Origin of the sequence: Dyadobacter sp. NIV53, from assembly GCF_019711195.1 — a bacterium.
Lineage (GTDB): Bacteria > Bacteroidota > Bacteroidia > Cytophagales > Spirosomataceae > Dyadobacter.
Window position 1 is genome coordinate 2,076,174 of record NZ_CP081299.1, and the last position, 461,373, is coordinate 2,537,546.

The window sequence follows — 461,373 nt, forward strand, 5'->3', positions numbered from 1 at the left end:
GGTAGCCGTACAGATGAAGATTACTGGCAGACCGAAGCGGATATGCGTGATGCGATTGCAGGCGTATATGGGCCATGGGCCACGCGGGCATTAGGAATGGACGACCTGTTTTTCGATAACCAGAGTGATGACCACTGGAGAGCCGGCGATCATGCGGAGGATGAAGAAATCGAAACCTATAATACAGTTCCGTCCAACACTAAAATAAAAGATACCTACCAGTATAAATATGAGGTGATCAGCAGGGCCAACGGGGTTATTATCAACGGGCCAAAAGTAAAGGCAGCAGGAGCAATAAGCGACGAATCGTATAATTCCATCATGGGACAGGCCTACTTCCTGCGGGCTTATGCGTATTACAGGTTGTTTCTTATTCACGGCCAGGTTCCTATCATCAAGGAAGAAAATGTTTTGAATAACGAATACAATCAGCCTAAGTGCGAGTCGCCGGAAATTTTGGCTCAATTTATATTGGAAGACCTCAACACAGCCGTAGGACTCCTTCCGTTACACAACGTTTCGGGCAGCGTAGGAAAAGGTGCGGCATGGGCAGTCATGACCTCAGTTTATATGCATTTGGCGAAGGAGTACGCAGATAGCGATAATTTGAACAAAGCTATACTTTCCGGGAAAAACGTGATTGACAACTACCCGCTTGCCGCTGATTACCTGACACTTTTCAGGACCGGAAACCAGGACCTCCCGGAAAATCTCTTTCTGATGATGAATGACATGTCGTGGATCAACCAGGAACTGCTTTCAAAACACCGCGGCCCGCGTCCCTGGGGTATGTATGGCTTTAATGAGCCACATACTGATCTGGTAAATGAGTTTGAAACCGGTGATAAACGCAAGAAAACGACCATCGTTTCAGACGGAGAATCTGTTAGTCAGGCAGGTGCTATCGTTGTGCACATACCAGGTCTTTCCAACACCGGCCATAGTTATTTCAAATATATGGATTGGGTTACGCCGGAAACATTTAACCATGGGCTTAATATTCCTTTCCTAAGGGCTGCGGAAACCTATCTTTTGGTGGCAGAGGCTAAAATTCGCCTGAATGGTGCAGGAGCCGGAGATGCCGAGATCAATGCTGTACGTAAAAGAGCAGGTCTTACTGCGGTAACCAAGGCCGATATCAAAGCGCTGATCCACGAAACCAGGGTAGAACTGGCTGGCGAAAATTTCAGGTACCAGAACCTTTTGCGTTGGGATAAAGCGGGTATTTATGATCTTCAGACTTTTCTGGTGCAGCCTGCAAAAATGATCCCTGCCGATTTGGGAAGGATGAAATGGGTAAGGCCAAAAAACTATTACCAGCCTTTACCGCAAATAGAAATAGATAATTCGGACGGTATACTTAAGCAAAACCCGGATTGGGTAAATTAACGAAGTGAAACTGATGCAGTTACAGAATGCATAGGTGCAGACCTGAGAAAAGCTGAGCAATACCAGAAATAGCCGGAAGAAAAATCTTCCGGCTATTTTTTTTAGCTGCAATTCCAGTACTGATAATCAATGAGATATAGCAATATTCAATAACGGACCAGGGCAATAAACAGATAATTCTGCCACATTGCTAATTGCACATTAACGAGGATATTATTTATCTTGGCTTCATGGAATCTATTATTCTTAGCAAATCACAGGCACGTAAAATTATTCTTCACGCGGCCGGACTAGCCTGCAGAGCACAGTTCGGGACCGGAATTGAGGCTGTATATAGGGTGATCGACCATTTGGGTTTTGTACAGCTGGATACCAATTACGTTGTGGAGCGTGCCCATCACCACGTTTTCGCCGCGCGCGTTCCGGACTATGAAACACAATGGCTGTCGGAACTTTGTGAAGACGGCCACATTTTTGAATACTTTACTTCGGATGCAGGCTATATTCCCATGCACGACTTCCGCTTTACACTGCCGGTAAAAAAGGCTTTCAAAACGCAGCGCCAACCGCTCACAAAACCGGAAATCAATTTAATGGAACAGATCCTGGACCGGGTAGAACGGGAGGAGGCGCTTATGATCGGGGATTTTGAGAATGACCGTGTGGAAGCCAGTTCCGGCTGGTGGGATTGGCGGCCTGCCAAAGTTGCGCTCGAAAGACTTTACCTTAACGGTGAGCTGATGATCCGCCGCACCAAAGGCTTCCAGAAAGTCTATCACCTGCCGCTGGACCTGGTTCCACAGGAAACTGACATGACCACGCCAACAGATGAAGAATACGCCCGTTTTGTCGTTCGCCGCACTTTAGGTGCGCTTGGTTTGGCCTCCGTAAAAGAAATTGCCTGGCGCGCCCGGTATGTAAAAGGTAACCTGGTAAAAAAAGAACTTGAAAAAATGGCGCAAAACGGCGAAGTAAAAACGGTAATCGTCGAAGGCCTGAAAGGTCCGCTGTATCTACTCCCTGATCAGGAATTGAACCTGGAAATATCCAGTGAAGTCTTCATCCTCTCTCCCTTTGACATACTGAATGTCTTTCGTCACCGGTTGAAGGATTTCTTCAATTTTGATTACCAGATAGAATGCTTCGTGCCCGCACCGAAACGCCAGTACGGTTACTTTTCGCTGCCCATACTCGCAGGAGAACTCTTTATCGCAAGAATGGATGCCAAAGCCGACCGCAAACTAAAAATGCTGATCGTCCATAACATCCATTTTGAACAGGTTGATATTGAGCCAATAATTATTGAAAAGTTCGTCCAGGCTTTAAAAGCCTTCATTCACTTTAACCAATGCAGGGAAGTTGTTTTTAAGAAATCCAATAACGAAGTTTATTTGGAAATGATCAGTGATAGTTTTTCATGAATTGGCCTGGCTTATCCAAGTACCATTTCTTACACGAAACCCTTGTACAATACCTGATTTAAATTTTAACCTGGATCCCTGCATTAAATCCAACAAATATTCCCTGGAAATTACGCGATCCATTTTTTGACCAGATGTAATCGTCGATAAAATCGAATCCTTTATCCTGCGAATAACGCACATAATTGACGGTAGGCCCTGCAAAAATTTCCAGCCGGTTTCCAAGCCGGCAAGCAGGTAAAATCCTGATCGTATTTTTGAGATAATCTCCCTTTTTAAAATCTGAAAGTGTCTGGTTTACTATTTCTGCATTGACACGGAAATTGCGGACAACGGGAATATGTGCACCAAGTCCCGCTTCCAGTGCATAAAATGATTTATCACCATCATTAAAATTGTAACCAACGCCTACAATTCCGTACAAAACCCTGCCTCCCGAACGAAAAGTTGTAATACTTGTAAGGGATTCGTCAACAGATATCCCAACCGATTTTTCGCCGTTTTTAATGAAATTGATCAGGGCAACAGGATAATCGCTGCTGTCAGCAATATTCATAAAACCGGCGACCTGAACACCTTTGACATTTTTAGCAATATTCATAAAACCGGCAACCTGCGCATTTGCATTTTTGCTTTTGTTAAGAAAACCCGCTACCTGCAATCCTTTCGAATTTCCGGTAATATTACTGAATCCGGCAACCTGCACTGCTTCTGAACTGCCCGACAGATTTAAGAAACCCGCTATCTGCGCTCCGGAAGCATCTTTTCTGATAATATTGGCAAATCCCGCTATTTGTGTCCCGCTTGCAGAATTTCCGATCGCATTCAGTAAACCTGCAATCTGTACTCCGCGGGCATCCTGTTTAATAATATTGGCAGCACCTGCTATGGTTAACGCAGTTTCATTTTTTGACAAACCAGCAATGGCATGTAAGGAAAACCGGTTGGTATACTGAGCTGCTTTTAAACCGTTTGAGCTTACCGGATAGGTTAACCCAATATGAACGGGACGGATGGTATCGGTTTGTGCAAAAGAATTAAAAGAAGTAATCAGCAAAAAAATGGCGCAGGTAAATTTCCTTGTAATTGATAGATTTTTCATTTCTGTTTGTGTTTAAAATAACTATGATTCAAACACATACGGCAAAAACAAAAAAATTGCAGGCCTACAACTCAGCTGTTTGCTGTATGTGCAGTACCGACAATCTCCTGCGGGGTTACCCTTTTTTTTTCAGGATTTTTTTATAAAAAAACAAAATTGGCTGCTAAAGAAAATGGCCATATTGCCAGCTCAGACCTGCTTGCCAGCCAAGCCAGGAACTCGCTTTTTCACCGATTGCAAAGCCTCCATAACTTTTGGGAGGAAATGTCTGATAATCTTTTTGTACTTCGGATTTCCTGGGGGTCATTATTGTAAAAGAAGGCCCCGCGGACAGTAACAGCCGTTTACTCAATTTTAAACCCAGTGCAGTCTGCAGGCGGTATAAAACGGGAGCGTTTTCCCAATTTCCGGCGTAAACATTTTGATTGGTTATTTCTGTAATGAATTTCAATCTGTTGTTAAGCCGAAATTCTTTACCCACACCAATTCCAAATACGTAAGCTTTTTTGTTTGGGTTAACAGAAGATCCGGCAAGAAGAATTGTATAAATTCTTTGATTACCCGTTTTCCAGACTACGTTGAACGGTACAATTTCATTGGAGTAAACCGAAATTTCAGATTTACCGTGCTTAATAATATTAATGATGCCAATGCTGTATCCGGAAGTGCTGTCTGCAATGTTTACAATTCCGATCTGTGTACCTTTCAGATTTCCTGCATAATTAAATGGTGCCAGCTGAAGGCCTTTTACCTCTTTTTTACCAATGTTTCCAAGACCTGAAACCTGTAAGCCGGAAAGGCCATTTCGTACTACATTAAATGCACCTGCAACCTGGACTCCCTTAACTGAAAGTGCTTTATTAAAAAACCCGGCTGCCTGTACCCCACTTACGTATTTGCCGGCAACATTCCCAAAACCCGCCACCTGAACACCGGTTAAAGAGTCCAGCACATGATTATATAAGCCGGCAGTCTGTACACCCGCGGCACTCTTGGAAACAATATTAAAAACGCCGGCTATCTGTAAAAAACTGACCTCATTTTTGGAAATATTAAACCCTCCGGCAATTTCGACACCCTGAACCCCGCCGGTATAACCACCTAACAGGTTCAGGGAAAACTTATTAATTACCTGGGAGCTCATTTTTCCATGCGTACCCAGGCCGGGCGTTAGTGAGGCCTGATAAGGTAACGACACAAAGAACCTGCCAATATTCCTGCTTTGCCGCCGCAGCCGTGACGATACAAACAGCCTGGCCAGCCAGGTCCTGTCACCTCCGTAATCAACGACCAGAACTTCGTCCAGATCTATGGCACGGGGTGTTATAACAATATTTAAATCCTTTTGAAGTTCGGATTGGATTACCATGGAAGTATCTGCATAACCAACTTTGCTAACCGATAAAGTAACCGGAAATGGCCTTTCTTTTAGTTTTACCCTGAAACTGCCATGATCATCAGAAAGCGCTGATACAAGAAAAGTTCTGGAATATATACTGGCATAGTCCACTTCCTTTCCGGTTTCAGCATCCAGGATTTTTCCGCTGATGTAAACGGATTTTTCCTGCCGGGCTCTTTGAATAATAATATAATTCCCAGTTTCCTTGTACTGGAATTGTCCGGTTAATAAAACATCCAGTATTTCCCTCACCGGTTTATTGTCAATGGTAATGGTTACCAGGCTGTCGGCGGGAACAACATCGCCTCCGTAGGAGAAGTAAAAACCTCCCTGGCTGCTGATAGTTTTCAGGACTTCGGAAACGGGCTGGCGGTTTGCAGCAATTGAAATCTGTTTGTTCAGTAATTTCTGGGCATGACAATTGACAGTACAACCCGTAGAGATTATAACTGTTAATATGCTTACTTTCAGTAAAGTAAAAATGTCATTCATTCCGAAAGATAAGCGCTATTTCAATATGATTTTATCTTCCTTCTGTTCTACTTTAATATCAAATGTTACACCAATAATCCTTAGTATTTCCGGCAGCGACTGTTCATCGAAAGTAGTATTGAGCAGCTTGTTACGCAGATTTTCATCTTCTATTACAATATTCGCCTGATAAGCCTCATTCAGCGTTTCCACCAATTTCCATAGCGGCGTATTATTGCATACAAATTTCTTTGTTCTGTAATAATCATAAAATTCTTCTTTGTTTTTTTGCTTGATCAGTTCAGGTTTTCCTTTTAACACTGTCAGGCTTTCACTGGGACTAACCTTTACTTTCTGATCCGCCTTTTCTACTTCTACCAAACCCGTTTCAACGATTACTTCCGTTTTTTTAACATTGCTTTTTATGTTGAAGGAAGTTCCTACGACTGTTACCGTTACATCGCTGACACTTATTACAAACGGTTTGCTTTTATCCGGTTCCACCTGAAAAAAAGCCTCGCCATTGAGTGTGATTTGCCTTGTACCGGCTGCTGTAAATTTTTCAGGATAAGTAATGGACGACCTTTTGTTCAGGATAACAATGGATCCGTCTGGCAGAGTATCCGTTAAGGTATGCGAACCTGTCTTAACCGTAACAAGCTGTGAGCCATTATTTTGGAATGACAGAAATAAGAGCCAGCCAGCCCCGGCGACAAAAAACAATATTGCCGCTATCCTTAAAAATCCCGAATACCATGGCCGTGAATTTAAAGAAACCACAGGTACGTCATTTTCCACCTTTGCCTTAAACCGCTTCCACGCCTCATGTTCATTAACTGTGCTGTGCGGGGCAAGTTCCATACTCTGTGCCCAGATCAATTTAAAATGCGAAAAATAATGCTGGTTTTCTTTTCCTTCCTGCAACCATTCATTTACCCGGCCTGCCTCTGTTTCAGATGCTTCTCCCAGCATATATTTCACCAGCAGATCATCCCCCATATCGTTTGAATCCATTTCCATGATCATTACTTAAATTAGCTGAGAAAAAATAATTATTAACGAAGCAGGCAAAAAATCCGCCAGTTTTACGCGCAGCAACCGCAAAGCTTTTCCCATTTGGTTTTCAATCGTTTTCACAGACAGTTGCAGTTCATCCGCTATTTCCTGGTATTTCATTTCCTCAAACCGGCTCAGCTGAAATATAGTACGGCATTTTTCAGGAAGTTCTTTCAGAGCAATTTGCAATCGTTCTTCCAGTTCCCGCAATTCAAGGTTATGCGTTGTGTTATTTGTATTTTCCACCTGATGTATTGCGTATGTCTGATACGCATCCCTTACTTTTAAATGCTTAAGATAGTTCAGGCTTTCGTGATAAACCGAACGGTACAGATAACCGCTTACCGACTCCCGGATCTGGATCTGGTCTGATTTTTCCCATAACCTGCAAAACACATTTTGTACCATTTCCTCCGCCATCACTTCATCATGTACTATTGTGCAGGCGTATGCATGCAGGCTTTTGAAATGTTTTTTGAAAACCTTTTCAAATTCCTCCTCCCAATCCTTATTTAGAAATTGCCCTTCCGTATAACCTGCGTTCATTACAAAATTTGTTTCTATTACCACAAAAATAAGTGCCTGGCTTTGTTGTTCAAAATCAAGACAACATGCCGGGCACTTACCCTAAATTATAATAGAAAAATATTTTTACCTGCCAGAAGATATTCCGGCCTTTTCAAATACAGTAAGTGACTAAATGATCCGCGTACCAGTGAAACCGCAATACAGATTCCCGGACTTATCTGGATTCCTTTTCAGTTTGATTGTGTAGTATCTGCGTGCCCACCACAGATTTTACAGGTTCTGCCACGGGATGATTGGCCGTAAACTGAAACCCAAGAAGATTGGCAGTTGTTTGGGCAAACTGATCCTGATACAACTGCATTTTACTTTTCACCTCGCCATCAGCCGGCGTATCCGGGCCCATTACTGCAAGCCAGGTCTGGCTGGAAGCAGGCGCAAAAAAACCATGGTCTGTCCAGTTTTTATTAGTTCCGCGCCCATGGTCCGGAAAAATCAGAAATGTAGTGTTATCCTTATAAAATTCGTCCTGCTGCATGCCATTCCACAAATTACCGATCATGGCGTCCAGATAGTGAGCCGCATCGAGAAAAGAATCATACTGGCCTGCGTGCCCAAAATTATCCGGATCGGCAAAATCAATGTGAATTACCCTCGGATGATTGACTTGCAGATAAGACTTGGCCTGGGCGTAAGTGTGCAGGTCAAACCGGATTCCCGAACCAAAATGCTCGGGCAGATATTGCTGCAGCTCATTGGACAATATCTGTGTTTCCGATAATCCCTGCCCTTCTATTTCTTCACCGGGAATGTTTACGAGCATTTTGTTTCGGTCCCGGTTTATGATCCTTGCTACCGCATCCCAGGAAGCAAATGTAACGACCTTGCCCTCAAACCCGGGTTGTTGGTTTAAAAATTCCAGGACGTTTTCGTTAGGGTTGACGGGATATTGGTTGCTGTTAATGTCAGGATCGTAATATCCGCAAAGTGTTTCACTCCGGCCGGGATAAGAAAACCGGTACCTGTTCTTTACATTCACAAGGTTATCATAATTCCTGTTACCATAAAGCTGCCCTTCCCCGGCAATGGTATTCCAGAAAAAGGGCATGAGTTTCTGCCTTCTCTCCTGCCGGGACGATGCCCAGTATTTACGCGTTAAAGAAGTAGTATTCTGGCTGCAAAATTTTTTGTTAAATAACAAAGCAGAATCCGCCCCCTGAAAAATTTCCTGCCAGCGATACCCGTCAATAGAGATCAGGACAACATTTTTTGTTTTATTTTCCTGTGCATAACCCGATAAATATGCAGTTAATATTGTCAAAAAAAGCAGTTTTATTTTCATGATTTTTTTGTTAAAACCGACTTTAAAAAACTTTAAACCGCTATCCCGGATTTACGCCGGTATCCGATCCTTATGATATTAATTGTTCTATACCTGCAGTAGCAGGAAATAGAAATTATGGGTAAAAAAATTTCAGAAAAGCTCTGGCTCCTGATATTTTGGATTAAGCGGATTTTAACACAATTTCAGGACCAGTCGGTAAACAAAGGTAACTTTGGACGGTTACGGAAGAATGAAGAAATTATTAACATAACGTTATTTAAGATCAGTATTTGCGGATAGATTATATAATTGTTAAGGTTTATTTTGTGCTGTTAACAAAAAATTTTAGATGAGTACTTTTAACGTTTTAAAACTACTCATCACTTTATGATTAAGAAAAAATCTTTACTTGCATTTGCATTTACAGCAGCATTATTAAACGGATGTATCAAGGATCATGAACCTCAGCTTCCTGACAATGAAGATCCTGCTTCATTTAAAGAAATTGCATCAACAGATTTGGGCGGTACGGCTGCTTCGGAGATTTCTGCTTACGACCCGATTTCCCGCCGGCTTTTTACGGTGAACAACGAACTGGATGCAAAAGTGGAAGTGCTGGATCTTTCTATGCTGCCGGCAATCACCAGATTGCAGCCAATTAACGTATCACAATTGGGTGGTGTTGCCAACAGCGTGGCAGTATCAGACGGCAAACTGGCCATTGCGCTGGAGGCAGCCAACAAACAGGCCAACGGAAGTATCGTAGTGCTCAACACTACCACACTTGCAACGATTAAGCAGGTTACTGTTGGCGCCTTGCCGGATATGGTCACTTTTAGTCCGGATGGCAAATATATTGTATCTGCCAATGAAGGTGAGCCGAATGCGGATTATTCCATCGATCCCGAAGGATCCGTTTCCATTATTGATATTGCTGATAATTACAGTGTTAAAACACTCACATTCGGATCTTTTGCTGCTTCATACAGTCAGTTGGCACTGGGTGGTTTCAGGATATTCGGCCCGGGAGCCAGTTTTGCACAGGATATTGAACCTGAATATGTTGCTATTTCAAGCGATTCAAAAAAAGCTTTTGTAACACTTCAGGAAAATAACGGTATTGCCGAAATTGACCTGGTCAGTGGCACCATATTAAAGCTATATCCGCTGGGCACAAAAGATATCAGCAAGCTGGTTAACGCTATTGACCCAAGTGATAAAGACAGTAAAACAGTTTTGGGCACATGGCCGGTAAAGTCTTTTTACCTGCCTGATGCTATTTCATACTTTACGGCCAATGGCACATCCTATTACATTACAGCCAATGAAGGCGATGCAAGGGAATATACAGCATTTGACGAGCAGAAAAGAGTGAGCGCACTTACTCTTGATCCTGTTATTTTCCCTGATGCCGTTAATTTACAAAAACCTGAAAATCTGGGCCGTCTTCGTGTGACAAGTACGCGTGGAGATATTGACAATGATGGGGATTATGATGTATTATATGGTTTTGGCGGACGCGGTTTCAGTATTTTTAATGCTGCAAGCGGCCAGCTGGTCCACGAATCAGGAAGTGATTTTGAGCAGCAGGTAATCAATGCAGGCCTGTATGACGATGACCGTTCTGATGACAAAGGTGTAGAAGCTGAGGGTGTAACAGTAGGCATGATGAATAATAAACCGGTTGCCTTTATTGCTCTGGAACGGGCAGACGCTATCGCCGTTTATGATGTAAGCGATGCAGCTGCGCCCAAGTTCTTACAGGTCATTAAAACCGGAGACGCACCGGAAGGCGTATTATTTGTGGCTGCTGATAAAAGCCCGAATGGAAAGAGCCTGCTGATCACCAGTAATGAAGGTGACGGGACTGTTAAATTTTATCAGAGCAATTGATATAAAAAACCTTAAAACATTTTCAAGGGCTGTTTCACATCTGTGGGCAGCCCTTTTTTATTAATGATCTGTTTGCGCATTGTAACTGTATTTAACGCCTCCGTCATTTCCCCGAATCATGATTTTATTAACCTGTTAATCATAACATTATGATAATATTCGCTTAACAGATAAGCCTCAATCATATCCTATTTTTATAGAATGTCTGACCTGTTTTTATTAAGAATAAAATCATGAGTCATGACGATCCTGAACCCATTAAACAATATGCGAATCGCACAATTAGGTAACCTGTATCAGCCTGTACCAGCCGTTGAATACGGCGGAACCCAACGTGTAATTGCTCAGATAACCGCTTTTCAGGCAGCCATGTTCGGTCATGATATCACACTTTATGCACCATCCGATTCAGGCATTATCACATTCACAAAAAAAATTGCCGAAGAAACTGGCCTGCCTTTCAGGATTGGCAGGTGCGGAAATAAAATAGCGGTTATCAATAAGGATGGACGCATAGGAAATGTCCGTCTTGAACACGCCGGGTTCAGTTCGATTGGTTATAATGACCCGGAAGAAACGCAGAAGCATCAAAGTTTATTTTCTAAACTTTTGCAGGATGATCAGGACAACCCGTATGATGTGATTCACAACCATCATCGCTGGTTTATGGCGAATGCGGTCATACCGTCCGGTTTGGACTTTAAAACAATTACCCATCAGCATAATACCACGCTTGAAGATACTTATCCGGCTCGCAGATATCCATTGATTTGTGTTTCAAAGAGCCAGGCAAACCTGATGAAAGAAAAATATCAGACCAATGTATTTGGCATTATTCACCACGGAATGGATAAAGGCATGTATTTCCCGACCGTACAGCACAGTGGTTATCTGGTTTGGATTGGCAGGTTTTTAAATGAAAAAGGCGCACACCGGACCATTCAGATTGCGAAAAAAGCAAAATTGCCTTTGTTGATTGCCGGAACCGTTTATGATAAAAAGCCGGAAAGCATCCAATACTTTGAAAATGACGTTCTCCCTCATCTGACAATACATGATACAGGTATCCTGGACAGTTTCCGATCACTTTCTCCCGTAGAAACAGCACAAAAAATCAGGAAACTGGGGCTTGAAAACGGAACGGAAAATCCAGTCATTTTCTGCGGCGCTGCTAACGAGCAGCAAAAACAAACACTTTTTGGTGGCGCCATAGCCACTATTTTCCCAATCAGCTGGCCGGAGCCATTTGGCTTGGTCATGATCGAGTCCATGGCATGCGGCACGCCCGTAATAGCCTATGAATCACTGGCAGGAGAATATTGCGGGGCGGTCGGTGAAGTGATCCACAACGGTGTTACCGGTTTTTTAATAAATGGTATCAACGAAGACGATGCCATAGAAAAGACAGCAGAAGCCGTAAAAAAAGCTTCTGAACTTGACCGTGCTGGTGTTAGAAATGCATTTACAACAGACTGGACATCGGAAAGAACAGCCTTACAAATCAACAAGGCTTATCAGGAAATCGTGGCCACCAGCAGTGACGTTTCAGCCTTACATTGAAAACCAGTTATACATCATGTCCGGTAAAAATATTCTTTATCTTTTTGAATCAGCAGTAGGCATTGGACATCAGAGACGCGCAAGTGGTATTATCAACGGCCTTGCTCTGGCCGGCTTCAACGTCTTTGCAGCATCAGGTACCTTTATTGAGCCTGAAAAATACTTTGATCCGCGTGTATCATTAATAATCCTGCCCGAACCAAGGCGAAACAAGGACGGGATCATGTCCTATTACAACAGAGAGAATATTTGTGTTGCTGATCCTGATTATGACTATGAAAAATGGAAAGAAACCCGTATCCATGCACTTAGGGATTTTCTTGAAAACAATTCGGTTGAGGCCGTGTTTGCCGAATGGTGGCCATTCCAAAGAAGAAGTGATTTTGACCCTCTTGTCAGTTTTATCATAAAAACCCAGCAATATATTTTTGGCAGGAAACCTATGATCATTTCTTCGTTAAGGGATGTGATTCAAACGGATAACAAAGAGATATTACAATCAAATGGCAGGAAGGATAAATCAGCCATTGAAATAATTAACTGCAGTGTTGATCTTGTACTGGTTCACAGCGACCAGCATTTTGTAAAGCTTGAACATGGCGTCGAAAAACATAACCTGATCAAAAAGCCAGTGATCTATACAGGATATGTTGTTCATGAAGAAGCTAAAACCGACTTGTATCAAAGGCGGGAGAAAACGGTATTGGTTTCCTGTGGGTCCGGACATGATGGCTATTACCTGATTAAGGCAGCTTTACTGGCGATGCCATTTTCGAATATGAAAGATCATCAATGGCATTTTGTACTTGGCCCGCGCATGCAGCCTGTTGAAAGGCACAAAATTCATACTGTTGTGGAAAATATGCTGCATGAAAAACCGGAATTGAAAATCCTGGTCCATGACCAGCTGGCGGAATTACCCAAATCATTAGCCGGCGCCGGGATCTCCGTTTCCCTGGCTGGTTATAATACAACAATGGAAGTACTCGCTTCCCGTGTCCCTTCTGTCCTCATTCCGAAGTTTGTCGAACATGCAGGAAAAATCACCAAAATCGAAGGTGAGCAATGGGACAGATTACAACTTTTGCGGGATAAAAAAATGGCAAATATTGCTCATCCGGCCGATGTGCTTATTCCTGAAAAATTTGCAGCTATTATTGACCACGCATTCATCACAGGCTTAGCTGAAAATACGCTTAATATGAATGGGATCAGTTACACCGCAGAACTGATGGTAAAATTATTTCCATTTGACAAACCATTGGGAAATAAATACAGGCCGGTTAATTATCGTATCAGCCTCCGGGACAGAATCTCATTTTCAATTTAACTTCACCTCTCACACTTTCCACCATTAAAAGTTCTGATTTCGGGCTACATGTCTCTTCATGCTGATGATCAGTTCATTAATTAAAAACTGTTTCAATGGCGTTAAGCCGGGTTTGCAGAAGGTTAATTAATGGTTAATCCAGCGTTAACACAGCCTTAACATTGGCTGTCTACTTTTGCAGGCGTTTAACTCTCCTGTCTTTTAAACCGAGGTAGCACGGCAACTACCGGCGTTTGAATACAACTCATAATCAAATTTTCCAATTACAATTATTACTCATCTAACTCATCCAAAAATGAATCGATTAATTACAGGACTTATTGTTACCATCGCTATGTTGTTTTGCTCGCCGGACATTAATGCCCAGGGCAATGAAGCAACAATCATTGGTAAAGTATCAGAAGTAAAAGCAGGCCCAATTCCGGGCGCAACCGTCCTGATCAGAAACGAATCAACTGGTTTTCAAGCCGGTACAGTTACCGACATCAATGGTGACTACATTATCAAACAGCTGCCCCTGGGCTCGCCTTACTCTGTTACGGTTTCTTTTATTGGATTTGGTGAACAAAAGAAAACGGGTTATTCATTGAACCAGGGCGATCAGCTAAGGCTGAATTTTGCGATGGAAAGCAGTGCAACAGAACTGCAGGCAGTGGACATTAAAGCCAACTCACTGAAAAATACAGTAGTAACATTAGGTTCTTCCACGCAGATCACGGCGAAAGACATTACCAAACTACCTGTTAACGGCCGGAATTTCACTTCGCTAATTGAGCTTTCCCCATTGAGCAATGGTAACAGCCTTGGCGGGCAGCTGGGATCTTCTACCAACTACACAATTGATGGTATGAGCTCAAGAAGCACAATTGCCGGTGGTGAAACAGGAGGTGCTTATGCAATTTCAATGGAAGCAATCCGCGAGTTCAAGGTTGTAACCAACGAATATGACGTTACACTAGGACGTGCAGGTGGTGGTACTATCAGCACAGTGACCAAATCAGGTACAAACAAACTGACGGGTAGCTTGTTCAACTTTATGCGTGCAGACTGGCTTTCAAGTCCATATGATTTGAGAGGAAACAAAAGGACACAGGATTTCTCTACAAACCAGTTCGGTATGTCGCTGGGTGGTGCATTGAAAAAAGACAAAGCACACTTCTTTGTAGCATGGGATCACCAGGCTGATAAGCGTCCTCTTTTTATCGCAAACCTGCAATCAGACGCGGATGTTGCTGCCAACCGTGTTACACAACAGACGCTGGATAACTTCCTGGATATTGCAAGAACAAAATACGGTGTGTCTAACAACCCGCAATTCGGTGCGTTTCCAAAGAAAAAGGGAACTGATGCTATTTTCGCAAGAATTGACTGGCAGCTGAATGCTAAAAACCTTTTAACGGTCCGCAATAACTTTATTAAAGAAATGGATAGACTGTCAGAAGGGGACAATACGTCTATTAACGCCTACGAATCTTACATCGACCGTAAGCGTTTCAATAACAGCATCATGGCTTCACTTCGTACGATTGTGAGTCCCAAAATCACGAACGAGTTAAAATTGCAGCATTTCTATCAGGATGAAGCGGTTATCCCAAGCTCGGAGTTGCCTTCTGCCAGCATTCCTCGTGCAATTATTGAAAACGTAGCATCGACATCGGGAACAAGTAACTACAACACTTCCATTCAGATCGGTGGTCAGCGTTTCTCGCCTGAATGGTTCAAGGGGCAAACTTATCAGGCTGTAAACAACCTGTACTACAACACCGGAAAAATCAACTTCACTTTCGGTATTGACTTAATGTTTAACCGCATGAAGTCGGTTTATGGTAGTGAAATGAACGGACGTTTCTACTTCACAGGTTTGGATAACTTCAATAACCAAACTCCTTACCGTTACGCAAGAGAGATCAATCTTCGTGCTGATCCAAGCTCGATCGTGAACTCTCTGGCAACTGGTCTTTACGCCCAAATGGATACCAAACTGGCACGCGGTCTTGAAATGATGGCAGGATTACGTCTGGACAACACGCAGTATCTGAATAAAGCGAATTTCAGCCAGGTGGTATTTGACGAACTAAAACTTCGTACAGATAACAAGATTAACACGACGCAATTGCAGCCTCGCGTACAGTTTACCTGGGACGTAAACGAACAAAGCAAAGATATCGTCCGTTTTGGTGCAGGTGTTTTTGGCTCACAGCTAAACCCGTACTCGATGATCAACAACATGTTGTTTGACGGAACGAAAGTTGCCTCTGTCGAATTACAGGGCAGTCTGGTGCCAAAACCAAATTTCCCAGGCTACCGTGCAGATCCTTCGACGGCACCCGGCGCTGATTTGTTCAACATTCCTGGTGTAGAGCGTTTGCTGACAATCAACATGAACAATGTGGATGCCAAGATTCCTGTTCTTTACAAAACAAACGTCTCATATAACCACTTCTTTAGCGACCGTCTTCGTGTAGGTGTGAACGGTTATGCTTCATGGGCACGTAACAACTACATGTATGTAGACCGCAACATGGTTGAAGATCCGTATTTCCGCATCGCAGCCGAAGCTAATCGTGGCGTTTTTGTACCCGCTTCAACAATTAACGCTACCAATGGCGCTACAAACTGGCTGAACGGCCGTAAAACGAAAAATGTGGGCCGCGTTCTGGAACTAACAAGTCAGGGAAGGAAAAATCAGTATGCAGTAGTAGTAGATGGAACATTCCGTTACTTCAAAGACGGACAAATCACTGCGTCTTACACATGGAACGACTCGAAAGACAATACTTCTTACAACGGAAACGTAGCCAATACTGCAACACTTGATTTGATGGTTGCTGACGATCCGCGTAATTTGAGCCAGATGGCTTATGCCAACAACCATTTCAAAAACAAGGTAGTTTTCTATGGTACTGCACCAAGTATTTACGGTGTGACAATAGGTCTGCGCTACTCAGGAATTGGTGGAACACGCTATTCTATGGCAGTTAATGGCAACATGAACGGTGACTTTGTATCCTCAAATGACCTGGCTTACATTTACGATCCGAACAGCGCTTCTACACCTGATTATATCAAAAAAGGACTTCAGGCTATTTTGGACAATCCGGATGCAGAGCAAAGTATTAAGGATTATATCAACCGCGATAAAGGCAAAATGGCAGAGCGTAATGGTGGTATCAATGGATTCTACGGCGTATTTGACCTTCGTCTTGCGAAACGTTTTAAACTATTCGATGGTCACGGTCTGGAAGCTTCGGTTGATATTTTCAACGTTGCCAACCTTTTGAACAAAGAATGGGGCGTTGGTAACAACCTGGGTAAACAAAATCTTTACTCGATCAAAAGCTTCGATAAGGCTACAAATCAATTTGTATACAACCTGAGCGCCGGAACTGGTGTATCCACTTTAAATGGTAATCCTTACCAGGTTCAGCTTGGTTTGAGATACGGGTTTTAATATGAAGGAAGGAGAAGGTAGGAAGGAGGAAAGGGAATAAAGGGAGGATGGAGGAAGGGAAAACTGCTTCCTCCTTCCTTCCCTTCCCCCTTCCCCTTTTCCCTTCCCCCTTCCCCCTTTTCCCTTTCCCCTTCCCCATTCCCACCCCAATTTAACAATGAAGAAATTACTCATTTTTTTAGGCGTTGCACTTTCACTGAATGCCTTCGCACAAGATTCCCACGTGATCCTGATCAGTATTGACGGTTTGAGGCCTGAATTTTATAAGGACGCGAACTGGTCCATGGTAAACCTGCGCCAGGGCATGCAAACCGGTGCTTATTCCGACGGCGTTACAGGCGTTTTCCCCACCGTCACCTACCCTTCCCATACTACTATAATCACCGGTGTAAAACCTATCAAACATGGTGTATATTACAACACACCATCTGAACCGCTTGAAGTAACGGGGAAATGGATCTGGGATTACAGCACGATCAAAGTACCAACGATTTTCAGTGTGGCAAAAGAAAAAGGGCTGAAAACGGCCTCGGTATACTGGCCGGTTTCAGTAGGCAGTCCTGCCACTTACAACATTCCGGAGTTTTGGTATTTGCCTGAAACAAAAGGCGGAAAACGTGGTATGGTCAAAGCCCTTTCAGAAAATTCTGTTCCGAAAGGTTTGTATGAGGAAGTTGAACAGAATGCGACCGGCAAGCTTGAAGAAATTGATTTCGATGCTGATTACCTGAGCGTTGATGAGAATATGTCACGCATCAGCAGCTATCTGATCCGCAAATACAAGCCTTCCTTCCTGGCTGTTCACCTGGTGGCAGTCGATCACTTTGAGCATGAGCAGGGCCGCGATGGCGACCAGGTAAGAGCCGCTCTTTCCAGCGTGGACAGAGGTATTAAGTCGATCATCGAGGCCACTGAAAAAGCGGGTATCAGAGAAAAAACAACATTCATAATCACGGGTGATCACGGGTTTGTAGATATTCATACTGCAATTGCTCCGAACATTCTGCTGGCTAAGGCCGGACTTTACGATCCGAATAACAAAGCAGCCTGGAAAGCCTATTTTCACAGCTCTGGCGGATCAGCATTTTTACATTTAAAAGATAAAAATGATACAAAAACCCTGGAAAAAGTAAAGCAGGTTTTGGATCAGCTGCCCGCAAACCAAAAAAGTCTTTTTGCCGTAAAAGACCGCGCTGCGCTGGACATTGTTGGCTCCGATCCCAACGCATCACTGGCCATTGCACCGGTTCAGGGAATCACGATCAGCGGCGCTTCCACCGGCGATTTCATGCGCGCGGCAACCGGCGGTACACATGGATTTTTCCCTGATTTCAAAGAAATCCAAACAGGCTTTGTAGCATTTGGCAAAGGAATTAAACAAGGAGCGGTAATTCCTGAAATGGGTTTGCAGGATATTGCACCATTAATTGCAAAACTTTTAAAACTGGATTTCCCAACAGCTGATGGTACACTTTATCCAGGATTGCTGGAAAAGGAATAAATCAGGCTGTATATCTTTTCGCCACGCACATGTCAGCAACTGACTTGTCGCGTGGTGAATCCAAACTGTTAAGCTTCTTGTATGGTAATCTCATTGTAACGGGTATTTCTCCACTCTGCCGGTAGTAATGTCATCAATATCGAGGTTCATCAGTATCTTCAAAGAGCAGAAATTGAAATTTTACAGAACTTATTTTTATGGTAAAAACAGAGTTGCAAGATGATGAAAATCAATAAATACTAAAATGTCCTGCACCATAACAGGCACAGGACATAAGTTATAATCAGGAAATAAATCCAAAATTTTACTTTACCATTTATTGCAGATATCTGTCTTTAAGCACTTTTCTTTTAGCCGGAGTCAGATCCATTTCCTTTTCCAGAAACTGATCCATTGAACCGTATTTTTGGTCGATTGCAGCAAAAGCTTTTTTCAGGTATTCAGGATTAGCCGTTAACATCGCCTGCATTACTTCTTCGTTCATCCCACTGGATTTCAGCATTTTTCTGACAGTTTCATTACCGCCTTTCCAATAGTAATTGGTCGCTTCATAATCGGCCAGAATGGTAGGTTTTTTTACCCCCAAAGCTGACAGTATCAAAGCAGCACCTACTCCGGTTCTGTCCTTACCCGCTGTACAGTGAAACAAAAGTGCACCTTCGTCATCAAGCGAAAGCAACTCGTCAAACATAGGTTTGTATTTGTTTTTCAAATGATCAGTACGGATATACATAGATACAATCATTGAATCCGGCTGGGCCGACGGCCTGGTCATAGCCATGGTCGACTGCACCGACTCGCTGCCGGCAGGAAGATTTACCCACCTGGCCTCAGTAGGCATCCGGTCCTGCGATTTTTTGATTTCATCCGGCCCACGGAAGTCGCAAACGGTGGTAATATGAAGACTGTCCAGTACATCAACATCCTTATCCGTTAATTTCCCAATATCAGCAGAACGGTATATCCGGCCCCATTTTACATGCCTGCCGTCCTGCGCCGGATATCCTCCCAGGTCGCGGAAGTTGGAAGTTCCTTCGAGTGTAATTTCCCTTCTGGAATTGTAAACCAGTGTGTCTTTCTGCTGACCAAATGCCAAAGCAGAATTGAAAAGAAATAGTAATATGATATTGTTTTTCATAAAAAATTGGTTTTAAGTAAATATTAAAAAAGGCTGTTTTCCAAAACGCTAAAATCTTGTCAGGCTGAGCGGAGTCAAAGCCCGAGCCACATAGCTAAAACCACTTCGACTCCGCTCAGTGTGACAAGATTTTAACATGTTAAGACAACCTAGAAGTAATAAAGGGCAGTTATTTCAAAAGCCACATTTCTGCGGTAATTTCATCTTTACCACCATATTGAGAGCTGATGGCAGCATTATACTTAGCAGTATTTTCGTTTTTTTCATCCACAGGATATAACCAGCGGCGGGGAATTTTGCTTGTAGGTGTTCCGATTCCTGAACCACCTTCTTTAAATGCCGGGATCCCGGTTCTGCGCCAGTTGTAAAAAGCCTCCCATTGTGAATTTTGGAAAAAGGCTACATATTTTTGTTCCAATATCTGTTTTAAACCGTCAGCATTGTTTCCCTTATAAGTTGCTTTGGCTTTAAAAGCAGCAATATTTATGACAACTGAACCAATCGTAACGCCACCTTTATCACCAACTGTATAAGTTTGTCCGTCGGTAAGTCCGTAAAAACCCAGTGATGCGTCTATTCCTTTATTATACCAGCTTGCTGCATCACCTGTGAGCCATCCGCGGTTAATTGCTTCGGCTACGTTGAAACACAATTCTGGATATCCCGCAATAATGTAATTTTCGGAGCCAGCCAGGGAAGCAAAATAACGCTTGAAATTCACAAATGAGTACTTGCCCGCATTCATGTCGTTGGTGAGCTGTGCCTGTGAGTATGCCGAAATATCAGCACCTGTGTAAGCTGCAAAATCACTCACCGTTTTTCCAGCCGTAATCTGTGCGGGAGCTGGTGTGGATGTTATAAATGTACGCGGATCCAGGTTGGCCGTTGTAATATCCAGATATGTATTGCCAATGTTTTCAAAAGTGTTGTAAGCATCATTAGGCCCGTGCGGGTACGGATTGTATGAAGCATTGTATTTAAATTCCAGATTATCCGCATTACTTTCAAAAACAGGATAAGAAACGGGATCATTGATTATAGCAGCAAACTGCTGCTGAATGTTCAGATCTGTGTTATCTGCCGCACGTTTGCTCAGGCTGATCAATACCCTTAACTTATAACTATTGATTACTTTCTGCCATTTTTTGTAGGTTAAACCGTAAATATCACCTTCTACAACGGTGTTGGCATTGGCAGTAGTGATCACTGATTTTAAAACCGTATTGGCATCGTCCAGCAATTGAAGGCTGTTTTTATAAACGTCTTTTTGGGTATCATAAACCGGTTCCAGGATTTCGGTATTTCCTGCTTCCGACATGGGGATATCACCCACACGCTGCGTAAGCCAGATAAAACTATATGCCCTGAAAAATTTCCCCAATGCAGCATAAATGTTCTGGTCGGTGCCAAACTGTGTTGCTGACTGCATTTCCATTTTTTCTACATATTTCAGTACATCGTAAGCCGTAGCTGTATTACTGAAACTGTAAATATTCTGTCCGCGGTAATAAGAGTTGTTTGAAACAGTAAACTGGTTCCAGCGCATCACCTGGTCCCAAGGGCCTTCGAAAACTGCATTGGCGGCCAGATCTACTACACCCCCACCCTGGTATAATCCCCATGTAAGACGGTTGAGTATCAAGCTGGATGGCACTGTCGAACTTTCACCTGCAATGTTCGGATTGACATTCAGGTCGGACTGCTTGCAACTGTCGGCTCCGGCAATAAGCAGGGCAACGGCTGTTAATTTTATGATATATTTTTTCATTGGTCGGTTACTTAAAGTTGGAAGTGTTTTTTAAAAAGAAAGATTAATATTAACACCATAACGGCGGGCCGTTGAAGACTGCAAATCATTCTGTCTTCCACCAAGACTGGTATTGGAAAGGTTGAAACCGGATGCATACTGATCCAGATCAAGGTCTTTACGTTCAGCAAAATACAACAGGTTACGACCTACCAGGGAAATGTTGGCGGTTCTGATAAATTTGGATCTTGCCAGTATTTTTTCAGGAAGGTTATAGGTAAAAACAACTTCGCGTAATTTCAAATAGGAACGGCTGATCACAAACGGCTCATCGAACAAATTGTAATAACCATTCTGGATGTAGGTACGTACTGTGGTTGCCTGCGTATTCGGCGCAAATTCCAGGTCGGCATAGTTGTCAATTTTTCCATTCGTGTAATGTGGTGTACCACCAGTGATCACTACACCCTTACCTACATAAGAAGGCGTTACCGTTTTGGTGCTTAATTCTGTACTGTTCCATTCTGCCAGACGCGCAGCCCCGAATTCACCTGTTGCAGTTTCAATAGCCGAACCCGCATTCATAGCCTGTGAATACACATAATCATAGATTTTACCACCCAAACGGCCGTCAAACTGGAAGCTCATTTGTACATTTTTGTAAGTGAACTTATTGTTAAATCCAAAAACATAATTCGGGTTGACATGGCCCAATAGCTGCATATTGTCCGTCCCGGATTGCTGGGCAATCGGAATACCACCGGCGTGGATGATTTCGCCTGCGTCTGAACGCACAAACTTACGTCCGTAGTAAGCGTCCATTCTTTCCCCGATTTTGTAATTATGGTTGTTAAGCAATACCTGCGTCAGCTCACCATAAATCTCTTTCAACGTTTCTTTATAAGTAGAAACATTCAACATAACATCCCAGGTAAAACCATTTGATTTAACCGGCGTGCCGTTAACCGAAAGCTCCCATCCTTTTTTCAATGTGGTGATCGCGTTTACACTTTGCGTGGCATAACTTGTTGAAGGTGCAACCGGAAGCTGATAGATCAACGGCCCGTTTACCGAACGGAAGAAAGTAAATTCTGCTCCCAAACGGTTTCTGAGAACCTTGATATCCGCACCGATCTCAGCAGAACTATTGCTTTGCGGTTTAATGTTCGGATTAGCAAGATTTTTAGAATACGTGACCGATCCTGTATTGTTGTAATATGTATTGCTGCTGTATGCATTCTGGTTGGTATAACTTGGACCGTCATAAGAAGAATACAGCTCAGACCCATAACCCAGCAAACCACTATTGACTGTCGTTCCGTACAAAGCCTGATAGGCTGATCCGATGGTCGGGGAAGTAAGGCCGCCTTTTACATTGGCGTACGAGCCGCGTACTTTCAGGAATGAAATTACATCAGGTAATTTGGTGTAATCTGATACAACCGTACTTAGCGATACCGACGGATAGAAGAAAGTTTGTTTTCCGGAAGGCAACGTAGACAGATTATCCACACGACCGGTGGTGTTAATATTGAAATAACCCTTATAACCCAGATCCACAGAGTAATAGCCGCTGTAAACCTGCATATCAGAACCGAAGGTGTAGGCCTTAACCGGATTCTTTGAAGCGGCCAGGTTATAAACCTGCGGCATCGCAAGCTGGTAAGTAGAAGCCCAGGTAGAGTTATATTTAAAAGTACGCAGGTTGCCACCGACAGTTACGCCAATATTAAAATCACCTGCCAGTTTTTTATTGTAGTTTAATAATACATCTGTATTGTTTTCGATCAGACTCCTGCGGTCTTCGCGGTAATCACCATACCATCCAAAATAATACCCACTGTAATAGCTGTTCAGGTTGGTGGATGGCGGTACTTTTTCAGTGCGAAGCTGATTCCACGTCGTAACCTGCGAACGGGCAGAAATATTCAGATCATCCGTTATTTTGTACGTCAGTTTAATATTTCCGAAAACATCCGTTTTATTATGTCCGTGCAGCCATTCGTATGAAGTAAAATAAGGATTGTTGATACGCCCGTATTCTACAAATTTTTGCTGCAAACCATCCTGTTTCCAGTAATTGCGCATATCTGCAATGTCATAACTGGCTGATCCGTAAACCTTAAAAAGGTACTGAAAACTGTTTGGCCCATAAGATACATCCGGAATATTAGGCGTATACTGCGCATTAAAATTCAGGCCTGCTTCCATACGAAGGCGCGATGTAATGTTGTACCCCCCATTGATATTCATATTATCAATGTTCAGTTTTGTATTTGGCGACATCCCTTTCTGATAGGTATGGGTAGCCGAGATACGCAGGTCGTATTTTTCACCGGATGCAGACAAAGAAATGTTATTATTGGAAAGCACACCTGCTTCCATGAAATTCTTAAAATTGTCTTTACCTTTTGCAAGCCAAGGCGTTCCCTGCCTTACGCCGCCCACTACCGGGCTGTCATACTGCGGTACGTTTTGTCCTTCAAAACGAGGGCCCCAGATATTTGCACGCCTGTATGCACCATCCAGATCAAACTCGTTATTACCATATGCGTATTTAAAGTCAGTTCCATATCCGTATTCGGTCTGATCTTTTGGCAACGCGATAAAACCTTTTTCGATCATGGTGCTGCTGTTGAAATCCACACTGAATCCACGCTTGTCCTTACTCCCTTTTTTAGTAGTGACCAATATGGCACCGTTCAGTCCGCGTGAACCATATAATGCAGCGGCATTTGGCCCTTTCAATACGGTGTAGGTTTCTATATCATCGCCATTCATATTCCACGTATCGGAATTGACCGGTACACCATCGACCACAAAAAGCAGGTCTGTACTGCCGCGTAAAACGATTTGCGGACGGCCAAGCATTTCTGCCGACGCGCCGATTGTTAAACCGGCAATTTTTCCGGCTAACGAGTTAATAGCATTCGGCTCACGTGCTTTGGTCATTTCTGCACCCTTTATTTCCTGTGTAGAGTAACCGATGGTGCGGGTTTCTTTTTTGATACCCAGTGCAGTAACAACCACTTCATTGAGTGCCCTCACATCATCTGTCATTTTCACATCGATCATTGTACGGTTGCCTACTGTAATTTCCTGAATGGCAAAACCAACAGAAGAAAATACCAGAACTGCCCCCGTTGGCGCAGCGATTTCATAGTTTCCGTCTACATTAGACGATGTTCCCGTATTTGTTCCTTTAACCAAAACGCTTACTCCCGGAACTCCCTACGGGTCCGAGGCCTGTGTGATTTTTCCTTTTACCGTTATGACCTGGGCCATTACAGTATTCATTGAAACCATCCATACAATCATTAAAGCGCATGCAGCCTTTAACAACAGATCAGATAAACGATCATTCGCCGTAGATTTTGTTTTCATAAAAAAAATGAATCTGTAAAATTGTTGATACCTATCTCATGGATATTTTCAGCATTTGGGTTAAAATAGCAGAGGATTTCCAATCGATGCACAAAATTAAACGGATCAAATTCCGCGAAAATTAAGCAGCTATTACTAAAATATTATTTTTAAAAAGTACAGGGAATATTGGGATAACAGAGTGCCGGGAGCAGCTATCGGTTGTAAGCTGCCGGCTTTCGGCAATTGACAATTCCATGAATTACAGTAATTCTTTGAATACAATTTAAAATTGAAAAAGTCTAACCCTTTAAGTTATACGTTACCAATTAACATTGGCTTAGATACAAAAAACCAGCCTGGGATCCAGGCTGGTTTTTTTATAAAGTGAAGAAAATTACATCCTTTATTTAAACAACACTTCGATTTTTTAGTGGCTCCCGAACTTTAATTGTCGCGCTTATTGTCCTTCGTTCCAATTCCTGAATAAATCCGATTATCAAAAGCAGATTAAGAATCTTCAAAAGCCGATAGCCAATCATCAATATCCCTCGTTCTGATACATTTTTTCCGGGTTCAGTTTGAATTCATCAAACGGAATTGGGTAATAACGATCCTTTACCGTGAAATTGACCAATTTGGCATTACCAAAATCTGCCTGTTTTTTGGCTTGCATGTAAGTCATCAGTTCTGTCGTGGTGAATGATCTCAGCAAGTCAAACCAGCGATGATGTTCAAAAGCAAGCTCCACACGTCTTTCATGCAGAATGGCCAGTTTCAAGGTTGGATATTTGGCACTGTAAGCTGCATCTGCCTTACTTACAGCGTATAATGGCATTTTAGCGCGTTCCCTTACCATGTCCAGATATGTTATCGCAGCTGCATCATTTCCCAGATACATGTTAACTTCTGCCAGCATTAGAATGACATCTGCATAACGCATCAGGATCCAGTTATTTCCACCGTAACCATTTACACCAGCCGTTGTACTGGCATCCCGGAACTTGGTGATAAACCAATCCTGAACAGTTGCATCGGCTGCATATTTGATCGAGAAATCTTTACGCAGATCTCCTGTTTCATAATCAAATACAAGATCGTGGGTTACATTTGTACCAGAACCCGTTGATGGTTTCAATGAATTAATTGTCTCTCCTTTTGCCTGGCTATTGGCAGCAATAGAAGAAGAATAGTTTAAATCACCCTGTTTGTTAACGATCTGAAGAATCAATTCCGGACAGGTTGATTTCTTGGCCACATCAAATACATCAGTATAAGGTATGTCTTTCAGCGCAGCAAAAGTTTTCATTCCATAAGCCGCTTCCAGATAGGTTTTGGCATTGGTAAGGTTAGCCGTTTTATTGGCAGCGTCCAGCGTTGTCGCCATCGTCAGGTAAACCTGTCCCAGCAATGCGTTACCCGCAGCCTTGGAGACTTTTCCAACATTGGCATCTGTCTGTAGGTTCGCCAACGGAGAACCTACGACATCTTTCAAATCGGCTACAATTTGGTCGTAAACCAATTCTTTTTTCACTCGGGCCGTATATTCGGTTATTTCGTCCGTGGTTACCAATTGTTTGGTTACCAAAGGCACATCACCCCATTTGCGTACCAGCTGGAAATAAATATAGGCACGTACAAACTTCGCTTCTGCTGTAAACCTTGCTTTATTATCCGCATCTGCGAATGTTATTTTATCAATATTGGACAACACAATGTTACAGCGGGTAATGCTTTGGTATAATGCGACCCAATGGTTTTTCAGCCAGGTATTACTTGGCAGCAGTGCGAAATTATTAAACTGAAAAGGCTCGCCGGAATTGGATTGATTATCGTTCGTACCGGTATCGTCTGAACGCTCATCCGAATACAATCCACTGTTTTCACCCACCACATCAGAGCTTCTCAACGATTGGTAAATTCCGTTTACGGCCAGCTGAATATCATTTTCATTCTGGAAGTAATTGTCTACAGTTACGGCATTCGGATCAGTCTGTTCTAAAAGATCGGAGCAGGAACTTACCGTAATCAACAGGATCAGGGCAAGTGATGTTATATATTTCTTATTCATATTATTATCGTTTATGTTTTATTAAAATGTAAGTTTTACACCCAGATTATAACCTCTTGCCAATGGATAAACCCCATAATCCACGCCAGGGGTCAGGTTCGATCCATTGTTATAATCTACTTCGGGATTGTAGCCCTTATATTTTGAAAAAGTAAATGCATTGTTTACACTCGCATAAATCCTGGCACTGCTGATACCAAGCTTACCCTTAAATAATTCGGGAATGGTATAGCCAAGGGTAATGTCAGTACATCTGAAATAAGTACCGTCCTGAATATAAAATGTAGAAAGGCGGGTACTGTTGCTTTGCGAAGCGCCACGGGTAGCACGAAAAACCGAACCATTGCCGGGAGAAGATTCTGACTTATATCTTTGGTCTACAACTGAATACTGATTACCCGAGCCTTCCAGATTGAAGAGGTAATAATCCTGCCCGTCCAGTACTTCATTTTTATACGAACCATTGAAAGAAGCACTGAAATCGAAGCTTCTGTAACTGCCGTTCAGCCCAAGCCCGTATGTGAATTTTGCATAAGGATTTCCGATCACCCTTTTGTCATCGTCGTTCACCACACCATCTTTATTGACATCTTCAAAATACAGGTCCCCTAACCTTAATGCCTGGCTGGTAGCCGTTGATTTTGCCACTTCACCAATGTTTTCAGGTGTAACTATACCTAAAACCTTGAAACCATAAAACATTCCTACCGAGGAGCCTTCCTGTGTAATATGCGTTTTGTATGATCTTTCAGCACCGTTTGTGATGATCGTCCCCGCACCTCCCATATCCAGCACTTTATTACGGTTCAGGGAAATATTACCGGTTAAGTTCAGTTTAAAATCCTGGGTTGAAATCACTCTTGCATCAGCCTGAAAATCGAATCCTTTATTCTGTATTTTGGAATCTTTCAAATTCGTCAGGATGGACGATGTACCGGATACCGCTGAAATAGACTGATTAAACAATAAATTATACGAGTTACTAATGTAGTAATTGGCCATTAACGACAACCGGCCTTTCAGGATACTGATGTCGGTTCCGAAGTTATACTGTGAAGTAGATTCCCAGCCCAGGTTCGGATCTTTAACGCCGCCTGCCCACATAGCCGAAGCAATGGTATTACTGCCATAAACTACCCCGCCCGGCGAAGCCATAACCTGCTGTGAATTGTAGTTACCAATGTTATTGTTACCACTCAGCCCCCAGCTTGCACGAAGCTTGACAGTGGATTCCTGTCCAAGGAAATTGTTGTAAAAAGATTCATCCGACAGATTCCACCCTGCCGACACAGAAGGGAAATAACCATAACGGTTAAGCGCACCAAAACGGGAAGATCCGTCTGTACGGAAAGATCCGGTCAGGAAATACCTGTTGTCATAATTGTAGGTAGCACGCGCCAGATAGGAAAGTAAAGTATAGGCACTTTTCTCAGCTTTATCCAGTTTGAAAAAAGTAGCATCAGCTCCCTTGGCAGATATTTCCTGGATACGGTCATTGGTAAACCCCTGAGCCGAAACACCGATATAATCACTGCTTGTTTTTTGAGCCGTATATCCTGCCAGTACATCTGCGTGATGTTTGCCCCACTGCTTGTTATAATTAAAAGTAAACTCAGCCAGCTGGTCAATCTGGGTAAGATTTTGTGCAGTTGCTTTTGCAGCCGTTTGAGACTGAACAGAATACGGCTCGAAATTACCAGTGCTCAAACTCGTAGGCAGATAATAATTATACTTTTCATTGTAAGTCAGCATACCCAGATTTACCTTGAAAGACAAATCCTTAATGATCTGGTAAGTGGCATTCACATTGTAACTGCTTCTTAAACCCTTACGTTTGATGTTGGTCTCTTCTGCCATCGCCACCGGATTTTCAGGATTCTGGATCCCGTAATTACCGGCAGACAAAGCACCCATTCCAAACTTGGCAATGCTGCCATCCGCATTATGAGAAGGCAAAAATGGTGCGTAGATCAACGCCGCCATAACCGGGCTGTGATCGAACCTTCCTTCCTGCAATTCCTCATTTTCATTTTGAGTAAAAGAGAAATTACCGCCAACTTTCAATTTTTCACTTACTTTTCCATCAAGGTTGGCACGCAGGTTTATCCTTTTCTGCCCTGTTCCTACTACGATCCCGTCCTGGTTCTGGTAACCTCCGCTCATGAAATAACGCAGGTTATCTTTACCTCCTGAAAAGGAAACATTGTGTCTCTGGAAAACGCCGTTGCGGTAAAGTTCATCCTGCCAGTCCGTATCAACCGTAGGCGTAATCAGTTTCTGGGACGCGAAATCATAGATTGATGAAGGGATACTGATACTTCCCGAATTTCCTACTCTGGCTGTACGGGTTGCGTTATCATCCGATTTCATTGCATCGTTCCAAACCGCACCCGAATTTTCTACAAAATCACGGTAAGAATTATTCCGTCCGTCGATCACCAACTGTGCGAACTGGGTTGCATTTAAAAGTTTTACTTTTTTGCAGACCTGGTTAAACCCCGTTTGGAAATCGTATTCCAATTTCCCTTTACCATCTTTTCCGCGTTTGGTTGTAATCAACACAACACCGCCCGATGCCCTCGATCCATAAATTGCCGCCGAAGCCGCATCCTTTAAAATATCAATAGATTCAATATCATTCGGATTAATAAATACATCACTTCCCGCCGGATAACCGTCAATAACGTACAACGGATCAGAACTGGCATTCACAGAACCAACACCCCTCACCCGGATCTTCGTGCTCGCATACGGTGCCCCGCTTACCTGTGAAATTTGTACACCAGCTACTTTCCCTACCAATGCCTGTCCGATCGTAGGCGTTGAAAGGTTCAGTTCTTTTGCTTTAACACTTGAAATTGCACCCGTCAGATCAGCTTTACGCATGGTCTGGTAACCAACGGCCACAAATTCGTTCAGCATTAAGGCATCTTCTTTTAGCTGAACGTTAATAGAAGCAGCACCGGATACAACAATTTCCTGTGCAACAAATCCCACAAAGGAGAATACCAGTGTATTTCCGGTCTCAGTTTCAAGTGAAAAATTTCCATCAATATCCGTTACTGCCCCTTTGTTATTCCCTTTTTCAAGAATAGTAACACCCATCAATGGCACACCGCTCTCATCTTTTACCGTACCTTTCACTGTGATTAAACTTGCAGTGATGTTTTGTACTTTTCCGGCATGATCCTGTTTTTTTACAGTCGCAGCCAACAGCGGGCCAGCAACATTAAAAACCAGCATACCAGCCATTGTCATAGGAGCAATTGATAATAATAGTCTTTTCATAATAACAATTAAAAAATAAACGAACCAGAAAGACCTCTTCCTGTATAGCCAAATACCAGTTTTTATCAGGGTTTGAATATTTCGCAAAGGTATTTTTATGCTGTTACGATATTGTAACTGTACGGTTATTAAAATGTTAATCTTTTGAAAAGCCAATTATGAAACATCTTCATTTTATTGATATAAAATAAACGCTGCTATTAAAAAATGGTACAAATCAAAGAAAGCTATGTTTGTATACTTTTAATATTAACTATCACAAACCATCTTTCCTTAGCCTTAATGTATCCGAAGTAATACAACCTTTTAAAGCTAACAATATGTTAACATGCCGGAATCATTGAGATCATATCGGGCGTGTACTTTTGAGAGATGAAGTCAACGTAATGCCGGGCAGTCCATATCTGTGCATCTTTTCACATGCAGGAGTAATCTGTTTATAAACGAAACCGGCATTTTACTTACAGATCAACACCTTACAGAGCATAGTTATTTATATGAAAAGAAGAGATTTTTTTACCAACAGTTCCCTTACGCTACTCGGCGCTTCCTTATTATCTCCAAAAAATTTACTGGCTGCCAATCCGTTATCATCCCGAAAAGAGAAGACGGCCAAAAATATTATTTTCTTAGTCAGTGACGGTATGAGCACCGGTACGCTGAATATGGCCAGCCTTTTGCTACAACGTAAAGTAGGCCGCCAAAGCAACTGGATCAAACTTTATCAGGAAAACAAAGGAAGAAGGGCATTGATGGACACCTCTTCGTCCAATGCGCTGGTAACTGATTCTGCCGCTGGAAGCTCGGCCTGGGGTGGTGGTATAAAAGTACCTAACGGATCACTGAACGTAAATGCAGACGGCAGTTTTAATAAACCTATTCTTCAGAAGTTCAAAGAAGCTGGTAAGACGGTTGGCTGTGTGACAACTGTATCCATTACACACGCCACACCAGCTGGTTTTTGTGTAAATAACAAATCACGCGGTGATGAATATGAAATTGCGGGGCAATATCTGGACCTGAAATTTGATGTCATGATGGGTGGCGGCAGGCAATTTTTTAGTAAGGAAAACCGAAAAGACAAAGTCGATCTTTTACAAAAATTCGGTCAGGCCGGATACCAGCTACCTCAGAATCGGGATCAAATGCTCGCACTGGATGTAAATTCCCGCAAACCTGTATTGGGCCTTTTTTCTGAAAACGGGCTGCCGTATTCACTCGACGCCGCACAGGATACTACGCTACAAAAGAATGTACCTACCCTGGCCGAAATGACGAAGAAAACCATAAGCATTTTATCTCAGAACAATAAAGGATTTGTGATGCAGGTAGAAGGCGGCAAGGTCGATTGGGCTGCTCATGCAAATGATGCTGCGGGACTTTTATATGACCAGATCGCATTTGACGATGCGGTAAAAGTGGCACTGGATTTTGCAGAAAACGATAAAGAAACACTGGTGATCATGACCACCGATCATGGCAATGGCAATCCGGGATTATTTGGCAATGATCTGCATTTTGACCGTATACAGCATTTTAAGCAAACCAATGACTGGATTCTAAATGGCATCAACAGCAAATTTACAAGCAGTCAGGTTGTTGAACGGATTGAAGCGGCACAGGGATATGCAATCAAAAAAGCAGAAGCTGAATTACTGCTGAATTCCTACGTAAAACACGACGGGGATGGCCTTTATAATCCCCTAAAATTACCGTTTAAGCAGTTAGGACTTATTCAATCCGACTATATTTCTGTAAACTTTGCCAGTATGGACCACTCTGGCGACTATGTGGAACTGGCCATGTTCGGGCCTGGAAGTGAACTGCTCAAACCATTTGTGAAAAATACAGACCTTCATCTTCTTATGCTGAATGCTGCCGGAATTGGCAATATATAAACGCTTGTTTGCAATCTACCAAAACAACTATATTGATGTAACAGACATTATCACGAATTATATTGTACGCTGTCGGCATTCGTCTAAAACCTGGTTCCGTGCATTAATTTGATAGTCGAATGCCGACCGCCGACAGCAGTATAGTTCATGATAATGTCTGTTAAATATTTTAAATAACACCGGCTTCACTGGCCTGATTCAGACACCGCAATTAATACCGCTCCGGTTATTCTCAGTATCGTACCTGTAACGATTTGCAAAGTCACAAAACAGCCGAAAATGTTGATAAAATAGCCCTGTGTAAAAGCAAAAAAATGTATGCTTACAATGGCTGTTTCCACCCTCTCAAAATAAAATAAGTATATTCATTACCGTTAACTCAATATATTGGCGGAATCTTTGAAACCCGATTTATACTTATTACTTTTCTTAAAAGTTTTAGACCACTGAATTACAAGCCAGGCTTATTTATGCAATTTCTTTAGGGGACGTATTTAAAGCATAGCCGATCAATTTTAAAGCTTTCACATTCAGGATTATTACAGACGAATAGAGGAAAAGTAGGATTCATTAGAATAATTTCACACACGATGTTCTAATATTATGGAGAAAGCTTTTAAATCATGGAATGCATCTTATATAGATCATCATATTGTGGCCATGCCGCCTGGCTGGAAAAATCTTCCTGTTGAGCCCTACACATTCGTTTTTGTCAGCAATGAACTGAGCATGCAGCAGTATGCAGGCTTTTTTAAATGCTGTATCGAAAATAACATTGCCAATCCACGTTTGTTCACGCCACGATCCCTGGCCTTAGCTTCGATATTCCATCCATCGTTTTATCACGCGGTGACTAATATCCATTCTAAAATTTCCAGCGATTTTAGAAAGTTCAGCGATGCATTAATACCGTTAGAGATGAATATCCCTGTTTCAGCCGAACTGGAGGCGGGTTCCGTGAGACACTGGCTGCAATCCCTCGTGTTTTTGGCAGGAATCACACTAAGTGCTGCAATCATCCAGAACCGATGGTCGGCGGGAACAATTGAAAGTAAGCTGAACCGGCTTTGGCAGGTTAGTGCATACAGCGAAATGCCTGGTTTCGAGCAGTTAAAAGAATTGAAAATTCAGGATTTTGTGCTCCGTTGTGCTGCTAAGCTGGATTCCAACCCATACCTTGTTATCAGAGAACTGAAAACGTTTTATTCGCTTGTCCTGCAAAAACTGATACTTAACATTCCATTTGTTGAAAGGGAAATGACGGCTATAAAACTTACTGCTGAACAGGAAAACCGGTATGGATTTATTCCAGCTCTGAAGAATTTACTCGGCAATAATCTGAAAGCAGTAATCCTTTATGGTTCAGCTGTGAACAGCGTCCAGTTTGCGGACTACGATTTGGTTGTGGTTGTAAAAGATCTTGACAGTGCTTTACATACACTTGCCGGAAAGTCGCCGGTCTACAATGGACTTGAATTAAATATCAGTTTATTCGGTGAAACGGATTTCCAGACTTATCAGCTTGTATCTGGTGACAATCTGGCCGATCATGGCCTTTGCCTGTACGGCTCGGTTAAAGTCCCTCAAAAACCAGCCGCTGATCTTATACTGCGAAATTTCAGTTTTGGATTTATACGGTTTCGTCAGTTAATGGGTATGGCGGCAACACTCAGCAATTATTCATCCGCTGCCGACGACAAACGTAATCTGCTTGATTATTTTATTAAAATACCTCTCAACGTTTACAAGGGAATTCAGGGATGTTATGGCAAACCGGGAACGAATGAAGAACTCAGGGCCTGGTCGGTAAATTCTTTAAATTTTGATGTAAAAATGCAACAGCTTCGTGCCGCAAACGGAGGTGCAATGGAGTCCGCAGCGAGTGCCGCCTGGGCAACGCTGGAAGTAATGCACTGGTTTGATAAGAAGATGGATATCCTTAAAATAAAAAGTCCTGTTGAACAAATGGTTTAATCCATAACTAAGTACACTAATTATGAATAAAGTATCTGATATCCAAGTGTTTATTGAACCAGCAGATGAAATATTTCATTTGATGCCGGCTCTTAGTAAAAGGTTACTCGAACTTGATATAGAAGTGGTGGTTGCCTCCAATGATGTCCCTGGTAAAAAGGCTTTTAAAGTGGGCTTCAATCCCGATCCGACATCCTCACCTCCCCTTTTATCAGAACTGGTCGAAGAAGTAATACAGCAGATCCCGTTTGATTTTGAGTCACTGCCTATACTTGTTGAAGGTGAAAGTAAAATTATCAGGCTTCTCAATTCAAAAATTGTTATTGAAAAATTCAAGCCGACGGTCTACTCTTTTACGCATAACCGGTATGGTGAGGTGAAAGGGACGGAAGAATTAAGGGTTTTGTTTTCGGGTGAAGTTTTCCGCCGGATGAACCGGTTTACCAGCCAGGAAGGTGGCCATCTTAAAAATGCGTTTCTGGCTGTCGTGGAATCCGTGGATGGCCCGTTTCTGGTTCAGGAAAGGGTTGAAGCAAGTAATCTTGAAGTACGGGTAAAACGTTATCACATTGGATCGCCTGTACATCGCTATAAATATACAGAGCGTTACGGCACCGTACAGCAGGATCCGGCACCATTGGTTAAATGGTCCAGATTTGACAAACCAATAGTATGTTTTGACTGGCGGCTTCCGCTTACGGACGAAGCGGGAAACAGGCTTGCGGACGAACCTATATCGGACGATTATGCATCAGTCTGGATGCATGATATTCCCACAGCAAAGAAACTGGCAGGTGATACCTTTAAATGGCTTGAAGAATTATTTGCCGGAGCCGGATTACTGCTGGTTGATATCTGTTTTTTTATAGACATGTCCGGCAACAAAATTTTTGGGGAGGTAAGCCCGGATTGTATGCGGGTAAAAAAAGGCCTGGGAGATCCCAGTCAAAGCGAAAGCCTGGACAAGGACCTTTGGCGTGACGGTGAAAAAGAGCAGTTATTGGCAGAGCGTTACACAAATTTTTATAACCTTATATTTAACAAAACAGTAAACGAATACGATTATGGCAACTATGACAATTAAAAACAACCGGCTGAAGATGTCACCCGGAGGGATTGTGACACTTACTGTTGCAGCCAGAAAAGCACTTGGAATGAAGGTGAATGAATCGGAAAAAGTATCCGTGTCCACAGACAGGGAAAGCGTAATTATTACGAAGGGTGAGGGATTAAAAACCACCAGAATTTCTAAATCGGGCCAGCTGGAACTTAGTACCGAAGCAAAGGAACTGTTGCTGAAGAGTGAAAAAAGGCATTATTGGCTTGAATTGGATGATGACAAAAATCAGGTGAGACTAATGGTCTATTAATGCAGGAAAAAACTTTGGTAATTGGCAAAACCCTGGCATGTGGAGTAACAACAATTTTATTATTACCCTTGACGGTCATGATGGCAGCGGAAAAACCACGCTTGCAAACTTACTTGCAAAAGAACTCGGCGGGATTTATGTTCGCCCTTTTGCAGGTTTGGCAGGTAAAAAACTTATCGGACTTGCGGATCAGAAAGATTACGAAAATGTTGTATCGTTCGGTTACGAAACTGTGCTGGGTTTTGTAAATTCCTATTCAAACGAAATTTTGGTATTTGACCGGTGCTGGATGACTGTTTTCTCGTTGGTGCCGGAAAATTTCAGGCACGATCCGAGGTGGTTTCCGTTGCCATTAACTGTTTTGTGTTATTCTGACCTTGATCACACGCTGCTCAGGCTTGCACAAAGAACAGAGGAGAAATTTGATGTTAATTACCATCAATACTATCTCGATTTATATTTGGAACTAAGCAGGGAATTTCATTCTAATCTTTTATTGACAGATAAAAATGAAATCCCTGACTGTTTGAACCAGTTAAAAAAATGGTGTAAACCCTCTTAACTTATGAATATTGATTTATTTTCAGCTCGGTCAGCGGCTTCCCGGCCCCTGGTTATAGGCTTCAGCAAAGGTCGTGGGTTTGATGAGGCTTTGGAATACATCCAAATCGACAGAACCAACGAATACGATCACTTCGCAAATGGCGGAATACCGGTTTTCTGTGACCCGGTTAATAATTTAAAACTGGTGAAGGTCAGGTCCAAGGATTTGCCGCTGCTGCTACTGCATAATCACATTGATATTGCGTTTGGCAGTTCAGTCTGGTTCGATGAATCAGATAGTTGCGAATTGAAATTGTTTACCACACTTGCGCTTCAGAAATGCCGTCTGTCAGTAATTGGCAAGAATTTAATGCCCATTCAGGAGATAACCAGCATTTGTTCAAAATTCCCGAATTTAACTGCCGGATACATTAGTAAAAACGGGCTCAACGCAAAAGTGGTTATTATGGAAGGCTGCCATGAAGTGGCTCTGTCACTCGATATGACCGATGTAATTATTGATATCATTGAAACCGGCCAGACCATTGAACGTATGAATTTTTTGGAATTGGAATGTATCACCACCGTTTCGCATGGTATCTGGACCCGTGAAAATGATTATGCATCTATCAGGCATTTGAAAAAGTTGTGGGAACTGGTATAAGTCTTGTTTCAAATTTGTGTTAAATTCCTGAAGATTTGTAGAAGACTTGGACCTTTTATTTCATAATCCTGCTTAATCCATTATTATCACTCATTTCCTGAAACCAGTCTTTTATTCCCAGTTCCAGCATTAATTGCCGCTCGTAGGAATCATCCAGCAATTGGAGCGATTGGGCCGCAACAGACTTTAATGGTTTATATTTCAGCCATTTTTTGAGCAAAGTCAGGAATAACTGTTCCACCCGGTACCATGCTTTTCCGCCTTTAAGTTTACGCTCAATGGATCTGATTTCATAAAACAGGTAATCCCGGTCATCCAGTGCCACATGAATCATCAGCTTCATAAGCCGGCAGCTTATATAAAGCAGGCTGCTTAGCGAACTCGTCGGCTGGTTCAGTATATGGTTGATACATAAAAGTGCCTGTGAATAATCGCACAGATAATAATGAATTCTTGCAATGGTCAACCGTAACTGTACTTCAATCTGAAGAGGCAGATTTGGAAGGTCGCGTTCTAATCCCTGATTTTCCTGGTTGAAAATAATAAGCGCCTGGTGATGAAATCCCTGGTTGACCGCACTGTGGAGCCGGTGCTCCAGTACCTGATATTTGATAGATAACCGGTGGCCTTCGGAAGGTGTCGATAAAGATTCCAGCCGTCCTAAAAAATATTCCATTTTATCATATTGTTCCGTTCTGCGCAGGGTTTCCAGAATATTATTTAATACATGGTTATAATAAACCGGTTTATCCAGCCACAGCTCTGTATTGTTCTGAAACAAATTATCGAGTTCGTACAATACACTCAAACTCCCCTGTGCATCTCCGGTCATCAGGAAATAGGCAGACTGAAAATGCAGGTGAAGCTGCTGCGACTCAAAAGAATTTAAGCGCTGTGTATTGAGTACCTGGTGCTCTTCCAGTAAAAGATCATTCAAACGGACCGTTTCCCGAAGGCTTCTGACCACACCCATTTTCCAATACCTCAGTAATAATACTTCATACAGCGAAGCATGCTGCTGAACGGTACATTCATGTTCAAGGAGTTCGCGTATTTTTTCCTGCTTTTCAATCAGTTTGGATTCATCCCATTTAATAAAATGCTGCCGTAATATAAATTGCAGTTCCTGCCTTGCAGCCAGAATGTAAAAAATAAACTTTTCGTGTTTCATTGCCAGCCTTTTTGCTTTTTCAAGTTCCTCAAAGCTTGCGCAGATAAGTCCACGGTTGTACAAAATCTGGCTGTCCTGGATCAGGTTCATCAATCTTACCTCAATAGATTTATCGGCTTCGTACTGGCGGAGGCTTTTCATCAGTACATGGTACAAATGTTTACGGGCCGGCTCCAGGGTAGCCCCCGGGAAAAGATCCGCCACTTCAGTTTTTATTTTTTCGTTGAACTGCACGTATTGTTCCAGACAATCAAACAAGCGTAAATAAGCTTTATCGCCTTGCTGCAAACTTATACTCAACCGGAAATAACGCTTTTCAGATTTAGTCAGAGATTGAACAAGCAAATGCAGTTGATTAAAATCCATAGGATTAGCTAAATATGTTACATTTTAACATGTATAAATTCTATAAGAGTTTTAAAACCTCACTTTACTTCTATTTATTTAAATAAAAATAATTCGATAGGATTAGCCAGCAGCAGAAAATAATGGAAACAAAACATGATTTATTTAATATATTTTTGACTTATCATAATAAGATAAATCATTGCTATGTCCCTACCCAATGTAATTTGCGTCGTCGGCAGTTCAAATACTGACATGGTTGTCAAGGCCGAAAAACTTCCTTCTCCGGGTGAAACAGTAATCGGGGAAGTATTTTTAATGAATCCTGGTGGCAAAGGTGCAAACCAGGCTGTTGCTGCTGCCAGGCTGGATGGAAATGTCGTCCTCGCTGCGAAAGTGGGCAACGATGTGTTTGGCAAACAGGCCATCCAGCAATTCAAAAGAGAAAAAATAAATCCGATGTACATCACCATTGATAGTGAACATCCATCAGGAGTTGCGCTGATCAATGTGGATGCAAAAGGAGAAAACTGTATTTCAGTTGCACCGGGCTCAAATAGCCGCTTAATGCCTCACGATGTTGAATTGATTTTAGATGGACTGAACCTTTCAGACATCGTTTTACTGCAGTTGGAAATTCCGCTGAAAACTGTTGACTTTGTTATCAGGAGCAGTTTTGAAAAAGGATTGCGCGTCATTCTTAACCCCGCCCCTGCGCAGGAGCTTCCTGTCGACTTGTTCAGGTGTTTGTACCTGATCACACCCAATGAAACCGAAGCCGAGATCCTGACCGGAATCCGTGTGACGGATATGCAGACAGTCAGACAGGCAGCGGAAGCTATTCGTGCCAAAGGCGTCCCGAATGTGATTATCACACTCGGCTCAAAAGGCGCTTTTCTGCACACCGATACGATTTCAACACTGATTCCTGCACCACCTGTTACTGCTGTCGACACCACTGCTGCGGGCGATTGCTTCAACGGAGCCCTTGCTGTAGCGCTTGCAGAAAACAGTACATTAGAGCAGGCTATTGCTTTTGCGTGTAAAGCTGCAGCCATCTGTGTAACGCGGATGGGCGCCCAGACTTCCTTACCACACCGCCGGGAAGTCAACAGCCTGCCGCTTATCAACCCTGTTATTTCCTAAACCTGTAAACTCAATTCCTGAATCTTATGTTTATCGTTCCAACTTACACCTTAGCCGTTTTGTTCTGCGTCATCACCATGTTATGCTGGGGATCGTGGGCAAATATGCAGAAATTATCCGCCGGACACTGGCGTTTTGAACTGTTCTACTGGGATTATGCCATCGGCATATTTGTATTGGCTTTGCTTTCAGCATTTACTTTGGGAAGCAACGGAGAAGGTGGAAGGTCGTTCGCGGACGATTTTGCTCAGGCGGGATTGGATAACCTGCTTTTGGCTATTCTGGGTGGTATTGTGTTCAATGCATCTAATATCCTGCTTGGGGCAGCTATTTCCATTGCCGGTATGGCCGTTGCGTTTCCGGTAGGTGTCGGGCTTGCGCTGGTTATTGGTGTGGTGGTGAATTACCTGGATGCCCCGGTAGGAAATCCTGTTACTTTATTCGGGGGCGTTGCTCTCATTGTCCTTGCAATCCTCTTAAATGCAAATGCTTATCGTAAAAACGCCGACAAAAGTACCAGTGTACCTACAAAAGGATTATTACTGGCTATTATCAGCGGATGTATGATGGGCCTGTTTTATAAATATGTTGCCCAATCCATGTTCCCCGATTTTCATGTTCCTGAGCCTGGTAAACTAAGCCCTTATACTGCCGTTGTCTTTTTTGCTGTTGGTGTTTTGGGAAGTAACCTCATCTTTAACAGCCTCTTAATGTGGAAACCTTTTGTTGGCACACCGGTGAGTTACAGTGATTATTTCCGCGGAAGCTTCCGTAACCACCTAATGGGAGTTATCGGAGGAATTATCTGGTGCCTGGGTTTGTCATTCAGTATCATTGCTTCGGATGAGGCTGGCCCGGCTATTTCCTATGGACTTGGACAGGGTGCGACCGTCGTTGCGGCTGTCTGGGGAATTTACGTATGGAGGGAATTCCGGAATGCATCCCAGGGCACATACCGCTTACTCAATGCTATGCTTTTATGTTATGTAATAGGCCTCGGCCTGCTTATTGTCGCCCGTTAAAATTAAGAGCCGGCCCCGGATACTTGTTCCGGGCCATTAAACAGATTATATTCCTTAACTAAATCTTAAACCTTATTATGAAAAAATTACTTTGTTATACTGTCCTTGCCTTTCTTACAATAAGCAGCACGGCTTTCTGCCAGAAAAAGAACGGTCCTTCGCAGTCTCAGACCCTTACTCTCTCCGCAGATGAGTTAAAAGATAAAATCAAAGGTGGCTGGGCAGCCCAGACGATCGGTGTTACATTTGGAGGGCCAACTGAATTTAAATATAACGGCACATTTATTCAGGATTATCAGCCAATTGTATGGTATGACGGATATTTAAAAAAGACGATGGAAGAAATTCCGGGCCTTTACGACGATATCTATATGGATCTGACATTTGTAGATATCCTTGAAAGGGTCGGCCTGGATGCACCGGTAGATTCGTTTTCACAGGCATTTGCGTATGCCAAATATGATTTGTGGCATGCCAACCAGTCGGCGCGTTATAATATCATGAACGGCATCAAAGCACCGGAAACCGGCCACTGGAAATATAACCCGCACGCCGATGATATTGATTTTCAGATAGAAGCAGATTTTTCCGGCCTGATGAGCCCCGGAATGCCCAATACCGCGATTCAAATTGGTGATAAAATCGGCCATATTATGAATTATGGCGATGGCTGGTATGGAGGTGCTTATGTGGGAGCTATGTATAGCCTGGCTTTCACGTCCAGGGATGTAAACTATGTGGTGACAGAAGCGTTAAAAACAATTCCGCCGCAGAGCCAGTTTTACCAGTGTATCGCTGATGTGATCAAATGGCACAAACAATATCCGAACGACTGGAAACAGAACTGGATGGAAATTCAGAAAAAGTGGTCAGAAGATATTGGCTGCCCGGATGGTGTCTTTTCCGCTTTCAACATTGATGCCCGCACAAACGCTGCGTATATAGTATTAGGTCTGTTATATGGCAAAGGCGATTTTGATAAAACCTTACAGATCTCTACACGTGCCGGCCAGGATTCTGACTGCAACCCATCCTCGGCAGGCGGAATTTTGGGAACCATGCTTGGCTATAACCAAATACCGGCTTACTGGAAAATGGGATTGAAAGAAATCGAAGATATGCCGTTTAAATATACAACCATGTCACTGAACAATGTGTATGCGATCAGCTACAAACATGCACTGGAAATGGTGAAGAGAAACGGTGGAAGTGTAACAGATAATTCGATTAAAATCGCATTGCAAAGCCCTAAAACTGTACGGTTCGAAAAAAGTTTTGAAGGATTATTCCCGATTGCCAAAGTTCCGTTTAACAAGGGAACCGGAAAAAATGAGTTCACTTTTGACTTTACCGGAACCGGCTTTGTGCTGCGGGGTATGGCTGCCAAACTGAAAAAGGAATCATCGGATTATATTCTGGAAGCGGATTTATTTATCGATGACCAAAAGGTGGAAACTGCCAAATTACCTACCAGCTCTTTATCACGCAGGAATGATATATTCTGGAAGTATGAATTGCCTAATAAAAAACACACGGTTAAAGTTGTTGTTAAAAATCCGGATCCGGAACATGAATTACGAACCTGGGATTATTTGATTTATTCTGACAAGCCATTCGATGGATCGATAGCGAGAACTGAGTAAAGGCCGAACCGATTATCTGTATTCAGGAAAAATTTGAACTGCTGATTTGGCAGAGTGTCCCCTTACGCCTAAAAAATTCCTAAAACTGCAATAAACCATCTAAACTTAACTCAAATGAGCACTTTTATTCGATTAATAAAGGCCATATATTCTCTTCCGGGAATAGTGCTTTTAAGCCAATTGATATGTCTGGCACCAGGCCGGGCATCGGAACTGCCACTTTCTGCGCTATTGATTAAAACGGCTTCTGCTGATTTAGAAAAAATACCTGTTGTCATTCCTGTAACCGGACGTGTTACAGGCGAGCAGGGTGAATCCATTCCGGGTGTAAGTGTCGTTCTGAAAGGCACTACACGCGGCACAACTACCGATGTGGACGGAAAATTCCAGATTGAAGTGCCCGATGGCAATGCCACGCTGGTGTTTTCCTTTGTGGGTTATGCTACCCAAGAAGCAGTTATTGGCAACCGCAGCACGATTGATATCAAACTGCTTGCCGACGAAAATCCGCTGAGTGAAATCGTTGTGGTAGGATATTCAACCATAAAAAAAGAATCGCTGACCGGGTCGGTAGCTGCCATTAAGGGCAGGGATCTTATCAAACGTACAACCTCCAACGTTCAGCAGGCTTTACAGGGTCAGATCCCGGGATTGACAGTACTGGATCAGGGTGCGGGACCGGGAAAATCCAATATGGTTCTCCGTATCAGGGGCATCACTACGTTGGGAGCCAACGAACCGCTGGTCATTGTTGATGGTATCGAGCAAAGACTGAGTGATATCAATCCACTGGATATTGAATCTGTTTCTGTATTAAAAGACGCTTCTTCTACGGCTATTTACGGTTCGCGGGCTGCAAACGGTGTAATTTTGCTGACTACCAAACGGGCTGCCACAGGAAAAATAGCTATTACTTATAACGGTTATTATGCGTTGCAGAAAACGAATAACAATCCGGTTCATATGGGCCTTGAAGATTATCTTCAGTTACAGAAAACCGCCTGGACCAACTCCACGGGCGGACCTGGAATATTTACCGACGATTATATCAAAGAATATGTCAACGCAACTGACCGGCTCAAATACCCGCTGCCGAACGTATGGTATGATGAAGTATTACATACAGCCCCGCAAATGAACCATTCCCTGTCAGTAAGTGGTGGCAGTGAAACGATTAAGGCATTGCTGAGTGTGCGTTATCAAAGCCAGAAAGGGATTATCGCCAATTCGGATTCCAAACTAAGTGAAGTAAGGCTGAATACGGATTATAAACTGTCTAACCGGTTGAAATTCAGTACGGATGTCAATTACAGAGCCAATAACATCCTTTCACCTATCAACGAAAATGATGTTTTCAACAAAATGCTCCAGACATCCCAATGGACTGTGCCGCGTTATCCTGACGGCACATATGGTATCAGTTCAGATGGCTACAATCCATTGGTATCCGCTGAACTGGCAGGTACAGCCAAAACCCTGGACGAATATCTTTTTGGTAATTTTAAAGGCGAACTGCAAATCGCAAAAGGCCTTATTTTTACTACCCAGATAGGTGCCAGGATCAACCTTACCACCGGGAAAAATTATACCAACAGATACCAGATCAAGGACTATTACAATCCGTCGATCATCCGTAAAAATGTACCGCTGAACAGCCTGACCGAATCCAGAAATGATATCAGGGAATATACCATCAATAACCTGCTGAATTACTCTACCAGCATTGGCAGCCATGCGATCAGCGCTTTGGCAGGTTATTCGCAGATTGAAAACAAAGGACGTTCATTAAGTGCATTCCGTCAGGGATTTTACAGTAACGATGTTCAATCCATTGGTTCGGGAACCAACGATGCTACTAAAAATAACGGAGGAGCTGAATACACCTGGGGATTGAGATCTTACTTCGGGCGTGTCAATTATACTTATAAGGATAAATATCTTTTCGAAGCAAACGGGCGGTACGACGGATCATCCAGATTTCTGGCTGATAACCGTTACAGCTTTTTCCCATCCGTGTCAGCCGGATGGCGGCTTTCAGAAGAAAAATTCTGGCGCGGGCTTACCAATTATGTAGGAGAGCTAAAACTAAGAGGTTCGTGGGGAAAAACGGGTAATCAGGCTGTGGATCTTTATAGTGGGCTGGCTACGTTAAGTTCGGGCGTTTATTCATTCAACGGATTGCCTGCCCAGACATTTCAGCAAACACGTATTGCCAATCAGAACCTGACCTGGGAAACAACAACACAATCCAATGTAGGCCTTGACGCCGGTTTTCTTAACAACCGGTTTACATTAAGTGTTGATTATTATAAAAAGACAACGGATGGTATCCTGCTTACTTTGCCGGTTCCGGGAACATTGGGCCTGCTGCCCGCTCCTCAGAATGCCGGACAGGTCAATAATAAGGGTTGGGAAGTTGCAGTCGGGGCTCGCCACAAAATCGGCAATTTCGGTATTGATGCCAACTTTAATTTTAACATCAATAAAAACAGTGTGGGCAACCTTGCCGGTACCGGCCCATATATTACCGGCGGCAATGAGACACGCTATATCACAGCCGAAGGTTATGCAATTAATTCTTTCTGGGGTTACAAAACGGATGGATTATTCCAAACTCCGGAAGAAATCCTGAACTACCCGACGATGAGAACCGGTATCATGCCCGGCGACGTCAAATTTGTCGATCTGAATAATGATGGCAAAATAACACCGACTGATATGACCTATCTGGGTCAAAGTTTTCCAAAATACACCTTCGGATCCAGCCTGAATTTCTCGTATAAAGCATTTTCACTGAATATGCTTTTCCAGGGAACGGCAGGTTCCAAATCAAGGGTTGGCGGTGCTATTATTGAAATGGGTATCTGGGGCGGATTCACACACGAACTGATCGCAGGAAACTACTGGACACCGGAAAATCCGGATGCACGCTTTTCCAGGCCTTTAAAATACGACCTCCGGAATTTTGTCATGTCTGACCGGGATTTGATGAATGGATCCTATTTACGCCTTAAAAACATACAGCTGATGTACCAGCTTCCAACTCAGCTTACCGGCAAAATTGGTATAAAAAGGGCCAGTATTTACATCGCGACGACCAATCTGCTTACTTTCTCAGCACTTAACGAATGGAACGTAGATCCTGAAACAGTGCCCGGTGGCCGTACCGAACAGTACCCTCAGACTGCGGTTTCTACCATTGGCTTAAATATTCAGCTTTAATTCCCCTACAATTTTTAAAAGCAGAATCAGATGAAAAATCTAAAACTAATATTATCCTTTTTTGCAGCGCTGACAATTTTTTCCGGCTGCAATAACGACCTGCTCGAAACAATTCCTAATGACAGGGTTTCTTCCGAAATTTTCTGGAAAACAGAAAATGATGCCATACTGGCCGCGAATGCCGTTTATACCTATCTGGAAACCGCTGCCAATTTTACCAACTGGGATGCGATGTCGGATATCGGCCATGTTACGTTGGGCTGGCGGGAAGAGTCTCTGATCGAGAAAGGAAGTTACGATGCAACTTATGCCAAAATCCTGAATGAATGGAATGATGCTTATAAAGGCATACAGGCCGCCAATGCTTTTCTGACGAATGTGGATCAGATTGAAGTTGCAGATAAAGCCGTGATCAATCGCTTACAGGGTGAGGTAAGAACTTTGCGTGCCTATTATTATGCCAAACTTGCTATGTTATACGGAGATGTGCCGCTGGTGATTACGAATATTACCATAGAAGAAAGCCGGAACCTGACACGCACACCGGTAGCTCAGGTCTGGGATTTTATTTCCAAAGAATATACAGAATCGGCCGCTCTCCTTCCTTTGACCCAGACTGAAAAAGGAAGGGTAACCAAAGGAACCGCTTTGGCGCTGAACGCAAGGGCATTGCTGAATGCCGGACGATATAAAGAGGCAGCAGCGGCCGCAAAACAGGTAACGGACCTGAATGTTTACAGCCTTTACAATTCCTATGAAAACCTGTTTACCTATGCTGCCGAAAACAATGCCGAGATCATTTTTGATAAACAGTTCATTAAGGATATACAATCCAATAATATTTTCAGTTTAACGACGCCAAACAGCGTATTTCCGCAGGTCAATAGTTTCGTGCCGACAAAGCTGGCAGTGGACGCTTACAAAATGACAAACGGGAAAAATATTACGGATCCGGCAAGCGGATTTGATCCAAAAAACCCTTACACAAACCGTGATCCGCGTCTCCGGTATTCCATATATGTATTGGGATCAGAATTACCGAATGGAAAAATCTATGATTCCAAACCCGGAAGTGGTACCGGTGACGCCATCGGTAATTCTGAAAACTCGACCAGTACAGGTTATAATATCCGGAAATATCTCAATAAGGAAGATATGACCCAACCGAATAATAGCGGCATCAATCTCATCCTGATGCGTTACGCCGAAATATTGCTGATTTATGCAGAGGCGAAAATTGAAGCCAATGAAATCGACCAGAGCGTACTGGACGCTATCAATAAAGTAAGAAACCGGGCAGACGTAAAAATGCCTTCACTTGTCACCATTGGTTCGCAGGCGGAACTTCGGAAACTGGTAAGGGAAGAACGCGAGGTTGAGCTCGCATTTGAAGGCCTCCGCTATTTTGATATCCGCCGCTGGCGGATTGCCGAAACAGTAGTTCCCGGAATATTATATGGCATGACTTACACCAACGCAAATGGTGCGCTGGTGACAATTTCTCTGCCGGCTTTTGTAAAAGTTTTCAATAAAGAACGGGATTACCTGTGGCCTATCCCGCAACGGGAACGCGAACTCAATCCAAATCTGGCACAAAATCCCAATTGGTAAGTGTATTAAAAGTTTGGAAATATAACTCACCAAGTCAAAATACAGGAATATGAAAAAAATCATTTCAGCAATTTTATATGTAACGCTACTTTGTTCGGGATCGGTGAATGCCCAGCAGATCAGGCCGCAGGGAAGTATGAAGGAGTTATTTTCCGGCCCGATTGATCAAAACTCCCGCGATAAGTGGCTGGATTCTGTGAAAATCTGGCGGAGTAACGAAAAGGCCAGGCTGAAGTATAACAACTCGGAATACAAACATCCTGGATTAAGCTGGATCAAGAAGACATTCATTTATGCTCAAATGATGGCTCATGACCGTTATTTCTTCGATGAAGTAAAAAAGGTTTATACCGTTGACCGTTATCTGGATGATCTGAAAAAAAGATTTGGCGGGCTGGATGCCGTCCTGATCTGGCCGACCTATCCGAATATCGGAGTCGACAACCGTAATCAGTACGATCTGGTAGCAGATATGCCTGGTGGCAAGGAAGCTGTCAGGCAGATGATCAGGGATTTCAAAAAACGGGGTGTACGTGTCTTCTTCCCGATCATGGTCTGGGATCATGGAACAAAAAAATTGAACTGCCTATGGCGGAAGCGCTGAGCAGGGAAATGAAAGATCTTGGTGCTGATGGCCTGAACGGAGATACCATGTTTGGTGTAACAGAAGCTTATAAAAATGCATATACTGAGCTAAAATATCCGCTGGCGTTACAGCCCGAGCTTAATATCAAAGATTTAAAAGCGCTCGAATGGAACCAGATGAGCTGGGGATATTACTGGCAGCGTTCCATGAATGCGCCGGGCTACAATTATTCACCTGGTGCCAGTACCTACAAATGGCTCGAACCACAGCACCAGGTGCATGTTACCGACCGCTGGGCTATTGATAAAACGGACAATCTGCAATATGCTTTTTTCAATGGAATAGGATATAACTCATGGGAAAATATCTGGGGTGTATGGAACAAGGTTCCCGATCGTTATGCCGAAGCAATACAACGCATCGCACTGATTTACCGGCAATTCCCCGATGTTTGGAGCAGTCCTGACTGGGAACCTCATGTGCCTGTCGTTCAGAAAGGTGTGTATGCTTCCATGTTTCCGGCTGGTGGTAAAACAGTATATACATTCGTGAACCGTGATAGTACGGATAAATCAGGAAACCAGATAAAACTTACTTTTAAAGCGGGTGCGGCTTATTATGATCTGTGGAACGGGAACGAATTAAAAGCTGTGAAAGAGGGCAATCAGGTATTGATATCGTTTCCCATGGAAAGCCGTGGTTTTGGAGCCATACTGATCAGTACATCTGATGACGATAAAAAAAGTTTAAAGCCCTTTTTAAGCCAGATGAATATGCGATCCAAAAAATTGTTGTCGGGTTTTTCGGCGGACTGGAAACCTTTGCCGCAGCAAATAACCAAAATCGAAAAAACAAAACCAATGGCAAAACCCAACAATGACATGGTTTTAATTCCGGCTGCAAAGGAATACATTTTCGAATCGAATGGTGTCATGATTGAAGGCAATGAACTGCCAACCGCTATTGGTGTACAATATCCGTGGGAAGAACATGCAGGACGTTCGCATAAGAAAACAATGGACATTGCTTCATTTTATATGGACAAATATCCGGTTACAAATCAGCAGTTCAAAAAATTTATGGACGACACAAAATACAAACCTGCTGATGATCATAACTTTCTGAAAGACTGGAAAAACGGAACCTTTCAACAAGGCTGGGAAGACAAGCCGGTAACCTGGATATCCATAGAAGATGCCAGAATGTACGCTACCTGGGCTGGAAAACGATTACCACATGAATGGGAATGGCAATACGCGGGACAGGGAAGTGACAATCGCATATATCCGTGGGGAAATACAAAAGACAGTACCCTGATTCCGGCCGTTGATACCAGTCGTACCATGAGAGAGCCGTATGATGTAAAAATTCATACAAAAGCAGGCAGTCAGTTTGGAATTATGGACCTGGTTGGGAATGTCTGGCAATGGACCGACGAATATACGGATGACCACACCCGTTCGGCAATTTTGAAAGGCGGAAGTTATTACCACGCACAAACTTCGAAATGGTATTTTCCGCAAGCGAAGGAACTGAACAAACATGCAAAGTATCTGCTCATGTCCCCTAGTCTGGACCGTGCCGGAACAATAGGTTTCCGGTGTGTTTCTGATCTGTAATTTCCTGATATTGGTATTCGGTTCTGCGTGATATCTGATTTGCCACGAATTTACAAAGACACTAAGGCTCATATTCTTAAACGAATAACTCCTGTGTTTCTGTAACTTCGTGGCAATCTTATGCTTAACTTAACAATTGTAAAAAACCGGAATATTTTATAATGGTTTCAATTGTAAATTCTCCTGATACCAATACAATTACTACTTTAATGCTCTTCCAGTAACCGGTAAAATCAATCATCTCCCCAGCCTACCCATTGTTTGCAGCGCCATCTGATTTTACCCTGTTTTAGTTCCATATTATTATTTAGATAAATAAAATTCTAGGTAATTTAAAACTTATAAAGTTACTTTGTCTATCAAATAAGTAGATTATTCAGTTTCGTATTACAATACCTGGAAGATTATAATTAAACGGCCATTGTTACTCTCAGGCTTCATTCCAATTTTAATCTTCATTGTATGTCACTTCGTTAAAGTTTTACCAACACGCAATACGTTACGATCAAATTGTCTATTTAATCCATTCATTATATAGTTTATCTTTTATCCAATCAAGCAATTAATTAAAATGAGGTATGTTTAAATCTTTCCAAACCCAACACTTAAAAATCTTTATCGCCGGGTTGCTTCTTATAAGCTACGCCGGATTTGGGCAGTCGCAGAACATTTCGGGCAAGGTAACATCACCGAACGACCAGTCTCCTTTGCCTGGAATCAATGTTTTGGTTAAAAATGGTACGGCCGGGACGTCTACAAATGCAGAAGGTGTTTATGAAATTCAGGCTGGTGAGGACGCAATTCTTGTTTTTTCAGCAATCGGGTATCTTTCACAGGAAATTCCTGTAAAACGCAGAACGCAGATCAATGTCCAGATCAGTGATGACACCCGCCAATTGAATGAACTGGTCGTGGTGGGTTACGGAACGCAAAAGAAAAGGGACATTACCGGTTCCGTCAGTTCGCTGGACAGCCGGGATTTCAACAAAGGTGTCCAGACTTCCGTTGACCAGCTTATTTCCGGCCGTTCTGCGGGTGTGCAGGTTACGCAGGCCAGTTCCGAACCGGGCGGAGGTGTGTCGATCCGGATCCGTGGTGCGAATTCGATCAACGCTAACAATGAGCCGCTTTATGTGATTGACGGTCTGCCGATCAACAATTCTGCTGTGGTACCAAGCTCTACGGTAGTAACGGAATCTGCCCCTAGAAATCCTTTGAACGCATTGAACCCCAATGATATAGAGTCCGTAGAAATACTGAAAGACGCTTCGGCAACGGCAATTTACGGCTCGCGCGGCGCGAATGGCGTAATCCTGATCACAACAAAAAAAGGAACGAAGGGAAAACTGAACGTTAATTATTCAGTATCAGGCGGTGTTTCCAAAGTGGCGAAAACAGTACCGATGCTGGATGCAAAACAATACATCAGTCTGCTCAATGACCTACGTGCTGATCAGAAACAACAGCCCGAATTCACAAGCGAACAAATAGCGCAGATCGGCAACGGAACCGACTGGCAAAAGGAGATTTTCAGAACTGGCTCTGTTCAGAATCATCAGCTGAGTTTTTCAGGAGGCCAGGATAAATTCAGCTATTACGCTTCCCTTAATTATCTGGACCAGAAGGGTGTGGTGATTAGTTCGGGGATCAAAAAATACGTGGGCCGTGTCAACCTGAATTACACCGATGATAAATTCAAATTCGGTTTGAGCCTGAATTCCAGTAATGTAAAAGATGATTTTGTGCCAAACGGCGTAAGTGTGAATGAGGGTGCAGGTATTATTAATACGGCCATTTTCCAGGATCCGACATTGGCTATCAAAAATGCGAACGGAACCTGGGCACAAACGCAAATTGTAAACCTGGAAAACCCGCTCGGACTTGCTAATGAAGTGAAGGATTTCGCATCGTCCAACCGGACTTTCGGCTGTGTGTTCGCCGAATATTTCTTTTTGCCGGAATTATCAGCCAAGATCAATGTTGGTACTGACAGCCAGGATTCGCGCCGGGATATTTTTACGTCACGTCTGACAAAAAGAGCGGAGGGAACGAAAGGTGTTGCGAGTGTACTGACCAGCAATTCGAGCAACAGCCTTATCGAATTTACGGCCCGCTATAACAAAGCACTGAATAAAAACAACCAGATTGAAGTACTTGGCGGCTACACCTACCAGGAATTTGAGGTTCGCTCACTTTCTGCCGGTGCACAAAATTTTCCGCTGGATGCACTTCTGACCGACAACCTTGGCGCTGGCTCGCAAAGCACTTTTTCTCTGGGTTCGGGCCGCACAAAAAATCAGCTCCTCTCCTACCTCGGACGCGTTAATTACAATCTGTATGACAAATATCTGTTAACTGCATCGATCAGAGCCGATGGTTCTTCCCGGTTTGGTGACAACAAAAAGTATGGTATTTTCCCTTCCGTGGCTTTGGGATGGAGATTAAAAGACGAAATTTTCCTGAAAAACATTAATACGATTACTGACCTGAAATTCCGTGCCAGTTACGGATTGACCGGTAACCAGGACATTGGAAGTTATAATTCATTGGTGCTGCTTGGGCCACAGGGACAGGCCATTTTTGACGGAACGCCTTATGTAGGGATTTCGACAACGCAGCTCCCGAATCCGGATCTGAAATGGGAAACCACGACCCAGCTCGATCTGGGTGTGGACTTTGGTTTGTTTGAAAACCGACTGACGGGTAGCGTCGATTATTTTGACAAACAAACAAAAGACCTGCTCCTGCAACTTCCGATTCCGCGCACGACCGGTTTCACTTCTACTTTTAAAAATGTGGGTGGTTTAAAAAATTCCGGTTTTGAATTCAGTCTGACTTCGATCAATATTACAGCGCCTTTCACATGGCGGTCGTCGGCAAATTTCTCAGTTGTCAAAAACAAAGTGACCGATCTTGGAACATTGCCCCTCATTCTGGGTGGTTCGGCCGGCTTCACCAATGATTTTACCATCATTCGCAAAGGTGATCCTTTGAATGCCTACTACGGGTATATCGTCGATGGGGTTTTTCAGCAGGGAGACGATATTGCCAAATCGGCGCAACCATTATCGCGCCCGGGTGAATACAAATACCGGGATGTTAACAAGGATGGTACCATCAATTCGGCCGACCGGACCATTCTTGGCTCTCCATTCCCGAAATTCACTTACGGGCTCAACAACGATATTACTTACAAATCCTTCAACTTTTCGTTTTTCTTCCAGGGCGTACAAGGCAACAAAATGTTCAACCTGAACCGTACAGAATCCGAAAACCCGATTTCATTCCGCAGAAACCGTCTGGAAGAAACTTATACGGATCGCTGGACACCGACCAATCCGACCAATAAAAATTCCTCTGCCATCCCCGTTGCAGTTTCTTATACGAGTAACGTGAACAGCCGCGCCGTGGAAAACGCGTCCTATTTGAGGTTGAAAACGGTTCAGCTGACTTACAATTTTCCTACCGGAAAGTGGAAAAGTGTTCGTGGGGTACAGGTATATGTAACAGCGCAAAACTTGTTTACGATTACCAAATACACTGGGTTTGATCCCGAAGTAAGTGCTTTTGGAACTTCGAACGTCCGGGCGGATTATAACGCATTTCCGTTATCGCGCACCTTCACAGCCGGCCTGAGTATCAATCTTTAACCTGATCAAAACAATGAAAAAATTAATATATATATTTTTACTGCTGAACGTACTATCGTGCAGCAAGCCGCTGGAAGAACAGGTTTTTTCCTCCTTTGGCCCCAATAATTTCTTCAAAACGGCCGACGACGCCGAAGCACTTCTGAACGCAGCCTATTCGCTTGAACAGAAACAGGGAACCGATGGATTCAGGAATATTTTCGTGATGGCCGAAGTAACTACCGACATGATCATTATCCGTGAAGGCGGGCTTCGGGGACTGGCACAACCTTTGGAAGATTTTACCTGGAATGCGTCACACGAGTTTTTCGATGTTGGCTGGACGCGTTATTACAGCGGGATTTACCGGGCAAATGTCGCAATCGACAATGTTCCGACAATTGATTTCGATGAAGAAAGAAAAAACAGATCGTGGCCGAAGCAAGGTTTCTGCGTGCAAGCGGATACATTTATTTATACGACCTTTTCGGGCCTACCCCAATCATTACCAGCAGTATAAGCAACAGCGCAGACCGTCCGTCACGCGCTACGAAAGAGGAATTTATCAAATTTGTAACGGACGAACTGACTGCGGTGAGTGAAATTTTACCAGTTACGCCTAAGCAGTACGGACGTGCAACCAAAGGTGCGGCACTTGCATTTTTGACCAAGTTTTACTTGAATAACAAGGATTGGGCAAAAGCAAATGAAACTGCACAAAAGGTGATCGACCTGAATACATACAGCCTTTTTAATGCCACCAACAGAGCTGATCTATTCAAGATCGCGAACGAAAAAAACAGTGAGTTTATTTATGTGAGGCCTCATATTGCACAGCCCGGACTTGGTACCAATTACCTTCCGCATGCAGCGCCACCAAACTATAAATTCAAGGGTGCAGCGAAGGCAAATTACGCCACGCAGTTCAAAACGCTCTCCGCATTTTACGATTCATTTGATCCAAAGGACCAGCGTCGTGGGGTATTTTTGACTGAATATGATGACCTGAGCGGTAAACATATTGTACTCGGACAGGATGATAAGCGCAGTTTCAAGTTCGAAGAAGACCTTCCGGCAACGGCGGCTGATATGGGAAATGACTTCCCGGTAGTTCGTTATGCCGATATTCTTTTAAGTAAAGCTGAGGCATTAAATGAATTGAACGGCCCGACACAGGAATCGATTGAGCTGATCAATCAGGTTCGGTTAAAAGCGGGAGTTGATGCGATAAAGCTGGCAGAATTTGCTTCAAAAGATCTTTTGCGGGCGCATATTCTGAAAGAAAGAGGCTGGGAATTTTTCACCGAAGAATTACGCCGCCAGGACCTGATCCGTCACGGAAAATTCATAGAACTGGCAAAAGGCAGAGGCAAAGTAGCCTTTGATTATCAGATTCTGTTCCCGCTGCCCCAAAGCGAAATCGACCGCAATCCAAATTTGAAGCAGAATGACGGGTATAAGTAAGGAGAGTGTCAGGATATTGCACAGTAATACAATTTAAACTTAAACACTTGCGATTGTAAAAATGAATCAGTTCGTACCTCCGTTTAGAGGTTTAATGATGTTGGCGATTTTGCTGATATCCGTCCACTTTCTATCCGCCCAAAGCCAAAAACCTCAAAAACCAAACATCATCGTTTTTCTGGTTGATGATATGGGTTGGCAGGATACTTCTGTTCCGTTTTGGACCAGGGTTACGGATTTGAACAAGAAATATCATACACCCAACATGGAACGGCTGGCCCGGGAAGGGATGAAATTTACCAACGCTTACGCCATGCCGGTCTGCACTCCTACCCGTGTGAGTTTGATGACCGGCGTGAATGCGGCCCACCACCGTGTAACGCATTGGACGTCACCCAACCAGAACACCAATACGGATTATGCCGATACGACACTCAACTTTGTGGACTGGAACATCAATGGTTTTAGTCCGGTTGCAAATGTTCCTCATACGTTTTATGGAACAGCGTTGCCTGCAATACTCAGCGGGAACGGATATTACACCGTGCACAGCGGAAAGGCACATTTTGGTTCGGCAGGAACGCCCGGTTCCAATCCGGTCAATGTTGGTTTTCAGGTCAATATTGCTGGAAATGAGATTGGACATCCAGCGAGTTATCTGGGTAAAAACAATTATGATAAAGTAGTAAACGGAAAGTCAAACCGCAATGCAGTTCCGGGACTTGAAAAGTATCATGGAACCGATGTTTTCCTGAGTGATGCCATTACAACAGAGGCATTAAAGGCACTTGAAAAACCAGTTTCAGAGAAAAATCCCTTCTTTTTATATCTCGCACATTACGCCGTACACGTTCCGCTGGATGCTGATAAACGTTTTACAGACAAATACTTAAAAGCAGGATTAGACAGCACGGAAGCAAAATACGCTGCGCTGATCGAAGGAATGGATAAAAGTCTTGGTGATGTTTTGAAATTTCTGGATGATAAAAAACTGGCAGACAATACGGTCATTATTTTCATGTCCGACAATGGCGGTTTGAGTACAACACCTGCACGCGGCGGAAAAGCGTGGACGCACAATTTACCTTTAAAAGCAGGTAAAGGTTCGGTTTATGAAGGTGGCATACGTGAGCCAATGCTGGTGCGCTGGCCGGGTGTAGTGAAGCCGCAAACTGTTGCTGAGCAATACGTGATCGTTGAGGATTTCTTTCCGACCATCCTGGATATTGCCGGAATAAAAAACCCCGGACTTGTTCAGCAGATTGACGGCAAAAGTTTTTTGCCTGTACTGAAAAATCCTGCTCTTATCGACAATGAACGCGAACTGGTGTGGCATCACCCGAACCGCTGGATTCCTTCCGAAGGGCCAAATATCCATTTTTCAAGTGCTTTCAGAAAAGGAGACTGGAAACTGATCTACGATTACCGGAAAAGCAAACTGGAACTATACAACCTGAAAAACGACATTGGCGAACTGAACGACGTGGCTGCTGCAAACCCGGAAAGGGTGAAACAACTGGCGGGATTATTCACGGCCCAATTAAAAAAATGGGACGCCCAGCTTCCGGTTTTCAAGAAAACGGGTAAACAGGTGGCATGGCCGGATGAGATTGCATCCAAATAAAAAATTGTCTTTTATAAACGATTGAAATGAAAAAATATACTTTTTTAGTCCTCCTGATTGCGCAAGTGCTAAATGCGAAAACGGGCTTTTCCCAAGCCGGCAAACAACCCAATTTCATTATTATTCTGGCCGACGACCTGGGTTATGGTGATCTGAGTTCCTACGGGCATCCAACGATCCGAACTCCGAATCTGGATAAAATGGCTTTGGAAGGCACACGTTTTACACAGTTTTATGTGGCTGCCAATGTTTGTTCACCCAGCCGTGCGGCGCTGCTGACAGGACGATTACCAATCCGAAACGGTGTTTTTGGAACAAACAGTGCAAACAAAGTTTTCTTTACCAATTCAACAAGCGGACTGCCACACCGGGAAACTACACTGGCCAAAGCGCTAAAAGGAAAAGGTTACCAAACCGCTATTGTCGGCAAATGGCACCTTGGCTCGTTGCCTCAATTCCTGCCGCTGAACTACGGTTTCGACTCCTATTTTGGTATTCCCTACTCCAATGACATGGGTAAAGAAGGGTTTATGGCTCCCAGACCAGGCAGCCCGGTAACATCAAACAATCCCGTTTTGCCACTTTACCGTAATGAAAAAGTGCTCGAGACGGAACCCGACCAGAATCTTTTGACCAAACGTTTCACTGCCGAGGTTACTGACCTGATCACAAAAAATAAAAACAAACCATTTTTTATCTACTATGCAAGCCCATTTCCACATGTTCCGTTACACGCTTCGCCTGATTTTGCGGGCAAAAGCAAACGTGGGCCATATGGCGATGTGGTTGAAGAACTGGACTGGAGTGTTGGACAAGTGCTCAATAAACTGAAAGAACTGAAACTGGACAAAAACACGTTTGTCGTCTTTTTAAGCGATAACGGCCCATGGCTGATGAAATCCCTTATTGATGAAAACGGTGGTTCTTCGGGCCTGTTGTATGAAGCAAAAGCCTCCACGTATGAAGGTGGAATGCGCGTTCCGGCAATTGCCTGGATGCCGGGAACGGTTAAAAACCAAATTTCCTCAGCTGTCGCGACTTCCATGGATCTTTATCCGACAATCCTTGGGCTGGCCGGTGTAGAAATTCCGAAAGACAAGCCTTTGGACGGTAATAACATCAAAGATCTGCTGACAGGTAAGACCGATAAAGTGACTGATATTGTTTATTTCTACGATGCCAATCAACTTTATGCCATTCGGAAAGGAGCATATAAAGCTCATTTTCAAACGAATGCTTCTTATTCACAAAAACCCGCTGAGACTCATAATCCGCCATTATTATACAACTTAGAACACGATCCGTCAGAGAAATTTGAAATAGGAAAAAAGCATCCCGAGATCATTGCGGAACTAACCGCTGCATTTAAAAAGCATGTAGAAAGTGTGGTACCGGTTGAAGCGGAACTTGATAAGAGGGAGGCTAAAAAGTGACATTCAAAACAGATAACTGCTATTTTTACTCAACTAAATTTGACATACAACAAACCATAAATTTTATTCCTACTTGAATGAATTTTGAAAAGATCATTACGGATGTGAAGATGGTCCCAATTACTTCGTTGGCAAAACTCAGGGAAATTACCACAGAGAAAGAATATCGTAAAGGTGATTTCCTTTTCAGGGAAGGTAAGACCAACAATAACATTTACTTTATTGGCCAGGGAATAGCAAGGGCTTTTGTTTATCATGAGCATCGCGAAGTAACTTTTTGGTTTGCACAGGAAGGCGACCCGCTGCTCTCGATCCAAAGTTATGTAGACAATCTCCCGGGCTACGAAAACATTGAACTTCTGGAAGACTGCGTTTTATTTCAGCTAAAAAAAATGATCTGGAAAAACTATACAATGAAGATATACACTTGGCGAACTGGGGCCGCAGGTTAGCGGACAAATCTTTTGTGGATACTGAAAAAAGGCTGATTTCACGCCAGTTCAAAAGTTCTGTCGAACGCTATCACGAACTGTTAAAAAACCAGCCTGTTTTGTTTAAACGGGTTCAATTAAAACTGATTGCTTCGTATTTAGGAATGACACAGGTTACCCTGAGCAGAATCCGCTCAAAACGTTGATTGGGTCATCCTGACGCGGTCTGCGTGACCCGGTCTGCGCGACCCGGTACCCTTACTTCATTATTTAACATTGGTAAAGTGTATTGACAATTCGCAGCTCTAATTTTGCTCCCTAATCAAAATGAATTATGAGCTGGATATTTGTGTTGATCGCGGGAGCATTTGAAATAGGTTGTACTTTTTGCATGGCAAAGGCCAGGCAGAGCTCGGGTACTGAAATGAATTATTGGTACGTACTTTTTGCCGTTTGTCTGATGACCAGTATGTTTATGCTCGACAGAGCACTTAAAACAATCCCAATTGGCACAGCTTATGCCGTTTGGACTGGAATCGGCGCGGTTGGTACTGTAATAGTTGGTATTCTCTTCTTCAAAGAACCTTCAAGCTTCCTGAGAATTCTTTTTATTGTGACGCTGATCAGTTCAGTCATAGGGCTAAAATTTGTGTCTCATTAAGTTTCTATTCCAGTTAAGGAAAAAATTGGCCGTTTAAACAAAGTAAATTCAGCCGTTTAAACAAAGTCGTCCGCCGAAAGACCAGCTACTTTTGTCCTAACGAAATAATAAAACAATGGGACAAAACAATTATCAAGGTGCGTTACAAAAGCCAATAGGTTCGGGCTTCGGAGCATCCTCTACTTCAAAAGAAGTCATCAACGGGATAAATCTGACAGGAAAAGTTGCCATCGTAACGGGTGGTTATGCCGGGATCGGCCTGGAAACTGTAAAAGTATTTGTGGCTGCCGGTGCAACAATTATTGTACCTGCCAGGGATTTGGAAAAAGCTAAAAAGAATCTGGAAGGAATTGCGAATGTAGAAATTGAATCGATGGATTTGATGGATCCGGCTTCCATTGATGCATTTGCAGAAAAATTCCTGTCTTCCGGCCGGCCGCTGCATTTACTGATCAACAATGCGGGCATTATGTGGGTGCCATTAAACAGGGACGCGAGAGGTTATGAATCACATTTTTCCACCAACCATCTTGGGCATTTTCAGCTTACAGCCAGACTTTGGGAAGCTCTGAAAAAAGCCAACGGTGCAAGGGTCGTGAATGTTTCGTCATGGGGGCACCATTTCTCGCAGGTTCATTTTGACGACCCGAATTTTGAAAACCGTGAATACGAGACAAGGATGGGTTACGGACAATCCAAAACGGCCAATATACTTTTCACTTTGGAACTGGACAAAAGAGGACAGGAATTCAGCATACGCTCCTATTCGCTTCATCCGGGAGCCATAGTTGAAACGGACTTAGGCAGATTACTTTCGACCGAAGATTTACAAAAACTGGGCGTTTATGACGAAAATGGGAAGGTAATTTACGACCCGTCAACCGGCAGAAAATCCATCCCGCAAGGAGCTTCAACCACAGTCTGGTGCGCAACAAGCCCGCAACTGAATGAAATTGGTGGTGTTTACTGTGAAAATACAGAAGTAGCAGACCTAGACCTCACCAACACCGACCCACGCAAACGAGTACACGGAGTAACGAAAATCTTCGGCGTTATGCCTTATTCCCTGGAAGCAGAAAGCGCAGGAAAACTGTGGGCTTTGAGTGAAAAGCTGACGGGAATCGAGTTTTTGGGTTAAGGAATAATGGGTTAAGGGTTAAAAGGTTAAAGGTTAACGGACTGCTGACAGAACCAATAACCTTATCCGATTACTCGTTTCACCGCCCAACTGCCTGACAGTGCCCACGCATTTCAATCTTTAACGGTACCGGCCGCCTGGCCTTAACCTTTTAACCTTTTAACCATTTTCACATTCCACAAAAACAATGTCTTTAACATCATATAAAACACTGGGAAAATCAGGCTTGCGTGTTAGTCCGCTTTGCCTTGGCACAATGACTTTCGGCGAAGACTGGGGCTGGGGCGCCAGTGCCCAAGAATCAGAAAAAATGATTCATGCATATACTGAAAGAGGCGGAAATTTTATTGACACCGCCAACATCTATACCAACAATCATTCGGAGAAAATTATCGGTGATGTATTGGGCAAAAGCTCGTCGCTGAGAACCCGGATGGTTGTCGCTACCAAATTTGCCAACAACGTTTTTCCAGGCAACCCAAATACGGGCGGAACAGGAAATAAATCGCTGATAACCAATCTGGAACATTCGTTAAGACGGTTGCAGACGGACTATATTGATGTATACTGGATACATTCATGGGATTTTCTGACACCTATGGAAGAGACTATGCGTTCGCTGGACAACGCCGTAAAAAGCGGTAAGATCCTATACATTGGAATAAGCGACGCACCGGCCTGGAAAATAGCACAGGCCAATACCGCTGCCATGCTGAATGACTGGACACCCTTCATTGGTTTGCAAATTGAATACTCCCTGCTGCAAAGAACTGTGGAAGATGAACTGGTACCTATGGCGCTTGAACTGGGCCTGGGAATTACACCTTGGTCTCCACTAAAAGGCGGCCTGCTATCGGGCAAGTACAACCGGGCAAATAACGGGAAAGTGGGTGGTGGTTTGCAAGCAAGAAACGGCGATATGATTCTGACGGAAAAACAACTCGCCATCATTGATGAACTGGAACGTGTAGTTGAAGTACACGAAACCACACCGGCCGCAATTGCGTTATCATGGGTAAACAACAAATCCGGTGTGACTTCCACTATTATTGGCGTGAGAACCTTGAAACAATTGGAAGATAATATTGCTGCCACAGATATACATTTATCTGCTGATGAAATTGCATCTTTGGATAAATTGTCATCACCACCACTGACATTTCTTTCAGAATACAAAGACCTGATCCCGGTGATGCAGCACGGTGGTATAGAGATCAATGGATTCAAACCCGCGGCGGCACCGATAATGGCTGATATTCAGCCGGGTAAGTATTGAAATACACCGCTTTGGTCGTTAAAAATATAGATTTGGAGCCACGAATAACTCAAATTTTCACGAATGCATAAATGTCGCTGCCATCGCAATTTTTCCCCGTAACGGCCGACAGCTAAACATTCGTGTTAATTCGTGCATTCATGGCAAAAATATTTTAAGGCTATCACCTTGTTTGAATACATACTTTGGCAACATCTGAGGCCAATAACTTTAAATTTGCAGCATGATAACGCATACGACACAATCGGTTTCAAAGGCAAATATTTTCCTTACCTGTACCGAAGAAAAATATTACAGCAACGACCTGATTGTGCAAAGCAACACATTGATCAGAATGGTATCCGGCGAGATGAAAATCATCCTGCCGGATATTACGTATGTGATGGGAGCCGGTGACACCATTTTTTTCCCACGGCTTGAACTCGCCAGAGTTATAAAAGCACCAAAGGATGGACGTCCTTACAAATCGGTGGCAGTTTATTTTACGCCGGAAGCCATGCAGCAGTATTTTTTAAAGCATCATCTTAAGCACGTTTTTGCCGGCATAAAGATGGAAATAAAACCAGTAGAGACGCATCCGTTACTAGAAAGCCTGTTCAGTTCTTTGCTCCCCTATTTCGATCTAACAATTGAAGTGCCGGAACATATTGCAGACGGCAAAGTAGATGAAGCCATTTCAATTCTCCAGGTCATTGATCAGGATTTATTCAACGCTATCAGCAACTTTGAAGAGCCCGGAAAAATCAATCTGGTGGAGTTTATGGAAAAGAACTTCATGTTCAATATGCCGCTTGACAAATTTGGCTATCTCACCGGACGAAGCCTCACTACCTTCAAAAGGGATTTCAGAAAAGCCTTTTACACCACACCACAAAAATGGCTAACCCAAAAACGCCTTGAACTGGCTCATTATCAGTTAACCGAAAAGAAGCGTAAACCGGTTGATGTGTATCTGGAAGCCGGGTTTGAGAATTTGTCCCATTTTTCATTTGCGTTTAAAAAACATTACGGGTACACGCCGAGCGGGGTAAGGAATGGTTAGATTAACCGTCTCCATTTTATCACATGACATTTTTGAGTAAGAGTGGATATATTCGTTTTTGCAAAGCATTAAATTCTCAAATCAGGTTATAACCTGATTTGAGAATTTATTATTAGCTTTGGTTGATAATATCAGTTGACCAGATACACACATTATTCATGCCGTAGAAAATACGGTTATAAATTTTAATGAGAATAATCGAACTCGTAAGAATCATTCCGGAAACTCTTTGGGCGGCTAGATTTGAGGACCATGAAGAAAATGAATATGACCGTACTTTTAATTATTGGAACGATCCGGAGTATTTGGAGGCATTTTTTACCGAAAATGCACTGGATTTGGTAAAAGAGTTTTATGGATACTGCACAGTAAGCCAAGCCGTTTCTATTACAATGTCCGAGGCCGACGCCTTTGAAAAGAAGTTGATTAGTATAGCGCAAAAGCAAAATTTAAATAAAAAACTTGGAGACATTTTTAAACCCCTTGATAAAACCGCTACAATCAAAATTGAAAAAGAAAAAAGCAAGGCTTATGGAACTGGCGCAAAATCCTGGCTTAGAATTTATGCCGTCAGATTAAATTACGACTTTTTTATAATTTCAGGTGGCGCCATAAAGCTGACAAAGAGCATGAACGAACGTAACCATTTGAAAAAGGAGCTCAAAAAGCTGGATACGCTCGTCAGATTTTTAAAAGAATTGAATATTGAAACCGTAGAAGATTGGGGCTATATAGACTTTGAATGATCATGCAAACAAGAGAAGATATACTACAAAAATTAGAAGCAGTGACTGCCTCAGAATCAAGTAAATGGAGAGATCGGGCGGCACGTAAAGCTGAAAATCCCAGAGCTCTCGAAAAATCCCGGATCATTGCAATTCATATATTGGGACAACTTCGTACGCTTGGCATGAGCCAAAAAGATTTGGCTGAGAAATTACATGTAACACCACAAACCGTAAATTCCTGGGTGAAAGGTAACAGCAATTTTACTATTGAGACAATCGTAAGGATTGAAGAAGTCCTTGGAATTGATTTGATTGAGGTAAATGTTGGATAACACAAGTTGCAAGCAAGTAATAAAATTACATTGATGGACTTGATGTCTTAGGTACGGCTTCAAAGTCTTTAGTCTTGTACGGCATGATCTTCAAACACCTGCTGATCCGATATGTCGGCATGAATACCGATCTCAGGATAGGAATCTTACCCTCAACATTTTAAAATCACTACTTCTGCAGATACCCGCCGAAATTTCACTTCTATGAATTGATACACCAACTTCATTATACAGTGTTTTTTATAAAACAGCGTTTCAATAAATTCTCCAAAAATTATTTGGACAGATCACAAATTCAATTTTATCTTTGCAACTAAGATACTTATTAATCAAGATATAATATGAATGATGACCGGATCAGGAAAGTTAGAAAACTAAGCCAGCTCTACGCGTTCTCATCTATTCAAATGCACGAAGCCGTAGCGAGAAAGGTAGGACTTTCGGGCACTGATCATAAATACCTGGGATTTCTCATCGAAAAAGGGCAGATGACTGCCGGTGAGCTTTCAGTTTTGACTGGTTTGACTACTGGTGCTGTGACTGGTTTGATAGACAGATTTGAAAAGAAAAGCTTGGTAAAAAGACAATTTGCCGCGGATGACAGACGGAAGGTATTCATTATACCAAACACAGAAAATATCATGGCGCTTTTGGCTCCGCTTTACAAAGAATTCCGAAGCAAATCAGAAGAATTGATCGCTTCGTTTTCGGACGAGGAGAGTATGGTTATTGAAATTTATTTTGCGAAAGCGATTCAAATAATGAATGAGGAGACGGATAAACTCAACACTAAATAATTATATCGTGACCAATCAAGGTTTTGTTGGTTGATAATTCGTGGCAAGGCTGATCCATAAAGTTCGTAAAAGACTGGTGAATCAGCCGTGCCACGGATACACTCACATTAGCAAGAGAATGGAGGATTAAAATGAAATAATCATGAGCATCTATACACTCAGTTTCCAGCAAATCGACAAAACAAAGCTTGCAATGGTCGGAGGCAAAGGTGCCAATTTAGGCGAATTGTCCCGAATTGAAGGTTTGCAAGTACCGAACGGCTTTTGCATTACTACCGAAGCATTTAAAAAAATGATCGGGAACAGCGAAACAATTAATCTCCTGCTCGATCAATTAGCCACTCTAAAAGCCGATGACAGAAAAGCGATCAGCGAAATCAGTGCAAAAATTCGCAAGTCGGTCGAAGAAACCGCCATTCCAAAGGATATTGAAAATGAAATTATCCTACATCTTCAACAATTTGGAGAAACACATGCATATGCCATACGTTCCAGTGCAACGGCGGAAGATCTTCCAATTGCTTCATTTGCGGGACAGCAGGACACTTTTCTGAATATTATTGGTCGGGAAGCAATTCTGAAACACATCAGCAAATGCTGGGCGTCGCTATATACCGATAGAGCGGTAATATATCGTCTGCAAAATGGATTTGACCATTATGAGGTTTCCATATCCGTTGTCATTCAAAAAATGATTTTTCCCGAAGTAGCAGGAATTATGTTCACAGCCGACCCTGTCAATGGCAATAGAAAAGTCGTGTCCATTGATGCCAGTTTTGGATTAGGCGAGGCATTGGTTTCGGGATTGGTGAATGCTGACAATTACAAAGTGCGCGAAGGAAACATTATTGGCAAGAAAATTTCGACAAAAAAACTGTCGGTTTCTGCTTTGATAGAAGGCGGTACAAAGGAGGAAGAGATCGTGCAGGATCAGCAAAATATCCAATCGCTTATGGATGAAGAAATTCTGGAACTAGAACGCATTGGAAGAAAAATTGAGGCCCATTTCTGTCAGCCTCAGGATATCGAATGGTGTTTCGCCGACGATACTTTTTACATTGTGCAGAGCAGGCCAATCACCACATTATTTCCGGTTCCGGAACCAGATGATGAACAACCGCATGTATATGTTTCGGTTGGTCATCAACAAATGATGACTGATGCTTTCAATCCGTTGGGATTGTCTATTTGGATGTTAACGACTCGTGCGCATATGCGTACTGCCGGCGGAAGATTATTTGTTGATATTACACCCATGCTGGCTTCACCCGTTGGTAGAGAAACGCTTGTAAATGTAACCCTCGGAAAGTCAGATCCGCTAATCAAAGACGCGCTGACAACTATTATAGCGCGGGAAGATTTTATGAAATCGTTGCCGGGTTATGAAAAAGAAACGGCTCCTGATAAAAGCAATAATGATGTCTTGTCAAGAAATTATCAAACACTCAACGAATATTCATCCGGTGTCGCCGACCAAATTGTTTCCGGTTTGATCAGAAGTAATCAAATTTCGTTAGCAGCCTTAAAGGAAAATATCCAGACTAAATCAGGATCAGATCTGTTTGATTTTATTCTGCACGATATCGAAGAATTGAAAAAGATCATGGCTGAACCACAGAGTTTTGGCGTGATTATGACCGGCATGAATGCTTCTTCGTGGATCAATGAGAAAATGAGCGAATGGCTAGGCGAGAAAAATGCGGCAGATACACTTGCCCAATCTGCACCAAATAATATTACTTCGGAAATGGGACTGGCCTTATTGGATGTAGCTGATATTATCAGGGGCTTTCCGGAAGTAGTGGAATTTTTAGAGCGGTTAAAAGTCCGGGACCGGGCCGAATGGTTAAAGGTTAACGGAAATTGTACTGAAAACACGTCATCGTCCAGTCGCTCGGAACACACTTTTTTACATGAATTGCCCGGGTTTCGCGGCGGAAAAGAAAGTCAGGCGGCCATTGTCGCTTTTCTTGATAAATATGGAATGCGGTGTGCCGGGGAAATTGATATTACAAAAACGCGTTGGAGTGAAAATCCGCTAACACTCGTGCCTATAATTCTTGGCAACATTAAAAATTTTGAACCGGGTGAAAGCAAACGGAAATTTGAAAAGGGCAAACAGGAAGCTTTGAAAATGGAACAGGATTTACTTCACCGATTGAGACAATTACCTGATGGTGAGGAAAAAGCAATAGAAACAAAACAAAAAATCGACTTAATCCGGAGTTGTGCGGGGTATCGTGAATATCCAAAATACGGCATGATCAGTCGATATTTTTTATATAAGCAAGCATTACTGATAGAAGCCAAACGGCTCGTAGAAAAAGGCGTTATTTATGAAGAAGAAGATATTTACTATCTGAACTTTGAAGAACTTCGTGAAGCCGTACGCACCAACAACATTGACAATGAACTTATCGGCAACCGAAAAGAAGAGTTCAAAACTTTTGAAAAATTGACACCGCCACGAGTGATCACGTCTGAGGGTGAAATCATTACCGGAGCTTACAAACGCGAAAATCTACCTGCCAATGCAATTGTTGGTCTGGCTGTTTCTTCTGGTGTAATAGAGGGACGGGCACGGGTGATACTGAATATGGAAAATGCTAAATTGGAAGATGGAGATATACTAATCACCAAATTTACCGATCCAAGCTGGACACCCTTATTTGTATCCATCAAAGGCCTCGTCACCGAAGTAGGCGGACTCATGACCCACGGCGCAGTCATCGCCCGTGAATATGGCTTGCCTGCGGTTTTTGGCGTGGAAAATGCTACAACGTTGATTAAGGATGGACAGATAATTCGGGTAAATGGGACGGATGGGTTTGTGGAAATCCTTTAAGATGCGGTTACTCATCTGTTGTGCTTAGTATTTACCTGCAAATATTGGACGCAAAGTCTTATTACAAACCTTATACTATCCATTAAACGGTAAATTATCCGGCCCGCCCAGGCTAATGTGCAGTTTCAAATTACGTAGAATAAGAACCTGCTAAATTTAATACGCGGGCTCGCCTTTGAAGTTGCCTGCCGGATTATAATTACACACCAGAATGTATTTGCCGTTAGTATTTGTTGTTACCGCGCATCCTACCTCGGTGGTAGTTCTCCATACTATCTGTGTGTAATGACTACAAACCTTCCCTGGAATACATTTTCTGGTGTTGCGGTCAAAATTTACTTTTTCTCCCTCTCCCCAGCCGAGTCGCACCCTTTCTGCCGGCGAATCCCCATTAACAATACCTCCTGCAATATTCTCTGCTGGCCCGGAATGCTCCAGCACCCAGCTATTTCCCATATTCTTTTTGGCAACTACATTTGCCCATCCCTGGGCTTTTCCAGCCAGTTCGGACGACCAAACCAGCGGAGGAACTCCCACCTCTATACGCAGCGCATTATGTGCTGCAAGTACTTCCTGAATATTAAGTGAATTATTATTTCCCGTATCGGATACCGGCCGATCATTACCGACAGGCTTAGCACCCACATCTTCCCGGTTCCACCTTGCACTCAGCCTATCCTCTCCTATTTCAGAACAGGCCAGGCTTCCGGTTTCAATGTTTATTAGAAGTGTTGGTTTCCAGATATTATAAATAATGAAAGAATTGGTGCCATCAATATTACGGATTCCCCATCTTGCACTAAGCCAGCCATCCCTGATTTCAGAACACTGAAGAGTGCCCTCTTCTATATTTAAAAATGTCTTCTTCCACGAATTCCTGATTTTGAACTGTCCTTCCTGAACCTTGATCAATTCCCACCTTGCACTAAGCCAGCCAGGTTTTATTTCCGTTGATTGCACCGTCCCCGATTCGATATTCAGATAACTCCCTTTCTCTACATTCCGGATACGGACGATATCTTGTGCGATTGAAATGGAAGCTAAAAAACAAAAAACGACTAAACTCAAAATTGCTCTTTTCATTTTGGGGGTAATTAAATTATTTAGCGTTTTTGTAAGATAGAACCGGTGAACATACAAAGTTCAAAAAATAAATACAAACCTAACTTATTATCCGGTTTCAATAACTTTGCCTGTTTTCAGCGTTAACAAGATCGTCTAAATGCGACCGTATTAAAAACTCTAGACATAAATAATCATTGCATTGAAAATTCAATTGTACAAAATTTTTCCCTTCCTGTCCGGATATTCCTTACTTCTTTGTCTTTGTAATATAAATCAAAAACATGAAATAATATGAACTGGAAACTAATAGAAAAATCCATCACGATTGATGCACCCGCAGAGAAAGTTTGGGAGGTACTTTTTACCCAGGAATTAAATAAGATCTGGTTTGCTGAATTCAGCGAAGGCACGCAGGCATATACCGATTGGCAAGTGGGAAGCAAGGCTATTTTCAAGGACGATTCGGAAAGCGGGATTATTGGTAAAATTATCGTTAATAAACTGCATGAGGAGCTCGTAATCGAATATGATGGCATGCTCATGAACGGCAAGGAAGACTTTGAGAGTAAGGATGCAAAAAATATGAAAGGCGTAAAGGAGACATACAAATTAGTAAAGGATGGGCCACAAACGCGACTGGACGTTACGGTCGATATGGATCCCGAATATTTTGAAATGATGTCAGAATCCTGGGACAGGGCCATGGACGTTATCAAGCAACTGGCTGAAAAAAGTAGGATTTGGCCACCATTAAAAGAAATAATAGCCACGCCTCAAAAGCGTGGTTTTTTCATTCTGAGTGGAAAAACTGTTAAATTCGCTTAGCATTAATCGAGGAATAAGTCAGTTTTTAAACCAATTGTAAAAGCAATGAATACTACCGCCGCTCACGATGAACGTATCGCAAAAATGACCTTCGCTACTGTATATCCGCACTATGTTACAAAAGTAGAGAGGAAAGGCCGGACAATAGAAGAATTGCACCAGGTAATAACATGGCTTACAGGCTTCAACGAAAAGGAACTACAAGACCAGATCGACCAGAAAGTAACCTTTGAAACGTTCTTTCAAAATGCAAATTTAAACCCGAATGCACACCTCATTACCGGTTTGATTTGTGGCTACCGTATAGAGGAAATCGAAAATCCTTTGACGCAAAAAGCTAGATATCTGGATAAGATCATTGATGAGTTGGCGAACGGTAGGAAGATGGAGAAGATTTTGAGACGGGGGGTGTAGGGAGTGGCTTTGGTTAGTATTGAGGGCTAAAAATGGCCTTTATTTCTATTTCAGATTTTCTAAGATGTATGTCAGCCCGAGCCTGTCGATGGCCGGGAAATAAAATTCATATTACTGATAATTAACACTTTAATAAATGACAACTTGTCAAACTATGTACAAATAAATATTTTCGATCTTTTAATTAAGTGAGCCAAAAAGCAAATCTTTAACCTTGATACGGGCATTCAATTGTTCTACATTTTTTCTTGACCGCGGCGGATCGCAAAAAAATCACAGCGAAAAAAAGCTTCCACTGCCTTGCCTCACGCCCCCCCGCCCCGCACCAGGCATGCCCCATTTTCGCCGGGCCTGCGCAATCAGTAAAAGATACTGCTTTTAAAGACAGCCATATTTCATCAGAAATCCGCTGTGATTAATGAACAATATACACATCCTGGCTAAAGCTGCAACAATAGGAAAGATGCAGGCGTAAACATACGCAATTGAGCATCTTAACTAAAAAGATAAATCCTTGTCATGAAACATCCTCTATTTCTTCTTCTATTCAATTTAATAGCTTTCACAACACACGCACAATGGCTGACAACGGGATTTGTGACAGATAAAAACACAGGCGAGGCCATTGCATCCGCAGCAGTCAGGAATACTTCCAGGCAAATGATTACCACTACTACACGTCTGGGCGCATTTCAAATTTTTGCGTATAGTGGCGATAGCCTGATTGTATCGTGCGTAGGTTATGTTTCACAGAAGTTCGTTATTTCCAAAACGGATAACAAGCTTATCGTGGAGTTGTTGCCTGATGTAAAAATACTCAATGAAGTGGTCGTCAAAGCCTGGACAGAGAGTCGTTTCAAGCAGGAATTCCTCAAAGCGGAGGTTCCGGAAAAAGTTAAAATATCTATTGAAGCCCCACCCGGGATATGGGGAATTCCAATGGGTGATTTTGGAAGAATGGGACATGATTACGCCACACTGACTCCAAAAATGACAGTAAAAGGCCCGATCTCGATTGTATATGACAAATTCAGCAAAGAAGCCAAAAACAAAAAAAGACTTGCAAAAGCCCAGCAGGCCGAAATCAGACGAAAGCAATATCAGCAAAAAATGGACACCCTCTGGCTCTCCCGCGTAACCGACCTGAAAGGCGAAAGGCTGGGAAGTTTCCTGAAATTCTGCAACCTGTCGGAGACATTTGTTTTGTCGGTGGATGAGTATGAGCTGACGGTTGCGGTGAGGGGTTGTTTGAGAGAGTTTTTGGCGGTTAGGGAGTAGGGTTGGGAAGGCTCTTAATTCTCACTTTTTCACAAAATTGAATTCGAAATTTGTTTAGTTATTAAACAAATTGTACGTTTACTTGTTGGCAAACCGAAAACTAAATGAGCAAAACCAGGAAGGAAAAAGTAATTGAAGAGATCGAAAAAGCGATCGATGAACACGAAAGGGACCTGATTGATACACCTGACGATATGAGTCAAGAAACATACCAAAAACTAATTGAGCTTGTAAAACAACTAAGGGAAACTCTTGAAATTGTAAAAAAACAATAACACGGCGGGTAATCCTGCTATAATCTCAATAACTTATGGAAGTACTAGTTAAAAGAAAGACGGCTGCTGAAATTGAAGCAAGTATACTGGCTACTGAACAAAAACTGATGGCTCTTACCCGCAGCAAGCTGACGATCATGGAAAAAGAGTATGATCTGTCGGAGTGGATAACCATTTCGGATTACTCGAAAAAATATAATGTGACTGTGGCACGGGTTCAAAATTGGATAGCCCGCGGTATCATTCCAGACGGTTCAGTGATTGTCGTTCCTGAACTTAATCATTTAAAATTGATTAAAAATCAAGCCTACGAAGCCCGGCCATATGATGCCAGGTCTACAAAATAGTCTGGTACCTATGTTCTATTTGTTGAAAAAAATATCAACACCCTGTCAGCACCGCCGGCAGGGTGTTTTTATTCTATTAATAGGAATTCGTTCGTTCTGATACGGGAATTCCAATGGGTGATTTTGGAAGAATGGGACACGATTATGCCACACTAACTCCAAAAATGACAGTATAAGCCCCGATCTCCATAATATATGACAAATTCAGTAAAGAAGCCAAAAACAAAAAAAGACTTGCAAAAGCCCAGCAGGCCGAAATCAGACGAAAGCAATATCACAAAAAAATGGACACCCTTTGGCTCTCCCGCGTAACCGACCTGAAAGGCGAAAGGCTGGGAAGTTTCCTGAAATTCTGCAACCTGTCGGAAACGTTTGTTTTGTCGGTGGATGAGTATGAGCTGACGGTTGCGGTGAGGGGTTGTTTGAGAGAGTTTTTGGCGGTTAGGGAGTAGGTTTTGGGAGCCTGGCTGAGTAACTATTTTGTGTTCAATAAGCACTTTGAAAATAACACTAGGCCATTTTGAATTATGTATGTCAGCCAGAGGGGTAATTTACTTCGTAAAAAACAATAGGAGCGGTCCGCCGCCGCAGTGACGCTTAAAGTGTTTGTCAGATTAAGCGGATCGGACTGCCGACGCAGTCGAAATTCGATTTATGATGTAAGTTTCTATTAATCAACCATTTATAACAAGCTTCAATGACAGCTTGTCGAAGTCCGAGCGGAGGATTCAATTTAATAAATCCATCTTATAAATTCTAACCCATTAGATTAGATTGAATAAATTCAAACAGGTTTTCTAAATTATTTATATAAACGAAAGAGGATGTCTCATTTTGTTTGAGACATCCTCGTTTTTTGAAAGTAATTACCTACAATTATTTTATAGTCTTTTCAGTTGCTTCTATCTCTGAAAGTAATTCCTTAATTTTTGGAAGACCTTTTTCACCAGCCATTTTCAGGTCAGCATCTTCTGGTTTAGCTTTTTCCAATTTACCGATGTTAGTCTCATGACGATCTTCCAATGCATCCAGCCACGCTTTATCATAATCTGAACCCGTTTTCTTCGCAAGATCATCGCGTTTTTCCTTATCGTCAACAGATTCGCCAGTTGGAAGCGTCCAGTTTTTCTTCATGGCCAGCGCCTTCATTTCCTCTGTCAATTTTGTATGCGCCATGTCAAGTTTCTTCGCTAGTGCTTTTATGGCAGGAGAGGACGCCATTTCTTCCCCCTGTTTCATTACTGCGATACCACCATACATGCTTTCTACAAGGTCGTATACTAATTTAGGATCATCACCCTCAGCCTTGGCACTATCCTCAGCCATCTCCTGGGTATCCTCAGTTGCCTCAACAGCACTGGTACTGTCCTGTTCCCCGGCGGTATCCTTCTTGCTGGTACAATACGTAAGGCTGCAAATTACAAACAAAGCCAGTCCCAAATTTTTCACATTTTTCATTTTTTGGTTTTTCGTTGGTGGATATTAATTGCTAGCGGTGTACAATAACTATACCAATTGAATGGGTCTTACCAAAATCCACACATCCTACTCCTTGACGTTGTGGAGGGGTGGAAACGTCTTATTACCACGAAAAAGCTGAAATCCGGAAAGGCTGATTGAATTGGCATTGAGCAACGACTTTGTGGCACTGGACGAGATACGAGCGCAAACATGAGCCTTACCGAACATGGGGAATTCCAATGGGTGATTTTGAAAGAATGGACACGATTATGCCACACTGACCCCCAAAATGACAGTATAAGCCCCGATCTCCATAATATATGACAAATTCAGCAAAGAAGCCAAAAACAAAAAAAGACTTGCAAAAGCCCAACAGGCCGAAAGCAGACGAAAGCAATATCAGCAAAAAATGGACACCCTCTGGCTCTCCCGCGTAACCGACCTGAAAGGCGAAAGGCTGGGAAGTTTCCTGAAATTCTGCAACCTGTCTGAGACGTTCGTTTTGTCGGTGGATGAGTATGAGTTGACGGTTGCGGTCAGGGGGTGTTTGAGGGAGTTTTTGGCTTTGGGGGATTAGGTATGGGGTGGATTTGAAGGGTCTTTTCAAAGTCTAACTCTGATTCTGTCTAATTTTCTTGTTTAGATAATAAATTGCAACCATGCAAAAAGGTCTATGTTTGTTGTCGGTTCTCACTGACCAATTAATTTTCTCCTGTTCCAGGAAATGGGAAAAACTTGCTTTGTCATTTCTGAATTTCTTGCTTTCATTTCTAACTTTTTCCTGTACCAATGTATAGACCTCCTGACGATTATCTTTCAAAGATTGCATATTCAGGTTTAAAACTTCATTTAATTGCCTATTGATTTCAACATCGTCAATAGCAGATCTAATCTCACCATCGGAATTATATTTTAAAAGTGTTTCGCAATTTGGCTGGTTGGACAGTAGTTTAATCGTTATTTCCAAGCTACCTTTCTTTGTATCACAGGTTTGAAGTTTCTTTGGTTTGCCTTCATTTCCCGTACACGCACCATGTAAGTTGGTATAAGAAAGTTGTAAGGCGGTAAAATGTTCCTGACTTTTATAATGTTCAACCTTCATGTCATAGCTGACCCTTCCATCTTTTTCAATTTTTTCGGGAATTCTCTTCGTGCAATAACAACAAATGCATCCCTGCTCGCTTAACAGACTTTGTCTTAACTCTTCTTTATCGTCAAGAGAAATATTATCAAAACTGGAATATGGTTTAGCTCTGTGACGAAGCAAAGAATTTGGTTCTGAGGTTTTAGAAATGTACTTCATCTAATCTTCTTGTAAATAATCCAATTGAATTTTAGCTCTGACTATTGCGGGATCATCCTCTCCTAACAATTCAGAAAGTTTGTAGAACACTGTTTTAGCGTTTTCTACATCTTCATCTTCAATCAAATTAAACAGGTTGCTTAATGCCTTCGCTACTTTTTTATTTCTACGTTCAACACCCATCATCTCGTAAAGAATGGTACTTATGTCCCTACCATAATACTTCGGCGTTACTTCCACAATTTCACCATCCTCCATGATCTTCACATCACAAATCGAAGGATCTGCGTTACTCAGCAACTGAGGCGAATGGGTAGTGATCAGGAACTGACTTTTATCTTGTTCATTTACTAGCGCTAACTTACTGATGCTGTCGATAAAATTTCGTTGCCAGGAAGGGTGCAGGTAGGTATCTGGCTCATCAAATAGAAAAAGCGTATTCTCATTATTCACAAGTTCTATTAGCCCTCTAATAATAATTGCTTGCTGCTCTCCTTCACTCAATTGTTTAAAAATCTTTGACTCTCCTTCATCTTGCTGAATAAAAGAAAATGAAATTTCAGGCGTAAAACCGTCAATAATCAAAGTGTTAAGGATTTTGAAAAGCGTCTTTTCCTCAACGAAATATTCTCTGATCTCAAACAGTTTTTTCTGGCCCAGGATGGTAATATTCAAAACTTCATTTTGCCAGGCCTCAATGATAATGTTTCCATTTGATTCTGTATTTCTAGTAATTTCGTCTAATAATAGAGGAGATCCGATCTCGTTCAGATAGTCCAGAAATACTTTTACTTCTCCTTCAGCGCCCCACCAGTTTTCGATTTTCCCTTTCCGCCATGTAGGTTTTTTTAAGGAAATGCGAATACTCTGTACTCCTTTTATCTTAGCTCGTTGCAGCAGAAAATCTGGAATATCTCCGAATTCATAGGATAGGAGGGTCAGTAATATGATTTGGAATAAGTCGGGTTCAAAATAGAAAAATGGTCGTTGAATGTTTGTATTTCCCTTTCTGAATCCGAGTGACAGTCTTTTGTCATGAGGAATGCAAATGTTTTTCATTACTTCCGAAATTCCGGAGTAATAGATCACGATATTGCTTGGCAATATTTTCTCAATAGAGCCAAAGTGTCTTTCAATATCAATTTCTTTTTCGAAAACATTTTCCCCGGATAATACTTTGAACGAGAGCTCCTCATCCTTCCCATTGGCGGAAATTTCCACTTGTATGAATTCAGTTTTGAATTCACTGATTTTAGCTGTGTGCGCCAGAATTTCTTCCAACTTAATTTTATAAACCAGCTTAAATCCAAATTTAGATTTCTCCTTTAAAAACGCATCACTAAATATTTGCGCTATGCACTCCAGTATGGTTGATTTGCCCGAACCATTGATCCCGATCAGTATTGAGACATCTTTACTGAAATTGACTGTAAATTTTTTTAGCAGTTTGTAATTGTCTATGTATAAAGATGTAACCCTCATTGTCTATTTATTTAAATATTGTGTCTGCAAATTCGCGAATTGCGCTGGTTTTGTACACTAGCATAGAAGATCTTAGTTTGTTAATTTCATTTTTAATTTCTCCAATTTTATTTGAAATTTCTAGTTGCTTTTCCATTGGTGGTAATGGTATCCGAATTTCAAAAAAATCTTCGGTGTTAACACTTTCCACCGTTACACTTTTCTTAGATGCCTGCGAAAGTATATACTTCTTAAACGTGTTAACAAAGTATAGGTAGTAATACTTTTCTATTAGATCGCCCCTTAAAGCGTATGCCTTAACATCTTGGTTTATTGCAGTCTCAATATTAGTTATGGCTGTGGGGAATGAATGTCGAAGAATGCCACTTCGGAAGACTGATAAAAATATTCCCCTAGGAAATACTTTTATTCCTGTTTCATTAATTGCCGTTTGAGTTATTGTATCTTCTGCCTCCTCAATTATCGTTGATCCATTAAAGTCCTTTGGTGAGGTCCAGAATATCTCTCCATTCCAAAAATCACCACGCGATTTCGAAGGTGTTTTACCTCCTTCAAAAAAGAGGAGCATGTTTTTTATCTTCTCAGTCTTATAAGTATATTTATCAAAATCGTAAACATCTTTATTTAAATGACTAAGTGACCATTTTGATAAATCTTCATAATTTATAAAGCTTATTCCCTTTTTTAATTTAATTTGATCTGTTTCTTTAATACCTAATTCTTTAAAAAATAATTTTTTTATTTCTTTGTCTAAGTCAACACACTCTCGTTCAGTAATTTTAATAATGGCAGATTTTTTATTGTAATTTTCAACAATTTCATGTTGCATAAATATTGAAGGCAGCGGCACTTTTTGATTCAAAAACATATCAATATCCATTCGTTGCCGATTGGTAGTACCGCTGCTACAACTTTGCGCAAATTTTACAAACTCTTTGGTGGAGGTGATCAGCAGTAGAAATTGAGGATTGATTGTATCTTGATTGACATCGAATAATGGGAAGTCGTTTGTGACAATAGCCCCATCGAGTTCTTCCGGTATGATTCCAAATGCGCCATTCCTAGCATCAATTCTCGAGACAATAAATTGTCCAGCTTTTGCCAGATACTGCTTTTTTGTGCCAATGTTGATACCCTTTTCAATGTCTCTCAACAATACACCGTTGTTATTGATTTTTACGGTTACCCTTCTGTATTCTTTGTCATCTTCAATGTCAATGGTTGTTCTATTTTTAATGAGAAATTCACCAATTCTGGCGAGCTCAAAGTTATTGGAGTAATTTACGGTGGAGTCAAGCAAAGTTTGCACGCTCCAGTTATCCAGTTGAGATAGTTCTATCAGATTTAGGTATTTGTTTACTGTTGCCGGCATTATTTATACGTTTTATTATAAAATGCCTCTGGTTCTGAAGCAAAACCGTTAACTACTCTTACTCTGCCAATTTCCACCTCGGAAATTTGATAGTTAATTTCTTTGGTCATTGTCGTCCACAACCTATTTTTTTCTCGGTACACTTTAAATTCTTTCGCCAATGGTTCCAGCTCATTTTCTATTTGTGAGCCAGTGCTGCTTATACCGGCCTTCTTTACTTCCGCTATGGTGATTTCGTAGTTGAATTCTTTCTTAACCTGGGCCTTTATTTCAGAGGAAGCGATATCTCTGATTTGTTTCAGTTCAATTTTTAGTTTCTTTTTTCTTCGATGCTTGGTGCCGATTTGCCCTTCAATCCTAATTGATCAAGAATTTGGTTTATTTCCGGTTCATACTTTTGGGATGCCTCCAACTCCGCTTTAGTATTTATATCCTTCCACTGCTCAGCTTCCTGCTCAGTGAATTTTTTAAAAAATAATAAACTAGGCTTAACAGTTGCACCGCTCGCAATAAAGACGTCCTGTGGTATAGAAGTGATTAACAGTATTTTAGCCCTGCTTTCGACAAAGTCTCTAATCTTTTGCAGGTTGGTGTTGTTCAGCACCCCCTCCGGTAACACAATACCCATTCTACCTCCTGGCTTCAACAGGTTAAGGCATCTTTCAATAAATAATACTTCCGTAAGCGAACTCAAACTGCCTGTCTCAAACAGATCCAGCAATGACGTTCCAATGTTGTCATTAACTTGTTTCAAAGCATTGTCATACTCCTGACCGTACCTCAGCCGATACTTTTCTATTCTTTCTACATCTGTATATTTGTCAGCCTCGGTAATCTTTAAGGATTTTTCTACCCTGCTTCCAAAAGGAGGATTGGTTAAAATGATATCAAAACGATTTTCAAAGATTCCATTTACATTTAACAGTCCATCGTTGTGATGCACACCGCCGTGGCCGTCGCCATGCATAATCATGTTCATTTTGGCCGTACGACTCATGCGTGGATTGGCGTCGGTTCCAAAAATACAGTCATAACTTAATTCCCGGATTCTACTTTTAAGATTATTAATGTCCAGTTCTGTATTTAACTTCGCAAAAAGATCCGTGACGGCTTCGTCAACAGCTTCTTTCCGTTTATTGCTTAATTTCTCATAAGCTTCGTCATAGTAATCCGCTTTAATTTTTTCCTTTGCGTGATGAATCTCGTTTTCAATTTTTGACCTGACGTATTCGAAGGCCTTGATTAGAAACCCTCCACTTCCGCAACAGGGGTCGCAAATAATTTCACTTTCTTGTGGATCTAAAACTTCAACAATAAAATCAACGATAGTACGTGGGGTGAAAAATTGACCAAGTTCTCCTCTAAATGTTTTTCCGAGAAATTGTTCGAAGGCAATTCCTTTCACGTCATCGGAAGTTGTTGAGAGGTTATAAATTTGTAATTCCTCAACAATGGCTTCAAAACTGTTTTCTCTTATCCTAATAATTTCGCTCTGTTCAAAAAGATCGTCGTCTTTAAAATCTCTTTTAGTCTGCTCAAACAATTTTTGATAAAACGGCATATCTGATGCCGCTCTAAATCGGTCGTCGTAATCTTTAGCCTTCTTGAATTCTTCTTTTGAAAAAATCTGACCATCGGTATTTGTACGTTCATACCGGATTTTAATAAATAGAATTTTGCTTATTTCATCAAAAGCGGCTTCTGGCGACAGTTTGTCGTTGTTTCTAATGATATTGTGGCATTTGAAGAGAAGTTTAGAGAACTCATCCCTTGTGAATGCTTTGGTAAGTTTCAGTAATTCATTTATTTTCTTTTCATCATTGGCAATTTTTGCTTCCGGAATATTTACCACCTCCTCCAGTTTTTTCGGAATTTTTCCTTTTACAACTTTGAAAATCCTGGTCTCTTTGAGATTAGTTGTAACAAAAAAGTCTGCACCAGCCCAGGATGCATAGTTGTACCCCTGAAAGTAATCCTCTTCTCTTACTGTGATGTGTTCAGCTTTACATTCTACAACGATTATTGGACTGCTATTTTCTCTCTTATCTTCTACGTTTTTCCAAACGACAATATCAGCCATAGCTCTTCCCTGGCCTCTTTGAGAATTACTTACTTGAATTTCCTGAGCCATTTGCGCCAGATCATAACCGTAATTATTTACCAAACGGCATATGTACTCCTGGCGGACCTGCTCTTCAGGTTTCAATACTAACCAGGCATCTTTACCTTTTAGGGGTGCTTTTATTTTGTTTGCCTTTATTTCTAATTCGATCATTATTTTGTTGTTTTGGTTGAGTTGATTAACTCTCTCACATCAACTTCTAGAAGGGAGGCGATTGTTATAAGATTTTCCATAGAAGGTTGTATTTCATTGGTACACCAACGGGAGATTGTTGTTTCATTTTTGCACAACTTCTCGGCTAGCCATTTATTGGTCTTCCCTTGTTCGGCCAGGACCGCTTTTAACCTGTTAATTGCGTTTCTTTTCACATTAATAGGCGTTTGGTGTAAATATATCATCTTTTGGACGCTTATTGCTTAAAGTCTGTTGCAAAGATATTCTTTTCATTCTACCTTTTTTCTCGACATACCGAAAGTGATACGTTTATATTAAAAGATTTTCCCTAACCCGATTTTTCGAATTCTCCGAAGCCCCCCAACATCTTCACAATTCCATAACACCCCCTTCTCATTCCCACAACGCACAAAAAATACCTTTGCGGCTTCATTCTAATACCACAACTGCTGTCGTCACCAACAACCTTCTTTTCTCTCACCGGGTTCTGATCACAACACCGGCAACGGCAAACAAAAACAGGCTTCAAATCAGTTCGCTACCGTGACCCGGTAATTTTGCGGGCTTTGTCCTGTTATTTCCCTGAACCTCCGGTGAAAGCAGCTGAAATTCAGGAACCCGCTTTCATAACATACTTCCTTGAGATTGATGTTATCGTCCATGAGTAGTTTGCAGGCATGTCCGACCCGGATTTCTGTTAGGAATTGCAAATAAGTTTTGCCCGTCCTGGATTTGAAATAACGGCAAAAGGAATTAGGAACCAGTCCGGAAATACCCGCTACCTGATCCAGATATATCTTTTTATTGAAATTGTTGAATGTAAATTCATAAATATCGTTGATCCGGTCATTCTCGGAATCCAGGAGAATATTCTGATAACCAACAGAAGACAGCATGGTAAATTCCTCTGAACGGGAGATTGCGTTCAAAATCCTCATGAGTGCCATGATCCGTTCCGGCCCTTCCGCATGATTAAGCTTTTCAATTTCCCCGGCGATCTCATCTTTTAAATTACCCATCAGAAGAAGTCCTCTCCCAGCCTTTTCCAATACAGCTTTAATCGGTTTGTTTTCATTCAGATCCAAAAATTTCTGCCCCCAAAAATCCGGTGTGAAGTGCACTACTGTTGATACCAGTCCGGTTAGTATTTCATAACAATCAGAAGGAGTATCAAACCTCCAGTAATGGGGCAGATTGCTTCCAACTAAAACAATATCATCTGTAAAAAACCTTTTGATGTGATCTCCGACAAACTGCGTCCCCGTTCCCTGGTGAAAATGAACAAGCTCGATCTCCGGATGATAATGCCAGCGATTATTGATGTTGGTCATTTTATCCTGCCGTATACTAAACGAATACGCCTGTACATTCGGCACTTTAAGCAACTGTGGTTTCATGTCTGAAATATATACAACAAAATTAGAACGATTGAGAATAAATATGTTAATATCTCTTATATATCGGTTAATTTTTGAAACAGTCTTTAATTAAAAATATAATTCCTTTGTATTATTAAATTTTATTGAAGTTAAGGTTCGTCTGGTTCTAAGTTGATCATTACGTTAAAAACGGTTAATTATTTAACCATATTAGCCAGATTGCGGGATTTTTAAAATTGAACAATAACACTATTTAATATTATTTTTCACTTAAACTCAATTGACAGCAAATTCACCATTATGATTTACTTCCAGTCCCATTTAATTTTTAAAATGTAAAACCAATTTTACTATGACAAGAATAAAGTTTACTCTCAAATCACTTGTGAGATGTTCATTCATGCAGTTGTTTTTTGCATGTTTATGGATCAGCCAATCTCTGGCAAGTGTAGCCGGTACTGCCGTAGACCGCCCGGTTACCGGCCGGATCACTGATGAAAAAGGTGAAGCATTGCCAAGTGTAAGTATCGTACTTAAAGGTACCCAGCGTGGTACAACTTCGGATATTGAAGGAAAATACAGCATTACAGTTCCGGACGGGCCGGCTACGCTAACCTTTTCATTCGTTGGATTTGCTTCACAGGAAGTTGCGGTGGGCAATCAGACCGCGATTAACATCATCATGAAGACAGACCAGAAGGCACTGGACGAGGTCATTGTGGTTGGTTACAATTCCCAAAGCAAGCGTAATATTATCAGCGCGGTGACGACCATTTCCGGTGAAACCATCAATAAAAGGATTGCTACGGATCCCGTTACGCTTTTGCAGGGCCAGCTTCCCGGTTTGCAGGTAATCCAGAATTCGGGCGAACCAGGCAACGAAGGTACACAGCTGCGTATAAGAGGTACGGGTACTTTCAGTGGGGCGGGAAATGACCCTCTGGTTATCGTGGACGGGCTTCCCGGAAATCTGAGCATTATCAACCCGAATAACATTGAATCTGTTACGGTTTTGAAAGATGCAGCGTCGGCGGCGATTTATGGTGCGAGAGGTGCCAATGGAGTAATTCTGGTTAAAACAAAAAAGGGAAGCGGTGGCGGATTTGGGTTCAGTTATAACTTCAATCTGGGTATCTCGAACCCGACTGCAGTACCTAAAACCATCACGAATTCAGCAGAGTATATGGAGCTTTCCAACGAAGCAAGGACCAATTCGAACCTGGCGCCATTGTATACGCAGGACCAGATCGATTTGTATAAAAATGCTACGGACCGCGTGAAATATCCAAATCACAACTGGCTGGATGACCTTTTTCAGCCTGCTTACGTAAAAAACCATTATCTGAGCATGTCAGGTGGAAGTAAAGAAGGAACCACGTTTAATGTAGGCCTCGGTATTACCGACCAGCCTGGGGTCATGATCGGGTTTGAGTACAAAAAATACACGATGAACCTTGGCCTTTCGGCCAAAGTGCATAAGAGGGTTACGATTGGAACCGACCTGCAATTCCGTGTCGGTGATCAGAAAGGGCCAAGTAATGGAAGTACGGATATGTTCCTTTCAACAATGGCACAATCCCCTCTTTATCCACCACGGACGGCAGATGGAAAATGGATAAAAAGAGCTTATCCTAACGAACTGGGAAATAAAAATACCATTGCCACCGTCTACGAAAATTCCACGATCACAAATAAGGACTATTACGGCCAGGGAAACATGTCGCTTGATATTGACATCATCGACGGACTTAAACTGGAAAACAGGGCAGGATTTAATTTCCAGAACATGAAATTGAGCACGTTCCGGCCTATAGTGCCTTTGTATTACTACAACGATCTGAGCAGTGCAGGCTCTCTGGATGTAGGAACACCAGGTTTAGCGGTTCAGCGATACGACAAAGTTTACACGGTTTTTTACAGCCAGCTGAATTATACCAAAACATTTGGCGACCATACGATCTCCGCAGTAGCAGGTTATCAGCAGGAACAAAGTCTGATGGATACGCTTACCGCATCCAGAAGGCAGTTTCCAACCAATAGTTTAACCGAACTGAATGCTGGTCCGGTAGATGGCCAGACCAACAGTGGTACATCCGGAAAATGGGCGATCCAGTCGTTTTACGGAACAGCCAATTACAGTCTGAAAGATAAATACCTGCTTGGGGGAAGCCTCCGGTACGACGGAACTTCACGTCTTCCGAATGACACGCGCTGGGGTTTATTCTATTCGTTTTCAGGGGGATGGCGTATTTCAAAAGAAGCTTTCCTGTCGGACGTCAAATGGATCAACGACTTGAAACTAAGGGCTTCATGGGGACAGCTGGGTAACCAGAATATCGGAAATTATCCGTACCAGTCTACACTTACCAACAGGAATTATGCTTTCGGGTCTATTGCAACGGGTTTTGCTGCATCGGCACTGGTCGATCCTAACCTCACCTGGGAAACCACAAGGTCTGTCAATGCCGGTCTTGACCTGACGGCGTTCAGTAACAAGATCACATTTTCAGCGGATGTATTCAACAAATATACATTTGACATCCTGAGAAAATCACAGGTTCCGCTCTGGCTTGGATTGGATGCGCCGGTTATCAACAACGGAGCCGTGCGTAACAAGGGAATTGAACTTGCCTTGCAATACAACGGACGTGCAGGAAATGATTTTACGTATACAATCGGAGGAAACGTACAGGCTTACAAGAACATTCTGGAAAAATTCGGAAAAACGGAGATCAGCAGTAATACCATTCGCCAGGAAGGCCATCCGCTGGATGAATTCTATGTATACATCTGGGACGGGATTTTCCAGAGCCAGTCAGAAATTGATGCTTCACCAAAACAGCCCGTTACACCTACTCCGGGCGATCTGAAAATTAAGGACGTGAACGGTGACGGCATTATCAATGACCAGGACAGGACCTTTCAAAAAGGTAAATATCCTGCCATGCAGATGGGCTTCAACGTGTCGGCCAACTGGAAAGGATTTGACTTTTCGGCTCAGGCTTTCGGATCAGTCGGACAGAAAATATACGTAAACGGATGGGGAATTGAACCTTTCAGACAAGGTTCTGTACCAACTACCGACTGGAGAAACCGCTGGACGCCTTCGAACCCAACCAACACCATGCCTAAAATTTATGTAGCAGACGGATATGCGCCGGTTCAGAATTACAACTCAACGTACTTCCTGAAAAGCGCTTCTTTCGTGCGTCTGAAAAATATCCAGATCGGTTACAGTATTCCGAGAAGTGTTATTGACAAAGTGAAGATCAAATCTGTTCGTGTGTATGCATCGGCAGATAATGTACTGACTGCAAGCAAGTTCCCAGGCCTTGATCCGGAGCGTGTAAATAGCGGCACATACCTGGCTTATCCTCAGAACAGGACTTTCACATTTGGTATCAACGCTCAATTTTAATCCCTGTCTAAAAATTTAAGAGATGAAAAATCATATAAAATTTCTGGTTTTAACTTTTCTGGTGACGACACTTTCGCTTACATCCTGTACAGACGTGCTTGATGTAACCCCACCGGATAAATTATCAACGTCCATATTCTGGAAGACCGAGGCAGACGCTGACCTTGCCCTGACCGGTTTGTACAACTTTTTATACGCTTCCGGCGGTGGATACGCTACTTCCCAATACCAGGTTTTTGCGTGGGACAATTTCAGTGACGATTCTTACGGGCAATACAATTATGGTGGTGGAACCACTGCGCTTTCTTCGGGAATTACCCCGCAGTCCGGCGATTTCGTTCTGAATTATTATGCAAATAATTACAAAGCTATTGCAGCGATCAACTCATTTCTTGCCAATGTGGATAAGGTGCTTACAGGTGAAAAACTTGCGAGATATCAAAGTGAAGCCTACTTTTTAAGAGCATTTAATTACTTCTGGCTGGCGCAGCTTTACGGTAATGTGGTGATCGTGACGGAAGATCCGTTCAGCGTTGACTTCAAGTCGACAAGAGCAAAATCTGAGAAAGCTGATGTGCTCAAACTGATCGAGGAAGATCTTGCCAAAGCCATTGCAGGCCTGCCCGATAACGCTTACAAGGATGGACATGCTATGAAAACAACTGCGCAAGGGATATCTTGTACAGGTGTTGCTGCATGAAAAGAAATATGCCGAGGCAGCTGCTCTGGCCAAAACAATTATTGCCGGAAACAAGTACTCCCTGTGGGCAAATTATGGGGGCAACTTCTACAAGCCTGACCAGAACAGCAGTACGGAAATTATGTTCTCGGTTAAATACCTGCAGCCTAATTTACTTCACCAGGACGTAGCTATTGCTGTTTCGTTACAGCGCTGGAAAGGTGAACAGGGAACACAGGACCTGATCAATGAATATGAGGCAATTGACGGTAAACCGATTGCTACATCAACAGTTTATGATCCGGCCAAACCGTTTGAGAAAAGGGATCCGAGAATGCGCCAGACCTTCTTTTTTGCGGGAGATACGAAAGCGCAGGGCTGGCCTTTTACGGGAGACCTGGCTGTGGGAACCCCGGGGAAAGACAGCTGGACAGTTGGATTTTATCCTGTAAAAAAATGGCTTGATCCTGCTCAGGTAAACCCTGATTACGGCGCGATTGATGACAACGATTTCGTATTACTTCGATATGCAGACATTCTGTTGATGCATGCAGAAGCAGAAAACGAGGCGAACGGACCTGCTGCTGCCTTGGCTTCAATCAATCTGGTAAGACAAAGAGCGGGTATGCCAGCTTTGGCGTCAGGTGCTTCACAAAGCCAGTTAAGAGATTTGATCCGTCACGAAAGACGTGTGGAATTCGCCATGGAAGGACAGCGCTATTTTGATTTGAGAAGATGGGGAATTGCTGAGCAAAAACTAAATGGCTTTGTTCAGAATCCGTTAGCTCCTACGATCAAGGCTAAATATGAAGCGAAATATGACCTGTGGCCCATTCCGCAAACCGAGATTGACCGTAACGCTCCGGTGTTGACTCAAAATCCGGGTTACTAAATCATTTGTACAAAAAGAGACTTGCCAGTTCTTAAAGACCTGGCAAGTCTCTTTAATAATTAAATTATTGATTCAGAAGAAGTTATTATGAATTTAAATTTCGACAATAAAGTCATCATCGTTACTGGCGGAGCCAAAGGGATCGGTGAAGGGATAACAAGGGTTTTGGCAAAAGAAGGCGCTATTCCGGTAATTGTCGGACGGAATGCGGATGACAATCAAAAATTGGCCGACGAACTGATCAGCCAGGGATTAAAGGCATTTCAGGTTGTAGCGGAACTTACAAAACCGGAAGAATGCGAAAAAACGATAAACGTCGTTCTGGCAGAATACGGACGTATTGATGGGTTGGTAAATAATGCCGGCGTGAATGATGGTGTCGGGCTTGCATCCGGGAATTATGAAGGCTTTATGGCCTCACTGCATAAAAATCTGGTGCATTATTATTTAATGGCGCATCATACACTTCCCGCTTTGAAAGTATCAAAAGGATCCATTGTAAATATTACGTCTAAAACAGCTGACACCGGTCAGGGCGGCACATCGGCTTATGCGGCATCAAACGGAGGCAGAAATGCGCTGACACGTGAATGGGCCGTTGAATTATTACCGTATGGCATCCGTGTTAACGCAGTTGTGGTAGCAGAATGCTGGACGCCATTGTATGAACGCTGGATTGAAACGCTTCCGAACCCAAAAGAAAAACTGGCTTCCATCACTGCGAATATTCCACTTGAAAACCGTATGACAACAGCCGAAGAAATAGCCAATATGACGGTTTTCCTTTTGTCAGAAAGATCCAGCCACACCACCGGCCAGCTTATATATGTGGATGGAGGTTATGTACACCTGGACCGTGCTTTGGAGAATTAATCAAAATCAATGTAAAAATTGATTTTCATCCCTCAATTTACTTTTCGACGTTACTCTGGAACAATGAAAACATTAGTTTGTGAAGCACCCGGAAATTTCAACTATCAGGATTCTGAAATTCCTGCCCTGACAAAAAACCACTCGATTTTAAAAATCAAAAACATTGGCATTTGCGGAACGGATCTGCATGCATTTGAAGGAAAACAGCCTTTTTTTAATTATCCAAGAATCCTTGGTCATGAACTGGCTGGTGAAATTGTAGCGGCGGATGGTGCACCGGATTTTTTTGTTGGGGAAGCCGTTACCTTTCTCCCATACTTTAACTGCGGGATTTGTATTGCATGCCGCAACGGAAAAACCAATTGCTGTACCAAAATTCAGGTTTTTGGCGTCCATATAGATGGTGGCATGTCTGAATATATCTCAATCCCATCTGACAAGCTTGTTCATGCAGAAGGCCTTTCTTTTGAAGAACTGGCTTTGGTTGAACCACTTGCGATTGGCGCACATGCAATCCGGCGTGCAGAAGTTTCAGCAAAGGACACTGTTCTCGTAATTGGAGCCGGGCCAATCGGATTAGGAACCATGGAATTTGCGCGGATTGCAGGAGCAAAAGTGATCGCACTGGATATCAACGAAAGCCGGCTGAAATTCTGCGAAAATAAAATCCAGGTGATGCATTGTATCAATGGTTCAACGCAGAATGTCAAAGAGGAACTTGCACGAATAACAGATGGAGATATGCCAACCATTGTGTTGGATGCTACCGGAAATCTGAATGCTATTAATATAGGATTTGAATACCTTTCCCATGGAGGGAAATATGTATTGGTCGGCCTGCAGGGAGGCGCAATTAGTTTCAGTCACCCTGAATTTCATAAGCGGGAAGCGACACTAATGAGTAGCCGCAATGCAACAAGATCCGATTTTGAATATGTTATAAGCTGCATTAAAAAGGGACTTATAACTCCCAATAATTACATTACACACCGTGTTGATTTCGGGCAGGTCAAAACTGATTTTGAAAGCTGGCTCAATCCGGTTACCGGTGTCATCAAAGCAATGGTATCAGTGAACTGACCATCTGTTTCTACTTAGGAAAATTTTAACCATCATCATTGAGCCATTTGTATGGATATATCTAAAAGGTTAATTGCCTTATCACTATTTACTTTCCTGTATTTCAGCTCGTTCGCACAAAAACCGGCCGAATTGAAGCTCTGGTACAAACAACCCGCTACACAATGGGTGGAAGCCCTGCCGGTTGGTAACGGGCATATCGGCGCCATGGTTTTCGGAGGAGTTGAACGGGAGCTGTTGCAGCTCAATGAAAGTTCGCTCTGGTCGGGCGGCCCGGTAAAGACCAATGTCAATCCTGCATCAGCGTCGTATCTTCCGCAGGTCAGAGAGGCACTTTTGAAAGAAGGCGATTATCAGAAAGCGAATGAATTGCTAAAAAAAATGCAGGGGCTTTATACGGAATCCTACATGCCTATGGGTGATTTGAAAATCGTCCAGGATTTAAAAGGCGAAAAACCTACCAGTTATTACCGCGATCTGGATATAGCAAACGCAACTGCAACAACAAGTTTCACAGTTGGCGGCGTCGTTTATAAAAGAGAAATTTTCACCTCCGCACCTGATAATATTCTGGTGATCAGGATTTCAGCTTCAAAGCCTAAACAACTCAACTTTACCGTTTCGGCAAACAGCCAGCTGCAATATAATCTGGAAGTTACGGCATCAAAAGAACTCCTGGTTAATGGAAAAGCTCCTGCACATGTAAATCCGAATTATTACAATCCGCCAGGAAAAGAGCCTATCGTTTATGAAGATGCGACTGGCTGTAACGGCACACGCTTCCAGTTCAGAATGAAAGCTGTAAGCAAGGACGGAATTATTTCGACTGATACATCCGGCATTCACGTAAAAGATGCGAGTGAAGTGTTCGTTTATTTATCGGCAGCCTCGAGTTTTAATGGTTTTGATAAATGCCCGGACAAAGACGGGAAGGATGAAAAATTATTAGCCAGGGGTTATCTGGACAAAGCATTGGCAAAAGGTTATCCTGTTTTAATGAAACGCCATCAGGATGATTTTCATACCTATTTCAACCGCGTAACTTTCGACGTAACAGACAGCACAAAAAATAATCCGAATACAAAATTACCTGCTGATGAGCGTTTGATGGCTTATTCAAAAGGAGATTACGACCCCAAATTGGAAACGCTTTATTACCAATATGGCCGGTATTTACTGATTTCATCTTCCCGTGCTGCTTTGCCTGGTGTTCCTGCCGGTCCGCCTGCCAACCTGCAGGGAATCTGGAATAAAGAAATGAGGCCGCCTTGGAGCTCGAATTATACGATCAACATCAATACGCAGATGAATTACTGGCCGGTGGAAGTGGCCAACCTGTCGGAAATGCACACGCCATTGCTTTCCTGGATCAAAGATCTTTCGCAAACCGGAAAAGTGACGGCCAAAGAGTTTTATGGAGCAAAAGGCTGGGTGGCTCATCACAATGCAGATATCTGGGGAATGTCAAATCCAGTAGGAAATGTGGGAGATGGTGATCCGGTTTGGGCGAACTGGTATATGGGTGCAAACTGGCTGAGTCAGCATTTGTGGGAACATTACCGTTTTTCGGGCGATAAAACATTCCTGAAAGAAAAGGGATATCCGGTAATGAAAGAGGCTGCAATATTCACAATCGACTGGCTGGTTGAGGATAAAGACGGCTATCTGGTAACGGCACCGTCCACATCGCCGGAAAACAAATTTAAGGATCCGAAAGGTGGTGAAGCTGCTGTTTCTATTGCCACCACGATGGACATTTCGATTGTTTATGACCTGTTTTCAAACCTGATCGAAGCTGCGGATGTACTTGGCAATGACCCGGAATTCAAAAAACTGCTAATCGAAAAACGGGCTAAACTTTACCCTTTGAAAATTGACAGCCGCGGGCGGATTCAGGAATGGTACAAGGATTTTGAGGAAACGGATACACTTCACCGCCACGTTTCGCATTTATTCGGATTGCATCCCGGTCACCGGATTTCGGAAGATACGCCCGAATTTTTTCAGGCTGCAAAAAGGACACTGGAAGTGCGCGGTGACGCCGGAACAGGCTGGAGCAAAGGCTGGAAAATTAATTTCTGGGCCAGATTACTCGATGGCGACCATGCATACATGCTCATTCGCCAACTCATGAAATACACCAATGAAGGCAATGAAGAGTTTAAGGGCGGTGGCACCTATCCTAACTTTTTCGATGCACACCCGCCATTCCAGATCGACGGCAATTTTGCGGGAACGGCAGGCATGTCGGAAATGCTGATTCAGAGCCATTTGAAAGAAATCTATCTTTTACCGGCATTACCTTCAGCCTGGAAAGATGGCCGCATAAAAGGACTCCGTGCCCGTTCCGGATTTGAGGTAGATATAGACTGGAAAGATGGAAAACTATCGAATTCTGTGATCAGATCATTGAATGGCGAGGAGTGTATCATCAAAACAAAAACTCCGGTAAAAGTGACAGGTGCTGTTTCGGCAACCCAAAAAACTGGGTCTGATTATGTCAATAAGTTTAAAACGGAAAAAGGTAAAACGTATAAAATAACAGCGTCTATTTAAATATCATTTTTAAAGTGCTCATGGTTTGCAATAGGGAATCCCAATAGGATCTACCCTATTGCAAATTTATTGAAGTTCAAGTCGTTCAGAATACCGATTTTTGTAAGTATCAAAACGATTTTTTTGGAACAGGAAAATTTTGGATACAATGAAAATCCCTATTCCCGCTTCGGCAACCGGTACAAATACGGAGCCTTATTCGCAGCACCTGTAAATTTCTTCTCCATGCGTTCCAATGCGTTCATTTCGAGTATCTTTTTTTGAAAATTGTTGCGTGCGTATTGCTTTTCAAAAATTGTTTCATACAGTTCCTGAACGTCTTTCATGGTAAAAGTTTCTTCCAGAAGGTGAAACGCGTTTGCTTTTTGATCGAGAGTTAATTTGAATGTTTCGAGCGCGTCACCGATGATCTGGTTATGGTCCATGATCATGGATGGCAAATTGTCCAAGTCATACCACTGGATAGACTCATCCAGATCTGTTTTTTGCGCGGTGACCTGGTTTATGTCCACGAGCGCATAATATCCGATGGAAATAAACCGGCGGGTAAACCAGTCATAATCTCCTATTCCTGAAACTGTTTCATTTAATTTCTGAACATTTGCAGCGATCAATTCCGGGTTTTGCTCAATAAGCCTGTCCAGAAAAACTTTGCTGCTCCGGTTGGCTTTGCCCGTTACATTAAACTGTTCCAGATATACATCCTGAATTCCGGTACGGTCGCGAAGTATTCTTCGGGCTGCATCATCAATATCTTCGTCCTGGTAAACAAATCCACTGGGTAAGGCAAAAAATTCTCCTTTGAAATTCAGCTTGGGCACCAGCACTTTGAGCTTTTTATCCTGATAGCCAAAAATGACGCAATCAATAGAAAGTTGCTGGATATAACCTTGTTCACTTAACGGGTACTGGGATTTCATTGGATATTGTTAGCGAATACTGAGAATGTAACCGGATGCAAATTAAATGCAAAACGATCTATGTTTGTAATCAGGCTGGCTTGGCGGGAACGTTTCTGACATTTATGGTTCAACTTTGAGTATTATGAAAATGCCTGAACAACCAGTCCAATCAGAAAACCTGCGGCGGTGTTAATGGTTCCCATCACGAAAAATGTAAGAATGGTGAGCCCGAAGGATACAGCCAGTGACAGGTTACGGAAAAATTTGGCATAACACCAATACATCAAAAGGATATCCATGGCCTGGATCGTGAGTGCAAAAAACATGGGATTTACATTTTCTCTGTTATAAAAATAGAGAATCGGTAGCATGAAAAGGTTAACAATGAGGCTCAGCGACCTGTAAAAGGTATTTAAAACCAAATGTTCCGCGAAATTGAATCCCTGTTTTTTGAAGACTAACCAGGATGCGATTGTGTTGGTCAGGATTAAAAGCAGGCTCGAATAGGCGGCATGATCCGTAGTCCACCGGATTACGGTCTGATATGCATCGGGAATACTTTTGCTGGAATGGATAGGTTCTATATCGTACAGCGCGGTTATAAAATAATGATAAAGCAACCCGTAAACCGTCGCCAGAACCACGACTAGCGTCACAGGTTTAAAATGCCTGACCCGTTTGCCGTCAATAAATTCCCTCACGGTCTGTCCGGGAACAGTCAGCAATTGCCTGATTGTATAAAAAATCCCATGATCCACATGAATCAATCCATGCTGAATTTCATGCCATATGTAGTGCATATTCAGCTTATGGGTTTTGGCAGTTTGCCCGCAATGGCTGCAAAAGTTACCAGCAAGCGGAGTATCACAGTTTTTGCAATTGTTCGTCATAATTTACCGGATGAAATGTGATCTGCCGTTCATGTGAATGATCATAGAGAAGAGAAAAACCTGCCTATTCTGTTTCAGATAATGAGGTTAAAGCTATCAAATCTATTGCACTGCAAAGATATATAATTGTAAAAAATTTATTGTCTATTTTATTAGACAATAAGAAAAATTCTTTTTTACTTTGCTTATCAGAAGTCAATATCCTTGTCTCATGTCAGCAAAACAACTCATATTCAGCTTTCTAATTTTTAGTTCAGGACTTTTTACACAAATTACCTTTGCCCAGTCAACTAAAATTAAGGTTCTTGTTTTTAGCAAGACCGTCGAATTCAGGCACGAGTCTATTTCTGCTGGTAAAGCAGCTCTGACTAAACTGGCAGCCGATAAGGGTTTTGAGGTAAGTTTTACGGAGGATGCTACGCAGTTTAAGGATGCGAATCTTAGAAAATACAATGCAGTTGTATTTTTGAACACGACAGGTGACCTGTTAAATCCGGAACAGCAGACTGCATTTGAACGCTACATCCAGGCGGGTGGCGGTTATGTGGGAACCCATGGAGCTGCCGATGCGGAATACGGATGGCCGTGGTACGGAAAACTGGTTGGTGCCTATTTTCTGGATCATCCGTCGCCTGATAATATTCAGAAAGGTAAATTTATTGTCACCATGAAAGATCATTGGGCAACGCAGGGAATGCCTGATGAATTCGAGCGAACCGATGAGTTTTACAGTTTCAAACAGATTTCCCCAAGGATCAATGTTGTTTTAAAAATTGACGAAAAGAGTTACAAAGGCGGTAAAAATCCCGATTTTCACCCAATGAGCTGGTACCAGGAATTTGATGGCGGACGTTCATTTTATACAGCATTAGGACATACGGATGAAGCTTTTGCAGATCCATTACTGCTCAATCACTTATGGGCTGGAATAAAATATGCTGCGGGGCTGTCATCAGCTGGCGGAGATGCACCAAAACCATTGGATTATACCAAATCACGGCCAGAGGAAAACCGATTTACCAAGGTGGTTCTGGCCGACAAACTGGATGAACCCATGGAGTTGACTGTATTGGGCGACGGGCGGATATTATTCATCCAACGGAAGGGGGATGTACGGCTTTACAATACGAAGACGAAAGAGCTTAAAACGATTGCAAAACTACCGGTCAGTACAAAATATATTTCCAAAGATGGGAAGGAATCTCAGGGAGAAGACGGTTTATTGGGATTGAGCAAAGATCCAAATTTCGCTCAGAATCATTGGATATATATGTATTATTCTGATCCAAACAAGTCGCAAAATGTATTGGCGCGATTTGAATTAAAAGGCGACGAACTGCTGATCGCTTCCCAAAAAGTGTTGCTTGAAATATCAACTACCAGAGAGGAAAATTCGCATACAGCCGGCTCCATAGCCTGGGATCGTCAGGGGAATTTATATCTCTCCACCGGCGACAATACTAATCCGCATGCTTCCGGTGGATACAGCCCGTCCGATGAACGTGAGGGCCGCAACGCGTGGGATGCGCAAAAGTCGGCATCCAATACCAATGATCTTCGTGGAAAAATTATCAGGATCAAACCGCAGCCAGATGGCACGTACACAATTCCCGAAGGAAATCTTTTTCTAAAAAGTACAGCTGCCGGTGACAGCAGCCGTACCCGGCCGGAAATTTACTCCATGGGCCACCGGAATCCTTTTCGTATTTCCGTTGATCAAAAAACGGGTTTCGTATATTGGGGTGAGGTAGGCCCGGATGCTGCCAAGCCCGATTCGAGCCGCGGGCCTGCCGGGCAGGATGAAATCGGGCAAGCCCGTAAGCCCGGAAACTTTGGCTGGCCTTATTTTGTGGGCGATAACAAACCTTATTTTAAGTACGATTTTGTGTCCGGTAAATCCGGGATTCTGGCAGATTCGAATGCGCCTGTAAATACATCGGTAAATAATACTGGTTTACAAAACCTTCCGCCAGCCGAAAAGGCGTTCATCTGGTATCCTTATGATGAATCGAAGGAATTTCCGTTACTGGGCAGCGGTGGCAGGAATGCAATGGCGGGACCGGTTTATTATACCGACGAATTTAAAAATTCCCCACGCGCTTTTCCCACCTATTACGAAGGCAAACTCTTCATTTACGACTGGATGCGAGGCTGGATCATGAACGTGAGTATGGATAAAAACGGTAATTACCAGTCGATGGAGCGCTTTATGCCTGCTTACAAATTTTCTAATCCGATGGACATGGAATTTAGCTCCGACGGCGATTTATACATGCTCGAATACGGGTCCGGCTGGTTTTCTCAAAACGAAGACGCCCGACTGATCCGGATTGAATACAATGGCGGAAACCGAAAGCCGCAGATTGAAATAACTGCCAATAAAATGGGTGGCTCCGCTCCTCTTGCTCTCAAATTGTCAGCAAAAGGAACGGTTGATTCTGATGGTGACGCGCTGAGTTATTCATGGAAAATAATTTCAAAAAATGGTTTTAACAAAATTGTAAACACAGCAGAAACAGCACTGACATTGGTTAAGCCGGGTATTTACAAAACTGTGCTGACTGTCAGTGATGGAAAAGGCGGAAATTCTGTGGAGTCAATGGACATCACCGTTGGCAATGAAGCACCCGCTGTAAGTCTGGAAATGCCGCAAAGCAACAAGTCGTTTTATGCAGCCAATAAACCGTTTTATTATGATGTAAAGGTGACAGACAAGGAAGACGGCTCACTGGGAAAAGGTATTGATCCTGCCCGAATTGCGGTAAGTATTGATTATTTGGCAGAAGGTTATGACAAAGTCGCCATTTCGCAAGGCCACCGTTCCGTTGATCAGGATGCAGTATTAACAATCGGTAAAAAACTGATAGAAGCAAGTGATTGTAAAGGTTGCCACAGTACGGATAAAAAGTCAATTGGCCCGGCTTACCGGGAAGTGGCTGCGAAATACAAAGGCGATGGGACTGCGGTTGAACGGCTGACTAAAAAAATTATTTCCGGCGGAGCGGGCGTATGGGGCGAAACGCCTATGGCTGCGCATCCGCAACTTTCAGCCAGCGACGCCGCGGAAATGGTAAAATACATTTTGAATATAAATGAAAGTGCTACTGCCAATTCCTCACTTCCGGCAAAAGGGAGCTATACGGCCAGCGTTCCAAAGGGTGATAAAGGAACAGGCGTTTACATGTTAAGGGCTTCGTTTTCAGACAAGGGTGCGCCGGGATTGCCGCCGTTAAAAGCAGAAGAAACGCTCGTGCTGCGAAATGCAAAAATTGATGTCCACGGTTTTGATGTATATGATGGTGTGAGAAAAGTGGGCTCAAATGGTGCCAATATGATCCTTCCGGACAAATCAGGCTCGTTTATGGTTCTCAAACAGTTAGACCTCAACGCAATCAGGGAATTTAGGTTAAAAGCAGTTGCACCGAAAATGCCAATTAAAACGATTGGAGGCAGAGTACAGCTCCGGCTTGACAGTCCGGCCGGAACAATTATAGGCGAATCCATCCTATTGGAACCTGCTGAAAAAGGTTTTGCCCCAACAGATCTTATTGTCCCGGTTAAACTTCCGGCAGGATTGGCAGATAAACGTCATGATGTATACGTCGTATTTGTAAATGAAAAACCTGAACAGGGTTCACTGATGATCGTGCTGGGTACTGAATTTATTTTGAATACGATCGAACAATAATTAGTTCACAGTTTTTAGTTGAGAGTTTACAGGACTTTATAACTGATTTTCAATTGTTTATTTAAGGTTAAAAACAGTCAATTATAGTTAATCAAACACTGGTTTTATAATAATCGTCACAGATAATTTTTTCTTTATAAACAACTGACAACCAATTAGTAAGCCCTATTTACTTTAAACTCTAAACTTTTTACTCCAAACTCAATTCAATTAACATCCATTTTTATCAATTTCAATTATGAAAAAAGTACATTTTATTTTTGTTGCCATCTTCATGCTTGGTGTTTCATTTTACAGCAATGCACAAACGTCTGCTCCTGCCGATTACTTTGTAGGAAAATGGGAAATAGCGGTTATCGGAACACCTAACGGCGACTCCAAAATGCTTGCCAGTTTAACGCGTGACGGAGGTGGTAATCTAACCGGCCAGTTGGTTAATTCAGCCGACTCGACAGCTGAAAAAATCCCGATTGCTATTACTGAGGAAGGCAGCAGAATTTTGATGGGTTTCAATGCACAAGGCTACGACGTAACTATTGATCTTACCAAAGTTGATGACGATAATCTGAAAGGTAACCTGATGAATATGTTTGATGCAACGGCTAAAAGGCAGAAGTAGCGTTTCATCTGTCCTCAATTAAACAATCATCCGGTAATATGAAAGTAGCCGCAAAAACCATTGTCGTAACGGGTGCCGGCAACGGTATTGGCCGTGAATTATGCATACAGCTTCTTGGAAAAGGGGCAAACGTGGCGGGCGTTGATTTGAATTTAAATGCCCTTTCGGAAACCCAAAAGATAGCGGGTGTCAGGGATGATCGTTTCAAAGGATTTGTTTTTGATATAACAAACAGGGAGAAAGCCGAAAGTTTGCCGGGGGAAGTAATCGCGCATTTTGGATCGGTTGACGGTATTATCAACAATGCAGGAATTATACAAAAATTTATTCCGGTGAATGACCTCACCATTGAAGAGATCAACCGGATCATGAATGTGAATTTTTATGGAACGGTATATCTCACAAAAGCATTCTTACCTGTTTTTCTGACGAGGCCGGAAGCGCATATCGTCAATATTTCGAGTATGGGCGGATTTATTCCTTTTCCCAAACAGACGATATATGGGGCCGCAAAAGCGGCAGTTAAAATTTTTACCGAAGGACTTTATGCCGAATTGAAAGATACATCCGTGAAAGTGACGGTTGTTCATCCGGGTGCTGTCGCTACCAACATTACCGAAAACTCGGGTTTGGGAAAATCCAAAATAGACATGAGCGACCCTAAAAATGTGAACGCAGCAAGTAAAATGTCACTTTCTCCATCCAAGGCAGCCGGATTAATTATAAGCGCTATGGAGCGAAACAAGTTTCGGGTAACTGTCGGAAAGGATGCAACTATGCTGGACCTGCTGTACCGTTTCAATCCGAAATTCGCTACCAATATGATTGGCAAAATGATGAAGAAAGTGGTGATGTAAACGATCACAATCCTTGAAAAATATCACTTCAAATTTCTATGAAAATAACACATTTCCACGTGCTTCTGGCTTTTGCTATTGACATTACAAATCTTTCATTCGGTCAGAATATCCCGGCAGGCAAATCCCTTCAAAACAAAATCGACTTTAAGAAAATGCCTTTGATTGGTAAGGTAGATGAACGGTTTCAGTCGTTTAATGTGGAGATGTGCGAGGTGATCGGCGGCGATTTCTGGATACTATATAATTTGATCGATTCGGTAAAAAAACATTCGGATAAAAAAGGGTTTGCCGCTTTGAAATGGAAGATTGAACCCATCAATTTATACGAACAAAAGCTAAGGAATCTGGCATCTGCACTGGGACCAACGTACGTTCGGGTAAGCGGTACATGGGCGAATGCTGTTTATTTCCAAAATAATGACGAAGCCAGTTTAGCAAGCGCTCCGGAAGGGTTCAAAAATATTCTTACGCGCCAGCAATGGAAAGGTGTGATCGATTTTTGCAAAACTGTAAACGGCAAATTGGTAACTTCTTTTCCGATCAGTGACGGAATGAAGGACAAAAACGGCAACTGGAAACCAGATCAGGTACAATCCATTTTGGACTATACCAAATCCATCGGTGGAGAGATTGCTGCAGCCGAACTTTTCAATGAGCCGTCACATGCCAGTCACGGAGATGCTCCGAAAGGATACAACGGTGCAAATTTTGCGCAGGACTTCGCGGCATTCAAAACCTTCGCGACAACCGCTGCACCTGAAATGAAGATCATCGGGCCTGGCTCAACCGGAGAAGGCGGAATTCTGCCGTCAGGACTGGATATTTCGATCGATCAGCTTTTATTGGGTTCTCCTAATCCTAAGTTTGAGGTTTTCACCTACCATTATTACGGTAATGTCTCGCAACGCTGTATGGGTGGCCAGAAACCCGCAGATGCCTTGTCGGCTGCGTGGCTGAGCAGGACCGAAAAAGGACTTGAATTTTACCAGAATGCCCGTGATAAATATGTGCCTGGTGCGCCGATCTGGCTTACAGAAACTGCCGAAAGTGCTTGCGGTGGTAATCCGTGGGCAGCCACTTATATTGACAGTTTCCGGTATCTGGAACAACTTGGGCGGCTGGCTAAAAAAGGGGTTCAGGTGGTGATGCATAATACACTCGCGAGAAGCGAATATGGATTATTAGACCACGACACACATAATCCACGACCGAATTACTGGTCGGCGTTATTGTGGAACAAATTCATGGGAACGCAGGTTTTTGATGGCGGCAGCCTGACGCCCGGGGTAGATATTTTTGCACATAATTTAAAAAACAGCACGGATGGCAAAGCGATTTTGATATTAAACACCAACGATTCCGCCACACAAATAACAATACCTACTGGTGCAGAACAATATTTGCTTACTGCTGATGAATTACTGACCAAAAAAGTAAAGCTAAACGGCACTGAACTTGCACTCACGCCCAAAGATGAAATCCCTGTAATTAAAGGCAAAAAAGTAAAACCGGGAAAACTGGAAATGCCAGCGCACAGCATTATGTTTCTGACTTTTAGAAAGATGTAATTATTTTACCGGATCCGTTTAACCCTGATTAATATCCTGGTTTCTTCCAGTTCCAGATCCCTTTCCGCCAAAACATCCGCTATGGAATAATTAGCTGGATGCGTTGGCAAAACCCCGCGGCCAATGGGATGTTTCTCATATTTATAACCAATATGAATATTTGGAGAGATGCGTACCATAATTTTGCTATTGGGAAGCTGAACAACTATGTTGTCCCCGCCAGTTGGCCCTTCATAAGTACCACCGCTTTCTTCACCAATAAAAATGGCATTTGTTGTTTTCTTTATATCAGCGATCAGATCGCCAGCACTTGAAAAACTTACTCCATTCATCAGTACATATAACTGCCCATCGAATACATTTTTTTTGGGCGGCTGCAACTGAAGGTTTTTGTCATACTCATAATTGTTGATCCAAAGTGTTTCAGTGAGCTTACGCATGTACTCGTCGCTATTGTCAAATACTAGTTTTGAGGTGTCCCTTTCGATGATGATCTGCCGGAGTGGCCTGAAATCCAGATGGCTAATGTAGATGTTCTGATAAAGCCGGAAGGGTTCTTTTAGATAAATAAGACATCAGCCCGATCTGCTGCTGCTCGCTGCCTCCTTCATTGTTTCTAAGATCCAATATTAGGTCCCTGATCTGCAAATCCCTGATTTTTGCGAACGCCGCATTTAACAATGAATCAAAATCCGGATCGGTTTTCGAATAGAAAGAGCGCGGGATTGCCAGTCTTGCGTACTTTTCTTTTTCATTGATCTCAAAATTTGGCGATGGCGTCGTGAACCAAGCCTGTTCATCTTTTTTATACCGGTCCTGCAATATTCTTTGACGGTCAACAAAGGTTACTCCACTGACAGTAATCGTCTTACTTTTATTACTGTTATACTCAATATATTCTATTTTGAATGTGTCACTTCGATCTATATGCAGATGATAATACAGGTCGAAGCCGTGGAACAGGCGAAAATGATACCGTTCCAGTAATCTGATCTTTCTGGTTCTGATATTTCCGTCAGAGGCAATGCGTGGCAATAAATATTTCAAAATTTCATCGGCGCTCCTGCCATTGACAGATAAGATCCTTGATCCGTTTGGAATAAGTTTGTCACTGCAATTGAAGCGTATATAAATTTTTTCATCAATGATTCTGATGTAAAATGGCAGTACTTTTTTGTTAAGAATTTCATCTGCCAGTCCATATTGCGGAATTGTATACAGATGCCCGCAACGAACGGATGCGTTTATGGTACTAACAAGCGAAAGCAAATCTATTGCTTTCATATTGCCATTAATTGTACTGCCCAGACTGTCAAACCTTGCATCAACAACCTGCTTGCTTTCATACTTATACAGGCGTGGATGTACATATTCGAGAGCGCGCCTAAGCCACTGAAAATCTTCAGCCGCCTGTTCCTTTGTCAGGACAAGTGATTTTTCCTGACTAAAAGCTTTGTGCCATATCATTGACAAAAAAAACAGGAAAACAAGTTTGCTCAGTGCAAGTTTGCCATCATGTCTCATGATTTGACCTTAATAGGTTGGTTTTTAAGTACAATGCACACACAAACTATATAGAGTTGGCAAAGTCTGATCCTGATTGCCTGTGTCAATAAATGTCATCTACCTGGTTATTCCGGGAAAAATCTGACTTATCCTATTTTCATAATTGCACGTTTAAGCTTCCCTTAGTCATGTATTAATTATCACCATTTAATAAGTTCGTTTTAGGGTTTGTTTACTTAGGTGAAATATAAACGATCACACGCCGATACCGTGTAAGTGCCGGGTTGCCTTTATCCGTAACTCTTAGTATGAAATGTGCTGTTTCGGTCGTGGAAACTTCTGGTGCCTTAGCAGACAGCCTATACAAATTTTCAGCCTGAGCAAAAGTTATCCGGTCTTTATAAGAACCCGCCTCCTGGTATTGAAACCATAAAAAACTTAAATGGTCACCATCCGGATCACTGGTTCCTGTTGCATCCAGTACGAAATACGAACCTGATTTTATTCTTATCGTATCCGCATGTGCCAAAGCGGGTAATGGTGGGTGATTTGCATTTTTATAGTCTTTGACGGTCCAATCCATTCTTCCCGCAAAATCATTCTGAAAATCATCCCGCCACCTCCATAAGGTTACTTTATTGTCTTTAAAAGTAGTTGTATCAAAGGTTACGGCCCGGCCATAATCCCTGGAAACGATCGGAGAATAGGAATCACTGGCATTTGTCCATATCGGGCCCGTTTCAGCGACAACCGGTACGCCGCCGGTAAAGCCCTTTTCGTCCAGATCCGATAACCGCGGCTTGTAAAATTCGTAACGTCCTCCCCAGCCGCCCCAGTCAGGATGCTCAGGATTATTCAAGCCATTTGGGATCAAGGATAGCCACGATGGAGTGTCTCCCTCCATTCCATAAGCAACATCCGGATATAGTAATCCGAGTGGGCCATGATCACGTTGAATATTTTCCGCCAGCCATTTATTGCTGATTGTTTGATTGTCGATCCCTTTTATGTAGCTGTTGATACCTGTCCATGTAGCCTTGCCGTAACCGCCTGGCGTCACTATGAAAAAAAGTGATGGAAAGTTGCTCCTGATCCAGTTGCCGCTGTTGTCCTGATCAGAAATGGCGTAAACCCTCAGTTTTTTGATCAGCTCATTCAGTTGAGAGTCAGTTTTGGAGTTTTTAAGTTTCCACAGCGCCTGTGCCAATGTATTTGCGCCTCCCCACACCGACACCCAAAGCGGCCGGTTGTCTTGTTTTTCCAGTGCCTGAATCACCCAGTTCGACCCCTCCGTGTCTTTTCCTTCTCCTACACTGGCCATTCCATAACTCCCTTGCCCGGATTTGATGAGTTTCAATAAATTGCCCGACGTTGGATATCCGGGCGCGTGCTTTAACAAATTAGGCTGAACCTGTCCATAAGCTTGCACAGCACTGCTGATCGATTTTGGATAAACACCGGATTGCTGATGGATTGACGTTGTTGCGATCAAACCCTCAATATCGATTTCATTGGAATACAGAAGCAGCCTGATCAATGACTGCGTATCATCGGGATCAGCCTCAATATCGGAAAGTACAACCAATCTTTGTTTGTTGATACGTTGACCAAATGCAGGTGCAATCACAAATCCTAAAATCCAGGCGGCCAAAACGATTGCAGAAAAAAGACTTCGGGTTTTCATATTCGGGCGATTAATTACTAATAAAACTGATTTTGACAGGTATTTACTATTTAGCCGGTCACATACCATAGTTTTTTGCCAAATTCAACTTAACAGCTGTACCAAAATTTCTGATTGTTAGCTCAAAAACAAGGCGAAAAGCATTTGGGGCAGATTTTGGTTTTGCCACGGATGCAATTATCCCGGCCATTTCAGAAAACACCCGCCAATCTGGAAACAACTTAACGCGGTTTGGCAACACAGAGCTTAGCTAATTGACGGATTTTTGCATTACAATAAATCAGAAGAAAAAATGCAAAAAACAATTTTTATAACAGGAGCATCAACAGGTTTGGGAAAAGCTGCCGCCAAATTATTTCAAAGTAAAGGATGGAATGTGATTGCTACCATGCGAAATCCCGAAAAGGAAACAGAACTTACCGAACTTGATAATGTTACACTTTTACCGCTAGACGTTACCAATCCGGAACAGATTAACGCCGCGGTTGCAAAAGCCATTTCCTTATATGCGATCGATGTAGTGTTTAACAACGCTGGATACGGATTGATGGGCGCCATGGAAGCATTAAGTGACGAACAGATTTTAAGACAGATCAATACCAATCTTTTGGGCGTAATAAGGGTTACACATGCTTTTATCCCACATTTCAGAGAAAAGAAAAGCGGTTTGTTTATCAGTACCACATCCATGGGCGGGCTTTTAGGGTTTCCGTTACATTCCATATACCACGCTACGAAATTTGGCATAGAGGGCTGGTCGGAAAGTATGTCATTTGAGCTGGGTGTGCACAATATTGGCATAAAAACGATCGCTCCCGGCGGTATCGCCACGGATTTTCTATACCGGTCTCTGGATCGGAGCCTGCACCCTGAATATCAGGAATTGGAAGAAAAATTATTTAGCCTTACCGATGGCATGATGCAGGCAGCTGCAACTGCTGAGCAGATAGCCGAAATTGTTTATGAAGCCGCAACAGATGGCAAAGACCAGATTCGTTATATTGCAGGTAATGATGCAAAAGCCATGTATGCAAGGCGTCTGGAGGTTGGAAGTGAGGAATCAAGAAAAGAGATCAGAGAGCAGATTCTTGGATAATTAAAAAAAACAGGCAGCTGCTCAAAGAACAGTTGCCTGTACTGAATTAAAAAATAAAGTCTAAATGAATACCATTAATTCCATATCCGAGTTTCATCGACTGGTATCTTTACCCGAACCGCTACACCCGCTTATAAGTATAGTGAGGGTTGCGGATATGCGATTTACTTATAACAGGATATGGGAACATTTCTCTTTGAACTTCTATTGTGTATCCCTGAAAAGGGATATTACCGGAAAAGTGAAATACGGCCAGCAGTACTATGATTTCGACAAGGGTTTAATGACTTTTATTGCACCCAGGCAGATTCAGGCACTTGATGTTCCGCATGCAGAAATATTGGGCCCGGACTCAGGAACGGGGAGCGCAATGTTGTTCCATCCCGATTTTCTGTACAAACATCCGCTTGCGACAACCATAAAAAATTATGGGTTCTTTTCTTATGCCGTGAATGAAGCACTGCATCTTTCGGAAAAGGAAGAAAAAAACATTGTTGAAATATTTGAAAAAATAGTTGCAGAATATCAGCATATCGACCGGCATACACAGGATATTATCCTTTCACAAATTGACCTGTTGCTGAACTACAGTAACCGGTTTTACGAAAGGCAATTCATCACCCGCAAAGCTGTGAACCATGACGTGCTGACCAGAATGGAAATGCTTTTAAATCAATATTTTGACCAGGAAAAAAGCCTCGAAAACGGATTGCCCACTGTTGAATTCCTGGCGGGCCAACTCCATTTGTCACCCCATTATCTGAGTGATCTTTTACGATCGCTTACAGGACAAAGTGCACAGCAGCACATTCAGGAAAAACTGATCGAAAGGGCAAAAGAATACCTTACTCTGACAAATCTATCGGTTGCAGAAATCGCATATCAATTAGGCTTCGAATATCCGCAATCCTTTAACAAGCTATTCAAAAAGAAAACGAACATTTCCCCGCTGGAATTTCGGCAAACATTCAATTGAGATATAGTCTGCAATAATATGCGGCCAGCTTCAAAAGGCCAGTTGTGAAGATAAAATCGTATTTTTACAAAATCAAAATGACCGAAATTCTCTGTATCTGCAAAGATCGCGGTTGCGAAGAATTTTGACTGTTCAACATTACAACACGATTTATGTCCATAACAAAAGAGTCTGACTTAACAGGGATGCAGAATGCGAGCGAGGCGGTAGCATATACTTTAAAGAAAATGACGCAATATGCCCAGCCTGGAATGACCACAAAAGAGCTTGATGAGTTTGGTGCAAAAATACTGACTGAGTTTGGTGCGAAATCAGCACCTCACTCAACTTACGGATTTCCTGGCTGGACCTGCATCAGTGTCAATAATGAATTTTGCCATGGAGTTCCATCAAAAAGGAAATTGAAAGAGGGAGATCTTGTCAATATAGACGTTTCCGCAGAACTGAATGGTTTTTGGGCTGATAACGGAGGTTCGTTTGTCCTTGGGCAGGATATTAATCAGCATCAAAAGCTTGTAAACGCATCGAAGGAAATTTTGGTCAGGGCGATCAGCAATATCAGAGGTGGTGTTAAAATAGCTGATATTGGCCATATAATGGAATCGGAGGCTAAAAAGCGCGGTTTCAAAGTGATCAGAAACCTTGCAGGGCATGGCATTGGCAGAGGACTTCACGAACAGCCGGATGAATTGATGAACTTTAAAAATAAATCTGACCACAGGCGGTTCAAAAAGAATTCAGTCGTTGCCATTGAAACCTTTATTTCGACAACGTCATCTTACGCAAGCCAGCTCAGTGATGGCTGGACTATGGTTGGAAACAAAGGCGGGTTTATGGCCCAGCACGAACATACCATCGTAGTTACCGATAAAGCCCCGATTATTTTGACGGCCATGAATGGAATAATGTAATTTCTATTTTAATGTATAGGAGACCTTATCACGAATTCTTTTGTATTGCTATCGGCCGTCGGCATTCGGCTGTCAAATTGATGCTTGGAAGGAGATTTTGGATGATTTCCTACTGCCGATACTAATACTGTCTTACAATATAATTCGTGATAAGGTCTATTACTTATGCCTAAAGTTGTGAGACCGGCAGGTAAATACTGAACACAGCCCCTTCTCCTGGATGGCTTACGACACCAATGCCACCGTTATGGTTAGCAGCTACACGTTCACAAATGGCCAGGCCTATTCCGGTTCCCGAATATTGGCTGCGACCGTGCAAACGCTGGAACAGCTGGAAAATACGGTCCGCATATTGCTGGTCAAAACCAATTCCATTGTCTGCAACATCTATTTTGTAATATGCACCGGGAGTCCGGGTAACAATCAGGGAAGCCGGAAGATCGGAGCTTAAAATGGTTTCGCACTTAATTTCAATTACCGGGTTTACATCTGGTTTTTTAAATTTAAGCGCATTGCTGATCAGGTTAAGAAACAACTGGTTCAATTGCATACGGTCGCCCTGGATTTCCGGCAGCTGGCGGACTGTAATACTTGCTGATGATTCAGTGATGACCAGTTCAAGGTCATTTAAAACTTCGTAAACGATTTTGGTCAGGGAAACAGTATCGGTTATTTCATTATTGCTCGTGAGGCGCGAAAATGCCAGCAGGTCTTCGATCATTGCAGACATACGTTGTGCAGCAGCCTGCATACGCTGAAGGTAATTTGCGCCGTCACCGAGCTTGTCACCATAACGTACAGATAGCAAATTTGAAAACGATTGTATCTTGCGCAACGGCTCCTGAAGATCGTGGGAAGCGACATAGGCAAATTGCTGAAGGTTGACATTGGACTGGTTCAGCCTGTTGTTTGAGTCCGAAAGCTCTTCATTTGTAGCAATGTATTCCTCATTGATAGCAGCCAGTTCTTCGTTCGATGCTTCGAGCTCTTCAGTGCGCTCCTGTACCTGTAATTCGAGTGTAAGATTGATTTTTCTTTGTACAGTCACGTCCTGGACGGTGCCGGTCATTATCACTGGTTTGCCGTTTTCATCATAACGTACTTTACCCTGGGCATGCAGGATCCTGGAAGATCCTGTCTTTTCTGCATCCATCATATACTCCATATCAAATAGGCCGTTTGATCCGGGAGCAATGGCCTGGTTTACAGCAGCGATAACCGCAGGGCGATCTTTTTCGGAGATTGCTGCATACGTTTTTTCAGAGGTGAGCTGGTCATTTTTTTGTAGGCCAAACCAGTATTTCAACCGATCTGAGTAGTCCAGGGTTCCGGTATTCAAATCAATTGAGAAAGTACCCAGTTCGGCAAGTTCAATGGCGCCGCGCAGAAAAGCCTGTGTTTCTTCAATTTTTTTTCTGGCCAGTACATGCTCGGTCAGATCTGTTGCCACAACCAGCACCCCAGTGATGGTTCCTTCCAGATCACGCTGCGGCTGGTAGGCCAGATTTACATAAATCGTTTGCAGCACATCGTCATATATGATATCTACCGGCTGTTCTTTGGAAATAAACGGAATTCCTGTAGTTATAACCTGCTGTAAAAGTTTGTCAAAACCCTGTCCCTGCATTTCAGGAAGTGCCTGTATAAGTGGCTTGCCAATAATTTCCTGCGGCGGCCTGCCAACAAGTTTGCCGTAAAACGGATTGGCCATAGTGAAGGTCAGATCGTCTTTGCTGATCATGGCAATTCCAACAGGCGACTGCTCAAAGAGCGATAAGAGCTGCAGCTCACTCTGCCGTATTTGTTTTTCCACATGTACCCGCTCTGTTACCTCAATAGCAATATCGAGTATAGCATATACTTTTTCTTCACTGTCAAAAACCGGTGAATAAGTAATATCGTAATAGTTCCGGCTCATTACACCATGCTGGACGATATTGACCTGTGTGCCAAAGCTGTTATATGTGATGCCGGTTGTGTATACATCATCAAGAATCTGTAAAAAAGGCTGGCTTTCCAGTTCCGGCATTACTTCACGCAACGGTTTTCCAGTAATATCCGGACCCTTACCCACTATATCAATGAAGCTCTGGTTAGGTAGTTCCACCACCAGGTCACGACCTACAAAAAGGCCGATCGCCGCCGGAGCAGATGCTATCACAGTCCTTAATTTGGATTCACTTTCCTGTAATGCCTTTTTCGCCAGCACCTGTGGAGTTACATCAATGGACATATCTATGATCCCATAAACCTTCCCCAACTCATCAAACAGCGGTTTGTAGGTATAAGTAAAATAGTAGGTACTGAGTTTTCCATCTACCTCCAGATCAACCGGTGCGTCTACTGAGGTAAAAGTTGTTCCGTTATTATAAATATCTGCAAGAATATCATGAAAGGGCTGTCCTTCCAGTTCGGGAAGAGCTTCCCTGAGAGGTTTGCCAATTACCGACATATCTTTTCCCCAGTATTGGGTCATAGGCTGGTTGATCAGCTCCACGATCATGTCCTTTCCTGTAAAAAGACTGATACCTACGGGGATTTCTTCGATCAGTGTCCGAAATTTGTTTTCACTTGCCTCAAGTTCTTTGACTGCGTTATACTGTGCGGTCACTTCATTTGCCATGACCATGATCCCGGATATTTCTCCATTTTCTTCCAGCATGGGAGTATATACAAAATCAAAGTAAACCTGCTCGGGCTGGTCATTTCTGAATAATGTGGCAGGATAGCCGCTGCCTGCATAAGGCAACCCGGTTTTGTAAACATTTTGAAGCAATTCCACAAAACCCTGTCCCTCTATTTCCGGCAATGCATCTACCAGTCTCATTCCGGTGATGGAAGGACTTTTACCCCAGACCTCAAAGAGCTTATCATTGCCGAGTTCAACAATCAGTTCCGGCCCGCTTAAAAGCCCGATGGCCATAGGTGCCTGCTGTGCAACGGTCTGAAAACTTCTTGAATGCTTTTGCTGCTCTTTAAGACGTCCCCTGTTTTCAACCTCATTTGTAATATCACTGAAGGTACCTAAAACTCGTGAAGTACTTGTTGCAGGATCTGAATGGGATTGTCCTTTGCAATGCAGCCAGCGGTATGTACCTGTGTGATCCACAATCGTACGTAACTCTGTTGAAAAAGTTACTCCGTTTTTTAAAGAAGCATCAATTTCACTCGTGAAGTCATTCCTGTCGTTTTCATGAATACGATCAAGGAGAAACTCCAGATCAACGATATCATTGCCTGCTAAATTAAAAAGGGCTTTTGCCCGACGGCATAAACGGACGTGGTTTGTTTGTAGATCATATTCCCAGGTACCGATACCTGCTGATTCAAGGGCGAGCTCAAGTCGCTGTATTTCCAGGGCATTATCGGTATTAAAGGGCTTAGACGTGCCTTCCATGAATTGGTATTTTTTTAGGAAAGATAAAGAAATCGGTAAATAAACAGAACTCCGGCTTTCAAGCCAGCATTGCCGAATATTAATAAATTAATAAACAGGCCAGTAAAAAATAAAGTAATTGGTTTACAATCTAAAGCGCTCAGTCAGTTCCCTGGCCAGGTTTATATAACCCTCAAAACTGACTGGTTTAGTCCTGAAAAGATCTATGCCAGACTCGGCAGCATTTAGGGCCAGATGTTTGTCATTAGAAGTAGTGATCATCACCAGCGGGACGTTTTCATATACCTTGTTGGTCCTGATCGCCTGGGCGGCTTCCAGTCCGTTCATTCTTGGCATATTCATATCCAGAAGAATTAAGTCTGCTTTCGGAGCGTGGTCATGTCCGATTTTACCGAGCAGGTCACATCCATTGACTGCTTCAATGATATGTACCGATATGCCAATGGCTTTGATTGCTTCACATATCAAAAACCTGTCATCATCGTCGTCATCGGTCAAATATATGTTTGAAAGACTTCCAGCCATCCTGCAATTTGTGTTTGCCATAAATGTAGCAGGTTTTATCCGATTTTGTTTCCAGCTGTTGAATTAGCATATAACAGCACCAAAATTACAAGTACCGTCGTATACTGTATTATTTCATTTTTTATTGAACAAATATGGTTTTTTCTAAAAAAGCATAATTTATAATTCCCTGATCCCGGAAGCATTGTTAATGGTAATTATATCAGGTTTTATGTAATTTCAGGCAGGCAGATCATAACAGCACTTTTTAAGCTAACCAGAAGTTAAGTAACTAACAGACAGTTTTATTACAAGTTGGCTATGAAAGTCTTTTTATGTAATTTTCCAGTATTGGGTGTATTTCTTACCACATACTTAACTTACCACTCATGATAAAGCTATGTGAAAATATTCTGGGGCTTATTCTAAAAAAATGGCCCAAAGCAAAGTTGTATGTTTATGATGATGTAACACTGCATGACGGTGAGTTAACCATCACTCACCAAAACGATTGGTTTATTACTATTACTACCTCGTCAGTTAAGGTTTCTGCCATTTTTTACCGCATTACCGGAGCTGTTAAAAACCACAATCAAGGTTACAGGTATATAAGGGAGTATCTGATCAGCAGGCCGGAAAAGGATGGCAGGCACCTGGTTAGCTATCTTGACCAGTCAGATACGCCGCGATTGGTTAAAATACACTGGACGCTGGCTGACCTGATTGAAAATCTTGAATTGGAAGTTCGTAAATCCAATGAAGGCAACAGAAAAAAATCTTCCGGCCAGAATAACGGGACTAACGCCGGCAGGTCGTTTTAAAAAGTAACCTGTACACTTAAATTGTTCAGAATTTAGATTGTTTAACAACCGGAAAGTTTTTTCGGAGTAGGATTGTATGTCCTTAAAATTGCGATCATCCATTCCGTTTCATTTCCTAATCTGCCTTGTTTTTTATCTGACCCGCTTTTAGTTTTTCAATCCTCTTTTCAATTTCAGGTTATTCACGAGCAATAAAATTTCCAGTATATCGAAATAAATAGTTGGATATATTCCAATTATTAGGAAATAATCCATTAAATTTGTGATATCCTGAATTTTTATCAATTATGCATTACCTAAAAGTTATTACCCACGACACCACATTTCATGCAGATGAAATATTCGCCGTGGCCCTCCTGAAATATATTGGTTATCAGGTCGAACTTTCGCGCACCCGAAATCCGCAGATCCTTGCCCCGGCAATTGCTGATCCGTCGGTGGCGGTACTGGATGTTGGTGGTGAATATAACCCGCTGATGTTCAATTTTGATCATCATCAGGATATGGCCCTTCAATCGGCTGCCGGATTGATCTATGAGAATTTCAAAAACAGGATTTGCCCTCCCGATGCGCAGCCGTTTTTTGGCCAGTTCATCAGTTCGATCGATGCGATGGACACCAATCGTGACAATATTTTTGAGCTGATGCGTGCATTACCATCCGGATTCAGGAATACTTCCAGTATCATCGGCCGTTTCAACAGAGATGTAACCAACGCCGCCGAACAACTTGCACAGTTCGAAAAGGCGCTTGACTTTGCAGCGATCATGATCGAAAATGAATTATATGAAGCCATCAGAAAAGCCAAATCAGAAGCTGACTATGCCAACAGGACCATTTTACCAAATAACGTAGCCGTTTTTGATGAATATTCCGCAGTATGGAAAAATAAGAACGAACACGTTTTTGTAGTACTTCCACACGCCAACGGATGGCAGATACAGACCATAGATACAACAATCGCAACAGTTCCCGAATCCATCACTGAAAGCGAAGGGTTCATTTTCCGGCATGGCTCCGGATTTATGGCCGTGGTAAAAGACAAAGAAGTTGCGGTTTCTTTCGCGGAGACATTATAGATTTTTAAATTGGGATAATAGTTAGGTTCAAACACCCCGCTGGCAATGCTGGCGGGGTGTTTTTATTGAAATTATCTTTTCAATTCAGCTTAATTCTATTTTTCAGCAGAATCATTATAACATATTAAAAACAGCTCAAATCCATAATTCTTCTGCAAGAGCAAATTGATACTTCATTGATCAAATATAAAAACACCATTCCCTAATTTTATTGATATAAGCACCTGATATAATGAAAAATAGGCTAGCTTAGTACAGAATCTTATTGAAGGTCACCATGATCCAATATGCTTTTCGCCTCGCACTTTCACTGACGCTCTTTTTCATCAGCGGTACGCTCCTATTGGCACAGCAGCCTCTTATTGAAACAATCAGCACGCCGCCGGGTTTTGATGCGCATGAGATAGCAGATATACGCCAGGATGGGCAGGGTTATCTATGGCTTGCTTCGGGTTCCGGTTTGATGCGCTTTGACGGATATACCTGGAAAATATATCAGCACGACCCCAAAAACCCTAATTCTCTGGCTGGGGACAATGTCAGGACGGTTTGCCCTACCCGCGATGGATTGATCTGGATTGGAGGATGGAGTTCGGGACTGGATTGCCTGAATCCGAAAACCGGAAAATTTACCCATCATCAGGTAATCAAACGAAAGGAATACAAATATGAAGACAACGCGATCAGTGCGCTTCTTGAAGACCATTTGGGTAATCTCTGGATTGGTACAATTGGTGGCCTATATCGTTTGGAGAAGCCGACAGGGCGCTTCATTCCGTATCAATCCATAGCAAAAAATCCCCGGACGCTCAGCCACAGGCATATCAGCAGTATTTATGAGGACAAACAAGGTACTCTCTGGATCGGAACGGGAGATCAGGGCAGTTCCAAACTTTTTGAGGGAGGTTTGAATAAGCTGGACCGCCGGACGAACACATTTACCCGTTACCTTCACAATCCCTCCGATCCGAACTCGCTGATAGAAAATCGGGTTCTGGCTATTTTTGAAGACAGTCGGGGAACTTTCTGGATTGGGACTGGCGGAGATGGCTTGCATACTATGAATCGCAAATCCGGAAAATTTACCCGATATCCCTTTCAGGAAACAGATCCGGGAAGGCTTAGCCGCCCTTTTACCAAAGAAAAAAATCTTCGGGCATTCCCTACAAGCGGAATCCGGTTTATCAGGGAGGATCCCGCAGGTGCCATCTGGATCGGTACGCTTGACGCTGGTGCAAACCGGTACGATCCGGCATCGGGCCGAGTGAAACATTATCTGACACCTGCGGACGGGCTTCCCGATTTCAACCTTTTTTCTGCCTGCCGAACCCGTGACGGCACACTTTGGATAGGAACCATTCCCGGCCATCTTGTCAAGGTGATCGTAACGGATAGCCCTGTTAAGAAAGAAAAAACGCTAACCGGTGTTCATTATTTTGAAGAAGACTCCACCGGCACTCTTTGGATTGGGACGATTAGTGGATTGATTACAGGGGATTCTGTTTCAAAACCAGCTGCTAATTGGCTCAAAGAGGCAAGAAAACAGACTAAACTTTCAACCGATCATGTGACAAGGTTAAACACTGACAGGCAGGGGAATCGTTGGATTTCTACCTGGAATAATGGGTTGTACCTTTATGAAACTGCCAAAGGAAAGTTTACCCATTACGTGCACGATTCTTCTGATGTATTCAGCATGAGTCCGGGAGAGGCAGCTGGTTTTTATCAGGACCGCAGTGGGACAAACTGGATACTGACAGCAGGTGGCCTGGACAGAATGGAGAACAATTCCGGAAAATTCAGGCATTACCGGCATCAGGATCGGGACAGCACTTCCATCAGTAATGATTATATACTTGCCGTACAGGAAGATCATACTGGTGCATTCTGGGTTGGAACTAATGGAGGCGGGCTTAATCTGATGGACCGGGCAACGGGAAAGTTTAAACATTTTCTGCCCTGGAGTATTGTTACGCAAATAGTGGAGGATCGCCATGGCACTATATGGGTGGCATCTTCGCTGGGACTGCACCGTTATGAACGAAAAAGTGGCGTTTTTTTGCCTTTTACAGATCGTGGTTCGGGCAAAACGCTTTCGTTTGTAAAGTCCCTGATCGCGGATAATGAGGACAATCTTTGGGCAACCACGTCCAACGGTATCGGAGCTGTAAGTGCAAACCGGAAGTCTATTCGCTGGTTTAGCACCAATTATGGTGTGCCGCTGGGTGAAGATTTCTTTTTTGGGGGAAGTTACAAAAGGCGTGATGGAAGCATTTATTTCGGAAGTATGGAGAGATATTTTCATTTTCAACCTGAAGAATTATTAATAAACCGCCCTATTCCACCGTTACTCAATTTCTCTGCTTTTCGGGTTCATAATCAGTTGATCACGCCACAAGAAAAATCGGTAGAGCTGGACCATACCCAAAATGTTTTCTCTATAGACTTTGCAGCCATTGACTTCCGGCATCCTGAACTTCATTTGTACACGTATAAACTCGAAAATTACGATGCGGAATGGCATCCGGTTAGCGCGGAACGTACCGCGAACTACTCCAATGTTCCGCCAGGAGAATTTAATTTTCGGGTCAGGGCTTCCAACAGTGACGGGATTTGGGTTGAAAAATCCATGACGATTCTCATTTCACCACCCTGGTGGCGTACAGGCTGGGCTTATACTTTATATGTTTTTATCCTTGCTGCACTTTTCTTTGGCGGCTGGCAAGCTTTACTGAGGCGCGAACGTGTTAAAAATGCATTGAAGATAAAAGAGATAAAAGCGCAGCAGTTATTGGAAATGGATCGCCTTAAATCCGATTTTTTCACTAATGTATCACACGAATTCCGTACACCTTTGACACTTATTCTCAGTCCGCTGGAGAACTGGCTTACCGATATATCCGACGACAATCCGTATTCCGGCCAGTTCAGGAGCATGCACAGGAACGCAAAACGGCTCTTGCTTTTGGTCAACCAATTGCTCGATCTTTCCAGACTGGAAGCCGGAAAAATGCAGATTGATGCACAACCCGGCGACCTGATTTATTTTGTAAAACGGATAGCGAATGCCTTTATTTCTTTGGCAGAAAGCCGGGGAATTGCATTTCAGGTTATTGTGCCGGAAGGAAATCTCTGGCTCAGTTTCGACATGGATAAACTGGAAAAAATCCTGAACAATCTGCTTTCCAATGCATTTAAGTTTACACCGGAAAATGGCAGGGTTTCTCTGTCTATGGAAATTTTGCGCGGTCAGGAAATCTCAAAAAAAGCGCTTGACAAACCGTATATAGCTGTTGAATTTACGGTTACCGACAGCGGTACAGGAATCCCTGCTGACCAGCTCGAACGCATTTTTGACCGCTTTCACCAGGTTGATAATTCACTTGCCCACGAGCAGGAAGGGTCTGGGATCGGACTTGCTCTTACCCGTGAACTGGTGGAACTACACGAGGGTACAATTAAGGTTTCCAGTTCTATCGGACTGGGTAGCAAATTCGTGGTTTCCCTGCCCCTGGAATTGCTTCATTCTGCTCAACTGAACGAGCCAGCAACTGTTTTGCAGTCCATATCCAACGAAGTATCACCTGGTTTTAAAAAGGATAAAAATGAAGTATCCGGATTCGGTGAGAAACAAAAGATAAACCGGGAGACGAACCCGGAAGCTCCACTGGTTTTGGTCGTAGAAGACAATACTGACCTTCGCGATTTCATTATCCAGTCACTTGCCCAACATGCTATTTATCAGGTAATGGAGGCGATTGATGGTGTGGAAGGTTATCGACTTGCCCAGGAACATATTCCGGATTTGGTAATTTCTGACATTATGATGCCAAAAATGGATGGAATTGAACTTTGTAAACGCCTGAAAACAGATGAAAAAACAAGCCATATTCCGGTTATTCTGTTAACTGCAAAAGCATCGGCAGAAAGTAAATTACATGGCCTCGAAACCGGAGCAGACGATTATCTTACCAAACCGTTTGAAGTCAGAGAGCTGCTTACCCGTATTGATAACCTCATCGAAATACGCCGACAGCTCAAAGAACGATACAGCCGTGAAGTAACCTTACAACCCGGAAACATTGCTATTTCTTCCTACGACGAGCAATTTTTAAATCGTGCAATGGCAATTATAGAACGATTCATGGCTGATGAGAATTTCAGTGTAGAAACCTTCGGCCGCGAAATTGGCATGAGCCGGATGCAATTGTACCGCAAGCTGCATGCACTGACCGGGCAGTCACCCAGCGATTTCCTGCGCACCATCCGGCTCCGGCGCGCAGCACAATTGTTAGCCGCCAATAGCGGTACCGTATCGCAGATTGCTGATCAGGTCGGTTTCGCCTCGCATTCTTATTTTTCCAAATGCTTCCAGGAACAGTTCGGCAAAACTCCGTCGGCCTTCGTTGCAGAGCTGGACCGTACACTTTAATCAATATCCGCTTTCACCGTTAGCATCGCTTTGTTACCGTTGTTACAGCTTTTGTTACAGGATTAGCAGGCTTCAATTCCCGAATAACTTCTTGTAATCCACCCGTTACGAGGTTAATATATTGAGGGCTGATTGTACTAACCTGTGCCTGGCTGAACACCTTACTTTTGGTTGAAAGATTTCCATCCGCTCAATCAAAAGAAAATTCATGAAAACTCATCTGCCCGACCTGGAAAAGACATTGCTGCTCGTCATGATCCTGGCATACGGAATCGTTATCCTGATAATCTGCTGGTTTTCATTCGATTTTGTGCTGCAGCTTTACAATCACATTCTTTCTCAAACAGATACTTCACTCAACCGGCCATGATCATTCCGTCTCGGGAAAACGACTTTTTACAAGAGAAAAAGCTTTCAAATCATGAAAGATCGGGAAGGTATTTCTTCGCGGCAATGGCTTGCGTGTTTTGTATTATGGCCGTTGCAGGATTTGTGCCTAGCTATCAGGCCGCATATGCCGGCACATTCAAATTTCACTGGTTTGTCCATGTTCACGGTGCGATCATGGCTGCGTGGTTCGTCGTATTTTTAATACAGACCATCCTGGTCAAAAATGGTAATCTGAAACTGCATCGGAAACTGGGTTTTTATTCCATTGGCCTGGGAGTAATGGTTTGGCTTTCTATGGGTATCGTGAGTTACCGCGTCCTGATCGGTTTTCCTCCTCACGTACATAGTCTGAAGGAAGTGATTTGGCCAGCACTTTGGGTACAAGTCTCGGCCATGAATTTGTTTGGTTTCTTCTTCGTCCGGGCCGTGCTCGCCCGGAGAAAAGCAGCAGAACACAAACGCCTGCTTTACCTGGCTATGCTGGTTTTATTACAGGCAGCTGTCGGCAGGATGAGCTGGCTTCCGTGGTATGGAATGGAAAATCCGAATGTTTTCTTTTTTTACCTGGACCTGCTGCTGATTCCATTAATCGCTTATGACCTTACAACCACAAGCCGCATACACAGAATCACCATTATTGGCGGCATGAGCATTATTGCTGCACAACTTGTCACGGTTATCCTGTTCTGACCTGCACGATAACACATTAAACCTGATTCAAGAACTTACAATTCCCGCGAAATGATCAGCATATTAGAAGGTACAGAATCCAAAAAAATACCGGCTCGCCGCGGTAGATACTTTTTCGTTTTCATGGCGGTTCTCTTTCCCATTTTAGTTATATTAGGTTTTGTACCAGACTATCAAATGATCGCAAGCGGACAAATCAAAGTTCATTGGTTTTTGCATGTTCACGGGTTCATCATGACAGTCTGGCTCGGAATTTTTCTGGCGCAGAGCCTGCTTGTGGCCAATGCAAACATAAAACGCCATCGCCAATTGGGGCAAACTGGTTTTGTATTTGGCATACTCGTCTGGCTTTCTCTTGTAATTGTTACTGTTCGCGCTCTTATTGCCAATAATCCACCGGAAGCAGACGGGCAATTTGATATTTTATTTATCCAGCTAGACGGGCTTATATTTTTTGGAATTTTCTTTACGTGGGGAATGCTGGTGCGTAAAAAGAATATCAGTGCACACAAAAGGCTGCTTTTCCTTGCAACGGTTGTAGTCCTGCAGGCAGCAGTTGACCGGATACGTTTCCTGCCCGGAATACAGACAGCACTTTTTATCCGGTTTATTTATCTCGATCTGCTTTTAATTCCCTTGTTCGTTTACGATTGGCTCACATTAAAACGTGTACATTTCATCACATGGTTTGGCTCTTTACTAATTTTCCTTTTACAAACAGGTATTGTCTTAGGCTGGGGTTCGCCAGTCTGGCACCGGTTCTGGTATAATGCCATTACGCCATTTGTAGAAAGGGTGGTAGAAATAAAGCTAAGTGATGCACAAAGTGAGCCGCTTCTGGGTAATTATGGAGACAAAAAATGGCATTTGACCGTCAGTCGGGAAGTCGGCAAACTCTATATGCAGCTTCCGGGGCAACCCAAATGGGAACTCGGAGCTACATCTGAAACCAGCCTGTTTGTTAAGGTAGTGAACTGGAAACTTAATTTTGTAAAAGACAAAAATGGACAGGTGTCAAAATTAATTAACGATGAGGTTGTTAAAGTGTGGGAAGTACCGAAAATGAGGTGAAAATACTAAACATATTTTTTAACCTGTCCGCGTTACAACTTTGTAAAATCCTTGTCTGCAAATATCGCAATAGCGTCGATTTCTATTAACATACCATCAAGAGCCAGGGATTGGACGCCAAACCAGGTACTCGCAGGAAGATTTTCATGCGGGAAAGCCTTTTGCAACGCATTACTAATGGTATTCGCATCTGCAAATTTGTAATCCTTTACAAAAATATTGAGTTTGACAACATCCTTTGTCGTCGCCCCGGCTGACTCCAGCGCCAGTTGAAGATTATGAAAAGCCCGATCGGCCTGTTTCCCCAGGTCATCCCCACCAACCAGATTATTATCCTGATCAACCGAAACCTGCCCGGAAAGATAGATCGTGAGCAGGCCACCGTTACTGACAGTCACCACCTGTGAAAAAGCCTGCGTCCATTTCGGTAAATCCGGTGGGTTGATAAAGTTTTTTTTCATTGAGATAAGGACAATTGATTTATTGGGAATCTGATCCTGCGCTATTTATTCACTCATACTATCACAAGTATATTCTATCCCTGAAATACTAGCGGGTCAGCGACTATTTTCATAAACTTTATAAATATAAAATCTGGATATATTCAGTATTTCAATAATCCTGGCAGGAACTAATAGTAAGGTCGCATAATAGTAATTTGAGAGAAATATCAGAACCAAATCGACACTTTAACCTATTATAAATGAAATCATTATACTAACCTTTTAAAAACTTCACAAAACTTATTTCAAACCAAATAACAATTTAAAAAACATCTATATTTATAGGATTAATTAAAGTTTAAAATAAACTTAAACTATTCCTGTATGATTAAATTATTACTTGTTTTCACGTTCTGCACGCTGATGAATACGGCTATGATGGCGCAGCAGATCCAGCTTGTTAAAGATATCAATACAAAACCAAGTTCTAACAGTGTTTCCCTTAACGATCACGTAGTTGTCAATGGAAAAATCTTTTACCTGACCTATTCACCATTTGGCCGCCAGCTTTTTGTGACTGACGGAACGGAATCAGGAACACTACGCCTGACAGATAATGATGAAGGTGAGGACGAACCTTACAACCTGACTACGGGTAACGGGTATGTTTTTTACAAGTCGTGGCAATACGACAACTACTATCTTTTCCGCAGTGACGGCACAAAGGAAGGGACTTTTCCCTTGCGAAAACTATCAACATCCTTTTATGACAGGTCTGCTATGCTGGAAATTGATGGAACGATATACTTTTCTGGCCACGATGGCAGAGACAGGATCCAGCTCTGGAAAACGGATGGAACCACCGCCGGCACTATGCTTGTCAAAGACCTTGGTGTAAGAGGATCTAACAGGATACAGGATTTTTACAATTTTAATGGTAAGCTCTATTTCATCATTCGGTCGAACAATAATCCCGGGTCAGTTAGCACGATATGGAGCAGTGATGGTACGGAGGCAGGCACCAAAGCAGGTGCAAATTACGTAGCCAGTGCAAATTCCTATGGCTTTTTCAATCCGGCTACTGCGGGGAATTATATGTATTTCTCCGACTCAGATGTACTTTATAAAACTGACGGGGCCAGTATCACCCCGGTCACAAGCGGCCTGACTGACATAAATAATCCCATCACGATAGGTACAAAGGTCTATTTTACAACTGGCGAAGAAGAGGAGGAGCATGACCTCTATAGTATGAACCCGGATGGGACAGGCATCACGGCGCTTATTAGCGGCATGGCAAGGATTAGTCGTCCCATTGCTATCGGCAAGAAGATCTTTTTTACAGCAAATGACAGAATACATGGACGGGAGCTTTGGAAAACAGACGGGACCGTTGCGGGGACTGTGCTGATAAAGGATATTTATCCGGGTAATAATAGTTCTGATCCGGAACAGTTCACTAACCTGAACGGTACACTATATTTCTCAGCCCGATCTACTGTCCGTACTGAGATCTGGAAAAGTGACGGAACGGCGGCGGGAACTGTGCAGGTCACTAACCTGAACGCAGATAACTTTGTTTTTTTTATCAGTAATCTGGAAGCTGCGGGCAATAACCTGGTTTTTACAGATGAATACCAGGGTGGAAGGTTATGGAAGACTGATGGTACGGCAGCAGGTACCGTGTTACTGACCAATTTTACTGCTTTTACCCCGGTTCTGTTAGGAAACAACGTGGTCTTCTATGCAAATCCATCTTCAGGGGGCGGACTTTTCCGGACGAATCTGACCACTGGAAGCACCGGGCGAATCACCAGGATAGTCAATGAAAACTCATATCCCGAAAATCTGATAAACGCGGATGGAACCTTGTATTTTTCAACGGACTTCTCAAGCGACAGCTTAGATGGTTTGTGGAAATCTGACGGTACGACGGCAGGAACTATGCTGGTGGAGCACACAAGTTACCGTCCATTCCAGCTCGCTGCTGCCAATGGCAAGGTTTATTATACAATTGGAACTTCATTATTCAGATTGGACGAAACAATGGAGGATGCTGTTCCTGTCCCGATAAAAACTGGTGTCAAATCGTTTACCATTATAGGCAACACCGTATATTTCATGATTCAAACCTCTGGCAGGCAGGAATTATGGAAAAGCGAAGGAACGTCTGCGACGACCAGTTTTATCAGGGCTTTTGCCACTTCTGATGACCTGCCCTTTGTACCAATCGCATTTAAAGGGCAGCTATATTTTGCTATTTATCAAAACGGCTATAAAATCTGGAAAAGCAATGGCACAGGGTCAGGAACACAATTAGCGCCGGAATTTGCTTCCAGCGGTTCATTGATCACCAGTAGCGAAGGCACGACCTTCAGTGTGATAGGCGACAATCTGTATGGATTTTTCGACAGCGGTACCGGTACTAAACTCATTAAATCAAATGGAACACTGGCAGGAACGACGACCGCAGCCAGTCTGCCTTTTTCTCCGGCCAGCCTTTTTGGGGCAGGCGGATTGGTTTACATGACATCAGCAACCTTGGCGGATGAAAAAAAGTTACTATGGAGAACGGACGGGACTGTCAACGGAACCTTTCAGCTGACTTCTCTGGACGTTAAACTCAATTACAACACTGAACTGGGCAGGCCGGCAGATCCTTTCCGCCTGCAGACTGATGTAAACGGCAAGCTGTTTTTTATGAATACCAACACAGCCCTCGGCGACCAGTTGTGGGTAAGTGATGGCACTGTGGCCGGAACACGCAGGATCACACAGGCAAAACAAAGCAGGATCCCATTTTTTACGAGGCATACAGAGAGCCTGGGCGGACTCCTGTATTTTGATTATTATGAACCTGCCACAGGAGGTGAAATCTGGCAAAGCGATGGCACACCTGAGGGTACTCACGTGCTGGAAGACTTTACCCCGAATGGCAATACAGGTATCAGAGACATGAAAAGGCTTAACAATATACTGATGATGAGTGCTTTTACCGAATCAACCGGCTATGAACTTTATAAGTTTGAACCCGCCATCGCTGCACCTTCCCTGCGCATCAATTCCGGCGGTGCGGCTTTCACAGCTTCGGGCAGCCGGGCTTTCAGTGCCGATCAGTATTTTACCGGTACCACCCAGGTTTCCAATGCGATTGCGGGTGATATAACGGCTACGGCCGACGACCAGCTTTACAAAGAACAGCGCTTCGGTTCCTCGTTCAGCTACAATGTGCCCGTTACTAATGGCACGTACAATGTGGTGCTGCATTTTGCGGAAATATATTGGGGTATCCCTTCCAGGAGCGGTACAACGGGTACGGCAAGAAGGCAGTTCCATGTCAATATGGAAGGTGCCAGAAAGCTGACCAACTATGATATTTTTGTCAAAGCAGGTGGTGCCATGCGTGCCGGAACAGAAACTTTTCCCGTAACGGTAACAGACGGAATCCTGAATATTGACTTTCTGAAAGGTGCAGCCGACAACCCCATTATCGCTGCTATTGAAGTGGTGCCAACGCAGGTAACTCTGGGACCGCTGGCTGATGCTTATATCCGCAATACGCCCCATGAGGCCACCAACTACGGGACAGCCGGCATACTGGAAGTCAAGACCGGCAGCCTGCCCAGCTACCAGCGCGGTACATACCTGAAATTCCCTTTGGCCGGTGTCAGCCAGGTAAATTCAGCCAAACTGCGGCTGTATGGTTACAATGCACAGAGCAACGCAACTATTGGTATTTCTGCTTTCGGTGTCAGCAATGATGACTGGACGGAAACCGGCATCAACTGGTCGAATGCCCCGCTGAGCTCGGCTCCGGCATTGGGAAGTGTGAATGTGAACGGCACTGCCAGATATTATGAGATCGATGTAACGGCCTTTGTAAAATCCCAGCTGGCAACGGATAAAATAGTGAGTTTGTATATTACAAACCCAGCTAACCAGAATGTACAACTGAGCTTTTACAGCAGGGAGAATGAAGCTTACCCGCCGCAGCTGGTCATTGAATCATTGGCACCTCCTGCCGCCAGAAGCGGATCGGATGAGGATGCTGTAGTAGCAGATTATAAGCAGGAAGTCTCAGGTATTTATCCCAATCCGGCCGGTAAACGTTTTACGGTACATATTTCCAAAGCACATCAGGGAAAAGTAGATTTTCAGCTGATCAGTTTGTCAGGAAATACTTATCAGATTAGTCCTGTACAACCGGCCACTCCGGCTTCCAAAGTAGACATGGATATTTCTTCCATGCAATTACCAAAGGGAATATATATTTTGAAAATCCAGTCGAACGCTTTTAAGGAGAGGGTTAAGCTGCTGTTAACGGAGTAGTATGGATTGAAGTTTTTAAACGCAGAGTTGAAGGGAGTTTTCCGCAGAGTTTTAGTTTAAAATCCCGGCGAAACTCCGCGCCAAACTCTCCTTCACTCCACGTTTAAATAATTGATAAAAATATGGACACTGGAAACAATTCTACACTGGATACCGATCTGGACAATAAAAGCCCGGAGTGGTTAATTCATGAGATTAAGAAACTTAGGGCAGGCATCCGTGAGCACCGGGATAATTCCGGCCATGAATTGTGCTGGCACCATCCCAAACTTTGGGGGCTAATGCCTGAACAGACACTTCCTGATGTAGCAGTGCCTCCCTGGCCACAATTCATGCGCGGCTGTATCAAATACCGGGAGTCGCTTGAAAAAGAACTTCCCAATGCTATAGTGGACAGTCGGGAAGCACCATAGAGTTATAACATGAATCTGGTACAGACAAATGAACCAGGTGTATTTTAACTTAACTTATACTACTTCTTTATGATCAAAAAATTACTTCTTTTTTCATTCTGCGTGCTGATAAATGTAGCTGCGAAAGCACAGGAGATCCAACTTGTCAAAGATATTAATACAACACCGGGTTCTATCGGCTTTAATATTGAAAATCGCGTTGTAGCCAATGGAAAACTCTTTTTCCTGTCTTATCAGCAAGGATATGATAACCAGCTCTTTGTAACTGATGGTACAAAAGCCGGGACAGTACGCCTGACAGATATCAGTAATGGTGAAGACGAACCCAGAGGACTGGTTAGTGCCAATGGTTACGCTTTTTACAAGACCTGGTACAACAACAGCTGGTGGTTGTTCCGCAGTGACGGAACAAAAGAAGGAACGATCCCCTTCCACCGGCTCTCGCTTTCGTTTTATGACGAGTCTGCCATACTGGAAATCAACGGCACGATTTATTTTTCGGGTTCACAGGATTATCAGCGGAACCAGCTTTGGAAAACAGATGGCACCATTGCGGGAACTGCACTTCTCAAAGACCTTGGAGCGAGAGAGAACGGTTCGAGGATACAGGATTTTTATAACTTCAAAGGCAAACTCTATTTTCTTTACCGATCAGGTATAAATGAAGGAGACGTTGCAAATATCTGGAGCAGCGACGGTACGGCGGCAGGCACCAAAGCAGGCGCGAGCTTTATTGGTGATTCTTTCCAGCCAACTGCTGCAGGGAAAGACATGTATTTCGCCAGCTTTGATGTGCTTTACAAAACAAACGGGACCAGCATCACAACGCTCACAAGCGGCCTTACAAATATGGGAAATCCATTTGCCATTGGAACAAATGTTTACTTTGCTGCTAATGATGGATTTTATGGTCTGGAGCTTTGGAAAACGGACGGGTCAGTCGACGGAACTGTTCTGGTAAAGGATATTAATCCGGGTGATACCAGATCAGGTTCCCGTCCTGATCATCTCACCAATCTGAATGGAACCCTCTTTTTTTCTGCCAGTACAGGCATTTATAATGAAATCTGGAAGAGTGACGGAACGGCGGCAGGAACGGTGCAGGTGACTAACCTGAACGCAACCAGTTATGTTTATGAAATCGAAAGTATTATCGTTGCCGGCGATAATCTGGTATTTGAGGGCGGCTACTCGGATGGGAAACTCTGGAAAACAAATGGCACTGCCACGGGGACAGTAGTACTGGCCGATTTTCCGGGCGGCAATCCCGTTCTGTTGGGGAGTCATGTACTTTTTACCGGAAGCCCTGCAACGGGTGGCGGACTTTTCCGTACTGATCTGACCACGGCAGCCCCACAGCGAATCACCGATATTACAACCAGTGAATCACTTCCTTACAATTTTACAGATGCAAACGGAACATTGTACTTTACTGCAAACCCCTCATATGGCTCCTACGGTTTATGGAAATCTGATGGATCACGGGAAGGAACCGTAGAAGTACAGAAAATGAGTGATATATCAATCCAAATCGCCGCTACTGATGGATTCGTCTATTATACGGAAAGTAATGATCGGAACGTAGACAGGATATGGAGAACCAGCGGAACAACAGGTGACGCTGTTCTGGTGGCGGACTTATCAGATCCGAAGTTTGGTGTCAAGCAGATCTATTCACTGACCGCCGTAGGCAACACCTTATATTTCATACTTTTTTATTATAGTGGCCGTATGGAATTATGGAAAAGCGAAGGAACACCCGTCGTAACCAGTTTTATCAGGGCATTTAACAGTGTTAGCGGCCAAAGCTTTAAACCAATCGCATTCAAAGGGCAGTTGTATTTTGGTATGAACGATCAATCCAATGGTAATAAGATCTGGAAAAGCAATGGAACCGGGACAGGTACACAAATAGCACCGGAATTTGTTTCGGCGGGCGCACCACTTGGCAGTTTGCTTAAAGTGTCTGATGACAATCTGTATGGACTTTTTAGCAGTAGTACGGGCACTAAACTTATCAAAACAGATGGAACAACGGCAGGAACAGGAACTGTGGCCAGTCTTCCATTTTCCCCGGCAAGCCTTTTCGAAGCAGGCGGATTATTTTATATAACATCAATAACCACCGAGGATGGTAAAAAGTCCCTCTGGAGAACGGACGGGACGGTCAATGGAACCTTTCAGCTGGCCGTCCTGGATATTGATCTGAATCCTGACCCGGATCTGGGCAGCTCATTAGCTCCTTTTCGCTTACAAACCAACGTAAATGGTAAGCTTTTCTTCATTCATACCGATCCTGCTCTCGGCGATCAGGTTTGGGTAAGTGACGGAACCGTTGCCGGGACGCACAGGCTTACACAGGCGCCGCAAAAAGATGTCCGTTATTTCACGCAGCATACTGAGAGCCTGGATGGCGTGTTTTACTTTGATTATTATGAACCTGCCACAGGACGCGAAATCTGGCGGAGCGACGGCACATCCGAAGGTACCCGCATACTGGAAGACCTCACTCCGGACGGCAATACAGGCGTAATAGCCATGAAAACGATAAACAAAACTTTACTGATAAGCGCCAATACGGGGCAGTATGGCTACGAACTTTATAAGATCTCACCGGTTCCTGCCGGGCCTGTTTCCCTGCGCATCAATTCAGGTGGTGCGGCTTTCACAGCTTCGGGCAGCCGGGCTTTCAGTGCCGATCAGTATTTTACGGGTACCACCCAGGTTTCCAATGCGATTGCAGGGGATATAACGGCTACGGCCGACGATCAGCTTTACAAAGAACAGCGCTTCGGTTCCTCGTTCAGCTACAATGTGCCCGTTACTAATGGCACGTACAATGTGGTGCTGCATTTTGCAGAAATATATTGGGGCATCCCTTCAAGGAGTGGTACAACCGGCACGGCAAGAAGGCAGTTCCATGTCAATATCGAAGGTGCCAGAAAGCTGACCAACTATGATATTTTTGTCAATGCAGGTGGTGCCATGCGTGCCGGAACAGAAACTTTTCCCGTGACGGTTACAGATGGAATCCTGAATATTGACTTTCTGAAAGGTGCAGCCGACAACCCCATTATCGCTGCTATTGAAGTGGTGCCAACCCAGGTAACTCTGGGACCGCTCGCTGATGCCTACATCCGTAACACACCCCATGAGGCCACCAACTACGGGACAGCCGGCACACTGGAAGTAAAAACAGGCAGCCTGCCCAGCTACCAGCGCGGTACATACCTGAAATTCCCTTTGGCCGGTGTCAGCCAGGTAAATTCAGCCAAACTGCGGCTGTATGGTTACAATGCACAGAGTAACGCAACTATTGGTATTTCTGCTTTCGGTGTCAGCAATGATGACTGGACGGAAACCGGCATCAACTGGTCGAATGCACCGGTGAGCTCGGCTCCGGCGTTGGGAAGTGTGAATGTAAACGGCACTGCCAGATATTATGAGATCGATGTAACGGCCTTTGTAAAATCCCAGCTGGCAGGAGATAAAACAGTGAGTCTTTTTGTAACAAATCCGGCTAATCAGAATGTGCAACTCAACTTTAACAGCCGCGAAAATGCAACCAATAAACCTCAGCTGGTTATTACATCCCTGGCACCACCGGCTGCCAGAAGTGGTGTAGAAGAGGAAATTGTCTCGTCAGAAACTGAACCGGAAGTCTCGGGTATTTATCCCAATCCGGCAGGAAGACGTTTTACCATACAAATTTCCAAAGCACATCAGGGAAAAGTAGATTTTCAGCTGATCGGTTTGTCAGGAAATACTTACCAGATTAGTCCTGTACAACCGGCCGCTCCGGCTTCCAAAGTGGACATGGATATTTCTTCTATACCGCTACCAAAAGGAATATATATTTTGAAAATCCAGTCGAACGCTTTTAAGGAGAGGGTTAAGCTGCTGTTAACGGAGTAGTATGGATTGAAGTTTTTAAACGCAGAGTAAAGAGAGTTTGGCGCGGTGGACGCAGAGTTGCTTTGCGATAATAGCATAGCAGTAAATTCCTAATAATAAAAGTGTTTAAATGTGTATCCGTGGCACGACTGCCCGATCAGGGTTTTACGAAGCTTCATGAATCAGCTGTGCCACGGATAGTTTTGTTCAATTATTGAGAGGTGATAAAGAAGAAAATACCACAAAGAATCAAAGACACAAAGTTTACGTTACCAGACCTTATCACGAATTCTTTTGTATTGCTAAAGGCCGTCGGCATTCCGCTATCAAATTGATGCAAGGAAGGAGATTTTTTAAGATTGCCGATTGCCGACTGCTATACTGGCTTACAATATAATTCGTGATAAGGTCTCCTATATTAAACTTTGTGTCTTTGATTCTTCGTCGCAATAAGCCTCTCCTTAATTAGTAGCAAACGAATAGTATGTTGTAAAGTAGTCTAATTCCCAGCACAACTCTGCGGCATACCTCCCCTTAACCCTGCGTTTAAACAGAAGCAACCTCCAACTCTACACTTAGAATTTATAAGCAAAACTTGCCGCTACGTTTCTTGGTTTTTGAGGGTTCACGGACCAGTAGCCAATGTAGTATCTTTCATTACCTAGGTTATTTACATTCAATGCAAATCTGTAATGTTCTGCATTATAGAAGATACTTGCATTCAGCAAGGTGTACGCCGGCAGGTCAAATTCACCTGTTTTACTGTTATCAATTACCTTATATTCGCTTGCATAATTTCCACCGAATCCTAATCCGAAATTTTTCAGATTTCCTTTTATAAACTTATAAGTTGCCCAAAAGTTGGCAAGATTCTGCGGTCCCTGTCCGCCTGGTGCCCTGCCCGGCTCCGAATAAAAATCTTCCTTATCACCAGCCAGTATCTGTGTTTTGTTGTGGCTGTAACCCGCTATCAGGTCCAATCCGCGAACGGGACTTGAACTTAATTCAAGCTCGAACCCTTTGCTTCCTACTTTTCCGCCCTGTATAACATTTCTCGGATTATTCGGATCAGGCATTACCCTGTTGCTCACTTTGATATCATACACAGACACGGTTGCATGCAGCTGGTTTGAGAACAAATTTGTTTTTACACCATACTCTACCTGATCGGCATGTTCGGGTTTAAATGATTTTACGCGTATATTACTCCCGTCAGCATCCGCCACTTGCTCCGGGGCAACATTGATAAAGGCATTCATATAATTGGCAAAAAGTGAAACTTTATCAGGAATTGGCTGATATACCAGTCCTAATTTGGGAGACAATGCAAACTGGCCAAAATCATCTTCCGGATCACTTTTTTCTCCTTTAGAATCAAAATAATCTGCCCTTAAACTGACCATGGCCATAATATTTGGCGTAATATTCAATACGTTGGAAGCGTAAGCACTGTATGAACTGTTGGAAATATTACTGCCGCCAGAACCAGATCCGGCAAGCAACTGATCGATGGATTGCTTTGTCATATAAACCGGTGCCAGCGTATCACCTGAATATGGATCGACAAAATTCTCGTCTCCCTGCGGTGTTACATTCCTGGCCCAGGCCCAGCCCGATCCGCCCGCGATTACATTACGGTTGAAATAATCCAGGCCAATCAAAAGCCGGTTTCTCATGCCGCCGATCTGGAAATCACCATTGAAATTCTGCTGAATATCCGTCGTATTGGTCGTTTGCTGCTCATTATGAAAGTACTGGCTAAAATAATTGTCTCCCGCAACATCATCCCATATGTAAGAATAAATACCATCCGACTTTACCGATCCCCGCGAAATAACCGTTTGTGAAGTCCATTGCCCCGACAATTTGTACAACATTTGTCCCTGCAGATTAAACCGGGGATTCCTGATCGTCAGGTCGTTGCTGGTAAATGAAAGATTATTATTGAGGTTCAGTTCTTTAATATTTCTGAAATCCAGCGGGCTGAATCTATCGGAATGAAAGAAGATAGGCGCAACGGCTCTTTCTTCCTGCAGAATCTCAGTCATAAAATGAAATGTAAGCTTGTCATTTACTTCATAAACCAATGATGGCGCAATGAAAAAAGACTTTTTAAAACCTGCATCCTGAAAGCTATTTTCTGTATGGTACGCTGTATTGATACGCAATGCAATTTTATCTTTTTTACTGATCGGGGCGTTGATATCCGCAGTGATCCTGTTAAGCCCGAAACTCCCGACATTGTAGGTTACCTCACCATCAAAAGTAAAATGCGGTTTTTTAGTAATTGTATTGATAAAACCTCCATACCCGTAAAAACTCCCGCCAAATAATGTTCCGGAAGGGCCTTTGATCACCTGTATTTCTTCAATATTGGCAGGATCCAGATTTCCGCTTGTTAGTCCCGGTAAGCCGTTAACCAGCGTGGCCTGTGCTTCAAAACCTCTCAGCGCAAAGTATGCAGCACCATCCCCACCCCTTCCTGTAGACTCCCAGGTCCTGGAAATCCCCGGGACATTTCTCATAGCATCGTCATAATTGGTAATGATCTGCTGCTTCATAATTTCAGATGAAATTGTGCTGTAAACCTGCGGGTTTTCCAGGTCCTTCAATGGCATTTTTGCTACACTCACTTTTTCCCTGTTTGTAGAGATCGTAACTTCCTGTAACTGGGCAGAATTTTCTTTAAGCGTAAATTCAACATTTGCTGATTCTCCCGCTTGTACCTCAACGCTTTGTTCCTGCTTTACAAGCCCAAGAAAATAGGCTGTTATGGTATGGGTTCCCGGTTTAATTCCTTTGATCTGGTAGTTACCGGTTTTGTCTGTGAGTGATCCTCTGCTGGTGCCTTTGACAGATACACTCACAAATTCAGCGGGTTGCCCGTCTGATGTCCTGACAATACCATGGATGTTGCCAGTCTGTGCAAAAAGCGAAAAGGGGATAAAAATGAAACAGGCTATGAGATACAGTAATTTTCTTGTCATTATAGATTGAGTTTAATTTCTCCGCAAAACTATTATTATTTATACCAATTATAAACAATAAAGTTAATTTTTATTGGGAAAATGATTATAAATCAACTCTTTCTATTCTTCACAGGAATGTTACAGATCCGTTTGAATTAAAACTGGCAAACGTTATATTTCAATCAAAAGCCGGGATGGAAAAATAATTCCCATCCCGGCTTTTAACTTTCGCGTTTACTTCTAGATATGTTTTACATGTCCGTAAAATGTTGATTTTCCAGTTTAAACTTCGAAGTAGTCGCCCTCATTGAGATCTTCAGTTAAAGTTGGCTGCACCGGATGCCAGTCCAGCAATTTCTTCGTTTGCTCACTGGAAGCAGCACAATCCATACTTGCAAAGTGGGCGAACCAGGTAAAATGCAAGGCAGCTTCTTCCGGAGATTTGCTGACAGCCGCGACATTCAGGCCTTTGCCAATGGCTTCCAGCTATTTCGCGGAATTCCAGGCCTTCTTCTGCAACTGCATGATAACGCACCGTTCCGACAGGAGCCTTTTCCAACGCCAGCCTGAAAAGCTTTGCAGCGTCCAAACGGTGCACAGCCGGCCAGCGATTCAGCCCTGCCTCTTTATATACTGAAATCCCCTTTTCACGTGCTATACCAATCAGTATGGGAACGAAGCCGTGATCGCCTTTGTCGTGAACGGTTGGCGGCAGGCGAACTATCGCCACGCGTACACCATTGGTTCCGACAGCCTCCGCTTCATATTCCGAAGCGATGCGCGGATTTGGATTGGATCTGAGCGGAATGTCCTGTTCTGTTCCCAAACGGCCCGGTGTGTTTAGCATTCCGATTCCGGAAGTGATGATCAGAGGACGGCCAGAACCTGCCAGCTCCGCGCCAAGTGCCTCGATAGCCCGCCTGTCGATCTCGCAAACTTCCTCATATCTGGTAAAATCATGGACGAAGCCGGTATGGATCACTCCGTCGGAAACGGCGGCACCACTTCGCAAGCTATCAAGGTCTTCCAGATCTCCCCGGTGAACCTCAGCACCAGCGGCTATAAGCGATTGGGCACCTTCATCCGAACGGGCAAGACCCAATACCTGATGGCCAGCACTAATTAATTCCTGAACGACAGCGGAGCCGACAAAACCTGTGGCCCCTGTTACAAAAACACGCATTTGATTTCTGTTTTGGTTTCTATTCTATTGTTAATACAAAGTTGCGCAACAATAAATAAACAGTTGTAGTCAAATCCATCATTGCTGTAGTCAAAATTAAATTGATTTACCCGAAACCATTTTGAAATCTGTTTCTCAACAAGCGGTTTATCAAAAATACTTGCTTTGGGCAAAAACGCCATGTCTTCGGGCAGTTTATCCATTTCTTGCCCTGCCTCGTTCCTGCACCTTTGTATTGTCAATTAAGACATCATAAAAAATCAAAACAATACAATGAAAACGCAAAAATCAGGTAGTAAAGCCATCGCCATTGTTGCCGGTATACTTTTAGCAACTGCTGTTGTATCCGAAGTAAATGCCCAGGTAAAAGATTATGCAACCGATACACATTTAAGTCCGGATGTGCGTGGCTTTCTTAAAGCGATCCATGATGGTCCGGGCATCGAAACGTTATCAAAAGAAAATGCACGGAAAGTTTTGGAAGGTGCCCAGGCAAACGTAACCTACGACTATTCACAAATAACGGAATCAGAAAAAACGATCACTGCCGAAGGCGAAACTGTTAAACTGAACATTATGCGCCCAAAAAATGTTAAGGGCGTGCTTCCGGTATTTATTTTCGTACATGGCGGCGGCTGGATTCTGGGAGACTACCCTACGCATAAGCGAATGGTCAGGGATCTGGTATTGGGATCGGGAGCTGTCGGTGTTTTTGTAGAATATACCCGCACACCGGAAGCCCAATATCCAAAGGCGATCAATGAAGTATATGCCGCAACAAAATGGGTAGCTGAACATGGTGCAGAAATAAATGTTGACGGGAAAAGATTAGCCGTGATTGGCAACAGTGCAGGAGGAAACATGGCTGCGGTTGTATCATTATTGGCCAAAGAACGTAAAGGCCCTGAAATTAAAACAACCATTCTGATGTGGCCGACTCTTGATACAGACTTCACTAACGAATCCTTCAAATCCTTTGGAGCCGACCGTTTTTTAACGATTCCATTTATGGAATACCTGTATGACCTGTATGTTCCTGATCATTCAAAACGTACTGATATCCACGTTTCTCCATTGCTTGCGTCTCTTGAACAATTGAAAGGCTTACCTCCGACTTTGATCCAGGTTGCTGAAAATGATGTGCTTCGTGATGAGGGCGAAGCGTACGGACGTAAACTTTTAGAGGCAGGTGTAAAGGCTACAACGGTAAGATACAACGGAGTTATTCATGATTTCGGTTTATTGAACCCTCTGTCTGAAATTCCACAAACCAAAGACCTGTTTGTTCAGGCATCCGCCCAGCTGAGACAATATCTTAAGTAATCGGAGTATTAATAATGAAAGCACCTGCCATTGAGGACAGGTGCTTTCCTATTGGAAATGATCAAACCATTCCTGCCATTTTGCCCAAAAACAAGTGTTTGTCCACTTGTAAATATCTATCAGATAAAATCTTAAGTAAAAATTCACTTTGATTCATGCAAAAAAATCTACTTTTCAAATATTTATAAAGAGACCGGAATAAAGAGTTTCAATGTTAGCCAGAACAGAATTCTAAGCAATATCAGTGAAACTGCGGAAGAGAAATATGATAATTTTACAAATCATATCCAGCATTCAATAGTCGCGTACCGCTGCACATGATCGCCTCTTATCTTAGCGTATCGCTTGAAAGGCTAAGCCGTTTGAGTCAGAATCATATCAAAAGAAACGTTTGAAGTTGACTCAATATCTCTGATGATTTTAAGAATAGCCGTTTAATTTATGAATGTTACAAGTGTAGTGTGAGTTAATAAGTTCAATCGTATAAAGATTTAAACATTTGAGTATGCGCAAATGGATGGTCAGGATGATTTTTGACTACAATAAAGTGCCCTTTACCGTGTGATTTAGAGATAAGTCCCAGCTTACCCAATTCCAGATATCCTGCTTCAACCGTAGCCCTGGATATCTGGTGATGGCTGCTGAATTTATTAATCGATGGAAGTCTGTCTCCATTCTTAAAATCTTTTCGCTCAATACCATTTGTTACAGACCAGATAAGTTGCTTATACATGGGAATAAGGCTATTTTTATTTAAGGAAAATAATTCGCAATCAATAATCCTGTTCAAGATTGTAAGTAATATGAGTTATGAATAGACAGCTTAAATAATCAATTTTTAGAAACCGGACCGCTACTTACTTGTTTACCCGATTTATAAACTGCATTTATTTTCCTGGTGTTTTTGATATCATCCAAAGGGTTTGCATCCAGAACGATCAGGTCTGCTTTTTTGCCTTTGGCCAGGGTGCCATATTGCTTATCTATTCTTAACACCTTTGCCGAATTTATTGTCGCGATTTGAATAACCTGGGAAGGAGTCAGGCCAGCCTTAACCATCAATTCAAGCTCCAGATGCTCTGCAAAACCTTGTGCTCTGATTGGCGTTGCGCCTGAGTCTGTACCTAAACTTACCAGGATTCCGGCATTGTAAATTTTTTTCAGGTTTTTCAATGCATTTTCAAATCCTTCCAAATTTCCTTTGTAAGCTGCCGCATTTTTTACATCACTCCTATACTTTTCCGATGTTACCATTTCATATACACCTGGTTCACAAGCAGTTTTAAAAAATTCATCAGTAATAAAATCCGGATTACCGGCAAAGATCACATTAAATGCGTACAAGGAAAGTGTTGGAATATAAACTACATTTTTCTGTTTCATGAGGCTAACCAATTCATCATTAATGACCGTTTCCCGGAGACTGTGTCCAAAAATATCAATTCCATTGTCAAGAAGCTGTTTGGCATCTTTCATATAAAAAGCATGTGCGATGGCGCGTAATTTATGCTTGTGAGCTTCCGAAATAACTGTCTTGTATATTGTCGAATCCATCTTTTCGAACCTGCCACCAAAATCGTCTACCCACATTTTTACCATTTCAGGATTTAATGCGGCCAGACTATCCATTTCAACGGCTACCTGAGCGGCGCTTGACGGCCTGTAAACCTGATCCATGGCGAGTTCAATCGGCGGAGCACCTTTGGGAACTCCAAAACCGTAACCGGCAGAAAACATCCGTGCACCGGGTAACCGGCCATTTTTAGCAGAATCCAACAAACCTGTTTCAAATATAAACGGACGGTCGCTTCCCATGGACAAAACGGCTCCCAAACCATAATCCTGATATTTTTTTAATTGCCTCAATACATTGTTCCGGGTGTAGTTGGCCGGTACAGTTGATGTTCCTTTTAGTGCACCAATATGCGCATGGGTATTTATCAGGGCAGGCATCACCGTCTTACCAGCCAGGTTCAGTATGGTTACATTTTTAGCATTCAGCCTTTTCCCGATAGCCGCAATGCTGTCTCCCTGAATAAGAATGTCCATGTGCAGCTGAGCCGGACCACCATTGCCATCAATTAAAGTAACGTCTTTTAATAAAATACCATTTCGTGTTTTCTGATCTTCACCACTATTCGAAAATAATTTTACCAATAAAAGCAGGGCAAGTAATGAAGAAGGAAAAGAAACCATATTTTATGATCAGATTAGTGAAAATTAACAGACAAAATTAAATTTAACAATAATAAACGGTATCAATGTAATATCGACTATCAGATAAATTTAAAAATCCATGGCTTTTTTCTTTCATGTTTAGCTAAAATCCAATAACTGGAATGGTTTTTTCAAAATCAGGAAGAACGCTTGATGATCAAGATCATAATAGGCATGATTTGGTGGACAGACGGTATTTTTTATTTAAAATATCAGCTGAAAAACAATAAGTTAAAATAATATTAACTAAAATAATGAGGAAAATCCTGATTTCAGGCGGAAGTATTGCAGGCCCAACGCTGGCATATTGGTTACATCGTTACGGTCTTCATGTAACATTGGTTGAAAGTGCACCAGAACTGCGGCTGGGTGGACAAAATATTGATGTTAAAGGCCCGGCACTGGAAATAATCAGGAAGATGGGCCTTGAAGATGAGATTCGCGCTGCAAATACCACTGAAATCGGGCTTCGTTTTGTAAATATAAAAAATGAAACTATTGCTGAATTTCCAATTGGTAGTTCGCTGAGTATGACACAGGAACTGGAAATACTGCGTGGAGATTTAGTACAGATTTTGTATAAAAAAATAAAGGACAATGTGCAGTACATTTTCGGGGATTACATCACTGCCCTGGATCAACATCCGGATAATGTAACTGTGACTTATTCTAGCGGAAAAACAGAGGTATTTGACCTGGTCATATCCGCCGAAGGTATTGGATCCCAAACAAGGAAACTTGTCTTTGGAGATGAAATTAAATTCAAATATCTGGGTGTGTATACCGCCTATTTAACTATTAAAAAGGCAGAAAGTGATAGCCGCTGGGCACGCTGGTGTAATGCAGCCGGCGGTATCGTATTCGTTTTAAGACCAGATAATAATGGACAGACGCGAGCTTCTGTTACCTTTCTTTCACCTGAAATGGGATACGAGAAACTTTCCAATAATGAAAAGAAAAATATCCTGATTGAAAAAATAAAAGACGTCGGATGGGAAGCTGCAAGACTTGTTAAAGAAATTCAGGATTCGGAAGATCTTTATTTTGAAAGGGTTAGCCAGGTAAAAGCTCCGAAATGGAGTAATGGCAGAGTTTGTCTAACCGGAGATGCCGCCTGGTGCGTCACACCGATTGCCGGAAAAGGCGTGGATCTATCTGTATCCGGGGCATACATTCTGGCTGGTGAACTCTCCAAAACAAACGACCATGAGAAGGCATTTTTGAACTACGAAAACCGGATGCGTCCTTATGCGGAATCGGCTCAGAAATTACCACCTGGTGTACCCGGAATTGTGTATCCAACCTCGAAAATCGGCGTAGCTATCTTGAACGGGCTTTTTTCCTTTGTTGGCAGTAAACCCGTTAAAAATATCATGAATCTTTTCAGCAGCAAAAATAAAGAACCCGAAAAGGAAATTGAATTGCCGGATTATGAAATGGCAACCAATTAATAAAAGTCTATGTAAAAATTTTCCGGATGAATTAAAAATCAAAGGACAGTTGCAGGACACGGCTATTCAGTTTCCTCTAATATTAGTATCCTAAAATTGCAAGTTCTTTCCGAAAAAAATCGGAGGATTAAACATAACTATCTCTGATCTCTATTCAGAAATGCTATCAACCAGCTTTTTAAGTAACGGAACTACAATAAAACCTGTTGGAATGGACAGCCATAATTCAACGAGAAAATAATCCCAGAACCAAATTTTCAAAAAATTGGGCTGCCACCCTAGCCTGGTTAAGAGCAAGCCAAAACTCATGATCCCTGACATGGCAATAGAAACCAGTAAAGTAAAAACGATTATTGATTGTATTTTTGAAAGCTTCATATTTTTGTTTTTTAGAATATGTCTGTTTTGATAAAAACTCCGAAGTTGTTCACATTGTCGGCATTCGGACCGTAAAAATCGTGATTCGAACCGACTCCAAATTGAACACTTTTAAAGGATACACCTAGTCGTAGATAAATACTGCTTACCTCATGAAAATCCAGCTTCGTGTTATAATTGTAAAGTCCCTGAAGCCGGGTATAGATCCCCCAATTTTTTGATAACCTTGGCTTAAACTCCAAAACTGTAAAAGTCTCAAAATTATATGTTTGGGTCAAATCAAGCCGGGGCAGGACGACTATGACGAAATCCGGGCCCGCAAACAAGTATTGTAGTCCTGCTGTGGGCCGTACAGTGATCAAATTTGAGTTTGAAGAGCCAATCGCTGATAAACCTCCCGTCACTGAAATACCTTTCCATACCTGGGCAGTAAGTATGGATTGTGAAAAGAATTCTGCCGTTTGTCCGATCTTCTTATAATCACCCATAAAATTGGTGACGTTAAAGAAACCAAATCTGGATTTTGGCGAAAATTGTTCGCTTACAATCAATTGGAAAGTAAATGCTTTATTTCCTGCAAATATTTCAATTGGAATAGGTGCCCCGCCTATGGGAACATCTCCGGTTTGTAAACTGTCCGTTGTCTGGGCGACAGAAGGCTCTGATCCCAGGATCAAGGCAATGAATACTAGTTGTTTAAGCTTCAATCTTTCTGATTTTATGTGTCAGTAAAGATACCTGATCAGGCTTTTGGCTAAAAGGACAGACAAAGCAACTATTCGGACAATTCAATCATCTTTCGGTATTCGGTTGGTGTAAACCCGGTATGCTTTTTAAAAAAACGGCCGAAATAGGAAACATCATCAAATCCTATTTCAAAAGCGATCTCACTGACTGCAAGGTTGCTTTGCTGCATTAAAACTCTGGCTTCCAGAACCAGCGTTTCATCAATTAAAGCGGATGCAGAACAACCTAATGTTGCTCTCACCGATTTGTTTAAATGATTGGGTGTGACATTTAGTTCGGAGGCATAAAAGATGACCGACTTCTGCGAAGTGATATGCTGATTGAGAAGCCTTTTAAATTCTATTGTAATACGCTCATGAGCAGGGAAATTGATTCTCGTTTGAAAGTCAGTTAACTGTTTCATTTCGGCAAGAACAGTAGCCAAATACAGTTTTAAGATATTGGCATTGGCTTCACTTTCATTAAGTTTCTTCATACGATTGAGAAGCATCAAAAAGTGCTCCGCTTCCAAATTATCGAATTTAATGACAGGCCGGATCAACCAATCGGAAAGATCAATTTTAGTATGAGATAAATAATCACCGGCAAAATGAAAATAAAACCCCTCGATATCGTCTGACATAAACGAAAGGCTTGTAATCTGGCCAGCAGGAACAGCAATTATCGAATTTTGCTCAACGGTGTAATTGTCTATCCCAGAGCTTGCAATAAGTGAACCTTTCGCTATCAGGATAATTGAGTGGTTTTTCTGCCTGTGTGGCGGCAGCGGCATCTTTAATTCATAGGTATCATCTGAAAGTCCATGAATATAAAAATCGTTAAAATTTTTCTTAGCGTATTCCCCTGGGTCATAGTAAGACATGATGACTTTGAATCCATCGTCTGCTAAGGTCGGTATGCCTTTTATTTTTTTCAATCTCGTCTGTTATTGGCTAATCAGGTATGGCCCTGTAAATAGCTAATTTATTAAAGTAAACATACGATATAACCAACAGCAATAAGTTAATTAACGGACCGATCGCTGCTGACATGCCATCCACAACAATATGTGCTGTACCTGCAGAAATAAATACGATCGTAAATCCTGCATATGCCCATTCTTTAAACCTGTTGGCTTGTATGGGCAAAATAAGGGCGAATGCACCTATTAATTTGGCTGTTCCTAATTCAACCCTGAAATAGTCAGGAAATCCCAAACGTTTAAATTCTTCTGCAATCATTGGATTAGTAAAATACATGATGCCGGCAATTAATCCCGATAATGCAACCAAACTCGTTGCGGTCCAGTAAACTATTTTATCTCTTTTCATGTCACAAAAGTATCCGTTATCAATCTTAACGGAACGGACCAATGAAGCAAATATCCAGACAATTCAATCAACTTTTGATTTACTTACAAACTGAACTGGTGTTTTAAATTCCGTCTCATATAGATAGCCTGGTGTTAAACACGCCCGTATAGGCTCTCAGGATAATGGCAGGTCGAAATGATAATTTATTTAAATGCAAAAAACATCCGGCTGCTATTTCGAGCAAACCGGATGTTTTTGTTTTAAACAATATATCTACCCCTCATAAACCACAAGCGCCTCGGTAGTCTGTGGTTTTTCCTTTTTCCCAAACCGGACAACTAGTCTCTCAATGATCAGGTACATAGATGGTACAACAAACAAGGTCAGTATCATTGAACTTGTCAGGCCGCCGATGATTACCCAGGCCATTCCGTTTTTGATTTCTGAACCTGCTCCGCTTGCCAGTGCGATTGGAAGCATACCCAGGATCATCGCCAGTGTGGTCATCAGGATTGGACGGAGCCTTTCTTTGCCCGCTTCGATCAGCGCGTCATGCGCCGAATGTCCTTTTGCTTTCAGTTCATTGGTAAAATCCACGATCAGAATGGCGTTTTTAGAAACCAGGCCGAGCAGCATAATTACCCCGATGATCGAGAAGACGTTGAGCGTTTCCATGGACAAGGCAAGTGCCAGAAATGCGCCGATTAAAGCAACAGGAATAGAGAACAGAACGACAAACGGATAGATCAGACTTTCGTAAAGCGCTACCATAATCAGGTACACAAGCAATACGGCCGTAATTAATGCCAGCGCCAGGCTGCCAAATGCATCGCCCTGATTCTTGGTATCTCCCAGATATTCAATGGTTACACCTTCCGGTAATTCGATTTTGGCCGCTTTCGCCGCTATTTCATCGGATACTGAACCAACCGGCCTTCCTACTACATATGCATTTACAGTAATGGCACTCAGACGGTTGTTACGCTGCAAAACACTTTCTCCCAATCCATCACCGACCTCTGCAAACTGGCTCAACACAAAACTTTGACCGTCTGTATTGGTAAAAGACAGATTTTTCACATTGCTGATATTCGAGCGGTTGTATTGATCCAAACCGATTTTAATATCATATTCATTGCCCGACTGCTTGAATTTGCTCTGGTCATTTCCGCTGAAAGCGTTTTGAAGCGCTGCACCAACCTGGCTTGCATCAAGTCCCAGAAGTGTCATCTTTTCGCGGTTCAGTTTTACTTCTACTTCCTGTTTCTGGTTCTTGACTGATAATTCAACGAACTGTGTCCCGGCAATGCTGGCGATCGTTTCTTTATACTGATTTGCCACTTTACGTACATTTTCAAGGTTAACACCTTTTACAGCTACCTGGATCGGAGCGGCACTCTGGCCCGTTATGCTCGTTGCAGCCGTAGTCACTTTCACGCCCGGAATGACTGCACTGATTTCTTTCTGCATCCTGAGCCCAAATTCCGCCGGGGTAAAATTCCTTTCCTTTTTATCTACTAAACTAACTGTAATGTCGGCCAGATTTCCGTTATTAGACGCACCTGAAACACTGCCGGATACAAATCCGACACTTGAAAATACGTTGACCACCTCCGGTTTTTTCATGATCAATTCTTCAACCTGCTGCGTGGCCATATTGGTTTGGTAAATACTGGCCGACGGATCCAGTTCCAGCTTGATAACCAGCTCACCCTGATCACCCGACGGCATGAATGTGGCGCCGATAAAACCTTTTCCCACAAGCATTAAAGATCCGACAATGAGGACAATCACGCCTGATAGCAGATAGCGTTTTTTATGTAATACAATTTCTAGCAGATAAGCATAACCGGCAATTAACTGGTTGATTAAACTTTCAAAACCCAGGTTAATTTTGCCCCACAAAGTCTTGGGATCCATCACTTCCACTTTTCCAAAACGGCTTGCCAAAAGCGGTGTTACGGTAAAGGAAACGAACAAACTCATCAGCGTAGATATCACCACAACCAGTGCAAACTCGCGCAGGATCATACCGATAATCCCTCCTGAAAGTGATAACGGAAGAAATACAACCACGTCCACCAATGTAATGGCAAGAGCTGTAAACCCGATTTCACTACGACCTTCCAGCGCAGCAGTCATCCTGTCTTTTCCCATTTCCAAATGCCGGTAAATATTCTCCAAAACCACAATCGAGTCATCGACCAGAATCCCGACCACCAGCGAAAGCGCCATCAAAGTCATCAGATTCAACGAAAAACCAAGAAAATACATGGCAATGAAAGTCGGGATGATCGAGCATGGAAGCGCGATCAATACAAACATCGAACTTCTCACACTGTGCAAAAATGCGAGCATGACAAGCCCGACAATAATAATGGCCAATACCAGATCTTCCATCACCGCATGGGCAGATGCAAGCGTATATGTACTCTGGTCGTTGGTAACCTGAAACTTCACATTCTCGGATTTATACTGACTTTCCAGTTTAAGGAATTCTTCTTTTACCAGCCGGCTTACGTCCACCGCATTGGCATCCGTTTGTTTGATCAGCTGCACTCCTATCGAAGGAATACCGTTTACATGACTGATGGCTGTTGTTTTGGCAGTAGCGTCTACTACTTCTGCCACGTTTTCAAGATAAATGGTTCCGCCCCGCATGTCTTTGGCAACGATCAGTTTTCTGATCTGGTTTAAGGAAGTCACGTTAGCATCATAGCGGATCGAGAACTGTTGGTTTTTGGTTTCAATCTGTCCGGCCGGGAATGACTGGTTGCCTTTTGCAACTGCCTGGGTAATCTGGTCTATACTTAAATTATAGCCTTTTAATCTGGCCTGATCTATATTAACCTGAATTTGCCTTTCGTCACCGCCAATGATATTGACCTGGCCTACTCCCTGAAGATTTTGCAAAAGCGGCCGCACCTGCAAATCCATCAGATCATACAATTCCCTGGGTGAAAGTTTTGAGGTGACACCCGCCTGGATCACCGGCGTTTCTTCCAGACTGATCTTGTTTACGAGTGGCTTATCGATACCATCCGGTAATTCATTTTGCGCCTGGTCGGCTTTACGCTGAATATCGCGTTCTGCTTTGTCCACATCCGCACTGGCTTTCAGTGTTACGGTAATTTGTGATACGCCTTCCTGGGAAGTTGAAGTGATCTGGTCAAGCCCCTCAATAGAAGCAAATGCATCTTCGAGTTTTTTGGTAACCGTGCTTTCAACTTCTGCCGCGCCTGCACCCGGATAAATAGTGCTTACACTCACCACATTGACAGCAATATTGGGAAGCAGTTTGTAATTCAAAAGGAAGTAACTCTGTACACCAAAAAGAATGAGCACAGTAAATATTACGACGATTAATAGTGGCCGTTTGACGGCTATTTCTGATACTGACATGTGTTTCTTGTTATTTGGCTAAACTAACTTCCGTTCCGTTTTTCAGGTTGATCTGTCCGGAGGTAACTACGCGGTCGCCCGATTTCAAACCACCGATGATCTCAATCAGACTGCCCATTTCCCTGCCCGGCTGAACCGGCGTTAACACCACCTTATTATCTTGTCCGACTAAATATACAGATGCATTTTTCACACTTTCTGTTAGCGCCTCACGCGGAATAACCAGCACATTCTGTTTTGATTTTTGTGAAAAATCCGCATACACAAATGTCCCGGAACGAAGCGTTGTTTTTTGTGTATTTTCAATCATGATCTCAGCCATATAATTGTGTGTAACGTCGGCCTGCGGACTGATAAAACTTACTTTACCAGGAAAAACCACATCAGGATAAACGTCGGTTGTAATTTTAACAGATTGTCCCTGTTTGATCTGATACACCTCCGCTTCCGTCAGATTCACTTGTACTTTGGTACGCGAAAGATTGATGATCGTCGCAATTTCTGAACCTACGTTCGCGAATACACCCTGTTCCATATTTTTGGCTGAAATGATACCGCTTGTGGGTGCTTTTACAGAAGCGTCTCCCATTTGTTTTTTGATCTGGTCTGCCTGAACCTGCGCATCGTTGACATTCTGACGGATGTCATTCACCTTTTCACGTGTAGTCGCTTTTCCTTCCAGAAGCTCCGTATAAGTTTGCAGGTCCGCTTTTAATTTGGAAAGATTGCTTTCCGCTTTCTGAAGGTCGAGCTGTTGTGTTCTGTTATCCATAATGGCCAGAACCTGTCCCTGATGTACCTGATCGCCCAATTCAAAACGTACAGTTTGCAGGATTCCGCTGCTCGTCGTGATCACTTTCGATTCCTTAAACGGTGCCAGGTTTCCGGTTTTTACAATGCTCAGTTCCAAAAGCTGCTCTTTGGCGGTTGCATATTTAACCGGAATAATTACAGCCACCTTTTTCTCTGGTGTATTGGCTGCATCGAGTTGCTTTTTGTTGGCAGTAAGCTTAAAAGCGATCAGTGCAATCACGACAACAAGCGCTATGGAAATGATGTATTTACGTTTCATGATGGTGTTATAATGAGGTATGGAAAGTTTTCAAAGTGCCGTTCGCCTTTTCCAGGTCGATTTTGGCTATGAGAAAATTATAGAGAGAATTAAGGTAATTGCTTTGCGCTTCTTTGAGCGAATACTGCGAATTCAGCCAGTCCGTCAGGTCGGTCACACCTTTCTGGTATTGCAGGTCCGTACTTTTGAAAACCGATTCCGCCAGGCCGATATTTCTTTTGTCAATTTCCAGGCTGCTCTGCGCTTTGATGAGTTTGGTTCGTGCATTGTCATATTCAAGATGGAAGTTTTCCTGATCAATTTTCAGGTTTTCACGCGCATTCACCTGTTTGATCCTGGCCTGGTTATACTGCGAATTGCGTTTGAAACCATCAAAAACCGGAATGGCAAGTTTTATTCCAACGGCTGAATAATCACTGAAACCCGAAATCGACTGGCCCAGTTTATCACCAAATCCAATGTAGCCGTATCTTGCATAAGCCGTCAGTTTAGGCATCGCAGTAGCACGTATTCTTGCCTGATCAATGTCAAGCAACGCAATATTGACCTCGGCTAATTTATAATCCAGGCGGTTGGAAGCGTTGAAAGCGGCAAAATCGAGGAAGGTTATTTGTGTCTGATCAGCCGCAGGTTCATCCAGCACAAAATCCTGGATTTGCAGGCTATCGCTCAACGCATAACCCATTGCGTTTTTCAGCTGGTTTTGCGAGAGTTCCAGATCGCTTTCGGCTGCCAGTATCTGGGAGCTTGTATTGTTGTAATTCACCTGGATTTTGTTCACATCCGATTCCATCGCAACACCTTTTTCAAGTTGCAGTTTGGAAATAGTAAGCTGCTGCTGATAGGTTTCGCGGTTGGATTGAAGCAAAGCAAGTTGCTGGCGATAGACAAATATCTGGTAATAAGCATTGCTGATATTATAGATAATCGTCTCATCATTTTGCTCGCCGCTCAACTTGGCCTGCTGCTGTGCGATCTTGTTGGCTTTCAGGCCGGTGATCAGCGACTGATCAAAAATGGTCTGATCCACCTGTGCAACTACATTGCTGTTGAATTTTTTGGTAAATGCCACCTTAAGATCTGTGGGGCCAAAAACCCCGGCAGGGATAACCGACTGCTGTACGATAAGGTTATCATCAATAGTTCCGTTGACGTTAACTACCGGCAGATAAGCTGATAACGCTTCCTTAGATTTAAACCGGGCAGCATCCTGATCATTGCGATAAACAACCGTGCTGCGGTGGTGTTTCAGACCGTAATCTATGCATTCCCTTAAACTCAGATGCTCCTGTGCCCGTGCTGAAACGGAAAGAGCAGTAAATAATATGATGACGAGATACTTTTTCATTTGGCTTAAATTGGCACAAGCTGTGCATGTTCGATAGGCCAAAATTGGGTATCTGAGGCAGGTAATCTGAGCAGTTTGAGACTGAAACGGACAAAATCAGATGTGAGCAGACGGCGGTATTGTTATTATCATATTTTTTTCAAATATATTTTAATACGATAATTCTTAAAAGCTTGCCAGGAAGCTAGTTAGAGAAATGATAGAGGGAGAAAAGCGGCCATTTCCGACATATTTTAACATCCTTTTCAAGCCGTGATTTGTCCGCTTCAGATAGAAAGTATTAAGACCAGCCATTTATGTGACCGACATTTGACTTACGGAACCAACAACTGCATATTATGAAAATCCTTAATAGAGACACTAGTTGGGTTCTTGTGATTGTTCAATTAAAATTAAAAACTTATGAAAAAGTTAACCATTCTTTCCCTGATGCTGCTTGCCAGCACAATTTCATTTTCCCAGTCTTTCAGCTTCGGCCCGAAAGCAGGTATTAACATCAGCAACTATACAGGTGGAAATATTGATTCCAAAGCCCTTGTAGGTTACCATATTGGTGGTATGCTGAACTACGGTTTTGGCAATGTTTTTTCTATTCAGCCTGAAGTTTTATTCTCGACACAAGGAGCAAAAGTGAATAATGGTGGTGAAAAGAATGATTTCAAGATCAGCTATGTGACTGTACCTGTTATGTTAAAATTGAAAGCAAGCGGCGGATTTTATTTTGAAGCCGGTCCTCAGATAGGTTTCAGGACATCATCGGATATCCCGGACCAAACGATCAATAATTTTGCCAAAGGACTTGACCTTTCACTTGGAGCCGGAATAGGATTTCAGTCGAAAATGGGGCTTGGTATTGGTGCACGTTATATTGCCGGACTGTCAAAAGTGGGTAATTTTTCAGGAAGCAATATTGATCCCGACTTTAAGAACAGTGTAATACAGGCAAGTGTTTTCTGGGCTATCCCGATCATTAAATAGTAACAACCAGCTTTACAATGGCCTTATTACCGGTTTTGGTTAATAAGGCCATTGCTGTTATAAATTCATCAAAAATCTGGTAGCACACTGTGCTTTTCAAATATATTTTCCGATCTGTTCAGGGCGTGTTTAGATGACGAAAGCTGTTAATTCAACCAGTTCCTCTCCGCGGAAGCGCCAGATGTCGCAGTACGCGTTACGGGTCTCCTTCCCTTCCTTATCCGTTACGGTTACATCACCCGTTGCGGTCAGAAAGTCCCCCTCCGAAATCAGGATAGTAACGGTAACTTTTGGCGGTTTAATATATGTTTTTGCCATCCACTGACGAACTGCTTCTTTTCCTTTTAGTACCGTATCTCCCACAAATGTCCACTCCGTATCCTCCGAGCAGAGTGATAAAAACCCCTCATAGTTTCCCTCGGAGATTTCAGCGTTGCCTTTTTGTAAGATTATTTTATTTCTGTCTGACATAAATTTTTATGCTGTTAGTTGTCAATTATTGAATTAAAATCTGAACATGAAATTCAACGATCAGTTTACCTGAATTCAATTCGGAAACGTTTAAAATGCAGTAACATCCCTGCTTCCAGCAATTCACCCAAGACAGCAGGTCAACTTCTTCCTCTTTCATTTTTTATCGAGTAACCGGTTATTAACAACACATTCCAGGACCTGGTCGCGGTAACTCCGGCTTAACGGTATCCGCAGTGACTGGATAAAAATCTCGTTCCCTTCTATCTTGTCTATTTTTCGGATGGAGACCATGTAAGACTTGTGTACACGCATAAAGGAATCGCTGTTGAAATTCTTTTCCAGGCTTTTAAGGTTGATCAAGGTAGTGTACTTTCCCCTGACAGTGAAAATATTGACATAGTTCTGCATGCTTTCCAAATAGAGCACATCCTCAAAAAAATCCTTTCATATTTACTGCCACAGCGTATAAAGAAATACCCCTGGCTAACATCCTGCTTATCATTCACGGCAGGCTGGCCAGATGTGAGAAAGCGGTGATAGTCTTTTGCTTTATTGACAGCCAGAAAAAAACGCTCAAAGGTGATGGGTTTTAGCAAATAATCCAGCACGTTCAGCTGGAAGCCCTCCACCGCATAGTTAGGAAAAGCAGTGGTCAAAATGACCATTGGGGGATTTTTAATAATTTTCAAATAATCAAGGCCACTCATCTTGGGCATCTGAATATCCAGAAAGATCAGATCCACCGGGCTTGTTTCCAGGAACCGGGCCAGCTGGACCGGATTTTCACAAGTTCCTGAAAGGCATAAAAAGTCCACTTCCTGAACAAATTCAGTCAGACCTTCTCTGGCCAGCGGTTCATCATCCACAATCACGCAGTTCATCATCGTTATGCCTGTTAATAAGTTATTTCTGATACCGGTGTAAGAGCCATTTGCTTCAGGGCTATCTGCAGACGGACTGTGTAAAGTAAATCTGTCTGATTGATCAATAGCAGATGTTCGCCAGGGTAAATCAGGTCAAGTCTTCTTTTTACATTTTTTAAGCCAATCCCGCCAACGGCCCTGTCTGCTGGTTCCGCTATCGTATTTGTCACGGTCATATCCAGTAAATCCCCATCCATTGAAAGCTGGATCCGGATACTGACACCTTCCTGCTGATCCCTGGATACATACTTGAATGCATTTTCTACAAAAGTCATCAGGATAAAGGGCGCGATAGCCATGTGGTCTGCATAAAATTGTTCGGCTGTGAACTCCACTTTTAATGCTGCACTCTGCCGAAGCTTTTCGAGTTCGATAAAGTTTTCCAGGTAATTGATCTCTTTGCTCAAAGGGATCTGCTGGTCATTGCATTCATATAACTGGTGGCGCAGCAGGTCTGAAAATTTGACCAGTGCAGAAGAAGCCATTTGCGGGTTCTTACGGATCAGGATAAATATAGAATTGATACTATTGAACAAGAAATGGGGATTGAACTGGTGTTTAAGGAATTTAAGCTCCGTTTCCAGCTTCACTTTTTCAAGTTCCTGCTCCCTCCGTTCCTGCTGCATCTGATTTTTTAGTAGTTTGATCGTCATGGCCAGGGTCATACTGGCGAACGCAGATGGCAGGGCATAGCCAAGAAAATAGTAAAAGCAATTGGACCCGTTCCCATAAAGTTGCTGTAGCGTTTTACCAGTCAGGCCAGAGCTGGCATAATAACCACAGACAATGAGCAAAGCTGTTGTGATCACTGTGAAGGCCAGGGAAATAAAGTAAACACTGTACCGCTTTGTATGCAGAAACCTCGGGATCAGAAAGTAAAGGTTAAGATAAACAGCGAGCGCTTCCAGCACCACGTAAAACCCGTATTTGAGACTGTACGGCAGGAATACAATATTGGCAGCCGCCTTAAACGGGTTGCCAAAAGCAACACTCAGCCACAGGTAGTGGTACAGACACCAAAAAGGAATGTGATAAAGTTTGTATTTGAAAAACCAATGCTGGTCAGGCCCTTCATACCATAAATTTTTCATTCTGTTCAATTTTTCATCTCCGCTAAGTTCCGCTTTTTTTCCAATGATTCCGGCTTCTTATTGATGAAAGCTCATGAACTATTGATGACCGACATTACAGGCCAGGTCATTGGTAAACTGGCACTTCGTAAATAAAACCCTGCACTTCATCATACAGATTTTAAAACACTTCCCGCTTCATGTTGCTTTGTCCGGTTAACTCAATGAAACGAAGATTATGACAAAGAAAAATGAGCCCGGAGTAAAGCAAACCAGAACAGAGCTGAGAGAATTTTCTGACAATTTAAAGGCCGGACAAAAATGAAGGCACTCTTATTGACCATTTTTCTTTTGGTGACATGGCAAGTTACATATGGTCAGATTACCGGCAGACTTACGGATCCATCCGGACAAGCAATACCATATGCTACGATAACACTATTGCAGGCCGCCGACAGTACAATCATTTATGCAACGCTAACCACAGAGAAAGGTGAATACATTCTGGAAGATTTAACCGAAGGCCGGTACTTAGTGCGAATGAGCACTCTGGGCTACCAGACAATTTTTACACCGGTATTTGAACTCGCAAACAACAGGCTAAATAAGGATCTTGGCATACATGTACTCAGGGAAAGCACTCAGCAGCTTGCTGAAATGGTGGTTCGCTCCGAAAAACCTTTGCTCGAACAACGGGCGGATGGTACGGTCGTCAACGTGGAAAAAAGCATTATGTCCAAAGGCAGCTCGGTTCTTGAAGTACTGGAAAGGTCCCCCGGCGTTGTGATCGACCATCAGAATAATGGTATTTCGTTAAATGGAAAAACCGGTGTAATGGTCATGCTGAATGGCAAATCAGTTCGTATGGCATTAGAACAGGTAGTGACCATGCTGGGAGCGATGAGTGCGAATGATATATCTAAAATCGAACTGCTTACCAATCCCTCATCGGCTTATGATGCCGAAGGAAGCGCAGGAATAATTAATATCGTAACGAAGAAAAACAGCCAGCGGGGCACCAATGGGTCCATTTCTTTAACTGGCGGCTATGGTTACGGTGAAAAGGCGACCGGCGGATTAAGCCTGAACCGGCATACCGGCGAAACAAATATTTATGGCGCTTACACCTACTCGCGAGACAAAGCCTATAGTGATTTCCATGCCATCGGCAGCGAGCAGGAACCATTATTAGGTGGCCACGCTTCATCCGATTTCTTAAGTATTTCCAGATCGGTATTAAATAACCACCAGGCAAACTTTGGCATCGACACCCAATTAAAAAAAGGCTTTTTAATTGGTACAAATGCCAACTTCAATAGCAGCAATACCTCCATTCAAACCATGAACCGTGGAAAATACAAAATTCAGCCCGATGACTTTTACCAGCTTAATGCGGCAGTGAACGGAGTTAACAGCTGGCGCAGTTTTGCACCAAACTTTTACGCAGAAAAAGAGCCTAGGAAAGGTGAAAAGATCTTACTGAACCTGGATTACATCAGTTACCGGAATGCCTATCCAATGGATGCGAAAAGCTCTTTCCTGGATCAAAATGGCAATCAGGCCGGCAGCAATGATACCCTTTTTTCTCCCGTATCAAAAGGCTTATCCAATACACAGATCGGAATTTGGGCCACGAAACTTGACTACCGTAAACAGGTTGGCGCTATTACCGTTGAGACCGGGCTGAAAGGGGTACAAACACGGACTGATAGCAAATCGGCGATTCAGAGTTTTGTTAATAATGAGTATGTAAGCCGGCCTTCTGCGGTCAGCCGCATTGTGATGAAAGAAAGGATCGGCGCTGCTTATTTTTCTGCAGCAATAAAAGTGGATAGCAGCACTAGCATAGTGGCCGGCCTGCGTTATGAATATTCTTCCACCAGGATGGATAATCCACTGGACGGAAAGAATATAGCCAACCGCCAGCTTGGTATATGGTTCCCCAGCTTTCTTATGTCCAAAAAGCTGGGCAGCAATGCGGAATTTCTTGTATCCTATTCCAAAAGGATAAGCAGGCCTTCCTATTCAGATTTGGCATCTTATGTCACCTACAACGGGCCAGGTTCGGTCAATACAGGAAATCCGTTATTGAAGCCGACCATTACCAACAATGTTAAACTGTCCTATAATTATCTCAGGTATTCCTTTTCGGCCTTATTGAGCAGGGACGACAGGCCCATAGCCCGAAACCAAATGGTTTACACCACTGACAAATTGCAAATGGCCGTTTCTCCGCAAAACATGATTTTTCAGAATAACTTTACTTTTCAGCTCAGCCTTCCCTTTACCATATCGAGCTGGTGGGAAATGAATTATGATGTGAATTCAGGATGGCGAAGCTTTAAACTGGATTATACCCCACAACCTGTAAGTAAAACCTATTTCGCATATAACCTGGTTACCAGCCAGATCTTTAAACTTCCTGCCCGATTCTCCATTGAAATTTCCGGTTATTACAATTCTGCATTTTATAACGGGTCAAGGAAAGTAGATGGATATGGCACAGTGAATGCCGGTATCAAAAAGGAACTAAAAAACAACCACGGTAGCTTCCAGCTCGCAGTTTCGGATCCATTCAGGACAAACGTGATCAGCAGTTATTTCGGATCATTGACGCAGGAAGTTTTTGATCTGAGGTCTCATGTTAATTTCCATCCGGAATCAAGCAAATATTTTCTTTTCAAACTTTCCTATTCCAGGCCCATTGGTAAAACGGCCCCAGAAAAAGCAGGACGAAGTGACAATGCTTCACAGCTGGAAAAGGATCGGTTGAAATAGACTTGTATAACTGTCATCAATTACTGTTTTTAAGCAAGTGGACACATTTAATTCAGGATATTTTTTGATGTTTATAAATGATTATAAAAATAGACCTGATTGCTTCATTGGCTTAAAAAAAGCAGTGAATCTTGCCCGCTTAGCGGCTACATGTTTACATAGCCAATAATTGGTTTAAACAGCACGAAAAAAACCTATTTCAATCATTTAAACGAAAATAGCAGCGGAAATATAAATGTTACGATAATAGTCCATACGACGTAAACGGGCAGGTAAAAGGCAATGGATTTCCCAACTGAGGTTATATCCGTTTTTTTGGAAAGCACCTTGTAAAGCTGCAAAGTTACCAAAAGCAGGTTGATCAGAATTAAAATATTGCTCCCCAGTACTGCGGCCCGGTTGGGTGTAATTCCCCATTCTGAAATCCTGAACAAAATGGCCGACAGCGCAATGCCATTAATTATTGCTGTGATAAATGATAATAGAAAAAGAACCCAGATTTCGGCCTGACTTTTAGTTGACTTAGCTGTTTCAGCCACAGAAAAGAAAATGATGGCCATAACGCCGATCAGCAATGCATTAAAAATCAACAGGAACTCACGGTCGTTATATGGATCCTTTCCTGAATAAACCATTGCCGTGAGATAAATGACCAGCATCACCAGAACTAGCGGGCTGAATATTCTCGCAATCACCGGTGAAACTCTCCCAACTAATTGCGGATTGGTCTGAGTAAGATAAGTACCAATAATGGGTGCGGCTGCAAGTCCGAAAATCCCGAAATAATCAAAATAAATTTTTTCTATTTCGAAGCCGATCAGTTTGAAAAGGTCAATGGTAACGCCCGTCATAATCGCACCTGCTATCAGGATAAGCGTAGTCATAACGATCAGATCACCGTTGTATCTTAAATAGCCAAGCCTTTTCTCCGCGTCATTTCTCTTCCCGCCAGCAAAAGCAAATCCTAATATTGCCCATAGAAATAAGAGCAAATGAATACATGACAAAACCAGAGTGTCACTTTTCTTAACATCGGGAAGGAAATTGATGTAAATTAAACCGAGAAGAGTTGTACCAGCGATACAGGCAATGTTACCCGTTGATAATTTATTCTTCCACGCAAAGTAGGTCGACAATACCGGGAAAACGATAAAACCGATATTCCTGGGATAAAAAAACTCTTCGTCAATAGAGAAAAGTAACGGCAGCTTAGCGACCAGTCCAGCCAGAAGGGAAGTTATGATTACAAAAGCCAGGTCTTTTCCAGTGCCCCAGATGATTTCTTCACTTACAAAATTTAACCTTTCATTCCAAAAGCCAACAAGCGTGTTGTCTTCCAGTTTGGGATACAGGCTTTTAAATGCGCGTTTAAAAGTTGGTTTGTCAGCCCGGTATAACCTTTCCAGCTGTCCGGGATTGTCGAGATTTGATAGGATTTGATCTTCCATACAACAGTGAATTGAATTCAGTCGATTAATAAAAAGTACTTTGCAATGCAAAGTAAATAAATAATAAAGACATTCTCCCAAGCGGTAGAGGTTTTTTTATTGGAAATTTTTTAAACCAGTCAAAGCCGCAATAGCTAAACTTTTTTAACCAGAAAATTCTGTATTAAAGTTAAATAGGAAAGACCAGGTGCCAGCGATGGAATAACAGTCAGAACAGGTAGAATAGGATCCGTTTCTTCGGGACAAAAAATATAGTACTATAACATTACTTCTGTTCAAATTCTGATTTTACTTTCTGATGCAATGTAATAATGCGCTCTGCAATACTTACACATTGCTGCTCTGGCATCTGGTCAAGTGTATTATGGACTGCATTACATAGGATTTTGCCTTCAAAGTCATAACCAGGCCCTTTTTGTTTTACGTACAACACTATTTCTTCCCATTCCGGAATCAGGGCTTCCGAAAAATATTTAGAGGTAATAATATTAAAATACCCTGCAAGTGATTTTAAACGCTGCTTTGCCATCGCTGCATCCGTGCTAAGGCCATTAGCCAGCTTCGAAAGTTCAGTATAGACGAAAATGTTGGATTTTTTCATGGTAGAGGATATAAAATATAAGCTATACGTAAACATACATTATTTCTACAAAATATGTAACCATATACGTATTAAATTTAGGCTTAGTTATGTGGATTTTCTTAATCATTCCATCTTCTAATTCGATACATACAATATACTGACTACATATTTTTTTTCTAGTAGGACGATCAGATAGAATCCATTCCAATCTACACTTAACCGTCATACAGGCCATTTAATGGACATTAAGCCCTATCCTTCTTTAAATCAGCACGTTCATAAAACAAATGCAAAAAAATAATTTGAATAAAGGTTCAATAATAATTTTTATTGTAAAATTAGTTTATATATATTACGTATAAATTCTATAATTAATAAAAATTATTTTACATTATTAAGCAATTGGCCTATCCTTCCCAATATCATTTCATGCATGATTGACTATTGATTTTCTATGTTAACGATCCTTTGGATATGAAAAAACTGTTGCCTTATTGCCTGTTGCGTGCCGCGTGCCGCAGCTTTTTGCTTTTAATAATGCTGCTCTCAGGTAATTTACCACAGCTTTTTGCCCAGTCAGGCTTACTACCTTTTAGAGATGATTTTAACAGGAGTACGCTTGGGGCAAACTGGAAAACAGATTTTGGCTGGTCCATTCAAAGCGGATCAGCTTACAGCCCGTATGATGCCGGGAACTTAATCACTGACTTAAACTATGCTGCTGATTCTTACATTATAGAAACATCCGCCATGGGCTTCACTGGGAGTTACTGGCGCGAATTCAGGATTACTTTCGGCCAGGATGATGTTGACGATCAAAAAACCTATGTCCTGAATTACGGGCCCGGTACAGACGGGTTACTATCGCTGGGGCGGGCAACGGATAATATTTTTTACCCGGATCCGCTTGACCAAACAAGCATTTATCCTGCATTAGCTCAGGCACAGTGGTATAAATTTAAAATAGCACGTTACAAAAGTGGCCTGATCCAAGTGTATCTTGATCAGGGGTCAGGATATGGCACCCTCCCTGTTTTGGAGGCAATCGACTCTGCTTACCAGCAACTTGGACATTTTGGCTGGACCATATCCACGCAGACCGCCGGCGAAGATTTTTATGTAGACTGGATTGAAGCCAGAAAACCCGAAATCGAAAAACCGGCTGTTCTGGAGAAACCCGTAGAAGACGATCTGATTACTCAGGTTTCCGCAGCTAGTGGTAAAGTTTATAAGGTTGCCAAACTTGTAAATGGTACTAAAATGTATACAGATCGCAATTATAAGATCACCTCAATACCAGCTTATCTGCAAGGCGCATCATTTATTCAAACAGCAAATGATGACAAGGGTGAAACGAACTCTTTGTGGCTCACCACATTCATGAAAAAACCTGTAGTAGTGTATATTGCCTATGACGTGCGGGCTAAAATCCTACCGGACTGGCTCAACGAATGGCATAAAACGGGTGACATTATTCGCACTACCGATCCGGGACCTGGCAATATGGAAGTATATAGTAAAACGTTAGAATACTGGCAGCAATATCCAAGACCGTTTATACTGGGGGCAAACCTGGCGAGTCCGGCAAAGGGATCCAATATGAATTATCTGGTAATTGCAGTACCAGTGCCTGCAAGCAAGAATTTAGAAGCAGAAGATGCAAAGGTTTTCGGCGCAAAAGTAGCCAATGACCATGTTGGATACAGCGGAAGGGGTTTTGTAGATTTTGTGAATCAAAAGCAGGATTATATTGAATGGACTACACAGACTGAGGTTCCGGGTACTTATAACTTCGGGTTTCAGTTTGCAAACGGGGACAAAATCAGCCGGTCATTACGGCTGACCATTGATGATATACTGATAGGAACATCTAATTTTATACCATTATCTGCAAATTGGAACAACTGGGCGTTTTATTCAGGTGAAAAAGCATATTTAAAACCCGGAACACATAAAATCCGGATAACCGCTAACGGAAGCAGCGGCCCAAACATTGATTATCTGATCGTTAATTTCAACTCTGATTATCCGGAGCAAACGCTTCCCGGTAGCTATGCACGCACGACGGCACCTGATTTTGAAATTGTAAACCCGCTTATTGAATCACGACCTATGGCATATCCAAATCCATTTGTAAGCAGCACAACTATAACCTATGTCCTGCCTGAAACAGCAGCGGTGAATTTAACCGTTTATACGATTCAGGGCCAGAAGCAAGCCGTATTAGTTGATCAGGTGCAGGCCGCGGGGAAATACGAGGTGAAGTTTAATGCTGGCGACCAGATAACCGGATCAGGATCATACCTTTATCATTTAAAACAAGGAAATACGGTTAGCGTTGGAAAACTTATTAAACAATAGTTTTGAGATAAAATATTTAACAGCTTTGAAACATAGAGAGCTACTTCGTTTGTTCATGATTTGTGAACAGATGAAGCAGCTCTTTTGATCAAAAATTCAATACGTTTTTATTACTTCGTTACTAAAAGCTTCACCACTTCTATGAAAACGTCTGACTGGATTTTTAGTACATAAATCCCTTCGGCCAAACGCAGGGAAGAAATATCTATCTCCGCTTTTACGCCTGATTTTTGTGCTTCTGGCTGTTGGATGGGATACGTCGTGCCTGACAGAGCTGTTAGCTGTAAACTGACTTTTCCCGAATGGCGGTCCGATACTTCAACCGTAAATAGTTTGCTGGCTGGGTTAGGATAGATTTTGGAGGTGACGATCTCTTCTGTTTCTTTTCCAAAAACCTCCTGGCTGATCCTGGCAACAGGCTTTATTACCGGTGAATATTCGACAATCAGCTGCGGTTGACTGGCCGTATTTTCCCGGCTGTTAAGGGTCACCTGACTGTTCTGGTTTGTTGGGTTTGTCAGGAAAATACTGGCTGTTTTGTCACCTGATGCTTGTGCTTTGATAAAAGTGGTGACATTGATCTCATAATATTTTGCATTATTGTCAACCAAAACAGAACCCAGAATGGCACCCGAGCTGGCCGGGGCAGTATCCCAGTTGATTCCGGTTTCACTCCACACGTCATTATTAACTCCATAAGCAGCTACATTGACACTGCTGTTATTCTGTGAATTAAGCCCATAAAATCTCAGTTTGGCCGTACTTACCTGGCCTATGTCAGTCAATGGAAATTTGAAGTAAACATTACGCTGATAGCTTGGAAGGCCTCCTGATTTAATTTCAAGATTGGCAGCGGAACCAAAATTGGTGGACGAGTAAGGCGTATTGCGGACAGTTGCATCGGCTATCGGACTAAGTATTGACTGCTGGACAGACACAACCTCAATGGCAGATATGAGAGGGCTGCCAGAAGCACCTGCCGAAAAATCAATGTTAAGCACTCCGTCCGTTACAGTTACGGTAAACGCTTCCTGTCTGGCACGCATGGCACCGCCCGCTGCTGCAAAAATATCATAATTGTTTAGCTTTCTGCTGCCTTCAATATTCACGTTAAAACGGCGTTTATTGGTTCCCGGTGAGCCGCCCTTGCCTGGTACGCCCCAGAAAAGCTCAGCAAAATGCAGTACAACGCTCACGGTTCCACTAGTTACAGGAATGCTGTAACTGAAAGAAGCACCGACACGCGCGTTGCGATAGAGTTCATCATCTGTGGTATTCAGGATGTCACCAGAGGTAATTGAAGAAATCTTTGAAGTGCCGCTGAAATACTGGTCAGCTGTAAATTGCCGGTTCGAAGAAGCCATAAATGAACTTCCACCGGAATTAATGCGGAAACTGGTTTCTGGCTCAGGATCTACTCCGATATTCTGAAAGAAATAAACGGAACCTGCATCAACCAGCTTATTTTGTTCCTGTGCATCATCATCATCATAAGGTGCCCCTACCAGGATATTTCTTCCGCTGACAGATACTGAAAAGCCAAAGCGGTCATCGGAACCCGGAACCGCAGCAGTCAGTTTTTGCTGCTGTCCCCAATTATCCGCACCACCCTGGTTTTTCCCAAAAACATAAGCTGAACCCTGAGCTGTATTAGCTCCTACAACAGCATTGTCCCCGTTAAGAGAAGCTGAATAACCAAAAGAATCCGGTGAACTTCCTGCCGGGGCAGACAGCTTTTTGACCATACCCCAATTAGCTATCCCACCCACGTCTTTTTTATAAATGGTGGCAAAGCCGTTTCCTCCAACCGATGTGATCAGTGCATAATCGCCGCTCATTGATACCGACAATCCAAAACGTCCATTCTTTACCCGTACATCACTGGTTATTTTTTTGATCTGCCCCCAGTTGTTTTCTCCCCCGGTATTTCTTCCATAAAGATAAGCACTTCCGGAATTGATCAGGTAATTTTTCTCCGAAGCATCCTCGTCCTCATCCGGAGACCCAACCAGCAGATAATCACCGCTGATAGCAACACTGGCACCAAAATGATCCGCTCCGGTAAGTATTGATGCAGTAACATTTTTTACCAAATTCCAGGTGCCCGGACTACTGAAATCCCTCTGATAGATGTAAACGGATTGCATACCTAATGCACCAACCGCGATAAATTCGTTGTTAACAAAAACAGAATAGCCTACCTGTAAACCCCAATACTGATTTTCAGGTGTAATCGGAATTGGAAGTTTAGAAACCAGACCCCAGTTGTTGGGTCCACCCTGGTTCTTTGAATAAACATAAACAGCGCCTCTACTTACTGACAGACCTTCATAAGGAGTACCTACCACAACGAGCGTATCATGAATGGCTACCGAATACCCATATTTATTATCTTTTCTGCGGTAATCGGATATCAGCTTTTTAACCTGCTGCCAGTCGCCATTGTCATTGTAAAGAACATAAGCTGCCCCAGCAGACCGTACGTAACTTTTTCCGGTTTCATCCACATCATCATTAAATGCACCGACCACGGCATAGTTACCGCTCACCGCAACTGCCGAACCAAACCGGTCATCTGGCATCGGTCTCATGATGCGCAAACGCTGATCTGTTTCTCCCAGATTTTCAGAGAAAACGTAAACAGCACCCGTCGATTCTATTTCGTCATACACAAAAAAATCATATGGAGCTCCGCCGACAGAACGTCCGCCGTGCAACGCAACGTTAGACCCAAAACCATCACCATAACCATATGGTTCAGTATTTATAGCTGTATTATTCCATTTTTCAGATCCATTCGGTTCTTGTTTAAAGACAAAATTTGCACCTGTGGTTGGATCCTCACTGCGATTCGGAGCACTTACTCCAATTTCATTGCCATCAATGGCTACTGAGACACCAAATTGCTCACCGCTTATAAGATAAGGATCATAAATCTTCTGTACACGGGACCAATTCCCTAAGCCAATGTGGTCATTTTTGTAAATGAGTACTGAGCCGGCATAAGTCAGGTCATTTCTTATTTCACTTAGATTATCGCTTGAGAATCCAATCACAGCGTAGTCGTCTGTTATGGCAACCGGGAACTGGTAATAATGAAATGTCTCAGAATCCTCAGGTATCGTGATTTGCTGTAAATTCCCCCATTGATCCGTTCCATTTTTGTCACGTTGAAACAAAGTTGCAGGAACTGCTTCAGAAGAAATCATTAAATAAGAGCTACTGATGGAGACATAGGTACCAAAACGGTCGTTTTCAATTCTGGAAGCAGCAACAACCTTCCGAATCTGTCCCCAGCTATCACTGCCTCCCAGATTCTTTTTAAAGATAAATGCTGATCCGGAATTACTAAGAGCATTTTGTCCGGCAGCATCGGTATTATTCTGTGGTGCTCCTATTACTGCATACTCACCTTTGATAGAAACTGAACTGCCGGAAGCTAAGGGAACAGAAAGCATTTTCACAAGCCCCCAATTATCGGTACCGCCTACGTCTTTTTTGTAGATGGATGCACCTGCCGCAGTACCGATCATTAGGTAGTCTGCATCCATTGCCAGATCCAATCCAAAACTACCAGGATTAGCAGCTGTAATTTCTTTGATCTGTACCCATTTCCCAGCAACATTTTTAGAAACATACACTATTCCGTTACGCCCTCTGGCTGCAATATAATCACCGTATATAGCAACTGCGGTACCATAACCGGTATTTTTTACCTGTGTTTCATCAGTAAGCAGGTTTCGGTCACTCGCAACAGTTTTTGCGGTTTGCTGCCAGTCCTGGGCAAAAGAAGCATGCAAATAAAAGAGAAAAACAACAGCCAGAATAGCTGTTCTGAGGGCAAATAAATTTGTCTTCATACGTTGGGTTGAGTAGTTAATCCATCAAAGTGAATAAATCAGTATTATACCCTGATTTATTACATTATGTATCCAAATATTACTAACGTAAGCCCCAACCATTCGATTTTTTATTTTAGAACCTTACGATTTGCTAGGATTTTGGGCTATAGCCCGGTCTTTTTCCTGATTCCGGTCTCTTGCAGCTTCGTTTTTGGCTTCGTCGATTTCCTCACAATAGGTTACTACGTACATCAGTGGAACGGTTGTTCTGTCCGCCGCATTGGAAAGTTGTAATATCGCTCTGTCGGCTGAAGATTTATCGAAACCTATAAAATTACCGCGGATCTTTTCTCCAGGTATTTTCTGGAATTCGATAACCCTGTTGAGATATTTTTCTGCCCTTTTTTGCAGACCGGTAAGTTGTAGTTCAGCCATAGTTTCGTGTATTTAACTTAGAGATAATTGTCAATTTACTGAATAAATTCATTTTTATTCGATTCGCACAAGCGCACAAACTACCATTATAGAAGTTTCTTGTATTAATTATAAAATTTATTCTAAATTGCTTCTTCGAAAAAATTGTTTTTTTAATTCAATAATAACAAGTACTTCTATTGAAGCCTGATTCTTTATCAAATATTCAAAACCAATTTTGTACTGTATTATGCGGATCAAAAGAACTTGCTCATCCGGTAAAAGCAGGGTTTGGCAGCCAGGTTACTGACTTCTTTGGTCATATACTCAATACAAACGACTGGCCTCCGCGCTGGTATTGTGGCAATTGGACCGATTTCCATGGCTGGCTGTATATCCTGTCCGACATTGGGATCTGGGCGGCTTACTTTGCAATTCCATTTTTACTCCTGAAATTGATCAGGAAGAGAAAAGATATTCCCTTTCACAGGGTTTTCCTGTTGTTTATTGCCTTTATCCTGCTTTGCGGCCTGACCCATTTGATGGACGCCATTATTTTCTGGTGGCCTGCGTACCGGCTAAGTGCCCTTATCCGGCTTGCAACCGCGATCGTATCGGTTTTTACGGTCTATGCGCTTTATAAAATCCTCCCTTTGGTTTTCACACTAAGGTCAGTCGGGGAACTGGAAGCTGAAATACAAAAAAGACGTATTCTTGAAGATAAACTGGCTGCAAGCGAATTTTTATTATCCGAAGCCGGGCGGATCAGCAGGGTTGGCGGCTGGGAAACTGATCTGGTTACGGGCAAAAGAACCTGGTCCAATACTGTATTTGATATCCTGGGCCTGCCGTATGATTTTCCAATAAACGGATACAATGTAACTGAGCAGTTTCAGCAGCCTTATCGTGATCTGATCAACGAAGTGATGCAGGATGCCGTAACAAACGGCACCGACTGGGACAAGGAACTTATACTGGTTACGGCACAAAGCGATATTATCTGGGTCCGATCGACAGGCAGGCCGGTGTATGATGCGGATGGCAGGATCATCAAACTCAGAGGTACGTTTATGGATATCGACCGCTATAAAATTACCGAAATTGCATTGAATAAATCCCTCGAGCTGACATCACAAAACAACAGGCAACTCAAAAGTTTTACGCATATTTTGTCCCATAACATCCGTAACCATGCCAGCAATCTGGCCCTGATCTCTTCACTGATCGATAAGGACAGGCTTGAGCCGGACAATGCTGAACTATTTGAGAAGATCGAAAATATTTCTATCGGATTAAATGAAACCCTGGAAGATCTTTCAGAAGCGATTAAGATCAAGGAAAGTATAGTCAATTCTGAGATCAACGATTTTACTGCAATTGCCGAAAAGGTGCTGGATATATTTGCTTCGGACCTGGAAGTAAATAAGGTCCGAACAGAAATAGCATTTGAAACATTACACGTCCGTTTTCCGCGGATCTACCTGGAAAGTATTCTTACCAATCTGGTTTCCAATGCGATTAAATACCGTGATCCTGAGAAAGATGCTTTTGTTATCTTAAAAACATATAAGGACAATAATCAAAAAACGGTTCTGGAATGCTGCGATAACGGGTTGGGCCTCGATCTGGTTTTGCATGGCAAAAAGCTGTTTGGTTTATACAAAACCTTCCATGACCGAAGTGACGCACACGGAGTAGGTTTGTTTTTGGTCAAAACCCAGATAGAGTCCCAGGGAGGGCAAATAGAGGTAGAAAGTACACCCGGTACAGGTTCGGTCTTTAAAATCATTTTCAATGAATAAAATAAACACGACGTGGATCATAGATGATGATACTACGTACAGATTTGCTATCCAGCTTGTGCTCAAACGCGCAGAAATTACGGACAACATGGCGTTTTTTCATCACGGAAAAGCTGCCCTGGACGTTCTGAACGAGCTAATCCGGGAAAATGGTGTGTTGCCAGACCTGATCCTTCTGGACATTAATATGCCGGTTCTGGATGGCTGGCAATTTCTGGATGCATTTAAAAAGATAAGCCCCGGGTTGGATCATGAGATCAGGATTTATATGGTGAGTTCTTCCATTGACGAGGAGGATTACAAAAGGGTAAAAGAGATCGATGCCGTTACAGACCTGATTATCAAACCGATTTCGGTAAAGGATATACAAAAAATCTTAGCTGCTTTTCAATAGTATCAAGCTTTGAATATTCAAACCCGAATAACTTTAACTTAAAAGATCAATCGTTAATCGGAACAGGATATGGTTTTAGACTTGCATTATTTCTATTTCGAGCAGGATTAAATCGTCTATATTGTACCTTATCACAAATTCTTTTGTATTACTATCGGCCGTCGGCATTCGGCTTCCAAATTGATGCATGAAAGGAGATTTTGGATGACTGCCGATTGCTGATAGCAATACTGTCTAATAATACAATTATTGATTAGCTATGTTCATCAAAAAAATTAATATCAGCTCTAAATTCCTGTGCCTGAAAAGCATACCCATTGCAATTTAGTATAATCATAAACAGTTAGATTTGTCAAATAAATTTTACAATAATTAGTTTAATTATAGTTGCATCGCTAATCTTGTATCAAGATTATTAAATATGCTAACCTTATCAGATTTAATGTAAATTCATAAAATTTGATTTATTCTTTCATCACATACTGAAACTCGTTATAATTAAAAATGAAATTTATTCTTTCAACTGCAAAGCTTTGATATGGAATAAATTCTATTTGAATATATCATGAAAATAAAAATATTGTATCTGGAAGATTCGCCTGAAGAAGTATTATCCGTCAGCGACATTCTCACCAAAAGAAAATTCTTTCATGAAGTACTGGCAGTAAAAACCAGAGATGAGTTTGTAAAAGCCTTATATGATTTTTTGCCCGATATCATTGTTTCCGAATATAGCCTCCCGGATTTTAGTTCAGCAGAAGCGCTTGCCATACTAAGAGAAAGCAGAATAAAAATACCTTTCATTCTCTTTTCCGATGGATTGTCCGATGAAAAGGCAGATGAACTATTAACAACAGGTGCAGACGATTATATTGCAAAAGACCAGCCTGGCCGGCTTTCAGGAGCAATCCACCGAAACCTGGAAAAATATCGCCTGGGGAAAGAGAACCAGAACCTGCAGGAGGCATTAACAAAAAGTGAAAGGCGTTTTCGTACTTTGGTCGAGAATAGTGCCGACGCCGTTGTGATACTTAACAGGGAAAACCGGCCGACGTACATATCGCCTTCAGTTTATAACATACTGGGTTACACACAGCAGCAGATTATGGAAATGGATCTGTTTGCTCTGGCTCATCCGGACGATCTTCCGGCATTGGCGAAAGTCATGGAAGAAATAATTGCAAATCCCGGAATGGCTATAAAAGGGCATACCGGCCGGATGCTGCATCATGACGGAAGCTGGCGATGGATAGAAGCAACTGTGACCAATCTGCTGGATGATCCGGCTATTAACGGGATTGTTGATCATTTCAGGGACGTTACCGAAAGAAAGCTGGCTGAGGATGCAATTATTACCAATGAACACAAATTCAGGCATCTTGTTGAAAATAATTCCGATGGCATGGCAATTATGTCTGCTGATGGCAAACCGATATATGTTTCCCCATCCGGCAAAAACGTATTAGGCTATAGCATCCAGGAAAGATTGCAGCTAAACATGTCGATTCTGGTTCATCCTGATGATACTATTCCTTTGTTAAATGTGCTTAAAGATGTAATAGCGAACCCCGGCATTGCTATTGACAGTCCGGCTACACGCATGAAGCACAAAGATGGAAGCTGGAGGTGGATAGAGGGTGTACTGACCAATTTGATAAACGAACCTGCCGTTAATGGCATTGTAAACAATTACCGTGATATCACACACAGAAAGCTTAGTGAAGAAAAAATTCTCCATCTAAACCGCCTTTACGCGTTTCTAAGCCAGATCAACCAGGCACTGGTACATGCAACTGATGCACAGACTGTGTATAAAAAAGCCTGCCATATTGCGTGTGAAACGGGGAATTTCAAAGCTGCGTGGATAGGCATGCTGGATATAAGGAACCAAAAGATTGATCTGGTGGAAAGCTCGGGTATATCTGACGAGGACCTGTTTAAATTTAAAAATGTCACCTATATAAATAATGGCCCGCTGCAACAGGTTGTACAAACCGGCACTTATTATGTAAGCAATAATATCCAGGAAGATCCTTCATTAGCACCCTTGCGGCATGTAGCCGCTCATGCAGGTTATAAATCAGGTATGATACTGCCCATAAGGCAATCGGGCAATATCATAGGCAGCTTTAATTTATACGCATCTGAAACCGATTTTTTTACTGAAGACGAAGTTGTTTTACTGGAAGAAGCAGCAGGTGATATTTCATTCGCACTCGATGTGTATGAAAAAGAGAGACAAAGGCTGCTTGCCAATGATCTCCTTAAACACAAAGAATTACGCCTGAACCAGGCGCAGGCTATTGCACATCTTGGCAGCTGGGAACTTGATTTGTCTACCGGAATTGGTATATGGTCAGCCGAAGCATGCAGGATTTACGGCCTGCCTGAAAATGACCAAATCCAAAGTGCTGAATCTTGGATGTCCTTTGTGCATCCTGATGATCTGAAATATGTAATGAGGATGAATGAAGATGCACTGAATTCATTGCAGAACACTGCATATTATCTTCGTATAATCCGGAAAGACGGGCAAATCAGACATTTGCATATACAAACACAGTTTGAAGTTAACCATTATGGAAAACCGGTAAGCCTGTACGGGGTTATGCATGATGTAACGGAAATAGAACAATCCCAGCAGGCACTTCGAAATTCGGAATCCAACCTGCAGGCCATTTTTCAGAATACCTCCGAAGGCTTTATACTTACGGATTCCAATGCAAGGATCAGGTACTTCAATAATAAAGCCCAGGATTTTAAATATGCCAATACCGGAAAAGAAATCAGGGTTGGTGATAACCTGCTGGATATAGTTGGTGCATCCAGAAAAGAAAATTATAAGGAAGCAATTACAAACGTATTATTGGGAGAAACCTGGCAGTACGAACAGGCATACAACAAAAAAAATGAAAAAAAGGAATGGTTTCATGTAACCGTTAACCCGGTGTATACCGGCCAGCAAATAACAGGGCTGAGCCTGACCATTACAGAAATAACAGAGCAAAAAATTGCACAGGAAAAGCTTCAGAAGTCAGAATCCAACCTGAATGCAATTATGAATAATACGGATGCATTTATTTATTCGCTTGACACGGATTTTAATTACATCACCTATAATCATGCGCTCGAAAGTATGATGAAAGAAGTGTATGGAATAGATATTGCTCCCGGATATAATATTTTTGATTTTATCAGACAGTTTGATCCGGAATCGGTACGGGAATGGGAACAAATTAACTACAAGGCACTTAGTGGGGAAATAGTGAAATTTGAAAAAGAAATTTCCACAAACGGATCATACTACTATTTCCACTTTTCTATTCACCCGATATGGGAAAACAATACGGTTACCGGCCTTTCGTGTTTTGTAAATAATATTACAAGGGAAAAACAGGCTGACGAAACGATCAGATTTAAAGCCGATTTATTAAACACCATCGGGCAGTCGGTCATAGCAACAGATCCGGATGGCGTTATTAATTACTGGAATAAGGCGGCTTATCAGATTTATGGCTGGACAGAACAGGAAGCAAGTGGCAAAAATGTGATGGACCTGGTCTCGTCGCAATCAAGCAGGGAACAGGCAGAGGAAATTATGGAAGCATTGAACCTGGGCCATAGCTGGTCCGGGGAATTCAGGGTGCAACGGAAAGATGAAACCCAATTCATTGCCCATGTTACAAATACACCGATTTTCGATCAGCGCCAGAAATTGGTTGGCATCGTTGGTATCTCATCGGATATTACAGAAAGCAAGGCACTTGAAGGTCTTTTGGATGAAGTCACCAGCATGGCCCGTATTGGTGGTTATGAATCCGATATTGTAAACAATGAGGTGTTCTGGTCACAGATGACCAGACAGATACATGAGGTAAGTTATAATTTTGTACCGGATATTGAGAATGCGTTTTCATTTTTCAAGGAAGGTTCAAACCGGGAAAGCATGATCGCGGCTTATCATGAAGCCATCGAAAAAGGTACGTCTTTCGATCTTGAATTGCAGATGATTACGGCAAAAGGAAATGAACGATGGGTGCGCGTAATTGGCGAGGCCGAGTTTGCAGACGGAAAATGCACCAGGATTTACGGCAGTATACAGGATATTGACATCACGAAAAAGGCAGAACTGGAAGTGTTGAAATCCTCCGAAGAAAAGAATGTAATCCTGGAAAGTATCGGAGATGCTTTTTTTGCCCTGGACCGAAACTGGATTGTTACCTACTGGAACAAAGAAGCTGAGCTCCTGCTAAGTTGCCCTAAAAATGAAATACTGGGTAAAAATATCTGGGATGTTTTCTCGGATGCGATCGATACTCCTTTTTATACGCATTATCAGAAAGCTATTGCTCAGAATACCATACAACATTTTGAGTCCTATTACCTAAGATATAACAAATGGTTTGATGTTTCGGCTTACCCGTCAGCAAGTGGATTGTCAGTTTATTTCAGCGATATTACCGAACGGAAACTATCGGAGTCCAGATTGAATGAACTAAATAAAAACCTTCAGGATTATACCAATGAGCTTATCGCCTCCAACAAAGGCCTGGAACAATTTTCATATATAGTATCGCACAACTTACGGGCACCGGTGGCCAATATCATCGGCCTGGCCGGGCTTGTAAGCCAGGACAATTATCCTGCGGAGGTAAAGGCTGAATTTCTGAGTGGAATTTTACTCAATGTAAAACGGCTGGATGACATTATTGTTGACTTAAATACGATTTTACAGGTTAAAAGAGAAGTTAGCGAAAAGAGAGAACCGGTGAATCTTGAGGAACTGGTGGATAGTATCCAATGGAGCATACATGGCATAATTGTTAAAGAACAGGTACAAATTGATACTGATTTCCAGGCAATAAATGAACTGACTACGCTGAAAAGTTATCTGCACAGTATTTTCTATAATCTGATACTGAACAGCATCAAATACCGTCAGCCGGAAATACCTCCTGTGATCAGATTAAAGAGCAGCCTGAATCGCGGAATAGTTACAATTTCGGTTAGTGATAACGGAATGGGAATTGACCTGAATAAGAAAGCCGGACAGGTATTTGGCCTGTACAAACGTTTCCATCAGCATGTGGAAGGCAAGGGTATGGGATTATTTATGGTCAAAACCCAGGTAGAAATGCTGAATGGAAAAATATCTGTCCATAGTGAAGTCAACAAAGGCACTGAGTTTATTATTGAGTTCAATTCTGACGATTACCAAAATCCGGAAACATGAAAATATCCCATCGCTTTATTGTTGTTGATGATGACTCCTTCAATAACCTTGTTTGCAAATACACTATTTTGAAATATGACGCCAGTGCTGATATTCAGCTCTTTACAGACCCTGAAAAAGCACTGGCAGTGATCAGAGAAGAATTCGGCAATATAACAGAAGGCCTGGACACAGTACTTTTTCTTGACATAAATATGCCCATCATGAGTGGGTGGGAATTCCTAAATGAGTTTGAGACTTACAGCCAAAATATACACCGGCAGATTACTATTTATATACTTTCCTCCTCCATTGATCCCGGCGATAAAATAAAAGCAGATGGTAACACATTCGTGAAAGGTTACTATCCAAAGCCACTTGGCATTGAAACAATGAATCAAATATTTGGCTAAATGGAAATTTTGCAACTATCCAAACCCCAAATAATCAGAACTTTACCCATATAATTTTAAAGGTATATCCCATAAATAGGTTCAGTCTAGAAGATTATATAGTAATTCGTCTACTCAACTTTATTTGTATACCCTTAAAAAATTATCATCTTGAAAACGAAAAACATCTACGTTAATGAAATCAACCGGCTTCTTACTGATTATTTGAAAGAGATTGATCAGTCCAACCTTACGCCACTCTCCGCAAAAATTTATCAGACGCAATCCACAAACTTCGTAAGATGGATTATGGGAGAATACAAACCCGGATCATCAAAAAAATAATTTGCATTCCTATTAAATTATTACAATAACCGGCCGTTATAAGGCCGGTTACATTTAAGCCTGGTAAAACCCATAAAACTAAAATATGAAAATTCCGAATCGTTTTATTGTCGTGGACGATGACACAACAAATAACCTTGTTTGTAAATATGTAATTCACAGATTCAATAACAATGCTGACGTTCAACTATTTACTGACCCTGAAAAAGCATTGGAAATTATTAAAGACAGCTCAGCCAGTGCGGAAGTGGAGACCGTATTATTTCTTGATCTTAACATGCCTACTATGAGCGGGCCGGAGTTTCTGGAAGAATTTGAAAATTTTAATCAGGATGTTCAAAAACAGATCAGCATTTATATACTTACTGCTTCACTTGATCTGGGTGACAGAGACAGGGCAGAAAGAAATGTATTTGTAAAAGGATATCTGCCAAAGCCGTTAAGCATGGAAACAATGAATCAGATATTTGGTTAAAATACCTGATTCATTTTTATAATCGTTCGTGCAGAATATCCATTAAATATTTATTCTTTTTTCAGATAGGAATCAATAAAACCTTCCAGTTCCTTGCCGTGCAGGTTCAGTGCTATAATGAATCCCTTTTCATCTACAAGCACATTATATGGAAGTGCTTCAATATGATAGGTTTGTGCCACGGGTGAAGTCCAATATTTTAAATCGCTGACCTGAACCCAGGCCATATTAAACTTCCGGATCGACTTTTCCCAGGCCTCTTTTTTATTGTCGAGCGATACACCAAAAATTTCCAGGCCTATCCCGCCACTTTTTAAATGATTGTATTTGGTATATAATTTTTTAAGCTCAGGCTGCTCCTCAACGCAGGGAGCACACCAGGTAGCCCAAAAATCGATCAATACCAGGTTTCCACGCAATGACGAAAGTGCTGTTTTTTCTCCTTTGATATTAGGCAACTCTATTTCCGGCGCCATTTCTCCAGTTCTGATCCTGGTTTCCTGTGCTTGTATTTTACTTCCAAAAATCAGAATAGTTAAAAGAAGAAAAACGGTTTTAATTTTTTTCATTCAAACACATTTTAGTCATTCACCGGATAACCTTTATCAATCCAGTCTGTTTTAATATTTTTGGGAATATTCAAGAGCCTGGCATTGGTAAAACCCATGTCTTTTAACTGGTTAAATGCCGGTCTGATATTCGGGCATTTGTCAAAAGGGCAACATCCGCAGTAAATCACGACTTCTTTGTTTTTATCTGATTTTGCAAGCGTTTTTTCCAGTGCCTTGATATTTGTCTTTTCCTTTCCCGGCCCCACATCTACTGAGCCTTTAATAACTGCCTGCGGGCCAATGTTAATAATCAGCGGCTTCGGCTTACCCGGAGCATTGATCTGGTCGGCCAGCTCCTGCGTTGCTATCAGCTGGGATTCGGTCCAGGGCTCTTTTGCCGTCTGGGCCTGAACAGCAGCTGAAAATACCAGCATGAAAATGAAGCTGAAATACGGTGTCAATTTTTTCATATTCTTTTGAACCTGTTTGAAGATTTTTTTAATTTGTTTATGCCATTTACCGGCAACTGTCCCGCGGCTGAAAATGGGATGCCGGATAAATTTTCCATGGTAAAATTAGCCTTGTTTTGATCAAAATGAGCAATAAACCAATTTTAATATAAAAACAGGCGCTTAAAAATCTGTACTTTTTGCTAATTCCTTGATATCACTTATTTCCAGTATTTGCTTGGGATAACCCATTATTACCGCATTGACCATCGAACCGGCCAGTTCATGCATGGTAACTGCTAGTTTGGGAAACAAAAAGGCAATCGTTTTGACAATTAGTTTATAAGCAGTTTTTGCATTTTGCTGCTCCCTGGCCGGAATCATAGCGCCAGGACGAAAGTTAAATTGTTTTTTGAAAGGTAATTTCATCAGCGCATTTTCAGTTTTGCCCTTTACCCGTGCCCACATCGCCCTTCCCTTTTCAGAACTATCGGTATGGCTTCCGGAAATAAAATTGAAAACTATTGCAGGATTCACCGCAATCAGTGCTTCCGCAAAATGAATGGTCGTATCATAAGTAATGCGCGTATATTTCTCTTCATTCATTCCCGCTGAACTGATGCCGGAACAGAAAAAACATGCGTCGTAGCCTGTAAGCCGTTCTTTTACCGAATCGAGATGCATAAAATCAGGAACAATCAACTCCTTTAATTTGGAATGCTGAAGGTCAGAATGTTTACGGTTGACCATCAAAACTTCTTCAATATGTATGTTGTTCAAAGATTCCAGCAGTATTCCTTCTCCAACAAATCCGGTAGCGCCGGTAAGGATTATTTTTAAATTTTTGTGCTTCACTATATTTCGCTTTTTTCACAAAAGTCGCTATAAAAATCCTGATCTGTTTTGTTGTAAGGCTCTAATTACTTTGCTGAAGGGATCATTTTCTTTAAACTCATAAAAGTCGAAACTATTTTACAACAAATTTATAGGTAGTGACAATACTGTTTTTGTTTTCGGTTTTAAGAAAATATATTCCTGCTGACAAGTGGTTTAAAATTAACTGATTGTCCATTTTGTTTCCGGTTTTGTGAAATACAAGTTTGCCGGCAACATCAGAAATTTCAATACCGACAACTGAATCCCAGTCTGGCGAATTAACAGTAAGTTTTTCAGAAGCAGGATTTGGATAAAGTATTCCATTGTACGTTTTTTAAATTCAATACTTCGTATCTGGCTGTAGGTAAATGTTGCATCCCGATTGTTCACTACGCGGTCGACCATCTTCAGACGGTAATAATTATTGGAATTTACAGGATTAGCGTGCATAAAAGAATAATCCTGCCTGACATTTGTATTGCCAAAAGATTTGACGCTGCCAATGATTGCCCATGATTTAGCATTGATACTATGCTGAATATCAAAACGTTCGCTATTTATTTCTTCAACCGTAGACCAATTCAGAGAAACACCCATACCTTCTTTATTGGCCCTGAAAGAAATGAGGGTTACCGGAAGGGCACCCGATAAATTTAACAGGGCATGTCCAGTATTTGAACTTACAGCACCGGAATTATCCACTACAACAAAAGGGATATCAATAAGGACCTGGCTGTCGGAAGCCGGGTCAATTGCAATGGAAACAGTAGGATTTCCGTTTCCGTCAGTCGGTACTGTCAGGTCCAGTAAGGCATTGACCTCTTCGGAGATCGTTTTGTTAAATGAGGTTTCGGCAACTGTAATACTCATGGCTTCGTCAGGAAAATTGGTTATTCTCAATCCTGCTATGCTGCCGTCCATATCCAGGCTGGGTAACATACTGGTAAATGAATTGGGCGGTACAATAACATTGGCTTCGCCCGATTCATTTGGGAAAGCAGTACTTCCTGCGCCAGCATCCGGCAATTGCTGCAGGCCAAAATCCATTCCGGTGCTAATGCCGGTACTGCTCAGCGATATCTGTAAAAGTCCGTCAGGTGTTCCGTCACCAGTCTCGCTCCCTTCGGCGGTACTCGCCCAGCCCACCGGCAAGGTTGAAACCGCACCTGTTATAGTGCCGGCTATACCCTGTACAGTGCTGATCAGCAGGTCAAAATCTGTGTTGAACTGCAAACCATTAGCCGTTCCAAATATATAACTGCCGTTAATTACAGCAGAGCTTCCGGAAACAAAACCGGTAGCATGTTCAATCAGATTGACATACAACTGTCTGCTTTCAATCTCACTTACAGGCGTTCCGTCCAGGAGTCCGTTGGTAATTCCGTTAGGATCATGGATTACATTTCCGGTAATGGTGATATCGGTAAAAAACATGGTCAAAGTGGCTTCATTGGTGCTCAATGATCCGGCAGCATCAATTTGTTTGTAATTAAATGAAAATGTCAATGCCCCGTCATCTACATCCACACTCAGCAATGCAGGGTTGTAAATAGCAATGACCGGATTTTCAGGATTTACGGCAACATTGTTATAATACAAAACACCGTTTACAGGAAGGCTTGTTAACCTGATCCCATTTCCCTGTCCGCCTTGTAATACTGCCTGTTCAGGATCGGTACCGCTTAAAGTTGGCACAATTACTTTTTGTAAACCACCCGGATTAGCCTGTGGAGCGGCCGTTACCGGTATAGCAACCGGAGGTATATTGAGGCCGAAATTTGCATTGGTTATCGGAGCCGAACCCACGGTAAGACTTAGCTTTCCGTCATTTAACAAATCACTTCCCGGGTTAGCGTCCAGATTTTCCCCGACACTGGTATAGCCTCCAGACGGAAAAGTAGCAGCTGTAAAAACGGTCCCGGGTATCTGTTGTTCATTGGCAATGTAAAGAATGTAATTTCCCGGTATTGCCGTTCCAAAGGTATATGCACCTCCCGCTGCAATTCCCTGACTGGCAATAACCTGGTCATTTGCAGGATTTACCAAAACGGCGTAAACAGAATTAGCCGGAAACTGCCCGACCGCTGAATTTGCACTGATGGTATTAAAATCTGTCGTGCCTGCCAAACCGTTCTGATCCCGGTAAATATGGCCGCCGATGGTCACACAGTTAATAGTAGCAGTAAAAACAGCATTTGGACTTTTGAAAGTAGAATTGATCACATTGACCGTAAACCGTCGGTCCCCCGCTGTTGGCACATCTGAAAAGTCATTGTAGCGGAGGGCATCGAGCAATGTTTCAGCCTGCACATTTGTGAAAGTAATTCCGCCGCTGGTTTTTGTAAAAGCAATTTTGTTGGTAACAATGCCGGAAATGGCGGTAAAGCTTTTGGTGTACCGGAAGGTAACTCCACCGATTTCCAGAGAATCTACGGAGCCTGATGTGAAATTAAGTGCATGCGCCGCTATGCCGGATGTCGTTCCGTTTATCAGTAATTGCTCATTTGCACCGTCTTTTATATCAGTACGTAAGTAACTTATATCCAGCTCGGTCAGGTTGTTGGAAGCCGAAATATTTGTTTGTGAAGGTTTGGTAAATGATAATGTGGTACTGCACGCTGCTCCCTCATTTGCAACACCTACAACGCCTGTGTTAAGATCCACAGAAGGACTTGTAGTGGTAACCGACGTAAAAACAGAACCTGCGGAAAAGTCAAGGAAAAAAATGCATTACCAAGCCCTTCGGATCCTACCACAATAGAAAATCCGCTCAAATTGAGATAAGTAACCCTTACACGGGTAGCAGCGGCAGTTACATTTGCCGTATTGTTAATACTCGTCGAACGGAATTTGGTCAGATTGGAAGTTGCGTTATAAGTTGCGGCAACTGTTGGAAATGTACCTAATTCACTCGTATTAAAGCCGTTAAACTCGTTGTACTGCAATGCGCCCGGGTTACCGTTCCCATCCAGGTCATAGGTGTTCAGTATTACGTTCTGAAGAACAACGTTTACCCCGCTTTTGGTAATGCTGTTGTAAGTTCCTGAAAATATGTATTGCAGTTCATAATTGATGTAGCCGCCTCCATTTCCAAAAACGACCTGCGGCGAGAAGTAATCAGGCTTATTAGAATTGTACGCCTCCCCGGAAACTTCATTCTGGTCATAAGCGAGCCATTGCTGAACATTTACAACGGTTTTAGTCGTAACATAACAGTCAATCACATAACCGCTGATCGTTGCTACATTCTGATATAAGGTAACGTCCCCGGCAACCTGGCCTGTTGCACTGCCGTTGGGATGTGTAATAACCACGTCGGTGCCACCCAGATGGATCTGCTTGTTGGCATTGTCTAAATAATTATTGGTGACTGTCATTGTAAAGTTTGTTGCTACCGAGCCAAATGAATTAGTAGCGGTGACTGTATAAACTGTGGTTGCCAACGCCTGTGTTGCAATCCCGGAAATGATCCCGGTGCTGCCGTTAAAAGTAAGGCCGGCAGGCAGAGCAGCAAAAACAGACAGGGCATAGTTGGTTACAACACCGGAAACGGTCGGTGACACATATACGTTACTGACATTGGCGAAATAGGACAAAGGTGTCGGATAAGAAAAACCGGACGGAGCCTGCGACCAGGCCATATAATTGACAGACAGCAATAAACTGGATAGTAACAGAAAAATTGATCTTTTACCTGTCACCATCTGTAAAATGAGATAGTGCATGTGGATGTAGATGTTTATTACAAAAAATAAAAACTCAATTTTTGGTTTAGTTTATTTAAAACTACCATACTTAAACTCAAGAGAGTTTAAAGTTACCGGATGTCTTCGGCGTGGCCGAAGCACTTAATTTGTTAAAAACCATTGCAGCAGGACAAATACCTGATCCGTTGAGTGATTGTCCGGATATTGATTTTTGGAGGGATCTAATTTATTCTATAAATATATATTTTTTATAGATTTAATTGGCAATTATAGTTAACAAAAATTCTATTTTTATTAACTATAACTGTATCGCAGACAACGGCTCTCACCAATTTCCAATCAAAAAATATAGCCTGGCATTTAAATTCACTTTCTTAACACTAGCCATAAAACTCCAGGGCTTCCCGCAACTGCCCAACAATCCGTTTCCTTAAATTTCTCGGGCCGAAAATCCTCATCCTTGCACCAAAGCCCAAAATCTCCCTTTCCAATTCAAAGTTCAGGATTACTTTCATGCTGAAAACAATTCCTGCGTCGTCGCTGCTTAGTATTTTTTGTGTTGGGTGCAGGGGTTTGGTAATTACATAAGGTGCATCGGCATGATTCATCCAAAAAATCACTTCAACATCGCGCTGCCCCGGCGATTTCGTTACACCAATTACATCTGAATAATAAGTAGATAGATTTATCATTTCATTTTCACGGTAAACCTCTGTATTGTCATTCGTTAAGGACTGAAACCTGTCAAGAGCCAAAGTCAGAAGCGGTGCATTTTTCTGGTGTGATTGCCCAAGCACAAACCACCGGTTTCTGTACTCTTTTAAAAGATAAGGACTGAAACAGAAAGTATTGGGTTGCCTGGCTTTAAATGATTGATAGGTTATACAGAGCACAGTTTTAGAAACAATCGTTTTGCGGATACCTTCAATAAATTCAAGGCCTTTCAGGTTATCATTTTTCTCAAAATCGACAACCGGTAAACTTTGTGTTTTTTGTGCGTAAATCTTGTCTTCCAGTTTGCTGACCATTTCTGTAAGATCAGTAAAATGACTGAAACCTTTAAATTGTTTCAAAAGACCGGAAACTTCGCCAAGGACTTTTAAATCCTGGTGACTTAGCGGAATGTTGGTAATACTGTAATTTTTATCGGCATAAGTGTAAAACTTTTTGTCAACAACTATGATGGGCGCCTCATAACCCAGTTTATCGCTACGCATCATTTCAATATCCGCCTGTACCGAGCGGCGGCTTACACCTTTGTCAATTCCTTCAAATTCATAAAGAGCATCCGAACAGGCTTCGATAAGATCGTCCAGGGTCCATTTGCGAAACCTGTTTTGAAGACAGTTATCAATAGTCCGGTAACGGATCAGCGCATTGCGGTTTACAGGCATAGGAATTATTTTTTTGAAAAATATCAAAATAAATTGAACTACGCAAAAAGACTGCGCAGTTGGCATATTGCTTTGTTATGTCAAACGAAATAAATGTCATGGAAAAAGAAAAAATCAGTAATGGGGAATTAGGAACGCTCGGCATCAATGATCTTGATCTACTCATCGCTTTTAGCCGGGTTGCCAACGGACTTTTGCAACACGAAGTAATGGACAAGGCAACGATTATGTCAAATCTTGAAGCAGTAATTCAAAATCCAACACCATATGCTTTAAATAAGAATGGCAAATTCAAAAATATAGCGGACAAAATTATCGAACTCCGCAAAGAAGGGAAGTTTATTAAGCAGGCAAGAAGTGTTCAGCAACTGAAAGAAGAAATCATGAATTTTCCCGTTTTCGGATCTGAACTTATAGAAGTTGGCGCGCTGGCGCAAATGAAAACGGCAATTCAGTTACCTATTTCTGTTGCAGGCGCTTTAATGCCGGATGCACATCAGGGCTATGGTTTGCCTATTGGCGGAGTTCTGGCAACCAATGCTGATACGATTATTCCCTATGCCGTCGGTGTGGATATTGCCTGCCGGATGTGTCTGAGCATTTTTGATTTACCCGCTGCAATGGTGGATACAGAAAATAATAAACTGAAAACATTGCTTTTGGCTCATACGCACTTCGGAATGGGCAGCAAAACCAAGACCCATTTTGATACAACATTATTCGATCGTCCTGAATGGGATGCATTTAAAACAATTAAAGTGCTGAAGGATAAAGCTTACGCCCAGCTTGGTACATCGGGAACCGGAAATCATTTTGTAGAATGGGGTGAGCTTACAATCTCTGAAAATGCACTGGAAGGTATACCGGCAGGAAATTATCTTGCTCTACTATCCCACTCAGGTTCAAGGGGTTTTGGTGGTACGATTGCCAATACTTATTCGGGTATTGCGATGCAAAAAACGCAATTACCAAAAGAAGCAAAACAACTGGCCTGGCTGGATATGAATACCGAAGAAGGCCAGGAATACTGGCTGGCCATGAACCTGGCAGGTGATTATGCCTCGGCAAATCATCATGAAATACATAACAAAATTGCCCGTGCTTTAAATATCAATCCGGTAATGCGTATCGAAAATCACCACAATTTTGCCTGGAAGGAAAAGCTGGCTGACGGAACAGATGTAATGGTGCACAGGAAAGGTGCAACGCCTGCTGGTAAGGGAGTTCTGGGCATTATTCCGGGATCAATGAGCACGCCTGGTTTTGTAGTGCGGGGAAAAGGTGAAAAGACTTCCATCAATTCTGCTTCACATGGTGCGGGAAGATTAATGAGCCGGAGCGCAGCTTTAAAGGTCATCAATAAAGCAGAAGCAGCACAAAATCTTCTGGATAAAAATATTACACTCATCGGCTCGGGACTGGACGAAGCACCTATGGTTTATAAGGATATTCACACTGTGATAGCAGCTCAGACTGATCTGGTTGAAGTGCTTGCAAGCTTTCAGCCCAGGATTGTAAGAATGGCTGATCCAAAAGAAAAAGCTGAGGATTAAGGAGTTGTAAGTTTTGAGTTTAAAGTTCAGAGTTTAGAGTTTAGAGTTTAGAGTTTGGAGTTTGGAGTTTAGAATTCTGTTTCCTTGTTCCGGGTTTCTGAATTGACTGAGTATTTAAATAAAGATAAAATTTTTCTTACTACGCAGAAAGACTGCGCAGTGATAGTAGAAATTTGAACAACAAATAAAGAAAAGGAGGTTATTATGAAATTTAATACACCAAAAAGCAATATTACGCAGGTTGTAAATTATGAAGCAGCAAAAGCTTTCGTATTAAATCCTGCCATGCAGTTATATACTGCCGTAGTAACCTGGTCGCTGAACGATTCATTTTACGAAAAAAATGATGACCGTCTGGTAAGAATCAGAACTTTGATTGCTCAGAATGATCCTTTATTTGTTGCAAGATTAGCAGTTTATGCCCGGCACAAAATGTATATGCGGTCGGCACCACTGGTTCTGGTAACCGAACTGGCAAAGATCCATTCAGGTGATAATCTGATAGCAAAACTGACAGAAAAGGTAGTTTCCCGCGCTGATGAAATTACTGAACTTCTGGCTTGCTACCAGTTATTGAATGGGCGTACAGGTTTGAAAAAGCTGAACCGGTTATCAAAACAATTGCAGCGAGGATTATCGGCTTCGTTTAACAATTTTGATGAATACCAGTTTGCTAAATACAACCGCGATTCCGAAATCAAACTACGTGATGCCTTGTTTATAGTTCACCCAGAAGGCAAAAAATGAAGCGCAACAGCTACTGTTTAACAAAATCGCAAACAAGAAACTGGAAACGCCATATACCTGGGAAACGGAATTGTCAGCATTGGGCCAAGATAAGTTTGAAAATGATCTGGAAAAATCAGTAGCTTTTAAAAATAAGTGGGAGGAACTCATTGACAGTAATAAGTTGGGATACATGGCTTTGCTGCGCAATCTTAGAAATATTCTTGAAGCCGGGATATCGTTTGGCCATTTGCAAAAGGTATGTACTGTAATATCCTCTGCCGAAAAAGTAGCCAAGGCAAAACAGTTTCCTTTCCGTTATTTGGCTGCTTACCGGGAATTAATTAATGTAAGTTTTCCGGTGGAATCACAGGGTATTTCCGGTAAGTTGAAAAGATTATTTTCAGGAAATCTGGGTTATGCCGGCGAATTACTTGAAGCTCTCGAAAAAGCCGTGACACAAAGTGCTGCAGCGATTCAGGGTTTTGACCAAAGCACCAGCGTATTAATAGCCTGCGATGTATCCGGTTCTATGCAAACGCCGGTCTCTCCAAAATCAAAAATTCAGCTTTTTGACATTGGGTTGATGTTAGCAATGTTACTGCAATCCCGTTGTAAAAATGTTCGTGTTGGGATGTTTGGAGATAGCTGGAAAACGATTACAGTTCCTAAAAATAATATACTTGCCAACGTACAGGAATTTTACAGACGGGAAGGAGAAGTCGGATATGCTACAAACGGTTTTCTGGTGATCAGGGATTTACTGGACAGGAAAGTGGTTATGGATAAGGTGATGATATTTACCGACTGCCAGTTATGGAAAAGTATTTACGAGACAGAACATATCCATTCTTTGTGGATCCGTTACAAATGTGAAATTGCACCAAAGGCACGTTTATATCTGTTTGACCTGAGAGGATACGGACAATCGCCGTTACGGTTGATTCAGGACGATGTATATCTGCTGGCCGGATGGAGTGACAAAATTTTTTCTGTACTGAATGCGCTTGAAAATGGCAAACAGTCACTGGATGAAATAAATACCATTACAATTTAAAATGCTGGTGGTCAATTGATCACCAGCAACAATAAAAATAAGGATGCCGTAGAAACGGGTTACTTCGCTACCATTGAGGGGGTGGGCATTATGGTAAAAACCAGGATGGAGGTTCGAGTCCTCAAAGCGGTCCCTCCGTCCCGTTTCGCTTTTTGTTCTTTATAAAAAAGAAGAAGGTGTCGTAAATGTGTGTTACTTCGATCTGTCACATCCCTGGCCGCCGGTTCGATTCCGGCTCGCTGCAAAAGCAGCGGTAGCTCAGTTGGTAGAGCAGGACACCGCAAGGTGTATGTCATGCATTGCTTTTAACCCTTCTTTAAAATAGCTGAAAGATGCCGTACTCATGTGTTACTTCTCTGGTAAAACCGTGTAAACGGTACAGGTTCGAATCCTGAAACACACATCTGGCCTTTTGCTCTTTCAGATATTTTGTTTAAGAATGAATCATCAGCTTCAGACTTACAGACCTGCCTCCAGTATTACTTTACTGCCATCTTCACTCACAAAATCCAGGTGTATGTTTTTGTCTTTGATATAACCTATCTGTTTGAAACCCTTGATCATAGTAATCCTCTCTCCGGATTGGGACAATAAAACCTGACTGCCTTCCTGCTGTATATTGCCGGAAACGCTTGCGATTAAGAGGAATTTAGCCCTGTTATTGTTTATGCGCGTCAGCTTTACTCCCATGCTGATATCGTTTTGAGGAAGTTTGACCAGTTTGCCACTTATGTCCGCCTGTGTTGCTTTGTAAGTTCCCGCAATTTGCGCTCCGTAGTCGGTAGCTGTATTCTCAGGCTCATTACAGGAAATTATACCAAACAGTATTAAAGAAAGGATATATTTTTTCATAAAACTGATTTTTTTGACTTACAAGTATAGCTATTTTTAATTTATTCTACAAATTATTGTAGAATAAATTTACTTATTAAATTTATAAAATTTAAATTTTCATAATGAGCCGAATAATAGATCTATTCGGCTCAAAAATTAAATATATTTGAGCCGAATAAATAACTCATTCGGCTCATGACATATAATTGGCAGCAATATGATTGGCCAGATTTTGAATATATTCTTTCAGATGTAGAAGATTTACTGTTAAGCTTTGCAGAAGAAACCGGTCATATCAGCGGTATATTAAAAGCCGCACCGGAAAATGTAAAAGTTGAAACACTGATTGATATTATGGTTTCAGAAGCTATCAAGACCTCTGAAATTGAAGGAGAATTTGTAAGCAGGCAGGATGTAATTTCTTCTATCCATAATAATCTGGGCCTTCACCAGAAAGCTGTCAAAGACAAGCGAGCGCCCGGACTGGCGGAGCTGATGATCGATGTACGTAATTCTTATGCTGATGTTCTTACCGAGCAGAAATTGTTTGAGTGGCACAAAATGATACTGGGGCAAAGTAAGCTGATAAATTCTGGTGTATGGCGAAAAGGGAAGGAACCCATGCAGATAATTTCCGGAGCAATAGGAAAGGAAAAAATTCACTTTGAAGCACCACCATCCGATCAGGTAGAAAAAGAAATGCGCCAATTTATTATCTGGTTTAATGAAACTGCTCCAAACGGTAAAAAAGAGATTAAAAAAGCTCCCGTAAGATCAGCTATCGCACATTTATACTTTGAATCTATTCATCCTTTTGAGGATGGGAACGGCCGCATAGGAAGGGTAATAGCCGAAAAAGCATTATCTCAAACGTTAGGCAGACCTGTTATGCTTAGTTTATCGAGAAAAATTGAAGCAAACAGAAAAGACTATTATCAGACATTAGAAACAGCACAACGCAGTAATAAGATTACCGGCTGGATTAACTACTTTGTTGGAACGATCGTGGATGCCCAGATTGAAACCCAACTGTTTTTAGACTTTATACTTAAAAAATCCTTGTTTTTTGACAGAATAAAAGATAAAATCAATGACCGGCAGTTAAAGGTTATTAATAAAATACTGGAAGCCGGACCAACGGGATTTGAAGGTGGCATGACTGCAAAAAAATACATGAGTATTACTAAAACTTCCAAAGCAACTGCCACAAGGGATTTGCAAAACCTTGTTGAAATTGGCGTATTGATAGCAAAAGGAGGTGGACGAAGTACAACTTATAGTCTTAAAATGAATGAATAGGGAAATGGTGAAAAGGTGAAAGGGGAAAAGGTAAAAAGGTAAAAAGGTAAAAAGGTGAAAGGTGAAAGGGGAAAAGGTGAAAAGGTAAAAAGGTGAAAGGGAGCGATTATCCTCCTTCCTTTACCCTTGTCCCCTTCCCCCTTCCCCCTTCCTCCCTTTCCCCTTCCCCCTTCCCCCTTCTTCCCTTCCCCCTTTTAACAATTTCATAATATTAAGGTAACGCAAGCTTAACCCGCCCGCGAGACCTTTGCGGCTGAATAAAATCAGCATTATGAAAAGAGCAATATTTACAAAAACACTATCCCTGATTCTTACTATTCTTAGCATTGGGACTATTTCCTTTGCACAAAAAGGGTTGATTTCAGGGAACATTATGGATGCACAGAAACTATCCCTTCCTGGTGCTACATTGAAAATTACACCGGGTAATCAATATACAATTTCTGATACGCACGGAAAATTTGAATTCCTAAATGTGCCATCAGGAACTTACAAGCTTGAAGCAACCTATATTGGTTATCAGCCTTTTGCACAGGAAATCGTTGTGCAGGCCGGACAAGTTTTTTCAGTGGAGCTGATTATGCAGGAAGGTGGCCTGAATATAAATGAAGTAGTCATTCTGGGTGATCGCCTGAAAGGACAGGCAAAAGCACTTAGCCAGCAACGCAGCAACGAAAACATCAGTAATATTATTTCCTCTGACCAGGTTGGGCGTTTTCCTGATTCCAATATCGGTGATGCTTTAAAGCGTGTGCCGGGTATTACCATGCAGAATGACCAGGGTGAAGCACGTAACATTATTATTCGCGGCCTGGCCCCTGAACTGAATTCCGTAACCATGAACGGTGATCGTATCCCGTCTGCTGAGGGCGATAACCGCCGTGTACAAATGGACCTGATCCCGTCCGATATGATTGCAACCATTGAAGTCAACAAAACGCTGACACCCGATATGGATGCCGATGCGATTGGCGGTTCGGTCAACCTCGTAACACGCTCTGCTCCTAACGGACAGCGCTTTTCGGGTACACTTTCAGGCGGATTAAATCCAATTCGTGGAAAAGCACTTTATACAGGCGGATTTGTGTATGCCAATCGTTTTGCCAAAAATGTGGTTGGAATGGTACTGAGCGGCTCATATAATAACAATACTTACGGATCGGATGATGTGGAAGCTGCGTGGGCAAAAGATGATTTCGGCAATGTATACGCCACGGAAAACGGTATCCGAAAATATGATGTGCAACGGATAAGAAGAAGCCTGTCAGCTGCTTTTGATTTTAAATTAGGCAAAAACAGCACAATTACTGCCAATGCCATGTATAACTGGCGCGATGACCGTGAAAACCGTTACCGCTTGCAGACAGATAATATTGAACCGATATATGATGATGCCAACAATATCACCGGTTATGAAGGAAGGGTTGGACGCCAGACCAAAGGCGGAATTGACAACGGCCGGAATAATGGTGCACGCCTGGAAGATCAGCGTGTGCAGAATTACTCCATAAAAGGTGACCATTTGCTGAGCCCAAAAGTGGATATGGACTGGAGTATGAGTTATTCCACAGCCAGCGAAGACAGGCCGAATGAACGTTATATTAATTTCCGGGAAAGTGGTAATGCCTTGACCTACAATGATAACAGCCGTTCACCTCTTTTTACACCTGTTGACCTTGATCCGACTTCTTTGGGACTGAACGTGATCAGCGAGAACCACAATTTTACAAAAGAAACCGAATTCGGTGCAAAATTAAATGTAAGATTTCCTTTTTCTGTGGTCTCTGGCCAGAAAGGGCGTTTACGATTGGGAGGACGCCTTCGTTTAAAAACCAAAGACCGCGATAATATTTTCTACGAATATGTGCCTGTTAACGAAGACGATATCAGTAATCTGGGAAGTGCCGTAACGGTAAACTGGAATAGCAATAATTTTCAGGCAGGCTCCCATATTGTTCCGGGATTGTTTGCAAGCAAAAAGTATCTGGGAAACCTGAACCTGACCAATACTTCATTGTTTGAGTCAGAGGCAGTTCCAAGCGAATATCTGGGTGTTAATTATAATGCTAAGGAAAATATTGTTGCCGGTTATGTTCGCTGGGACCAGGATTTTACGGATCAGCTGACCATGATTGTGGGTGCCAGATTGGAAAATACGGCAATCGATTATACAGGAAACGTAATTGAAGATGAAGAAGAACTGACAGGCCAGCGGACTGTAAAAAACAGTTACCTGAATGTGCTTCCAAGTTTATCTTTCAAATATGATGTTACTGAAAATTTCATATTACGTGCTGCGGCTACTTCTGCACTGGCGCGTCCGAATTATTACGCGTTGGCTCCGACTATCAGTATCATTCCTGGTGATAAGGAAATCAGAGCCGGTAATCCTGATTTGAAAGCGACTTATTCCTGGAATTTTGATGTGATGGCTGAAAATTATTTTGAATCTGTAGGTATTATTTCGGGTGGTGTGTTTTACAAAAAACTGAAAAACTTTATTTACACCTATCGCAACCAGCAGTATACCTCGGCAGATTTTGCAGTGGATTTTCCAGGTGCAGATAACGCCGTTCCAACAGGTGAGCAATGGAATTTCTTCCAATCGAGAAATGGTGAAAATGTAAATGTATTCGGGTTCGAGGTTGCTTTTCAACGCCAGCTGGATTTCCTGCCGGGTTTTATGAAAAACTTCGGGATCTATACGAACTATACTTTTACAAAATCTTATGCAAACGGTATTTACAATGAAGATGGCGATGCACGTACCAACGTAACTTTACCCGGAACCGCACCGCATATGTTCAATGCTTCGCTTTCATGGGAAGACAAACGTTTCTCTGCCCGTGTTTCTGCTAATTATACCGCGGCCTACCTGGATGCATTGGGTGGCAGTGATTTTGATGATATTTATTACGATAAACAGTTTTTTCTGGATGCCAACGCAGCTTATAAGATCACTAAAAACTTCCGCATATTTGCAGAAGCTAATAATCTTACCAATCAGCCACTACGCTACTACCAGAGTGTTTCGTCCCGTACCGTGCAGGCAGAATATTACCGTCCGCGCTACAACCTGGGTATCAAGTTTGATTTGACCAAATAATACGTTTGAACAAATAAAGCATTGATTAGCCTGGTTTTCTGTCAGGCTAATCTCTTTTATAAATTACATCAATCGAAAATGAAATTATACGCATTCAGCACCCTTGTCCTTATTTCCACACTGACAATTTTATCCTGTAATAACCAGAATTCCGATAAATCTTCTGAAAATCAAAATATTAAAAGTGATACCGCCACAATCCAGCCGTTAGTAATAACGGATTCCGTAAAACACGATACGGATGATCCTGCAATCTGGCTCAACCATTCTGATCTGTCGAAAAGCCTTATCATCGGAACAGATAAAAATGAGGATGGTGCATTGTATGTATTCGATCTCAAAGGAAAAATACAGCAGGACAAAGTGGTCAGAAATTTAAAACGGCCAAACAATGTCGATATAGCCTATGGATTGAGCTTAAATGGAAAACCGGTTGATATTGCAGTAGTGACAGAACGTGAAAATAACAGAATACGCATTTTCAGTCTGCCGGATATGAAGGCGATTGATAATGGCGGAATAGAAGTTTTCAAGGGAGAAACGGAACAGGATCCTATGGGAATTTCTCTTTATACACGTCCGTCCGACAAAGCCATTTTTGCCATAGTCGGCCGTAAAACCGGGCCGGTTGATGGCTATTTGTGGCAATATCGTTTGCAGGATGATGGAAAAGGAAATGTAAAAGCTGAAGTTGTCCGAAAATTCGGGAAATACAGCGCAAAAAAGGAAATAGAATCCATCGCCGTAGACAATGAACTCGGTTACATTTATTATTCAGATGAACAGGTCGGCGTGCGTAAATATTATGCAGACCCGGACAGCAGCAACACGGAACTGGCGTTAATTGCCAATACCAATTTTACTGAAGACAACGAAGGAATTTCAATTTATAAAACCGGAGACAAAACCGGATACATTCTGGTGTCGGACCAGGGTGCTCACAAATTCCACATTTTTACCCGCGAAGGAGAAACGGGTAATCCGCATCAGCACAGGCTCATAAAAACAGTAAAAGTAGCCGCTCAGAAAAGTGACGGATCAGATGTAACCAACGTCGCCATCAGCCCGGAATTCCCAAATGGACTGTTTGTTGTTATGTCCGAAGGAAAAGTTTTTCATTACTACCGCTGGGAAGATATAATAGGAAAATCCAGGTGATTTTTTCCTGCCATTGCAATTTGCAAGTCAACATTTTTTACCGTTTTTCGGCCTGATTTAACCGCCTTTTAGTTCTACACTGAAAGGCGTATTAATTATTTGTAGAGCACTTATCATAATATGTTTATAAGTGCTCTACAAGTATAATGTAGTCAGTTATCCTAAGATAATTTGGTCAAAAATAAAAAAAATTCTAACATAATTACCTGTTAATCAATATTTTAAGAATTATTATATAAAATTCAATTTTTTAAATATATTGCCTCGCATTACAGAAGTAATTAGCGTTTTGAAACAATTTCCTAACAAAAATCCGATCAGAAATATGAAAAACGATCTATCTTAATCCTACAATAAGCTGACCCGACGATAGTCAGCCTATCCGATCTTCAGGATAAAGGAACCATTCAGGTTTCTGCACAAAAAGAAGAATAACGTGACGATAAACAATGCTAATCAGGCGCAGTTTCCGGCCATCTGGTGACAGTATAACATCATGCGTAAACGTTAAACTTCATGGCCGTTATTAAGCTGTAACCCCACCTCGCTCTATATATCCTGTAAGGCTTTTACGTGGGTATCCTGACAGTTTGGCTACTGGTTCTTCCAGTGTAGTTTTAATGGGAATCTCATCTATACTCAATCACTAAAAAAATCCTGTCGGTTTATCACGAGTGCAATTAATTCAATTATCTGTTTTTCAAAAAAAAATTATAGAAACACAGTTTACGATTTGGTTCATTTCTTCACATTTAATTTTATTAACATGTCTAGACTTACGTGCTTCCGAATAAACTTTTTAATTATTTTATTATTCAGTTTTTGTGCCGGCTTATCAGAAATTACGGCTGGCACACCTGTTTCTCCGTCCTCAAATGATGGTAAAATTATTCCGTTTGTTAAGAAACCGGTATCTCCGCTAGTTTCTGCACAACCTGGCAATTCTGCTCAGGTGCTTAACAGTGTGGCAATCACAGAAGCCGGCGGCTGTCCAGATGTGACTTTTACGCCAAATCCGCAATATGCCTTGCCTGAAGCTTACGTAGGACAACCTTATGAGGTAACGATCAGTGTTGGGGATGGATACCAATACTTTGCGGATAATCTGCCAAACGGTCTTACATTAAATCAAAGTACAGGCCAGATAAGCGGCAGTCCTAATTGGGCCGATGATTATTGGATAACAATTAAAGCCACTAAGGAATGGTGTGATTATAAAGCTAATTATAAGCTTCCTGTTAAAAAGTACTGCCCGAAACTGACGTTCACGCCAGGTAATTACGACGGTTTGCCTGTTGGCTACGCAGGACAACCCTATTCGGCACAGGTCAAGGTAGACCAGGAAGGTTATGAATTTTATGCCTATGGCCTGCCAAAAGACCTGGCGATCAGCCCTGATGGCTACATCACCGGTATCCCCAAATATCCGGGCGAATACAAGTTTAAGGTCTTTGCCACTACCAAAGAAAAGGACCATGACAAAAAAGGGTATTGCGAGGGATGGATCGAGTATAAAATCTGGATCAAAAAGTACTGTCCGCCGCTGACCTTCACGCCTGGTAATTATGACGGCCTGCCTGTTGGCTACGCAGGACAACCCTATTCGGCACAGGTCAAGGTGGACCAGGATGGTTATGAATTTTATGCCTATGGCCTGCCAAAAGACCTGGCGATCAGCCCTGATGGTTACATCACCGGTATCCCCAAATATCCGGGCGAATACAAGTTTAAGGTCTTTGCCACTACCAAAGAAAAGGACCATGACAAAAAAGGGTATTGCGAGGGATGGATCGAGTACAAAATCTGGATCAAAAAGTACTGTCCGCCGCTGACCTTCACGCCTGGTAATTATGACGGCCTGCCTTACGGCTACGCAGGACAACCTTATTCGGCACAGGTCAAGGTGGATCAGGAAGGTTATGAATTCTATTCCTACGACCTGCCAAAAGACCTGGTGATCAGCCCTGATGGTTACATCACCGGTATCCCCAAATATCCGGGCGAATACGAGTTTAAGGTCTATGCCACTACCAAAGAAAAGGACCATGACAAAAAAGGGTATTGCGAGGGATGGATCAAGTACAAGATCTGGATTAAAAAGTACTGTCCGCCGCTGACCTTCACGCCTGGTAATTATGACGGTCTGCCTTACGGCTACGCAGGACAACCTTATTCGGCACAGGTCGAGGTGGATCAGGAAGGTTATGAATTCTATTCCTACGACCTGCCAAAAGACCTGGTGATCAGCCCTGATGGTTACATCACCGGTATCCCCAAATATCCGGGCGAATACGAGTTTAAGGTCTATGCCACTACCAAAGAAAAGGACCATGACAAAAAAGGGTATTGCGAGGGATGGATCAAGTACAAGATCTGGATTAAAAAGTACTGTCCGCCACTTACCTTTACGCCTGGCAAGTACGACGGTCTGCCTTACGGCTACGCAGGACAACCTTATTCAGCACAGGTCAAGGTGGATCAGGAAGGTTATGAATTCTATTCCTACGACCTGCCAAAAGACCTGGTGATCAGCCCTGATGGTTACATCACCGGTATCCCCAAATATCCGGGCGAATACGAGTTTAAGGTCTATGCCACTACCAAAGAAAAGGACCATGACAAAAAAGGGTATTGCGAGGGATGGATCAAGTACAAGATCTGGATTAAAAAGTACTGTCCGCCACTTACCTTTACGCCTGGCAAGTACGACGGTCTGCCTTACGGCTACGCAGGACAACCTTATTCGGCACAGGTCAAGGTGGATCAGGAAGGTTATGAATTCTATTCCTACGACCTGCCAAAAGACCTGGTGATCAGCCCTGATGGTTACATCACCGGTATCCCCAAATATCCGGGCGAATACGAGTTTAAGGTCTATGCCACTACCAAAGAAAAGGACCATGACAAAAAAGGGTATTGCGAGGGATGGATCAAGTACAAGATCTGGATTAAAAAGTACTGTCCGCCGCTGACCTTCACGCCTGGCAAGTACGACGGCCTGCCTTACGGCTACGCAGGACAACCTTATTCGGCACAGGTCAAGGTGGATCAGGAAGGTTATGAATTCTATTCCTACGACCTGCCAAAAGACCTGGTGATCAGCCCTGATGGCTACATTACCGGTATCCCCAAATATCCGGGCGAATACGAGTTTAAGGTCTATGCCACTACCAAAGAAAAAGACCATGACAAAAAAGGGTATTGCGAGGGATGGATCAAGTACAAGATCTGGATCAAAAAGTACTGTCCGCCGCTGACCTTCACGCCTGGCAAGTATGACGGTCTGCCTTACGGCTACGCAGGACAACCTTATTCGGCACAGGTCAAGGTGGATCAGGCTGGTTATGAATTCTATTCCTACGACCTGCCAAAAGACCTGGTGATCAGCCCTGATGGCTACATTACCGGTATCCCCAAATATCCGGGCGAATACGAGTTTAAGGTCTATGCCACTACCAAAGAAAAGGACCATGACAAAAAAGGGTATTGCGAGGGATGGATCAAGTACAAAATCTGGATCAAAAATTACTGTCCAAAACTTACTTTCTGGCCTGCTTCCGGCTATTTACCAGAAGCCACAGCCGGGGAATACTATGAAAAACAGATCACTGTTGACAAACCAGGCTATGAATTCTACGCAGAAGGTCTGCCAGATGGCCTTAAAATCAGCAGTTCAGGTCTCATCAGTGGTTATCCTACTAAGCCTGGCCATTATGAGAAGATAATTATCATAGCCAAAAAAGGATACTGTAAGGAATCAGCTTACTACAAAATCAAGGTCAAAGATTACTATTGTCCAAAGCTGACTTTCTGGCCTAATCCTTACAATGGATTGCCTGATGCAACCGTTTGGGAATACTATGAAAAGAAAATCTCTGTTGATAAACCTGGTTATGAATTCTACGCAGAAGGCCTGCCGGATTATCTTAAAATTGACAAAAAATCAGGTAAGATCTACGGTATCCCTACAAATGATGGTACTTTTTACATAACCATCACAGCCAAAAAAGGATACTGCAAGCAAAGTGCTATCTACAAGCTTAAGGTTAAATCGGTCATCAAGTCTTACCGCTTAGCCGCAGCTGCCGATGCTTACGTACGTGATGGCAACTATTCCCACTGGAATTTTGGCAAGGAGAAATCACTGGAAGTGAAAGGATCTAAGTCTAAGGGCAAAACCCGTAATACTTACATCAAGTTCTCTCTGAATGGTTTCAGTAACATAAGTTCGGCCAAGCTAAGGATTTATGGCAGAAACGAGGATAGCAAATCTGGTGTTTATGTGGTGGCTTACGCTGTCAGCTATGACGGTTGGAAAGAAACCGAAATTACCTGGAAAAATGCTCCATCGGGCTCATATTCTATTGGCGGGGTTGTGGTAAATGATAAGAAGAAGTATTATGAGATCAATATCACCGACTATGTGAAGTCTCAGCTTGGCGACAAAGTTGTAAGCATTTTGCTTAAAGATCCTGCCAGAGAGAACAAAACTGTTAAATTTAACAGCAGGGAAAACGGTTCTAACAAGCCGCAGCTGATCATCGAAACAAATAAAGCTGCAGCTGCAACTGTGGATCTTGTAGCCGATACTGATGAGACCGACGAAACTGATGAAACAGATGAAATTAAACCTGTGGCTCGTATGGGCAGTCCTGAAATTATTGAAACAGAAATAGGCGTGGATAAATCTATGATCTATCCTAACCCTGTTCAAAAACGTTTCACATTACAGTACGCTAAACAACACGATAAAAAGGTTGCTCTTCAAATGATCAGTCAGGGAGGTAAAATCTATCCTTTGCGCACACCTGAGCGAATAGAAGCAGGATCAAAATCAGAGATTGACATTTCCAACCTGTCTCTGAGAAGTGGAATTTATCTACTTCGAATACAATCCGCTTCCAAGTCAGAAGTGATCAAAGTACTGGTTACTGAATAACAGGAAGTATCAGAGTTAAAAGTCCTCCGAAAAACTTTCGGAGGACTTTTTTATTTTTCAAATAGAAAATCTTAAAAGGATCAGGTTTAAAATCCTGATCTTTTTGGTTAATTTAGTAGCGTTTTTTATTGCTTAACAAAGGTGAATGCTTCATGTTTAAAAAAAATACTAAATTCAGTCAATTTGAATTTTCAAAAATTAAGATTCGGCACTTATTGGAAAGGAAAATTCACATTACCAATAAGTTAAAAGCCAGGGCCATATTAATTTCAGAGCAGAAAAAAGAAATGGATGTTCTGCTTGATCATTACACTGATTTCATTGAAATAAATTTATTAATCAAAAGGCATACCTGCGAGCTAATGGAACTGAGGGTAACGGATCAGGACGAGTGGATGCAATTGTTACACAAACAAAGGGAAGAGCTGGGTTCATTTGTAAACTACAAACCGGAAAGCTCTTTAACCTTTGTTCAGTGACTCATTAACACTTATTTTACAACCATAATCCTGTTTGTAGTAATCCGGTTATTGATCATTTTAATTTTTACCAGGTACAATCCAGCAGGAAAGTTAGTTACAGTGATTCCGCCGGATAATGCTTTAACATTTTCTGAATCAAAATAGACCTGTCCGGCTATATTCATAACCGTAACCGACTTTACCTGTTTCCAGTCAGGAACTTTGATCTCAAAATGCCCTGAAACCGGATTAGGGTATATTTCTGTTTGAAAATCCACCCCTGGCTGGCCGGTTCCGGTGATTGGGTCGACTATAATAGTAATTTCGTCGGCTGCACTGGTGGCTCCTGCATCATCCCGGACAACCAGGCTGAAAACATAAGTACCCGCTGAAAATCCGCTTATAGTAGGTTTGGCAACAATTTTACTGCTGAACACCACATTAGAAGGCCCGCTGACCTGTTTCCATATGTACGCTTCCACAGTTCCGTCTTCATCTGTTCCTGAACCATTCAATACAAAACTATCATTCAATAATGTGATCGTCGTATCTGACCCGGCATTAGCTACCGGATCCTGATTTGGATTATTTGTCCCCTCCCCTGTCAGCCTGATTATGACCGGCGTCGAACTGCCGCTGTAAGATATATTAAGCTGAGCTACTTTTGTACCCAACCCAGCTGGTTTAAAAGTTACAGCAACATCTTTCGAAGCGCCAGCATTTAGTGTTACTGCACTTGTAAGATTGTGCGCAAATTCAGTTTTATTGGTTCCTGTAACTGTAACTGAACTTATCTGGCGGGAAGTAGTGCCGGTATTAGTCAGCGTAATGGTTTGTGCTTTGGAGGTAGTACCCGCCTGCTGACTAAAAAAATGCAGGGAAACAGGATCTGATACAATTTCTGCAACCTGGCCACTCAGTGCAATAGTAGCCGTTTCACCTGTTCCGGAGTGTTTAACAACCAGGCTTGCGTTTGCAATATCTGAAGTAGTGGGTTTAAATATAATTTTAAAATCTGCACTTCCACCCACAGGAATTACAAAAGGAAGTGCAAATGGAGCTTCGTATGTAAAAGAATTATCACCACTTTTTGTAACGGAAGAAATGATAATGGCCTGATTACCTGCCGTATTGTTTAACGTAATAGTTTTTGTATTCGTAGAAGCTGTCTTAACCTGGCCAAAATCAACACTTGCCGGAGCATCCAGCTGGCTTTGTATTAAAGCTGTACCGATTGGTGTGGTGGCATTATCAAGATAAAAAACTTCCTGGGTAGTCAGCAAAGGACTTCCTCCCTGATTTCCTGCCCCGGTTACAACATAGATCCCGTTATTATTTTCAATGGCCTGCGATCCGTGCCTACCCTGTTTCAGATCAGCCATGCTACGCCAAGTATTGGTATTTATGTTTAACGCTTCCGTCTCATTATGTGCCGCTGGCTGAGGGCTTTCTCCTCCGATAACCAGTAATTCGTTACCGAGCATAACCGAAGCAGCGCCGGCTCTTGGTGTTGGAATATTACTGGCTGTTGCCAAAGATGACCATTTTCCACTTGCAAAATCATATACATCTACCTCAGGAACAGTCAGCTTGAATACTTCATTGGTAATGCCGGATGAACGCCTTCCGCCTGCTACGTAAATTTTATCATTTGCTATGGCAGCCTGGAAATGGTCCCTTGTTCTTGGTGCATTCGCCAATGTCTTCCACGTATTTGCAGCCGGATCATACACATCGAACCAATTGACCTGTCCGGTCCAGTGGCCATCCTGGATACCACCTACTATATAAATTTTACTTTTATAAACCACTGCACCTGCCGATCCTCTGCGCCGGTCTTCAGGAATATCAGCACCTTTAGTCCATTTATCAGTGGCAGGATTATAAATGTAAATGGAAGTAACCGGCTTTTCACGCGGATATGAGCCCGTAAAAGCACCAATCACATAAACCAAACCATCCAATACAACAGCCTGAAAATGATGCAATTCTATTGGAACGTTACTTTTGTTAGTCCACGTTTTTTTGATCGGATCGTACATCTGTACGGCTTTTATCGTACGCCCGCCCATCAGATAAAATTTATCTCCTACCTGTACATACGCATTTTCCTCGCGCCCGATCGGAATTCCCGAAGCAGCCGTCAGCGTTTGCCAGTTACCCTTGGACGTTACCTGATCGTTGGTCACGTTAATAAAATCCCAGGTTGCGTTAAAAGGCGTTGCGTTGTTCGACGTGGCGATAATACCTACTGCCAAAGCAGGTTCTCCCTGTAACGCAATTAATAATGTACCGCTTAATTTGATCGAACTGCCCGCATTCGTCGGCGAAGCTCCGTCCACGGCATATTTTGGCTGAACAGTGCCGGTAGCAGGATCAACAGCCAGATATAAATCAATGGTTGACGCTGATAAACCTTCCGGTAAGTCAGATACTGATGTAACAGCAACGCCCGCATTTTCAGAAACTACCTGGATTCCTCCTTTGCCCCCATTTGCGCTCAGTACAATTTTTATATAATTATCCTGATCACCCGTTCCTATATAAATTCCCTGAGACTGATTGTCTTTGGGCGTTTTATCATTAAAAAAAGCACCTAAAATACGGCCCTGTACGGTAAAGGGACTAGTTTTTGATGACACATTGATACCAAACTGAAAAGCATTTTCCTGATTGTTCAAATTCCCCAGTGCGTCTCCTGCCGAAACCTCAACTATAGACAGAGCGCCTACTGCACCGCCGGCAATTAAATTGTCTTCATCAAAAAGATTAAGATAATCGTTGGTTTCTTTCCTGTTACTCATCAATCCTGTAAAACCCAGGCCAAAAAAGCCAGTACCAGGATTGTTATTAAACAGATCATACTTTACTGGCAAAGTAGTAGAAAGACCGTTTGTAGCATCCCATGCAAAGTAATCGATATTGTCAGCTATGCCATCATTGTCATCATCCGGATCGTTCAGGTCGGAAATTTTATCTCCGTCAAAATCAGCAGGTTTGCTGGATGCTGAGCAAGGGTTTGTTTTGTTATCAATTTCGTCTGCATTGGAATAACCATCGTTATCGTCATCCACCGTCGTACTGTTTTGGCCACTGCAGGAAACAAAATCAGTTGGTTCGAATATTGTGATTGCATTTCCGCCATAAGTGGCAGCCCAGACCGAGCCCGGAAAAATATCATTATCGCCCTGAGCGGTAACGTCAAGCGGCTGCGATCCGAAGCTGGAGGCAAACGGGGAATCTTTGATCAGCTTTTTGGAGCCTTTTTCATTTAAAACATCGTCTCCGGAATCATTAAAACTGATATTATAAATATTCCCGTTAAAGCAGGCAGCAAGAATATTACCTTTTAATCCATTGTTGAAATTAGAAGCTGTATACTCAACAATTCCATTGGTAGAAATCGGGAATGTGAGTAAAGAATTATCCTTTTCGCCCGGACTCTGGTAATCACCTTCTATGGGATTTGCCATAGTAACAGGCACCGGCGGCCAGTCTGCCGGTAATGGATTATCTCCGGTTTTGCTGGTACGAAAAGCAATAGAAGTCCCCGACCTGGTGTACAAGCCAGCACCTGCCGGATTCGCCCTGATCGGATTGGGATGGCCGGCGTAATAACTTCCTGCTTTATAACTATCCAGGTTGCCAATATAATGTAGGCCATCCAGATTGTTGACTTGCGGATCATTGATACCCGGACCACTCGATCCAGGTTCGCCCGTTACATAATTATTGGTCACTTTTCCGGTAATACCTTCATTATCAGGACCTCCACCCCATCCCTGGTTCGGGCCGTTATCAACGGTATACATACGCCTGGCTTTGCCGGGGGTTTTTGTAATAACAAGGTCATAGGCATTGCGATAACCCGTTGAGTGGATCTGTACCGGGCCATCAATGGTAATTTTGGCCTGGTTTAGCCCGTCGTTTCCTCCAAATGGGTCATTTTTATCCGAACCGTCCACATTGTTGGCGCGGGTGGGATCGTCAACTGTGGGTAGGTCATATTTGTATTTGGTATTGCCACTGCCTTTCGTTGCCATGGCTTCTATTTTTGTCAGATCAATAGATACAATCGCAGCTCCAAAGGCATACTCACAGATATAAGCAAAGTCTTTGGAAGGCGCGCCGGCATTGGTAAACCCACCAATTGTGAGATACATGATATTGGTTTGCTCATCCAGCTGCATCCCGTTCGTGGAGTGGTTTTCTTCGGAGCGCGGGAAGCCACGTACCAGGTCCGTTTTATCCCATCCGCCTGATGTTTTGGTTAGTTTCGAAAGAATCCCTGAATTCGTATCAAGATTTTTATCTCCGGAAGGGCCACCAATACGGCTGTCGCTGGAAGTAACGTACAGAATCGGGCTTGCCGCTGTACCTGTTATCAGTAAAGACGTAACCTGACGCGTTGTTACAGTGCTATTTACATCCCCGTCGTCGTCATCGTGATTAGGAATTTCATTAATTAAATTAACAATTTCGGTAGCTGTTACAGTATAGCTGCTGGCACTATCTCTTCTAATTGTATAAATGTTGATGACACCATCCTGCTGGGATACATACAAGCGTCCATCCGGTCCAAATTGCAAGGAAGTAGGATTTGTAATTTTAATACCTTTCAAACTGCTGGGGGCAAAACTGAAATTCTGGCTTTGACAAACGATCGCGTTAAGAAAGAAGAAGAACGAAAATAAACTTAAAAATAAATTTCTGTTGATGACAGAAGGAGGAGTAGAGAAAGACCTCATAACGAATTTTAAATTAATGTGTATAACTGTTGAGTAAATAAAATGCACGAAAAAAATGCAATAAGTTTTACACATAATAAAATTCCTGTAAAACTAATTGCAAATAGTCCCCATTTACCTCTAAATATACTATATTATTTCTTATAGTATCAAAACAGACAGGTTGACACCGGCTTACATTGACATATTTATGATCTGGCATTTCTATAAAATGCAGGCCTGTCCGCAGATGGTAATGATTAGCTGTTTTCTAGATTAAAGGACAATCAGAAACATGTATAATTTGCACCTGATGGTTGATTGACCTGGGTTTTTAATGTGTAAGACTTAATAAGGGAAGATGGAAACGTAATATCAGGGGAATGTAAAAACACGGCTTCCATTTTGCAGGTGACAACACGCTAATGGCGCAAATATTGTAAAGTCCTTTTTTGATTCAAAATCCATTGCTTAATCCATCTTTCCGCTTAAAATATCATCCTGATTGTGCAGTAGATTTTCAGCAGATTCTGCCACTTCGGCTTTACCAGCTTCTTTCTGTGGGAAATTGAAAAAATAGGACGTGGCTACCGGAATAACGAAAATGGCTACGGTGAAAATGGATACAAACAGATCCGTTTTTTCACTTTCAATTAATTCGGTGATTGGTGTGCCGGGATTAAAATGGGTGTAAAGTGAAGCAAAGAGCTTCGTTCCCAAAACACCTATAACGATAAAAGCGATGGCCTCAAGAAATGGAAATTTTTCCATAAGGTCGACAAAACCCTGGGCTACAAAACGCATTGCCAGAATACCGATAAAAACTCCCGTGTAGATCAGAAACATATGGTCGGTAAAGGCAACGGCAGCAAATACGTTATCTATGGAAAATGCCAGATCCATTACTTCAACCAACGCGACAGTTGACCAGAATGTACCCATCAGCCCAACCGTTGACCTGTAAATCCAGCTTTTATTTTTATCAACAGCTTCTTCTTCACCACCTGATTTACCCAGAAAATAATTAAAAGCAAGGTATAAAAGATAAAGCCCGCCAATTGGTTTGAGCCACCAGATTTTTACAAGCCAGCCTGCTAATAACAAACAAATCCCACGAAAAACATATGCACCGATAATGCCATATTTTAAAGCTTTACTACGCTCTTTTTTGGGAAGGTCCAAAACCATTGTAGCCAGTACTGCTGCATTATCAACAGAAAGTAAACTTTCTATCACAATCAGATTTAAAATAATAAGCAGTCCTGCCTGAATGTCATCGCCCAAAAGCATATGTAAAAAATCCATCTATAAATTATTGGTTTTGTGCCCTTATTGAGGTTAAAAGAACTAAAAATTAGCAAATCCTTTTCCCTTGTTACACAACGAAGTTAAGGCATGATTTCCCAAAACCCATTTAATATTACAAAATGCTGAAAAGAAGGCACGAAACGCACCATGAGGCAAGTCTGAAAAAATGAACATAATGTTCTTTATTTGACAGGTTTTAAGATTGAAAAATTGATATCAACATTAAAATAAGATAAAATTTTGAATCCGTTTTTAAACTAATACAACTAAACTAGGGGTGGGGTTTTCCTCTTTTACATTGTCAGTATATTGAAGTTGTAGTTTTTTTCCGGTTTCCTCAGCTTCTTCCAGCATTTCAAAAACCTTTCTCTCCCCTACCATCAAAAGCGCCTGGAAAAGCACACAGCTGTATTCATACTCCTCACTATCCGGCCCTTTTTCTTTACCCAGATCATTGTATTTCCCAAACAGGTCTTTGCCTTTTCCCATAATTAAAACTGAAATAATTGGTATAATAATCTTTTAATATAGAAATGAACTAATACTTATTCAAGCCAATTTGAAAAATTACAAGAATATTTACAACAAAAACTAAAAACAAATTAACTGTAAATTATACCGGCGTCATTATAAATACATTTATCATTCATTGACTATGCGTCCTTCTGCAATCACGGAATTGCCATCAAAACCAGGCCATTTGAAATAATCCTGCTTATTAGATTAACCGGTTAGTATACAATTCCAGTTCTTTTCTAATGCTGTAAATCGGTTATAAGGATCCTGAATTTAACCTTAGGCACTATTTTTTCCGCCTTTTTGATTTTCGCATTCAAATGATCTTATGAGTAAATCAAAATTCCTGAGTGAAGCACCGTTCATCCGCCTGTTATATATTGTCCTGACGCTGTCTGCTATTTTACTGATACATCCAGTAGCATTTGCGCAGATTGATACCAGTGGCATTTCGATCGATAAGGCAATACCTGATACACTGTTGTTCCGTATTGAGAAAGTACAGGCAGCCATTGCGCAGATCAATGCGGCCAATAAAAAAGGATACAACATCAGCAGGATCAAAAGTGGCCTGAAAAGCACCAAAATCAATGTTGAACAAATTAAGGCTGCTTTGCGGATCAATAATCCATTGCCGCCGACCAAGGATCTGGACAACTACCGGATCATGCTGGCCGACATTCAGAAAAATGCAGGGCAATGGCGTAAATCACTCTCGAAATCTAATTCTGACCTGCAACGGATGTCAGGCGACATTATTCAGTTTTCACGTGATTCACTGCTGAATACGGATGAAAAGGATACGACGCAAAAGACACTTTATCTTACTCAGATTTCGGATTTAAAACAAAGACTTCAGCAAAGCGGGCAGGCGACAGTAGCACATCTGGATTCTGTAAGCCGCTTGCTGGCAGATGTATCATCGTTATATTTCACTGCAACCGACCTCTACACTTCTGTTAATGATTACGTAAAAGATGCGGATCAGAATGTGCTGGGCCAGGAAGCCGGCTATCTCTGGGAAGCACCTGTTATTGACCGGTTGCAGACAATCGGAAAAATGCTACAGGTTTCTTATGTAGGGCAGGACAAAATTCTGAGATACTTTTTCAGTTCAACATGGGACAACCGGATTTTACTTTTTCTTTTAGTCGCCGGGTTTTTCACATGGATATATGTCAATTTTAAACTGATTTCCAGGAGACATCTGGCTAACAAAATGGGGCCTCTGGATTTCAAACTGATAACACCAATGCCCATTTTGTCTTGCCTGGTTGTACTATTTAACCTCACTCCTCTTTTCGAACCGCATTCACCTTCTATTTATATCGAGGTCAATCAGTTTTTACTCCTGATTACGCTCACTGTTCTTTTCAGAAAAACCCTGGACCGGGCCAAGCTCAGATTATGGGTTATGTTGCTGATTTTATATTTCGTTGTGATGTTTTTCAACATTATCGTCAACGAAAGCCTGGTTTTACGTCTTTGCCTGATACTGGTAAGTACAGCTTCAATATACTTTGGAATAAGATATCATAAAAATATTGGCGATACCGGACTTGAAGAAAAATTCACAAAACCGGTACTTTTCATACATATCGGATTGACGGTCCTTTCAATTCTCTTTAATGTTTTTGGCAGAATTAGCCTTGCCAAATCATTCAATATCACTGGGATCAGTGGCGTCGTCCAGATCATCAGCCTGGCTGCCTTTATCCAGATCATCAGCGAAGCCATGGAACTGCATATTAAAGTAAGTTCCTGCTCAGGTGGTTTGTTTTCAAAAATAAATATAAACCGGAGCCGCAATTCTTTAAAAAACGCATTGTCTCTTTTGTCTGTCTGGCTATGGCTGCTGGTATTTTTAATTAACCTAAATATTCTTGATCCGGTTTTCAATGCTGCAAATCATATTCTTGATAAAGAACGCACATTTGGAAGCCTGGCTTTTACATTAAGTAATGTATTGTTTTTCTCAGTCATTATTTATTTGGCCAATATGCTGCAAAAAAATATTGGCGTGTTTTTTGGCGAAACCGAGATTGATTTTGAAAGTAATAAAATTCAGAAAGGCTCCAAACTTGCCTTACTCAGACTGGTTATTATTGTACTGGGCTTTTTGTTTGCCATCACAGTTTCCGGTGTCCCGCTTACCAAAATAACCGTTTTACTTGGTGCGTTAGGTGTAGGGATCGGGCTTGGACTGCAAAATATCATCAACAATTTTGTTTCCGGTATTATCCTCATTTTTGAAAAGCCATTCAGTATCGGGGATTATATTGAACTCGCTGATAAAAAGGGAAAAGTGCTGGAAATTGGCATCCGTTCGAGCCAGATGTTAACATCGCAGGGTTCCAGGGTGATTATTCCGAACGGCGATCTGCTATCAGGAAGATTAGTTAATTACACACTTCATAATTCACACCTCAAAGTTGAACTCACGTTTAAGATAAGCACGGAAACTGATCTGGAAATGGTCAAAAAGTTAATTGCAGAAATTGCTGGCAAGGGTGAAAATATTGTAAAAAATGCACCGGTTCAGGTACTATTTAATGCAGTTACTACTGATAGTATTGAATTTAAAGTGCTCGTATGGCTTAACGATGTATATGCCGAAGCCACTTTCAGAAGTTATTTCCTTGAACAGATTTTACAAAAATGTAAGGAAAACGGGATTAAATTAATGTAGCTCTTCAATTTTCAATCGATCCATTTTACATATAAAACGCCGGCAACTATACAGTTCCGGCGTTTTTTCTTTTTAATAATTTCTAAAAAACAGAGATTACAAGTCTCGTGTAATTTAGTTATTTCCAGCCATCGAGGATAATTTTGTTTCGTCATCAGCTATTTTGCTTTTCAACGATTCAATATCTTTTTTCAGGTCTTCCAGGTTTTCGGCTGCTTTTCTTGCTTTTTTCGCATCGCGTTGTGCATCGCGTGCAGCTTTGCTGGCTTTACTTGCCAGTTTTTTATCCTGAGCATCATCCGTTAACTTATCTGCCACACGTCCATTATCGTTTGCCGATTTCTGAGCCTGTTCTGCCGTTTTGTCTACTTCCTGTGTTTTTTTCTCCAGCTCATTTTCCAGCTTAGCCAGTTCCAGTTTACGCTCGTTCATTTTCTTGCCAACTTCAAGATATTCTTTCTGCTGTTTAAGGCTGTTGATAGAGTCTTTGGTCACAACCTGAGCAGTTAATGACAAGGATATCAGCATGATACCTAATGTATTTAATATCCAATTCGCTTTCATATTCTTAATTATTGTTTCTAAATAAAATTTAATTTCATCTATACAGCTCAAAAAGTATACCAAGTAAAAATCCATTACAAATTTTATTGACTTTATACGAAATATTACTTTTCGGCAAACATTTCCACATAATGAAAGGTCAAAAATCAGCACGGGACAGCATAAAGCGCTGAAACGCGCAAATCAATGATACATTAAGAATAAAACTTACCCGGTTTTGTCACACAAAATTCTTTTCCGGCAATTTCCCTGACAAACTTTTGCGGTGTAGTTCCCAGATATTGATGAAAATCTTTAATTAAATGACTTTGGTCATGATAGCCAAATTCTTCAACAAGTGTATACCAGTCAATTTCTTTGATTTCCAGCTGCATAATCGTACTGATTACCTGTTTAAAACGAATAAAACGCATGAGCTCCTTTGGTGAATAACCCAGTTCCTTCTTAAATCTCAGCTGAATTGTTCTCTCCGACACCTCCTCATTCATAGCTATCGCTCTAACCGGCTGAATTGCAGTATTATCAAAATACGAAACTTTTGTAATCAGGGAATTTAAATCATCATTTTCAGGATTGGTTAATGACAATGCGAAATCCTGCAATAAACGGATCCTTTCGTGCAGTAACGGCAAGTTTTTGAGTGTTTTCCATAAAGTATTAAAAATATTCGTTTGAAAAAACACATCCGGATCAATGATATTTCCGCCGTTCAAATGGTTCATGGGCAACTGGAAAAGCCGGTAAAATCCATCTGCCTGAAAGACAACGGCGATGATATCTGTTTTGGCCGAAACTTCATAATTTAACATTTTCCGTAATGGCCCGACTAATGAAACATGATTGATTTTTAATTCATTAAACGAATCATCAGCAAATGAAGCTCTGGCCGGATCACCAAAATTGAAAACCAGCATCATTTCCAGATTTGGAGATAAATGTTGTGTTATGGTTTTAAAATCAGGTGAAGTCTTAATACAATAGAAATGACGAATGACCCCGATAAGCTCGCCTGTTGCATCAATATGTTCCCCAATTGCTTCCATTTCAAATGTTTTTTTCAAATCAGAATATTAAAATTCCGGTCTTGCTTTCGTTTTCTTACAATTCCGGCAGCATACCATACGCTAAGTTTGCCCTAGAAATCAAATGATTAACATAAAAATCTAAAAAATGTCACCATCACCTAAAATTCTCATAACCGGTGCAACCGGAAATATTGGCACCGAACTGACCAAATACTTGTCGGAAAAAGGAATTGCTTTTCGCGCCATGGTTAGATCCGTAGAGAAGGCAAAGGACTTGGCCACAGTTCCGGGAGCAGAGCTTTTTGAAGGAGATTTCAATAATCCTGAAACAATAGAACGCGCATTGAACGGGATAGAAAGAGCTTTTTTGCTAACCAATTCTTCGGAGGAAGCAGAACAACAGCAAGCCAGATTTGTAGAATCGGCAAATCGTGCCGGAGTTAAACATATTGTAAAACTTTCACAATGGGCTGCGGATGCCAACTCTCCTGTTCGTTTTCTGCGTTATCATGCAGTTGTAGAAAACCTGATCAAAAATTCGGGAATGGCTTACACTTTCCTTCGCCCCAATTTATTTATGCAGGGGTTGCAGGGATTCAGGGATACGATTATCAAACAGAATCAATTTTTTGGTGCAATCGGAGATGCTAGAATCAGTATGATAGATATCCGCGATATTGCTGCCGTTGCCGGAGAAGTATTAACCGGTTCAGGCCATGAACAAAAAATCTATAACCTGACCGGCCCTGAATCACTCACACATACAGAGATCGCCGAAAAGTTATCAAACGCTGTCGGACGTAAAATTCAGTTTGTAGACATTTCACCTGACACATTGAAAAATGTCCTTTTAAGTGTAGGCTTTCCGGAATGGCAGGCAGAGGGTTTGGTCGAAGATTACGCACATTATAAACTTGGTGAGGCTTCCGAGGTACAATCGGGTGTGAAGGATGCTACCAGTTTTGAACCGCGAAGTTTTGATTGGTTTGCTATGGACTACGCAGGATTTTTTAGTTAAGTATACATAACTCCGCCTGGCAAGTATATATTCAAAATGTTCCTAACCGTTTGAATCATTGGACCAGTTTGTAGCCTCAAACGAGAAACAGAAATGGTATCAGAGATGATTAAGAATGCACGCCTAAGTTCATCAGGAAGAAAATTGCTTACCTCGCAACAAAAGGCTTACTTAGTGGAAGAATGGGATTTATCTGGCTTGTCTTGTCCCGAGTTTTGTCGTCGACACGGTCTAATATCAAGCCAGCTATATAAATGGCGTAAGGATGCAAAATCAGGAGCAGTTATGAGTATAAAAAATGATGGCCAGCTACACTCTAAAACGGAGTTAGAGGTCTTGCGAAGAGAAAATGATGAACTTAAGAGGGCTCTGGGAGAGGCCACACTTGATATTAAGGTTCTAAAAAAAAGCTGGAGATGGATCAACTACGAAACCGGCAGTTGAATCGCTATCCAGGGAATTCGGATTAAGTATCAACCGAATCATCAAAATATTGGGAGTTGCCAAATCTAGCATCTATTACCAAGCCAGGCCTTATCCCAAGAGAAAGAAAATTGTAAAAAAATACCTGTCAGATGCGGCTAAGGCTAATATTCGATCAATATCAAGCATGAAGTCAACCTATGGAACACCTCGTGTGCGAGCTATTTTACAAAGGGATTATGGTGTTACATTATCCAAATATATGGTTCACCGCTTTATGAAAGAGGAAGGTTTACTATTAAAACGATTTCGAACCAGAGGAAATAGTAGGATTCATACTGGAAAAATAGCCGTTGTTAAATCCAATACAAGATGGGCTAGCGACATAACGTCTATTAAGTGTTGGAATGGTCAAAAACTTCGACTGGCCTTTGTGATCGACTGTTGTGACAGATCAATTATTAGCTGGAAAGCAGGCACGCATATTCAAGGATGTGATATCGAATTATTAGTACAGAATGCCCTATTTGAAAGATTCGGTGAAAGTTTACCGCCAAAAGGGCAGCTTCAACTACTACATGATAACGGACCTGAATACATAGAGAAAAATCTAAGAAAAAGTCTTAAACAATGGAATATTGAAGATTGTAATACACCGACATATTCACCACAATCAAATGGCATGTGTGAGGCACTGAATGGCACTTTTAAAAGAGATTACGTCTTTGAAAATTGTCTCGATAATCCAACAGTTGTGATGTCACAAATACAAAAATGGGTAGATGAATATAATAATTTTGCTCCTCATTCAGCTTTAAAAATGAAAACACCAAAAGAATATTTTAACTTTCAAATCGCTGCGTAACTAGTCCAGTTTTTAAGCGGAAAGAGCAAAAAGATCATCCATGCAAAACTGTAATTGGATATGGTCAACATTGTCCGGTATTGTCCTTTTCTTTAATCAAAAAAATCCTGTGACTAATAAACTCTATTGAAAATGAAAGCTTTTCAGGTTGTGGTTGAGGACATACATTGCGCCTTTTGAAATTTCAGAAAACCCATAGATAATATAAAAAAATCAGAAAAAAGAAAATTAAAATTAAATTATACCATTTCATAAATCGAAATTATATTTTCATTATTGAAATAATATTTCATTATTTTTGTTTTTCATTAACAAATTAAATTGTGGTAATTATCTCTAAGAGAACCATCAATCAGTACATCGAGTTAGAGCCCAGAGTATCTGATGCCTTGTTAAATTGGTACAGACAAGCTAAAGCAGCTAACTGGAATAAATTTCAGGAGGTCAAGAAAACATTTAATTCTGCTGATGCCGTTGGCAACAACAGGTATGTTTTTAACATAAAGGGTAATGATTACAGATTGATAACAATAATTCATTTTGACATTCGGACAATTTATATTGTATTTGTCGGAACACACGCAGAATATGATAAAGTTGATGCATCATTAGTTAAATACAAGAACTAAATATGAAAAATGAAAAAATATTGATTCAAAAGGAAGGAGATTATAATGATGCAATGAATGAAATTCTTTCTCTGATGAACAAAGGGGAAGGAAATCTTTCGCAGGAAGAGGTACGAAAACTTGGTCAGATGGCTTTGGCAGCCGAAGAATATGAAGATAGACATTACCCGCTCCCTATGCCCAAAACCATATCCGAAATGGTTGAGCTGAAACGTTTTCAAATGAAGCTTACCCAGGCTGCCCTGGCGGAAATGCTTGGATTAGGCAAGCCTAAACTTTCGCAGATTCTGAATGGAAAACGTGAGCCGGACGTGCCATTTTTGAAAGCCGTGTACAAAAAACTGGGCATTGATCCTGGTTTTTTACTTGATAATGCCTGATTACTTGTGTGTAAAAAAATGCCTGTCAAAATTAAATTCTGACAGGCATTTCTGTATTTCTTTTGAGATAACCAATTGGTTTTACCACTGATTTAATGGTTTTAATCCTCAGCTGGAATAATCCGTTAAATGGTGGTCGTTAGAAGAATGTAGCTGATATGAGCGCCATACATCGGTAATTTTTCCAGCAATAATGAATGGAAGCGACACCACAGTCGAAACAAGAATGGCTATAAACAAGACGATTGCAAGCCAGAATTTTCCGAAAATATATATGATATTTGGTAAGTACTTCATGATATATGATTTAAATTCAAAATATTATTGATACAATTCTAAACCTAAGTACAACAATTATACCAGGCAAGAATTTCCTATTATTTATATGTAATGTTTTAGAAGAAAAATAAATAACGAACAAAAAAATATTTTATTTTTAGCCTTTATCTAAAAGTGTTACAGCACATTATAACCACCTATCATTTTTAATGAGTAAATTTTTTAGCGTTTTACTGAGATCTCTCATGGGAGTTGTTCTCGCTGTTGCAGCCGTTATTAGCGGCATCATAGTATTTCCCTTTCTCCTGATCATATGGATATTCAAACTTGTAAAATATATTATAAATAAATTGAGCTGATTTCATCTGAAAGCTGATAAAGTATATCCAATATTTAATTCCCTGACTCCATATATGAAACGAAGAAAATTTATCCAAACTACCTCTGTGGCAAGTTTATCAGCTATGGTACTGCCGTTTTTACAATGTAAAAATGATGTTAAAAAAGGGGAATCAAAGGATTTTCAGCTTTCAGAAATAACAATTGAAGAATTACAAAATAAGATGAAAAGCGGTGAATACAGCGCGCGTTCAATTACTCAGGCTTACCTCGACCGCATTAGTGAAATTGATAAAGCCGGACCAAAACTGAATGCTGTAATTGAGCTGAATCCCGACGCACTTACAATAGCCGATACATTGGATGAAGAAAGAAAAAATGGGAAAGTAAGAGGAAAAATGCACGGAATTCCGGTTTTGATCAAGGATAATATTGATACCGCCGATAAAATGCAAACTACGGCCGGATCCATTGCGTTAGAAGGAAATATTGCCAAATCAGATGCTTTTATTGTAGAACAATTACGCAAAGCGGGAGCTATTATACTGGGAAAGACCAATTTAAGTGAGTGGGCTAATTTCAGGTCCGACCGCTCGTCGAGTGGATGGAGCAGTCGTGGCGGGCAAACCAAAAATCCATATATTCTTGATCGTTCGCCATGTGGTTCCAGTTCAGGATCAGGCGTGGCTGTTGCGGCGAATTTATGTGCTGTCTCTATTGGTACGGAAACGAATGGCTCTATTGCATGCCCGGCTTCCATGAATGGGATCGTAGGAATAAAACCAACTGTTGGTTTGTTAAGCCGTTCGGGAATTATACCGATTTCGAAAACACAGGATACGGCAGGGCCGCTTACACGTTCCGTTTCAGATGCTGCTATATTATTAGGAATATTGGCAGCTGTTGATCCAAAAGACGAGGTTACGGAAGATAGCAAGGGCAAAGCGCAAACAGATTACACAAAATATCTTGATAAAAACGGATTGAAAGGCAAAAGGATCGGTGTAGAAAAATCTTTCCTGAAAAAGCATGAAGGAATTGACAATCTGCTACATACCGCATTGGAACAGATGAAAAGCCTGGGCGCGGAAATTATAGAAGTGGAATACATGCAGGTTAATGATACCGACGGTGCTGAAACGACTGTTCTTGAATTTGAATTTAAAGATGGGATTAATAAGTATTTATCCGCTTCCAATGTCAAATCAAAATCACTAAAAGACCTCATAACTTTCAATAAAACCCACGAAGCCAAAGCCATGCCCGATTTCAAACAGGAAACCTTTGAAAGTTCCGAAGCAAGAGGTGATTTGTCGGACAAGGATTATCTGGCCGCCCTGAGTAAAATAGTAAATACCAGAAAGGTGATTGATACTGAATTGCAAGTAAATAAGCTGGATGCCTTATGCGGGCCTGCGACCGGGCCATCTTGGTGTATTGATCCGGTAAATGGTGATTTCTGGACTGGTTACGGCGCTTATGGCCCTGCTGCACTTGCCGGATACCCTTCGGTTACGGTGCCCATGGGAAATGTAAAAGAATTGCCCATCGGGATTTCTTTTTTAGGAAAAGCCTATGATGAACCAGGGCTGATTAGTATTGCATATGCTTATGAGCAAGTTTCCAAAAACAGAGTAGTTCCAAAATTCATTGAAACTGCTATGAAATCTTAGCTATTCTTTTGATTGTTTACCCGAAAACATCCTAAACAATGATATTCAAAATCATCAATTCGGTTCTGATACTTATAGAGGTATATATGGGCATAAAACAAGGGTGGGCGATGTTCAATGGAAAACCTGCCCTGCTTGAAATGTTCGGAAAATGGGGATTCGGCAGATCAGGTGTCATGATCAACGGAGCCGTAACAATTATCAGCGCTTTGCTGATCTTATATCCCAAAACTTTTCTTTGGGGTAACTTTCTGATGGCCTCTCTAATTCTGCTTATCATTTGCTTTCAACTTTTAATTAAAGACCTGAAAGGTGCAGCAATTGAAATCCCTTTTTTAATCCTGAATCTTGTTATTATTTATTTGCAGCATCCACTGGCAAAACCAAACTGATAGGAAGGCGCTTGCAATTTTCATGTAATCAGAACTCATTTAGCTTAAACATAGTAATGTTTTAAGTAAAACTTCTTTTCCAGTTTTAAGTAACCATCAGCTTCTATGGAAAGAAGAGCATTCATTGAATTGAGCAGTAAATCGATATGTGCTATTACAGTTTTGCCATTTACAGGTTTTTCCTTAGTAAAGAACCGTGATGAAAAAATGCCACTGTGGTTATTGGATCTGGTGATCAATAATGACAAGGGTGTTGAATCTTTGCTTACTTATCAGGTTAAGGATCAAAAAAGTGCTGATTTTGGTGGCCTCAAAGACGAATTTGACATTTTAAATCCGCACAGTACAGCGGCATTAATACAATGGGGAGCCTGCGCTGTATTTTCTTCAAATTCAAAGTATTATCAATCCGATTTCCTTTTAAACCAGATCTTTTTTGCAATTCAATATCTTCTGAAAATTCAGCATAAAGATGGGACGATTGACTTATTATCGACCAATTTCCACTCTACACCAGACACGGGATTTATTGTAAAACGGCTTGCCATCTCCTATTCATTGTTTGAACGGTCAAATGCAGCTGGTGCTGAAAAAGTATTAGTTCCATTAAAAAAGTTTCTGGTCAACGGTGGTGAAGCTTTGATTGTTGGTGGAATTCATACGCCAAATCATCGCTGGGTTGTATGTGCTGCATTGACAAAACTCAATGAACTCTGGCCGGACACGCGTTATATCGACAGAATTAACGAGTGGCTTGGTGAGCATATTGACATAGATGCTGACGGACAGTATAATGAAAAAAGCACTTACACTTATTCATCTCTTACTGACCGGCTTCTGATCACAATTGCAGCCGGACTGAACAAACCGGAATTGCTGGAAAATGTACGAAAGAACCTGAATATGACACTTTACTATGTTCATCCTAACGGAGAAATAGTTACCGATGCGTCGGGCAGACAGGATAGGGCAACAGTTGGAACTTTGGAAAACTATTATTATCCATATCGATACCTGGCCTTGATGGATAAAAATACAACTTATTCAGCCATGTGTAAGATGATCGAAGAAACTGCGGGGCCGAAAATTGGCGGGTTTCTGGATTATCTTCTGGCTGATTCCACACTTTGGAATACACTGCCACCGGTTACAGCATTACCGCTCAATTATGTCAAAGCTTTCCCAAATTCTGGTCTGGTCAGGATCAGGAGAAACCGTTGGGATTGTACACTTATTGCAAAAAATGCGGTCTGGTTTACTTTTATGAAAGGAAATGCGGTATTACAGGGAATACGTTTTGCATCTTCATTTTTTGGAAAAGGCCAGTTCCAGTCTGAAAATATTGTACAAAATGGAAACACATGGGAACTGATACAAACTTTGGAAGGCCCATATTATCAGCCCTACCCGAAAGATTCTATTGCCGAAGACGGCGACTGGGAGAAAATGCCAAGAATAAACCGGCTGCAAAGTGAAGTACAAAAGCTTGAAACCAAAGTACAAATTTGGGAAACAAAGCAGGGATTAGAATTGGAAATCAGTACGTCTGGAACCGAACATGTGCCGGTTGCCCTGGAACTGATTTTTCGTTCGGGTGGTGAGGTGAAAGGTGTTAATAAAATTGCAGGCAGTAAAGATTCCTGGTTACTGAAAGAGGCAATGGGAAGTTATAGTTTTAAAGAAGATACTATTACCTTCGGGCCAGGTTTGGCATTACATAAAAATGTTACGCTGCGTGGCGCATTGCCTTCAATGGATGCCCCCTCAGTTTTCCTGACCGGGTTTACCCCATTCCGCCATGTGCTGCGAATTGGTTGATTGGTGGGTTACATAAAAGTTACACAGAGAACCAAGGAGAAAAGAGAGCGGAAGCCGCGTGGAGCCACAGAGAAAATAATAACTCTGTGGCTCTCTTTTCTTTTCTCTGTGGTTCCCTGTGTAACCTATACTTATGCCAACAGCGATTCCAGTGCCTTTACTACTTTATCCATATCAGCCAAAGTATTATAAATGTGAGGCGACATACGAATTCCACCTGTTGGAGCTGCGGCAATTCCATGCACTTCATATAATTTTTGAGCAACTTCTGCTGGTTTTTTGCCAGGTAAACTGATAATTGTTACACCTCCGCTCAATTCCGGAGAAAGCGGTGTGATAAATGTGATCTGAGGAAGTTTGGTTTTGATCTGTTCTTTTAAATACGTGTTCAGCTGTACCACGCGGTTTTCAATATTCTTTTTACCAATAGTCTGATGGAATTTCACCGTTTCGGCAAGTCCGGAAACCGTTGCTTCGTTACGCTGGCCAAGCATACAATATTTTTCATCCACAGTCTGGCCGCCTTCCTTCCATCCGGCACTGATAATATTAGGCCATAATTGATCTGAACTCTGTTTTTTTACATACAAAATTCCATTTTCAAGTGGCCCCATCAACCATTTATGTGTGCTTCCTGTATAAAAATCACAACCCATATCTTTCAGATCCAATGCAACCATTCCAAGCGACTGGGCACCGTCAACCAATGTCAGTATATTTTTCTGTCCTGCGAGTTCGCAAATTAATCTGGCTGGTAATGCTATTCCGCTGGTATTGGAAATATGAGAGAAACCGATCAGTTTCGTCTGCGGAGTAATCGCATCCCTGAATGGTTTGAGCAGGTCTTCAACCGATTTTGGAGCAACCGGTACACTCACTTTTTTAACCGTAAATCCATATCTTTTCGCACGGTTCTCCCAGGCAGTACTATTGGAAGGATGGTTTTGATCCCACAATATAATTTCATCACCCGCTTTCAGATCTAGGCCATTTACAATGATATTATTGCTTTCTGACGTGTTCCGGGTAATCCCAATCTCATCGTTTGCCACACCCGTAAATTGAGCCAAAGCTTCTACTGCCTTCTTCCGTTTGTCCGTAAACTGGCTTCTGTACTGAAACGATACGTCTTTTTCCAAACCATTAATAAAACCCTGTACTTCACCGCTCACCGAAACGGGAGGCGGACAAAGATTCGCGGCATTAAGCATGATCAGGTTGGATGGTACAGAAAATTGTTTTTTGATCTGCTCCCAGTATTTTTCATCCGGTAAAATATTTGCTGCCGGTACCGGCATTGGATCCGGCGTTTTTGAATTTGCAAGAACCGGAACTGACAGAGCAGCCAATGATCCGGCACCAAGTTTTTTCAGGAAATCTCTTCTTTCTTTTTGAACTGTAATTTTGTGATTCATAGAATAAGTTATAGGAGTCTGTAAGAATAAGCTTCATAATATACTAAAAATATCTAAGATCTGATCACTTCATTACCAGCATCAGTGACTCTCATTCATGTATCAGGAAGAGGTCCGTATGATCACAGCAATTCTTGAATGTATGATTTGGCAATAAAATATTTATACTGACCCGCCTCATTATCAATATAATAATGACAACATTTTGTTAAATTCGGGAATACTTTCCCTCCCTGAATAATATTCCCGAATTTTAACCTGCTTGACGTACTATGATCAAGGTTATATTTTCAGCATTGTTGTTCTTTTCGCAGGCTTGTTTTGCGAATTTCCTGTTGATCCCGATGGACAACACACAAACCAATCACCTCAAAGCTTACGGTTTATCATATATTTTGTTAAAGGGAGATATTGAAGTAGACTGGCTGTTAAATTACCGTGGCGGCAGTTTCATGGTTCAGTACAGCAAATCAATCGAAAAAGAATGTAAGCTGAGGGCCATCTCCTATGAAGTGTTATCCGATGCGACAAGCCAGCAGATTGTAAAGCAGATCAGTGACCCGAATGTAAACATGGACGTTGTCAAATTATTCAAAGCCGCAAAAATCGCCGTTTACTCCCCGGTTAAGATCAGCCCCTCAGAATTTGAAAATACGGATGCAGTTTTGCTGGTATTAAAATATGCAGAAATACCTTTTGAAGTCATTTATGATGAAGAAATCCTGAAAGGTGAATTACCGAAATACGACTGGATCCATTTACATCATGAAGATTTCACCGGGCAATTCGGACGAAATATGCGCCGCAGCAGTGTTGCCGATATTAAAGCACAGGAAGCCATTGCTAGTCGTTATGGCTATGCGAAAGTCTCTCAAATGAAACTGGCGGTAGCAAAAATGATCAAGGAATTTTGTGCTGGCGGAGGATTTTTGTTTGCTATGTGCTCCGGTGCTGAAACTTTTGACATTGCCCTTGCCGCAGATGGTGTTGATATTGTTGATAATTTTGATGGAGATGGTGTCGATCCGAATGCGCAGTCGAAATTGGATTTTGACAAAACTTTTGCCTTTCAGAATTTCAAATTGCAACTCGACGAATACAGAAGGAATGAATTTTTCGGATATCAATTCCGCCGGCGGAGGTTTCAGGGGCTGGGGAGAAAACAACAACGCGTATTTTTCTTTATTCGATTTCTCCGCCAAATGGGATGTAATTCCTGCCATGCTCGTACAAAACCACGAAAACCTGATTCGCGAATTTTTCGGACAGACTACCGCTTTTTCCAAAAATACAGTCAAGCCGGATGTATTGGTGATGGGAACAAGTTCATCATCAGACAGGTACATTTATGGTGAAATGGGACGCGGACAATGGACTTTTTATGGAGGCCACGATCCGGAAGGCCGTGGTGGCGGAAGAAGAATGCCAACCGACCTGAACCTTTACCCCAATTCACCGGGTTACAGGCTGATTTTGAATAACGTACTCTTTCCTTCTGCGAGAAAGAAAAAGAGGAAGACGTGAACAGCATTTTTAAAAATCCCGCAGTTCAGATATCTTTTCATTCCTACGGGATCAATACATACACTTTTACATAAATGGCTGTCACTCAACGAACGGTTTACATTTTACTGTAATGCGACTTGTTACAAGTCCAATTCCATTTTAATATCTGCTCTTTTGTAATCCGCCCCAATCAGCGGAACTTCTATAAAACCCAGTTTCCGGTATAAGTTAATCCCGGCGGCAGAACCTTTTTTATTTGAATACAAAATAACTTTGTTTGCACCCAGCTCAGCCGCTTTTTTTATAATAGCATTTCCAAGCAACTCTCCGATTTTTTTACCGCGCATCTTTTTGGAAACAGTCATTTTACTCATTTCAAAAATTCCTTCACCGGTTAATTTCAGTGCACAGGTACCCACAGGTTCGCCGTCATACAAGACCATCAATATTGCTCCGCCATCTTTTAAATAGTATTTTTCCGGATCTGACAATACTTTCTCATCCTCCGGTTCCACCTCATAAGTTTCAGAAATCCAGGCATAGTTCATGTCATAAAATGCCTGTGCATATGCCGGTTCATAGTCCACCACCATAATTGCTGAATCCGTTTCTTCTTTATTCAAACGCTGGTAGCGGTCAAGAAAACCCTCTTTTTTGAGTTGATATTCTGTTTCATCCATAGCTAGTAAAAGGTTGTTTGCAGTGTTGGTAATCTCTTCGGCAGCCATTCGCATTTTATCCCAAACCGGCTGCATTTTTATAACAAGTTCCCGGGCTTTGGCTGTGAGCCTTACCATACGTTTTCTTTCATCTTTTTCATCTTTGAATGACTCGACCAACCCTTCTTTTTCCAGTTCTTTAAGCAAACCAATTGTGGAAGGATGTGCATATCCGATTTCCTCAGACAGTTCCAGGATACTCAATGAAGATTGGATGTGTAATGCGTAAATAACAGGAAACCATTTTGGCTCGAAGTCAATTTGATTAGTCTGATAGACCAGCATCCCGTCTCTTCGGAACTGATCGCTAAGTCGCTGTAAACGAGTGGAAATTGCCAAAGCTCCGATTTCATTAAAAATATTCATAATGCCAGGTTTAAATAACAGTTCAAATTTACGTAGTTGACTACATATAATCAACATATTTATTAATTTTTATATTACTTCTTTTAAAATCAGGTTTGACATATCAGCAATGGTTTTAATTTACCTGCCTTTTCAGTGCAGATATCTATTTATGGCGTAAATTCGTCACCAATATATCAACGACACATTATAAATGGAATTAGATAAAAAGGATGCAGTCATTGTTGACAACGCAATTAAATTCTGGGAAAGCAGCAGCAAAATATCCACAGAACTGGCGAATGATCTGCGCAATAGCTATCAGGTAAGAAACTCCAACGTTGACGCAGTTGCCATATATTCCCTTATTTCTGCCATATCATGTGGATTACTGGCCTTCGGCGCATTGGTAATTGACGAAAAATGGATTGAATTGCTACGTAAAAAATGGGGCTTTTCTGAAACGATTGTTGGTATTGGATTTACACTGCTCGTTGTTCTATTCGTTGTATTAGCACGCAGAAGAAAAATAAAATACCCGGATGCACAAGCGAGCAACGAAACTTACAATATCACAATCATACTGACCGTCGGAATTGCTATTACCTACTGGACACGCAGTTTCAGCAATTTTGAAGGCAATTATGCACTGCCCCTGCTTATCGCTGCAATCACTTACGGAGCCATCGCCATTTTCCTTCATTCCAAGCTTTTATGGGTTGTCATGCTGATTTCACTTGCAGGCTGGTGGGGAGCACAAACACACTTCTGGTCTGGGGGGAATTTCCGCTTTGCGGGTATGAATTATCCATTGCGTATGACCGCATTTGGTCTTATAATCTGGGGTTCTTCGTGGATTGTAGAAAAAGTAAAAGCATTGGATTACTTTACCAGCCCGACCTATAATATCGGGTTATTTTTCTTTCTGCTGGCCGCCTGGACACTTTCTATTTTTGGGAATTATGATGATTTAAATGCGTGGACAACTATTAAACAGGGGCATTTCTGGTATTGGGCCGTTGGCTTTACCATTGTACTCGGAGGATTAATTGCCTATGCATTTCAAACCAAAAACGATGCATTACGGGACATGGGCCTGATATTTTTTCTATTGAATATATATACGCGCTATTTCGAATATTTCTGGGACAGAACGAACAAAGGCATTTTCTTTGCCATTTTAGCATTTTCATTCTGGTTTGTGGGGAGAAAAGCAGAGCAATGGCGCAGTAAAGAAAAACAAAGAGCCTGAATTATAATTTTGAACTATGAGAGAAAAAAGGCCCATAAGGCAGAATGAACGCGATCTGATTGAATTTTTATTAAAACAAATAAATCTTGACCCAAAGAATTATCCGGTTGATGAGCTCGTGGATGAATACGAGGATGGGAAAATGGGAAGTATCAGTCTGGGTGGCGATGTGGATGCTTATTTAGAAGATCTGATTCAGGTGGAATACGTTGATTCAGACGAAACTCCCGTAGTAATTACGCTAACAAAAGATGACAGGCATCACTTACTGGATCTGGATTTCTGGAAAATAGACTTTTCAAAACTGATAGAATACCCAACTCCTGATAAAATAATCTTGAAAAGTTAGCCTTAGCTTTTAGGCCAAAGTTCAGGCATGAATGGTTGATTCATTATATTAAAACAGTGTGTTGAATTTTGATATGATATGGATTTTGGCTTCGTTTTGAAACTGTTCAGGCGTTTGTCCTGTATGCTGTTTGAAAAAACGGCTGAAATACGGCCGGTCTTTAAATCCTAAATCGTAAGCAATTTCCTTGATCGTGTTTTCACTGTGAATTATCTGCCTTTTTGCTTCCATAATAATTCTGTCATGAATAAGCTGCATACCCGTTTTATCCAGTTTTTCCTTCAAAATCTGGTTAAGGCGTTTTGAACTAATGCCTAGTTTACCCGCGTAAAAATCAGTATTTCGTACATTCTGATAATTCATTTCAAGCAACACCATAAATTCATAAACGCGTTTCTGGTTAATATCCTGAACCGTAAATTCCTTTTCTTTAATACGCACCAGCTGCAAAAGGAAAACTTTCAATAAAGCTTTAAGAATGATCAGACTGTTATTTTCTCTTTCATATTCTTCCTCCATCAGCTGATATACTTTACCGAGTTGTGAGGCAGTTTCTTTATCAATCTGCAGACATGAAAATTCTCCCTGAATATTAAAAATCTTGAATACATCCAGCAAAAATTCCTTTACGTCATCATCAAGGATATCTCTTTTGAAGGATAGCAAAATCCCCTTTTTTCCGGCCTTATTGAGCTGATGAACCCTGTATGGAGGAATCAGATAAATCCAGTCGCCCTTCATCGGGTGCTCGTCTCCTTTAATGGTATGTAATGCGTTCTCATTTTTCAGCCATACAATTTCAAAAAACTCTTTTCTGCTTGGATCATTCAGATAACTTGGAGGACAATTATCCAGGTTTCTGATGTAAATCAGTGTTTTATTTAATTCAGCGCTTAATTTACTTTCTTCCATATCAGCATATTACAAAATTCTGGCTAAACTCCTCTGGTAATTGACATATTCCGAATTAGATACCAAAATTAGCAAATTATCCCATCTGTTACTTAAATGTTAGCAAATAGTACCATATATGGCGCTGATTGTATAACCCCATTCCCCCATGCTGCACTTACCTTTGTAACCGGATTTACACCTGAAAATCTATGACTCATATTTCGCACTTTTCAGGTTTGCAAACCAGTAAAGAATTAAAATAAAATAATGAATACAAACATTGAAACCGATCTGGCTACAGATATACAGTCTAATCTGGAAATGATACTGGCTGAAAACCAGTTGTTAGCATCCAAACTGAATTTTGAACAGATAGCTGAATTAATTCCCTTTTTACAAAACGCAGAACGCATTTTTTTAATCGGTGCAGGCAGAACTGGATTAACTTTAAAAGCATTCGCCATGCGGTTGATGCACTTAGGATTTACCGTATTTGTGGCAGGAGAAACAACTACGCCGGCTATAAAAAAAGGAGACTTACTTTTGGCAGGATCGGGGTCCGGAACAACCGGCAGTATTGTAAATGCCGCACAAAAAGCTGTTTCGTCAGGCGCACAGGTGGTAGCTATTTCTACCACTTTGGAATCGGTTTTGGCAGAATTGTCTGCTCATGTTACTGTTCTTCCGGCAGCACAAAAACAAGATCACGGCGCTACAATATCCAAACAATATGCAGGCAGCTTGTTCGAACAATCTATACTGCTTTTAACCGATGCCATTATTCAGACACTATGGCGGCTGGATGGCACTCCGGCAGAAGAACTATGGAAAAGCCACGCTAATCTAGAGTGAAGGGAGTTTGGAGCGGCGGCCACGCGGTTTAGTGTTCAGAGTAGTGCCGCAAGGTTTAAGGAAGCACCATGAATTTTAATAATTTGAATACCAATAATTTATAATTAAATAACAAAAACGAGTATGGTTAAATTACAAGTCGCAATTGACTTATTGACAACAGAAGACGCATTGGCACTGGCAGCAAAAGTTGCTCCATATATTGATATTATTGAATTGGGTACTCCGCTTATTAAAAGTGAGGGCCTGGCTGTAATTACAGCAATGAAAAAAGCATTTCCTGACAAACTGGTTTTCGCTGATTTCAAAACAGCTGATGCGGGCGAACTGGAAGCAGATATGGCATTCGGTGCAGGTGCGGATTTGATTACGATTTTGGGAGCAACAGGCAATGCAACGATTATTGGAGCTGTGAAATCGGCAAAAGCACACGGAAAAGGTGTAGTTGTAGACACGATCGGAGTTTTAGACCGTGTAAAACGTGCTCAGGAAGTAATTGCTTTAGGTGTTGAATTCGTAGAATTACACGCCGGACTTGACGAACAGGCACAGCCTGGTTATTCAATTCAGGTATTAATTGACGAAGCTACACGTGCCGGCGTTCCTGTTTCTATTGCTGGTGGTGTTAAATTAAGTAACATTGCTGCCGTAAAAGCATCGGGTGTTAAAGTAGCAGTTGCAGGAGCAGCTATCTACGGTGCGGCTGATCCGGCTGCGGCTGCGAAAGAGTTGCGTGAAGCATTGGATGCTGCTTAATTATTTTAGACTTTCCAAGACCAGGCGTCCCCGTCTAAAAATCTTGGAAAGTCTATATGCCAAACCTAAATATTCGCTATAAAAGGCGCTTTTTTATTGTAAGTTTCATCATTCAATTGCTCAATAAGAAAACTTGCAATATCAGCAGCACTTATTTTTTTACCGGGTGAATCTTCCAGACTAACTCCAGTTTGGCTTCTTTCCTCTGTAAATTCAATATAGGGAACTCTCACCAATGTCCAGTCTGCATTGCTTTCGGATAAGATTTTATATGAATGTTGCCTGTCTGTTTGAATGTCCGGAAAATTGGTTTTCATCCACTCCGTTGCCATCATTGTTTCAGGGCCTTTCTTATCAAAAGGCGTTTCAACATTCAAACCTGCGACCAGAATATACCGTTTTAAACTGTATCCATTTGCTTCATTTTCAGCCATTACTTTAAGGATATTCATAGTTGCCAGACTGGCTACAAGTGGTTCGTCTTTTCGCTGGCCAACTGTACTGATTACTGACTGGCAATTTGCAAGTAATAATCTTACAGCATTAATATTCAATACATCTCCCTGAATAATTTCAATCCCCGGATTTTCAAAAAGAATATTCTGGCAGGTATTTTCCGGATTTCGAAGAAGAAGTTTAACATGAAATCCCTGATTTAATAATTGACTGACCAGATATTTGCCAGTTCTGCCGCCTCCGCCAATAACGGCTATTTTTGTTCTCTTTACCATTTTTTCTGCTTTATAAAATATAAAATACAAGGTTAAACCCTGTGTGTATCTGATTGAAAACACAAGGAATTACAGGAGCTTTACACTGTCTGCAACGATGATTGTAATATTTTATAAAGAGATTTTAATGATATAAAGATATGGTTTTGTAAGCCAATTTCAACATCCGCCCATTTAACTATCTTTGCAGCTTAATGAGAATTTTACAAATAAATAAAAGTAAATAATGGAAGTAAAAGATAGTAATGGTACGGTGCTGGCAGAAGGAGATTCAGTAAAAATCATTAAAGATTTAAAAGTAAAAGGCAGTTCGGCTACACTAAAAAGGGGAACATTAGTAAAAAATATCAGGCTTACAGGTGACGCAGAAGAAATTGAAGGAAAAGTAGAAAGGACTGTAATGGTACTAAAAACGATGTATTTACAGAAGGTTTAATTCGGGTGTATATTAATAAAACATCAAAAGAAAATAGAAAACTGTACTTTTTGGGAATGGAATCCCAAAAAGTTGTATTTAAATCTTAATTCTACATTCCTAATTCCTAACTCCCTAATTCTTTCCCAACGGAAAATTCATCGTAGTACCAATCCGGAAAACGGTGTGTTTGTATTTGAAACCTTCAAAACTGTTGGCAACTTCCAAACGAAATGGAAAGCGGATTCCGACGTCGAGGGCATAACCCAGTTCACCGTAATTATTTGAATCGGGCGTGGCCAGATAGTGCGCAAAAAAGTTCTCTTTGATTCCCATAATCCTGAACCAGGTAATTTGCGTTAAAAGAAATTTTCTAAGTTCAGTCAACACATGTGCTTCTACAAAACGTTTTGAAGTACTATACCGGTAATAATCCAGCATGCGGAAAGTACCAACAGGATCACCATACTGGAAGAAAAACTGGTTTCCTGCAAAATGCTGAAAATCGGGGAACTGTACCGATTTATCATTCAGAAATGCGCCTGCGGCCAATTTATAGCTTAGTTTGCTTCTGATACCGGTATCAAATCCGTGTGATATTCCAACTTGCAGGAAATCATAATTCACGTCGCTTCCGAACGCACTGTTGATACCCTTTCTATAACTGGCCGACAGTTTCGGAGAATCATCGTCATAATATGACGTTTTTCCTTTTCTGATTTTATATTTCTGCCAGGGTTTATAATACGCGGATATGCCGACAGTAAGCGCCTGATGTGGCTGCATTTCAAAAGAAGCCGTTCCCGATTCGTCAGTAAGTTCTTCGTTAAAAGGAATATTTGATGTAAACTCACGTTTTTTCCAGTCTATCCAGCGATAGGTGTTGGTTTTTCTGACATTTTGTAATGCACTACGGTCTGCATATTCAATATTCGCTTTTATTTCAAAATGTTCATTCTGACGATTGGTTTTAAAATCAAGACGAACATAGTTTTTTTCATATATCTTGATAAAATTTCTTTCCAAAAGCAAGGTGGTCAAACTATTCAGAATGGAACTCATCGGATTTTCAGGATTGAACTGGGATACAGTTTGTCCGCCCGAAAAATTAATTACACTTCGTTTCCAGGTATAATCCACACCGCCAGTTGCCATGAGTTTTTGCCGTGCGAAGGAATAACGCGTAAGTCCGTTAAACGACCATTCGCTTTGTTGCCGAACCGAGGTCCTTTTAATTCCGTTTGTGGAAATATCAATTTCTTCCACATTCTTTTTTGGGCCTGCACCCTGTTTATATTTTAGTTTAAATCCGCCTCCATTCAATACAATACCCTCTACCGTGTTTAATTGCAGGCCCCAGACAGGACTGACGTATTCCAGTCGCCAGGGACTTTTTTTGCCAAACCGAAAGGTATGGCCAGTGAGCAAGCCGTCCATAAAACCGGAACCACCACCACCGCCTTTTCTCTTCGATGGATCCGGCTTTGATACTTTCAAACTATCCTTTTGTTCCTGGGTTCCTTCATTTACCACCACAATACTATCCAGCCTTGTGTAACTTTTGACTTCTGCAATCGTAAGCGGTACAGTACGAATAGAATCCCAGAAAGCAGTACTGCGCATGCTCGCCATAGAGTCTATCTGCGTTGAGTCATTTCTTGAAAAATTCAGATCAATATCCTCACCCTTTTCTTCCTTTGCCTTTAAATCCTGTTTCTCATATTCTTTCATCAGCTTTTTCAAATTTTTAGCTGAGAATTCTTTTTGCTTGCTTACAACTTCTTCCAGTTTCCGGCTTTTTATTTCACGATTAGAAAGCTCAACTTTTTTGCTTCTTTCTTTTCTCTTTTCCCATCGACTACAACAATATCAGGTTGAAACGCAGGATTTACCTGAAGCTTTGAAAACGTTTGGGAAATGACCAGATCCCCTTTTCCTTTCAAACCATAAATTCCGCCCTGTACATGAAATTGCTGATTTATCGGCATCCAAACATCCTGAACCGGGCTATAAACTTGTTTAATATCAATGTTAAAACCTGTATTGACCGTTTGCAGATCTAAACTGTAAATACTCCATTCCCCTTCAATAATATGAATAATGCCTTTGTAAACACCTTCTCCATAAGAGCGCGGAACGACCTTAATTTTATTAACCTCAATCCCGTTTTCACGGAAAGCACCCATATATTCAAATTTGTAGTAAGTAAATGCACGCGGCGAAAGAGGCGATACTGCTTTTACAACTTCGGGCTGATAAAAACTGGTCAGGAAATATGCGTTGGCATTTGCAAAATTCTTGTCCTGGCTGTTCCGGGCGGCAATTACCCGTTGTTTGTAGGAATTTGGTTGCCGGAATGTTACTTCTGACACACTTTCATTCAGGATCGGAACACCTTTTTTAAAATTCGATTCTTTTTCAATTTCTTTTAATTCCTTTTTATACAAAAATTCCATCGGCAAATCTGTGATCACAAAGGAAGATTTGCTGTAAGCCTTGGCCGTATAACTTTCCACCTGAAGAAAATGGTAACGGCTTTTGGCAATAGCACGACGCATAATCGTGTATGCAGGATCTTCGTCTTTACTACCAATACGTACTTCACCCAAGGTGAGCGCCTGTTCTTCCATGGAAAGGTCGAAGGTTTCCATTTTGTTTTCAATGGTAAAAGCTTTCATACCGGTTTTGAAACCCAGATACTGAAAAACAACTTCATAATATCCCGGTTTCAGATCGAGCTGATACTTGCCTTCTTCATTGGAAATCGTACCAATTTCAGTGCCTTTTACTGCAATGGCGGCAAACGGAAGTGGTTGTCCATTTTTGGTTTTGATAATACCTTTTACGCCGGAAACAGGCTTTCCTGGCTGGGCAATAGCATAAAGGGATGTGAAGAACAGAAAGATTAAAATAATATAACGTTTGAGCATATAGGCGTTTCCAATGATATTAATGAAACTGTAATTTATAAAAAACCTGTATGGTTTTAAACGAAGATGCTCAAAATGATAAATTGGTTGCGCAACAGAAATTAAATCCTATCTGACTTTAACCAACAAATCGTATTTATAGAGTTGCTCAATAGATTCCGATTATGCTTTAAATAAAAAACCCAAAGCCTCGGCCTTGGGTTAGCAAGCTTTTAATCAAAAGCTTAACAGTATAAATGACCAATTACAATGTTTTACATTTTATCAGGATATACTCTATTTTGTCAATTTTGGAAAAAGCTGCTATTTGGGAATACTTTTCGTAATTATCCCAACGCTTTACTTCATCAGTATCCAGAACAGGTTTTATATTATTTTTCAAATCCAGCAAACCCAGTATTACGCGATCCTCAAAATCAAAGTCAGATAGATTGTTGATCATGATCCTGTCAGCTATTTCATTGATAAAAATGATCTCGATCTTTCCTTCTTTATAAACCATTTTGGGGCATTTTTCACAACCGGCCTTATCATCTTTATAGTAACTGTCCAGCTTACCTTTACCCAAAACTGCTTCAACTTCCTGCTCATTTCTCATGGCAACTTTTCCCAGATCCATTTCTACGGTTACCGGCGCATTTTCATCGCCGTCACCCATTAAAAAGAATTTTATAAAAACGGCAACCAGAATAATTACCAGTGCAATAAGTTTCCAGTTAGCCCATTTGCTTTTAAAAGTCGGTTTCTCCATGAAGATGGTTTGGTTTTTTTAATGTTGGTCTGTACAATATAACCTCCTAAGAATATCATGCCAATATCTGAAAGTATGCAAAAACAGAATTTGGAAAAGTGAATAGAAAAGACACTGACATAAGCCACGAAATATGGAACAACCGGTATCAAACTATAATAAATTGACCCTGCAGGAAGCCACTGTCCTGCAGAATAATTTAAAACAAAAGCTGAATTTAGGCCAGTTGCAAGAACCTATCCGTACAATTGCCGGAGCAGATATTTCGCTGGAACTTTATAGCGAAGTGGTATATGCAGGAATAGTGATCCTGAATTATGCAGACTTACAACCCATTGCCTATTCACTTGTAAAAGGGATATCCACATTTCCATACGTTCCTGGTTATCTGGCCTTTCGGGAAATCCCAACGATACTGGAAGCTTTTAACCAAATCCCGTTCGGTGCCGGATATCATCGGCCAGACATTATCATGTTCGATGGAAATGGCATTTTACATGCACGGCGAATGGGCATTGCATCACATTTCGGGGCCCTCACTGAAACAGTTACGATGGGTTGCGCCAAGAAAAAACTGGCAGGAAGATTTGAAGAACCGGGTATTCTTAAAGGTGATTATTCCCTTGTAACGGATAAGAATGAAACGATCGGATTTGCGTTAAGAAGCAAAAATAATGTCAAACCAATCTTCATTTCACCCGGCAACGGCATGAACCTAAAAGATAGTCTGACAATTACTTTGCACTGTTTGGGCAAATACCGCCTTCCCGAACCAACCCGATATGCACATGAGTTTGTAAATCAGTTTCGCACCGGTATTTTAAAGGAAGGCTATCACGAAATAGCCCAAATGCGGTTATTTTAGAGTTTTGTCAATTTCATTCAAGAGGTAATTTTTAGGGTCAGAACCGTATTCCCAGAACATAACACCTCCCATTTTCTGGTCCAGTACATACCTGCATTTTTCTTTCACCGATTCTTCATCTTCGTAACTTAATACCTGTTTTGTGGTTTCATTGATCAGATACGGCACTTTGGCCACTTCATCCCTGTAAGCTTTAAATCCTCTTTTGTTTACAAGACTGTCCTTAATGTAAGTGTAACCATCTAAATATTCCTGTGCCGATTGTTTTTGCCCGAGGCCTTTTTCCAGCTTTCCTCCTACCGTGAACATACGGCCATAAAACGGTAATCCCATTACGAGTTTGCTCATCGGAACTCCGGCTTTGGCAAATGCTTTCACCGCAGCATCAGCTGACTTTTCAGTTTTATATTTATCCGTAGCATAAAGGCTTGCATGGTGTACAACAGTATCACCCTGAAAAAGATCATAGGTCATCAGGTTCACATAATCCAGATATTGTTGCGCTTTACCCATCTCAGTAACATCCAGAAAGGATTTAAAACCAGCAACTGCCGTTGTTAATAATTTCTTCTTGCCGGTTTCCTTGTGCAATACATCCAGTTCTTTACGGATCGCTTCAAACATCAGCGTGAAATTTTGTTTGTCTTCCGGACGAAAAACATTGCCTTCTTCACCCGCCATTCCCGGGTATTCCCAGTCGATATCAACACCATCCAGTTCATATTTCCGGATAATATCCACCGAACTAACAGCAAATATTTTTCTGGAAGATTCTGTCAAAACAGCATCAGAAAAATTCTCACTCCATGCCCAGCCGCCAATTGAAATCAGTAATTTAAGATCAGGATTTTTCTCTTTCAATAGTTTCAGATTACGAAAATTAGTCGAATCTGTTTTTTCATTGGTCAGGAATGCTTTACCATTTTTCACATCAACAAAGGCATAATTGATGTGGGTAAGTTTTTTTGCTTCAATTTTATCCGTTTCCAATAATCCGTGAAAGCCGCCGACATAGCCAATTACAACGGGTTTGATTTTTGAATCATTTTCGTCCGATTTTTCTTTTGCTTCTGTACAGCTATTCAAAAGCAACAGTGATGATGCAGCAAGAAACAATGAAAATGAAAAGCTCTTAATTTTTTGTTTAACTGTCATGGGTTAAGGAATTGAGAATGCGTTAGAAATGAGTATTCCTGCAAAAATAACAGCATCCAGATCTTTACCGTCATTTTTGCAGGAATAAGTCTAATGCAGCCGGTTTTAATCAATCAACTGGCATGCAAGGCCTCCAATTTTATCAAAACCTTTTCCATATTGATACCTTTGTCCAAAACTCCTTTAAAAAGATCGCCCCTCTCTTCTACTCTTTTAATCATATTTTTGATTGTAAAATCCTTCGGGCTTAATCCGTGCTTTACCTCACTCCAATCCAATGGAGCGGATACCGTTGCCCCGGGTTTTGGACGTACGCTATATGCCGAAGCCAGTGTTTGGCCTTCCGCATTCTGCATAAAATCTACATAAATCTGATCCTTTTTCCGCTTCGAAAGTGATCTTTCCAAAGTCGTTATTTCCGGTAATTTATCATTCACCATACTTGCCAGGATATTTGCAAAATCCCGGCTTTCCTGATAAGAATGTTTTTTATTAAAAGGAATATAAACATGTAATCCACTGGATCCTGAGGTCTTGCAATAACCAGTCATACCTGTTTCGTCCATTATTTCCTTAATGACCAATGCTACATCAACCACCTGGTCAAAGGTATTTTTGTCAGACGGATCAATATCCATAACAATATAATCAGGCCGGTCAAGTTTATTTACCGTCGAATTCCATGGATTCATTTCAATACAACCCAGATTGGCAATAAACAGCAAACTTTCTACATCATTGCAAACCAGATAATGCACCATTTTATCCGTTGACTCTGAATGGATAGCTACTTTTTTGACCCATTTCGGCGCAATATCTCCGGCATCTTTATGAAAAAAACCGTTATCCCTGATACCATTCGGATTACGTTTCAGAGATAATGGCCTGTTTTTTAAATAAGGCAAGATATATGGAGCGATCTGGCGGTAGTAATCCAGCAATTCACCTTTCGTGATTTCATCGTCGGGCCAGTAAATCTTGTCGAGATTTGTCAGTTCGGCTTCCTTTTTCATTCAATCAGGATTTTCTGTGTTTTTCTATATCGTATTTCTTATTGAATGCGTATTCATCTTTGTGTTTGATCAATAGCCAGTTATCTCCTTCTTTTTTAAATTTCACAAGCACAAACCCACCCTCAAGCTTTTCCCCTTTCAGGAATATTTTCAACTCGCCTTTTTTCAATGCATCCAGTGCCTGTTTTTCAGTAATTTTTTCAAGTTCTTCATTCACCGGAAAAAACCGGCCATGATCCCACACTTCTACTTCACCGGCTCCATAATTTCCCTTGGGAATGGTACCCGAAAAATCAATATAATCAACCGGATGGTCTTCTACTGCAACAGCCAGCCGCTTGTCTTCCGGATTCATCGACGGGCCTTTTGGCACAGCCCAGCTTTTAAGGACACCGTCCAGTTCAAGCCGGAAATCGTAATGTAAGTGTGATGCGTCGTGCCGCTGGACTACAAAGCGGAACTGGTTTTTGCTCCCGCTTTTTCCTTTTGGTTCGGGTGTATCATCAAAATGCCTCTTATCGTTGTATTTCCCAAGATTGGTCATGATGCTTTTCTTTTAGAAGAGTCAAGGCTTTCTTTTAGTTGTTCCATCAGATCACGGCTGCGGGAATGAACAACTTCCATTTTGGGGGCTGTTGGTTTTTTACCTTTTGCCTTCGCCATAATGAGCTTCAATAATTTATCATTGTAGGTATCCTTATATCTGCCAATGTCAAAGTTTGTCGTTAACTGCTCAATCAGCTGTACCGCCATATTCATTTCACCCGGCTTGATTTTAACGCTCGGAATTTCAATTTCATCTGCTTCGCGAATTTCTTCCTGGAACCGGATCTTATTTAAAATCAACAGATCATCCACGGCTTTTATAAGCACCAGACTTTCCCTGTTGCGCAACACATAAGTTCCAAGTCCGGCTTTGCCCGTTTTTTTCAATGCATCCCTCAGCAGGGCATAAGGTTTATTACCTGATTTTTCCGGTTGTAAATAATAGGGTGTTTCGTAATAAATACTGTCGATTTCCTTTTCATCTATAAATTCTGAAATTTCGATGAGCCTGGTTTTTTCAGGACTCGCTTTTTCAAAATCTTCGTCGTCAAGAACCACATAACGATCCTCAATTTTATACCCTTTCACGATATTTTCCCAGGCTACTTCCTTACCCGTATTGGCGTTTACACGCTGAAATTTAATGTTTGCATGATCATCCTTATCCAGCATATCGAGGTCCAGTTCACTAGCCTGAACTGCGCTGTAAAGTTTTACCGGAATGTTTACAAGGCCAAATCCAATAGCCCCTGTCCATATTGCTCTCATATATTTCTTAGATAGATTATCAATAAATCCTAGTGAGAAAATCCATTAAAAATCTGTGCCTTGAGTTCGTGTTTTTCCAAAAATAATACCGGGAAGTATCTGTGAATTTCATTTCCAATTACTGATCAAAGTCATTCTTTCAGCTTACACCTATCATCTTGCTGCTCAAATGGTTTTAGCAATTTTGGATCACGATTTATGCGAAGTCAAACTTCATTTTATTGACCAACAGGACGGCCGCTAATTTTTCAACGTATTAATTTATGGACACAAACGATCTCATTGTCGAAAAAGTAATTCAGGCGAAACATACCTGTTACCATTGCGGAGAAGAATGCACCGATGATGTGATCCGTTTTGATGAACGCGACTTTTGCTGCGACGGCTGTTCAACGGTTTATGACCTTTTGAAAGAAAATGACTTATGCGGTTACTACAATATTGACGGAGCTCAGGGGATTTCTCTGGATAAATCGTATTTCCAGGGTAAATACGATTACCTGGATCTGCCGGAAATAGCTGAAAAAATCCTGGAATTTACGGATGGCCGGTTGTCACGTGTCAACTGGCTGGTTCCCAAAATGCATTGCAGTTCGTGTATCTGGTTACTGGAACAACTTCACAGGTTGAATCCTGCAATCCGTAGTTCGGTCGTAAACTTTCCGGAGAAAAGAGTACGCATCACATACGATTCCCAACTCATCCGCCTCAGTGAAATTGCTGCGCTGATCACGAAGGCCGGTTACGAACCATATATTAGCCTGAATGATGTGGAAGGCAAACATATTAAAAAATGGAACCGTACGCGTTTGTACAAAATCGGGATAGCCGGTTTTGCTTTTGGGAATATTATGATGTTGAGCTTTCCGGAATATTTTAATCTCGGACGAGCATCTTCTGACCAGAACCTGAGGCAGATGTTCGGATTTCTGAATTTTGGATTAAGCCTTCCTGTTTTCTTTTACTGCGCTGCTGATTTCTTTAAATCTGCATTTTCTGCATTGAAAGGCAAATTCATCAATATTGACGCTCCCATTGCATTGGCACTTACCTGCATATTTGCAATCAGTTTGTATCAGATCATATCACAAACCGGCCCCGGTTATTTCGATTCACTCTCAGGAGCTGTTTTCTTTATGCTGATAGGAAGGTTTTTTCAGGACAAAACCTATGCAGGAATTTCGTTTGAAAGAGATTATAAATCCTATTTTCCGGTAGCAGTTTCGGTTTTAAATAACGGGATTGAGATACGCAAACCAATTACAGAACTGAATCCGGAAGATCATATTATAGTCAGAAATGAAGAGCTGATTCCTGCTGATTCCGTTTTATTAAGTCCGCGTGCTATGATCGATTACAGTTTTGTTTCCGGTGAAGCAGAACCATTAGAGCGAAAAAAAGGAGATACGATCTATGCAGGCGGCAAGCAAACCGGACCAGCCATAGAATTGAACATTTTACGCAAAGTCTCCCAGAGTCATTTGACACAACTTTGGAATAATGACGCATTTACCAAAGAAAAAGAGGATCAGAATCAAACGCTGGCGATCCGGATCAATAAGTATTTTTCAATGATCGTACTGATGATTGCGTCCGTTACATTTCTGATCTGGTTATTTATTTTAAAGAATCCTGAAACCGCTTTCCGCGCATTTACCACTTCCCTGCTTGTTGCCTGCCCGTGTGCACTTTTGCTTTCCTCCACTTTTACCAATGGAAACCTGTTAGCACTTTTCGGCAAGCATCGTTTTTATCCAAAAAATGCATACGCTATCGAACGGCTTTCACATATAGATACCGTAGTTTTCGATAAAACAGGGACAATCACCCAATCCAATGATGCAGACGTCGAGTTTGTCGGGAAAGAATTAAGCGATGGAGAATTGGTAATTATCAAAACTATTGCGATGCAATCTTCTCATCCTTTAAGCCGGATGATCGTGAAAAAGCTCACAGGAACAACTGCAAGCCGGCGAATTCTGGCCGATTATGCAGAAACAGGCGGAGCAGGAATAAGGGCAAATTGGGGCAAACGCGTTATAAAACTTGGATCAGCAGGATGGGTTGGTTTATCAGTCCAAAATGAAGGTATACATAATGCCTCACGTGTCTATATTTCTTTTGATAGTGAAATCCGTGGATATTTTATCATCAAAAGTAAATACCGTGCTGATCTTGCTGAAACGATAACTGCATTACAAAACACTGGTTTTCAAACCTATTTATTATCCGGAGACAAACCAACTGACAAAGCAATTCTGGAACCGATTTTTGGAAATGAATCCCATTTACTATTTGAACAAAAACCCGAAGAAAAGCTGCTTTTTATCAAAAATCTTCAGGTTGAACAAAACCGGAATGTGCTGATGGTCGGTGATGGGCTGAACGATGCAGGAGCGTTGCGCCAAAGTAATGTGGGGTTAGCCATTTCAGATGATATCAACAATTTTTCTCCATCCTGCGATGCTATTGTAGAAGGAAAGCAACTGGGAAAATTACCGGCTTATATTAACCTTGCCAAATCCGGGCAGCAGATTATCAAGTTCAGTTTTGCGATCTCTTTGCTATACAATCTGTTCGGATTGTCCTTTGCAGTGGCCGGTAAGCTCTCCCCTGTTTTTGCAGCCATACTGATGCCTGTAAGTTCCATCACAATTGTTGCGTTTACCTCACTTGCCAGTAATATGGCGGCCAGAAAATTGATTAAAAACTGATCAACGTCATGTTAAAACACTGCTTTTTGTCATCGTTATGCAATAGGGTAACAGGTAGTTTTGAAACGTAAATATTACACAATCTCTCTTCGTTATGAGCGCCATATATATCATGATCATCGCCAGTTTATTTATTGCATTTTCCTTTTTGGGTGCATTCGTCTGGTCAGTAAAAAGAGGACATTATGATGACGACTACACGCCTTCGGTGCGTATCCTGCTGGACAGTGAGGTAGAGAAGGTTACGCAGAGAGCCACAGAGTAAAATAAAGAGAGCCACAGAGAGAATTTTAAAGAGAAAATAAATCTCTATGGCTCTCGTCCTTACTCTGTGGCTCCCTGTGTAACCTACCTACCCTACCACTATAACTTATTCACCAAAAACTCTACTCACAAATTATGTCAAACGTTCCCCATCCAGATATCGCTTCGGTTGAACTGGACGAGTTTCAATATGATAACCGCATCGTAAGAAATTTTGCCATTGCAACCATCCTCTTCGGTCTTATTGGAATGCTGGTTGGCTTGCTGGCTGCCTTTCAGCTGGTTTTCCCAAACCTGAATATGGATATTCCTTATCTTACTTTTAGCCGGATCAGGCCATTGCATACCAATGCCGTCATTTTTGCTTTCGTTGGAAATGGTTTTTTTACAGGTTTATATTATTCTGCACCAAGGGTTTTGAGAACGCCTATGTGGAGCCCGGTTCTCAGCCGTTTCCATTTCTGGGCGTGGCAGTTTATTATTCTGGGAGCTGCTATAACCTTGCCAATGGGCTTGACCACTTCCAAAGAATATGCAGAACTTGAATGGCCTCTGGATGTTGCTATTGCCGTAGTTTGGGTTTCCGCTTTGGTCAATCTGATCATGACAACCATTCACCGCCGGACAGAACATATCTACGCAGCGGTATGGTTTTACATTGCTTCTTTTGTAACGGTTGCCATGTTACATGTAGTGAACAGCGTTGCCTTGCCTATTTCATTATTCAAGAGTTATTCTGTTTATGCCGGTGTGCAGGATGCGCTCGTACAATGGTGGTACGGACACAATGCAGTAGCATTTTTCCTGACCACACCTTACCTGGGTCTGATGTATTATTTCCTGCCAAAAGCAGCGAACAGGCCCATTTATTCTTACCGGCTTTCAATCGTTCATTTCTGGGCGCTGATCTTTCTTTATATCTGGGCCGGGCCACACCATTTGCTTTACACGGCACTACCAGAATGGGCGCAAACACTGGGAACAGTATTCTCGATTATGCTGATTGCGCCATCCTGGGGTGGTATGATCAATGGATTAATGACTTTGCGTGGTGCCTGGGATAAAGTCCGGGAAGATGTGGTGCTCAAATTCTTCGTAGTCGCAATTACCGCATACGGTATGGCGACTTTTGAAGGACCGATGCTGTCTTTTAAAAATGTAAATGCCATTGCACATTACACTGACTGGATCGTTGCACACGTACACGTCGGGGCTTTGGGATGGAACGGATTCCTGACATTCGGTTTATTATACTGGCTTTTCCCACGTCTTTATAACCGTCCTTTGTATTCTCAGAGAGCAGCTAATTTTCACTTCTGGATTGGTACATTAGGTATTTTATTTTACACGATCCCTATGTATTGGGCTGGCTGGGTACAAAGCTCCATGTGGAAGGAATTTACAGCCGAAGGTTTATTAAAATATCCCAATTTCCTTGAAACTGTAACACAACTGGCTCCGCTGTATTTCCTGCGCAGTGTTGGCGGGACACTTTATATCGTTGGCTTTATCGTCATGATATACAACTTGTGGATGACTGCTTTAACCGGAAAACTGGTTGCAACTGAAACAGCCAAAGCAATGCCATTGCATGCGATCTGGCATGCACCTAAAAACGAATACTGGCACCGCAGATTATTTGAACGTAAGCCGCTGGCATTAACCATATTCGCACTGATAGCAGTAGCCATCGGCGGGATGATCGAAATGATCCCAACCTTTATGATCAAGTCTAATGTGCCAACCATTGCCGCTGTGAAACCCTATACACCACTGGAATTACAAGGCCGGGATATTTACATCCGTGAAGGCTGTTATGTATGTCACACACAAATGATCCGCCCATTCCGTTCCGAAATTGAGCGTTATGGGGAGTATTCCAAAGCAGGTGAATTTGTGTATGACCATCCTCATCAGTGGGGCTCCAAGCGTACCGGGCCGGACCTGCATCGCGTAGGAGGAAAATATCCGGATTCATGGCATTACAACCACATGGAAGATCCGACCAGTATGTCGCCCGGTTCTATTATGCCGCGTTATGGCTGGTTGCTGGAAGATAACCTGGATACAAGCACAACCGGCGCCAAAATACGCGCCATGCAAACTTTGGGAGTTCCTTATGAAAAAGGTTATGATAAAATAGCCAATGCAGAGCTATATAAACAGTCCGGAGAAATACAGGCCAGGCTGAAACAAAGTGGTATCAAAGCCAGTGAAAATAAAGAGATCATTGCGCTGATTGCATACTTACAAAGACTGGGTACAGATATAAAAACGGACAAAAAATAACAATACACATGAAATTCCGAACTTACCTTGAAAGCATTCCCGGAATAGAGATTTTCCCTCTTATTTCCCTGCTTATATTTTTTATCTTCTTTGTCTCGCTGATCATTTTCGTTTTTAGTCTGGATAAAAAAGCGATAAGACAAATGAGTAATATTCCGTTGAATGACGGAGTAATTAAAAAGGCTTTGCCATCCGTTGCACTGTTTTTTATTGTTTCTTCCTCAGCATTTGCCCAGGAAAAAACGGAACATATCTGGTCTGTTTCCGGTACCGAAATTTTACTATGTGTTTTGCTTGCCATTCTGTTCTTTATGGCTGTGATGATTGTCATCGTATTATTCAAAGCCTTGAGTGTTCTGAAACAATTCTCAAAAACGTCGGAACAACAGGATTCCAAAGCTGTTTTCAGCGATCAATGGTGGAAAAAATTCAGGGGAATTGGTGTATCGTTGACTGACGAAAAAGAAATCCTGATTGACGGCCATGATTATGATGGTATCCAGGAACTGGATAACCGCATGCCGCCCTGGCTTCAATCGCTTTTTATCGCTTCTATCGGTATTGCCCTGTTTTATGCAGTTTATTATTTCAGTGGGATTGGCGATTTACAAATAGCGGAACTGGACAAAGAAATCGCTATCGCAGAAATGGAGAAAAAAGCTTACATCGAAAAAGCAGGTGCAAGTATGGATGAAAACACAGTAACGCAATTAACCGAAGAGACAGTCCTAAGCCAGGGCAAAGCAATATTTACAGAAAAATGTACTGCCTGCCATGGCGCAGACGGCGGCGGAGCAGTTGGCCCAAACCTTACGGATGATTACTGGTTACACGGTGGGGGCATCAAAAATCTCTTTAAAGTCGTAAAATACGGCGTTCCTGAAAAAGGAATGATTTCGTGGGAAAAGCAGCTTTCACCCACTGATATTCAAAAAGTAGCAAGTTATGTTCTGTCGCTGAAGGGAACGAAGCCAGCAAACCCTAAAGAACCGCAGGGAGAACTGTTAGCAGACGGAAGTGTAGCAATAAAATAGCAATCAGCTTTCGGCAGACGGCTTTCAGTTGGTAACTTCTTGAAGTATCAGAACAAAGTCGACGCTTATGCCAGTTATGTTTAATTTAATTATTCCTACGCAATCGATTGCCGAAAGCCGAAAGCATATTTATGATGATTAATCCCCATATTTCCCCGCCAGATAAATCCTTCCGCGACCATTTCAATGGTGTGACCGAAGATGGAAAACGAAATTGGTTTTATCCGCAAAAACCAAAAGGTAACTGGCACAACCGGCGTGTCTGGTTTTCGGTACTTATACTGACGCTTCTGTTTTTAACACCTTTCCTGAAATACAACGGACAACCTCTCTTACTATTTAATGTACTGGAACGCAAATTCATTATTTTCGGAATTTTTATAGGTCCGCAGGATTACTGGCTTTTCGGATTAACGATGCTTTCCTTTATGGTTTTTATCGTACTCTTTACTACCATATTCGGAAGGTTATGGTGTGGCTGGGCCTGCCCGCAAACCGTATTTATGGAAATGGTTTTTCGTAAAATTGAATATGCTATTGAAGGAGATGCAGGAAAACAAAAACTATTGAACAAAGCCTCATGGACAACTGACAAAATCCTGAAAAAAGGAATAAAATATACAGTATTTCTTTTTGTATCATTCCTGATTGCCAATTTGTTATTGACTTATGTATTGGGCATAGATGAATTAGCTAAAATTATCCGTGAACCAATTGAAAACCATATTCCGCTTTTTTCAGGAATTCTGAGTTTTACAGCTGTTTTCTATTTCAATTTCGCGTGGCTTCGTGATCAGGCTTGTACAGTTGTATGCCCTTATGGACGTCTGCAAGGTGTTTTAATGGATCGTAATTCCATAGTAGTTGCCTATGATTATGAAAGAGGCGAGCCACGCGGAAAAATACATAAAGGACAGGATCGGCCGGAAGGAGATTGTGTCAGTTGCCACCAGTGTGTAGCAGTGTGCCCAACCGGAATTGATATAAGGAACGGGATGCAAATGGAATGTGTGAATTGTACAGCATGCATTGACGCTTGTGATTCTATCATGGATAAAGTGGGTTTTGCTCCCGGCTTAATCCGTTACACGTCCGAAAACGCAATTGTTAACAAAACCAATAAACTGATCACGAACCGCGTAATTGGATATATAGCCGTGTTGATATTGTTATGGTCGGGATTGGGGTTTATGCTTATTTCAAGGACGGATACACAAACTACATTATTCCGTGCCCCGGGCACTCAATACATTGAAAATAAAGATGGTACGATCAGCAACTTGTATACTTTCAAAATTTTCAATAAAACTAACCAGATCGTAAAACCAACGATTCATCTGAATTCTCCGCAGGGAAAACTGATTTTTGCCGGAACTCCGGATCTGACACTTGATGGAGCAGGAATGTCTCAGGGAACTGTGTTTATTATTATTCCGAAATCCGCATTGACAAGTAGAAAAACAAAACTGAAATTATCGGTCTATCAGGGAAAAGAAAAGCTTGAAAGTTTCGAAACGACTTTTATGGCACCTGAGGATTAAAAAGCTTATTAGTTTCCTCCATCTGTTTGAATAGTAACGCTGTACAACAGGCACTACCAGTATGTAGCAGCAAGCAAAAACCAATTATACATTGCCCCGTCAGGGCTACATATTAAACACCACATTTCTATTTTAAAATTCCATTATTACATATTCAAATACACCATGAAATTCAACTGGGGAACAGGAATCGCAACTTTGTATCTGGGATTTGTAGCCATGATACTTGTTTTGGTTGGCATGAGCATTAACCAAAAAATTGATCTGGTAACGGATCATTACTACGAAGAAGAACTTCAATTTCAGGATAAGATAAATAAAATCAGCCGGGCAGCGTCATTGGCAGAACCGCTTGCCTGGGAGGTAAATGCCTCCGGTGTGATAATCCATTTCCCAAAAGTATTGCCAGGAAATGCTATTACCGGAAAAGTAAGACTTTACTGCCCTTCCAATGAAAAAAATGACCGGACTTTTCATCTTGACTCAAAAAACAATGTGCAGCTTATTGCAACTTCCAAAATTCCCGGGAGCCGTTATCATTTACAGATCGACTGGAAAAGCGGTGAACAAACTTACTGGAATGAAGATGTAATTCGGATCAGTCATTTAACAGAAAAAGGGAGTAAAAAGTAAAAAGTTTTTAGTTCAAAGTGACATGATCAGGATTTCAAACCATACCTGAATTCCGGCTTTTTTATTTTAAATGCAAGACTTTAAATTATGACAAATGCACTTCCACTTCTGGCTGTAACGATGGGACTGATGAGCAGTTTCCATTGCATTAGCATGTGCGGGCCAATCGCATTGACTTTGCCTGTCCGGAAAGGGAATTTTTGGCAAAAATTTGCAGGATTATCTGTTTACAATGGCGGTCGCGCAATCAGTTACGCGATGCTTGGTGCAGTAATTGGCTGTGTCAGTTCGTCGTTGGTATGGATCGGTTACCTGCGATATCTTTCTGTTTTTGCCGGAATGTTAATGCTGGTTTATGTATTCTGGCCATCCAAACTAGATTTATATTTTCACCCACCGAAATTCTGGCAAGAGGTTATTAATCATGTAAAAAAAGGAATGTCCGAAATGTTGAAAAGCCGAAAGATACATGGCTGGTTTATGCTGGGAATGCTGAATGGCCTTCTTCCGTGTGGTATGGTTTATCTGGCATTAATGAGCTCTGTTGCTACGGGCAGCATTTCCGGCGCAGGCACTTTTATGTTATTATTTGGAATCGGCACATTACCAATGATGATGGCAGTCGGTTTTTTCAAAAATTGGTTTACACCCGTTCTTCGTACACAAATTCGAAAATTAACGCCGGTTATCCTTGCAGTGGCAGGAATCTGGTTGGTAGGCAGAGGAATTTTTATTCAGTATCCGTCAGTTAATTCCGGTTCTTCAGCACAGATTACGATTTGTCATGGGAAGTGAATTTGTAGGAATTGGCAAAGTAACTATTCCTAATATTTTTTCTCCCACGTAACACCTCATACTTTTTCTTCTGAACATTCAAACAAAACCCCGCTTCCCAAACCAGCAAAAGTAAGTTTTTTTCCTGACCAAAGTCATGTTTTCCGAGTGGACACCTGGCTAGTTTTGGTCTATCAATATTACATCAAAAACTACTTTTTCATGGATAAGGATTTGCTGTTCAAATACAATACACCGGGGCCGCGCTATACCAGTTATCCGACTGTTCCATATTGGCAAAAAACGCCGCCAAACGAAGAAAAATGGAAAGAACTCGTTCAGGATGCTTTTGTGGTTTCTAATCATAAAGAAGGAATCAGCTTGTATGTACACCTTCCGTTCTGCGAAAGTCTGTGTACATATTGCGGTTGTAACACCAGGATAACCGTCAACCATGCCGTTGAAACAAAATATATAAATGCCGTTTTGAAAGAATGGGAAATGTATTTCTCCATTTTTGGGGAAACAATACCTGTCATTAGAGAAATTCATCTTGGTGGCGGTACTCCAACATTTTTCAGTCCTGAAAATTTAAAAAAACTGATTAATGGCTTGACACAAAATACGACAGTTCATCCCAGTGCTCAGTTTGGTTTTGAGGCGCATCCCGGCAATACCACTGACGAACATTTAAAGGTTTTATACGAAGTTGGTTTCCGGCGTATCAGTATTGGGGTGCAGGATTTTAATCCGCTGGTATTGGCCATGATCAATCGTCAGCAAACTTATGAACAGGTAAACCATCTGACCCGAAAAGCCCGTGAGATTGGCTACACTTCTGTTAACTATGATATTGTATATGGCCTTCCGCAGCAAAAAACATGCTACATGATGGAGACAATGATGAAAGTAATCCGCCTGAAACCAGATCGGATTGCATTTTACAGCTATGCCCATGTTCCATGGATTAAATCCGGACAAAGGAATTTCACCGAATTGGACCTGCCGGATGCCGATAAAAAAATGGCCATCTACGAAACCGGAAGAAATGCGTTGGAACTGGCCGGATATCATGACATTGGTATGGATCATTTTGCTCTGGAAACGGATGAATTGTATAAAGCACAAACTGAACAGCGTTTGCACCGGAACTTTATGGGATATACCGATACACGGACACAACTTCTGATCGGCCTGGGTGCTTCTTCAATTAGTGACACCTGGTGGGGATATGTTCAGAATGAGAAGAAGGTTGAAGATTATTATAAAAGGATAGATGCAGGCCAGATTCCTGTTTTTCGCGGGCATGTACTTACAAGGGAAGATCTTATTCTCAGGAAACACATTTTGCGGCTGATGACACAATTTGAAACATCCTGGTCAGCTGAAAATGAAGTATGTGATGAGGTTTACCATGCCATAGAACGCTTGTCTGAAATGGAGTTTGACGAACTGATTGAACTTAAACTTTATCGTTTGCTCATTACTGAAAAGGGAAAAGCGTTTGTCAGGAATGTTTGTATGGCTTTTGATGCAAGAATGTGGGAAAATTTACCGCAGACCATGTTATTTAGCCAGACAGTTTGAGATTATTAAATTAATAATATTCAGTAATCAATAAACAATTGTCAAGGTTGAAGATTGTTCATTGAAAATTGAATATTGTTTTTAAATAAAACCAGGGTTCCGTTTTTCATAATTTAAAATCCTTGCTCCCTTCACCTTTGTCCTGTACTTTGGTATGTTTGATAATGATATTTTAATACATACCAAGGTGATGACACGGCATATTGAAATGCTTGATGCCCTCTTTAAACATGCAACGGAAGGTATTGTTGTAGTGAATAAAGGAGGTACAATTGTGATGCTGAATCCAAAAGCAAAGGAGCTTTTTGGTTATGCAGATTTAGAACTTATTGGCAAGAAAATTGAAATACTGATCCCAAAACGGCTCACCAGAAATCATGTTGAATATCGTGATGAGTATATGGAAGCACCTCGCGCCAGAGGAATGGGACATTTGATGGACGACCTTTTTGCTTGTCGCCAGGATGGTACCGAATTTCCTGTGGAAGTAAGTCTAAGCCCTTTCAAAACCAGCGACGGAGAGTTTGTTGTTAGTTTTGTCATTGATATTACGGAAAGAAAAAAACAGGAAAACAGGATTATTGAGGCTAATCTTGAAATAAAAAAACTGAATGCCGAACTGGAAGAACGTGTAGAACAGCGCACCAAAGAACTTGCCACAGCAATTAAAAAAGTGGAAGAATCGCAAGGAGGAGGTAATTCGTGCCTTGAAAAAAGAACGCGAACTGAACAATATGAAAAGCCAGTTTGTGACCATCGCTTCCCACGAATTCCGGACTCCGCTGGGTACCATTTTATCATCTGCTTCGCTGATTGGAAGATATTCTAAAACAGAAGAGGAAGACAAACGGCAAAAGCATGTTCAGCGGATTAAATCGGCGGTAACTAACCTGACGGAGATCTTAAATGACTTTCTGTCCATTGGTAAACTCGAAGAAGGACGTGTACAAAGTATTCCTGTTGAGGTGAACCTGCCGGAATTCTGTAAAGGTTTAATTGAAGAGATCAAAGGACTGTGTAAAGACGATCAGCAAATTCATTTTCAATATAATGGAAAATCTGATGTCTGGCTGGATAAACAGTTGCTTCGTAATGTCCTATTTAACCTTTTATCTAATGCCATTAAATATTCCGAAGCCGGGAAATCTATATTTCTCAGGATTGCTGCCGGAGATAAATTGGTCAGTATAGAAATTGAAGATCAGGGAATTGGGATTCCTGAGACTGATCAGGCGCATATTTTTGACCGGTTTTTCCGAGCACATAATGCAGGGAATGTACAGGGAACAGGCCTTGGACTGAATATTGTCCAAAATTATATTGATCTCATGAAAGGTGAAGTTTCATTTTCAAGCAAAGTTGGACAAGGCACTACTTTTCATATAAACCTGCCGAATTATCTGCCGATACAAACCAAAGATTAACTTCATTATAAGTAGCCGCATTTCAGTTTAATTTACTCACGAATAAAAACCAGTTCCTTGGAAACCAAGAAAATTTTATTGATCGAAGACAACACCGAGATGCGGGAAAATACCGCAGAAATACTGGAACTAGCCAATTATGAAGTTTTAACTGCAAAAAATGGAAAGGAAGGAGTTCAACTGGCTAATCAGCACAACCCGGATCTGATCATTTGTGATATTATGATGCCCGAACTGGATGGTTATGGCGTACTGCACATGTTAGGAAAAGACGATGATACAGCTAACATTCCATTCGTTTTTCTGACAGCAAAAGCTGAAAAGGACGATTACCGTAAGGGCATGACCATGGGCGCAGACGATTATCTGACCAAACCTTATGATGATGTGGAACTGCTGAACATCGTGGAGATCCGCCTTAAAAAGAGCGAGCGGATAAAACGTCAGTTTGACCGTTCGGCAGAAGGGCTGGATCAGTTTATCCAGGAAGCCAAATCTTTTGACCTGATTGCGAAACTTGCAGAAGATAAAAAAGTGAAGGTTTTGAAAAAGAAAGAAACTATTTATACAGAAGGCAGTTTTCCTTCAAATGTCTTTTTTTGCAAAAAGGGAAGGTAAAAGCCTACAAATCAAATGATAACGGCAAGGAGTATATTACAGATCTATACAAGGAAGGTGACTTTTTCGGATATCTGGATTTATTGCAGGGCGAATCTTATCAGGAAACAACGATTTGCCTCGAAAAAGCAGAGGTAGCCATGATCCCGAAAGATGATTTTTTCAATCTGTTGCAGGGAAACAGGGAAGTCTCTTCCAAATTTATCAAGATGCTTTCAAATGAAATTAAAGACCGGGAAGAACGCCTGCTTCAGCTTGCTTATAATTCTGTACGCAAAAGAGTGGCACAAGCATTGGTGATGCTGGTTCAGCGTTATCAGGACGATCGTACCAAACCATTTTCTATGTCCATAACACGGGAAGATATTGCTTCTATGGTTGGCACTGCTACTGAAACTGTAATCCGTACTTTATCCGATTTTAAAGACGAACGTTTGGTAGATATGAAAGGCAGCCTGATTACAGTTTTAGAGTACGACAAACTGTTAAGAATGCGTAATTAAACTTCCTGCATATATTTTACCATTAAACCTCCTGCTCTTTCCGAAGCACCGGCACCGCCTACCAATGCTTGCAGCCTGGCATAATTGTCTAATAGGACATTACGGTTTGCTCCGCCTGGCAGAATTAAAGCAACCTCTTTAACCAGCTGATTTTCATTCAGTTCATCCTGAATCAATTCCCGTACAACTTCCTTATTCATGATCAGGTTAACCAGGGAAATAAAAGGAACGCGGATTAACCGTTTGGCAATTGCGTAGGAAAATCCGCTGGTTTTATAACAAACTACCTCCGGAATATTCAGTAAGGCAGTTTCCAATGTCGCGGTTCCGGATGTGACCAACGCTGCCTCAGACACGGACAGGAGATCATAAGTTGCTTCGTACACAATCGTTGCCCTGCCATTGGAAAGATACTTTTCGTACAAAGAAGAAGGTAAATTTTTAACACCTGCAATTGCAAACTGGTAGTCCGGAAAATGCGGCTGGACCGTCAGCATCAGATCAAGCATACCAATAATTTCCTGTTTCCGGCTACCGGGAAGTAAGGCTATAACTGGTTTGTCCTGGTCTAGATTATTTTTTATTTTAAAATAAGGATCAGGTTCAAAAGCTTTGATCGCATCCATTAGCGGATTGCCCACATAATCAACCGGATAATCGTATTTTTTATAAAAATCAATTTCAAACGGAAAGATCACAAACATCCGGTCTACGTTCTGTTTGATTTTCCAGGCACGTTTCTGGTTCCATGCCCATACTTTTGGCGAAATGTAATAGAATGTTTTCAGCCCATGTTTCTTGGCAAAAGCTGCAATCCGAAGATTAAAACCCGGATAATCGATCAGTATAATCACGTCCGGCTGAGATTCCAGAATATCTTTTTTACATTTTTTAAGGAAACCGGAAATCTTGTGCAGGTTCAGTGCCACTTCCAGAAAACCCATGAAAGCCGTATCCTTATAATGCGTCACCAGTTCCATTCCTTCTGCCTGCATCATATCACCACCCCAGCCGCGAAACTCAGCGTCCGGATCATTTTCCTTAATTCCTTTGAGCAGATTAGCTCCGTGAAGATCTCCGGAACGCTCGCCGGCAATGAGGTAATATTTCATGGGTTTTTAGCTGTTGGCGATTGGCATTAAGCTGGCTAGTTTCTGGAGGCGTTTGTAGGAAAATAATCAATTCTCAATGTTCAATCGCAGTAACGGGCCGTTCCCAATTACGTCAATCTGAAAATTGATCATTAACAATTGATAATTATTTTTTTTCTATTCCCCGTAGTATTCAACGAAATTCTTGGGCGTTTCTACCAGTTTAATATAATGAAGCTTTGCGTTGGAAGCTGTTTCAGCAATAGCCGGGGCAAGAATATTCCAGATTTCCAATACAAATATTTCACAGGATGCCATTTTACCAGCCATGAAATCCACATCCAGGTTCAGGTTCTTGTGATCTACTTTATCTATCACCCTGTTTTTAATAATATCTCCCAGCACTTTCAAATCTATTACAAATCCTGTGTCAGGATTAGGCGAACCTTTTACCGTAACAATTAATTCAAAATTATGTCCATGCCAGTTGTTATTGGCACAAGGGCCAAAAACTTCCTGATTTTTTTCATCTGACCAGGCCGGGTTAAATAGCCTGTGTGCAGCGTTGAAATGCTCTTTTCTTGTTACGTAAATCATAAAACTTCCTCTCACAAAATAAATAGGCTACAAAATTACACCATGTATCCGTAGTTTTGCAGATAAACAAGCGGATAACTAAAAAAAATCCTATTTGTATTGAAAACATAGAGTAGATCCGATTTTATGGCCACTCTTATTCTTCATTCTTTTTATAGATTTAATATTAATAAAAGGTAATCTCTCATGATTATAGTAACAGGTGCAGCCGGATTCATTGGCAGCGGGCTTATCAGCCGTCTCAATCAGGATGGTTTCAGAAACATTGTCGCAGTCGATGATTTTTCCAAAACAGAAAAAGCGGAAAATCTTGAAGGAAAAACAATTGTACAGAAAATTGAGCGTAAAGAGCTGTTTGACTGGCTTGACCAGAATTACCGCGATGTTGAATTTATATTTCATATTGGCGCAAGAACAGACACGACGGAATTTGATAAAGAAATTTTTGATGAACTGAATGTCAATTATTCCAAGCAGATCTGGGAGAAATGCGTGGCTTATCAGATCCCGCTCGTTTATGCCTCATCAGCGGCAACGTACGGACTGGGTGAACATGGTTATGATGACAATGAAGCCACGCTTTCTGAATTAAAACCATTAAACCCTTATGGGGATTCTAAAAACGAATTTGACATTTGGGCACTACAGCAGGAAAAGAAACCGCTTTTCTGGGCTGGTTTGAAATTTTTCAATGTGTATGGGCCGAATGAATATCATAAAGGCCGCATGGCATCCGTAATTTTACATGCGTACAATCAGATAAAAGCTACTGACAAAATGAAGCTTTTTCGTTCGCATAATCCTGATTTTAAAGATGGAGAACAAATGCGGGACTTTATTTACGTAAAAGATCTTATCGACGTTTGTATATTCCTGATGCATCACCGCAAAAATTCCGGCATTTACAATCTGGGAAGCGGACAAGCGCGTACTTTCAAGGATCTGGTAATCAATACATTCCTGGCCATGGACAAAACACCGGATATCTCATACATTGATACGCCGATTGATATCCGTGATAAATACCAGTATTTTACGGAAGCAAATATGAATAAATTAAAAGCCATAGGATATACCAAACCATTTTCTACACTGGAAGAAGGAGTGGCAGATTATGTTAAACATTATTTGGCTACGGGAGCGTATTTATAGGCCTGTTCAGCTATCTAACATTTGATAAAATAGTCGGATTTCAATGCCCAATGATCTATTGAGGCGGCAGTTCGCTTTCTATTATATCATTGTTTAGCTGTAATAATTAATAACGATTTCATTTAAATATGAAAATTGAACATTGATTATTGAATATTATTTTTGATCAGAGAAGTGCATTTTCACAAAGAAGAATCATCTGCAAAGCCCGCAAACTTATGATCTTCGTCATAAATTTGTGGGCTTTTTTATGTATTTTTGACCTTCTCAATAAACTCAATCTTGTTTCTTTGTGTTGTAAGAGACGTAGATACAGCCTGATAAAAATTACACCATGAGCAAAGAAGAAGAATTGTTGGAGGAAATCACCAGTTCGGAATACAAATACGGCTTTGTAACTGATATTGAAGCGGACGAAGCTCCTATGGGCTTGGACGAAAGCACGATTCGGTTTATTTCTGCCAAAAAAAATGAACCTGAGTGGATGCTAGAGTGGCGTTTGAAGGCTTTTCGTTTGTGGCTTACAATGGCTGAGCCGAAATGGCCAAACGTACATTACCCAAAAATTGACTTTCAGGGAATAAAATATTATTCAGCTCCGAAAAAGAAAAAAGTTGTTGAAAGTCTGGACGATATAGATCCTGAATTACGCGATACTTTCCAACGTTTAGGGATTTCGCTGAACGAACAAAAAAGGCTTTCCGGAGTTTCTATTGCGGTTGATGCTGTAATGGATTCGGAATCTGTCTTTACTACATTCAAAGAATCACTGAGAGAAAAAGGAATTATATTCTGCGCTATCAGTGAAGCAATTCGTGAGCATCCGGACCTGATCAAGAAATATTTAGGATCTGTTGTTCCGCCAAAGGATAACTTTTATGCCGCATTAAATGCAGCTGTATTCTCAGACGGGTCATTTGTATATATTCCAAAAGGCGTTCGTTGTCCTATGGAATTGTCTACGTATTTCCGTATCAATGCAGCCGGAACCGGTCAGTTTGAGCGTACTTTAATTGTAGGTGATGCTGACAGTCACGTAAGTTACCTGGAGGGGTGTACTGCTCCAATGCGCGATGAAAATCAGTTGCACGCTGCGGTAGTAGAAATTTTCGCACACGAAAATGCAAATATTAAATACTCGACCGTACAAAACTGGTATCCTGGCGATAAAGAAGGAAAAGGTGGTATTTATAATTTCGTAACCAAACGTGGATTGTGTGACGGAGCTGGCTCAAAAATATCCTGGACTCAGGTTGAGACTGGTTCGGCTATTACGTGGAAATATCCATCTGTGATCCTGAAAGGTGATAATTCAATCGGAGAATTTTATTCTGTGGCTGTTACAAACAATATGCAGCAAGCCGATACTGGAACTAAAATGATCCATATTGGAAAAAATACAAAAAGCCGTATAGTATCCAAAGGTATTTCAGCTGGAAAAAGCCAGAATTCATACCGAGGATTAGTTCAGGTATTTAAAAAAGCAGAAAAAGCACGTAACTTCTCACAATGCGATTCTTTGTTGCTGGGTGACAAATGCGGTGCTCACACTTTTCCGTATATCGAAGTAAGCAATCCTTCCGCAACTGTGGAGCATGAAGCGACTACTTCAAAAATCGGAGAAGATATCCTGTTTTACTGTAATCAGCGTGGCATTCCTACTGAGCAGGCCGTTGCTTTAATTGTAAATGGTTATGCCAAAGAAGTTTTAAACCAGCTCCCTATGGAATTTGCTGTTGAAGCACAGAAACTACTGGAAATCAGCTTAGAGGGAAGTGTAGGATAACAGATCCGGTTTTCTTTTTTTAAGATTATAATATAAAAGCCTTTGATTCGTCAAGGGCTTTTTGTATTTTATTGGATTACACAGTAAGATCAAACGACAAACTTCATGACACACGTTCCGCAACTTATCGTTGACCTTTCGCTGATACTTACCATGGCCGGTATTATCACACTCATATTCAAAAAATTAAAGCAGCCCATTGTTCTGGGTTATATATTGGCAGGACTTTTAGTCGGGCCTAATTTCAACTTATTTCCAACCATTACGGATATCAAAACCATTGAGATCTGGGCAGAAATCGGTGTGATATTTTTACTTTTCAATTTGGGTCTTGAATTCAGTTTTAAGAAACTGATGAAGGTTGGGAATACGGCGGCAATTACTGGTCTTTTTGAAGTTGGGTTAATGCTCGTAACTGGTTTTGCAACCGGGCAGCTTTTAGGATGGAGTAAAATTGACAGCCTTTTTCTGGGCGGTATTATCGCTATATCTTCCACAACGATCATTTTTCGTGCATTTGACGAATTAGGAATTAAAACCCAGCAATTTACCAGAGTAGTATTAGGTATATTGGTTATTGAGGATTTAACGGCCGTGTTATTAATGGTCTTGTTATCAACACTTTCTATCAGCCAGCAATTTGCTGGAGCAGAATTATTGGAGTCTATCCTGAAATTATTCTTTTTTCTGATCCTTTGGTTTTTAGGTGGCATTTTTGTTTTCCCAACCTTGCTCAGAAGATACCGCGGACTGATGAACGATGAAAGTGTTCTGATCACTTCGGTAGCGCTTTGCTTCGGAATGGTTTTTCTGGTGACACAAGCAGGTTTTTCTGCTGCGCTAGGTGCTTTTATTATGGGTTCTATTCTGGCTGAAACCACTCATGCTGAAAAAATTGAACATTTATTAAAACCTGTAAAAGACCTTTTTGGCGCCGTTTTCTTTATTTCCGTTGGTATGCTGATCAACCCCGGACTGCTCATCGAATATGCTTTGCCAACTGCTATTCTTGTGTTGGTTGTCATCATTGGAAAAACTACGTTTGTTACTGTGGGTGCGGTCATTTCCGGTCAGCCTCTCAAAAATTCGATACAGTCGGGAATGAGTATGTCTCAGATCGGTGAGTTTTCATTCATTATTGCCAATCTGGGATTAGCGTTAAAAGTAACCAGTGATTTTCTGTATCCCATTGCAGTCGGTGTTTCGGTAATTACCACTTTTACCACACCATACATGATGAAATTGTCCGAGCCATTTTATGAGTGGCTGAACAAAAATTTGCCTGATAAATGGAAAACTTCCCTGAACCGGTATAGTTCAAGCACCGGCACCATTACCAAAACAACACAATGGCATCAGATCCTGCAATCCTATGCACAGACTGTCGTTCTCAATTCAGTTGTGGTAATTGGCATTATCCTTATCTCGTCCAGGCAGCTTGCAGATCTTTTGCATACCCGGATTCCTGAAACTTACCTGACCAATTCAGTTATGTTTGGGATTACATTTTTGATGATTGCCCCCTTTTTATGGGCCTTGATCTTCAAACGTTCTAACCGGAAAGCTTACTCAGCAATCTGGCTCAGCAGAAAATATAGCCGCGGGCCTTTATTGGTTCTTGAACTTTCACGGGTATTGATTGCGATACTTCTGATGGTCTTTTTACTGGGCCAGTTTTTCGCAACACCGGCTGCGTTAAGTATAGCGGGAGGGATAATGGTACTTGCTTTCGCCATATTTTACCAGCGGCTGCAACACTTTTATCATAAAATTGAAGAACGGTTTTTACAAAATCTGAATGCACGCCAGCTGGAAGGCAGTGGAAAATCTAAAAAACTTCTTTTACCCTGGGATGCGCATTTTGCTTTTCTGGAAGTAAGTGCTGATTCTAATCTGATAGGAAAAACTTTGCAGGAACTGGCTATAAGAGAGAATTTCGGAATCAATGTGGTTTTGATCGAACGTGGGAGCAAAACAATACATCTGCCCCGCCCTACCGAAGTATTATATCCATGCGACCGTATTGAAGTTATAGGCACAGATGCACAGCTAGATGCATTCCGCGGGCATGTTGAAGTAAGTACCAGCGGGGATATTTACATTGCTCCTCCGGATACAATTGTGCTGGAACGGATCACTGTTAAAAATGAATATAACATCAGAGGAAAATCCATCCGTAATAGTCAGATAAGAGAAAAAACGCACGGAATGATTGTCGGACTGGAACGTAACGGAGAACGCATTCTTAACCCGGATTCTTCCGTGATTATAGAAATAGAAGACGTATTATGGATAGCTGGTGAAAGAGACCTGATCAAAGAGTTTCTAAACAGAAAAGCAGGAAGTAAAGAAGAAAGCGAACTGGTTTAGAGTTCAGGAGTTTAGAGTTATGAGTGTAAAGCTGTTTTGAACTATGAACTTTCAACTCCTGAACTCTTGCAACAGTCCCTGCAAACCACCGGTGTGAACGGCGACAATGACAGTTCCGGGTTCGAAAAAATCCTGTTTCATAAGGTTGTATAATCCATAAAACATTTTTGCCGTATACACCTGCTCTAACTGAATGCTATGCGTTAATTTAAAGTCTAAAATAAAATCCAGTAATTCCTGCGTCCATTTACCATAACCGCCAAAATGATAATTGCTGAACAATGTCATACGGCCGGCTGTGTTGTTCTTTGGTAGCAGATTTTTTATTTCCTGTTCTAAAAATCCACCGCCTTTCAACGCTGAAAATACCAATACATCGTTACCAGCGGATAATATCCCTGCCGCCGTCCCTCCCGTTCCCGCAGCAACAGCATAATAATCCGGTTTTCGTCCGAGGGTTTCATTAACTTCCCGGGTCATTTCCTGTACACCTTTTAAAGCCATATTTGTTGTTCCTCCTTCGGGAATCAAATACGGATTATTGAATTTTATGCTTAATTCCTGCAAATACTCCGGATCATTTCGCTGCCTGTATTCCTGTCGTGATACAAAATGGAGCATCATATTCTGTTCCTGGCAAAATTGAAGCGTTGGTGTTATTTTTCCAGCGTAATCTTCGCCTCTTACAATGCCTATTGTATTTAATCTGAGAGCGTTTCCGGCTGCAGCCATGGCATACAAATGATTGGAATATGCACCTCCAAAAGTGAGCAAAGCAGCAGCATTTTCAGAAATCGCATGCTGCAGATTATATTTCAGTTTACGCCATTTATTACCCGAAACAGTCGGATGAATAAGATCGTCTCTTTTAATAAAAAGCCTTACACCCGCGCTTTTAATAGCTTCATCAGTAAGTTCCTGCAATGGTGTTGGTAGTGACGGAATGAGTAAATCCACTATATTTTGGTAATTTTGTCGCTTTGGTAATGACGCACGAGATAAAAGAAATATAAATGTTGTTGAACGACTTAGAGATTACCTCCGAAGAAGACGATTTGTTTGAACATTACCGCATTGTAGCCGATAAAGGCCAAAGTCTGATGCGGCTGGATAAATACCTAAGCCTGCATGTTGCGAATGCTTCCCGTACAAAAATACAAAATGGAATTGATGCCGAAGCAGTAAAAGTAAATGACCAGATAACAAAGGCAAGTTATAAGATCAAACCATTTGATGTTGTCACACTTTCCCTTCCGCATCCGCCACGTGATACGGAGATCATTCCTGAAAATATCCCGCTTGATATTATTTATGAGGACGATGTATTGCTCATTGTAAATAAGCCTACCGGGATGGTGGTTCATCCTGCCTATGGCAACTGGACAGGAACGTTAATTAATGCCCTTGTTTACCACTTCCAGAACCTGCCTACCGGAAGAAACGGAGAAGGAAGGCCAGGACTTGTACACCGGATTGATAAAGATACTTCTGGCTTGCTGGTAATTGCCAAAACCGAGTTCGCTATGACTTTTCTGGCCAGGCAATTTTCAGACCATACTATTGAACGAACTTACAATGCTCTGGTATGGGGTGAGCTAAAAGAAGAAAAAGGAACCATAAGAGGTAATATCGGCAGAAATGCAAAAGACCGCCGTGTGATGGACATTTTTGATGATGAAACCCAGGGAAAACATGCTGTTACACATTATGAAGTCGTGAAGCCATTGCGTTATGTTTCTCTCATCAAATGTAACCTGGAAACAGGCCGCACACACCAGATACGCGCTCATATGAAACATATTGGCCATCCTATTTTTAATGATACGGTTTATGGCGGAGACAAAATTTTGAGGGGTATTTCAAACGGTAATTATAAAACAATGGTTGAAAACTGTTTCAGCCTTTTACCGGGACAGGCGCTTCATGCAAAATCATTAGGTTTTGTGCATCCGACCACAAAACAATGGCTGCAATTTGATACCGAACTCCCCGAGAATTTCCAGGCAATCGTTAACAAATGGGAAAATTATGTACAATATCAATAGTGAAATTGTAGTATATTGTAACCGGTAAATCATTTTAAGTATAAATTCTGATCATGAACGTTTCCACCCGCCCAGGTACGATAGAAGACATACCAGCCATTTTTGATCTGGTAAAAGAATTAGCCATTTTCGAAAGAGCATTGGATCAGGTTAGCAATAATGTTGATAAAATGACACGTGATTACAAGGAAAAACTATTTGATTTCTTTGTTGCAGAATCTGACTCAAAAATTATAGGATTATCCCTCTTTTATTTCCGCTATTCTACCTGGAAAGGCAAGAGACTTTATATGGAAGATATTATTGTAACCGAAGATATGCGTGGAAACGGAATCGGTAAAATCTTATTTGATGCAACAGTAACCGCCGCTAAAAAAACAGGCTGTACAGGCATGATGTGGCAGGTTCTGGACTGGAATACTTCTGCTGTAGGCTTTTACAGAAAGTACGGTACCAACTTTGATAATGAGTGGATTAACTGTAATATGGATTTCTAGAAGTTAACTATAATTACTACCTGAGATATATCTAAAATACATTAATATATCTCAGGTATCAAAGTATTCACAGTGCACTTTTTATACTTTTAATTTCAAACTGCGAAGGTCTTGCCGTCAAAGTCATCAAATCTGTAAAACACTCTTTCTTTATATTACCGCTAATAATGTAATTCGGTTTTTTGATGTCCGTGGTTATTTTCAGCGTATCAGAGATATTACACGCACTGACATAAGTCTCGTAAAATATATTATTGTCATAAGAAATGCGAATTACAAAGCTATTACTTCCCAAATAACTACCCTTCACATTTTCAACCACTTTCGTAGTCGAACCGTCACAACCGCAATCTGCATTTGGATCCTTATCTTTGCAGGATAGAGCAGTTATCAATAATAGGCAAATGAAGTAAAACCGGTTTTTTGAGGAAGGTATCATTTTGTCAAATCAGAGTTGCAAAGCTATATTAATATAACGACTTCTTTTATGACAAAAAGGTTGGAATGATAAATTTTAAATACTAGATAAAAATCACCTCAGCAGATCCGGCCTTCTCTCCCGCGTCCTTTTTACAGACTGTTCATAACGCCATTCCTCCACCTTTGCTTCGTGTCCTGACATGAGGATCTCAGGAACCACATTTCCTTCAAAATCCGCTGGTCGTGAATAAACAGGCGGGGCTAATAAATTATCCTGAAAAGAATCCGTTAAAGCTGAGGTTTCATCATTTAATACGCCTGGTAACAAACGGATAATGGCATCAGAAAGTACCGCCGCAGCCAGTTCCCCACCAGAAAGCACATAATCTCCAATGCTGATTTCTTTGGTAATAAACAGATCACGAACGCGCTGATCGACGCCTTTGTAATGTCCGCATAACATGATCAGATTTCCTTTTAAGGATAACTGGTTCACCATTTTCTGCTGCATCAGCTCGCCATCGGGAGTCAGGTAAATAATCTCGTCATAGCTCCGTTCTGCCTGTAACGCCCGGATGCATCTGGCAATGGGTTCTACCTGAAGTACCATACCGGCTCCTCCTCCAAAAGCATAATCATCAATCGTCCTGTGCTTGTTAACAGAGTAATCTCTGATGTCATGAGTTACCACTTCAACGAAACCTCCCTGCTGCGCCCGTTTTAGTATAGAATGTGCGAAGAAGCTATCCAATAAATTTGGAACACATGTAATAATATCAATCCGCATCATCAGGAATGTTTTTCGATGAATCGTCCAGATATACTTCCAGTAATCCTTCAGGTAAATTCACAATTAACTTTTTATTTTCCTTATCTGCCCGTAATACAATTTCTTCCGAAGTAGGAATCAAAATTTCATTACCCAGATAATCCATAGCAATCAGATCCTGGCCGTTCAAGGAATATACTTCTCTTACAATTCCAAGTTCGCCTTTGGTTTCATCCACAACGGTGTAACCTTTTATCTCATGATAATAGAACTCCTCTTCACCCAGTTCATCTAATTCATCCAAAGAAAGAAACAGCGAGCTGCCAACTAATGCCTGCCCTTTTTCAATCGTATTTACATCTTCAAAAGATACAATGGCATTGGCTTGTTTCTGCAAATTGAAATTACTGATAAAATAAGGCACTAACTCTCCGCGTATCTCTACATAAACTGCATCCAGATCTTCGTAATCTTCGGGATAGTCTACATCCAAAAATATAACAACATTGCCGTTCGTACCGTGTGTACGTACAATGTAACCTAGCAAGTAACAATTATCCTGTGTCACTGGTCTTGTATTTAAATGACTTTAAATAAATATGAGTCTGTACGGAAAACCGACAGACTCATAAATCTTAACTTGAATTCTATTTAATTATGAAGCAGACTCATCTTTCTTCAAATCTTCTTCCGCTTCCGGAGCTGGTGTTACAGCAACAGGTTCCTCAGTTACAGTTTCAGCAACAGGAGCTACTTCTTCAGCAACAGGTGCTGCTTCTTCCACTACCGGAGCTGCCTCAGCAACTGGTGCTGCTTCTTCTACTGCCGGAGCTTCTTCAGCTACTGGTGCTGCTTCCGCTACTGCTGGTGCTTCTTCAGCTACTGGTGCTTCTTCTTCCACTGCCGCAGTTTCCTCAGCAACTGATGCTGCTTCTTCTAACGGAGCTTCTTCAACAACTTCCTCTTCTACTACTAACGGAGCAGGAGGCGTGTTTTTCTTAATGATAGCATCTGCACGAGTCTGATTAACCTTACGTTCTGCATCTAACTTAGCATTACGTTCAGTTTCTTTTTTCTGTGATAGAGAATCAGCAGCCGTTGTTTTACGGTCAGTTTTTGATTCTTTCCATTCTGCAAAACGTGAATCAGCAACTTCCTGCGTAATTGCACCTTTATTCACACCAATCTGCAAATGCTTCATAAGCATTACGCCTTCTGTGCTGCAATATAGAACGTGCTGTATCCGTTGGCTGTGCACCTTTCAGTAACCAGTCAACAGCTTTTGCAGCTTCTAGTACGATAAAAGCCGGGTTTGTACCTGGGTTGTAAATTCCCAGTTTTTCGATGAAGCGACCATCACGTGGTGCTCTGGCATCTGCAACAACGATATCATATATCGCCATCTTTTTGCGTCCACGACGCGCTAATCTAATTTTTACTGCCATTTTGTTGTTATTTGCGGGAACTCGTCCCTTTTATTAATCAGGGTGCAAATGTACACAAAAAACAATTTAAATGATCAACAATCAATTAACAATTCTCAATGTTCAGTTGGCATTAATGAATATTAGGAATTGTTAATTGAATATTGATCATTATTGTTTAAACAAAAACGGGAACCGATTTCTCGATTCCCGTTCATTAATCATATTTATTAAATCACTTAGCTTATTTCCTGAAACCTGCAGGATAATTTGAACGCAATGTGTTTTGTGGTAAGATCTTGATCTCAACACGACGGTTAGACTGTAAGCCTTCAACCGTAGTATTTTCTGCCACCGGGCGATACTCACCATAATATTCGATAAGGATACGACTTGGTTCAGCAAGACCAGCACGGATCAGGAATCTTTTAGCTGCATCAACACGACGACGTGAAAGTGATTCATTGTAACTGTCAGAAGCACGGGCATCTGTATGACCAACTAGTACGATACGGCAATTTGTACGCAGGTTCAGAAGCTCAACTACTTTGCTCAATGTTTCTTTTGATGTATTACGGATAATTGATTTGTCAGTATCAAATTCAATGTTACTGAACAACGCTTCGCATTCGTCTTTTGGAAGGTTGTTTTTAATAGCATCTCTGATAATTTTATCAAGATCCATTGCAACTCCACCTCCTGATACAACACTACCTGCCGGAGTGTTTGGTTCTTTATCGAAAAGATCCGCTACTCCATCACCATCTGTATCTGTATATAAACGGGGATCAACTGGTTTCGGCATGTTTACTTTTGCAATAGAATCAGCATCATTCATTGTAGGATTGTAAGGCACAGGAATTAATGACTGTGGATTTGCCCAACGTAAATGGTAGCGTCCGCTTGTAGCATCATACTTACCGTTTTTCGCTCTTACTGCATTTTTTCCTAATTTATATGTCAGTGCCAAAGTAGCCATTCCCCAGCCATCTTTTTTGGAATCACTCGCAGCAAACGTCCATATTCCTTGCTGAGACTGGTAATCACTGATACTTCCAACTGTTGCGTCCATCTTTTCAGTATTCACATAGCTGTAAGTAAAGTCAAGACCAAGATCAAAACGTGGAGTTAGTTCGTAATGTACAGCCATACCAACTGGTACTACCCATTCACGGGTATAAGTGGTTCCGTTACGTTCCCAGGTTCCGGCAGTTTTAGAACTTCCGTCAGTATTGGTTTTTACAGGCCAGTCAACACCAGTTGCCGTATTGATTGCGTGCAAATCAGTATGGTAGTAAATGATACCACCACCTAAGTGAGCATCAACTTTCCATCTGCGTAATTTATTGTATCCGAATAATAAACGGTTAACATTCATTGTTCCATCCACAGTAACCTGAATAAATGAAGGGCTGTTGAATGTTACGTCATAAGTTTTGTTGGTCAATGAGCTTACGTAACCCATTTTGGATCCCCGAAGCTGCCCGTTAAAGCCTGTCAACTGAACCCCAAAAATCGGAGACAATTGTTTGTTGACCGAAAGTCCCCAGCCGCCTGTTAGTTTTTCATCAGGACCAAGCTTGAAATCATATGTTTTGATGTCACCGAAGAATTTGGTGATACCGCCGTAGCCGGTAATAGACCATGTATTCATTTTGTTAGGTCCATCATAAGTACGGTTTTGAGCAAAAGTGTCAAGACTCGAAAGCAACAAACAAACTAAAGCAATGTAAAGGTTCTTTTTCTTCATGGGAAACACCAGTTATGTGATTCAATTATTCACTAATTTTTACTATTAAAACGGAAAGAATAAGCCTGTAAGCCGGATTCTGTTTCCTGAACCGATTTGCACCGGAGCAGGCTTCTACCATTTATCCAGGATTGCGGTCACCCGAAATCTCTAACGATCTACCCGTGTCAATGCTCCGGTTAAGGAACGGGGACGAGTAGCCCCACTAATTAACACCTATTTGATCTTTCAGCCCGTAAGGTTTACCGTGCCTTGCTGGTCACCCAGTAAGCGGTGGTCTCTTACTCCACCTTTTTCACCCTTACCTGCCATATAAAAAACATGCCAGGCGGTCTAATTTTCTGTGGCACTTGCTGTCAGCAAACTGTTCCCAATCGGCTGCCTTCCCGTTAGGAAGTACGGCACTCTGCGCTGTCCGGACTTTCCTCCCCGACCATATGCCGCGGCGGTAGAACAGCTTATTCCTTTCGCTCAACCACAAAGCTAAGAAATACTTTCCTTTGATTAGCAGTCAATACACCATAAAAAGTAAAAAAATGTAACAAAAGACTGATAACTAATTTAAAATGTAACCTAAAAACTCTTTAATCCGTCTACGCGCAAATTTACATTCCCTTCTGCAAAAACTACTGAGTAAATATGTTTGGGTGTTAAATATACTTTGTCCGGCATGATATCTGTAAGTGTTCCCTTAACAAGTACACCATCTATGATTTTAAAATTAGAAAGTGCAGCCTGGATTGTCTTCTTCGCATCTGTGATCTGGTCACCTACGGGAACCACCATTTTGTTTTCCATCATCCTGCTAAACTGACCTTGTAATAGCCAGCCAGCGGTTTTGACAATAGTATTTTTCGTATCCAGGTCATAATCAACTCCTTTCAAAGACAGCTTCTGTGTTGCAGGATCGTAATGGGGGACGCCTTTCAAAAAAATATGCCCTTTGATACTTCCGGTGAGGCCTGCCTTTATTACAAGTTTGTCGTTCTGTCCATACATTTCGATAGAAGTGACTTCAACATTGTACTTTCCGCCTAAAAATGAAAATTTTTCTCCCGCAAACCGGGCTGTTGCCAACCGTGCCGCTTCCTCATATGATACGAGGCTGATCAACCCTACCCTGAAATTTTCTGGCACCTTGTCAACAATAGCAAGATTGGGCAGTTTTGGTACAGGAGGAATAACGGGTTTGCTGGCGGAGGTAATGGTTTGGGTGAATCCCTTTATCCCGATAACAGACCGTAATATATTATTTTTTGACAGCAAAGGTGTCATGACTATTGCCGTCGGGGAAATGACCAGCCAGGTATCAAATTCTTTGGAAAGCAATACAGGCTGATGCGCAAGCTGCCACGCAACCGCTACACTTTTCTTGAGCTCAATGTTTGCAGCAACCTGATCATCAATAGCTTTTGTGATCTTATCAAAATTCTTATTAAGCAAACGGCTGGCCATACTCTTAATCGGAATCCGGATACCTGCTACTTTTACATTCGGGTCAGTAATCCAGTCATAGCTGTCAACATAGGTATCCGAATGGATCTGCCAGTCGGGAGAAATTCCGATTTTGGATATAAGCCTGATGCGTATAGAAAATTCAGTGTCTTTATAACCGGACATTGTAATTCCGAGCGGGCTAACTTTATAACCGGCACTCACCCAAATCTTTAAAGGTATTTCAAATAAGAATGAGGAATCAATGGCAACGACTTTTATAGGGCTTATTTTCCAGACTTTTGCCTTAAGATTATCATTATCCTCATCCTCATAGCTGTTGTCTTCATAAATCAGCCCTTTGATTTTTGCATTGATCTGAGCTTCCAGTTCAGAAATCGGAATCTCTACCGGAACATTTAGTACTGATAAATGCTTTTCGCTCTGAATTTCTTTATCCGAATATTTATATTCTTCCATAGGTGCCTTAGGCGTAGTACTCGTTGAACGGCATTGCCATTGACTCAAAACAATGAATATCAACAATAAAACCAATCCAGGTTTTTTGATGATGTTACTTAATTTTAACAAGTGTTGCACCGTATCCGAATTTTTCCTTTTGAGCGTCTTTGTAATACTGGACATGCTGGTTTTTGCTCAGCCTGCGATGTAATTCTGTACGAAGCACCCCACTACCCGATCCATGGATAAATGTGATTTCCTCCATTCCATTCGCAACTGCCCTTTCCAGGCTGTTTTCAAATGTCGTCAGCTGAATTTTCAGCATTTCATCATTTGAGAGCCCTGAAAAGTCTTTTTTTATTTTTTCTATATGCAGATCAATAACATTTTCCGGTTTTTCCAACGCAGGTTTTTCAGGTATATTTTTCTCAATTTCCGCCCCGCCCATCAAACTTGTCCGCAGGTTCTGAGAAAAATCAGGATTGGAAGCCGGCTCTTCTTTTTTCAGGTTTTCTTCATCCAGCTGATAAACAAATGCTTCTCTCCCTAAAACCGGAGCCTGTCCTTTACTTTTGTAAAAGGATTGCGCCCTGCACTTCATTTTCTTAAAAAGCGGTTGTGGCAATATATGTTTTCCTTCTCTATAATACAGGATTTTAAATTCAAAAACCGGCCAGCTTTCAAAATCCTTCATCAGAAGTTCAGACAATTTATGCGAACTACGCGGTTGCAATACACCTCCTGCCAAGCCGTTCGGAACAGATTCATCCAATGCTGTTGCACTGAAAGGAAGAGTCCAGTCCGTATTATTGATCAGATAAGCCGTCAACGCACGATCATTAATGGATGCAAAAGCCAGATAAATTCCTTTTTCAGCAAAAACGGGCGAGCGGGAAACGATTTTATCACTTTGGCTGGCAATCTTCTGTAAATCACCGGCTTTCACCATTCTCTGGGATTCCATTGGTGATATGGTTACGATTTCGTTCCTTAAAACAGGAATCCTGAAACCGTCTTCAATTTCAATTTCAACAACATTTCCCGGTAAAAAAGCATATATAACACCTTCCTCGCGTCCATGGACCAGTCTTACTTTATCTCCTATATTCATATCTGTTTGGCTTTTAGCGGTTGGCAAATAGCCATGCGGCGGACCGCCTTTAACTTACGCTGTGATTCTCAAAATTACATTAATTCTTTACCTTACTGACTGCTAAAAATATAAAGGTTTCAAATCAATACCATTTTTACTTATTTGAAACGCCGGTGCCGGAATTTTAATTGAATTAGCCATAAAACAGATTGCCCGAATGGTTTTATTTCGTGTTTTGATCTTAGTCAGGTCAATATCAAGTGATAAATAATACTGCCGGTATGGACGGTATCCTAAGGTTATACTTTTATCTTTTTCAGAACTCACCATATTATTGATTCCATAACCAACTGAAAAGCATAACCAGGCAGGCCATTGACTATTTTTAAAAAATGATTTTGGGCTTGCAGAATACCAGTAGGTTTGCCCGTTATAATCCTTCAGCCACCTTTCCGAATAGTTAGAACCTAATAATTCTGGCCTTACGGCAGCGAGTGAGGTATAATGGAAAGAAAATTTGGGATGGATGCGTATTTCATCCCAAAGCGCAATTTGCCCCAGAAAAATTACCGAACCAGTAATATTGGCAATCATGTCGCCTGGTGAAAAACCATAATCAGGCGAAAAACCATCCAGGATTTCTATCGGCGTCTGGAAAATGATACCGGAAACTGCTCCGTAAATGAGCATTTGTTTTTTAGAAATTCCGGTTTTCTTATAAATCTCCGCAGTGTGGCGCGCAATCTGGTAAGATGTGTAAACGTGCCCCATTTTGTCCATTTGCAGCCATTCGTATGTATCGTCTTTTACGCGGAACTTCGTAAGCGGGTTTTTATACCATGATTTACTCAGGCCATATATACTACCCAAATATAAAACAGACTGTCCTGCAAATATGGTTCGGAGCAGTTTATAATCAGGGGTTTTGTTAAGGGTAGTATCAACCCGTATGCTATCAGCCTGGGCTGAAACAAATTCACAATTAACAAGTAAAATGAGGGCCAGCAGAATCGATTGAAAACTTAAGCAAGTGAGCTTGTAACTCTTATTTTTTTGTTGATGACAAATATTATTCACTAAAAAACAGCCTTTAATATCCACCATGGTACTTTCTTAATCCCCATTCAATTCCCATCAAAATGACTAACAGGAAAAATAACCATTTCAGGTGTATCAGTTCTACCATTTCTTCGGAGCTGTCCAGGCGATCGGAAGGGCGATTTTGCTTTAATTTCTGTACAAATTGAGCCAATGATGTTGATGGAACAAATTCTCCTCCTGTATTCTTGGCAAGTTCACGCAGCATACCAAAATCAGCCGTGGTATTGTTCATTTCCAGATCCGCATTTCTAATTACAAACTGGCCGTTCACTTTTTCCAGCCCCGCTCGTAATGAAGCAGAAGCCTGAAATCGGTAAACACCTTCACTCAAACCACTGATATTAAACCTTGGATTTTCGGCACTATGTGTATAAGTAAACTGACGGCTTTTTCCTTTTTCATCAGTAATCATAAGCTTTACTTCCTGACCGTAAATCTGTTCGTAAATATCATTGTACACTTCCGTCTGGAAAACAACCTGTTCACCTGCCTCAAATTCCGCACGAACGGGATATACCCGGAATTTCCGTTTGTCTTCCCTTACCGATAATATCTGGATCAGTTTCTGGAAAAGATTGTCGACCACATCCTGTTTGTTTGTAAGGGCATATTCTTCCTGGCGCCATTGCCACAATCCTTCTCCAGCCAAAACTGCAATTTTTTGTTCAGCGGTAGTATTTAAAATTAAAAGTGGTTTGCTGGTATTCAGTGTTCCAACCTTTTGGTATAATATGGTCTCAGTTCCTGATGACAGATTATACTCACCAAATGGAACTGAAAGAGGTGGCAACCGTTCCATTAGTTTCAGACTTTCAGCATCCAGATTCAGCATGTGAAAGGAAGGGTTATATCTGGCCGTCACTTTATCAGTCTGCCCGTTCATAGCACTGATCGTCAACGACCTGTTCAATGTATTTACTAATGGTACTGCCGACTGGTTCCCCAATATGTACAAAATAGGGGTTTTTGCATCAATAAACTTACGAACCATCGCATTTCCCTGACCTAATACATTAGGAACCTGATGCAGGATAACCAGGTCGTATGGCTTACTGGTAACGGGCAAATTGCCCGAAATAGTCAGGATCTGTACATCCAGGTCATAATTATCATTGCTTTCAATCAGGCTTCGCAGTGCTTTTATATCCGGATGCGGCGTTAGCGCGAGTAACAGGATCTTTTGTCGGCCATCAATAATATCAATGTAAATTTCCCTTTTATTATTCCGGGTTGAAGATTCACCCGCAACTGAACCCAGTTCAACTGTATAATGCTGAACTCCTTTTTGGGATGACGTTGTTTTGAAATCATAGCTTTTAAAGAAAGAAGCCTTATCAATCAGCACTTTCTGGGTTTCTATGATCCTGCCATTCTGTTTCAGGGAAACCGTCGTTGTTTTCCCGGCAAGGCCATTCGCAACAATTTCAGCTTTTACAGGAAAATCATTACCTAAATAAGCAACACGGTTACTGATCACATCTTTAATACTAATGTCCAGGTCCGGTATGGTATCCCCGACTGCCAGTGTATTGACTTTAAATGGATAACGGCCAAAAGCAGGTGAAATTCCCTGATTTACAATACCATCAGAAAGAAGCACAACATCTGTGAGATTTCTTCCTTCAAAATTACTTTTAACAGTCTGCAATAAGCCTGACAAATCTGTTTTATTCTTATCAAATCTGATCGAATCCGCTTCGTTATTCTTAACCGGCCTATCCAGAGTTTGTATACTTACTTCAAATCCTGCGGTAGTCAGTTCCTGCGCAGCGGCGGATACATTCTTCAATTGCGCTGCCGCATAACTTTTAACCGATTCTGAATTATCAATCGCAAACACTACTTTGGCTTTATCGATAGTAGTTTCTGTTTTCCGGATCAAGGGACTTAGCAGTAAAAAGCAAATAGCCGTTACAGTAAGCCCACGCAGAAAAGCAAGTCCATAATTCAACTTCTTACCCCATGAAGGAACAGGCTGATACAACAGCCATGCATAAGCCGCTCCCGCAAGCAAACAAAAAATGATAAACCAGTAAGGAGTTTGAAAAAGAAGTTCAGAACGCATATTGAAAAAAAGCAGTTTTCAGTAAGGCAGTAGTCAATATAGCAAGATACAGCAAAACCGGTTACTTTTTACTGCAAACTATGCATTAGCCGTTGTTAAACTTTCATAAAAAATTTTAGGTCAGCATACCGCCATCTACCTGAATAACTTGTCCGGTAATGTATTTGGAAAGATCCGACGCTAAAAAAATACATGCATCAGCCACTTCTTCAGGTTGTCCGCCACGTTTCATTGGTATGGACTGTTTCCAGTCTTCCACTGCTTTTGATTCGATTGCACCGGTCATTTCTGTTTCGATAAAACCAGGTGCAACCGCATTAGAACGGATGTTACGTGATCCTAATTCAAGTGCAACGGATTTGGTAAAACCAATAATTCCGGCTTTTGAGGCTGCATAATTGGCCTGTCCGGCATTTCCGCGTATCCCAACTACCGATGTAATATTAATGATAGAACCACTTTTGGCACGCATCATCGTCTTGGTTGCAGCCTTGGTCAGGTTAAAAACAGATTTAAGGTTGATGTTGATAACTGTATCCCAGTTTTCTTCACTCATACGCATTAGCAAACCATCACGCGTAACGCCTGCATTATTAATCAGAATATCGAGCTTACCAAAATCAGCAACTACATCAGTAACCAGTTGGTCAGCAGCCTGAAAATCAGATGCATCGGAGCGATATCCTTTTGCTTTAATTCCAAATTGTTCCAGCTCCTGAGCCAGAGCCTCCCCTTTTTCCACACTGGACAGATAAGTAAAAGCAACATTAGCGCCTTCCTGTGCCAAACGCAAAGCAATAGCGCGTCCTATACCACGTGAGGCCCCGGTAACCAAAGCCACTTTATTTTCTACTAATTTCATTTGTTAAGATTTGAAACATTTAAGCTTAAGAATACCGCTATAATTTAGTCGTGTATCCGAAACGGTGAATTAACGATTGGCAAAAATAGAGTATTGTAAAGAGATGGGCAAAAAAGACGGTTTTTATTGATTTCTTTTAGGTTTAAATATGAATAAATATTCTATTATACTTTCAGAATGGATTTTAACCCACTATGCATAACCATTAATCCTCTTTCTCTGCCAGAATTCCTCCATTCCCAAAACCTTCCTGGCATTGTCTTTGTTCGATAATTATTAGTTTAACTTACGAAATGGCTGAAACAGGTCAGAAAAAAATTTATACAAAATGGCAGAATTAATTAAAACGGCACTTATTACCGGAGGTTCAAAAGGAATTGGATACGGTGTAGCAGAAGTGCTGATTAAAGAAGGTATACGGGTTGCAGTTACAAGCCGGACTAAAAAAAGTGCTGACGAGGCCGCCGCTTCTCTTAATAAAATCAAGGAAGGATATGCATTAGGTATTGAATCCGATGTGAGAAACCTGGAATCACAGGAAAAAGCTGTGGCTGCGGTACTTGCTAAATGGGGACAACTTGATTACGTAATCGCCAATGCTGGAGTTGGCCACATGGCTCCAATTCAGGAATTAACTGCTGAGCAATGGCACGAAACTATTGACATTAACCTGACCGGGGTGTTTTTCAGTGCCAAAGCATCTCTTAAAGCACTAACAGAAACGAAAGGATATTTTATCACTATTTCGAGTCTGGCGGGAACAAACTTCTTTCCAAATGGAACAGCATACAATGCGAGTAAGTTCGGTGTGGTAGGCTTTTCACAAGCTATGATGATGGACGTGCGAAGCGCTGGTATTAAAGTAACAACCATTATGCCCGGATCCGTTGCAACTGAGTTTGCGGGACATGAGCCTTCTGAAAAAGACGCATGGAAAATCCAGCCCGAAGATATTGGCCAGATCGTTTCCGACCTGATTAAAATGCCTGCCCGTACGTTGCCTAGTAAGGTTGAAGTACGGCCATCAATTCCTGGAAAATAATTGTTTTAGAGTTAAAAAAGAGGGGAGTAAGCTGTATTACTTCAAACAATAACATCAAAAACCTTCACGATTAACATAAAAAAGTGTGTCTTCAAACGAGGACACACTTTTTCAATTACCAGAATATAATTATCATATTTAAGAAGCTTAGCTGAACACTTCTCTGAATAGTTTCAGGCTTTTAGGAACTGCTGTGCTTGCATCTTCTTTCCCTTCCATCTCCAGGGATACGTATCCTTTGAAATTTGCTTTCCTGAGGATCGCAGCAATTTTCTTATAATCGAGGTTCAGGTCATAATAATGCCCTCCTCCATAATATGTTTTGGCTTGTACAATAGTTGCGTAAGGTGCCAGTCGTTCAAATTGCGGATAAGGATCTCCCACAAAATTACCTGTATCCACATTCATACCCATAGCAGGCGAAGAAGACAATGGTTTATAAATTTCCAGCAGGTAATCAATATTGGATGATAATCCCCAGTGATTTTCTATAGCCAGGATTACCCCCGCTTTTTCGGCTGCAACCAGGCATTCACCGTATGAATCTATACACCATTTAATAGCGTCTTTGTCTGTATAACCTTCGATTGGTGGTTCCTGGCCATCTTTGTAATAAGCAGCATCGCGCGGTTTAGTCCGCCAGCTGCCTGTGTTCATACGAACACAAGGAATGCCCATCTGCGTAGCCAGATTAATGCAGCGAATCGTGTGCTCCACATCTTTCTTGCGGTCTTCTGCTTTGGGTTGTACAAAACTCTGATGAATTGAAAGCATCGGAAGTGACAAACCATTGTCAAAAGCCAGGCGTTTCAGTTTATTCATGTAAGGAATAGTCTCATTATCCATTTGGCGGTGTAATATTTCAACACCATCAAAACCCATACGCGCGGCATCTTCAATCACTTTTTCAACAGGGTATTTTTCTTTCTGAAAATGCCAGTAAGAGTAGGTGGAAACAGCCAGAGGAATTCTTCTTGCAACAGGAGCCGGCATAGGTTCAGCTGATGCTGCCTGTAATGAATTCCCTGCCAAAAGTGCAGCCCCGGCCAATGCGCTGGTTTTTAACCAGTCTCTTCTTGAAGAATTATCCTCTTTGACAGATTGTTTTAAGTTGAGCATAAAAGATGATTTAGGAATAGAAATAACGGTCAAAGTAAAAAAAATCCCCGAAGTTCTTTGCGAGCATCGGGGAGATTTTTTTAAGGATTTTGTTTCAAAACGGCTGAGCCCATAATATCTATCTGCGCTTGTGGAATCGGGAAGTATTCACTTTTCCCTTTTACAAATGTTGCTCCGGTCAGATAAGTTCTTTTCTTACTTTCCTTCGCAATGTAAGCGTTCAATACTACGTCTGCATTTCCCCAGCGAACCAGGTCGAAGTGACGGTGGCCTTCCATAGCCAGTTCAACACGACGTTCAAAACGCACTGCTTTTCTTGCATAATCCTGACTTGCAAAAACAGGATATGGTTTTACCAGATAATTGGCTGCATTTGTTCCGTCCGCTTTTTTTACGACCTCGGTAGCAGCACGTGTCCTGATCTGATTGACAATTGACAAAGCAGTTGCCAGATCATTTTCTTCTACCGCGATTTCAGCACGCATCAGAAGAATATCAGCAAAACGCAAAGCACGGTAGTTATTAGAATTGGCACGTGGAGACTCTGCACCAGCGTTTTCACCGCTCGCAGCAAAAAACTTTTTGAAAGTATAGGGTCCTGCAAAGCTCTGGTCACGGATCCAGTTTTTTCCCGGATGTACACCCCAGTTAAGAAAAGGCAAGCCTCTGCGTCCTACCGTCCAGTCTAATCTTGGATCCAATGTTCCGTCATATGGAGTGAAAGGATCGCTTGAAGCAAGGCCTTCGTCATTTTTTACATCAACATCATTGAAAGTATCCAAAAGAGGCAAACCACCTGCATCCGTTTTAAATGCATTAACCAGATTTTGTGAAGGCTGGTAAAATCCGCAGCAACCGCCCGGGCCAGATCCATATGGAAAGTTCAGGTTATCGCCCCAGCTTCCGTTTTCTCCACTCCCACCATCAGCAACGGACATCTGTACTTCAAATACCGATTCACTGTTATTTTCAGTTGCGATTCTGAAATTGTCGTGATAGTTTGCTACCAATGCAAAAGGGCCGTTTGTAACGACATCAACAAGCAAAGGTTTTGCTGCTGTATAGTCGCTTTGATACATATGCACTTTCGCCAGATAGGCCTTTGCGCTCCATTTGCTTGCTCTTCCAACCTGTGCTTTTGTAGCAGAAAGGTTATCAACCGCAAACTGGAAATCAGCTTCAATCATCGGCCAGATGTCTTTATCGTTCGGCAGGTTGATATAATCTGTCACCGTCTCATCCACATAAGGAACCATGTTCCACATCTTTTTTGCTTCGAAATGATACCAGCCGCGTAGAAATCTTGCTTCAGCAGTAGCTTGTGTTTTTTCAGCTTCGTTCATATCCGCTGCTTTGCCCACCAGGCGCAACACATCATTGGAACGCGAAACACCATCATACAAGGCAACCCATTTTTCATTAAAACCACCAATATCCGCCTGCTGAATGTATTTTTCAATAGTAGTGATCTGGGCAAGGTCACCCACGTCACTTCCTTTGTAGCCATCATCCGATGCAACGGTTCCATAGATCCAGTTACTCACTGCCGAGAAGTAAGTTCCGCCAGAACCTACACCGTCCAATAAGCTATATGCACCGATCAATACTGCATTAACACCCGTTTTGGTTGAAAGTAAGGTTTCGTTTCCTACACCAAGCGGAGTAGTTTCCAGAAATTTATCTTTACAGGAAGTAACTATTCCCATGCAGACTAATGCTGTAAATACTAAAATTTTCTTTTTCATATTTTTTCGATTCTAAAAATCTATAATATTTTTTATTAAAACCCGAAGTTGATGCCAACCTGATACATTTTAGATCTTGGATAGTTACCCTGATCCACACCCAATACAGTAGTTCCCGGCGTTGAACCAACAGATGTAACCTCAGGATCAATACCGCTGTATTTAGTGATAGTAAACAGATTTTGTCCCTGCACATAAATACGCGCGCTGGTCAGACCCATTTTCGATAAAGCTTTCGTTGGTAATGTATAACCGATGGTCAGGTTTTTCATTCTGAAGTAAGAACCATCTTCAACAAAATAGCTTGATGGCTGCTGGCTTCTGCTGTCATTGGCATCCAGTATCGGCAATACTGCATCCGGATTTTCAGGAGTCCATGAATCATTCAACATACGAAGACTTCTGTTACCGGCCTGATTGTTAAAGTCAGTCCAGCGTTTTACCATATTGATAATGCTGTTGCCTTTTACTCCCTGGAAGAAAGCAGAAAGGTCGAATCCTTTATAACCCAGGTTCAGGTTAATTCCGTAAGTAAAGTCAGGATGTGGATTTCCAAGGAATTTTCTGTCTGCATCAGTAATCGTACCATCACCATTGGTATCGTGGTATTTATATTTACCCACTGCTGCATAGCCCGGATATTTCACTCCACCGTCCACTTCTCCCTGATTCTGATAGATTCCATCGATTTGCAAACCGTAGAAAGAATACAATGGCATTCCTGCAACTGAACGCGTCCAGGTGTAACTACGGATTGTTGGCCCTAAAAGAACTGCGGAAGCACTGTTATTCAACTTTACAACATTGTTTTTGTAAGCTGAAATATTGGCACCAATTCCGTAAGTAAGATCACCATTCAGAGCTTTGTTATTAAAATCAATGGCTAAGTCAATTCCCTTGTTGTTCATTTCACCAACGTTTACGAAAGGAATTACTGCAACTCCCTGTGTAGCCGGTAAACTTACCTGATACAACATATCAGATGTAGTACGGTTATACAAATCAAGATTAAGACCAAACATTCCTTTCAGGAAAGTCGCATCAATCCCAACGTTAGTCTGCGTTGTAGTTTCCCATTTTGCATCCTGGTTTCCAAATGCCTGCGTATCAAATCCGGCCTGAACAGAACTGTTTGAACCGTCGATTGCGTAAGAAGACTGGTTTAGCGTGGAACGGTAAGTACTGAAACCATTATAGTTCCCGATTTCCTGATTACCTGTTTGTCCCCATCCTCCCCTTATTTTCAGATCATCAATCCAGGTCAGCGGTTTCATGAATTCTTCTTCTGAAAGCCTCCATCCTGCACTGAATGCAGGGAATGTACCATAACGGTTATTTGCTCCAAAACGTGAAGAACCATCACGTCTTACAGTTGCTTCCAATAAATAACGGTCTTTCAATGCGTAGTTTACTTTTCCGAATATGGAGAAAAGCGACCACTGATAACCTGCACCCGTATTGTTAATACCAGCCGATCCTGCACTCAGATACATATACTGTGGATCTTCTGAATAAAACGTAGTACGGGTTGCAGAGAAATCTTTTCCTGAACCTTTAATAGCTTCCGTTCCTGCTAATACATTCAGTTTATGGATTGTTCCAAAAGTTTTGCTGTAATTCAGTGTGTTAGACCAGGTCCAGTTCACATCATAGGCATAAGCATTTGTCAACGCGTTATTTGATTCAATTTCTGCTTCTTCCAAGTCCAATAAGGTGTAAGCAGTTCTGTTGGCATTGGTAAAGTCAATACCAATACTTGTTTTAGCTACCAGGTCTTTAAAAACATCAACTTCTGCGTACGCATTTCCAAAAGCCCGGAAAGTGTTAACTGAGTTGTTTCTGGTACGGTACAATTGCGCAACAGGGTTTGTAGCCGGTCCGAGACCTGATGCACGTGTAGCAGCAAAATTACCCATGATGTCATACACCGGAATGATAGAAGGAATACGGAATCCATTTCCGATCGGGTTTCCATCCTGGTTGTTGGTTGTACTTCCGGTACCGTTATTACTGTAATAACCTTTGTTTTCAGTATAACTTACTTCCAGATTTTCTCCGAAACGGATTTTCTTTTTGAATAGAAATTCCGTGTTTGAACGCAAAGAATATCTGTCAAAAGACGTATTTTTTAGTATACCATCCTGTTTGAAGTAATTCAGGGAAAGCGCATATCTTCCGGTTTCGGTTCCACCCGTTGCTCCTACGTTATACTCCTGAATAGCAGCGTTACGAAGTATTTCTTTTTCCCAGTCTGTTCCCTGCTTATTTGCTTTAACAATCTGGTAAAATCCTGTACGATTGTAATTATAAAGAGATGGATCAGTTGCAGGATTTCCCTCAGATAAACCATATTGTGCCCCGGCAAGGATATAGTCAGGAACCACTGCACTAGCACCATTACCATACTGTGGATGCGAAGGATTTCCGTTTGTAAGTACACCTGCATTTTTACGCTGTGTCCAGAGAAGATCACCAAATTGCTGCGGATCAATAATAAGGTCCAGGTTCACTTTCCCGGTTTGAACACCAAAACGGCTGTTAAAAGTAAACTGAGGCGCGCCTGCTTTTCCTTTTTTAGTTGTAATGATAATTACCCCATTAGCTGCACGCGATCCGTAAATAGAAGCCGAAGAAGCATCTTTCAATACCTGCATCGATTCAATGTTGTTTGGGTTGATGCTGTTCAGTCCGCCTTTTGTTGGCACACCGTCAATCACATACAAAGGATCATTGTTGTTAACAGTACCAAATCCACGGATACGGACAGTAGCTTCACCACCCGGCGTGTTGTTGGATGTAACAGTTACACCGGCTACTCTTCCCTGTAATTGCTGCGCAACGTTTGGTGCCGAAACTTTTGTCAGTTCCTTGGCATCTACGGTTGATACCGCTCCGGTAATGTCTCTTTTGGATTGAGACGAATAGCCGGTTACAACCACCTCACTTAAAGATTTCACGTCGGACTGAAGCGTAATATCTACCTGAGATCTGTTGGCAATATTGATTTCCTGGGTTAAAAAACCAATTGAAGATACAACCAATGTGGTACTTCCGTCTGGCAGGTTAAGAGAAAACAAACCATCTGCATCAGTTGTAGTTCCTACGGCACTACTGCCTTTCAAAACAATAGTAGCACCTGGTATAGTAGCTCCTGTTGCATCAATTACCTTTCCTTTAACCGAAAAATCGGCGGAAAGCATCGTATTGGCTGTTGCTTCGGAATGAGTAGGTAACGTACCCGTCGGCTTAGCAGATAAAGCCGAAAATTGGATATTGGTTACAACTACCATTATGAGACTGGTTCTCACAATTTTAAGCAGGTAACTTCCCCGGTAAAAGGTTTTTTTCATACTTTTGTTTGTTTTGTAAATGGTAAAAAATTGGCAAAATAATTCCCTTGTCCTTTTCAGGATATTCTGAGCTTAGCGGCATAGAGTGGGGATTTTAAATTGGGGTGGATGATGCTGGAACATCATTCACCTTTTTTGTTTATTCAAATGTTATGGGATTTAGGTTTATACTAGCTGACGGATTTATAATCGAATTTATTTTCTCAGTGAGAAGCGCATGGTATCATAAGTTACAATCGCTTTTAATAAATAGGGAAATAGTGTGTAGAACTACACCTTCATAACCAAAAGTAGGCAATACATGTTTTATATAAAATAGTGTATTGCATTTTATTAGAATAACAAAATTTTATTGTTTTATTCTACAAATTCTCATTTGAAATTCAATACAAAATTTTCTTAAACAGAACTGTGCTAAGAATGGAGCACAACAAGCCGAATTATTTTGAGCCTCGTAAATAAGTATATTTTAGTAACAACGATTTTTATAATCGGTAACCAAAAATATCATGAGAACAAATTTCAGTCTGCTGTTTTTATCGGCACTTCTTTTTTCATCTGCCATTTACGGACAATCTGCAAAACCAGATTACAAAAGCCGGATAGTAGCAATAAGGCAAAACATAAATAAGGTACTTTACGAACCTGAAACCGGTCTTTACCTGGAAACCAACGGTAAAAACGAAAAGCCGCATTCTTATTTGTGGCCATTGTGCGCATTGTTACAAGCGGCTAATGAAGCAGAAGAATTGGAGCCGGGAAAAGAATATATGAAACCTGTCCTTGCTGCAATTCAGCAATATTACAACACAGCACCTCCTGCGCCGGGTTACCAGGCATATGTGAGTAAGGAAGGCAAAGATTCCAGGTTTTATGATGATAATCAATGGATTGCCATTGCTTGTATTGATGCTTACAACCGAACCAACAACAGAGCCTATCTTAAAATTGCAGAAGAGATTTACACATTTATGATGACAGGCTATGACTTGAAATCAGGAGGCGGATTGTATTGGAAAGAAGATGAAAAGAATACTAAAAATACTTGTTCGAACGGGCCGGGAATATTAGTAGCACTGCAACTGTATAAAATCACAAAAAATAAAAAATATCTTACAACAGCTACCGAATTATATGAGTGGACAAACAGGCATTTGCGCTCACCAGAAGGGATTTACTAGGATGCGATCAAAATCCCGGGTTTAAAAATAGACTCAGCAACTTACACTTATAATACCGGCACTATGCTGCAATCCAATGTACTTTTGTTTGAGATCACCCATGACAAAAAGTACCTGGAAGAAGCACAACTTATTGCCAAAGCCGCTAAAAATTATTTCTATAAAGCTGGAAAATTACCGGATAACTATTGGTTTAACGTCGTGTTGCTGAGAGGCTATGTAGAACTTTACGAAGTAGATAAGAATAAAGAACAGCTGGGATTTTTTATTGAGGAAGCCGAAAGGATATGGAGAGAAGAACGGGATGAAAACAGTTTATTAGGAAGAAAAAAGGACAAAACTTTAATAGATCAGTCTGCCATGATGGAAATGTATGCGAGGCTAAATAAGTTAAAGCTATAAAACTTAATTTTTCTCAACTTCTTAATGGTTCGATTTGAAAGTTTAACGGCACCGGCCGTCCGACATTAAGAAGTTGAGAAGGATTAAGATAAATTTACTCTGAATCCTTATAAAGCCCGAATTCACTGATTGCTATACTGACAGGCGACTTGGTAATACGCAAACGGAATTTCTGACCGGTAACAGGAACGGCTAGTTTTACCAGTCTTTTGGCTCCGACACTTGTTCCTTTGTGAACTTCCTTCCAGTCGCTTCCTTCCCAAACATCTACGGCAAACTCTTCGATACGTTGCCCGAGTTTGATATATTCCTGTAAACTGATAATATCAAAAGTTACAGGCTGACTTAGCTCAACAATAACTTCCGGAGTTTTAAAATCATCGTCTGTTGCCCAATAAGTGTCTGGCTTACTGTCCAGTATGTTTTTAGCACTGTAAATACTGTTGTACCCTTTCACGTTAACCGCTTTCGAACTTGCACGCGCAATCAGATTGGTTGCAAAAGTTTTACTGACATGATCCCCAAAAGATTTCAGAGCAGCTACATCATCCGCATGTAATTGTCCACGGGTGTCAGGTGCCAGTCCAAGGTCGAGCCCAGCTCCACGTCCAACACTTTTAAAATAAAGATCAAATAATTTCTCAGGTGTTTTAGGTTTCTGATCCGGGTGATAGAACCAGCCTTTGCGAAGTGGCACATCACATTCAGCCGGAATCCAGAATTTACCATTGCGAGTTCCTCCCGGATTTTCATCTGCATTTGCCTGTCCCGGAACTGCGACATTCTGTCCTTTCAGAAGGAACCGGAGTCAAAGTTGCCCATGAAGTTTCCGCAGCTTCTCCGTCTTCATTTCCTACCCAGCGCACATCCCATCCAATATCACTGAAAATATTAGCCGTTGGCTGTAATTTACGTGTCAGGTTTGTCCAGGTCGAATCCCACTGGTAATAAGTTGTATTGTCGATCGACCGTTTTTCTTTCGCACCACCATAATATCCGTCACCGCCATTCGCACCATCATGCCAGGACATAAACAGCGGGCCGTAGTTGGTATACAATTCTTTAAGCTGTTCACGATAAATAGCCAGGTATTCCGGCGTTCCATATTTGGCATTATTCCGGTCCCAGGGAGAACAGTAAACGCCAAATTTAAGTCCATGTTTCCGCGCCGCATCAGCTACTTCTTTCACCATATCTCCTTTACCGTCGCGGAAAGGGCTTTTTGAAATATTGTATTCCGTAGTTTTTGTGGGCCACAACGCAAATCCATCATGGTGTTTAGCGACAAAAACGATACCTTTTAAACCGCCCGCTTTTGCAGCCAGGATTATTTGTTCCGCATTAAAATCTGAGGGATTGAATGATTTTGGATCAGCGTCACCGTATCCCCATTCTTTATTTTCAAATGTTGTAGGCGTAAAATGCATAATGCCGTAAACTTCTGTTTCGTGCCATGCAATCTGCCTGGGAGCTGGAAGTGCACCATAAGGTTTGGGGGAGTTTGAGCAAACGAAGTAAATGCTGTTAGCAGAAATAATCCGGCTATTTGTTTTATCATTTTGGAGTAGTATTAAGTCAGGTAAATTAGATTCAGGAATTCAGTTGGGCAGCCAGAAAAAGTGCCCGTTACAATGGATAGATAAATATCTGACAATTTTTTGATTCTCTTGACATATCTGTTCACACAAATGGCAAGGCTGTGAAATGCGTTTTAAATTTTGTCATCATCTTCTTTTTTATAGCCTTCATAATAGTAGGATTGTTCTATTCCCTTAAAGATGATTTCCTGATTGTCTATCTCATTGGTTAAATTCACGGACAGCAGTGTTCTCAATTCCAGATCGTTGACGGGGCTTCTTTCCATCGCCTCTAAATAGAGCAATTTGTCTGCGAATTGCCAGTTTACGAGTTTTTTCAGTTTCGCTTTCAACAACATATCCAGCCATATCTGCATAGTTCTTCCGTTACCTTCCATAAACGGATGAGCAATATTCATTTCAACATATTTGGCAATGATCTCGTCAAAAGTTTGCTCAGGCATTTGTTCGATCTTTGCCAGTATCTCATTTAAATACAATGCATTGCCAAATCTAAAACCCCCTTTTGATATGTTTTTACTGCGTATTTTGCCAGCAAAATCATACAAACCGTCAAAGAAGTATTTGTGTATTTGTTGCAGACCTTTCGTTTTACCAACTTTAATTTTGTCAATATCTCCTGTTTCAAATAGGCGGTAAGCTTTTTTGAGGCTGTTTTTATCTATGTCCTTCATGTAGGTTTTGGAACTGGGTGCAGGCTTCGTTTGTATAGAATCGTACATTATCAAGTGACTGCAACTTGTTAATTATCAATAAATTATGTCTCCAAGGTAAAACTGCGACAGATTGTCGCAGTTTTAAATCTGTACCCGTGTCTTCACGGGACTTTCATTGATGATAAGTTGGAGTATTGACAGTTCTATGAAGACACAGACCATGGTTAAGGTGCTGTATTTATTCGTCCCACTTGTCTATTAATTCAAATTCGTTCTCTTGTAACATTTTGATAAACTCTTTTCTTGTCAAACTGTCTGAAAGCCTATAATGCCAATGAAGAAAACCAAATTCTAAATTATAAAATTCACGAGTTTGTTCATATCCTAATTCAACTATTTGTCCAATGAATTGTTTGAAAACGTCTTCATCTTTGGTATGAAGTTGTATTTTTTTGTGATCGTCAAGTGTCAGGTTTGTTTCTCCTTGTGAACAATGAACAACTACTTTGATATAGCCATTTTTTAGAGTATTGATTTCGTGTTTAGTAAGGAAGTCAATGATTTGTCCTTTCTCTACAAAATGTTTAGCAACCCAAAGCTCTGTTTTGTCATTATCCCAATGATTTTGAATATAAATCCAAAATCCGTCAACCAATGGTAAGAACTCAATCGTCTTTAAAAATACTTCTACAAATTTTGCTTTGCCTACAACTAACTCAAATTCAAAAAATCCATTCTCGTCTTGTCCGAAAGCAACGAAATTTTCTGAAATTAAATCGTAATCATATTCTTCATCTCCTGTTGCTTTTGAAATTCCTATTGGTGGTTGAAATTCTTTATCAGGGTCGTCAAATGCAAATGAGTGTGTCTTCTGTCTCATGTGTACTTTGCTTGATAATTTCTTCAACTCCTCTCTATTCTCAATGACTTCAAAATTGTCTAACTTAGAGGCTTCAATTAAGTTTGGATTGTTGAAACCTTCCTTTGAAATGACTTTAAAAGTATTGTCCAATGCATTGCCTAAATGTTGTCCGTAAGCATAGAAATTACCATACAGTCCTGTTATATTGTCTGTTTGTCCATTTATCAAGAAATACCAAAGTTCTTTACGCATGATGTTATTTTAATATAGCACCTAACTAATGTATTGACGCACTTTTTAATTTATACAACGCCTTAAATTGCTAATTTTCAGGATATGATAATGTTTCATTACAAGTGTGCATCTTCTATAACAATCCAAAACACACTCCATAAACCCCAAAAAAATCCGGAAACGCTACCGCATAAAGATAACATTCCCGGACTATACTCATTTAAGGAAACTAAGAAATTTATAACGCAGACTGCATTGCCTATTCAATCACAAACAAATAAGCTGGCTGCTGCCCGATTTCAGCAATTGTTTTAGCAGGGATCTGAACCGAGCCATCTTTTAGTTTTAATACTTTTTTACTACCGGCCAAAGTGATTTTAGCCGTTGCAGGAATAGAAAGTCCTTCCGGTTTCAGGCTTGCAGGAATTGTTTCGCCAGCTTCCGCCAGATAGAAAGCATAAGTTGTATTTCCCTTTTTGGTATACGCCCATTTTCCTTGTCTGTATGGCGCTAGTGGTTTTGTTTCGTAAATTCCGATGCTGTTTATATTCATCCATTTACCCATTTCTTCAAGACGCTGATAGGCTTCTTCATGCCATTCTCCATCTGGTCCGGGTGCAACGTTCAATAACAAATTGCCTCCTTTTGCGACAATATCAATCAGGGTATGAACCAGCTTGGTTGTGGATTTAAAGTTTTCTTTTGGAATATACGACCATGAATCTCCCATAGTCATGCAGGACTCCCAGGGAATCGACATGTAATGATCCGGAATCTGCTGTTCGGGCGTTACATAGTTCTCAAATTCACCGGTAACAGTACGGTCAACAACCAGCAAACCGGGCTGATGTGATCTTGCCATTTTTGCAATGCGGGCCATATCAATATCCTGATCGTACGGGATACTTTTTTGCCAGCTGATATTCGGGTCAATGGTGCTTTTTGGACGAATCCATCCGCCATCCAGCCAAAGAATATCAACAGAGCCATAATCTGACATTAATTCTTCGATCTGATTGTAAGTAAAATCCTTGAACTTGTTCCATTGGTCCGGATATTTCTTTGGATCATAAGAAACGTTTCTATCCTTCGGCGGGAAATATTTCCACCAGTAAGATGCCGTATTCCAGTCAGGTTTGGAGAAATAAGTGCCCGTCATAAAACCCTGGTTGCGAAATGCAGACAAAACTTCCTTCGTCACATTGCTTTTAGGATTCGTTTTAAACGGCGTGTTTGTGATCTTGTAATCCGTATATTTTGAGTCAAACATGGCAAAACCGTCATGATGTTTGGTCGTAAAAACCACATATTTCATACCCGCGTTTTTAGCAGCCTGAGCCCATCTGTCCGGATTAAATTTGACAGGGTTAAAGGTTTTAGAAATATCTTCATACGCTTTTTTGTATTCATACCAATCATGTGAATGAGGCCCTTTTCGTTCACACCAGCCTTCATCTTCCGGGCAAAGTGACCAGGATTCCACCACTCCCCACTGGCTGTAAGTTCCCCAATGCATTAATAATCCAAACTTGACATCCTGCCATTTGCTTAGTTTTTGCTGAACAAGCGGATCGGTTGGTGCAATGTATTTGGAGTGATCCTGCTCAGAATGCTGCTGAGCAGATAATGTATGAACCAGGAAAATACTGGCAACAGAAAGAATGATTGTATAAAATTTCATTGGTTAATTATATTGTAAAAGGCCTTCATTATAATATTTACAAAAAGAGATTTGATTATTGCACATTTAGAATTGAACATTTCTCCAATTAAGAAAAATAGCTTTGCGCATTAATCACCTTCCCCTTTCCTCCTTTTTCAGTAACAGTATAATTAAATCCTTTTTGAACTGAGTATGCTCCTACTTCGCCTTGTTTATTAATAGCAATAAATCCTACCTGGAATGTTTTGGCACGTTCAGGATTGGGTTTGACAATACGTTCAACTGCTTTTTTACAAGCAGCTTCCGGTGAAAGGCCTGTACGCATGAGTTCCACGACTAAATGTGTCCCACAAACGCGGATCACTTCTTCGCCCTGTCCGGACGATGTGGCGGCTCCAACTTCATTATCTACAAATAATCCGGCACCTATAATTGGAGAATCTCCTACACGTCCACGCATTTTGAAGCCCATTCCACTTGTAGTACACATGCCCGACAAATCGCCGTTAGCATCCAGGGCAATCGTCCCCATGGTATCATGATTGAAAGTCCCGTCGTCAAAACGGTTGGGAGCAAACGGGCCGTGGCCTTTTTCTTTTGGGTGTGATTGCTGATGCTCAATGTTGATAACCGGCTTATATTCCCTTTTTTCAACCATTCTTTGTACGCTTTTTCTGCATCCGGTGAAAGTTTGTCCGGTTCCAGTTTAAATCCGTTTTCCAACGCAAACTGCTGTGCGCCTTCGCCTGCCAGAAATACATGTGGCGTAGTTTCCATGAGTTTCCGTGCCACTGAGATCGGATGTTTTATCCTCTCCATAAATGCAACAGAACCACAATTTGCTTTTTCATCCATAATACAGGCATCAAGCGTTACATGCCCGTCACGATCCGGATTTCCCCCCAGCCCCACACAGCAATTGATATCATTTTCGATCGCAATTGCTGCCTGTTCCACTGCATCCAAAGCTTTTCCGCCTTTTTCAAGAACAGGCCACGCACTTGCATTGGCGATTTGTCCACTGTCCCAGGTAGAAACAACAATTGGTTTGTTAATAACTGTACCGGCAAATAGTTTATTGATCTGTGTAAACGGAATTGCCAAAGCTGATAAGCGCAAAAAGGAACGGCGGCTGGGAGTCATGAATATAGAGCAGTTAGATATTTTTTAACGTATTGTACGCTACACTTCATATCGGCATCGATACTGGCTTTCGGAAGTTAACAAACCATACAGGGGCACAATTTATTAAAAATATTTAAGAAGTAGGCAATGAGCAATATTTACCTTTAAAATATTCTATTCTGACTACAAACATGTAGCCGCTATGCAGGCAATGATTTACCAAAATAAAAATCAGTCAATCATTTTTTTTAACGTCAACAGCAGAACGGTATTTTTGAAACGGTATTTTAAGCAGGTTACCAATCTGGCTGTGTTCATGCGGTTCAGGATGTGTGTCAATTCCATAGACAATTTCCTTTTGTTCAATCCACATGAAAGTGCCAAAAATCCTGTCCCAGATAGAAAATATATTCCCGTAATTTGAGTCCGTGTAGGGTTGTACATAATGATGATGAATATGGTGCATGTTGGGCGTAACCATAACCAGACTCAGCACATTATCCAGCCATTTTGGAAGGATGATATTAGCATGATTGAATTGGGACAAAATAACCGATAACGATTGGTATAAAAATACCAGCCACATGGGCGCGCCAGCAATCAGAATAGCAGCGGTTGTAAACATAAACCTGATCAGGCTTTCGCCGGGATGATGCCGGTTGGCAGTTGTAGTATCTACGTGCTGGTCGGCATGATGGATAATGTGAAAACGCCACATCCACTTTGTTTTATGCTGGGTCCAGTGTGCCAGCCACGCCCCTATCAGATCCAGTAATAATAATCCCGCAATTGCCCGTGCCCACAAAGGCATTGGTGATAACCATTGTACGATCCCAAAACCAGATTGCACAGCCCAGTCGCTGGATTTTACGAGTATAAAAGCAAGAGGAAAGTTTACCAGAATGGTTGTTAATGTAAAAAAGATATTGGTTCCGGCGTGCCTCCATTTATTGTATGGAAAGCGGAATAATGGCCATGCGCCTTCAATGAGCCAGAAAAACAGAATGCCCCCTATTAGTATCGCACTACGGTGAGCGGAAGGTATGTGTTCGAAATAGTTGATAATGGTCTGCATTCGTCAATTATTTACAACATTATATATTGTACAAATTTAGCTTTTTTTAGAATAAATAATTGAATTGAAAAAGGCCGATTTATTTTTATCGTAATTACAGAAAGATTAAAAAAATTGTCTCATCAAACTAACTGATATGACACAATTACATATTTTACAAGATATAAACACCGAAAATAATATATAATGGTACTGGAAGTCCGTAATGTGCAGCAGCGATATGGCTCGCTGGAAATTCTGAATATAAGTTCATGGCAAATAGATTACGGGATATTCTGGATTCAAGGAGAAAACGGAGCGGGCAAATCAACGCTGTTCCGGACATTATCGGGCATGCTGCCTTACAATGGCGAAATAATTCTGGATGGGAAGTTCGACCTTAAAAAGAACCCGGTTGATTACCGGTTATGTTTAAATCTGGGAGAAGCGGAACCATTATATCCTTCCTTTCTTACTCCGGCAGATTTGATTGCATTTGTTGCAGAAGCAAAAAATAGCCCGGCCGGACAGGCAGAAATGTTAATTGATGCGTTGGGAATCAATTATTTAAAAAATCCTTTTGGAAGCTGTTCCAGTGGAATGGTAAAAAAGGTATCATTGGCAATCGCTTTTCTTGGAACTCCTTCGGTTATTATTCTCGACGAACCACTGATAACCATTGACCATGAAGCGAGAACATCACTTTTTGCATTGATAAAAACGTATTATGTCAATGGGGTAACGTTCCTGCTTTCCTCTCATCAGGCATTCCGGCAGGAAGGACTTGAAATAACCGGCAGTTATGCGTTGAAAGAAAAATCACTTCACCGCATAACTTCCGTATGAAAACAATTCTGATATCAACCGTTTCGGAGTTTTTTAAACAACGTGCAGGAATGTTTTTCGTTTTAATCGGAATCTTGTTTGGCTTTTTAAGTGGCAACGAACATCACGCATTTGCAGCGTTTTTCCTGACAGACCGGTTTGGAATGGTCTATTTACTGATTGCCTGGCTCCTTTACACATTACTTTGCATACATTTTTTATTAAATCTCTGGAAACAGCAAACCTATGGATTCGTTTATTTTACTCGGCTCTGGAGTAACCGCAAACGTTTTTATCGTTTTATAATACTTGCTTTTGGGTTTATCCAGCCGTTGCTTTATTATGGAATTTATCTGATTTCAATTGCTGTTCAGGACAAACTTTTGAGCAGGGTTTGGCCTATTTTTGTCTTTTATGCATTTTTAAGCCTGGCGATTGTTGCTTCTGCCGAATGGAGAATCAGAAATCCGCGCCTGTTTGTTAACAAAAAAGAAGGAATAAGTAAATTCCCACGTCCTGTATCATGGATCTATTGGTCGTTGGAATGGCTCATCAGGGAAAAGGGAATCACTTTATTAGTGTGCAAAACAGGTTCAGCAATTGTATTTGTTGGAACGCTACTTTATTATGGAACCGATCCATCTTATGATTTGCGGCTTCCGGCAATCGGCTTATCACTGGGATATCTGCTTAATATTGGCCTGTCTTACGAGTTGTTTCAGTGGGAAAATTCAATTTGGCTTTGGAACCGGTCTTTACCGACTTCTATGAACCGGCGGTTTGTCAGGGCACTCGTCTTACATATGATCATTATATTACCTGAAACATTAATTGTACTTCGTTATAATGTCCTGAATTTTTCAGAAACCGCACAATTGTATGGTTTAGGATTAGCCATAATTATGCTTTTTCATACTTATCTATATAAAAAAACCGGATTACTGGAAGATACCATGCAGGCAGTACTGATTGGTTTTGTATTACTGACGCTATTGGTTTTATACAAAATACCAATTCCGGGAATTACTTTGGCTTTATTAGTATTTACGTATTTTGTATATCCCAAGTGGCAGGCAAAAACCAAAAATATTGCCTGATCAGCAATTGAGGATCGGGTACTTTTTATGATCAAAATGAAAAATTTAAATTGGCTCTAAATAAAAGCTGGGACGTACCCGGCTATTTTTTATTCTTTGAAAATTAACAATTTGATTCTACTTTTGTAGCCTGAATAGCAAACACTTGTTTGCTATTTTATTGAAAATATACTCTACAATAATAGTATACCAAATAGACTTTGAAGGAAGCAGACGATTTTAAACCCTCATCGGACAGCAGCGAATCAACGGACTGGGAATCTATCCATATAGCATATATTGCAAGTGGTGACCCTGAAGAAGACCGGCGTTTAGCGACCCTTGCAAGAGAAAGAGGGCAAATCGTTTATTTAAGAGATTTACCAGAAGAATCTGACAGTCTGTTTAATAAGGTTCCTGTAAAATCCGGTTTAAAAACCAGTCAACCGCAGAAAGAGCATAAAACACCGCTCACCTGGGAAACGGTTCAGCAGAAAATATGGGCTGCAACCTTACGCAAACGAACCCGTACCGAAATATTTGTAAATATTTTCTCGGCAATCGCCTTAATGATTGTTGGTCATTTGCTATTTAAATTCATTACATACGACCGGCTTTCCATCCTTTGGAATGAACTGGAATTAAATGAAAGCTTCTTTTATTATGTGTTGGGCGGCTTTATAGCACAAATGATTGATGGTGCACTTGGAATGGCTTATGGCGTTACATCTGCAACTTTTCTGCTTACACTCGGCGTTCCCCCTTCTGCTGTAAGTGCGAGTGTGCATACTTCCGAAATTTTTACCAGTGGTGTTTCAGGTTACATGCACCTCAAATTTGGCAATGTTAATAGTAAATTATTCAAGAAAATACTTTTTCCCGGTGTAGCAGGTGCCATTCTGGGTGCTTATCTCTTGTCTTCGCTGGAAAAATACATCTATATCATCAAGCCTCTTGTTGCAGTTTATACTTTAATACTGGGAATTCTTATTATTCAAAAAGCGTTGAAGAAACGTATTGAAAAACGGCCAATTAAAAAAATAGGATGGCTTGCATTGGCTGGCGGAACGCTTGATTCTATTGGAGGAGGTGGTTGGGGTCCAATCGTAACATCAACATTAATTGCCAGAGGACGTCACCCTAAATACACCATTGGTTCTGTCAATCTGGCTGAGTTTTTTGTTTCATTGGCAAGTTCGGTTACGTTTATCAGTATAATTGGATTCTCTCACTGGCAGGTAGTATTAGGATTGATTTTGGGCGGAATGGTTGCTGCTCCTATTGCAGCGAATTTGTCAAGAAGATTACCGATAAAAACAATGATGATTATGGTTGGAACGATTGTGATCATCGTAAGTATGAGGATCATATATATGGTGCTTTTTTAGCTGATAGCTATTAGCAACACCAGAACAAAATCCAGAGTATTAATATAGATTTATTACCAGAAACGAATATTTAATCCAGTAAAAGGCTAAATGCTTATGGCGGTTCGCCGTGCAGCAATCGGCCAACAGCTTAATTCATGAAAAAGCAAACAAAAGCAATACGTACCCAGTCTAAAAAGACACATTATCGTGAGCATTCCACTCCTTTGTTCCTGACAAGCAGTTTTACTTTCGAGAGTGCGGAACAAGGTAAAGCACTTTTTGAAGAAACAGAAGACGGCAATATTTACAGCCGTTTTTCAAATCCGAGTGTACAGGAATTTGTGGACAAAGTTTGTCTGCTGGAAGATTGTGAAGATGGTGTAGCAACTGCTACGGGTATGGCAGCGGTGTTTGCAAGTATGGCTGCTTTGTTAAAAAGCGGTGATCATATTCTCGCCTGTCGTGCATTGTTTGGTTCAGCGCATCAGATCATTACACAGATTATCAGTAAGTGGGGAATTACATATACTTACCTTGATGCGGACGCAAGTGAAGCAGAATGGGAAGCAGCTGTAATGCCAAACACCAGAATGATCTATCTGGAAACACCCTCAAATCCAGGTTTGGATCTGGTTGACCTGGAAATGATTGGCAGGATTTGCAAAAAGCATAAACTGATATTTAACGTAGACAATTGCTTTGCTTCGCCAGCTTTACAAAATCCGGTAGATTTCGGTGCCGATCTGGTTGTTCATTCTGCTACCAAATTTATGGATGGACAGGGTCGTGTATTGGGCGGTATTGTAGTTGGGAAAAAAGAATATATTAAAGAATTACGCTTTTTCTGTCGCCAGACCGGACCATCTATGTCTCCGTTTAATGCGTGGGTATTAAGTAAAAGCCTGGAAACATTGAATCTGAGAATGGAAAAACATTCTTCCAACGCACTGGCTCTGGCAACTGCTTTGGAAAGTCATCCGGAAGTTAAAATGGTAAAATATCCGTTTCTTCCATCCCATCCTCAGCATGAATTAGCTAAAAGGCAAATGAGTGCTGGTGGTGCTATTGTAACAATTGATCTTGAAGGAGGTTTTGAACGTGTTGCGGCATTTATGGATGCTTTGGAGATTGCATCGCTCTCTTCAAATTTAGGAGATACCAGAACAATCGTTACAAATCCTTATACGACCACGCATGCCAAATTGAAAGCTGATGAAAAACTAGCTTTGGGAATTACCGAAGGATTGATCCGTATTTCAGTTGGGCTGGAAGACATTGAAGACCTGATCGAAGATTTCAACAATGCAGTAGAGGTGTCGGTAAAAAGTGATATATTGGAGTAAAATCGTTTGTTACTATGAAAACGCTAACAATTAATTTGCCAGAATCTGTCGAATCGGAAGAATTCGAGTTAAAAATGATTTTTGCAGGGCAACTTTACGAACGTGGCAAAGTCACTCTTGGGCAAGCTGCTGATATAGTGGGAATTAATAAGCGCACTTTTATAGAAATTATGGGTCGGTTTGGATTTTCAATATTTGGAGATTCAGTTGAAGACTTAAAAAGTGACATAGCCAATGCCTGAAAGTTTGGTTATTGCTGATACCAGTTGCCTGATTCTTTTGAGCAAAATAGATGAGTTAAAAATTCTCAAAGCCAATTATGAAAGAATAATAATCACCCCGGAAATTGCAAAAGAATTTGATCAGGAAATACCGGGTTGGATTGAAGTTTTAGAAGTTAAAAACAAGGGTTTACAATTGATATTAGAAGATTCATTGGATTTAGGCGAGTCGACAGCAATTGCTTTATCTTTTGAAATTGAAAATTCTACCGTAATTCTAGATGATCTTAAAGCAAGGAAAATAGCTACCAAGCTAGGAATAAAGATTACAGGCACAATCGGTGTTATTGTAAATGCAAAACTAAAAGGTACAACACCATCTGCCAAGGCAATATTAAATAAGATTTTAAATACTGATTTCCGAATCAATTTGAACACAATCGATGAAGCAATCAGACAAGCAGGCGAATCACCATGAATACAAACACATCCTCTCTGCACGCAGCCATTGAAGGCAAAAGTGAAACCGAATCACTGGCTATTCTGGCTGATCTTTTTCCAGGTGAAGTCGTATTTTCGACAAGCTTGGGTTATGAAGATCAGGTTATTACGGACTTCATTTTAAAGAATAATCTGAATATTACCATCTTTACCCTTGATACTGGCAGGATGTTCAATGAAACGTACATGACGCTGCAAAAAACGAACAACCGTTACGATTCAAAAATAAAGGTCTATTATCCTCAAACGGATTCAGTAGAAACATTAATGAGCTCAAAAGGGCCATTGAGTTTTTATGATTCAGTAGAAAACAGAAAAGAGTGCTGCTTTATCCGTAAAGTGGAACCTTTAAACCGTGCTTTGAAAGGAGCAAAAATATGGGTGACGGGTATCCGGGCAGAACAGTCGGGAAACCGTCAGTCAATGAGTAAGCTGGAAGTTGACGAAGCGCACGACCTGATTAAATTCCACCCAATTCTTGACTGGTCATTTGAAGAAGTAAAAAATTATGTGAAGTCTAACGGAATACCTTACAACCCACTTCATGACAAAGGTTTTGTGAGCATCGGCTGTGCGCCATGTACACGTGCAATTCAGGAAGGCGAGGATTTCCGTGCCGGACGCTGGTGGTGGGAAGATGAATCAAAAAAGGAATGCGGATTACATGCGAAATAACGGCTATCGGCTATCGGCTATCGGCTATCGGCTATCGGCTATCGGCTATCGGCAAAGCTGTCCCCAATATTGAATAGTTCAAATTTAAGTAAAGAATTTTATAAGGCTAAGAGCCAACAGCGGTCCCTCGCGGCTTGTAGCTAAAAGCTAAAAAAAATAAGTATGTCAATTTCAGTTAAAGAAATGTCCGATATCAGCGATCAGGAAGCAGATGAAAGACGTAAAACGCCCGATTATCTGGATCAGTTAGAAGCAGAGGCAATTTACATTATGCGTGAAGTGGCTGGTCAGTTTGAGCGTCCGGCATTGTTATTTTCCGGTGGAAAAGATTCTATAACATTGGTTCGCCTTGCTCAGAAAGCATTTGCGCCAGGAAAAATACCATTCCCGCTTGTTCATGTAGATACAGGACATAATTTTATTGAAGCTATTAATTATCGTGACGAACTGGCTGAAAAAATTGGTGCAAAACTCGTTGTCAGATATGTGGAAGATACGATTAAAGCAAAAGGCCTGAAAGAACAAACAGGTAAAAATGCAAGTCGTAACTGGCTGCAGACTTTTACTTTGCTTGATACGATTGAGGAGTTTGAATTTGATGCATGTATTGGAGGTGCACGTCGTGACGAAGAGAAAGCACGTGCAAAAGAAAGAATTTTCTCATTTCGCGATGAGTTTGGGCAATGGGATCCAAAACGTCAGCGCCCTGAGCTTTGGAATCTTTTTAACGGCCGTATCCATAAAGGTGAAAATGTACGTGTTTTTCCTATTTCAAACTGGACTGAACTGGATGTCTGGGCTTATTTGAAAAGAGAAAAAATTACGCTTCCCTCTATTTATTTCGCCCATGAACGTGAGTTGATCCTGAGAGACGGAAAGCTGTTAAATAACACTCCTGTTATTGAAAAAGACGAAAACGATCAGATTGTAACCCGTCAGGTACGTTTCCGTACAGTAGGTGACATGACTTGTACTGCTGCTGTTGAATCAAGTGCTGCTACTTTGGATGAAGTAATTGCTGAAATTTCTATTTCAAGGATCAGCGAACGTGGAGAAACCCGTATCGACGACCAGCAAACCGAAGCAGCTATGGAAGACCGAAAAAAGGGCGGATATTTTTAAAATGAGTTTAAAGCAGTCGATGAGTTTAAAGACTCTGAAGCGAACGACTCATAAACTTTGTACCGAGCGGCGGCCGCTCATAAACTCATATACTAAAAAAGTGGATTTACTAAGATTTATAACAGCCGGTTCAGTAGACGATGGAAAAAGCACACTGATCGGACGTTTGCTTTACGATACAAAAAATATATTGGCTGATCAGATGGATGCCATTGAACGCGCGAGCAAAAGCCGTAACGATGGTGAAATTGATTTGGCATTGCTTACTGATGGCCTTCGTTCTGAACGTGAGCAGGGAATTACGATTGATGTCGCCTACAAATATTTCCAGACACCAAGCCGTAAATTTATCAGTATTGATGCACCCGGGCATATCCAGTATACCAGAAATATGGTTACAGGAGCTTCCAATGCAGATTTAGCTGTTATCCTTGTTGACGCACGTCATGGTGTAGTAGAGCAAACACGCCGCCATTCTCTGATCGCTTCCATGTTGGGAATTCCTCATGTGGTCGTGGCGATTAATAAAATGGATTTGATCGGCAATTCAGAAGAAGGATTTCTGGCAATTGAAAAATCCTACAAAGAACTGGCTGAGAAACTGAATATTAAGGATCTGACTATTATACCGGTAAGCGCATTAAACGGGGATAATATCGTTGATAGATCACAAAATATGACCTGGTATAAAGGCGAAACCTTACTTTCTGTATTAGAAACTGTTAATGTACTGAAAGACCAGAATCAGGACGACGGCCGTTTTGCAGTTCAATATGTAATTCGCCCACAAACTGAGGAACTACATGATTACAGAGGATATGCAGGGCGAATTCAGAGTGGAACATTCAAAAAAGGTGATGCTGTTAAGGTTTTGCCTTCTGAAACAGAATCCAGGATCGCTAAAATTGAATTTGGCGGAAACGAAATTGAGGAAGCTTCTGTTTTAGAGTCTGTGACGATATTACTTGAAGATGATATTGACATCAGCCGTGGAGATATGATCGTTTCTTTGAACAATTCTCCGGTTGTAAGCCAGGATCTGGAAGTGATTATTTGCTGGATGGATGATAAAAAAACACTCAAGGCAGGAAATAAATATATTCTTCAGCATGGCACTTCGAGATCAAGATGTTCGGTAAGAGATATTGAATATCAGATAGATATCAATTCCTACGAAAAATTGGATGACGTTGATAACCTGAAACTAAATGATGTAGCGCGAATCGTATTGCGTACGGCCCAGCCAGTCGCTTATGATCATTATCAGACAAACAGGGCAAACGGTGCTGCTATCCTGATAGATGAAACATCCAATGTTACCGTTGGAGCCTGCATGATAGAATAAAATGACATTAATATACTAATCCATAAGGATTAAGAATTGTATCACCATGAGTAATTTAATAATTTCAGAAAAAGTAGCAGCTGTTGCGAAACGCGATATTGTTGATTTGCAAAACAAAATCGATGCTTTTAACACTGGCGAAACCCCGGAAGAAGCTTTTCGTAAGTTTCGTCTGACGCGTGGTGTTTACGGTCAGCGCCAGCCGGGTGTGCAAATGATCCGTATCAAGCTTCCTTTTGGGCGAATTACGGCTGACCAGCTTGTTCGTATTGCAGATACTTCCGATAAATTCGCAACTGGCAATCTTCACGCGACTACACGTCAGGATATTCAGCTTCACTTTGTTAAGCTTTCTGATTCTCCACAGCTTTGGGCTGATCTGGAAGACGCCGGAATTACTTTGAAAGAAGCTTGTGGAAATACAATTCGCAATGTTACAGCCTCCTCAGTAGCAGGTATTGATCCTGAAGAACCGTTTGATGTAACACCTATCGCTCACTCAATATTTACTTATTTTCTTCGTAATCCTATTAATCAGGATATGGGAAGGAAATTTAAAATTGCCGTGTCTTCCTCAGAAAAAGATTCGGCGCTGGCATTTATACACGATGTTGGTTTAATTGCTAAAATGGGTGTAAATGCAGCTGGTGAAACTGTAAAAGGTTTTAAGGTTTTACTTGGTGGCGGACTTGGAGCACAGCCATTTTCAGCACAAACTGCCTACGAATTTTTGGAAGAAGAAAATGTAATTCCATTTATTGAAGGCGTTTTACGTGTTTTTGACCGTTATGGAGAAAGGGTAAGACGACATAAAGCACGGATGAAATTCCTGCTTAATGATCTTGGGCTGGACGAAATGATGGCCAGGGTAAAAGAGGAACGTGCAGCACTTAAAAATAAAGTATTTGCAATCCCTCATGATCTGTTTGAATCTCAGGTTGCTTCCCTGGATTATGCACCGCGTGCTTCCGTAAGTGAAGATGTAATTTTCAACAATGCTGCTGAAAGTATTGAACAGTCCGGTATAGACACATTTAAAAACTGGTACAAAACCAACGTTTTTGAACAAAAACAAAAAGGCTGGTATGCCGTTCAACTAAGGGTTTTGCTTGGGGACATAAGCTCTGACACAGCACGCAGCCTTGCCGATATAGTTAGAAAATATGCAGCTGATGATATTCGTGTTACAGTAAATCAGGGATATATTCTTCGTTTTGTAAAAGGGGAAGACCTTGTAGCAATTTATAATGAGCTGAATAAACTTGGGCTTGCTGCTCCTGGTTTTGACAGTACGATGGATATTACAACATGCCCCGGAACGGATACCTGTAACCTGGCTATTTCAAGCAGTTACGGGATCACTCGTGTTCTGGAAGATGTTATGAAGGAAGAATTCCCTGAAATGATGTACAACCAGGATATTAAAATAAAAATCAGTGGCTGTATGAATGGCTGCGGACAGCACAATGCTTCTAACATTGGATTCCATGGCAGTTCGATAAAAAATGGCAAACTGGTTTTGCCGGCTTTGCAGGTTTTATTGGGAGGTGGTTTCTCAGGCGATGGTATCGGTTTGATAGGTGATAAAGTGATCAAAGTCCCGACTAAACGTGGCCCGGAAGCACTGCGTACACTTTTCAACGATTTTGAAGCCAATGCTTTTGACGGTGAGTATTACAATCAGTATTATGCACGTCAGACTAAAAATTACTTCTTCCAGCTTTTAAAACCAATTGCTGATCTTTCCACGGTTCAGGATGATGAATACCGTGACTGGGATCATGACGAAATGTTTAAAACTGAAATTGGTGTTGGTGAATGTGCGAGTGTTTTGGTTGACCTTGTTGCGACCACTATAACAGAAGGACAGGAAAAACTAAATCTTGCGAAAGAAAATTTCGAATCGGATATTTGGGCTGATGCAATTTATCATGCTTATAATGTATTGATTACCGGTGCAAAAGGCTTATTAATGACCAAGGACGTGAATACCAATACGCAGTATGGTATCATTAACGATTTCCAGGCCAACTTTGGACAGGAATTTAAATATGAGATTCCGGCTGAATATATACTTCCTGATTCCGAAGAAACTCCTTTCCGTTCTTTGGCTTTCAGTATTAATAAATTTGAACCTACCGAAGCTTTTGCTGCTTACTTTATAGGTACTGCTGAGAAATTCCTGAATTTTGTACGCAACACGCGCGAAGCACAATTAATGGAAACCGGAGAACCTGTATTGCAGGAGCTTTCATTTGGAAAAGATAGTTAAGGAAAAAAGAAGTCAACTTTTAAAAAGTTGACTTCTTTAACCTGGCCATTAACAAATCAGTTATTGTGATCCGAATCGGTTCAAATTAAATATATCCATCAGCAGCTATCAAACTTTGAATTAGCAACGATCTGACAGCCGAACGCTGATGGCCGACAGCTCCTTCCCTATGATACTTACACTTATCGGTGCTGGTCCCGGCGATCCTGACCTGATCACCTTAAAAGGGATTAAAGCTTTACAAAAAGCCAAAGTCGTATTATACGATTCCCTTGCCCATCCTACTCTTCTTGATTATTGCCCATCCGATTGTGTCAAAATTTTAGTTGGCAAACGATATGGGAAAACAAGTTGTGGACAGGATGAAATTAATTCAATGATTGTAGAATATGCAACGCAATATGGAGAAGTGGTAAGACTCAAAGGAGGTGACTCATTTGTGTTTGGACGAGGATATGAAGAAATCATTTTTGCCGAACAGCACGGAATCAAATCAGAAGTCATTCCTGGCATTTCCAGCAGTTACGCCGTTCCGGCACTGGCAGGAATACCGTTGACATCCAGAGGTGTAAGTGAAAGTTTCTGGGTAATTACCGGAACAACCAAAAATCATTCTTTATCCAAAGATCTTCATTTTGCCGCTCAGTCAACTGCAACAGTCGTAATACTGATGGGACTGCACAAACTGGACGAAATTGTAGGTATTTATGCAAAATTGAACAAACTGGATGAACCTGTTTCAATTATTCAGAATGGCTCATTGCCTGACCAAAAAGTAGTGACAGGGAAAATAAGTAATATCCAGCCTCTGGCGAAGATCAGTGAGATAGCTTCCCCTGCAATCATTGTGATTGGCAAAGTAGCTGCACTGCCTGATCTTTCATATGAGGCAATTCAAAAAATGATAAAAAGAGAGGATCTTTTACCAGAATAGCATTAGCGAAGATGGAAAAGCCATTTAAAATCCAGAAAATGTTCTTTGCCCTGAAATTCTAAAAAATAAATAATTCCTGCTAATATCAGATAGCTGACAAACAGCCATTTCTTTTTTTGTTCAGAAGGCATCACGATTATGAAAATAGTCATAAACCATAGATGCGGAAAAGCCAACGATCATTAAAATAAAGCAAAAACTCCGCAATCTGTGCGGTAATGCGCATAGGTACGCATCGCAGGAGCCCCCAAAACCAGATACATGAGCCACATACTGAATCCCATCCGGTACAAATACATGCTCAGACGTTTGTCGTTCTTTATATCAAATAATCCTTCTAACACAGTGTATTACCTAATTGTTTGAATAAGTGAAACTAACAATATTTGAAAACAAAAGCTAACATTTTATAAACATACGTTATATATGTAATATTGTAAAAATGTTTGCATGAATCGGTTTTTTTCAAAAATTTTTCTTTTTCTACTAAATTCATTATCCCGGCTTTCCTGGAAAAATGCATTCAGGCTTTCCAGTGCTTTAAAATGGCTGCTGTTTGATTTAATCGGATACAGGAAAGAAGTTATCCGGATGAATCTCAAAAACAGTTTTCCTGAAAAATCAGATGCTGAGCTAAAAGTCATAGCTGAAAATTTTTATCTTCATTTCACTGATATCATCGTAGAAACCATCAAATTCCGTACAGCAAGCCCTGAGGTGGTGAGGGACAGGCTACAAGGGGATATCAGTATGATGGATGATTTTTATGCTAAGAAAACCAACATCATATATCTGATGGGGCACCGTGGAAACTGGGAGCTTGCTAATTTATTCTCGTCGCTTTCGTTTACACATGAATGTATAGTGGTTTACCGTCCGTTACAAAATAAAGAATCTGATGAATGGTTTATAAATCTTCGCACACGTTTTGGAGCAACACTGGTTCCAATGAATCAGATTTTCAAAGAATTGCAAAAGCCAAGAGATAAGCCGTATGCCGTAGTACTGGCCAACGATCAGTCCGCAAATCCAGGTACAGCTTTCTGGACAACTTTTTTGAATCAGGATACAGGCATTTTTCGCGGTGTAGAAACGATAGCCCGGCGTTATAACCTTACCGTACTTTATGCTGATTTCAGCAAAGTAGCTAATAAACGGGGTTATTACCATGTTGACATTACTACAATTACCGACGAACCCAAAACGGTACCCAATAACTTCATACTAAAAAAACAAGCAGGGATATTAGAAGAAAACATCAATACCCAGCCACATAACTGGTTGTGGAGCCATAGAAGATGGAAGCACAAGAAGCCAGCGTTGTTGAAGCCAGAACAATTAGCAATATAATTATACATTATCATCGCTAACTAATTTTACAACTTGGCGAATCACCAAAAAGTCCTATATACGCGGAACTTATTTTATAGCCGGATTGCTTTTATTTTGCAAAATGGATTATAAAAATGAAGAAATTATCCACCAGATTGTTATTGTTTATACTCACAGCAATATCAAAGCTATCATGGAAAAGCCTTTACAGGCTATCGGACTTCTTTCGTTTCCTTATATTTGATATAGCACACTACCGCCGAAATGTGATATTGGATAATTTGCATAATAGTTTTCCGGATCAGGACGAAGAAACGATCAAAAGTATAGCAAAAAAATATTATCGTAACTTTACAGATATCATTTTCGAAACCATTAAGTTACGTTCAATATCTAAAACTGATTTATTAAGGCGTATTGAATTTGACACCTCTTTTCTGGATCATTATTACGAGCAGAAAAAGAATATTGTCGTAGTTGCCGGTCATCTTGGAAATTGGGAAATGCTTAATTTATTTGCTTCTGCCAAATTATCCTACCAAATTGTGGTCGTATATCATGAGCTGGCCAATAATACCTTTGAAGACTGGTTTAAAAAAGTGAGGACTCAGTTTGGCACAGAAATGGTTCCGATGAAAGATGCGTTTGTAAAAGCTTTGACCCCACGCGACAAGCCGTTTATTTATATATTGATCAACGACCAGTCACCGGTTCCCGAAAAAGCATACTGGACCAGGTTCTTAAATCAGGAAACTGGTGTGTTCAGAGGTGTCGAACTGATAGCAAGAAGACTGAACGCGCCGGTTCTTTACATGGGGACTTTGCGTGATGAATGGAAAAGAGGGTTTTATAAGTTTTATTTTGAGCTCATAACTGAGTCTCCTAAGGACGAGCCTAACAACCGTATACTTGAAAGTCAAATTAACTTTTTAGAAAAAGATATCTTAAAACAACCTGATAACTGGCTTTGGAGTCATAGGCGATGGAAACATAACCGGCCTGAAAACCTGCAACCGTCACAGTTACTGGAAGAAAACAAAAAGTGATCAAACCAGTCAAATTTCTTATTCTTCGTTTTTCATCCATTGGTGATATCGTTTTGACCACACCCGTAATCAGGTGCCTGAAACAGCAATATCCGAATGCGGAAGTTCACTACTTCACAAAAAGAAATTTGGCTTCCTTCTGGAAGACAATCCTTATGTAGACAAATTGTGGTTGCTCGACAACAGTTTCAATAAAATGCTGCCAGAACTTCGTAATGAAAATTTTGACTACATCATTGACCTGCACACCAATTTAAGAACGCTAAAAATTAAACTCCTGCTTGGCAAAACTTCATTTAGTTTTGAAAAACTGAATGTTCAGAAATTTTTACTTACAAAATTCAAGATCAATTATCTGCCTGATGAACATATTGTCGACAGATATATGGCCACTCTAAAGACTTTGCACATTGAAAATGACAATGCCGGCCTCGACTACTTTATGCCGTTCAAAGATAATGTAGAGGCAGAATGGCTGCCTGAAACACATCGTAACGATTTCGTAGCATATGCCATTGGTGGCCAGCATTTTACTAAGAAGCTTCCAACACATCGTATGACTGAACTATGCAGGAAAATAAATCATCCTGTTGTTCTTCTTGGTGGGAAAGAAGATTTCGAGGAAGGAGAACTAGTAAGAACTGCTCTGGGAGATCATCTTATATTTAATGCATGTGGAAAATACAATTTTAATCAGTCTGCTTCTATTATTCGGCAGGCACGTATTGTCTTTTCACATGATACGGGACTGATGCACGTAGCAGCTGCATTTAAAAAGCGAGTTTTCTCAATCTGGGGAAATACCGTTCCGGCTTTTGGTATGTATCCTTATAAAACTTCTTTTGAGGTTGTTGAAAACAATAATCTTAATTGCCGTCCATGTTCAAAAATAGGACACAAAAAATGCCCTAAAAAGCATTTTAAATGTATGAACGAGTCGTCATTTGATTTTGAAATTAAAGAATTACCATCCCGGATATAAACATAAAATTGTTTTTAAGAATCAGGGTTTCACCTACCAATAAATATGAACAAAAAAGTAAATATCGGAATAGTTCAAATGAGCTGTACTGACAATATAGAAGCTAATTTTCAAAAAGCAACAGTTAAAATCCGGGAAGCAGCCGCCAGCGGAGCACAGATTATATGTTTGCAGGAACTCTTTAAATCACTGTATTTCTGTGATGTTGAAGACCATAAAAATTTTGAACTTGCTGAATCCATTCCGGGGCCTTCCACTGACACGTTGGGAACACTGGCAAGAGAACTTGGTGTGGTCATCATTGCGTCACTTTTTGAGAAACGTGCGCATGGTTTGTACCATAATACAACAGCAGTTTTGGATGCGGATGGTTCTTATCTTGGTAAATACCGGAAAATGCATATTCCTGATGATCCCGGTTATTACGAGAAGTTTTATTTTACCCCTGGCGATGCCCCTAATGGAGAACCGGAATCGTCGGATTCAACAGGTTACAGGATTTTTAAAACAAAATTTGCTAAAATCGGTGTTTTAATTTGCTGGGATCAATGGTATCCCGAAGCAGCACGGATTACATGTCTGATGGGAGCTGAAATTTTGTTTTATCCAACTGCAATTGGCTGGGATACCAATGAAACCGACCCCATAATCAATGAAGAGCAATATGGTGCCTGGCAGACTATTCAACGCGGGCATGCGGTGGCAAACGGTGTGTATGTTGTGTCGGTAAACCGGGTTGGTAGAGAGGCTGACCAACAGTTTTGGGGAGGATCTTTTATCGCAAATCCACAGGGACGCCTGCTTTATCTGGCACCTCATGATGAAGAAATAACACACGTGCAGGAGCTGGACATGCTCAAACTTGATCATTACCGTACGACCTGGCCTTTCTTCAGGGATCGGCGTGTAGATTCTTATCAACCGATTTTAAAAAGGTATATTGACGAGAAGTAAAAAGAACAAAATATAATTATTTTCATTTCAAGATAAAGAGAGCCTCCAAACCGGGGCTCTTTTTTTCATTTGCAGCAAATAGAATTTTTTTTACAGTTTATTACAACAATCTATTGAAACAGATACTTAGGAAATATTCTGTTAAACACAAATTCATATCAATAAGCTACTTAGCCATTAAAATGATACAAACTTAGTCTACAACCATTATAGATTTTATTCAAAACAAATAAGTTAAATTAAATAATGGATTATTACTATAATGTTTTAAAATAGTTTTGAACAACCAATTATTATTTTAATTAATCTCAATTAATAAATCTTTTCTCTTGCATTTTTCTTGTTTGTCAGTATATTTGAGAAGTCATTATACGAATGACACGACTTCTTAGCTAACAGACATTTTCCAGCCGCACTCGAAACTGTCTTAGTGTATAAAGAGGAACATCAATTGTCAGATCGCCTGAAATACGATGGTTTTCTGAAAGGTTTTCATTTATACAATATAATTATTTCAATAGAGTATCATTTCTCTTAAGCTGGATCAGCAATCTGATAAATGACTTTAACATATTCAAAAAAAGTCCTTATCACCTGGCTTGTCCTTCATTGAAGATAACATTGCTTTCCGGAAAAGCAGTTTTACAGGTTTATGGCTGTGTTTGTATGTCCACGCGAAAGTGTGTGCGGCGCACAGCAACGTGGACACCACACAGCCATAACTTTTCACTTCGATTCACCCATTAATCTAACTCAATCTAACTGGATTACCCATGCGTAAAGTACTACTCCTATTTATTTTAGCAAATCTTTTCTTACCTGCAGCGTACGCCCAAGTACGCGAGATAAGTGGAAAGATCACTGCTGCCGATGACGATCTGGGCTTAGCCGGGGCGTCGATTATTTACAAAGGCACCAATGTCGGCACCAATGCAGATGCAGATGGAAGTTTCAAATTTTCAGTTCCTGGCGACGGTATTTTAGTTATCTCTTATGTAGGTTTTCTTATTAAGGAAGTTCCAATTGGGAATCAAACTGCTTTTATTATTAAACTGGATGCCGACACACGTCAGCTTTCCGAAGTTGTAGTTACAGCTTTTGGTATCGAACGTGAAAAGAAAGCGCTCGGTTACACAGTACAGGAAGTAAAAGGAAGTGCTTTAACTGAATCCCGGTCAAGTAATGTCGCCAATGCCTTGTCAGGAAAAATCGCAGGTGTACGCGTTCAGTCCAACGGCGGCCCTGGCAGCGGATCTACTATACAAATAAGAGGCTCATCTTCCGTTTCAGGAAATAATCAGCCACTTATTGTAATTGACGGTGTACCCATGGAACAAACTGCCAACAAAACATACGGCGGTGGTATTTCAGAAGTGAATCCGGATAACATTAAAGAAATGTCAGTTCTTAAAGGGCCTAATGCTGCTGCATTATATGGTTCCCGCGCGGCAAACGGTGTAATTCTCATCACTACGAAAAACGGCCAGGGCACAAAAGGATTAGGTGTCGAAGTGAACTCTAATATGACTTTTGAGCGTCCATGGATCAAGCCTGATTTCCAAAATACTTACGGCGGTGGTAATGGTTACCGTACATGGTATAACAATGGGTGGAGCGGATCCATTACTGATCCTACCGAAATCGCCCAGTACCGTTCTGTATACGATTCAAGATATCCTCTGGCAGGTTCTGAAGGAACTGACGAAAGCTGGGGCGCTCCTATGGACGGTCGTCTTGTGAGACAATGGTGGACAGGTGACGAAGTTGCGCCACTGACACCTCAACCTAACAACTGGGACGAATACTGGGAGACGGGCCGTACTTTCACAAACAGTGTTGCTCTTTCAGGTGGCAATGATAAAGGTTTTTTCCGCCTTGGATTAAGCCGGCTTGATCAAAAAGGTATTATGTATAACAACGACTTTCATCGTAATAACTTTCGTATTAATTCCGGATATAACCTGACAAAAAACCTGAGTGTTACACTTTCAGGAGAATACATCAAATCCGGGTCTGATAACAGAAGCTATTCAGGAGGACAGGAATTCATTTGGGCTCATCGTCATGTTTCATGGGATCAATTGCGCGATTATGAAAGCTATAACGCTGTACATAACCAGCCTGCAACAGATGCAGAACCAGCTAACTGGCAACATACCTTTTTTACCAACCCATTCTTCTCACAAAAATATCTGCCTACAAGTAACGAAAAGGACAGGTTGCTGGGTAACATCGCTCTTAACTACAAAATCCTTCCTTCGCTTAGCCTGATGATCAGATCGGGAACGGATTTCTGGAGTGAAACGCGTGTGGCAGTTTCTAACTTCAACCGAATCCGTAATGGTGCCCGTACTCCCGGACGTTTCTCGGAAGAGGTTTTACGTAATCAGGAAACTAACTCTGACTTTATCTTTACCTACAACAAAGAACTTAACAAAGAGTTTGGTCTTAATCTGCAATTTGGAGGTATTAAGCGGACTAACTTTTCCAAAAGAAATTATTTCTATGTTGGAGAAATGGTTGTTGATCGTTTGTATACGGCAGAAAACTCTATCCCGAGTACCAACGTAATTGAAAGTAATATTACCAAGTCAGAAACTCAAAGTTTGTTTGGAACTGCCAACTTCTCATGGAGAAATGCATTGTTTCTTGATCTGACAGCTCGTAACGACTGGTCGAGTACCTTGCCAAGTAACGCAAGATCTTACTTCTATCCATCCGCATCTGTTAGTGGAGTAATCACCGAACTTTTCGATATCAAAAGCGACATTATTACTTTTGGTAAGCTTCGTGCAAGCTATGCACAGGTTGGTAATGATGCAACTCCTTATCAGTTAGCACAGACCTTTCCAAAAAAAGGCTCCTGGAATGGTTCAACCCCACAATTTGGTGAAAACATCCAGATTGCAAATGCTAATCTTAAACCGGAAATTACAACAGGTTTAGAATTTGGAGCCGACCTTCGCTTTTTACGCGGAAAACTTGGCCTGGACGTTACCTACTACGATCAGACTACACGTGACCAGATTCTGGGTGTAGAAATTTCCAAGGCGAGCGGTTATAATACACGTATTCTGAATGCAGGTAAAATTACGAACAAAGGTATCGAGGTATCTATTTCCGGCACACCCGTTAAACTTTCAAATGGTTTTAGCTGGGACGTATCATTAAATTACTCTCGTAACCGCAATAAGGTAATTGAACTTGCAGAAGGCTTAACAACTTACACACTGGCTACACAAAGGGGTATGTCCTCAGAAGCACGTGTTGGCCAGGCTTACGGTACATTCTATGGTGTTGGATTCAAAAAATCTCCTGATGGCCAGGTAATTTATGATGCAAACGGCTTACCTGTTACAATCGCTAATCAAAGACTGGGCAATATTCAGCCTGACTGGATTGGTGGTATCAATAATACATTAAATTTCAAGGGAATTTCTTTAAGCTTTTTGATTGACGCCCGTATTGGTGGTGACATTTATGACGAAGGTACCGGAACCGCCCGCTGGACCGGACAATATGCAGAAACTGCTCTGGGACGTGAAGAAGGTGTGATTGGTCAGGGTGTTCGTGAGGTAGTTGGTACTGATCAAAGCATTACTTATGTACCGAACGACATCATTGTAACTGCCAACCAACTGTACGGATATAATAACCCTCGTAACTATCACGAGTCGGCTATATTTGATGCGAGCTATGTGAAACTTCGTGAAGTATCATTAGGCTACTCCTTCAATCCGTCATTCCTGAAAAGAATTAAAATCCAGTCTGCCAAGATTTCACTTGTGGGACGTAACGTGTGGATGATCTTCAAAAATACACCGCATATCGATCCTGAAATTGATGCAAAAGGAGGAAACGCACAAGGGTTCGGTTATGGAGAACTTCCAAGTTCACGCAGTGTTGGAGCGAACTTATCATTCTCTTTCTAAAAGCAGCTATCTAAATCATTGACTCAAAAGAATTTCCTGATGAAAAATATACTAAATCACAAAACCATTTGGATGACTGCGTTGGCTGGGATATTGACCGCCACAAGTTGTACAAAAGATTTTGATGCAATGAATACAAGCCCTAATGCTCCAACTGCAATTGGGCCGCAGTACCTGCTCCCTACCGGGATTGAAACTGCAATTGACCGTTACTGGGGACACAGAGAACGTTTCGAACGTATCAATATTGATGCTGCCGAATTATACGTTCAGCACCTTACCAGAAATATCTATAGCAACGAAGGTGACGACTATACAGTTGGCCCGGCATTGCTGGCAAATAACTGGAAGGGTTTCTACAATGATTCCCAGCTAAATTTTCAGCGCATTATTCTTCAGACTGGAGAAGGTTCTGCAAACCCAAACCCAAATTATGAAGGTGTTGCACTGGTAATGCGCTCATGGGTATTCTCCTTGCTTACTGATATGTACGGAGCAATTCCTTATTCAGATGCAATTAAAGGTACAGCCGAAGAACCTGTTTATACTCCAAAGTATGATAACATGGAGGCAGTATATGCAGGAATTTTGAGTGACCTTAAAATGGCTAATGAGAAACTTACTGTGGGCGGTCCGGCCGTTGCGGGTGATATTCTTTATTCAGGGGATATCCTGAAATGGAAAAAATTCGCAAACTCCCTGCGTTTAAGATTGGCGAATCGCCAGGCTGCAAAGAAATCGGCTGAATCCCGTGCTATTATGGCAGAAATACTTGGAGACGCTGCCAAGTATCCGATTTTCACAAGTAATGCTGATAATGCTTCATTAAAATGTACCACTGTATTGCCGAGCAATAATGAGTGGAACCAAATTTTAATCCAGGGTGGCCGTACAGACTGGAACATCAGTAAAACGCTTGCCGATAAAATGAATTCTCTTGGAGATACGCGTATTACAGTTTATGCCAATCCAAATAAAGATGGTTTATACCAGGGCCATCCAAATGGATTACCGGATGCAATTGCAACATCTTACCTGGCTACCAGCTCAACTATCGGAAGTGCTTTTACAAAAGCGGATGCGCCTGAAGTTATCATGACATTTTCTGAACTGAATTTCATACTTGCTGAAGCTGCTTTGGACGGTGACATTACCGGTGATGCCAAAACTTATTTTGAAGCAGGAATGACGGCATCTTTTAGTCAGTATGGCTTAACAATTCCAGCGGCATTTCTTACTGCTGTCGGTGCTGTATCCAAAGAAAAAATAATTGAACAAAAATGGGTTTCTCTTTTTGCACAAGGTGTTGAAGCTTGGACAGAATACCGCCGTACCGGTTTCCCGGTTTTCCCTTCACCTGATCCAAGAGCAGTTCTGAAAAATGACGGTGTTTTACCAACACGTTTCAATTATCCAAGTTCGGAATATTCATTAAATGCGGACGCCGTAAAAATTGGGGAAACACTTAATGGCGGGCCAAACGACATGAAAACTAAACTATGGTGGGCAGAGTAAGGTCGGCCTTTAAACTACATTCACAGATAATTCAGTATTTATGAAAAATATAAAAACGTTTGCCGGCTCACTTTGCCTCATTGCAACAATCACTTTCGCAACGCTATCATGTAAAGTGGAAGATCCAATGCTGAACAGCGTGGTTTCACCCGTATTGGTTGATGTCGTTGGTGCAACTTTCGGAGCGCCTATTTCGGCCACTGCCTCTGTACCGACTGACAGCTCAAGCCAGGAAATTACTGTCGCATCAAGATTATTTGAACTTGATAAAACCAATATCCTGAATAATGAAATAGGAATAGATTCCATACCAGTTTCAGCAATAGCACTTTCTATAAAATATGAACTGACAAAATCAGTAAAAGCAGAAAAATTTACGATCAAAGGGCAGACTTACACATTTACCCCCGAAACATACAAATCAAGCGGAAACTGGGGAGAGATAACCAGCGATGGAAACGGATTGGTTTCGTTAAAAACGAGTTTCAAAAAGCTTGGATTTGAAGGCAACAGGATACAAAGAAAAGGTGACATAATTAAGGTAACCTGGTCCGGAACGCATAAAGGAATTGCATTTACCCGCTTTTCACAAATTGCAGTGACCGAAAAATAATCAAAAGAAAGTTAGCTGGTTATTAACAATTTAGCTGACTTTCTTTTAATTTCAAATATTGTTTATAAAATTTTGAGTTATATAATTTTTGCAAAATTTATTATAACAAAAACCACCTATTACTAACTATTAATATAATGAATCAAAAAATTGACCGTCGCAACTTACTAAAATCCGGTTTAATGGCAATCGGAGGAATGACGTTGGCACCTCACCTTAGCATGGGTGCATTTTCTAACTCACCTTTTTTCCTGGATCCTGAAAATCGTATTTACAGAAGCCCGATGGTGAGGGAACATTTTTTACCGGCAGATTTCAAAGCACCTAAGATTATTGCAAGATTAAATGCTAACGAAAATCCTTACGGGCCACCAATGTCTGCCCAAAAAGCAGTTGCAGATTCCGTAAAGTTCGGGAACCGTTATGCATGGAAAGAAATGTTCGACCTTATTGATAAAATTGCTAAAAAAGAAGGCGTTCCTGCCGATCATATCATGATGGGACCAGGATCTTCTGATCTTTTGGAAAAAGTAGCTATCGTTACATTTATGAAAGGCGGTAACATTGTATCTGCTGATCCTTGTTATATGTCATTGGTTAATGTTGCCGAATCGGTAGGTGCAAAATGGAAAGCAGTTCCATGTACAGCTGACTGGTCACATGATCTGAAAGCTATGGAAGCTGCGATAGATAAAGATACAAAACTGGTTTACGTTTGTAATCCTAATAACCCGACCGGTGCTATTACATCAGGAAAAGACTTATTGGATTTCTGCTCACGCGTTTCCGAAAAAGTGCCTGTTTTTGTTGATGAAGCATACATTGAACTTGCAGTAGGTGCCGACACGCAAAGCATGGTTTCTCTTTTGACTCAAAAGAAAAATGTAATCGTTGCACGTACGTTCTCAAAAATTATGGGAATGGCCGGTATCCGTGTTGGATATATGGTCGCACTTCCTTCATATATTAAAGAGATTGAAAAAATCACCCGTGGCGGAATGGGCATTTCCTACACCTCCATCTTTGCAGCATCTGCAAGTATGGACGATAAAGAATTCCAGGGAAATACCCGTAAACTAAACCACGAAGCAAAAGCATATTTGTACTCAAATCTTGACAAACTGGGATACAAGTACATCCCGTCATTCACCAATTTTGTAATCTTTCCGATCGCCATACCTGGCAAGGAAATGATGATGAAATTGATGGAAAAGGGCGTAGCGATACGCACTTTTGACATTCAGGACAAACCTTGGTGCAGGGTAAGTATAGGTACCATGGACGAAATGAAAATATTCGTAAGCGCTCTTGGTCAGTTAAGTTAAAACAAAGGCCGGGGCTCAAACCCGGCTTTTTCCTTTTGACACCAACTATATAATAGATTTTAGATAGTATCTTATATAGTTGGTTTTCAACATTTTAATAAATCCTCCCTAAACCCTGATGAAGTACAAAAATTTGATAATCCAAAAGTATTATAATCATGAGTGATGCATTGCAAAAGACTCTAACACTCCTATTGCTGATTGCCCTGGGCCTTGTGCTTAAAGGAAAATTCAAAAACAAAGAGCAGACAAATGGCATAAAAGAAATCATTTTGTCCGTCGCACTTCCTTCTACAATCTTTATCTCCCTGATGAAGATTGAAATGGATTCTTCCATGATCATTATTCCCTTAGTGACCCTGGTTTTTAATTTCCTGATGTTCTTTTCCGCACCGCTTGCCTTTGCATTATTTGGTATTGAGAAAAACAGTCCAACAGGAAGAACATTAATGATGCTCATTCCGTCACTTGCACCGGGTTTGTCCTGCTTCCCGTTCATTGCAGAATTTTTAGGAGAAAAAAGCCTTGCAATTGCTGCCCTGGCCGATGTTGGAAATAAGTTCTTTGTACTTATTTCACTGTATATCATGGCCATGAATATGTTTCTGAAAAACAGTGAAGAAAAAAATGAAGCTAAAATGGGAAGCAAAATCAAAAGTTTGTTTCTAAGTATGTTTCAGGAACCAATCAACGCACTTATTTTTCTGGCCATTATTCTTTTGAGCTTAGGTGTAACGTTCAAAACATTACCTCCTGTTATAGCTGATCTGTTCGATAAAACCAGTGCCATGATGACTCCGCTGGTATTGTTATTTATTGGACTTGCCGTGCAACTAAAAGAAGGCAAAAAGCGTATAGTTGCAAGTATACTGCTCTTCAGAGCTGGCAGTACAATGCTTATCAGTGCAGGAATGATCTACGTACTTAACATTAGTGATATATCAATGATATTGCTTGCAATTGTGATTCCTTTGAGTGCAGCAAGTTTCTGGCCCCTGGCGCATATTTCCGCTTTCAATTTACGTGAAGATGCGAAAGATGTACCAAGAGAAAAAAGAACTTTTGATCTTGAACTGGCAGTGCTCCTCATTGCTTTTTCTTTGCCGTTCTCAACTATTCTTATTCTTGCTATATTATCTTCGGGTCAGTTTTTTGCACATACCTCAACGCTTATAACAGCCGGCTTAATATTAATTGCCTTAGGTGCGTTGCCAAACCTTTTGAGTAAAGTGTTCGTAAAAATGTCCAAGGCTTAAAACAATTATTAAAAAAATATGCGCATTCGCAAAAGTATTGTTATTGTCATTTTCGCATTATTGTCACAAAATGTACCTGCACAATCCGCAAATACCGTTTCAGACAACAACAGGTCTGAAAAGAGGTTCAGGATTTTCAAGAAAAAAGATAAGCATAAGTATTTTTCAGACACCGCACCAGTCATCATGGCTGATGGAAGTACCAAAGCAATTGCAGATGTGAAGGTGGGTGAAAAAGTAAAAACGTGCCGGAATGGAAAGAGCGTAATTACGCAGGTAAAGCAGGTCGATGTTTACAATACTCCGAATTCATCGCTTACAGCCGTTTATCTTCGTCCGGCAAATGACGTTACGATTAAAACCAAACTGGTGCCTGCACTCTTACTGGAAGCAGCTCCGCACCATCTTGTGCAAACCAACAAAGGCAAAAAAAGTATGAAAAGTTTGTCTAAAAACGATGTTTTGTATCATTATGAGCCTGCAACCGGAGTGGTATCAACCTGGAAAGTGGGCGTTGTTCAAACAAATGCCCGTAAGGTAACGAAAGCATATAATCTGACAACGGTAGAAGGTACTTATATCGTTGATAATATGGTGATGGCACAGTAAGCATTTGATCCGCCGAAACTGAATTTAAAATATCCAAAGCCCGGATTAAACCGGTGCTCTGGATATTTTTTTGATAAAACTTAATCCGTAAAATGCATATATTCCATTGAAAACAGAGTAAGACCGGATAAATTTTTACGACCTTTGCTGCTCAATCAATATCATTATTTTCATTATATATTATTATTGTGCCCACAAAAAGCCTTTTAACCACTCCTAAGGAATCCGGATTTACGTTCCCCGCCGAATGGCATCCACACCGAGCTACCTGGCTTACTTTCCCACACAACGAAGCTTCATGGCAGGGCGACCGGCTGGCAAAAATGCGTCCGCAATATCTTGAGTTCATCAAGGCGATCAGTCAGGGTGAAAATGTGGGAATCATTGCCAATGATGAAAATTTGAAAAATTTTATCATTTCTGAACTCGATAATATTCATGTAGATCTGTCCAAAATAGAGTTCATCATTAAACCAACGAATGACGCCTGGTGCCGCGATCATGGTCCGGCATTTGTGATTAATCCGGAAACAAAGCAAAAGCTGATCGTGGATTGGGGACATAATGCATGGGGAGGAAAATATCCGCCGTACGACGACGATAACCGTACACCTCAGGTCGTAGCAGAATATTTAAATTTACCAGTTGTACATCCGGGTATCATCATGGAAGGCGGAGCTGTGGAATTTAACGGAGCAGGTAGTTTACTGACCAGTAAATCGTGTCTTCTGAATATTAACCGTAATCCGCATTTAAACCAAGGTCAGATTGAACAACATCTTTATGATTATTATGGGGTTGAACAGATTCTATGGGTAGAAGAAGGTATTGCGGGTGACGACACAGATGGGCATATTGACGATACAACCAGATTTGTAAATGAAGATACCATTGTAGCATGTGTTGAAGAGGATTCGAGTGACGAAAATTACGCTATCCTGCAAACCAATCTGAAAATGCTTAAAGCCATGCGCTTGTTAAATGGAAAGCAGTTAAATATCATCGAATTACCAATGCCGAAAGCTGTAATTATTGATGGTTTCCGTGCACCGGGCTCCTATGCCAATTTCCTGATTTCCAACGCCGGGGTGATTGTTCCGGTTTTCAACAATCCGAACGATACCATTGCGATTGACATTTTAGAACAAGCATTTCCGGACAGAAAAATAATCCCATTAGAAGCGACAGAAATTATCTGGGGACAGGGAAGTTTCCATTGTCTGAGCCAGCAGGAGCCGTTGGTTTAATTTAACTTTCAAGGCGTTGCAAACGCTAAACCACAAGCACCGCGATTGCAAATCGGAGTGAGCAACTTATTACATAAATTTTCAGCTTAAAAGTGTGCAGGGATTTCTAACCTCTCATGAAATAGTTTTGCCAGTTTTAATGTCAACGGTTTTTTTCGGTTTAGTAATGCAGAAACCTAACTTTTGCTTCCGACCCATTCAACCAGATCTTTACTTTTCAATCCTTTTTCATCCATTTTCAATTTGATTGCTTCAATAGGATCAGGAGAAGGTATTTTATAATAAATATCTTCATATGCTTTAATAATCAATAAAGCAATTTGTAAAATATTTCCCTCCCTGCTATCAGGAGCTGGCACATTGTCAAACTGATTATCAACCCAGTCGAGCATCATTTCATATTCCTCGTCATTTTTTATTGGTTTTAATTCCATAACGTTTTCAGTTATTTAAATTTTATATTTTTCACATCAACCTTATCATATTCAGCGTGAGTTCCAAACCATTTTATCTGAATTGTTTTATATTCAAACACCATTCGAACTATCAGCCTTTAATGATTACCCATAACATTAAATACTACACGGTCGTCTCCCACCAGACTTGCATTGCCATAAACAGACTTTAACTCCTGAAAACTTGTAAACTGAGAATTTGCCATCTCATTATACCATTCCTTCAAAGCATCGGCAGCACGTAGATATAAATTACAATAAGCTAGCAATGTTTTTCGGGCAATAATATTAATCCGCTAACACCGCTTTGCAATCGGTGCGGCCCGCGCAGGGTTCCCATGGCTTCGCGTTTGCAACGCGTTACTCCCCCAACCCTTCCCAATCCCCGGCCTCTTGCAAAAAAACATTATAATCTACAAAGCCTTTAATACCATCGGCCCAGCCTCTTTCACTGTGCTGCCAGAATAAAACCTTTGAATCCAATGTCAGATCGTTGAGATCGGTTCTTGAATAACCGGCCAGCCAAAGCGGATAATCATCAAAATTTCCGGCTATGTATTTCTTGTAAAAATGAGCATTGACGTAAATAATGGGTTTTACACCGTAATGTTTTTCAATCAGAACCAGCCAGTTACGTACGCCTTTTACAATAATTTCATTGGGTCTTCTGGCGTCGGTTTCCAGATCGAGCACGGGTGGCAAATCACCCGCTTCCAGCCGAACCTGGCCAATGAAATTTTCCACCTGTCTGTCGGACATGACTCTTGGATTATAGAAATGATAGGCACCTCGTTTCATTCCAACCCGTTTGGCCTCACTCCAGTTACGCTGAAATTGTCTGTCCAGATGTGTGGCTCCTTCTGTTGCTTTGATATAAACGAAATCAACTCCGGCTTGTTCAGTCCTTGAATTTTTCAGTTTGTCCCAGTTGATTTTAGCATTATGGTGCGAAACATCAATGCCGTGTATGGCGTATTTAAGCGGGAGTTTTATGCCAAATTTGCTTATGAATTCCCATTGGTTTTCGTCCGTACTGTCTTTCCACCATACAATTGTACCGATAAGAATAGCGATTCCGATAACAATTGCCCAGCCTTTTGCCGGTAACGGCTTTAAATAGTTCGGATTTGTTACCTTAGGAGTGTTAAGTATTCTTTTTGCCATAGGATGTAAAAGTACAAAAAGATGATAATTGGCGTTGCTATTAGTTGCATGAACAACGGATTGTTTTATACTTTGCAAAAAAATCAACTATGGAACCAGCATTATTGAACGAAGTCCCTTCACTGGATCTGGCGGACTTTACATCGGGAGATCCGGAGCAAAAGAAAAAATTTGTCGCAGATCTTGGCTCGGCATTTACCAATATAGGTTTTGTTGCTGTTAAAAATCATGGATTAAGTGATGAACTACGTATACGGCTATACGAATCCGTACAGCGCTTTTTTAAACTTCCCGACGAACAAAAGAAAAAATACGAACATCCCGAACTCTTCGGACAAAGAGGATATATTGGAAAGGGGAAGGAAACTGCAAAAGGTTTCAAAGTGGCGGATTTAAAAGAATTTTACCATGTGGGGCAACCCGAACCAGTTGGCACAATGCCGGCTAACGTGTTTCCCGGCGAATTTCCTGAATTCAAAGAATATACACTGGAGGTTTATAAAACATTTGAAAACGCAGGAAAAACATTACTTCGTGCGATCGCCATTTATCTGGAACTACCTGAAGACTATTTTGAAGATAAGGTAAAAAACGGTGATAGTTTGCTTCGTGCTTTACATTATTTCCCAATTCCCAATCCTGAACTTGTGCCTGAGGGAGCTGTAAGGGCGGCTCCTCACGGAGATATCAACCTGATCACGTTGCTAATGGGTGCCAGTGCGGAAGGGTTGGAAGTCTTACGCAGAGATGGAAAATGGATTGCAATTACGGCATTGCCTGATCAGATCGTTGTAAATGTGGGAGATATGCTGGACCGCCTCACCAACCATAAATTGAAATCCACGATTCACCAGGTTGTGAATCCTTCCCGTGAAAAAATGGGTACTTCCCGCTATTCTATTCCATTTTTTATGCATCCGAGGGCGGATATGGATTTGAAATGCCTTGAAAGCTGTATATCTGCTGAATATCCAAAAATGTATGTAGACATGACTGCAGGAGAATTTCTTGATGAACGTCTAAGGGAATTAGGACTGAAAAAATAACCCGACACATTGGCCCATCCTATCCGGCACTTTCGTTATCTTATTTACCTGTTGGACATTCTTTTGCTGTCGTGTACGGCATTTGGAGGTCCACAGGTGCATTTGATGATGATGATAGAACGGCTCGTCAGGAAACGAAAATACATTACTGAAGAAGAATTACTTGAATTACAGGCACTTTGCCAGGTTTTGCCGGGTCCAAGCTCTACACAAACTGTCACTGCCATTGGTTTGAAAATAGGCGGGCAGCCTCTTGCTTACCTGACTCTGCTCGTCTGGTCGATTCCGGCGATGGTGCTCATGACAATGGCGGCGATTGGCATTCATTACCTTAATCAGAATCAAATATCCTTATCCTTTACAAGATTCGTAGGGCCAATGGCTGTGGCATTTTTAATGTACGGAGCTTACGCAATCGCTAGAAAAGTAATTCACGATGCACAATCCTGGTCTTTTTTAATTATTTCAATTATTCTTGCCTACTTATATCCATCGCCTTATATGACGCCAGTACTGATCATTTCAGGTGGAATTGCAGCCTCTCTGAATTTCAGAAAACACGAAAAAATGGAGCGGGGACCTATCAGAATTGCCTGGCGACCCATAATCTTCTGGATTTCTGTACTCATTGCAGCTGCGATTGTCGGTAAAATAACTAATTCATTGCCAGTACGTTTGTTCGAAAACTTTTATCGTAACGGTAGTCTGGTATTTGGCGGAGGGCAAGTACTTATTCCGATTTTATATAACGAATTTGTAGAATTTAAGCATTACCTGACCGAACAGGAATTCCTTTCCGGAATGGCACTCACACAGGTTGTACCCGGACCGGTATTTTCCATTGCCACATTTGTAGGTAGTTTGTCCATGCAGCCTCATGGCATTACCGGACAGATTATCGGCGGTTTCGTATCCACTGCGGGCATATTTCTGCCGGGCACATTCTTCATATTTTTCGCCTATCCGTTTTGGGACCAGTTGAAAAGATATCGTGGAATCCGCGCTTCATTACAGGGAATTCATGCAGCCAGCTGTGGACTGACTATCGCCGCAGCCATATCCATGTTTGAACCCATGGCCAATAACTGGCAGTCTGTTGCAACTGTAATTGGAACCTTACTGATTTTGTCATTCACCAAAGTACCTTCTTATCTGATCATTATTGCAGGTTTGCTTTTAGGCTTGATTATCAGATAAACAATTATTATTTGCCAAAAACTGATTCCTGAATAACTTCACCAATTACATTGTTTTAGTCCTTAGGTTTTCCAAACTTTGGATACTGGTTCTGCATATATCCTTTTTCATGAAAAAATCTATTATAGTCTTCTTATTATTATTTTTCCTGTGTTTTCAATACAGTAAAGCCCAAATAAGTTCATCCCCTGCATTTCTAAACAAAAACCGTCAATGGGTTGATTCTGTTTTTGCTTCGTTGTCTCCCGATGAACGTATTGCACAACTTATTATGGTAGCTGCCGTATCAGATGTAAAGCGCGCAGTGATTGACCCAAAAATCAGCAATCCGGCATTTGTTGAAAAACTCATTCGCGAAAATAAAATAGGCGGTATTGTTTTTTTTCAGGGTGGTCCGGTTCCACAGGCACGTTTGACAAATTATTACCAGTCGATTTCGAAAGTTCCGCTTTTGGTTGCGATGGATGCTGAGTTCGGGCTGGCAATGCGTATCGACAGCACAGTTCGCTATCCTTATCAGATGACATTAGGCGCCATTCAGGGAAACAATGATTTAATTTATGAAATGGGTGCACAACTGGCGAAGCAGGTGCGTCGCCTTGGAATGCATATCAATTTCGCACCGGTCGCAGATGTGAATAACAATCCAAACAATCCTGTGATCAGTTTCCGGTCATTTGGTGAAAATAAATATAAAGTAGCTGACAAAGCGGTTGCTTACATGAAAGGAATGCAGGAAAACGGCTTGCTGACCAGCGCTAAACATTTTCCCGGACACGGTGATACCGGAACAGATTCTCACTTTGATCTCCCACTGATAGCACATGATATGAATAGGATTGATTCTCTGGAATTGTATCCTTTCAAAGCTTTGATAAGCAATGGTATAAGCGGCATGATGATTGCCCACTTGAGTATCCCTGCACTCGATAACACACCAAACCTTCCTTCTACGTTGTCAAAACCGATCGTAACCGGCCTGCTTCGTGACAAGCTTGGTTTTGAAGGCCTTATTTATTCTGATGCCATGAATATGAAAGGTGTTACCAAATATTTCCCTAATGGAAAAGCGGATGCAATGGGCCTGGAAGCAGGAATGGATGTACTGGAATTTACCGAGGATGTTTCCAAAACAATTACTGAGATCAAAAAAAGCATTGCAGAAGGACGTATTTCCCAGGCCGAAATTGATTCCCGCTGTCGCAAAGTACTGGAAGCAAAAGCATGGGCAGGGTTGAATCACTATCAGCCTGTTGATATGAAAAATCTTTATGAAGATTTAAATCCAAAATCAGCGGAACTGATCAACCGGTTGTTGACTGAAAAAGCATTAACTGTTCTCAAAAATGAGAATGATATATTACCGTTAAGAGAACTTGATACACTAAAAATTGCTTCTGTTTCTCTGGGAGCCGACAGCATTACAGTATTCCAAAAAACACTTGGATTATACACAACTGTTGACCATTTCTCAATTCCTGCCAAAGCTACCGAAGCACAAATGGCAGATCTGCGCTCGAAATTGGGGGCTTATAATTTATTATTAGTCGGTGTTCACCTGAGCAGTATTTCTCCGCGTACAAATTATGGTTTGACGGATCCGATGAATGCCCTGTTGCAGGAACTTATTGCAACGAACAAAGCCATAGTTTCCGTGTTTGGAAATCCGTATGCATTAAACAAAATGCAAAAACCGGAAGGAGCCAAAGCATTAATTATGGCTTATCAGCTCACGCCATATACACAGGACCTGTCGGCACAACTGATATTCGGTGCTATTCCAGCACAAGGAAAGCTGCCTGTCACAGTGAACACCTTATTTCCGTATAACGCAGGAATAGAAACACCCGCAATCGGACGGATGAAATACACCATACCTGAGGAAGTAGGCCTGGATTCGAAAGTAATCACATTTAAAATTGATTCTATAGCGAACGTAGCAATTACCCAAAAAGCAACGCCGGGATGTGTTGTACAACTGGCGAAAGACGGGAAAGTATTTTTCAGGAAATCCTATGGAAAACATACTTATGAAAGCAATGAAGTTGTAAAGCTGACTGACCTGTACGACCTGGCTTCTGTTACTAAACTTACAGCTTCCACATTGGCCATATTAAGCTTGTACGATCAGAAGAAATTTGATCTGGATGCAACCATGAAGGATTATTTGCCCGATTTTAAAAATTCAAATAAGGCTGACCTGGAATGGCGTCGCGTGCTTACTCACAGTGCACGATTAAAAGCTTTCATTGTATTGTGGAAAGAAGCACAAAATCCGGATGGTACATGGAAGAAAAAAACTTTCAGTACAAAAAAATCAAAACGTTATCCGACCTCAGTTGTGGGCGATAGTTTGTTCATTTTTAAAAATTACAGCAAGACGATTTTTAAATCAATCAGGGATTCTCCTTTGAATGAGAAGGAAGGTTATGTATACAGCGATTTGTCATTTATTCTATATCCCCAGATTGTACAAAGACTTGCAGGTGAAGATTTTGAAAGTTACCTCAAAAATCATTATTACCACAAACTGGGCGCCAACACATTGACTTTCAATCCGAAAAGATTTTATAAACCGGAAGATATTGTTCCTACCGAACGGGACACATTTTTCCGTATGACACAACTTCACGGTCAGGTTCACGACGAAGCGGCTGCAATGCTGGGCGGATTGAGTGGCCATGCCGGTTTGTTTGGTGATGCGAATGACGTGATGAAAGTATGGCAGATGTATTTACAGCAAGGTTATTATGGCGGCCAGCAATTGATCAGTAAAGACGCGATTTTCGAATTTACACGTTACCAGTATCCTGAAATGGGAAGCCGGCGTGGAATTGGTTTTGACAAACCATCATTCAAATACACAGGCAATGCGCCAAAATATGCGAGTCCGTCCAGTTTCGGACATACCGGATACACGGGAATTATGACCTGGGCTGATCCTGCATGGGGATTAAATTATGTCTTTTTATCAAACAGGGTCTACCCTACCAGGGCCAACAATAAAATTTCTGAACTGAGTATCCGCACTGCAATAATGGACGTGGTATATGAGGCGTTGATGAAATAACTTCCGCAGTTGGCTTTTGGCTGTCAATCCTGATTTATTAGTCTTTAAATTATTCTTTGAAGACCTATTATTTTGCTCAAATTTTACTCTGAAAATGAAAATACTTCTTATAATTTCAATTCTTTTTTTAACAAAAAATACATTCGCTCAATTTATTACTCCTTCTCCTGAAAGAATCACTAAACACATTAATTACCTTGGTTCTGACAAAATGAAGGGCCGTGGAACCGGAAGTAAGGAAAATGCGAAAGCTGCCGGATATGTTGCCAGGCAATTTAAAAAGATGAAACTTAAGCCGCTCGGAACTGACGGTTATTACCAGCCTTTTACAGCAAAAATAAGGCGCGTAATAGTAGAGGACAGTCTACCGGAAACAAAAAATGTGATTGGCTTTCTCGACAATGGTGCCGTTAATACAATTATAATCGGAGCACATTTTGACCATTTGGGAATGGGATTGCAGGGAAGCTCGAAAGCAGAAAAACCCGAAGGGCAAATTCATAACGGAGCCGACGACAATGCATCTGGTGTAGCCGGACTGCTTGAAATGGCTAAATATTTCTCAGAAAATAATATAAAGGAGACTAATAATTTTCTGTTTATAGCCTTTGGCGCCGAGGAATTAGGGTTACAGGGATCACGTTATTTTGTCGATAATCCGACAGTACCGCTCGAAAAAATAAATTTTATGGCTAATATGGATATGATTGGCCGATATGACCCAAAACGTGGTGTGGGAATTGGCGGATATGGTACGAGTGAACAATGGCCTGGAATTTTTAAAAATATAACAACTGACACCAAGTTTTTTACAGATAATGCTGGAAGTGGCGGATCAGATCATGGTTCTTTTTATGCTAAAAAAATCCCTGTCCTGTTTTTTCATACCGGCGGCCATGATGATTATCACAAGCCAACTGATGATCCTGACAAAGTAAATACAATTGCTGAATCCGGGATTCTCCTGATTGAAATACAATTAATTGAAAATGCATTAAAACTTCCTAAATTGAAGTTCCAGGAAGTGAAAAATTAAATCTATCAGTGGTTAACAAATAAGAACCGGATAATTACTTTCCATTTTATTCGGTACAAGATTTTAGGGAAGTTACTTCCCATATATATTATCGTCCAGAGATTATAATTTTCGCATTTCAAACGCCGGTCTAATCCACATTCCGGAACTGAATTGCATATTCCAAATTTGTAAAAAACGCCTAAAATTTAAATAGTTTGTACGGATTCATTGCTCCCGCATTCGCTTATAGTCAGCCTTACGTATCACCCGAGGATCTTTATGGAACCTTGTTTCATGATGTTCAGCAGGCGCACATTTTTAAAGACTCAAAAACTTTTGCGGATTGCATTCCGTTGGAGGACCCAATCCTGATCATTGAAAAATACCACCATGAAAAGGATGGTACGGATTTTAGTTTAATAGATTTCATTAACCTCCATTTCAGACAGGCAGGTGAAATAAAATCAGAATTTAAAACAGATATTACGGGTACTACCGAAGAACATATACGCAGTTTATGGACGGTACTGACACGCCAGCCCGAAAACCAGGAACGCGGCGGGTCACTTATACCATTGCCGTTTCCATATGTAGTTCCGGGAGGGCGTTTCAGGGAAATTTATTACTGGGACAGTTATTTTACTATGCTCGGGCTTAAAGAATCTGGAAGAACGGACCTGATCGAAAGTATGATCAATAATTTTGCATATCTGATTGACACACTTGGCTATATTCCCACCGCAAACCGTACATATTATTTAACCCGTTCCCAGCCGCCTTTCTTTTCGCTGATGGTTGGGTTATTCAGCGAGATGGAAGGAAAAAAGGTTTTCAAAAAATATCTTCCACAATTACAGCAGGAATATAATTATTGGATGGACGCAGGAAATGCTCCGCATGAACCATTTACAGCGCACCGCAGGGTTGTTTTTATGCCATCGGGTGCTGTACTTAACCGTTATTGGGACGACAAAGCAACTCCGCGTCCTGAATCTTATGGCGAGGATCTTGAAATTGCCGGCGAAGCAGAAGAAAAGTACCGTTCAGTAAAAGAGGAAACTTACCGTCATTTGAGGGCAGCAGCAGAATCCGGCTGGGATTTTAGCAGCAGATGGTTTAAAGATGAAGATGATTTTTCATCCATACATACAACGGATATTCTGCCGGTTGATCTGAACTGCCTGATGTATAATCTGGAAAAGACGCTGGCCGAAGCTTATTTTCTGAACGAACAGCATGATATGCATCAGGAATATCAGGAAAAGGCAAGGTTACGGTTTGAAGCGATTCAAACTTATTTCTGGGATGATCTGCGTAATTTTTACATGGATTATGATTTTACCAAAAAGAAATGCACCAATTCCATTACACTTGCCGGAACATTTCCTTTATTCTTTAAAATCGCTACAAAACAACAATCTCATTATATCCGGGGATACATACGTCTGAACTTTTTAAGATCCGGAGGACTCCTCACAACACTCGTAAGGTCAGGCCAGCAATGGGATGCACCCAACGGATGGGCACCGCTGCAATGGATAACTTATAAAGGTTTAAGAAATTATAACTTTCACAGAACGGCTAATGAGTTAAGTGCTGAATGGCTGACATTGATTGAAAAAGAATTCAAACATTCTGGAAGAATGCTCGAAAAATACAATGTATCGGACACAAACCTGATTGCCGGCGGAGGCGAATATGAAATCCAGGAAGGTTTTGGATGGACAAATGGTGTATATCTGCGTATGAAAAATAAAAAAAGATAATAGCTAACATCTCAACAAGTGCGGTTTTACTTCATCCATATAATTATCTTGAAAATTTCCAGACTGATCTTCATTTAATAGAAATTTTTTTTAATACCTTGGGGTAAATTAACACCCATTGACCATCTTCATGAAATTACCTATATACCAAATTGACGCGTTTACCGATCGCCTTTTTTGTGGGAATCCAGCTGCTGTAGTTCCTCTAAACGAATGGCTATCGGATGAGGTAATGCTGAATATTGCAGCCGAAAATAATTTAGCTGAAACTGCTTTTTTTGTTCCAACCGAAGCTGGATTTCATATCCGGTGGTTTACTCCTACAATTGAAGTAGATCTTTGCGGACACGCCACATTGGCTTCGGCTTATGTTATTTTCAAAATACACGATTATAAAGAAGACATTATTCGTTTTGATTCTCGTAGCGGTGAACTTACCGTAACACTTAACGAAGACTGGCTGACACTTAACTTCCCGGTAGATCATTATCATATTGCAGTTCCGCCACCTGCACTGGCAGAAAGTTTTAATGCGATGACAATGGAGGAAGTATATAAAGGAAAATCTGATTACCTGGTTGTTCTGGGTTCGGAAGAGGAAGTAAAAAACATGGATTTTGATATCATTGTTCTTTCTACCATTCCTGCTCGCGGCATTATTGTTACAGCTCAGGGAGATGATGTGGATTTTGTATCACGCTTTTTTGCTCCACAATCCGGGGTAGACGAAGATCCTGTAACAGGTTCTGCCCACACGACACTCATTCCATATTGGGCTGATAGATTAGCAAAAACAACCATGACTGCTAAACAAATTTCCAAACGCGGCGGTTACCTCAAATGCGAGCTGGATGGTGACCGTGTTAAAATCGGGGGACAAGCCAGATTATATCTGCGGGGAGAAATCGAGGTGGAAACTTATTAATTAAAATTTCCTTAAGCTTCCTGAATAAAAAAGAAATGATCCCGCTATCTTCTGGCGAGATCATTTTTTTATGGTTTTTCTTGAATTTTTACTTTCCTACGTATTTCTTTCTTTGCCCTGCATATAACCCTGCAATTACCAAAACAGTACCGATGACTGTATAAACCGTAACGGGTTCATCCAATAACCACCAGGCAAAGAAAAAACCAAAAAGCGGACAAAGAAAGAGCCATAGTGATGCTTTTACAGTATCAATCCGTAAAAGATAAAACCAGCATATCAATCCGACAATTGATACGGCAAGGCTCAGCCACAAGACTGATCCCCAAAACTGGGTATCCCAGTGTGTATTAGAAAAATTTCCAAAAAACAGTGTTACAGGTAATAAAAAGATTCCCCCCAAAAATACCTGCCAGCCATTGATCAGCAGATTTGGTAATTTCCATTGAACAGTAGCATAATAAACACTGGCAGCGGATACTGCCAGCATACTTACCAACAATAATATTACACCAGTAAGTGTTGTAAAACTGTTTTGCAGGAGCGGATATGTCGCTATGGCAATTCCGGTCATTCCCAAAATAATACCAAACCATTCTTCCTTTTTTGGACTGCGTTTTAGCCACCATGAGGAAAGTAAAACGATCATAAGCGGATTGATAGAAACAGCCAGACTGCCGATTCCCGCCGCAGTAAATTTCATCGCATACACGTATAGCCCTAAATAAAGCGTTGTATTGAGAAATCCGAACAAAGCAAGCTGAAAAAATTCCTTTTTGTCAGGCAAACGATAGGATGGATCTCTTGTAAAAACATAAGAAAAACCTAACAACAACCCTCCGGCAATAAAAAAGCGGACATTTGCCAATATTAAAGGAGGAGCAGATTGAACACCGAATTTGGTTGCGACCGAAGCAGAAGCCCACAAAATGGAGAAGAGAAGACCAATACCAATGTTTTTCACACTAAAATTAAATTTTATTTCAAAAATACAGGAAGCATACCGGCTTCAGCCTTCACTTTTCATATTTTTGAAAATGATTTGTAAAAAAAGTACAAAATGGATCTGTTTATTTCTAATCCTGGGAATATATTATCCTTCTTTTAGCCAAAGCCAATGGACCTACGATTTCAATAATGGCCTGAATCCTCTTGAAAGTGCAGGTCCGGCTTTAAAGAAACTGGGTAAACCGGGGCAATTTGTAAAAGAAAAAATCCTGAATACCGAAGATCTTTTCAGAACGGTTTACCAATTTGAAAATAATAGCGGATTACAGTTTGATAATGTTGTGGCTAAGGGATTCCTGAATAAATCATTTAGCATTGAAATTTATTTTAAAATGGATTCGCTCAATAGCTGGAAGCGTATCCTTGATTTCAAAAATCGCAAAAGCGATTATGGAAGTTATATTTATGATGGTAAACTCAATTTCTACGATTTTGCTATCAGTGAAAAAGCACCTGTAAAAGCCAATCAATATGTTCATTATGTGTATTCACGGGACTTTCAGACAAAAACCATAAAAATGTATATCAATGGCTTGTCCAAGGTCGAATTTACCGATCCGGGAACGGAAGGCGTGTTGGATACAGACCAGGTTCTTAATTTTTTCCAGGACGATCTGGTTGCAAATCATGAAGCAAGCGCAGGATCTGTTGCATTAATTCGTGTGTATGACCGTGTAATGACACCGGTTTTTATTCGGAGGAGTTATCAGACACTTAGCAAATCGGTCAGGATTCCGGAAGTGGAAGAAAAAATAGTTAAAGAGGAAATAAAACCGGAGCCCGTAAATATCCCAAAAAGGGATCCTAATCTGGTAAGTGTAACCGGGAAGGTTTTTGATGGAAGAAATCTTGGCATGATAGAAGATGTGAATGTATCAGTGAGAAAAGCAAAAGACGATTCGCTGGTAGCACGTGTTAAAACGATCAACGGTGCGTACCAGGTGCAGCTTCCACCCTTTCAGTCCTATAAAATATCGGTGGATGCACCCGGATTTCAAACGAAAACTTTGGCCGTTAATATTTCTAATAAAAAAGAAGAAATCAAATCCCTTTTCAGTCTTTCACCCGAAAGATATGACAGGCCAATTGCTACACTTTTATTTACCCAGAGCCTCGAAGTATTAGAAAATGAAGCAAAGACCAGACTGGATTCCATTGCAGCCTATTTTCAAACTCGAAAAGACCTCAAAATTATGTTGAAAGGGCATACGGATAATATCGGGGATTTTGATAAAAATATCATTTTGTCAGGCCAGCGTGTGCAGACGGTAAAAGATTACCTGAATTCAAAAGGGATAACCAATGATCGTATTGAAGGTGTTGGTTACGGATCAACCAGGCCGAATTACAAAAACCAATCGGAAGAACAAAAAAAACTAAACCGAAGAGTAGAAGTTTGGGCTGAGCCTATAAAAAGATAAAGCCATCCCATTGAGACGGCTTTATACTGACTATTCCTAAACCCTTAACCTTTTCTTATTTTTAATGCTTTGTATTAAAGGACAATAAACGAATTCAATATTTTAACAACCAAAACTCCGGTCTATTTCCTGAAATTATATCTAAATCAAAATCTACAATACTCTTTAATTTCATTTGCCATTCTGGTCACATTAAATGTAGGTGAGAAATTAATCTGTTCTAATAATTTAATTAAACCTTAGACGGCGTTTAATTCTATAAAGTCACAACCTCTTCAATAATACTGCATTTTTTTAATGAACATATTCAGGATAATTTTTACCTATATACGAAGTAAGTTTTACTTCAGTTCAATTAAAAAATTCTTTTTTTCTATCTGAATTAGAATATTATTGTTTCCGTTGTAACTATACTGTAACACAGACAGTAATAATAATATCTATTGTTTTACAAAGATATAATATTTCCGAATGTTTTCATGGTTTTATTCAATTTTTATTTCAAACTACCAATGCGTAAATATCTTAAAAAATTTTAATATCTCAATCAATACTAAATATCACTAACAGAATATTATATCGTATAAAGTGCTAAATATTGGGAATAATTAGACCTTTAAACATGCAAACTCAAAATAAATCCAATTATAATTTTGCAAAACCGATTTTACACCATACAAACCATGTCTTGAAATATTTATATTATATTAAAAAAGTACAATCATTGATTATAATTATTCATTGTCGCTTGTATTCCCAAAGTACAAAAAGACACAACCATATCGTCCGCCCTGTCTAAAAAGATTGGCAATTCAATCATTTCATCTTTTGAAAATGGTTTCAAAACGTAATCTATTTGCCTGCCTCGTGGAAAATCATTACCAATTCCAAAGCGTAAGCGAGCATATTCGGATGTTCCCAAAATTTCTTCGATATTTTTCAGGCCATTATGCCCGCCATGACTTCCTTTTGGTTTTATCCTTAATGTTCCAAACGGAAGCTGAAGCTCATCAACAACTACAAGCAGATTTTCAGTTGATACTTTAAATTGATCCATATAATAGCGGATTGCTTTTCCGCTCAAATTCATAAAGGTTGTCGGTTTAATAAAATAAAACTGTCGCCCCTTGTATTTCCACTCTGCAACAAATGCCAGTTTTTCAAACGAAAATGTAAAATCATGTTGTGCTGCCAACCTGTCTAAAACCATAAATCCGGCATTGTGCCTGGTGAATGCATACTCAGGGCCAATATTTCCTAATCCGGCAATCAAATATTTCATGTAATAATTAAATCTTGTTGATAATGTTATGATAAAGGGAGTCATTCAAATTTGTTACAAAAACTCAGCCAGCACCAATTTAATAAATGTATTGCGTATAAAAATTTTTGATTTCATAATTGTCAGGTTAATTTAGGCTAAAATTCAGGCAAATTTCATGATACCCCAAAAACGATTAATATTAAGCAGTCCCTTTTAGAAATCATGACCAGCCGGTTATGTCAGCAACTTATTGAGAATCATCAGGATTTTTCTAATTCGGTGGTAATGGGTTTGCAACCAAGAGGAATATATTTTGCCGAACGAATTATTTCAGAACTTCGCAGGATAACCGAAAAAGATATTCCCTTCGGTTATCTGGATGCTACTTTTTACCGTGATGATTTCCGGCGCCGCGACTCTCCTTTGATGCCTAACAAAACGAATATCCCCTTTTTAATTGAAGGTAAGCGGGTAATTCTGATAGATGATGTCCTGGCAAGCGGACGTATGGTCCGTGCAGCACTGGACGCCATGACCGCTTTCGGACGCCCAAAAATGGTAGAATTACTGGTATTAATTGATCGTCGTTACAATCGTGAATTACCTATTGAGCCTGATTATGTAGGTATGAAAGTCAGCACCCTGGAAAGCCAGCGTGTGCAGGTTGAATGGAAAGAACAAGGCTTTGATGCCGATCATATCTGGATGGTAGACTGAAAATGAGTTTAGAGTTTGGGAGTTCAAAGTTTAGAGTTGAAAACTATTTTTACTTTAAACTTTGAACTCAACATCTATCGGGGCCTGGCTGCCTCTTCGGGATTTGCAGTTTTGCCAATACTTTCGGTTTTGTATGTAAGCTTGTCTATATAGAAAACTTCCCTGCCCTGACCAACGGATGAAACACCAAGGCGCTGCATTCCATAGGCCAGAAAATACTGGCCATACCAGGGAGATAGATAATTGTCCTCATTATTCAGGACCTTCTCCCGTTCTGATTTTGGCGTTATTTTAAACTTCTCAGTTTCTACAACAACCTTGTTCCGGCTAATTACTTCTGTATGAATTTCGCCTTCCTGAGGATAGGCCAAAACGAAATAATCATCAACACGGGTTACCTGCACCATTTCCTGTAGATCAAAACTGGTCAGATCTTTAATCGTGATACAATTGTCCCAGATAAATTTCCCGTTTCTGTCAAAGCTGCATACAATAGCATGCGTATAGCGGTATCCCTCCATGGATCGTGACATATATGGCCGCGTCAGACCTCCGGAAATAATCGGGCTGGAAGCTTTCTGATTTGGATAATATACTTCTGCTACGAGTACAATTTCATCCTCCGTCTGTATCAGTTCGTGAACTAAAAGCCGGTAACGAAACCTGTTTTCCTTACCCATACTTTTACGCTTGCCAATACGTTCCAGCATTCGCTCGCGGCGTTTGGGCTTCATGTAGTTGAAAAAATTCTGCAATTCGGAAAATTCTATAAATTCTGGCTTATCAGGTTCATTATCGGTAATATGTGTTACATATAAGCCTTGGGAATATTGGGTACAACCCACGGAATAATTACCAATCAGATAAGAATCGTCAGGATTTAACGGCACTATCTGTCCTGAGATAAAACTATTACGCGGATCGCTCAGCGTTGTTCTTTTAAGTAATTTTCCGTCGTAGTTATATGTTTTTATCTCAAAGACGCAATTTTTCTTTCTGTAAGCATAAGTGATCACATTAATATATCCGTCCCGTTCATTAATATCAACATTGTTAAGTTCTGTATTTTTTTCGTAAAGCCCGGGAAGTACGCGGGTCGTATGGTCAAAAAACGAATGTACGAGCACAACCGGACGTGACCGGTAATAGCCTGAAATCAATGCCTTGCTGCCCAGAACTTTAAATTGCTGCACATCTACCCCTGAAAGAAGATTAGCCTTGTGAACATCAATAGAACCATCGTTAAGGTTAAGCTGTAAAAACAGGAAACGGTCTGTATCCGGCTCGGCGAACAGCCAGTATCCGGTATGCTCACCTTTGTGGGCCATTACAGGAATATATCTGTTGTCCAGTTTGTAAGATATTTTCCAAACAACTTTCATGGTGGTATCGTACTTTACAAACTGCCATTCCTCATTTCGGTTAAAAACTTCATCTCCCCTGATCACTGACAAAAGCCCTTGTTCGCCAAGACTAAACACCTCAAACTGCTCCGTAGAGGATGAACTGGTTGGGATTTCAAGCCTGTCCGACTGCTCTAATTGTGCGTACACCCGGCCGGAACAAACGATGCCAAAAATTGGTATCAGACAGATGTGAATATGAAATAGAAATCGCTTATTCATAACTTCTTTATTCGGGGTGTAAGTCGGTTCAATATTTACCCTAATTTTGCATCAAAAAGGATAACAATATCATTAATATTAAAAATATTTTTATTCAAATAAAAAATTAGAGGAATCTATTTGAATTTCAGAAAGTACTTCAGGTTTATTTTAAAATAATTTTCATGACGATTGAAGCGATACTAAAAGAAGACATACAAAAAGCTATCCTGCAAAATTTCGATATAGCTACTGACGAGGTCATACTTCAGCCCACAAAAAAGGAATTTGAAGGATTTTATACCTTCGTTACTTTTTCTCTTACAAAAACAACCAGGCGTTCCCCAGCCGAAATCGGACAGCTTGTCGGTGCCTATCTTGAAGAAAATTCTTCCATTGTATCCAAATGCAACGTGGTTCAGGGATTCCTCAATATCAGTTTAAAGGATAGCACCTGGATGCATTTATTTGAAGGTATTTTCTCAGATCCTGATTTCGGCATTTCACCTGCAAACGGTCAGTCGGTCATGGTTGAATTTTCATCACCAAATACCAATAAACCGCTTCATCTAGGCCATTTAAGAAACAATTTTCTAGGCGATTCTTTAGCAAAAATTCTTAAAGCAAGTGGTTACGATGTTGTAAAAGCTTGCCTGGTAAATGACCGTGGAATCCACATTTGCAAGTCTATGCTGGCTTACAGGGAATTGGGAGATGGCGAAACGCCTGAGTCGTCCGGATTAAAAGGAGATCATTTGGCTGGAAAATATTATGTTTTATTCGACAAAGAATATAAAAACCAGATCCGCACACTCGTTGAAGAAGGAATGACTGAGGAATTAGCTGCAAAAAAGCACCCTGGATTTTGGAAGCGCAGCAACTCCTATTGCTCTGGGAAAATGGAGATCCTGAAACAGTAGCCCTTTGGCAAAAAATGAATGGCTGGGTTTATGCAGGTTTCAACCAGACCTATAATAAGATTGGTGTTTCTTTTGATAAAACGTATTACGAATCTCAGACTTATTTGCTGGGAAAAGACATTATTGAAGAAGGATTACAAAAAAACGTTTTCTTTAAAAAAGAAGATAATTCTGTTTGGATTGATCTTACCGAAGAAGGACTTGATGAAAAACTGGTATTGCGTGGTGACGGGACTTCGGTTTATATCACCCAGGACATAGGCACTACTGAACTTAAATATGGCGATTTTCACAGCAATCGTTATTTATGGGTAGTAGGAAACGAACAGGATTATCATTTCAAGGTTTTATTCGCTATTCTGAAAAAGACTGGGACGTCCATATGCATCTGAATGTCATCATATCAGCTACGGAATGGTTGATCTGCCTTCGGGAAAAATGAAGTCCCGTGAGGGAACAGTTGTAGATGCCGACGAGCTGGTTCAGCAAATGATACAGACAGCGGCTGACAGAACACAGGAACTGGGAAAAATAGATGATTTTGAAAGCGATGAAGCTATAAAACTTTATGATCAGCTGGCTTTAGGTGCACTAAAATACTTTTTACTAAAAGTAGACCCAAAAAAACGAATGCTTTTTAATCCGGAAGAATCTATTGATTTCCAAGGACATACAGGGCCATTTATCCAATATACCTACGCACGTATCCGTTCGATTATTCGTAAAGCTGAACAGGCAGGTATTGTGACAGAGCTACCAAATGAAAGTTATCAGCTGCATCAGGTGGAACGCGAACTGATATATTCTTTATCACTTTATCCTTCCCGGATTGCAACAGCTGCAAATGATTTTACACCCTATATTATTTCACTTTATGCATATGAGCTGGCGAAGGTTTATAACCAGTTTTATTCAGAAGTTTCCATTTTTGCCGACCCTGATCCGGAAGCCGTGAAATTCAGGGTTGCATTATCCAAAATTGTATCTGAAACGATTCATAAAGCTTTGTCGTTATTGGGAATAGAAGTGCCCGAGAGGATGTAATCGAGGATTAAACAAAATTTCAAAACCTATTTAAACATAACCTTTTAACCAAAAATCAATTACTCTTATGGATCTTTTAAAGACGGTATTTATTATGATTACTTCTCTGATAACGGGAATTTTTGCTGATAAGAGTGATATGGCAAAAAAACCTGTTGATGCCATTGTTGCAAAACAAACGTTGTATGATTTTAAAGTAAAATCCTTGGTTGGTGATAAAACTGTGGATTTAAGCAAATACAAAGGAAAAAAGTTGTTATCCTGAATGTTGCTTCTAAATGCGGATACACCAAACAATACGCTGACTGGGAAAAATTCAACAAAGAACATGGGGACAAAGTAGTAGTATTAGGATTCCCTGCTAACAATTTTGGAGGACAGGAACCAGGTACAAGTGAAGAAATTGCAACATTCTGCTCAAAAACTTACGGTGTTTCATTTCCTATGTTTGAAAAAGTTTCCGTATTGGGTGATGACCAGGCTCCTATTTACAAATGGCTTACAACCAAAGAATTAAACGGGTGGAACGATAAAGTGCCAACCTGGAATTTCTGTAAGTATGTTGTAAATGAAAAAGGCGAACTGACTAATTTTTTCGCTTCTAAAATATTGCCAACCGACCCTGAATTTTTGAAAGCTGTTGGAATATAATTTCTGGAAATATTATCAATACTAAATCTTAACACAGCATTACAGCATTTGATCAATGCGGATATGCTGTGTTTTGCATTTTATACATCATTTGAATTCTAACAAGCATTTATATTAACGATGAAATCCTGGATTGAAGCAGCACGGCCACGAACTCTGCCACTGGCATTATCCTGTATCTTAATGGGCAGTTTTCTGGCAGCCTCAACCGGCACATTTAGCTGGACAGTTGCTGCATTAAGTGTAATTACAACAATACTTTTACAGGTATTGTCCAACTTTGCCAACGATTATGGTGACGCTGTCAACGGCAAAGATACAGAGCTTCGGGAAGGGCCGATCAGAGCAGTACATTCCGGCGCTATTCCGGCTTCTGCTATGCTGAAAGCGATCATTGCATTTTCAATATTGGCCTTAATTTCAGGAATATCACTGTTAACAATAGCTTTGCAGGATGCTCCGGCAAATACTTTCTGGGTCTTTCTGGGAATTGGAATTTCGTGCATTATTGCGGCTATTACATATACAGCTGGTAAAAGGCCATACGGCTATGTAGGCCTCGGCGACCTGTCAGTACTAATTTTCTTTGGTTGGGTTGGTGTTATTGGGAGCAGCTACCTGCATACATTAGTATGGAACTGGGATTTAATACTCCCTGCCACCAGCTGTGGACTTTTTGCTGTGGGTGTATTAAATATCAATAATATCCGTGACATAGAATCGGATAAAGCAACCGGTAAAAATTCAATCCCGGTCAGACTTGGCCGTGAGAAAGCAATTTTATATCACTGGACTATTTTGATTGTTGGAATGCTTTGCGTTCTCGTTTACACGTTACAGCATTTTTCAGGATATACCAGTCTGCTTTTTCTGCTGAGTTTCCCTTTATTTATTAGAAATGGCCTTGCAATTTCCAGACTAAAAAAAGCAAGCGAACTGGATCCGTATCTGAAACAAATGGCCTTGTCTACCTTGCTGTTTGTGATCTTGTTCGGATTAGGGATTGTTTTGTAGGAACTGTAATTAAACTACGGCATTAGAGCTACCAGGCGGTTATCTAAGTCGTTGTTTTATCCGTGGCACGGCCGATCTATCAGGCTCATGCCGGCTTCGCAAATCAGCCGTGCTATGCATAAGCAACCATCTTCTTTATTATTTATTTATAAATAATTTGTCTATTTCAAAAATGGCTTAATTGCTGCTCCCAAAATCGAATAACCTTTCGCATTCGGATGCAGGCCGTCTGAAAAAAGCGCTTCATCAATTTCCCCATCTTTTTGTAAAAATACACTTCCCGGATTTATAAAGCGCACATCGCTTGCTCCGGTTAATTGTGCCAGTTTGGTATTCAGCCCGGCAACTCTTACTTCCTGATTTTTTCTAGGATAAATTCCCATCATCAGGATTTCTGCCTGCGGCTGGCGAAATTTCATGGAACTGATCAACAGCTGCCATCCTTCAACAATCTCATCATCCGTGTTATGTTCAAGGTTGTTTGTACCAATGTTAACAAAAATTTGTCTGGCATTAAATCCATCCAGTTCTCCATGGTAGATTCTCCATAATACATTTTCAATCCTGTCCCAGCCGTAGCCCATATTTGTTACACCCGTTTTACCAAAGGTTTCATTCCAGGAATTTTCTCCGGTTGCGCGTGGCCCTTTTGGCAAACCACCCCAAAAATGAGTGATTGAATTTCCTATCAAAATAGTTTTTGGAGGAGTCTGTTTATTTAACTCTAAAATCTCTTTGTGCCTCGCTTCCCAATCGTAATTAGCCAGTTCCCGCATTTGTGTACGGGGAATTGTAGTCACGATTTCACCGGCAGGTTCATGTAAAATTTTGCGGATATGCTTTTCATATCCATCAGCATAACGCATCATTCCCAGATCTGTCGGATGCGTCCCGTCTACCATCGTCTCAATATCCTGCCCAAAGTCTTCTTTTGGAATGATGTAAATTTCCTGTATCCCCTCCGATTTTAGCTGCGCAAACGCTTCACGCAAAATCTGATTTACTTCCTGATAATATTGACGGTTTACCTTATTGATATCTTCGTCGGTATAACCGGCATGCTCAGCCATTGCAATAGGAACTCCTGGCCGTTTTTTTCTTATTGTTCTGACTCCGTCCAAAATTCGCTTTCTCACTTCTTCTGCGGGAACACTCGTTTTAGAATCCGGCCTGATCGTCAAATTTGGCAGACAATCCAGGATATACATTTTTGCGTCAATTTCGGCTACCAGATCAATCATTTCCTTCTCCATCTTTCCATTTCCTGAGAAGCCAAGATTAATAAAAGGACGATCTAACTTTCGTCCCAGTATTGCTGTCCAGGCCATACCCGGCCGCGAGGCACAGGCACCCTGCATGATAGACGTCCCATAAGCAACAATTGGTTTGTCCGGACGAACTGCCAGAGGAGTGAATGTAGCACCTTCCTGAACCCCTATTTCCAGCCATTTTACATTGTTGTACAATGGCAGGAATAAGCGGTATTCACGGCCTAATTTATGATAATTGTCATTAGGTTCAATATTTTTAAAATCGTAAGCAATAGTATCTGCGAAAGCATATTTGCCTGCACACCAACGCCAGTCGCCATCACTTGAAACTGCATACAAATCCACACCACTTACACCAGTGGCAGGCATATGAGGCAAAGCTTGTTTTCCTCCTACTGTATAACGAATTTTGAATTCAGCTGCGTTGGATCGGAACCGTATCATCAATCCGGCCGATTGCCTGGATAATCCCCAAACTTGTTCCGTGGCTACTTTTTCCGCACGTGCAGGTAAGCGATCATATGGGTTGTTGAGTTCTTTTGGCCACGCCTGCCCTTCTAAAACCGGAAATACTGCTGTTGCTGGGTTCCACCACGTGAAGTTAGAAGATTGGGAAAAGGATAAATGGCAGAAAAAAAATAATAGAAATAATAATGCAGAAATTTTAATTTTCATAAAGCAAAAAGGACACAGATGTATAGCTACAAAAGTGTCCTTTTAAATCGTTTTTACTATGGAAAGTGCAATTATTTTATAATCACTCCGTCGGCTATAAAAGTTAATTCCTGCTTTGGCTCGGTGATTTTAGCAATTTCCTCTTTACTTTTTCCCGCATCCTGCGCATAATGCTGCAAGTGTTCTACCGGCACTGTTTTCTTTTGTGCTTCCCCTTCAAATACAACTGTTTTGCCGGCAATGTCTTTTGGCACAAAAAATGCATAATCTTTAAACATCACACGCATTGTTTCACCATCAGCCATTTTCACCTTCATCCAGCAACCTTTTACCTGGCACACAGATTCCACAGTGCCTGTTACTTTTGCCTGCATGGCTTCTTCATTTCCCATTTTTTCGGGAAGAGCACTTGCCTCAATGGCTTTTTTATCATCTATTTTTTTACCAAAACTATCTGCATTTTGTGCCTGTGCAGTATATACAGATAAAAATACGAATAGAAATATAATGAGCTTTTTCATGTTTTTGATTGATTAAGTCCCTTACGTAAAATTAATATAAATAAGCAGATATTCTGGCTTTGTCTTTATAACCTGCCAGAAGCAGAAGTCATTCCAATACCTCCAGCCAGCCTTTGCAATGATTACCATTCGGGGTATCCACCACATAATAGTAAGTACCATTTGCAATTCCTTTTCCCCAATCATTCTTATAATCCACAGACTTATAAACCATTTTTCCCCAGCGATTATAAACTTCCAGTGAAGATTGCGAAACCGGGACAATGAAAAAGTCATTTTTCCCGTCTCCATTTGGCGTAATAACGTTGGATAAAATAAAGGCCGGATCTGCGGTCACTTCCTTGGTAACGGTTAAAGCACAGCCGGCTGCATTATAGGCAGTCAGTGTCACCGAATATTTCCCCGGTTCTGCGTAAATATAATTTTCAACATTGGGATCTTTCACAATATTGCCGGCTCCAAGATTCCACTGAACCTTTGTTGCATTGGAAGTGCGGTTCATCATTGAGTATTTGAAGGGCTCATTGCAGGCTTCACCGGACTTTATAATCTCAAAATCAGGCTCATATGTACGGTCAACTTTAACAGTAATTTGCCTTAATGGCTTACATCCGTCTGCATAAATCCCCTGTACAGTATAAGTAGTCGTTACTGAAGGAGTCACTGTTACTGAATTGCCGCTCGTTTGTGGCAAACCTACATTCGCCAGCCACACAAATTGCTGCGCATCACCTGTAACAGAAAGAATTGCAGATGCTCCTGCACAGATTTCCGTATCAGGCATATCTACAAAATCAATTTTCTTTTCTACTTCAATATGTACTTGTCTTTTTACTTTACAGCCGCTGGCATTACTTATTTCCACAGTAAAATCCGTACTCTGATTAATGGTAACTGTTGGTGTAGCACTTTGAGCATTATCCATCCCGGTAGCCGGTGTCCAGCTATATGCAGTACCGCCATTCGCCCAAAGCTTTACGGCAGTATTTTCACAAACCGCTGAATCACTTTTTACCGTCGCATTGATTGTTTCTACTGTAATGGTTTTTTGGGCGATATCAACCCTTTTGCAGGTCAGCCGGTTATATGCCTTTAAAGTGACTGTATATTCGCCCGGAGTTTTAAAAATATATTCTGCCTGTTCTCCTTCGCGCGAAATTGTGTTTCCCTGCACTTCCCAAATGTAATCCACACCGCCTTCGCTGGTATTTACAAAAGACAAAGACAATGGAGCACAGCCGCGTAAAACATTTTTTGTTGTTCCTTCGTAAACATCAAAATCAGCTTTGAGGCGATCAATGTCTATTTTGAAAGCTGCATTGTTACAATTTGGACTATTATTGGTTTTCGACCAGGCCTGTGGTGTCACAGGGAAATTACTTCCTCCGCATGCACAGGTTGCATGATATATCACACCGTTTTTATCAAACCGGCTTGTACCTCCATCCACATGATCGCCCGAAATATTTGTATTATGGCTTGTATTTCCAAAATAAGTAGCGTAAAGTAGCGTTTTTGCACCCGTTTCAAGAATTGCGATATAAAAATTATTTCCATTGGTAACTGTCTGAATTGCATCCTGGGTTACTTTAAGCCCGACTGTACTGCTGGCTAGATTGTGTCCTGTTCCGTAATTAACATTTCCACCCCATCCGGCTATATAAATATTCCCGCATTCATTTACTAAAAACGCCGTCGGTGAGATATCGGGTGTTCCTCTACCTGAACCTATAACAGTAGAAAAAACAGATTTTGATAAATTGCCGTCAAGCTCATGAATAAACTGACCACTTTCTGCATTGCTGTACACACCGGAACTTACAGGATAATTTCCCTGAGACAATCCGTAAACATATACATTGCCGCTTTGATCCAGATCCAGAAGGTAAGCACCGTCTGCTTTATCCGTTCCCAGGTAAGTCATTCCTGTTAATTTATCTGCGCTGAATCTCGCAATGAAAGCATCTTCTGTTCCGTTTAACTTGGATTGAAAGGCTGTTGCATGAACGGCAAGATTGGTACTTTGGGTGATGCCTGTCACATAAATATCCTCATTGAGCGCAAGTTTTACAGAAAAAGTAGCATCATATTCGTTTCCCCCTACATATGTACTTACAATCAGGCTGTTCAGATCAGAAGAAAATTTGGAAAGAATACCGTCCTGGCGCCCGCCGAGTTTATTTTGCAATGAATTTACAATCGGGAAATTGGGGGAATTTGTCGTTGAAACTACGATCACATTATCATTTTTATCAACTATTATTTCCCCCCGAAAACTATCTCCGTAATTAATAATACTTACATTATCCTCCGTACTGATACCGTCGTTTCCACTTCCTCCCAAAAAAGTTGATCCCGTCAGTTGTTTTCCATTCGCTGATAGTTTCGAGATGAAAATATCACTTCCGTTTGACATATCCAGTCCTGAAATTGGTGTTGCGCTAGTACCGCCGCCAAATGCTTTTTGGAAAGCACTGGTATGTACAGGAAAATCTTTTGACGAAGTAGTGCCCAGTATGAGAAGCTCTTTTTTACTGTTTACAATCAGACTGGTAGGCAGGTCAGTATTGTTGCCACCGAGATAGGTAGCATATATCAGGTCACTTCCATCCGGATTGAATTTCATAATAGCCACGTCGACCAATCCCTGAAAACGAACCTGGTAAGCACCCGTAGTAACCGGGAAATTTGCCCCGAATACCGTTCCTCCTGAATAAAGATTTCCTTCATCATCGTAAGTTGCGGTATGCCCCCAGTTATCAGGCACCGAACCTGAATAAGTTGAAAAAATAAGCTCCGGGTCAATGGTTAACGCCTGCAATTTATCGTATCCTTTTGGCAGAGAAAAATGAAAAACGTTTCCTTCACTCAATTCAAATCTGGAAGCAATCTCAATATTACCCTTATTTACTTTTTGAAATGAATATGGTTCTGCTTCTTTAAATTGCCCCAGCGAAGTTTTAATAACTGCTTGTCCGGTTTCATTCAGGGAAATCCCGGAAGCACCTTCATACTTCAATTTTATTTGTGACGGATCAGCCTGAGGACGGACAATGAATTCGTATTTTAAAGTAAACTGATGCATGTAAATCCGCATATCTATTCCCGGATATACATTCTCATAAACCACTTCTCCATATCCTTTCACATCACTTGTCCACGATTTTGCATCATTTCCAATAAAATAACTGAACTGAACAGCAACGGGATTTTTAGGAATATGCTTTATTACTGTTGCTGCATTTTGAAACCGCACTTCCACGCCGTGAGCAGAAATGGAATTAATATCAGAAGTTTTTGCGGTTGGAAAAGGGGTTTGTTTAGCAGGAGCTTTACCATGTTGGGAGGCAACCTTGGATGCGTCATAAAACACATATACCAGGGAATTGTTTTTCAAAAAAAGGAAACCTCCGGGAATTTCAGTACGAAACAAAATATCAGATTCCCATTGTCCGCGGTTTTCTATAAAATACATTCCTCCTGCCCGCGCGGAAAAAGATAAGGCCAGAAAAATTAAAACAGGAAACAGAAATCGATGTACAGTTTTGATCATACCCTTTTCTTCCTACATTTTTTATTTGAACGCTGAAACTGAAATGATATTTTTACAAAATTCATATTCCTGACTAACATTCGAACCGAGTAAAAGAAGCTGGTTTTCAGTATGCAAGGTCACATTATCCAGATACCAGTTAAATCCCTGCGCATCAAGGTTGGTAGTGGGTTCATCTAAAAAAATCACGGGCACATCTGACATGAAAGCAAGGCCCAGTTTTAACCGCTGTTTCATGCCAGAAGAAAAATGCCTGATAAGTTTATTACTTGCATGCGAAAGCTGGATGATATCTTCAAATTCACCTGATGAAATTTTGTTTTTCAATGGTTTGAACCTGGTATGAAATTCGACCATTTCCCGCAACGTGAATTCTTCAATTAGCTCCATATATGGTGCCGCTATTACAATATGCTTATACCAGTCATCCGTATCAATTTCATTTCCATTATCGTCAGTATAGCGTATTGCGCCTTCCGACTGCGGGAACATTCCTGTAAGTAATTGTAATAATGTAGATTTTCCGCTTCCGTTAGGCCCAACAAAAGTATATTTCTGCCCGCTGAGAAGCTCGAAACTCGCATGACGAAAGATCCACTCCCGGACGAATTTCTTACCAACATTTTCAACTGATATCTGCAATTTGAACCTAAAACGTTAGAGGATAAAAAATGATAATGACCAGGATCTGATTTTACATTTTCAGGTAATAATCCCAGGCTGCTTTTGCGATCTGGGCAATCACGCCGTCACGCGTTTTTTCGTCAACCGGTGTTCCGGAGACATATACCACTATCGCTATCTGTTCACCATTAGGAAGTGTCATAATCCCGACATCATTAGTAGCAGCCATAATACCCTTATCATTGGTGCCGGACGCGCCTGTTTTGTGCGCCACTTTCGAATCTTTTGGTAATAAACCTTTTATTTTATTAGGACCGGTTGTAGTTTCAGTCAGGATCTTCCAAAGGAAATCAGAACTGGTTTTCGAAAGGTTTTTGCCCTGATAAAAAACATCAAGCAATTTTAACATGGCAGAAGGACGGCACCAGTTGGTAAACTGAACCTCCCACCCTTTTGACATCCCTGCTTCGGTAGCAACGATATTCATTTCCTTAATCCCCAAGCCTCGCACGTAATCCTGCACTTTCTCCGGCCCTCCAACTAACCTGAATAATATATCACAGGCATTGTTGTCACTGTTAGAAACGGTGTAGCTCAGCAATTCTTCAATTGTAACATCAATGTTACCTTCCGGATATTTTTTCTGCAAAGGGCTCCATGTGTCAGGATTCAGTTCTTCCCTGGTAATATGTATTTTTTGATCCAAAGTCAGCTTTCCCTTATCAATCTGATCGAGTACAGCCATTCCCAAAGGAAATTTAAAAACACTTTGCATAGGAAATTTATGCTTTTCATTGAGCACAATCGTTTCCCGGCTTTTCAAATTCATAATGCCAACCCCAACAATGCCTTTTGCGTCTTTTGAAATAGTTTCAATTTTTTCTTCAGATCATCCTTCTGAGCAGTTACAGAGTGATTTAAGAGAATAGACAGAATAAATAAAACGGGAAACGACACTTTGGTCAGGAAATTCATCTTCATTTTTACTTTGATAACGATTATTAATGTGGTTCAGGAAATTCCGGCCGCCAGTTTTTAATTCTTAACTCTTAACTCTCAATTTTCAATTCTCAATTCCTAACTCTCAACTCTTAACCCCCTTCTCTTTTTCCTCAATAGTCAATCGTACCAATTCAATTCGGGTATCCTGCATAGAAACTACCTGGAACGAATAAGGCGGCAAATCGAGCGTATCATTCACTTCCGGCAAATCGCCATGATGGTGGATCAGCATCCCGGCCAATGTATCATAATCACCCTCAGGAAGTTCCCATCCGTATTTTTCTTTCAGATAATCAATTTCGTGACGGGCACTGAGAATAAATGTATGATCATCTATCTGGCGTTCGGTCCAGTCTTCGGTAGAATCATATTCATCCTGGATTTCTCCAAAAATCTGCTCAACAACGTCTTCCACACTCACCAATCCCGACGTACCTCCAAACTCATCCACAACCAAAGCAAGACTACGCCTTTCTTCCAAAAATCGCAGCATCAGATCACTGGCGGGCATGGCTTCGGGAACAATCAGTATAGGGGTGATAATATTACTGATCTCCTTAGGTTTTTTGAACAAAGACAATGCATGACAATATCCCAAAACATCATCTACCGAATCCCGATGAACAATGATTTTGGAATGTCCGCTTGTAAGAAATATTTTACGTAAATCTTCAATACTTGCATTGACATTTACCGCTGATATTTCCGTTCGGGGAATCATACAGTCCCTTATTCTTAAATCTTTGAAATCCAACGCATTGATAAACATCCTTTCTTCAATGCTATGGTCGTCAAAATCAGGATCGTCTGCTGAAATGGCATCGTCACGAAGGGAAGGTGATAAAATATTTTCCTTCACAAAGGGCTCAACAATCCAATACAATGGCGTCATCAGCCATTCTCCGAAGCGAACAGGAAAAGTTTGTAAGTCGAGTAATTTTGAAAAACTTCTGCCTGCTTTTACCCAGCTTGTGTAGGACAGCATCCAGAATGCAGCCAAACCCGAAAATAAAATGATGACCGTTAAACCTTCTTTTAAACCTGAACTAACGGGCAAAATTGTATATAAGAAAGCTACGGCAAAAAAACTACCTAATGCTACTGCCAATAGTCTCAGCATTCTTAATATTCTCCGCCAATAAAGAGTTTGGGTAAGCTCTTCATTTTTTTCATGCCGAAGCGTATAACGATCCATGGAAATATCCAGCAGAACAGAACGTACTGCGCCATAATAGCCTGCCAAAATAAAAAAACAAATCGTAGTAATGATCAGGATGACACTCATTTTTTGACTGTTTTGGAAGATTTCGGTTTTTGCGCAGTCATTGTTATTTCTTCTTTTTTCCTCAATTCCAAAGCAGCTTTTACCCGTTTAAACTGGAAATAAAGCAGGCATAAAATACTTAACAAAAGCAGCCAGTAACTTTCAAACATACCTGCTCTCCTGAATTCAAGGATCCACATCACAAAGAAACCAACGGAAAGAGCAAGTAGTATAGTCTTGAGAAGTTTGGGATTCATAAGCTAAAATATACGTAATTATTTGTGGAGGCCAATTCTTTCTCCAAAACCAGATTCATTCTCAAAGATACACAGATTGCTTTAAATTGGGCTGAACCGGATAAATGTTCCATATATAACATAATATCGTGCGCATATTTCCTCCATTTTCTTTAAAATACCTAACTTGCATAAATTGCCACACGATTCTATTTCAATAAAGGAATTGTGAAATTATTTCTTGAAAAAATATCCTATTTTACTATGAGCGAAACCACAAAACGCTTTGCACCTGGTGTTATTACCGGTGACGGAGTTAGCGAAATTTTCCGCCATGCCAACGAAAACAACTATGCCCTTCCGGCGGTTAACGTGGTAGGTACCAATTCAGTAAATGCAGTTTTGGAAGCTGCAAAAGCTGTTAACAGCCCTGTTATTATTCAGTTCTCTAACGGCGGAGCAATTTTTTATGCAGGAAAAAGCGTTCCTAATACCAATCAGCAGGCTGCTATTGCGGGTGGAATTTCAGGTGCTCAGCATGTACACCAGATGGCTGCACTTTATGGAATCCCGGTTATTTTGCATACGGATCATTGCGCAAAAAAACTTCTTCCATGGATAGATGGTCTGCTTGATGCTGGTGAAAAACACTTTGATCAGTATGGCGTTCCTTTGTACAGCTCACACATGCTGGACTTATCGGAAGAGCCAATTGAAGAAAACATTGAAATCTCAGCAAAATATTTCGAACGCATGGCTAAAATTGGCATGACGATTGAAATTGAACTGGGTGTAACAGGAGGTGAAGAAGATGGAGTTGATAACAGCGATGTTGATAGTTCAAAACTTTATACTCAACCGGAAGAAGTTGCTTATGCTTACGAAGAGCTTCTGAAAATATCTCCAAACTTTACCATTGCAGCTGCTTTTGGAAACGTACATGGTGTTTACAAACCGGGTAATGTGAAACTTGAACCGAAAATTCTTCATAATTCACAGGAATTTATCAAAGAGAAATTCGGAACAGGCGATCTTCCTGTCAACTTTGTATTCCATGGTGGTTCAGGATCTTCACGCGAAGAAATTCGTGAGGCAATTGAATACGGTGCCATCAAAATGAACATTGATACAGATGTACAGTGGTCTACATGGGAAGGCATTTTGAAATACTACAAAGAAAAAGAAGGATATCTGCAAACTCAGCTTGGCAGTCCGGACGGTCCGGATTCACCAAATAAAAAATATTACGATCCACGTGTTTGGTTACGTAAAGGTGAAGAAAGCATGATTGCCCGTCTGAAAGTAGCATTCGAAGATTTGAATTGCATTAACCAATTGGGTTGATAAAAATAAATTCTACTACACAAAAGCCCTCAATTTCACAGATGAAATTGAGGGCTTTTGTGATTTGCAATTTAGAAATATTATTAAAAGTTTTCTAAAAAATTAGTAACATTTAAGATTTGAACATCCTGAAAAGGATTAAGAACCAATAGATCCGAGTCTACGGATATTAAACATGCTGCCTTAGACACTATTGCCAGTTCGAGAAACATATTATCTTTTGGATCTCTGCATTCGACAATTATACACCTAAATCTGATTAAAAACCGGTCGGCTATTTCTTGTCTTTATTCAATTGTAAAATACTTATCAAACTTAGTTCTGAATAATACATTTAGAAATTCATTCCAGGTTGCGTCGGAATAGACAATTTCTCCAATAATTGCAGCTCTTTTAATTGCCAAAGCATTGGATGAAAAGGGAGATAATGAAGCACTTACAAGTGTGTTAGTATCGAAAACAAAACTATTTTTCATTCAGAATAGCTTCCAGCGTATCATCATTAAAGCCTTTACTTTCGGCTTCTATACTTAGTTATTCTAAAAATAGCCAAATATCATCTTTCTTTTTTCAAAAATAGTGCTCAGGAATTGGTCTAATTCCTGAGATATCTGCTGTTTTATTTAAGGACTGGTATTCCTCATCTCTGAGCCAAACTATTGCCAACTGCTAATACTATCCTGTCCATATCCAATGTAATTTATTACACTGCTGCACATTTATTCAAAAAATAATCTTCAATCATTAAGCGTGTTAATGCCGCATAATGTTTTGTTGTAAAAGCCAGTTATCAATCCTCCTTCCTCCCCATAATACGTTCACGGTGCGTTAATCCCCAATTCCGGAGCACTTCTATAACCGGTTTCAATGAATGTCCATAGTCCGTTAATTTATACTCCACTATTACCGGGATGGAATCATATACTGTTCGTTTTACCAGTTCATTGCATTCAAGGTCCCTCAATTCTTTGGATAACATTTTATCTGTAATACTGGGAATTTCCTTAGCGATTTGGGAAAACCGCTTATTACCAAACATCAGTGAAATAATAATCGGCAATTTCCATTTTCCGCTAATAACTTCCAATGCGTCACGAACAGGCAAAATACTTTTAGTACATTCTCCAACAGAGTGCTGAATCACTTTTTCTTTTATTTCCATAAGACTTTTAAACTTATTTCACTATCCTTTTGTATAGTACTTACAAATGTATAGTATATTTATTTAAGTTTGTAACGTAATTTTAAAAATACAAAAAATGAGTGATTTAATTGAAAAACTGAATTGGAGATACGCAGCTAAAAGAATGAATGGAGAATCTGTTCCTGAAGAAAAATTGAATACCATTCTGGAGGCGATAAAATTATCTCCATCTTCGGCCGGACTGCAACCATATAATGTAATTGTAATAAGTGATAAAGAATTAAAAGAAAAAATATTCAATACCGCTGCTCCGCAACCGCAAATAAAAGAATCCTCGCATCTGCTAGTTTTTGCAGCTTGGGAAAAAATCACGGCAAAACAGATTGATGATTTTATAAATCTCATTGCCACCACTCGTGATGTTACTCTGGAATCATTAGCACAATATCAGCAAAGTATCAGTTCCAATATTCTGAGTCGGTCAGAAGATGTAAATTTCAACTGGGCAGCACGTCAGGCCTATATTGGATTAGGCCATGCATTGGTTGCTGCTGCTACTGAAAACGTGGATGCCACGCCAATGGAAGGATTTAATGCTGGCAAATTAGACGAAATTCTTGGGTTAAAAGAAAAAGGTCTTCGCAGTGTTGTAATAGTGACACTGGGTTACCGTGATCAGGAAAACGACGGGCTGGCAAAAGCAAAAAAAGTAAGACGTTCCAGTGAGGAATTTTTTATATCAATTTAATAAGCTAACAGCAGTTGGTGGTCAGCTTTTAGCCATGAAATTTGATTTCTTTCAAATAAGAAATCTGGTTTTATACACAAAAAAATAAAAACAAATACGATTATGAAAGTCGAAATATGGAGTGACGTAATGTGCCCGTTTTGTTATATCGGTAAAAGAAAGTTTGAAACCGCTTTGGAACAATTTCCACAAAAGGATAAGATTGAAATTGAATGGAAAAGTTTTCAGCTTAATCCGGCCATGAAAACAGAACCTGGCAGGAGCATAAACGATTACATTTCAGAGATTAAGGGCTGGTCTCCGGAATATGCACAGGAAATGAATAATCACGTGACAGGAATGGCCGCAGAAGTCGGATTGGAATACAATATGGATAAAGCAGTAGTTGCTAATTCTTTTGACGCACATCGGTTTGTACAGTATGCTAAAACAAAAGGCAAAGGCGATGCTGCGGAAGAACAATTGTTCAAAGCTTATTTTACAGATGGGAAAAATACAGCGGATCACGAAACTCTCGTAGAATTAGGAATTGAAATAGGACTTGATTCGGAAGAATTGCGGGCAGTTTTGGAAAGTACTAAATTCACTGAACAGGTTCGTATTGATGTTTATGAAGCACAACAGGTTGGTGCTCGTGGTGTTCCGTTTTTTGTTTTAGACCGCAAATACGCTGTTTCAGGTGCGCAGCAGCCGGAAACATTTTTAGGGGCTTTAGAAAAATCTTTTACCGAATGGGAAAAAGCAAACCCGACTCCTTTAATTTCTTATGCTGATGGGGCAACATGCACGCCTGAAGGAGATTGTAATTAGTCATTGAGAATATCTATAAATTGGCGTCTGAATGTAGAATTCAGGCGTTTTTTTATATTTTTTGCTTCATAAACTACCCTTTCGTTAAGGAACTTTAAAACATTACACTTCCGGCGCTTTTTGCGCAATTACCTGCCTTTTGTTACATTGCCGGCTTACTGATACATTCAAGTCATGGCAATAGATCGTAATTCTTTACGGGGAAAGCTTTTTATTATCATTTTCGGTGCACATACACGACAGGGAAGACTATTTGACCTGTTTCTGTTGTGGTTTATTATTCTCAGTGTTATTACGGTTTGTCTTGAAAGTGTACCGGAAATACGAACCCAATACCATCCTTATCTGCACGGCCTGGAAATTTTCTTTACTGTTGTTTTTACAATAGAGTATTTTCTGCGGGTTTACAGCCATCCAAAGCCATTTAAATATTTGTTCAGTTTCTTCGGCATCATTGATTTCCTTTCTGTCATCCCATTTTACCTCACTTTTATTTTACCTGCCGGACATTTTCTTGTCACTATTCGAATCATACGATTGCTGCGGGTTTTCAGAATACTCAAACTGACCAGTTTTGTACACCATGCCCAGGTCCTGAAATCAGCCATTTTTGCCAGTTTACAAAAAATTACTGTTTTCATGCTCACAATTATTGCGTTGGTACTCATCATTGGTACGATTATGTATGTAGTTGAAGGAGAAGAACATGGCTTTACCAGCATTCCGCAAAGTATATATTGGGCTATTGTAACGATCACAACAGTAGGTTATGGTGATCTTACACCTCAAACACCTCTGGGACAGGTCATTTCTTCTATTGTAATGATTATGGGATATGCAATTATTGCTGTTCCAACCGGTATTGTAACAGTGGAAATGTCAAGAAACCAGCCTGAAGTAAAAAAGGCGAACACGATTGAATGCCTCTCATGTGGTAAATCAATGCCCGTAAATACTAATTTTTGCAGCAATTGCGGCCATCAGTTGCATGAATAAATTATATAAGAACGTTTTACAACGACTATACATTAAGCCTTATGCACTTTGCTTCTTTATTACTCATACTTTCTTTTCTGGTAACTGGCGTACATGCCGGAGGAATAAAGGGACAGATTAAAACGCAAAAAGGCGAAGCACTTCCCTATGCCGGAATAACCGTAAAAGGAACCAGTAATGGAACAATGGCTAATGAAGAAGGAAAGTACGAGTTTACATTGCCTGCCGGTTCCTACGAAATTATATTTCAGTATCTTGGCTTTAAAAGTATAATTAAAAGCGTAATTATTGGCGATGATTTTACAGAGCTTAATATTCAGTTGGAAGAACAGGCGCTGAATTTGAAAGAGGCAACTGTTGGCAGCAGTAAAGAAGACCCTGCATATAGTATAATGCGGAAGGCAATTGCCAAAGCACGTTTTCATCAGTTACAGGTTCGCGGTTACACGGCAAAAGTTTATTCAAGAAGTACGGCGTTACCCACTAAAATACCATTTCTGGTTGAAAAACGCCTGAAAAAAGAAGGAGTCCAGGAAGGGAAATCTATCATTAATGAAAGTGTTGCAGAAGTAAAATATCGTCGTCCTAACAGTTACAGCCAGCATATTATTTCTACCCGAAACAGTCTGGACAACAGCATTCCGTCACCTAATGAATACATTCTGGCCAGCCTTTACAGCCCCGAAATAGCTGGAACCGTTACTCCGCTTTCTCCAAAGGCATTTAGCTACTACAAGTTTGAATATCAGGGTTATTTCGAAGATCAGGGACAGATTGTCAACAAAATCAGGGTAATTCCAAAAGCCTATGGCGAAGGTGTTTTTAAAGGGAATCTTTTTATAATTGAAGACCGGTGGTCAATACACAGTTATGACCTGCAAACCACCACAAGTGGATTAAATATTGCTGCAAAACAAATATTTACTCCTATTCAGAATGTCTGGTTGCCTGTAAACCAGCAATTTAAAATCAACGGAAGTTATCTGGGTTTTGCCGGTGAATTCCGATACCTGGTTTCACTGACCTATAATAAACTCGACGTAGATCCGGGTCTGAAAGAAGATATTGTTGTTAAAGATGATAAAAATGAGCCTATTGCATCTGCTACTCCTGACAAGAAAAAGGATCTTGAGAAACTGATTCAGGAACAGAAAGAGTTTTCTACAAAAAATCTCCGGAAGCTGACAAAAAAATACGAAAAAGAACAAAAGAAAGAGAATAAAATAGAAAATAGCAGCAGGCATTTGGTCAGGCAGGATTCAATTGTGATTGACTCTATGGCTAATAAAAGAGATACGACATACTGGGAAAATTTACGCCCGATCCCGCTCACAACGTCAGAAGTTTCCAGCTACACAAGCCAGGACAGCCTTAAAATAGTAAAGGACGCAAAGAATGAGAAATCCAGACCGGATTCTGTCTATTTTAAACCCATTCATCTTATTACGGGAAATACCTATTCTTTGGGAAATCGAAATACATTTTATTTTAAAAGTCCTCTTCTTTCTATCAGTTATAATGCCGTTGAAGGCAATGCATTGAACATCATCACTGAATGGCAGAAAAGATGGGGCAAATCTTACCAATTCAGTATTCGTCCACTAGGCCGCTACTCATTTGGCCGAAAAGAGCTTTTTGGTAACGTCGAAACAAATCTTGGAAATAATAAGTGGAATTTTGCTCTTTCAGGAGGGAGAATGGCAACGCAGTTTAATAAAAACAACCCGATTTTAGCATTGCCAAACAGTATTGCCGGACGATTTTTTGACAGAAGCCTGATGAAATTGTATGAGCAAAAATTCGTAAAAGCGGAATATTCATTAAGAAATATCAGTGATGTGCTCAATATTACTACCAGTCTGGAATATGAAAACCGCTATGAGCTTTATAATCAGGAAAGTGCAAGGCCCATCTTCTTTTGGAACCAGTATTCATACACACCAAACAGGCCGGTCAGTAATGAACTAGCAAATACAGGATTCCCTGAACATCAGGCTTTGCTTTTTGATTTTACTGCTACCTACCGGCCATGGCGCAGATATTTGATACGTAATGGTGAGAAGAGATATTTAAGGAGTAAAGGGCCATCTTTCACGGCTAATTACAAAAGCGGGCTTCCATTTGCAGGTGATGTAGATTATACATTTTTGCAGGCAACTATTCGCCAGGATCTAAATCTGGGGCCTCGCAGTAACCTGGATTACAGTTTAAACGGAGGAGGTTTTTTAAGCAAAAAACATATTTATTTTCAGGATTACCGGCATTTTATGGGAAATACCTTTTTTCTGCAATGGGGTGATCCGCCTAACCAGTTCCGTATGCTTCCATATTATCGGTATAGTACGGCTGAATGGTTTTTTCAGGCACATGCAGTCTGGTCTTTGCAACATTTCCTGATCACACGTGTAGAAGCTTTGCGAACCACCGGTATTTCTGAAACACTGCAATTACATTATCTGAAAGTGCCAACCATCAAAAATTATACTGAACTCGTGTATGGTATCGATAATATTCTTAGAATATTACGCCTGGAGTTAGTAGCTCAGTTCCACGACAGCGATTTTCAGGGTTTGGGTTACCGCGTTGGTACTTCTATCAGAATTGGTAGATAACTGCAGGAAGCAGCTTTATTTTTGAACATTGACAGGAGAAATTCCGGGTAAGTATTCTCCTGCCAAATATGACTTCACTACTTCATTTTTTCTCCTTTAAATCTTGGATTTTCCTTTAATATAGTGGGATAAGTATTGTTATCAGGATTAATGTCTGCCATTCTCAGGCTTGGATCAATTACAATACGCTCAATGTCTGCCAGGTTTCTTTCAATGTAAAATGAGTATTCCGGATACGTCCAGCCCCAGTCTGCAAGCAAAGTCGTTTTGGTGTAAATACTTTCTTTTTTCTCTCCACGCATGATTTCCAGAGGAATATAAAAGTTTTCCTGTGTTCCGTCTTTGTAACTTACCACTATGTCCAGAGGCATTGGCATTTGACCGATTCTTTCTAAAACTATGTCCACCTTCCCTGCACCAGGTGTAACTTCTTTGATTCCGTAATCAATTGTTTTGGTTGTACCCACAAAATCCTCCCAATACCAATCCAGTTCCAAACCAGACTCTTTTTCCATAATCCGCTTTAAGTCAGTCGGATTGGGATGTTTAAATTTCCATTCGTTGAAATAGCGTTTCATGCCACTTTCGAGTTTTTCTTTTCCAATGATGTATCCGAGCTGATTCAAAAACACAGCTCCTTTGGAATAACTCGCAATACTATATGCACGATTGGTATTGTAATGATCTGCATGCGTGGTCATCGGTTCCTCTGTACCTGACTTTGCAAGAAACCGGTAACTCGAATTGCTGGTGCGCTGTGCCTCCAGCCTGGAAGGAAATAATTCTGCCATAACCAGGTTTTCTGCATAAGTGGTAAAACCTTCATCCATCCAGCTGTATTTGGATTCATTGGTACCCAAAACGCCCTGAAACCAACTGTGTATGGATTCGTGTACCGTTACGCCAACAAGGCCTCCAAAACTCTGATGGCCCATTATTAAAGTCGCCATTGGGTATTCCATACCGCCATCACCTCCCTGGATCACCGAATATTGCTTGTAAGGATATCTTCCAAACTTTTCATTCATAATTTTAAAAGACTTCACCGCATATGGCTCCATTTGCTTCCAAACATTAGCCAGTGTGTCTGTTTGATAAAAAAAGTTAAGATCCAGATTATCATCCACTTTTACTACATCGTGCTGATAATCCCGATCAGCTGCCCACATAAAATCATGTACTTCCGGAGCTATGAAATGCCAGGTTAATTTTTCACCAGCTTTGTGTTCCACTACTTTTTTGCCGTAGCCATATCCTATTTTATCAGGATTTTGAAGATAACCGGAAGCGGCAACCATATAAGATGCATCTAATGTAATTTTCACATCAAAATCTCCCCATATACCATAAAATTCACGTGCAATGTAAGGATTGGAATGCCAGCCTTCATAGTCGTATTCACACATTTTGGGATACCATTGTGCCATAGAATAGTCTATACCTTCGCTGTTATCCCGACCGGTACGGCGAATCTGAACAGGAACCTGAGCTTCAAATTCAAGATCAAAAGTATGCTGTGTTTTAGGCAGGATTTTTTCAGCCAGCGTTACTTCAAGCACTGTTCCAACGACTTCATACTTCAGTGCTTTTCCGTTTTGTTTGAGAGAAATAATTTTTTCGTAACCGATTTCAGATGGCGACAGTTTTGAAATCCTGTCTTTTACACGGGGATCCGGATCGCTGATCATCCTGGAACGAACATCCATCTGGCTTCCCGGCTGAAATGCATTCAAATACAAATGATAAAATACCTTCGTAAGTGTGTCCGGGGAATTGTTGGTGTAGACAAGTTTTTGAGAACCTTTATATTGATGTTTCAAAGCATCAAAATCAATATTCATTTGATATTTGGCCCGTTGCTGCCATCTGTCCGACTGTGCTGTTACCTGGTGATTATAATAGAATACGCTAATAAAAACGACTGCAAGCAATTTTTTCATTCCAATTATTTTGATCGTACATTAAATAACTTGCAAAATACACCAAATGATTTGATTGATTTTATTTTTCTAAGATTACAGGGCAAAAACAAATTTCTCAGAAGACCCCCAGTATTTTCGTTGGAACGAGTAAGCTGAACGTGCACATTATTTCGACTATAATGGGCATGAATCTCTACATAAAATATGATTTTTTCTATTAAAATTTGATTTTTAAAGCTAAATGAATTCAGTTATTATCGTTTATAATCTGGCATAAAAATGGTAATACATCAGTATAACTATTTACGAACTTTAAATACTTTTGTCAATTATGCTTAAATGGACAGTTATTTTTCTGATTGTTGCCATTATCGCCGGAGTACTTGGCTTTGGTGGGATTGCTGCTGGTGCAGCTGGTATCGCTAAAATTTTATTCTTTGTTTTCCTTGTATTATTTGTACTAAGCTTAATAAGTGGCAGAGTCGGAGGTCGATCCTGATCCAACTATATTTTTGATATAAAAAGGGGAAAACGGATTTAAATCTGTTTTCCCCTTTTCACTTAATTGCATTTATATTATTCCCATTCAATTGTAGCCGGTGGCTTAGAGGAAATATCGTAAACAACTCTGTTAACTCCCTTTACTTTATTGATGATATCATTCGATACTTCGGCAAGGAAATCGTATGGCAGATGTGCCCAGTCTGCCGTCATTCCGTCTACGGATGTTACGGCCCGTAGCGCAACCACACTTTCATAAGTCCTTTCATCACCCATTACACCAACACTTTTAACAGGTAAAAGCATTACTCCGGCCTGCCATACTTCTTTGTATAAATTCCACTTTTTCAGCGAACCAATAAAAATAGCATCAACTTCCTGTAAGATAGCTACTTTTTCGGGTGTGATCTCTCCTAAAATACGAATTGCCAGACCAGGACCAGGAAATGGATGACGACCCAGGATCTTTTCAGATATTCCTAATGTCCTGCCTACTGCCCTTACCTCATCTTTGAATAAGGTATTAAGCGGTTCTACTATTTTCAGCTTCATAAAATCAGGCAAACCACCTACATTATGATGCGATTTGATCGTGGCAGATGGCCCTTTAACCGAAACAGATTCGATTACATCAGGATAAATCGTTCCCTGTCCAAGCCATTTTACATCTTCGATCAAATGCGCTTCCTGATCAAATATTTCAATGAATGATTTACCAATTGCTTTTCTCTTCGCTTCCGGTTCAGAAAGTCCGTCTAATGAATCGTAGAATAAGGATTTAGCATCTACACCCTTAATATTCAGCCCCATATCAAGATAAGAATGAAGTACTTCTTCATATTCATCCTTACGAAGCAATCCGTTGTCTACAAAAATACAATACAGGTTTTTACCGATGGCATGATGTACCAAAGTTGCAGCAACTGTGGAATCAACCCCACCCGAAAGTGCCATTACAACACGATCATTGCCTAATGTTCTGCGCAAATGGCTGACAGATTGTTCTACAAAAGATTCAGAGGTCCAATCCTGTTTGCAGCCACAAATTTTGGCAACAAAATTATACATCAGTTTTTTACCTTCCGCCGAGTGTGTTACTTCCGGATGAAACTGGATTCCGTACGTAAGTTCATCCTCAATTTTGAACGCTGCAACATGAACGGTCTCAGTAGACGCAATCACGTGAAAATTTTCCGGAATGCTAACGATGGTATCACCATGAGACATCCAAACCTGGGATGAGGACGATAATCCGGCAAGCAGGGAAGAATCGACATCATCAATTTTAAGATGCGCTCGCCCATATTCGCGATGCTGTGATGGCTTTACGTCACCACCCAACATGAATGCCATCAGCTGTGCACCGTAGCAAACGCCAAGAACGGGTACTTTTTTCCTGAATTTATCAAAATCTATAGTCGGTGCATTTTCATCACGAACCGAGCAGGGGCTGCCGGAAAGAATGACACCTTTGACATTGGGAGTAAGTTCGGGGAAGTTATTGTAAGGATGTATTTCACAATAAACATTAAGCTCACGAATCCGTCTCGCTATTAACTGCGTGTATTGGGAGCCAAAATCTAAAATCAGAATCTGTTCTGTCATGTAAATGCTATATAAACCGCAAAGGTAGGCAGATTGCCCGAAACGAAAAAAATATGTTTAAACAAACTCTGTTCGTATTGAAGATTTAGTCATTGAAGAAATTTTACATAAAAGTAAAAACCTGTAACTGTATGCCCTATTTTGTATATTTATCAAATTTTCAATATTATATTTATTATGAATCAAGGAACAGTTAAATTCTTCAATGACTCAAAAGGGTACGGATTTATTAAGGATACTCAAACAGGAGAAGATTATTTCGTACATATCTCAGGCCTTGTTGACGAAGTTCGTGAAAACGACGATGTTACATTTGATCTTCAGGAAGGGCGTAAAGGTCAGAATGCAGTTAATGTTAAGCTTGCCTGAACGTAACTTAATATAAAATCAGAAAAGGCCTCGCAGATGCAAGGCCTTTTCCGGTTTTAAGACTTTTGTATTTTTTAAATAAATACTCAATGCTCAATTTTCAATGTTAGGGTTATATAATGATCATTTGAAAATTGTAAGTTGTACATTAATTATTCTTCCTTCTTAATTAAATTGCTTCCAGAATTCTTTCTATTGAAACCAGATAACCAATTTTTTCTTTTAGCTCGCTGATATGAACCCTTTCCTGTTCCATTGAGTCGCGGTGGCGGATCGTGACAGTATCGTCTTCCATCGTTTGATAATCCACTGCAATACAAAAAGGTGTTCCGATCAGATCCTGGCGTGTATAACGTTTTCCGATTGCCGCACCATCGTCATATGTGGTACGGAACGAGGATTTTAAAGAATTTGCAAGAGCCTGTGCTTTTTCGGCTAATCCATCCTTTTTTACCAAAGGAAGAACAGCCACTTTAAATGGTGCCAGCGCCGGATGCAATTTCAGGTAAGTTCTTTGTTTCTCCGTATCTCCTTCACCAACCGTTTCGACCGTATAAGCATTACAAAATGCAGCCAGAAAAAGACGATCTGCTCCCACCGAAGTTTCGACTACGTATGGAATGTAATTACCAAAAGGTTTACCATTTTCGTCCAGTTCAGAATCAAAATACTGTTGTTTTTTCTTCGACAGCTCCTGATGGTTGCGCAGGTCAAAATCAGTACGCGAGTGGATACCTTCCATTTCACGGAATCCAAAAGGAAATTCATACTCAATATCCACGGCTGCGTTGGCATAGTGCGCCAGTTTATCGTGATCATGAAATTTAAGTTTGGCAGCTGGCAAACCAATTGCCTGATGGAATTTCATACGCGTTTCTTTCCATGACTCGTACCAGGCCATTTCAGTACCAGGGCGAATAAAAAACTGCATTTCCATTTGTTCAAATTCCCGCATACGGAAAATAAACTGCCGGGCTACAATTTCGTTACGGAATGCTTTTCCAATTTGCGCTATACCGAAAGGGACTTTCATCCGTCCGCTTTTCTGTACATTCAGGAAATTTACAAAAATACCCTGTGCTGTTTCCGGGCGTAGGTATATCATACTGGAATCTTCCGCCACAGAACCTATCTGCGTACTGAACATCAGGTTAAACTGACGCACTTCTGTCCAGTTTGCAGTACCTGATACCGCGCATTTTATATTTTCAGCAATGATCAGATCCCTTACACCATTCAAATCCTCAGCACTTAGTAAACGGCCCATTTCTGCCAGTAACGCTTTTGCTTTTTCCGGCTCGCCATCTTTTTCATATTGTTCAGCTTTTCCTTCCAGCAATTGATCCGCACGGTAACGTTTTTTGGATTCTTTGTTATCGATCATCGGATCGTTGAAACCATCAACATGGCCCGACGCTTTCCAGGTAAGCGGATGCATAAATATCGCTGCGTCGATCCCTACAATATTGTCATTCAGTTGCGTCATTGCTTTCCACCATGCCGCTTTCAGATTATTTTTTAATTCAACACCATTCTGACCGTAGTCATAAACAGCTTGTAAACCATCATATATTTCGGAAGAGGGGAATACAAAACCGTATTCTTTTGCATGCCCGATAATGTCTTGTAAAGAAGTCGCAGGTGCCTGGCTCATTATACTTTATACTTATTTAAATAAATTGTGACCAAAGGAAATTAGAAACGACAAGCCGTTTTTAAACTAGAACCGGCAAAATTAGGGAATTTGATGGCAATGAATGTGTATGTGTATAAAATTTGTACATTTCAAAACATTTAATTGAAACCCTCTTATGAAAGTTCAAGTAGAAATTGATCAGAAAAAGATTGAAAAAATCAGACGTTTCAATAAAAATCTTCGCACTAAAAGAGAAATTGTTGATTTGGCATTGACTGAATTGATAAATTCAATAAATCGTCAAAAATCAATGGAATTAAGCGGAATAGTTGAATGGGAAGGTGATTTGAACGAAATGAGAACAAATACGTTGCGGTGAATTGAATGATCTCTGAAAACTCTTCCTTAAAAATCCGGAAACCAATTTAGTTTTTCTGCGTCAAAGGCTTGGACTCTCTTAACCTTCTGACAATGATAAAGCGATTTATAACTCAGTTACAGGATTTTTTTTGGTATTTCAAGAAAAGAAGCACGCGGGGCTCTGGTGTTGATGGTGTTCATTTTCTTCTTAATATGGACTCCATTTGTTTTCAGGCGCTGGATTCTGCCCCTATTCCCCATTTCGTCCGAACCTGTAAGTACCCAAAAACTGGATAGCATTGCTACGGAATTGAGTAAAAATGTGAATGTGGATGAAGAAAAAAGTTTTATCCAAAATCAGATTACAACAAAACACCTGAACGTGCAGTCAGACTTTTCTCATTTGATCCCAACCAGGCAACTACGGATCAGTTCACAGAATTAGGAATCCCTGCATTTCTTGCTAAAAGAATTGACAAATACCGTAACAAAGGAGGAAAATTCCGAAAAAAGAAGATTTACTGCACATCTACGATTTTCCGGCTGACCTTTACAAAAATCTTGAGCCTTATATAACCTTACCACAATCCGGATCCAAAACAGTTGCATTAACGCAAAAGTCTTATACCAATGTAACGGGTTCTACTCCGAAAACCTATGCGAATTCATATAGCAAGGAATCTAAATCTTATGTAAAACCCGCCATAGTTCCCTTTGACATCAATACCACGGACACGACACAACTTGTTAAATTGAAAGGAATTGGTACCAAGCTTTCTTTGCGTATTCTGAAATTCAGGGATGCAATCGGAGGATTTCATTCGGCTGCCCAATTTTCAGAAATTTACGGACTCGACTCATTAGCTATGTCGGAACTTTACCGGTATGCCAAGGTTTTGAGCCCGGTTAAAAAAATCAATGTAAATAAAGCTACTGTTGAAGAGTTAGGCAGTCATTCTTATTTGAGAAATAAGAAATTAGCCGCAGTTATAGTAAATTACAGAACTCAGCACGGTTCGTATGCATCGGCAGAAGATTTGAAAAAAGTGAGGATTATGGATGATGCAACGTTAGAGAAGATCCGGCCTTATCTTGAATATTGACAAAAGAAAAGTTTGAGTTTTTATCTTGTATTCCCGGAATTAAAGGTACCAGTCAGGATTTACCTTTTCACCAAAAAAATCCTTTTGACAGAATTCTTAGTGGCACAGCTCAAATAAAAGAATTATCAATTATGACAACTGATCCCAAAATTCATTTGTATGATGCAAGTTTATTAGTTTGGTTAACCACCCATATAATTTAAGAGATATTGATCATGGCAATATGAGAGATAAGTAAAAGGCTTTAAATCAGAAAGGAAACTATTTCACAGTTCCCTTTCCTACTTCTTTCAATATTACTTTTATTCCTTCTTTAAAAATTAGGTTTCAATAAATATTTTGAATAAAAATTGTCAATAACCTTTACAGCTTCATCCGGTGTATCCACAATGCTGATCAGCTTTAAATCTTCCGCATTGATATTGCCTTCTGAAAGCATTGTTCCTTTAATCCAGTCAATCAAACCTGACCAGTAAGTGCTTCCGACAAGTACAATTGGGAAACGGCCGATTTTCTTGGTTTGGATTAGTGTCATTGCCTCAAAAAGTTCGTCGAGTGTTCCAAAACCACCCGGCATCACTACAAATCCCTGGGAGTATTTCACAAACATGACTTTCCTGACGAAGAAAAAGTCGAAATTAATATTCTTGTCCGGATCAATATAAATATTACTGTGCTGCTCAAATGGCAGTTTAATGTTTAAACCAACCGATTTACCACCTTGTTCACGCGCGCCCTTGTTACCGGCCTCCATAATTCCCGGACCACCGCCAGTGATGACTCCGTATCCATGACGAACCAGTTTGGCCGCAATTTCTTCAGCTGTTTTGTAATGTGGGTTATCTGCTTTTGTTCGTGCAGAACCAAATAACGAAACACAGGGGCCAATCTTAGCCAGCTTGTCGAAACCTTCAACAAACTCTGCCATGACCTTGAAAATCACCCAGGAATCGGCACTTTTTATCTCACTCCAGTTTCTGTCCTCAAACGCTTCTTTTATTCTTTTTTCATCTTCAGGAACCGCAGGATTAAGAAGGGATACGTCAATTAATTCTGAATTACTTGCTTTTATTTCTTCACTCATATTTTTTGTACTCAATTTAGTTGTTGACCAGATAGTATTAACTTTGCACCACGATACTTTTAAGACTAAAAACACGTAATACGCCACTTAATGGTTTATATTAAGGGGACACAATTAACAAAAAAGTAATGAGAAAAATTGCTATTGGCTCTGATCATGCAGGGTTTCCTTATAAAGAACCTGTTATTAACTGGCTTACCACCAACGGTTTTGAGGTAAAAGATTTTGGTACATACAGTGCAGATTCTGCTGATTATGCAGATTTTGCTCATCCGGTAGCAAGCGGGGTTGAGGAAGGAGAATTTGAAAAAGGAATTCTTTTATGCGGGAGCGGGCAGGGCGTTTGCATTACTGCCAATAAACATCAGGGAATAAGGGCTGCATTGGTTTGGGATTTGCCATTGGCTTCACTCGCACGCCAGCACAATGATGCCAATGTGATTTGTATTCCTGTACGCTTTATTGAACTCGAAATTGCATTAGCGAGTATCCAGGCATTCTTAAATACAGAATTTGAAGGCGGTCGTCACCAGACACGTGTTGATAAAATAGCTTGTTAAAAAAATTTCAGGCTGATTAGATTTTTCGTTCGTAAATCCCTTTCCACGGGCTTTGAACGTACTGTTTTTGTAATGCCGGAACACGATTCAATAGTTTCGGCATAATATTGGTCTTGTCTATGACATAATCAGGCGGATCCTTTCTGAAATTGGCATATACATGTATTACACTGTCGAAGTTATCAAGATTGTTTAAATCGTAACTGGCCAGATCCCAGTTGAGATAAGGTGTAGCCGTAAAATTGTCAACATATTCCCCTGTATGCTGCCCTAATACAAGAATCCGTTTTTTACGTATGTCGGGAGGTAAAACCGCAGATTTAACTCTTAGATTTTCCAGCTTGCCCATGGACACACCAGGTAAAATCCCTCTCAACCCCTGATATTGAATAATCAGGATTACAGCCCCCATAACCATAAATTGTATTTCATCAACAAAGTTTTTCTTTTTGAAACTTTGGAAATAATGTGTGGCAAAAAATGCAGCCGGCGGTATAAAAATCACAAACTGCATGGGTGCCAGATATTGCATCAAAGGAATGGTAAATACGCCTGCTATAAACCACAAAGCCATTACCTGCTGGATCCTGGTCTGATAATTCACAAACCGTAAAGTAGTAAATATCCGCATATAGCCCATTATTCCAAATGCCAGAGGCAGCAAGAGAGATGCCAGAAGCGAAGAAAAATCATTCAGGTTATACTGTTTCACCTGAAATACAGAAGTCAGTAAATTCCTGTTCAGGCTTTCCACTCCGTTGTTCATATAGAAAAACAGCACTACCATTAATAAAGGAAAAATAGAACCAAATGCGCCTAATAAATGATGCCGGATGGTGGATCCTGTATAAAAAAGCAAAGCCAGAAAAGCCCATATCATAAATATTGAAGCAGGCAGGTAAAACAAGGTTGCTATACCGATATACAAACCCATTTCGAAAACCTGGTTAGTAACTTCCCGCTTTACCAGTATTTTAACAATGGAACCAAAAGCAAACAATAAAAAGGTATTTGCCATTAACATCGGTGACAAAGTACCGAGATCGAAAGAAATATTTAAAAATAAAGCATAAAGGGCACCCGGTATAAATGTTCGTTCAGGAAAAACTTCACGCGCATGAATTACATAATTAAAATACAGGATCTGAATGATACAAACAGCGACTGCAGCTAATTGATATATCCATTGTTCTCTCCCAAAAAGTGAGTCAAGAAGCCAGTAAACCAAACCGGAAAATGGACTGACATTGTCCCACACGTCGCGGTAGAGCATAAAGCCGCGATGCATCTGTTCTCCGACCAGCATCCAGCTAAGTTCCGGAATGAGCAATGGAGCGCCACCTAAAAAAAACGGAAGCCTTAACAGCAAAAAAAATACTACCAGACTGACCGTCTGATATCGTGCATTAACTCTGAAAAAACTTAACAATAAATGACTTGGTTATGTATCCTGTCAGAATAACTTTCACGAAATTACAACGCATGGTTCTACAAAAACAAAATAAGTATGGATATTTGTGGTTATTTAAATAAGAAATAACGGATAATTGTCAGGTAATTCTCATTCGCAGAAGCAGATTGGTACCACACACAAATCCGTACAATAATAAAATGGAAACAAAAAGACAACAAAAGGTAGGGAGACAGATTCAGAAGGATCTGGGTGAAATTTTCCAAAAAGATGCCCAGCATTTAACAATAGGATCGTTTATAACCATTACCGCAGTTCACGTAACACCTGATTTGGGAATTGCACGCGCTTATCTGAGTTTTTTACCTGATAAAAATAAAAATTTCCTTCTTGAAACCATTAAGGAGAACACCCGTTTTATCCGTCAGAAACTTGCTGAAAGAGTTCGTCATCAGTTGCGGATCATTCCTCATTTACAGTTTTATCTTGATGATACAGCAGAATACGCAGCAAAAATGGAATTGCTGTTTTCTGACCTGGTCATCCCACCAGCCGAACCAGATGAAGAACAGCCTGAGGAAAAAGATGAAGAACTAAACTGATCTCCCATTTCCTGACCATGGATCTTTCATACCGAATCGCTAAAAGATATTTCTTTTCACGCAACAAACGCAGTTTTATCAGTCTGATTGCACGTATTGCAATGACTGGTGTGGCGGTTGGTACGATGGCGATGGTGGTAGTACTTTCAGTATTTAACGGGATGGAGGACCTGAACCGTAAAATATTTAAAACTTTTGATTCAGATGTCAAAATCACACCTTTTGAAGGAAAAAGATTTGTGATTTCCGATTCCTTGATGAAGGTTATTAAATCGGTTGAAGGTGTTAAAATTGTAACACAGGTTATTGAAGATAATGCATTGGCGCGATATGGAAACCAACAAACTATTATTCGCCTGAAAGGCGTAGACAGTACTTTTATTGAAAAAGGACAATTAGATACAGCACTTATTGAAGGTTCTCTGAGATTGTATGGCACCAATGGAACTCCATACGCTATTATTGCTGAAGGAGTGAGAAATGCCTTATCTATTTCCCTGGCAGAAATTTTTACACCAGTTGAGTTGCTCTATCCAAGATCAGGAACCAAAACACTCAATATAACTTCGTCGGAAGCTTTTAATCAGATACCCATACGGCCGGGTGGCATTTTCTTTATCGAAACTCGTTATGACGATTATATCATCGCTCCTTTGGCGGTGGTAGAATCTCTGATGCAATATCAGGGACAACGTTCGGCTTTGGAAATACAAACAGTTCCCGGATATTCTGAAAAAGAGGTTAGTAACGTATTGGGTGACAAACTGGGAAAAAATTATGTGGTAAAAGACCGGGACGCCCTTAATGCTGATTTACTGAGAGCTATCAGAGTTGAAAAACTTTTCGTTGCGGTTACATTATCTTTAATAATTCTGGTCGCGGCGATCAATATCTTCTTTTCGCTGAGTATGCTTGCTATTGAAAAGAAAAAAGATGTTTCCATGTTATATGCATTGGGTGCAACACCAGCACTGATAAGAAAAATTTTCCTGGCCGAAGGAGCCATTGTGGCTTTCAGCGGAGCCTCGGTAGGTTTACTGTGTGGCATAACTCTTTGTTGGCTGCAAATGCAATACGGATTTATCTCAATGGGAATGGAAAGTTCACTGGTTGACGCCTATCCCGTTAAATTAATTTGGAGCGATATATTTTTTACAGGAACAATCATCGTTATGATAACCCTTGCAGTATCTTATATTCCTGCAAGAAGAGCAGCAGAAACCGGCCTGATGGCCCGGGTTTAATATCTGTATCATGTTTAAAACACATACTTACTAATTTGATTTTGAACAACTTCAACTTTATGTCCACACAATCAGCGGATATGACCGATAAAACGAATAACTGGTTTGTGAAACACAGCTTCCGGATATTTTTAGGAATAATAGCCTTTTTTGCAGCTTATTCAGCCCAGGCTGGCGGAAACAAGGTTGCAGCGGATACACTGTACCGAAGAAACCCAGGTATGATAACCCCAAAAGGGCCGTACATGCCTGAACGTGCTATGAAAAATGACATCCTGTATACAAGGCTGGATGTTAGCTTCGACTGGCAGAGGCAACAGGTACCAGCCACTGCGATCATTAAATTCAGCCCTCATTTTTATCCGCAAAATACGCTCGAACTGGATGCAAAAGGATTTGATATAAAGGATGTTTCGTTATTGGATTCACTTTCAGATTACGGACAGGTTACCTTAACTGAGGTCAATAAACTGATCCTTAAAAAGCTTGATTTTGTGTATAATAAACGTAAACTGATCGTAAAACTGGGACGAAATTACACCAGAACAGATACAGTTTATATAAAAATAGAATACTCTGCCAAACCAAATGACGTTCTCCGTGACCAACCAGGAGACCATCCTACCGACAAAGGCCTATACTTCATTAATGCAGATGGTATGGATGAAGGCAAACCAAAACAGATCTGGACGCAAGGTGAAACGGAAGGAAGTTCCTGCTGGTTTCCTACCATTGACGCTCCGAATCAAAAATTCACCCAGGATATTTACATTACCGTTGACAGCACATATAAAACCCTGTCTAACGGCCTGTTGATCTCACAAGAGAGTGATAAAGGAATGCGGACGGATCACTGGAAACAAAATCTTCCGCATGCTCCGTATCTCGTTATGCTTGCTGTTGGAAATTTTGCTGTTGCCAAAGATTTGATGCCGAACGGACTGGAAGTAAGTTATTATGTAGAACCAAAATATGGTGCTGATGCACAGGCGATATTCGGCAGAACTCCGGAAATGATCGCTTTTTTCTCAAATATATTTGGGGTTGATTTCCCATGGCAAAAATACGCCCAGGTTGCTGTTAGGGATTTTGTAGCAGGTGCTATGGAGAATACAACGGCAACTGTGCATGAAGAAGGTGTACAGAATGATACTCGGTCTTTAATTGACGGAAACTCTGATGCTGTAATTGCCCACGAGCTCGCCCATCAATGGTTTGGTGATTATGTGACTTGTGAAGAATGGGGACAACTTCCACTTAACGAATCTTTTGCTAATTACTCCGAATATTTGTGGAGTGAATATAACAATGGAAAAAATGAGGCTGACTGGCAGAATATGCAGGAAATGAGACAATATCTTGCAGAAGCTGAAACCAAGCAGGTTCCAATGATCCGTTATTTTTACAAAAGCCGTGAAGACATGTTTGACAGTCATTCCTATGCGAAAGGCGGACGGATATTGCACATGTTACGCACTTATGTAGGTGACGATGCTTTCTTTGCTTCTTTAAAGAATTACCTTAAAAAACATGCGTTTGGAACTGCCGAAATAGATGATCTGCGCATTTCCTTTGAAAAAGTAACCGGGGAAGACTTAAACTGGTTTTTCGATGAATGGTTTCACAGGCCTGGCCATCCGCAAATAAAAATTACTCAGGAATATTCACAGGCAACTAAGAAAATCCTTTTAAAAATTAAACAGACCCAGGATACACTTGCTGCCACGGTTTACAGATTGCCTTTAAAAGTAGATGTTTGGGTGAATGGAAAGAAAAATCGTTATGATGCCCTGATTGATAAAACCACCCAGACTCTTGAATTCCCTGCCGCAAAAAAACCGGATTTAGTTCTTTTTGATGCAGAAGCGCAGCTTCTTGGCGTTGTAGAACATGAAAAGCCAAATAGCGAAATGGTATTTCAATATCGGAATGCAGATCGTTTTCTTGCTAAATATGAGGCATTGGCACAACTGGAAGGAAAGCTGGCAGATACGACCGTAAAAAGCGTATTGATAAAAGCGATGACTGATCCTTTCTGGAAATTACGGCAAATGGCGATTTCTAATTTCTCAGAATATGATGGGCAGGGTTTTATAGAAATAGAAAAAATTATCCAGGACAGGGCGCGTAAGGATCCGAATCCACAGGTTCGATCCGAAGCGATCATTACACTTTCTACCTATGGAGATAATAACAGTGACAGTATTTACCGACAGGCACTCGAAGACAGCTCTTACCAGGTTGTGTCTGTAGCCATGGAAAAATACCTGATGGGACAACCTTCTGATGCGAATGAAATAGCCACCAGATTTGAAAATTCACCGAATGATGCTATCGTTACTTCGGTTGCTAATTATTACGCAGGTTTGGCTCAGCCGGAACGTTACGACTGGTTTTTAGAAAAAATGAAGCCAATGAAACCTACTGAAAAGTATAACTTTTTGCAGGTTTTTGGAAAATACCTGATCAAATCAAAACAGGATGTACAGCGTAAAAGTATCCCCGTCCTGGAAGGTCTCGCAAGAGAAAACCCCTCCTATTTTGTAAGATTCGGTGCATTTCAGGCACTTGGCCTATTAACTGATATTCAGGGGGTAACCGCTTTACGTAAAGACATACGGGCAAAAGAAACTGAGCCAAAACTAAAAGAAATGTATAGTCAGTTTGGGGAGCTTTAAGTTTAGAAAATATGAAGTGAGAAAAAGAAAACAGGATATTAAATTGCTGTTTTCTTTTTAGTATCTACTCTACAATCGCTAACGAAAAATACATGTAAGGTTTAATTTCACCCAACCGCCTACGATTTAATGTAATCAATATAAATAGGGCTTTGAAAATTATACCGTAAAAGTGTAGAATACCAAAGATGTTAACTCAGAAACTCCTCTAAGTATGCCTGACTTTGATAAAGTGTGTCCGTAATGAAAGAAAAGGATATTAAATCGCTGGTCTATAATTTCTATCCAAGAAATTTTCTCTCTGTACACCTTGAAGAGTACTACGAATCGAAAGAGTATCTTTTAAGAAAGCAATATTGTTTCGAAGCCAGGACGAATAATAAGCTCTGGGTGGATTTTAAAAGTCAGATTGTAGAATTAAAACTTAATATGTTTAATAAGCGGATCGGCGACTATTCTGTTTTAGGCGATGTTCCAGCGTATCATCTTGAATTTAGCATTAAGCCAGAAGGTTATGCCAACGAATGGGTGGTAATTTCTGTATCTATTAGCGTAATAGCGAAATATTGGTCTTATCATATCGCTGATATTTTTTTGAATGAACAACCTCAAATCAGATATACTCTCGTTTACAAAGAGGAGACAGAGTGGATTTCAGAGATTGCGAAAATAATTGAACTTACTTTTCAAGAATATCAGTTGTTAACTCCAGACATTCATCAAGTGGTTATCGATGACATTGCAACTTCTTACACTGAAAGTCCTACAATTTTTCAGGCTTTATTTTGGTAACAATTATACAGATATTACGCATTGGGCGATCAGGAGAAAAAGTTTATAAAGTAAAAAAAGTTGCACAAAGGCAAATCTTGAAATAGTCTTGAAGATGGTGCTGAGATTTGATACAAGTGACAAAGGCTTCTCCAATTTGCAATGCAAAAACCCATAACGCTTTTTGTGGCGGCAAGTCTTACTATAAACTAAACAGCCACCGCACTTAACTATTTTACCTTGAACTCTTAACTTCCTACTCCCTACTCATCCTGCCGGATCCAGATAATAGTCCAGGTTCTCTTTGGTTATAATATCAAGAGGAAGAAACTTTATCGGCTGGATTTCTTTCTTGAATATTAAATGGTTGGCTAGCTGGTGAATGCCCCAGTAACCCTGGCCCAATGGATTCTGGTTAATAAGAAAATTGATAATTTCCTTATTCAAATATTCCAGGTTTGGCGCCAGCAAATCGTAACCGATCAGCTTTATATCTTTCAGGTTATTTCGTTCCAGATATGCCGCTACCTCAAAAGCCTTTGAATTCGTGACATAAATTGCAGAAAGGCCAGGTTCACCTTGCCGGATTTTATCAAGATGAATATCAATGGTACCGCTCTCCAGATAATTAATCGCTTCACTTATAATCTTGAATTCGGCATTACGCCCGTCCTGCTGGAAGTAATTTCTGAAACCTTCCTCTTTGGTAATAAGGTGGGCGGAATTGGGAATGTCTTCATTAATGTGTGCAACCAATACTGTGCACGAAAAAGGCAATCCGAAACTCAGGATTTTAGCAGCCAGAAAACCACTTCGGTAAGAATCCTGACCTATGTAACAAAGTGGGACTACACTTTCAATTTGCGTATTAAATAGTACATATGGAATATTTAGATTTCGCCAGTGCTCAAAAAATGGTAAAGCCTCCTTATAAAAAATAGGTGCAATTAAAACGCCATCCTGGCTTTCATTTGAAGCTTCCTTCGCTTTTGCAATAAAGGATTGCTCATCATGAGGATTGAAGATAAACTTCGCAATATTTATTCCATACTGCCTTAATTCTTTTTCCGCTTTTTCCAATCCCTTTTTTGGCGCTTCCCAATAAGAATCCTCATTCGGATCAGGAATCAGTGCAGCTATATTAAATGTCCGTTGGGATTTTAATGATTGAGCAACAAGATTGGGTTCATAATTTAATTCTTTAATAATAGCCAGAATCCGTTCTCTTACATCGTCGGCCACTCTGCCCCGATTGTGCAGTACGCGGTCAACTGTCCCCTTTGATGTCTGTGCTTTTTCTGCAATATCTTTTATTCTGACTATTTTCTTTTTCACAATTAATTGTATCGTCTTGTTTTTGAGGATTTTCATTTACACAAATACTGCAAATGTAGTGCAATTATAAAGATTAGAATGGTATAAACTATCATATGGACAGGACAGCTACGTAATAATTACAGCATTTATTATAATTATTCAAGCCTTCAAAACATCTCCTTTTATAAATCTATAAAAATCTTTACATAATCTTAATACAATTTAGTGTGTTCGAGCACAATATAAGATAAATCAAGTGTGCTCGAACACTATTTAGTTTTTTTGGTTGGTTTTATAAATTTTAATATTTAATTTTACAAAAGATAAAATTCTACGAATATTATTCTTCCTAATACCCATGATCTAATCATAACGTCTATGAAAATCAACTTTATCCCAATTACTTATTGGAAGCGGCCGATATTATTGGCTCTTATCAGTTGTATGTTTACGCCATTATTACGTGCTTCAGTGGTCAATCATCCTCCATTGGCAATTGATGAAAGATTGATCAGTGAAAAACCAGTTCGTTCAGTTCAATGGACTTCAAATAAATCGCTTGAGTATACTGTTAAGGGAACTGTAATTTCAAGTGAGAAAGAAGTATTGCCAGGTGTCACCGTTGTGGTAAAAGGAACTTCACAAGGAACAACCACAGACATGAATGGTGATTTTTCAATCAACCTGTCGACGCCGGGAACTACGCTTATTTTTAGTTTTATTGGTTATGCTACCAAAGAAGTGGTTGTTGAAGGTGCCAAAACTTTGGATATTGTACTGGAATCCGATGCCCGTGGCCTTGATGAATTGGTGGTCGTTGGTTATTCCGCCAAAAAATTACGCTATCTGTCCAGTTCAGTTTCAACGATCAGTAACGAAAAGTTACGCGATGTTACGTCAAATGAATTGCCAAACCTCTTGCAGGGTAAAGCACCGGGCGTTGTGGTGTCATCAGGTTCAGGAGATCCTACCAAACCCGCCAGTATTGTGATCCGTGGAGCAGGAACTATATCTGCCGGTACTACTCCGCTGTATGTAGTTGATGGAAATATAGACGGTACATACAATCCGGTTGATATTGAAAGTGTAACGGTTTTGAAAGATGTTGCTGCAACAGGTTTATATGGATCGCGTGCAGCAAACGGTGTAATTATCGTGAACACCAAAATGGGAAAAGCCGGTAAAACGGAGATCAGCGTTAATAATACGCTTGGTTTTGCAAACGCTACCAGTGGAAATTTCAAACTAATGAATTCCCAGCAATTGTATGACTACCAAAGCACTTTCTATCCAAGAGATGCATCTGTATTAAACACCAACACCAACTGGTGGAACGAAGCATTCCGTACGGCATTTGTAGATAACCATAATATCTCCGCATCAGGCGGCAACGACCGAACGACTTTTTATACCTCGGTTAATTACTATAAAGAACAGGGAACGCTTATTAACAATGACAGGACCGGCTATAATTTCCGGACGAATTTGAAAACAAAGCTTACTGATAAATTAACAGCAGCTGTTCTTTTCAACGGACAGTTTACCAAAGACAACTTACAGCATAGCAACACCTTGTACGATGCTTATGTAAACCTTCCATTTGACCCTGCGTATGACGCAAGCGGAGCTCCAGTTGATGGCCGTTATTATGCTGGCTGGCTTGGCCGCGACCGTGAGAACTTTCTACAGTCGTTGCAATACAATTATGCAACTGGAAAAACTTTGAGAACAAGCCTTGATGTGAACCTGGATTATGAACTGACGAAAAAGATCACATTGTCAAGCTACAACCGCGTCAATTTCGGTAACGAAAGCGGTGTTACTTATTACGACAGACGAACCAAACAAGGTGGTGCCAATGGCGGAGAATTGTACAATACGTCAAACAATTCTAATCGTCAGCTTACTTCCAACCGGATCAGGTATAATGAAGAATTTGGCAAACACAGCCTTGCTTTACTGGGTGCGGCAGAGGCCGAAAAGTCTTATAATGAATACCAGACAGTTTCAGGAAAAGGCTTACCTGCCGGGCATGATGTAATGTCTATAGCAACCGACATCCTGGCCTCACCAACAGCTTACAGCGAGCAGGTCGCTTTCCGTAAATTTCTTGGCCAGGCCGATTATAGTTACGACAACCGTTACTTTTTAGTAGGTTCTTTTGTCAATGAATTTTCCTCACTTTTTGGAAAAAACAATTCATCAGCCAATTTCTTCCAATTAGGTGCATCGTGGGTATTATCTAACGAAAGTTTTCTGAAAAATAACAAGACACTTACTTTTGCCAAACTCCGTGCAAGTTATGGAACAGTTGGAAATGCAACAATTCCAAATTTCGCATCACTTGGATTGTATTCAATATCACAGTCGGCAAGTTATGCAGGACTGCCGGGAGCTTCTCCGTTTCAAAAGGCAATCCTGATCTTACATGGGAAAAAGTTAAATCTTCCAACATTGGCGCCGACATCAGTTTATGGAACAGAATCGACTTAAGTGTTGATGTCTATAACAAAACTTCGGATGACCTGTTATACCAAAAACCGCTTGCTGCAACCACAGGATACAGTTATATATGGATGAATGCGGGATCGGTAAGAAACAGAGGTGTCGAATTTAATCTGACTACGAAAAACATTGTCAGTGGCGATTTCACCTGGGAAACGAATCTGAACATGTCTTTTAACAAAAATAAAGTACTGAGCCTGAGTGATGGGTCCACGACTTTCAATCCGGGAAACCGCCTGCCAATTGCAGCCGGACACGATATGGGTGAATACAACCTGCCTATCTGGGCTGGTGTAAATCCTGAAAACGGAGATCCTCAGTGGGAGAAACTGGTAACTGCTACAGACGGCACTGTTACCAAAGAGCTGACCAATGCATACAGCAGCGTCCAAACTACACAGTCGCGTCAGTTTACTGGCAAATCTGCTACTCCTAAGTTTACCGGTGGATTTTCCAATACGCTGGCTTACAAAGGATTCAGCTTGTCGGCGTTTTTCAATTTTGTTTATGGCAACTGGGTATATAACGACAGCCGTTTTTACTTCGACAACGACGGTTTATATGAAAGTTACAACGTTATGGTACTTCCAAAAGGAATGTCTCGCTGGGAAAAACCAGGAGATATTGCTACACATCCAAAACCAATTGTTGGAGGAAATAAGGATTCCAACCAATCCTCATCTCGTTACCTGGAAGACGGAAGTTTTATTCGTTTGAGAAATGTCAGATTAGGCTACACAATTCCTGTTAGCATAATAAAAAGGATTGGCCTTTCGAGAGCAAATGTATTTGTAAGTGGTGACAATCTATGGACTGGTACAAAGTTTACCGGAACTGACCCGGAAGTTTCGTTCTCACGCGGCGATACTGAATTTACCCAGGGGCTTTCGAGTATTAAGTACCCAATCAGCCGTAAGTTTTTGTTTGGCATCAATTTCACATTGTAAAATCCTGAATCATTATGAAGTTTAATAATATAAAACTGTTTCTTACCATAGGATTGGTGACGTTGTTTTCGGTATCCTGCGAGCAGTATTTCGAACCGACTACAACGATTGACGAAACCACCGCACTGGCTAACGAGTCAGACGTACAGACGGTTACTATTGGTACGTATGCCTTGCTAATTAATGACAATTACACGACGAGCGGGCATTATCTGATGGAATATCCAAGTGATGAAATCGCTCAGGGACAGATATCTTCCAATGACCTTACGCGGCTTTACAGATATACGCATATCAATACCTCATCACATGCTACGGCTTATTGGAGCCAGGCTTACAAGGTGATTGCAGCTGCTAATAAAGTCATTGCATTTGTGTCAAATGATGCTTCGGACGAACTTAAACAATTGAAAGGCGAAAACCTGTTCTTGCGTGCCATGGTTCATTTCAACTTGGTGAGAATGTTTGGCAGGCCATATCCTCAGAACAGCGGTGATAACCCGGGAGTCCCAATCCTTCGCGAAGGTGTGACTGACGAAGAGTTACTAACAATTTCAAGATCATCCGTAAAAGATGTTTACGATTTCGTAATTGCCGACTTGGAATCAGCTGCTGCACTGATGGGTTCGACCAAAACGAATATTTATGGTTCCAAAGAAGTAGCATACGCTTTACTCTCCAAGATATATCTTTTCAAAGAGGATAATACAAATGCTTTGAAGTATGCAAATCTGGTGATTGACAGCGGAAGATATTCTTTACTTTCTTCATCTGATCTGCCAAATTATTTCAAAAAGACACCTGAAAGTAATACTGAAACTATTTTTGCCATCCGCCATACCAATGTGCAGATTGCAGGAATAGGCACTATGTATATCAGCAGTGACCAGGCGGGGAATCCGTTAGGCCAGGGAGTAAGTGGCTGGGCGGAGCTTTATGCATCTAAAAAGTATATTGATTTCATTGGCCAGCATCCGGAAGATATAAGAAAATCTTTCATTATTCCTTATGTTGTTGACGGAACGTTACAATACAATCAGAAGCTTACACCTGCCACACCGATGTACTATATTGATAAATTCACTTTGCAGGACAATGTTATCAATGCTGCTTCGCCGGTGTATTTGCGTCTTGCTGATATCTATCTGATCAGGGCTGAGGCAAATGCAAAGCTGGGTAATACAGCTGCTGCCATTACGGATGTCAACCTGATCCGTACCCGTGCGGGATTGACCGGTACTGCTATTTACACTCCGGCCAATATTACAGCTGCGGGCAAAACCGTATTGGGTGTTGTATTGGAAGAGCGTTATCTGGAACTTGCTTTTGAAGGCCATCGTGTTTATGACCTGTTCCGTAATAACCTGCCAATGGAAAGAAATTATCCTGGTACGCATGCTCAAAACAACACACCAACCACCGATACGCATCAATCGGTGTTACCAACTGATCCAAGAGTTGTTTACTACATTCCTCAGGCGGAAATTAACCAGAACAGCAATCTGATCCAAAATCCTTAAATAACCCACTAATCCTAACCCTTGAACCAGGCGTGCGAAGCAAAATTTCGTACGCCTTTTTATATGTTATTTGATTTCAATACTGACGTCATCGTTATCAACATAAGCCGAACAGGTTAAAATCCAGCCTTCTGCCAGATCCCGGTCAGTAAGCACTTCATTTACAGTCATGTGTAACTTACCACTTTTACAAATTCCGGCACAGGTGGAACAACGCCCGCCTTTACAACTATATGGCAGATGGATACTGGCCTGTAATGCGGCATCCAGAATGGTCGAATGGGCTGGCACTAACAACTGATAGTCGTTTCCCCGAAAAGTAAGGTTAATCGTATGCGGATTGGAAACGGGCGGAGGCGGAGGCATTTTATTAATCACAAAATTTTCCTTCCGGATCTGAACCGAAGAAAAACCCATATAATGTAGCGTAATTTCCATAGAACGCATAAGTTCAAACGGCCCGCAAATGAAGAAACGCGCACGCTCCCGTGCAAAACGTAACGATTTGTTCACCAACTGTTCCAACCGTGTATTATTGATCCTTCCTCTGATCCCATTCCATTCATCCGAAGGCTGGCTATGAATATGAATGACCGTTAACCGTTCAGGATACCGTTGCTGCCAGTCGATAATATGATTCCAAAACAAAGTCTGGCTTTCATTTTGATTGGCATATAATAACGTTACAATACTTTCCTTTTCAATAGTAAGTGCCTGTTTCAAAATAGAGAATAATGGCGTAATCCCACTTCCTGCTCCTATCAGTACAATATCCCGGGCTTCACCATTTGGCTTTTCAAGAACAAACCTTCCTGATGGCTGTAAAGTTTTAAAAATATCTCCTTCCAGAACGGTATCCAGCCAGAAACGGGAAGCCTCACCATTTGGAATTCGTTTTACAGTGATTGCAGGAAAATCATCTGCTTCCGGTGCCGAACTCATTGAATAAGAGCGCCTCACTTCGTGACCACGCATATCTATCAAAAAAGTCAGGAACTGACCTGCCTGATAAATTAATGGCTGGCCATCAGTCCGTTCAAAAACAAACGTTTTGACATTATATTTTTCAATAATAATATGTCTTACCCGTAAAAAAATAATTGAACCGGACATAGAAAGTTAATCTTTCAGATAATGTATTAAGATAAATCAGGCATGTTTTTCAACTGAATTCCATAACGTTTCATACTCAGCCAGTAACGTCCAGCAATGTGCTTCACAAATCCAGTGCATATGAAAAAGAGGCAGATTTGAAAAACGGTATAACATTGGATTTTCGTAAGCAGTTAATAATCCGGCAATGAAAAAGTAAAAACCTTTGAATTCGTCAGAAGTAAAATTTCCCACCGGAATACGCTCTGTTTTAATTCCCAAACGCATCAGCGAAGTTGCCAAAATAACACGATCCATCGGACTTTGAGAAACTTTCAGTAACTGAATTGTATCGTTGATCAGTTTCTGTTTGATATCAAGTAAAATCACCGGGTCAAATGCTGCAACTAATCGTGTTACGTGGTAAACAATTAAGGCCGTTCTCGGGTATTGATGTGCACATCGAAAAGGTATAGTCAGATAACGCCCGGTTTCAATAACCGATCTGATGTATGTCAAACTGGCCGTATCGTACTCATCAAGAGGCAGATTATATTTAAAAATACAATACATGATGTTACAAAGCACACTTATATCAAACTCTATATACATGTTTTTACCAAACCAGGTTGAGTATGCAGTCAGTGTTTTATATTCCGGATAAGTATTTGTTATCTGGCGGCGGGAGCCATTTGCATGCAGTTTCAGTTTGTCTTTTAACCAGATTAATTCTTCCCCTGATGGAGTTGTTGTAAGGTAAATAAAGGCTGTATCGTCAATATCATCCGGAATCCTGAAATGTTCAAACCGGTGAAAAATATGACCATTTGGAAAATGACGGGAAGGTTTTGTTTGCCAGAAATTGTATGTTTTTAAACCATCTTTATTTTGGAAATCAGGATAGTTTTTAACAACCCTATTACAAATCAAATCCACTTTTTCAGCCAATTGCGGCTGTAAGCGATCACGAATAGACTGTAAGGTGAAAGTAATAATGGCTGAGAAGAAAATAGTTGTATCAGGCCTTTTGTAACCAATCAATTTATTAGTCCTGTATGCAGGAAATAATCCATCAGGAAAATACTGATCACCTTTTGATTGCAGTTGCTCTATCTTTTCAATAAAAATCCTTAAAGTGTTATTCATGACCAGAAAACTAACCAATTAAAACAAAAAAAGAAACCCTGCCGGTAAGACAAGGTTTCATTCTTAATTTATTCTTGAAAATTACACACCTTCTGCCACTACTTCTTTAACACTCGGCACCATACGGGTCAGCAGATTTTCAATTCCCGCTTTCAATGTCAGTGTAGATGAAGGACAGCCGCTGCATGAACCTTGCAAAAGAACAGTCACTGTTCCGGTATCTTCATTAAATGACTGGAAATTAATAGCACCTCCGTCGGACTCAACAGCCGGGCGTACATAAGTATCCAGAGCTGCTTTAATTTGCTGAATCGTTTCAGAATCTCTTGAATCTACAATAACTGTATTTTTTTCAATCGTTTTTTCTGCGAAAACGGGATGGTTTTCTTCAAAATAAATCTTGATAAATGTTTTCGTATCGCGTAAAACTTCTTCCCATGCAATTGCCTCGTCTTTTGTAATAGTTACAAAATTGCTGGCTATAAAGACCCTTTTAACGTGAGGAAACTGGAAAAGATCAGATGCTAATGGTGATGCAGTGCCTTCTTCAAAAGTTGATTCAACGCTAGGATAATCAAAAGAAAGGCCATCCGGTACCAATTCGAAATTCAATACAAATTTCATCGAATTAGGATTCGGACTTAACTCGGTATATACAAAAACAGGACGTGATAACATGTTATAAAATATTCTTCTGTGATGGGACTTTAATTCTTCTTCCTAACACCAATATTCCGGTTTTGGTTTAAAATAAATCTGCATTCTACCCAACCTCCGCACAGTCGCTTGTAGTTTATATATCTGAAACCAAATCACAGGCTGATCAGCTGCTTTGGAAATTTTTTAAATCTTACAAAACAAAATTATGAAAAAGTCAGTGATCATTTTTGCCATGCTGTCTGCAGCAATTGCCTTTATTTCCTGTGAAGAAAACAATTTGATTAAATCAAGGACGGAAGCAGTCATGGATAGTATTGATGTGGACACTATTGATACATCGCGGACCGATACTGCATCAATTCCCAAAGACACAGTTGGTACGCACGCAATTTATATATCTTTGGATAACGCCACATTTACTCTGACACCTTTATTAGTTGATTCTGCAAATCTTGGACAAATAGGGTTAAAACTTAATATTGAAAGTGATCAATCTTATAAATGCTTGAATTCACAATTATGGTATCGTGATTATTCAGGTTTTAACCAGGAGGATGGAGTTTGGAAAATAAAAGACGGGAGACTTACAATAGAATTTGTAGAGCAGCCTGGGGCTAAGTATTGTGAAGAAGGTGAACAAAAAGTAACCGGCTCGGCTTATGTATTGTATCCGATAAATGAAGGAAAAAACAACCTGGAAGTGGTAATGAACAGCATAACGTACAAAGGTTCGATTACACGAACCGGGGATATATTTAAAATTGATTGGCCCGACACCAGTGCCATTAAATTCTCAACACATTCTTTAACCAAATAAATTACCAGTTTGTAAAAGCCATTTGATCAGTAGCAAATGGCTTTTATTCAATCCATGGATCATCTTCCGGAAATTTTGGATGGATGCAGGCGCAATGACCGTAAAAGTCAGGAGAGATTATATTATCATTTTTATCCGGCGATGTTTACTTTATGTAAAAAATTCTTTGCGGAAGATCACGACATTCAGACGGCCCTGAACAATGGAATGATGAAAGTTTTTAAAAATGTTAGCCAGTATGATCCGTCAAAGGGAGAATTTTTCAACTGGATGTATACAATTATCCGTAATTCTTGTCTGACAATTTTACGTGACAGAAAGCCGGATGTTAGCGTTGAATTGAAAGAATATATGCTGAATATTTCTCATGAAGATCCGTTTCAAAATTCTGAATGGGAAGATATATTTCTTTATCTCAACAAACTTCCTCCCGCAACAAGAGCCGTTTGCAGTTTATTTTATCTGGAAGGTTTTTCAATCAAAGAAATTGAATACGAAATGCGTATGAAAGAAGGAACGGTTAAATGGCATTTGAACGATAGCAGAAACAGATTACGTGATATTTTTACAAAAAGCAAAGAATCATAATCCGTGGACAATCAAGATAAGCATATCAATCAAAAGCCTGAAGGCAACTATCCGGAACCAGGTGTTCCGGTCGGAGATGCATGGGCGGATATGAAAGATATCCTGGATCAGGAAATGCCGTTACCTGATACTTTAACAACTGAAAAATACATCATTGTAAATTCTCTGAAATTTCTTATTCCGGCTGTTATCATACTCATTGTTTGTATCATGAGCTGGAATTATTATTTTGACAAAAAGCATATTATAGGAAATCACATCAAGCCAGTTGATTCATATTCCTTCTCAAAACGAAAAGAAATATCTGATAAAACGAAAATGAAAGAAGAAAATAATGATCAAAAAGATAACTCATTCATTCAAAAAATAAAAATTGATTCAGGAACTGCTAATTCTGTAAATGCATCGTCAAATACTAAAACCACAAATGCCCCCAAAACAATAGATTCCAGTTCAGTACAACCAGCCACTTTTTTAGAAATTGGAAATAAACCGGTAAGTCAACCAAAAAGCAGAATTGCCAACGAAAACAAAAGATCTGCTTCTATCGGTATAAACAATAGATCCGTTTCAGTGAAACCAGCTAAAATTAAAAGAAGTAAATACAATTCTGGCAAGAATTACAGCATCGAAATATCTGCTTCCAATCCAACTGAAAACGATAAGAATATAGCTGAAAGAAATATAGCTAATCAGCAAAATAATTTTGCCGGGAAATTCAATAATAAATCTAAATTCAACGAGAAAGCTTTTTCAATCAGTTTAAAAGATGATCTGTTAAAAAAAGCGAATGAAACCAAAATGGCTTTATTAATAATTGCAAGATCAAATTCATACAGCAATAAATTGAAAGAAGATTTTGGAGCGATTGATATTAAAAATGTTCCGGTAAAAATATCAGTAAATGAGAGGAAAAGTAAAATTTTAAATTTATTATCAAAGAATATTCAAGCTGGAATACAATGGAATTTAAATCTTCCAATAAAAGGATATGATCAGTTTTTCACCGGAGCTAATAACAAATCCAATCAGTTTTTTACCGTATTTATTCCGGGAATTTGGGTTGAGAAAAAGCTGAATAATGGAAACGGAATCATGCTGAAACTTAATCCTTACAGCCAGTATTTTGGCAATAATGAGGACATTACAAGTTCAACTACATCCTTATCTGATTCTCTTGGAATTACCAAAATCACTAATTCAACAAGGCTCGTCAAGATCAGTGGAATGAGCGGCGGCTTACAATACAATCAACAGATTTACAACAAATTATCAATTGGAATTGGCGCAAATATTTACTGGCAGAACAGAGCTTTATTAAACAAAACCGCTAGCGATTCTGCTAAAATTATTATGAGCGATTCGCTTTATAGTGTGAAAGAAACGTCAAATGAAGGTAAATATTTAAACCTATATTTTGTAACTACCAATATGGAAGTGCTTTACAAGTGGCGAATGTTCCAATTTGGCGGTGGTATTAGTGTTCCCGTTACAAGTATGACCGGAATATCCGACAGAAAAATAAGGCCGGTCAGTGGGCAGTTGGTATTCAGGTGGAGGTTGAAGTGAGATTATGATTCCACACATACGAAAAGTAAATAGACAAGTCCCGTCAGGGCCTTTATATTGGCAGCAATTAATAAAATGCGAAGAAAGGAATGCCGTAGGTATGTAACGTTTCGTACCTAAGGCACTTGGATAAATGTACAAAACCTTAATGCTACCGATATTTAATCCATCTGGGATTTTTGGGAATTTGTATCGTTTTTATACTAAACTCCTGGTATTTTTTCCAAACAATAAACTTCCAACAACAAAAAGCCCACCGGATAATCCGGCGGGCTTTCCTGCTTCATTCTAAAAATGAAAGATCTTAAATTATGCTTCTGCAGTAACTTCTGCAACAGCAGCAACGATAGGCTCGATATGAACAAACGATTTGTCCTGACGAGTCTTACGGAATACTACGTGTCCTTCAACCAAAGCAAACAAAGTATGGTCACGACCAATACCTACATTTTTACCAGGATTGTGTTTCGTTCCGCGCTGACGAACAAGAATGTTACCAGCTTTAGCGAATTCACCGCCGAATAATTTTACTCCAAGACGTTTACTTTCCGATTCACGTCCGTTTCTTGAGCTACCTACACCTTTCTTATGTGCCATGATATCTTAACTTTAATGTTTTTCAATGATTTGTGAATAGACCGTTCAGCTAAAAAAAGCTAACGGCGAACCGCTGAGCGGCCAAAAGCAAATAGCTATTAAGCTACGATTTCGTCAATGCTGATCTTAGTCAGATACTGACGGTGACCGTTCTTAACTTTGTAACCTTTACGTCTTTTCTTTTTGAAGACGATCACTTTTTCACCTTTAAGGTGTTCAAGTACAGTTACTTTCACAGAAGCTCCTGCTACTGTAGGAAGACCTACCTGTACTATGCCTTCGTTATCAACGAGGAGGACTTTGTCAAACACAAGAGCAGCGTTCACGTCACCTTCAAGCCTATGCGTGAAGATTTCGCGACCCTTTTCAACTTTAAATTGCTGACCTGCGATTTCTACGATTGCGTACATGTTAATTAATTATTGGTATACTGGTTTCAAAATTCGAGGTGCAAAGATAGGCACATAACCACAGAATCACAACGCTTTATCCCGAATATTTCAGTTAATTGAAAAATAATCAGGAATACTAATTCTTCACTTTATTTGATGCCTTCATTTTTGCAGGTTTCTCAACCGCCAGAAGATCTTTATAAACCGCTGCATCGCCATATTTTGTGGTTTCCCTGAACTTACTTTCAAATTCAGCAGCTTTTGAAGTATCTCCTTTTAACATATAGATACTGGCCAGCCCCTGATAAGCCCGGGCGCTGCCGGGACGTTGTTTTAATAATTTTTCATAAGACGACAGTGCCTTGTCGTATTGCTTCATTCTAACATGTGCATCCGCAATACTAATCCAAAGCGGATGCGGATATACGGGAGGTTCACTGTAACCAAGTCCGATTTCTTTTTTCTGAGCAGTTTCAAGTATCCGAACGGCATCAGTGTATTGGCCATCCATGCTTTTAATTACACCCTGTAACTGCAATGACATTACATTGAAATATTCAACTGCAATTTTCTCAAGTACTTCTACCTTATCTGCCTGATTTGTGTTCCTGAATAAAAACGCATCAAGTTCTGCTGAAAAGGTTTTTGCAGCACTTATGTTATTCTTTTTTAGTGCATTCATTCCACTGGCATACAATAGCATAGCAGCTTTTTCATTCATTTCTTTTTTACCAAAAACAGAATCCGGATTTTGAATAGTTTGCAACTCGGTTATAGCCCTGTCCCAAAACCCGTATCGCATCTGCATTTCTGTCGGGGCTAAAATAACATAGTGGAACATGCTGTTATATTCTTTTTTCCGGGCAGTGTCCATGGGCATATTTTTCAATTTTTCGGCATAATAAAGCCCTTCTTTATAACGCCCGTCTTCCGAACAGCTTGCCAGCAAATAACCAATGTTATGCAGATAATTCCATGTATCAATTTCGAGTATATTCTGCTTCTTCATATAGGTAGAATCCACTTTTAATGAAGCTATAAAGGAATCATGCGCTCGTTTAAAATCCCCCAATTTATAGTAAATATGCCCCGGCATGTGCACAATGTGGCCGGATTCCGGTGCAAGGGAGGCAAGTACATGAGCAGCTTCCTCTGCTTGTTCAGGACAACAATTCTCTTTCAAATGAATCCAGTAATGCTGTACAGCATGGTTATTAGGATGTGTTTTTAGTACATCCCGCAACAGATATTCACTATACAACTGCCCTTCATTCAGATTCATGTCATTATCATATCCTCCCATTTTGGCAAGTGCAAGAAATAATTTAGCATCAATATCATCAGGATAATTGTGAACAATGGCTTCCAGTTTTTTCATTGCTTCCTTCGCGCCATTTTCTTTGAGTGAATCACCTAAAATTGATGCTTCCGCGTATAATTTTTCATGATCATTTGCCTTGGATTTTAATAATTTCAGTTTCCTTATGGCCAGCTCTTTATCCTTTTTAAAGTCCTCACTTTGGAATCGTACAATGCTTTCCATTAAACCCCAGTAAGGCATAATCGCGGTTGAATCGCGGCGAATTGCTTCTTTAAAAGAACGGTAAGCTTCAAAATCCCAAAAACAATGCATGAGAGCAACACCCTGGGAAAAATATTTTTGAGTACTATCTGAAACAGTCTGAATTTTCAGGTCTGATTTCCCTACTCCATTCATTAGTTCAGGTGGCGGAAGATTATGAATATACTTAGTTTCTCTTCTGCAAGCCTGTATATGATTCAGGTGATTACCAGTCTGGGTTTTGGTATGATCGGAGTGATCGTGTTGAGCATGTGCTGCAAATGCCAGCAGAGTTAAAAATAACGTAAAAATCCTCATAGGAATGATATAAATTAATTAGGGTTAATTGGAATAGAAGCTAAGCAAGTTACGACACAACAACCTGACTTAATACTATTTAAAATCTAATTTGTTATCCGGAAGCAACGGTGGGGAAAAAATTCTATCCCTGCATATAGTTAAAGTAAGCTAACATGCTACCTTTATGAAACACAACCTCTAAAATTGCCTGCTGTATCATTTCGGGCTGTTAACATACCTTAACATTGCATTTGGTTACTTTTGTATCAATTAAAGTCTTGATGACATAAATGAACGATAATAATAAAAAAATGAAAATATACCTGTGGCTTTCGATAGTGCTCCTTTCCGGTGCCGCTGCGATAGCGGCAACAATGACTAAGGCAGAAAATAATACTGAAACAAAACAAAAAACGGGTGGTTATGAAATAGGTGATGCTGTTGCCAATTTTAAACTAAAAAATGTAAATGGCAACATGGTGTCACTAAGCGATTTCTCTGGCTCAAAAGGGGTTATTGTCATTTTCACCAGCAACCATTGCCCGTTTGCCAAAGCTTATGAAGACCGGATTATTGCGTTAAATAGCAAATATGCCTCACAAGGTTTCCCGGTTATTGCGATTAATCCAAGCGATCCGGGAACACATCAGGACGATTCATTTGAAAAAATGAAAGAACGCTCGTCTTCCAAAAACTACGGCTATCCGTACCTGGCCGATGATTTGCAGCAGGTTGCCAAAGCATTTGGGGCAGCCCGTACACCACAGATCTATATTTTACAGAAAAGCGGCGCAACATTCAGCGTTAAATACATTGGCATGATAGATGATAATCCGCAGGATCCTGCCGGTGCAACTAAGTTTTATGCAGAAGAGGCTGTAGCTAATCTTTTAAACAGCAAACCCGTGGTAACGACCATTACCAAACCTATCGGTTGTGCTATTAAGTGGAAAAACCAGTAAGTTTTAAATTGCCCTTTCAGTAAATTTTATGAACAGATTACTCATCTATCTATTCTTCCTGAACTCTAGTATTGTTTCTTCTGCTTTTGCTCAGACCCAAAGTAAAAAATTTTCTACCGAAGGTGAATTTACCAACAACTGTGAAGGTCCGGCGGTAGATAATGAAGGCAATGTATATGCAGTTAATTTTGCCAGGGATGGTACGGTTGCGATTATGAACAAAAAAGGCAAGTCAGGATTTTTCTTAACCTTACCAAAAGGAAGTACAGGAAACGGGATCAGGTTTGGTGATAAAAATACCTTTTATATTGCTGATTTCACAGGGCATAATGTCCTGAAAGTAGATCTTATTACAAAAGATATTTCGGTTTTTGCGAACGAACCAAAAATGAACCAGCCAAACGACCTGGCTATCACCGCAAACGGACATATTTTCTGTTCTGACCCCAACTGGAAAGAAAATACCGGCCAGATATGGCACATTACACCAGATGGCAAAACCAGCCTTGCTGCCGAAAATATGGGAACAACAAACGGTATTGATGTGAGCCCGGATGAAAAAACACTGTATGTCAACGAAAGCGTTCAGCGTAATGTATGGGCATTTGATCTTTCACCGGAAGGAAAATTATCAAACAAAAGATTACTTCACAAATTTGAAGATGGCGGAATGGACGGAATGCGCTGCGATATCCATGGCAATTTGTACATAGCGAGACATGGAAAGGGTGAAGTAGCCGTGCTTTCTCCAGAAGGAAAAGTAATCCAAACCATACAAACCATTGGCAAAAAAGTCTCTAATATCTGTTTTGGAGGCAAAAATGGAAAAACCTGCTACATTACTCTTCAGGATCGCGGCTGCCTGGAAAAATTCAACGCCAAAACCGCCGGCCGCGAATGGGCCATGATGAAGGCATACGCAAAAGAGAAATAATTTAGGTTACACAGAGGGACGCAGAGAAAAAAGGAGAGACACAGAGATTTTTTTTAACTTTCTCTGTGTCTCTCCTTTCAACTCTGTGTAACCTAAATTATTTGGAAAAACAGAATCTCCCCATTAACTTTGCAACTCAAAGTACTTTAAACTACCTGTTATGCTATTAAGAAAACTGACTTCTTATCTTCAAAGCAATCAAAAAGTCGCGCTCTTAGCAATTACATCAGCCTTAGCGATGGCTTTACTAACATTCAGAGTATTGGCAACACAAAACATGGGGTTCGTTTTTCTTACCTGGAATTTATTCCTGGCCTGGATTCCATTGGTTTTTGCAAAATGGGTTTTGGAAAAAGAAAATCTGCGGCCATCTTCCCTCTGGCTTCTTATAGTTTATTTCACTGTATGGCTTTTATTTTTTCCCAATGCTCCCTATATCATAACTGATTTAAAACATCTTCGCTCGGTACCAGAAGAAATGCTTTGGTATGATGCTATGATGATCTTTACGTTTGCAGTTTCAGGTTTTCTGACCGGACTTTATTCTATCCGTATTGTTCATCGTATAATTGCCAGACGGAGCAATCAGCAACTGGCCTGGTTTACAATTGCCGGCTCTATGTTTTTGAGCGGTTTTGGTGTTTTTCTGGGAAGATATGGCAGATGGAACAGCTGGGACGTAATTACCCAGCCAGATGCTTTATTAAAAGGTATTTTTAGTAGTATGCAGGATCCGCTGGCTATCAAACATACTTTCGTATTTTCGTTCGTGCTGATGTTATTGTATTTTGCATTCCATTTTTTCGCTGAACTAAAACAACATGAATCGTCCCGTAAATATTCGTAAAGCAATACGCAGTTTTCGTTATGCCGGAATGGGTATTTACAGTTTGTTTCGCTACGAAAATAACGCCAGAATACACCTCATTGCTTGCGTTCTGGTTTTAATTGCGGGAATATCACTGCAAATTTCTCCCACTGAGTGGTGTACAATTGTTATTCTTATTGGCCTGGTCTGGTCGGCAGAAGCTATTAACACTGCCATTGAAAAACTGGCAGATGTAGTTTCTCCTGATTATCACAGGGCGATCAAAGACGTAAAAGACCTTGCAGCAGCGGGCGTATTAATACTGGCAGTTTCCTCAGTAATCGTTGGGGGTATTATTTTTATACCAAAGATTATTTTTCTTTTAGGCATTTGATAATGATAGTGATATTATTTCAAACAACCCTTTCTACTTAGCAGATCCACATCTTAACCGAATTAACCTCATATTACGAATTTTACAATATGGCATCAAACCAGGACTCTCTACATACTTTGAATGAAATTCGCGACTTAATGGAGCGATCATCCAAATTTTTGTCTTTAAGCGGATTAAGCGGAGTTTTTGCCGGGATCTTTGCGTTAATTGGTGCAACTGCCGCCTATATTCGTTTTAAAACCGATTATTATTCAGATATTTTACAACCTCTTGTAAATTATGATTCGTACACAAAACGGGATGTAATTTTATTCCTTTTTCTGGATGGGCTTGCAGTTTTGTTTCTTTCTCTTGCCGTAGGAATATTCTTTACAGTTAGAAAAGGGCAAAAAAGAGGGCTTACAGTATGGAACGGGAGCTCAAAAAGACTGCTGATCAGCATGTTGATCCCTTTGGGAACAGGCGGAATATTCTGCCTGGCTATGCTGAACTACGGATACATATGGCTGGTTTTCCCTGCTACACTGCTATTTTATGGGCTGGCATTGATAAGTGCCAGCAAGTTTACTTATCCTGAGGTGTTTAATCTGGGTATTTCAGAAATCATCATTGGCTGTATCGCACTGTTTCTTACCGGTTATTCTTTGGTATTCTGGGGAATTGGCTTTGGTGTTTTACACATTATTTATGGTTTAACCATGTATAACAAGTATGATCGCAAAAAACTTACTTCCAATAAAAGTGCAACCCGTGGCGGTTTAGGGATTTTATTCCTGGTGCTGATAAGCTTTTCGGATGGCAACGCCCAGTTTGCAACTGATACCACCCGCAGCCCGGCACGTAAATGGTATGATAAAGAAACTATTTACTTACAGGGAGGAAATAATTTTGTAAAAAATAACATGATTTATAGTGGCAGGAAAGCGCTGTTCAACGAATTTTCGATATCACCGGGAGGTTTGCAATTGTATTTAAAATCCAGAAAAAACCGGAATATTGCTTTGGCTATTTCTCTTATTGGGTCAGCGGGGTCAATTATTTCTCTGGTTTCCGGTAATCGGGATCACTTAAAAACGTTCTTTTGGGTTTCATTAGGAACCGGGATTGCTGCTTCGGTAATTACAATGCAGGCAAACAACCAACGCGATCAGGCAGTATGGCTCAGAAATCGTGACGCACTTATTTTCATGGAAGCCAATAAATAATAGCATATTGGAACTTCATAACAATCACGATTGAATGGAATGGTTAGAAAAATTTAATAAGGTTTTGGAAAGTAAGATCAGGCTTGGTCTTATGTCTGTGCTGGTTGTGAACGATTCATTAAGCTTTAATGAGCTCAAAGAATTGTTACAGCTCACTGACGGAAATCTGGCCTCTCACTTACGTGCACTGGAAGAAACCGGATACATTGAAGTTCAGAAACAATTCATGGGACGGAAACCGCATACAACTTACAAATCAACTGAAACCGGCCAAAAAGCATTTTCTGATCACTTACAGGTTCTGGAAAATATGATTCGGCAGAATTTGTAAAAATTGGGAGGAAGGAAAGGGTTAACGGAGGAAAGGTTAACAGTGAATGGAGAAAAGGAAAACGGACGCTGGCGGGTTCATTGCTAAACCTTTTGGCGTCCGTTTTCATATCAAAGAAAGCTTTTTACTTTTAGAACTTTACAGGAACTGAGAATCCTGATTTGCCCCATTGAAAATCAATTGCGTTGTCTTTTACCCAAAAGGTTAACTTTTCTTCTGCAGAAGGTAAAGTTTTTGCAGGAACATTTACTTTCAAAACATCCTTCCCTTTAATTTCTTCATATTTGTAAGCACCCCACTGGCCCAATTCACTGTTAAGAATGATAGTCCATTCTTTCTCATTTGGTGTTGCGAAGAAATTATAAGTACCCGCTTTTACTGGTTTCCCTGCAAAAGTACCATCCTTTTTGAATGTGATCGTAGTAGCACTGTCTGCACCAATACGCCATACTTTTCCATATTTTTCAAGGCTTTTGCTACTTGCATCTCCAAACAGAACACGGCCTTTCATGGAAGGCTGTCCGTATGCAATAGTAATGTTTTTACCCTGGGCAGTAACTCTTGGGCTAATTGGTTTTTCCTGTGCAGAAACTGCTGATAAACCAACAAATGTCAGGAATAAGGCTAATAATGTGATTTTCATAAAAAATTAAGAATTAATGTAATTCGTTTAGGTGATTTAAAATTTTACATTTAACGAAATACGCTATTCAAAAGTTGTTAACCAAGTAGTTTAGCTCAAATTTTGTACTTTTGAAAAATGAGTAATGAAGGTCAACAACCTGTTCGTAATAATTTTTTCGATACCAAAATCGAGTTCCTTAAAGGCGTAGGATCTCAGAAAGCTGCATTGTTAAATCTGGAATTAAGTATTTTCAACTACGGAGATTTAATTCAGCACTACCCTTTCCGCCATGAAGACCGTACAATTTTCTATCAAATCAAAGATCTGAATGAGCAGCTTCCGGCTGCACAGATAAAAGGCCGTTTGCGGGAATGGTCTGTTGTTGGGGAAGGCACTAAAAAAAGACTGGTTGCCCATTTTACAGATGGTTCCGGAATATTGGAACTCGTCTGGTTTCAGGGAATTACATGGATCGAAAAAAATCTCCGCCCAAATACCGAATATATAGTCTACGGTAAGCCGGTTGCATTTGGTGGAAGATGGAGCATTACGCATCCTGAAATTGAACTTATGACTGCCGAAAACGCGCATGGCGGATATTGGCAGCCTGTGTATTCATTGACTGAAAAATTGCGCAGAAGATATATTGACAGCAAAGTACTGAGTAAAATCATACGTAATCTGCTTGAAATTTCACGTGCGCATATCCACGAGACTTTGCCGGATAACCTGGTTCAGAAATATCGCATGATTTCAAAAGCTGATGCAGTCTGGAATTTTCATATTCCGCAAAGTCATGCATGGCTGCATCAGGCGCAACGCAGACTGAAATTTGAAGAGCTTTTTTATAACCAGTTCCGCCTGTTAAAAAACAAGCTTTTACACAAAACAGAGTTCCCCGGAATGGTATTTAACAGTACCACACTTGTAAAGGAATTTTACGAACATCATTTACCGTTCAAACTGACCAACTCCCAGGTCAAAGTACTTCATGAAATACACGAAGACCTGAAAAAAGGAAAGCAAATGAACAGGCTACTGCATGGTGATGTAGGTTCAGGAAAAACGATCGTGGCATTCATTACCATGCTTTTTGCATTGAGTAACGGGGCACAAGCCTGTCTGATGGCTCCCACCGAAATCCTGGCCGATCAACATTATCAGGGATTGAAAAAGTTTGCAGATTCTCTTGGTGTTCATATTGGCAAGCTCACTGGCTCAACCAAGAAAAAAGATCGGGATATCCTTCATCAGGAACTGCGCGATGGTTCCATGCAGATCATTGTAGGTACGCATGCATTGATAGAAGATGTGGTTCAGTTTCAAAATCTTGGACTTTGTATAATAGACGAACAGCACCGTTTTGGCGTAGCGCAGCGTTCCCGTTTATGGGCCAAAAATGACCGCATCAGTCCGCATATCTTAGTCATGACTGCTACACCTATTCCCCGGACTTTGGCCATGACACTTTATGGAGACCTGGATATTTCGGCTATTACAGAACTCCCGGCCGGACGTAAACCTATCAAAACGGTTCACAGATTTGACGCAAACAGGCTTTCCGTTTTTGGATTTTTGAGGGATGAAATTGCCAAAGGAAGACAGATATACATGGTATATCCACTGATTGAAGAATCAGAAAAGATGGATTTAAAAGATCTGATGGATGGATTTGAAAGTGTTTCCAGATCCTTTCCCGATGTCCCGATCAGTATTCTGCATGGCAAAATGAAACCAAAAGATAAGGATTTTGAAATGGCCAGATTTGTAAAGGGTGAAACCAAAATTATGGTGGCTACAACTGTAATTGAAGTAGGTGTAAATGTACCAAATGCATCCGTAATGGTTATTGAAAATGCAGAACGGTTTGGTTTATCCCAATTACACCAGCTTCGCGGACGAGTCGGGCGTGGAGCTGAGCAATCTTACTGTATTCTAATGACCGATTATAAAATCAGCAAAGATACCAGATTGCGTATAGATACACTTTGCCGGACAAACGATGGTTTTGAAATTGCGGAAGTTGATCTTCAGCTACGTGGGCCGGGTGATATTACAGGTACACAACAAAGCGGCCTAATGGATCTTCTGGTAGCAAATCTGGCGCAGGATGGTGAAATTTTAAAAGTAGCCAGATCCTCAGCCGAAGCGATATTGGAAACAGATCCTGACTTGCTCAATCCTGAAAACTTTCCGATACGATCTCATTTGAGTAATATTCGGAAGGAAGAAACAAACTGGAGCAGGATTGGATGATTATTAAGTTTATGAGTTTTAAAGTTTATGAGTTTTTTTTTAGTTTAAAGTTTATGAGTTTAGAGTTTAAAGTGGCCGATAACCTTAAACTCATAAACTCTTAACTGTTTAACTCTAAACTCTTTAACTCTAAACTCATAAACTCTTTAACTCTAAACTCATTAACTCACTACTATTTCCCGTACATCGTCAGCAAATTCGAAAGTTTGCGGACGTGTAACATGTAATGCAGCTCCTAATGACGTTGCGTACGGCAGGTCGGTTGCAAAAACGGCATGATTTGGGAAATTCATTGCTATCAGTTTGACAAAAATTTCATTTCTTGAAAATCCTCCATCAATGTAAATGTTCTGTACATCATTAATTCCAACAAGCTGTAATGAAACAGACAGCATATCTGTAAGTCCCTTTAACAAATGATGATAAGCTGCATCGGCAGATGAAAAAGCACTTACCTGCCATTCCTGCGTATTTGCTTCCGGAAATGGCCCGTTCCCAGTCATACATGCTGAATAAAAACGAGGCGTGTCGGCTTTTAAAATTTCGGCATTAAACTGTACCTTTTTGTAAAAATCCGGTTCAATCCTGAAATATTCTGCGATACGCGCTACCTGGAAATCGTGTTCGCGGCCAAGGAATAACCGTGATGCTGTAACACCGCTACCTTCCGGTGTCAGATAATTCATGCAATCCCTTTCCAGCTGATAATAAGTCATTGGTTTGGATGCAAAAGAATTAAAGTTAATACACCATGTACCGGTAGATAACAATACGAACGGTTTTTTCACAGCCATTCTGTAAGGAATCAGCGCGGCAGAACTATCATGCAACCCAAATCCCGACTGAATTCCCTTATCGCCATGACGGTAGATAAATGATGAAGAAGCCAGTACAGGAGCTAATTTTTTATGAATCCCTTCAGCTTTAACCCACTCGTGGTAATCCCACATTTCGAAGCTCCACAATGCAGTGTGGCAACCAAGCGAAGTGTAGTCACTTACCTTGCGATTGGTAAGCAGATAAAGGATATATTGGGGTAAATGTAATGTTGAAACAATATCCTTATAAATATCCGGCTTTGTATGTTTGAGCCAGTACATCTGCATGCCCGAATTGAGCATGCCCATGGCAGGCGAACCAGTCTGAAGAGCGAGGCGGGTCGGATCACCATAGGTATCATAAAATTGTCTTAACAATGCCTCCGGAAAAGGTTTCAGATAAGAATACAATGGCGTAAGCGGCTTATTATCAGCACCCAGATGTACCAGACTTGCTCCATATGCGGCTACATTAACAGCCTTGATATCATATTTGGGATTATCGAGCAGATCGATCCAGCGCTCTTTAACCCACTTTGTAAGCAGTTCTATATCTTCTGTCGGAAAGCCATCCTCATCCATTGTTTCAGGAAGTGATTCTGAGAATTCTTCTATAACCTGATACTTTTCATCAAAAAGTACATACTTTTTATTGGTCCTGCCAATATCAAAAACTGCCGTTACTTTCATTATTTGAATGCTAAACCACTTTTTTTAATTCCCAAATATATTTTTCGGTTAATATAGTGACTTTACTTTAAAACCTTTACCCCTAACGTTACTTTTTCCAATTCCCGGTGACAGAATTATTGGTTTAATCTCATTAGGCAGTTTTTTGTAAAATCGGCTTAAAAACCTGTATCCAGCGCCTGTATCCCTCATCATTCATGTGCAGGCTATCGCTCACAAATATGCTTCCATCCGGTCTCCCGTTTTTCAGCATTACCGGCCACACATCAATATAATGATGTTTTTTGTCAGTTTTTATGTAATCCTGAATGAGCATATTTGCTTTAATTACATCATCTTTTTTATCCCAGCGAGATGGAGAAGGTTTTAAGGAAACGCCATATAAAGCAACATCAGGATCACTTTTCCTGATCAGTTTGACGAGTGTTACATACGCATCCCGAACCTGCTCCGGTGTTTTTTTCTTTTCTCCGAACATATCATTTTCACAATATATGACAACCGTTTTGGGATGATATTTCAGAATCGTACGGTCAGCATAATAGATTACTTCCGGAAGTGTAGAACCTCCAAATCCGCGGTTTATGATGGGTAACGGTGCCAGGTCGGTAGCGGCAGACTGCCATTTGGTAAATGATGAACTTCCGGCAAAGACAATTCCACCGGCAGCCGGCATTTTTTCGGCATCTTTTTTCTCAAATTCCAGAATAGTTTTTTCTGAGCGGTCTAAGGCATAATCCGGCACCCACGGTAAGTCAGTCGTAGTGGAAACGGGTTTATGACAGGAAGTAAAAATTAATACAAAAAGAACTAAAAAATACTTTTTCATTTGCACGCAAACAGTGGATATACCAAGAAGGCAAATCCACTGTTTTTTTAATGTAATTAGTTAAATTATTTATCCAAACTTATTATTGTCTGGTGCAAAAATACCGTAATCCGAAACCGACGCTGGGAAAAGTAAAATTGGGTGATAAAGAATAATTGAGCTGATTGGACTTATAACTTAAGTCTGTACTATTTGCAGGAGAACCTGATGTAGAGGAAAAAGAATAACCAACTGAGACAGGATTTGAAAATGCAAGGCTTGCTGTCATCCACCATTTTTCAGAAAAGTGGTAGTACACGCCTGCACTTAATCCAGCTGAGAGTTGTATTATATTTGTCTTTGTTTCAGATAAATAGGTATTATCTGAACCTAATTCGTATTTCCTGGAATTAGAATATGATAAATTAACCTGAGGTCCTGCGAAAAGGCCGGCCTTATCATTGAAATGTTTATAATATTGCCAGAATCTTCCGGCACCAATTCCAATATCATTTATGCCATTTTTTTTTATATCCGTTACAACATTATTGGACAGGATAGAGTAATTTGTTTTTCCCGCTCCAAGAAAACTATTGATCTGCCAGCCAACAGCTTTAGTATTGGTCTTGAATTTCCCGATAGCTATATCAAAATTGTAACCGTAGTTATTTGTTGCTTTTGAAACATCAGGATTACTATTGGTAAAATTTACTCCTACTGTTCCTGAAATAAAATGTTTGTTTTCCAGTTGCGCAAACAAGTAATTTATTGAGCAACCAAGCATCATGCTTGTTAAAAGTAATATCTTTTTCATGATCGTTTTGTTAAGTTACTGAAGATACCAGGAAGCTCTGATTGAAAAATAATTGGACAATGCGGTAGTTACCCCGGAATCGAAAAATACAGAATTTGTATGGTTTGCTTTTTGATAACCTAATTGCAGCGATAATAAGTTAACATCTGATTCAATAGCAAACCGTGGAGATATCCAGTAAGAGATGCCTGGTACAACTTTTACCCCAAATGAATATCCATTTTCAACCGTTTTTTCAGAGCCATCCATGTCTGCATATCGTAAGTAGCTCAGATCTGCGGAAGAATTCAGAAAAATTGCCCACTTTTTACCAACCGATTTATACTGCCGGATATATGGTGAAAGTGAAAAAGAATTTCGATTCCATCCACTTCGGTTGGACTGATCATCTGATTTATTTTTAGCACGGGAAAAGTTAATTGAAGAACCTATACCAATTCCAACTAACCGATTATCCTTAATAAACCATCCGGTTTGAATAGAAGGGCTTACCGAAAAATAGTTAAAGTTACTCTTGTATGAGTATGTGTCAATTTTACTCGTGCTATTAATTCCGTTGAACCTGATTGTACCCGCCCAATACTTCGTACCCTTTTGTAACTGTGCCTGAACTGAGACAGAAAAGTATAGACACCCTACTATCCCCAAAAGAAGAATTGTTTTCATGACTTCAATAGTTTGTTTGTACGGGCAAGATAGATAACATTAAGTAACCATTGTAGTATTTATATTTTTTTAACAAAAAAATGTAAAAAAAAGAGGCGACCCATGCGATCGCCTCTAAATATTACTATACCAAATTTAACCTAACTAATCTTTGGCTGTTAGCCGTAAAATCGAACGGTCGATTGCCGACCACCGAGAGCCGAAAGCCTTTAAAATATTCCCTCCCAATTTCCCTGGCGATAGTATTGCAATAATCTCTGCTGCATCAGGAACTGGTATTTTGCCTGGATTGCGTTTGCCTGAGCTTTTGCCAGATTCGCTTTTGCCAGCGAGTATTCAAAAATATTGGCGGTTCCTGCATTCAGTTTACTTTCTACAACTGCGAAACTTGCTGTCAGTGATTCAACCTGGCCCTGAGCAGCCGAATGTTTGTCCGCCGCTGCATTCATATCCAGCACAGCCTGTTCAATAGACTGACGAAGAATCTGCTGTGTTACATCCTGCTGATTTTGTGCAAGCCGTTCCTGCACTTTTGCTAATTCCACTCTTGGCCTGGTTACCCAGCGTCCCATAATCGGGATATTAAGCCCAAGGTTTACGGATCCATTCCTGGTTGCATTCAGCTGATTGAAATAATCAAGATTACTGTTGGTCGAGGCAAAAAACGCCCCAATATTCGCCCCTAAAATCAAAGAAGGATAATTGAGCGCTTTGATAGATTTTACCTGATAAGCAAAACTTTTATAATACAGATCAGCACTTTTTGCTTCCGGAAACGTTTTTTGTGCCTGATCATAAAGTACTGATGCTGTGAGGGATTCCTGTACATTATCTACCGGCAAAAGTGCTTCCAGTTCCAGACTGTCATCAGCAGGAATATTAATCCGCTGGAATAAAGCCAGTCTTGCAGTGCGGTAATTATTCAGCGCAGTTACCTGATCAAACTTATCATTGGCCAGCTGTGCTTTGATTTCATATAATGTATTATTACCTAAGACACCCGCATTTACCTGTTTATCTACCCTGTTCACCTGTACTTCCGAAGATTCTACCTGTTGCCTGGCTGCTTCATATAATGCTTTGGTAGCCAACACATTCACATATCCCTGCATAAGTAATATGGTTTGTGTGTTCAATACAGCTGTACGGTTTTCCATAGCCGATTCTTTCAGCAATATATTCTGCCGGATCTGGTTTTGCAGCTTGCCTCCCTGATAAACAGGAACTGACATACCGGCTCCAAAAGAGCTGTAATGGAAAACCTGGTCTATATATTCGTTGGTATACTGGTCAATACTTCTACCAATATTCAGACTGTTATTTGCGCTGATATAAATCTGCGGCAGGATTAGAGATTTCGTTTGATGCAACTGCGCGTTGGCCGATTCTGCCTGCAGATTACCCTGCTTATACGTCAGGTTATTTTTGGTCAAAAGCTCAACACACTCGCGCAAACTAAGCTTTTGCTGTGCCTGAGTTACAAAAGGGAAAAAACAGATTAAAAATAATATTCTTTTCATGGCAATGGAAAAAAAATGGGTTAAAGGGGAAAAGGTTAACGGTTAAGGCCGGGCCACCGGGTGGTGAACGGGTAATGGAAGACATCACTGATCAAAACAAGTTATAAATGAGTTGGCAAGTCCAGGCTTTCAATCATTTTCCCTTACGCATTAACCGTTAACCTTATACCCTTTAACCTTTTTTTCTAAGCCAACCACCCGTCTTTCAGCCGCACTACACGATTTCCGTACGTGGCGTTAGTTTCCGAATGGGTAACTTGTACAATGGTTACTTTGTCTTCTTTATTAAGTTTTTGAAACAATTCCATTATTTCTACTGCCTGTTCCGAATGAAGGTTTCCGGTTGGTTCGTCTGCAAAAATCACTTTTGGATTGTGAACAATTGCTCTTGCAACACCTACTAATTGCTGTTGCCCACCTGAAAGCTGATGCGGAAATAGATCTTTTTTTGCTACCATATTGAACCGGTCCAGCAACTCGGCTACCCGGCTTTTACGTTCCGAAGATCCGGTACCTTTATACAAAAGCGGCGTTTCAATGTTTTCATAAACAGTCAGTTCGTCGATGAGATGATATGCCTGAAATACAAAACCGATATGGTGACGGTGCAATTCTGTACGCTTTTTCTCAGTTAACTTTTGAACCGGCTCGTCCAGAAACAGATATTCTCCTTCGGAAGGCTCTTCCAGTAATCCTAAAATATGCAGTAAAGTAGATTTTCCGGAACCCGACGGCCCCATGATCGATACAAATTCCCCTTCTTTAATGTTTAAATCAATGTGACGTAAAACGTATGTCTTGCCAAAACCCGCAGGATAATACTTCGAAATTTTTTCCAGTTTGATCATAAAATTTGGTATGTGAGAATTTGATACACAAGAACGGATACACTGCATTAAAAACAAAAACCTGTGGACCAATACTCTTTGCCTTTACTTTTAAAAAGGCTTGCCACAAATCTAAATCACTCTTTATCAATTATTTGTATTTAATTATAAAAGAAAAAACCGTCCGAAATCGTACAAATGTGTACGGTATCGAACGGTTCAAAATTGAAAGATTAAGAGTTTAGGAATTTATGTTTTTTACTTATGAACAGTAACAAAAACAGTATCAAACGAAGTTTTCTGCATACTTGTAACCGCTTCCGGTATTGAGCAGCAGGATCTTATCATCCGGGCTGATCCATTTATTCTGAATTGCTTTTTTCATGGCAGGTAACAATGCGCCGCCTTCCGGAGCTACGAATAATCCTTCTCTTTTTGCGAGAGATTTCACGCCATCCAGCAACTCATTTTCAGTCACAGATAGCGCAAAACCACCTGATTCTTTCAATACCTGCAAAATTTGTTTTTCTGCAAATGGAAATGGAACCGCCAGTCCGTTAGCAACAGAAGGTTTTGCCAGATAACCCGCAGAACTCTCATGTTTTCCTTCAAAAGACCAAACTACCGGCTGACAGTTTTCGGTTTGCACAGCGATCATTTTTGGAACTTTACCTGTGATCCAGCCTGCTTCGCGCATTTCGTGAAATGCTTTCCAAATCCCGATCAATCCTGTTCCTCCGCCAGTCGGATAAAAAATCACGTCCGGCAATTCCCAGTTCATTTGCTCCGCAATTTCAAAACCCATCGTCTTTTTGCCTTCCAGACGATACGGCTCTTTCATGGTGGAAACGTCAAAATATTCTTTTTTAGCCCGCATCTCCGCCACAACTTTTCCGCAATCACTGATCAAGCCATCGACCAGAATGAGCTCTGCGCCGAAGTATTGGCATTCCTGCTTGAAAATTTCAGGCGTATGTCGTGGCATAACGACGGTAACGTCAATTTTTGCCTTTGCACAATATGCAGCCAAAGCCCCACCTGCATTTCCGGCAGTTGGTACAATGCAACGCTGAATTCCTAATTCTTTCATCTTGGAAACAGCAACAGCCTGTCCACGTGCTTTAAATGATCCGGTTGGATTCAGTGATTCATCTTTGAGATATAGATTTGGAATTTCGAGTTGTTTAGCCAGATTGTCAAGTTTCAGAAACGGGGTCATTCCTTCTCCAAGACTTACTATATTTTCCTGATTTAAAACAGGCAAAAATTCAAAATAACGCCAAAGCGAGGCTACACGATCTTTCAGAACGCTTTTGTCGATATTCTTTAATGAGCCATATTTTGCGTAAAGGGGTGATTTCCAACCTTCCTCCTCATTTGAGCTAAAAGTCTGAATTTCAAGATGGCTGAATTTCTTTTTACTTACCGCACATTCCAAATGCGTTATATGCGAGGTAAGAATATCTGTATTTGTCATGACTTTTATCTGATTTCCTAACAAAAGTATAGGGTCAACGATAGCAAAGCCAATGCCATTTGAGTATAGTCTATAACTTCAAGTTATGTATTTGTAAAGCGAACCGAACAAAAGCTTGTCCAAACGGATCATTTTCCGAACCGTGCCTTTGAATAAAAAAGAACTGTCTATTGATATGTAAGCCTTCGACAAAAACTTGTTTCAAAGTTCCGGATGCAAGTTCTTTTTGTACCGAACGAAGTGGCAGAAAGCCCAGGCAATCATCCACAAGCAGGAAATTTTTCAATGCTTCTGTCCCTCCGAGGGAAATGTTATTTTTTAAATCTGAAAGCTTGAAATTCCGTTCTTCCAGAGCAGATTTGACCGAAGCCAGTGTTCCGGAACCTCTTTCCCGCAAAGCCACAGGGAATTCCCGAAGTTCCTGTAAAGTAATGGATTCACGATACCAAAGTTCACTTTTAGGTGAGCAAACCGCAATTACTTCGTCCGATAGAAAATATCTGTAATTGACTGAGGTTGTTTTAGTTTGCCCTTCAATGATACCCAAATCAATTTCGTTATTACCAAGCGCTGTCAATACGTTTTCCGAATTCCGGTTCAGCAAAGTGATGTGAACATTGGGGTATTTTCGACGAAAGGCAGACAAGATTTCAGGGATGATGTACAGCGTAACTGTTGTACTCGCTCCTAACCTTAATTCTCCTTTGGCATTGTATTCGTCCAGATGGGTACTTAATTCATATTCCAAACGGTTCTGAATTTCCTTGGCTTGCCGCAAAAAACCAAGCAGAACGCGACCCTGTTCAGTAAGTTTGATTCCTCCGCCAACACGTTCAAACAGACTGGTTTTGTATTGCTCTTCCAGGGCTTTAATGTGCTTGCTGATCGCGGGCTGGCTTAGATTCAGTACCTGACTCGCTTTCGTAAAACTGAGCAGATTGGCAACTTCGAAAAAGACCTGATGACGAAATGATAACATAGGGGTAATGCTGGAACTTGATTTCTCAAAGTTATCCATTCTTCTACATTCAGTCGCCTGATTGAGCATTTTAATCAACTCCAATTCGCAACGCATCCGTTGGGTTCATCAAAGCCGATTTCAATGCTTGCGACCCAACTGTTAATAATGTAATCAGAACGGAAATACATCCCGACAATGCAAAAACCCACCATTCGATATTGATGCGGTATACAAAATTGGCAAGCCAATAATTCATCAGGTAATAAGCAAGAGGACTTGCCACGATGACCGCGACAAGTACTAGCTTCAAAAAATCTTTGGAAAATAAAGACACAATATCCAACGCCGTTGCTCCCAAAACCACCCGAATTCCGGTTTCACGCATTCGCTGAGATACAGACAAATGAACCAGAGCAAACAGTCCCATACAGCAAATAAAAATTGATAGTGCCGTCGCATAAGTTATGATCTTTTGCCACCGCAATTCCTGCTCGTATTCGTTTGCGTTTTGTTCATCCAGATATGCAAAATCAAACGCAGCCCCAGGAATTAATTTCTGAAATGTGTTTTTCAATCTTCCCAATATTTGTGTTTGTGCCGATGCGTCAATTTTAGTCAGGATTGCTTCTCCACCATATTGTTCGCTCGTGAACATGAGCATGGGCCGGATCGCTTCCCTGAAAGATCCTGTGTGGAAATTCTTGACTACGCCTATAATCGTAAATGAATCTTTACCCAAAAATGGATCTGCATTGACTTTTGCGCCAAGTGGATTTATTAATTTTGCTGCTTTGATAAACGCCTCATTTACAATAATTCCATATTTTTTATCTGACGGAAAAAGCGTTGAAAAATTGCGTCCTTCCTTCAACCTGATACCCAGTACCGGCAAATAATCAGCGTCCATACTGCGATAATAAGTTTTCACAAAACGCCCGTTCACTTTGGTATCATACGAACCAAATTCGCCGGTTACAGAAAGTTGTTGTATGTGTGCATCGTCTTTAAGTTCTGCCTTGAAACTGGCAGACATGTTCTTTGTGTCCGACAAACCAGGGATTTTTATCCTTATTACCTGACCTGGATTATAACCCAGATCCTTGTTTTTAACGAAATTCATCTGTTGGTAAAAAATCATCGTACAAATTCCCAAAAGCACTGCGATCGAAAACTGAAAAGTAACCAGACTCGTACTCAATAAACTCCGCCTCGGGCTCTTATGACGTTGATAAAGTACCTGAACGGGATCATATTGCGAAAGCAGGAACGCCGGATAAAATCCCGAAATGAAAACATTTACGATAATTATTACAAAAGACCAGCTTAAAAATGCGAAACTTAAAAATGAATTAAAAAGAATATGTTTCCCTGAAAGTTGGTTAAAAACAGGCAGAATCAGGAAAGTGATTACCAGCGACAATAGGAAAGCAAGTGCGCATAAAAACCCGGACTCTCCCAGGAATTGTAAAAGTATTTGACTTTGCGAGCCGCCGGTTACTTTTCTCACACCAATCTCTTTCGCCCTTTTCATCGAATTTGCAATATTGATATTGATGAAATTGATGCTGGCCATGAGCAGAATGAAGGAAGCTATTCCCAGAAACAGATAAGAATAAATCAGCTTGCTTCCGTGAACCACTCCATCCTCGCCTGTTTTGTCGGCAACGTTTTGCGGATTAAGATGAATGTCCGTGATTCGCTGTAACCTATACGTAACAGAGGGTACAGAGCCATTCGCGCGCTTATTCTCCGCAAGCTGATCCTGTGCATGAACACGGTGAATTTTGTTGAATTTTTGCTCAACGGAATGAATATCAGCTTTGGGATGCAAAACAACGAACGTTCCCAGGTATCCGTTTAGCCAGGTTGGATCATCAAAAGAAAGCTGCAATAATTTGAAAGGAAACAATATTCCAAACTGGACAGAAGAATTTGAAGGAGGATTTTCAACCACACCGGTCACAACCAATGGCCGTCCCACCCGCCTTGCAGAAGGCTCATAATCCATTTGCAAAGTCTGGCCGACAACATCGGTATGCCCGAAAAATTTAAGAGCCACCTGTTCCGTTATTACAACCGAATTAATGTCTTTAAGCACCGTTTTGGCATTACCTTCTTTTAGTTTAAAGTTAAAAACGTCAAAGAATGTGTCGTCCACAAATAACAGTTGCAATCTGAATGCCTTATCACCGGCACGGACATCTTCACGAATATCACCGCCTAATATTCTCGCGAAATTCAAAACTTCCGGCACTTGTGATTTAAATGCCGGTCCTTGCACCTGTCCGGTTCCGCCTTTTATCTCTGTTTTTCCTTCGTCGATAATGTGGCTGTTAATCCGGTATAAATCTGGCGAGTGAAACTGGTCAAAACTCCTTTCATCTTTAATAAAAAGTGCCGCAAGCAAAACACAAGTAAGGCCGACCGCCAAACCAGCGACATTGATACAGGCATAAAGACGCGACTGCCATAAATGACGCCGGGCAATTTTAAGATAAATCTGAAACATTAATTTAAGAGGTAACTTCCATGCGGTAACCTATACCATGAACCGCAGCAATTTTTATATTAGAATCTTCGGCTAATAATTTGCGGAGGCGGGAAACAAATACATCGACACTTCGGCCTACGATAATACCCTCGTCTTCCCAAACCGATTTAAGGATGAAGTCCCGTTCGAGAATCTGGTTTTGATTTAATGCAAAGAGATTCAGCAATTTCGCTTCGCGGTAGGTAAGATTGTAAGAATTATTACCAGAGATAAGAATCAGATTGGGGAGGTCAAGTACAGAGTTCCCAAAGTGATTCTTATGATCAGCATCGACTGGAATTTCTTTTAAAATCGGAGTGGAATGCTCTTTTCGTGTTTTCTTCCAGACAATAAATCCAAAGCCGGCAAGCAGACTTCCCATGGGTACTAACCACCAATTCTCACTGGTAGAAGCTACTTGTTTTTCAGGATAAAAGCTCACCTTAATGGTGTAACAGCCAGGTTCCTGTTTTCGGTTTTCACAAGGGACACCGCCTTTTTTGTTCAGGTCCAGAAAATTATATCCCAGACGGATTTCCCCATTCTTACAATTTACCACTGAAACGTCATATGCTCGTTTAATTCCATACACATCCAGAGATTCCTGTAACAGTGCAGGAAGTTTTTTGTATTCAAAAAGATGATCGACCTGTACATGAAAAGTATTGGCATCCGCTTGCTCTATTGGCGGAATCGAAGAACTTGAATCACTGTTTGCCATCAATAAATGATGGGCAGTACGTCGTAATGCCAGATTTACCTTTTCTGAGAAACGTACAGATTCATTATTTCCGGATGCTTGATTGTTTTTTAAGAATGGCAAAATAAACAACAACATCAGAACACCAGTGATTCTGATCCTGCCTGCCCAAATTGTATAGACTGATTCTAACATTATAATGAATTACAACCGGTTAATGATTAAATGTAAATTTACTAAAATCAGCAACCATCTTTACGTTTATTTAATCCGTAAGACCAGTCAAATCTAGGCCAGAGTTGTTCTGGTTTTACAACTATAATTCTTCTTCCAACCTGCTCGTTCTTTCCGGCCGGATCAATAAAAATCTGATCACCGACCTGTGCAAATTTTAGAATCTCAGCCATTTCAAATTCTGTAACTGCGTTATTATGTGCATAAGAATAAGCATCAACTATTTTCCCGGATCTTTTGATATAAATATAGAATGGGATTTTAGTTTTTAATTCAGAATCAGGATTTCCTTTAACCAGACTAATTTTGCCTGTATTGACCAATGAAAAAATTGAAAATTCTACTGATTTTCCGTTCAATAATAAAGGATTGGGATAAAAATTATCTGCAGTATTTTCAGGAAAGGCTTCTGAGACCGGCAATGTCAAAATTAAAGACATTGATACAAATAAGTTCAGCGCTACATTTTTCATATGCTTATTTTTTTGACTTTTGAATTACCGGATTGAACCGTTTCAAATCCTGATCAAATGTATATATCTCCCGAAATGCTCAGGGTAAATGACTGTAAAACATTGTAAACGAATTGTAAAAGATTAAAATCTGCACATAATTTATATAAAACTGAATTAAATAAATAATCCGCATTAATTTTCCATTAAAGCAGAACAGAAACCAATCCTATACGTGTTACAAAAAAGAACACCACATTTATCAGATTGAAAACAGTCACACCACAAGACCCTTACGCAGCACTCCGCTATTCCGATTTCCGGTATTACATATCGAATACTTTCCTTTTTTCAGCTACCATTCTGATCCAGGAAGTAATTGTTGCTTACGAATTATACAAAATGACCCACGATCCTCTTGCATTAGGGCTGATCGGTCTGGCAGAAGTAATTCCTTTCATTATAACCTCTTTATTCGGTGGATACATTGCGGATCAACGAAACAAAATTACCATTATGCACATTAGCATTGTGGTAATTATTTTAGGTTCCATCATACTTTATACGGTATTCCAGCCCGGAATTTATAACTCGTTGACACAAGGCCAGCATCTGGCAGCGGTGTACGCCGTTTTCGGGCTTATTGGTTTTGCAAAAGGTTTTTATTCCCCGGCATCAAGTTCACTCAAGCCTTATCTGGTACCAAGAGCCATTTATGCTAATTCCTCCACATGGAGCAGTTCGTTCTGGCAGGCTGGCTCCATAACCGGACCAGCCCTTGCAGGTTTCCTTTATGCTTATATTGGTTTGGAACATACATTATTGGTTGTAATTACAAGTTTTATCGTTTGCTGGTTTTTACTAGGAATGATCAAAACCAGGCCGGAAATTGTAAAAATCACCACTCCTCTCATAGAAAGCCTTAAAGAAGGTTTCCGTTTTGTATTCAAAACGAGAATTGTACTTTATGCGATTTCACTCGATTTGTTTTCGGTACTTTTTGGTGGCGTCGTAGCGCTGCTTCCTATTTTTGCAGAAGATATTTTAAAAGTTGGTGCCGAAGGATTAGGACTATTACGAGCCGCCCCTTCCATTGGCTCTTTGCTAACCATGTTTGCAATGGCTTATTTTCCGCCAACCCGTAATGCCTGGCGTAATATGCTGATCGCCGTGGCAGGATTCGGGGCATTCACTATCATGTTTGCACTTTCAACCAATTTCCTGCTTTCATGTGTTGCATTATTTGCAACCGGTGCCTGTGACAGTGTAAGTGTTATTGTGCGTCAGACAATCCTGCAGATTTATCCGCCAGATGAAATGCGTGGACGCGTAGCCGCAGTAAACGGGATCTTTGTAAGCTCGTCCAACGAAATGGGTGCATTCGAGTCCGGTGTACTGGCAAAAGCTTTTGGCACAGTTCCGTCAGTAATGATGGGCGGCGTAATGACAATTGCCGTTGTTAGCTGGATATATTTACGTTCAAAAGACTTGTTTTCCGTTCGGTTGAGTTGAGTTTAAACGCGATGTTAATAGAATTAGCGCTGAATTTCAGGGAATTACTTCTATAATTTTATCTTCTTTCATTTCACTTCTGTCGACAAGATAAACGATCAGGCGCTCCTGTAAGTTCTTAGACGCATTTGATCAAAAATTGTTATTTTTGTTGTTGTCAAAATATATAAATATATGTATATCTACAAAAACATAATAAGCATTGAGGAAGGGAAGCGAAGTGGCAAACCGTGTATCAGGGGAATGCGGATTACTGTTGAGGATATTTTGCGTTGGTTGGCATCCGGAATGTCTGTCGATGAAATCATTCTGGATTTCCCCGAACTCACAAAAGAAGATGTTCTGGTATCGCTTGAGTTTTCTGCAAATCAACAAAAAAGGATTTTTTACGACGTCGCTGCATGAAGCTATTAATTGACCAGAATATTTCTCACCGAATACTCCCATTTCCATACGGTAATTTCGATAATATCAATCACATCAAGAGTTAGGTTTGACAAATGCTGACGATTACAATATTTTCATGTTTGCTCGTGAAAACAAGTATAATGCTGTTATCACCTTGGATGACGATTTCGTTAAATTGCTAAACATTTTCTCTTCTCCTCCCAAAATTATTTGGATAAGAACTGGGAATTGCTCTACCTCCAACCTCGCAGACATATTAAATTCAAAAATCAGCTTTATTAAAGAATTTATTCAAAGCGAAGAACATTTTCTTTAGGAAATATTCAAAATATAGCTGCGGCAAGTCTCATCCCTACTCCATCCTCAAACTCTTCACCGGATTCATCAATGCGGCTTTGATTACTTTGAATCCAACTGTTAAAAGTGTAATTAATAAAATCAGGATTCCACCTAAAGCCAATATCCACCAATGTAAGTCAATGCGATAAGCAAAGTTGTTGAGCCAGCGTGTCATCGTATACCATGCAACGGGAGCTGCAATTACAAAAGCGATTGAAACGAGTATCAAAAACTCCCTTCCGAACAACAATACAATACTTTCGACTCCTGCACCCAGCACTTTTCTTACACCGATTTCTTTGGTCTTTTGTGTTACCATAAACGAGACCATTCCATAAAGTCCCAGGCAACAAATCAGAATCGCGACCATTGCAAATGTGCGTATAAGACTGGCTAATTGTTCTTCCTTCTGATAAAATCCGGCTATTTGCTCATCTACAAACTGGTACGTAAATACTTCGGCCGGATAGTTTTTTTGCCAGGCATTTTGTATGTTTTTTATTGATCTGGCAAAATCCTTTGTATTTAATTTGACTGCGATCTCCTTATACATTTTGGGATTTGCGAAAATGGCACATGGCTCAACGGGCACCTGCAAAGATTTGAGGTGAAAACTTTTTACCACGCCTACAATCTCTCCTTTTAATCCTGAATTCCCGTCTTCCAGCTGCCGGCCAAGTATTTTTTGCGGGTCACGGATTCCAACCCGCTGCATGAATTCTTCATTGACTACAAATTCGGCAACAGAATCCAGTCGTGAAAAAGTACGTCCGGCTACTAACGACATCCTGTAAGTATCTATATAATTTTCATCTCCGAATCGGTCACGGATCATGAATTTTTCCCACTCTACATGATTATCAAAACGGACAGAACCGCCATAACCCATCGTAGACATTGGTGCTTCAAATTGAAAACTAACAGATTTTACGTCAGGATACTGCAATAAATTATTTCGAAGTGATTCATTTGCTTTTTGCGATGAATCGATCTTTGGATTGGGAATGGTAATGACTGCATTTTCATCAAAACCTATATCTGCACTCCGGAAATACTTCAATTGAAGAATTAATACCAGCGTTCCGATCAATAAAACCTGTGCAATAATCAACTGGACCGTTATTAAAGAACGCCGCAAACCGAAACCTCCCACCTGCCGTGTCCCTATTTTACTTTTTAACGCTGCAACAGGGTTAAAACCAGAAACAATGACAGCCGGATAAAAGCCCGCAATAAGAATTAAACTAATTAGGGTCAAACACCAAAAACACATCAATTGCCATTGAAACAGCATTTTGAAATGAAACGCCTGTGAATTAAACCAATTATTGAGTACAGGAAGCAAAAGTGCAACCAGACACAAAGCCAGCAATGCTGAACCTATCGTCAACAAAGCGGTTTCGCTCATAAACTGCCACAACAACTGCCGCTGCGTACTTCCCAAAACCTTGCGGATACCAATTTCTTTTGACCGTTTCAATGCCTGTGCCGTTGCCAGGTTTACAAAATTGATACAGGCAATAATTAACAAAAAAGCACCTACTCCAGCCAGTATCCAAAGGATTGACCATCGTATTTTCCCATCGTATCTTTCGTCAAAATGGACATCTGATAATGGCTGCAATTTATGGTCATAATATTTTGCAGTTTCTCCATAGTATTTTGACCCGTTCTTCTTTAAAAGTTTTTCCATTTGTGCCGCTTGTTCGGAGTCGGACAAGCGAATAAAAACCTGATTACGGGAACTTAACCATCCAAAATTATCCAACTGATAGGTGGGCTCTGCTTTTTTAAGTGTAGGCAGAGAAATATAAATATCGAAGTTAAAATCAGTGGGTTTAACCTGATCTTCAACCACTCCTATAATTCTTAAATCATTGGCATTATTCAGGCGCAGAATCTTGCCAGCCACATCTATATCCCCAAAATACTTGCGTGCTATCTTTTCACTGATTACAGCTATATAAGGTTCGTTCATGGATGCAGCACCTATTTTTTCCTGCCAGTTAATGACAAACATATCCATAAAACCCTGGTCAGCAAATACAATATTCTCTTTCTCAATGAACCTCTTAACGTTTGTTCCCTGAATTGAAGATAACGTAGCATTTGGTATTTTTCTGATAAAACCTACCTTTTCAACTTGTGAATAGTCTCTCGAAAGTGCGTTAGCCATTGGATAGGAAGCACCTGGATCATGTTCAATCCCCTCATCCAAAATAAGATCAAGTACAACCCTGTAAGTCCTGTCATAATGAGGCTGATGCCGGTCGGTACTTATATGATATTGAAGAAATAAGAAAATGAGTATTGCACCCGCCATACCCATTCCTAATCCTGCAATATTCAAAATGGTATACGTCCGGTTCAAACGAAGATTACGTACGGCGATTTTGAGATAGTTTTTTAACATATCAAAAGAAGAAAATATCGTTAAAATGTTTCAGCCAAATAGCCTGAAAGGCTCCTATACCTTAGCCCGGGGCATCGCCCTGGGAAACCGAGAAATAGGATTCGTTATTTGTCATTCCCAGGGCGATGCCCTGAGCTAAGGTATAGGAGCCTTTCAGGCTATTTGATTTGGATTATTCTGATTAAATGAATTTTATTGGATTTATCATTTCCACAGGGCGATGCCCCGGGCTAAGGTATAGGAGCCTTTCAGGCTATTGGATTTGGATTATTCTGATTAAATGAATTTTACTGGATTTATCATTTCCACAGGGCGATGCCCTGAGCTTAGGTATAGGAGCCTTTCAGGCTATTTGATTTGGATTATTCTGAACTTATGGATTTTACAGGATTCATCATGGCTGCTTTATAGGTTTGCAGGCAAACCAAGACTGCAACAGCCACTACGAATGTCACTCCGATCCCGGCCAAAATAGTCCAGTTTAACCGAATCCGGTACGCATAGTTTTGCAGCCATGTATTCATGCTCAAAATAACCAATGGAAAAGAAATCAGCATAGCAACTCCCGTGATGTAAAAAAACTCTTGCAAAAACAGAATGATAATACTTAAAGCGGAAGCGCCCAATACTTTCCTGATTCCCAATTCCTTGGTTCTTCTTGCCGTACTTTGAGAAACCATACCTAAAATTCCCAGCAAAACTATTACGATCGCCAATACCGTTGCAACTTGTGAAGCTTTTTGAAGCTGTACTTCCGACTGATAGAGTTTCTGAAGTGTATTATCCATAAAAGTATATTCAAACGGTGCATCAGGCATCAGTTGTCTCCATTTTTTTTCGATAGATTCCATGGATGTTTTTAAATTGGCCGGAGGTAACCTGAAAGTCAAAAACCGGAAAGCATTCCCTTCTTTAATATGAAAAAAGGCCAACGGCTTAATTGCTTTATGCATAGATTCAAAATGGAAATTTCTGGTAACGCCATCAATAATAAAAGGATCTGAAAAAGTATGTAATCTCACCTGCCGGCCAACCGCAGCTTCCGCATTTTCATAACCCAAAGCCTTTACTGCTGCTTCATTTAATACAATTCTGCCAGACTTATAAATACCTTCACCGACATGAAAAAACTTTCCGGCCACCATCTTTATCTGATAGGTTTCAGCATACTTTTCATCAGTTCCAAGAGATTGTGTCTGGATTGCCTGTGATGAATCCTGCCCCGATTTATAAATACCAAAAAGCCCTCCATTATTTCCATTCGGAATTTCATAGGATAAACTAACCTGATTAACTTCCTTTAAATGAGAAAATTCATCCCTGATTCCTTCCATTTTTGTCACACCTTCAGGTGTCCAGTCGCGGGGAACAGCAACTGACATCAACGATTCTTTGTGATAACCCAAATCCTTGTTAAAAAAATAATTTACCTGCTGCGAGATAACAGCTGCTCCGCCAATCACAAATAATGCAATCGCAAACTGTGAAACTATAAGCAGTCTCCTGAGCATAACATTTTCCTTTATTGACTTCAACTTACCTTTCATGGATTCAACCGAAGGAATGGCTGACAATATAAACGCCGGATAAATCCCTCCTGCCATACCGACCAGCAAAGAGATCAGTATTGGAACAATGATCGAATAAGGAAATAATGAAAGTGAAGACGCTAGTGGTTTTCCCAAAACATGGGCAAAAAAGGTTCTTGAAATTTCGTAAAACATAATTGAAAGCAGCATGGCAAATATGGCAAGCAAAGCAGATTCTGCGAGGAATTGCCTGATGAGTTGTCCTTTATGACTTCCCAAAACCTTTCTTACACCAATTTCTTTTAACCGGGAAGACGAATTACCAATTGAAATATTTACAAAATTCACAACGGCCATGAACAAAATAAAAATTGTAACGCCCGCAAGTGTATAGATCATTTTCCTTACCAATCCATTATTTGCTTCCCAGTAATAGTCATTTAACGGAGAGATGTAAACCTGTAAATTTCCCTTCATTTCTTCCGGAATATTGGTTTTCAGAATTTGTGTCAACGGCTTTTCAAGGTCTTTTGCTGTAACCCCTTTTTTCAGCTCAATGAATGTGATCATATATGGAAATGCCCAGCTATTTTCCGCTCCTTTTCTACCATCCAAACTGCTGAGCGGAATAAAAATTTCGGCCTGGCTTGCAAGCAGATGACTGACAGAATTATCAGCAAGATCTTTCAGGACAGCCGTAATCTGGAATTCCTGTTTACCTCCGACAAAATTATGCAACGTAAGCGTTTGCCCCAAAACATCGCTTCTTCCAAAATATTTAATTGCTTTATTTTCAGTAATTACGATAGAATTAAGCCGGCTTAAAGCTGTACTTGCGTCGCCCTGAAGAAGAGGAAATCCGTACATACTCAGCAAAGTGGAATCGCCTGTTTGTATGTCTTCCCGGAAGTGTTTATCGTTTTTGGAAATGGCAACTGTTATGCCATCAAACCTATAATAATCTGCAACGAGAGAAGGATAATCCTCTTTTAAAGTTTTGCCTAATGGCCCAAGCGTCGCAATATCAACGCCCATGTCCGGGTTCTTCCATTTACTGCGGATAATGTATTGCTTATCCGTATTGCGCAATGTGCGGTTGACCTGTAATTCGCCCCAAATATAGCTTCCGATTAAAAATGAAAACGTCATCCCGACTGAAAGTCCAAAGATGGTAACCAGTGAATAAAACTTACGTTTCATCAGGTTACGCCAGGCAATTTTGAAGTAGTTTTCGAGCATATAAAATTGGGATAAACGATTTGGAACAAACTGGAAAACGTCATAATTCTCCTGACTTCTTGCCCAAAACTACTTAAATCCTTTTTTCTTAGTATCTCAATATAAACTATTTAACTCTTTTTAACTTATGCAGTAGTGTCCTGCGGCACGCTGCTTAAGAAATGATATAAACCCCTTTGCTACAAAAAGATAGCCCCTTTGGAGCAGCATTGCATTGAAATTTAAAAAAAACATTTTTCCAATTACAAAAATTGATGGTTACATTTTGTAATGTACCATCGGCACAACCTGTTTGAAGAATAAATAACAATACCCCACATAATCCGGGCGTGCCGTAAGTACGCTACTATCACGCAAAAAAAGACCCTGCTGCTTCCATGAACAACAGGGTCTTTTTACAAACGATACAATTTCAAAAAATCAATTTTGACTGTATGACTTGTTGATATCCAGTTCTCTTTGTGGAATCAGGAACAGAGGCCGTGCTGTTTTTCCTTGTGCTTTCATGGTTTCTTCCGCCACACCAAATCGCAGTAAATCGGCCCAGCGCTGGTTTTCAAAAGCCAGCTCTACCCTCCGTTCACGAAGCAGTTTCTGGGCAAATGTACCCGAAGTAGACGCACTGACCGGAGCCAGTTTGGCCCTTGCCCTTACCTGGTTGATCAACGCATAAGCTTCTGTGCTTTCGCCAAGCGACTCGGCCAGCATCAGCAATACATCCGCATATCTCAACACCATGAAATTGTAGGACGCATCTGTTTCCTCAAACACATTTTCCCTTCCAAATTTCACAATATACCGGATGTCATTTTTCGTGTTTGTTACCAAAACGCCTTGCGTATTTACGTAACTCGTATCCATGGATTTGATGAAACGGTCATCTCCCGCTTCATAAGCCTTTATCATATCCTGCGTTGGCCGGTTTTTATAAGCACCTGTACTATGTTTCAAAGTAGGTGAAAAAGCATTTGTAAAAGCATTCCCGGTTCCAGTTGCGCCACCTTTAAATTGCACTTCAAAAATGGATTCAGCATTGTTTTTATTGGCCAATCCCCAAAGATTCGAATAATCCGGAACAAGCGAATAACCGTACGTTGCAACAATCCTGCGAAGTACCATTTCGGCCGATTGCTTGTCTCCCGTTGTCAGGTATATTTTTGCCAGTAATGTTGCTGCTGCACCTTTGGTGGCACGGCCTACATTCGCTGCGTCGTATTTTACCAGCAATCCGCTTTCAGCTTTAATAAGATCAGGAATAAGCTGTTTGTAAACCTCCGATGCCGGAATTTGCGCCAATGCCAACCCTTCTGATGAAGATTTTGCCTCAGTAAGGGGCATTGGAATATTGCCGAATGAGATCGCCAGATTGTAAAAAAACAAGGATCTCAGAAATAACGCTTCTCCCCTGATCCGTTCACGGTCAGCATCCGGCATATCTATTCCGTCTATACGGCTTAATACAATATTACTGCGTGCAATACCCAGGTAAGAATCTGTGTAGGCCAGTGTAATCAGCTCACTTGTAGAATTTTCGACAAAATTTTCAATAACAGTCAGATCTGCTCCCAGGCCAGTTCCATCCGGCCCCTGATCCGTATTATCCGAACGCATTTCCTGTGTGATCCAGTAACTTTGATTATATGTACCGTTCAGCTGTAATGCCTTGTAAGCTGCATTGATGGCGGTTGTCATGTCACTGGCCGTGTTATAAAACGAATTTACATTTCGCTGGGAAACAGGGCTCAAATTTGTAAAACTGTCGCTGCATGAAGCCAGCATTCCTGCCGTTAACATTCCTGCTGCAAGCTGTATATATATGTTCTTTAATTTCATATTTGTAGTTGTTTTATGCTGATTGATAGCTATTTAAAATGTCGCATTCAAACCAAACGTGAAAGTTTTGGCCAACGGATAAGCACCGTAATCTTCCCCCTGTACACCGCTTAAAGTGGTCTGATTATTCACCTCCGGGTTGTATCCAACATAATTTGTGCTTGTAAACAGGTTAGTACCGGAAGCATACGCACGTAAAGTCTGGATTTTATTTCCCAATAATTTTTTAGGGAAATTATACCCAACTGCGAGGTTCCTCAAACGGATATAAGAACCGTCTTCAACCTGGTAAGATGACGGCCTGTTATTATTTCCATGCGTATCGGTAAGCCTGTCCGCACGTGGGATTTTTCCATTTCCTGGTTGTTCTGCGGATATCCATCGCCCGGTTTCTACAGCATACGAATTGGTACCGGCTTCGCCATTGGCCAAATGCCTTCTGGTCAGGTTCAGCACTTCGGATCCCTGCACACCCTGTAACAGAAAACTCAGGTCAAATCCTTTAAATGTAAACCTGTTGGTAATTCCCCAGATATAATCCGGCTGATAATTCCCTGTAACAGTGCGGTCGTTCGCATTGATCTTGCCATCACCATTTACATCTTTAAACCTGAAATCTCCCGGTTGCGGTTTTGGTGCAACTTCGTCTTTTGGTGCATTGTCAATATCACTTTGGGTCTGATATATTCCTTCCACCACATAACCGTAATAACTTCCGATTGCATCGCCGATACGTGTAATATGCCGGATACCTGCACCGCCCGAGCTTAATATCGGATCACCATTTGGCCCCAGTTTCAGTACCTTGTTTTTATTCGTCGAGAAATTCAGGTCTGTTGTCCATGTAAACGCACCTACTACATTACGGCTGGAAACAGTCAATTCCAAACCTTTATTTTCCACCTCTCCAATGTTCTGAAGTGCATTCAAAAAACCCACTGAGGCAGGAACCTGTACGTTCAGCAACAGGTCGGATGTGATTTTCCGGTACCAGTCCAGAGAAACATAAACCCGGTCTTTAATTACTCCAAAATCCAGCCCCAGATCCAGTTGTGTTGTTTTTTCCCAGGTCAGATTACTATTGCTGATCGTAGAAGGCGCAATACCATTTACGAGATTATTACCAAGCGTATAATTGTATGGATTTAAAAGGCCGATTGAAGCGTAATTAGGAATCAGGAAGTTTCCGGTTTTTCCCCAGCTTCCTCTCACTTTCAGATCGCTGATAAATGTTACCGGTTTCAGGAATGCTTCTTCTGACAAACGCCAGCCAGCAGATAACGAAGGAAACACACCCGTTTTGTGGCCTTCGCCAAACCGGGAAGATTTATCAGCGCGAATGGTGGCAGTCAGTAAATATTTACTTTGGAAAGCATAATTCGCACGTGCCAGATAGGACACCAGTGACCATTCTTCTGTTGTAGAAGTTCCGCCTGTAACCTGGCCGCCGCTCACGGTTTCTACCAGATCGTCGGGAAATTTCTGAGCCAACACCTGATTGGTGTTGATATGATCCTTTTGCGCACTGTAACCTGCAACAGCTGAAACAGTATGATCTTTGCCAAATGTTTTATTGTACGATAAGGTATTTTCAACCAGCCAGTTATAATTCAGCGAAAAGTTGGACTGGCCATAAGGATCGCCCGTTGTTGCTTCACGGAACAGCAAGGAATTGGCACGGTAAAAATTACGGTTATAATTATTGATGTCAACTCCTGTGTACAATTTGTATTTCAAACCGGGAAGCAGTTCATATTCCCCAAACAGATTTCCGAGTGTCCTGAACTGGGTAAGTTTATCAGTTACACCCTGAATGATGGCCAGTGGATTGCTGGAAGAAGTCATATTTGCTCCGCGCCCGTCTTCAGTATACAAATGCGACTGGTTATCGCGCTGGTTAATGCTTCCGTCGGCATTGTAAGGTTTTACCGTTGGCGATGTAACCAAAGCAGAATATATAATTCCCGGAGGATCAGCAAAATACGGCGCTCCGGCCGGAGATCTGTCGTTACTGGTAAAGGAAGGGCTCAAACCCAGGCCAAATTTTAACCTGGTAGTCGGGCTTGCTTCCAGATTTACCCGGAAACTGTAACGTTCAAAACCACTCTTTTCAACAATCCCTTTCTGGTTATAATAACCTCCTGAAAAGTAATAATTTACATTTTCACCACCGCCTGACATTGAAGCACTATAACTCTGGACCGGCGAACTTTTAAAGATCAGTTTCTGCCAGTCCGTATCAGTTCCATCCGGATTGGCATAATCATCGGGAATATAATAACTCGTATTGGTCGTTTTAGTATAGCGCGTCGCATTGTTGTCAGCAGCAAGAGCACCGGGAACGTCCTGTAAATAAGCATTGTTTTTGGCATCTTTTACATAAGATGTCAATTCAGCCGAATTCATCAGATCTACTCTGTGCGCAACGGTTTGAAATCCGTAATAAGCATCAAAGCCGATCACCGGCTTCTTGTTACGTTTTCCTTTTTTAGTTGTGATCAGAATAACGCCATTTGAACCGCGCGAGCCGTAAATAGCGGCAGCAGAAGCATCTTTCAATACTTCAATTGACTCAATATCATTGGGATTAATCGTTCCAAGCGGATTGGAAGGTGGAAGTGCAAAAGCAACTGTTCGTCTTGAAACATCGCCCTGAACACCCGCGTCCACATTTTTAGAAATCGGGAAACCATCTATTACATACAACGGCTCCGTTCCTCCTGAAATTGACCCTAATCCACGAACCCGGATTGTGGTTCCTGCTCCTGGCTCGCCGCTTGGTTCCTGCACCTGTACACCTGCAATTTGTCCCTGAATCGCGTTTTCAAAATTGGTAACCGGCATATCTCTGATATTTTTAGCAGAAAGTGAACCTACCGAACCGGTAATATCCCGTTTGCTTTGTGTTCCATATCCTACCACCACAACTTCATTCAAACTGCTCACATCCGCATCCAGGCTGACATTAATGGTCTGCTGGCTTCCTAATTTAATTTCCTGACTAACGTAGCCAATAAACGAAAAGACCAGTGTTACCTCATTTCCATCAGCTACTGAAATTTTGTATCCGCCGTCCACATTTGTAATTGTACCTATGTTAGTCCCTTTGATGAGGATATTGACACCTGGCAAACCTTGTCCGTTGCTCTTGTCGGTAACAGTTCCGGAAATATCCAAAGCGGTTTTTGATAAAATTCCGTAGGTCCGAACCTTCGGTAAATGCGCCTCTCCCGAGGCAAACCGGCAGGTTACTCCAAGCAATGCCGCCAGTAAAATTTTACGTGTAAAAATCGAATTCATTGATGTTTGTAAAGGTTAAGAGTGAAAATTTTTGAGAAGACAGCCCGGAGCCGGACTATCGCATTTCGTGTGTTCCCTGCATTGTACAATTAAAAATATTTGTGGTTATATAAACCCGCTCTTTTCAAATTACAATCGGTTACTTATGTAATATAAATTAATTATCCGGTTTCAGCTACGTATAATTAATTTAGAAATCGTTGATAGTTAATAATAAGCGGGCAGTAAAAACAATTAAATAATTCGCCATCGGAACACAAAAAAACTCCTGCTGTTCTTACGAACGGCAGGAGCAAAATGTTGGTTGATGAAGTGTTTTTTTAACTAATTACAGAATGCTGATGAAGTTTTAATCTTATGAAACTTGTTTGAAGTAAGAAACTTCACCGCTCATGCTAACCATGAGAACAATTTCCTGTTTTCCTTTTGAAACAGTTACGAAATAATGATCAGCATCTTCGAACTGATGACCGAACAAAACCATATTGGTATCATTATCCTGGTTGTCATCATACATGATCACAGCTCCTGTCACATAATCTTTATATTGCTTTTTAATTTCTTTCTGGGCTTTTGCAGGCAGGTCTGAAAACTTCTTGCTGGTTGTGCTTCCTACCAATTGGGAATTATAATCGTAATATGCAACGGTTTGCTGCCCGTCTTTGGTAAATGTAGCTTCGTCAAACTGTCCTCCACGTGCCCATTTCACATCGCTGATATGACCAAAATCGCTGACAAAATGATCTTTCGACATGCTGCTTACTTCTTTTCCTTCCAGTTTGCGCAGTTCCTTACGTGCCTCTCTTTTTTCAACTTTCGATTCTTTTTCAATAGCTTTTGCAGTGGTTTGAGCTTGTGTTTGTACGGCAGTTATTGCCAGCAGAGCTACTATTGCGGATGCGATTAATTTTTTCATTTTTTTATTCGTTTAAGTGTTTTTTTCGAATTGATGTGTCAAAACTAAGCGATGCCGGAAAATCCTGAAACAGTAAATAGCCAGAAAGGCAAAAGCTGTCGGTAAACTGTCTTCATGTATCTTTATAATTGTTTTCTTTGCAAACAATTAATCCCGCCAGTAAAAAAGCTTCTGCCCGTATGAACTGTTTAATAATAGATGACAACATTATTGCCAGAACCACCATGAAACAGCTGGTGCGGCAGGATAAAAGCCTGACTCTCGTTGGAGAATGCGAGGATGCAATGGCAGCTTACCAGAAAATCATGTCTGATCCGGTTGACCTGTTACTGCTCGATATTGAAATGACCGGCATGAACGGCATTGAACTGGTGAAAAGCCTGGGCAGCAAAAATCCGATTATTATCTTCACCACTTCCAAAAAAGATTATGCAGCCGAAGCATTTGAGCTGAATGTGGCCGATTATATAACCAAACCAGTAACGACAGTCCGTTTTTTGCAGGCAATAGAAAAAGCCAGGGAAATATTTAAAAGCAAAAAGCAGGAAGTAAAAGTGGAGGAAGACGCCTTTATTTTTATCCGGGATTCCAATATTGTGCGCCGCCTGAGGCTTGACGAAATTCTGTTTGCTGAGGCCATGGGCGATTATGTCAAATTGTACACAACCGATAAGTTTTATTCGGTTCATTCTTCGCTGAAAGAGGTAGAGAGCAAATTACCGGATAATAAGTTTTTACGCGTTCACCGTTCTTTTATTATTCAGGTTGGCAAGATCGATACCATCGAAGGCGGCACGCTGATTATTAATAAAAAAATGGTCCCGGTGGCAGATACCTACCGTGCTGCACTAAACCAGCGGCTAAAAATCCTGTAAAATCCGGGCGATTATTATTCCTGTATCAACGATAGATTATACCTTTCTGACCATTACCTGTTGCTCTGATAATACACCTGAATTACTTTTATCAAAATAAATCAAAGGTTTAAAGCGAACCGCCGAAAACCGATTGCCGAAGTAGCTCATGAGAATCAGAACGCTTATTTATTATATCACAACCGGCTTTGTCATTGGCATTATAACACTTGTTATGCTGCAATACATCACCAGTACCAATGTAAGGGAGCTGATCAGCGGCAATGAAAATTTACTCAATGAGTATAAGGTCAACAATGAGCTGGTAGGTTTGCAGAAAGACCTTTTGCTGCTTGATAATAAAATTAAAAGTGCGGTAACAACGGGTGATTCTTCCAAAATCAAAGACTTTGAAACGGGCATTGCTAAAATCAGGGACGATGTAAACGTATTGGAAGCGACAGCGGATTCAAACTCTTCGGGAAAATACATCAATGAGCTTCACTTTCTGATCAGCCGAAAAATAGACCTGAGCCGGCAAATGGTAGATAGTTTATATAAAACCGGGATACCAGCCGTTGAAAGCCGGATTGCAACTCATGAAGCAATTAAACTTTCGGAAGTAATTACCAACCTGACACACAAAATTGATACAAGCGGAAGAATTGCGCTTGCACAAAAAATTAAATCTGTTGATAAAAGTGGCCAAAGGGTTTTAAACTGGAACCTGTACATCATTATTTTAGTACTGATTTTGCTCACAGCGGTTTTCCTGATCATTGTCAGCAGAATGAAAAAGCAGGCTGAACTGATTAGTCAGCTAAATACGAGCGAAAAGAAACTAAAAGAGGCGGCTTTGATCAAGGAGAATTTTCTGGCCAATATGAGCCATGAGATCCGGACGCCGCTGAATGCAATTCTGGGTTATACCAATTTATTACAAAGGAAAAAACTGGATGAAGATTCCCGCCTTCATGTGACAACGGTTCAGCAGTCGGGAGAAACACTTTTGACAATTGTCAATGATATTCTGGATCTTTCCAAAATTGAGTCCGGGATGATGCGAATTGAAGAAATTCCGTTCAGTATTAATGGCCTTGTCCATTCCGTTGGTGCCATGTTCCACAATAAAATAGAAGAAAAGGGGCTTAAATTTGAAACTAACATCGATCCATCCATCCCCGATATTCTATTAGGAGACGCCACAAGATTAACACAAATCCTTGTCAATCTGATTGGGAATGCCGCCAAATTTACTTCAGCAGGAAAAATAAAACTGGATATAAAAGGCAAACCGTCGGATTCAAATCATATTCTGATAGAGTTTAAAGTTACTGATACCGGAATTGGTATTGAGGAAGAGAAGCTGGAAACCATTTTTGAACGGTTTCGGCAAGCCGAAGATTCTACAACACGGAAATATGGCGGCACGGGTTTAGGATTATCCATCGTAAGGGATTTGGTTTATCTGCAAAATGGCAGTATTGACGTAAAAAGTGAATCCGGATTTGGGACAATTGTACTTTTTACTATTCCATATAAAATCCCGGAACATCACAACAATGCAATTAGATACGAAAATGCCAGTCCTGATATCCATTTTCAAAATAACCTCAACATTCTTGTTGCGGAAGACAATGTAATTAATCAGGGATTGATGTCGCGATTTTTACAGGAATGGGGAATAAAAAATTCTATTGCAGAAAACGGTAAAAAAGCAGTTGAAATGTTAAAAAATGAGCGTTTCGATCTGGTATTTATGGATATTCAAATGCCGGAAATGGACGGTTACACCGCAACGCAGGAAATCAGGCAAACCCTGAACCTAACTGTTCCCATAATAGCCATGACTGCACACGCAATGGCCGGAGAACGAGAAAAGTGCATTAGTTTCGGTATGAACGAACACATTTCAAAACCTATCCGGGAAGCCGATTTGAAGCGAATAATAGCTGAATTTACAGGCAACGAACTGAACCATAACTTGGTTACAAACACTTCATTTAAAGAGGAGAATCAGTACAAAACGATAAACCTTCAATACATGAAGGAGATCAGCAATGGTGATAAAGAATATGAAAAACTGGTAACTGAACAATTTATCGAGCTGGTACCAAGAGAATTGGAATCACTCAGAAAAGCCATTGAAAATCAGGATTTTGATAATTTAAAACACATTGCTCACAGTATGAAAACCAGTATTTCAATTATGGGCCTGGATGCTGTTTTGAATGAATATCTGGATATTATTGAAAACGGTAATCCGACAAATATCAGGTTAATGGAAATTATTGAAAAAATTACCTCAGTTTGTAACGAAGCGGTCGAAGAAGCGAAAGAATTTAGCAGCCATTTTTAGTATTTGAATTATATCTTTATGGCAAAATCTATCAGGCTGTTTGCTTTTCTGAAACAGAAGGGATTTCCATTTATACGTGAGAACGCCAGGATTATCGGCCAGTACGTTTTCACGGTATTTTTCATCGGTTTGGGTATCTGGTTTATCAAACACGAAGAAACTGAATTACATCAGGTTAAAAATATATTGCTTACTTCCCGTTGGGAATGGGTAGTAACTGGTATCGTATTGAGTTTGGTTTACATGCTCATTCAGGGACAGATGTACGTGGCTTCGTTCGCGTCGGTCGGCAGTAAAGTTTCTCTCAATGATTCCCTTATTTTATTTTTAAAACGAAATTTTATCAGTGTATTTCTTCCGGCCGGAGGAATATCTTCACTGGCTTTTTTTACTGATAACATTGAGAATAAAGGTGTTAATAAATCCCAGATACATTTTGCATCTTCTATTTATGGCTTTGTAGGCATACTTTCGGTAGTGGTTGTAGCGATTCCCGCTTTTGCTTTTGCCATATTTCGGGGAGGCGTTGGTGCAGGCGAATGGATCGCATTGGGTTCTGTTTTTATTTTGACAGGCCTGGTTTATCTGCTATACAGATCTGTAATAACAAAAGGGATAATTTACTGTACACTCATTCGGTTTTTCCCATCTGCCGAAGTCTATTTTGAAGATCTTCTTAGTAATAAAATTAATAAAAAACATTTTTTACTGACCGTCTTATACAGCGTTTTAATTGAACTGACCGGCATTACCCATGTGTACATTGCGATGGTTGCGCTGCGGTTGGAACCCTCTCTTTTTGCTGCCGTGATGAGTTACATTACGGCAGTTATTTTCCTGATCGTTTCTCCATTTTTACGTGGACTTGGTGCAATTGAAGTTTCCATGAGCCTGATTCTGGTACGTTTTGGATTTACAGACGCAGCAGCTATTTCGATTACTTTTTTCTATCGTTTTCTTGAATTCTGGTTGCCGCTGATTACGGGTGCATTAAGCTTTTTATTGAAGATCAATAAGTTACTGATGCGCATTTTCCCAGCTTTGTTATTGCTTCTTCTCGGCATTGTTAATATCATTTCCGTACTGACCCCTGCTATAAGTCAGCGACTGCAATTCCTGCATAATTTCCTGCCTGTAAGTGCCATTACAGCTTCTAACTATTTTGTATTGATTACCGGTTTATTCCTGTTGGTAACCGCAGCTTTTATGCTGAAAGGATTACGAATGGCCTGGTTTTTCGCTTTGACTTTGTGCATACTCTCTGTTATAGGAAACCTCACGAAAGCAATTGATTATGAGGAAGCCATATTTGCATTAGGTGTAATTATCATTCTTTTTGTTTCAAGAAAAGAATATTACATCAAAAACAACCGAAAGCTGGGCATAATCGGCATTCAAACTACTCTTTTAAGTTGTCTGGCTGTGTTACTTTATGGTTGTATTGGTTTTTATTTTCTGGATGAAAAACATTTTAATATTGATTTCAGCTGGCCGGAATCGATACGGTACACTTTTCAAAATTTTGTGCTGACCGGAAGCGAGAAACTGGTTCCGCAGGATGCATTCGCCACGGACTTTCTATATTCTATCAATATCAGCGGCATTTTATGCATTACTTTTCTGATTTATACACTTGTGCGTCCGTATATCATGAAGGTTACTATTGGTGCGGATGATCTGGTTTGGGCGAAATCGCAATTGATAAAATATGGAAATTCAGGACTTGATTATTTTAAAGCTTATCCGGATAAGTTGATCTTTAAACCTGAAACTGCTGAAGGCTTTATTGCATATCGTGTAACCGGGAATTTTGCTGTGGTGCTGGAATGTCCGGTCGGGCCGGGAGAATCTATAAAAGCATGTATACTTGCATTTGACAAGTACTGTTTTGAGAGCGGATTAAAAAGTCTGTATTATCGGGTTCCGGAAGAAAACCTGGACGCGTTCCAGGGTAAAAAAAAGTTATTCCTTGGACAGGAAGGGATCATGGATCTTACAAAGTTTTCATTGGAAGGCGGAGCAAAAAAATCGATCCGGAATGCTTTAAAAAAAGTTTCGGAAAAAGGATTTCATACCCAGATATACAATGCTCCGATTAGCAATGAAGTATTGGAAAAATTAAAATCTGTTTCAGATGAATGGCTTGATGATACAGAACGAAGCGAAATTGTGTTTTCTCAGGGCATGTTTCTTCGGGAAGAATTGCAGCAGCAAACGATCATTACCGTTGAAAGTGTTGAGGATAAAATCGTTGCTTTTCTCAATATTATTCCTGACTATGCCAAAGGTGAGGGGACTTATGATTTGATCCGTAAAACCAAAGATGCGCCTAACGGGGTAATTGATTTCATAACAGTTGAAATGTTTAATTATTTGAAAAAGGAAGGTTATTCTTTTGTTAATCTGGGATTTGCACCACTTTCGGGCATTGCAGATCCGCGTAATTTTCCGGAAAGATCCATGAAGTTTGCTTATGAGAAAATCAGGTCATTTTCGCATTATAAGGGTTTAAGGGATTTCAAAGAAAAGTTTTCACCTGTCTGGCATAACAAGTATCTGATTTACGATCAGGATTATGATTTATTCAAAGTCCCGGCGGTACTGACCAATGTGATTAAGCCTTAGATATTGGCATATATTCACGTACTCAACAGGTTTTCATTCATAAAAGCCCGCTAACCCCGATTTGCAATCGGGGTTTTCATGGCTTCGCGTTTGTAACGCGTGTTAAAATTATATAAGCGCGTTACAAACGCGAAGCTAATACCACCCCGATTGCAAATCGGGGCGAGCTTAGCTATACAAAAACTCCACTTTCAACAACCCTTTTAATCCGGCATAATCTCTTGCAGAACTAAACAAATAATGTTCTGCCTCTTCTACAATCATTGCCCGTACAGGATTTTGATGAATATAATGCAGCTTCGTTTTTGCAAAATCATAATTATAACATTCTTCGGCATGATTGCCATCTTGCCAAAATTTGTAATCCTTGACATTTTGTTTAAACTTTCCTGCGTACTGAAATCTATACAGCATCCATTCTTTACGGCTTTCAATCTCAAATTCTATAGCTGCAACTATTTGCTTTGATGTATATTTTTTCATATCCCGAAGTATATCAGACAAAAGGAAACCCTCCTCGGCAGCTGCCAATAAATGCAGGTGATTGGACATAAGGCACCATCCATATATTTTTAGACCTTTTTCTTCCTGACAATAACAAAGCGAATCAATTATTTTTAGCTTATGTTCTTTTCTTGTGAAAACATCAACCCAGTCTACCACTGTCATAGTTAAGAAATAGAGCTCGTTTTGATTTCTGATGAAGTACTGATGTGAAGCCATTTAAATATAATTTTTGCCTTTAGACGAGCCTGGAAGTTTTTTGTAACAAACTAACCCCGATTTGCAATCGGGGTTTTCATGGCTTCGTGTTTGTAACGCGTCTAAAAATACATAAGCGCGTTACAAACGCGAAGCTAATACCACCCCGATTGCAAATCGGGGCGAGCTGCGAGCTGAGTGATATCTCACCGACACTTTCCCCTTTTCTAACGACAATTATCAGTCATATACCGATGTCCGTTTTACTGATTCATGAGATTCAAATACTTTTATTGAGTAGTTATTACGGAACCGAAAATTACTTGTGAAGCAAATGGAGATATCGTGGCAAAATATTCAAATATCAAATAAAAAAAATTATATTTATTCACATTACAAGTCAGAATAATATCTGAAATAGATTAATATCTGAAATATAGTTTTACCACACTTTTCTTAATACCAACTCATCTAATGAAAAGAATAACTATCTCTCTTCTGCTATATCTGGCTATTATTTTGCCAGGTTACAGCCAGGATACGCTCCGGCTTACGCTCGAACAGGCGCAGGAACAATTTATCCAAAAAAACTTTGCACTTATTGCCCAGAAGTTCAATGTCAACATCGCCGAAGCTGGTGTTCAACAGGCCAGACTCTGGTACAATCCCAACCTGTTTGTCGAAACCAATCTGTACAACGGTTACACCCATAAAGTACTTCCGTTTGGAAAACAAACCGACCTGATTAATCCGACTGGCGGTGTTTTTAACATTCAGTTACAGCAGGTTTTAAGCCTGACAGCCAGCCGCAGCAAACTCGTCAAACTGGCCGAATCCAACGTTGCTTTGCAGCAATCCGCTTTTCAGGATGTAATGCGCAATGTACGCTTTACTTTGGCTCAGACATTTGGGAACCTGGTTAATGAGCAAGCTAAATTAAAGATGCTGGACCTGGAAAGAGCCAGGCTGGAAAGTCTGCTTGCTGCTTTTCGTGCACAATTGAAGTTAGGCGTTATTGCTCCTTATGAAGTAACACGCATTGAATTGGAACAAAAGAATTTCGAAAAAGACCAATCCACCCTGAATGTTCAAATAGCACAGGACGAAGCAATTATGCGTGTATTGCTTTCACAGGGAGGAACAGTATATATTGTTGCGGATGATAGTACAGCAGGCAATCAGAATAGCCCCGGATTGAGCCAGCTTCTTGACTTAGCTTTTGCCAACCGTCCTGATTTACAAGTTGCACAACAACAAATTTTATATAATCAGAACAACCTTACGTATCAGAAATCACTGGCGACGCCCAATCTGACAATCGGAGCTGATTATCAGCGCCTGGGTTCAGCTTTTCCACATTATGTAGGTGCACAGGTATTGATGGACCTGCCGGTCAGGAATAAAAACCAGGGAAATATTCAAAGCGCAAAAGTAGGTATCGACCAGTCTAAAACCACTGCTGAACTTAGTCATTTACAGGTTGAACAGGACGTGGTAGCGGCAGCGCGTCAATATCAGGAAGCTATTTCATTACAACAAAAACTGACTCCTGAATATTTGCAAAGTATTGAAGAAATATCAAAAAACGCCACCGAAGATTACGCCAAACGTATTATTGATCTTGTAAGTTTTATTGACAAGATCAGAGCTTACCGAGATGCGCAACTCAATTTAATTGATCTTAAAAATGATCTTTTTCAGGCTCGCCAGCAACTCAATTTTGTGACTAATTCTAAAACATTTTAACCTCATCTAACTCATGAAATTCATTTTAAATAATATAAGCTTTCGGCTTTCGGCAGTCGGCTTTCGGCGGACAGTGAAACTTGCATTCATCATGACTCTTACTGCATGCTGGCTAGCGGCTTGTACTAAGTCAGAGAAACCACAGGAAGCAGAAACAAAGGATACAGAATCAGGATTCAGGACCGATACGGTAGCATTACGAAATTTTGAAGAAGAGATCCAGTTTACAGGTTCTGTTTCATTCGACGAGAAAAAAGTTGATAAAGTGTATCCGATAGTAAGTGGAAACGTACTGGATGTGAAGGCAGATTTGGGTGCGTATGTACAAAAGGGTCAGGTATTGGCAACTGTACAAAGCGGTGATGTCAGCGATTTTTTAAAAGACCAGAATACTGCGAAAGCAAATTATGACATTGCTAAACGGAATGCTGATAATGTTGAACAACTGTATAAAACCAAATTCTCTTCCGAAAACGATCTGACCAATGCACGTAAACAACTTGAAATTGCAGGTTCAGAACTGGAACGATCTACACAGGTTTTGAAATTATATGGCGGCGCATCAACGGGTAAAACGCCGGTTTTCAGTGTAAAATCGCCTGAAAGCGGTTATGTTGTAGAACGCAATGTGAATCCTGAAATGCAGATCCGTTCCGACAACTCTGACCCGCTGTTTACCATTTCAAATCTGAACGATGTTTGGGTGCTAATCAACATTTATGAATCTGATATTCAGGCGGTAAAACAAGGACAGCAGGTAAACATCACTACGTTAGCTTATCCCGACAAAGTATTTACCGGAACAATTTCCAATATCAGCCAGGTGGTTGATAATGAAAGTAAAGTATTACAGGCACGCGTCGTTTTGCGCAATCCAAACGGAATGCTCAAACCCGATATGTTCTGTACGATCAGACTTCATATTGAAAAGCCCGAAAAACTTTTGGCAGTAAATCCTATTTCGGTCATTTTTAGCCAGGATAAATACTTTGTGATCAAGGAAGTAAAAAAAGGGGAATACAAATCTGTTCCGGTTGAAATCCTTAAAAACACTTCAAAATATATGTACATCAAAGGCGCTTTGGAACACGGGGATGTAATTGTGACCGAAGGCGCACTGATGTTATTCAGCGAACTAACTGACAACTGATCTGCCATGGATAAGCTTATTAAAAGTATCATTGGGTTTTCACTCAAACATAAGGCTATTGTCTTTTTTATCACTTTGCTGGTGGTTGTGGCAGGAGCAATCAGTTTTTATTTCACACCGGTTGAAGCCTATCCGGACGTGACAAATACTGAGGTTGTGATCATTACGCAATGGTCGGGCAGAAGCGCTGAGGAAGTGGAACGTTTCATTTCCATTCCTATCGAAACAGAAATGAATTCGATCAGCCATAAGTCGGCTTTGCGTTCTATCAATTTATTTGGCCTTTCTTTTATCAAAATTGTTTTTGAAGATGGTGTCGATGGTTTTAATGCCAGGATGGAAGCGTCACAGAAACTGGCAAACGTAAACCTGCCGGATGGTGTCGATGCTGAAATACAGCCGCCTGCAGGCCCGACCGGTGAAATTTACCGTTATACACTGGAATCAAAAACCAAAACCAATACAGAACTGAAAACAATTCAGGACTGGGTGGTAGAAAAAAGCCTGAAAGCAGTTTCGGGTGTAGCTGATGTGGTTAGTTTCGGCGGTCATATCAAAACATTTGAGGTAAGTGTAAATCCTAATCTTTTATCAAAATTCGGGCTGACTGCGCTGGATGTATACAGCGCGCTGCAACGTGCCAATGTGAATGTAGGCGGCGATGTACTGCGCCAGGGACAGCAGGCTTTTGTGGTAAGAGGGATCGGAATAGTAACGGGCATACCGGACATTGAAAAAATTATTGTTAAAAATCTCAACGGCGTTCCTGTCCGGATGTCCAATATTGGTACCGTTCACGAATCCGCTTTGCCACAGCTTGGGATTGTTGGCCGCGACAGCCATGATGATGTGGTAGAAGGAATTGTACTCATGCGAAAAGGAGAAAATCCGGGTGAAGTGCTACCAACGCTGAAAGCAAAAGTGGATTATCTGAATACAGTCGTTCTGCCTAATGATGTAAAAATCAAAGTATTTTATGATCGTACCGAGCTGAATAAACATACTTTGAGTACGGTTGGGGAAAACGTAATGATGGGTATTACACTGGTAACAATTATCCTGCTGATTTTCCTTGCCGACTGGCGTACAACGGTTACTGTTGCCCTGGTTATTCCGCTTGCCTTATTATTTGCATTTATTCTTATGCGGGCAAAAGGTATGAGTGCCAATCTTCTTTCCATCGGTGCTATTGACTTCGGTATTATCATTGACGGAGCAGTTGTAATGGTCGAAGGGTTGTTTGTGATGCTCGCGCACTGGGCCGAAACCGAAGGAATGGAGAAATTCAATAAGCGCGCGAAACTGGGAAAAATCCTGAAAACTGCATTGGAAATGGGTAAATCTATTTTCGTTTCCAAACTGATCATCATTACAGCACTCTTACCTATTTTCTCTTTCCAGAAAGTAGAAGGAAAACTGTTCAGCCCACTGGCTTTTACAATGGGTTTTGCACTGCTGGGAGCGCTTTTACTGGCACTGACCTTTGTACCCGTTATGAGCAGCATTCTGTTAAATAAAAATGTAAGAGAACGCCATAACCCGATCATTTCATGGCTCAACAGGAAGTATTCACCACTGCTGGACCACGTGATGCTATATCCAAAACGGGCCGTATTAACAGCTGTAATCGCATTGTGCGTTGCTATTTTTTCGTTCCGCTGGGTAGGCTCTGAATTTTTGCCACATCTGAATGAAGGTTCTATTTATGTTCGGGCAAGTATGCCATTGTCCGTAAGTCTGGAAGACAGCTACCATTATACCCGTAAATTCCGTCAGATTTTTGAACAGTTTCCGGAAGTAAGAGGAGTGATTTCCCAAACGGGCAGGCCTAATGACGGAACCGACGCCACCGGATTTTTTAACCAGGAATTTTTCGTGGATCTTTTTCCGGCCGATGAATGGAAACGGGATATTACCAAGGATCAGCTCATTGCCCAGATGCAGGCCAAACTGGCAGGCTATAAAGGAATAGATTTTGGTTTTTCACAACCTATTTCGGATAATGTGGAAGAAGCTGTATCAGGAGTAAAAGGCTCAATTGCGGTAAAAATTACAGGAGACGATCTTAATCTGCTCGATAAAAAAGCGGATGAAGTTTATGCGCAACTCAAAACGGTGCAAGGCGTGGAAGACCTGGGTATTTTCCGGAATCTTGGACAACCCGAATTACGGATTACGCTCAATCCTGATAAAATGGCCCAATATGGGGTTGATGCGGCGGATGCTAATGCAGTTATTGAAATGGCGATTGGCGGAAAAGCAGTGAGCCAGGTATATGAAGGCGAGCGGAAATTTGATCTGCGGCTTCGTTATGATCTTCCTTATCGCTCTTCTATTGACCAGATTGGCAATTTGCTGGTACCAACTTTAAACGGTGGAAAAATACCGTTAAAAGAACTGGCATCCATTAACAATCAGGCCGGGCCTGCATTTATTTACAGGGAAGACAATGCGAGGTTTATTGCCGTGAAATTCTCAGTACGCGGCCGTGATCTGGGTAGTGCAGTAGACGAAGCACGAGGCAAAGTAAAACAGCATGTAAAACTTGCGAAAGGTTATGAAATTAAATGGAATGGTGAATTTGAAAACCAGGAACGCGCTGAACGTCAGTTGATGGTAGTAGTTCCGATTAGTATTCTATTGATTTTCTTTATCCTGTTTGCTTCCTTTGGAAATACGCTGGATTCGGTTCTGGTATTACTTAATGTACCTTTTGCCCTGATTGGTGGTATTGCGGCCTTGTTGCTTACCAACACGAATTTTAGTATTTCAGCAGGTGTTGGATTTATTGCATTGTTTGGCGTTGCAACGCAGGATGGTGTAATTCTGGTTAATAAGTTCAGGCATAATCTGCATGCCGGAATGCCACTGATCGAGGCAATTAAAGATGGTGCCAGATCACGGTTGCGGCCAGTTATCATGACTGCATTAATGGCTTCCCTTGGATTACTACCAGCAGCTTTAAGTACAGGAATTGGCTCTGAAACCCAGAAACCACTGGCAATTGTGGTGATTGGCGGATTGATGACAGCAACATTATTATCGCTGCTTATCCTGCCAACGATTTACGAATATATTTACAGCAGCAGGGAACGAAGGAAGAAGTTGCTGAAATAACTGGGTGTAAGTTTTGTAGAAGTGGCGCGAAGGTCATCCCTTCGTGCTTCTTCATTATATGGACTCAGGCTGATCAAATTTATATAAACGCGTTACAAACGCGAAGCCATAGCCGTCCCGATTGCAAATCGGGGCGAGCCAGAATCTTAAATGAACCATTTTACGTTAAAATTCGCTATATTAATTATCTATCCTGATCGCTTGTTATAATTGCAATGAATAAATTTGCTATTGAAATAATTGATTTAATTATAAACAAATGAGAATTCCGGACATTACTGTAAAATGAAATGTATTCCGGACCGACTTAAATTAAAAGTGCCGGTATGAATGGTGAAGTAAGCAGATTTATTGACTCCGGAATATTGGAAATGTATGTTTTGGGAGATACCAGTCCGGAACAAAATGAGCAAATGGAGCGAATGCTGAAGGAGCACGTCGAAATCCGGGAGGAACTATATTCCATTGAAGTTGCTCTGGAAAAGTATGCCATTAATCAAGCTGCTCCTGTTGATCCTACAATCAAGCCGTTTTTAATGGCAACAGTAGATTATATGCAACGAATATCCAATGGTGAGCCCGTTTCATTTCCTCCTCAGATCGCTGCAGACTCTTTAATATCTGATTATAACGACTGGCTTAACAGAGCAGATCTTCAACTCACCGGGCCTTTGGATGAAATTGAGGCGCATATCATTGGTTCAACGCCCGAACTGACAACAGCTATTGTCTGGATTAGAAATGGCGCACCTGCTGAAATACATAAAAAAGAACTGGAAACTTTTCTTATCGTCGAAGGCACCTGCAATATTGTAGTTGAGGGAAAAGATAATCATCTCGGCCGGGGCGATATATTTACTATTCCATTATACAGGTCACATTATGTGCAGATCACTTCTGCAATACCTTGTAAAATTATCCTGCAAAGGCTGGCAGCTTAGAATAGTATAAATTTGATATAAACGCGTTACAAACGCGATGCCATAACGACACCGATTGCAAATCGCTGTAAGCGGGACTAAACCATAAACCGCTACGTGGGCGCACCGATTGTAAACCAGTGTCAGCAAGTTAAGCCGATACATCAGTCACAAAGTGTCGATAAAAAGTCATTTATTTAAATAATGACCCAGTACAGATATAAAAGTGACCGTTACTATATTTTCATCTATGCGATAAATTAAGCGATCCTTTTTGTTTATCCGTCCTGACCAGTAACCAGTCAGGTTAAATTTTAATGGTTCCGGTTTTCCGATTCCTGTTTTAGGAGTTTCATACAACTCAGAAAATATATTATTTATTTTTAAAATTGATGCTTTATCACCTGATTTCTTAATTTTAAGAAGTTCTTTCTCGGCAACTTCTGAAATAATTACCCTATATTTTCCCATATTGACTTACTGGGATCAAGGACTTTATATTTGCCTTCGCTGATTTTTTTCTCAGCTGCTTTTATGAGATTTATCAATTCAGGATTAACTGATAAGGCATCTGCTTCGGATAGTGGTGTAAGTAAGTATGATTTATCTTTACCCCACTGCACGACGATCTGGACTTTATCATCCAACAAATCAAAATATTTTTTTTGATTACTTCGAAATTCCCGGCTGCTAATTACCAACATAATGATATCTATCTTTGTGTAATAAATTGGTACACATAGATAGATAAATGCTTATAGAAAACAATTCACTGATGCCAATGCCGCAACTCTTAACAAGAAAAGCCGCCCTTTCCGACCTTCCCACACTATTACGTTTTGAACAAGGCGTTATCACTGCTGAAAGGCCATTTGACAGTGATATAAAGCCGGATCCTGTGCATTATTACGACATTGAGGAATTAATCAATGCATCGCATATTGAACTCGTTGTAGCCGAAGTGGATGGAGAACTTATCGGCTGCGGTTATGCGCGTATTGAAAAGTCAAGACATTTTTTGAGACATCCCTTGCATGCATATTTGGGATTTATGTACGTTGATCCGGCTCATCGCGGAAAAGGTGTTAACAAAAAAATTATTGAAGCTTTGAAACAATGGGCACTGTCACGGAATATTAAGGAACTGCGGCTGGATGTTTATGAAGGAAATTTGCCAGCAGTTCAGGCTTATGAAAAAGCAGGATTCAGCAAACAGCTGATCAACATGCGAATGGATATATAAAATAACCCTGCTAGTATGGACTTTAAATCCGTATTAGCAGGGTTAACTTTTTTTGCAGAAGCGCACTATTTTATAGAAACAGATGCCTGTGTATTTTCCCAACCAAGAGAAAAACCACTTGATGTAACCTCATACATTAAACGCTCATTCAGTGAAGCACTTTTGCCGGGTTTTACTTTCACACTAAGAACGTCTTTTGAAGCGTCTTTCGAAGTTTCCCCTGACCGCTTGATCCCCCACTGGCCTGTTTCAGAATTGAAAATAAATGTCCATTCGTTTGCACCAGGAATTACATACAAGCTGTATTTTCCGGCAGGCAGCGCTTTTCCTTCCACTTTTATATCCTTATCTGTTTCAAAAAGAGTAGCCTCATTGGCACCTGCTCTCCATACTTTGTCAAATGGAACTAGGTCTCCAAAAATTTTACGCCCTTTCACCGCCGGACTGGAATAATTGATAGTAATCGTTGCTCCTCCCACTTTTCCCGTGGCGGTTTTAGGTGGGCTTGGCCGGCTGGCCTTATCTTCCTGTGCCCAAACAAGTGACGACACCAGCATCATTGCCAATGCCATCATCAGTCCTTTTGAAATTGATCCCTTTTTCATACTTGCCTTTGTTTAATAGTTGAATAAAATCCATTAAAATTTTTATTAAATATCGTCAAAGTTCACTTTATAATATTAGTCGCTTAAAACGAAATAATTAAAACAGCAAAAGTGTCCGGTTAAAGACACTTCTGCTACTATTTTATTTAACATTTGGCTATTAGAATCTCTTATATTTCTTCTGTTTTTTTTAATTATTGATTTACGTAAACACTTCCGCTGCTTGCTGAAAGAGTTACAGGAATTCCACCGCCATTCATTTTTCCGGTTACGCGGTCCTTTTCAGCATTCCCGTCAAAATTTTTCAATGGAATGTTAACTTTATTTCCTCTCAGGTTTAAATCCAGGCCTTTATCCAATGGCATAGTAACACGGATACTGCCCGCAGAACTTGACAGATCCAGATATTTACCCAACTGAGTCATAGAAACTTCCACACTTCCTGAACTTGTACTTGCTTTCAGGTTTCCTGATACATTTGCTAACCGGACAGAGCCGCCGGAAGTCCCTGTGTTCAGCGATCCTTTGATATCGTCCCCTTTTACACTTCCACCACTGGTAACAGCTTCAATTTCACCATCCAGGCTGTTTAATGTAATACTGCCGCCAGATGTTTTCAGGTCAATTCTGCCTTTCAGATCACTTGCTTTGATACTTCCGCCACTGGTTACCAATTCGATATCTTTTCTGCAATTGGTTACTTCTATGCTGCCTCCGGATGTACGCCCATGAACATTTCCTTCCAGATCTTCCACTTTAAGACTTCCTCCGCTGGTTGTAAAATTTTGCTCGCCAGTGAGCGATGCAATTCTAATGCTTCCTCCGCTCGTTTTCAGATTAGTAGAAACAGCCCGTGGTGTATAAACTTTAAACCCAATAGAAACGCTCTTTTCGTTATTCCATTTTACGCCATTCTTTCTTTTGGCAGTCGCTACTACTTTATTTCCTTCCGTACCAATCAAAATATCATAATCTTCCAGGCGGTCTTCAATTTCCTCCTTACTCAATTCATTTTTACCATTCCAATTATTTGGTGTAACAAACATATCTACCTTAAAACCATTATTTTGGCCGCCTGTTACTGCAATCGATCCGCCGGAAGTTTCAACAGTTAGTGCACTTAATGAAGCATTGGTGAAATTTTTGGAAACATAAGGTTTGTCTTCGGACGACTGAGCATATGAAACAGAGGTAATAAAAAGTGCAAAGGCAATTAAAAATAAATATTTCCTTTTCATGAGCTAATTAGTTTAAGTTTTAATAATGATGTAAAAAATGAAGTCGTAGTTGCATGCTCTGCTTTATTTCTATTATTTTTTTTCAATCCGACTTCTGTTTTTAGTACTAAAAAAGCAAACCAATAGCTAAATATACTGACTGTAAAGCACTTACATAACACCCACTGTCCGATTCCGAACACATTACCATAAAAGAGAATACTTATTAACTATATTAGGTATGATTTTTTGACCACTTTTAACTATTCTCCAATCTTACCAGAAAAATATGAAAACGTATCAGATAAATATCCTGACTGAAACAGACCAGGAATCCGTTGAAAATATACTTAACGAGCTTGCTCAAAAAGGTACAATTGAATTTCATGAAGTTTCAGCTTCACAGCAAACACAGAATAAATCAGTACCGGCAACCGAAGACCAGATTGAAGAGATTATAGATGAATCGGAAATAGGGCCTTATTATTCAGAGAAAGAAGCGAAAAATATTCTTAATTTATAAACGCGTTATTTCCCGGACCTTAATTTCATCCATACTGGTTTTACTTCCCCAGCCGCATTCAATTTCCTTTTTTCTGCCTGTAAGGCTGTATTTCATGTGCACGGAAACATTGTAATTGGATCCGTCTATGGTTCCTATGGCTTTTTCGATTTTCGCTAAAGACGCTTCGTCAGCAGCCAGATTTACAATTGAACTGTCTTTTTGTAAAACTGAAAAATGCCACGAGCAGCCGTCGTATTGTATACCGTTACTCCATTCAGCATCAGTTTCTATAACATCAATATCAGAAATTTGATTTTCCTCAATACAGCCTGCAAAAAGGAACAAACCGAATATTACCAGTAAAATTTTCATGGTTTTGGGTCAGAAGTTGTTGTGATAAAATATGGACAGTACACTAATTTTTATTACTGATTAAAAAACCAGTCAAAAGGTTGGAACTACTTCAAAAAACATTCGTGAATATAAACTTCTGATAATGATTTGATTTTTTTACATTGCAATAGCAGGTCATTTTTTAATGATCGTAAACAAATGCTGTTCAATATTGAATGTAAACAAAATACCTCCAATGAGAAAATTCTTCCGGATTCTGATTGTTTTTACCTTCCTGATCCGCTCAGGCATCACAGCTGCACAACCTATTTCATCCGCACAGATTGATCAGCTTGTGGAAAGAACACTGACTACTTTCGACGTCCCCGGTATTGCAGTTGCGGTTGTAAAAGACGGGAAAGTGATTCACTCAAAAGGTTATGGTGTTCGCTCGCTGATTACCAGGCAAAAAGTAGATGAAAATACTTTATTCGGTATTGCGTCCAACAGCAAAGCGTTTACAGCTGCGGCGCTGGGGATTTTGAATGACGAAGGCAAACTGAAATGGGACGATAAAGTGATCGACTATATCCCGGAGTTCAGGATGTATAATGCTTATGTTACCGAAGAGTTCACGATCAGGGATTTGCTGACACATCGCAGCGGGCTGGGTTTGGGAGCAGGAGATTTGATGTTCTGGCCCGATTCATCCGACTTTACTATGAAGGATATTATTTACAACCTCCGGTATCTGAAGCCAGTTTCCGGATTTCGGACCAAATATGATTATGACAATCTGTTGTATATGGTGGCAGGTGAAGTCGTACAAAGGGTAAGCGGAAAAAGCTGGGAAGAATTTGTTGAAGAACGGCTGATGCTGCCTTTACAAATGAATAACAGTGCAGGCTCATGGCTTCGGGTAAAGGATAAATCCAATGCAATAGAAGCGCACGCTGCTGTTAATGGCAAGGTACAAGTTATTCCCCGTGATATTTTCAGGTTCGGCAATTCGGCAGGTGGGATCAATTCCAGTGTTGCCGATATGAGCAAGTGGATAATTATGCAAATGAATGGTGGCAAATATGGCACTGACATGAGCAAGCAGCTTTTCAGTAAAAAGGTACACAATGAAATGTGGTCGCCACAAACCATTATTCCTGCCAACACTTCTCAACCATACCAAACACATTTCAGCGCTTACGGACTTGGCTGGTTTCTGAGTGATGTGAAAGGTTACAAGCAGGTTACGCATACAGGAGGCCTGGCCGGAATGGTGACACAAGTAACCATGTTGCCTGAGCTTCAGCTGGGTATTATTGTATTTACCAATCAGCAATCAGGTTCGGCTTTTTCGTCAATTACCAACACGATTAAAAATAGTTATCTGGGAATTCCGGCTACTGACCTTGTCAAAGTTTACAGTGACAGAGCAAAATCGGAATTGGCCGAAGCAGATTCTATAACCAGTAATATCTGGAAAGACATTGCTGCTGAACAGCAAAAGAATACTTCAAAAGTAAATTATAAAGCTTTCGCAGGAACGTATCACGACAATTGGTTTGGTGATATTGAGCTTAGTGAGAAAAATGGGAAATTCAGGTTTGATTCAAAACGTGCACCTAAACTAAGTGGGGAAGTGTTCTTTTATAAAAACAATACTTTTATTGTAAAATGGGATCGCAGGAGTTTTGATGCTGATGCTTATTTGTATTTTCAAACGGATAAAGACGGAAAACCAGCTGCAATCAAAATGGAAGCAATTTCCCCGCTCACTGATTTTAGCTTTGACTTTCACGACCTGGATTTAAAACGCATTGAGAAATGAGCTGTCGTCATCCAGCCATCCGCAACTGTGGCGAAACATCAAATATATTTCTTAATTCCTGAAGAGATTTACGAATGCGTGATTTGACGGTACCAAGTGGAAGGCTTAGTTTTTCAGATACTTCTTCGTGTGTATAACCCTGGAAATAAACCATTTCTATCAATAATTTTTTCTCCGGAAGCAGTTTCTCAACAATTGTGCGTAAATCAATGGTCGCCGGTAAAGGAATAAATATTGACGAAGTTCCAAGATCATTTTCGCTTACGTAATCCAGGTTTAGAATATTTTTAGTTTTGACATCTGTCCGGAGCTTATCAATAGCTGTATTACGCGCTACATTCAGAATCCAGGTAAATAATGAACCCTTATCTGAATTATAACTGTTCATATTTTTCCAGATTTTCAAAAAAGCATCCTGCATAACATCCGCTGCTTTATCTTCGTCCTTTACAATTTTCATGATTATCCCATATAATGCAGGAGAGTATCGGTCATAAAGAAGCTCAAATGCCTCACGGTTATTTCCTTTTAACCTTAAAACCAACTCAGTTTCAGTGAGAGAGGATTTATTATTCATGATAGAATTAAGTTTACGGGTATATGTAAAGTTCGATAGCTAAGATCTTATAAGATAGTTAGATCGCATATACGAATATCGTTCCAACTCCTATTACTTTATGAAATATGCTTTGAATTGGGTACAATTTGTACAGCCAATAAAATTGTGATACAATCTGAACTATTTATTCCCCAATTTTGAGTAATTAAATGCATAAAAGGGTAAATATGTGGATTTTGATGTAGAAGCATTATCATTTTACTACGAACAAAATATTACGATGAAAAACTTTATACTGCTATTGATCAGTATCCTATTGATCCGCTGTAACACAAAAGAACAGGACAGGACTGAAACAGAGAAAATTAACTTGCTATCTGAAAACTACATCAAGACCGGATTGAAAGCCGGGCTATACGATCCTGACTTTGTAGATGCGTATTATGGGCCTGATTCCTTAAAACCGGATACTTCAAAACTGTCCGTATTCCCCAAAGACAGTTTATTAAAAGAGTGTGAAAACCTGACAATTTCACTGAAAAAAATCATTTCCACCACAAAAAATGATTCTCTTCGTGTAAGAGCGGTTTGGTTATCGCACCAACTGACTGCTTTTAAGCGGCGTATCAAAATTTTTTCAGGAGAAACCGCATCTTTTGATCAGGAATCGAAAGAATTGTTTGATGCCGTTGCTCCTTCCTATTCAGAACAGCATTTTAAATCTCTTTTATCCCAATTGGATAACACGTTACCAGCCGGAAAAACAATCCCTGACAGATTTCAGAAACTTGCCGGTCATTTTTTAATACCCAAAGAAAAAATTGATACTGTTTTCAAAACAGCCATTGCGGAGGCCAGGAAACGGACTTTACTGCATTACGACCTGCCCAAGGAAGAATCTTTCAGGATGGAGTATGTAACAGACAAACCGTGGTCGGGCTACAACTGGTATCAGGGAAAATACAAAAGCATTATCCAGATTAATATCAGTCAGCCAATTTTTATTGAAAGAGCAATTGATCTTGCCTGTCATGAAGGCTATCCGGGCCACCATGTATATAATGTATTGCTTGAGAAAAATCTGTATCACGACAAAGGCTATACGGAAATTGCACTGTATCCTTTGTTTAGCCCGCAATCTTTAATTGCCGAAGGAAGCGCTAATTATGGAATTTCTGTTGCTTTTCCGGGAGACCAACAAAAGCTTTTTTGCAGACAGGTATTGTTGCCAATTGCGGGAATAGATACAACAGGTACCGACAAATATTTTAAGGCTTTACAGTTAAAATCACAGCTTAATTATGCCCGGAATGAAGTAGCAAGAGGATTGATAAACGGAACCATGAAAGACCAGGAAGCAATACGCTGGCTATCAGACTATTGCCTGCTGACCAGTAAAGGAGCTACGGATTATTTAAGATTTATAAAAAAATACCGGAGTTATGTGATCAATTACAACTATGGGCAGGATCTGGTCAAAAACTATATTGAGTGGCAGGGTGGCACCAATGATAAGCCCGGTAAAAGATGGCAATTATTTAAAGAATTATTAAGCAAAGAAATGACGGCCAGCGATTTAATTAAGAAGTAAATAGCGAACCACGCCTAAAAACAGATTAACCTATATTTAAAACAAACCCAATGATTAGAATTATAAAAGCAGCAACTCCGGAGGAATACCACGCGGGGGCTGTTCTGTTCAAAGAATATGCAGAATCCCTTGATTTTACACTTTCCTTTCAAAGCTTTGAAGACGAGCTTACCATACTGCCGAAAATGTACGGGCAGGCAACCGGGGCACTTTTGCTTGCTGAAAGTGAAGGAGAATTTATAGGCGCAGTGGGTTTGAGACAAATTGAAAATGAAAGTACATGTGAAGTAAAACGGATGTATATCAAACCGGGATATCAGGGCAAAGGAATTGGGAAAGCATTACTGACTAGCCTTATTGATGTTGCGAAAGAAATGGAATATAAAACAATAAAGCTGGATACACTGGGACCGAAAATGCCGGCCGCCGTAGGACTATATAAATCTTTCGGTTTTAAAGAAACGACTCCTTATAATTACAATCCTTATGAAGGTGTGTTGTATTTTGAAAGGGAACTATAAATAAAAACAGCTAAACTTTCCAGCTCTTAAAGACCTGGAAAGTTTAGCTTCATATTGAGTAAAATTAATGACTTTCATTGGACTCAATGCCCAGAATACTCAAACGATAAGGTGTGGAAGAAACTTTGATTCTATTTACTTTGGAAAAATCAGCGATGCTTATCTGTAATAATTCTCCGGTTTTAGGCTGGGTTATATACAAATATTTTGAGGTTGCTTCCAACTGAGGCTTTTGTGTTTCATCCTTAGAAGTCACAGACACCACTGAACCGCTTTTTTTCAACGTATTTGTTACCAGGTCATAGATTTTCACTTCTCCACTGTGCAAAAAAGCGATCAGATTATTTCCGGCATAATCTATTTTTACCTGAATAAGGTCAGCGCTTTCGATAATTGGGATCACTTTGCTATTGGTTACATCAATGATATAAGCACCCACTGCCGCAGAATAGCCAATAAATTTACCCGCTCCTTTCGCTTCTAAAATAGAACTGAACCAGGCTGTTCCAAAAGTTTCCGGATGAGGGATCAAACGCTGCGCACCTGTTGGTTCCACCACTAGTATTCCGCTGGAAGACCCGAAAAGAGAAACCGCACCATTACTTGCATTACCATGAATTCCTTTGGTTTCAACGGTTGAAGCAAATAGTGTTTTTCCTGTCACATCAATAATCCTGACCGTTTCCGGCAAAGATCCTGCAAGCGACGGATTTTTTTCAGTAATAGCATAAGTGCCGTTATCGAATTTTGTCATTGCTCCATGATGGGCTGCATTTCCAGTTTGGATGGTCGTCATTTTTGCACCATTTACATGGAAATCTGTTTCTTTGGCAATACTTAAAGTGCCGTCTCCGTCATTGAATGTAATAATCTCATCTCCTTTACTTTTAAAATGAGTAGGCCTGTTACCATCCCCGGTCAAGGCTCCAAATTTTGGAGTACCTTTCACATCCACATGATCACCGTGACCTTCAAAACCGGTATCAAAAAGCTGGACATAACTATTTGCACTGTTTACCAACGCCCCGAAACGGCCTGCCTGGGTATTGTACACGGCAGATTTCGGATAATTTGCCTCAAATGATTCCACCGAAAGTTTAACCGGGTCGACCAGGGAAATCTGATTGGTCAATTCGTCATTTACCAGTACTCTGATAAATTTGTATTCGGTTTGTTCTTCCACCGGGATCACTTCTTCCTCCTTCTCTTTGTCACAGGAAATCAATGCTGAAACAATTGTAAATACCAGTAATGTTTTGAATAAATTCCTTTTCATACGAATATAGTTATATGCAACAATGATGCAAATATATACTCAACAATTTTATTTATGCAACAATGTTGCGTAAATGTTGAAAAGAAATAAAATGAATCCGTCAAATCCCGGTTTCCAAACAATTTATACAACAAGCAACAGCCAACGAACATGTAAAGATGTCCATAGGCTGTATCGGATCTACGAAATGAAATTATGAATCAGGCAGTAGCGTATTTTAGCAAATTGCGGCTTTCTTTTTTTACGAAGGTGATGGGTACAAACTCGTCGTTGGGCGCTCCAATATAGTATACAGTCCATTCCGGATCATGATGTGAGAGCATCTCGCTGATACAGTCGGCACGGTGAGCAACAGGATTTGTGCAGTCTTCCCAATAAAAAAGTTCGACCCGGTAATACAGCTGTTGTTTCAAACCATTAATGATTACCTGAACTTCGATGTCCTGCTTGCCTGGCAAGTTTGGAATCGGGATAGCGATATGGCTCATGTTATTGAGGTTTGGAGAAAAAGGTCAAATTGAATTGATTTAAGTATTATCGGTGGTGGTTTACAGTACTTTTTCATTTTCACTGCAGGCCCAACGCGTTATTTACCCTGCAACAAATTTGTGCCAGTAATCAATGATGTGCGTATACCTGATTAACTAACTATAAATCAGACCAATAGAATACATATAAAGTAATAAAAAATGTCCGTATATGAACAGTTTTGTCCGGCTGTGAACATCACTTTACCAGCTCTTTTTAACACCCAGATAACCTCCGTAAGAATCATTAAAAAGTTTTCCTTTATCCATTGACAATTTTGCAATGAGAGTCGTATTATACCAGTTTTTCACAGAAAGCTGCGCTGATAAAAGAGAAGAAAACTGACCACGCGATGGAGAAAAACTATCGCCTGGCATACCGAAATTCTGACTGTAAGAAGTTCGCAAAGTAAGCAGCAAAGATTCATGATATTTCCCCTGTGCACCCAAATAAAACATATTAATGCGATTATTAGGAAAAAAACGTGGCGCCAGATGTTTCGACTGATCAAGGTCTTTTCCGGGTGTAATGAACGGAGTACCAATTGTAGCACCCTGATATGAATAACCTTCGGTATACTGGCTGTGATTGAAGTAATTATCCGCGCCCTGATATATACTGCCAGGAATGTAAAACTGAGTACCGGACTGATTTGTTGTCGTTAAAAATTCCAGTGTCAGGCGTGTAAGTTTAAAACTGTGATTTGAATTTGAATGTAATTGCCAATTGGCTCCCCATAACCCATCCGGAGCATTTTTAAACAGCAGGCTGGATACGTCTTCATAAGCATGCTGATAATACAGAAGCAGCTTATCTCCATTTATTTTTGTTTCAAGAGCTGCATCATAACTTCCCACATGGTTACCGATCCGGTAACTATCAAAAGAAGTATAACCAGCCTTTTTAAACCAATTCTTAGGTGTGTAACCCAATACAACATACGGAAACAGATTCCATTCATTTGGTAGTTGTCCGTTTATAGCCAGGTCAGGATTTCGTCGCAGATAATCGGAATGGCCTGCCCATGTTACCTGGTGATTAACTCCAAAATAAAATTTCGTTTTGGAAACAGGCTTGCCAAAACGAAAATACAGATATTTCTGATGCAACCGGGCTCCATAAATATAAGGCGGTGTATTGATCCAGCCGTGTGCAAAACCGGCATTAATAGCAAGAAACTTATGGAAAGCAACGGGGACGTATCCTACCGTGGAAATCTGAATTTTAGGAATTGGAAGTGCATTTCCGGAAACCGCGTAAAAGCCCGAAGATAATGTAGAATCTCCCAGACCCATCACATCACGTTTTCTTCCGGCATAAAATTCAATATTTTTAAATCTGATCTTTACGTGTGCTTCCGGTATAACAATCCGGCTTTTATTTTCTTTATCGTAAGTTACCACCGGATTGACCACGAAACCCCAGTCGAACTTACGTTTTACTTTCGAGATACTATCCGGTTTTTTATAATCCCTGTATAAATTCAACTGAATAATCCCAAATGGAGAATGGCCGGGAATGATGCCATACTGATTAGTACGAATCCAGAAAGGTGTATCGGAATCTGGTGAAACAACGGCACCTGCCTCTAGGTCAACGTGCGGGAGGAAATCTGAAATCCGGGATTGTCCAAAGCAGTGGCTTTCAAAAATAAGTACGCCAAGAAAAATTAAAATAGAGATCCTGAATAAATTCATGGATGTTTAGAGTCGAAAGATATTCATCAAATATAATACCTCCTGACTAAATAAAGCGATATTCTATTTCTTAACCTTACATAATCTATTAGAAAATATACTATGAACGCAGCAAAACTTTCATACCCAAGTTACTCAAGAGAGACAAACCTACGATGAACAGGCGATAAAAGATGATGTTTAAATCTAATTTCTTTTACAGCAACACGTATTTACTTCTCAAATACTTTGACGGCCACATTAGTATAGCATTTATTGATCTTTCGTTATCCAGCAGATTATGAATAAGTAAGAAAGACTGGAGTAAAAAAATCTGCCAAAAACTTTCCGAAACCGAAAATTTTTTGGCAGAGATGAACACTTGGTGATTAGAAATTTGAAAGCCCGGAATTTATAAGAAATTATTTTTACTTCTTATTTTCTGTTTGAACCCGAAAAACAAAATTTTCTGGTACGCCTGTAAGCGCAGCTATTTTTGGAATCGTAAAGTCGGTATTTAATAGAAGGTTTCTGATAATATCGGCCTTACCTTTTTCAATACCTTCCTGAATACCTTTTTCTTCACCTATTTTTTTCCTTTTTCAACAAATATATCTAATGTGCTCATAATCGTTTCTTTTAACATTAAAGGAAGGGAATTTATTAACTCCGCAATTTGATCTTCAACTAATTTACATCTTTCAAATAAATAAACAACAAAGTTTTTTTGCAAATTTTCCGGTGCTCCTTCTGTTAGGATAAGCAATCTGAGTGCATAATGCCTAAGTAATTTGCACTGAACATCAAAGATCCATTGGAGCCGGCTTAGCTACAACCTGAAAGATCATTGCCGGGAGCCAAACATTAGCTCCCGCTTTGAACATCATCATTTTTGATTTCCCTTTTGTTCTTTTTAATTGCATCTTTTAGTTTTCCAAACTTGTAATTCAAACTAAAATTGAATGACCTGAAATAATCCCGCCGGTCAACATTTTGAGTAAAATCCGGGCCGGAAGTAACACGGTGGTCTCTTCTGAATTTCGTAAACGGATTATTGAATGATGCAGAAAACGACAATTTATCTTTAACCACATCTTTACTAACACTGAACGAAGGGCTGACTCTGGAATTAGATGTCCCCTGCAAATTGACACCCCGGCCATTTGCATTTAAGTTGGCATTGATACGCCATTCCTTTTCAAATTTGTAACCGGTTGAAAAATTAAAATTGTACATTAAACCTTCATTTTTTATCAGAACTCCATTTACCATCCCTTCAACTATTCCGTACGCTGCTCTTGCGTTTAAAGTAAAATTCCATTTTTTCGTGATCGGATAATTCAGGTTCAGATTGGCTTGCGGCAGTTTTGCGCTACCTGTGTTTCCAAATGAGGTTCTCGTAATCTTTGTGGTAGAATCATATACAGAAACCGGAAAAATAAGATCTTTGAAAAGGGTAACACCCAGGCCAAAATTTATTGAAGCCTTTTTAGACAAACTAAACCCTAACTGCATATCGTTTACCAAGGCAGGACGGAGATTAGGATTTCCGGTTCGTTCAAAATTTGGATTTGATTTATCCACAAAAGGATTGAGCTGATAAATACCCGGACGCTGAATTCTTTGTGTATAACCCAGATTTACGCCTGCTTTATTTTTAAACTTTCTGTTTACTGAAACCGAAGGAATGACATTGAAATAATTCTGCTTCACCTTTGAATCCGTTGACACAAAATCTGCATTCATGATTGTCTGTTCAACTCTGAACCCGGCTTTCAGGCCCCAGTTTTTTGCATTATACTGATACGTGTTATAGGCACCGTATACATTTTGCATATTGGTGAATTTGTTGCTAAAAACCGGGTCAAGCTCATATTCGTCTGTTTCAGAATTAAACGTGCGGTATTGAAAATCACTTTTATTATCCCGCATAATGACTTTGATACCTGCTTCAATATTAAATTTCTTTACAGGATATACGTAGTCCACCTGAACAGTTTGTTCCGAAAAATGCTGGTCATTAAACTGACGGTAATCAGGAAGTTCGTAATTGACACGATTGGTTATTGAAAGATTGGTATTCTGATTATTGCCGAATTGAAAATAGCGGTATGAAAAGGTAAGTAATCTGTTTTTATCGGCCTTAAAACCCTTCTGATAATTGATCGCAGCATCCATTCCGTTACCACTTCCATCATTATTATTTGAAAGCTGATAACCTTGTAATATTTCATTTTCTCTGTTCAGCAAAGAATTTTGCCAGCCTGATCCGTTTGATTTATTACCATTCAAATTGAGTTGTCCTGAAATCAGGTTCAGGCTATCCAGCTCATAACTAACTTCATAGCCAATATATCCGCTTTTGCTTTTGGAGATTGTGGTACCGTTTTGAATCAAACTTGTCGGTTCATCACCGAATGTAAACCTGCTGTTGGTGTTGGAAGTCTGAGGCGTATTGTAAATGCTTCCTCCTGCCATACCCGTCATGCCCCATTTACCTGATTTCGCCGACAGTGATCCGCCAACACCTGGCCCTCCTACCGGAAAACGCTCATTTACATTGACCGAACCATTGAATCCATTATCAGCTTTTTTATTGGTAATGATGTTAATAATCCCTGCCAAACCTTCCGCGTCGTATTTGGACGGTGGTGTGGTAATCACTTCAATCCGTTCAATAGAAGACGCCGGCATACTTCTCAGAATCTCTTTATAACTTCTTTCCACCATACTGGATGGCTTTCCATTGATCAGTATTTTGAAATCGGTATTACCTTTCAGCAGAATATTATTGTCGGCATCCAGCGAAAGATATGGCACTTTGCGCATCATGTCCAGTACACTAAAAACCTTACTTTCGGGGTCTGCCTGCAAATCATATGAGATCCGGTCTGGTTCCTGTTTAATGATCTGCCTTGCAGCAACTACTGTAACTTCTTTTAAACCAACCGTTTGCTGACTGATATTTATAATTCCAAGATCAAGTACCTGCCCGTTGGAATTTACCGGATCAGCAGTAATTATTTTATTTTTATACCCAACCCCAACAATGACAACTGAATATTTTACCGGCTTCAATCCTGAAAAATTGAAAGAACCATCTTCCTTACTATAACTTACCTTGACAACTGTATTCTTGTCTGTCATCAAATTCACTGTAATAAAATCCATCTTTTTTTGTGAAACAGAATCTGCGATCATTCCGGTAATCTTGTAATCCGCAGCTGGCATTTGAGCCCATGTCTTTTTGCTAAATGCAAGCAATCCCAACAAAAAGAGAAGCAACTGAGTAATAATAATGGATGTTTTCATTTTCATAAATTTTTGATGGCTAATAGATTTAAAAGGCAAAAGAAATCCTGTCAAGAGCAAATGCTCTTTTAAAAATGCTGATCCGTAAATAATTCTAAATAGTTAGGATACCGCTGGTCTGATTAAATTATTTCATGGCTAATTTTTATTTCTTGACTAAACAAATATATAAAAAGGTACTTTGTTATGCAAGGTACTATGCCAATATTTTATTTAGGAGCAAACAAAATATAATTCGTTAGGTTTTCAGGATTGTTCCGGAAGTATTATTAACTGTATCTGCTGTTATTCTTTCTTTCCCAGTTTTCTCTCAATAATAAAATTCAGGATCAGACTTGTTCCGCCAAAGAGAAAAATCATGGATAACAGCGCAATGCCCATGCTTAGATCTGTGTAAGTATGAGCCACACTTGCCATCAATATTCCTAATGCAATACCCACAAATAACATTCCGAATTTAAGGGTTGGTGAGACTCCGTTATCTTTACTTACAAACAAGGAAGCACCGACATTTTTTTCAATCATGGCCATGCGTTCTTTATAACGCGTCATCAGGAATACATAAAGAATCCCAAAAATTGCCGCAATAGAGGCAACGGAAATAATTATGTGTTTAAAATCATCTAACCCTGACATATATTTTTCGCTTTTTAATGTATTATTATTTTTCACCCATTTGACATCAGAACTGGAAAACAGGTTACAGATTTGGCAGAAAAATTTAAAAAAAAATAAAAATGCGGAAAATTTGTAACCAGCTTAACCAAAAACATGTCTAAGCAAAAAAGCTGAAATGACTAAACCAGTCTACTCTTCATATTCGCCAAAAACTATAAGCTAACTGCGATAAGCTATTCAAAGCCAATGAAACAAACCGAAGACTACGTCTACATCCATAATATCAGGAATGGAGATCCATCTTCTTTTTCATATTTGGTAAACCGGTATAAGGATATGGCTTATACGATTGCTTTAAAAATCCTTCGTAACCAGGAAGATGCGGAGGATGCCGCACAGGAAAGTTTTGTGAAAGCATACCAGCAACTGCATACATTTGAAGGGAAATCAAAATTTTCAACCTGGCTTTATACTATTGTTTACCGTATATCTGTTTCGAAGCTGCAAAAAAGCAAAGTTCACTCGTTTACAATTGATGGTTTCAATGAGAATTCTTATGATTATGCTATTCCCCAACTAGAACAGATTGAAGCAAAGGAGTATCAGTTTTATATTAAAAGAGCAATTCAGAAATTACCGGATGCCGAAGCATTACTGATTACATTGTTTTACCTGAATGAAAATACAGTCAAAGAAATTGAAGAAATAACAGGGCTAAGTGCTTCGAATATTAAAGTAAAATTATTCAGGGCGAGGAAAATACTTGAAAAGGAATTACGATTTTTGATGTGAAATTGTTGTCAGGAAAATTTGCGATTCCGACGTTGTCCGGAGATAAATTAATTACTGAAAATGGAAGATAGCAAAGAGGATATTTTAAAAAAACTGATTCAGAAAGCCGGGACTGAAACTCCGTCCCAGGATTTTACTGAGTCGGTTATGCTTTTTGTCGGACAAGAAACAATCATTCTGAATACTGAATTAAAAAACTTATTGCAGGAATCAATACTGGAAAAACCGTCGGCTGATTTTATGTCCAAAGTGATGGCCGGAATTCCATGCCGTGAGCAGGTAACAAACCGTAAACTGGCTGTCGAACCAATTATCGGCAGGAATATCTGGTATCTGGTTGCAGCAGTGACCGTAACCTTAATAGCTTTTCTTCTTTTTTGTTATCAGGCAACATCGGGACTTCAAAATACTCCATCACAGACAACTGGTATTGATAAGGCGTTCTTGCTCATTTCTTCCAATATTACTACCATACCATCCTTTTACAGCGCTTCCCTCATAGCTATCAGCAGCCTCCTGCTAATGGATTATTTTTTGAGAAACAAAATTTTAAAAAGGAGCTTTTAAGCCTTCCGGCTTTATTTCAAATTTGTTTCAATTTGATCGACCTTCATGCGAGCAACAAAAATTTTATTCATAAGTGAACTAAAAAACCTGAGTTAATGGTTGAATATCAAGTAGTTTAATTACACCGGAAAACTCTATCCTCGTACATCAGATATCGCTGAAATAGGCTAGCATATTCTTAATTGACAACCATATCAAAAAAAAGTATGTTTCCACAACAGACGATTATACGAATTTTAACAATCGTATTCATTCTCATTACCCCAACAATAGTAGCCGCACAAACTACACTTTACCCAAACGGGCGGGAATTAAATGAGATAAACGGATATCCTGTTCCTTCCGGCAAACCTGATATGCTTTTTTACCTTCAGCGTTCACTCGACCTGAACTCGGTAATATATGAGGCAAAATATACAGATGCCAGGACCGGACAACGAAAGCTGGACACGGACGAGCCAGTTAATATTTACTGGCTGATCCATGATAAAGAGCACAGCATGAAACCACTTTCAAGATTACAAAGACTTGGCTATGGCGTTAGGTCTGAGAGTACTGATGATGAGATTGTGCAATTGAAACTGGTTGCTTACCGCGAAATGGCCATATTATTAAAACCATCGTTAAAGGAAAATAAGTATGACGCGCACGTCTCGCTGGAAGGAAAAGATGTTCTTCTGAAAAAAGTATTTATCAATATTGACGGAGGAACAAAACTGAGCCCTAATGTAACTTTTATCGAAATTACTGGTACCGAAGCCCAAACGGGAAGAAAAATAGTACACCGAATTAAACCTTAATCCGTATTCAGGCATAGCTTTTTTAGGATAGTTTCATACACTTAAACCAGATATTATGAATACTACAACCTTGAAACCACTGATTTCTATTGCAGAAGATACAGAAGCATGCCAGGAAATCTTTGATTTTGTTTCCGAAAAAAACGGAAGCTCATTTAATACAAAACATACCGAGGACGGCGAAGGCTTTGCTATTTTTAATAACGATTTGAAACTCGTACTATATAACAACGGAAAAACATTTTTCGAAGCAGAAGGTGACTCCTGGGAACTTCCGAACCCGTTCAAGTTCGTGGACCTGATCAGGTCACATGGTTATGACATTGATCGCGGTTAAGCTTCAGATCAGACAATTGAATACTTTTTAGAAGTAAAATAAAAAAACCGGAGTACTACCTGTTCAAATTCTGGACAGTAGTACTCCGGTTTTTTATTCCCAAATGAATTCTTCTGGAAAATGCTTATTCGCTAATCACTTTTCAGGCTTTTTATTGGGTTTGTCAGTGCAGCTTTAATACTTTGAAAACTTATCGTTAACAGCGCAATTCCCATTGACAAAAATCCCGCCAGCACAAATACCCACCAGCCGATTTCAATTTTATATGCATAATTCCGCAGCCATTGGTTCATTACGTACCATGCAATTGGCGAGGCTATAATGATTGCAATAAAAACCAGTTTCAGAAAATCTTTCGATAATAATGCCACAATACCGGCTACTGAAGCACCAAGCACTTTTCGGACACCAATTTCTTTTACACGCTGTTCTGCGGTAAATGCGGCAAGGCCAAATAAACCCAGACAAGCAATAAAAATCGCCAGAAGCGCAAAAATGGTCGAAAGTGTTCCGACAACATTTTCACTTCTGTATATATTCTGGTATTCATTGTCCACAAAGGAATAGGAAAAAGGAAATTTCGGATTGAATTTCTGATAAAGCGCTTCCATACTTGCCAATGCCTGTTTCGTTTGCCCGGGCTGGGTTCTGATCAGGATATTTCCATAATATCCGTCCGCTTTGCGGATAATTAACGGCCTTATCGGTTCGTGCAGCGAGTTAAAATGAAAATCTTCAATCAATCCTATGATCTTTCCCGGTTTATTCCAAAAAGTAAGTGGCTGACCAACAGGATCTTTGTAGCCAATTCTTTTTGCAGCAGCCTCGTTAATGAGATAATTGGTAGAATCGGTGCCAAAATCCGGTGAAAAATCACGGCCTCCAATAAATTTAATTTTCATTGTTTTACCATAATCGTAACCCACTGCCGTATTGTTAAACGAAATGGCTGCATTAGGATCTTTGCCTGTCCAGGATACACCTTCTGTGGTACTGCCATTACCCAAAGGATTAGCATACGAATGTGTAACCGACTGAATACCGCTCATTTGTAATAATTCCTGCTTGAATACAGGATATTTTTGAGGTAATTCTCCTTCCGAAGCAATGAGGAGCAGATTCTCCCGGTCGTAGCCAAGATTTTTATTCTGTACATAACGGAGCTGCTGGTAAACCACTACAGTACCTACAATCAGCAGCATGGACATTACAAACTGGAAAACAACCAGTCCACGCCGGAATAAGTGGGTGCCAGAATTTAACCTGGATGTTGCCACACTTCCTTTCAAAACATTTAACGGATTAAGAGCCGCAAGAAAAAGAGCCGGGTAACTTCCTGATAAAATGCCGGTTATTATCAGCAAACCCAATATAATTGCCCAAAAAGTAGGTTGCCCGAACGGCAAATAAAGTTGTTTGTCAGTTAATTGATTAAAGACCGGCAGAAGGAACAGCACCAAAACAAAGGCAAGCACCAATGCAATGAAAGTAAGCAAAATAGCTTCGCTCATAAACTGTCCGATCAGAGACGCCTGTCCGGCACCTACCACTTTTCTGACACCTACCTCTTTTGCACGTTTTGCTGATCGTGCAGTAGCCAGGTTCATAAAATTAATTACTGCGATCAATAACAAAAAGCCAGCTACAATGGCCAGTAATTGTACATAATCAATTCGTCCGCCATTTCTGAAACCATCTTTGAAACTGGAATAAAGATATGCCTCAGTTTCGGGCTGTAAAAAAAGATTGATGAAAAAAGTTTTACTAAAATCTGTATTACGGCCTTTCAGAAACCATTTTAATTTGGCATTAAACTGATCCGGATTTGCATCGGAGCGAAGTAGCAACCGGGTTTTTGGCCCTGCATTGGTCCAATCTTTCGCCCAGGGCTGTTTGTACAGAAAATATTGCCAGCTGAGCAGAAACTCGTATTTATCCAGTGAATTGGCAGGAAGGTTTTCAAAAACGGCAGTTACCTGAAAATCATTGTAATTATCAAACCTGACCGATTTCCCCAATGCCTTTTGCGGATTACCAAAGTAAGTTTCAGCCAGTTTTTTCGAAATGGCAATACCATTTGGAGTACTGAGGGCCGTTGCAGTTGTACCCGCCAAAAGCGGAATACTGTAAATATTAAACCAGTCGGCACCGGCATAACACCCGCCCTGCCTTGCAGATTTATTACCAGCACTTATCAAATGGCTTTCATTCCAGGAAAACCCTGCTGCATACGTTACTTCGGGAAACTGTCTTTTAATTTCATCGGCTAAAATACCCGGTGTATCGTCATCTGCTACAACTTTACCGTCGGTATATTCCCGTTCCATGATCCGGTAAATATGGGCTGCATTATCGTACTGCCACCCAATACTCAGCTCATCTTTTATCCAAAGAAAAATAAACAATGCCGAAGCCATGCCCAAAGCAAGCCCCAGAATGTTAATCGCAGAAAAGGCTTTGCTATGAACCAGATTTCGCCAGGCGATTTTGAAATAATTTTTTAACATGGATTTTGGTTTTTTTGGGCAGGGTTTTGGGGTTTGGGGCAAGCCCTGCCCCTACTCGGTTTTTAACGATTTCACAGGATCTAACAAAGCTGCTTTGATACTTTGATAACTGATCGTAAGACCGGCAATGAGGAACGTCACAACGATTGAAACCACAAAAATCCCGGGTCCGATATTGATATGGTAAGCAAATTCCTGCAACCATTTATCCATAGCAAACCACGCCAAAGGTGCTGCCACAACGAAAGCAACGACAATAAGCCAGATAAACTGTCTAAAAAAAAGCACAACAATACCGGGAATGGAAGCACCCAAAACTTTCCGGATTCCAATTTCTTTGGTTTTTTGTACGGCCATTAATGAAACCAATCCATACAATCCCAAACAGCCGATCACGATGGCAATGGCCGAAAAGATTTTGAATGCATTGTACATTTTGCTTTCCTGCAAATACAATTTTGCAATGTGCTCCTCTACAAACTCATACGTAAATAAAGATTCAGAATATAATCCAGACCAGTCTTTATTGATTGAAGCGAGTGTATTACGCATATTTTCCGGGCGGAGTTTTACACTTGCCTGCCAGAATAAATCCGGATTGTAAGCCAAAATACAAGCCCTTATTTTGCCGTGTTTTGATTCACTCTGAAAATCGTGTACCACGCCTTTAATTATTACAGGACCATTTCCAATCAATATTCTTTTCCCGACTGCTTTTTCCGGATCCTGTATTCCCAGCCGTCTGATCAGGGTTTCATTCACAACTACACTTGGAACAGAATCCTTCCTGACAATTATGGTAACAGGCTCACCCGAAAGAAGTTGCAGCTTATACATGGGAATATAATTTTCATCCACAAACTTCAATTCCGTTACATCTGTTTCGGTCATTCCTGATTCGGGTGAGGAGAACGGAGCAAAATTAGAATTATAGACAGGTCCGCCGGAAGCAAAACTTACATGCTCAACTCCCGGATTATCAATCAATTTCTGGCTTAAAACTTCCCTTTTATCACCGGTTGGAAAAGTTACCACAGCATCTTTTTCAAAACCCATATCCTGATTCAAAAAGTAATCCATCTGACTGCCTACTATGACTGTTCCCACAATCAGTATCTGGGTAATAGCAAACTGTACGACAACCAAACCTTTCCGAAAAAATGAATTACCTCCTGATTGATCTGAAACACCTGATTTCAACGCTTTTATTGGCTGAAATCCCGATTGGATCAAAGCCGGGTACAAGCCGGCAATCAGGATGGTTGTAAGGGTAATACCTGCAATGGCAATTATTACTTCTGAATTTAAGAGCTGGGAATGCTCAATTCTGATATTTAATAATGATTTGGTCAAAGGAAGAAAAAACCAGACCGCCACCAAGGCAAAAACAACCGCAAAACCAACCAGCAAAGTTGTTTCACCCATGACCTGAGCGATCAGTTGTTTGCGATAGGCACCTAATGTTTTACGTATTCCAACTTCTTTCGACCGTCGTAAAGACTGGGCGGTTGCCAGATTTACAAAATTGATACATGCCGTTAAAATGATAAAAATCGCAATTCCTGCCAGTCCATAAATGGTTTGCTTCGATCTTGGCATACTGGTCTGGGTAAGATAGCGCTGATCAAAGTGTATGTCTCTGAGTGGCTGGAGAATCAGTTCCGTGTTTTTGGCAATATCATCACCCCAGTTCTTTTTAATAAATGAAGGCAAACGTGCGGATGCACTTTCACCCGAAAGATTTGCAGGTAATGCTACATAAAGGAAACCACCGGAAATAGACCAAAAGTTAGTTGTTTCAACACTTTTCCGTAGCGTTTCCCACGAAACTAAGAAGTTAAACAGCAAATGCGTATTCGACGGAAGATCCCTGATAATGCCCGTTACGCGCAGATCACTCGTATTATCAAGCTTAATTACTTTACCCATCGCATCGGTATCACCAAAATATTTCTTAGCAATACTTTCTGTCAATACTATTGTATTCGGTTCTTTTAATGCTGTTTTAGGATCGCCCTGAAGCCAGTCAAAATCAAAAATCTTTGGAAAATATTCGTCCGCAAAAGCATAACTTTCTTCATTGTAACGCTCCTCCCCCACTTTTAGCAATCCACTTCGCTGATAGTAATATTGGGAAACTGCTTCGGCTTCCGGAAAATCGTTTCGGAATACAGGTGCAATGGCAAAGGAAACACTTGGGTTATAGTCCAGGCCATGCACGGTTACGCGGTAGGTATGTTCCGCTTTTTTGTGAAAACTATCGTAGCTCAGTTCATTTTGAACAATTAAGAAAATAACAATACACGCTGCCAGGCCAATTGCCAAACCTGCAACATTAATAAATGCATAACTCTTATCCCGGAGTAATGCCCTGAATGCGATTTTGAAATAGTTACGAATCATAAAAAAGGGTTAAGGGTTAAGGGTTAAGGGTTAAAGGTTAAGGGGTTAAACGGTTAAACGGTTAAAAGGTTAACGTACCGGCATAGCCCTTTTAATTCTTAACCTTTTAACCCTTAACCCAATTTCTACTCCGTTTTCAAACTTTTCACCGGATTCATCAGCGCAGCCTTAATTGCCTGGTAGCTCACGGTTATCAAAGTAATGGCCATAGCACCAAAACCTGCGGCTGCAAAAATCCACCACGACATTTCGGTTCGGTACTGGTACTTAAGAAGCCAGTCATTTAGAAAATAATAAGCTATTGGTATTGAAATTAAACATGAGATAACTACCAGCAATACAAAATCGCCGGATAACAAAGCCCACAGATTTGCAACCGAAGCGCCCAGTACCTTACGTATTCCAATTTCTTTAACACGCTGCTCGGCTGTGAAAGAAGCCAGGCCGAATAGTCCGAGGCAGGAAATAAATACAGCCAGAATTGTCAGGAATGAGGCCAGCTTGCCAATCCGTTCTTCAGCTGCAAACTTGGCCGCATATTCTTGGTCAGCAAACCTGTAATCGAATGGAACAGCAGGAATGATTTTCTTGAAAACTGCTTCAATTTTAGGCAAAGCTTCCCTGACCGTTATCGAAGGATCAAGCCTGATATTGATCCAGGTATAGTTGTCTTCCAGAAAAAAAACAGTTGGAACAGTCGCTTCATACGGTGACAATGCAACCATGTCCTTTACTACGCCGAGTATTGTGTAAGTTTTGGGTTTACGGTGGCCTGGCCCCCATACAATACTTTCTCCAACCGGATTTTTTAATCCGATTAATCTGGCAAATGATTCGTTAATAATAAAACCGGCGGAATCTGTTGCGAAAGCATTGCCAAAGTCTCTTCCTGCTTTAAATTGCCATCCGATTGTGTTCCCGTATTCGATGCTTACCGGCAAAGTACCGCAACCGGTCGGACAATCAAATGCACTGCCGTTTCGGGAGAAACCGCCATTCCACATTGTTATTCCCGTTGCAGAACTTCGCGATTGTGCTACTTCTGAAACAACGCCAGTGTTTTTCAGCTCATTACGCAGTAATTCATATTTATCTTTAAAATCAGCTGTTTTCTTTTCAACAAGCAACAAGCTTTCTTTATTATAACCAACCGGGCGATTTTTCGCAAACTGTATCTGTCTGTAAACGAGAAGCGTACCAATAATTAAAGTCACCGAAACAGTAAATTGCAGGACGATTAAGACCTTTCGCGGAATGGCTGCAAACCGTCCCATAGTAATGGTACCTTTCAGGACTTTAACCGGCTGAAACGACGATAAATATATTGCTGGATAACTTCCAGCCAAAAATCCTGTTAAAATGATAAAACCGGATGTCGTTAACCAAAAGTAAAAATTAGTACACGGTATGATTAACTGCTTGCCGGCAATGCCGTTGAACCAGGTTAAAGAAAAGATAACCAGTATAATAGATAAGAGTAAGGACAGAATGACAATTAAAAAAGATTCACTCAAAAATTGTCCGGCCAGTTGTCCGCGTTGTGATCCAATGGCTTTACGGATACCTACTTCTTTGGCACGTTTTATCGAACGTGCAGTAGACAGATTCATAAAATTGATACAAGCCAGGAGTAATACAAAAGCTCCAATGAGGCCAATTAGCCAGACCATTCTCACCGGGCCGGTATCGGACATATAATAACCGCCATACAAATGCCAGCGGCTCATGGGAAGCAGGGCAATCTGAGGCTTTTTCGCAATTTGTTCCTTGCTGCCTGTCAGGTTTTTAATATGGTTTATCTCAATGTCTTTAATGAGCCGGGAAACGTTTCCAAAGTCCTCACCTGGTTTGATCTGAGCATAAATGGATAAAAACCAGTTATCCCATTGCTGTTCCTTTACCCACGGATTTGTTATGGTATAAAGATCGAAGGGTGCAAGAAATTTTATATCATGAAATTCCGAATTGTGGGGTAAATCCTCATAAACACCTGTTACTTTGGCTTCAATATCTTTATTGATCCGGATAGGTTTATCAATAGGATCGGAATCTCCAAACAAAGCCGTTGCAGCAGAAGCTGAAAGCAGGATTGAATGCGGATCTTTCAATCCTGCCCGTGTTCCTTTCAACATATTTAAAGTGAGCATTTCCGGTGCTCCTGCTTCAATAAACTCCCCTTTTCGTGTTAATACAGTTTCACCGGATGTCAGTATATATTCTTCCGGCTGGTATGCCAGCAGAATATGCTCAAAATATTGCCGGTAATTGACTTTCAACTCATTAGCGAGTGGATAAGGAAGAGAGTTATTGGAATATCTTTTCCCGTCTTTCTCTATTCCCTGTTCAGTAACCTGAGCGATACGGCTGTAATTACTGAAAGATTTATTAAAAGACAATTCATCGTAAATCCACAAACCAATAAGCATTGCAACGGCCATTCCCACAGCCAGCCCGCCAATATTTATAGCAGAATAACCCTTGTTTTTTACAAGATTACGTAAGGCGATTTTTAAATAGTTTTTTAACATAGAAAAATTGGGTTAACGGTTAAAGGGTTAAGGGCGAATATGTCTTCAAACCAATTAAAATCGTTTAGGTTTTTAACCGCCCAGCATTATTTTCACCCTTTATTATTCACTCCTAAGGCTTTTCACCGGATCTTTTAAAGCTGCTTTAATACTTTGGAAACTCACAGTGATCAAAGCAGTAACCACTGCAAACAGTCCGGCAAAGACAAACGTCCACCACTGGATTGTAACTTTGTATGCGAAATCGTTTAGCCAGATATCCATTGCGTACCACGCAACTGGCAGTGCGATCAGGATGGCGATGATAACCAGTTTTACAAAATCAGCTGAAAGTAATGTTGTAATATTTAAAACACTGGCTCCCAATACTTTTCGGATCCCTATTTCCTTTGTTCGCTGTTCTGCGGTAAAAGAGACAAGGCCTAAAAGCCCGAGGCACGAAATAATGACAGCTATTCCTGCAAAAAAATTGAATAAATCACCAGTCTGCTGTTCTGCTTTGTAGAGATTATTATAGGCTTCATCGAGAAAGATATATTCGAAAGGATATCCCGGCACCAGTTTTTTCCATAATTTTTCGGCAGCAGCTACTGCCTTTGCAGCTGATTGGCCCGTAGTACGAACATGTACGAGGTTGTTGTTTTTTGGCAGACTATTAATAACCAGTGGCCAAATCGTTTCATGAATAGAGGTGATATGAAAATCTTTAACAACACCTGTTATAGTACCTTCCCTGCCTTCAAATTTTAACCTCTTGCCAACAGGGTTCGTAATTCCGGCTTGTTTCACAGCCATTTCATTCAGTATAAAATGAATGGAATCGGAAGGGCTTCCGTCAAAATTCTTTCCTTCTATCACCTTAATTTTGAAATCCGGAATAAATTCTTCGTCGATGCTCATAAGGGCAAAAACCAGCATTCGATTAGCGTCCTTGCCATCCCATTCTACGGCAGTGGTTCCGGTCATTACATTGACAGGACTTTCAGTGGAGGTGCTTACACTTTTTATATCCGGCTCATAAGACAATGCCTGCTTGAATTGTGAAGAAAACCCTTTTCCGTCAAAAGAGAAAACATACTCCCGGCTGATTCCGGAATCAAGGTCACGAATGTAACGAAGCTGGCTGCCAATGATAAACGTGCTGCTGATCAGCATCGTTGTCAATGCAAACTGGGTGATAACCAATCCTTTTCTTAAACCCGAATTCCCATGCTGCAACGAGCGCCCTCGTAACGCCTGAATAGGACTGAAACCGGCTACCATCATTGCCGGATAAATACCTGCCAATAAAACAGTAAGCACCAGTGCACTCAGCAAAACCAGCCACACATTCATATCCAGCAAGGAAAAATCACCGGTTTTACCTGTAATATTTTTATAAAAAGGTAAAAGGACCTGGATCAGAATGATGGAAACGATCAGAGACAAACTTAAAGTCAGCAGAGATTCCACCAGTAATTGCCCTGCAAGCTGCTGTGAATGAGCACCAACAATCTTACGAATGCCGACTTCCTTATTCCGGCGGGTTGCCCGGGCAGTGGTAAGATTTACATAATTGATGCAGCCGATACTTAAAAGCAAAAATGCAATCAGCCCCAGAATATTGACCTGCTGCATACCCGAATTCTTACCTTCCGGTGTATAAAGGTGTAATTGTAATAGAGGTTGAAGCTGGTAATCCATTTCGTCCTCATTTTTTAACCGTACTGCTTTTTTAATCGAAGTTATTTTACCCGCAACGCTTACCGGGTCTATATCGTCATCCAGTTTAAGATAAGTTTCAAAATCATAAATCCCCCAATTTTCATCCAGCGTTTTCCATTTTTTCCCGGCTTTATACGCTTGCTCGTTCACACGCATGGGGATATACATCTTATACCGGAGTGAAGAATTATCAGGAATATTTGCGATTACAGCGCCAACAGTAAAAGTCTGGTTATCTTCTACACTCGTAAAATATTTGCCTGTTGCATCAGAAACCCCGAAAAATCTTTGCGCCAATTCTTCTGTCAGTATTACTGAAGTTGTGGTCGGGAAAGGGTTTTTACGATCACCATAGAGAACTTTGAAACCACTAAAAAAATCTAAAAAATTTTCGTCCGTAAAGGCTATTTCACTTTTTTCTTTAAACGATTTGTTTCCGATACGAAAAATACTCGAACGATAAGTACCAATGCGCAAGGCTGATCTGACACCGGGAATTGATTTACTTGCCAGAATTGCAACAGGAGGCGGTGTATCGGAAAAAGTATTTTCATCTTCTCCTTTGCCAAAATGTGAGTTGACACGATAAATCCTGTCTGCATCCTGATGAAAACTATCAAAACTTAGCTCATCCTTCACCCACCAGAAAAGCAATAAACTAACTGCCAGCACCACACCCAGCCCGCCAATATTCAAAGCTGAATACCAACCGCCAGACCTCAGATTCCGAAAAGCAATTTTGAAATAGTTTTTTAGCATGGCCAGTTTTATTTGGACAGTATTTCCTGTGCGGGGTATCCAAATAGCTTGCCATGAAAATATAACCTATCTAACTACCTTACTATAAGACACTTAAAATACAATAGAATAAAATGATTGTTCAAAAACGGACGGTGTTTGTTCGGTTTGGGACAAGATGAATTAGAAATAATTTTCTCTCAAAACAGTTCATGCAAGTAAAACATCTTCTAAAACACTTGCCATTTGTTTGAGAGCAAGATTGCATTCTTCTTCTGTTTTAATTGATTTGATTGTTTCCATTATTCAGATCTCAAACTTTTCACCGGATTCATTAATGCTGCTTTGATCGTCTGATAGCCAATGGTAAGTAACGACATGATGATTAACATGAAACCTGCTACTACGAAAATAGACCAGGAAATTTCTGTTTTATAAGCAAAATTGGCCAGCCATTTGTTCATTGCCCACCAGGACATCGGCGAAGCAATAAGGATGGCGACGAAAATTAACTTTAAAAAGTCCCGGGAAAGCAATGATACAATTCCAAAAACTGACGCTCCCAACACTTTCCTGACACCAATTTCCTTAATACGTTGCTCTGCCGTGAATGTTGCCAAACCGAATAATCCCAGGCAGGCGATAAAAATACCGATAAATGCGAAGTAGCTGATCAGCTTTGATGTACGTTCTTCTTTTTCGTAATTTTTCTGGAAATCTTTATCTAAAAATGAATATTCAAACGGAGAATTCGGATTGATCTGCTTCCAGGATTTTTCTATTTTACTGATTAACTTTTCATAATCATTTGTTTTCACATTCAGGATCAGATAGCTGCTTGCTGAACTGAAAACAGGTGCAATTGTTAATGCCAATGGCTTGATATTTTGCTGTAAACCTTCAAAATGATAGTTTTTTACCACGCCGATAATATTCATATCAAACTTCCTATTCTCTATTTCAAAATAGATTTTTTTGCCAATTGCATCTTCCACTTTATATCCCAACTTCTTGATTGCAACCTCATTCAGAACTACCGCATTGGAATCGGAAGTGAATTCTTTTGAAAATCCTCTACCCTGTAACAGCTTTATACCCAACGCTTTCAGATAGTCGTCTTCAATATTTGCCGTGCTGATATCAACACTCTCACTTTTAGACTTGCCCTCCCCGTAAAAGAGCATATCCTGTATATTTTCAATTCCCGGATATGTTGATCCCTTTGCAGATGATAAGATTTGCGAATTATTTTCCAGATCATTTTTCAAAATTTTGTAATTATTGGCAGATTCTGCGCTTTGCAGCGGAAGTATTATTTTCTGGTTTTTATTAAATCCCAGATTCTGATTACTCAGATAATTCATTTGCCGGCTGATCAGCATAGATCCTAGAATAAGGATCATGGACATGGTGAACTGAAATACGACTAATCCCTTGCGAATGATCACTGCCGAAATATTTGTCCTTAATTTTCCTTTCAGAGCAGAAATTGGCGCAAATGAAGAAAGATATAATGCAGGATAAAAGCCAGACAATAAACCCGTCAGCAAGGTGAGCACAAACAGCCAGCCGAATATCTCCGGATGTTCGGACAACGACAAATTCTTATTGGTGATCTGGCCAAAGACGGGAATTAATAACTGAATACTCAGATAAGAGATTAGCAAAGCAAGGAAACTTAAAAGCAGCGACTCGCCTAAAAACTGACCAATCAGAGCACTTTTAAAAGCGCCGATTACTTTTCTTACCCCAACTTCCTTAGCTCGTTTTTCACTTCTTGCCGTGCTCAGATTTACGAAATTGATACACGCGATCAGTAATAAAAATGCAGCTACAGAACCGAAAATATAGAGATACCTGATATTCCCGTTAGGTGAAATTTCAAAATCATAATTTGAATGCAGATAAATATCTTTTAATGGCTGAACAAACAGGTTTTTAGAAAATCCCAGCTCTTTCATATCCTGTGCACCGTTTTTTGCCAAAAACCCGGTCAGTTTACTTTCAAAAGTTTCTGCATTACTCCCTTCGGCTAATTTTACATAGGTATGAAAAATGCTGTTTGTGGCCCAGTTTGTTTGGCCTTTCACCCATTGCCCTACGTCGTTGTTATTCATGGAAAGAAGCAGATGAGCGGGAATATGAGATTTATTCCTGGTTTCAAAAACCCCTTTGGCCGTATAATTATTTTCACCAAAAGGCAAAACCACCTTGATGATTTTATCAACCGGATCAATATTACCAAACAATTTTGCAGCAACCTGTTCCGAAATAATAATCGAATTAGGCTGGTTTAATGCTGTTTTTTTATCACCGTATTTAAAATGATAATCAAAAATCTGAAAGAAAGTAGAGTCGACATAATAACCGTTAATCTCATAAAATTTCTTCTGTTCCTGTTCATATTTCAAGAGAAATTTATCAATTCCCGGCATTCGTAAAAGTCTTGTTACCTGCTCCACTTCCGGAAAATCTTTCTTCAGGCCACCAGCAACCGGACCGGCTGCCGCTACCCATTTTTCACCTTTTGTTTCATAGGCAATTCTATAAATCCGGTCAACCGCTGAATGATGTTTATCATAACTCATTTCGTCGATGATATATAAAGAAATGAGCGTACAGGTAGTGAGTCCGATTGCTAATCCCATCATGTTTATCAGGCTGTAAACCTTATTATGGATCAGGTTTCGCCATGCGATTTTCAGATAATTTTTTAGCATAAATAGCTGTGAGCTTTTAGCCGTAAGCTCTGTTTGCGGTTATAAAACAGGAATACCATTTTTTTTAAATAATCAAATTCAATAGCCCATCCTCCATTTCCACCCTCATTCATTATTCCGATCTCAAACTTTTCACCGGATTCATCAAGGCTGCTCTGATCGCCTGATAACTTACAGTGAGCAAAGTAATTGTTAATGCCCCAGCTCCCGTTGCTGCAAAAATCCACCAGGAAATCTCGGTGTGGTACTTGTATTTTTCCAGCCAGCCGTTCATGAAATACCAGGCCAACGGAATGGAAATGAGACATGAAACGACTACAAGCGACACAAAATCCATGGAAAGCATTTGCCATAAATTTGCAACGGATGCACCCAAAACTTTCCGGATCCCGATTTCTTTGGTGCGTTGTTCTGCTACGAATGACGCCAACCCGAAAAGGCCTAAGCAGGAAATAAAGACCGCCAGAATAGCAAAGAATGTAGTAAGCTTACCAATCCGCTCTTCCGTCCCAAATTTTTTGGCGTACTCTTCATCTGCAAAATTATATGTAAAGGGACTGCCCGGATTGTATTTTTTAAATACATTTTCGACCTTGGCAAGAGCTTCATTCGCACTAAGGTTTGGTGCAAGTTTTATATTGATCATACTCGTATTTTTATAATTGAGTACAAAAAATGAAGGATTTACAGGTGAAAAAGGATTCTCCTTAATTATATCCCTGATGACGCCGACAACTTTGTACTGTTTGCCACTTGCCTTGACAAACGAATCAACGGGCTTTTTAAAACCCATCAGTTTTACAGCGGCTTCATTTAATATCATGGAAGAAGTGTCTGTTGAAAAACTTCTTGAAAAATCACGCCCGTCCTTCAATTGCCAGCCAATGGTATTTCCATAATCATGTGTCACACTGTTCGACATCACTAATGGATGCGCTTCCGGACTTTTACCCTCCCATGAAATATCAGTGGTACCACCATCCTGAGCAGTCACTGCACCAGACGATTCCGACATTTCTTTTACAGCGCCTGTGTTTTTCAGCTCGTTTCGCAAGGCTTCATAATGTCCGAAAAGTTCCGGTGTATTCATTTTGATCTCAATTAAGCCATCCCGGCTGTAACCTATCGGACGGTTTTTCACATGCTGTATCTGGCGAAAAACAATGATAGTCCCGATGATTAAAGTAACAGAAACAGTGAATTGCATAACTACCAGGGTTTTGCGTGGAATTGCTGCAAAGCGCCCCACACTAAATTTACCCTTAAGAACTTTCAGTGGCTGAAAAGACGACAGATAAAGAGCCGGGTAACTTCCCGCAATAAGCCCTGTTGCCAGGCTAAACGCTATTCCAGCCAGCCAAAACCATGGGTTTGTCCACAATATTGACATTTGTTTGTCGGCTACTTCATTAAAGAATGGCAAAGCAAGTGCTGCCAAAAACAGGGATATTACAAAAGCCAATACTGCTACCAGCAACGATTCACTCAAAAACTGACCGATTAATTGTGTACGCAGGGAACCAACAGCTTTCCTGATCCCGATTTCTTTTGCACGTTTTTCGGAGCGGGCCGTGCTCAGGTTCATGAAATTAATGCAGGCCAAAAGCAGTACAAAAACGCCGATAATACCAAATAACCAAACAAACTGAATCAATCCTCCAATGTTTACGCCATTTTTAAAATCGGAGTACAAGTGCCAGCGATCCATGGGTTGCAGGAAAAACTCGGGTTTGTATCCGGGAGGATTATCTCTTGTCATCCGCGCATCCTTAATTTTGGCAGAAACTTTATCAAAATCAGCTCCGTCTTTAATCTGTGCATAAATTTGGAATGAATTATTATCCCATTCAATTAATGAATTTTTTATCCAGTCATCTTTCGCTACAGCAAAATCCCATGGAGTAAGAAAAAATACTTCTTTGAATGAACTGTTAGCGCGGAAATCCTCATAAACGCCGGTAACTTTTACCGTTAGTTTATTATCAACTTTAATCATTTGGTTTAATGGATTCCCCGATCCGAAAAATGCCTCTGACAAAGATTTGGAAATCATAATTGAATTAACATCATTTAAACCGGCTCCGCTGCCTTCAAGCATGCTGAGCGACATCATTTCAATAAAATCCGGCTCAACGGAATTACCGGTTTTCGCCAGTTTTTTATCCCCTGAAGAAAGAATAAATCCTTGTCTTTTAGACAAACTCACAGATTTAAAATCCGGGTATTTACTGCGGATTTCCTCTGCCAATGGAATTGGTGTAACATCGTAAGTTGCCTTTTCTACATCGAAACTCACATGTTGCATAACCTGGGCAATCCGGCCATGATTTTTGTGGTATCTGTCAAATGATAATTCATCATAAATCCACAAACCAATAAGCAGCGCGACTGCCATGCCGACAGCCAGCCCGCCAATATTAATAACTGAATAACTGATGTTTTTCAGCAGGTTCCGCCAGGCGATTTTGAAATAGTTTCTTATCATAAAAAATTAAGGTAAAAAGGTGAATGGCTAAACTGTTAATAGCCGGGTTGCCGGGTGGTGAAATGGTTCAGGATGAAAAGGTTAATGATTACCTTTTAACCTAATTATTCCGTTCTCAAACTTTTTACGGGGTTCATCAATGCCGACCTTATTGCTTTGTAACTAACAGTGAGCAAGGTGATGAATACCAGTAAAATAAGTACAGCTATAAATACCCATGGCTGTATCCTGATCATGTAACTTTTATAATCTTCCAGCCATTTGGTCATTCCGTAATAGGCAATAGGTGATGCGATTAAAAAGGAAATAACAACCAGTTTTACAAATTCTTTTGAAAGCAAACCCCAAAGCGTAGCAACACTGGCTCCCAACACTTTACGTATTCCGATCTCTTTGGTACGTTGTTCGGCCATGAACGATGCCAGGCCGAATAAGCCCAGGCAGGATATGAAAATCGCCAGCAGGGAAATAATGGCAGAAAGATTTCCTATCAGTTCTTCATAATTGAATTTTTTGGCATATTCGCTATCTGCGAACTTGTAGTCGAATGGGAAGCCCGGGTTGTAACGATTAATAATAGGCTCAATTTTCTTCAATGCAACAGATGGAGAAACATCCGGGTTTATTCGGATACATATATAGCTTACCCAATCTTTTTCAAAAACGACTGTCAATGGTGATACAGCCCGAAAAGGCGATTCCAATGTCATATCAGGAATAATTCCCACTACACGGCGATCTTTCCCATTCCATTTCATTATCTGCCCAACCGGATCTTTGAGCCCTGTTCGTTTTACAGCAGCTTCATTGAGCATTACTCCTGATGAATCCGTGGCAAATTCTTTGGAAAAATCGCGCCCATCTTTCAGTTTAATTCCCATTGTTTTGATATAATCATAACTTGTAGCGATCGTAGAAAAGATCACACTTTTGTCATTCGGCGTAGATCCCTGCCATTCCCAGCCACTGTTATTACTCTGAATATCTGTTGGTGGCGAATTGGTTTTGCAAATAGAGGTTACTACTTCCGAGGCAAGTAATTCGTTGCTAAGCGGTTCAAAACTGGTCATCAGGTTTCTGGTTGCGCCAATTGAGATCAATCCCTTATTGTTAAAGCCAATCGGACGGTTTTTGCCATGTTGTATCTGCTGGTAAATGATGATAGTGCCGATCATCAGTACAATCGAAAAAGAAAACTGGATAACAACCAGCACCTGGCGTGGCAGCGATGCGTTTTTCCCTACCCGAAACACTCCTTTAAGAATTTTCACAGGATTAAACGACGACAGATAAAGTGCAGGGTAACTGCCTGCCAAAAGGCCGGTAAATAGCGTGAAGACCAACATAAGTCCCCATAAAACCGGATTACCAAATTCAAGGACAAGCAGTTTTTCGGTTAGTCTATTGAAATAAGGCAAGGTAATGACAACCAGCACAATACTAAAAAGTAATGCTATAAAAGCAATCAGAAGAGACTCGCTTAAAAACTGAGCAATGAGTTGTTCCCGTCCCGAACCTACTGCTTTCCTGACTCCTACTTCTTTGGCTCTTTTTTCGGACCGTGCAGTGCTTAGGTTCATGAAATTGATACAGGCAATCACTAAAATGAATATCCCGAAAATGCCGAACAGCCGCACATACTTTATAAATCCGCCAGAATTTATTCCATTTGTAAAATCAGAATATAACCTCCATTTAGACATTGGATGAATAAAAAGCGCCGGTTTTATTGACTTCATCATCAGCTGGTCATTTTGAAAATGACTCAAAACCACATTTTTAATTTTAGTATCCGTTTTTTGCGGAGATACTCCAGGTTTAAGCTGCACAAAAACCTGGTAAGAATTATTTCCCCAATTGGAATCCTGGTTTTTCATCCAGTCATATATTTTTACCTGCAAATTCCACGGGATCAGATAGTCAAATTGTAAGGTTGCATTTTTAGGTTGCTTAGCCACAACGGCCGTCACTTTCAAATCCACAGCATTATCCATTCTTATCGTTTTACCGATCGGGTCCCGTTTTCCAAAAAGTGCCTCAGCAGTTTCCTGGTTGAGCACAATGGAGTAAGGCTCTTTCAATGGATCTTTGTCACCATTTAATACATTGATTGAGAACATGTCGATGGCATCCTCTCCTATAAAATGCCCGCTTTTGAGAAATTTTTGGCTGCCAACTACCAAAGACCTGTCTGAACCCCAGTCACACATGGCAACTGCTTTAAAATCAGGATATTTCGTTTTCAATTCATTCCCCAATGGAAATGGAATGGCATCCTGTGTACCTCTCCGTCCATCGAAGGTCTGGTGCATTTTGACCTGGTAAAGCGTTTCGTAATTTTTATGGTGTTTATTGGAAGACAATTCATCATTGATCCAGAGGCCAATCAGAATTGCCACAGACATTCCGACAGAAAGGCCTAATATGTTAATACCAGAATAAACCTTGTTTTTCACAAGGTTTCGAAAGGCGATTTTAAAATAATTTTTGATCATGGCTGGCTGTGATTGAATTAACAAAAAATTGCTTTTTGACTTGGATGGTGGAGGGCGGGGACTAGCCTGGCCCCTACTCGCTTCGCAAACTTTTTACCGGGTTCATTAATGCTGCCCTGATACTTTGGAAACTGACGGTGATCAGGGTGATGGTTGCCATTAATAGTCCTGTAAAGGCAAATATCCACCATCTGATCTCGATCTTAAACTCGAAATTTTGCAGCCATTTGTTCATGGCATACCAGGCAATGGGTGATGCAATGACGATAGCAATCAACACCAGTTTCAGGAAATTCTTTGATAATAAAGCAATAAGACTTCCCACGGATGCTCCTAATATTTTGCGTACACCAATTTCTTTGGTACGTTGTTCTGCTGTAAATGTTGCGAGTCCGTACAAACCAAGACAAGCAATTAAAATGGCTAAAAATGTGGATGCTTCAATAAGTTTTGCAGTTCTCGTTTCAGACTGATAGGCCTCCGCCAGCGTTTCATCCAGAAAACTGTATTCAAATACCTGATTGGGATAGGCGATAGTCCATGCTTTTTCGATGTGCGATAAAGCGGTTTTTAACGCTTCAGCAGTCGGTTTTTCACTTGCCAGTTTAATACCTGCCTGATAGAAGTGATTCGGTACAACTTGTATCAGCGTCGGATCAATTTTCTGGTGCAGGGAATTAACATTAAAATTTTTAGTAACACCAACAATCGTTATATATTGCTCACTATCACCAAAATGTATCCTTTGTCCAATGGCATCCTGAGGCCGGAAAATACCTGCACGACTTAGAAAAACTTCATTAACAATCACTTTGAAATTCAGCGTATCGGCATCCTTTAATTTTTCTCCAGCTATTAACTCAATGCCATAAGTATTCAGATAATGAGAATCTCCCATTTTCATCTGTGTTTTTATTTCTGTTATTTCCAATCCTTTACGGTATTCAATTCCCTGCATCCAGTTGGTTTCGGCGGAGGCACTGTTGAAAGAAAAACTTACGTCTTTTATCTGAGGCGATTCCATCAATTGATGACGAAGTGAACTCAGCTTTTCCGGTTTATTGTCAGGAAGTCCAACCGTTATGATGGCGGATTTATCAAATCCCAAATCTGCATTTTGAAAAAATGCGAGCTGCCGGTTGATAAGCAAAGCACAGCTGATCAGCACCAATGAAACAGTAAATTGGACAACTACCAAACCCTGCCGCATTGAAAAAATCTGCCTTTCGTTAGATAGTGCATTACTTTTCAGTGCCCGGATCGGTGCCATTCCTGACAACCGGAAAGCCGGATAAATGCCAGCCAGAATGGTTGTTATGGCTGCCAGACCCGTTGTAAAGAAGGCGGTTTGCCAATTCAACAGATCGGACGTTGTGAGTGGAACAACCAGCGTGGATGCAACGGCAGGTAAAGCAATCATTATAATTATAACAGTCAGCAAAACTCCGAAGATCGTAATCAAACCTGCTTCTGCAAGAAATTGATAGACAAGCAATTTTCGGCTACTTCCAATGGCTTTACGAATTCCTACTTCTTTTGCACGCTTGAATGCCTGCGCCGTGCTGAGATTTATAAAATTGAAACAGGCTATCAGTAAAACGAGCAAACCGATAAATGAAAGTGTTTTGAGTAAACTTACATTTGCGGCCCGGCCACCCAGATTGCCTGAATAATGAATTTCTGATAATTGATTTAGGAAAAAGCGTTTTTTCGATAATGCCTCCCTGCCCATGTATTTAACCACGATTGAAGAAAAACGCTGGGTCAGATTTTTTGGATTAACGCCATTTTTCAATAAAATAAATACCTGAAAGTTGTCATCAAAGCCGTTCCATTTGTCCAGATCAAAGTCCGGATTGATACTTTTTATTGTTGGAATCGAAACGAGCAGATCAAATGGAAAACTGGTTGTGGCAGGATAATTTTCGATAACACCGGTTATTAAAAGATCCTGTTTATTATCAAGCCGGATGGTTCTGCCAACAATATCGGTTGTACCAAAATACTTTATTGCATAATTCCGTGTGAGAACAATAGTGTTTGGTTCAGCCAATGAGTGATCTTCACTGCCGGAAACCCATTGGTAGTCAAGCAACTGAAATACTGTTTGATCTGTAAATACAAACGTTTCCTTGAAACGCTTATCCTTGCCTGCTACGGAAAAAGTACTGCCGCCTCTTTTTAAAAGAGGAACTGTCAGTTCCGCTTCAGGCATATCGGTCCGTAAAGCATTTGCCATGCCTGTGTAAGTACCGGGGTAACTTTGGCTTTCCTTGATATTTTCCTGCTCTATCCGATAAATACGGTTCCCTTTTGATTGGGATAAATCATAACTGGTTTCATGTCGGACAACCAGGAAAATCAGAACGGTGCAAGCCATACCTACTGCCAATCCAACAATATTGATCAGCGAATATCCCTTGCTTTTCACAAGATTTCGAAAGGCGATTTTTAGATAGTTTTTTAGCATGGCTAGCTGTGATTTGAATTAACAAAAAATTGCTTTTTGACTTGGATGGTGAAGGGCGGGGACTAGCCCGGCCCCTACTCGCTTCGCAAACTTTTCACAGGGTTCATTAATGCTGCCCGGATTGCCTGATAACTCACTGTCAGTAATGTAATAAACAACGCTCCGGCTCCTGATGCTGCAAAAATCCACCAGGAAATTTCTGTTCTGTATTGATACTTTTGTAACCAGCCGTTCAGAAAGTACCAGGCTATCGGAATCGAAACCAGACAGGAGACGATTACCAAAAGCACAAAGTCTTTGGAAAGCAGCGCCCACAGATTTGGAATGGAAGCACCCAGTACTTTTCTGATCCCAATCTCTTTGGTCCGCTGTTCTGCGGTGAATGAAGCCAACCCGAACAAGCCAAGGCAACTGATCATGATTGCCAGAACCGCAAACACTGAGGCGAGTTTTACAATGCGTTCTTCCGTTGCAAACTTGGCGGCATATTGCTCATCAGAAAATTTGAAATCAAATGGACTTCCAGGATTCAGCTTCTGAAAAACAGCGCCTACTTTATCCAGCGATCGACGTGCGGAAAATGCCGGATTCAGCTTAATATCAATCACATTTGCCCATCCGTAATCAAGCATATAAACGGTCGGCCTAACAGGCTCAAAAGGTGAATCCATCAGCATATCTTTGATTACACCCACGACAGTGTACGTTTTGTCTCTCCACTTCATGTACTTGCCGATCATATCAGATGGTTTTTTAAAACCCATATATTTTATAGCAGCTTCATTTATGACCATTCCAGCCGAATCGGTAGAGAATTCCCTGGAAAAGTCACGGCCGCCTGCAAATTGCCAGCCAACTGTTTTTCCAAAATCGTGGCTTACACCTATGGTTCCGAAATTCTCCTTAAAATTGGGGTCCTTACCTTCCCATTGAAATCCTGCGTTGTTTGAATTGAGTGCAGTAGGTGGTGTAGAAGATGTGGACATTTCGACTACGGCTCCGGTTTCCAGCAAACTTCGCCTCAGTACGTTATATTGATTGTATAACTCGGGCGTATTGATGTTGACCGTGATCAGGCCGTTCCGGTCGTAACCAATCGGCCTGTCTTTGGCATGTTGTATCTGGCGGTAAACAATGGTAGTTCCTATAATAAGCGTCACTGAAACAGTAAACTGCAAAACAACCAGCACTTTTCGCGGAACAGCTGCAAAACGGCCAACCGAAAATCGTAGCGACGAACCGTTACCCTTTAACACCTTTACCGGTTGAAAAGAAGATAAATAGAGTGCAGGATAACTTCCCGAAATAATTCCGGTGATAAGACAAAACGAAATACCGGCAAGCCAAAAAAGTGGATTTGTCCATAGGAATGACATTTTTTTATCAGCCAGTTCATTGAAAAAAGGCAGCAGAACCAAAACAAGCACTATTGCAAGCACAAATGCTATTGCAACCACCATTAATGATTCGCTTAAAAATTGGTTAATAAGTTGTCTGCGCATGGAGCCAACTGCTTTGCGGATACCAACTTCCTTAGCTCGTTTTTCTGATCGTGCCGTACTCAGGTTCATAAAATTGATCGAAGCCAGAAGCAATACAAATACGCCAATAATGCCGAACAGCCAAACGTACTGGATTCGTCCGTCAAAGTTGCCGGATGAATCCCAACCCGAATACAAATGCCATTTATCCATAGGATGCAGGAATATTTCAGGTTTCAGAAACGCTGCACTTGGTGCATGTTGCAGTTTGATATCTTTGATCTTTTTTGACACTTTACCAAAGTCAGCATTGGGATTGATCTGAGCCAGTATCTGCCACGAGTTATTGTCCCATTCTGCATTTTCCACTGCCCTTTTCACCCATTCCTGTTTGGACACATACAATTCCCAGGGTGCTATAAAAGTCAGATCCCGAAATTCCGTGTTATAAGGTAAGTCTTCATAAACGCCGGTCACTTTGAGGTCCATGGCATTGTCGAGCTTTACTATTTTATTGACAGGATTTTCTTGGCCAAAAAGCACACGTGCAACAGATTCCGACAACATAATGGAGGACGGATCTTTCAAGCCGGCACGGGTTCCTGCCAGCATTTTTAGTGAAAACAGATCGGGCGCTTCGGGACTTAAATAATTGCCTTTTTTGGTAAATTTATTCTCTCCATATGACAAAATATGTTCACTTGTAAAAGACGACATGACCACATATTTAAAGTCATCTGCAAAATTGGTTCGAAGGTGATTCCCAAGCGGAGCAGGCATATATTCACCATGGTACTTCTTACCTTCAAACGTGACCGTCTGCATTACCTTGGCTATACGGCCATAGTTCTGATGGTATTTGTCGTAAGCAAACTCATCATGAATCCACAGGCCTATCAATACTGCAATGGCCATTCCAGCCGCAAGTCCACCAATGTTAATAGCGGAATATGCCTTGTTTTTCACAAGGTTCCGGAAGGCGATTTTGAGATAGTTTTTTAACATGGCCAGCTGTGATTTGAATTAACAAAAAAATGCTTTTTGATTTGGATTGTAAAGGGCGGGGACGAGCCCAGCCCCTACTCGCTTCGTAAACTTTTTACCGGGTTCATTAATGCGGCTTTTATGCTTTGAAAACTGACTGTTAACAGCGCGATCCCAACTGCTAATAAACCAGCCAGGGCAAATATCCACCACTGAATGTGAATCTTGTAAGCAAAGTCTTTCAGCCATTGGTCCATTCCGTACCATGCAATTGGTGTGGCTATGACTATGGCGACGATTATCAATTTTAAGAAATCCTGTGATAGCAAAGCCACAATGCTCATGACCGAAGCGCCCAACACTTTACGAACACCAATTTCCTTGGTTCTTTGAATGGTAGTGAAAGTCGCCAGACCAAACAACCCCAAACAGGCAATCATTACGCCTAGACTTGCGAATATGCCAAACAGTTCTCCAATGCGCTTTTCGGATTCGTACATTTTGTTAAAACGTTCGTCGAGAAATGAATAAGAAAAAGGGATATCGGTTTGCGCTTTCCATTTTTCCCCAAGGGTTTTGAGGAAATCCGGAATGTCACTGGACGTTATTCGCAGGGCAATTTGGTAGCGATCGCCTCCATAATACATGATCAATGGAGCAATATGCTGGTGCATGGATTCGAAGTGAAAGTCTTTTGTAACACCAACTACCGTATACGTACGTTTGCTGCCTTCACTTCCGTTACCAATAGTAGATATTCGTTGCCCGATCGGTTTTTTCCAGCCAAACTGCTTCACTGCTGCTTCGTTTACAAGTACAGCTGCACTGTCAGACGAAAAGGTTTTTGAAAAATTCCTCCCCAACGATAGCGCTATACCCAAAGTGGAAAGATAATTTTCATCGATACTGTATGTTCTCAATCGAAATGGGCTCACTTGATCAGGAATACTTTCAGCTTTGAAACCGTCATTACCACTATTCGAACTGCCTGCCGGCATGTAACCCGCAAAACTTGTCGCATTTACTTGTGACATCTTTTCGATTTCTTCCTTAAAAGCATTTAGCTTGTCTCCAATTATATAGGTGTCGTGCAGAATAATAACTTTGTCTTTATCAAAACCTACTTTTTTATTTTGGATAAACCTGAGTTGCTGAGACACGATAATCGTTGAGATAATCATTCCAATTGAGACCACAAATTGAACCGTAACTAAGGAATTCCTCAACCAACCGCTTTTCATCCCGATTTGCAAACTGCCTTTAAGCATACTGATTGGCTTAAAAGAAGATAGAAAAAAGGCAGGATAACTGCCCGCCGCCAGTCCAATCAGCAGGCAACCCACGATGGTGTACGAGATCATTTTAAAATTGAAGACCGCCCGGATATCAAACTGTTTGCCTGCCAATTCATTGAAGCCCGGCAAAACCAACAACACAATAGCACAAGCCACGGTGAGGGCCAGGAAGGTTAACAATACGGATTCTGCCAAAAACTGACGGATTAATTGCTGTTGTAACGAACCTAGCACTTTACGGACGCCAACTTCTTTTGCGCGGTTGGCCGATCCGGCTGTGGAGAGGTTCATAAAATTGATACAGGCAATCAGCAATATAAAAAGAGCGATTACTGAGAATACATAGACATATTTCACATCACCATTTGATTCCAGTTCATTTTCCAGATTGGAACGTAAATGAATATCGGTAAGAGGCTGAAATTTCAAACCGAACGAATCTCCTTTTCGCAAATATTCCTCCAGGCTTATTCCTAAAAACTCCTGAATCTCAGGGCCAATGTATTTCCTTATTATTTGTTGGTTTTGAGCAGCCAGTTTTTCAACAGGATATCCTTCCCGAAGTAAAATATACGTATGTGCTCCGCTGGACAGCCATTTTTCTCCAAGTTTTTTTGATTTTAGAGATACAAAAAAATCGTAATGAAAATGCGAATTTGAGGGGATATCCCCACAAACACCGGTGATTCGGAACAAGCCGCGCGTTCCCATCTCAAGGCTTTTGCCAACCGGATCAGCGGCTCCGAAATATTTCCGTGCCATGCTTTCCGTAAGTACCAGCGTATTTGGTTCTGTAAGCGCTGTTTTTGGATCACCTTTTAACAATGGTATCGAAAAAATTCTAAGAAAATTTGAATCAGCGAATACCACCCTGTCTTCCTTAAATTTTTCCTGCCCATTCTTTACCACATAGGAACCTTCCTGCGATATCCGGGTGTACGCTTCCACGCCAGGATAGTCGTTCGCTATGGCGGGACCAGCAGGTGCAGGGGCTCCTGCAATATTAATTTCCTTGCCGCCAATTCTTCCATGAAATGTTATGCGGAAGATCCGGCTGGCATTTTTATTGAATTTGTCATAACTCAATTCATGCCGCACAAAAAGCATAATGAGCATACAAGTAGCCAGTCCAACGCCTAAGCCGACAATGTTGATCATCGTAAAGGCTTTTTTTCTCCAGATGTTTCTGACCGCTATTTTTATGTAGTTTTTTAACATAACAAGAATAGGTTAAAAGGTTAAAGGTTAACTGTTAACGATTCGGCTTTTAACCTTTTAGCCGTTAACCGTTAACCGCATCGGCGGCCCGGCCCTTTTCATTCCGTTTTCAAAGTTTTTACCGGGTCAAGAAGTGCAGCTTTTATTGCCTGATATCCTACTGTAATTAATGTAAGCAGTGTAATTGCAATCCCTGAAATAATAAATACGCTTAATCCGACATCGACCCGGAATGCAAATTCGTGTAGCCACTGGTCCATAGCCCAGCCTATCAATGGAAAGGCAATGACCATGGCGATTAATACCAGCTTGAGAAAATCTGTGGATAACAATACTGCAATATTTCCAATTGTTGCTCCCACGACTTTACGGATACCAATTTCCTTTCTTCTTCTCTGGGCCGTAAATGCAGCCAACCCAAATAGTCCGAGGCATGAGATAAGTATGGCAAGGCCGGCAAAGTATCCTGACAAAACACTGATCCGGCGTTCGGATGCATAGAGTGCTTTATAATTCTCGTCTAAAAACTGATATTCAAAAACGTTTCCTTTATTATAGGCCTGAAACGTTTTTTCAATTTGCGGAATAGCCTGACTTTCAGCCCCTTTTTGAAGTTTGACCATAATATTGGGCATGACCGGATATACCTGGAAGAAGCAGGGCTTCACTTGTTCATAGAGTGATTCAAAATTAAAATCCTTTACAACGCCCACAATCTGCCGCTGTTGGTCCCAGAATTTCACTGTTTTCCCGATCGGATCTTTCAGTCCCATTTTTTTTATGGCCGATTCATTAAATACGATCTCATTTCCGGCATTTGCATTATTAGAAAAACCGCGGCCTTCTTTAAATGTCATTCCGACTGTCTCAATAAAATTGTAACCTACTTCCAGATTGGCGAAATCTATATCTCTTCCGGGTGGTTTTCCGGGCCATTCAAATCCGGAAATAGAACCGTGCTCACCGGTAAGATTGTGATAATAGCTGGATGCATTTACTACGCCTGGCAAGTTTTTCACTTCATTCAGAAATGCTTCAGAAGATTTTAAACTAACTGAATCCATTTGCATAGGAATCTCGAAATGAATAATATTCTCGCGATTATAACCCAGGTTTTTTGACTGGATGTACCTGATTTGTTTGTACACCACCAGAACAGAAACTATGAATGTCACAGAAACTGCAAATTGAAATACTACCAATCCTTTTCTGACAAAAATCTCACTGACAGACGTTTTAAGCGAACCTTTCAATGCAGATATAGTATTAAACCCAGAAAGATAAAAGGCCGGATAACTGCCTGCTATAAGTCCGGTTACAAAGGTGATCGCCAAAACTGATACGGTCGCTTTGATATCAAGTGCCAGACTGATATGTTTTCCAGTAATGTTATTAAATTGTGGAAGCAGGATAAGTAACAATAATATGGCAAAGACTAGTGACAAAAACGCCATCATCACCGACTCGCTCAGATACTGGATTGCAAGCGACCGGCGATATGCTCCGATCGCTTTTTTAATACCCACTTCCTTCATCCTGCCCGATGCTTTGGCAGTGGACAAATTCATGAAATTGATACACGCAATCACTAGGATAAACAATGCAATAATTGAGAATAGCCTCACATAAGTAATTCTTCCGCCTGCCTGTACACCATTCTCAAACTGGCCATGAAGGTATTTATCAGAATAACGGATAGCGAATAACTGTGCATCCAGATCTTTATTTCTGGAGTGCAGATAATTGCGGATTTTGGCATTAAAACGATCGGTTTCGGTGCCTTTTTTCAGAATTAAAAATGTACTTGGATCGCTGTTTCCCCAAGCCTTCATACTTGGCCTTTTTTCAACAAAAAGATCAAAATTGAACAGCAGATCAAATTGCTCGACAGCATTTGCCGGATTTTTTTCAAACACCAGTCCTATATTGTAAGTCCCGGTAAATTCTCCGTGATCCCATTTTACCGTTTGCCCGATAACATTGTTCGTGCTGTGAAATAGTTTCAG

General features: G+C 40.9%; 349 protein-coding genes, 1 other RNA gene and 12 pseudogenes (2 of these 362 running past the window's edge). 196 read left to right on the forward strand and 166 right to left on the reverse strand.

From position 1 onward, the window contains the following. Both KZC02_RS08435 and KZC02_RS08440 read left to right on the forward strand, forming a co-directional pair. Window positions 1-1,389: the 3' portion of a RagB/SusD family nutrient uptake outer membrane protein gene (locus KZC02_RS08435; RefSeq protein ID WP_221393694.1), read on the forward strand. The gene continues 78 nt to the left of window position 1, outside the view; the window shows 1,389 of its 1,467 coding nt (coding positions 79-1,467); the start codon falls outside the window, past its left edge; it ends in the stop codon at window positions 1,387-1,389. A gap of 230 nt (window positions 1,390-1,619) precedes the next feature. After that, window positions 1,620-2,810 (forward strand): winged helix-turn-helix domain-containing protein, encoded by a 1,191-nt coding sequence (locus KZC02_RS08440; protein WP_221393695.1) that lies wholly within the window; start codon window positions 1,620-1,622, stop codon window positions 2,808-2,810. Between the two features lie 58 nt (window positions 2,811-2,868). Here the strand turns inward: KZC02_RS08440 and KZC02_RS08445 are convergent, their stop codons facing one another. The 5 genes from KZC02_RS08445 to KZC02_RS08465 form a co-directional block, all read right to left on the reverse strand. Continuing rightward, window positions 2,869-3,912 carry a hypothetical protein gene (locus tag KZC02_RS08445; RefSeq protein ID WP_221393696.1) on the reverse strand — a complete coding sequence of 348 codons (1,044 nt, stop codon included), beginning with the start codon at window positions 3,910-3,912 and terminating at the stop codon, window positions 2,869-2,871. A gap of 163 nt (window positions 3,913-4,075) precedes the next feature. After that, window positions 4,076-5,803 carry an STN and carboxypeptidase regulatory-like domain-containing protein gene (locus tag KZC02_RS08450; RefSeq protein WP_221393697.1) on the reverse strand — a complete coding sequence of 576 codons (1,728 nt, stop codon included), beginning with the start codon at window positions 5,801-5,803 and terminating at the stop codon, window positions 4,076-4,078. 15 nt (window positions 5,804-5,818) lie between these two features. Continuing rightward, the gene (locus tag KZC02_RS08455) at window positions 5,819-6,796 is read right to left on the reverse strand and encodes a FecR family protein (protein ID WP_229254082.1); all 978 of its coding nucleotides are present in this window, start codon (window positions 6,794-6,796) and stop codon (window positions 5,819-5,821) included. Window positions 6,797-6,811: 15 nt separating this feature from the next. After that, window positions 6,812-7,384, reverse strand: a complete 573-nt coding sequence (locus KZC02_RS08460) for an RNA polymerase sigma-70 factor (RefSeq protein WP_221393699.1) — start codon at window positions 7,382-7,384, stop codon at window positions 6,812-6,814. Between the two features lie 196 nt (window positions 7,385-7,580). Further along, complete coding sequence (locus tag KZC02_RS08465; protein WP_221393700.1) at window positions 7,581-8,705, reverse strand: alkaline phosphatase family protein; 1,125 nt, start codon at window positions 8,703-8,705, stop codon at window positions 7,581-7,583. Between the two features lie 369 nt (window positions 8,706-9,074). Between KZC02_RS08465 and KZC02_RS08470 the strand changes: the two genes are divergently transcribed. The 5 genes from KZC02_RS08470 to KZC02_RS08490 all read left to right on the forward strand — a co-directional run bounded on the left by KZC02_RS08470 (window position 9,075) and on the right by KZC02_RS08490 (window position 18,422). Continuing rightward, window positions 9,075-10,580 carry a choice-of-anchor I family protein gene (locus KZC02_RS08470; RefSeq protein WP_229254083.1) on the forward strand — a complete coding sequence of 502 codons (1,506 nt, stop codon included), beginning with the start codon at window positions 9,075-9,077 and terminating at the stop codon, window positions 10,578-10,580. Window positions 10,581-10,820: 240 nt separating this feature from the next. Beyond that, window positions 10,821-12,140 (forward strand): glycosyltransferase, encoded by a 1,320-nt coding sequence (locus tag KZC02_RS08475; protein WP_221393701.1) that lies wholly within the window; start codon window positions 10,821-10,823, stop codon window positions 12,138-12,140. Between the two features lie 16 nt (window positions 12,141-12,156). Further along, window positions 12,157-13,470, forward strand: coding sequence for a hypothetical protein (locus KZC02_RS08480; protein WP_221393702.1), 1,314 nt, complete (start codon window positions 12,157-12,159; stop codon window positions 13,468-13,470). Between the two features lie 295 nt (window positions 13,471-13,765). Continuing rightward, the gene (locus tag KZC02_RS08485) at window positions 13,766-16,921 is read left to right on the forward strand and encodes a TonB-dependent receptor (protein ID WP_221393703.1); all 3,156 of its coding nucleotides are present in this window, start codon (window positions 13,766-13,768) and stop codon (window positions 16,919-16,921) included. Window positions 16,922-17,078: 157 nt separating this feature from the next. Further along, window positions 17,079-18,422, forward strand: coding sequence for an alkaline phosphatase family protein (locus tag KZC02_RS08490; protein ID WP_229254084.1), 1,344 nt, complete (start codon window positions 17,079-17,081; stop codon window positions 18,420-18,422). A gap of 316 nt (window positions 18,423-18,738) precedes the next feature. Here the strand turns inward: KZC02_RS08490 and KZC02_RS08495 are convergent, their stop codons facing one another. From KZC02_RS08495 to KZC02_RS08515, 6 genes and pseudogenes are all read right to left on the reverse strand, one after another. Further along, complete coding sequence (locus KZC02_RS08495) at window positions 18,739-19,560, reverse strand: tyrosine-protein phosphatase (protein ID WP_221393704.1); 822 nt, start codon at window positions 19,558-19,560, stop codon at window positions 18,739-18,741. Between the two features lie 169 nt (window positions 19,561-19,729). Next, window positions 19,730-21,328 carry a SusD/RagB family nutrient-binding outer membrane lipoprotein gene (locus tag KZC02_RS08500; RefSeq protein WP_221393705.1) on the reverse strand — a complete coding sequence of 533 codons (1,599 nt, stop codon included), beginning with the start codon at window positions 21,326-21,328 and terminating at the stop codon, window positions 19,730-19,732. Between the two features lie 30 nt (window positions 21,329-21,358). After that, window positions 21,359-24,523 (reverse strand): annotated as a pseudogene (locus tag KZC02_RS08505) (SusC/RagA family TonB-linked outer membrane protein); the annotation flags it as partial. A 15-nt stretch (window positions 24,524-24,538) separates the two neighbouring features. Then, window positions 24,539-24,691: a hypothetical protein gene (locus KZC02_RS31610; RefSeq protein WP_229254092.1), complete on the reverse strand. Its 153-nt coding sequence runs from the start codon at window positions 24,689-24,691 to the stop codon at window positions 24,539-24,541. A gap of 520 nt (window positions 24,692-25,211) precedes the next feature. Then, window positions 25,212-26,741 carry a RagB/SusD family nutrient uptake outer membrane protein gene (locus KZC02_RS08510; RefSeq protein WP_221393706.1) on the reverse strand — a complete coding sequence of 510 codons (1,530 nt, stop codon included), beginning with the start codon at window positions 26,739-26,741 and terminating at the stop codon, window positions 25,212-25,214. A gap of 21 nt (window positions 26,742-26,762) precedes the next feature. Next, window positions 26,763-30,029 carry a TonB-dependent receptor gene (locus KZC02_RS08515; RefSeq protein ID WP_221393707.1) on the reverse strand — a complete coding sequence of 1,089 codons (3,267 nt, stop codon included), beginning with the start codon at window positions 30,027-30,029 and terminating at the stop codon, window positions 26,763-26,765. A gap of 497 nt (window positions 30,030-30,526) precedes the next feature. On the opposite strand from KZC02_RS08515, the gene KZC02_RS08520 reads away from it, so the two are divergent. The 6 genes from KZC02_RS08520 (at window position 30,527) to KZC02_RS08545 (ending at window position 36,478) form a co-directional block, all read left to right on the forward strand. Then, window positions 30,527-31,927 carry an alkaline phosphatase gene (locus tag KZC02_RS08520; RefSeq protein WP_221393708.1) on the forward strand — a complete coding sequence of 467 codons (1,401 nt, stop codon included), beginning with the start codon at window positions 30,527-30,529 and terminating at the stop codon, window positions 31,925-31,927. Window positions 31,928-32,530: 603 nt separating this feature from the next. Then, window positions 32,531-33,901 (forward strand): hypothetical protein, encoded by a 1,371-nt coding sequence (locus tag KZC02_RS08525; RefSeq protein WP_221393709.1) that lies wholly within the window; start codon window positions 32,531-32,533, stop codon window positions 33,899-33,901. Window positions 33,902-33,923: 22 nt separating this feature from the next. After that, window positions 33,924-34,985: a phosphoribosylaminoimidazolesuccinocarboxamide synthase gene (locus KZC02_RS08530; protein WP_221393710.1), complete on the forward strand. Its 1,062-nt coding sequence runs from the start codon at window positions 33,924-33,926 to the stop codon at window positions 34,983-34,985. Then, the gene (locus KZC02_RS08535; RefSeq protein ID WP_221393711.1) at window positions 34,966-35,271 is read left to right on the forward strand and encodes a hypothetical protein; all 306 of its coding nucleotides are present in this window, start codon (window positions 34,966-34,968) and stop codon (window positions 35,269-35,271) included. Before KZC02_RS08530 ends, KZC02_RS08535 begins: the two co-directional genes overlap by 20 nt. A 37-nt stretch (window positions 35,272-35,308) precedes the next feature. Next, window positions 35,309-35,833 carry a hypothetical protein gene (locus tag KZC02_RS08540; protein ID WP_221393712.1) on the forward strand — a complete coding sequence of 175 codons (525 nt, stop codon included), beginning with the start codon at window positions 35,309-35,311 and terminating at the stop codon, window positions 35,831-35,833. Between the two features lie 3 nt (window positions 35,834-35,836). Next, window positions 35,837-36,478 carry a hypothetical protein gene (locus KZC02_RS08545; protein ID WP_221393713.1) on the forward strand — a complete coding sequence of 214 codons (642 nt, stop codon included), beginning with the start codon at window positions 35,837-35,839 and terminating at the stop codon, window positions 36,476-36,478. A gap of 55 nt (window positions 36,479-36,533) precedes the next feature. Here KZC02_RS08545 and KZC02_RS08550 read toward each other — a convergent pair whose 3' ends face one another. Further along, window positions 36,534-38,015 carry a hypothetical protein gene (locus KZC02_RS08550; protein ID WP_221393714.1) on the reverse strand — a complete coding sequence of 494 codons (1,482 nt, stop codon included), beginning with the start codon at window positions 38,013-38,015 and terminating at the stop codon, window positions 36,534-36,536. Between the two features lie 186 nt (window positions 38,016-38,201). On the opposite strand from KZC02_RS08550, the gene rbsK reads away from it, so the two are divergent. The 22 genes from rbsK (at window position 38,202) to ppsA (ending at window position 66,243) form a co-directional block, all read left to right on the forward strand. Next, on the forward strand, window positions 38,202-39,140 hold the full coding sequence (gene rbsK, locus KZC02_RS08555) for a ribokinase (protein ID WP_221393715.1): 939 nt from the start codon (window positions 38,202-38,204) through the stop codon (window positions 39,138-39,140). A gap of 26 nt (window positions 39,141-39,166) precedes the next feature. Beyond that, window positions 39,167-40,162 (forward strand): GRP family sugar transporter, encoded by a 996-nt coding sequence (locus tag KZC02_RS08560; RefSeq protein WP_221393716.1) that lies wholly within the window; start codon window positions 39,167-39,169, stop codon window positions 40,160-40,162. 77 nt (window positions 40,163-40,239) lie between these two features. After that, window positions 40,240-41,805, forward strand: coding sequence for an ADP-ribosylglycohydrolase family protein (locus KZC02_RS08565; RefSeq protein ID WP_221393717.1), 1,566 nt, complete (start codon window positions 40,240-40,242; stop codon window positions 41,803-41,805). 114 nt (window positions 41,806-41,919) lie between these two features. Continuing rightward, a complete protein-coding gene (locus KZC02_RS08570) occupies window positions 41,920-45,027 on the forward strand; it encodes a TonB-dependent receptor (protein WP_221393718.1) in 3,108 nt (1,035 codons plus the stop codon). Window positions 45,028-45,057: 30 nt separating this feature from the next. Continuing rightward, entirely contained in the window at window positions 45,058-46,638 is a 1,581-nt protein-coding gene (locus tag KZC02_RS08575) for a RagB/SusD family nutrient uptake outer membrane protein (RefSeq protein WP_221393719.1), read from the forward strand. Window positions 46,639-46,687: 49 nt separating this feature from the next. After that, window positions 46,688-47,242: a hypothetical protein gene (locus KZC02_RS08580; protein WP_221393720.1), complete on the forward strand. Its 555-nt coding sequence runs from the start codon at window positions 46,688-46,690 to the stop codon at window positions 47,240-47,242. Then, window positions 47,227-48,843 carry an SUMF1/EgtB/PvdO family nonheme iron enzyme gene (locus KZC02_RS08585; protein ID WP_221393721.1) on the forward strand — a complete coding sequence of 539 codons (1,617 nt, stop codon included), beginning with the start codon at window positions 47,227-47,229 and terminating at the stop codon, window positions 48,841-48,843. The genes KZC02_RS08580 and KZC02_RS08585 overlap by 16 nt, the downstream gene beginning before the upstream one ends. A gap of 578 nt (window positions 48,844-49,421) precedes the next feature. Beyond that, the gene (locus KZC02_RS08590) at window positions 49,422-52,493 is read left to right on the forward strand and encodes a TonB-dependent receptor (RefSeq protein WP_221393722.1); all 3,072 of its coding nucleotides are present in this window, start codon (window positions 49,422-49,424) and stop codon (window positions 52,491-52,493) included. A gap of 13 nt (window positions 52,494-52,506) precedes the next feature. After that, the gene (locus KZC02_RS08595; RefSeq protein ID WP_221393723.1) at window positions 52,507-52,992 is read left to right on the forward strand and encodes a hypothetical protein; all 486 of its coding nucleotides are present in this window, start codon (window positions 52,507-52,509) and stop codon (window positions 52,990-52,992) included. After that, window positions 52,905-53,936, forward strand: a complete 1,032-nt coding sequence (locus tag KZC02_RS08600) for a RagB/SusD family nutrient uptake outer membrane protein (RefSeq protein WP_221393724.1) — start codon at window positions 52,905-52,907, stop codon at window positions 53,934-53,936. Before KZC02_RS08595 ends, KZC02_RS08600 begins: the two co-directional genes overlap by 88 nt. A 61-nt stretch (window positions 53,937-53,997) precedes the next feature. After that, window positions 53,998-55,560 (forward strand): sulfatase, encoded by a 1,563-nt coding sequence (locus KZC02_RS08605; protein WP_221393725.1) that lies wholly within the window; start codon window positions 53,998-54,000, stop codon window positions 55,558-55,560. Between the two features lie 26 nt (window positions 55,561-55,586). After that, window positions 55,587-56,993, forward strand: coding sequence for a sulfatase (locus KZC02_RS08610; RefSeq protein ID WP_221393726.1), 1,407 nt, complete (start codon window positions 55,587-55,589; stop codon window positions 56,991-56,993). A 77-nt stretch (window positions 56,994-57,070) separates the two neighbouring features. Then, the gene (locus KZC02_RS08615) at window positions 57,071-57,445 is read left to right on the forward strand and encodes a Crp/Fnr family transcriptional regulator (RefSeq protein ID WP_221393727.1); all 375 of its coding nucleotides are present in this window, start codon (window positions 57,071-57,073) and stop codon (window positions 57,443-57,445) included. Between the two features lie 14 nt (window positions 57,446-57,459). Further along, entirely contained in the window at window positions 57,460-57,630 is a 171-nt protein-coding gene (locus KZC02_RS08620) for a hypothetical protein (protein WP_221393728.1), read from the forward strand. 128 nt (window positions 57,631-57,758) lie between these two features. Continuing rightward, complete coding sequence (locus KZC02_RS08625) at window positions 57,759-58,085, forward strand: multidrug efflux SMR transporter (protein ID WP_221393729.1); 327 nt, start codon at window positions 57,759-57,761, stop codon at window positions 58,083-58,085. Window positions 58,086-58,200: 115 nt separating this feature from the next. Beyond that, window positions 58,201-59,223 carry an SDR family NAD(P)-dependent oxidoreductase gene (locus tag KZC02_RS08630; protein ID WP_221393730.1) on the forward strand — a complete coding sequence of 341 codons (1,023 nt, stop codon included), beginning with the start codon at window positions 58,201-58,203 and terminating at the stop codon, window positions 59,221-59,223. Window positions 59,224-59,410: 187 nt separating this feature from the next. Further along, window positions 59,411-60,499 (forward strand): aldo/keto reductase, encoded by a 1,089-nt coding sequence (locus KZC02_RS08635; protein ID WP_221393731.1) that lies wholly within the window; start codon window positions 59,411-59,413, stop codon window positions 60,497-60,499. Between the two features lie 223 nt (window positions 60,500-60,722). Next, window positions 60,723-61,541, forward strand: coding sequence for a helix-turn-helix domain-containing protein (locus KZC02_RS08640; protein ID WP_221393732.1), 819 nt, complete (start codon window positions 60,723-60,725; stop codon window positions 61,539-61,541). A gap of 188 nt (window positions 61,542-61,729) precedes the next feature. After that, the gene (locus KZC02_RS08645) at window positions 61,730-62,287 is read left to right on the forward strand and encodes a hypothetical protein (protein WP_221393733.1); all 558 of its coding nucleotides are present in this window, start codon (window positions 61,730-61,732) and stop codon (window positions 62,285-62,287) included. A gap of 2 nt (window positions 62,288-62,289) precedes the next feature. Beyond that, window positions 62,290-62,601, forward strand: coding sequence for a helix-turn-helix transcriptional regulator (locus KZC02_RS08650; RefSeq protein ID WP_221393734.1), 312 nt, complete (start codon window positions 62,290-62,292; stop codon window positions 62,599-62,601). A gap of 341 nt (window positions 62,602-62,942) precedes the next feature. Further along, window positions 62,943-63,398, forward strand: a complete 456-nt coding sequence (locus KZC02_RS08655; RefSeq protein ID WP_221393735.1) for a MarR family winged helix-turn-helix transcriptional regulator — start codon at window positions 62,943-62,945, stop codon at window positions 63,396-63,398. A 142-nt stretch (window positions 63,399-63,540) separates the two neighbouring features. After that, the gene (ppsA, locus tag KZC02_RS08660; protein WP_221393736.1) at window positions 63,541-66,243 is read left to right on the forward strand and encodes a phosphoenolpyruvate synthase; all 2,703 of its coding nucleotides are present in this window, start codon (window positions 63,541-63,543) and stop codon (window positions 66,241-66,243) included. 156 nt (window positions 66,244-66,399) lie between these two features. Here the strand turns inward: ppsA and KZC02_RS08665 are convergent, their stop codons facing one another. Continuing rightward, a complete protein-coding gene (locus KZC02_RS08665; RefSeq protein ID WP_221393737.1) occupies window positions 66,400-67,326 on the reverse strand; it encodes a CAP domain-containing protein in 927 nt (308 codons plus the stop codon). A gap of 273 nt (window positions 67,327-67,599) precedes the next feature. Here KZC02_RS08665 and KZC02_RS08670 point away from each other — a divergent pair, with 273 nt between their 5' ends. The 5 genes from KZC02_RS08670 to KZC02_RS08690 all read left to right on the forward strand — a co-directional run bounded on the left by KZC02_RS08670 (window position 67,600) and on the right by KZC02_RS08690 (window position 70,447). Further along, window positions 67,600-68,133, forward strand: a complete 534-nt coding sequence (locus KZC02_RS08670; RefSeq protein WP_221393738.1) for an SRPBCC domain-containing protein — start codon at window positions 67,600-67,602, stop codon at window positions 68,131-68,133. A 45-nt stretch (window positions 68,134-68,178) separates the two neighbouring features. After that, complete coding sequence (locus KZC02_RS08675; RefSeq protein ID WP_221393739.1) at window positions 68,179-68,547, forward strand: DUF2200 domain-containing protein; 369 nt, start codon at window positions 68,179-68,181, stop codon at window positions 68,545-68,547. A gap of 519 nt (window positions 68,548-69,066) precedes the next feature. After that, window positions 69,067-69,825 carry a carboxypeptidase-like regulatory domain-containing protein gene (locus KZC02_RS08680; RefSeq protein ID WP_221393740.1) on the forward strand — a complete coding sequence of 253 codons (759 nt, stop codon included), beginning with the start codon at window positions 69,067-69,069 and terminating at the stop codon, window positions 69,823-69,825. A gap of 104 nt (window positions 69,826-69,929) precedes the next feature. Further along, on the forward strand, window positions 69,930-70,100 hold the full coding sequence (locus tag KZC02_RS08685) for a hypothetical protein (RefSeq protein ID WP_221393741.1): 171 nt from the start codon (window positions 69,930-69,932) through the stop codon (window positions 70,098-70,100). Between the two features lie 35 nt (window positions 70,101-70,135). Beyond that, on the forward strand, window positions 70,136-70,447 hold the full coding sequence (locus KZC02_RS08690; RefSeq protein WP_221393742.1) for a hypothetical protein: 312 nt from the start codon (window positions 70,136-70,138) through the stop codon (window positions 70,445-70,447). 876 nt (window positions 70,448-71,323) lie between these two features. On the opposite strand, the gene KZC02_RS08695 is transcribed toward KZC02_RS08690, so the two are convergent. The 7 genes from KZC02_RS08695 to KZC02_RS08725 all read right to left on the reverse strand — a co-directional run bounded on the left by KZC02_RS08695 (window position 71,324) and on the right by KZC02_RS08725 (window position 79,758). Further along, window positions 71,324-71,905 (reverse strand): DUF4142 domain-containing protein, encoded by a 582-nt coding sequence (locus KZC02_RS08695; RefSeq protein WP_221393743.1) that lies wholly within the window; start codon window positions 71,903-71,905, stop codon window positions 71,324-71,326. A 613-nt stretch (window positions 71,906-72,518) separates the two neighbouring features. Continuing rightward, complete coding sequence (locus KZC02_RS08700) at window positions 72,519-73,211, reverse strand: retron system putative HNH endonuclease (RefSeq protein ID WP_221393744.1); 693 nt, start codon at window positions 73,209-73,211, stop codon at window positions 72,519-72,521. Further along, the gene (locus KZC02_RS08705) at window positions 73,212-74,693 is read right to left on the reverse strand and encodes an AAA family ATPase (RefSeq protein WP_221393745.1); all 1,482 of its coding nucleotides are present in this window, start codon (window positions 74,691-74,693) and stop codon (window positions 73,212-73,214) included. It abuts the gene before it with no gap. Window positions 74,694-74,700: 7 nt separating this feature from the next. Then, a complete protein-coding gene (locus KZC02_RS08710) occupies window positions 74,701-76,065 on the reverse strand; it encodes a restriction endonuclease subunit S (protein ID WP_221393746.1) in 1,365 nt (454 codons plus the stop codon). A gap of 310 nt (window positions 76,066-76,375) precedes the next feature. Next, on the reverse strand, window positions 76,376-78,340 hold the full coding sequence (locus KZC02_RS08715; RefSeq protein ID WP_221393747.1) for an N-6 DNA methylase: 1,965 nt from the start codon (window positions 78,338-78,340) through the stop codon (window positions 76,376-76,378). After that, complete coding sequence (locus tag KZC02_RS08720; protein ID WP_229254094.1) at window positions 78,340-78,555, reverse strand: helix-turn-helix transcriptional regulator; 216 nt, start codon at window positions 78,553-78,555, stop codon at window positions 78,340-78,342. The genes KZC02_RS08715 and KZC02_RS08720 overlap by 1 nt, the downstream gene beginning before the upstream one ends. A gap of 336 nt (window positions 78,556-78,891) precedes the next feature. Further along, window positions 78,892-79,758 (reverse strand): AraC family transcriptional regulator, encoded by an 867-nt coding sequence (locus tag KZC02_RS08725; protein WP_221393749.1) that lies wholly within the window; start codon window positions 79,756-79,758, stop codon window positions 78,892-78,894. A 334-nt stretch (window positions 79,759-80,092) separates the two neighbouring features. On the opposite strand from KZC02_RS08725, the gene KZC02_RS08730 reads away from it, so the two are divergent. The 6 genes from KZC02_RS08730 to KZC02_RS08755 all read left to right on the forward strand — a co-directional run bounded on the left by KZC02_RS08730 (window position 80,093) and on the right by KZC02_RS08755 (window position 89,238). After that, the gene (locus KZC02_RS08730; RefSeq protein WP_221393750.1) at window positions 80,093-83,158 is read left to right on the forward strand and encodes a TonB-dependent receptor; all 3,066 of its coding nucleotides are present in this window, start codon (window positions 80,093-80,095) and stop codon (window positions 83,156-83,158) included. Window positions 83,159-83,180: 22 nt separating this feature from the next. Beyond that, entirely contained in the window at window positions 83,181-83,858 is a 678-nt protein-coding gene (locus KZC02_RS08735) for a RagB/SusD family nutrient uptake outer membrane protein (protein WP_221393751.1), read from the forward strand. After that, entirely contained in the window at window positions 83,848-84,729 is an 882-nt protein-coding gene (locus KZC02_RS08740) for a RagB/SusD family nutrient uptake outer membrane protein (protein ID WP_221393752.1), read from the forward strand. The genes KZC02_RS08735 and KZC02_RS08740 overlap by 11 nt, the downstream gene beginning before the upstream one ends. An 87-nt stretch (window positions 84,730-84,816) precedes the next feature. Beyond that, entirely contained in the window at window positions 84,817-85,602 is a 786-nt protein-coding gene (locus KZC02_RS08745; RefSeq protein WP_221393753.1) for an SDR family oxidoreductase, read from the forward strand. Window positions 85,603-85,665: 63 nt separating this feature from the next. Beyond that, window positions 85,666-86,682 carry a zinc-binding alcohol dehydrogenase family protein gene (locus KZC02_RS08750; RefSeq protein WP_221393754.1) on the forward strand — a complete coding sequence of 339 codons (1,017 nt, stop codon included), beginning with the start codon at window positions 85,666-85,668 and terminating at the stop codon, window positions 86,680-86,682. Between the two features lie 51 nt (window positions 86,683-86,733). Next, complete coding sequence (locus tag KZC02_RS08755) at window positions 86,734-89,238, forward strand: glycosyl hydrolase family 95 catalytic domain-containing protein (protein ID WP_221393755.1); 2,505 nt, start codon at window positions 86,734-86,736, stop codon at window positions 89,236-89,238. A 158-nt stretch (window positions 89,239-89,396) separates the two neighbouring features. Here the strand turns inward: KZC02_RS08755 and KZC02_RS08760 are convergent, their stop codons facing one another. Then, on the reverse strand, window positions 89,397-90,158 hold the full coding sequence (locus KZC02_RS08760) for an NrtR DNA-binding winged helix domain-containing protein (RefSeq protein WP_221393756.1): 762 nt from the start codon (window positions 90,156-90,158) through the stop codon (window positions 89,397-89,399). Between the two features lie 122 nt (window positions 90,159-90,280). Then, window positions 90,281-90,940, reverse strand: coding sequence for a DUF3667 domain-containing protein (locus KZC02_RS08765; protein WP_221393757.1), 660 nt, complete (start codon window positions 90,938-90,940; stop codon window positions 90,281-90,283). Window positions 90,941-91,241: 301 nt separating this feature from the next. Between KZC02_RS08765 and KZC02_RS08770 the strand changes: the two genes are divergently transcribed. The 4 genes from KZC02_RS08770 (at window position 91,242) to KZC02_RS08785 (ending at window position 97,765) form a co-directional block, all read left to right on the forward strand. Beyond that, window positions 91,242-94,718 carry a ThuA domain-containing protein gene (locus KZC02_RS08770; RefSeq protein WP_221393758.1) on the forward strand — a complete coding sequence of 1,159 codons (3,477 nt, stop codon included), beginning with the start codon at window positions 91,242-91,244 and terminating at the stop codon, window positions 94,716-94,718. Between the two features lie 238 nt (window positions 94,719-94,956). Then, window positions 94,957-95,337, forward strand: coding sequence for a hypothetical protein (locus tag KZC02_RS08775; protein WP_221393759.1), 381 nt, complete (start codon window positions 94,957-94,959; stop codon window positions 95,335-95,337). Between the two features lie 38 nt (window positions 95,338-95,375). Next, the gene (locus KZC02_RS08780; protein ID WP_221393760.1) at window positions 95,376-96,194 is read left to right on the forward strand and encodes an SDR family oxidoreductase; all 819 of its coding nucleotides are present in this window, start codon (window positions 95,376-95,378) and stop codon (window positions 96,192-96,194) included. Window positions 96,195-96,232: 38 nt separating this feature from the next. Next, entirely contained in the window at window positions 96,233-97,765 is a 1,533-nt protein-coding gene (locus KZC02_RS08785; RefSeq protein WP_221393761.1) for a hypothetical protein, read from the forward strand. A 5-nt stretch (window positions 97,766-97,770) separates the two neighbouring features. Here KZC02_RS08785 and KZC02_RS08790 read toward each other — a convergent pair whose 3' ends face one another. The 3 genes from KZC02_RS08790 to KZC02_RS08800 form a co-directional block, all read right to left on the reverse strand. Beyond that, entirely contained in the window at window positions 97,771-98,205 is a 435-nt protein-coding gene (locus KZC02_RS08790; RefSeq protein ID WP_221393762.1) for a S41 family peptidase, read from the reverse strand. 82 nt (window positions 98,206-98,287) lie between these two features. After that, window positions 98,288-99,289 (reverse strand): S41 family peptidase, encoded by a 1,002-nt coding sequence (locus KZC02_RS08795; RefSeq protein WP_221393763.1) that lies wholly within the window; start codon window positions 99,287-99,289, stop codon window positions 98,288-98,290. A gap of 214 nt (window positions 99,290-99,503) precedes the next feature. Then, window positions 99,504-100,955 (reverse strand): DUF1593 domain-containing protein, encoded by a 1,452-nt coding sequence (locus KZC02_RS08800; protein ID WP_221393764.1) that lies wholly within the window; start codon window positions 100,953-100,955, stop codon window positions 99,504-99,506. Window positions 100,956-101,247: 292 nt separating this feature from the next. Here KZC02_RS08800 and KZC02_RS08805 point away from each other — a divergent pair, with 292 nt between their 5' ends. The 3 genes from KZC02_RS08805 to map all read left to right on the forward strand — a co-directional run bounded on the left by KZC02_RS08805 (window position 101,248) and on the right by map (window position 103,938). After that, window positions 101,248-102,051, forward strand: a complete 804-nt coding sequence (locus tag KZC02_RS08805) for an SDR family oxidoreductase (RefSeq protein ID WP_221393765.1) — start codon at window positions 101,248-101,250, stop codon at window positions 102,049-102,051. A gap of 64 nt (window positions 102,052-102,115) precedes the next feature. Continuing rightward, on the forward strand, window positions 102,116-103,027 hold the full coding sequence (locus KZC02_RS08810; protein WP_221393766.1) for an AraC family transcriptional regulator: 912 nt from the start codon (window positions 102,116-102,118) through the stop codon (window positions 103,025-103,027). Between the two features lie 152 nt (window positions 103,028-103,179). Continuing rightward, entirely contained in the window at window positions 103,180-103,938 is a 759-nt protein-coding gene (map, locus tag KZC02_RS08815; protein ID WP_221393767.1) for a type I methionyl aminopeptidase, read from the forward strand. Window positions 103,939-104,107: 169 nt separating this feature from the next. Here the strand turns inward: map and KZC02_RS08820 are convergent, their stop codons facing one another. Beyond that, the gene (locus KZC02_RS08820; protein ID WP_221393768.1) at window positions 104,108-107,335 is read right to left on the reverse strand and encodes a PAS domain-containing protein; all 3,228 of its coding nucleotides are present in this window, start codon (window positions 107,333-107,335) and stop codon (window positions 104,108-104,110) included. A gap of 123 nt (window positions 107,336-107,458) precedes the next feature. Next, complete coding sequence (locus KZC02_RS08825) at window positions 107,459-107,881, reverse strand: response regulator (RefSeq protein WP_221393769.1); 423 nt, start codon at window positions 107,879-107,881, stop codon at window positions 107,459-107,461. Window positions 107,882-108,228: 347 nt separating this feature from the next. Between KZC02_RS08825 and KZC02_RS08830 the strand changes: the two genes are divergently transcribed. The 6 genes from KZC02_RS08830 (at window position 108,229) to KZC02_RS08855 (ending at window position 116,322) form a co-directional block, all read left to right on the forward strand. Beyond that, window positions 108,229-108,660: a hypothetical protein gene (locus KZC02_RS08830; RefSeq protein WP_221393770.1), complete on the forward strand. Its 432-nt coding sequence runs from the start codon at window positions 108,229-108,231 to the stop codon at window positions 108,658-108,660. Between the two features lie 287 nt (window positions 108,661-108,947). After that, a complete protein-coding gene (locus tag KZC02_RS08835) occupies window positions 108,948-109,739 on the forward strand; it encodes an MYG1 family protein (protein ID WP_221393771.1) in 792 nt (263 codons plus the stop codon). Window positions 109,740-110,016: 277 nt separating this feature from the next. After that, window positions 110,017-114,171 (forward strand): two-component regulator propeller domain-containing protein, encoded by a 4,155-nt coding sequence (locus KZC02_RS08840; protein ID WP_221393772.1) that lies wholly within the window; start codon window positions 110,017-110,019, stop codon window positions 114,169-114,171. A gap of 208 nt (window positions 114,172-114,379) precedes the next feature. Beyond that, complete coding sequence (locus tag KZC02_RS08845; protein WP_221393773.1) at window positions 114,380-114,541, forward strand: hypothetical protein; 162 nt, start codon at window positions 114,380-114,382, stop codon at window positions 114,539-114,541. After that, window positions 114,538-115,251, forward strand: coding sequence for a hypothetical protein (locus tag KZC02_RS08850; RefSeq protein ID WP_221393774.1), 714 nt, complete (start codon window positions 114,538-114,540; stop codon window positions 115,249-115,251). The genes KZC02_RS08845 and KZC02_RS08850 overlap by 4 nt, the downstream gene beginning before the upstream one ends. A gap of 51 nt (window positions 115,252-115,302) precedes the next feature. After that, entirely contained in the window at window positions 115,303-116,322 is a 1,020-nt protein-coding gene (locus tag KZC02_RS08855) for a hypothetical protein (RefSeq protein WP_221393775.1), read from the forward strand. 32 nt (window positions 116,323-116,354) lie between these two features. On the opposite strand, the gene KZC02_RS08860 is transcribed toward KZC02_RS08855, so the two are convergent. Beyond that, window positions 116,355-116,783, reverse strand: coding sequence for a RidA family protein (locus tag KZC02_RS08860; protein ID WP_221393776.1), 429 nt, complete (start codon window positions 116,781-116,783; stop codon window positions 116,355-116,357). 366 nt (window positions 116,784-117,149) lie between these two features. Here KZC02_RS08860 and KZC02_RS08865 point away from each other — a divergent pair, with 366 nt between their 5' ends. From KZC02_RS08865 to KZC02_RS08875, 3 genes are all read left to right on the forward strand, one after another. After that, the gene (locus KZC02_RS08865; RefSeq protein ID WP_221393777.1) at window positions 117,150-121,094 is read left to right on the forward strand and encodes an ELWxxDGT repeat protein; all 3,945 of its coding nucleotides are present in this window, start codon (window positions 117,150-117,152) and stop codon (window positions 121,092-121,094) included. 122 nt (window positions 121,095-121,216) lie between these two features. After that, entirely contained in the window at window positions 121,217-121,507 is a 291-nt protein-coding gene (locus tag KZC02_RS08870) for a hypothetical protein (protein WP_221393778.1), read from the forward strand. A 69-nt stretch (window positions 121,508-121,576) separates the two neighbouring features. Then, entirely contained in the window at window positions 121,577-125,422 is a 3,846-nt protein-coding gene (locus KZC02_RS08875; protein ID WP_221393779.1) for a malectin domain-containing carbohydrate-binding protein, read from the forward strand. A gap of 554 nt (window positions 125,423-125,976) precedes the next feature. Here KZC02_RS08875 and KZC02_RS08880 read toward each other — a convergent pair. Both KZC02_RS08880 and KZC02_RS08885 read right to left on the reverse strand, forming a co-directional pair. Beyond that, complete coding sequence (locus tag KZC02_RS08880; protein ID WP_221393780.1) at window positions 125,977-128,388, reverse strand: TonB-dependent receptor; 2,412 nt, start codon at window positions 128,386-128,388, stop codon at window positions 125,977-125,979. Window positions 128,389-128,737: 349 nt separating this feature from the next. Continuing rightward, the gene (locus KZC02_RS08885) at window positions 128,738-129,553 is read right to left on the reverse strand and encodes an SDR family oxidoreductase (protein ID WP_229254096.1); all 816 of its coding nucleotides are present in this window, start codon (window positions 129,551-129,553) and stop codon (window positions 128,738-128,740) included. 273 nt (window positions 129,554-129,826) lie between these two features. On the opposite strand from KZC02_RS08885, the gene KZC02_RS08890 reads away from it, so the two are divergent. Next, window positions 129,827-130,876 carry an alpha/beta hydrolase gene (locus KZC02_RS08890; protein ID WP_221393781.1) on the forward strand — a complete coding sequence of 350 codons (1,050 nt, stop codon included), beginning with the start codon at window positions 129,827-129,829 and terminating at the stop codon, window positions 130,874-130,876. A gap of 475 nt (window positions 130,877-131,351) precedes the next feature. On the opposite strand, the gene KZC02_RS08895 is transcribed toward KZC02_RS08890, so the two are convergent. Then, the gene (locus tag KZC02_RS08895; protein WP_221393782.1) at window positions 131,352-131,609 is read right to left on the reverse strand and encodes a winged helix-turn-helix domain-containing protein; all 258 of its coding nucleotides are present in this window, start codon (window positions 131,607-131,609) and stop codon (window positions 131,352-131,354) included. Between the two features lie 98 nt (window positions 131,610-131,707). After that, window positions 131,708-133,072, reverse strand: a complete 1,365-nt coding sequence (locus KZC02_RS08900; protein ID WP_221393783.1) for an amidohydrolase family protein — start codon at window positions 133,070-133,072, stop codon at window positions 131,708-131,710. A gap of 275 nt (window positions 133,073-133,347) precedes the next feature. Between KZC02_RS08900 and KZC02_RS08905 the strand changes: the two genes are divergently transcribed. Beyond that, the gene (locus KZC02_RS08905; RefSeq protein ID WP_221393784.1) at window positions 133,348-134,544 is read left to right on the forward strand and encodes an FAD-dependent monooxygenase; all 1,197 of its coding nucleotides are present in this window, start codon (window positions 133,348-133,350) and stop codon (window positions 134,542-134,544) included. Between the two features lie 150 nt (window positions 134,545-134,694). Here KZC02_RS08905 and KZC02_RS08910 read toward each other — a convergent pair whose 3' ends face one another. From KZC02_RS08910 to KZC02_RS08940, 7 genes are all read right to left on the reverse strand, one after another. Beyond that, window positions 134,695-134,922 carry a DUF2798 domain-containing protein gene (locus tag KZC02_RS08910; RefSeq protein WP_221393785.1) on the reverse strand — a complete coding sequence of 76 codons (228 nt, stop codon included), beginning with the start codon at window positions 134,920-134,922 and terminating at the stop codon, window positions 134,695-134,697. 11 nt (window positions 134,923-134,933) lie between these two features. Continuing rightward, complete coding sequence (locus KZC02_RS08915; RefSeq protein ID WP_221393786.1) at window positions 134,934-135,629, reverse strand: hypothetical protein; 696 nt, start codon at window positions 135,627-135,629, stop codon at window positions 134,934-134,936. Between the two features lie 68 nt (window positions 135,630-135,697). After that, the gene (locus tag KZC02_RS08920; protein ID WP_221393787.1) at window positions 135,698-136,585 is read right to left on the reverse strand and encodes an AraC family transcriptional regulator; all 888 of its coding nucleotides are present in this window, start codon (window positions 136,583-136,585) and stop codon (window positions 135,698-135,700) included. Between the two features lie 16 nt (window positions 136,586-136,601). Continuing rightward, on the reverse strand, window positions 136,602-136,979 hold the full coding sequence (locus KZC02_RS08925) for a DoxX family protein (RefSeq protein ID WP_221393788.1): 378 nt from the start codon (window positions 136,977-136,979) through the stop codon (window positions 136,602-136,604). A gap of 255 nt (window positions 136,980-137,234) precedes the next feature. Then, window positions 137,235-140,363, reverse strand: coding sequence for an efflux RND transporter permease subunit (locus KZC02_RS08930; RefSeq protein WP_221393789.1), 3,129 nt, complete (start codon window positions 140,361-140,363; stop codon window positions 137,235-137,237). Window positions 140,364-140,373: 10 nt separating this feature from the next. After that, window positions 140,374-141,435: an efflux RND transporter periplasmic adaptor subunit gene (locus KZC02_RS08935; RefSeq protein WP_221393790.1), complete on the reverse strand. Its 1,062-nt coding sequence runs from the start codon at window positions 141,433-141,435 to the stop codon at window positions 140,374-140,376. Window positions 141,436-141,442: 7 nt separating this feature from the next. Continuing rightward, window positions 141,443-142,783, reverse strand: coding sequence for a TolC family protein (locus KZC02_RS08940; protein WP_221393791.1), 1,341 nt, complete (start codon window positions 142,781-142,783; stop codon window positions 141,443-141,445). Between the two features lie 402 nt (window positions 142,784-143,185). Between KZC02_RS08940 and KZC02_RS08945 the strand changes: the two genes are divergently transcribed. Further along, window positions 143,186-143,761, forward strand: coding sequence for a porin family protein (locus tag KZC02_RS08945; RefSeq protein ID WP_221393792.1), 576 nt, complete (start codon window positions 143,186-143,188; stop codon window positions 143,759-143,761). A gap of 129 nt (window positions 143,762-143,890) precedes the next feature. On the opposite strand, the gene KZC02_RS08950 is transcribed toward KZC02_RS08945, so the two are convergent. From KZC02_RS08950 to KZC02_RS08960, 4 genes are all read right to left on the reverse strand, one after another. Next, complete coding sequence (locus KZC02_RS08950; protein ID WP_221393793.1) at window positions 143,891-144,232, reverse strand: nuclear transport factor 2 family protein; 342 nt, start codon at window positions 144,230-144,232, stop codon at window positions 143,891-143,893. A 156-nt stretch (window positions 144,233-144,388) separates the two neighbouring features. Next, entirely contained in the window at window positions 144,389-144,643 is a 255-nt protein-coding gene (locus KZC02_RS31615; protein WP_229254099.1) for a LytTR family DNA-binding domain-containing protein, read from the reverse strand. Continuing rightward, the gene (locus tag KZC02_RS08955; protein ID WP_229254100.1) at window positions 144,592-145,119 is read right to left on the reverse strand and encodes a LytTR family DNA-binding domain-containing protein; all 528 of its coding nucleotides are present in this window, start codon (window positions 145,117-145,119) and stop codon (window positions 144,592-144,594) included. The genes KZC02_RS31615 and KZC02_RS08955 overlap by 52 nt, the downstream gene beginning before the upstream one ends. 11 nt (window positions 145,120-145,130) lie before the next feature. After that, window positions 145,131-146,249 (reverse strand): sensor histidine kinase, encoded by a 1,119-nt coding sequence (locus KZC02_RS08960; RefSeq protein ID WP_221393794.1) that lies wholly within the window; start codon window positions 146,247-146,249, stop codon window positions 145,131-145,133. Between the two features lie 300 nt (window positions 146,250-146,549). Between KZC02_RS08960 and KZC02_RS08965 the strand changes: the two genes are divergently transcribed. Next, the gene (locus KZC02_RS08965) at window positions 146,550-149,006 is read left to right on the forward strand and encodes a TonB-dependent receptor domain-containing protein (RefSeq protein ID WP_221393795.1); all 2,457 of its coding nucleotides are present in this window, start codon (window positions 146,550-146,552) and stop codon (window positions 149,004-149,006) included. A gap of 203 nt (window positions 149,007-149,209) precedes the next feature. Here KZC02_RS08965 and KZC02_RS08970 read toward each other — a convergent pair whose 3' ends face one another. Next, window positions 149,210-150,454: a hypothetical protein gene (locus tag KZC02_RS08970; protein ID WP_221393796.1), complete on the reverse strand. Its 1,245-nt coding sequence runs from the start codon at window positions 150,452-150,454 to the stop codon at window positions 149,210-149,212. 265 nt (window positions 150,455-150,719) lie between these two features. After that, the gene (locus KZC02_RS08975; RefSeq protein WP_221393797.1) at window positions 150,720-151,055 is read right to left on the reverse strand and encodes a hypothetical protein; all 336 of its coding nucleotides are present in this window, start codon (window positions 151,053-151,055) and stop codon (window positions 150,720-150,722) included. A gap of 456 nt (window positions 151,056-151,511) precedes the next feature. On the opposite strand from KZC02_RS08975, the gene KZC02_RS08980 reads away from it, so the two are divergent. After that, window positions 151,512-153,398, forward strand: coding sequence for a T9SS type A sorting domain-containing protein (locus KZC02_RS08980; RefSeq protein ID WP_221393798.1), 1,887 nt, complete (start codon window positions 151,512-151,514; stop codon window positions 153,396-153,398). A gap of 110 nt (window positions 153,399-153,508) precedes the next feature. Here KZC02_RS08980 and KZC02_RS08985 read toward each other — a convergent pair whose 3' ends face one another. Continuing rightward, window positions 153,509-157,258 carry a malectin domain-containing carbohydrate-binding protein gene (locus KZC02_RS08985; protein ID WP_221393799.1) on the reverse strand — a complete coding sequence of 1,250 codons (3,750 nt, stop codon included), beginning with the start codon at window positions 157,256-157,258 and terminating at the stop codon, window positions 153,509-153,511. 123 nt (window positions 157,259-157,381) lie between these two features. Continuing rightward, a complete protein-coding gene (locus tag KZC02_RS08990; protein ID WP_221393800.1) occupies window positions 157,382-157,675 on the reverse strand; it encodes a hypothetical protein in 294 nt (97 codons plus the stop codon). 179 nt (window positions 157,676-157,854) lie between these two features. Between KZC02_RS08990 and KZC02_RS08995 the strand changes: the two genes are divergently transcribed. The 6 genes from KZC02_RS08995 to KZC02_RS09020 all read left to right on the forward strand — a co-directional run bounded on the left by KZC02_RS08995 (window position 157,855) and on the right by KZC02_RS09020 (window position 166,274). Further along, window positions 157,855-159,456, forward strand: a complete 1,602-nt coding sequence (locus tag KZC02_RS08995) for an ATP-binding protein (RefSeq protein WP_221393801.1) — start codon at window positions 157,855-157,857, stop codon at window positions 159,454-159,456. After that, window positions 159,449-159,850 carry a response regulator gene (locus tag KZC02_RS09000; RefSeq protein ID WP_221393802.1) on the forward strand — a complete coding sequence of 134 codons (402 nt, stop codon included), beginning with the start codon at window positions 159,449-159,451 and terminating at the stop codon, window positions 159,848-159,850. Before KZC02_RS08995 ends, KZC02_RS09000 begins: the two co-directional genes overlap by 8 nt. 565 nt (window positions 159,851-160,415) lie before the next feature. Continuing rightward, window positions 160,416-165,083, forward strand: coding sequence for a PAS domain S-box protein (locus KZC02_RS09005; protein WP_221393803.1), 4,668 nt, complete (start codon window positions 160,416-160,418; stop codon window positions 165,081-165,083). Next, entirely contained in the window at window positions 165,080-165,475 is a 396-nt protein-coding gene (locus tag KZC02_RS09010) for a two-component system response regulator (protein WP_221393804.1), read from the forward strand. The genes KZC02_RS09005 and KZC02_RS09010 overlap by 4 nt, the downstream gene beginning before the upstream one ends. 150 nt (window positions 165,476-165,625) lie before the next feature. Beyond that, window positions 165,626-165,799: a hypothetical protein gene (locus tag KZC02_RS09015; RefSeq protein WP_221393805.1), complete on the forward strand. Its 174-nt coding sequence runs from the start codon at window positions 165,626-165,628 to the stop codon at window positions 165,797-165,799. Window positions 165,800-165,884: 85 nt separating this feature from the next. After that, the gene (locus KZC02_RS09020) at window positions 165,885-166,274 is read left to right on the forward strand and encodes a two-component system response regulator (protein ID WP_221393806.1); all 390 of its coding nucleotides are present in this window, start codon (window positions 165,885-165,887) and stop codon (window positions 166,272-166,274) included. A gap of 50 nt (window positions 166,275-166,324) precedes the next feature. Here KZC02_RS09020 and KZC02_RS09025 read toward each other — a convergent pair whose 3' ends face one another. From KZC02_RS09025 to KZC02_RS09050, 6 genes are all read right to left on the reverse strand, one after another. After that, window positions 166,325-166,843, reverse strand: coding sequence for a TlpA disulfide reductase family protein (locus KZC02_RS09025; protein WP_221393807.1), 519 nt, complete (start codon window positions 166,841-166,843; stop codon window positions 166,325-166,327). Window positions 166,844-166,854: 11 nt separating this feature from the next. Continuing rightward, window positions 166,855-167,295: a rhodanese-like domain-containing protein gene (locus tag KZC02_RS09030; protein WP_221393808.1), complete on the reverse strand. Its 441-nt coding sequence runs from the start codon at window positions 167,293-167,295 to the stop codon at window positions 166,855-166,857. Window positions 167,296-167,457: 162 nt separating this feature from the next. Further along, window positions 167,458-168,129, reverse strand: a complete 672-nt coding sequence (locus KZC02_RS09035) for an NAD-dependent epimerase/dehydratase family protein (RefSeq protein ID WP_221393809.1) — start codon at window positions 168,127-168,129, stop codon at window positions 167,458-167,460. Window positions 168,130-168,241: 112 nt separating this feature from the next. Then, window positions 168,242-168,469 carry a T9SS type A sorting domain-containing protein gene (locus KZC02_RS33280; RefSeq protein WP_221394990.1) on the reverse strand — a complete coding sequence of 76 codons (228 nt, stop codon included), beginning with the start codon at window positions 168,467-168,469 and terminating at the stop codon, window positions 168,242-168,244. 2,320 nt (window positions 168,470-170,789) lie between these two features. Then, the gene (locus KZC02_RS09045) at window positions 170,790-171,875 is read right to left on the reverse strand and encodes a putative Ig domain-containing protein (RefSeq protein WP_221393810.1); all 1,086 of its coding nucleotides are present in this window, start codon (window positions 171,873-171,875) and stop codon (window positions 170,790-170,792) included. A 362-nt stretch (window positions 171,876-172,237) separates the two neighbouring features. After that, window positions 172,238-173,251: a YafY family protein gene (locus tag KZC02_RS09050; protein ID WP_221393811.1), complete on the reverse strand. Its 1,014-nt coding sequence runs from the start codon at window positions 173,249-173,251 to the stop codon at window positions 172,238-172,240. Window positions 173,252-173,349: 98 nt separating this feature from the next. Between KZC02_RS09050 and KZC02_RS09055 the strand changes: the two genes are divergently transcribed. The 3 genes from KZC02_RS09055 to KZC02_RS31630 all read left to right on the forward strand — a co-directional run bounded on the left by KZC02_RS09055 (window position 173,350) and on the right by KZC02_RS31630 (window position 176,587). Continuing rightward, window positions 173,350-174,804, forward strand: a complete 1,455-nt coding sequence (locus KZC02_RS09055) for an RtcB family protein (protein ID WP_221393812.1) — start codon at window positions 173,350-173,352, stop codon at window positions 174,802-174,804. Between the two features lie 204 nt (window positions 174,805-175,008). Beyond that, a complete protein-coding gene (locus tag KZC02_RS31625) occupies window positions 175,009-175,551 on the forward strand; it encodes a TROVE domain-containing protein (RefSeq protein WP_229254102.1) in 543 nt (180 codons plus the stop codon). 79 nt (window positions 175,552-175,630) lie between these two features. Then, window positions 175,631-176,587: a TROVE domain-containing protein gene (locus KZC02_RS31630; RefSeq protein ID WP_229254103.1), complete on the forward strand. Its 957-nt coding sequence runs from the start codon at window positions 175,631-175,633 to the stop codon at window positions 176,585-176,587. 459 nt (window positions 176,588-177,046) lie between these two features. On the opposite strand, the gene KZC02_RS09065 is transcribed toward KZC02_RS31630, so the two are convergent. After that, window positions 177,047-177,439 carry a hypothetical protein gene (locus KZC02_RS09065; RefSeq protein ID WP_221393813.1) on the reverse strand — a complete coding sequence of 131 codons (393 nt, stop codon included), beginning with the start codon at window positions 177,437-177,439 and terminating at the stop codon, window positions 177,047-177,049. 177 nt (window positions 177,440-177,616) lie between these two features. Between KZC02_RS09065 and KZC02_RS09070 the strand changes: the two genes are divergently transcribed. The 5 genes from KZC02_RS09070 to KZC02_RS09090 all read left to right on the forward strand — a co-directional run bounded on the left by KZC02_RS09070 (window position 177,617) and on the right by KZC02_RS09090 (window position 188,402). Next, window positions 177,617-178,720 (forward strand): Fic family protein, encoded by a 1,104-nt coding sequence (locus tag KZC02_RS09070; protein ID WP_221393814.1) that lies wholly within the window; start codon window positions 177,617-177,619, stop codon window positions 178,718-178,720. A 271-nt stretch (window positions 178,721-178,991) separates the two neighbouring features. After that, window positions 178,992-181,826 (forward strand): TonB-dependent receptor, encoded by a 2,835-nt coding sequence (locus KZC02_RS09075; RefSeq protein ID WP_221393815.1) that lies wholly within the window; start codon window positions 178,992-178,994, stop codon window positions 181,824-181,826. 78 nt (window positions 181,827-181,904) lie between these two features. Further along, on the forward strand, window positions 181,905-182,984 hold the full coding sequence (locus tag KZC02_RS09080) for a phytase (protein WP_221393816.1): 1,080 nt from the start codon (window positions 181,905-181,907) through the stop codon (window positions 182,982-182,984). A 766-nt stretch (window positions 182,985-183,750) separates the two neighbouring features. Beyond that, the gene (locus tag KZC02_RS09085; RefSeq protein WP_221393817.1) at window positions 183,751-187,923 is read left to right on the forward strand and encodes a putative Ig domain-containing protein; all 4,173 of its coding nucleotides are present in this window, start codon (window positions 183,751-183,753) and stop codon (window positions 187,921-187,923) included. Window positions 187,924-188,138: 215 nt separating this feature from the next. Continuing rightward, on the forward strand, window positions 188,139-188,402 hold the full coding sequence (locus KZC02_RS09090; RefSeq protein WP_221393818.1) for a hypothetical protein: 264 nt from the start codon (window positions 188,139-188,141) through the stop codon (window positions 188,400-188,402). A gap of 11 nt (window positions 188,403-188,413) precedes the next feature. On the opposite strand, the gene KZC02_RS09095 is transcribed toward KZC02_RS09090, so the two are convergent. From KZC02_RS09095 to KZC02_RS09105, 3 genes are all read right to left on the reverse strand, one after another. Continuing rightward, window positions 188,414-193,132, reverse strand: coding sequence for a kelch repeat-containing protein (locus tag KZC02_RS09095; RefSeq protein WP_221393819.1), 4,719 nt, complete (start codon window positions 193,130-193,132; stop codon window positions 188,414-188,416). Window positions 193,133-193,582: 450 nt separating this feature from the next. Next, window positions 193,583-194,416, reverse strand: coding sequence for a TerC family protein (locus KZC02_RS09100; protein WP_221393820.1), 834 nt, complete (start codon window positions 194,414-194,416; stop codon window positions 193,583-193,585). A gap of 255 nt (window positions 194,417-194,671) precedes the next feature. Next, entirely contained in the window at window positions 194,672-194,908 is a 237-nt protein-coding gene (locus KZC02_RS09105) for a hypothetical protein (RefSeq protein WP_221393821.1), read from the reverse strand. A 355-nt stretch (window positions 194,909-195,263) separates the two neighbouring features. Between KZC02_RS09105 and KZC02_RS09110 the strand changes: the two genes are divergently transcribed. Then, window positions 195,264-197,624 (forward strand): mechanosensitive ion channel family protein, encoded by a 2,361-nt coding sequence (locus tag KZC02_RS09110; RefSeq protein ID WP_221393822.1) that lies wholly within the window; start codon window positions 195,264-195,266, stop codon window positions 197,622-197,624. Window positions 197,625-197,738: 114 nt separating this feature from the next. Here KZC02_RS09110 and KZC02_RS09115 read toward each other — a convergent pair whose 3' ends face one another. Next, entirely contained in the window at window positions 197,739-198,188 is a 450-nt protein-coding gene (locus KZC02_RS09115; protein WP_221393823.1) for a hypothetical protein, read from the reverse strand. Between the two features lie 194 nt (window positions 198,189-198,382). After that, window positions 198,383-199,249 (reverse strand): helix-turn-helix domain-containing protein, encoded by an 867-nt coding sequence (locus KZC02_RS09120; protein ID WP_221393824.1) that lies wholly within the window; start codon window positions 199,247-199,249, stop codon window positions 198,383-198,385. Window positions 199,250-199,358: 109 nt separating this feature from the next. Here KZC02_RS09120 and KZC02_RS09125 point away from each other — a divergent pair, with 109 nt between their 5' ends. The 5 genes from KZC02_RS09125 to KZC02_RS09145 all read left to right on the forward strand — a co-directional run bounded on the left by KZC02_RS09125 (window position 199,359) and on the right by KZC02_RS09145 (window position 202,528). Further along, on the forward strand, window positions 199,359-200,231 hold the full coding sequence (locus KZC02_RS09125; protein ID WP_221393825.1) for an SDR family oxidoreductase: 873 nt from the start codon (window positions 199,359-199,361) through the stop codon (window positions 200,229-200,231). 93 nt (window positions 200,232-200,324) lie between these two features. Continuing rightward, window positions 200,325-200,675, forward strand: a complete 351-nt coding sequence (gene tnpA, locus KZC02_RS09130; protein ID WP_221393611.1) for an IS66 family insertion sequence element accessory protein TnpA — start codon at window positions 200,325-200,327, stop codon at window positions 200,673-200,675. A 49-nt stretch (window positions 200,676-200,724) separates the two neighbouring features. Continuing rightward, window positions 200,725-201,519: an IS3 family transposase gene (locus KZC02_RS09135; RefSeq protein ID WP_221393610.1), complete on the forward strand. Its 795-nt coding sequence runs from the start codon at window positions 200,725-200,727 to the stop codon at window positions 201,517-201,519. A 323-nt stretch (window positions 201,520-201,842) separates the two neighbouring features. Further along, the gene (locus tag KZC02_RS09140; protein ID WP_221393826.1) at window positions 201,843-202,148 is read left to right on the forward strand and encodes a type II toxin-antitoxin system HigB family toxin; all 306 of its coding nucleotides are present in this window, start codon (window positions 201,843-201,845) and stop codon (window positions 202,146-202,148) included. 2 nt (window positions 202,149-202,150) lie between these two features. Continuing rightward, entirely contained in the window at window positions 202,151-202,528 is a 378-nt protein-coding gene (locus KZC02_RS09145) for a type II toxin-antitoxin system HigA family antitoxin (RefSeq protein WP_221393827.1), read from the forward strand. Window positions 202,529-202,636: 108 nt separating this feature from the next. Here KZC02_RS09145 and KZC02_RS09150 read toward each other — a convergent pair whose 3' ends face one another. Further along, a complete protein-coding gene (locus KZC02_RS09150; RefSeq protein ID WP_221393828.1) occupies window positions 202,637-202,825 on the reverse strand; it encodes a hypothetical protein in 189 nt (62 codons plus the stop codon). A gap of 395 nt (window positions 202,826-203,220) precedes the next feature. Here KZC02_RS09150 and KZC02_RS09155 point away from each other — a divergent pair, with 395 nt between their 5' ends. The 3 genes from KZC02_RS09155 (at window position 203,221) to KZC02_RS09165 (ending at window position 207,029) form a co-directional block, all read left to right on the forward strand. Continuing rightward, window positions 203,221-204,819: an amidase gene (locus KZC02_RS09155; RefSeq protein ID WP_221393829.1), complete on the forward strand. Its 1,599-nt coding sequence runs from the start codon at window positions 203,221-203,223 to the stop codon at window positions 204,817-204,819. 38 nt (window positions 204,820-204,857) lie between these two features. Continuing rightward, complete coding sequence (locus KZC02_RS09160) at window positions 204,858-205,211, forward strand: hypothetical protein (protein WP_221393830.1); 354 nt, start codon at window positions 204,858-204,860, stop codon at window positions 205,209-205,211. A gap of 105 nt (window positions 205,212-205,316) precedes the next feature. After that, complete coding sequence (locus KZC02_RS09165; RefSeq protein WP_221393831.1) at window positions 205,317-207,029, forward strand: hypothetical protein; 1,713 nt, start codon at window positions 205,317-205,319, stop codon at window positions 207,027-207,029. 131 nt (window positions 207,030-207,160) lie between these two features. On the opposite strand, the gene KZC02_RS09170 is transcribed toward KZC02_RS09165, so the two are convergent. After that, window positions 207,161-208,444: an aminotransferase class V-fold PLP-dependent enzyme gene (locus tag KZC02_RS09170; protein ID WP_221393832.1), complete on the reverse strand. Its 1,284-nt coding sequence runs from the start codon at window positions 208,442-208,444 to the stop codon at window positions 207,161-207,163. A 272-nt stretch (window positions 208,445-208,716) separates the two neighbouring features. Here KZC02_RS09170 and KZC02_RS09175 point away from each other — a divergent pair. Continuing rightward, window positions 208,717-209,968: pseudogene (locus KZC02_RS09175) on the forward strand (asparagine synthetase B). Between the two features lie 122 nt (window positions 209,969-210,090). Here KZC02_RS09175 and KZC02_RS09180 read toward each other — a convergent pair. Next, window positions 210,091-211,035 carry a helix-turn-helix domain-containing GNAT family N-acetyltransferase gene (locus tag KZC02_RS09180; protein WP_221393833.1) on the reverse strand — a complete coding sequence of 315 codons (945 nt, stop codon included), beginning with the start codon at window positions 211,033-211,035 and terminating at the stop codon, window positions 210,091-210,093. Window positions 211,036-211,228: 193 nt separating this feature from the next. Between KZC02_RS09180 and KZC02_RS09185 the strand changes: the two genes are divergently transcribed. Continuing rightward, the gene (locus tag KZC02_RS09185) at window positions 211,229-212,266 is read left to right on the forward strand and encodes a hypothetical protein (RefSeq protein ID WP_221393834.1); all 1,038 of its coding nucleotides are present in this window, start codon (window positions 211,229-211,231) and stop codon (window positions 212,264-212,266) included. A 16-nt stretch (window positions 212,267-212,282) separates the two neighbouring features. Continuing rightward, window positions 212,283-212,615 carry a DUF6984 family protein gene (locus tag KZC02_RS09190; RefSeq protein ID WP_221393835.1) on the forward strand — a complete coding sequence of 111 codons (333 nt, stop codon included), beginning with the start codon at window positions 212,283-212,285 and terminating at the stop codon, window positions 212,613-212,615. Window positions 212,616-212,663: 48 nt separating this feature from the next. Here the strand turns inward: KZC02_RS09190 and KZC02_RS09195 are convergent, their stop codons facing one another. After that, complete coding sequence (locus KZC02_RS09195) at window positions 212,664-213,527, reverse strand: helix-turn-helix domain-containing protein (protein WP_221393836.1); 864 nt, start codon at window positions 213,525-213,527, stop codon at window positions 212,664-212,666. Between the two features lie 249 nt (window positions 213,528-213,776). Between KZC02_RS09195 and hxlB the strand changes: the two genes are divergently transcribed. Then, window positions 213,777-214,361: a 6-phospho-3-hexuloisomerase gene (hxlB, locus tag KZC02_RS09200; protein ID WP_221393837.1), complete on the forward strand. Its 585-nt coding sequence runs from the start codon at window positions 213,777-213,779 to the stop codon at window positions 214,359-214,361. A 123-nt stretch (window positions 214,362-214,484) separates the two neighbouring features. Further along, window positions 214,485-215,117 carry a 3-hexulose-6-phosphate synthase gene (gene hxlA / locus KZC02_RS09205; protein WP_221393838.1) on the forward strand — a complete coding sequence of 211 codons (633 nt, stop codon included), beginning with the start codon at window positions 214,485-214,487 and terminating at the stop codon, window positions 215,115-215,117. A 65-nt stretch (window positions 215,118-215,182) separates the two neighbouring features. On the opposite strand, the gene KZC02_RS09210 is transcribed toward hxlA, so the two are convergent. Then, window positions 215,183-215,848, reverse strand: coding sequence for an NAD(P)-dependent oxidoreductase (locus KZC02_RS09210; protein WP_221393839.1), 666 nt, complete (start codon window positions 215,846-215,848; stop codon window positions 215,183-215,185). A gap of 226 nt (window positions 215,849-216,074) precedes the next feature. Between KZC02_RS09210 and KZC02_RS09215 the strand changes: the two genes are divergently transcribed. Then, complete coding sequence (locus tag KZC02_RS09215; protein ID WP_221393840.1) at window positions 216,075-216,284, forward strand: alkylphosphonate utilization protein; 210 nt, start codon at window positions 216,075-216,077, stop codon at window positions 216,282-216,284. A 114-nt stretch (window positions 216,285-216,398) separates the two neighbouring features. Here KZC02_RS09215 and KZC02_RS31635 read toward each other — a convergent pair whose 3' ends face one another. The 3 genes from KZC02_RS31635 to KZC02_RS09225 all read right to left on the reverse strand — a co-directional run bounded on the left by KZC02_RS31635 (window position 216,399) and on the right by KZC02_RS09225 (window position 219,944). Next, entirely contained in the window at window positions 216,399-218,006 is a 1,608-nt protein-coding gene (locus tag KZC02_RS31635; RefSeq protein ID WP_229254104.1) for a DUF5686 family protein, read from the reverse strand. A gap of 56 nt (window positions 218,007-218,062) precedes the next feature. Then, window positions 218,063-219,193 carry a DUF5686 and carboxypeptidase-like regulatory domain-containing protein gene (locus tag KZC02_RS31640; RefSeq protein ID WP_229254105.1) on the reverse strand — a complete coding sequence of 377 codons (1,131 nt, stop codon included), beginning with the start codon at window positions 219,191-219,193 and terminating at the stop codon, window positions 218,063-218,065. 244 nt (window positions 219,194-219,437) lie between these two features. After that, a complete protein-coding gene (locus tag KZC02_RS09225; protein WP_221393841.1) occupies window positions 219,438-219,944 on the reverse strand; it encodes a hypothetical protein in 507 nt (168 codons plus the stop codon). Window positions 219,945-220,077: 133 nt separating this feature from the next. Here KZC02_RS09225 and KZC02_RS09230 point away from each other — a divergent pair, with 133 nt between their 5' ends. Continuing rightward, the gene (locus KZC02_RS09230) at window positions 220,078-220,809 is read left to right on the forward strand and encodes an endonuclease V (protein ID WP_221393842.1); all 732 of its coding nucleotides are present in this window, start codon (window positions 220,078-220,080) and stop codon (window positions 220,807-220,809) included. Here KZC02_RS09230 and KZC02_RS09235 read toward each other — a convergent pair. From KZC02_RS09235 to KZC02_RS09250, 4 genes are all read right to left on the reverse strand, one after another. Further along, window positions 220,801-221,964, reverse strand: a complete 1,164-nt coding sequence (locus KZC02_RS09235; protein ID WP_221393843.1) for a glycoside hydrolase family 18 protein — start codon at window positions 221,962-221,964, stop codon at window positions 220,801-220,803. The genes KZC02_RS09230 and KZC02_RS09235 overlap by 9 nt on opposite strands. Window positions 221,965-222,077: 113 nt before the next feature. After that, window positions 222,078-222,977 (reverse strand): non-homologous end-joining DNA ligase, encoded by a 900-nt coding sequence (gene ligD, locus KZC02_RS09240; protein ID WP_221393844.1) that lies wholly within the window; start codon window positions 222,975-222,977, stop codon window positions 222,078-222,080. 4 nt (window positions 222,978-222,981) lie between these two features. Continuing rightward, window positions 222,982-223,521: a DNA polymerase ligase N-terminal domain-containing protein gene (locus KZC02_RS09245; RefSeq protein WP_221393845.1), complete on the reverse strand. Its 540-nt coding sequence runs from the start codon at window positions 223,519-223,521 to the stop codon at window positions 222,982-222,984. After that, window positions 223,518-224,291, reverse strand: a complete 774-nt coding sequence (locus KZC02_RS09250; protein ID WP_221393846.1) for a Ku protein — start codon at window positions 224,289-224,291, stop codon at window positions 223,518-223,520. Before KZC02_RS09250 ends, KZC02_RS09245 begins: the two co-directional genes overlap by 4 nt. 263 nt (window positions 224,292-224,554) lie before the next feature. On the opposite strand from KZC02_RS09250, the gene KZC02_RS09255 reads away from it, so the two are divergent. From KZC02_RS09255 to KZC02_RS09300, 11 genes and pseudogenes are all read left to right on the forward strand, one after another. Continuing rightward, entirely contained in the window at window positions 224,555-227,005 is a 2,451-nt protein-coding gene (locus KZC02_RS09255; RefSeq protein WP_221393847.1) for a heavy metal translocating P-type ATPase metal-binding domain-containing protein, read from the forward strand. 94 nt (window positions 227,006-227,099) lie between these two features. Further along, complete coding sequence (ccoS, locus tag KZC02_RS09260; RefSeq protein ID WP_221393848.1) at window positions 227,100-227,270, forward strand: cbb3-type cytochrome oxidase assembly protein CcoS; 171 nt, start codon at window positions 227,100-227,102, stop codon at window positions 227,268-227,270. A gap of 134 nt (window positions 227,271-227,404) precedes the next feature. Further along, window positions 227,405-229,558, forward strand: a complete 2,154-nt coding sequence (gene ccoN, locus KZC02_RS09265; protein WP_221393849.1) for a cytochrome-c oxidase, cbb3-type subunit I — start codon at window positions 227,405-227,407, stop codon at window positions 229,556-229,558. An 8-nt stretch (window positions 229,559-229,566) separates the two neighbouring features. After that, window positions 229,567-230,592, forward strand: coding sequence for a c-type cytochrome (locus KZC02_RS09270; RefSeq protein WP_221393850.1), 1,026 nt, complete (start codon window positions 229,567-229,569; stop codon window positions 230,590-230,592). Between the two features lie 131 nt (window positions 230,593-230,723). Next, entirely contained in the window at window positions 230,724-232,133 is a 1,410-nt protein-coding gene (ccoG, locus tag KZC02_RS09275) for a cytochrome c oxidase accessory protein CcoG (protein WP_310590422.1), read from the forward strand. Between the two features lie 165 nt (window positions 232,134-232,298). Next, window positions 232,299-232,766 carry a FixH family protein gene (locus tag KZC02_RS09280; RefSeq protein WP_221393851.1) on the forward strand — a complete coding sequence of 156 codons (468 nt, stop codon included), beginning with the start codon at window positions 232,299-232,301 and terminating at the stop codon, window positions 232,764-232,766. A gap of 87 nt (window positions 232,767-232,853) precedes the next feature. After that, the gene (locus tag KZC02_RS09285) at window positions 232,854-233,561 is read left to right on the forward strand and encodes a sulfite exporter TauE/SafE family protein (RefSeq protein ID WP_229254108.1); all 708 of its coding nucleotides are present in this window, start codon (window positions 232,854-232,856) and stop codon (window positions 233,559-233,561) included. Between the two features lie 201 nt (window positions 233,562-233,762). Then, window positions 233,763-235,127 (forward strand): oxygen-independent coproporphyrinogen III oxidase, encoded by a 1,365-nt coding sequence (gene hemN, locus KZC02_RS09290; protein ID WP_221393852.1) that lies wholly within the window; start codon window positions 233,763-233,765, stop codon window positions 235,125-235,127. Between the two features lie 190 nt (window positions 235,128-235,317). After that, the gene (locus KZC02_RS31645; RefSeq protein WP_229254110.1) at window positions 235,318-235,956 is read left to right on the forward strand and encodes a PAS domain S-box protein; all 639 of its coding nucleotides are present in this window, start codon (window positions 235,318-235,320) and stop codon (window positions 235,954-235,956) included. Further along, on the forward strand, window positions 235,862-236,551 hold the full coding sequence (locus tag KZC02_RS31650; RefSeq protein WP_229254112.1) for a sensor histidine kinase KdpD: 690 nt from the start codon (window positions 235,862-235,864) through the stop codon (window positions 236,549-236,551). Before KZC02_RS31645 ends, KZC02_RS31650 begins: the two co-directional genes overlap by 95 nt. A 99-nt stretch (window positions 236,552-236,650) precedes the next feature. Continuing rightward, a pseudogene (locus KZC02_RS09300) lies at window positions 236,651-237,672 on the forward strand (response regulator). Here KZC02_RS09300 and lpxB read toward each other — a convergent pair. Further along, on the reverse strand, window positions 237,669-238,784 hold the full coding sequence (lpxB, locus tag KZC02_RS09305; RefSeq protein WP_221393853.1) for a lipid-A-disaccharide synthase: 1,116 nt from the start codon (window positions 238,782-238,784) through the stop codon (window positions 237,669-237,671). The pseudogene KZC02_RS09300 and the gene lpxB sit on opposite strands and share 4 nt — an antisense overlap. 156 nt (window positions 238,785-238,940) lie before the next feature. Continuing rightward, complete coding sequence (locus KZC02_RS09310) at window positions 238,941-239,360, reverse strand: 6-carboxytetrahydropterin synthase (protein ID WP_221393854.1); 420 nt, start codon at window positions 239,358-239,360, stop codon at window positions 238,941-238,943. A 186-nt stretch (window positions 239,361-239,546) separates the two neighbouring features. Between KZC02_RS09310 and rfaD the strand changes: the two genes are divergently transcribed. From rfaD to KZC02_RS09325, 3 genes are all read left to right on the forward strand, one after another. Next, window positions 239,547-240,512, forward strand: coding sequence for an ADP-glyceromanno-heptose 6-epimerase (gene rfaD, locus KZC02_RS09315; protein WP_221393855.1), 966 nt, complete (start codon window positions 239,547-239,549; stop codon window positions 240,510-240,512). A 334-nt stretch (window positions 240,513-240,846) separates the two neighbouring features. Continuing rightward, window positions 240,847-242,298 carry a Fe-S cluster assembly protein SufB gene (gene sufB / locus KZC02_RS09320; RefSeq protein ID WP_221393856.1) on the forward strand — a complete coding sequence of 484 codons (1,452 nt, stop codon included), beginning with the start codon at window positions 240,847-240,849 and terminating at the stop codon, window positions 242,296-242,298. Window positions 242,299-242,403: 105 nt separating this feature from the next. Next, window positions 242,404-244,668 (forward strand): cation:proton antiporter, encoded by a 2,265-nt coding sequence (locus tag KZC02_RS09325; protein ID WP_221393857.1) that lies wholly within the window; start codon window positions 242,404-242,406, stop codon window positions 244,666-244,668. Between the two features lie 51 nt (window positions 244,669-244,719). Here the strand turns inward: KZC02_RS09325 and KZC02_RS09330 are convergent, their stop codons facing one another. After that, entirely contained in the window at window positions 244,720-245,625 is a 906-nt protein-coding gene (locus tag KZC02_RS09330; RefSeq protein ID WP_221393858.1) for a 1-aminocyclopropane-1-carboxylate deaminase/D-cysteine desulfhydrase, read from the reverse strand. Between the two features lie 56 nt (window positions 245,626-245,681). Here KZC02_RS09330 and KZC02_RS09335 point away from each other — a divergent pair, with 56 nt between their 5' ends. After that, complete coding sequence (locus KZC02_RS09335; RefSeq protein WP_221393859.1) at window positions 245,682-246,713, forward strand: RluA family pseudouridine synthase; 1,032 nt, start codon at window positions 245,682-245,684, stop codon at window positions 246,711-246,713. Between the two features lie 53 nt (window positions 246,714-246,766). After that, entirely contained in the window at window positions 246,767-247,210 is a 444-nt protein-coding gene (locus KZC02_RS09340; RefSeq protein ID WP_221393860.1) for a GNAT family N-acetyltransferase, read from the forward strand. A 67-nt stretch (window positions 247,211-247,277) separates the two neighbouring features. Here KZC02_RS09340 and KZC02_RS09345 read toward each other — a convergent pair whose 3' ends face one another. The 12 genes from KZC02_RS09345 to fabG all read right to left on the reverse strand — a co-directional run bounded on the left by KZC02_RS09345 (window position 247,278) and on the right by fabG (window position 258,590). Further along, a complete protein-coding gene (locus KZC02_RS09345) occupies window positions 247,278-247,604 on the reverse strand; it encodes a hypothetical protein (protein WP_221393861.1) in 327 nt (108 codons plus the stop codon). Between the two features lie 138 nt (window positions 247,605-247,742). Beyond that, on the reverse strand, window positions 247,743-248,417 hold the full coding sequence (trmD, locus tag KZC02_RS09350; protein ID WP_221394993.1) for a tRNA (guanosine(37)-N1)-methyltransferase TrmD: 675 nt from the start codon (window positions 248,415-248,417) through the stop codon (window positions 247,743-247,745). Continuing rightward, the gene (rimM, locus tag KZC02_RS09355; protein WP_221393862.1) at window positions 248,407-248,967 is read right to left on the reverse strand and encodes a ribosome maturation factor RimM; all 561 of its coding nucleotides are present in this window, start codon (window positions 248,965-248,967) and stop codon (window positions 248,407-248,409) included. The genes trmD and rimM overlap by 11 nt, the downstream gene beginning before the upstream one ends. 87 nt (window positions 248,968-249,054) lie before the next feature. Further along, window positions 249,055-249,600 (reverse strand): hypothetical protein, encoded by a 546-nt coding sequence (locus KZC02_RS32865; RefSeq protein ID WP_310590424.1) that lies wholly within the window; start codon window positions 249,598-249,600, stop codon window positions 249,055-249,057. Then, on the reverse strand, window positions 249,572-249,844 hold the full coding sequence (gene rpsP, locus KZC02_RS32870; protein ID WP_310590425.1) for a 30S ribosomal protein S16: 273 nt from the start codon (window positions 249,842-249,844) through the stop codon (window positions 249,572-249,574). Before rpsP ends, KZC02_RS32865 begins: the two co-directional genes overlap by 29 nt. Before the next feature lie 223 nt (window positions 249,845-250,067). Next, window positions 250,068-251,573, reverse strand: coding sequence for an OmpA family protein (locus KZC02_RS09365; RefSeq protein ID WP_221393863.1), 1,506 nt, complete (start codon window positions 251,571-251,573; stop codon window positions 250,068-250,070). A gap of 52 nt (window positions 251,574-251,625) precedes the next feature. After that, window positions 251,626-252,038, reverse strand: an RNA gene (rnpB, locus tag KZC02_RS09370) — RNase P RNA component class A. A 108-nt stretch (window positions 252,039-252,146) separates the two neighbouring features. Further along, window positions 252,147-253,487, reverse strand: a complete 1,341-nt coding sequence (locus KZC02_RS09375) for a DUF4403 family protein (protein ID WP_221393864.1) — start codon at window positions 253,485-253,487, stop codon at window positions 252,147-252,149. 94 nt (window positions 253,488-253,581) lie between these two features. Further along, entirely contained in the window at window positions 253,582-254,580 is a 999-nt protein-coding gene (locus KZC02_RS09380) for a DUF2027 domain-containing protein (protein WP_221393865.1), read from the reverse strand. A 102-nt stretch (window positions 254,581-254,682) separates the two neighbouring features. Then, complete coding sequence (locus KZC02_RS09385) at window positions 254,683-255,432, reverse strand: DUF2279 domain-containing protein (protein ID WP_229254114.1); 750 nt, start codon at window positions 255,430-255,432, stop codon at window positions 254,683-254,685. Between the two features lie 220 nt (window positions 255,433-255,652). Continuing rightward, complete coding sequence (locus KZC02_RS09390; RefSeq protein ID WP_221393867.1) at window positions 255,653-257,728, reverse strand: VWA domain-containing protein; 2,076 nt, start codon at window positions 257,726-257,728, stop codon at window positions 255,653-255,655. A 115-nt stretch (window positions 257,729-257,843) separates the two neighbouring features. Further along, complete coding sequence (gene fabG / locus KZC02_RS09395; protein ID WP_221393868.1) at window positions 257,844-258,590, reverse strand: 3-oxoacyl-[acyl-carrier-protein] reductase; 747 nt, start codon at window positions 258,588-258,590, stop codon at window positions 257,844-257,846. 328 nt (window positions 258,591-258,918) lie between these two features. Between fabG and KZC02_RS09400 the strand changes: the two genes are divergently transcribed. Then, a complete protein-coding gene (locus KZC02_RS09400) occupies window positions 258,919-259,632 on the forward strand; it encodes an SDR family oxidoreductase (RefSeq protein ID WP_221393869.1) in 714 nt (237 codons plus the stop codon). Window positions 259,633-259,779: 147 nt separating this feature from the next. On the opposite strand, the gene KZC02_RS09405 is transcribed toward KZC02_RS09400, so the two are convergent. The 3 genes from KZC02_RS09405 to KZC02_RS09415 form a co-directional block, all read right to left on the reverse strand. Further along, window positions 259,780-260,751: a sugar phosphate isomerase/epimerase gene (locus KZC02_RS09405; RefSeq protein WP_221393870.1), complete on the reverse strand. Its 972-nt coding sequence runs from the start codon at window positions 260,749-260,751 to the stop codon at window positions 259,780-259,782. 80 nt (window positions 260,752-260,831) lie between these two features. Continuing rightward, window positions 260,832-262,496 carry a RagB/SusD family nutrient uptake outer membrane protein gene (locus KZC02_RS09410; protein WP_221393871.1) on the reverse strand — a complete coding sequence of 555 codons (1,665 nt, stop codon included), beginning with the start codon at window positions 262,494-262,496 and terminating at the stop codon, window positions 260,832-260,834. A 35-nt stretch (window positions 262,497-262,531) separates the two neighbouring features. After that, a complete protein-coding gene (locus tag KZC02_RS09415) occupies window positions 262,532-265,846 on the reverse strand; it encodes a TonB-dependent receptor (protein ID WP_221393872.1) in 3,315 nt (1,104 codons plus the stop codon). Between the two features lie 509 nt (window positions 265,847-266,355). Between KZC02_RS09415 and KZC02_RS09420 the strand changes: the two are divergent. Beyond that, window positions 266,356-267,429 (forward strand): annotated as a pseudogene (locus KZC02_RS09420) (glycoside hydrolase family 76 protein). Window positions 267,430-267,523: 94 nt separating this feature from the next. Here KZC02_RS09420 and KZC02_RS31655 read toward each other — a convergent pair. The 7 genes and pseudogenes from KZC02_RS31655 to KZC02_RS09450 all read right to left on the reverse strand — a co-directional run bounded on the left by KZC02_RS31655 (window position 267,524) and on the right by KZC02_RS09450 (window position 274,642). Then, entirely contained in the window at window positions 267,524-268,126 is a 603-nt protein-coding gene (locus KZC02_RS31655) for a discoidin domain-containing protein (protein WP_229254116.1), read from the reverse strand. 52 nt (window positions 268,127-268,178) lie between these two features. After that, complete coding sequence (locus tag KZC02_RS31660; protein ID WP_229254117.1) at window positions 268,179-268,856, reverse strand: alpha-L-fucosidase; 678 nt, start codon at window positions 268,854-268,856, stop codon at window positions 268,179-268,181. 284 nt (window positions 268,857-269,140) lie between these two features. Then, the gene (gene fic, locus KZC02_RS09430; protein ID WP_229254120.1) at window positions 269,141-269,701 is read right to left on the reverse strand and encodes a protein adenylyltransferase Fic; all 561 of its coding nucleotides are present in this window, start codon (window positions 269,699-269,701) and stop codon (window positions 269,141-269,143) included. 220 nt (window positions 269,702-269,921) lie between these two features. Then, window positions 269,922-270,797, reverse strand: a complete 876-nt coding sequence (locus KZC02_RS09435; protein ID WP_221393874.1) for a hypothetical protein — start codon at window positions 270,795-270,797, stop codon at window positions 269,922-269,924. A gap of 241 nt (window positions 270,798-271,038) precedes the next feature. Then, complete coding sequence (locus tag KZC02_RS09440) at window positions 271,039-272,460, reverse strand: alpha-L-fucosidase (RefSeq protein WP_221393875.1); 1,422 nt, start codon at window positions 272,458-272,460, stop codon at window positions 271,039-271,041. 88 nt (window positions 272,461-272,548) lie between these two features. Beyond that, a pseudogene (locus KZC02_RS09445) lies at window positions 272,549-273,585 on the reverse strand (isoaspartyl peptidase/L-asparaginase family protein). A gap of 217 nt (window positions 273,586-273,802) precedes the next feature. Beyond that, entirely contained in the window at window positions 273,803-274,642 is an 840-nt protein-coding gene (locus tag KZC02_RS09450; protein ID WP_221393876.1) for a sterol desaturase family protein, read from the reverse strand. Window positions 274,643-274,828: 186 nt separating this feature from the next. On the opposite strand from KZC02_RS09450, the gene KZC02_RS09455 reads away from it, so the two are divergent. The 11 genes from KZC02_RS09455 (at window position 274,829) to cobA (ending at window position 286,305) form a co-directional block, all read left to right on the forward strand. Then, window positions 274,829-275,467: an ATP-binding cassette domain-containing protein gene (locus KZC02_RS09455; RefSeq protein WP_221393877.1), complete on the forward strand. Its 639-nt coding sequence runs from the start codon at window positions 274,829-274,831 to the stop codon at window positions 275,465-275,467. Next, a complete protein-coding gene (locus KZC02_RS09460; protein WP_221393878.1) occupies window positions 275,464-276,543 on the forward strand; it encodes a hypothetical protein in 1,080 nt (359 codons plus the stop codon). The genes KZC02_RS09455 and KZC02_RS09460 overlap by 4 nt, the downstream gene beginning before the upstream one ends. Window positions 276,544-276,743: 200 nt before the next feature. Then, the gene (locus KZC02_RS09465; protein ID WP_221393879.1) at window positions 276,744-277,910 is read left to right on the forward strand and encodes a TSUP family transporter; all 1,167 of its coding nucleotides are present in this window, start codon (window positions 276,744-276,746) and stop codon (window positions 277,908-277,910) included. A gap of 137 nt (window positions 277,911-278,047) precedes the next feature. Further along, window positions 278,048-279,235, forward strand: a complete 1,188-nt coding sequence (locus tag KZC02_RS09470) for a PLP-dependent aspartate aminotransferase family protein (RefSeq protein ID WP_221393880.1) — start codon at window positions 278,048-278,050, stop codon at window positions 279,233-279,235. 14 nt (window positions 279,236-279,249) lie between these two features. Beyond that, window positions 279,250-279,477, forward strand: a complete 228-nt coding sequence (locus KZC02_RS09475; RefSeq protein ID WP_221393881.1) for a UPF0175 family protein — start codon at window positions 279,250-279,252, stop codon at window positions 279,475-279,477. Beyond that, window positions 279,470-279,934 (forward strand): DUF3368 domain-containing protein, encoded by a 465-nt coding sequence (locus KZC02_RS09480; protein ID WP_221393882.1) that lies wholly within the window; start codon window positions 279,470-279,472, stop codon window positions 279,932-279,934. Before KZC02_RS09475 ends, KZC02_RS09480 begins: the two co-directional genes overlap by 8 nt. Next, a complete protein-coding gene (locus KZC02_RS09485) occupies window positions 279,931-280,632 on the forward strand; it encodes a phosphoadenylyl-sulfate reductase (RefSeq protein WP_221393883.1) in 702 nt (233 codons plus the stop codon). The genes KZC02_RS09480 and KZC02_RS09485 overlap by 4 nt, the downstream gene beginning before the upstream one ends. 183 nt (window positions 280,633-280,815) lie before the next feature. Continuing rightward, window positions 280,816-281,754, forward strand: a complete 939-nt coding sequence (cysD, locus tag KZC02_RS09490; protein ID WP_221394994.1) for a sulfate adenylyltransferase subunit CysD — start codon at window positions 280,816-280,818, stop codon at window positions 281,752-281,754. A gap of 100 nt (window positions 281,755-281,854) precedes the next feature. Continuing rightward, window positions 281,855-283,099: a sulfate adenylyltransferase subunit 1 gene (locus KZC02_RS09495; RefSeq protein WP_221393884.1), complete on the forward strand. Its 1,245-nt coding sequence runs from the start codon at window positions 281,855-281,857 to the stop codon at window positions 283,097-283,099. Between the two features lie 46 nt (window positions 283,100-283,145). Continuing rightward, window positions 283,146-285,371, forward strand: a complete 2,226-nt coding sequence (locus KZC02_RS09500) for a HEPN domain-containing protein (RefSeq protein ID WP_221393885.1) — start codon at window positions 283,146-283,148, stop codon at window positions 285,369-285,371. Between the two features lie 169 nt (window positions 285,372-285,540). Then, on the forward strand, window positions 285,541-286,305 hold the full coding sequence (gene cobA / locus KZC02_RS09505) for a uroporphyrinogen-III C-methyltransferase (RefSeq protein WP_221393886.1): 765 nt from the start codon (window positions 285,541-285,543) through the stop codon (window positions 286,303-286,305). A 2-nt stretch (window positions 286,306-286,307) separates the two neighbouring features. Here the strand turns inward: cobA and KZC02_RS33285 are convergent, their stop codons facing one another. Continuing rightward, window positions 286,308-286,457 (reverse strand): hypothetical protein, encoded by a 150-nt coding sequence (locus KZC02_RS33285; protein ID WP_409014255.1) that lies wholly within the window; start codon window positions 286,455-286,457, stop codon window positions 286,308-286,310. A gap of 30 nt (window positions 286,458-286,487) precedes the next feature. Then, a complete protein-coding gene (locus KZC02_RS33290) occupies window positions 286,488-286,649 on the reverse strand; it encodes a hypothetical protein (RefSeq protein WP_409014256.1) in 162 nt (53 codons plus the stop codon). Window positions 286,650-286,755: 106 nt separating this feature from the next. On the opposite strand from KZC02_RS33290, the gene KZC02_RS09515 reads away from it, so the two are divergent. The 11 genes and pseudogenes from KZC02_RS09515 (at window position 286,756) to KZC02_RS09565 (ending at window position 301,116) form a co-directional block, all read left to right on the forward strand. After that, the gene (locus tag KZC02_RS09515) at window positions 286,756-287,655 is read left to right on the forward strand and encodes a lysophospholipid acyltransferase family protein (protein WP_221393887.1); all 900 of its coding nucleotides are present in this window, start codon (window positions 286,756-286,758) and stop codon (window positions 287,653-287,655) included. A 116-nt stretch (window positions 287,656-287,771) separates the two neighbouring features. After that, on the forward strand, window positions 287,772-288,683 hold the full coding sequence (locus tag KZC02_RS09520) for a lysophospholipid acyltransferase family protein (protein ID WP_221393888.1): 912 nt from the start codon (window positions 287,772-287,774) through the stop codon (window positions 288,681-288,683). Beyond that, window positions 288,680-289,665, forward strand: a pseudogene (locus KZC02_RS09525) (glycosyltransferase family 9 protein). The gene KZC02_RS09520 and the pseudogene KZC02_RS09525 overlap by 4 nt, the downstream one beginning before the upstream one ends. A gap of 45 nt (window positions 289,666-289,710) precedes the next feature. Further along, the gene (locus KZC02_RS09530; RefSeq protein WP_221393889.1) at window positions 289,711-290,619 is read left to right on the forward strand and encodes a carbon-nitrogen hydrolase; all 909 of its coding nucleotides are present in this window, start codon (window positions 289,711-289,713) and stop codon (window positions 290,617-290,619) included. A gap of 773 nt (window positions 290,620-291,392) precedes the next feature. Beyond that, entirely contained in the window at window positions 291,393-294,551 is a 3,159-nt protein-coding gene (locus KZC02_RS09535) for a SusC/RagA family TonB-linked outer membrane protein (protein WP_221393890.1), read from the forward strand. 39 nt (window positions 294,552-294,590) lie between these two features. Continuing rightward, the gene (locus tag KZC02_RS09540) at window positions 294,591-296,066 is read left to right on the forward strand and encodes a SusD/RagB family nutrient-binding outer membrane lipoprotein (protein WP_221393891.1); all 1,476 of its coding nucleotides are present in this window, start codon (window positions 294,591-294,593) and stop codon (window positions 296,064-296,066) included. Between the two features lie 40 nt (window positions 296,067-296,106). Continuing rightward, window positions 296,107-296,679: a hypothetical protein gene (locus KZC02_RS09545; protein WP_221393892.1), complete on the forward strand. Its 573-nt coding sequence runs from the start codon at window positions 296,107-296,109 to the stop codon at window positions 296,677-296,679. Between the two features lie 137 nt (window positions 296,680-296,816). Beyond that, window positions 296,817-298,004 carry a histidinol-phosphate transaminase gene (locus KZC02_RS09550; protein ID WP_221393893.1) on the forward strand — a complete coding sequence of 396 codons (1,188 nt, stop codon included), beginning with the start codon at window positions 296,817-296,819 and terminating at the stop codon, window positions 298,002-298,004. Between the two features lie 158 nt (window positions 298,005-298,162). Further along, window positions 298,163-299,260, forward strand: coding sequence for a hypothetical protein (locus KZC02_RS09555; protein WP_221393894.1), 1,098 nt, complete (start codon window positions 298,163-298,165; stop codon window positions 299,258-299,260). An 18-nt stretch (window positions 299,261-299,278) separates the two neighbouring features. Beyond that, entirely contained in the window at window positions 299,279-299,869 is a 591-nt protein-coding gene (locus KZC02_RS09560; RefSeq protein WP_221393895.1) for a hypothetical protein, read from the forward strand. Window positions 299,870-300,057: 188 nt separating this feature from the next. Then, window positions 300,058-301,116 (forward strand): agmatine/peptidylarginine deiminase, encoded by a 1,059-nt coding sequence (locus KZC02_RS09565; RefSeq protein ID WP_221393896.1) that lies wholly within the window; start codon window positions 300,058-300,060, stop codon window positions 301,114-301,116. Window positions 301,117-301,292: 176 nt separating this feature from the next. Here the strand turns inward: KZC02_RS09565 and KZC02_RS09570 are convergent, their stop codons facing one another. From KZC02_RS09570 to KZC02_RS09580, 3 genes and pseudogenes are all read right to left on the reverse strand, one after another. Then, window positions 301,293-301,550 carry a type II toxin-antitoxin system HigA family antitoxin gene (locus KZC02_RS09570; protein WP_229254121.1) on the reverse strand — a complete coding sequence of 86 codons (258 nt, stop codon included), beginning with the start codon at window positions 301,548-301,550 and terminating at the stop codon, window positions 301,293-301,295. Window positions 301,551-301,561: 11 nt separating this feature from the next. Continuing rightward, a pseudogene (locus KZC02_RS09575) lies at window positions 301,562-301,840 on the reverse strand (type II toxin-antitoxin system HigB family toxin). A gap of 91 nt (window positions 301,841-301,931) precedes the next feature. After that, window positions 301,932-302,735: a glycoside hydrolase family 25 protein gene (locus KZC02_RS09580; RefSeq protein ID WP_221393897.1), complete on the reverse strand. Its 804-nt coding sequence runs from the start codon at window positions 302,733-302,735 to the stop codon at window positions 301,932-301,934. A gap of 89 nt (window positions 302,736-302,824) precedes the next feature. Here KZC02_RS09580 and KZC02_RS09585 point away from each other — a divergent pair, with 89 nt between their 5' ends. From KZC02_RS09585 to KZC02_RS09610, 6 genes are all read left to right on the forward strand, one after another. Beyond that, the gene (locus tag KZC02_RS09585; protein WP_221393898.1) at window positions 302,825-303,781 is read left to right on the forward strand and encodes an isopenicillin N synthase family oxygenase; all 957 of its coding nucleotides are present in this window, start codon (window positions 302,825-302,827) and stop codon (window positions 303,779-303,781) included. A gap of 9 nt (window positions 303,782-303,790) precedes the next feature. Next, window positions 303,791-304,978, forward strand: coding sequence for a chromate efflux transporter (gene chrA / locus KZC02_RS09590; protein ID WP_221393899.1), 1,188 nt, complete (start codon window positions 303,791-303,793; stop codon window positions 304,976-304,978). 109 nt (window positions 304,979-305,087) lie between these two features. Beyond that, window positions 305,088-308,048, forward strand: coding sequence for a glycoside hydrolase family 3 N-terminal domain-containing protein (locus KZC02_RS09595; RefSeq protein ID WP_221393900.1), 2,961 nt, complete (start codon window positions 305,088-305,090; stop codon window positions 308,046-308,048). Window positions 308,049-308,142: 94 nt separating this feature from the next. Continuing rightward, entirely contained in the window at window positions 308,143-309,084 is a 942-nt protein-coding gene (locus tag KZC02_RS09600; protein ID WP_221393901.1) for a M20/M25/M40 family metallo-hydrolase, read from the forward strand. A 197-nt stretch (window positions 309,085-309,281) separates the two neighbouring features. Beyond that, the gene (gene treA, locus KZC02_RS09605) at window positions 309,282-310,832 is read left to right on the forward strand and encodes an alpha,alpha-trehalase TreA (RefSeq protein ID WP_221393902.1); all 1,551 of its coding nucleotides are present in this window, start codon (window positions 309,282-309,284) and stop codon (window positions 310,830-310,832) included. 130 nt (window positions 310,833-310,962) lie between these two features. Beyond that, window positions 310,963-311,757, forward strand: coding sequence for a PhzF family phenazine biosynthesis protein (locus KZC02_RS09610; protein ID WP_221393903.1), 795 nt, complete (start codon window positions 310,963-310,965; stop codon window positions 311,755-311,757). Window positions 311,758-311,845: 88 nt separating this feature from the next. Here the strand turns inward: KZC02_RS09610 and KZC02_RS09615 are convergent, their stop codons facing one another. Beyond that, a complete protein-coding gene (locus KZC02_RS09615) occupies window positions 311,846-312,721 on the reverse strand; it encodes a DMT family transporter (RefSeq protein WP_221393904.1) in 876 nt (291 codons plus the stop codon). A 73-nt stretch (window positions 312,722-312,794) separates the two neighbouring features. Between KZC02_RS09615 and KZC02_RS09620 the strand changes: the two genes are divergently transcribed. After that, a complete protein-coding gene (locus tag KZC02_RS09620; protein WP_221393905.1) occupies window positions 312,795-314,186 on the forward strand; it encodes an OmpA family protein in 1,392 nt (463 codons plus the stop codon). A gap of 721 nt (window positions 314,187-314,907) precedes the next feature. Here KZC02_RS09620 and pth read toward each other — a convergent pair. Next, complete coding sequence (pth, locus tag KZC02_RS09625) at window positions 314,908-315,468, reverse strand: aminoacyl-tRNA hydrolase (protein ID WP_221393906.1); 561 nt, start codon at window positions 315,466-315,468, stop codon at window positions 314,908-314,910. Window positions 315,469-315,628: 160 nt separating this feature from the next. Here pth and pyrR point away from each other — a divergent pair. After that, window positions 315,629-316,167: pseudogene (pyrR, locus tag KZC02_RS09630) on the forward strand (bifunctional pyr operon transcriptional regulator/uracil phosphoribosyltransferase PyrR). A 74-nt stretch (window positions 316,168-316,241) separates the two neighbouring features. Here the strand turns inward: pyrR and KZC02_RS09635 are convergent. Next, entirely contained in the window at window positions 316,242-317,792 is a 1,551-nt protein-coding gene (locus KZC02_RS09635) for a hypothetical protein (protein WP_229254123.1), read from the reverse strand. A gap of 164 nt (window positions 317,793-317,956) precedes the next feature. Here KZC02_RS09635 and argS point away from each other — a divergent pair. From argS to KZC02_RS09650, 3 genes and pseudogenes are all read left to right on the forward strand, one after another. Next, a pseudogene (argS, locus tag KZC02_RS09640) lies at window positions 317,957-319,735 on the forward strand (arginine--tRNA ligase). Between the two features lie 67 nt (window positions 319,736-319,802). Continuing rightward, window positions 319,803-320,386 (forward strand): annotated as a pseudogene (locus KZC02_RS09645) (glutathione peroxidase). A 120-nt stretch (window positions 320,387-320,506) separates the two neighbouring features. Further along, the gene (locus tag KZC02_RS09650) at window positions 320,507-321,400 is read left to right on the forward strand and encodes a 1,4-dihydroxy-2-naphthoate polyprenyltransferase (RefSeq protein ID WP_221393907.1); all 894 of its coding nucleotides are present in this window, start codon (window positions 320,507-320,509) and stop codon (window positions 321,398-321,400) included. Window positions 321,401-321,561: 161 nt separating this feature from the next. Here the strand turns inward: KZC02_RS09650 and KZC02_RS09655 are convergent, their stop codons facing one another. The 7 genes from KZC02_RS09655 to KZC02_RS09685 all read right to left on the reverse strand — a co-directional run bounded on the left by KZC02_RS09655 (window position 321,562) and on the right by KZC02_RS09685 (window position 330,567). After that, window positions 321,562-323,346 carry an SGNH/GDSL hydrolase family protein gene (locus KZC02_RS09655; protein ID WP_221393908.1) on the reverse strand — a complete coding sequence of 595 codons (1,785 nt, stop codon included), beginning with the start codon at window positions 323,344-323,346 and terminating at the stop codon, window positions 321,562-321,564. Between the two features lie 71 nt (window positions 323,347-323,417). Then, complete coding sequence (locus KZC02_RS09660) at window positions 323,418-323,867, reverse strand: DUF4920 domain-containing protein (protein ID WP_221393909.1); 450 nt, start codon at window positions 323,865-323,867, stop codon at window positions 323,418-323,420. Window positions 323,868-323,955: 88 nt separating this feature from the next. Then, the gene (locus KZC02_RS09665) at window positions 323,956-327,420 is read right to left on the reverse strand and encodes a gliding motility-associated C-terminal domain-containing protein (RefSeq protein WP_221393910.1); all 3,465 of its coding nucleotides are present in this window, start codon (window positions 327,418-327,420) and stop codon (window positions 323,956-323,958) included. A 21-nt stretch (window positions 327,421-327,441) separates the two neighbouring features. Further along, window positions 327,442-328,062 carry an ABC transporter ATP-binding protein gene (locus KZC02_RS09670; protein ID WP_221393911.1) on the reverse strand — a complete coding sequence of 207 codons (621 nt, stop codon included), beginning with the start codon at window positions 328,060-328,062 and terminating at the stop codon, window positions 327,442-327,444. Between the two features lie 52 nt (window positions 328,063-328,114). After that, window positions 328,115-328,921 carry a class A beta-lactamase, subclass A2 gene (bla, locus tag KZC02_RS09675; protein ID WP_221394997.1) on the reverse strand — a complete coding sequence of 269 codons (807 nt, stop codon included), beginning with the start codon at window positions 328,919-328,921 and terminating at the stop codon, window positions 328,115-328,117. 207 nt (window positions 328,922-329,128) lie between these two features. After that, entirely contained in the window at window positions 329,129-330,331 is a 1,203-nt protein-coding gene (locus tag KZC02_RS09680) for a hemolysin family protein (RefSeq protein WP_221393912.1), read from the reverse strand. Next, window positions 330,328-330,567: a hypothetical protein gene (locus KZC02_RS09685; protein WP_221393913.1), complete on the reverse strand. Its 240-nt coding sequence runs from the start codon at window positions 330,565-330,567 to the stop codon at window positions 330,328-330,330. Before KZC02_RS09685 ends, KZC02_RS09680 begins: the two co-directional genes overlap by 4 nt. A gap of 243 nt (window positions 330,568-330,810) precedes the next feature. Here KZC02_RS09685 and fbaA point away from each other — a divergent pair, with 243 nt between their 5' ends. After that, a complete protein-coding gene (gene fbaA / locus KZC02_RS09690; RefSeq protein ID WP_221393914.1) occupies window positions 330,811-331,890 on the forward strand; it encodes a class II fructose-bisphosphate aldolase in 1,080 nt (359 codons plus the stop codon). Between the two features lie 83 nt (window positions 331,891-331,973). Here fbaA and KZC02_RS33295 read toward each other — a convergent pair whose 3' ends face one another. The 3 genes from KZC02_RS33295 to KZC02_RS09705 form a co-directional block, all read right to left on the reverse strand. After that, entirely contained in the window at window positions 331,974-332,168 is a 195-nt protein-coding gene (locus tag KZC02_RS33295; RefSeq protein WP_409014262.1) for a putative toxin-antitoxin system toxin component, PIN family, read from the reverse strand. A gap of 9 nt (window positions 332,169-332,177) precedes the next feature. Next, window positions 332,178-332,366, reverse strand: coding sequence for a hypothetical protein (locus KZC02_RS09700; RefSeq protein WP_221393916.1), 189 nt, complete (start codon window positions 332,364-332,366; stop codon window positions 332,178-332,180). A 314-nt stretch (window positions 332,367-332,680) separates the two neighbouring features. Continuing rightward, window positions 332,681-333,052 (reverse strand): helix-turn-helix domain-containing protein, encoded by a 372-nt coding sequence (locus KZC02_RS09705; RefSeq protein WP_221393917.1) that lies wholly within the window; start codon window positions 333,050-333,052, stop codon window positions 332,681-332,683. A gap of 97 nt (window positions 333,053-333,149) precedes the next feature. Between KZC02_RS09705 and KZC02_RS09710 the strand changes: the two genes are divergently transcribed. The 4 genes from KZC02_RS09710 (at window position 333,150) to KZC02_RS09725 (ending at window position 338,200) form a co-directional block, all read left to right on the forward strand. Beyond that, complete coding sequence (locus KZC02_RS09710; protein ID WP_221393918.1) at window positions 333,150-333,782, forward strand: NAD(P)H-dependent oxidoreductase; 633 nt, start codon at window positions 333,150-333,152, stop codon at window positions 333,780-333,782. 102 nt (window positions 333,783-333,884) lie between these two features. Then, on the forward strand, window positions 333,885-334,592 hold the full coding sequence (locus KZC02_RS09715; RefSeq protein ID WP_221393919.1) for a DsbA family protein: 708 nt from the start codon (window positions 333,885-333,887) through the stop codon (window positions 334,590-334,592). Window positions 334,593-334,766: 174 nt separating this feature from the next. Continuing rightward, window positions 334,767-335,588 carry an ion transporter gene (locus KZC02_RS09720; RefSeq protein ID WP_221393920.1) on the forward strand — a complete coding sequence of 274 codons (822 nt, stop codon included), beginning with the start codon at window positions 334,767-334,769 and terminating at the stop codon, window positions 335,586-335,588. A 41-nt stretch (window positions 335,589-335,629) separates the two neighbouring features. Beyond that, complete coding sequence (locus tag KZC02_RS09725; RefSeq protein WP_221393921.1) at window positions 335,630-338,200, forward strand: DUF5686 and carboxypeptidase regulatory-like domain-containing protein; 2,571 nt, start codon at window positions 335,630-335,632, stop codon at window positions 338,198-338,200. A 77-nt stretch (window positions 338,201-338,277) separates the two neighbouring features. Here the strand turns inward: KZC02_RS09725 and KZC02_RS09730 are convergent, their stop codons facing one another. Continuing rightward, window positions 338,278-340,140, reverse strand: coding sequence for a M1 family metallopeptidase (locus KZC02_RS09730; RefSeq protein WP_221393922.1), 1,863 nt, complete (start codon window positions 340,138-340,140; stop codon window positions 338,278-338,280). 313 nt (window positions 340,141-340,453) lie between these two features. Here KZC02_RS09730 and KZC02_RS09735 point away from each other — a divergent pair, with 313 nt between their 5' ends. Next, window positions 340,454-340,621: a DUF1328 family protein gene (locus tag KZC02_RS09735; RefSeq protein WP_221393923.1), complete on the forward strand. Its 168-nt coding sequence runs from the start codon at window positions 340,454-340,456 to the stop codon at window positions 340,619-340,621. A 77-nt stretch (window positions 340,622-340,698) separates the two neighbouring features. Here the strand turns inward: KZC02_RS09735 and guaA are convergent, their stop codons facing one another. Continuing rightward, complete coding sequence (gene guaA / locus KZC02_RS09740) at window positions 340,699-342,228, reverse strand: glutamine-hydrolyzing GMP synthase (RefSeq protein ID WP_221393924.1); 1,530 nt, start codon at window positions 342,226-342,228, stop codon at window positions 340,699-340,701. Between the two features lie 177 nt (window positions 342,229-342,405). On the opposite strand from guaA, the gene KZC02_RS09745 reads away from it, so the two are divergent. Then, window positions 342,406-342,597 (forward strand): cold-shock protein, encoded by a 192-nt coding sequence (locus KZC02_RS09745; protein ID WP_221393925.1) that lies wholly within the window; start codon window positions 342,406-342,408, stop codon window positions 342,595-342,597. A 169-nt stretch (window positions 342,598-342,766) separates the two neighbouring features. Here the strand turns inward: KZC02_RS09745 and KZC02_RS09750 are convergent, their stop codons facing one another. Further along, a complete protein-coding gene (locus KZC02_RS09750) occupies window positions 342,767-344,251 on the reverse strand; it encodes a glycine--tRNA ligase (RefSeq protein WP_221393926.1) in 1,485 nt (494 codons plus the stop codon). A gap of 157 nt (window positions 344,252-344,408) precedes the next feature. Between KZC02_RS09750 and KZC02_RS09755 the strand changes: the two genes are divergently transcribed. From KZC02_RS09755 to KZC02_RS09765, 4 genes are all read left to right on the forward strand, one after another. Beyond that, window positions 344,409-344,612, forward strand: a complete 204-nt coding sequence (locus KZC02_RS09755) for a type II toxin-antitoxin system VapB family antitoxin (RefSeq protein WP_221393927.1) — start codon at window positions 344,409-344,411, stop codon at window positions 344,610-344,612. A 171-nt stretch (window positions 344,613-344,783) separates the two neighbouring features. Further along, window positions 344,784-345,038 carry a hypothetical protein gene (locus KZC02_RS31665; RefSeq protein WP_229254125.1) on the forward strand — a complete coding sequence of 85 codons (255 nt, stop codon included), beginning with the start codon at window positions 344,784-344,786 and terminating at the stop codon, window positions 345,036-345,038. 307 nt (window positions 345,039-345,345) lie between these two features. Then, the gene (locus KZC02_RS31670; protein WP_229254127.1) at window positions 345,346-345,696 is read left to right on the forward strand and encodes a helix-hairpin-helix domain-containing protein; all 351 of its coding nucleotides are present in this window, start codon (window positions 345,346-345,348) and stop codon (window positions 345,694-345,696) included. Further along, window positions 345,693-345,899, forward strand: coding sequence for a hypothetical protein (locus KZC02_RS09765; RefSeq protein ID WP_221393928.1), 207 nt, complete (start codon window positions 345,693-345,695; stop codon window positions 345,897-345,899). The genes KZC02_RS31670 and KZC02_RS09765 overlap by 4 nt, the downstream gene beginning before the upstream one ends. 110 nt (window positions 345,900-346,009) lie before the next feature. Here KZC02_RS09765 and KZC02_RS09770 read toward each other — a convergent pair whose 3' ends face one another. Next, window positions 346,010-346,780: a TIGR00730 family Rossman fold protein gene (locus tag KZC02_RS09770; RefSeq protein WP_229254128.1), complete on the reverse strand. Its 771-nt coding sequence runs from the start codon at window positions 346,778-346,780 to the stop codon at window positions 346,010-346,012. Between the two features lie 128 nt (window positions 346,781-346,908). Between KZC02_RS09770 and rpiB the strand changes: the two genes are divergently transcribed. Next, a complete protein-coding gene (rpiB, locus tag KZC02_RS09775) occupies window positions 346,909-347,340 on the forward strand; it encodes a ribose 5-phosphate isomerase B (protein WP_221393929.1) in 432 nt (143 codons plus the stop codon). Between the two features lie 16 nt (window positions 347,341-347,356). On the opposite strand, the gene KZC02_RS09780 is transcribed toward rpiB, so the two are convergent. After that, entirely contained in the window at window positions 347,357-348,769 is a 1,413-nt protein-coding gene (locus tag KZC02_RS09780) for a hypothetical protein (protein WP_221393930.1), read from the reverse strand. A 182-nt stretch (window positions 348,770-348,951) separates the two neighbouring features. Here KZC02_RS09780 and rbfA point away from each other — a divergent pair, with 182 nt between their 5' ends. From rbfA to KZC02_RS09800, 4 genes are all read left to right on the forward strand, one after another. Next, window positions 348,952-349,353: a 30S ribosome-binding factor RbfA gene (rbfA, locus tag KZC02_RS09785; RefSeq protein WP_221393931.1), complete on the forward strand. Its 402-nt coding sequence runs from the start codon at window positions 348,952-348,954 to the stop codon at window positions 349,351-349,353. A 17-nt stretch (window positions 349,354-349,370) separates the two neighbouring features. After that, window positions 349,371-350,597 carry an FtsX-like permease family protein gene (locus tag KZC02_RS09790; protein WP_221393932.1) on the forward strand — a complete coding sequence of 409 codons (1,227 nt, stop codon included), beginning with the start codon at window positions 349,371-349,373 and terminating at the stop codon, window positions 350,595-350,597. Between the two features lie 59 nt (window positions 350,598-350,656). Next, window positions 350,657-353,275, forward strand: coding sequence for a M1 family metallopeptidase (locus KZC02_RS09795; protein WP_229254130.1), 2,619 nt, complete (start codon window positions 350,657-350,659; stop codon window positions 353,273-353,275). A 243-nt stretch (window positions 353,276-353,518) separates the two neighbouring features. Beyond that, window positions 353,519-354,067: a hypothetical protein gene (locus KZC02_RS09800; RefSeq protein WP_221393933.1), complete on the forward strand. Its 549-nt coding sequence runs from the start codon at window positions 353,519-353,521 to the stop codon at window positions 354,065-354,067. A 246-nt stretch (window positions 354,068-354,313) separates the two neighbouring features. Here KZC02_RS09800 and KZC02_RS09805 read toward each other — a convergent pair whose 3' ends face one another. Continuing rightward, window positions 354,314-355,417 (reverse strand): LacI family DNA-binding transcriptional regulator, encoded by a 1,104-nt coding sequence (locus tag KZC02_RS09805; RefSeq protein ID WP_229254132.1) that lies wholly within the window; start codon window positions 355,415-355,417, stop codon window positions 354,314-354,316. 390 nt (window positions 355,418-355,807) lie between these two features. Between KZC02_RS09805 and KZC02_RS09810 the strand changes: the two are divergent. From KZC02_RS09810 to KZC02_RS09820, 3 genes and pseudogenes are all read left to right on the forward strand, one after another. Next, window positions 355,808-357,730, forward strand: a pseudogene (locus KZC02_RS09810) (SusC/RagA family TonB-linked outer membrane protein); the annotation flags it as partial. Continuing rightward, on the forward strand, window positions 357,724-358,815 hold the full coding sequence (locus KZC02_RS09815) for a TonB-dependent receptor domain-containing protein (RefSeq protein WP_229254368.1): 1,092 nt from the start codon (window positions 357,724-357,726) through the stop codon (window positions 358,813-358,815). The pseudogene KZC02_RS09810 and the gene KZC02_RS09815, both read left to right, overlap by 7 nt. A 14-nt stretch (window positions 358,816-358,829) precedes the next feature. After that, window positions 358,830-360,335 carry a RagB/SusD family nutrient uptake outer membrane protein gene (locus KZC02_RS09820; RefSeq protein ID WP_221393936.1) on the forward strand — a complete coding sequence of 502 codons (1,506 nt, stop codon included), beginning with the start codon at window positions 358,830-358,832 and terminating at the stop codon, window positions 360,333-360,335. 66 nt (window positions 360,336-360,401) lie between these two features. Here the strand turns inward: KZC02_RS09820 and KZC02_RS09825 are convergent, their stop codons facing one another. The 3 genes from KZC02_RS09825 to KZC02_RS09835 form a co-directional block, all read right to left on the reverse strand. Further along, window positions 360,402-361,448 (reverse strand): ferredoxin--NADP reductase, encoded by a 1,047-nt coding sequence (locus tag KZC02_RS09825; RefSeq protein ID WP_221393937.1) that lies wholly within the window; start codon window positions 361,446-361,448, stop codon window positions 360,402-360,404. A gap of 36 nt (window positions 361,449-361,484) precedes the next feature. After that, window positions 361,485-362,573, reverse strand: a complete 1,089-nt coding sequence (locus KZC02_RS09830; protein WP_221393938.1) for a hypothetical protein — start codon at window positions 362,571-362,573, stop codon at window positions 361,485-361,487. A gap of 81 nt (window positions 362,574-362,654) precedes the next feature. Continuing rightward, window positions 362,655-363,251, reverse strand: coding sequence for a NifU family protein (locus tag KZC02_RS09835; RefSeq protein ID WP_221393939.1), 597 nt, complete (start codon window positions 363,249-363,251; stop codon window positions 362,655-362,657). 187 nt (window positions 363,252-363,438) lie between these two features. On the opposite strand from KZC02_RS09835, the gene KZC02_RS09840 reads away from it, so the two are divergent. The 3 genes from KZC02_RS09840 to KZC02_RS09850 are packed head-to-tail and all read left to right on the forward strand — an operon-like array spanning window position 363,439 to window position 366,207. Continuing rightward, window positions 363,439-364,050, forward strand: coding sequence for a hypothetical protein (locus KZC02_RS09840; protein WP_221393940.1), 612 nt, complete (start codon window positions 363,439-363,441; stop codon window positions 364,048-364,050). Window positions 364,051-364,086: 36 nt separating this feature from the next. Beyond that, entirely contained in the window at window positions 364,087-364,638 is a 552-nt protein-coding gene (locus tag KZC02_RS09845) for an RNA polymerase sigma factor (RefSeq protein ID WP_229254134.1), read from the forward strand. A gap of 3 nt (window positions 364,639-364,641) precedes the next feature. Beyond that, window positions 364,642-366,207 (forward strand): hypothetical protein, encoded by a 1,566-nt coding sequence (locus KZC02_RS09850; protein WP_221393941.1) that lies wholly within the window; start codon window positions 364,642-364,644, stop codon window positions 366,205-366,207. 309 nt (window positions 366,208-366,516) lie between these two features. On the opposite strand, the gene rpmA is transcribed toward KZC02_RS09850, so the two are convergent. The 3 genes from rpmA to KZC02_RS09865 form a co-directional block, all read right to left on the reverse strand. Further along, window positions 366,517-366,804: a 50S ribosomal protein L27 gene (rpmA, locus tag KZC02_RS09855; protein WP_221393942.1), complete on the reverse strand. Its 288-nt coding sequence runs from the start codon at window positions 366,802-366,804 to the stop codon at window positions 366,517-366,519. A 98-nt stretch (window positions 366,805-366,902) separates the two neighbouring features. After that, window positions 366,903-367,214: a 50S ribosomal protein L21 gene (gene rplU, locus KZC02_RS09860; protein ID WP_221393943.1), complete on the reverse strand. Its 312-nt coding sequence runs from the start codon at window positions 367,212-367,214 to the stop codon at window positions 366,903-366,905. A gap of 118 nt (window positions 367,215-367,332) precedes the next feature. Next, entirely contained in the window at window positions 367,333-369,075 is a 1,743-nt protein-coding gene (locus KZC02_RS09865; RefSeq protein WP_221393944.1) for a tetratricopeptide repeat protein, read from the reverse strand. Window positions 369,076-369,368: 293 nt separating this feature from the next. Here KZC02_RS09865 and KZC02_RS09870 point away from each other — a divergent pair, with 293 nt between their 5' ends. The 6 genes from KZC02_RS09870 to KZC02_RS09895 all read left to right on the forward strand — a co-directional run bounded on the left by KZC02_RS09870 (window position 369,369) and on the right by KZC02_RS09895 (window position 373,694). Further along, window positions 369,369-370,019: a thioredoxin family protein gene (locus KZC02_RS09870; RefSeq protein WP_221393945.1), complete on the forward strand. Its 651-nt coding sequence runs from the start codon at window positions 369,369-369,371 to the stop codon at window positions 370,017-370,019. Between the two features lie 28 nt (window positions 370,020-370,047). After that, complete coding sequence (locus KZC02_RS09875) at window positions 370,048-370,953, forward strand: SMP-30/gluconolactonase/LRE family protein (RefSeq protein WP_221393946.1); 906 nt, start codon at window positions 370,048-370,050, stop codon at window positions 370,951-370,953. A 160-nt stretch (window positions 370,954-371,113) separates the two neighbouring features. After that, window positions 371,114-371,800 (forward strand): DUF1361 domain-containing protein, encoded by a 687-nt coding sequence (locus KZC02_RS09880; protein ID WP_221393947.1) that lies wholly within the window; start codon window positions 371,114-371,116, stop codon window positions 371,798-371,800. After that, window positions 371,775-372,155 (forward strand): diacylglycerol kinase family protein, encoded by a 381-nt coding sequence (locus KZC02_RS09885; RefSeq protein ID WP_221393948.1) that lies wholly within the window; start codon window positions 371,775-371,777, stop codon window positions 372,153-372,155. The genes KZC02_RS09880 and KZC02_RS09885 overlap by 26 nt, the downstream gene beginning before the upstream one ends. Before the next feature lie 89 nt (window positions 372,156-372,244). Then, complete coding sequence (locus KZC02_RS32875) at window positions 372,245-373,363, forward strand: hypothetical protein (protein ID WP_221393949.1); 1,119 nt, start codon at window positions 372,245-372,247, stop codon at window positions 373,361-373,363. A 34-nt stretch (window positions 373,364-373,397) separates the two neighbouring features. Beyond that, window positions 373,398-373,694, forward strand: coding sequence for a transcriptional regulator (locus KZC02_RS09895; protein ID WP_221393950.1), 297 nt, complete (start codon window positions 373,398-373,400; stop codon window positions 373,692-373,694). A gap of 130 nt (window positions 373,695-373,824) precedes the next feature. Here the strand turns inward: KZC02_RS09895 and KZC02_RS09900 are convergent, their stop codons facing one another. Further along, the gene (locus KZC02_RS09900) at window positions 373,825-374,337 is read right to left on the reverse strand and encodes a DUF2911 domain-containing protein (RefSeq protein WP_221393951.1); all 513 of its coding nucleotides are present in this window, start codon (window positions 374,335-374,337) and stop codon (window positions 373,825-373,827) included. A 117-nt stretch (window positions 374,338-374,454) separates the two neighbouring features. Between KZC02_RS09900 and recG the strand changes: the two genes are divergently transcribed. After that, window positions 374,455-376,575, forward strand: a complete 2,121-nt coding sequence (gene recG, locus KZC02_RS09905) for an ATP-dependent DNA helicase RecG (protein ID WP_221393952.1) — start codon at window positions 374,455-374,457, stop codon at window positions 376,573-376,575. Window positions 376,576-376,736: 161 nt separating this feature from the next. Here recG and KZC02_RS09910 read toward each other — a convergent pair whose 3' ends face one another. From KZC02_RS09910 to KZC02_RS09960, 11 genes are all read right to left on the reverse strand, one after another. Continuing rightward, window positions 376,737-378,083 (reverse strand): FGGY-family carbohydrate kinase, encoded by a 1,347-nt coding sequence (locus KZC02_RS09910; RefSeq protein WP_221393953.1) that lies wholly within the window; start codon window positions 378,081-378,083, stop codon window positions 376,737-376,739. A gap of 133 nt (window positions 378,084-378,216) precedes the next feature. Next, complete coding sequence (locus KZC02_RS09915; RefSeq protein ID WP_221393954.1) at window positions 378,217-378,912, reverse strand: GDSL-type esterase/lipase family protein; 696 nt, start codon at window positions 378,910-378,912, stop codon at window positions 378,217-378,219. 82 nt (window positions 378,913-378,994) lie between these two features. Continuing rightward, window positions 378,995-379,705: a hypothetical protein gene (locus KZC02_RS09920; protein WP_221393955.1), complete on the reverse strand. Its 711-nt coding sequence runs from the start codon at window positions 379,703-379,705 to the stop codon at window positions 378,995-378,997. A 15-nt stretch (window positions 379,706-379,720) separates the two neighbouring features. Further along, entirely contained in the window at window positions 379,721-380,371 is a 651-nt protein-coding gene (locus tag KZC02_RS09925; RefSeq protein ID WP_221393956.1) for a hypothetical protein, read from the reverse strand. 209 nt (window positions 380,372-380,580) lie between these two features. Next, window positions 380,581-381,891, reverse strand: a complete 1,311-nt coding sequence (locus KZC02_RS09930) for a TolC family protein (protein ID WP_221393957.1) — start codon at window positions 381,889-381,891, stop codon at window positions 380,581-380,583. A gap of 185 nt (window positions 381,892-382,076) precedes the next feature. Continuing rightward, window positions 382,077-382,739: an ABC transporter ATP-binding protein gene (locus tag KZC02_RS09935; protein WP_221393958.1), complete on the reverse strand. Its 663-nt coding sequence runs from the start codon at window positions 382,737-382,739 to the stop codon at window positions 382,077-382,079. A 265-nt stretch (window positions 382,740-383,004) separates the two neighbouring features. Further along, window positions 383,005-384,195 carry a threonine synthase gene (locus tag KZC02_RS09940; RefSeq protein ID WP_221393959.1) on the reverse strand — a complete coding sequence of 397 codons (1,191 nt, stop codon included), beginning with the start codon at window positions 384,193-384,195 and terminating at the stop codon, window positions 383,005-383,007. Between the two features lie 70 nt (window positions 384,196-384,265). Beyond that, complete coding sequence (locus KZC02_RS09945) at window positions 384,266-385,174, reverse strand: LysR family transcriptional regulator (protein WP_221393960.1); 909 nt, start codon at window positions 385,172-385,174, stop codon at window positions 384,266-384,268. Between the two features lie 70 nt (window positions 385,175-385,244). Continuing rightward, window positions 385,245-387,665, reverse strand: a complete 2,421-nt coding sequence (locus tag KZC02_RS09950; protein WP_221393961.1) for an ABC transporter permease — start codon at window positions 387,663-387,665, stop codon at window positions 385,245-385,247. A 4-nt stretch (window positions 387,666-387,669) separates the two neighbouring features. After that, the gene (locus KZC02_RS09955) at window positions 387,670-388,581 is read right to left on the reverse strand and encodes a winged helix-turn-helix domain-containing protein (protein ID WP_229254136.1); all 912 of its coding nucleotides are present in this window, start codon (window positions 388,579-388,581) and stop codon (window positions 387,670-387,672) included. A gap of 47 nt (window positions 388,582-388,628) precedes the next feature. Further along, window positions 388,629-389,093 carry a hypothetical protein gene (locus tag KZC02_RS09960; RefSeq protein ID WP_221393962.1) on the reverse strand — a complete coding sequence of 155 codons (465 nt, stop codon included), beginning with the start codon at window positions 389,091-389,093 and terminating at the stop codon, window positions 388,629-388,631. Window positions 389,094-389,339: 246 nt separating this feature from the next. Between KZC02_RS09960 and KZC02_RS09965 the strand changes: the two genes are divergently transcribed. The 3 genes and pseudogenes from KZC02_RS09965 to KZC02_RS33300 form a co-directional block, all read left to right on the forward strand. Further along, window positions 389,340-390,584: an MFS transporter gene (locus KZC02_RS09965; RefSeq protein WP_221393963.1), complete on the forward strand. Its 1,245-nt coding sequence runs from the start codon at window positions 389,340-389,342 to the stop codon at window positions 390,582-390,584. Window positions 390,585-390,758: 174 nt separating this feature from the next. Next, complete coding sequence (locus tag KZC02_RS09970) at window positions 390,759-390,989, forward strand: DUF433 domain-containing protein (RefSeq protein WP_221393964.1); 231 nt, start codon at window positions 390,759-390,761, stop codon at window positions 390,987-390,989. An 85-nt stretch (window positions 390,990-391,074) separates the two neighbouring features. Continuing rightward, window positions 391,075-391,308, forward strand: a pseudogene (locus tag KZC02_RS33300) (DUF5615 family PIN-like protein); the annotation flags it as partial. Window positions 391,309-391,344: 36 nt separating this feature from the next. Here the strand turns inward: KZC02_RS33300 and KZC02_RS09980 are convergent. The 5 genes from KZC02_RS09980 to KZC02_RS10000 all read right to left on the reverse strand — a co-directional run bounded on the left by KZC02_RS09980 (window position 391,345) and on the right by KZC02_RS10000 (window position 402,561). Continuing rightward, complete coding sequence (locus KZC02_RS09980; protein ID WP_221393966.1) at window positions 391,345-393,744, reverse strand: ABC transporter permease; 2,400 nt, start codon at window positions 393,742-393,744, stop codon at window positions 391,345-391,347. Window positions 393,745-394,106: 362 nt separating this feature from the next. Then, entirely contained in the window at window positions 394,107-396,512 is a 2,406-nt protein-coding gene (locus KZC02_RS09985) for an ABC transporter permease (protein ID WP_221393967.1), read from the reverse strand. 420 nt (window positions 396,513-396,932) lie between these two features. Continuing rightward, window positions 396,933-398,345, reverse strand: coding sequence for a RagB/SusD family nutrient uptake outer membrane protein (locus tag KZC02_RS09990; protein ID WP_221393968.1), 1,413 nt, complete (start codon window positions 398,343-398,345; stop codon window positions 396,933-396,935). A gap of 33 nt (window positions 398,346-398,378) precedes the next feature. Continuing rightward, window positions 398,379-401,645, reverse strand: a complete 3,267-nt coding sequence (locus tag KZC02_RS09995) for a TonB-dependent receptor (RefSeq protein WP_221393969.1) — start codon at window positions 401,643-401,645, stop codon at window positions 398,379-398,381. Window positions 401,646-402,000: 355 nt separating this feature from the next. Then, window positions 402,001-402,561, reverse strand: coding sequence for a hypothetical protein (locus KZC02_RS10000; protein WP_221393970.1), 561 nt, complete (start codon window positions 402,559-402,561; stop codon window positions 402,001-402,003). Between the two features lie 179 nt (window positions 402,562-402,740). On the opposite strand from KZC02_RS10000, the gene KZC02_RS10005 reads away from it, so the two are divergent. From KZC02_RS10005 to KZC02_RS10015, 3 genes are all read left to right on the forward strand, one after another. Next, entirely contained in the window at window positions 402,741-403,436 is a 696-nt protein-coding gene (locus tag KZC02_RS10005) for a LytTR family DNA-binding domain-containing protein (protein WP_221393971.1), read from the forward strand. 148 nt (window positions 403,437-403,584) lie between these two features. Then, window positions 403,585-405,774, forward strand: a complete 2,190-nt coding sequence (locus KZC02_RS10010; RefSeq protein WP_221393972.1) for a response regulator — start codon at window positions 403,585-403,587, stop codon at window positions 405,772-405,774. Window positions 405,775-405,792: 18 nt separating this feature from the next. Next, entirely contained in the window at window positions 405,793-408,399 is a 2,607-nt protein-coding gene (locus KZC02_RS10015) for a phosphatidylglycerol lysyltransferase domain-containing protein (protein ID WP_221393973.1), read from the forward strand. 168 nt (window positions 408,400-408,567) lie between these two features. Here the strand turns inward: KZC02_RS10015 and KZC02_RS10020 are convergent, their stop codons facing one another. Next, window positions 408,568-409,122, reverse strand: a complete 555-nt coding sequence (locus KZC02_RS10020) for an REP-associated tyrosine transposase (RefSeq protein WP_221393974.1) — start codon at window positions 409,120-409,122, stop codon at window positions 408,568-408,570. A 453-nt stretch (window positions 409,123-409,575) separates the two neighbouring features. Here KZC02_RS10020 and KZC02_RS10025 point away from each other — a divergent pair, with 453 nt between their 5' ends. From KZC02_RS10025 to KZC02_RS10040, 4 genes are all read left to right on the forward strand, one after another. Beyond that, a complete protein-coding gene (locus tag KZC02_RS10025) occupies window positions 409,576-410,847 on the forward strand; it encodes a TolC family protein (protein ID WP_221393975.1) in 1,272 nt (423 codons plus the stop codon). 13 nt (window positions 410,848-410,860) lie between these two features. After that, a complete protein-coding gene (locus tag KZC02_RS10030) occupies window positions 410,861-411,997 on the forward strand; it encodes an efflux RND transporter periplasmic adaptor subunit (protein WP_221393976.1) in 1,137 nt (378 codons plus the stop codon). 6 nt (window positions 411,998-412,003) lie between these two features. Then, window positions 412,004-415,114 (forward strand): efflux RND transporter permease subunit, encoded by a 3,111-nt coding sequence (locus KZC02_RS10035; RefSeq protein ID WP_221393977.1) that lies wholly within the window; start codon window positions 412,004-412,006, stop codon window positions 415,112-415,114. A gap of 326 nt (window positions 415,115-415,440) precedes the next feature. After that, window positions 415,441-416,055 (forward strand): cupin domain-containing protein, encoded by a 615-nt coding sequence (locus KZC02_RS10040; protein WP_221393978.1) that lies wholly within the window; start codon window positions 415,441-415,443, stop codon window positions 416,053-416,055. A 168-nt stretch (window positions 416,056-416,223) separates the two neighbouring features. On the opposite strand, the gene KZC02_RS10045 is transcribed toward KZC02_RS10040, so the two are convergent. Both KZC02_RS10045 and KZC02_RS10050 read right to left on the reverse strand, forming a co-directional pair. Next, window positions 416,224-416,505 (reverse strand): Txe/YoeB family addiction module toxin, encoded by a 282-nt coding sequence (locus KZC02_RS10045; protein ID WP_221393979.1) that lies wholly within the window; start codon window positions 416,503-416,505, stop codon window positions 416,224-416,226. Then, entirely contained in the window at window positions 416,487-416,738 is a 252-nt protein-coding gene (locus KZC02_RS10050; RefSeq protein WP_221393980.1) for a type II toxin-antitoxin system Phd/YefM family antitoxin, read from the reverse strand. Before KZC02_RS10050 ends, KZC02_RS10045 begins: the two co-directional genes overlap by 19 nt. Window positions 416,739-416,815: 77 nt before the next feature. Between KZC02_RS10050 and KZC02_RS10055 the strand changes: the two genes are divergently transcribed. After that, on the forward strand, window positions 416,816-417,277 hold the full coding sequence (locus tag KZC02_RS10055; protein ID WP_221393981.1) for a GNAT family N-acetyltransferase: 462 nt from the start codon (window positions 416,816-416,818) through the stop codon (window positions 417,275-417,277). Window positions 417,278-417,342: 65 nt separating this feature from the next. Here KZC02_RS10055 and KZC02_RS10060 read toward each other — a convergent pair whose 3' ends face one another. After that, the gene (locus KZC02_RS10060; protein ID WP_221393982.1) at window positions 417,343-417,882 is read right to left on the reverse strand and encodes a DUF2911 domain-containing protein; all 540 of its coding nucleotides are present in this window, start codon (window positions 417,880-417,882) and stop codon (window positions 417,343-417,345) included. A gap of 194 nt (window positions 417,883-418,076) precedes the next feature. Continuing rightward, window positions 418,077-419,120 carry a DUF4097 family beta strand repeat-containing protein gene (locus tag KZC02_RS10065; RefSeq protein WP_221393983.1) on the reverse strand — a complete coding sequence of 348 codons (1,044 nt, stop codon included), beginning with the start codon at window positions 419,118-419,120 and terminating at the stop codon, window positions 418,077-418,079. A 268-nt stretch (window positions 419,121-419,388) separates the two neighbouring features. Between KZC02_RS10065 and KZC02_RS10070 the strand changes: the two genes are divergently transcribed. Next, entirely contained in the window at window positions 419,389-419,622 is a 234-nt protein-coding gene (locus KZC02_RS10070; RefSeq protein WP_221393984.1) for a hypothetical protein, read from the forward strand. On the opposite strand, the gene KZC02_RS10075 is transcribed toward KZC02_RS10070, so the two are convergent. Next, the gene (locus KZC02_RS10075) at window positions 419,617-419,976 is read right to left on the reverse strand and encodes a hypothetical protein (RefSeq protein ID WP_221393985.1); all 360 of its coding nucleotides are present in this window, start codon (window positions 419,974-419,976) and stop codon (window positions 419,617-419,619) included. The two genes, KZC02_RS10070 and KZC02_RS10075, sit on opposite strands and share 6 nt — an antisense overlap. Before the next feature lie 217 nt (window positions 419,977-420,193). On the opposite strand from KZC02_RS10075, the gene KZC02_RS10080 reads away from it, so the two are divergent. Next, the gene (locus tag KZC02_RS10080) at window positions 420,194-421,762 is read left to right on the forward strand and encodes a serine hydrolase (protein WP_221393986.1); all 1,569 of its coding nucleotides are present in this window, start codon (window positions 420,194-420,196) and stop codon (window positions 421,760-421,762) included. A gap of 7 nt (window positions 421,763-421,769) precedes the next feature. Here KZC02_RS10080 and KZC02_RS10085 read toward each other — a convergent pair whose 3' ends face one another. Further along, entirely contained in the window at window positions 421,770-422,339 is a 570-nt protein-coding gene (locus KZC02_RS10085) for an RNA polymerase sigma factor (RefSeq protein WP_221393987.1), read from the reverse strand. A gap of 262 nt (window positions 422,340-422,601) precedes the next feature. Here KZC02_RS10085 and KZC02_RS10090 point away from each other — a divergent pair, with 262 nt between their 5' ends. Together KZC02_RS10090 and KZC02_RS10095 are read left to right on the forward strand one after the other, a co-directional pair. Next, on the forward strand, window positions 422,602-423,912 hold the full coding sequence (locus KZC02_RS10090; protein ID WP_229254138.1) for a hypothetical protein: 1,311 nt from the start codon (window positions 422,602-422,604) through the stop codon (window positions 423,910-423,912). Between the two features lie 50 nt (window positions 423,913-423,962). Next, window positions 423,963-424,433, forward strand: a complete 471-nt coding sequence (locus KZC02_RS10095; protein ID WP_221393989.1) for a GNAT family N-acetyltransferase — start codon at window positions 423,963-423,965, stop codon at window positions 424,431-424,433. A 64-nt stretch (window positions 424,434-424,497) separates the two neighbouring features. Here the strand turns inward: KZC02_RS10095 and KZC02_RS10100 are convergent, their stop codons facing one another. From KZC02_RS10100 to KZC02_RS10120, 5 genes are all read right to left on the reverse strand, one after another. Beyond that, complete coding sequence (locus KZC02_RS10100) at window positions 424,498-425,709, reverse strand: hypothetical protein (protein ID WP_221393990.1); 1,212 nt, start codon at window positions 425,707-425,709, stop codon at window positions 424,498-424,500. A 200-nt stretch (window positions 425,710-425,909) separates the two neighbouring features. Then, window positions 425,910-426,197: a hypothetical protein gene (locus tag KZC02_RS10105; protein WP_221393991.1), complete on the reverse strand. Its 288-nt coding sequence runs from the start codon at window positions 426,195-426,197 to the stop codon at window positions 425,910-425,912. A gap of 243 nt (window positions 426,198-426,440) precedes the next feature. After that, window positions 426,441-427,934 (reverse strand): capsule assembly Wzi family protein, encoded by a 1,494-nt coding sequence (locus KZC02_RS10110; RefSeq protein ID WP_221393992.1) that lies wholly within the window; start codon window positions 427,932-427,934, stop codon window positions 426,441-426,443. A gap of 843 nt (window positions 427,935-428,777) precedes the next feature. Beyond that, window positions 428,778-431,225, reverse strand: coding sequence for an outer membrane beta-barrel family protein (locus tag KZC02_RS10115; protein ID WP_221393993.1), 2,448 nt, complete (start codon window positions 431,223-431,225; stop codon window positions 428,778-428,780). Between the two features lie 285 nt (window positions 431,226-431,510). After that, entirely contained in the window at window positions 431,511-431,861 is a 351-nt protein-coding gene (locus KZC02_RS10120; protein WP_221393994.1) for a DUF6249 domain-containing protein, read from the reverse strand. Window positions 431,862-432,089: 228 nt separating this feature from the next. Between KZC02_RS10120 and KZC02_RS10125 the strand changes: the two genes are divergently transcribed. The 4 genes from KZC02_RS10125 to KZC02_RS10140 all read left to right on the forward strand — a co-directional run bounded on the left by KZC02_RS10125 (window position 432,090) and on the right by KZC02_RS10140 (window position 434,339). After that, window positions 432,090-432,635, forward strand: coding sequence for an RNA polymerase sigma factor (locus KZC02_RS10125; RefSeq protein WP_221393995.1), 546 nt, complete (start codon window positions 432,090-432,092; stop codon window positions 432,633-432,635). Window positions 432,636-432,695: 60 nt separating this feature from the next. Next, window positions 432,696-433,202, forward strand: coding sequence for a hypothetical protein (locus KZC02_RS10130; protein ID WP_221393996.1), 507 nt, complete (start codon window positions 432,696-432,698; stop codon window positions 433,200-433,202). Between the two features lie 206 nt (window positions 433,203-433,408). Next, entirely contained in the window at window positions 433,409-434,002 is a 594-nt protein-coding gene (locus tag KZC02_RS10135; protein ID WP_221393997.1) for a DUF4833 domain-containing protein, read from the forward strand. A gap of 55 nt (window positions 434,003-434,057) precedes the next feature. Beyond that, a complete protein-coding gene (locus tag KZC02_RS10140; RefSeq protein ID WP_221393998.1) occupies window positions 434,058-434,339 on the forward strand; it encodes a hypothetical protein in 282 nt (93 codons plus the stop codon). A gap of 131 nt (window positions 434,340-434,470) precedes the next feature. Here KZC02_RS10140 and KZC02_RS10145 read toward each other — a convergent pair whose 3' ends face one another. The 11 genes from KZC02_RS10145 to KZC02_RS10195 all read right to left on the reverse strand — a co-directional run. Next, a complete protein-coding gene (locus tag KZC02_RS10145; RefSeq protein WP_221393999.1) occupies window positions 434,471-436,846 on the reverse strand; it encodes an ABC transporter permease in 2,376 nt (791 codons plus the stop codon). A gap of 51 nt (window positions 436,847-436,897) precedes the next feature. Beyond that, window positions 436,898-439,249 carry an ABC transporter permease gene (locus KZC02_RS10150; protein ID WP_221394000.1) on the reverse strand — a complete coding sequence of 784 codons (2,352 nt, stop codon included), beginning with the start codon at window positions 439,247-439,249 and terminating at the stop codon, window positions 436,898-436,900. Between the two features lie 125 nt (window positions 439,250-439,374). Next, window positions 439,375-441,777, reverse strand: coding sequence for an ABC transporter permease (locus tag KZC02_RS10155; protein WP_221394001.1), 2,403 nt, complete (start codon window positions 441,775-441,777; stop codon window positions 439,375-439,377). 102 nt (window positions 441,778-441,879) lie between these two features. Next, window positions 441,880-444,240 carry an ABC transporter permease gene (locus KZC02_RS10160; protein ID WP_221394002.1) on the reverse strand — a complete coding sequence of 787 codons (2,361 nt, stop codon included), beginning with the start codon at window positions 444,238-444,240 and terminating at the stop codon, window positions 441,880-441,882. Between the two features lie 281 nt (window positions 444,241-444,521). Further along, complete coding sequence (locus tag KZC02_RS10165; protein WP_221394003.1) at window positions 444,522-446,939, reverse strand: ABC transporter permease; 2,418 nt, start codon at window positions 446,937-446,939, stop codon at window positions 444,522-444,524. A 112-nt stretch (window positions 446,940-447,051) separates the two neighbouring features. Then, a complete protein-coding gene (locus KZC02_RS10170; protein WP_221394004.1) occupies window positions 447,052-449,424 on the reverse strand; it encodes an ABC transporter permease in 2,373 nt (790 codons plus the stop codon). A gap of 104 nt (window positions 449,425-449,528) precedes the next feature. Continuing rightward, on the reverse strand, window positions 449,529-451,919 hold the full coding sequence (locus tag KZC02_RS10175; RefSeq protein WP_221394005.1) for an ABC transporter permease: 2,391 nt from the start codon (window positions 451,917-451,919) through the stop codon (window positions 449,529-449,531). A gap of 73 nt (window positions 451,920-451,992) precedes the next feature. Continuing rightward, window positions 451,993-454,389 (reverse strand): ABC transporter permease, encoded by a 2,397-nt coding sequence (locus KZC02_RS10180; protein ID WP_221394006.1) that lies wholly within the window; start codon window positions 454,387-454,389, stop codon window positions 451,993-451,995. Window positions 454,390-454,463: 74 nt separating this feature from the next. Continuing rightward, window positions 454,464-456,875: an ABC transporter permease gene (locus tag KZC02_RS10185; RefSeq protein WP_221394007.1), complete on the reverse strand. Its 2,412-nt coding sequence runs from the start codon at window positions 456,873-456,875 to the stop codon at window positions 454,464-454,466. A gap of 74 nt (window positions 456,876-456,949) precedes the next feature. Next, window positions 456,950-459,367: an ABC transporter permease gene (locus KZC02_RS10190; protein WP_221394008.1), complete on the reverse strand. Its 2,418-nt coding sequence runs from the start codon at window positions 459,365-459,367 to the stop codon at window positions 456,950-456,952. A gap of 98 nt (window positions 459,368-459,465) precedes the next feature. Further along, window positions 459,466-461,373, reverse strand: partial view of an ABC transporter permease gene (locus KZC02_RS10195; RefSeq protein WP_221394009.1) — the 3' portion only. It continues 471 nt past the right edge of the window; 1,908 of the gene's 2,379 nt are visible here — the last part of the coding sequence; its start codon lies off the right edge, out of view; the stop codon is at window positions 459,466-459,468.

Coding starts and splice junctions, on each gene's coding strand:
- tnpA (WP_221393611.1), top strand. CDS start 200,325: ATGGTATCAGAGATGATTAAGAATGCACGCCTAAGTTCATCAGGAAGA.
- KZC02_RS09570 (WP_229254121.1), bottom strand. CDS start 301,550: ATGGAATTAAAACCAATAAAAAATGACGAGGAATATGAAATGATGCTC.
- KZC02_RS09830 (WP_221393938.1), bottom strand. CDS start 362,573: ATGAATAACACTTTAAGGATTTTTATTGAAAAGATAGAGCAACTGCAA.
- KZC02_RS09280 (WP_221393851.1), top strand. CDS start 232,299: ATGAAATTCAACTGGGGAACAGGAATCGCAACTTTGTATCTGGGATTT.
- KZC02_RS08745 (WP_221393753.1), top strand. CDS start 84,817: ATGAATTTAAATTTCGACAATAAAGTCATCATCGTTACTGGCGGAGCC.
- KZC02_RS08520 (WP_221393708.1), top strand. CDS start 30,527: ATGAAAAGAAGAGATTTTTTTACCAACAGTTCCCTTACGCTACTCGGC.
- KZC02_RS09880 (WP_221393947.1), top strand. CDS start 371,114: ATGCTATTAAGAAAACTGACTTCTTATCTTCAAAGCAATCAAAAAGTC.
- KZC02_RS09755 (WP_221393927.1), top strand. CDS start 344,409: ATGAAAGTTCAAGTAGAAATTGATCAGAAAAAGATTGAAAAAATCAGA.
- KZC02_RS08650 (WP_221393734.1), top strand. CDS start 62,290: ATGCAAACAAGAGAAGATATACTACAAAAATTAGAAGCAGTGACTGCC.
- KZC02_RS08820 (WP_221393768.1), bottom strand. CDS start 107,335: ATGGAAGGCACGTCTAAGCCCTTTAATACCGATAATGCCCTGGAAATA.
- KZC02_RS08570 (WP_221393718.1), top strand. CDS start 41,920: ATGAGCACTTTTATTCGATTAATAAAGGCCATATATTCTCTTCCGGGA.
- KZC02_RS10115 (WP_221393993.1), bottom strand. CDS start 431,225: ATGAAAACATCCATTATTATTACTCAGTTGCTTCTCTTTTTGTTGGGA.
- pth (WP_221393906.1), bottom strand. CDS start 315,468: ATGAAATATTTGATTGCCGGATTAGGAAATATTGGCCCTGAGTATGCA.
- cobA (WP_221393886.1), top strand. CDS start 285,541: ATGATACTTACACTTATCGGTGCTGGTCCCGGCGATCCTGACCTGATC.
- KZC02_RS08990 (WP_221393800.1), bottom strand. CDS start 157,675: ATGGCTGAACTACAACTTACCGGTCTGCAAAAAAGGGCAGAAAAATAT.
- KZC02_RS10070 (WP_221393984.1), top strand. CDS start 419,389: ATGAAAACGTATCAGATAAATATCCTGACTGAAACAGACCAGGAATCC.
- KZC02_RS08770 (WP_221393758.1), top strand. CDS start 91,242: ATGTCAGCAAAACAACTCATATTCAGCTTTCTAATTTTTAGTTCAGGA.
- KZC02_RS08485 (WP_221393703.1), top strand. CDS start 13,766: ATGAATCGATTAATTACAGGACTTATTGTTACCATCGCTATGTTGTTT.
- KZC02_RS09155 (WP_221393829.1), top strand. CDS start 203,221: ATGAAACGAAGAAAATTTATCCAAACTACCTCTGTGGCAAGTTTATCA.
- KZC02_RS09080 (WP_221393816.1), top strand. CDS start 181,905: ATGAAATTATACGCATTCAGCACCCTTGTCCTTATTTCCACACTGACA.
- ligD (WP_221393844.1), bottom strand. CDS start 222,977: ATGAAAAAGGAAGCCGAACTGACAAATCTCGACAAGATTTACTGGCCC.
- KZC02_RS08980 (WP_221393798.1), top strand. CDS start 151,512: ATGAAAAAACTGTTGCCTTATTGCCTGTTGCGTGCCGCGTGCCGCAGC.
- KZC02_RS31650 (WP_229254112.1), top strand. CDS start 235,862: ATGAAAAGCCAGTTTGTGACCATCGCTTCCCACGAATTCCGGACTCCG.
- KZC02_RS09885 (WP_221393948.1), top strand. CDS start 371,775: ATGAATCGTCCCGTAAATATTCGTAAAGCAATACGCAGTTTTCGTTAT.
- KZC02_RS08475 (WP_221393701.1), top strand. CDS start 10,821: ATGACGATCCTGAACCCATTAAACAATATGCGAATCGCACAATTAGGT.
- KZC02_RS10140 (WP_221393998.1), top strand. CDS start 434,058: ATGAATACTACAACCTTGAAACCACTGATTTCTATTGCAGAAGATACA.
- KZC02_RS08785 (WP_221393761.1), top strand. CDS start 96,233: ATGAAAATAACACATTTCCACGTGCTTCTGGCTTTTGCTATTGACATT.
- KZC02_RS09900 (WP_221393951.1), bottom strand. CDS start 374,337: ATGAAAATCACATTATTAGCCTTATTCCTGACATTTGTTGGTTTATCA.
- KZC02_RS08890 (WP_221393781.1), top strand. CDS start 129,827: ATGAAAACGCAAAAATCAGGTAGTAAAGCCATCGCCATTGTTGCCGGT.
- KZC02_RS08530 (WP_221393710.1), top strand. CDS start 33,924: ATGAATAAAGTATCTGATATCCAAGTGTTTATTGAACCAGCAGATGAA.
- KZC02_RS08585 (WP_221393721.1), top strand. CDS start 47,227: ATGGCGGAAGCGCTGAGCAGGGAAATGAAAGATCTTGGTGCTGATGGC.
- KZC02_RS10055 (WP_221393981.1), top strand. CDS start 416,816: ATGCCGCAACTCTTAACAAGAAAAGCCGCCCTTTCCGACCTTCCCACA.
- KZC02_RS09075 (WP_221393815.1), top strand. CDS start 178,992: ATGAAAAGAGCAATATTTACAAAAACACTATCCCTGATTCTTACTATT.
- rpiB (WP_221393929.1), top strand. CDS start 346,909: ATGAGAAAAATTGCTATTGGCTCTGATCATGCAGGGTTTCCTTATAAA.
- KZC02_RS09055 (WP_221393812.1), top strand. CDS start 173,350: ATGGAAAAAGAAAAAATCAGTAATGGGGAATTAGGAACGCTCGGCATC.
- KZC02_RS09650 (WP_221393907.1), top strand. CDS start 320,507: ATGAAATCCTGGATTGAAGCAGCACGGCCACGAACTCTGCCACTGGCA.
- KZC02_RS09610 (WP_221393903.1), top strand. CDS start 310,963: ATGAAATTACCTATATACCAAATTGACGCGTTTACCGATCGCCTTTTT.
- KZC02_RS09635 (WP_229254123.1), bottom strand. CDS start 317,792: ATGAATAAGCGATTTCTATTTCATATTCACATCTGTCTGATACCAATT.
- KZC02_RS10035 (WP_221393977.1), top strand. CDS start 412,004: ATGGATAAGCTTATTAAAAGTATCATTGGGTTTTCACTCAAACATAAG.
- KZC02_RS09020 (WP_221393806.1), top strand. CDS start 165,885: ATGAAAATTCCGAATCGTTTTATTGTCGTGGACGATGACACAACAAAT.
- KZC02_RS09520 (WP_221393888.1), top strand. CDS start 287,772: ATGAAGAAATTATCCACCAGATTGTTATTGTTTATACTCACAGCAATA.
- KZC02_RS09070 (WP_221393814.1), top strand. CDS start 177,617: ATGACATATAATTGGCAGCAATATGATTGGCCAGATTTTGAATATATT.
- KZC02_RS09620 (WP_221393905.1), top strand. CDS start 312,795: ATGATTTGTAAAAAAAGTACAAAATGGATCTGTTTATTTCTAATCCTG.
- KZC02_RS09235 (WP_221393843.1), bottom strand. CDS start 221,964: ATGACAGTTAAACAAAAAATTAAGAGCTTTTCATTTTCATTGTTTCTT.
- KZC02_RS09935 (WP_221393958.1), bottom strand. CDS start 382,739: ATGATCAAACTGGAAAAAATTTCGAAGTATTATCCTGCGGGTTTTGGC.
- KZC02_RS08445 (WP_221393696.1), bottom strand. CDS start 3,912: ATGAAAAATCTATCAATTACAAGGAAATTTACCTGCGCCATTTTTTTG.
- KZC02_RS08905 (WP_221393784.1), top strand. CDS start 133,348: ATGAGGAAAATCCTGATTTCAGGCGGAAGTATTGCAGGCCCAACGCTG.
- KZC02_RS08760 (WP_221393756.1), bottom strand. CDS start 90,158: ATGAAATCCCAGTACCCGTTAAGTGAACAAGGTTATATCCAGCAACTT.
- KZC02_RS10040 (WP_221393978.1), top strand. CDS start 415,441: ATGAATGGTGAAGTAAGCAGATTTATTGACTCCGGAATATTGGAAATG.
- KZC02_RS09310 (WP_221393854.1), bottom strand. CDS start 239,360: ATGATTTACGTAACAAGAAAAGAGCATTTCAACGCTGCACACAGGCTA.
- KZC02_RS08825 (WP_221393769.1), bottom strand. CDS start 107,881: ATGGCAAACACAAATTGCAGGATGGCTGGAAGTCTTTCAAACATATAT.
- KZC02_RS08955 (WP_229254100.1), bottom strand. CDS start 145,119: ATGATGAACTGCGTGATTGTGGATGATGAACCGCTGGCCAGAGAAGGT.
- KZC02_RS10090 (WP_229254138.1), top strand. CDS start 422,602: ATGAAAAACTTTATACTGCTATTGATCAGTATCCTATTGATCCGCTGT.
- KZC02_RS08455 (WP_229254082.1), bottom strand. CDS start 6,796: ATGGATTCAAACGATATGGGGGATGATCTGCTGGTGAAATATATGCTG.
- KZC02_RS08910 (WP_221393785.1), bottom strand. CDS start 134,922: ATGAAGCTTTCAAAAATACAATCAATAATCGTTTTTACTTTACTGGTT.
- KZC02_RS08855 (WP_221393775.1), top strand. CDS start 115,303: ATGATCAGCATATTAGAAGGTACAGAATCCAAAAAAATACCGGCTCGC.
- KZC02_RS09480 (WP_221393882.1), top strand. CDS start 279,470: ATGCCTGAAAGTTTGGTTATTGCTGATACCAGTTGCCTGATTCTTTTG.
- KZC02_RS09025 (WP_221393807.1), bottom strand. CDS start 166,843: ATGAAAAAAATTAAAACCGTTTTTCTTCTTTTAACTATTCTGATTTTT.
- KZC02_RS08940 (WP_221393791.1), bottom strand. CDS start 142,783: ATGAAAAAGTATCTCGTCATCATATTATTTACTGCTCTTTCCGTTTCA.
- KZC02_RS08865 (WP_221393777.1), top strand. CDS start 117,150: ATGATTAAATTATTACTTGTTTTCACGTTCTGCACGCTGATGAATACG.
- KZC02_RS10155 (WP_221394001.1), bottom strand. CDS start 441,777: ATGTTAAAAAACTATTTAAAAATCGCCTTACGTAATCTTGTAAAAAAC.
- KZC02_RS09725 (WP_221393921.1), top strand. CDS start 335,630: ATGCACTTTGCTTCTTTATTACTCATACTTTCTTTTCTGGTAACTGGC.
- KZC02_RS31615 (WP_229254099.1), bottom strand. CDS start 144,643: ATGCAGAACTATGTCAATATTTTCACTGTCAGGGGAAAGTACACTACC.
- KZC02_RS09405 (WP_221393870.1), bottom strand. CDS start 260,751: ATGCTCAACTTAAAACAATCTGTCAAAGAGGATAATTCTTCAAGAAGA.
- rpsP (WP_310590425.1), bottom strand. CDS start 249,844: ATGGCAGTAAAAATTAGATTAGCGCGTCGTGGACGCAAAAAGATGGCG.
- KZC02_RS09210 (WP_221393839.1), bottom strand. CDS start 215,848: ATGGTAAAGAGAACAAAAATAGCCGTTATTGGCGGAGGCGGCAGAACT.
- KZC02_RS08605 (WP_221393725.1), top strand. CDS start 53,998: ATGAATCAGTTCGTACCTCCGTTTAGAGGTTTAATGATGTTGGCGATT.
- KZC02_RS08470 (WP_229254083.1), top strand. CDS start 9,075: ATGATTAAGAAAAAATCTTTACTTGCATTTGCATTTACAGCAGCATTA.
- hxlB (WP_221393837.1), top strand. CDS start 213,777: ATGAATACAAACATTGAAACCGATCTGGCTACAGATATACAGTCTAAT.
- KZC02_RS10135 (WP_221393997.1), top strand. CDS start 433,409: ATGTTTCCACAACAGACGATTATACGAATTTTAACAATCGTATTCATT.
- KZC02_RS09995 (WP_221393969.1), bottom strand. CDS start 401,645: ATGAATTCGATTTTTACACGTAAAATTTTACTGGCGGCATTGCTTGGA.
- KZC02_RS08590 (WP_221393722.1), top strand. CDS start 49,422: ATGTTTAAATCTTTCCAAACCCAACACTTAAAAATCTTTATCGCCGGG.
- KZC02_RS10120 (WP_221393994.1), bottom strand. CDS start 431,861: ATGTCAGGGTTAGATGATTTTAAACACATAATTATTTCCGTTGCCTCT.
- KZC02_RS10080 (WP_221393986.1), top strand. CDS start 420,194: ATGAGAAAATTCTTCCGGATTCTGATTGTTTTTACCTTCCTGATCCGC.
- KZC02_RS10075 (WP_221393985.1), bottom strand. CDS start 419,976: ATGAAAATTTTACTGGTAATATTCGGTTTGTTCCTTTTTGCAGGCTGT.
- KZC02_RS08575 (WP_221393719.1), top strand. CDS start 45,058: ATGAAAAATCTAAAACTAATATTATCCTTTTTTGCAGCGCTGACAATT.
- KZC02_RS10175 (WP_221394005.1), bottom strand. CDS start 451,919: ATGATCAAAAATTATTTTAAAATCGCCTTTCGAAACCTTGTGAAAAAC.
- KZC02_RS08645 (WP_221393733.1), top strand. CDS start 61,730: ATGAGAATAATCGAACTCGTAAGAATCATTCCGGAAACTCTTTGGGCG.
- KZC02_RS09440 (WP_221393875.1), bottom strand. CDS start 272,460: ATGAAATTTTATACAATCATTCTTTCTGTTGCCAGTATTTTCCTGGTT.
- KZC02_RS08560 (WP_221393716.1), top strand. CDS start 39,167: ATGTTTATCGTTCCAACTTACACCTTAGCCGTTTTGTTCTGCGTCATC.
- KZC02_RS08580 (WP_221393720.1), top strand. CDS start 46,688: ATGAAAAAAATCATTTCAGCAATTTTATATGTAACGCTACTTTGTTCG.
- KZC02_RS08525 (WP_221393709.1), top strand. CDS start 32,531: ATGGAGAAAGCTTTTAAATCATGGAATGCATCTTATATAGATCATCAT.
- KZC02_RS08810 (WP_221393766.1), top strand. CDS start 102,116: ATGAATACCATTAATTCCATATCCGAGTTTCATCGACTGGTATCTTTA.
- KZC02_RS09105 (WP_221393821.1), bottom strand. CDS start 194,908: ATGGGAAAAGGCAAAGACCTGTTTGGGAAATACAATGATCTGGGTAAA.
- KZC02_RS08765 (WP_221393757.1), bottom strand. CDS start 90,940: ATGCACTACATATGGCATGAAATTCAGCATGGATTGATTCATGTGGAT.
- KZC02_RS10005 (WP_221393971.1), top strand. CDS start 402,741: ATGAACTGTTTAATAATAGATGACAACATTATTGCCAGAACCACCATG.
- KZC02_RS08715 (WP_221393747.1), bottom strand. CDS start 78,340: ATGATCGAATTAGAAATAAAGGCAAACAAAATAAAAGCACCCCTAAAA.
- KZC02_RS09770 (WP_229254128.1), bottom strand. CDS start 346,780: ATGAGTGAAGAAATAAAAGCAAGTAATTCAGAATTAATTGACGTATCC.
- KZC02_RS08835 (WP_221393771.1), top strand. CDS start 108,948: ATGCATTACCTAAAAGTTATTACCCACGACACCACATTTCATGCAGAT.
- KZC02_RS09910 (WP_221393953.1), bottom strand. CDS start 378,083: ATGAAAGTAACGGCAGTTTTTGATATTGGCAGGACCAATAAAAAGTAT.
- KZC02_RS09985 (WP_221393967.1), bottom strand. CDS start 396,512: ATGCTCGAAAACTACTTCAAAATTGCCTGGCGTAACCTGATGAAACGT.
- KZC02_RS09185 (WP_221393834.1), top strand. CDS start 211,229: ATGGAATTAGATAAAAAGGATGCAGTCATTGTTGACAACGCAATTAAA.
- KZC02_RS09100 (WP_221393820.1), bottom strand. CDS start 194,416: ATGGATTTTTTACATATGCTTTTGGGCGATGACATTCAGGCAGGACTG.
- KZC02_RS09915 (WP_221393954.1), bottom strand. CDS start 378,912: ATGAAAAAGTATTTTTTAGTTCTTTTTGTATTAATTTTTACTTCCTGT.
- KZC02_RS31645 (WP_229254110.1), top strand. CDS start 235,318: ATGACACGGCATATTGAAATGCTTGATGCCCTCTTTAAACATGCAACG.
- KZC02_RS08700 (WP_221393744.1), bottom strand. CDS start 73,211: ATGAAGTACATTTCTAAAACCTCAGAACCAAATTCTTTGCTTCGTCAC.
- KZC02_RS09115 (WP_221393823.1), bottom strand. CDS start 198,188: ATGAAAGCGAATTGGATATTAAATACATTAGGTATCATGCTGATATCC.
- KZC02_RS08675 (WP_221393739.1), top strand. CDS start 68,179: ATGAATACTACCGCCGCTCACGATGAACGTATCGCAAAAATGACCTTC.
- KZC02_RS09720 (WP_221393920.1), top strand. CDS start 334,767: ATGGCAATAGATCGTAATTCTTTACGGGGAAAGCTTTTTATTATCATT.
- KZC02_RS09865 (WP_221393944.1), bottom strand. CDS start 369,075: ATGAGGATTTTTACGTTATTTTTAACTCTGCTGGCATTTGCAGCACAT.
- KZC02_RS08450 (WP_221393697.1), bottom strand. CDS start 5,803: ATGAATGACATTTTTACTTTACTGAAAGTAAGCATATTAACAGTTATA.
- KZC02_RS09415 (WP_221393872.1), bottom strand. CDS start 265,846: ATGAAAAAAACCTTTTACCGGGGAAGTTACCTGCTTAAAATTGTGAGA.
- KZC02_RS08460 (WP_221393699.1), bottom strand. CDS start 7,384: ATGAACGCAGGTTATACGGAAGGGCAATTTCTAAATAAGGATTGGGAG.
- KZC02_RS08730 (WP_221393750.1), top strand. CDS start 80,093: ATGACAAGAATAAAGTTTACTCTCAAATCACTTGTGAGATGTTCATTC.
- KZC02_RS09190 (WP_221393835.1), top strand. CDS start 212,283: ATGAGAGAAAAAAGGCCCATAAGGCAGAATGAACGCGATCTGATTGAA.
- KZC02_RS10190 (WP_221394008.1), bottom strand. CDS start 459,367: ATGTTAAAAAACTACATAAAAATAGCGGTCAGAAACATCTGGAGAAAA.
- KZC02_RS10165 (WP_221394003.1), bottom strand. CDS start 446,939: ATGCTAAAAAATTATCTGAAAATCGCATGGCGAAACCTGATCCATAAT.
- KZC02_RS09595 (WP_221393900.1), top strand. CDS start 305,088: ATGAAAAAATCTATTATAGTCTTCTTATTATTATTTTTCCTGTGTTTT.
- KZC02_RS09960 (WP_221393962.1), bottom strand. CDS start 389,093: ATGAAAAATGTAGCGCTGAACTTATTTGTATCAATGTCTTTAATTTTG.
- KZC02_RS09700 (WP_221393916.1), bottom strand. CDS start 332,366: ATGAAAAATAGTTTTGTTTTCGATACTAACACACTTGTAAGTGCTTCA.
- KZC02_RS09365 (WP_221393863.1), bottom strand. CDS start 251,573: ATGAAGAAAAAGAACCTTTACATTGCTTTAGTTTGTTTGTTGCTTTCG.
- KZC02_RS09435 (WP_221393874.1), bottom strand. CDS start 270,797: ATGCGTAAAGAACTTTGGTATTTCTTGATAAATGGACAAACAGACAAT.
- KZC02_RS31625 (WP_229254102.1), top strand. CDS start 175,009: ATGAAATTTAATACACCAAAAAGCAATATTACGCAGGTTGTAAATTAT.
- KZC02_RS31660 (WP_229254117.1), bottom strand. CDS start 268,856: ATGCATTTTACGCCTACAACATTTGAAAATAAAGAATGGGGATACGGT.
- KZC02_RS09750 (WP_221393926.1), bottom strand. CDS start 344,251: ATGAGCCAGGCACCTGCGACTTCTTTACAAGACATTATCGGGCATGCA.
- KZC02_RS09715 (WP_221393919.1), top strand. CDS start 333,885: ATGAAAGTCGAAATATGGAGTGACGTAATGTGCCCGTTTTGTTATATC.
- KZC02_RS08710 (WP_221393746.1), bottom strand. CDS start 76,065: ATGCCGGCAACAGTAAACAAATACCTAAATCTGATAGAACTATCTCAA.
- KZC02_RS09730 (WP_221393922.1), bottom strand. CDS start 340,140: ATGAAAAAATTGCTTGCAGTCGTTTTTATTAGCGTATTCTATTATAAT.
- KZC02_RS10020 (WP_221393974.1), bottom strand. CDS start 409,122: ATGGCTTCACATCAGTACTTCATCAGAAATCAAAACGAGCTCTATTTC.
- KZC02_RS08515 (WP_221393707.1), bottom strand. CDS start 30,029: ATGAAAAGACTATTATTATCAATTGCTCCTATGACAATGGCTGGTATG.
- lpxB (WP_221393853.1), bottom strand. CDS start 238,784: ATGAAATATTACCTCATTGCCGGCGAGCGTTCCGGAGATCTTCACGGA.
- KZC02_RS08665 (WP_221393737.1), bottom strand. CDS start 67,326: ATGAAAAGAGCAATTTTGAGTTTAGTCGTTTTTTGTTTTTTAGCTTCC.
- KZC02_RS33285 (WP_409014255.1), bottom strand. CDS start 286,457: ATGACTATTTTCATAATCGTGATGCCTTCTGAACAAAAAAAGAAATGG.
- KZC02_RS08680 (WP_221393740.1), top strand. CDS start 69,067: ATGAAACATCCTCTATTTCTTCTTCTATTCAATTTAATAGCTTTCACA.
- KZC02_RS08950 (WP_221393793.1), bottom strand. CDS start 144,232: ATGTCAGACAGAAATAAAATAATCTTACAAAAAGGCAACGCTGAAATC.
- KZC02_RS08885 (WP_229254096.1), bottom strand. CDS start 129,553: ATGCGTGTTTTTGTAACAGGGGCCACAGGTTTTGTCGGCTCCGCTGTC.
- fabG (WP_221393868.1), bottom strand. CDS start 258,590: ATGAAATTAGTAGAAAATAAAGTGGCTTTGGTTACCGGGGCCTCACGT.
- KZC02_RS10150 (WP_221394000.1), bottom strand. CDS start 439,249: ATGATTCGTAACTATTTCAAAATCGCATTCAGGGCATTACTCCGGGAT.
- KZC02_RS09515 (WP_221393887.1), top strand. CDS start 286,756: ATGAATCGGTTTTTTTCAAAAATTTTTCTTTTTCTACTAAATTCATTA.
- KZC02_RS08550 (WP_221393714.1), bottom strand. CDS start 38,015: ATGGATTTTAATCAACTGCATTTGCTTGTTCAATCTCTGACTAAATCT.
- KZC02_RS10170 (WP_221394004.1), bottom strand. CDS start 449,424: ATGATAAGAAACTATTTCAAAATCGCCTGGCGGAACCTGCTGAAAAAC.
- KZC02_RS32865 (WP_310590424.1), bottom strand. CDS start 249,600: ATGAAGCATTTGCAGATTGGTGTGAATAAAGGTGCAATTACGCAGGAA.
- KZC02_RS09245 (WP_221393845.1), bottom strand. CDS start 223,521: ATGACCAATCTTGGGAAATACAACGATAAGAGGCATTTTGATGATACA.
- KZC02_RS09800 (WP_221393933.1), top strand. CDS start 353,519: ATGAAAGAAAAGGATATTAAATCGCTGGTCTATAATTTCTATCCAAGA.
- KZC02_RS08685 (WP_221393741.1), top strand. CDS start 69,930: ATGAGCAAAACCAGGAAGGAAAAAGTAATTGAAGAGATCGAAAAAGCG.
- KZC02_RS09710 (WP_221393918.1), top strand. CDS start 333,150: ATGAGTGATTTAATTGAAAAACTGAATTGGAGATACGCAGCTAAAAGA.
- KZC02_RS08900 (WP_221393783.1), bottom strand. CDS start 133,072: ATGGTTTCTTTTCCTTCTTCATTACTTGCCCTGCTTTTATTGGTAAAA.
- ccoS (WP_221393848.1), top strand. CDS start 227,100: ATGAGCGCCATATATATCATGATCATCGCCAGTTTATTTATTGCATTT.
- KZC02_RS09925 (WP_221393956.1), bottom strand. CDS start 380,371: ATGAAAACAATTCTTCTTTTGGGGATAGTAGGGTGTCTATACTTTTCT.
- KZC02_RS08975 (WP_221393797.1), bottom strand. CDS start 151,055: ATGAAAAAATCCAACATTTTCGTCTATACTGAACTTTCGAAGCTGGCT.
- KZC02_RS10130 (WP_221393996.1), top strand. CDS start 432,696: ATGGAAGATAGCAAAGAGGATATTTTAAAAAAACTGATTCAGAAAGCC.
- KZC02_RS09010 (WP_221393804.1), top strand. CDS start 165,080: ATGAAAATATCCCATCGCTTTATTGTTGTTGATGATGACTCCTTCAAT.
- rbsK (WP_221393715.1), top strand. CDS start 38,202: ATGTCCCTACCCAATGTAATTTGCGTCGTCGGCAGTTCAAATACTGAC.
- KZC02_RS09735 (WP_221393923.1), top strand. CDS start 340,454: ATGCTTAAATGGACAGTTATTTTTCTGATTGTTGCCATTATCGCCGGA.
- KZC02_RS10025 (WP_221393975.1), top strand. CDS start 409,576: ATGAAAAGAATAACTATCTCTCTTCTGCTATATCTGGCTATTATTTTG.
- recG (WP_221393952.1), top strand. CDS start 374,455: ATGAGTAATGAAGGTCAACAACCTGTTCGTAATAATTTTTTCGATACC.
- KZC02_RS08640 (WP_221393732.1), top strand. CDS start 60,723: ATGATAACGCATACGACACAATCGGTTTCAAAGGCAAATATTTTCCTT.
- rbfA (WP_221393931.1), top strand. CDS start 348,952: ATGGAAACAAAAAGACAACAAAAGGTAGGGAGACAGATTCAGAAGGAT.
- KZC02_RS08795 (WP_221393763.1), bottom strand. CDS start 99,289: ATGAGACATGATGGCAAACTTGCACTGAGCAAACTTGTTTTCCTGTTT.
- KZC02_RS09560 (WP_221393895.1), top strand. CDS start 299,279: ATGCGCATTCGCAAAAGTATTGTTATTGTCATTTTCGCATTATTGTCA.
- KZC02_RS09180 (WP_221393833.1), bottom strand. CDS start 211,035: ATGAATATTTTTAATGAAATCGGAGCTTTGGCAATTTCCACTCGTTTA.
- KZC02_RS09585 (WP_221393898.1), top strand. CDS start 302,825: ATGGAACCAGCATTATTGAACGAAGTCCCTTCACTGGATCTGGCGGAC.
- KZC02_RS09550 (WP_221393893.1), top strand. CDS start 296,817: ATGAATCAAAAAATTGACCGTCGCAACTTACTAAAATCCGGTTTAATG.
- KZC02_RS08960 (WP_221393794.1), bottom strand. CDS start 146,249: ATGAAAAATTTATGGTATGAAGGGCCTGACCAGCATTGGTTTTTCAAA.
- KZC02_RS09580 (WP_221393897.1), bottom strand. CDS start 302,735: ATGGCAAAAAGAATACTTAACACTCCTAAGGTAACAAATCCGAACTAT.
- KZC02_RS08750 (WP_221393754.1), top strand. CDS start 85,666: ATGAAAACATTAGTTTGTGAAGCACCCGGAAATTTCAACTATCAGGAT.
- rplU (WP_221393943.1), bottom strand. CDS start 367,214: ATGTACGCAATCGTAGAAATCGCAGGTCAGCAATTTAAAGTTGAAAAG.
- KZC02_RS09095 (WP_221393819.1), bottom strand. CDS start 193,132: ATGAGGTCTTTCTCTACTCCTCCTTCTGTCATCAACAGAAATTTATTT.
- KZC02_RS09160 (WP_221393830.1), top strand. CDS start 204,858: ATGATATTCAAAATCATCAATTCGGTTCTGATACTTATAGAGGTATAT.
- KZC02_RS09380 (WP_221393865.1), bottom strand. CDS start 254,580: ATGAATATAGGAGATAAAGTAAGACTGGTCCATGGACGCGAGGAAGGT.
- KZC02_RS08510 (WP_221393706.1), bottom strand. CDS start 26,741: ATGAATAAGAAATATATAACATCACTTGCCCTGATCCTGTTGATTACG.
- KZC02_RS08440 (WP_221393695.1), top strand. CDS start 1,620: ATGGAATCTATTATTCTTAGCAAATCACAGGCACGTAAAATTATTCTT.
- KZC02_RS09170 (WP_221393832.1), bottom strand. CDS start 208,444: ATGAATCACAAAATTACAGTTCAAAAAGAAAGAAGAGATTTCCTGAAA.
- KZC02_RS31665 (WP_229254125.1), top strand. CDS start 344,784: ATGGTGTTCATTTTCTTCTTAATATGGACTCCATTTGTTTTCAGGCGC.
- KZC02_RS09685 (WP_221393913.1), bottom strand. CDS start 330,567: ATGAATCCCAAACTTCTCAAGACTATACTACTTGCTCTTTCCGTTGGT.
- KZC02_RS09870 (WP_221393945.1), top strand. CDS start 369,369: ATGAAAATATACCTGTGGCTTTCGATAGTGCTCCTTTCCGGTGCCGCT.
- KZC02_RS08565 (WP_221393717.1), top strand. CDS start 40,240: ATGAAAAAATTACTTTGTTATACTGTCCTTGCCTTTCTTACAATAAGC.
- KZC02_RS09990 (WP_221393968.1), bottom strand. CDS start 398,345: ATGAAATTAAAGAACATATATATACAGCTTGCAGCAGGAATGTTAACG.
- KZC02_RS09835 (WP_221393939.1), bottom strand. CDS start 363,251: ATGTTATCACGTCCTGTTTTTGTATATACCGAGTTAAGTCCGAATCCT.
- KZC02_RS09390 (WP_221393867.1), bottom strand. CDS start 257,728: ATGCGTTCTGAACTTCTTTTTCAAACTCCTTACTGGTTTATCATTTTT.
- KZC02_RS09970 (WP_221393964.1), top strand. CDS start 390,759: ATGTATATCTACAAAAACATAATAAGCATTGAGGAAGGGAAGCGAAGT.
- KZC02_RS10045 (WP_221393979.1), bottom strand. CDS start 416,505: ATGGGAAAATATAGGGTAATTATTTCAGAAGTTGCCGAGAAAGAACTT.
- guaA (WP_221393924.1), bottom strand. CDS start 342,228: ATGACAGAACAGATTCTGATTTTAGATTTTGGCTCCCAATACACGCAG.
- KZC02_RS08630 (WP_221393730.1), top strand. CDS start 58,201: ATGGGACAAAACAATTATCAAGGTGCGTTACAAAAGCCAATAGGTTCG.
- KZC02_RS09950 (WP_221393961.1), bottom strand. CDS start 387,665: ATGTTTCAGATTTATCTTAAAATTGCCCGGCGTCATTTATGGCAGTCG.
- KZC02_RS09745 (WP_221393925.1), top strand. CDS start 342,406: ATGAATCAAGGAACAGTTAAATTCTTCAATGACTCAAAAGGGTACGGA.
- KZC02_RS09825 (WP_221393937.1), bottom strand. CDS start 361,448: ATGTCCGGTTCAATTATTTTTTTACGGGTAAGACATATTATTATTGAA.
- KZC02_RS09485 (WP_221393883.1), top strand. CDS start 279,931: ATGAATACAAACACATCCTCTCTGCACGCAGCCATTGAAGGCAAAAGT.
- KZC02_RS08780 (WP_221393760.1), top strand. CDS start 95,376: ATGAAAGTAGCCGCAAAAACCATTGTCGTAACGGGTGCCGGCAACGGT.
- KZC02_RS09840 (WP_221393940.1), top strand. CDS start 363,439: ATGAAAAAGTCAGTGATCATTTTTGCCATGCTGTCTGCAGCAATTGCC.
- KZC02_RS08490 (WP_229254084.1), top strand. CDS start 17,079: ATGAAGAAATTACTCATTTTTTTAGGCGTTGCACTTTCACTGAATGCC.
- sufB (WP_221393856.1), top strand. CDS start 240,847: ATGAGCAAAGAAGAAGAATTGTTGGAGGAAATCACCAGTTCGGAATAC.
- KZC02_RS10185 (WP_221394007.1), bottom strand. CDS start 456,875: ATGTTAAAAAACTATCTCAAAATCGCCTTCCGGAACCTTGTGAAAAAC.
- KZC02_RS09285 (WP_229254108.1), top strand. CDS start 232,854: ATGACAAATGCACTTCCACTTCTGGCTGTAACGATGGGACTGATGAGC.
- KZC02_RS09665 (WP_221393910.1), bottom strand. CDS start 327,420: ATGATCAAAACTGTACATCGATTTCTGTTTCCTGTTTTAATTTTTCTG.
- KZC02_RS09845 (WP_229254134.1), top strand. CDS start 364,087: ATGGCTTTTATTCAATCCATGGATCATCTTCCGGAAATTTTGGATGGA.
- KZC02_RS08705 (WP_221393745.1), bottom strand. CDS start 74,693: ATGAGGGTTACATCTTTATACATAGACAATTACAAACTGCTAAAAAAA.
- KZC02_RS10015 (WP_221393973.1), top strand. CDS start 405,793: ATGGCAAAATCTATCAGGCTGTTTGCTTTTCTGAAACAGAAGGGATTT.
- KZC02_RS09655 (WP_221393908.1), bottom strand. CDS start 323,346: ATGAAAATTAAAATTTCTGCATTATTATTTCTATTATTTTTTTTCTGC.
- KZC02_RS08775 (WP_221393759.1), top strand. CDS start 94,957: ATGAAAAAAGTACATTTTATTTTTGTTGCCATCTTCATGCTTGGTGTT.
- KZC02_RS09795 (WP_229254130.1), top strand. CDS start 350,657: ATGTCCACACAATCAGCGGATATGACCGATAAAACGAATAACTGGTTT.
- KZC02_RS10085 (WP_221393987.1), bottom strand. CDS start 422,339: ATGAATAATAAATCCTCTCTCACTGAAACTGAGTTGGTTTTAAGGTTA.
- KZC02_RS08970 (WP_221393796.1), bottom strand. CDS start 150,454: ATGGAAGATCAAATCCTATCAAATCTCGACAATCCCGGACAGCTGGAA.
- KZC02_RS09325 (WP_221393857.1), top strand. CDS start 242,404: ATGACACACGTTCCGCAACTTATCGTTGACCTTTCGCTGATACTTACC.
- fbaA (WP_221393914.1), top strand. CDS start 330,811: ATGAGCGAAACCACAAAACGCTTTGCACCTGGTGTTATTACCGGTGAC.
- KZC02_RS09555 (WP_221393894.1), top strand. CDS start 298,163: ATGAGTGATGCATTGCAAAAGACTCTAACACTCCTATTGCTGATTGCC.
- KZC02_RS09475 (WP_221393881.1), top strand. CDS start 279,250: ATGAAAACGCTAACAATTAATTTGCCAGAATCTGTCGAATCGGAAGAA.
- KZC02_RS09530 (WP_221393889.1), top strand. CDS start 289,711: ATGAACAAAAAAGTAAATATCGGAATAGTTCAAATGAGCTGTACTGAC.
- KZC02_RS09215 (WP_221393840.1), top strand. CDS start 216,075: ATGGAAGTAAAAGATAGTAATGGTACGGTGCTGGCAGAAGGAGATTCA.
- KZC02_RS08670 (WP_221393738.1), top strand. CDS start 67,600: ATGAACTGGAAACTAATAGAAAAATCCATCACGATTGATGCACCCGCA.
- KZC02_RS10100 (WP_221393990.1), bottom strand. CDS start 425,709: ATGAAAAGGAATTTATTCAAAACATTACTGGTATTTACAATTGTTTCA.
- fic (WP_229254120.1), bottom strand. CDS start 269,701: ATGAAGGACATAGATAAAAACAGCCTCAAAAAAGCTTACCGCCTATTT.
- KZC02_RS08965 (WP_221393795.1), top strand. CDS start 146,550: ATGAAGGCACTCTTATTGACCATTTTTCTTTTGGTGACATGGCAAGTT.
- KZC02_RS09250 (WP_221393846.1), bottom strand. CDS start 224,291: ATGAGAGCAATATGGACAGGGGCTATTGGATTTGGCCTTGTAAACATT.
- KZC02_RS08850 (WP_221393774.1), top strand. CDS start 114,538: ATGATCATTCCGTCTCGGGAAAACGACTTTTTACAAGAGAAAAAGCTT.
- KZC02_RS09000 (WP_221393802.1), top strand. CDS start 159,449: ATGAATAAAATAAACACGACGTGGATCATAGATGATGATACTACGTAC.
- KZC02_RS09255 (WP_221393847.1), top strand. CDS start 224,555: ATGGACACAAACGATCTCATTGTCGAAAAAGTAATTCAGGCGAAACAT.
- KZC02_RS08695 (WP_221393743.1), bottom strand. CDS start 71,905: ATGAAAAATGTGAAAAATTTGGGACTGGCTTTGTTTGTAATTTGCAGC.
- KZC02_RS08895 (WP_221393782.1), bottom strand. CDS start 131,609: ATGTATAAGCAACTTATCTGGTCTGTAACAAATGGTATTGAGCGAAAA.
- KZC02_RS08875 (WP_221393779.1), top strand. CDS start 121,577: ATGATCAAAAAATTACTTCTTTTTTCATTCTGCGTGCTGATAAATGTA.
- KZC02_RS09500 (WP_221393885.1), top strand. CDS start 283,146: ATGAGTAATTTAATAATTTCAGAAAAAGTAGCAGCTGTTGCGAAACGC.
- KZC02_RS10095 (WP_221393989.1), top strand. CDS start 423,963: ATGATTAGAATTATAAAAGCAGCAACTCCGGAGGAATACCACGCGGGG.
- KZC02_RS10060 (WP_221393982.1), bottom strand. CDS start 417,882: ATGAAAAAGGGATCAATTTCAAAAGGACTGATGATGGCATTGGCAATG.
- KZC02_RS09030 (WP_221393808.1), bottom strand. CDS start 167,295: ATGAAAAAATTGACACCGTATTTCAGCTTCATTTTCATGCTGGTATTT.
- KZC02_RS09945 (WP_221393960.1), bottom strand. CDS start 385,174: ATGTTATCATTTCGTCATCAGGTCTTTTTCGAAGTTGCCAATCTGCTC.
- KZC02_RS09085 (WP_221393817.1), top strand. CDS start 183,751: ATGTCTAGACTTACGTGCTTCCGAATAAACTTTTTAATTATTTTATTA.
- hxlA (WP_221393838.1), top strand. CDS start 214,485: ATGGTTAAATTACAAGTCGCAATTGACTTATTGACAACAGAAGACGCA.
- KZC02_RS09270 (WP_221393850.1), top strand. CDS start 229,567: ATGAAATTCCGAACTTACCTTGAAAGCATTCCCGGAATAGAGATTTTC.
- KZC02_RS09940 (WP_221393959.1), bottom strand. CDS start 384,195: ATGACAAATACAGATATTCTTACCTCGCATATAACGCATTTGGAATGT.
- KZC02_RS08870 (WP_221393778.1), top strand. CDS start 121,217: ATGGACACTGGAAACAATTCTACACTGGATACCGATCTGGACAATAAA.
- KZC02_RS09805 (WP_229254132.1), bottom strand. CDS start 355,417: ATGAAAATCCTCAAAAACAAGACGATACAATTAATTGTGAAAAAGAAA.
- trmD (WP_221394993.1), bottom strand. CDS start 248,417: ATGCGGATTGATATTATTACATGTGTTCCAAATTTATTGGATAGCTTC.
- KZC02_RS08610 (WP_221393726.1), top strand. CDS start 55,587: ATGAAAAAATATACTTTTTTAGTCCTCCTGATTGCGCAAGTGCTAAAT.
- KZC02_RS08655 (WP_221393735.1), top strand. CDS start 62,943: ATGAATGATGACCGGATCAGGAAAGTTAGAAAACTAAGCCAGCTCTAC.
- KZC02_RS09005 (WP_221393803.1), top strand. CDS start 160,416: ATGAAAATAAAAATATTGTATCTGGAAGATTCGCCTGAAGAAGTATTA.
- KZC02_RS09165 (WP_221393831.1), top strand. CDS start 205,317: ATGGAAAGAAGAGCATTCATTGAATTGAGCAGTAAATCGATATGTGCT.
- rpmA (WP_221393942.1), bottom strand. CDS start 366,804: ATGGCACATAAGAAAGGTGTAGGTAGCTCAAGAAACGGACGTGAATCG.
- KZC02_RS31640 (WP_229254105.1), bottom strand. CDS start 219,193: ATGCTCAAACGTTATATTATTTTAATCTTTCTGTTCTTCACATCCCTT.
- KZC02_RS08735 (WP_221393751.1), top strand. CDS start 83,181: ATGAAAAATCATATAAAATTTCTGGTTTTAACTTTTCTGGTGACGACA.
- KZC02_RS09340 (WP_221393860.1), top strand. CDS start 246,767: ATGAACGTTTCCACCCGCCCAGGTACGATAGAAGACATACCAGCCATT.
- KZC02_RS08860 (WP_221393776.1), bottom strand. CDS start 116,783: ATGAAAAAAAACTTTATCAACCCACCGGATTTACCGAAATGGACGCAG.
- KZC02_RS09980 (WP_221393966.1), bottom strand. CDS start 393,744: ATGTTAAAAAACTATCTCAAAATCGCCGTACGTAATCTTCGTTTGAAC.
- KZC02_RS08935 (WP_221393790.1), bottom strand. CDS start 141,435: ATGAAACGTAAATACATCATTTCCATAGCGCTTGTTGTCGTGATTGCA.
- KZC02_RS08545 (WP_221393713.1), top strand. CDS start 35,837: ATGAATATTGATTTATTTTCAGCTCGGTCAGCGGCTTCCCGGCCCCTG.
- KZC02_RS09335 (WP_221393859.1), top strand. CDS start 245,682: ATGTTGTTGAACGACTTAGAGATTACCTCCGAAGAAGACGATTTGTTT.
- KZC02_RS09125 (WP_221393825.1), top strand. CDS start 199,359: ATGTCACCATCACCTAAAATTCTCATAACCGGTGCAACCGGAAATATT.
- KZC02_RS08540 (WP_221393712.1), top strand. CDS start 35,309: ATGTGGAGTAACAACAATTTTATTATTACCCTTGACGGTCATGATGGC.
- KZC02_RS09450 (WP_221393876.1), bottom strand. CDS start 274,642: ATGCAGACCATTATCAACTATTTCGAACACATACCTTCCGCTCACCGT.
- KZC02_RS08985 (WP_221393799.1), bottom strand. CDS start 157,258: ATGAAGACAAATTTATTTGCCCTCAGAACAGCTATTCTGGCTGTTGTT.
- KZC02_RS09050 (WP_221393811.1), bottom strand. CDS start 173,251: ATGCCTGTAAACCGCAATGCGCTGATCCGTTACCGGACTATTGATAAC.
- KZC02_RS10010 (WP_221393972.1), top strand. CDS start 403,585: ATGAGAATCAGAACGCTTATTTATTATATCACAACCGGCTTTGTCATT.
- KZC02_RS09195 (WP_221393836.1), bottom strand. CDS start 213,527: ATGGAAGAAAGTAAATTAAGCGCTGAATTAAATAAAACACTGATTTAC.
- KZC02_RS09600 (WP_221393901.1), top strand. CDS start 308,143: ATGAAAATACTTCTTATAATTTCAATTCTTTTTTTAACAAAAAATACA.
- KZC02_RS09660 (WP_221393909.1), bottom strand. CDS start 323,867: ATGAAAAAGCTCATTATATTTCTATTCGTATTTTTATCTGTATATACT.
- KZC02_RS09680 (WP_221393912.1), bottom strand. CDS start 330,331: ATGAGTGTCATCCTGATCATTACTACGATTTGTTTTTTTATTTTGGCA.
- ccoG (WP_310590422.1), top strand. CDS start 230,724: ATGATGATTAATCCCCATATTTCCCCGCCAGATAAATCCTTCCGCGAC.
- KZC02_RS09045 (WP_221393810.1), bottom strand. CDS start 171,875: ATGCACTATCTCATTTTACAGATGGTGACAGGTAAAAGATCAATTTTT.
- ppsA (WP_221393736.1), top strand. CDS start 63,541: ATGAGCATCTATACACTCAGTTTCCAGCAAATCGACAAAACAAAGCTT.
- KZC02_RS08535 (WP_221393711.1), top strand. CDS start 34,966: ATGGCAACTATGACAATTAAAAACAACCGGCTGAAGATGTCACCCGGA.
- KZC02_RS09150 (WP_221393828.1), bottom strand. CDS start 202,825: ATGAAGTACTTACCAAATATCATATATATTTTCGGAAAATTCTGGCTT.
- KZC02_RS10125 (WP_221393995.1), top strand. CDS start 432,090: ATGAAACAAACCGAAGACTACGTCTACATCCATAATATCAGGAATGGA.
- KZC02_RS08930 (WP_221393789.1), bottom strand. CDS start 140,363: ATGTCAGTATCAGAAATAGCCGTCAAACGGCCACTATTAATCGTCGTA.
- KZC02_RS08465 (WP_221393700.1), bottom strand. CDS start 8,705: ATGAAAATAAAACTGCTTTTTTTGACAATATTAACTGCATATTTATCG.
- KZC02_RS08845 (WP_221393773.1), top strand. CDS start 114,380: ATGAAAACTCATCTGCCCGACCTGGAAAAGACATTGCTGCTCGTCATG.
- KZC02_RS08945 (WP_221393792.1), top strand. CDS start 143,186: ATGAAAAAGTTAACCATTCTTTCCCTGATGCTGCTTGCCAGCACAATT.
- KZC02_RS08725 (WP_221393749.1), bottom strand. CDS start 79,758: ATGAAACCACAGTTGCTTAAAGTGCCGAATGTACAGGCGTATTCGTTT.
- KZC02_RS09400 (WP_221393869.1), top strand. CDS start 258,919: ATGGCAGAATTAATTAAAACGGCACTTATTACCGGAGGTTCAAAAGGA.
- KZC02_RS09460 (WP_221393878.1), top strand. CDS start 275,464: ATGAAAACAATTCTGATATCAACCGTTTCGGAGTTTTTTAAACAACGT.
- KZC02_RS08635 (WP_221393731.1), top strand. CDS start 59,411: ATGTCTTTAACATCATATAAAACACTGGGAAAATCAGGCTTGCGTGTT.
- KZC02_RS08755 (WP_221393755.1), top strand. CDS start 86,734: ATGGATATATCTAAAAGGTTAATTGCCTTATCACTATTTACTTTCCTG.
- KZC02_RS08800 (WP_221393764.1), bottom strand. CDS start 100,955: ATGAAAACCCGAAGTCTTTTTTCTGCAATCGTTTTGGCCGCCTGGATT.
- KZC02_RS09455 (WP_221393877.1), top strand. CDS start 274,829: ATGGTACTGGAAGTCCGTAATGTGCAGCAGCGATATGGCTCGCTGGAA.
- map (WP_221393767.1), top strand. CDS start 103,180: ATGTCCATAACAAAAGAGTCTGACTTAACAGGGATGCAGAATGCGAGC.
- KZC02_RS08925 (WP_221393788.1), bottom strand. CDS start 136,979: ATGAAAAGAGATAAAATAGTTTACTGGACCGCAACGAGTTTGGTTGCA.
- KZC02_RS08690 (WP_221393742.1), top strand. CDS start 70,136: ATGGAAGTACTAGTTAAAAGAAAGACGGCTGCTGAAATTGAAGCAAGT.
- KZC02_RS08480 (WP_221393702.1), top strand. CDS start 12,157: ATGTCCGGTAAAAATATTCTTTATCTTTTTGAATCAGCAGTAGGCATT.
- KZC02_RS09955 (WP_229254136.1), bottom strand. CDS start 388,581: ATGTTAGAATCAGTCTATACAATTTGGGCAGGCAGGATCAGAATCACT.
- KZC02_RS09230 (WP_221393842.1), top strand. CDS start 220,078: ATGGAACAACCGGTATCAAACTATAATAAATTGACCCTGCAGGAAGCC.
- KZC02_RS09875 (WP_221393946.1), top strand. CDS start 370,048: ATGAACAGATTACTCATCTATCTATTCTTCCTGAACTCTAGTATTGTT.
- KZC02_RS31610 (WP_229254092.1), bottom strand. CDS start 24,691: ATGAAAACAAAATCTACGGCGAATGATCGTTTATCTGATCTGTTGTTA.
- KZC02_RS08495 (WP_221393704.1), bottom strand. CDS start 19,560: ATGAAAAACAATATCATATTACTATTTCTTTTCAATTCTGCTTTGGCA.
- KZC02_RS10160 (WP_221394002.1), bottom strand. CDS start 444,240: ATGCTAAAAAACTATTTCAAAATTGCTTTTCGGAATCTGAGGTCTGGC.
- KZC02_RS10105 (WP_221393991.1), bottom strand. CDS start 426,197: ATGAGCCATATCGCTATCCCGATTCCAAACTTGCCAGGCAAGCAGGAC.
- KZC02_RS10000 (WP_221393970.1), bottom strand. CDS start 402,561: ATGAAAAAATTAATCGCATCCGCAATAGTAGCTCTGCTGGCAATAACT.
- KZC02_RS08615 (WP_221393727.1), top strand. CDS start 57,071: ATGAATTTTGAAAAGATCATTACGGATGTGAAGATGGTCCCAATTACT.
- KZC02_RS09895 (WP_221393950.1), top strand. CDS start 373,398: ATGGAATGGTTAGAAAAATTTAATAAGGTTTTGGAAAGTAAGATCAGG.
- KZC02_RS08625 (WP_221393729.1), top strand. CDS start 57,759: ATGAGCTGGATATTTGTGTTGATCGCGGGAGCATTTGAAATAGGTTGT.
- hemN (WP_221393852.1), top strand. CDS start 233,763: ATGGATAAGGATTTGCTGTTCAAATACAATACACCGGGGCCGCGCTAT.
- KZC02_RS08880 (WP_221393780.1), bottom strand. CDS start 128,388: ATGACAAGAAAATTACTGTATCTCATAGCCTGTTTCATTTTTATCCCC.
- KZC02_RS08790 (WP_221393762.1), bottom strand. CDS start 98,205: ATGCGTAAGCTCACTGAAACACTTTGGATCAACAATTATGAGTATGAC.
- KZC02_RS09820 (WP_221393936.1), top strand. CDS start 358,830: ATGAAGTTTAATAATATAAAACTGTTTCTTACCATAGGATTGGTGACG.
- KZC02_RS09470 (WP_221393880.1), top strand. CDS start 278,048: ATGAAAAAGCAAACAAAAGCAATACGTACCCAGTCTAAAAAGACACAT.
- KZC02_RS09410 (WP_221393871.1), bottom strand. CDS start 262,496: ATGAAAAAGAAAATTTTAGTATTTACAGCATTAGTCTGCATGGGAATA.
- KZC02_RS08595 (WP_221393723.1), top strand. CDS start 52,507: ATGAAAAAATTAATATATATATTTTTACTGCTGAACGTACTATCGTGC.
- KZC02_RS10180 (WP_221394006.1), bottom strand. CDS start 454,389: ATGCTAAAAAACTATCTAAAAATCGCCTTTCGAAATCTTGTGAAAAGC.
- KZC02_RS10065 (WP_221393983.1), bottom strand. CDS start 419,120: ATGAAAAGGAAATATTTATTTTTAATTGCCTTTGCACTTTTTATTACC.
- KZC02_RS09920 (WP_221393955.1), bottom strand. CDS start 379,705: ATGAAAAAGATATTACTTTTAACAAGCATGATGCTTGGTTGCTCAATA.
- KZC02_RS08805 (WP_221393765.1), top strand. CDS start 101,248: ATGCAAAAAACAATTTTTATAACAGGAGCATCAACAGGTTTGGGAAAA.
- KZC02_RS08830 (WP_221393770.1), top strand. CDS start 108,229: ATGATAAAGCTATGTGAAAATATTCTGGGGCTTATTCTAAAAAAATGG.
- KZC02_RS09375 (WP_221393864.1), bottom strand. CDS start 253,487: ATGGAAGAATATAAATATTCGGATAAAGAAATTCAGAGCGAAAAGCAT.
- cysD (WP_221394994.1), top strand. CDS start 280,816: ATGTCCGATATCAGCGATCAGGAAGCAGATGAAAGACGTAAAACGCCC.
- KZC02_RS10110 (WP_221393992.1), bottom strand. CDS start 427,934: ATGAATTTATTCAGGATCTCTATTTTAATTTTTCTTGGCGTACTTATT.
- KZC02_RS10050 (WP_221393980.1), bottom strand. CDS start 416,738: ATGTTGGTAATTAGCAGCCGGGAATTTCGAAGTAATCAAAAAAAATAT.
- KZC02_RS09225 (WP_221393841.1), bottom strand. CDS start 219,944: ATGGAGAAACCGACTTTTAAAAGCAAATGGGCTAACTGGAAACTTATT.
- KZC02_RS09065 (WP_221393813.1), bottom strand. CDS start 177,439: ATGAAAAAATATATCCTTTCTTTAATACTGTTTGGTATAATTTCCTGT.
- KZC02_RS08840 (WP_221393772.1), top strand. CDS start 110,017: ATGATCCAATATGCTTTTCGCCTCGCACTTTCACTGACGCTCTTTTTC.
- KZC02_RS09145 (WP_221393827.1), top strand. CDS start 202,151: ATGAAAAATGAAAAAATATTGATTCAAAAGGAAGGAGATTATAATGAT.
- KZC02_RS09535 (WP_221393890.1), top strand. CDS start 291,393: ATGCGTAAAGTACTACTCCTATTTATTTTAGCAAATCTTTTCTTACCT.
- KZC02_RS09705 (WP_221393917.1), bottom strand. CDS start 333,052: ATGGAAATAAAAGAAAAAGTGATTCAGCACTCTGTTGGAGAATGTACT.
- KZC02_RS09790 (WP_221393932.1), top strand. CDS start 349,371: ATGGATCTTTCATACCGAATCGCTAAAAGATATTTCTTTTCACGCAAC.
- KZC02_RS08500 (WP_221393705.1), bottom strand. CDS start 21,328: ATGAAAAAATATATCATAAAATTAACAGCCGTTGCCCTGCTTATTGCC.
- KZC02_RS09930 (WP_221393957.1), bottom strand. CDS start 381,891: ATGAAAAGAATATTATTTTTAATCTGTTTTTTCCCTTTTGTAACTCAG.
- KZC02_RS09545 (WP_221393892.1), top strand. CDS start 296,107: ATGAAAAATATAAAAACGTTTGCCGGCTCACTTTGCCTCATTGCAACA.
- KZC02_RS09540 (WP_221393891.1), top strand. CDS start 294,591: ATGAAAAATATACTAAATCACAAAACCATTTGGATGACTGCGTTGGCT.
- KZC02_RS10030 (WP_221393976.1), top strand. CDS start 410,861: ATGAAATTCATTTTAAATAATATAAGCTTTCGGCTTTCGGCAGTCGGC.
- KZC02_RS09110 (WP_221393822.1), top strand. CDS start 195,264: ATGAGTAAATCAAAATTCCTGAGTGAAGCACCGTTCATCCGCCTGTTA.
- rfaD (WP_221393855.1), top strand. CDS start 239,547: ATGATTATAGTAACAGGTGCAGCCGGATTCATTGGCAGCGGGCTTATC.
- KZC02_RS10145 (WP_221393999.1), bottom strand. CDS start 436,846: ATGTTAAAAAATTATTTCAAAATCGCCTGGCGAAATCTGGTTCATAGC.
- KZC02_RS32875 (WP_221393949.1), top strand. CDS start 372,245: ATGGCATCAAACCAGGACTCTCTACATACTTTGAATGAAATTCGCGAC.
- ccoN (WP_221393849.1), top strand. CDS start 227,405: ATGTCAAACGTTCCCCATCCAGATATCGCTTCGGTTGAACTGGACGAG.